The following is a 455,607-nucleotide window of genomic DNA, read 5'->3' on the forward strand; positions in this document are numbered from 1 at the left end:
ACCGATGCCACGGCAGAACAGTGGACGGATGTAGGCCGGCACGAAGCCTGGGAAGTCGAAGGCGTTTTCTACGCCTTCTTCTTGCGCCATCTGGCGGATGTTGTTGCCGTAGTCGAAGGTCGGGATGCCTTGCTTCTGGAAGTCCAGCATGGCCTGGACATGGACAGCCATCGATTGTTTGGCAGCCTTGATCACCATCGCCGGATCAGTGACAGCGCGATCGCGATACTGCTCCCAGCTCCAGCCGGCCGGCAGGTAGCCGTTGAGCGGGTCGTGGGCGCTGGTCTGGTCGGTAACCATGTCCGGGCGCACACCGCGCTTGACCAGCTCCGGCAGGATTTCCGCGGCGTTGCCCAGCAGTGCGATGGAGATCGCCTTGCCTTCTTTGGTGTATTTGGCGATGCGGGCCAGCGCGTCGTCGAGGTCTTTGGCCTGTTCATCGACGTAGCGGCTGCTCAGGCGGAAGTCGATACGGCTCTGCTGGCATTCGATGTTCAGCGAGCACGCGCCGGCCAGGGTCGCGGCCAGAGGCTGGGCACCGCCCATGCCGCCAAGGCCTGCGGTCAGTACCCACTTGCCTTTGAGGTCATCGTTGTAGTGCTGGCGACCGGCTTCGACGAAGGTTTCGTAGGTGCCCTGGACGATGCCCTGGCTGCCGATGTAGATCCAGCTGCCGGCGGTCATCTGGCCGTACATGGCCAGGCCCTTGGCGTCGAGTTCGTTGAAGTGTTCCCAGCTCGCCCAGTGTGGCACCAGGTTGGAGTTGGCGATCAGTACGCGCGGGGCGTTGGCGTGGGTCTTGAACACGCCGACCGGCTTGCCGGATTGCACCAGCAGGGTCTCGTCGTCGTTCAGGTGGGTCAGGCTTTCGACGATCTTGTCGTAGCACTCCCAGTTACGTGCCGCACGACCGATACCACCGTAAACCACCAGTTCTTTAGGGTTCTCGGCGACTTGCGGGTCGAGGTTGTTCATCAGCATGCGCAGCGGCGCCTCGGTCAGCCAGCTCTTGGCGGTCAGCTTGTTACCGCGGGCAGCGCGGATTTCAACATCACGCAGGCGTGTGTTCTTAGTGGTCATGGCGTTCTCCTCATTCAGCGGTCAGTGGCGTGGCATCGGCAAACAAGGATGTACATGTATGCTTATACCAACCTGTATGTACAAGTGAATGCAAGTGAAGGGCCAAAATCCGATCTGGCGTCCGCAGAAGAATTCTATAAAGGTGATAAATCGATTTGAATCAAAGAGTTAACAAAACAGAGAAAACTTGATTAACGCATAGCCTGATCAAGATTCTGTTGCAACTTTGAAAATATTCGCTGCGAAGGTGAGCATCTCGTAACACTTTTGTGCGAAAGGAAACGCTGGAATGTCACTTTTTTGCCACATTTGGCCTTGGCAGTAACAGCACCTGCAGAATGTCTGCAACAACAGCCTTGTCGAGCGGCAAGCGGGGGCCGCTCGACGGGTAAATCAGTTGCCGAACTTGCCTTCCAGGCGATAACGCGAACCGGGATACACCAGCCGCGCACAACCGACCTGGCCTTTGGCGGCCCAAGTGCGGCGGCGAATCAGCAGACACGGCTCATACCGTTTGATTTGCAACAGCTTGCACTCCGCGGATTTGGCATGGATCGACTCGACCACATGTTCGCCTTCGGTCAGCGGGGCCAACTGGATCAGGTAGGCGTAGGGCGTGACCTGGGTAAAGTCCTGCTGCAAATAAGCGGGTGCGACCTCGGCATTGACGAAGCGTTCTTCGATCTGCACTGGCACACCGTTCTCGTGGTGCACCACCACCGAATGGAACAGGCGCTTGACCCCCTCCAGGGGGAAGGGCATGGAAGCGCGGGCCCGCTCCGGCATCTCCTCGAGCACGATCACTTCGCAGCGGTGCTCGTGACCCCGGGCCTCGATTTCTTCGGCGATGTTGTGGATCTCGAAAAGCGCAGCATGCCCCTTGGGCTCCGCCACGAAGGTGCCAACCCCTTGCATGCGCACCAGCGAGCCTTCAATGGTCAGCTCGCGCAAGGCGCGGTTGATGGTCATGCGACTGACCCCCAGCAAATTCAGCAATTCGCTTTCAGACGGCACCTTGGAATTGGGCAGCCAGGCACCGGAGCGAATCTTCTGCATGATGATCTGCTTGACCCGCGCATACAGGGGGGAGGGACTCTCAAGAGAAAAGGACTCGAGAGACGCATTGTCCTCAATAGATTTGGTCACGTTTATTCCTGAATTGAAAAAATTACCCCGACAAGCTTGCCCACCAGTTTACCGAGCTATGCCAGATACGCCTATGCGTAAACAAGGCGCCTGGAAAATCAACTCGATGGCCACCTGCTCACGCTCGACTAAGGGAAACCTTTAGCCGCGTTGGAGATTTCCCCCCTTCGGATGCTGTTCGTCTTGATACCGGCGCGGCGTCCACTCGCTTACCGTGCGTAGACCTTGGGCGTGCCGTCGTAGTGGATTGTTCCATCGGGCTCGCCTGGCGCCATAACAACAAGAAAGCGTTTTGTTCTTCGTTTGACACTGCTCCTATAAATACAGTGCCCAGGCACATACAGATGTGGAGATGTTGGATGTATCAGGTAAAGCAGTCTTGCCGTGGGCTCGGTATTGCCAGCGTGTTGGGGATGATCTGTTCGCCGTCCCATGCAGATCTCATCGATGACAGTCACTTCAAGGTGGACACCCGCAACTTCTACTTGCATCGCAACTACACCAACACCGATGCACCGGTTTCCGAAGTGCACAGTTGGTCCCAGGGTTTCGATGCGCAATTTACTTCCGGGTATACCGACACGGCCTTGGCCATCGGCCTCGATGTGGATGCGCAATACGCCGTGCGCCTGGATTCGTCGGGCAACGACGGTTCATTGCCCTACAGCGTGAGTGAGCAGCAGACGGCCGATGACTACAGTCGCGCCGGTGCAACGTTCAAGATGCGCTACAGCAAGACCGAGTTGAAAGTCGGTGACCTTCGCCCGCAGTTGCCGGTGGCGTTCGATGACACCAGTCGGCAGCTGGATACCATCTACCAAGGGGCGGTGGTCGAGTCCAAGGAAGTGGACGGCTTGACGATGACCGGTGGTCGGTTCTGGTCCGCCGTGACACGGGAATCTTCCAACCACGAGAAACTTTATAAATTCGGCTCCACCGACAATCTCGACAGTGACGGCCTGGATTTTGGCGGAGTTACTTACGACATTACCAAGACTCTGCAAGCCAGTTACTTCTATGGCGTGTTGCACGACATTTATCAGCAGCACTATTTCGGCCTGATGCATATGGCTGATTTGGGCAATGGCTACAAACTCAAGACCGACCTGCGCTACTTCAATAACAATGAAGACGGCAGTGCCTTGAACGGTGAAATCGACAACCGTTCCTACGGTGCCTTGTTCTCCCTGCTCAAGGGCGCGCACATGTTTGGCCTCAGTTACCAGCGCATGCTCGGTGACAGCGTGTTCCCGACCATGAACGGCTATATCCCGCAACCTTACCTGGTGCACTGGTCGTCCCTGGGGTTTGTCCGCCCGGATGAAAAATCCTGGGGCGCACGCTACAGCTACGACTTTGCCGGGATGGGAATGCCTGGGCTGAAGTTCTATACCCGCTACATCAAGGGCACGAACTGGGACCGTGGCGGCAACCTGAGCGACAACCAGGAAAGCGAACGTTTCCTGGGGCTCAGCTACGTGGTGCAGAGCGGGGCGCTGGCAGGCCTCGGGCTGGACCTGCGCAACATCGATGTGAAACAGAAGTACGGCTACGACTACAACGAGTTCCGTGTCGCCACGACCTACACCTGGAAGTTCTGGTAAGCGTGCCTACCCCCATAACAATAAGAGGCCTGACCATGTTCGAACCCATTGTCCTTTGCATCTGCCCCGCAACTATCCAGTCGGTGCGCCGTGCACCGTCACCCGGCGCGCTGCGCCCATGAGCGGATTCGAGAAGGAGCAAACACTAGTGAATATCCAGGTCGATAATACGGTCCTGCAACAACAGAAAAAGAAAACCTATATCTACGAGTGGTACGTGGTCGGCCTGTGTATGATCGCCTACATCTTTTCATTCGTGGATCGGCAGATCCTGGCGCTGATGATCGAGCCTATCAAGGCCGACCTGCAGATCAGCGACACCCAGTTCAGCCTGCTGCACGGGCTGGCCTTTTCGTTGTTCTACGCCTTCATGGGCATGCCCATCGCCTACCTGGCCGATCGCTTCTCCAGGCCGAAGATCATTGCCGTCGGCGTGGTGTTCTGGAGCCTGGCGACGGCCGCCTGCGGCCTGAGCAAAAACTTCCTGCACATGTTCCTCGCGCGCATCGGCGTCGGCGTCGGCGAAGCGGCGCTGTCGCCCTCGGCCTACTCGATGTTCAGCGACATGTTCCCCAAGGAGAAACTCGGACGCGCCGTCGGCATCTACTCGATCGGCTCGTTCGTCGGTGGTGGCCTGGCCTTCCTGGTGGGCGGCTATGTGATCGCCATGCTCAAGGACATGAACACCATCGAGGTGGCTTTTCTCGGTGCGATGAAGGCCTGGCAACTGGCGTTCTTCATTGTCGGCCTGCCGGGCATCGTGGTCGGCCTGCTGATCTGGCTCACCGTGCGCGACCCTGCGCGCAAGGGCCTGCAGGTCGATGCGCAGGGTAGGGCCAAGAAGGTCGGAATGAGCGATGGCCTGCGCTTTCTCGGGCGCCACCGTGCCACCTTCACCTGCCATTACCTGGGCTTTTCGTTCTACGCCATGGTGCTGTTCTGCATGATGAGCTGGAGCCCGGCGCTGTACATCCGCAAGTTCGGCCTGACCCCGATGGAAGCGGGCTACATGCTCGGCACCGTGCTGTTGCTGGCCAACACCGCCGGGGTGCTGTTCGGTGGCTGGCTCACCGATTACCTGGCGAAGAAAGGTCACCAGGATGCCGCGATGCGCACCGGCGTGATCGGCGCCCTGGGCATGGCGGTGCCGGCCGTGCTGTTTCCGCAAGTCGATCAACTGTGGCTGTCGGTGACGCTATTGGTGCCGGCGATGTTCTTCGCTTCGTTCCCGATGCCGGCGTCCACGGCGGCGATGCAGATCCTCGCGCCGAACCAGGTGCGCGCACAGGTCTCGGCGGTGTTCCTGCTAATCAGCAATCTGCTGGGGTTGGGCCTGGGCACCACGCTGGTGGCGTTGTTGACCGATCGCTACTTCGGATCGCCAGCAGCAGTGGGCTCTTCGATGTCGGTGGTGATCGCCGGTGCATCGGCGTTGACCGTGCTTTTGCTGTGGCGCGGTTGCCGGCGTTTCCGCGAAAGTTATGCCCGGGAGTACCCGACCCACGCATGACATGAATATGTCGGTGCAACGACCCCGCTGCGTTTAAACGCAGCGGGGTCGATCCGCTTCAGGTCAGGAGAGCCTCTGATGTTGAATGACGTACACCTGCTGGAACGGCACAGCCTGCTCAGCTCGGCCGACTGCCGCGAGATCCAGGACAAGGTCAGCCACTACCTGTGCCCGCACAGCTTCAACGTGCTGCGTGACGAGCCGATTCATACCCGGCTCAACGGCGTGTTCTTCGGCACTTCGGCGCTGCTCGACTTGCGCTATGGCGCGCCGGTGGAGATCACCATCGGCGACATTGCCGATCAGTACCTGTTTCGCATCACCTTGCAGGGGCATTGCCAGGTGGCCCACGGGCGGCGCAGCGCGGCGATGCAGTCGGGCTGCCTGAGCGTGTCCTCGCCGTACGCGCAAAGCCGCATCGTCACCGATGGCGAGTGCCGCAACCTGATCCTGCGCGTCGACCGTGATGCCCTGCAGATGCAACTGCAACGCCTGCTCGGCCGCAGCCTGCGGCAATCGGTGATCTTCGATGTCAGCGTCGATCATCTGGGCGCCGGCGTCGTCAGCCTCTATCACACCCTGGACTACATCTGTCGGCTGTACGGCAGCGGCGTGGACGGCTCGCGCCTCGCCAGCGGCCTGTCCGACTACCTGATGCAACTGCTGCTCACCCAGTTGCCGCATAACTACTCGACGGATCTGTTGCACGATTCCCGCGCGCCGCTGCCGCACCACGTGAAAAGGGCCCGTGACTACATCGAGGAACACCTCGACCAACCGATCAGCCTGGCGACCCTGAGCGAGCTGTGTGGGGTCTCGGTGCGCACCTTGCAGAACGGCTTCCGGCAGTTTCTCCAGCAAGCGCCGGTAGAGTACATCCGTGACCGTCGCCTGGCGCTGGTCCACGAGTCGCTGCAGCAGGGCAATGCCTGTGAAACTGTCACCGATATCCTGCTGCGCCACGGCATCAACAGCTTCGGGCATTTTTCCAGTGCCTATCGGCAACGTTATGGCTGCCTGCCGTCGGACACCCTGCGACGACAGAAGCATTGAGACTTCTGCGCAATCCGTGAGTCGGCTGCGCATTCTGATAAGCCTGGGGCGGCAGCGCTCGATAGCATCGAGTCTCTTACCAGAGGAGTGACTCGATGAATATTACCGTGCTGGGTGGTGGACACGGCTGTTATGCCGCTGCTGTCGAAATGGCTGAGAAGGGGCATCAGACCCGCCTGTGGCGTCGCGACTCGGCGGCGCTCAAGGAGTTGCTGGCGATCGGCAGCCTGACCATCAAGGACTACCGGGGCACTCGCCAGCTCTCGGTCGGTAAACCCGAGGACAAGCTGGCGCTGACCGACGACCTGGCCGAAGCCCTGGCCGACGCGCAGCTGGTCATCATCCCGCTGCCGTCGACCTCCCACGAAGACCTGGCCAGACAGGTGGCGCCGCACCTGCGCGACGGTCAGGTGGTGTTCCTGCCACCGGGCACCTTCGGCAGTTATGTGTTCGCCAAGGCCATGGCCGATGCGGGCAACCGCAGCAAGGTCGCCTTCGCCGAGACCGGCACGCTGCCGTATCTGGTGCGCAAGCATGGCGCCAGCGACCTGGTGATCAGTTGCTACGCCACCCGTCTGCCGACGGGCGTATTCCCCGGCAACCTGTCCGAACACGCCTTCGCCGTGCTGCGCGAGGCCTACCCGAGCGTCGAACCGATCGAAGACGCCCTGAGCGGTGCGCTGATGAACGCGGGCCCCATCATCCACCCGCCGCTGATCATGATGAATGCCGGTCCCCTGGAGCATTTCGAGGCCTGGGACATCCACAACGAAGGCACCCAACCGTCGATTCGCCGCGTGACCAACCAGCTCGATGCCGAGCGCATGGCCGTGCGCGAAGCACTGACCTACGGCGCACCGCATTTTCCCCTGGCGGATCACTACAACAGCAGCGAAGGCGAGGCGTGGATGTACGGTCGCGGTGCCCATGGCAAGCTGACCGACAGCGGCGACTGGCGCGAAGACATCGACCTGCAAACACATCGCTACATGCTCGAAGACACCCGCCTGGGCCTGTCCTTCCTGGTGTCCGTCGGCCGCTGGGCCGGTGTGCCGACCCCGATTGCCCAAGGCCTGTTGAGCATTGCCTCGGTCGTCGCCGGGCGTGATCTCTACGCCGAGGGCCGCACCCTGGAGAACCTCGGCCTGGCCGGGTTGAGTCGAACACAGATGAGCGAACTGCTGACCGAGGGCTGCAACCGATGAACGCCGCGCTGCCGCAAGTCAGCGTGGTCGGCGCCGGCCGGATGGGCGAGGGCATTGCCCTGGCCTTCATCCATGCGGGCCTGCCGGTCACCCTCATCGACATCAAGGATCGCGCCGAGAATGAGCGCCACGGCTACTTCGAGCGCGTGCGCAACAACGTCCGCAGCGAACTGCAGATGCTGGTTCGCCTTGGCATGCTCCAGCCGGAACAGGCGGACATCGCGCTGTCGCGGTTGACCCTGCAAACCCGATCCCGGGCCGCCGAGGCATTGCGCGGGTGCGACCTGGTGTTCGAAGCCGTGCCGGAAGTCATCGAGGTCAAGCAGCAGACCTTCGCCTGGGTCAGCGAGCATGTCCCGGCGTCGGCCATCATTGCCTCGACCACCTCGACCTTCCTGGTCACCGAGTTGAGCGAAATGGTCAGCGGGCCGCAGCGCTTCGTCAACGCGCACTGGCTCAATCCCGCGCACCTGATGCCGCTGGTGGAAGTCAGTCGCAGCGAGGCGACCTGCCCGCAGGTGGTCGAGCGGCTGCTGCAACTGCTCAAGCGCATCGGCAAGGTGCCCGTGGTGTGCAATCCGGTGGCGGGTTATATCGTGCCGCGCATCCAGGCACTGGCGATGAACGAAGCGGCACGGATGGTGGAAGAGGGCGTGGCCAGCGCCGAAGATATCGACACCGCAGTGCGCGTCGGCTTCGGTTTGCGCTTCTCGGTGCTGGGCCTGCTGGAGTTCATCGACTGGGGCGGCGGCGACATTCTCTACTACGCCTCGCGCTACTTGAGCGGCGCACTGTCACCGCGTTTCGAGTCGCCCCAAGTGATAACCGACAACATGCAAAACGGCCGCAATGGCTTGCGCGATGGCCAGGGTTTCTACGATTACCGTGACCTGGACGTGGACGCCTACAGGCAAGAGCGTCTCGGCGCCTTCGTGCGCAAGCTGGAGTTGTCGGGATTGACGCCTGCGTTCGAGGGCGCCTTGAGGCAGGCCTGAAGGCGGATTGATTTAGCGACGATAGTAGCGGCGATCGTCGTCGTAGCGGTGGCCCATGACACGATCCCGGTGGTGGCGCTCCCAATCACGATGGCGTTCCGCTTCCCGGCGGGCTTGCTCTCGACGCCACTGGTCCCTGCGCCATTGGTCTCTACGCCATTGGTCTCTACGCCATTGGTCCCGGCGCCAATCGTCTCGATGATCGTGCCAGTTCCGGTCGTCATGGGCCAGCAATGGCCCAGGCTGCTTGTCGGCCATACTGGCCAAGGTCGGCCAAGGGTTCTCGGCGGCCTTGGCAGGCGCCTGGATGGCTGTGACTTCAGTGGGGAAAACAGGGGTTGCGGGCTTTATCTGTGTGGCTGATGCCGAGCCCATTGCCGCGAACGCGAACAGGCCGAAGAGCACCATCCGAGGGTCATGGAATTTCATGCGCGAAGGCAACCTCTGATTGACAATTGGTCGTGTGGCCATCCGGCTGCGGCAAGCTGCGGGTTCGCACTTGCCGAGCGGATGTGCCTATCCAAATAGACCGGTAATCAGAGAAAAGTTCTAGGGAACCGTTGTTTAAATAGCTGTGCCCCGACACTCCACCAGCCCCTTGACCTGCCCCGAGTCCGTCTGGTTTTCATCACTCAACCAGCGCTCGAACCCCGCGCCAATCGCCGGCCACTCCGAATCGATGATCGAATACCAGGCGGTGTCGCGGTTCTGTCCCTTGACCACCATGTGCTGGCGGAAGACCCCTTCGAAACTGAAGCCCAGCCGCTCGGCGGCGTATTTGGAGCGGGCGTTGCCGTTGTTGCATTTCCACTCCAGGCGCCGATAGCCGAGGGCGAACGACTCCTTGGCCAGCAGGTAGACCGCCTCGGTGCTTTTCGGTGAGCGTTGCATCGGCGCGCCGAAGGTCACGTGGCCGATTTCGATGCGGCCCTGGGCCGGGACGATCGACATCAGGCTGAGGAGGCCTTGCACCTCGCCGCTGGCGCGGTCGATCACGCTGAAGAAATAGGGATCGCTGCTGGCGGCATGATTGTTCAGCCAGTCGTTGAAGGCGCCGCGCTCCGGGAAGGGCCCGTAAGGCAGGTAGTCCCACAGTTTCGGGTCGGCACCGGGGCCTTGCAGGGCGTTGAACAAGTCGTCGCCGTGGCGCGTCGGGTCGAGTCTTTCCAGGCGGATGAAGCGCCCTTCGATCAGTTGGACGGTCGGGGCCGGGACGCCTTTCCAGTCGGCGAGTGAAATCGACATGCTGTTCTCCTTGAACCTTAAATGGCTTTGCGAAACTGGATCAAACCCGGACGCTCGGCGATGCGCTCGTAGAGCTGGATCGCGGTGGCGTTGGTTTCGTGGGTCAGCCAGTGCACCTTGTTGCAACCGTCGGCCTTGGCCGTGGCGTAGACGAACTCGATCAACTGGCGGCCAACGCCAGTGCCTCGGGTTTCCGGCACCACCAGCAGGTCCTGCAGGTAGCACGAGTTTTCGATGCTCCAGTTTGAACGATGGTAAATGAAATGCACCATGCCCACTGGTTTGCCGTCAGCCCAGGCGAGGGCGGCGTGGGTCGGCTCGTTCGGGTCGAGCATGCGCTGCCAGGTGCTTTGGCTGACGGCGTCCGGCAATTCGGTGTTGTAGAAGCGCAGGTAAGCCTGCCACAACGGCAGCCAGGCGGCGTGGTCCTCGGCGTAGACCTGGCGGATTTCGAGTTGACTCATGCTGATTCCTTAACGCATCAAGTGGGCGAGGGCCTGGTCGTGGGCATCGGGGCTGGCGGCCAGCCCCTCGCGCACGCCGGCGATGTCTGCGGTGCTGCGGTTCTGGCTGAGCTTGCGTTTGCCTTCCAGGCGCTGGATCGGCAAGGCAAACCCGACGATGGCCCTGAGCATGCCATCGATGTAGTCGGCGGGCGCGTCGGCGACTTTCCACGGCTGGGCGCGACCGGCTTCATGGCGATCGGTCAAGGCACTGACCAGCGAGCGCAGGCGGTCGGCATCGGTGAAGACTTCGGCGCTGCCATAGGCATGCACGGCGACGTAATTCCAGGTCGGCACGACTTTGCCGTGTTCGGCCTTGCTCGGGTAGAAATCGGGACTCACATAGGCATCGGCACCGGCGAAAATGACCATTGCTTCGGCACCGTTCTGCAGTTCCTTCCACTGCGGATTGGCCTTGGCGAAATGGCCGTACAGGGTGCCATTGGGCCCCTCGTCGGTGTTCAGCAGCAAGGGCAGGTGACTGGCTTGCAGACCCTGTTCGCCATGGGTGACCAACAGGGCGAGTCGGGTACCGAGGATCTGTTGCTGCAGCTCGGGCAAATCATTGAAGGCGAAACCACTGGGCGTATACATGGAATTATTCCTTGGCGAATGTCTGCATCCTAGGCAGGCTATTGGTCTGTTGTAAGAGCCATTAACGTCGAATTTCATGGGTCCATTGTCATGACGAATGCGCCGCTGTCCTTGTCCTTCAACCCCGCCGGCATCGAGCTCGACCGTCGTCAGGGGCTGAGTCGCCAGCTTTATCAGGCGTTGCGGGCGAGGGTGCTGGACGGACGACTGGCCAGTGGTACGCGCTTGCCCGCCAGTCGGGACCTGGCGGCGGCATTGGCGATCTCGCGTAACAGCGTGGTGCGCGCCTACGATCAGCTTTACGCCGAAGGGTTTATCGAGGGGCGGGTGGGGGACGGGACTTATGTCGCGCAATTGCCCCAGGCGTCGTTGCCGGTCAGGAAGTCCTCGAAAAAAGCGCCGACGCAATGGCTGGATCTACCGGTGGTTGTACCTGACAAGGTCATCCACAACGGCGCCTTGCAGCGTGTCGAAAACAACCATTTGCCCACGCCACCCAGTGGTCCGCCCCGGGCTTTTCGGGTCGGTGTGCCGGCGTTCGATCTGTTTCCGTTCGAGGTGTGGGCCAAACTGAACGCAGCGTTCTGGCGCAAACCGGATCTGCAGCAGCTGTGTTACGGCGCTCCTGAAGGGGACGCGCGGTTGCGCGGGATGATCGCGGCGTATTTGCGCAGTTCCCGAGGCATGCAGTGCAGCGCCGAACAAATCGTCATCACCAGTGGCGCGCAGCAGGGGATCAGCCTCTGTGCGCAGTTGCTGGTGGAGCCGGGGGACGGGGTGGCGATTGAAAACCCGGGTTATCGCGCGGCGGGTCATGCGTTCGCGGTGGCCGGCGCGCGTTTGCACGGCGTGGCGGTGGACAGCGAGGGCATCGATTGCCAGGCATTGGCGGGGTTGGGCGATTGTCGCCTGGCCTATGTGACGCCATCGCATCAGTACCCCACGGGGGTGGTGATGAGCCTGGCCCGGCGCCTGGAGTTGCTGGCCTGGGCCGAGCGGGCCAACGGCTGGATCGTCGAGGACGATTACGATGGCGAATACCGCTACAGCGGCGCACCCCTGGCGCCGCTGGCAGCACTCGATCGGCAGGGACGGGTGCTGTACGTCGGCACGTTCGGCAAGGTCGCCTTTCCGGCGCTGCGCCTGGGTTACCTGGTGTTGCCGCCGGCGCTGGTGGACGCGTTCTCGCAACGTCGAGCGGTGGACGTGCGTCATTCCGAGGTCAGCACCCAGGCAGTGATGGCCGAATTCATGGCCGCCGGGCACTTTCAGCGGCACATCCGGCGCATGCGCCGCGCCGCGTTGAGCCGCCGTAACACCTTGTTGACGGGCTGGCCCCGGGACATTGCCGGTGTCGGCAGCCTGCCGAACGTCGCGGCAGGGCTGCACCTGACTGTCGCGGTCGACTCCCTGGCCCGTGAGCGTGAACTGATCGAGAAAGCGGCCAGGGTCGACGTCGAAATCAACGGGCTGAGCAGCTACTGGTTGCCGGACTCCCAGGAACCGGAGGACCAGAGGGCCGGGCTGGTCCTCGGTTTTGCGGCGGTGCCCGAGGCGGCGATCAGCGCGGCGCTTGGGCGTCTGCAAGCAGCCTGGCGTGAATAGCCTCAGGTTTTGGCCTTAGGTTCCATGTCCCAAAAGAGCTTGCGCAGGTCGGGGTCGACGAGCTTGCGCAGGACGCCATCGATGGGCTCGAAGCTGTTCAATGCTGCTTGCTGTTCGGGAGATAGGCTCTTCAGATAGTCATCCGAGATTTTCAGGTGGGCTGCCGTTGGCTGGTCGGCGGGGCTGACCAAGCTTTCATAATGAAAATGCGCCACCCAGATCGTCTTGCCGTTGGCCTTGTCGAGAATCCGGTACTCCTGAAAGAAGTCGCCCATCCCTGTGGTCTGGATTCGCCCTCGTGGGTCGGCGGCGACGTCGACCTGCTGGTGTTCGTGCATCCATTTGAAAGCCGTTTGAGTCGGTTTGCGCAGCTTGTATAACTTCGCTCGAACGCTGATGCCTTCTTCACGCATTTGACGCGCGGCTGCACGCATCTCGAGGCTCAGGGTCGCGACCGGCAGCGGTTCGCCGTCCCGTTTTTTACTCCGCAGCACGGCCTGATCTACGCTGTCGGCGCCTTGCTCCAGTTTGAGCGCCTGTTGATCGAACAGATCCTGTATGTCAGCGGGTATACGCCTTGGGCGCAACGCGTCCTTGGCGGTGCGCTCGATGAATCTGGACGTATCCAGGTTCAGGTCCATGGCGGCGGCGATGAGCTCCTCGTCGCTGAGTGTCGAAGCCGGTTGTTGGCGGATCATGGGCGCGATGGGCGTGAGGGGAGCCTGCGCGGTAGTGCCGGGTTCGCTCTTGGTCGGGGCCTTCGGCCGGGTTTTTCGGACTTTTGCCGGTTGATGGTAAGACGCCTGGCGACTGCTCGTCGTGGCTTTTTGTAGCGGCTTTGGGGGCTGCGGCAGCAACGCCTGGAGTCGGTTTTGGACCAATTGCGCGAACTCGCCGATCAGTCCACGCAGGTGCAGAAGTCGGGCTGGCTTGAGCAGGTCGGGGTAGGCGTCCGGCAACTCCTGTAGGCGCTGGTCGGCATCGGCGAAAGTTTCAATCAGGCTGTCCAGCGCTTCAATGCGAGACTGCAGAGGGCGCAGGTTGTCGCCAGCCGCTGCCATGTCAGCCACTTGAATGGCGGCCTTGGCGGCACTCACGATGATTTTACCCACGGCATCCCGTGCCTGGGGCATCAGGGGGCTGGCCTTGTCTTCAAGACACAGTTCCTGGGCCATGCCAATCTCGTTGGTTTTCAGATCCAGCACGTTGAACGATGGCGCGAGCTTTTTTATTTCGTTCGCTCTCTCGATGCCGGACCTTCCTGCCGCGCGCAGGCCCTCGATCGTCGAGTGTGAAAGCTCGAGTTTTTCGACCATTTCCTGGCTCAGGTCAGTCGCCACTTGAATGTTGGCCACATAGGTTTTCAGGGGCATCGGTTCTGTCTGGCCGGTGTCGGTCATCATCCTTGTCGCCTGGGCATATTCGGTTCTCTTGATGACGAACCACAACGACAGGTTCTTCTGCAGCGAGGTGCTGATGCGCAGCAATTCATGGACATAGTTTTTGCTACCGCCGAGGGTGCGCCATTCGCGGAGTTTTTCCAGCGCCTGCCGATACGCCGTAATGGTGACTTCCAGTTTTTGCGCATACGCCTTGCTCAGGCTCTCGAAATGCTCCTGGGTTGACTTCTGCATCTCGGTTTGCAATGTGGAAAGCTCATCTTCCAGCACTTTCTGTTGATCGCTGAAGGAGGTCAGGGACTCTTCCAGTTCCTTGAAGCGCATCTCATTGGCGGCGACCAGGGGTTTGCTGAAGGCATTGCCGCCGCCACCACGCAGGCGCAAGCGCAGGTCGATGAACCACTCACCCTTGGCATTATGCGTGAGCAGCGGACCGCTGCGATTTGGCTCGTCAGGGTCAACGATATGAGGAGGGTCCTCGCCGCTTACCATGACCTGGAACCAGCGCTCGCCGACCTGGGCAAAGTTCCTGTCATTGTGTTGATAGAGGTGAGGAGGTTTTTCGTTGACCTTTGTCACGTTCCTGTCGGTGATGTCGATGGCTGCGACCTTGAATGTGTCCAGGTAAGTACCCAGCGCCGCCGGTGTACGACGTGGCACCGAGCCGGCCACCTCAAGCGAGGAGCGGTGCCCGGGTGCAAGTTCTGCGAGCAGTGGGGTCGGGTCGAACTGGACGGTGACAGGCTCGCCCCCAGGCAGTGTTGGTTTCTTTAACGAAGGCCGCGCCAGTCGAGGCTTGCCTGATAGAGTATTGCGACGCATCGCGGCATGATGGCTGAGGACAATGCCGGTGATCAGCAGCAGGTCCGACAGCGAAGTCCATTCAATGAACGTGTCGCCTCGATTACTGGCGTCGATGGCCTGCTGGATTTCGTTGATGGTCTGCCATACCCATACGGCCGTCCCGACAGCGCCGGTGAGAAAGTTCGAGGTGACGGCGAACAATGCCCAGCTGCTTTCCTTGAGCAGGGTCCAGCGGCGTTCGGCATTCGATTGTGACTGGCGGTCAGCGAGGTCGACCAAGGCCTGGGCGTTGCTTTTGAACAGTGCCGACAGGACATTCCCGGTTATTTCGTCATTCGCGAACGTTACTTGCCCGAACCCTTGCGCCTGCTTGAACGGGTTGACCAACTGTTCGGCCACGATCCACGGCGATGGCAGGCCGGTGGGGAGCACATATTGGTCATACTCATAACTGAGGGTGTTGTCCGGCAGCCATGCCAGCACTGAGTCCCTCAGATCGCCGGGTTGATGCAATGCGTACAGCAGGTTTTGCCTGGAAGGAAACTGCAACAGGGGCAGGTCCTGCATCGGGCGATACAGCAGGCAAGGCCCGCTTTCTGCATTTCGAGGGCTGATGAGGAACATGTTCTCAACGCTGTCACTGCTGCTGATCAGGCGATGTTGCGGCGTCAGCTTGAGCGGGTAGATGGCGATGGAATGGGCCTTTTCGGTATCGCTGTCGAGCAACTCGCAGATGAATCGGTAGCCGAGCTCATCAATGCCCGCCTCCTGTTTGACCTTGCCTTCGAGCGCCAGCAGCGGCAACAGCAAGCGCAACTGGTCGCAGTAGAAGTTTTCCTGGCGTCGGGATTCCACGGGCTCGTCGATCAGCTTGCGTTTGATCAGCGCCGGGTACGTCTCGCCGATATTGACTTGTGCAGCCAGGGTGGTGAGGAACGCAGGTGTGAGCCATGGCGGAACCGACTGACCGTGCAGGAACGATACGGTTGCCATGTAGGGCGCCTGGTTTTCCATGGCAAACTCGGCGAGCGTCTCGGTGCGGTGGTCGAGGGGGTTGGGCAGTGTGAAGTTGCCAGAGGTAAAGCTGTTGGTGATGTTGATTCGCAGTTCATTGAGCGGCAGCGTCGCGGCATCGACTGCGCGGGTATCGGCGATGATCGCTTCAGCCATCAGGCGCTGGGCAAAGTCGATGATGGAAGGTATTTCGTTTCTGGCTGCCTTGTGCTCAGGCTGTCGATAGAGCTTGCCCAGTGCGGTGATGTAGCGGCTGTAGTCTTGAATGTCCTTGGGCGATGCGTTGCGCAGCCAGTAGGGAATCGCCGCGTGCAGTTGCATGAGTCGCGCGTGTTCGGTTTCGTCGAGCCCGCTTTCGAGTTCGGTATCATCTTCGACCGGTTTTTCAAGGGAACCTATCAAGGCGATGGCATCAAGCTGTGACGAGATCAGGGCCCAGGCCATATGGTCAAAAACGTTGCCGCCAGGCTCGAAAAGCCGCCATGTCAAGGTGCGCCCTTCGAGCGATTCCTCAAGGCGGGCGGGCAGTGAATTGCCCAATTGTTCCATTGAGCTGAACGACTCATAACCGCGCTCGATCGTGTACATCACCAGCAGCTCGCGTTCGCGGCAGGTGGCCTTGAGCACCAGGGCCCCGCCGATCACGAGGTGGCTGGCAACCGTGTTTTTAACGATGTCGATATCGATCAGGCACGCCTGAATGGCCGATAGGCCGCTGTTCGAATTCTTTCGTGCGGCTTTGTCCGGGGCTTCGAACACTTCGCGCGCCATCGTGCACTCGTCGACGTCCCAGCCTTTTACCGTTTGCACATTCAATGCCTTGCGCAGTGAATCGGACAACTCCTGCCAGCGGGGGATTTTCTGGCCTGTGTGGTTCCAGTAATCGAGCTGGCGCTTCTGCAGTTCGACGAACAACTGTGGCACCGAGTCGTTGAGTACCTGGGCAATGTCTTCGATGCTGACGGCGAGATGAACCGGGTCGTTGGCGTCGGATTCCAGGATCAGGAAATGTTCGCCTTCGAGATAGTTGGCGGTTGTGCCATACAGGCTCTGCAGGACAAGTGTGTGGGTGAGCGAAAGGAATTCGACCGACTCCATCTCGACGTGATCGTCCACCACCCGCCATTGCGGGGTGGCGACGAGGGTTTTGTCAGGGTCGATGTTCAGTGCCGGGTAGCGCGTTGCCAATTTCTCGCGCAGCAGGTCCGAAGCGACTTCACTCGGCAGCGGACTGTGGCTGGTCTGGCTGACCAGATCACTTTTTTCGAGAAGGGGGGTCGAGTCTTTTGGGGCGATCGGTGTCGGGGTACTGGTCATGATGTCGTGCCCCCGGATTTCGCTTTCGGCAAGAACAATGATCGAGCCAGTTGTGGACTGATCTCGCTGCGGTAGATCGCGATCAACTCGTTGTTGCTGACCGTTCGCAAATCAAACGCGCCGCCCAGTGTGCGTTGCGCTTCGGTTTTCAAGTGCGCCGCACTGTAGGCGTCGGCAGCGGCGGAGGGCGTCGGGTAGTGAAAGTGGGCGTACCAAAGCACTTTGGCGGAGCTGGCGTCACGAATTTCATACTCCTCGAGATAGTCCTTGCGGTGCCCTTTGAGCCGCTTGCGCCCCGCAGTCTTGACGATGACGACCAACCCTTGGCTGTGCAGCCATTCGACGCGAGCGACGGTGGGAGGTTGTTGCTTGGTCATGCTGATTCGAGTCTGGAGACCCTTTTGATCAAGGCTGACCGCGCCCTCATTAAGCTGTTTGGCCATGCTCACAGCGGAGCCCGGACCGCCGTCAGTAATGTTCAGCTTGGTCAGGGCCTTTTCGATGGCGGTCGCGGCGTCCTCCATTCGGCGGGCCCTTTGTTGGAAAAGGTCCTCGATTTCCACGGGGATACGCCCCGGCCGTTTGGCGTGGGCCTCGGTCCTGCGGGTAAATTCGTCCAGCTCGTCGAGTAAGGCTTGTCCCGTCTGGGTACTGGTCTTCAGATCAACCGGACCGGTGGCCTCAGGCGCGCGTGAGCTCGACACATGTTCGAGCCAGACACCGGGCGTTTTCTCGTGAAAGGTCACGACCTTGCCGCTCAGTGTCGAGGTCACATCGAGCAGCTCGGTGCCATCAGCGCTGGTGCGCTCGCGCAGCTTGCCGACGACGGTTCCCTTGTATCGGGTCTTGATCACGCGCCTGGGCGCAGGCGCCGGGCGTGAGGGGCCGGGCGTCGGTTCCAGCATCCTGCGCTCATTGAGCAGGCTCGCCAGGTGTCTCTCGCTGCGCTTTTTGAATTCTTCGATTTGCTGGCGCATCCGCTCCAGCGGGGGCTGTAGCAATTGCCCCGAATACTCGTCGGGCAGATCGACGATTCGTTGGTCCAGGGTTGCGTATTGCTCCACCAGATCATTGAAGCCGTCGATGCGTTCCTCCAGGCCAAGCTCATGGTCCTGGGCCGCCAGGTCGATGGACGACTGGATGGTAAGGCCGGCATCTTCGACGAGCCGTTGCATGGCCTGGCTGGCTGGCGCGGTGTCGACCGTGGCGCTGTCATCGAGGCATAACTCCTGCGCCAGGCTGATCTGGAACAGCTTCAGATCCTGCAGGTCGAACTTCGGCAGTTGCGCCTTGCATTGGCGGGCGGCTTCCCCCGCTTCTTTGCCCAAGCGCATCAGATCCTCGATGCGAGCATGGGCGAACTCGATCTTCTCAATGTAGCCCTGGGTCATGTCGCTGGTGAGCTGATGGACCTGGCGGGGAGTCTGGGTGCCTTCGAGGGTCTCATTGTCCAGCAAGGCAAGGGACCTGCGCATGCTTTCTCCGAACGCCAGGTTTTGCCGGGTGAACCATTTCTCCGTCAGTAACAGCTGATAGTCCAGGCAACTGACCGTGACCGGGCGATAATTGACGATGGGCTCAATGGCGTTGAAATTCTTCACTTGGTCGATGTAGGCGCCGTAGGCCGCCAGCTGTGAGTCCAGCAGGTCGAGCAGGGGCTGGCGATTTGCATCGGTGGCGGCCTTTTCCGCGGCCTCGAGTTCATTTTGCAGTTCAGGCTTGCGGGCATCGAACGTGGTCAGTTGTTTCCTCAAATCTTCCCTGTGCTGTTGGTTCTTGCGTTCGATTTCCCTTCGGGCCCTACCGCCGCCGCGCAGCCGCAGGCGTGTGTCGACGAACCATTCGCCCTTTTCCGAGTGAATCAACAGGGGCCCCGTCCTGGCCGGGGTTTGTCTTGAATCGATGATCTGCACATCACCGTTGTCATTGAGCATCACTTCAAACCAGCGCTGATTGATTCGCGCATACCATTTGTCCTCAAGCCCGATCAGGAAGCGATGAGGACCGGACACGGCAGGTGTGTCTTTCAATGCCGCAGGCTTGGCAATCGCCAGGCTGTCCAGCAAGACCCCCAGCGGCACGCTTGGCAACAAGCCTTGGGTGTAGACCGACGTTTCATGGTTGGCAGGCAACTGCTCGGCGGCGACATCGGCCGCTTGATTCAGGGTGATTTTTGCCGGCCGCAGGGGTTTGGAAGCCGGTGTCGAAACCTTCTCGACGGTCTGCGGCGCAGGTTTGTCGCGACTTGCCGCGTGATGGGCAAGCACCATGCCCAGCGACAGGAACAGATCGGTCAGCGCGGCCCATTGTTGATCACTGTCGCCGACTTCGCGGGCTTCATTGGCTTCATGCAGGTCATCCATGATTTGCCAGATCCAGGCGGCCGTCCCGGCGGTGCGACCGAGGAAGGGCAGGGCAATATTGAACAGCATCCATGCGCCCTGTTTAAACGTCGCCCAACGCCGTTCTCCATTGGACACCGATTGCCTGTCCGCCAGGGTGACCAGTGCATTGGCGTTGGCGTTGAACACCGCTTGCAGCGGCGGCTCAGGGAGTGGCGCAGGACTGAAGGTGACAGCCCCCATCATGCCCAATGTCGAGGTGGGGTCGACCAACCACTGCGAGAGCGTCCAGACCGAGGGCAGCTCTCCGGGGAAGACATACTGGGAATAGTTGAAGTACAGGTCTTGCGGCAGCCAGGCCAAAACCGACTGGCGCAGCGCCTTGTCGTGTTTGATCGCGTACAGCAGATTCGCCTCGCTGGAATACTGCGTCAGCGGGTGATCGAGCAGCGGTCGAAACAGCAGGCACGGGCCCTTGTCGGTCAGCTTCGGCCCGATCAGGAACATGTTGGCCACTTCGTCGGCCTTGTTGTCGCTGCGTCCCCCTGGAATGAACGCCAACGGACGAATGACAATTTCCTGCCCGTCGACGTAGCGATCGGCAGCCTTTTCCTGCAAGGCGGCGACCACGTACCGATAGCCCTGTTCGTCGATGCCGCTGGCCCCGCCACGGATCTTCAGTTGCAGCGCCAACAGCGGCAGTTGCAGGTGCAGTTGGCTGGTATAGAGGCGCTGTCGACGCAGGCTTTCCCCGGGATCGACCAGCAACTTGTTCTTGATCAGCTCTGGGTAGGTTTTGCCGATGTTGACGGTGCTGACCAGTTCTTCCAGGTAGGCCGGCGTCAGCCACGCAGGCGCGGCCTCACCGTCGTTGTATTGCACGGTTTTGTCGCCCAGCGGCAGGCCGGCGAGGTTCTGCAATGCAAATTCAGCCAACGACATTTTCAGGGTCTGGGTCTGGCCGGGCACGATGACCGCGCCGAGCACAACCAGGCTGGTAATGCTGACTTCGATGTCCGCCAGTTTCAGTGAGGTCGCGGCTGCCTGATCCTTGATCTTCTGGTCCTTGATCATCTGATCGGTCAACGCCTGCAGGGCAAAATCAGGCAGCGCGGCAATGCCTTCATCAAAGGTCTGGCCGTGGTGCTGTTCACGCAGCAACGCCAGGTCCATCAAGTGTCGGCTGTAGCGGGTCAGATCGGTGGGCGACGCGTTTGCCAGCCAGTCCGGCAACAGGTGTTGGATCTGGCTGTAGCGCGACGTCGAGGGTGGGTGAAGTTGCGAGAAATTGTTCGCCGATGCGGCCACCTGCGGATCAAGGGTGGGGGCCCAGGTGGAGTTACCGAATGCACCGATGGCGTCGATCTCAAGGGCAATCAGCGCCCAGGCCTGATGCTCGAAAAACATCCCTGCGGGCTCGTAGAGGCGCCATTGCAACGTGCGGTCATGTCTGGACGTGACCATGCGCCCGGACAGCATTTCGCCCAATAACGCCAGCGAATCGTAGCGCTTGAAGCCTTCGGCGATCGAATGGGTCACGACAAGGGTGCGATCCTCCAGTGTGCCCACCAGCACCGCCATTTCCAGGACCCACGAGTGTTTGCTCGTGGCGGTATCGAGGCTATCGATATCGATCAGGCAGGCCTTGGTCTGGTAGCGGTCGTGAGCTGCTCGTTCGTGCTTGTCCGGGTACTGGAAAAGGGACAGGGCCATTTCTCGCAGGTCCTCGTCCCAGTCCGTCACCCTGTCGACGTTCCAGAGCTTGTGTAGCGCGTCGCGCAACTGATGCCAGCGCGGCGTCGAGTCCGCGATGGGCCGGTTCCAGTAATCGAGTTGTTGCTCCTGATAGGCAACGAACAATAATTTGGCCAATGTGTTGAGCAGGCATCCGACGGCGTTGATCTTGACCGGTAGATGAGTTAACGGCTCGACTCCCGGTTGCCGTGTCAGGAAATGTTCACCGTCGAGATAGGTCACCGATTTGCCTGACAGGCTCAGTCTTACCAGCACCTCGGTCAGGAATTCAAAGTGGCTGGTACCCGGAACGACTTGAGCGTCGGTCATGATCCAGGCAGGTGTCACCACCAACGTCACATTTGGGTCGATGTGCAGATTGGGGTAGTGGATGTCGAGGGCGGTACGTAGTGATTTTGCAGCGACTTCCCTGATCGAAGGACCTGCCACCAGTTGGGTCAGTACGTCGTCGGGGTTTATGGCGGGCGAGTCGGGCATGGCCGTTTCCTGTGTCCGGTGGGGCGCTGCGGGGGGGCAACGCGGTTTTCGGGCAAGGTAGAGGGCTGGCGGTGGCTCAGGGTGGTAGATATGTATCGCTGACAAAAAAGACCCGCGTCACCGCGGGTCTTCTGTTTCAACTAGGTTCCGGACTTGATCTTGGTCCAGGCCCGGGTGCGTGCGCGTTCGGCATCCCGTGGCAAGGGTTGCAGGGTGTAGAGCGTGCCCATCGCCGCTTCGGTCGGGTACAGGTTGGGGTTGTTGCGGATCGCCGGGTCCACAAGTTCCGTGGCGTCCTTGTTCGGGTTGGGATAACCCACGAAGTCGCTGACCGGCGCGATCACCTGGGGTTGCAGCAGGTAGTTGATGAAGGTGTAGGCGTCCTCCGGGTTCTTCGCGCCTTTGGGGATGGCGAGCATGTCGAACCAGATCGGCGCGCCTTCCTTGGGCAGGCGCATTTCGACGACCACACCGTTCTTGGCTTCCTTGGCGCGGTTGGCGGCCTGGGAGAAGCTGCCGGAGTAACCGACCGCGACGCAGATGTCGCCGTTGGCGATGTCGGCCATGTACTTGGAGGAGTGGAAGTAGGTGACGTACGGACGGATCTTCATCAGCAGCGCTTCAGCCTTGTCGTAGTCCGCAGGCTTTTTGCTGTTGGGGTCAAGGCCCAGGTGTTGCAGGGCCAGGGGCAGGATCTCCGAGGGCGAGTCGAGCAGGGCGACGCCGCACTGCTTGAGCTTGCTGATATTTTCTTCCTTGAAGATCAGGTCCCAGCTGTCCACCGGCGCATCGGCGCCCAGTGCGGCCTTGACCTTCTCGGGATTGAAGCCGATCAGGATGGTGCCGTACATGTAGGGCACGGCGAACTTGTTGCCCGGATCGTTGGCCTCGATCAGCTTCATCAGCTTGGGATCGAGGTGGTTCCAGTTCGGCAACTTGCTGCGATCCAGCGGCTGGAACACGCCGGCTTCGATCTGCTTGGCCAGGAACACGTTGGACGGCACTACCACGTCGTAGCCGGAATTACCGGTCAACAGCTTGGCTTCCAGCGCCTCGTTGGTGTCGAAGATGTCATAGACCAGTTTGATCTGGGGGTTCTGCGCCTTGAAATCCTCCAGGGCCTTGGGGGTGATGTAGTCGAACCAGTTGTAGACGCGCAGCGTTCGTTCTTCGGCGTGAGCGCCAGTACTGAGCAGCGCCGCGCACAGGGCCGGAGCAATGACCTGCTTGAGCTTTTTCATTGTTCAAAACCTTCCAGCACGTTCACCGCGTTGATGCCGATTTCTTCCACCGCGTAACCGCCTTCCATGACAAACAGCGTCGGTTTGCCGAGGGCGGCGATGCGCTTGCCCATGGCCAGATAATCAGGGCTGTCGAGCTTGAATTGCGAGATCGGGTCGTCCTTGAACGTATCCACGCCCAGGGATACGACGACGATGTCGGCGCCATAGCTTTCGATCTCGTTGCAGGCTTGCTCCAGAGCGGCGCTCCAGGCATCCCAGCCGCTGCCGGCGGGCAATGGGTAATTGAAGTTGAAGCCTTCACCGGCGCCTTCGCCGCGCTCGTCTTCATAGCCAAGGAAGAACGGAAACTCGGCTTCCGGATGGCCGTGGATCGAGGTGAACAGCACGTCGCTGCGCTCGTAGAAAATCGACTGGGTGCCGTTGCCGTGGTGGTAGTCGACGTCGAGGATTGCGACTTTTTTGTGGCCCTGGTCGAGGAAGGCCTGGGCGGCGATGGCGGCGTTGTTGAGGTAGCAATAACCGCCCATCAAGTCGCTGGCGGCGTGGTGCCCTGGTGGACGGCACAGGGCAAAGGCACCGCGGGCGCCGCGCTGGATCTCCGCCTGTGCGGTGAGTGCGACTTGCGCCGCGCTGTACGCCGCTTGCCAGGTGCCGGCGGTGATCGGTGCGCCGCCGTCGAAACTGTAGTAGCCGAGCTGACCGTGCAGGCTGGTGGGCTTGATGCTGCGCAAGGTGCGGGCCGGCCAAGTGTAGGGCAGCAGGTCACCGTCGGTGTTGAACTCGGTCCAGCGCGCCCAGGCGCCTTTGAAAAAGTCGAGGTAGTCGCGGTTGTGGATGCGCTCGATCGGGCCGAGGCCGAAATCCCCGGGTGCCTCGACGGGGCCCAGGTTCTGCTTTTGCACCCGTTGCAACACGTGGTCGGCACGCGAAGGCATCTCGAAGCAGGGCTTGAGTTGCCCGTCGATCAGTTCACAGCGGCCGTGGTGCAGGTGGTGATCGTCTGAGTAGATCGTCAGCATTTTGTTGTTCTCCGCAGGCTGTTTCGGTTGCACACAGTCTTGCGGCGTCGAGCGTTTCGGAGAACGGCAGGAAAGGCCAAAAGGGGATTAATATGGCCAAAATGATTGTCCGAAATTCGCCCCTTGTACCTGTAGGAGCTGCCGAAGGCTGCGATCTTTTGATCTTCAAGGCCGAAACTGACTGGGCGCCACCCCACTCCAGCGCACAAACGCATGGCGGAAACTCGCGGTCTCGCTGAAACCCAACGCCTCGGCAATCCGGTAGATCGGCATCTGGTCCTCACACAACATCTGCTTGGCCTGCTCGAATCTCAACTCATCCAGCAATTCCTGATAACTGCACCCCAGATCCTTGAGATGCCGACGCAAGGTGCGCGCTGAACAATTCATCTGCTCGGCCAACCCTTCAAGCCCAGGCGCGGGATTCAACTGCGCGCTGAGCAACTGGCGAATCCGCCCCAACCATGCCTGGCGTCCGGTGAACTCGGTGTTCTGCTTGCGGCAGCGTTCGGCCATGGCCTGGTGGGTGATGACATCCGCCAGCGGCAGGGGTTGATCGAGCCAGCGCTTGTCGAAGGCAAAGGCATTGTTGCGTGCCCCGAAGTGCAGCGGGCAGTCGAAGTGTTCGGCGTAGCTCGCCTCATAGTCGGGCGCGGCATGTTCGAAGCGCGCGGCGAGCAGCGGCAGGACATGCCCGAGCAGGTCGTCACAGATGACTTTCAGCGACACCAGGCAGAACTCGGCGTTGAACACCGCCAGCGCCGGATTCTCCCGGTAATCGGCGGCGACGAACCAGACGCGCTCGTCGTCCTCTTCCAGGCTCAGCTCGAAAAGTGTTCCCAACAGCGCCGGATAACGCATCGCCAGGCGTAACGCGTCACCGAAGGTGGCACTGGTGAGCAGGGCATATCCCAGTATGCCGTAGGACGAAACGTGCATCCGCTGGCCCAGTTCCAGGCCGATATCGTGCTTGAGGGCGACGGCGTTGGCGCAGACCTGCATCTCTTGATTGGTGGTAATGCGCGTGTCCGCCCGGCTCAGGTCCGCGGCGCTGATGCCGCTGCCGGCCAACAAGGCTTCGCTGGACAGGCCTTCGGCCTTGAAGGCGTTGAGCACCAGGGAGACGGCGTTGAGGGTGGTCAGATGGGAGTGGAGCATGCTCGGTTCCGGCGTGGGGGTGCTGGAAACGAGCAACTTGTGTGCCGGTTTGAGTCAGTGAGCCTTAATGGCTACTCAACAACGAAGCTGCACCGGCACCGCCGAACAGTCCGGCACTGACCCGGTTGAACCAGCTCTGGCCCTTGCCGCTACGCAGGTAACGCGCCGCGCCATGGGCACCGAGGCCGTAGGCCAGCTTGCACAGCAGGTCGAGTACGGTCCAGGTGGCGATCATCACCAGCAGTTGCGGCAGGAACGGTTGCTCGGCGCTGAGGAACTGCGGCAGGAATGCGGCGAAGAACAGGATGTCCTTCGGATTGCTGGCGCCCAGCATGAAGGCTCGCCCGAACAATGCGCGAAAGCGTGGAATCGCTGTCGCCTGAGGCACTTCGGCGCCGTGGGACGGTTGGCGCGATTGCTGCCAGCTCTGCCAGGCGAGATAGAACAGGTACAACGCGCCGACGATTTTCAATGCGCTGAACAACTGTTCCGATGCCAGCAGCAGGGCGCCCAGGCCCAGTGCCGAAGCACTCAACAGGCAGATCGAGGCAATCACGCCGCCGAGAAACGCCGGGTAGGAACGCACCAGGCCGTAATTCAGACTGTTGCTGATCATCAGCAAAGACAGTGGCCCCGGGATCAGGATCACCACCAGCGCAGCGCCGCTGAACAGCAGCCAGGTTTCCAGACTCATCACTTTCCTCCATTTGCACAAAAGCCTCACCCGACGGGGTGAGGCTGGTTTCAAGCGCGTACCGCCGAGGCTTACAGGAAGATGAACTTGGCAATGAAGATTGCGCAGAGCACCCACAGGCTGACGGAAATTTCCTTGTACTTGCCAGTGCCGGCCTTCAGCGCCACATAGGTGATGAAGCCCAGCGCGATGCCGTCGGCGACCGAGAAGGTCAGGGGCATCATGATTGCCGTGACGATCGCCGGAATGCTGTCGGTCGCCTCGTCCCATTCGATGTGGGCCATGCCGCCCATCATCAGCATGGCCACATAGATCAGCGCACCGGCGGTTGCGTAGGCGGGGATCATCCCGGCCAGCGGAGCGAAGAACATGGCTGCAATAAATAGCACACCTACGGTCACGGCGGTAAGACCAGTCCGACCACCTGCCGCGACGCCAGCAGCACTTTCCACGTAACTGGTGACCGGTGGAACGCCCACTACCGCACCAAACACACTGGAGGCACTGTCGGCTTTCATGGCGCGCGAGAGGTTTTCGATCTTGCCGTCAGCGTTCACCAGGTTGGCGCGCTGGGCCACCCCCATCAAGGTGCCGGCGGTGTCGAACATGTGCACGAAGAGGAAGGCCAGCACCACGCTGATCATGCTGACGTTGAACACGCCGGCGACGTTCATGGCCATCCAGGTCGGGGCCAGGCTCGGCGGGGCCGACATGATGCCCTCGTAGTGCACCAGGCCCAGGCCCCAACCGGCCAGGGTCACGGTGATGATGCTGATGAGGATCGCGCCGAACACCTTGTGGTAGCTGAGGATGGCGATCATCAGGAAGCACACGGCGGCGAGCAGCGGGCCAGGCTCGCGCAGGGAACCGAGCTTGATCAAGGTCGCCGGGCTATCGACGACGATGCCCGCGGTTTTCAAGCCGATCAGCCCGAGAAACAGGCCAACGCCTGCGCCCATGGCGAAGCGCAAGCTGACCGGGATGCTGTTGAGCAGCCATTCGCGGATCCGCGAGAAGGTCAGGATCATGAACAGCACACCGGAGACGAACACCGCCCCCAACGCGGTTTCCCAGTTGTAGCCCATGGTGCCGACCACGGTGTAGGTGAAGAAAGCGTTCAAGCCCATGCCCGGCGCCAGGCCGACCGGCCAGTTGGCGTACAGGCCCATCAACAGGCAGCCCAGGGCGGCGGCAATGCAGGTGGCGACGAACGCCGCGCCATGGTCGATCCCGGCGTCGGCCATGATGTTGGGGTTGACGAAGATGATGTAGGCCATGGTGATGAAGGTTGTCAGACCGGCAATCAGCTCGGTCTTCACCGTGGTGCCATGCAAGCTGAGTTTAAAGATGCGCTCCAGCCAGCCATTGCGTAGAGGCGGCGAGAGATCCAGCGTCGATGCTTCGGATTTGCGGCTTTCCACAGCGAGGTACTCCTCAAGAGTTTTATTGTTATTTCCAGGGCCGGACCCATGAGGGTGGCAGCGGCCCTTTGAGGCACTTGCGAATTTGTTGACCTATAGGTCAGGAACTCGCACGAAGTGGATTATGCTTTTGTATACAAATAAAGCAAATAATGTTTTTGGTTTTGTCGACGAAAAGTTTGGCAATAGGGATATATCGCCTGTCCCGGCGCCTTCGCGAGCAAGCCCGCTCCACATTCGAACGCATTCCAAATGTGGGAGCGGGCTTGCTCGCGAAGGCCGGATCAGCCAGCATCAAAATCAGCAGGCAGAATGATTCAGTCGGTTTGCCCGTGGCTTTCCCAAGCGCCAGATTCACCGCCAACCACCCATTCACCGCCGACTCCCCAGCCTCGGCAAACACCCGCTCAAGCAATTTCACCTGCTCACGCCGCAGCGCCTGCTCAAACCGCGCACCCTCGGCGGTCAATTCCAGCAGCCGCTTACGCTTGTCCGTCTCGGACGCCACGCTGTCCACCAAATGCATTTCCAGGAGTTGGCGCAACGGCATGTTCAACGCCTGCTTGCTCACGCCCAGCAACGCCAGCAACTCCTTGACGCTCAGGTTCGGGTAACGGGCAATGAAAAACACGATGCGTTGATGCACCCGACTCAAGCCGCGCCGCTCGAGCATTTCATCGGCCTTGGCGGTAAAGGCCTGGTAACCGAAGAAAAACGCTTCCATGGCCTGCTGTTGGGAAATCGGGTTTTTAAGGTCAATCATGTTGACGTATCCGTTCGGGCTGTCGTAATTTCAGTCAACAAGTTTGACTTATTTTCCCCTGGCCTCGCTACCGGTGACCCCCATGGCTTTTTCCGAACGTGTCTCGCGCCTTAAAAGTTCCTTGATCCGTGAAATCCTCGCGGCCGCCCAGCGTCCGCAGGTGATGTCGTTCGCCGGAGGCTTGCCGGCCGAAGCCATGCTGCCGAAAGTCGACTGGGACCAGATGCCGGTGTCCATGGGTCAATACGGCATGAGTGAAGGCGAACCGGCCTTGCGCGAAGCCCTGGCGGCACAGGCGCGCGCGTTGGGAGTGCCATGCGAGGCGAATCAGGTCTTGGTGGTCAGTGGCTCCCAGCAAACCCTCGACCTGGCCGCCAAGCTGTATATCGACAAAGGCACCGAGATTCTGCTCGAGGCACCGACCTACCTGGCGGCGCTGCAGATCTTCCAGCTGTTCGGAGCCCATTGCCTCACCGTGCCGCTGCAAGCCGATGGCCCGGACCTGGCGCAACTGCGCGCGCGCCTGGAAACACATCGCCCGGCGTTCATCTACCTGATCCCGACGTTCCAGAATCCATCGGCGGTGCGTTACAGCGAAGCCAAGCGCGAGGCGGTCGCGGCATTGCTGGATGAGTTTGGCGTGACCCTGATCGAAGACGAGCCTTACCGTGAGTTGACCTTCGATGGCGGCAGCGCCCAACCGATTGCCGGTCGCCTGAAGAAAGCCAGTTGGATCTACACCGGCACCGTGTCGAAAACCTTGCTGCCGGGCCTGCGCGTCGGCTATCTGATCGCCAGTCCAGACCTGTTCCCGCACCTGTTGAAGCTCAAGCAATCGGCGGACTTGCACACCAATCGGGTCGGCCAGTGGCAGGCGCTGCAATGGCTCGGCAGCGAGCCCTATCAGCAGCACCTGAGTGAATTGCGGGGATTTTACCGGGTGCGCCGCGACGCATTCCAGGCGGCGCTGCAAAGGCATTTTGCCGATCTGGCGGATTGGAACGTGCCCCAGGGCGGGCTGTTTTTCTGGCTGACGCTCAAGCAACCGCTGGACACCCGGACGTTGCTCAATGCGGCGCTGGCCAATGACGTGGCGTTCATGCCGGGTGAGCCGTTCTTCCCTGAGCCGGACAATCATCACGGGCATCTGCGGCTCAACTTCAGCCACATTGATCCGGTGCGGCTGGAGGAGGGGATAAAGCGATTGGCGGCGGTGGTTCGGCAGGCGCAGGCGGCCTGAAGAAAAAAACCGGCTCAATGGCCGGTTTTTTGTCTGAGATTTGTGGCGTTCTTACCGGCCTCTTCGCGAGCAAGCCCGCTCCACAGTTGATTGCATTCCAATGTGGGAGCGGGCTTGCTCGCGAAGGCGTCATTTAAAACACCACAACTCCATCAGGCTGCAGCAAACCGCTTGTCCAGATAATCAATGATCACCTTGGACTCATACATCCAGGTCGTCTGCCCATTCTCTACGATTCGCAGGCACGGCACCTTGATCTTGCCACCTTGCTCGAGCAGGGTCTGGCGATCCGTTTCGCTGTTCTTCGCATCACGCAAGGCCACCGGTACGTTCAGGCGACGCAGGGTGCGGCGGGTTTTCACGCAGAACGGGCAGGCATGGAACTGATACAGGGTCAGGTCCTTGGCGGCGGCTTCGACCTGGGCCTGGGCGGCGGCAGGGCGCTGCTTCTTGCCGGGGCGGGTGATGAAGTCGATGAAGATGATCAGTTGGCCAAGGCCGACACGAAGCGCTTTTACGAACACGTTGAAGCCTCACGGTGCTATTGGAGAAAGGCGCGCAGCTTACCTGATTTTTCCCGGACGAAAAAAAACCGGCGATGAATGCCGGTTCTCTTCGTGGGGCGAATTACTTGATCAGGCTGAGAAATTCGCTGCGAGTCGCGGCGTTCTCACGGAACTCGCCCAGCATCACCGAGGTGATCATCGACGAATTCTGCTTTTCCACACCGCGCATCATCATGCACATGTGCTTGGCCTCGATCACCACGGCAACGCCCAGGGCGCCGGTAACCTGCTGGACGGCATCGGCAATCTGGCGGCTGAGGTTTTCCTGGATCTGCAGGCGGCGGGCGTACATATCGACGATCCGCGCGACTTTCGACAAGCCCAGTACCTTGCCACTCGGGATGTAGGCCACGTGGGCCTTGCCGATGAACGGCAGCAGGTGGTGTTCGCACAACGAGTACAACTCGATGTCCTTGACCAGCACCATTTCGCTGTTGTCGGAGCTGAAGAGGGCACCGTTGGTGACTTCTTCCAGCGTCTGTTCATAACCGCGGCAGAGGTACTGCATGGCTTTGGCGGCACGTTTTGGCGTGTCGAGCAGGCCCTCGCGGGAGGGATCCTCGCCCAGTTGGCCAAGGATCGCGGTGTAATTCTGTTCCAGGGACATGAAACTACCTGTGGGATTTTACGCAAAGGGCAAGGGTACGGTGACGGACACGACGCTGCAAGCGTGAAGCATCAGCTTTACTCGTCGCGGCCTTCCATCATGGTTCGTTTGAGCATCACATAAACGGCACCCGCACCGCCATGTTTGGGCTGGCACGAGGTGAAGCCAAGTACCTGCGAATGCTGGCGCAGCCAGGTGTTGACGTGGCTTTTGATCATCGGCCGCTTGCCGTCCAGGCGCACGGCCTTGCCGTGGGTGACGCGCACGCAGCGAATTTCGAACTTGGTCGCTTCAGCCAGGAAGGCCCAGAGGGTTTCCCGGGCCTTTTCCACGTTCATGCCATGCAGATCAAGGCTGCCTTCGAACGGAATCTGCCCGATCTTGAGCTTGCGCATCTGGCTTTCCTGCACGCCGTCGCGGGCCCACATCAGCTCGTCTTCCGGGCCGACGTCGATGACGAACTGGTCGGAGAGCCCGTCAACGGTGGTGGCATCGGTACGCACGGTGGCCGCCTGGCGCAATTTTGCGATCTGCGCGCGGTCAGCCTTGGGTTTGCCGGTTTCGGCGCGATCGTGCTTGATCGGCTTGACGCCTTGGATCGCACTTTTGAACAGGGAAAAATCGTCGTCTTGCATGTCAGCCTCCGCGAAGGGCGGCCAGTTTACCCAACTCGAAGGGAATCGGGCGCGAGAAAACGCGGGGCATTGGGCGGCAACTTGCGCTTAGTCGTGTTTTTTCATCAGGTGCGGGGACATGTTCAGCGCGTTCGACTGCCGTGAACGGCGGCGGCAGCGGCGCCACAGCCACACGCCCAGGTACAGCACGAACAGGCCGATGACCAGGATCACTGCCGCCCCCGCGCGGTTGCTGTTCAACTCGCCCAGGGCGGGCATGTGACCGAACAGGGCGGCGGCACCTGCCATCGCCAGCAACACGCCACAGGTTGCCAGCAAGGCGGCAAAGGCCGCGCCGAATCGAAAACGCCAGTTGCTTTGGCCTTTGGGCCGCAAGCGGCGAGCGTCAAAACCATCGGATAACTTCATTCCGACCTTCCTCAATGGGTATCGGCCCTTCGACCGGAAGTTGACCGGGATGTTCCTGAGGCTAAGACATTTACGGCGAACAAGAGGCTTTTGCGGATGAGCGGCGGCCTGCGCCGCCCATGAACCCTGCTCAGACCAGGTCGTTGGTCAGGGCGAGGGCGGCAAAGTTGTCCGCCATGATCGCCATTTCGGTCTGCTGCACATGTTCGGCGCTCAGCACGCCGCCTTTGTACGGCAGATCGCGGGTGGCGCAGGCGTCTTCCACCAGGGTGCAGCGGAAACCCAGGTTCTTCGCCGCCCGTACGGTGGTGCTGACACTGGAATGGCTCATGAAGCCGCACACCACCAGATCCACCGAGCCCAGTTCTTCCAGGCGTTTTTTCAGGTCCGTGCCATGGAAGGCACTGGGCAGGATCTTCTCGATCTTGATTTCGCCGGCCAGCGGCTCCAGCCCCGGGATGAACTGGCCACGCTCGCCGCGTGGGTCGAACAGCCCACCAACGGTGCCGAGATGGCTGACATGCACGATGGGCCGGCCGGCCGCACGGGCAGCCGTCACCAATTGCTTGATGTTCGCGACAGCCGCATCCATGCCGCTCAGGGCCAGGGGGCCGCTGAGATACTCTTTCTGGGCATCGATGATGATCAGGGTCGCATGACTCAGTTTGGCTGCTGCGTAACCGCGGCCGCTGAGTTGAAACATCGTTTGTGGAACGGACATTCTGGGGCTCCTTCGAGTGGGGCTTTTGCGACATTGTCCTCTGGCTGAGCGCTTCTGTGAATCGCTACCATCGTAGGCACCGTCGTTACTGGCGTGCAGCGTTGTCAAGTATGACGTTTTGTTCAAGGGTGGGTGAGAAAACCAGAAGTTTCCTACATTTGCCCCGGTATTTTTCCTGCGTCGTCGAGACGACGTTTGACTGGTAGAATCGCCCGTCGATTTTTCTGGAGTTTACCGTCGTGATCACTTCCCACCTTCGTACCCTGCGTGACCATATCCGTTGGGCCGTCAGCCGCTTCCATGGGGAGGATCTGTTTTTCGGCCATGGGACCGACAACGCCTGGGACGAAGCCCGTCAACTGGTGTTGGGTGCGCTGCACCTGCCGTGGGAAATCGCCGACAGTTACCTGGACTGCAATCTGGAAGAAGACGAAGTGGCCCACCTGCAGCACCTGCTCAAGCGCCGCATCGAAGAGCGCGTGCCGACTGCTTACCTGCTGGGTGAAGCCTGGTTCTGCGGCCTGTCGTTCATTGTCGATGAGCGCGTGCTGATCCCGCGTTCGCCGATCGGCGAACTGATCGAAAACCGTTTCACGCCATGGCTGGGCACTGAGCCGGCGCGGATTCTCGACCTGTGCACCGGCTCCGGCTGCATCGGTATCGCCTGCGCCTACGAATTCCAGAACGCCGAAGTGGTACTGGCCGACCTGTCGTTCGAAGCGCTCGAAGTGGCAAACCAGAACATCGAGCGCCACGGCGTCGACCAGCGTGTCTATACCGTGCAGGGTGATGGTTTCGATGGTTTGCCGGGGCAGCGTTTCGACCTGATCGTGTCGAACCCGCCGTACGTGGACGCCGAGGATTTCGCCGACATGCCGGACGAATACCAGCACGAACCGGAACTGGGCCTGGCCTGCGGCGATGACGGCCTGAACCTGGTGCGGCGCATGCTGGCCGAGGCCGCGGACCACCTGACCGAGAAGGGCTTGCTGATTGTCGAAGTGGGCAACAGCCAGGTGCATGTCGAGGCGTTGTACCCGCAAGTCGATTTCGCCTGGCTGGAATTCGAGCGCGGCGGGCATGGCGTGTTCATGTTGACGGCCGAGCAGTGCCGCGAGCATCAGGCATTGTTCGCGTCCCGCGTCTGACCTTGTAGGAGCGAGCTTGCTCGCGATGGACGTCAACGATTACGCGCTGCATCAGAAAGTACGCGTTGCCCGGGCATCCTTCGCGAGCAAGCTCGCTCCTACAGAAAAATACCGTTACCGGTGTGTCGCAATCCAGATCAACAACCCCGCCTGAAACACCGCAAACGCTACCAGACACGCAATGGTAAAGCGCAAACCGGCGTCTTCACGCTGGTATTTGCTGACCTTCTCTTCGTGTTTCTTCAGTTTGACTTCCTGCTCGGCCAGGTTCTGCTCGGCTTGCTGGAGCATCTGCGCCGCCTCGAGAATCTCCACCACCTGCAGTTTCTCGGTGTTCCAGTCGCCCAGCAAGTCACCGACCCTGACTTCCTTGACGCTGCCTTTCAAATGCTGGGCATCGGCGTAGACCACGTCGAAACCGTGCACCCGCAAAAAGTGATCGCGGCGCAGGCGCGTGTCTTCGTTCAGCGCGTCCTTGTTGTTGAGGTCGGTGCCGTCGACGGTGTAGCCAGGCCAGCGTTTCTTCGCCCAGTTGATACCGTAGGCGGCCATGAAACGGCCGATGCCGCGGTTCAGCGGTTCGATTTGCAGGCCGCTGTCCGGTCCGAAATGCACGCGTTTTTCGAGGTGATCGACCCACACATCCAGATGATTCTGTTCCTTGCGCACCCGCTGGCCGGGCAGGGTGATGCGCATGCGCAGCAGGCTGCGGACCTTGTCTTGGCGCTCGGCATAACCGAACTCGACAAAACGCAGGGGCCGGCCACCGGTGCTCCGATCGGTCTGCAGCGGCGCCAGACGGAGCATTTTCGGGTGCTCGACGTCGACGTCCGCCCAGGGCAGCTCGACCGCTGGCGGTGCCTCTTTTTCAGCGGTGGTGTCGGGTGAAGTCGGGGTATCGGTCATAACGGCGAGATCCTGTCCAAGCTCTACTTGCCGCCAGCCATAGCGCTGGCGACAAAGGCTTATCGGCCGTTTTTTTCAGGACTGGAGTGCTAAAGGCGCTTAAGAGGTTCGAAGTCCGTCAATAAAAGCCAGGATTCGCGTGCCCAACTCGGCCGCCAACGGCAATTGCGGGTCTTTATAGGAGGCCAATTGCCGTTTCACATCGTTGGGCACGATGCGCATGACGTGGTTCATGCCTTCGATCAGCGCCAGTTCGGCGTCCGGCTTGGCCGCCTTGAGCAGCTTGGCGTCATTGATCCCGACCTGGATGTCGTTGCTGCCCTGGATGATCAGCGCCGGCATTTTCAACCTGGCGAACGCCGCGGCAGGGTCCTGGCGGAACAGTGAAATCAGGTACGGCTGCACACTCGGACGGAATATCACCTGCAGTTGCGGTGGCACGTTGTCGTCAGTCTTCCCGGCCTTGAGGCTGTCGAGCAGTTGGTTACTGCGCAGCACCAGCGGAGGAGGGAGGCGGTTGCCCAGTTGCTCGCGCAGCACCTGGTCGATTGGCCGGGCGCTGCCGGACATGGAAATCACCGCCGCGGCATCGACGCTGGGGGCCGCGAGGCTGGCGATCAAGGCGCCTTCGCTGTGGCCCAGCAGGATCAACTGGCTGAAGCGCGGGTCGGTCTTGAGTTTGCGGCCCCAGGCTTCGGTGTCGGCCACGTAGCCTTCCACCGACAGATTGCGTTCGTCAGGGGCTGCCGCCAGGCTCGCCGCCACACCGCGCTTGTCGTAGCGCACGCTGGCGATGTTGTGTTTGGCCAGTACCCAGGCCAGGCGCTTGAGGCTGTCATTGCGCCCGCCGTCGGGGTTGTTGCCGTCACGATCGGTTGGGCCGGAGCCGGAAATGATCAGCACAACCGGCACCGGCGTTTCGGATTTGGGCAGCAGCAACGAGCCGAACAGCTCTCCGGTGCCGGTATCCAGGGTGATCGGCCGCTGCAGGACAGTGGCCTGGGCAAAGCCGGAAATCAGGGTAAGGCTCAAGGCTAGAACTCGCAGCATCGTCACGCCATCATCGTCAAGGTGCGAGTTGGACTCACACGCACCCATAAGGTTCGAGGATGAACTACTTGGATAGCCTGCGTATACTGGCGCGCATTACGTATTCAGGTTCATTTCACGGAGCGTCCTGCATGTCCGGCAATACCTACGGCAAGCTGTTCACTGTCACCACCGCTGGCGAAAGCCATGGCCCGGCGTTGGTCGCCATTGTCGATGGCTGCCCGCCGGGCCTGGAGATTTCCCTGGAGGATCTGCAGCGCGACCTCGATCGCCGCAAGCCCGGCACCAGCCGTCACACCACCCAGCGCCAGGAAGCCGACGAGGTCGAAATCCTCTCGGGGGTGTTCGAGGGTCGCACCACCGGCTGCTCCATCGGCCTGTTGATCCGCAACACCGACCAGAAGTCCAAGGATTACTCGGCGATCAAGGACTTGTTCCGTCCGGCCCATGCCGACTACACCTACCACCACAAATATGGCGAGCGCGATTATCGCGGGGGCGGGCGCAGCTCGGCCCGGGAAACCGCGATGCGCGTGGCGGCCGGCGCGATTGCCAAGAAGTACCTGGCGACCCAGGGCATCGTCATTCGTGGCTACATGAGCCAGCTCGGCCCGATCGAAATCCCGTTCAAGACCTGGGACTCGGTGGAGCAGAACGCATTCTTCAGCCCTGATCCGGACAAGGTGCCGGAGCTGGAAGCCTATATGGACCAGTTGCGCCGCGACCAGGATTCGGTCGGCGCGAAGATCACCGTGGTCGCCGAAGGCGTGATGCCGGGGTTGGGCGAGCCGATTTTCGACCGACTCGACGCGGAGCTGGCCCATGCGCTGATGAGCATCAACGCGGTCAAGGGCGTGGAAATCGGCGCCGGTTTCGCCAGCGTCGCCCAGCGCGGCACCGAGCATCGCGATGAGATGACGCCGGAAGGTTTCCTCAGCAACAACGCCGGCGGCATTCTCGGCGGCATTTCTTCCGGCCAGCCGATCGTGGCCCACCTGGCGTTGAAGCCGACCTCGAGCATCACCACGCCGGGCCGTTCCATCGACATCCATGGCAACCCGGCGGAAGTCATCACCAAGGGTCGACACGACCCGTGCGTCGGCATCCGCGCCACGCCGATCGCCGAAGCGATGATGGCCATCGTGCTGATGGACCACCTGCTACGCCACCGTGGGCAGAACGCCGATGTGCGGGTGAGCACGCCGGTGCTGGGCCAGATCTAAGACACCGGTGGCGGCCCTCCCGTACTGGCGGCTTTCCAGCTTTTATCTGTTCTATTTCGCCTTGCTCGGTTCGACAGCGCCTTTTTTGGCGCTGTACTTTGATCACCTGGGGTTCTCCGCGGCGCGCATCGGCGAGCTGGTGGCCATCCCCATGCTGATGCGTTGCGTGGCGCCGAACCTCTGGGGCTGGCTCGGCGACTACACCGGGCGGCGGCTGGCCATCGTGCGCTTGGGCGCAGTGTGCACGCTGCTGACGTTTTCGCTGATTTTCGTCAGCCAGACCTATGCCTGGCTGGCGATGGTCATGGCCTTGCACGCGTTCTTCTGGCACGCGGTACTGCCGCAGTTCGAGGTCATTACCCTGGCGCACCTGCAAGGGCAAACCTCTCGCTACAGCCAGATTCGCCTGTGGGGCTCCATCGGTTTCATCATTACGGTGGTGGCGCTCGGGCGCTTGTTCGAATGGCTCAGCCTGGATATTTATCCCGCAGCGCTGGTGCTGATCCTGGCCGGGATCGTGCTCAGCAGCCTGTGGGTTCCTAACGCCCAGCCCGTGCAGGGCGAGCGATTGACTGGCGAAGGTTTCCTCGCGCAATTGCGCAGCCCCGGGGTGTTGGCGTTCTACGCGTGCGTGGCGCTGATGCAGATGAGCCACGGACCCTATTACACCTTTCTCACCCTGCACCTCGAGCGACTGGGTTACAGCCGCGGCGTGATCGGTATGCTCTGGGCCGTCGGCGTGGTGGCGGAAGTGCTGATGTTCATGGCCATGAGCCGGATCCTCGCGCGGTTCTCGGTGCGGCGCGTGCTGCTGGCGAGCTTCCTGCTGGCGGCGTTGCGTTGGCTGCTGCTCGGCTCGTTCGCCGAATTTCTCTGGGTGTTGTTGTTTGCCCAGGTGCTGCACGCGGCGACATTCGGCAGTTTTCACGCCGCGGCCATCCAGTTCGTGCAGCGCAGCTTCGGCCCGCGCCAGCAAGGGCAGGGCCAGGCGTTGTACGCCGCACTGGCCGGCACCGGTGGCGCAATGGGCGCGCTGTATTCCGGTTACAGCTGGAATGCCCTCGGCGCCCCCTTAACCTTTAGTATTGCCAGCCTCGCAGCGCTGGCGGCAGCCGTTATCATTGCCACACGAATGCAAGAGGACACGCGCTCCCTCTTGAACAATCAAGGAGTTGCCAGATGAGTAGCCTGTCCGTTTATCACCTTTCCAGTCCCGACATCCCCAACAAGGTGCTGACCCACTTCGAAGACATTGCTTCGACGCTTGCCGAGCAGGGGGTTCGCTTCGACCGCTGGGAAGCCACGGCGAAGGTCCGCCCCGGTGCCAGCCACGAAGACGTCATCAATGCCTATCAGGCGCCAATTGACAGTCTGATGACCGAGCACGGGTTGCGTGCGATGGATGTGATCAGCCTTGACCGCGATCACCCGCAAACAGACTCGATACGCGCAAGCTTCATCGAAGAACAGCGTCAGGACCAGGACGAAGTCATGCTGGTCGCCGCGGGCAGCGCCTTGTTGTCTGTGCGCATCGACGATTACGTCTACGCCGTGCTGTGCGAGAAAAACGACCTGATAATGCTGCCGGCGGGCACGCGGCAGTGGCTGGACATCGGCGAACAGCCTTTTGTCGTTGCGATTCGTCTGTCCAGCAATCAGCCTTGGGTGGCCAATTTCACCGGCGACGATATTGCGGGTCGATTCCCGCGAATGGACGACTGAGCGGTCTGCGAATACAACTCAGGCCGTGAAGCGCCAGCTTGCACGGCCTGATGGTTTACCGAAGCCTGACGCTTACAGCGAATGATAGGTCGGCAGGGCAAAACGCTGCTGGCTTTGCAGCATGGAGATTTGCGGCAACTCGCTGGCCTGTTCGGCCAGGTCGCGGCGAATGGCGCTGATGACCCACGACAGTTGGTCGCCATTGTGCAGCTGCTGGTAGGAAATCGAGCGTTTGAATTCCCGGCCTTCGCTGCGCAAGGTGAGCAGGATGCCGCCGTCAGGTCGATCCTGGGTGATCACGTCGAAGTTGGAGAACAAGGAAGAGAATTTTTCTTGGATCAGGCTCATGTCTATCAGCTCCGTAAGTGCTTGGATGGCAAAGCATGGGGAGGCTGTTGCAGTGATTGTGCCAGTATTTATCCGTGGAAAATATTCATATAAAACAACGACTTATATTTTTTGAATTTTTTTGTTTTCGTGCAATCTGCATGAATGGCTATAGTGCATCCTGCATTTTGCGGGGTCCTCGGCGATTCGATTGAACCATTTCCCATCCACGCGCTCATCATTTCAAACGTCGGTGTCGCGGATACAAAACATTTCAAAAACCGCGTGTACAGCTGCAGAACCGTTGACGTATTTTCGGGGTCGATCAATGCCGCCCGACAATAAGAAGAGCCAACGGGAACCGCCATGAGCCGCACGCAGCGCGACACCATCACCTGGGGCATGATGCTCCGCAAGCTGCCTTCCATTGCCAAAGCCATTCCTCGCGTGGTCAAGGGCATGAAGGTCGCCAACGTCACGGATCCGACCCAAGCGTGTGGCCTGGGCTGGAGTTTCGAGCAGGCCACCCTGCGTAACCCCGAAGGCCCGGCCTTGCTGTATGGCGAGGTGCAACTGACGTACGCGCAGGTCAACCGTTGGGCCAATTCCATCGCCCATCACCTGATGGCCCAAGGCATCGGCAAGGGCGACGTGGTGGCGGTCTTCATCGAGAACCGCCCGGAACTGCTGGTGACCATTCTGGCGCTGGCCAAGGTCGGCGCCATCAGCGCGTTGCTCAATACCTCGTTAACCCGCGATACCCTTATCCATAGCCTGAACCTGGTGACGCCAGCGGCGATTGTCGTCGGTGCGGAACTGGTCCCGGCCTACCTGGCGGTGCGCGAGCGGGTGTCGATCGAGGTGGCGCGTACCTGGTTCGTCGCCGATCAGGACACCTACAGCCACCCGGGCATAGCGCCCGAAGGATTCGTCAACCTGATGACCGCCAGCGTTGACGCCTGTAGCGACAACCCCGCCAGCAGTCAGCAGGTCTTTTTCGACGACCCCTGTTTCTACATCTATACCTCGGGCACCACCGGGTTGCCCAAGGCCGGGGTTTTCAAGCACGGGCGCTGGATGCGCAGTTGCGCAAGCTTCGGCATGATCGCGCTGGACATGCGTCCCGAGGACATCGTCTACTGCACCTTGCCCCTGTATCACGCCACCGGCTTGTGCGTGTGCTGGGGCTCGGCCATCAGCGGGGCCTCGGGGTTCGCCATCCGCCGCAAGTTCAGCGCCAGAGAATTCTGGAGCGATGTACGCAAGTACCGGGCGACCACCCTGGGCTACGTCGGTGAGTTATGCCGCTACCTGGTCGACCAGCCTCCCAGTGTCGACGACAGCCAGCACGGCGTGACCAAGATGATCGGCAACGGTTTGCGTCCGGGCGCATGGGGCGAGTTCAAGACGCGCTTCGCGGTCGAGCATATCTGCGAACTGTACGCCGCCAGTGACGGCAACATCGGTTTTACCAACATCCTCAATTTCGACAATACCGTGGGCTTTTCCCTGATGTCCTGGGAGCTGGCGGCGTACGACCACGACAGCGGCGCGCCGACCCGTGGCGCCAACGGTTTCATGCGCAAGGTCGGCAAGGGCGAGCAGGGGCTGCTGCTCGCCAGGATCGACGACAAGGCACCGCTGGATGGTTACACCGACCCGCACAAGACCGAAAAAGTCGTGCTGCACGACGTGTTCGTCAAGGGTGACCGCTACTTCAACACCGGCGACCTGTTGCGCAACATCGGGTTCGGTCATGCGCAGTTTGTCGATCGCCTGGGCGACACCTACCGCTGGAAGGGTGAAAACGTGTCGACCACCGAGGTCGAGAACATCCTGCTGCAGCACCCGAACATTTCCGAGGCCGTGGCCTATGGCGTGGAAGTGAACAACACCAACGGCCGGGCCGGGATGGCCGCGATCACCCCTGCGGAATCCCTGGCGACCCTGGACTTCGACGAGTTGCTGGCCTTCGCCCGTCAACACATGCCGGCCTACGCGGTGCCGTTGTTTTTGCGGGTGAAAGTGAAAATGGAAACCACCGGGACGTTCAAATACCAGAAGACCCGGCTCAAGGACGAAGCGTTCGACCCCGGCAGGACCGGCGATGACCCGATCTACGCCTGGTTGCCGGGCACCGACACCTACGTGCAGGTCACCGACCAGGTCCTGGCGGAGATCCAGGGTGGCAAGCATCGCTATTGAACAGGGCTATGGCCGTGTTCCAGAAAAAAGAAGTGACAGTGACGAGCCCGCTCGGGAAACTGTCGGCTTTGCGAAAAACTGAAAGTGGAGCGTTCAATGTCAGACAACAGCCGCCAGATGACCCCCGAAGAAGCTGCCGAGTTTGCCGAACAGGTCTTCAACAAGGCGCGTGAGGGCGATGCGGCCATGATGGCTGCACTGCTGAGCAAGGGCCTGCCGCCGAACCTGCGCAATCACAAGGGCGACACCCTGCTGATGCTGGCCGCTTACCACGGCCACGTCGACACGGTAAAAGTCTTGCTCGAACACAAGGCCGATCCGGAAATCCGCAACGACAACGGCCAGAGCCCGATTGCCGGCGCGGCCTTCAAGGGTGACCTGGCCGTGATCAAGGCCTTGGTCGAGGGGGGCGCACAGGTCGAAGGTTCGTCTTTCGACGGCCGCACGGCGCTGATGATGGCCGCGATGTTCAACCGCGTCGAAGTGGTCGACTACCTGATCGGTAAAGGTGCCGACCCGCGCGCCAAGGACGCCAACGGCATTACCGCGCTGGATGCCGCCAAGACCATGGGTGCCGTCGATACCGTTGCGCAGCTTGAGAAACTGCTGGGCTGATGGCGTTTCGGGCCAGGTTCGATCAGCCGCTTTGCTGAAGGACCTGGCCTGACAGGCTCAATAAACCCAGACTTCGACCCGCCGATTCCTGATCCGCCCCTCATCCTCGCTGTTGGCTGCCACCGGCATTTCGGCGCCGAAACCGCGAACATCACGCAGCACCACGCCACTTTTCACCAGTTCGCGGCGCACTGCCATGGCCCGCAGTTTCGAGAGCAGATCGGCACGTGCCGGGTCGAGCTTGGCATCGCCGAACCCTACCAGCGTTACCCGGCGATCGGTCTTGTCGTGCTGTTTCATGTAGTCGAGCACCCGTGACAGGTCCTGTCGGGCCTTGTTGTCCAGGCTGGCGCTGCCTTCTTCGAAGCGAAAGTTCACCGTCAGGCGCATGGCGTGGCGGCTCAGTGCCTGGTAGCCCTCGGGCATCAACGCATTCGGCGTGACGTTCATGGCCTGGATGGTTTGGGCAATAAAGCCGTTGGCCGCGACGATCGCCTGGCCCTTGGGGCTTTGCGCGAAGGCCACCAGCGCTTGCGCCCAAGGGTTGTTGCCCTTGGGTGGCAGGTACAGGAACAGGCGCCGGGACAAGGGGTAGTCTTCCGTGGCAATCAGGCTGTTGAGCGGCAGCATCGCCATGGACTGACCGTCGGCAATCGCCACGGCCTTGGCCGAGCGCACGTAGGGCAGGCCGATGAAGCCGATGCCATGGGGATCCTGAGTGACGGCGTCGGACAGTTGTTCGCTGGATTCAAACCGTTTTGCGCTGCCGCTCAGGGTTTTGCCATGACCACTGAGAACCAGCTCTTTGAAAGTATCGTAGGTGCCGGACTGATCATCGCGCGCATAGAGATGAATGGCGCCGCCTTGGCCACCGAGTTCTTCCCAGGTTTTCACCTCGCCGCTGAAAATGCGTGCCAGTTGGCCGGTATCGAGAGTGTTCAACGGGTTTTGCGGATGCAGAATGATCGCCAGTCCATCGATGGCGATGACCTGTTCGGCAGCGGCGCTTTTCAGGTCGCCCAGTGGTTGGAGGCTGACCAGCTCGCTGTCCTTGATCGGCCTGGAAGAGGCAGCGAGATCGGCACTGGCGCTTTTCAGCGCGGTGAAGCCGGTGCTGGAGCCGTGGGCCGCCAGCTCCACTTCGACCCGACGGCCTTCCAGGGTTTCACCGACGATACGCGATTCGTTGGCCTTGTCCGCCGCTTCGCTGTGCACCTTGAGCAGACCCTGCTCGCGCATCAAACCTTCGACCAGCGCCGGCCCCAGTGCCGCGCCAATGGTGTTGGAGCCCTGGATGCGCAACACCGGACCCTGCCCGGGGATCGGCAAGGCGCTGGCCGTTGCCGACAGCGGCAGCCAGGCGCACAACATCAACAGGAGCAACCCGCTCAGCGACATGCCGGCACCTTTGAAGACCAATGGAAGTGCCGGGAGAATAAGTCAGAAAGATGTCCGAAAGATGACAACCCTGTATGTCGCCCACGCTTTTGTAGGCGCCAGCTTGCTAGTGAAGATGCCCGAAAGACCAGCGCAAGCCTCAAGGACGCGATCGCCGACAAGCCTGTTGTGCTTTGGTTTCGCTCCTATAGGGCTCCGATTCGGGGCAGGGAGGTTTAATCTTATCCACCCCCTTGGTCGCCGCAACCATGCCAACCGTCGCCGTTGCCATTAGCACCGTTCTTAAGCCGTTGGCGCAAACGAGCTTCACCTTGTCTCCGACAAAACGCTCCTACAGGCAAATGTTCGGGTAGCGCAGTTGCTTGATGGAAAACACACTGCTGTGGAGACAAAGTGCGGCTAGAGGGCGCATTACCTCCATGTCGAAACGTAGCTACTCCATTTGGCGTTGCCAAGCACTGCTCGCGGGAATTACCGAGCGGGAATCTTTTTAAAACAGTGATAAAAATGAGTGTTCGTCGAAATCTTTTAAACAGTGCAAGCTATTGAAATAGCGAAGCAAGTTCGCAAGTTTTCACGCATCTGCAAATTATCAGGGTTTCGTCCCGCTTTCACGTAGGAATAAACCCACATCCGAATGGGACGTTTCATGACGTCTTTCAATTGTAAAGTAGAGCCGCGTGAGCATAATAAATTGACATGCGCCAAAGTATCTTGAATGCGCACTTTCCAAAAAGTGTCCCTGTATTAAAGAACAACGATTAAAGGATGCGAAGCAGTGAAGGTGCAGTGGAATACGGGATCGCACAAAGCATTGTATAAGCGACGATCTCGCACCAGTTTGCAGTGCCGTAATCAAAAATGGTGGGTAATACAGGATTCACGAACCGATTGCTTTATCTACGCGAAGGAGCCATGAAAAAATGAAGTGCAAAAGCGAAGCGCGAGTAGGAAGTGTGCTGGCAGGATGGAATCATTTATCGGTTGTCGGCCCAGTTCATATTAAAAATACCTCTGGGGCGCGCGTTCAGATCGCCACGGGAGAATGGTGCGACGATTATATAATGGGATGGGGATCGTGTCTTTTGGGGGATAGCGCCATCATCAAAGATTCTATAACCCGCTCTTTGTCGCAAGGATTTCTTCAGCAGTACGAAACAGATAAACATAGGCTATTGAGCGAAAAATTTTGCGCTGTTGTACCGTGTGCGGAGAAATTGCGTCTAGCCAACTCTGGCCTTGAAGCCACTATGTATGCCACTCGTATAGCCCGCGCTGTAACCGGAAAACGTATGATTTTGAAGTTTGAGGGACACTTCCATGGGCTCAATGACTCTCTGACTTGGAATGTCGATTCATCTCCACGTTCGGGTCAAGTACTGGCCAGCGGCGAGTTGGAGCGTCTGTCAGGGACCGTAGGAATTCCAGGCGAATACGGCATTCTAACTGTCCCAGTTCCATGGAACGATTTGAAAGCCATACAGAGCGCATTTGAACGATACAAAGAGGATGTAGCTGCCATTATTCTCGAACCTGTGGCCTTGAACATTGGCTGCATAAGACCGGACGAGGGATTCCTACAAGAGTTACGTACACTTACGAGTCAACATGGCGCTTTACTGATTTTTGATGAAGTTTTGACCGGTTTTCGTGCCAGCCTCGGCGGGGCTCAGAAAGACTTTGATGTCGTCCCGGACATCGCGACCTATGGTAAAGCGTTTGGATGCGGCATGCCGATTGCCGGAATTGCCGGTAAAGCCGAGTACATGGACATCATCGCGCCACGAGGACCTGTTCAGGTTTGCGGCACCAATACGGGACGCTATCTTTCGGTGTCCGCTGCTCTTGCCGTTATCGAGCACTTAGCGGACGGTGCTGTATTTCGATATGTCGCGGCGTTGGAGTCTCAGTTAAAAAAAGGTCTTAGGGATGTTTTCGACAAGCACGGAATACCCTGTTATCTCGACAGTTATGGCGGACGGATCGGCGTTCACATTGGCGCAGATGAGCGCCCTCGGACAATGAAAGAAATAGAAAAATACTACCCTGTAGAGTTCGCCAGAAAACTATTTTACATATTGTCCAAGGAATACAGTCTGTACGGTTTTCTGATGCCTCTTAGTTACTGTCCAGAACCCGTGACATTATCGGCCGCCCATACCCCCAAGATGATTGAGGATGCCTGCGAGCGCCTAGACTCGGCATTGAAAAGGTTAGAATTTCATGAGAAGTAAGTATGATAATGGTGTTTGTATTCGCTCCTTCAATGACTCTGATATGCCGGCGTTATTAAACCTGGTTGCTCAGATCGCTTCGATAGAGGATCTGACGGAGTCTGCATATATCCAATTTTCTAGCGAGCTCACGAATACTGATCATGAAGGAATTCGTTTTGTCGCGACTGTGAAAGGAGTAGTTGTTGGAACCATGGGTTGTTCGCTAGGCCCGATTCCATCCAGACAGGTTCTGTGGGCAGACTGGTTGATTGTTGATAGCGACTATCGGCGCCGTGGAATAGCCTCAATGATTTATATGGAGCTTGAAAAATATGCTTTTGAGCGTAGTAAGCGTTATTTGTGCCTGGATATCGGGAATATAGATAAGGAGCGAGCGGCCTATCAGTTTCATCTGGGTAATGGATTTCAGATTGTTGGAAAAATACCCGACTATTGGGGCGACTACGAACACTTGAACATAATGGCGAAATTTCTCCCTCCAAGGAAATGAAACTATCATGGGCGTTTTAAATAATATTAAAGAACTACAGGATGTTGTGGGGAATTACCGTAGCAAAGGTCTCGTCGTTGGGCTTTGCCATGGCTGTTTTGACATAGTCCATCCTGGGCACATTTATCACCTCAAGCGGGCGCGCACGATGGTAGACCGCTTGTTTGTGTCAATTACTGCTGACAGTTTTGTCAATAAAGGCCCGGATCGACCGGTTTTTCCTGATTGCAAACGTGCTGAGTTTATTGCCTCCATCCGCTATTGCGATCATGTGATTATCAGCAATATGCCGACGGCCGAGTGCATGATCAAGACTTTGCGACCTGATATCTACTTCAAGGGGGCGGATTACAGCACTGGTTCTGACGTGAGACTACAGGCAGAGCGAACTCTAGTTGAAAGTGCGGGAGGGCGTATGGTCCTGACGGATAATAGGGTATTCGACTCGACTTCTCGAATTGCTCGATTAGTTATGTCCAAAAATATTCAGCTTGGAGACTGAACAATGTCGACTCTCATATTAATTGACCTAGACGGTACAGTACTCAATACGCCACATTTTGAGGCTTGGCGTAATACCGCCCTCAAAATTGGGGGCACCGAATTAACTCGTAATGAGTACATCGATCACATTGCTGGACGTCCCCGAATGGAAGGGGCTTCACGTCTCTTGGAGCTGAAAAGAGACGTTCAAGGTCAAGGCGCTCTCCACTCATTGAGTGCCAGTGAGCTATCCGCCTACAAGCAGAACGAATTTCAACGCCTGTGCGTGGGCACCGAACTTTTCAGCGATGCGTTACGCCTGCTGCAGCGCATTGACGACGCCAGGCAGCCAGTCATCTTCTATACGGCTTCGCAGAATGCCGCTGACTTGTTCGATATTACTTTGCACCAGTCAGCATTCTCGCTCACACAACCCAAGACAGTTTCTCAGCAATCCGCCAATCAGAAGCGAGTCGAGTTGTTTAAGCAGTTGATCGGTACACGGGCTGCGATGGATGTCCATCTTATCGACGATAGTCCATACGCTGCTGATCTCGCGTGCCGCCTTGGAATCCATGCCTGGCAGATTCGCCGCAACCAAGGTGAACCCAGGGCAAACGACCCTCGTGTCTCGATACTTTCCTCACTCGATGAATTTATGTTGCCGAGATAATAACCCAGGGAGAAGTGGATATGAGTAATGCAACTGTTGTTCTTGTTACGGGTGGAGCGGGCTACATTGGATCAAGGCTAGTTCCCAAACTGCTGGCCGCAGGTTATCGGGTCAGGGTCTTGGACGCACTGTTTTTCGGCAACGGGCTTGAGCTGCTCATAGGCCACCCTCGACTGGAATTCATCAAGGGTGATGTGCGTGACAAGCCCGTTTTAGAGAAGGCCTTGCAGGGCGCCAGTACCGTTATCCATCTTGCCGCAGTGGCCAATGACCCGAGTTTCAATTCAGCTCCTGAACTGGGCCAGTCAATTAATATCGATTGCCTACCCCATATAATGGGCAGCGCAAAGCTCCTGGGTTGCCAGCGTTTTATCTACGCTTCTTCGGCGAGCGTGTATGGGATCAATGCAGAACCTTTTGTGGATGAGAACCAAGCCTGCCTTCCGATCACTGACTACAATCGATTCAAGGCGCTTGGGGAGAAAATACTCTTCGACTTGACTGATTCAACCTTCCAGACTGTGGCCATAAGAGCAGCCACGGTTTGCGGATGGTCGCCCCGACAACGGCTTGACCTCACAGTAAATATCCTGACTGTCAGCGCACTTGCCCGCGGTGAAATCACCGTGTTTGGAGGCAGCCAATACCGGCCAAATGTCCATATCGGCGATCTCACTCGACTCTATACGATGCTCGTCCAGCGAGAATCCCTAAGTTTTATCAGTGGACAAGCCATCAACGTCGGTTACGAAAACCATACGGTCACCGATATCGCAAACCAAGTAAAAGATATCGTCGACAAATACTTCTCGACCAATGTACCGATTATCACCTCCGCCAGTGATGATGCTCGCTCATACCGCTTGGATTCGCGCCGGGTCCAGCAGCAACTAGGCTTCGATTTCGTCTATTCGATCCGGGATGCCGTCCTGGAGTTATGCGAGCAATGGCAGTTGGGAAAGTTCATAGACAGTGGTGATGTGCTCTCGGACACTCGCTACCACAATGTTCTAAATATGCAACACAACGATTGGTCCTTTGAGCCTTGCGGAGAAACCCCGTCGTGCTAACCATTTCTTATGGAAAACAGACAGAGGAGATCGTCGAGATCTGTTCGAGCTCTTCCGCATTTGTAGCCTGCGTGGCAACTCTGGCCAATGCTCATATGGGGGTGCGTCCCTACATACCCAACTCATCGGCGCGAACGAAACGAACACAGTTGTTGGTAGGGGGTATCTATGCTCCCGGCACCGGAGTGTCACGGGAAATAGTCTCACTACCGGCGCCGAGGATTATCCGACTCTATGATGTCGATACAGGTGAGCCTGCACGTCACCAGGGCGCTCCGACTGTTGTATTGTCGCTGGACAAGGCAACCGTCACTAGTACCGAACGGACGCTCGTGGGGGGCGTCGAATACGAATTGACGGTAAGGCAATTCGTCGAGGCGCCCGATGACACCGCTGCTTCGACCTATATAGGATTGTGCCAGGTCGGCGGCTGGGGAAAACCGCATCGGGTGCGGTTGGACTTTGGCATGGACGACTCGGCACTGAATGAATACCTGGGCGCCTCCGCTTGGTTGACTACCCGTCACTATGATATCAAACAAAGTTTCTACGAGGGCGGAGAGTTAAGTGTAATAGTGGAGATGCGTGAACGGCGACTGGGTTATAATCTTCGCTTCGGAAGATCCCATCCGGTCGCTAGCTCCTTTATCTACTGGAATGAACAGGAAGGTGGCTGCGTCGCCTCGATAACTTTTGATTTTTCAACAATTGGTCATCACAAACTTTCCGTGCACTGGCAGTTAGCACTAGATCCGCTTAATCCGATTGCTGAGTGTTTTTCCTCCGAAACTGACCCGGCTGGCATCGAAAGCGCACACCAAAAAAAGTGGAATGCGCTTTGGAATGATCATGATGTCATCATCAATTCAGGAGGTAGTCCTGCGGAGCTAGGTATGAAGTATTCCGTTTTCCAACTCTTGCAACATGGTGTCGGTTTAAAGATTAAAGGCAAAGGTGTGATTTCACCGGCACGAGGATTAACTAGCACTTATCATTCTGGCGCCACGTTCTTTGACACAGAACTGCATAAATGCATTTTCTGGATCTGGAACGACCCCGAGATCGCAAAAGCCTTGATCAATTATCGCTACGATTTCATAGAGGAGGCGCGATTCTTCGCACAGGTCAACGGCTTCGCCGGGGCACGTTATCCTGAAGCATCCAATGACATGGGCGTCGAGAACGGGCCACATTACGTATTGTCCTACCCAGATCCCGAATTTAGACGAGAATGGAGCGGCAAGGAGGTGCTGCACATCTCGGCGGATGTTTGCTATGCACTGAATAAATACTGGAAGGCTACCGGTGACGACACGTATATGGAGTCACGGGGATACCAAATAATTGTTGAAAGTGCCAGGTTTGCGGCGTCAGCTTTCAACTGGTCGGAGGATAAACATGCCTTTATCCTGAAGTCGGTGATGGGGCCGGACGAATATCATTATCATGTGGATAACAGTTTCTTTACCAACTATATGCTCAAATGGTGCATCAGGCTTGCCCTCTCACTGGTAGGTCGTAGCGGTTTTCCGTCGGTGTTGGCGGCGGAAATCGAGTGGTGGCATACCCTGGCGGATAACGTCTACCTGCCCTGGATGATGGTGGAGGGTGTTTCGATCCCTGAGGAGTTCGAGGGGTACGCTTCCCTGCCGGACACTTGCCTCAGGATGGATAAAAAATGTGGCCCTCAGTTTGTTGACGAGACTGAACGGGAAAAGGCCGAAAAGTTGCAAAATTTCGATTCACGCTTGATAAAGCAAGCGGACATCGTTTTGCTCATGTCACTATTTCCCGAGGATTTTTCAACTTTAGTTAAGCGCACTGCGTTTAACTATTATGAACCGCGAACAGTGCATGAGTCTTCGCTGAGCTATGGCCCCCATGCAGTGGTTGCGGCACATTTGGGCCAAACGGAAGCTAGTGCCGACTTCATCCTACGGGCTAGTCGCTATAACCTGGACTTCACCCCCGTGACTGATTACAGCAATGGGCTGCATCTTTCCGCCTATGCCGGCGCTTGGCAAGGACTTGTCGAAGGATTGGCTGGCCTTGAAGTTAGAGAGGGGCGATTGTCCTTCCGACCGCAGTTACCTTCCCATTGGAACTCATACAACTTCACGCTTTATTTTCGTGGGCAACGGTTCAAGGTCTCGATCCATGGTCGAGGCGAACTGGAAGTAAGGAGAGGGGGGGTGAGGCTCGATACGCACTTAAACCAGGACGCAAGCATAGGCCTCAAGGACGATTACTTATGATCTCCATTGCCGATCGCTTATCACCTTATACCGATGCGCTGAACGTCTCTTCTTTTCGCAAGTTACTCATCGGGCAAAGCCTCTCGATGGCCGGTGACGCTATTTGTCTGGCAGCGCTGCCGATAGCGCTTATTCGGAGCGGATTCGGAGCAGATGTATTTGGTTTTGTTATGGCAGCAGTCGGGGTAGGGGCCGTGATCGGGGCCTTGGCCGGAGGTTTGCTGGCGGATCGAAAGTCGCCGAAACAGGTTCTGATTTATACCGATACGGCGCGGGGTATTGCGCAGTTCGCCGCGGTGGCGCTGATTTTCTCCGGTGCGCCCTGGTGGTTCCTGACCTTTGCCTATCTGATATTTGGTATCGGCATTGGGGTGTCCCGTCCTTGTGCCCAAGTGCTGCTCGTCAATTTGCTGCCCAAGCAAGCACTTGTTGCCGGCAATGGTGCGATGAACTTTGTCGATAACCTAGTTGCTGTGCTGTTTCCCGCGACACTGGGTGTGTTCATCATTTTCTGGGATCCGGTCTGGGGCATATTGATCGATGGTCTGACATTCTTTTGCGCCGCCATTTATACGGCGATGTTGCCCGATGTGGAGCCCCGTGAGTTCGAGGAGGGAGTCTCGATCCGAGAAGCGCTCTGCGGCATTACCGTTATTACCGGCAATTCCATGCTTTCGCTGGGTTTCGCAGCCACGCTCGTGGTGAACGTACTGTGCTTCCCCATTTTTCTGGTAGTCGCACCCTATGCGATCAGCGATCGCTTCAGCGAAGAGATGTGGGGATTGTGTCTGGCCGCATCGGGATTCGGCGCGTGCATTGGTTCTATCATCACGGTTCTCGCTTCCGGCCATGAGCGACTGATCGGTCTTTTTGTGATCTGCGGCTTACTGCTGGCTGCCGCGATGGCTCTTCTCGGCATAGGAAGTTCCTCCTGGATGGTGATACTGGGGGCGACCTTCGTAGGCATCGTTGAAGCGGCCTGGTTGACGGGATGGGCCACCGCTATGCAGACACTGTCTCCTGAGAAGGACCTTGGCAAAGTGGTGGCAGTCGATACGTTCTTTACCAGTGGCCTGCACCCCTTCATTTATCTTGGAAGCGGGATCGTCGGCGGGCTGGTTGGTTATTCTCAGACCCTTTCCCTCACGGCGATCCTCAGTGCCGTAAGCACAGTGTTAATTGTTCTGGCGGCATTTAAGTTGATGCCAAGGAGTGCTCAAAATGATCAAGTGCAATAATGTGTTAGAGCAGGCAAACGACCTGTCAGCCCTGATTCTTAAACGATGGCAGGTGCTTCTGGCGACGGGTGACTTTGTACTTGGCGAGGAAGTCGCAAAGTTTGAAGCATGGATGTCCGAGCGCTGTAACGGCGCCAACGCAATTTCCCTCAATTCAGGCACTGACGCCTTGATCCTGGCGCTGCGGGCACTTGGAATTGGACCAGGCGATGAAGTCATCACTTGCGCAAATACGTTCGTCGCGACGGTTGGGGCAATAGTTGCCGCTGGTGCTAAACCCGTTCTAGCAGATGTGGGCGATGACGAACTCATCAACGTCGATACCATCGAGCCTCTCATGAATGCCCGGACGAAAGCAGTCATACCTGTTTACCTGCGTGGGCGTCCATTGAACATCGACGCGATAATCGACTTGTGTCGTTCTCGCGGTGTGGTGGTAATTGAAGACTGCGCCCAGGCTATCGGTACTACTATCGACGGGCACCAAGTGGGCACTCGAGGCGATGCATCAGCCTTCTCCATGCATCCACTAAAGACACTCGGTGGCTTTGGAGATGGTGGGGTGCTGGTGACGACCCATCCGGAGATTGCCGAATATGCCATTAAGGCACGTAATCACGGGTTGGAAACGCGTAATGAATCGGTGCTGTTCGGAGTCAACTCGCGCCTGGATTCACTGCAAGCGTCAGCACTCAACCTCAAAGTCCAATATCTGGACCAATGGTTGAAACGGAGAGTGGAAATCGCTGCATTCTATGATCAGGCCCTTAGCCGGACGGCAACGACCGTAGACCTTGGCCGCGGCAAACCTGGCGGGTCCTACTACCACTATGTGGTGCAGTCAAAGCACCGAGACAGGTTACAGAGCTTCCTTGCTGAAAATGATATACACGCTGCTGTTCACTATCCTACGCCTATTCATTGGCAAGAGGCTTGGTTGAAGAGCCAACCTCCGGTTGTTTTGCCCAATACCGAGCGCCTGTCCCGAGAAATGCTAACTCTTCCTTGCCACCATCATTTGACAGACAGTGATGTTGAAAAGGTTGTAGCCACGATAAAACGCTTTGATCTCATGGAAAAGCAATGACCTTTACGGGCGCGGTCAAGAGTGAAATACATTGCGTCCGCACAGGTACATTGGCCAGAGCGCTGCAGGAAAGGCCAATGTTCGGGAGTCGGAAATTCGTCCGCCCTGGCTTTCGAAGATCTGGCCGCTGGCGTGGGCCAACGCCGGGCTGCACAGCCACATCACCAGCGGCGCGATGTTGCCGGCGAAGGCGCCCGAAAGCCCAGCCCCAATACTCAAGGCCGACTTCGCCGACAAGCCGGAATCCTACAAACTGCGCTTTGTTAACTCAATTCCAACCAGATCGGCGCATGATCCGATGGTTTCTCCATCCCACGCAGTTCGTAGTCGACACCGGCCGCCTTGACCCGCGGCATCAGGCCGTGGGAGGCGAGGATCACATCGATCCGCAGCCCGCGCTTGGGCTCGTCCTCAAAGCCACGGCTGCGATAGTCGAACCAACTGAAGACGTCAGCCACCTCCGGGTTCAGGTGGCGGAAACTGTCCACCAAACCCCAGTTCTTCAATCGGGCCATCCACTCGCGCTCTTCAGGCAGGAAGCTGCATTTGCCGGTTTTCAGCCAGCGTTTCATGTTGTCCGGGCCGATGCCGATGTCGCAGTCTTCCGGGGAAATGTTCACGTCGCCCATCACCACCAGCGGCTGGTCGTTCTTGAACTGGCTTTCCAGCAGCACCTGCAGGTCGTTGTAGAAACGCTGTTTGGCCGGGAACTTGGTCGGGTGGTCGCGGCTTTCACCTTGGGGGAAGTAGCCGTTCATGATGGTCACCGGCACGCCATTGGTGTCGGCGAAGGTGCCCCAGATGAAGCGTCGCTGGGCATCCTCTTCATCGGTGGCAAAGCCTTTATGCAGGGCCAGTGGCTCCTGGCGCGACAGCAGGGCGACGCCGTAATGACCCTTTTGCCCATGGAAATACACGTGGTAGCCCAGGGCCTTGACCTCTTCAAGCGGGAACTGGTCGTCGTGGACCTTGGTTTCCTGCAACCCGATCACGTCCGGCTGATGCTTTTCGATCAGCGCCGCCAGCTGATGGGGACGGGCGCGAAGCCCGTTGATGTTGAAGGAGACGATCTTCATGCTCGGCAGTCCTGGCAAAAGGGCGATGCTAGCTGACATGGGCAATGGGGGCCAGTGCGGGGTGGGACGAACAGGGTTTCATTGCCTACACTGATTTGCGATCAGCAAGGAACTGTCTCGGCCCCAATGAGCTCGTAACAACAAGAGCGCAGCCCCGCGAGCTGCGTCAGGGAGAACGTCCGTCATGCCTGAAACCTCCACCTCCACCGCCATTGCCGATATCCACATGCTCGACAGCGGCTATTCCCGCGAAGCGCGTTCTCTGCTGTATCAGGCCTACCGCCACGAGCCGACGTTCAGCTACCTGTTCGAAGCCGAGCGTCCGGGCTATGAACAACGGGTGCGCGCCACCGTGCGCGAACTGGTCAAGCAACACTTTTTCCAGGAACTGCCGGCCATCGGCCTGCTGGTCAACGATAGGCTGATCGGCATTGCCCTGATCGCGCCGCCACAACGGCGCCTGGGGGTGACGGAAAGTTGGGCCTGGCGCCTGCGCATGGTGCTCAGTACGGGTTTTCGCTGCACCCGGCGCTACCTTGAGTACCACGACGCCGTGGCGGCCTGCGTGCCGAATGACTCGGTGCACGTACTGCCGTTGCTGGGGGTTCACCCGCAATTCCAGGGCAAGCACTTTGGTGAGCAACTGTTGCAGGCGGTGCATAACTGGTGCGCGGTGGATGAAAACTCCCAAGGCGTGATTCTCGACACCGGCAACCCGCGTTATCTCGACTTCTATAAGCGCCAGGGCTACGAAGAAATCGGCGAAGTGGCCGTTGGACCGGTTCGCGAACACGTGTTTTTCCACGCCAATCCGCAGGTATTACATTCAGCAACGGCTTGAGGCCGAACTTTACGTGCACGCCAGGCTCTATCACGCTCCACGCTCGTGATAGCATCCGCGCCTATGAATTTTCCAGGAAGAATTACCAGTGGCGTACTGCTGCTGATCACCAGCTGCGCGGCACTGGCGCAAAGTGAATTGGATGTGCGGATCAAACCGTCCAACGATGCACTGAAGGCCAATATCGAAGGCTATATCGGCAGTCTCGGCGATCGTGACGAAGAGGCTTTGCTGCGCTTCAGTCGTGGCGCCGAGGAACAGGCGCGCAAGGCCGCCCAGGCCTTGGGTTACTACCAGCCGCAAATCGACAGCGAAGTGAAGGGCGGCAAGTCGCCGCGCCTGGTGCTGACCATCGAGCCCGGCGAGCCGGTGCATCTGCGCAACGTCACCATCCGCGTTGACGGCCCGGCGGCCAGCCTCAAATCCTTTCGTGTGCCCAAGAGCCCTGCACTGCAAACCGGTGCGGTACTCAACCACGGTCAGTACGAGGACGCCAAGCGCCTGATCCAGAACCAGGCCTCGCGTTTTGGTTTTTTCAGTGGCCGCTTCAGCCGCCAGAAGTTGGCGGTCGACCCGCGGGCCGGCGTGGCCGATATCGAGCTGGTCTACGACAGTGGTCCGCGCTACTCGCTGGGCAAGGTCAATTTTGAAGGCGACACACCGTTCGACGAAGACCTGCTGCAACGCATGGTGCCTTTCAAGGCCGGTACGCCGTACGACTCCGAACTGATCGCCGAGCTCAATCAGGCGCTGCAATCGAGCGGCTATTTCGAAGGCGTGCGGGTCGACGCCGCGCCGACAGCGTCCAAGGACGATGTGATCCCTGTGGACGTCAAGCTCGAAACCCGCAAGCCACGCACCATGGGCCTGGGCATTGGCTACTCCACCGACGTCGGCCCACGGGTCAAGGCCAACTGGACCCGGCACTGGGTCAACCCCCAGGGCCACAGTTATGGCTGGGAGACCGAAGTTTCGGCACCCCGGCAAAACGTCGGGTTGTTCTACGACATTCCCCTGGACCCGCCGCTGACCGACAAGCTGCGTTTCGCCGGTGGTTATCAGAACGAAGAAATCGCCGACAAGGACAGCCTCAGCAAGTTGCTGACCGTAGGCCCCGAGTGGCACAGCAAGCTGCCCAGCGGCTGGCAGCGGGTGGTGTCGCTCAAGTGGCAGCGCGAGGAATACCGACTCGGCGACGATTCCGGCCTCAGTACCTTGCTGATGCCCGGTGTCAGCTATTCGTACCTGAAAAGCGACAACCGTATCGACCCGCACAATGGTTATCGCCTGCAGTTCGAAACCAAGGTCGCCAAGGAAGGCCTGGGTTCCGATAACAACTTGCTGTACGGCACGGCGCTGGTCAAAGGCCTGACCACGGTGTTCGACAAGCACCGCTTGCTCGGTCGAGTGCAGGTTGGCGGCAGTGCCACCAACGGCTACAAATCGATACCGCCGTCGTTGCGCTTCTTCGCCGGTGGCGACCAGAGTGTGCGCGGCTACGACTACCAGAGCCTGTCCCCGGAAAACAACCAGGGTGACCGCATCGGTGGTCGCTACATGGTCACCGCCAGTGCCGAATACCAGTATTCCGTTGCGGAAAAATGGCGCGTGGCGACTTTCGTCGACCAGGGCAACTCCTTTAATACACTTGAACTGCCGAACCTCAAGACCGGGGTCGGCATCGGCGTGCGCTGGGTCTCTCCGGTAGGGCCGATCCGCCTCGACCTGGCCCATGCGCTCGACGACGGTGGCGGCATTCGCTTGCACTTTTCCATGGGACCAGAGTTGTGAAACGTGGCTTGAAAATAACGTTGCTGACCATTTTGGCGCTGCTGATGCTGGTGGTCCTGACCCTGGCCACAGTGCTGGGCACGGCGACCGGCAGTCGCTGGGCACTCGGGTTTGTGCCGGGTTTGAGCCTCGACAATTTCCAGGGTCGCCTGGGCGGGCAGTGGAGTGCCGATCGCCTGTTGTGGCAGCAAGACAGCAGCCGGGTCGAGCTCAGCAAAGTCATCTTCGCCTGGTCGCCGCTGTGTCTGACGCGCATGACCCTGTGCATCGAACAACTGAAGGCCGATCAGGTCAGCCTGCAATTTCCACCCGGCGAGCCAGAAGAGAGTAGCGGGCCGATCAGTCTTCCAGACTTGAACTTGCCGCTGGCGCTCGAACTGGGGGACATCCAGGTCGGCAGCCTGCTGTTCAACGGCAGCGAACAACTCAAGGGCCTGCAACTGGCGGCGCACTGGACGGTCAACGGCCTGCAGATCGACTCGGTGCAACTGCAGCGCGATGAACTGAGCCTGCACCTGTCCGGCTTGCTGCAACCGACTGGCAATTGGCCGCTGAAGGCAGAAGGCAAACTGACCCTGCCAGCACCTGGCACCGAACCTTGGGCGCTGGCCCTGCAAGTCGACGGTGACCTGCTGAACACCTTGAACCTCAAGGCCGACAGCAGCGGCTATCTCAATGGGCAACTGACCGGCAAGCTGCAACCCTTGGTGGAAAACCTGCCGGCCACAGTGCGCATCACCGCTGACGGGTTCAAACCCAGCGCCGACTTGCCGGACACCCTGCAACTCAATCAGCTCGAACTCACTGGCGCCGGTGACCTGAAAAACGGTTATCAGTTAGTCGGCAAGGCCACGCTGCCAGCCGAACAAGGCCCGGTCGCGCTGGCGTTGCAAGGCAAGGTCGACGCCAACGGCGCGCAGATCGCCGCCCTGGACCTGACCGCCAACGACAAGCAAAGCCTCAAGCTCACCGGACAACTGGACTGGAGCAAGGGCCTGAGCGCTGATGCCAAAATCGCCTGGCTGGATTTCCCCTGGCACCGGCTCTATCCGCTGATCGACGAACCGCAAGTGGCCCTGCGCAGCTTCAACGGAGACGTCTCCTACACCGACGGCAAATACCTGGGGCACTTCGACGCCGCCCTGGATGGCCCGGCCGGGGCGTTCAGCCTGACCAGCCCGTTCGCCGGTGACCTGACAAAAATCTACCTGCAACAGATCCAGCTCGTCGCCGGGCAGGGGAAGGCCGAAGGGCACTTGAACCTGCAATTCGCCGACGGCATCGCCTGGGACACTGCGCTGGATCTTTCCGCGATCGATCCGGCGTACTGGGTCGCGGAACTGCCGGGCACGTTGGCAGGCCCCTTGCGCAGCAAAGGCGAGATGAAAAATGAACGGCTCAGCCTGAGCGCCGACCTGGATCTCAAGGGCAAGCTGCGTGGCCAGCCGGCCGTCCTGCAAGCCAAGGCCGATGGCAGCGGCGAGCAATGGAACCTGAACGCCCTGCAGATTCGCCTCGGCGACAACAGCATCAACGGCAAGGGCAGCCTGCAACAGAAACTTAACGGCCAGATCGATATCAAGCTGGCGCGTCTGGCCCAGCTATGGCCGCAATTGCGCGGCCAGATCAACGGCCGGGTCGATGTCGCCGGAACGCTCAAGGCACCGCAAGGCAAGCTCGGGTTGCAAGGCACGCAACTGGCTTTCCAGGACAATCGCCTGCAAAGCCTGAACCTGGACGCGACCCTCGACAGCGCGCAACGGTCGAAAATCGACCTCAAGGGCAGCGGTATCCAGGCCGGTGACACCTCGTTGGGCACCCTGACCGCCAGCGGTCAGGGCGACATCAAGAACCAGAAACTGAGCCTTGACCTGCAAGGGCCCAAGTTGAAACTGGCCCTTGGTCTGGACGGCGCACTGGACCAAGGCAACTGGCGAGGACGTCTGGCCAGCGGCGACATCCAGGCCGGTGGCCAGGACTGGAAGCTGCAAGGTCCGGCAAAACTCGAGCGGCTGGCGGACGGCAAAATCAATTTTGGCGCCCATTGCTGGGCGTCTGGCCCGGCCAGTCTGTGCGGTGAAGACCAGCGTCTGATGCCGGAGCCGAAGCTGCGTTATCACCTGCGGCAATTCCCCATCGACAGCCTCGCCCAGTGGCTGCCGAAGGATTTCGCCTGGCAGGGCCGGCTCAACGCCGACGTGCAGCTGGACCTGCCAGCCAGCGGCCCGAACGGCGTGATCAGCATCGATGCCAGCGGCGGGACGTTGCGCGTGCGCGAGAAAGAGCAGTGGCTGGATTTCCCGTATCAGACCCTCAAGCTCACCAGCACGCTTGCGCCCAAGCGCATCGATACCAACCTGAATTTCGTTGGCGGCAAGCTTGGGGAATTGATGGTACAGGCGCAGATCAACCCGTTGCCGCAGAACAAACCGCTGACCGGTACCTTCCGCTTGAGTGGCCTGGACCTGTCGGTGGCGCGGCCGTTTGTGCCCATGGTCGAGAAACTGACTGGTCGCCTCAATGGCAGCGGCACGATTTCCGGTGGCCTGCTGGCGCCGCTGGTCAATGGCAATCTGGTGCTCAGTGACGGCGAAGTGTCCGGCGCCGAGTTGCCGATGGAGATTCAAGCGTTGCAACTGCAGGCGGTGATCGCCGGTGAAACCGTGCAGCTCAATGGCGGCTGGAAAAGCGGCAAGGCCGGGCAGGGCAGCCTCAACGGCAATGTCGCCTGGGGCCAGGCACCGGTGGTGGACCTGGCGCTCAAGGGCTCGCAGTTGCCGGTCAGCGTCGAACCCTACGCCAAGGTCGAAGTGGCCCCGGACCTGAAAATCTCGCTCAAGGGCGATGAGCTGGCCATCGCCGGTAAAGTGCGGGTGCCCAAGGGCGACATCACCATTCGCGAGTTGCCGCCATCGACGGTCAAGCTCTCCGATGACACGGTGATCATCGGCCAGCAGACCGAAGAGGGCAAACCACCCCTGGCGATGAAGATGGACATCGATGTGGTGGTTGGCGAAGAGAAGCTGAGCTTTGCCGGGTTTGGCCTGACCGCCAATGTGCAGGGGCATGTGCACATTGGCGACAACATGGACACCCGTGGCGAGCTATGGCTCAACGACGGCCGCTACCGCGCCTACGGTCAGCGACTTACGGTGCGCCGGGCGCGGTTGCTGTTCGCCGGCCCGCTCGACCAGCCGTACCTGGACATCGAGGCCATCCGCCAGACCGACGATGTGATCGCCGGCATCCGCTTGAGCGGCAGCGCCGAGCAACCGACCACGCAGATTTTCTCGGAACCGGCCATGAGCCAGGAACAGGCGCTGTCCTATCTGGTGCTGGGGCGTCCACTGAGTACCAACGGTGAAGACAACAACATGCTCGCCCAGGCTGCACTCGGCCTGGGCCTGATGGGCAGCTCCGGGGTAACCGGTGGCCTGGCGAAGAACCTGGGCATCGACGATTTCCAGCTCGACACCGAGGGCAGTGGCAACGCCACCAGCGTGGTCGCCAGCGGCAACCTTTCCGAGAAGCTCAGCCTGCGTTATGGCGTTGGTGTGTTCGAACCGGCCAACACTATTGCCTTGCGCTACAAACTGAGCAAAAAGGTTTACTTGGAAGCCGCAGGTGGCGTGGCCAGTTCGCTGGACATCTTCTACAAACGGGATTTCTAAACCGCCATGCAACCCCTGTAGGAGCTGGCTTGCCAGCGAAAGCGGTGAATCAGGCAACATGCGGTTGACGGGAAGGACGCCTTCGCTGGCAAGCCAGCTCCTACAGGGATTTATGGTGTAGTCAGAATTGCACCGTTTGCCTGAGCATCTGCGCCGCCGGCGTATCCACCGGGCTGACCATCGCATGTTTACCTGGAAGCCGCCGGTGGCGGGGCCAGTTCGCTGGACATCTTCTACAAACGCGATTTCTAAACCACCACGCAACCCCTGTAATTGGATGGACTCGCCCCAGCCGAGGCGTCAATGCGCCACGGTGGCAGTCTAAACAGCCAACGGCAGCGAGGGCGAGTCCATGAAAAAGCATAGTTCGATTGATCAATCCCTGTCTTCTACCGATTTGTCGGCCTGCACAACCTTGGCGGTCGATCTGGCCAAGCAGGTTTTTCAGGTCGCCGGTGAAGATGTTCTCGGCCAGGTGCGCTTCGAGCAACGGATCAAGTCGCGCGAGGCGTTCTATGAGTTTCTCCAAAAGTTGCCGCCTCATGTTGTGGTTTTGATGGAGACCGGTCCGGGTGCTCAAGCCTGGGCCCGGCAACTGCAAGACCAAGGTAATTCGGCGCGGATTCTTCCAGCCGGTTTGGTGGCCAAACATCGCAGTGGGCCAAAAAATGATCGCAACGATGCGTTGGCGATTCTGCGGGCTGGTCGCGATGAAAAAATCTGCGCAGTACCGGTCAAAAGCGTCGCGGCGCTGGCCATGCAGGCGTTGCATCGCGCCCGTCAGGGCTATGTGCGTCGGCGCACGGCCGTCAGTAATCAGATGCGCGGCCTGCTGCTCGAGCACGGTGTCGCCTTGGCGCAAGGCGATGTTGCGATCAGCCAGAAAATTCCGCGGGTGCTGGAAGATGCTACCCAGCCGGTGCCGGCCCTGCTGCGTGAACTGATCGACGAACTGCTGGCCGAGTGGCGCCATTTGGGCGAGCGCATCAGCGTACTGACGGGACGCCTGGAAGTGGCCGCCAACGCCGACATGACGGCGAAGCGACTGATGACTGTGCGCGGCATCGGCCCAGTCACAGCCACGGCCCTGGTGGCCAAGGAAACCAAGCCTGAGCGATTTCCCAATGCCCGCAAGTTTGCCGCGTACTTTGGCATGGTGCCTGACCAGCACAGCAGCGGGGAAAAGATCCGGCTGGGGGACATGACCAAGCGAGGTGATGCTTATTTACGCAGCCTGATGATCCAAGGAGCCCACGCGGTGCTGCAACAACTACGACCTGATTCCCAGCAACCCGATGACCGCCGCTTGTTGCACTGGATGAGCCGGTTGGGTCGTAAGGAAGCTGCGATCAGGCTAGCCAACCGCAACCTGCGAATCGTCTGGGTGCTTCTACAGAATGACCAGACTTATCGTCGCCACGCCGGAGATGGCCAGCAGGCAACGATGAGCCACTGAGCGACAGAGTTCTGCCACCGAGGTACCAACTGTCCGACCCTTTGCTGAAAAAAATTGACCCCAGGTAAGACCGGCGTGGATTGATGCCTAAGCTCCTACTGGCCTTCGAGGCCTGAATGTAATCGGCATACCACGAGCTTTTCCAATTTTGGCCAGAAGCCGAAGACGGCTTCCACGAATAGGCCTTATACATAGATGCAACGGGGCGACGGTTTTTTAAAAGCGGGTAGACAGTGGGGGCGAGTCCATACATAGGAGCTGGCTTGCCAGCGAAGGCGTCCTTCCCGTCAACAACGATGCTGCCTGATCCACCGCTTTCGCTGGCAAGCCAGCTCCTACAGGGTTGCATGGCGGTTTAGAAATCGCGTTTGTAGAAGATGTCCAGCGAACTGGCCACGCCACCTGCGGCTTCCAGGTAAACATGCGATGGTCAGCCCGGCGGATACGCCGGCGGCGCAGATGCTCAGGCAGACCGAGTTCTGACCACACCACAAATCCCTGTAGGAGCTGGCTTGCCAGCGAAGGCGTCCTTCCCGTCAACAACGATGCTGCCTGATCCACCGCTTTCGCTGGCAAGCCAGCTCCTATGTATGGACTCGCCCCCACTGTCTACCCGCTTTTAAAAAACCGTCGCCCCGTTGCATCTATGTATAAGGCCTATTCGTGGAAGCCGTCTTCGGCTTCTGGCCAAAATTGGAAAAGCTCGTGGTATGCCGATTACATTCAGGCCTCGAAGGCCAGTAGGAGCTTAGGCATCAATCCACGCCGGTCTTACCTGGGGTCAATTTTTTTCAGCAAAGGGTCGGACAGTTGGTACCTCGGTGGCAGAACTCTGTCGCTCAGTGGCTCATCGTTGCCTGCTGGCCATCTCCGGCGTGGCGACGATAAGTCTGGTCATTCTGTAGAAGCACCCAGACGATTCGCAGGTTGCGGTTGGCTAGCCTGATCGCAGCTTCCTTACGACCCAACCGGCTCATCCAGTGCAACAAGCGGCGGTCATCGGGTTGCTGGGAATCAGGTCGTAGTTGTTGCAGCACCGCGTGGGCTCCTTGGATCATCAGGCTGCGTAAATAAGCATCACCTCGCTTGGTCATGTCCCCCAGCCGGATCTTTTCCCCGCTGCTGTGCTGGTCAGGCACCATGCCAAAGTACGCGGCAAACTTGCGGGCATTGGGAAATCGCTCAGGCTTGGTTTCCTTGGCCACCAGGGCCGTGGCTGTGACTGGGCCGATGCCGCGCACAGTCATCAGTCGCTTCGCCGTCATGTCGGCGTTGGCGGCCACTTCCAGGCGTCCCGTCAGTACGCTGATGCGCTCGCCCAAATGGCGCCACTCGGCCAGCAGTTCGTCGATCAGTTCACGCAGCAGGGCCGGCACCGGCTGGGTAGCATCTTCCAGCACCCGCGGAATTTTCTGGCTGATCGCAACATCGCCTTGCGCCAAGGCGACACCGTGCTCGAGCAGCAGGCCGCGCATCTGATTACTGACGGCCGTGCGCCGACGCACATAGCCCTGACGGGCGCGATGCAACGCCTGCATGGCCAGCGCCGCGACGCTTTTGACCGGTACTGCGCAGATTTTTTCATCGCGACCAGCCCGCAGAATCGCCAACGCATCGTTGCGATCATTTTTTGGCCCGCTGCGATGTTTGGCCACCAAACCGGCTGGAAGAATTCGCGCCGAATTACCTTGGTCTTGCAGTTGCCGGGCCCAGGCTTGAGCACCCGGACCGGTCTCCATCAAAACCACAACATGAGGCGGCAACTTTTGGAGAAACTCATAGAACGCCTCGCGCGACTTGATCCGTTGCTCGAAGCGCACCTGGCCGAGAACATCTTCACCGGCGACCTGAAAAACCTGCTTGGCCAGATCGACCGCCAAGGTTGTGCAGGCCGACAAATCGGTAGAAGACAGGGATTGATCAATCGAACTATGCTTTTTCATGGACTCGCCCTCGCTGCCGTTGGCTGTTTAGACTGCCACCGTGGCGCATTGACGCCTCGGCTGGGGCGAGTCCATCCAATTACAGGGATTTGTGGTGTGGTCAGAATTGTACCGTCTGCCTGAGCATCTGCGCCGCCGGCGTATCCACCGGGCTGACCATCGCATGTTTACCTGGAAGCCGCCGGTGGCGTGGCCAGTTCGCTGGACATCTTCTACAAACGCGATTTCTAAACCGCCATGCAACCCTGTAGGAGCTGGCTTGCCAGCGAAAGCGGTGGATCAGGCAGCATCGTTTTTGACGGGAAGGATGCCTTCGCTGGCAAGCCAGCTCCTATGTATGGACTCGCCCCCACTGTCTACCCGCTTTTAAAAAACCGTCGCCCCGTTGCATCTATGTATAAGGCCTATTCGTGGAAGCCGTCTTCGGCTTCTGGCCAAAATTGGAAAAGCTCGTGGTATGCCGATTACATTCAGGCCTCGAAGGCCAGTAGGAGCTTAGGCATCAATCCACGCCGGTCTTACCTGGGGTCAATTTTTTTCAGCAAAGGGTCGGACAGTTGGTACCTCGGTGGCAGAACTCTGTCGCTCAGTGGCTCATCGTTGCCTGCTGGCCATCTCCGGCGTGGCGACGATAAGTCTGGTCATTCTGTAGAAGCACCCAGACGATTCGCAGGTTGCGGTTGGCTAGCCTGATCGCAGCTTCCTTACGACCCAACCGGCTCATCCAGTGCAACAAGCGGCGGTCATCGGGTTGCTGGGAATCAGGTCGTAGTTGTTGCAGCACCGCGTGGGCTCCTTGGATCATCAGGCTGCGTAAATAAGCATCACCTCGCTTGGTCATGTCCCCCAGCCGGATCTTTTCCCCGCTGCTGTGCTGGTCAGGCACCATGCCAAAGTACGCGGCAAACTTGCGGGCATTGGGAAATCGCTCAGGCTTGGTTTCCTTGGCCACCAGGGCCGTGGCGGTGACTGGTCCGATGCCGCGCACAGTCATCAGTCGCTTCGCCGTCATGTCGGCGTTGGCGGCCACTTCCAGGCGTCCCGTCAGTACGCTGATGCGCTCGCCCAAATGGCGCCACTCGGCCAGCAGTTCGTCGATCAGTTCACGCAGCAGGGCCGGCACCGGCTGGGTAGCATCTTCCAGCACCCGCGGAATTTTCTGGCTGATCGCAACATCGCCTTGCGCCAAGGCGACACCGTGCTCGAGCAGCAGGCCGCGCATCTGATTACTGACGGCCGTGCGCCGACGCACATAGCCCTGACGGGCGCGATGCAACGCCTGCATGGCCAGCGCCGCGACGCTTTTGACCGGTACTGCGCAGATTTTTTCATCGCGACCAGCCCGCAGAATCGCCAACGCATCGTTGCGATCATTTTTTGGCCCGCTGCGATGTTTGGCCACCAAACCGGCTGGAAGAATTCGCGCCGAATTACCTTGGTCTTGCAGTTGCCGGGCCCAGGCTTGAGCACCCGGACCGGTCTCCATCAAAACCACAACATGAGGCGGCAACTTTTGGAGAAACTCATAGAACGCCTCGCGCGACTTGATCCGTTGCTCGAAGCGCACCTGGCCGAGAACATCTTCACCGGCGACCTGAAAAACCTGCTTGGCCAGATCGACCGCCAAGGTTGTGCAGGCCGACAAATCGGTAGAAGACAGGGATTGATCAATCGAACTATGCTTTTTCATGGACTCGCCCTCGCTGTCGTTGGCTGTTTAGACTGCCACCGTGGCGCATTGACGCCTCGGCTGGGGCGAGTCCATCCAATTACAGGGATTTGTGGTGTGGTCAGAACTCGGTCTGCCTGAGCATCTGCGCCGCCGGCGTATCCGCCGGGCTGACCATCGCATAGTTATAACCGCTACCCGACCAGTACTCGGCCTGCAAACCGCCATCGCTACGACTGCCCCTCGGCAGCAGGTAGTTCTTCGGCCCCGGCGGGCGCACGTAAAAGCTGATCTTCTGCCCGCCCTGGTTCTCGTAGACCACCATCGCCGCAGGTCCCTGCTCGGTGCTGAGCAAGCGCCCGCTGGCCGGTTTGAATCCCGCGCCCGACAAGTCAGGCAGGCGATTGGCCTGGGTGAAATAACGGTCGAGCCAGCCCTGCATGTCACCTTCGTCGCCGGCCTTGTAGTCGGCCGGCAAGAGGCCTTGCTGGGCAATCAGGCGATAGGCCTGCAGGGCGTCGGTCATCGGTAGCTGGGTGCTGACGAGAGTAACTTCCCGCGCCTGCCAGCCGCCGAACCCGCCGACGCTGACCGCGATCAATAACACTGCGGCGCTGGCCAGGTGGCGACGGGACTGGCGCTTCATGCGTTGGCGAATGACGGCCGGATCAAGGTCGGGGTTGGCCGGCTGCTGCAAGGCGGCACCAAGGGCCGCGCGCAGGTGCTGGGCGTCTTGCTGCCAACCGCGAACCTGCGCGGCCACCAGTGGGTTACTGGCCAGAAAGGTCTCCACCAGGCGCCGGTCTTCCTCGCCGAGCTGATGGTCGACGTATGCGTGCAGGTCGCGCTCGCTGGGGGGCATGCTGATCATTTGAGTCTCCGCAGGGAAGGGCGGTTGATTTCGCCATCGCTGAGTTGGCGCAGGGCCTGGCGAGCCCGGGACAGGCGGGACATCACGGTGCCGGTGGGGACGTCGAGAATCTCGGCGACCTCTTTGTAACTCAGGCCTTCCACCGACACCCACAACAGGAGCGCGCGCTGTTCGGTGGGCAGTCGATCGAAGGCGTCGAGGGTCGATTGGGCGATCACGGTGCGCTCCACGGAAGGCTGCGCATCGTCGCGTCCGGTAAAGAATTCGAGCATTCGGGCATAGCGTCGGGTACGGCGGTGAGCATCGAGAAACTGTCGATACAGAATCGAGAACAACCAGGCGCGCAAGTCGCCTTCGACGCGCCTGCCGCCCCAACTCGACAGCGCCCGCTCAAGGCAGGACTGCACCAGATCGTCGGCGCTGCTGGGGTTGCGCGTCAACGACAGGGCAAACCGCCGCAATCGGGGAATGATTTCTCTCAGTTGTTCGTCGATCTCGTTCATGAAGTTCTGACTAGTCACTACGCTTTGGACTAGGAAGACGCCCGGCACTCGAGGTTATTCCACGACTGAAAAAATAAATACCGCGCGATGGAATAAACCCTCGTGGGGTTCGTCTGCTTGATTCTTCTCACTTGTGGCCGATGGCCCTGGAGTCTTTCATGGTAGATCGATCAACACCGCCAACCCGGCCACCCTTGAGTGGCGCGAGCCTGGTGCTGCGCCTGGCCGGCATTGCCGTGGTCGTCGCCGCAGTGGCTGGGGCGTTTGCCTACGTCAACGGCACCCTTGACCCACAGCGCCTGACCCCGAAAAAGCTGATCAATGTGCTGGAAACCAACAACGGCGTGCATCCGGGGTTCCGGCGCAACCACTCCAAAGGCGTGTGCGTGATCGGCCATTTCGAGAGCAGCTTTGATGCGCGCAGCTTTTCCAGCGCGCAGGTGTTCAATCAGGCACGCACGCCCGTGGTCGGTCGTTTTGCCTTGCCTGCGGGCAACCCTTATGCACCAGACAGCGCGGTGCCTATCCGCAGCATGGCCTTGCGTTTCACCCAGGCCAACGGCCAGCAGTGGCGCACCGGGATGAACAGCATGCCGGTATTTCCGGTGGGCACGCCCGAGGCGTTCTATCAGTTGCAGCAGGCCCAATCACCGGTCCCGGCGACCGGTAAACCAGACCCCGCCGCGGTGCCTGCATTCTTCGCTTCGCACCCGGAATCCGCGCCGTTCCTGGCCTGGATCAAGACCGCCAAACCTTCGGCCAGCTACGTGACCGAAACCTACAACAGCGTCAACGCGTTTTACCTGGTTAACGCCGCAGGACAACGGCAAGCCGTGCGCTGGAGCATGGTGCCGGTGGCCCAGGATGCGCCGGGCGCTACGGCGCCTGCGGGCACCGATTTCCTGGAGAAGGATCTGGTTCAGCGCATCGCCGCAGGGCCGTTGCGTTGGCAGTTGAACATCATCCTGGCCAACCCCGGCGATCCGGTCAACGACGCGAGCAAGGCCTGGCCAGAGGGGCGCAAAGTGTTGAACGCGGGGACATTGGTCCTTGAAAGCACCCAGTCGCAACTCAACGGCGAATGCCGTGACATCAACTACGACCCGCTGGTGTTGCCTGCCGGGATCGAAGGTTCCGACGACCCATTGCTCGCCGCTCGCTCGGCCGGTTATTCCAATTCCTACCTGCGTCGCACCAGTGAAGTCAGCCAGTTGCCCGCCGCCAAACAGGAGGCCCAGCAATGAGCACTCAAACGAAGCATTTCGCCCCCCTGGCGCGCCTGCTGCACTGGCTGATGGCACTCATGGTTATGGCCATGCTGTTTATCGGCGCCGGCATGGTCGCTTCGGTGTCCGAGCGTCATGAATGGCTGATACACCTGCACAAGCCGTTGGGAGTCGCCATCCTGCTGCTGGTGATCGTGCGCCTGGCGGTGCGCTTCTCGACACAACAACCCCCGTTGCCGGCCGACCTGCCGGGTTGGCAAGTGCTGGCGGCCAAGGCATCGCATGTTTTGCTGTACGCCTTGATGCTGGTATTGCCGTTGTTGGGCTGGGCGATGATCTCGGCGTCAGGCGAACCGGTGATGCTCAGCAGCTCATTGCAGTTGCCATCGATTGTGCCAGCCAATGCGCAGGTGTTCGCGTTCCTGCGCAAGGCCCACGGGTATCTGGCGTATCTGCTGTTCCTGACCGTGCTGCTGCATCTGGCGGCGGCGTTGTTTCATGGTTGGGTGCGGCGCGATGAGGTGCTGGACAGCATGTTGCGAGGCAAGGACCGCGGTTAATCGCCGCCTGAAAAAAGATCGCAGCCTTCGGCAGCTCCTACAGAGATACGCCGATCCCTGTAGGAGCTGCCGAAGGCTGCGATCTTTTGATCTTAAAAATAATCAAAACAACCTTTCAACCCTCTCCGCAAACGGACTCCAACAGATCTTCTCACTCCGCACCTGTCAACTTTGACAGTATCGCTCCTCTGATAAAGCACGTTCAATGTTCCCAGACTGCAGTGGCCCCGAATGAGGTCAGTCCCACAACACTGATCGTGTTATTCAGGGAGACGAACCATGTTCGAAATCGCAGGTGTGCGTTTGATGCGGCGTGCTGTATCGGCGCTATGCGTAATTTCGTTGGCGGCATTGCTGGGTGCCTGTACCCATCCCTCGCCACCGAATTCCAATGAACCGAAAAAATGGGTCGTCGAGAATGTGGCCAGCAAGACCACGGCAGAGCTGTATGCCGATGTGATTGCACCGGGGGTGTTTGAGCGTTCGGGGTCGCAGGTTATTGATGGGTATACCGTTGAGAGCGGGAATTTGCGGATGCTGGACAAGTCTATGGGATCGTTGGTGACAGTCAGGTCTGCGGATGGGAGCCTGACTGCGGCTGTGGAGAAATCTGGTAAAAGTGGATGGCTGGTGATCAATAGCAAAGGTGAGGGGCGCTTCCTTTCTAACCCGCCTGTAGATTACTCGTTACTGGATACGATTGTAGACAAGGCAAAAACCGAAGGGGCGAAGTCGTCTGGAAAGGCCGGTCCTTATGTCATTGATATGTTTATTGGATTTACTCGCAAGGCAGTTCAGGCAGGCGGGGGGGATGCAACCGCCAACGCATTGGCTTTGGTGGAAAGTGTGAATCTGGCTCTGCGCAACTCTCTGGTTAATAATGTTTCGATGAGGCTGGTGGGGATTCAAGTCATTGAACAAAACTATCCGGTGACTGGCGCAACATTGTAGCGAACAGAGGCGTTGTTTGCTGAGGGTATCAGGAAATTTGACCCGGATATGATCTATGGTGCTTTTGGCGGTGACCCTGCTGATACTGCCGGAGGGCTGGCCTGGACGAGATACAGGACCTCAATTGGGCATAATAACTATGCAGTTTTCCGTCATGAAGTAGGGCATAACGCGAGTGGAGGCGATTGTTATGTGCCAGGATCATCATATAGGCATGGAATGGATAACGGTAAAACTCAAACCATTCAATGTGGAAACTGCGCCCCGTATTATTCAACTCCCGCGGTGCGTGATTCTTATGGTTTGCCGATTGGCGATGCGGCGACCGCAGACATGGCCAGAGCCTGGCGCGAGAACGCTGAGCGGCTATCTTCCTACTCTAAATCTATATCCCCGGCTATGAACTTCAGAAAAACCGGATCAACATTAACTATAGTTACATTCGGCTGGGATCCATCAAGTGAGGCTGTTCGGTACGATGTGTACGCAACAATACTTTCTGGTTCAGAGATACGAAAAGTAAAGGAGGTCAAGGGTTTGACTTACACAGTGTGGGACTCTTTCGGCAGAACAATCTACTTTGTCAAAGCCGTTGATGCCAACGGGAAAGAATCTGTATTGAGCAACGGAGCTTCTCGGTAAAGTTTTGATGACCTGATCTCCTGAGAGATCAGGTCATGTTTACCGTCAACGCAAGTTATCAACCATCTCGGCAATAGTGGTCAACACATCCTTCCCCAACTGCTTCGACCGTTTCCCCGACCACCCCGTCAACGGATTCGGATGATCATCATGATCCTTGAACGGCATTTCCAGGGTCAGCGACAGGCAGTCGTACTTCTGGCCAACGCTGTTGCACGCCAGGGTCATGTTGGCTTGACCCGGTTCGTCGCGGGTGTAGCCGTGTTTGGTCTGGAAGTCCTTGGTGGTGTGTTTCAGGTGGCTGCGGAAGTGCTCTTCGAGTTTTTCGATGCGCGGCGTGTAGCCTGGATTGCCTTCGCAACCGGCGGTGAACACGTGGGGGATTTCCTCGTCACCGTGGACGTCGAGGAACAGGTCGACGCCGTACTGTTCCATCTGCTGCTGGACGAAAAAGACTTCCGGGCTGATCTCCTGGCTGGCGCTTTGCCAGGCGCGGTTCAGGTCCTGGCCCATGGCATTGGTGCGCAGGTGACCGTGGAAGGCGCCGTCCGGGTTCATGTTGGGCACCAGGTACAGATCGGCGCTGGCCAGCAGTTTGTTCAGCACCGGGTCGTCGTGTCTTTCCAGGCGCTCGATCACGCCCTCCATGAACCACTCGGCCATGTGTTCGCCGGGATGTTGCTGGGCAATGATCCACACCTTGCGCTGGCCTTCGGCACCGGTGCCTTTGCGCAGCAGCTGGATGTCGCGACCTTCGACACTCTTGCCGGTGGCCAGCAGTTCGGTGCCGGCCTTGGTCAGCGCCTGCTCGATCAACCAGTCATGACGACCCCGGCTGTAGGGTTCGAAGTAGGCGAACCAGGCGTGGGTCTGTTCAGCTTCAAGGCTGAAGCGCAGGCAGTCGCCCTCGAAAATGGTCGGCACGCGGAACCAGTTGACGTGGTCGTAGGACGCTACCGCTTGATAACCGGTCCAGGCCTTGTTGTAGGAGGACTGGCTGGCATTGTTCAGGCGAAACCAATGGTCCTGGCCGACATGCAGGCCGCTGGCCTTGAAGTGGAACCACTGGAAATGGTTGCTCTTGGTGTCGGGGCGGATGGCCAGCAGGGGCTTGAGCGGGTCGCTGACATCGATGACCTGGATGTTGCCGCTGTCGAAGTTGGCAGTGATTTCGAGCGAGGATTTGGCCACGGTCAGGGTTCCTGATTAGATTTTTATGGCGGCTACTTTACACGCAAGCTTAGAGGGTTAGCAGCGCGGATAAAACGTTTCACCCGGCCTGCTGCGGTTTGCATTTCTGTCGTGTTACCACACGCACCTTATTGTGGCCGTAAGGTGACAACTTGGGGCATTTCAACTCGCCTGCTGCGACGTACCGGGCTGGAGCCGAGCCTTCCTGTAGACCAATACATCAATCCAATCAGATACCTGCACATGCGGCACGTAACTTGGCATGCAATGTGCTTTTTTGGATATATGGATAATTGGATACAAAAATACAAAAGGTGCACCGATGAAATTCGCCCCTGCCTATACCGAGCGCCAACCCGTCACCGCCGAAGAGGAGGCCTACAACTTTCTCCTGGAGGCGATCTGTAAAGGCCGTTACCGCACCGGTGAGCGCCTGATTGCCGAGGACATCGCCGGGGAAATCGGCATGAGCCGCATGCCGGTGCGCGAGGCCTTCCGGCGCCTGGATGCCGATGGCCTGGTGACGTTACGGCCCAATCGCGGCGCGATCGTACGCGGTCTGAACATCGAGGAGATGCGGGAAGTCTTCGAGATGCGCAGCGCCCTTGAAGGCCTGGCCATCCGGGTCGCCGTGACGAAACTCAGCGAGCGCCATTTCAGCCATCTCGAGCGCCTGCTCGACGAGATGGACGATTACCGGGAGGACGGCGCCGAGTGGGTCAGCCGCCATCGGGCCTTCCATGAATACCTGTGCAGCCTGAGTGAACGGCCGCGCCTGATGCGCCAGATATCGGCACTGTATTCGGTGATCGAACCGCACATGCGCCTGTGGCTGCAACACGCCGACAAACCCCGCAGCGCCCGGGACGAGCACGCCTCGATCATTGCCGCACTGCGTTCGGGCGATCCGGACAAGGCGGCCGCGGTGGTGTGCGAACACATCGAAGGCACCATTCCGCGACTGATTCACTTTCTCGAAGCCCACCAATAGCCCAGAAACCACACCCCTTGTAGGAGCCGGCTTGCCGGCGAAGGCGGCCGAATGAGCGAAGCAAGACTCAAGCGCCAATCGCTGGCAAGCCAGCTCCTACAGGGACACCGTTGCAGCCCACTGGAGTCATGCCCATGCACAAGCCTTGCGCGTTAGTTGCCGTGTTCACCTTGAGTCTGTGTTCGCAGTGGGCGTTCGCCGCCCCCGAGTTACCCGAGCGATTGAGCAAGAGCGAGAAGATCGTCTATTGCTCCGGCATGGATTCCCCTCCGTTGGTGTCGTTCGACGTGAAGCAAAAACCGGTGGGGTTGCAGGTCGACATGGGCGAAGCGATTGCCCAGCGCCTGGGTGACAAAAAGGTCGAGTGGCGCATCTCGCCTTTCGCCGGGCTGATCCCGGCGCTGCTGGCGCAGCAGTGCGACATGATCGTCGATCAGCTGTTCGACAAGCCCGAACGCCGCGAGGTGATCGACATCGTCAACTTCATGTATTCCAGCCAATCCATCGTGGTGCCCAAGGGCAACCCGAAAGGGGTGAATACCCTGGAGGACCTGTCCGGGCTCAAGGTCGCGGTCAGTAACGGTTCGACCATCCGGGTACTGTTGGGCAAGGAAAACGAAAAACTCGAAGCGGCTGGCAAGGCGCCGATGAAACTGGTGGTGTACAACGTCGACGCCGATGCGTTCCAGGCCTTGCGCATCAATCAGGTGGACGCCTTCGGCACCACGGTCGAATCCGCCGGGCATTACCAGCAACTCGCCCCTGACCTTTTCCAGTCGGCGGTGCCGGCGTTCAACCGCATCCTCACCGGCTTCGGTGTGCGCAAGAGCGACCCGCAGCTGACCGTGGCCTTGACCGAAGTCCTGCAAGGCATGCGCGCCGACGGCAGTTACGCCGCGCTCCTCAGTAAATGGCACGTCGACAGCGACAAACTGGACTGAGGGCAAACCGGATGAATTTCAATTGGGATGTGTTCTGGCAGTACCTGTTGCAGCCCAGCGATGTCTACCTGACGGGGCTGTGGCTGACCTGCCTGATCAGCGTGTCGGCGATGTTGCTCGGTTGCGTGCTGGGGCTGATCGCGGCGTTGATGAAGCTGTCGAGTAATCCGCTGTTGCAGTACCCGGTGCGCTTTTATGTCTGGCTGATGCGCGGCACGCCGTTGCTGGTGCAGATCGTGTTTCTGTACACGGCATTGGCGGCAGGGGGGATATTCCGCTTCGAAGACCTGGACCTCGGCTGGTTCATCGTGCCGGGCAACATCCAGGCGGCGATCATCGCCCTGGGCCTGAATGAAGGCGCGTACATGGCGGAGATCATCCGCGCCGGCATCGGTGCGGTGGACAAGGGCCAATACGAAGCCGGGCGATCCCTGGGCATGACCTTTGCCAAGTTGATGCGGCGCATCGTCCTGCCCCAGGCGTTCCGGGTGATCGTGCCGCCGCTGGGCAACGAGTTCAACGTGATGCTGAAAAACACCACGCTGGTCAGCGTCATCGGGGTGCAGGAATTGCTTCTCAGTACACAAATGGTGACCTCGGCGACGTTCCGGGTGTTCGAGTTGTACCTGGTCGTGGCCATCTACTTCCTGGCATTGACCACGTTGTGGGGCTTTTTCCAGCGCTGGCTGGAACAACGTTTCGGCCAGTCTGATCGTCCGGCACCGGCTGCCAGCCGGATGTTCGGCCGCAACACCATGAAACTGTTGAGGGGGCGTTGAGATGGCGCGCATGAGTGAAGAGCTGGTCATCGAGGCGCTGGATATTCACAAGTCTTTCGGTGACCTGGAAATTCTCAAGGGCATTTCACTGCAAGTGAAACGTGGTGAAGTGGTGGTGCTGATCGGCGCTTCCGGTTCCGGCAAAACCACCTTTATCCGCTGCATCAATCTGCTGGAAGAGATTCAATCCGGGCAGATCCGCGTCGGCGGTCGGCCCATGGGCTACCGCACCCGGGCCGATGGCAGCCTGGCCCGGGACTCGGAACGCAACATTGCCCGCCAGCGCCGGGACATCGGCATGGTGTTTCAGCGTTTCAACCTGTTCCCGCACATGACGGCCCTGGAAAACATCATCGAAGCGCCGATCCAGGTGCTCGGTGTGTCGCGCGCGGCAGCGCTGGAACAGGCGAGGGCGCTGCTCAAGCGCGTCGGGTTGGCGGAAAAGGCCGATCACTATCCGTCGATGTTGTCCGGTGGCCAGCAGCAGCGGGTGGCCATTGCCCGGGCGCTGGCCATGAAGCCCCAGGCGATGCTATTCGACGAGCCCACCAGCGCCCTGGACCCGGAGACGGTGGGCGAAGTCTTGCAAGTGATGAAGGAGCTGGCCGAGGAGGGCATGACCATGGTCGTGGTCACCCACGAAATGGGTTTTGCCCGGGAAGTGGCCGACCGGGTGGTGGTGCTCGATCAAGGTGAGTTGATCGAGCAGGGACCACCCGAACAGATCTTCAGCCAGCCCAAGCATGCCCGTACCCGTGCCTTTCTGAGCCGCGTGCTTTGAGTCCATCAAACAAATTTGTGTGAGTCCTGCCATGTTCAATTTTTCTGCCCATGAGTACCCCTACGCCTCACAACGTCAAAGTGTCTTCGCCAAACGCGGCATGGTCGCCGCGTCGCAGCCATTGGCCGCCGAAGCCGGGATTGAAATGATGCGTCGCGGTGGCAATGCCATCGATGCCGCCATCGCCACGGCCGCGGCCCTGACGGTGGTCGAACCCACCGGTTGCGGGATCGGCGGCGACGCCTTCGCGTTGGTCTGGACGCAAAACAAGCTGCACGGTCTGAACGCCAACGGTGCGGCCCCGCAGGGTCTGAGCATCGAGGCGGTGAGGGCGGCCGGTCATGAAAAGATGCCGCTGCATGGCTGGACGCCCGTGACCGTGCCGGGCTGTCCATCCGCCTGGGCAGAGTTGTCCACGCGTTTCGGTCGTCTGCCCTTTGCTGATGTGTTGCAGCCAGCGATCAGCCTGGCGCGGGATGGGTTTCCAGTGTCGCCGGTGGTTGCGCTGCAGTGGCAAACCGCGCTGCAAGACTTCACCCCGGATCGTAACGAGGTGCTGGAAAGCTGGTTCGAAACCTTTCTGATTGACGGCCGCGCACCGCGCGCAGGTGAACTGTTTCGCAATCCGGCCCAGGCACGCACCTTGAGTGAACTGGCGGCCACCGGTTGCGAAAGCTTTTATCGAGGGGCGCTGGCGCAACGCCTGGATGCCCATTCGCGCGCCACGGGCGGCTATCTGCGCGCCAGTGATTTGCAAGACTACCGCGCCCAGTGGGTCGAGCCGATCAAGGTCAACTACCGCGGCGTCGACGTCTGGGAGATTCCACCGAGCGGCCAGGGACTCGTGGCCCTGATGACGCTGAAGATTCTCGAGGGTTTCGATTTCGACCACCGTGACAGCCAACAGACCTGGCACCGTCAGCTCGAAGCCATGAAACTCGCCTACAGCGATGGCCTGCACTACATCACAGACCCGCAGCACATGCGGGTCGCCGTGGACGACCTGCTGAGCGACGCCTACGCCAGCCATCGCCGGGCACAGATCGGTGAACGCGCGGTGGCACCACAACCGGGAGACCCCCATGCCAGTGGCACCGTCTACCTGGCCACCGCCGACGCCGACGGCAACATGGTTTCATTCATCCAGAGCAATTATCACGGTTTCGGTTCCGGCGTGGTGTTGCCGGACAGCGGCATCGCCCTGCAAAACCGCGGTGAGGAGTTCAGTCTTGATCCCGCTCACGCCAATTGCCTGGCACCCGGGAAAAAGACCTTCCACACCATCATTCCCGGGTTTCTCAGCAAGAACGGTGAGGCGCTGGGACCTTTCGGCGTGATGGGCGGCTACATGCAGCCGCAGGGGCATGTGCAGATGGTCATGAACCTGGTGGATTTCGGGCTAAACCCACAAGCGGCCCTGGATGCACCGCGCTGGCAGTGGTTGGGCGAAATGAAGGTGGGCATCGAGCAGGACGCTTCGCGAGACATGGCGGCGGCACTGGCACGGCGCGGGCACGAAGTGCAGGTGGTGTGCGATCGCACGAGTTACGGGCGTGGACAGATCATCCTGCGCGACCCTGAAACCGGTGTGTTGTGTGGCGGGACCGAGCCGCGTGCGGACTCGCATATAGCCGTGTATTGATGGCCTGAAGGGGGGGCGTCCTCCCTGACGCCGTCGCAGCTTAGAGATTATGCGATTGATTCTCAAGTGCTATTTGCCATTACTTTGCCCCAATGCCACAAGGCTTCTCTTGCCAACTGATGTTCTTTTGATATGATCCGCGCCATCGAATTTGCGACACATCAAGACTTCATTAGCCTGAAGCCATAAGCCAGAAAACTGGCAAAAAAAGACCCGGCAAAAAGCCGGGTCAAAAACCGTGATTAGCCTGATGAGGAGATAGTCCAGGAGACCGACCTAAGGTCACCTGGTCCATCGACTGATCTCGCGACCAGCTGATGCAATAATAATCATTCTCGTTTGCAAGTCAAACGATTTTGTCTGCGCGTCAGGAAAACTCTTTCCTGTCCTCCTGTTCGGCACCTACCTGCTAGCCATTCCTGCCGCCCTCCAGGGAGCGGTTCAGCATTGCCTTTGCCATGTCGATCATGTGCACGGTCGAAAGCGCCAGGTCCCGATGCGCACCGTGCAGGTGACTGGCTGACTCGTAGGCAGTGGCGGCGGCGCAACGCAGCAGCCCGGAAGCATGCACCAGGGCTTCCTCGATGCTGATGTTACGGTTTACGTCAAACCAATGCTCCTGCACGCCTGCCTCTGCAACAGCTGGTTTCAAGTAATAATCCAGCGCGCGCTGTGCGGCGGCAGAGCCCTGGGGAGTGTGGAGGGACGTATCGATTTGCACGTCGGGCAAGTCGTTGCTGGGTGGATTCATGATCAAGGCGAGCTCCGTGATAAATTCAGGTCCGTGATCTCATCCTAATACGTTACGTATTTGTGACAATAGTATTAATAATACATTTTGTGTTTTGCCGGGCGAGGGCCGCCACGTATCGTGCCGCACATGGATAAATGGATAGAATTGGTCAAGGCCAAGATGAGTGAACTCAAGATCACTCAGGAAATACTCGCCGACCGCCTCGGGATGTCCCAGGGCGGCATCGGGCATTGGTTGACCAAACGCCGTCAGCCCGGCATCGACGACATGAATCGAGTCCTGCAGGCGCTGGGCCTGGACTTTCTCGAGGTGGCGCTGGTGATTCGCGAGCCTGCGCACGAACACAATGATGAGGTTTGCCTGACGCAAAAGTACAACCCGTACTTTCGCTACCCGGTCAGTGACTGGCGGGACACCGCGCAGGTGCGCGATGGAGAGCAGGCGCCGTACCGTTTCGAACTGTCCGACTACCACGCCCGAGGCGCGGCGTTCTGGTTGACCGTGGTGGGTGATGCGATGACCGCACCCAGTGGCCCCAGCGTGGCCGAGGGCATGTTGATCCTGGTGGACCCGGATGTGGAAGCGGTGCCGGGCAAACTGGTGATCGCGCAATGGCCTGACAGCAGCGAGGCGATTTTCCGCAAGTTGAGCGAAGAGGGCGGGCAGCGTTACCTGGTCCCGCTCAATCCAACATACCCGAAAAGCCTGTTCAGCGAAGAATGCCGAATCATCGGCGTGGTGGTCCAGGCCACCGTGAAGTTCTAGCCCGGCCGGCCCGCGCCATGCGCACGGCCGGCCTGGCTGTCAGTCTTCTTCCAGTTCGACCAGCGCACTGCCTTCGCTGACCATCTCGCCTTCCTGGCAATACAGCGCCTTGACCACACCGGCGTGGGGCGCGCGGATGCTGTGCTCCATCTTCATGGCCTCCAGCACCACCAGTTGCGCCCCGGCTTCGACCGTTTGCCCGGCCTCCACCAGCACGCGCACGATGCTGCCATTCATGGGCGCGGTGAGGCCGCCGTGATGGCTGTGACTGGCTTCAACGGCCGTGATCGGGTCGTAGGTCTCGATGCGGCGCAGCTCGCCTTCCCATTGCAGGTACAGGTAGTCACCCCGGCGGATCGCCCGATGCTGGCGGCGCACGCCATCGTGTTCGGTCAGCAATTGCTCGCCGGTGAGTCGTGCGCTGTGGGACTGCGGGTTGCCCAGGGTCAAGGCGCGGTCCTGGCCCTCGCAACTCAGGTGCAGGGTGATTTGCGCGGGCAGGCCGGCGCGCAGGCCGTTGCCGATCGCCCATGGCGAGCTCGGGTCATCGCCACGGGGCGTGCTGTGCAGGCTCTGGGCAAAGGCCTGGCCGGCGGCTTGCCAGAACTCGTCGCTGAGCGCGGAAGGCTGTGGCAGCAGCTGCTCCTGGTAACGCGGAATGAACCCGGTATCCAGTTCAGCCTGGGCAAACGCCGGGTGGCCGATGATTCGCCGCAGGAAGTTGATGTTGGTCTTGAGCCCACCGATGGCGAATTCATCGAGCATGCTCAGCAGGCGCAAGCGCGCCTGTTCACGGTCTTCGCCCCAGGCAATCAGCTTGCCGAGCATCGGGTCGTAGAATGGCGAGATCTCGTCGCCTTCTTCAACACCGCTGTCCACCCGGCGACCCGCACCCGGCGCGGATTCGCGATACAGCTCCAGGCGACCGGTCGCGGGCAAAAAGTCATTGCCCGGATCTTCGGCATACAGCCGCACTTCAATCGCGTGACCGTTCAGCGGCACCTGATCCTGGGTCATGGGCAAGGCTTCGCCACGGGCTACGCGGATCTGCCAGGCCACCAGATCGAGGCCGGTGATGGCTTCGGTCACTGGGTGTTCGACTTGCAGGCGCGTGTTCATCTCCATGAAGAAGAACTCGCCGCGGGCGTCGAGCAGGAATTCCACGGTGCCGGCTCCGACATAACCGATGGCCTGCGCCGAACGCACGGCCGCCTCACCCATGGCGCGGCGCAGTTCGGGGCTCAGGCCTGGCGCTGGTGCTTCTTCGACGACTTTCTGGTGCCGACGCTGGATCGAGCAGTCGCGCTCGTTGAGGTACAGGCAGTTGCCGTGTTGATCGGCGAACACCTGGATCTCCACGTGACGGGGTTTGAGCAGGTACTTCTCCACCAGCATCCGCGAATCGCCGAACGACGATTGTGCTTCGCGCTGGGCCGAGGCCAGGGCTTCGGCCAGCTGGCTGACGTCCTCGACCACTTTCATGCCCTTGCCGCCGCCGCCGGCCGTGGCCTTGAGCAGCACGGGATAGCCGATGCGTTCGCAGGCGGCGCGGAAGGTCTCGAGGTCCTGGGCTTCACCGTGGTAGCCCGGTACCAACGGCACGCCGGCGGTTTCCATCAAGGCCTTGGCCGCGGATTTGCTGCCCATGGCGTCGATGGCCGAGGCGGGCGGACCGAGGAAGATCAGGCCGGCGGCTTCGATGGCGCGGGCGAACCCGGCGTTCTCGGACAAAAAGCCGTAGCCGGGGTGTATCGCCTGTGCACCGCTGGCCTTGGCGGCGGCGATCAGTTTGTCGATCTGCAGGTAACTGTCGGCGGCCTTGCTGCCACCGAGGTCGACGCGGATATCGGCTTCACGGCTGTGCCGGGCATCGCGGTCGGTGGCACTGTGCACGGCCACGGTGGTCAGGCCCAGGGCCTTGGCGGTGCGCATCACCCGGCAGGCGATTTCGCCGCGGTTGGCCACCAGCAGGGTAGTGAGGACAGGTGCGCTCATCAACGCGGCTCCTTGGTGGTGGTTGCAGCTTGCCAGCTCGGCGGACGTTTTTGCAGAAAGGCGCGCAGGCCTTCCTGGCCTTCGGCACTGACGCGGATGCGGGCGATGGCGTTCTCGGTGTAGCGACGCAGGGACGGGGTCAACGAGCCGTCGCCGACTTCCCGCAGCAAGTCCTTGCTGGCGCGCATGGCGGCCGGGCTGTTGAGCAGCAGGTTGTCGATCCACTGCTGGATTTTCTGTTCCAGCTCGGCGATTGGGTAACTCTCCGACAGCAGGCCGAGTTCCCGTGCCCGTTGCCCGCCGAAACGTTCGGCGGTCAGGGCATAGCGCCGCGTCGCGCGTTCGCCGATGGCTTGCACCACGAACGGGCTGATCACCGCTGGCGCCAGGCCGATGCGCACTTCCGACAGGCAGAACTGTGCGTCATCGGCGCCGATGGCCATGTCGCAGCAACTGATCAGGCCCAGCGCGCCGCCAAAGGCTGCACCTTGCACCACCGCCAGGGTCGGGATTTTCAGCTTGGCCAGGTTGTACATCAGCTCCGCCAGTTCCCGGGCGTCGTCGAGGTTGGTGGCGTAGTCGAGTTCCGCCGATTGCTGCATCCAGGCCAGGTCGGCACCGGCGCTGAAATGTTTGCCACGACCGCGCACGATCAGGAATCGCAGGCTGGCATCGCTGGCCACCTTGTCCAGGGCGAGGATCAGTTCGCGGATCATCTCGGCGTTGAAGGCGTTGTTCTTTTCTTCACGGCTGAGCCACAGCGTGGCGAAACCACGTGGGTCGGTCAGCAGTTCGAGGGTATTGAAGTCGCTCATATTCATCCGTCTCCACAACTCTATCCCTGTAGGAGCGAGCTTGCTCGCGATGGTCGTCAACGATAACGCGTGCTTACCGGGTAAACGCGTTGCCCTTTCGTCCTTCGCGAGCAAGCTCGCTCCTACAAAAAAATCACATCCGGAACACGCCGAAGCGGCTCGGTTCGATTGGCGCGTTCAACGACGCGGACAAGGCCAGTGCCAGCACGTCGCGGGTCTGGGCCGGGTCGATGACGCCGTCATCCCACAGGCGCGCGCTGGAGTAGTAGGGGTGACCCTGCTCTTCATACTGGTCGAGGATCGGTTGCTTGATCTCGGCTTCCTGCTCGGCGCTGAAACCCTGGCCGGCACGTTCGGCCTGCTCGCGCTTGACCTGCACCAGCACGCCGGCCGCCTGTTCGGCACCCATCACACCGATGCGCGCATTCGGCCACATCCACAGGAAGCGCGGATCGTAGGCCCGGCCGCACATGCCGTAGTTCCCGGCACCGAAGCTGCCGCCGATGATCACGGTGAACTTCGGTACCTTGGCGCAGGCCACCGCGGTCACCAGTTTCGCGCCGTGCTTGGCGATGCCGCCGGCTTCGTATTTCTGGCCGACCATGAAGCCGGTGATGTTTTGCAGGAACAGCAGCGGGATACCGCGCTGGCAAGCCAGCTCGATGAAGTGCGCGCCTTTCTGTGCCGCTTCGGCGAACAGGATGCCGTTGTTGGCGAGGATGGCGATCGGATAACCGTGCAGGTAGGCAAAGCCGCACACCAAGGTAGTCCCGAACAGGGCCTTGAATTCGTCGAACACCGAACCGTCCACCAGCCGCGCGATGACTTCACGCACGTCGAACGGTTGCTTGGCATCGGCCGGCACCACGCCATACAACTCGTCGCTGGCATAGAGTGGGGCGATCGGGGTGCGTTGCTGCACTTCACCCTGTTTGCGCCAGTTGAGATTGGCGACGCTGCGCCGGGCCAGGGCCAGGGCGTGTTCATCGCTTTCGGCGTAATGGTCGGCCACACCGGAAATCTTGCAGTGCACGTCGGCCCCGCCAAGGTCCTCGGCACTGACCACTTCGCCCGTCGCGGCTTTCACCAGCGGTGGGCCGGCGAGGAAGATCGTCGCTTGCTCGCGCACCATGATCGCCTCGTCGGCCATGGCCGGCACGTAGGCACCGCCCGCGGTGCAGGAGCCCATGACCACGGCAATCTGCGGGATGCCCTGTGCGCTCATGTTGGCCTGGTTGAAGAAAATCCGGCCGAAGTGCTCGCGGTCTGGAAACACTTCGTCCTGGCGCGGCAGGTTGGCGCCGCCAGAGTCCACCAGGTAGATGCACGGCAGGCGGTTTTGCTGGGCGATCGTCTGGGCGCGCAGGTGCTTTTTCACCGTCAGCGGGTAATACGAACCACCTTTTACCGTGGCATCGTTGGCGACGATCATGCATTCGACGCCTTCCACCCGGCCGATCCCGGCAATCACGCCAGCGGCGGGCACGTCTTCGCCGTACACCTCGTAGGCCGCCAGCTGGCTGATTTCCAGAAACGGCGAGCCCGGGTCGAGCAAGCGGTTGATGCGCTCGCGGGGCAGCAGTTTGCCCCGGGAGGTGTGGCGCTCTTGCGCTTTCGGGCCGCCACCTTGCGCCACTTGGGCCAGCAGGGTGTGCAGGGCGTCGACCTGTTTGAGCATCGCCGCGCTGTTGGCCGCGAACTCCGCCGAACGGGGGTTGAGCTGGGTATGCAGGATAGCCATGGACAGCTCCGTTTAGCGGGTTTCGTTGAACAGTTCACGCCCGATCAGCATGCGACGGATCTCACTGGTGCCGGCGCCGATTTCGTACAGCTTGGCGTCACGCAGCAGACGACCGGCCGGGAATTCGTTGATATAGCCGTTGCCGCCGAGAATCTGGATCGCGTCGAGGGCCATTTGCGTGGCGCGTTCGGCGCTGTAGAGGATCACGCCGGCAGCGTCCTTGCGGGTGGTTTCGCCGCGCTCGCAGGCCTGGGCTACCGCATAGAGATAAGCGCGGCTGGCGTTGAGCTGGGTGTACATGTCGGCGACCTTGCCCTGGATCAGTTGGAACTCGCCGATGCTCTGGCCGAACTGCTTGCGGTCGTGGATGTACGGCACGATCAGGTCCATGCAGGCCTGCATGATCCCGGTCGGGCCGCCGGACAGCACGACACGTTCGTAATCGAGGCCGCTCATCAGCACTTTCACGCCGCCGTTGAGCACGCCGAGGATGTTCTCCTCCGGCACTTCGACGTCATCGAAGAACAGCTCGCAGGTATTCGAGCCGCGCATGCCCAGCTTGTCGAACTTGTTGCTGCGGCTGAAGCCTTTCCAGTCGCGCTCGACGATGAAAGCGGTGATGCCGTGGGGACCTTTTTCCAGGTCGGTCTTGGCGTAGATCACATAGGTGTTGGCGTCCGGACCGTTGGTGATCCAGGTCTTGCTGCCGTTGAGCACGTACTTGTCGCCACGCTTGTCGGCGCGCAGTTTCATCGAGACCACGTCGGAACCGGCGTTCGGTTCGCTCATGGCCAGGGCGCCGATGTGTTCGCCGCTGATCAGCTTCGGCAGGTACTTGGCTTTCTGTTCGTGGTTGCCGTTGCGGTTGATCTGGTTGACGCAGAGGTTGGAGTGGGCGCCATAGGACAGGGCCACCGAGGCCGAGCCACGGCTGATTTCTTCCATCGCGACCACGTGCGCCAGGTAACCCAGGCCGGCACCGCCGTACTCTTCCGGTACGGTAATGCCCAGCAGGCCCATGTCGCCGAATTTGCGCCACAGGTCGGCGGGGAACAGGTTGTCGATGTCGATCTGAGCAGCGCGCGGGGCGATCTCTTTGGCGACGAAGGACTGGACCTGATCGCGCAGCATGTCGATGGTTTCACCGAGGGCAAAATTCAGGGATGGGTAGCTCATGGGGCACCTTTTGGCTTTTTTGTAGGGTGGGGAGGGCGGTGTTTCAGCTCTCACCTTTACGTTAACGTAAACCTGTGACGAAAGGCTGTCAATCGCCCTTTACGTTAACGTCAACTTGAGCGAGAGTAGGGGCATTGAAACCTGTAGGAGCGGGCTTGCCCGCGAAGGCGCCGGATCTGTCGACATCAGTGTAGAACGTGCCGGCCTCTTCGCTGGCAAGCCAGCTCCTGCAGGGGACCATTCGCAGCCCATTAATAAAGACAATAGGGGTCGTCATGGATCAACCAAGCCCGCAACGCAGTTACACCCGTGGTTCCCAGGATAAAGCCTTGCTGGCGATGACCATCGGCCAGGCGTTCGACAATACCGTCGCGCAGTACCCGGACGGGGAGGCGCTGGTGGTGCGCCATCAACAGCTGCGCTACACCTGGCGGCAACTGGCGGATGCGGCAGACCTGCAGGCCAGGGCGCTGCTGGCGCTGGGCCTGCAGGCCGGCGACCGTCTGGGCATCTGGGCCCCAAACTGCGCCCAGTGGTGCATCACGCAGATTGCCACGGCGAAAATCGGCGTGATCCTGGTCAACATCAACCCGGCCTACCGCAGCTCCGAACTCGAATACGTGTTGAAACAGTCCGGCTGCCAGTGGCTGGTCAGTGCCGGGGCGTTCAAGACCTCCGACTATCACGCCATGCTGCAGGGCCTGGTGCCGGAGCTGGCGGAGCAAGCCATCGGCAAATTGCACAGCGAGCGCCTGCCGGATTTGCGCGGGGTCGTCAGCCTGGATGCACAGCCGCCGGCAGGTTTCCTGCCATGGTCGCAACTGACCGATCTGGCGGGCAGCGTATCGGTCGAACAATTGCACGAACGTCAAAACAGTCTGCATTTCGATCAGGCGGTGAACATCCAGTACACCTCCGGCACCACCGGCTTCCCCAAGGGCGCGACCCTCAGCCACTACAACATTCTCAATAATGGCTACATGGTCGGCGAAAGCCTGGGCCTTACGGCCTGCGACCGGTTGGTGATCCCGGTGCCGTTGTACCACTGCTTTGGCATGGTCATGGGCAACCTCGGCTGCATCACCCACGGCAGCACCATGATCTACCCCAACGACGCGTTCGATCCGCTGCTGACCCTCAGCACCGTCGCCGAAGAACAGGCCACCGCGCTGTATGGCGTGCCGACCATGTTCATCGCCATGCTCGATCAACCCCGGCGCGGCGATTTCGACCTGTCGAGCCTGCGCACCGGGATCATGGCCGGTGCCACCTGTCCGATCGAGGTCATGCGCCGGGTCATCAGCGAAATGCACATGAGCGAAGTGCAGATTGCCTACGGCATGACGGAAACTAGCCCGGTGTCGTTGCAGACCGGTCCGTCGGACGATCTGGAATTGCGCGTGACCACGGTCGGCCGTACCCAGCCACAGCTGGAAAGCAAGATCATCGACGAGGCCGGCAACCTGGTGCCCCGTGGCACCATCGGTGAGCTGTGTACCCGCGGCTACAGTGTGATGCTCGGTTACTGGAACAACCCGCAAGGCACGGCTGAGGCGATCGACCAGGCCGGCTGGATGCACACCGGTGACCTGGCGAGCATGAATGAGGAGGGCTACGTGTGCATTGCCGGGCGCAACAAGGACATGATCATCCGCGGCGGCGAGAACATTTATCCGCGCGAACTGGAGGAATTCTTCTTCACCCACCCGGCAGTGGCCGATGTGCAGGTGATTGGCATTCCTTGCTCGCGTTATGGTGAAGAGATCGTCGCCTGGATCAAGTTCCACCCCGGTCACAGTGCCACCGAGCAGGAGCTGCAAGCCTGGTGCAAGGAGCGCATCGCGCACTTCAAGACGCCGCGTCATTTCAAGTTCGTGGAAGAGTTTCCGATGACGGTGACGGGCAAGATCCAGAAATTCCGGATGCGCGAGATCAGCATTGAGGAGTTGCGAAGCAATAAGGCCTGACTCATTCCCTTGTAGGAGCGAGCTTGCTCGCGAAGAACTCAAGAGTGTCGCGTTGATCCAGAATGAGCGCGTTATCGTTGACGACCTTCGCGAGCAAGCTCGCTCCTACACAGGGCCGTGGAAATCTCAAACGCCAGACAGCACAAAGGGGAGCCGAAGCTCCCCTTTAATTTTCGTTGCGCTGCTCTTTTTTTATTATTGAGGGGCGGTCTGTTTTTGTTTTTGGTGACCGTTGACCCTTTACCGCTGTTTTTGTCGATCCCCATCCGGGATCAAGAGCAAACGTATTTTTTTGAGCGCTGATCTACTTTTTCGCTGAGCGATCCAACCAGTTCGGGAGCTACCTGAAGGTAGTTTTATTATTCTCTGCCCGGTTGCGGGTAACTCCGAAAAGCACCCTGAAAAGCACATCCTCTCCAAAAAAATCTGTTAGCTGCGTCTCTGCCGTGTTGTTTTTGTTATGTCAGAGTCGTTACGTCTTGTTTTTATTAGGGGTGTCGCCAATTTTTTTATTCTTGTTATGCGATAGATATAGCAGGAGCCGTGCCAACTTTTAAAAACCCTTTAAAAACAAGCACTTGAGTTTTTGTAGGGTTTTCGGCTTCAGGGAAAACCCTACATTTTGTTTCCGTGTTACTCGCTTGCGCCCACATTCAGGTGGTTGCGGTAACACCTCGACACACCCGCACGCATCAATGTGCGCTACGCGCCTTGGCCACGCGCGAACCGGTAGGTCGTCCCAGTACATCGCAGATTTGCTGGCCGGCCAGGATCAGCGCATCCAGGTCGATCCCGGTTTCAATCCCGAGGCCGTTGAGCAGGTAAACCACGTCCTCGGTGGCGACGTTACCGCTGGCGCCCTTGGCATAAGGGCAACCACCAAGACCGGCAATGGAGCTGTCGAACACCGAGATGCCTTCCAGCAGGCTGGCATAGATGTTGGCCATGGCCTGGCCATAGGTGTCGTGGAAGTGCCCGGCCAGTTTGTCCCGCGGCACCTGGGCCGACACCACCTCGAACATCCTGCGCGTGGCGCCTGCGGTGCCGGTGCCGATGGTGTCGCCCAGTGAAACCTCGTAACAGCCCATGTCGTAGAGCTCGCGGGCCACATGCGCTACCTGTTCCGGTGCGACGTGACCTTCATAGGGGCAGCCCAGCACGCAGGACACGTAACCGCGCACACTGACGCCATGCTGCCTGGCGGCATCCATGATCGGAACGAATCGCTCCAGGCTTTCGCTGATCGAGCAATTGATGTTGCGCTGGGAAAACGCTTCCGACGCGGCGGCGAACACCGCGACCTCCTTGACCCCGCAGGCGAGGGCATCTTCAAAGCCGCGCAGGTTGGGGGCGAGGGCGCCGTAGGTCACGCCGGGTTTGCGCTGGATCTGCGCGAAGACATCGGCAGAGCCCGCCATCTGCGGCACCCACTTGGGCGAAACGAAGCTGCCGACTTCTATATAGCCAAGGCCCGCAGCCGTCAGCGCATCGACCAGTCGCACCTTGTCGGCAACGCTGATGGGTTGGGCTTCATTTTGCAGACCGTCGCGGGGGCCGACTTCGACCAGGCGTACGTGGGTAGGGAGTGACATGGGATTCGACCTATTCTAATTGTTCATAGACCCTTGTAGGAGCGAGCTTGCTCGCGAAGGACGTCAACGATAACGAGGGCAGTCTGAATGCACGCGGTGCCCTGACATCCATCGCGAGTAAGCTCGCTCCTACACAGATTCCTGGCTCTTGAGCGTTTGCTCCAACGCCTGCACGCAGCGCTCTTCAGCGGTATCAAGCTCCAGTTTCATCTGTTCGATGTCCAGCAGCTGCTGTTCCAGCTGTTCCCGGCGCTCGCTGATTTTTGCCAGCATGCTGTGCAGTTGCTTGGTGTTACCGCTGGACGGATCGTAGAGCTCGATCAGCTCGCGGCATTCGGCCAGGGAAAAGCCGATGCGCTTGCCCCGCAGGATCAGCTTGAGGCTGACCTTGTCGCGGGGTGAGTAGATGCGTTCCTGGCCACGCCGCTCGGGGCTGAGCAAGCCTTGTTCCTCATAGAAGCGAATGGCCCGGGTGGTGATGTCGAGCTCGCGGGCGAGGTCGGAAATGCTGTAGGTCTGGCTGCTCATGGGCGCGCTCGCAAAAAGTCATGCGCTAAGCTAATGGCAGGTTGACGTTTACGTCAAGGGGCGTGAGTTTTGGGTGTTCTTGCTGATCTCTTCGCGAGCAAGCCCGCTCCCACCTTTGATTTGCGTCGAACACAAATACCGTGTTCAGCAAAGATTAAGTGTGGGAGCGGGCTTGCTCGCGAAGAACGATAACGCGGTGTAACGCCTCACACCGTGTCCAGCTTTTTCTCCTGCGCCGTCACCTGCTGGCACAACTCGATCATCTGCTCGCGCATCCAGCGGTTCGCCGGGTCCTGGTCAGTGCTTTCGTGCCAGTAAAGGTGGGTTTCCACCGGCGGCACATCGTTGACCGGCAGATAAAAGGCGTGCAGGTCGTTGCGGCGGGCGAAGCGTTCCGGCACGGTCATGACCATATCGGTCTGCTGCAACACCTGCGAGGCCATCAGGTAATGCTGGGAGCGCAGGGCGATCTTGCGCTGGATACCCATTTTGCCCAGGGCCAGGTCAACATAGCCCAGGCCGCTGCGACGGCTGGAAATGTGGACGTGGGTCAGGCTCAGGTAATCATCGAGGGTGAGTTTTTCCTTGCCCGCCAGCGGGTGGCCCTTGCGCATGGCGCACACGTAACGATCTTCCATCAGCTTGACGTGGCGCACCTGCGGGTCGGTGTTGAGTGGGGCGTCGACGGCGAAGTCGAGTCGGCCGGCGGCGAGTTCCTTGGTGGTCTCGCGACGCTTGGACAGGAAGCTTTCGATGATCACGGTCGGCGCCAGGCGGCGCAGGCGCTGGAACAGCGGCGGCAGGATCACAGCTTCAGTGAGGTCGGTCATGCTGATGCGGTAGGTCTTGACCGCCTGCAAGGGATTGAAGATGCGGCTTTCCTGCACCGACACGCGCAGCAACGAAAGCGCGTTGCGCACCGGGCCGATAATGTTCTGCGCCATAGGCGTAGGCACCATGCCCTGGGCGGTGCGTACGAACAGCGGGTCGTTGAACGTCTCGCGCAATCGGGCCAGCGCGTTGGACACCGCAGGTTGGGTAATCCCGACAATCTGCCCGGCGCGGGTCAGGTTGGCCTCGGTGTAGATCGCGTCAAAGACGATGAAAAGGTTGAGGTCGACCTTGCTCAGATTCATTGCGCTGCACTCTTGTTTTAGGTGGGCTCGATCAGTCGATCATATATCGGTGATGAATGTTTATACACGCCGAGAATAGGCTAGGTAAATTTTCATGGCTGTTCTAGCATCGATTGCATGAACGAACAACTCCTCTGAAACCCGTTGAAAAGGTAGAGCTGGCCATGGATTTCGCTTATTCGCCCAAGGTGCAAGAACTGCGTGAGCGCGTGACCGCGTTCATGGACACCTACGTCTATCCCGCCGAAGCGGTCTTCGAGCGCCAGGTCGCCGAGGGCGACCGCTGGCAGCCGACGGCGATCATGGAAGAGCTCAAGCTCAAGGCCAAGGCAGAAGGCCTGTGGAATTTGTTTCTGCCTGAGTCCGAACTCGGCGCCGGCCTGACCAACCTCGAATACGCGCCGCTGGCGGAAATCATGGGCCGTTCGCTGCTGGGGCCCGAGCCGTTCAATTGCTCGGCACCGGACACCGGCAACATGGAAGTGCTGGTGCGCTACGCCAACGAAGAACAGAAACAACGCTGGCTCGAACCCTTGCTGCGCGGCGAGATCCGCTCGGCTTTCGCCATGACCGAACCGGACGTGGCGTCCTCCGACGCCACCAACATGGCCGCCCGTGCCGTGCGTGACGGTGACGAGTGGGTGATCAACGGCAAGAAATGGTGGACCTCCGGTGCTTGCGATCCGCGCTGCAAGATCCTGATCTTCATGGGCCTGAGCAATCCCGACGCACCGCGCCATGCGCAACACTCGATGATCCTGGTTCCAGTGGACACCCCCGGGGTGAAAATCCTGCGTCCGTTGCCCGTGTTCGGCTATGACGACGCCCCCCACGGCCACGCCGAAGTGTTGTTTGAAAATGTCCGGGTGCCGTATGAAAACGTCCTGTTGGGCGAAGGACGCGGCTTCGAAATCGCTCAAGGTCGTCTTGGCCCGGGGCGGATTCACCACTGCATGCGTTCGATCGGCATGGCTGAGCGTGCGCTGGAACTGATGTGCAAGCGCTCGGTGAACCGTACGGCGTTCGGCAAGCCTCTGGCACGCCTGGGCGGCAACATCGACAAGATCGCCGATTCGCGGATGGAGATCGACATGGCCCGCCTGCTGACACTCAAGGCGGCGTACATGATGGACACCGTCGGCAACAAAGTGGCGAAGAGTGAAATCGCGCAGATCAAGGTGGTGGCGCCGAACGTGGCCTTGCGCGTGATCGACCGGGCGATCCAGATTCATGGCGGGGCAGGGGTGTCCAACGATTTCCCGCTGGCCTACATGTATGCCATGCAGCGCACCCTGCGCCTGGCGGACGGTCCGGATGAAGTGCACCGCGCGGCCATCGGCAAGTTCGAGATCGGCAAGTACGTGCCCAAGGAAATGTTGCGCAGCAGTCATTAAGACGGCAGCGCGGGCCCAATCCGGGCCCGCGCTCACTCAACGGGTCAATCCAGGCTGGGCAGCCCGTAGAACGCCCGCGCGCAAGCCGTACTGTGGGCGGCCAGGTCTTCCTGGCTTTCGCCGCGGTGCAAGGCCACCTCACGCAAGACTTCCGTCAGATACGCCGGCTCGTTGCGACCGTTTTTCGGTTTGGGGCGAAGGCTGCGCGGCAACAGATATGGCGCATCGCTCTCCAGCATCAAGCGCCCGCGTGGGATCTCCTTGACCAAGGGATGCAAATGCGTGCCCCGGCGCTCATCGCAAATCCAGCCGGTGATGCCGATGTGCAAATCCAGGTCCAGGTAACTGAACAGCGCTTTCTGTTCGCCGGTGAAGCAGTGCACCACGGCGGCCGGCAGCTGATCGCGATAGTCACGCAGGATTTCCAGCAGACGCTGGCTGGCATCGCGTTCGTGCAGAAACACCGGCATTTGCAGTTCGACCGCCAGCGCCAGGTGTTCTTCGAGGACTTTCTCTTGCTGCGGACGCGGTGAAAAATCGCGATTGAAATCCAGGCCGCATTCACCGACAGCCACGATGTTCGGTTCTCTCAGCAGGCTGCGCAGGCGAGGGGCGCTGTCGGCATTCCAGTCGCTGGCCGCGTGGGGATGAATACCGGCGGTGGCGAACAGCTTTTGACCTGTTTCGTCCAGTTGCCGGCACAGCTCCAGCGCCTGTTCGCTGCCCTCGACATTGGTGCCGGTGAGCACCAATTGGCAGACCCCCGCGGCATAGGCGCGGTCCAGTACGGCCTGGTGCTTGTCGGCGAAACTGGGGTTGGTCAGGTTGACGCCGATATCGATGAGTTGCATGGTGCTACCTCGGACCAGGGCCGCAAAGCATACCAGAGCTCTGGATTTATCAGAAAAGCCAAGAACTACAACGGGTTATGGCGGTCTCTTAATGTCGCGAACAAGTCTGGGTGGTGGCGATGCCATCATTGTGCCAGTCTTTCGCGCATTGCCAGCGTCTTCAGGCGCTTTATTTCTGACGCTTGATTGCATGAAATCATTCATGTGGTTGAACTGAATTCTTTGCGGAGAGTGGATGATTCGTCCCTCGGTTTTGCTACTGCTGTGTTGCTCGCTGTTGCTGCCGATGTCGGCGGTTGCGCGGCTGCCCGGGCCGCTGCAAGCCGTGCCGGCCGCCAAGGTCCGTGACCTCACGGACATCCGCAGCAGTCGTGTGCTGCGCGTGCTGGTCAACCAGAGCCGTAACAGCTCTGGCGAAGTCCAGGGCCAGGCCATCGGTGTCGAATACCATCGCCTGCGCGCTTTTGAGCAATACCTCAATGGCCACGCCCGGGATGGCCAGGAAATCACCCTCAAGATCATTCCCAAAGCCAAGGATCAATTGCTCGGTGCGTTGCAGCGCGGGGAGGGCGACCTGGTAGCCCCCGGCGAGTTGCTCGACCTGCAGCCGGGCTTCGCCGTCAGCAGCAGTGAACCGGTCGCCAGTAACATCCCGCTGGTGCTGGTGGGGATCAAGGGTGAACGTCGCTATACCCGTCTCGAACAACTGTCGGGAAAAACCCTGGCGCTGCCCAACGGCAGCGCCGCCGGTGACGCCATCAGCCAGATCAACCAGAAGCTGGCGCTGCATAAATTGCCGCCGGTCAAGATCGAGTGGGTCGACCCGAGCCTGGCGGTCGAGGACGTGCTGGAAATGGTCCAGGGCGGGATCTTTCATCTGACCATTGTCGAGCAGCCGATTGCCGAACGCTGGGGCAAGATCCTGCCGAAATTGCGTATCGATCGCCAGGTGCTGATCAGCGAGCCAGGCGAAGAGTTCTGGTTCGTGCGCCGCGACGCGTCGATGCTGCGGGCCAGCATCGATCGTTTCCTGGCGGGCTATAAAAAGCCGTCGGACCAGGACGTAGCGTTTCTGCGCATCTATAGGCGTCTTTACCAGGTCCACTATCCGTTGGCCAAGGCTGACCGCCAGCGCCTGGAAAAGCTGCGGCCGGTGCTGCAAAAACATGCAACCGCCCAGGACATGGACTGGCTCAACCTGGCGGCGCTGGCGTTCAAGGAATCCGGCCTGCGACCCGCCGCACGCAGTGGCGGTGCACCGACCGGGCTGATGCAGATCACGCCGTCAGCGGCCCAGCGTGTCGGTGTGAGCAACATTCACGAACTGGATGCCAATGTGCAGGCCGGGGCCAAGTACCTGGCGATGATTCGCCGCAAGTTCTTCGCCAGCCCCAAGCTCAATGAGCGCGAGCGCATGGCCTTTGTGCTGGCGGCCTACAACATCGGCCCGGAGCGGGTGCAAGGCATGCGCGCAGAGGCCCGTCGACGGGGGTTGAACCCCAACCAGTGGTTTTTCCAGGTCGAGCGCATCGCCATGGAGCAGGTGGGAATGGGACCTGTCAGCTATGTTAATAGCGTGAACAAGTATTACCTGGCGTTCGATCGGGAGCGGGAGTCGTTGGAGCCCCAGGGGCAGAAAGTTGTCCTGCGTAAATGATCGAATAAACTGATTGTTATGGCGGATTCTTTGCGCTTTTAACATGAGATTTACTGATTAATATAGCGGCCAACCAACACACACTCTCAAGGGATGTCACAGCATGAGCACACTGATCAACAAGGTATTGTTTACCCGCGCTGGCTACGGCCTGACCGTTTTGCGGATTTTCGTCGGCATCATCTTCGCTGCCCACGGTGCACAGAAACTCTTCGGCGCATTCGGTGGCTATGGCCTGGCGGGCACCGCGCAGTACATGGAAAGCATCGGCCTGGCGCCGGGCTACCTGATGGCGACGCTGGCGGGCGGCACCGAGTTCTTCGGCGGCCTGGCTTTGATCATCGGCTTGCTGGTACGTCCGGCGGCGTTGGGCCTGACCTTCCTTTCACTGGTGGCGATTTTTACCGTGCATATCAGCAATGGCCTGTTCATGGCGAACAACGGCTATGAATTCGCCCTGGCGTTGCTCGGTGGCAGCATCGCGGTGCTGATCGAAGGGGCCGGCAAACTGTCGGCGGACCGCGCCATCGCCGGCTGACAGCTTTTCGAACAGACAAAAAAATGCCCGTATCACGGGCATTTTTTGTTGCATCAGAACCCGAGTCTGTCGCGCAATCCGTAGTACCACGCGCCAAGTGCAGCAAAGGGTGTACGCAGCAGTTGGCCACCCGGGAACGGGTAGTGGGGCAGGTCGGCAAAAGCGTCGAAACGTTCGGCCTGACCACGCAATGCCTCGGCCAGGACCTTGCCCGCCAGGTGCGTGTAGGTGACGCCGTGGCCGCTGCAACCCTGGGAGTAATAGATGTTGTCGCCCAGTCGCCCGACCTGAGGCAGGCGCGACAGGGTCAGCAGGAAATTTCCGGTCCAGGCGTAGTCGATCTTCACATCCTTGAGCTGTGGGAAAGCCTTGAGCATCTTCGGCCGAATGATCGCTTCGATGTTCGCTGGGTCCCGTGCGCCATACACCACGCCGCCGCCGAAAATCAGACGTTTGTCGCCGCTCAGGCGGTAGTAGTCGAGCAGGTAGTTGCAGTCTTCGACGCAATAGTCCTGGGGCAGCAGGCTTTTCGCCAACTCATCGCCCAAGGGCTCCGTGGTGATCACCTGCGTGCCGCAAGGCATCGATTTGGCCGCCAGCTCCGGCACCAGGTTACCCAGGTAGGCGTTGCCCGCCACGATGATGAACTTGGCCCTGACCTTGCCCTGAGGCGTGTGCACGACCGGGTTGGCACCGCGCTCGATGCGCACCGCCGGCGACTGCTCATGAATAGTGCCGCCCAGTGACTCCACGGCCGCCGCTTCGCCCAGCGCCAGGTTGAGCGGATGGATATGCCCGCCACTCATGTCGAGCATGCCACCGATATATTGATCGCAAGCCACCACCTCGCGGATGCGGCGCTGATCCAGCAACTCCAGCTGCGTATGCCCGAAACGCTCCCACAAACGCTTCTGCGCTTCCAGATGACCCATCTGCTTGTCAGTGAGGGCGGCAAATACGCCGCCGTCCTTCAAGTCGCACTGGATGTTGTACCTGGCCACCCGATCACGAATGATCCGCCCGCCCTCGAACGCCATCTGCCCCAGCAACTGAGCCTGACGCGGACCGACACTGCGCTCGATCACATCGATATCGCGGCTGTAGCTGTTGACGATTTGCCCACCATTGCGCCCCGACGCACCGAAACCGACCCTGGCCGCCTCCAGCACCGTCACCCGAAAGCCGTGCTCCAGCAGGAACAGCGCCGAGGACAACCCGGTATAACCGGCGCCGATCACGCACACATCCGTCTCGACCTCACCCTGCAACGACGGACGCGGCGGCACCGCATTGGCCGATGCGGCGTAATAGGACTCTGGGTAAGGGGTGTTCGCCATCCTGCAGCCTCTGTTTAATAAATTTAACGAATGCGTCGATCCTACCCGAGTTGAAAAACCGCCGCCAGCCACCGGAAAATCTTCTTTGCCGCAGCGAAATTAAATATTTTGCATATTCATAGGGTTAGCGCGAAAAAAGGTGTTGACACCCTCCCGGAATTCCGTAGAATGCCGCCTCACAGCAGGCACGTAGCTCAGTTGGTTAGAGCACCACCTTGACATGGTGGGGGTCGTTGGTTCGAGTCCAATCGCGCCTACCAAACAAAATCCGCTCTGCTGGGCGGTCTGGAAGGGCTCACCGAAAGGTGGGCCCTTTTTTGTTGTTTGCGATTTAAAAAGCCTATGCAAAGCCTGTAATCAAGCGCCAATCGACGCGTTGCGCAGCCCCGCCTTATTGAATGTATTTCAAACCCACCACATTCCTGTTCAGCTTGGCTCGCTCGCTCCAGGCAATGGTATGGCTGGCCTTGTTCCATCGAACGTTGCTGATGCCCTGACTTGCCGCTTTTTCAATCGCATCCTTGATGAGTTGGATGTTGAGCGTGGTCCCCGCGCACTCTCCATGATGCAACAGGGCGGCCTTCCAGGCCTCCAGGGCGCACATGCTCGAGCGTTCGACGATGATGACTTCCTTGGATCCACTGGCCACAAAATGGATCTCGTAATGTTCCCTCATTGACTTCGGCATCCTCGCCATTCATTCTCACCTGAGAAATATTATCATTTGAAGGTGGCGTTGACGCGAGCCGAATGAAAATCAGTTCGTCTCGGGTTGAACTGCCAGCAGCCAATTGCATCAAAGCAAGACAGGCAACCGGGCATAGCTGCATCGAGGCGGGGGGGAGTGATGAGGAGGCGGACAATGATCAAGTTCTTTGCGGCTTACCTGTCCATTTGCCTCTTGCTTCAGTGGACGGTGGTCGAGGCGTCACCCTGGATTGCCAGCCATGTGCTGCTGCGCTGGATCCTGTAACGCTACGGGCGCGACAGGGGCCTCAGGCGTAAGATAAGCAGTGTTACCTCATCTGAAGGAGTCGTTTATGATCTCCGACCAAGTGAACAGACAGGCATCCGATCAAAAGGCTGTGTGGGATCAATATTTCTGCGCCGCGTTGATTGCCGAAAGCAATCTGACGGCACCCGTCGTAGGCGGGGCCACGCATGAAGACCGGCAGAATCTGTTGATTGAAAGGGCCAGGGCGCTCGCGGACAAGATGATGGACTGCAGGAAATAACCAGAGCCCAGCCTTCGCGCTGGGCTCTTCACATCTGCGCAGTGGCACCGTAGCTGATTGATTCAGGCAATCAGCTCGACCTTGCCCGTGGCCAGGCGATAAATGCCCCCCACTATTTTCAACTGGCCCCTGCCGAGCGCGTCAGACAGTAAGGGAGTGGCTTGCTTGAGGCGCTCGATCGAGTTCTTGATGTTTTGTACGGTCGCGTTTTCAACCAGGTCACCTGGATGACTGCCTGCCTGCTCGATAGCGGATTTGAGTGCATCCGTCAGTGCAGGGATCTTCCCGGGGAACACCGTGTGATCCTTGACGGCTTTCACGCCGGCCTCGATGGCACCGCAGCGCTCATGGCCCAGTACCAGGATGAGCGGGGCGCCGAGCACGGCCACGCCGTATTCAAGGCTTGCCAGGCCTTCGTCCGTGACGAAGTTGCCGGCCAGGCGTACGGCGAAAAGATCGCCCCGGGCGGTATCGAAAGCGTATTCCGGTGCAATGCGCGAGTCAGAGCAGCTCAGCACCGCCACAAAAGGGTTCTGGCCGGTAACCAGTGCTTCTCGTTCATCCTTGAAGTCGTGGGTTTCCGAGTTTCCGCTGACATAGCGTTGGTTGCCCTCCATCAGCCTTTTCAGTGCCTCATCCGGGCTGATGACGTTTTTCGGCTTTGGTGGCGCGGCGTTTTTCTCCGCTGCTTGAACAATTCGGCTCGGCAGGGCGCCGGCCAATAACAGGGCGCCTGCTCCTAATCCGGCAAGGCGAAGAAAGCGACGGCGCTCATTGGTTTTTGCTGCGGCGTTTGAATCACATGATTCACACATGATGTTGTGCACTCAAGGTCAATTGGGTGGGAATGACTGCCGTTGGGGAGCGTACCTGCGGGGGCTCAACACTGGAATGTTTGAGTCTAGTCGGTGTGTAACATCACGTTTTACGGGGCTTGCAGCGAATGTGCGGGTGAGGCCTTGATACAAAATGCAGGTTGTCCGGCAGGTGCAATCCATTGATTGATGAGCTACTACTGACAGGCTGATTCGACTTGGTCCTTACAGGAGTTTCCCGATGCTGACTCACTGGTTGCTTGCAGCGGTTCATCTTTTGGCGTTTGCGCTTGGATTCTGGGCTGTCCTGACGCGTGGCACGGCTTTTCGGCGCCTGGCGATCGGCACGGGAGAGGCTCGCAGTGTGTTGATGGCAGACAACCTATGGGGCATTTCTGCGGTTGTGCTGCTGGTTACCGGCGGCATGCGGGCCTTTGGCGGTTTCGAAAAAGGCACGGATTACTACCTGCACCAGCCGTTGTTCCACCTCAAGATGACGTTGTTCGTGCTCATCCTGTTACTGGAAATTGCGCCGATGGTGGCGTTGATCAAATGGCGGGTTGCACGGTCGCGTGGCGCTGCTATCGATACCTGGCGTGCGACGCTGTTTGCACGAATCAGTCATATCGAAGCTGTGCTGATGTTGCTGATGATGGTGGCGGCCACCGGCATGGCGCGCGGTATCGCTTTCGGCTGATCAAGGGGGTTCGGTTAAAGCGCAGGCGATGTTGCGCTTGCATCTTAGCCAGCCGTCGTTGCGGGGCGTACGGGCTGGCTACTGACTGCGACAGGATTCAGGTTTGTGGCTTTTCCGGGGCGGTGAGGCCGGCCTGAATGCGCTGATAAATCTCTTCGCGGTGCACTGCGACGTCTTTGGGCGCGTTGATGCCAATCCGGACTTGCTGGCCGCTTACGCCCAGGATGGTGATCGTAATGTCATCACCAATGTTTATGCTTTCACCGACTTTGCGGGTGAGTATCAGCATGGTCTTCTCCTTGATTGCTTTGTGGGGCACCTGATTCGGACAGTGCAGAGGTCGGTGTTATGTATAGATTAGTGCGAAGTCTCACAGTTTGGGTGCCTCTTTCTGACGCGCAGATGCAGCATTAATTCCCAAGGCGTAACTATACAGAGGCCGCCACTATCATTCTCGTTGTTTTGAGTCCATTTTGCGGCACTCGCGAAGTATTCATGAATGCTAAAATCCCCCGCTTTAAGCATTCAGAGGGAAACGCTGTGCGCAAAATGGTCTTGGCAATCGCGGTATTGGCGCTGGCGGGATGCGGTGAGGGCAAGCGCGAAGAAGCGCAAAAACCGCAGCCTGCAGCGGCGGCAACAGCGGCGCAGGTATCGGGGCCACAGTGGGACCTCGAAGTGCGGGGTGAAACACCTCAGGCCGTCAGCGATCTCAGCGGCTGGCTGATCGAACACAGCTTCATGTCCAATGTGATCAGGGAAAATGGCAAGACCCGGATCCTGATGGGGCCGTACAGCTCCAGGGAAGAAGCCGAGGCCAAGCAGGCGCAGGTGAACGCCGCGCTGATCAAGGCGAAAAAGCGGAACATTGAAGTGCTGGTGCTGGAGCGCCCGACGGTTCAGTAAAGGCTGAAGTGGGTGGCTGAAAGACAAAGGCCCGGGGTGTGCAGCCCCGGGCCTTTGTTTTGTTCGGCGAGTATTCAGCCGCAGGCTTTCATGTCCACCGGGCCGACAAACTCGTTACCGCGCCCCATGACGCACGCCACGCTCTGGTTGCGTTGGCGTTCCCAGGCTTGCACCGGGTAGGTCTTGTCCCAGGCCTTGTACAGCTGCTGGTCCTGTTTCGAAAGGCGCAAACCATATTGCTTGCTCATGTAGAAATAGGTCCGGGCGATCATGCCGCGGATGGAAGGGCGGGGCATGACCTTTTTCGCCTTGAAATCGACCTGGGTCAGGCACGAACCGTATTGCCCAGATTGCTCCGGCAGCCAGCCGAAACTGAAGTTGCTGCGGTCACCATTGACCTCGCCGATGCTGGGCACCAGGTTGTGCAGATCGGCCTCGGCCTTCTGGTAGGTCGGATCGTACCGCGTACAGTTCTTACGCCCTCCTTCCTGCCAGCATTGACGCTGATGGCCGATCTGCCAGGCCGGAACGATGTGCTCCCACTCGATGCGCGCGGCGCGCTTGGCGTTTTTGCGCGGCACATACCCGCAGGCTGCGAGGTTCACCTTGTTGCCGGTGTATTTGCAGCCGCAATAGAACTCGGTGGATTGCGGAGCATACAGCTTCCAGGCGACTTTCTTGGCTTCGCTGAAGGTGCGTGGCGCATCGGCCTGGGCACCCGTGGCAAACACCAGGAACAGCAAGGCAAAAAAACGGACACTCATCGACTCAGTCTTCCTTCGGCACTACCCAGAAAATCTGCACGCCACCGTCGTCGCGATAGGCGAGGGTGACGTTGTCGTTCTCGTCGATTTCTTCGAGCAGGCGTTCCCACTCGTCCACGGGCTCGTCTGGAAGGCGGAAGATCAGGGCGGCCCTGGCTTTCTGAGCAGTAGGGCCATTGATGATTTTCTGAACGCGCAGGCCCATGCGTACATAGGTGTCTGGTGAGGCGGAGGTGCTGTCCACAGGATTATCCTTATTAAGCTGTACGTGCATACAGTATTTAACTGTAGGCATTTTCGCAACCGCTTAAAATTCAAGAGAATCCTCTGACAGTGGTTTTTGCCGATTGGTGTAGGGGGATGAGAGTTTTTTGTCAGGCAAGTGCTGCGAGGCGAGTGGCCAAAGAGGTGCCCGACCGGAGTCGGTCGGGCGAGGGCGAATCAATATTCCCAGAACATCCGTTGCAGCTCTTTGCTGTCATTGGTCTTGGTCAGCGCGACCATCGCCAGGATGCGGGCTTTCTGCGGGTTCAGGTCATGCGCCACCACCCAGTCATACTTGTCGTCAGGCTGTTCGGCGTTACGCAGGACGAAACCGCCGGCGTTGACGTGGGAAGAGCGGATGATCTGCACCCCGTCCTTGCGCAGGGCTTGCAGGGTGGGAACGACCCGGGAAGACACCGAACCATTGCCGGTGCCGGCATGGATGATGGCCTTGGCGCCCGACTGGGCCAGGGCCTTGTAGGCGGTGTCGCTGACGTTGCCGTAGGAGTAGGCAATTTCGACGTCAGGCAGGCTTTCAATGGTCTTGATGTCGAATTCCGAGTCCATGGTGTGGCGCTTGGCCGGGAGGCGGAACCAGTAGGATTTTCCTTCGACCACCATCCCGAGCGGGCCCCAGGCGCTTTTGAACGCCTCGGTCTTGATATCATTATCTGTAGCGCACCAATGTTGACAACTGGTCAAATGTTCGACTTTTCAGGGGCTTATCATCAAGACTCAGTCCTAAAACCGTTGTCAACATTGACAAAAAAAATGAACGAGGCGCGGGAGGTGGGCAGCATGCGATTCTAAGAATGCCAATACCTATGCACCGTCGACTTCGCCAGCCCCAACCTCTCCGCCGCCTCAGCCTGACTGAATCCAGCCGCCTTAAGTCCCTTAACAGCCTCGGCAGCCTCAGTGTTCCCCGGTTTCCCTTAGGGCGAATGACCATTTCTGTGCCAACAAACTGTCGACGCAGTAGTTCCTCACCGCCCTCATGCCGAAATGAGTCGAGCCGTGATTTCGCACGCTTGAGCGTGGCCTCGAAAGACTCCCCATTCTGCACAGCCACACAAATGGCTAGCAGCGCCACCAAATCAAATTCCAGAACTGCAGCTAGCTCTGTCAGCTTTTCCGATGGTTATACCCCCCCAAAAATCCAACTACTCGTCTGTGAGTGACTGAGTGAATGGGGCGGCTAATAGTTGGCTGTACTATTACGCGCCGATTTTTTGGGTACGCAGCAGGATTTTTGGGGCTCAAAATGCGTCAGGAAATTATCAACGGAGCTACGGCTAACCTCAAAATATCGGCCTCCATGGTGCGCGGCCACTAAAGGTGAGCATCTCTTGTCATCCCTGCTATGTCTCTGATTTTTTGTGCTAGTACCGCCCCACGGTTGATTTCGGAATATCGAGCTTTCTCATGACCTCAGCTTGGGAATGGCCTTTTGTTTTTAACGCCTGGACTGCCTCCCATTTTTTCCGCTTCATCGATCTGCGGTGGACGCATTTTTTTGGTTGTGTAGGCAAACGCTCGTCCAACAGTGCTAAACCATCCAGTTCGAGCAGCACCGTTTGCAAGATTTCCCTAGGCAATTTTTCCTCGCCTGCGGATTGAACCAGGGTGAGAAGGGACACCGGGTTTAAATTCAGCGCCGAGGCAAGTTCCTGATTCACCTCCAACGTCGGAGAGGTCTTAAGTGCTTCAAGCTGGCTGATATGGGATTGCGTCACCGCGATGGCTATGCCCCCCAAAAATCCAACTACTGACCTGTGAGTGTGTGAGTTAGTGGGTCAGCTAATAGTTGCCTATACTATTTTTTGGAGATTTCACCGAGCGACAAACGGTGTTCGTGGGCCCTCAAATTTCTATGTACGCCGCATGAAGCCAGCGTCCAGGGCCTCTTTTGCCAGCCTTCAGCTCTTGTCTGCCTGATGCCAAAGCCTCCGCAGCGTGCTCTCAGGTATGCCCAATTCCTTTGACGCTTGAGATTGACTGAAGCCTTGCGATTTCAACTCTTGCACAGCCTGCCATTTCTTCCGTGCTTCCAGCACGTCTGTACGAGTTAAGGCTTGCGCTCTCGTAGGGAGCAGAGTGTCGGCTAGTCCTAAATCTTCAGCCTCCGCCAGAGAGGCTAAGAGAGCCTCACGCACCGTCCGCTTCTCATGAGACGCAACAGCGAGTGCGAGTAGGGTGATTGGCTCAACTTTAAGGGCTGCTGCGAGTTGAGCACTCATGTCGACAGTCGCTGAGCTCTTTCCAAGCTCCAGGGTGCTGACGTGCGTTTGCGTAAGTGAACCTGAGAGATCCCCCTGAGATAGACCTTTCTGAGTGCGCAGCAGTTGAACTACTGCTGCATAAGATTCGCGCAGCGACATTTTGCGATCCCGACAAAATGAGACGGTATGTCGCATTTGCCTACCGCCACACAAACAGATATATTGGTGGAAATGGCGGTATCATGCACCAGCTTGCATTTATTGAATATTGACAAAGAGGGGAAGGAGCGTGAACGGCGTCATCAATGAAGGCCTACTAGGTGATCCAGGCGTCGAACTACAGGGCTCTGATCTCTCCCTCAACGAAGCCCTCGCGTTGGCCAGAAAGACCTACAAATGGATGCCCCTCTGCGCCGTTGAAGAATGGGTAATTTTGGATGCAATTGTCACAGAGGTTGAGCGAGCCAAAGTCGCCGCAGCAGGTTGCGTGCCGATGTTTATGTTTGCCCAAAAAGTTGTGGACGATGAGCAGAGGAGGTTCGAGCCAGGCCACTGGGTTCGTTCAAGCATGGGGACTGCGTTCAATGACGGATATCTGTTCGTAACTCGAAATACGATCTACGTCTTGCTTGGGCCAGGTCATCGTAAGTCAGCATCCGTCCAAGCGATCTTTTCCATATTTTGAACGTATCAACTGCGCCGTTGCGGAGAACCAAGAATCCCGAGGCGAGTGATGTGCAGAAACCAATGGTTAACTTTCTTGGTGTTGCTGAGATGGTTGGGGGAGTGGGCGTACTAGGCCGTCTGATGTGGTTGGGGAGTATTAGATGATTAGCATTGACGAAATCAAGGAAGCCATTGCTTTTGCGAATTCTTACGTCACCGTTTAATGAGTGAAAAAGGAGTAAGCAGTGAGTCATAACATTGAGGTCGAGTTTCTCTTCAAGCGGCTTACGGACTTTCAGTTGTTGCGCATTGTTCGTGCACAGAAACATGCCTATGTCGCTTGGATTACGGCTTATTTGAGCGATGTGTTTATCTCGAACCGCGTGGCATATGGCGTGACCTTTGCCCACACTTTGCGTGATACAAACGTACGATACGCTGATGGTCATTTCATTCGTACCGCCGCTATCCGTTCCGTATGCAAAGAAGGTCGGTTCTGGGTTGTGTCCACATCCGATGCTCGGTATGTCATTACTTCTTTTAAAAAAGACGTTGGGCGCGCGAGCTTTCACACTCTATTGCGTTCATCCGTGGAAGGGTTTCGCACTCCTTAGCCTTGCTCACTTAACGATCTTTGAAAACTCCAGGTTTAAGAAAATTTTGAGGTTAGAGACCTGAGAGCGGACAGCTGGAAAAAGCAATTGCTAAACTTTCAAATCAACACTGATCAGTCCAGCAAATTATTCGCTACCGCTGGCGTCGCTTGAAAAGCTAGGCGCTGCGCGAAGGAACGATAATTTTTACCCGTGTGCATGGTGATTCGTTGCATGCTCATATTTACCGGGGCCGGTCTGGCTATGAGATTTTTGGATATTTGCTATGCGCATTGGAGCGTCCTCCGCGCATGACTGGGCTTTTGTTTTGCCATCATGCCAGGGCGTTTGCGGATGATTGCCAATCCATACGCACCCCGTTGCTGATCGGTACAAGCGTGATGGCTATGAAGTTGTGAATGCAGCCGATGGTGGTAAGTATGTCGTAGCCCATTGGCTTTATGAGATGGCGCGTTAGACCGGTTTGATCGAGTTCACTGACGTCGATATCGAATGCCAGGAGGGTTGATAGTTGGAATTCCCAAAGAGCGTGTTAGAGGCACAGGAAATTGATTTCGGTGTCCCGATCACCGGGTACCTTTGCTGTGCCGAAATTCAGTCTCCGTGCATGACTGGAGTTGTTTTTTCAGAAACGCGGGGCCGATTTGTAGACGGCGGGAGAATCCGCACTTCCAGGATCGAAAGGCTGTTCGAGCTCAAGGGGTATTGGGTTTGCGAGACACGTAATGGTAGTAGGTACGTAATCTGCCACTGGTGGTACCAAAACGGTGCCTTGCCCCTGGTCGATATCATCCACTGACTTGATGCAGTCATGCCCTCGATGATGTGGGCGCGATCCGCTAACGAAGCGATTGCTTCAAGAGCTCCGCACATTGTCGCTGAACGCTCCAAGGGCTTCAACGTGTTGGTTGTAGGCATCTAATTCCTCCCTGTTCTCTGCCAGCCATTGATCTTGCCGCTCCGTAAGCAGCGCCTCCGCTCGTTTCCGCTCCATCATCGCAGATAGGATAATGTCTTCCTGTTGGTGCATGGCCATCACCTCTTCTGAATCGCTATCAACAGGATATCGGTAGCCGTGTTGCCGTAAACTACTAACCTCAGCGTTAAATTTTGGGATCTGGTTCGTACTCGTCAAGCACGAAAACATGATGACTACCATGCATTCTTGTCCTACATGACCTGCTGGACATACCTGCCTCTCCAGTACCGCTTGCGCACTTTTCGATGCAGCTTTGAGTGGCAGTTTATCGCCCGTTCGGGTTGTCAGGCTGTTGGCTGTTCCATGGCTTTCCGGATCGCGTCTACAGAGCACGCCCAGTGACTACGATTATCGAAGGGGGTGCGAGCCTCTTTATTGATTCGCAACGCCAGGCACTCGACCAGCTCCTTAAGACGGTTAGTCCATGAGCCAAGCTTTATTCGACAGTGACCTCAGCGTGTCTCTCGCGAGCACTACATCACGGGGAAAGCGGCCATCAATTTTCCAGCCCCTGGAAGCACCACTGGTGGGTGGCATTTTCTGTCGTACTTTGATCGAGAGCCGGGCATTTCCAAAGTCTCGTTGGCTGGTGTGCACTACCCGGACACGACAGAATTTTTCGGTAGTAAAGGGATCATCGATGTCATCGACCAGCTTACACAGCGTGGATGGGTTTCGGAGGGTCACGCTCTGTTCATGGCAGACCACTACAGAGCTGCAGCAGACATGATTGTTAAGTGGGCCCTGAGCGAGTCAAAGCACTGTAATGTCGAGATCGCCGAGTGGTTTCCTGCAGAGATGGACAGACAACGATTGATCGATCTCCTAGCCGTTGGGAGACCTAGACTTTGCGATCTGGGAAAGCAGGCAAAAGTCGACGCCTGGCAGCTATCGCAACTGTAGGCCAGCATCGCCTAGCAGTAAAACTACTAGCTCGTGAGTATTTCGGTCATCTTGTCAGTACTCACAGATGATTGACTACCAATCGGTATGTCTCCAGTGCGCGGTGCCTCTCGCTCCAAATCAATTACGAAGCTAAGCATTCGCGTCTCCACAGAATCCATGAGGCGCCATTCTTGGTTGGTTAGCGAATGGTCGTACAGTCTCTCCGTTAGTCCGCATCTCTAGTTTCCTGCTTGCCACAAAGCAGTAGGGCAGTCATCATTTCGCCACCCTAGTGGCTTTTTGATACAGCTGAACGTTACGGACGACGAATACTCCTGAGCCCACCTTCCCAAACGATAACAAAGGCAATCTATGCTGCTCAGTTAGCGCGCGCATAGAAATGTCATAAGTCGTTGATAAACAACGAGTATGGATATTCTGATGCACTTTCTGAAACGACTCTTTGCTTTTATAGCATCCCTTTTTTCGAGCCAGGAAACGGAGCAGAGCGAGCCGCTCATTCCAAAAATTGATCCTGAAAAGCTCAAGAAAAAGTTTGATCTAAAGAAAATAGCTAGAGAGCATGGCGCGCAAGGCTTCCCGAAAAGCAGTGCTACGCAAATCACAGCTCCTGAACATGATGTCCGGGCGGAGCTGGGCCGTATGCGTGAGCAGACGGTGAAGTACGGGGAGCAGCGTATCAAGCAGATTCAGAATCGTCTGGACTCGATCGACGTTACGCTGGAGATGAATCGCGCTATAGAGTTAGGAAACGAATTCGTACGTACGTCCGATCATCACTTGACGCGTGAAAATGGACGCATGACGGATTTTGCCTCGGATACGAGAGCGAAATTTCAGCTGCTAAGTGAATTCCGTGACAAAAACCGCCTGCCCAATGTTCCTGCCAAATGTCCTAGTGGCGCCAGCAAGTTTCTGAAGATCATGCTCGTCATCGGCTGCTGTGTATTTGAAGGTACGTTTAACGCATATTTTTTTGGCTCGGGCTTGGAAGGGGGATTGCTAAGCGGGTTTTTAACGGCTTTCGCGCTGTCTTTCCTGAACGTTATCACCTGCTTTTTTACCGGTTTAGGTTTCAGAAACAAGAACCATGTCAGCGGCTCGCGCAGGCTTTTGGGATGGATCTCCTTCGTTTTGGCATTGGCCGTTATGCTGGGATTGGGGGTGTTGATTTCCTACTTCCGCTACGTACTCACCGTCTATGAGGATGGCAGCCATAACTCTTTTCCTCTGGTCTGGCAGAGTTTTCTTGCAGGTGTATTCCCCATCCAAGATTTTGAGTCGTTGATCCTGTTCTTTGGAACAATTGTTTGTGGGAGTGTGGGTATGTGGGATGGCTACACATTCACGGATCGCTACCCAGGGTACGCAGGCGTATGGAAGCAATATGCCGAGGCTCACCGCAACTACATCGAACTGGTTGAATACTTGCGAAACAAGCTGGAAGCCGAGAAGTCCGAGGTGCTGCTGAAGGTCGATAGCGGTGTGCAGGCAGCCGAGAAAGCGATCAAGGCATTCAGGTTCAATATGAACCAAAAGTCGATCGTGAAAAAACAGGTAACCGAAACATTGGTCATGGCCGATGAGACGCTTCAAGGTCTAACCCGGTTCTACCAGAACGAGAATGTGATCGCGCGCCCGAAGGATTCACCCCCGCCAGACTACTTTGATCATCCCGTGACATTCGGGTCACTGGACATGCCGGATTTCAGCATTGAGAAGGATGAGATGAGACTGGAAGTTCAGGAAAAGCGATTGTTCGAATTGGTCGCCGAGGTAGAGCCAATCCGGGCGCGAGTCCAGTCGTCTTTCAATCAGCAATTCAATCAGCTTCAGCCGTTGCAAGACTTGGTATAAGGGGATTTTTGATGTCGGTTTACGCCAAGCGCGAAAGCAGTGCTGGGAAGTGGCTCCTTGGTACGTTGATCGGTGTTCTGGTACTCGGGGTGTTGGGAGGGGTCACCTATTACCAACTGAACCGCGACACCCTGGACAAGGAAACCCTTTGTCCCAGCAGCGGCCCTAAGGGCCAATACGTTGTCTTGATCGATAACACCTCTCCTTTCCCGTTCACTCAGAAAGCGGCTTTGTCTCAGCGGCTCAAGACTATGGTGCTCAATGACGTGCCTGAAGGGCACCTGCTTTCGGTATTTTTGCTCGGCGAAGAATTTGAGCAGAACGAAAAGCCAATCTTCGAGCGCTGTAACCCTGGGCAGTGGAGTGATCGCAGCCAATTGACTGCGACGAAGAAGTTCGTGGATAGGGATTTCAACGAAAAGTTTGCCAAACCGCTCGACGCCGTCGTGCGCAAGATCCCGCTCGACGAGCACAGTAAGCTCTCACCCATCTTTCAGATGCTCCAATTGGTAGGGATCAATGGCTTCGACCATGCCGGCGTGAAGGGCGATCGCAAGCTGGTCATTTACTCGGACATGCTGGCCAACATGCCTGATTTCTCCATGTATAAAATCAAGCGACATAATTACGCGGAGTTCGCGAAATCCGCCTATGGACGCAACGCCCAAGCGCCAGGGTTAAACGGCGCTATCGTGACAATTAATCTGCTGGCCAACGAAGAAAAAACTCCTCAAACCAACGACTTGGGTAATTTCTGGGCTCAATATTTCGAGGCCAATGGGGCATCGGTTGAAACTATTGCTGCGATGGAGGGGCTGTAAATGGACTTCAACATGATCGTGCGTCGGGTGCAGACCTATTTCCTAGCGGCGATAGGACTCAAGGTCACCTTGGCCGTAGCGAGCCTCGAACTCAACCAACCCTTCTGGTTGGGCTTTGTGCTTCCATTGGTGGTGATGTGTTGCTATTGGTTTGTGGGTTATCGGGTACGAGAGAAGTGGAACGTGCAGCTTACGCTCGCGAAATTTGCTGACTCGATCTACTACCTGGGATTCTTGTTCACTGTTGTCAGCATCATCATCTGTTTGATTGACATCAACTCTATTGGTGACAATCTCAATGGCATGGCCACTCGATTTGGAGCCGCGATGGTGAGCACGGCCATCGGCATGCTGGCCAGGGTGATACATACGGGTTTCAAAGTAGACACCAATGACCTGGTAAAGAGTGTCGAAGACCGCGCCACTCAGTCGGTCGAAAACCTGACCATCTCTTTTGATGCTGCCAGCCAACAACTGGAGACGTTCAGGAATCAAGTTATGGATGCCTCCAAAGAGGCGGTGCAGAGTGTTCACGAGCAAATTACAGCCATCTCCCAGCACAGCACCAATGCGATGGATACGTTTTTCTCCAACGCCACCCGTCAAAGCAACGACGCATTTGAGCGCATTCTTAAACAAGCCAATGATGCGAGCACAGATTTGCTCTCCACGATCAACGGTCTGTGCGAGAAAAGCGAGCAAACCCTCAATCGAATGGAATCTCACGCGCTTGATTTTGGTAAGAAGGCTCAGGATCGGCTCGATCAGACGCTGTTCCCGGATGACCTGTTTGCGCAGAAGCTCAACCCTGCAATTGAGACGTTGTCCGATACTACCGATACCCTCAACGAAGGGGTCTCGACTCTGGCCCTGGATGTGAAAACAGCCGCCCGAATGGTGGGTACAGCCATTCGCAGCTTGAACACCAAAACCGAAACGATAGGGCAAGCCGTTGCTGCAGTAGGTTCAATCGTTGAAAACCAGGAACGCCTGGCGGAGTCGATGAAATTGCAGGGCTCGGACGTCATGGATCGAGTGGAACGCATCCAGAAGGATTACCTGGATTCGCTGGATGATCAGCGAGAAGATTTCCTTGAGGACATTAAGGCTAATCAACAGGTGTTCGCCAAGATTGTCGAAAAGCTTGAAGAGCTGCGCACAGTGGTCAGAGATGAGAGCGCTGTGGAGCGGATGACGCAAGAAGTAACAGGCGCGTTGACCACCATCAATCGTGCTGGCATCAAAAGCAACGAGGCCTTTGCTGAAAACCTGCGCTCAGCCTTGGTGCCACTGGTAGAGGTGGTTGCTGCCAGTAACGATGCGCATAAGGCCTTGGTCGCCAGTGTTGAATCAAGCCATCGCAGCATTGAGACAGCTAACTCTCACTTGATGAATGAATTGATGAGCAAAATTGATCTCATCAGCACGTCCCAAGAGCGTTCGTTATCAGCCAGCGAAGAGGTGTCTGGGCCATCACTCGATTCGATTGTTGATGCGACGCAGGCTCTGCGCGATGTAGTTGCGGCTGATGTGAGAACTGCCTGATGAGCTCCAAAAACGATCAGGTGTTTCAGCTGTCGCTTACCGAAATTTGGATCATACTATGTTTTATTCTGCTACTGCTCATGGGGTACAAGGTCTGGGAACTCACCCGCAAGAACACGGAGATGGCGGGCAAGATAACCGCTTACCAAAACTTCGATGAGCGTGAGCAGGCTATCAAGCTTGCAAGTAACGAACTCAAGGCTCGGATGACGTCCCTCGGGGTGAAAAATCCTGATGAGATCATTACGAAGCTTGTCGATGCCTCCAAGGCAAAAGAGGAAGCAGGGCGTCTCAAAGTGCTGCTGACTCAGAAAGATGAGCAGCTCACTGCGTTAGCCGCGATCGATAAAGCCTTGCAGGAGGCTGGTGGTAGCAACAAAGGTGAAGAGGCCAAGCGTTTGATCCTTGAAACGATGATGTCTTACGACCAACTCAAAAAGCTGGTTGTTGATCGTGACAAAGAAAAGGATGCTCAGCCGACGGACGTTATCAAGCGCATAGGAGCTCTCCAAGCGACTGAGCAATTGTTGAAGACGGCATTGGGGCAGGAAGGTGTCCCGACACCTGAGCAAATTTCAGAAATGGTGAAGAACGCGGAAGCTTATGCTGAAGCTGAAAAGCAGGGTACCAATCCGGCAACGCTGCAGAAAACCAACAGCGATTTGAAAGGGCAAGTTCAGTTTCTGCAGAACAAACTGAACAAGGGCAAAGGAGGTGATCTTCCGCCTTGTTGGGCTAATGAAGCGGGCAAGGCAGAGATGTTCCTCACGGTGTACCTGAAGGACGATTCACTGAGCTTCGAACCTGCTTGGCCACCTTCGCGCAAGGCAGATGCCGAAGCGCTTCCCAATTTCTCCGCTCTGATGGCAAACACCACCCGGACATATGACGATTTTCTTCAAGCCACTCGCCCCATTTCCGATTTGGCCAACCAGCGTGAGTGTAAGTTCTACGTGCGATTGGCGAGTCAGATCCAAGGAGCAGTTATGTCCGATCGGCGTCGCTTGATGATAGAAACGCAGTTCTACAAGGTTGAAGTCCGACGCTAAAGCGTTGACGCTGATCCTCTCTCTTTCATTCACGACACGACGCGATTGATCATCGCGGCGGAGATGACGGGCAGGTCTACTCGTAACCAAATAAAAAAGCAGCTCTCGGGAGCTGCTTTTTCAATCCTATTCCCCTTTTTTATGCTTATGGGGTTTCAGGTCTGGATGTTCTTTTTGCTTTTCGGGCGTGACTCTCTGTCTCTTGTCCGGAGTGCCGTCTTCATTTGTTCTTTTAGGGCCAGGCTTGATACTCATTGTCGATTTCCTTTATCGCTTGGGTTGTTAAATTTTGCTTTGTAATTGGTTCAGTTCTTTACACGTGTCACACAGGAATGAAGGGAGCGAATGGGGCTATGTGAGTCCTTACGTCAAATCAGGGAATGGTCTAACGCAATTGCTGCATCTCTGCGCCATTTCTCGATGGCTGCATCCACTGAACGCTGGTCAGCCAACTCCGCTAAGTCGATGGGGTTGGAATACACGCGATACCCTGGAACGGACTCACTAGAGCCTACTTCACCATCTACGGGATAGGGTAGCGGGTTCCAGACTTTGTTAAACCAGTTGCCTGGGTTGTCGTTTGGTTCATCACAAATCACAACAGATAGGACGAGGACGCTTTCGGATGATTCGGCGGTCTCTTCTGTGTAGACACCTTGATATTTATCGAAACCGGTATCACTGCGTACCCACGCGCCAAACATCAAATCGCCGGCCCGGTGCGTGCGAAAAATTTTCCTGGTTTTGGTGACGTAGCCAGATCGCAGATACGTCCAGAAATGGAAGAAAACGCAATCCTGCATCAGGCTGGTTTTCCAAACCCCGTAGGTCACCGTGGCGAGTGAAGACATAATCTTGATAGTAAGCTACGGCGTCTAATTTATCGCGAATGTAGGAGAGCAGATCGAATTGACGTTTTTGGTAGTCCGCCAGTAAGCGATAAGCTCTGCGAACATCTAGCAAGGCCGCATTCAGGTCTTGATTCATTTGAGTTTCCATTGATCGAAGGCGCTTGGGTTCGTAGCTATATGCCGGCTTCAGTGCGTTCAGCCATAACATGCGATGGGTGCGTAAACCGTGCCATGAGTAGCAATCGGAGATATCTGAAAGCATCCGTTGCAGCCCAGGATCAAATTGTTGCTTTAGCTCATCCTCCAAAATACAGAACAGTCGCTGCCAGCTACAGCAGACCAGTTTGAATGGGTAGTCGTTGCCAGGAGAGAGGGCGGCTTTGATGTTTTGGTACAGCTCTTCATGTGTGTTGAGGCTTAAATCGGTAAAGCCTCCGAGAGTCAGCAAGATACAGTTTTCAGCAAGCTTGCCCTCAGCCCAACCTGCTTGCAGTTCTGCCGCCAACTGCCCTGCATATTGTTGCCGCGAATAGTCATGGCGCTTCGCTTCTACCAACAGTGTCTGTTGCCCATCGCTTACGACAACATCAGGCTCGACGCGACGACCATCAGGCAGGTACCACGATGGCCAAAACTCGATGTCTTCAATTGCACCGAAGGGTACGCCCAACAACTTGGTTAACGTGGCACCGAATAGGTGATCAGGTAAGTAAGCGAGGCGTTCGAAGACACTCGCTGTGATCACATCCTCCGCACCCTCTGCTTGGCCGAGTATCAACCGGGTACCTTCAAGCCCAGTTCCTCGTTTCTTGCCAGAAATGACGGCACTCAACATAGTTCACTTCCCTGTAGCAGTGTTCGTGGCTTGCAACCTTTAGGATGCCTGTTTTTTATCGACCCTGGACGCCGGACGAGACATCAGCCTGAACGCGGGTCACTGCGACGGACGAATTACGGTCGTGTCGTGCCCACCGTTGCTTCATTCTCAATTGAGGCCCTACGCATCATCTCACTTTGATTTATTCAGGTGGCAGCGCGCGTTTGTGCAAACGCGATCGCGCTTGCAACATCCAATGAAATCGACGCAAATGATTTCATCAGCAATGACTCCGGCAATGCCCAGTCCCACTTTTCGCGCAGCATGTTTTCCACATTCGCGAGAATAGTTTCAAGATCACCCGCATCCAATCTACCGACTTCCTCCAGCGCCGCGTGAGTTCGACTGGGGCTGGCGTCAATCTCAATGGCAAGGCCTGAGTTATCACATGAAACGCCTACGTGATTGAGTAGCAGGCGCAGTGCATCGTTGGCATGATCGCCCAACCAACTAATCAGATAACACTTACCGTCCGACTCGATGATGTGGCGTTCACCGAGGCCCAATGAAGCAAATGTCTTGCGAGCCTCGTCGAGCAATTCTTGGGCGCCGCGATCAATGAACTGGCAGGGGGTTGTATCTGCCAGCACCGCACGCATTTCCTCTCGTACAGTGTGGTGCACCATTGCACCTAACCCATCGAACTGAGGTGGAGCACCGCCCCGCGCGGCTGCCACAATGATCACCTTGGCCTGGAGATCAACGTCACGCACCTGCCATCGTCGTCCCCCAAAGATAATGCGTTGATCCTTGGTAAGCGGACGGCTGACCGGTACTGAGCCCAGAGCTTTGCCATCACACACGAGGCGAAACTCTTCATCACTGGTGAAGGCGCTGTAGAACTCGTAGTGATTTATCAGCCGCTCGCCTACCGTCCCGGGAAGCAACAATCCCGAACTATCTTGAACAATGAGTTCATGCTCGCCCAAAGACCTGAGCAGTTCCACGAAATCGGTTTTTTCGACGTTTGAAAATGCCCCTTCGGCGATCAGGCCTTTCCAGAGATCTGCTGCTGATGCACCTCCACACTGGGCAATGATGGAAAGTGTTTGCTGAACCAGAGTGGAGGCGTGGACGCCTTGGGCTCTCGGAGGTTCGAACCACCCGCGGATCAGCAGGCGAACCATGGCAATGGTCTGTACGAGGCCTTGGCGCAGTTGGTCTGAAAGGCTTGAATGATCCTTGAGTGGCGACTCTTTGCAGTACGCACGCAGTACCGCATTCTCTCCTGGTCGCCTCCCCGAACGTCCTAAGCGTTGACGTAAGCTCGCCACCGAAGGAGGGGGGCCAATTTGCACCACCGTCTTGATGCTGCCAATGTCTATTCCCAGTTCAAGCGTTGTGGTGCAGATTGCCGATGCCGCGTGGGTACCGGCTTTAAGCGCGTGCTCAGCCTGCTCACGCAAATCCTTTGAAAGGCTACCGTGATGAGGCCAGAACTCGTTGGGTACACCATCTTTCTCGCAGCGCCGACGTAGTTGGTCTGCATACCATTCAACCTGCTGGCGGCTGTTCGGGAAGATCAGGTTATTGCTTCCTCGCAGAACCTTGTAGAGGTGATCGGCGATCGCAAAGTCAGGACTTGCCTTATTTTCATCTTCATCTTCATCGCCTTCCTCATCAGAGGACTGGACGGGAATCTTTCTGAGCTCGCTCATCGGCGGCTGGATGTAACCGCGGACTTGTACCTGGAGTGTCTGATTGGAGCTCTTGGACTCAATCACGGTCACCGTGTCGGCGCCGGCCGGACGAAGAAAATCTGCCGCCAATTTCATATCGCCCAAGGTCGCCGATAGCCCAACTCGGGGAAGGCGACGCTCTACCACGAGCTCGACTCGGTGCATTAGGGACTGCAACTGTTTGCCTCTCTCACTACCAATGAATGCATGGAGTTCGTCAACGACGATATAGCGCAGGTTTTGGAAAACTCCGGATAGGCTTGAGCCTCGGTTGACGAACAATGCTTCAAGGGACTCAGGTGTGATCAACAACACACCCTCCGACGACTTCAAAAATCGGTGTTTTTTGCTCGATGAGATGTCCCCGTGCCAGGCGACTACAGGAATTTCCAGTTGCTCACAGAGACGGCTAAGTCTGCCCCATTGATCATTGATCAAGGCCTTGAGAGGGCTGATGTACAGCACAGACCCAGGAGGGTCATTGTGGTCGAGTAAATGAGTGAGGATAGGGAGAAACGCAGCCTCGGTTTTCCCGGCCGCCGTTGCGGCGGCGATAATTACATCCTGGTCGGCATGCACCAGAACGGGCACTGCCCATTCTTGGGCGTCACGCAAGGACGTCCAGCCTTCAGCCCAAATCCATCGCTGAATGCGGGGTTCAAGCTGGTCGAAACCCGATGACTCAGAGTGTGAAGGTGGCAAGTTCATCGTCCGCGTCGACCTTCGTGTCGTCCTCTCCGCCGAGATCTTTGGCTACCTCGACACCTCCCAGCAGTGTCCGCCAGTCAGCTCCCGGATTTTGCTCCAAGATGGCCAGCAAATTGATGAACGCAGTGATCGTGGTGCGTGGAGTGCGGAAGTAGGCTTCACCCAAGCGCTGGTTACAATGCGCCATAAACAATGGGAGTGCTTCGTCAGGCAGTAGATATTTTTCGGCGTCGCCACCCGCGTACACATGGCGAAGCTTCTGCAGCAGTACATAGAAGTCTTCGGGGGTGAGGCTGGTCAGGCGAATAACAGGGCCCGAAAGGTCAATCAACCCCGTTTTCGCGAACGAGTTTTCGGCGAGTCGCGATTGCAGAGCTGGGTAGCTGAAGAGACCTCGGCGAGTGTCCATTAAAAACTCAGGGGTACCACCCAGGACGAATCCAAGACCCTCGGAGGATCCCTGCAACGAATCATTCAGGATGCGCAGGATCTGCTCGTAGTTGGCATTGCGTGCTTGCGTATTGGCCAGCTTGTAAAGATTGACCAGCTCATCGAGGCAGATCATCAGACCACCAAAACCTGCGAGTCTGACGAATCTCGACAGCAGCTTGAGCTGATCGTAGACGGAGGCATCATCAATGATGGTTCGCACACCCAGAGCCGCACGCGCATCAGTCTTGGTGGTGAATTCACCACGCAACCAGCGAATGGCATCAGCTTTGAGTTGTTCGTTGCCTTCTTCGAATCCTCGGCAATACGCGGCGATCACTTCAGCGAAATCGTAGCCGTTGACCATCTCAGTCAACTCAGCCAAGTGTGCTCGGATGACTGTCTCACTGTCTGTGCCTGCCGCCTTGGCTTCGGTTTTGGCCTGCGAGATAAATTTCTCAACAATGCCTTGCATGGCCCCACCGTCGGGCTTCGTGCGTGTCGACATGTTCTTGGCAAGCTCAGAGTACAGCGAGCGTGCTTGGCCACCGGTGGCATGCAACCTGCGATCCGGGTTTAAGTCAGCATGCATGGTGACGAGTTTGCGCTCCATGGCGATGGCTCGAACCAAGTTCAAAAAGAACGTTTTGCCTGCACCGTATTCGCCAATCACCACCCGAAATGCCGAGCCGCTTTCGACCAGGCGATTGACGTCCTTGATCAGCGCATCGAGCTCTCCCACCCGGCCGACCTGAATCAGGTGCTGACCGACGCGAGGAACAACGCCCGCACGCAACGATTGGATGACCGCGTCGCGATCCTTGGCTCTGATAGTGCTCATAGGGCTAATTCTTCCAGAATGTCTGTATTGATCTCGATAGGATCATCACCTTCGGTGACGGGCATGTCGAAGCGTTCAAAAGCCATGTCGTTGATTTGTTCCAGGGCACCATCGAGCATCAGTTCCATATCGCTGGCAGCGGCTTCGAGCTCGGATCGACTCCATTCGGCTCGAGAAATCAATAAGCGCAGGAATGCAGAGTGTTCCAGATCAAGGCCGGCGACATCGGCACTCGTTTCGGACGCCGTTTCCACAGCCTCAACGACCTGTTCCGGCTCCTCGACCTGGTCATCAGTGAATACCTTAGCGAGGAGGGCGGAGACTTCAGCCGTTTCACGCTGCAGCTCAGCAATGCGCTCGTGGTCGAGCACGAAGCCCTGGTTAGCAACCGCGGCTGACTGTGTGCCGGGCTGGGAAGGAGTGGAACTTGTTGTAGATTTGACGGGGGGAATACTCGCCCCAGATGCGGCGCCGTGAAGATCGCTGTACAGCAACTGGCTATCCAGTTGCAGTGCCTTGTAAACACGCTCAAGAAGTTTTACTTCAGCTGGGCTGACAATGCCATCGGCTTGCGCCAAGTGAGCCAGGAAGCTGGCAATCGTGCGCTTGGCTTCGACAGTTAGCGGATCGAGCTTCTTTTTCAGGCTAGCCAGCGTTGGTGGTTGCTGGATTTGAATTTGCAGGTGCGCCTTGAGACGTTTGCGATGGGCAACGCTTAGGTGGCTCCAAGAGTCGATGTGCTGAGCAAGCAGTGTGACCTCTTCATTAGATGTATCGCCGTCGGCTGATGCGACTGAACTGGCCAGATCAAGTGTGACTGAGGCCGCGTTGTAGGCCGCTGACGCTCGCAATGATCCGTCTTCAGGTTGGGTCACGAACAGCGCGATACGATCTTCAGCCTTTGGAGTCCTGCTCCCAGCGAGTACATCGGGCTCCATACCGATATGCAGTGATTCTAATGCACGAGCAAGGGCCAGAACCTTGTCACGGGATAACGCACCAGCGCTCTTGAATCGGCCGGCGAGTTCTCCAAAGCTCATGACAATCAGATCGTCACCGATTTTGCTTTGAAGTTCATCCAACTCCGTACGCGCTGCAGCAGGCCAAAGGGTGACTGGAAGTTGCAGCAGGCCTTCAAGGGCTTCTGCGCTTTCAGGGTTTCGGCCTAGATAACGGCTGTAGGGTTCTAACTCGCTGGTGCATAGCTCCACCAACGACTGCAAACTTTTGCGCGTTCCTGACGTCGCCATGACATCGGGGAGATCACCCACGTTAAGCGAGGGAGCCATTAGTACTGCCGATGCAGCTCGATAGCTGGCTTTAAGCTTGGTTTTGTTTTGGGCAAGCGTTAGACCCGCAGGATGCGTACTGGCGTATTTGAGCTTGAACAGCGCTGCGAAGACATCCTTGCATCGAGTTACCGGTGTGCGCTTGCTGATATTGGGGTCAGCCAACGCCCATGCCAACGCCCAAGTGGCATCAAGTGGACGCTTGTTTGCAGCGTGTTGCCCCAAACCAATGCGCAGAGGAAGTGGCATTTCATAACTGTAAGAGACGGCATCAGGAGGTGGGCCAAGGTAAAAGCTAGGATCGAGCGTTTGATTGCTCAGGTAGTCCAGAAAGCCCTCTGCGTAACCCCTAAACGATCGATTTTCCCCATAGATACTGAGCAGTTGTTCGACTTCTTTGACGATCAGAGGAATCTCCGCACGCACCAGCGGATCGCTTCCTGCATCAATGAGAGCACGGCGCTCAAGGCCATAGAAAAATAGAAAAACGTAACCAGTGTCTGCTAACGGATCACGACGTCCGCCTTCTAGCCACTGCAGATAAGCACGCCGAGCCTCGGGGGAAATGGTATGAAAGCTCGGCCAGTAAGACATCAGCCGCTCTTCGATATCAACGTGTGACTTGGCTATCCGTAGTTTGGGATTGAGCAGTGATGGTTCTTGCTCATTGTATCGACCTAGCGCGCTTCCTACATAAAGCATTCCACCTGGAATTGAAAAGCCAGCCACGGTAACTGACTCGCCCGCAGGTACCCAGCGGGTATCCGAGGTCTGTTTACTTGCGTCGGGAATTTTAAAGGAGGCGGAGGGTGGGGAGCCGGGTTGCACTGTATAAAATTCTGAGGTTTCTTCAGACATTTTGCTCGACGACACTTCACGCAAGGAGTAAGAAACGTTTTTATTCCGTGGTTCCTGGATGTGCGTTGCCGCCGAAGCAGCCTTTTGCACCTGTTCAAGCTGTCGTTTAGTGCGAGTGGCTAACAACCACATAATGCCGCCGATGCAAGCGACGACGCCGATAGCGATCCATGCATTTTTTGGGATCGTAGCAAATGCACCAAAAACCAGTGCAAAAATGATCAGGATGCCTGTGCCGCTGGAGCTTTTTGCTTTCTTCCTTGCCATGAGTTTTCAACCTTGAAAGGTGGGTGATGGCTTAATGGAAGTATCCAATAAATAAACTCCTAGAGCTATGGGGTACGCAGCGCATCTGAGCGAAAAATATGCCCATCTACGGATCTTGCAGCGTTAGTTTTCACAGTCATCCCAGTGTGCAAATGCTTTGGCTATTGGCGTTTGGTTCGCCGGTTAATGTGTTTAGCCTGTGATAGCAAAGCTTGATTCACTCACTCAGTCAAAAGTCCGAGCAACGAAAAAAATCGGATAGAGCAGCGGCTTTGATCATGATTCACTGAGCGGCTCTTGTCTTAATCGCGTGCCCTCAGGTCAACCTTTGCCAGAAAAGTGAGTAAACCGATGACCTGTGCTCTATGTCTCAACCGAGCGCCATAGAGAAAGTCATGGGTGTGTCGGACGTCATTGATGAGAGGTGTTGTAGGGGAACGATGCGTCTTGCGAGTGTCCCAAACGATCCAGATTGGGGCATACGTCGGGAGATGATGAGTAAGAGTTGTACTACTCGGATTGATCAACTTTGGACTGCGTGTTCCCGTTAGCTCGTATCATCAACTCGCCTCGCATCGCTTGCCTACCAAGCATGTCCTTCCTAAGGATTGCTCACTTCCATACACGGGATTTCCCCCCTCAAGGTACCAAGGCCTGTTAATGGGGAAGGAGAATAGTTCTGCGGGTCTTAGGGGCATGCGGTCGAGTACGTCGAACCACTCATGGCGAGCTTTTCCTCGAGTGGAAGCCTGCAGCGGGAGCCGATTGTGCTTGCGCCATCAAAACGCTAAGGTAGGTCTGTTACAACAACCGAGACTCCTTATGGACGATCCATTATCAACTCGAAACGACTTCGTTTTCATATCGGACGAGCCAATGTCGCTTGATGCGATGACGGCTGAGCTTAAGGCTGAGTTCGCAAGACTTGAGCAGGAAGCCCTTGAAGCGGATACAAAGGCAGTTCGACGGGCCAAAGCAGCTCTGGATTTGCTCGACGATCTCGATCCAACCCCTCGGAGCGCGCAAAGGAGGATTTCGTGCGCGATTGAACGCGCAATGCTGGCTCTTGATGTCCTGGGTGAAGCTGAAGGGGTAGCTTCTGCAGATTTCCTCGCTCACCAGGCCCGCTATTGGTCTGCCGTCCTCCACCATTTCTTAAATGCCCTAGCGAAACTTAATTCCCTTCTTGCACGTTTTCAGCGAGCGTTCTTCAGTGTCCCGCTCTTCGCGGATGGCCCTGAGCTCAGCGGGTACAAGCACCGCCTTCGTTGATCCCTCTCGAAAAATTTTCCACTTTCGAACGGGATGACAATCATGACTCATGAACACCAATGTATCTGCGCTACCTGCTTTAAAGAAATGAGACCAGGTCGCAATTCATCGCATGAATCTTCGCTTTACAAGTTCCCTCAAGGGCGCCACGTCTCAACTGGTTCTGCCGATGGGCCTGCGGGCGTTCCTCGCGGCTGGGCTGATTGGCTGCTGGAGTGGGCGAGGATCGCGCTGAAATTCGGCTACCTGATACTTGCCTTTTTCAAGTTGTAGCTCCTGGGTGCGGCCCGCACTAATTTAGCGGGCTCATCACCAAAAAATGGCCATTGTCCGCAATGTGACAGTGGCTCTCCGGTGCAGTACTAGGAAAGAGCAGCGCCGCTCCCCGTCAGCCAGAAGGCAATACACTGCTGGGAATATCAATTTAGCTGTGTGTATCTGACGATCGCCTTTGCTGGTACTCAGGCTGTTTGCCGTTCAAGTGCAAAAACTCGGCATAGGTAAACATGCTGCGTCGCCAGCGGAAGCCGCTCCTACCGCCCCTACCGCAGGTTCGTCCACCGCTGCACCAGAGGTGTCGGCCTCTACCCCGACAGCTGCGATCAGCGAGGTCGACGTCGCCGCTAAACTGGAGGCCTTGGCCAGCCAACATGGGAGCAGCTCAACTGGCGTACATCGATTGTCAATCTGCTCAAGCTGTTGAGCATCGACAGTAGCTTGACTGCTCGTAAGGAGCTCGCTGCATAGTTGCACTACACAGGATCCACCGACGATTCAGCGGCAATGAACATCTGGCTCCATTCAGCGGTCATGAAAAAGCTGGCGGAGAATGGTGGGAAGGTTCCTGCAGATTTGCTGAACTAGGTTCGCCTTGCTTAGCTACAAATCTCCACTGGGTGCGTATAGTTTTCTGCGGGCAGGTATTCCTAAGGCCGACAGCACGCACCTATCAACGCTGTAGGGAGAGGTACCAATCAACGTAGGGTGTATTGGTGACCTGACATCTATTTAAGTCAGGGCTTCCATCATCCCACCAGACTGGCCCGCGTTCGCCGAGTGCTACCTTTGCCTTCTGCACTTTCGCCCTTGCCGCCGACAACAGCTCATGATGGTCAGAAGCTTTCGCTGCCTTTACCTCGCGACGTGCTGCCATTAAATCGTTGACCAAGAGCTGTCGCACATCCTCATTCAGCGATGGATTCGAGCAACGCCACAGCTGCCCTTTGACTACGAAGTAGCGACCGTCGGGTGTCGTCGGGTTCATTTTATCAAATCTCCACGATGCCTTTGTACGGCAGTCACGCGCTTAAATTTGGTAGCAACAGTGTATTGGTGTGGGGCTCGCAAGAACTTTCAGTTTGACGCTTGGTTGAACGCCATGGCCCGAGGCGTTAGCAATCGCTTTTGAATAGAGTGATCGGAGACTGTTCTGTCTTGAGCATACGGTAGGTGCCGACGCGCAATTCTCAGTACTCCCCACAACATGGCGATGGCAATCGCCATCCAAGCGGCGATCATGCTGAAGATGGTCATTACAAGGCTCATGAGTTTCTCCTCTGCTTCTCGTCTCACTGCTCCCTAGTAGGTGACCATTTGCCACCTCGGGGATTCAACTAAGTTGAGGATGCGGAGGCCCAGAATTCAAATCGCTTTTTTTGGTGTATCGTTAGGAGACTAAATACATAGAGATACCACCATGTCCAAGCTCGCAGAATTCCGTCAACTCGAGAAACACCTGGCCGAGCAACTCCAGGCCCTCGAAGCTCTAAAGGGTGATGCTGGCCTGAAGCAAGAAATCGAATTCGAAACCAAGCTCCGTGCCCTACTTGCCAAGTATGGTTACAGCTTGAAAGACATCATTAACCTGCTTGATCCACAGGCCGGTCGTCGTGCCCCCGTCGCTGAGGCCAAGTCCAGCACTCGTAAGGCTCGTCAGGTGAAGGTCTACAAAAATCCAGAGTCCGGCGAAGTCGTTGAGACGAAGGGTGGCAATCACAAAACCCTGAAAGAGTGGAAAGCGAAATACGGTTCCGACACTGTTGAGTCGTGGCTCGCCAAGTAATCTTGGTTTGAGTAGACAAAGGGCCCCTTCAAGGGCCCTTCTTTGTTGGTTGGCATATGCACCAGGTGCCTCGCGACGCCCGAAATCACAGACGCAGCATTGAAATTTTCAAACTCGTATCAATGTTGGAGGTCAACCAATCACCACAATGCATACGCGCCAGAATGCGCGAGGAGAATGGATGGATAACTATCACATCACCAAATCTGAGAAACTCTGGACGTTGGTAAAAGAAGGGGCGCAGCGAGCGTCGAAGACGGCGGCGACCAAAGCGGAAATTATCGCACTTGCCAGCGAGTTTCTGCAGGGTAAAACCGCTTCGCTCAAAATCCACAAAGAAGATGGGACGATCAAGGAAGAGCGGACGTTCCCTCGCGCTGCAGATCCTCGCAAATCCAAGGGATGACGTTGGCCGACCTGGCGTACCGGTTAACCTCGCCGGCTGCGCCAGTTCACTTTGTTGCATGCCTAGCCTGGAAGCCCGCTTTGCTTGGGATCAGAGGATGTTGACGGAGGTGACATCCCATCCGGGATTGCATCGTCCTCCTCAACAGAGTCGAAATTAATCTGACCCTCTTCACCCAGCGAGCTGTATTGTTCGCGCAATTTTCTCAGCTCTCTGGTTCCCATTTTGTCCAAACACAATGATGCGTTTTGTGCTTCCTTGGTCGCTCGAATCAGCTCATCAATCTTCAGATGCAAAATGTCGTTGTCCCGGTTCTGCGTGTTCTGAATCAGAAACACCATCAGGAATGTGATGATGGTGGTTGACGTATTGATGATCAGCTGCCACGTGTCGTTGTAGTGAAAATATGGCCCGGTAAGCGCCCATACGACGATCAAAACAACAGCAGTGAGAAAAGTTTTGGAGCTACCGGCCCAATTTGAAAGGGCTTGGCAGAATTTTGCGAATTTCATGATTGCGAGCTCTGGTCGTGGTTTCAGATAGACCACAACGAACTCTTGAAATTCTTTGTTACATTCTCCCTTTCATCACTTACCGTGCCACAGCACTAGCCGAGCGAATTTGCATCACCTATGGAGGTCTGCAGGCTCCTCCCATTGACCACCATCGGCTACTGGCACGTTTCCCAAGTCATACGGATTCACGCCTTCCAGGCAGCCAATATTGAATCCAAATTCGTTCGGATTTGTGCTTCGGCGGTGATGGGTATAGATGCCGCATATGCCACAAAAGAAATGCTCGGCTACCTGCCTTCCAAACTGATATCTGCGTAACGAAGCCTGGCCCTGGATCACTTTCAAATCAGCAGCTGGCACGGCGGACACGATCGCCCCCTTGCGCTTGCAAAACGAGCAATCACATCGATGAGGCTCGGGTAGTCCTATTGGTAGATGAATTTCCAAGACAACAGCGCCGCAATGACAGCTGGCTCGGTGCAGACTTTGTATGGGTGTGCTGCCTATGGCTTTGAGCATGAACGCCTGCCCTCGGAAAAACTGGTCATCATGTGGCCACCTCTGTCCAGCTCAAGGTTGCTGTCTCACGCCATGTCACTTCACTGATCCCGTATTTCTCAGCTTGAGGCTTGGAGACGACTTTAAGCGGCGGCCTTCCCGGCTTGGGGATGGGGCCCCCCAGCATCACAACTCGCCCAGAGCCATGCGTCAGCGTTGCTCCTAATCGCCGTCCTGATAATGAAGGACTTGGGTTCCCCATGAAGCTTGTATTCAATGATGTAAAGACCGGTATTCATGAGACCCCCTCCATTTGCTCATAGACAAAGGAGTGGAGACGTCAGAAAAAATTCAAAGGAATCTTCTGTCGAGGTTCGCCCGATTTTCGTCGAGACAAACAGTCTGATTCGAAGGCCGAAAATTTAGCTCCTGAAGCTTGAATAGCGTGCGAAATGGCGGTGTGCAATTTTTGGAATGAACACATTTGCTGAGGGTCAACTGCCTAGACATCATCGTGGAAGGTGATGTTCTGGGGCCCATCATTGTTGGCATTTTCGTGGGACGGCAACGGCCAACGAAGAGTAACCCCAGCGCGATGGTACAAATGTCGAGGTCATCATCATGCACTTGGTCGAGGTCTTCTTACCGCTCAACACCAACGCTGACACACCGCAGCCCATCGAGCTTTTTCGTCGTGTACGGGAGCAATTGGCAGATCAGTTTGGCGGCGTGACGGCGTTCACCCGCAATCCGGCTAAAGGAATATCGCTGCTTGAAGACAACGAGAGAGCAGAGGACGATATCATCGTGTACGAGGTGATGGTGGAGGCTGTTGATCGGCATTGGTGGCAAAGCTACAAGCGCGATCTGGAAGAGCGTTTTCAGCAGGAAGAAATCCTGATCCGTGTCACCGCCGTGAGTCTCGTTCGCTAACTCTCAGCATCAGAACCTGGTGTGAGTTATTCACCTTGTATCTTGAGGATCCTCTACGTCATTGAAATCCACAGTAGGCGAAACATTTCCTCGTGAATTTTGCTTCGGCGCGTTCCTTGACTCCTGGGTTTCATAGACAAGACTGAGATGAAATTTCTCATCAGGACGTACGTCAATGATTTCCGCTTTAGAGCTCAGACACATCATTGAGAGCGGTTTGTTACCTCGCTCCTGCACCTGCACTGTGAACACGAAAGGAGCGCTTTTGATCAAGATGGTCGAACCATCCTCGGGCAGTGTGGAACTCTTTGTCCCAGGGGTGCTGGCAGCGGATCTCACGTCCAGTCGGGCGATTTCGAATTTGATCAGCGAACTCAGAATTGAAATTGCGGCTCGCCAAAACGCTGTGTGCGTGAGCGCGGCGGTAAATGGTGGACTCGCAGCCTCAGAGCCTACCAGGTCACGTCGATTCAAATCTTACTGATGGGGTGATCAGGCTGCAGGAGGGACGCCACCGCGATGACTAGGTCGTCGAGTGACCAGGGCTTATGGAGATAGATGGTTGATGCAGGTACGGTTGCGGGGTCTATCAGGTACCCGGATGTCAGAATTGCAGAGATGTACGGCCATCTACCTCTGACCATTTCAATGAATTCGATACCTTGAATTTGTCCTGGAACACCGTGGTCTGCGATTACCAGCCGGCACTGATCATGCGCTTCCAACAGATAGGTTAACGCGTCATCAGCGGTGTCGAAAGGTACTGCTTTTGCGCCTATCTCAGCCACAATATCTACCATCAGCGAACGCAGCGTCGGGTCGTCTTCGATGACGATAATTTCTCCTTGAATTGGTAGTAAGCCTTTCCAATGTACGTTCACGCATCAATTCCTTAGCCAGGCAACAAGGTGCTGACATCTCTAAAGTAAGGCTTTGAGTCTATATCCAAATTCGAGAAGGGCGACCTTGAAAACAATTCGTTTAGTGTCACATTACAAAAGGTTCGACTTTTACGGCAACCATTGTGTTTAACGCTTAGCCTATCCACCGAGCAGTTGACTACTCATACAGATAATCTGGAGCGACGCTACCGCCTGTCCTCGGTGTTGGAATTCGTTTCACTGCCACTAGGGCTCGGTACGCGCTGGTTGGCCGGCGCAAACGATTGAAAGCGCCAAGGGACTAGGTAAGCGGCCACGGCGATAGCGCGCTTTCGACGGAGCGCGCTACCGATGGTTTCTGCCAGTCATTGGTCATCATCAGAGCTAGATTGGAGTGCAGTTTCGCTACCTTGTGTAGAGCCAGCGCTCGAACTGTCAAAATCCTCTTCGCCGGCTGCTTTTTCAGCTGTAAACCAGTGCTCCAGGTCTTGTCCTTGCGGCTTCCCATCTTTTTCCCAAAGCCGATATGCTGCTTCTCGTATTTTTTGCTCGTCCATTTTCCTACCTCCTGCGGTTATGCGGAATTCATGAAAGGTGCGAAATCTATCGCCTCTGAGGTAGCGGTTCAGAATTAAGGATAGTTGTTATGACAAGCTGCCTTAGCACAGTTCTTCCCTAATTAAGGGGCTTGATATGCAAAGTGGCCTATCTCAATGGTTCCAGGGCCGTGTTATGGAACGCCGAGGCCAACCTGAATGAACGGTTCGTCGGCTTCACCTAGCTTCTGCGATAGGAATCGGAATACTGTATATAAAACCAGTATCTATTCAGTGAACTCGATTCATGAATTTCGACCAAGCCAAGGCGCTCAGACTTCAGCGATGGCGTTCAACCCTCGACGATCATGACTTCCGAATGGAAAATCCTGAGGTACACCGCCAAACGCTACGTGAAATGACCGCCGCATTAGCATCCGAAGGGCTCATTGACGAGCTTCAAAGCTTCGACATGAACGAGATGGCAGATGCTGCCTACTGGCACGCTGTAGAGGATTTGATTGATGCTCCGGCTCGATATCGCAGTGCATCCCTTTACGCCGTTGTCAGTCCTGGCAGTTCAGCGATTTTCGGGGCTATCAGGCGGTCGATTTTTTACTATGAGAACAGTCTCGGGGACGCTGACAGATCAACGTATGACGGCAAGATTTATCAAGATGCAGGGGGGGCAAATCTAGTCTTCAGCCAGTCTGGATTCATCGCGAGGATCACAGGACTGACCCTGACATTGTTGGATGGACAAAAATATGAGCTAGTAGAAACAGGGCGGACGATTGATGGCGTCACTTACGAACCTCTGGACGATACCGATGCATACCGAGCGCTTATCGAAATAGCAGTGGTCGCGAAAGAGAGCCGGGATTTGCGTTCGTATGAAAAGCTTCGCCCACTGATCGACCTCGCTAAATTCCATCAGTGCTCTGCGTGCCTTGATCATTTCGCTCTTCGAGAAGATTGCCCCGCTTGCGGTGGCAAAGGATTTGTACTCAGTCGACCGTGAAGGGTCAAAGTTGAAAGGACTCGAAGGTATGGAAATGTAAGGTCATTTCCGCAATACAGCAGCATTCGTGACTTCTCAGCGATAACGATGCGAAGGGTCAGCGAGCACCGCTTTCGTTCAAGGAGCGGTACAAGTCTGAGTTGGGCGAGTTCCCTACCTGCTGTCTGTTGAGGTCGGGGCTGCCATAGCTCCACCACACAGGGCCTCGTTCTCCGAGCGCGACCTTGGCTATTTGGACATAGGCTCTCGCGAGACTCAGCTGGGCAGGATCGCCCAAGGCTTTCGCCGCCTTTACATCGCGTCGTGCCGCCATTAGTTCGTTGAAATGCGCCGCGAATGGCCGCGATGGATGACCCCGAGTTAGTAGTAGACACCATCATTAGCGCCTGCCTCGATCCGAAGGACGAAATGCCGGTGGGTTGGAAAAGCTCATGCATCGAATCTCTCTCACCACATGTTTCCTGACCTGACTGAGAGGCTCTCAGCCAAGATCGCCGATCAGGAAGTCAAGAAAGCCCAACCTCTCGCGGCAACAACCGGTGCACTCCATGCTCCATGGCAGGAACTGAAAAAATTGATGGCTGCATTCGCGCCAGGATGAAGGCCGAAGATAAGTCAGACGATCGCTGATGGAAGGATAGCCAGTGAGTCCTGGTTGGGATGAAGCAGTTGTTGATACGCGTCATTAGCCGAGTACTCGCCTATCTCACAGCTCCTACGGCGTGCATAAGCACCTCTACAAGTGCCGTCGTTCTCACTAAACACTCAGGGTGATCATGCTCTATCGCCTTAATGGGCATGCTTGGGACTACAGCATTTCCTGGGTCTTGCACGAGGCTCAAGCCTCCAGACATCCGCACGGCATTCGCGCCCTCCGCCCCGTCGCCGTCGTTGCCTGAGAGAATCAAACTGATCACCCGGTTACCAAACACTGAGGCGGCAGTCTCGAACAGGCGATCTGCTGCTGGTCTAGAGAATTTTACCTTCGGCCCGTCACTCAAATGTATGACTCCTGGTTCGACCACCTCGAGATGTTTATCTGGCGGGGCGACATACACGTGACCGTGCTGAACGCGGTCACCGTCCTTCCCGTATGCCACCGGCAAGGTTGACCAGGTATTGAATATCGAGGCCAGTAATCTTGGGCTCGATGGGCCGGTATGCATGACGATCAAAATGGCCGCTGGGATATCCTTGGGTAATCCGGTGAGAATTGCGCGCAGGGGCCCAAAGCTACCCTCAGAACCGCCAATGACAATGATGTCTCTGATCGAATCCATGTCCAACGCATGCCTTCTTTGACCGTTCTGCACAAAGTTTTGAGCTGAGCCGCAACCCGGTCGTTCAAAAAATTCAAACTCGTTGAGAGCGTAGACGTCAACCAATGACAACGTTGCATAGTGCTCAATGCCAGAGTAACGATCATGGACAATTACCACATCAACAAAAACGGGCAGCTTTGGACGCTGGTCAAAGAAGGAGCACAGCGCCCCTCCAAATCGGCGAGCACCAAAGCGGAAATTACCGCAATCGCCAGTGAATTTCTTCAGGGCAAAACCGCTTCGCTCAAGATTCATAAAGAGAACGGAACACTGCAGGAAGAAAGAACGTTTCCTCGTTCTGCTGACCCTCGACAATCCAAGGGTTGAAGCTGCGATCTGGCGACCAATCAATTGCATTGTGAATGGTTGATCGCTCCTAACCACGAAATTCATTGGTAGGGCTGCTTGCCTTGATCCGAGCTGACTTGGGTTGATGAATTAGGCACCTGCCCATGCTCACCTTGGAGCGGGTCGAAATTTATCTGATCAGATTCGCTAGCAAGCTGTATTGCTCCCGCAGTTTTCTGAGGTCGCGCGTACCCCTGTTTTCCAGGCACAAGAAGGTTTTTGCCCATTCTTGGTGGCTCCTATCAGCTCGTCAATTTTCAAATGCAAAATATCGTTGTCACGGCTTTGAGTGTTTTGAATCAGGTACATCATCAGGAACGTAATGATGGTGGTAGACGTATTTATGATCAGTTACCACGTATCGTTGTGGTGAAAATCAGGCCCTGTGAACGCCCACACGATGATCAGTACGATGGCGGTACCAAAGGTTTTCGAACTCCCAGCCCAGTGAGAAGCGATTGGCAAAATTGTGAAAATTTCATGATGGAGACCTCTTGGGGGACTTACCCCATAGACCATATGTTGAAATTTTTTTTTACATTTTCTCACTGGCCTGGGTGCCGCTCACGATTGTTTGCGGACAAAGACCTCGAGCGCGTCGCGATTCATTTCGACGCTCCTTCATCCGCAACAAACTAAACTCCGGCAATCTCAGCTTCATCGTCGTTGGGTAACGCCGCTTTGTCATTACCTGGCGTGAGAATGACCTTCCTGCAATCTTCTTCCTTCTTGTCGAATATTTTGTACCCCTCGGCAGCCTGCTCAAGCCCCATTCGATGACTGATGATGATTTCGGGGGACAGGCGACCGCTCTCGATATGTTCGAGAAGTTCTGGAAGATAGCGCTGAACGTGGGTTTGCCCCATTTTAAAGGTAAGGCCCTTGTCGAAGGCGTCGCCAAACAAGAAACCATGGATGAATCCGGAATACACGCCAGGCACGCTTACCACACCTCCGCGCCTTACCGCTGCAATACACTGTCGCAGTGCCTTACCGCTGCTGCCTTCGAGCTTGAGCGTGGCAAGCACGGTTTCAGTAGTACTGCCCTTTGCCTCGAAACCAACGGCATCCACGACGCCGTCGACACCGCGCATCCCTCTGGTCTGGCGGATGATAGTATCTGCAGGATCGTCGTCTTCGTCGAAATTGATCGGTATCACCCCATAAGTTTCTTGGGCGTAGGCCAGGCGGTAGGGGTGGTGATCGACCATGAAGATCTGATCTGCGCCGAGCATCCTTGCGCAGGCCGCACTCAATAGACCGACGGGCCCGGCGCCATAGATAGCAATGCTGGAGCCTTTTTGGATTCCAGTATTGGTCACGGCCTGAAAAGCAGTGGGCAGGATGTCAGAGAGGAACAATACCTTTTCGTCCGAGAGTGTCCCAGGCACTTTGAAAGGCCCGGTGTTGGCTTTAGGCACACGAACATACTCTGCTTGCCCACCGGGTATGCCGCCGTACATATGACTGAAACCAAAAAGCGCGGCGCCCGGGGGAATGGCCTTTTTATTCAGGATCGCCCCACGCCCTGTATTGGTCGTTTCACACGCCGCGAACAAATCCATCTGGCAGAAAAAACAGCTGCCACAAGCGATCACGAAAGGGATTACGACGCGGTCGCCTGGCTGTACGGCAGTTACCGATGATCCCGCGTCTTCAACAATCCCCATGAACTCATGACCGAAGATATCGCCGTGTTCAACGGTAGGGATTTTTCCGCGATAAAGGTGAAGATCGGAGCCACAAATTGCAGTAGCTGTGACTCGTAGGATGACGTCATCGCTTTCCTCAATTCTTGGGTCGGGAACCGTATCGACTTTCACGCTGTGGGCGCCGTGGTAGGTAAGTGCTCTCATGACAAACAACCCCTTCATTGGCTTATTGGTAAATGGGAGAGGGGTGAGAATCGATACAAGTTCAGAGTGATAGAGAATGTTGAGACTGGCGGTCAGGCACTGGCTGAAATAGAGATCTTGCGAGCGTGCTGTAAAACTTCACCCGTTGCCGAGAGTAGCGTCGATTTTGGCAGTAAAAGATTGTGATTCGTGCCAATTCGATGGCTGTGATTGGGCGACGCTAAAACTTAAAAATACCGCTTCGTCAGATCTTGTGAACCTATTCTGTGGCTGACTGCTCCACCAAGAAATAGACGGGTGGGCGTATGAAATGAATGCCTTTAAAAATCTACTGACACCGGCGCAAGAGACGAGACTACGTGCCCTTGATGCTTGGCATCGCGCCTTGGAAAACAAGCAGCTACGTATGGACTGCCCTGATGCTTATCTTGACGAACTGATTCGTCAAAGCGACGAAATGGATCGGTTAAGCATCGTGACTTGGATTGAGTGGCGAGATCTCAGGATGCAAGCTGATCAAGCTTATCTCCGCGCAGTCGCAGGGGAAGATTACCAGGTTGGTAGTAACGGGAAAGCCGAGAGTATTAGTTATGGCCATCGCTGACGACACAGTCACTTATCTCCGTAAGCATTCCTTGGTTTTGACCACGGCGGAATCGTGCACCGCCGGGAAAATCGTGACGCTGTTGTCTGAGGTAGAAGGCAGCGGCGAGTTCATCGAATGTGGCTACGTCGTGTATTCCCCGCAGGCCAAGCAACGTCTCCTGCATGTAAGCGCCTACACCATCGAAACTTTTAATCTGACGAGCGTGGAGGTTGCCAGGGAAATGGCCTTAGGCGCCCTTCAAGACAGCACCGCTAACGTCGCAGTAGCCACGACGGGCATTCTCGGCCCAGAGGATGTTGAAGGCATTCCGGCGGGCACCATCTGCTTCGCTTGGGCGTTTCAATCTAAAGAAGTCAAAAGCGTATTTTGTCACGAGCATCGTTTTTTCGGCACCCGTTGCCAGGTACAAACAGAGGCAACAGAGTATGCATTACGACGGCTACCCCATTTCCATAGTCAGGCATTGCTTGGAGAGTGAGGTGAAAACGATGAAGGATGATGCCGAGCACCCGGATCTACAGAGTCGTGATTACCCAATTCGCGAAGACATGTCCTACCAGATCAAGGTTTGGCGTTTTGAGCGGATCGGTTGGTACTTACTGGTGTTGCTGATGGTGTGCGGCTTGATTGGTCTTTTCTCTCGGGGGCTGCTCAGTACCCGGGATGTAAATAGTGTGGATGGCAACATCAGAGTGGAATACGAGATGCTCCACCGTAACGGCTCAATGAATTCGATGAAAATCAGCGTGAACGGAAAACCTGAAACCCAAATCGAACTGGATTTGTCCGGGGAAATGTTAGAGGGCTTCAGCATCGAGTCGCTGCAGCCTGAACCGTTGCGCAGCAGAAGTTTGTCCCAAGGCATGCGCGTGTGGGTACAGACCGACAATCAGGGTAAAGCCACTCTGTATCTCACGCTGCGTGGCGATGGCTTAGGTTTCTTTCGGAGTCTAATCGCTACGCCTGGCAGCCTTGGCGTAACACTTGATCAGTTCATTTTCCCCTAGGTGACCCTATGGATTCGGTATTGCGTGCGGCAGCGATGTACGTGGCGCTCATGGTGCTATTCAAGATTGCCGGCCGACGCTCATTGGCCGAACTGACGACCTTTGATTTAGTCCTGTTGATGATGATCAGCGAAGCCACCCAGCAAGCGCTGCTTGGTGACGACTTTTCCTTCACCAATGCAATACTCGTCATTGTGACACTGATCGCCATCGACGTCGGACTTTCCCTGCTCAAACAGCGTTCCGGCTGGTTATCAAGGCTGATCGATGGTGAGCCAACGATTATCGTCGAGAATGGCAAGCTCTTGCGCGAGCGTTTTCGCCATGCACGGTTAGTGGAAGCAGATGTCATGGAGGCCGCGCGCTCCAGCCAAGGCATCGAGAAGCTGGAGGAGATCAAGTTCGCGATCATTGAACGCAATGGCAAGATTTCCATCATTGCCCGAGAGGATAATTTCTGACTCTCGCATGCGTACTGAGATTTGCTTGGAACACCCTGATTTGTCTGAGGCCTAAGGATTAACAGTCTCAGGAGGGTTGAATCATGTCCGAAGCTACCAGCTATTTTGCTATTGCCTGCGCCGTTATTATTTTGCTCGTTGACCTGTGGGCCATGATCAGTGTGTTCCGGAGCGACAAATCAGTGGGCGTAAAAGCCGCCTGGGCCATCGGCCTGATTGTCTTTCCTGTGGTCGGTTTGATCGTCTGGGGTGTTGCTGGGCCTCGCGGCATCAAGGAGGGGCCTACGTCACCTGAACACAGTAAAGGCTAATTTCGCTTCTTCAATCATGTTGGAGGTTTTGAAAATCCGAGCTGCGCTTGTCTCCGATGGTTGTGGCTCGACGACTTCAGTCGAGCCCTTCACCGAAGGTTCGAATGATGCAGTTCGGAAAGGAGAACACCTCTACGTTCTTTGCTTCATGACGGTATGATCAACACCAATCAAGACTACAAGATCTCCATGACGCGTATAGCGTTGAAGATTAACCAGCGCTGAATGCAGCAAGCGCCTATTACAATTATTTTGCTTCCTCATTGTTCAGCCGGCGTGAGTTTGCCTGCCGAAGGCTTGAGTTGATCTTGGAGACGTTTCGCCGCCTGCTCCTGCTTCAAAATGGACGGCAACTCGTCTTCAGCAAATTTTTTCAGCTCCGGCCTCTCCGAAGAAATGGCTTCCTTTTTGAACAGGAAAACTTTCTGTTCGAGGGTTTCAGCCTGACTATCAATGTAGATCCGATCGAATGAATTATCACGGGATTCCAGGCGCATCTGCTTGGCTTTGCCTGCCAGAGAAGCTTCTGCCGGTACCTCCATATGCAATTGCTCACCGAGTGCCTTGAGTTTTTTGTACAGCTCCTCATTCTTGTCGATCATCTGATGGGCGAAGCTCTTCACTTCTGGCATCTGGCTTTTCTCCAATGCCACATTCGCGCCTAAGATCTGGAATACGCTCTGTTGCGCGGCCTCTTCCAGGAAAGCGTTGACGGTGATCGCGTTAGCCATCGCGCCGCAAAGGCTTAACCCAAACGCTACAATCCATTTCACTCTTTTCGAATTCATGTCGGACGATCTCTTTGCGTACAGATTCAGGGCTGTTGGTAATGCCCAGGGACATTGTCGCCTTCTTCCATCTTGGTTATTTTTTGAACCTGAACATCACTCAAACGAGCGCCCTTGAGTTCAGCAAAGGTCTGTGTGACTAACGCCTCTGCTTCGCTGGGCGCGAGGGTTTCTCTGTCGTCTTCCAGGGTTCGACTTTGTGGCTGGTTGTCAACAATGAAACTGACGATGAATCTCGGCTTATCGAACATGGTGCGATCCTTTAGTAAATATTCGGAGACCGACCCTCAGCGTTTCGTTAGTCGATCATTGTCAGCGGGGCCAGGAGTTACACGCGCACCGCTCTGTTGATCAGACTTCTCACGACTCACTCGCTGATCATCCGTCAGCCCGTCGCCCTCACTTGCGTTCTTCGAACGCTTTTCGGGTTGACTGGTCGGCTGCTGGATAAGATCAGTTGCCTTTACTTTGGACATGCCTTTTACCTCGATTGTTTTCAGTTTTTTTCCGGTAGGGTGAAGAGAAATCACTTAGCGCTTATAGGGGCTGACGCTGCCATCGACAGGTTGTTCCTTTGATTTGCTAAATGGTTGGAGGCCGTTCCATTCATCGTCTGATTCCAGATCGTGGTGCCTATTCCAAACATATTCGCGTGCAAAAAGACGAGGAGTCGATAGAGAAAGCATTGCCAATCTACGGCCGTCGCCGTCGCTCCTGGGGCGCCATCCGTGCCTCGACCACTTGTCGTCAATCAGAAGAGATTTTTGAAATTTCTAACGGGCTGTTGCTTCACAAGAAGTAGGCGCGTGAACCTGCTTGGGGCGGCGCCTCAATCTTTAAGCCTGAGGAGATTTGTCATGTTTTTGCATAACAAGCGACTTCAATACACCGTGCGCGTCGCCCAACCTAACCCCGGATTGGCCAACCTTTTACTCGAACAATTCGGTGGGGCACAAGGTGAGCTAGCAGCAGCTTCACGTTACTTTACCCAAGCCTTGGCGGAAGACGATCCTGGCCGTAAGGATCTGTTGATGGACATCGCCACCGAGGAGCTCAGTCACCTAGAAATTGTCGGCTCGATCATCGTCATGTTGAACAAAGGGGCAAAAGGCCAAATGGCCGAAGGCGTCGAGGAAGAGGGGGAGCTATATCGCTCCATCAACGGTGCCGGTAACGACTCTCACATCACCAGTCTGTTGTACGGTGCCGGCGCGCCTCTGACCAATTCGGCAGGCGTTCCATGGTCGGCAGCTTATGTCGATACCATTGGCGAGCCCACAGCTGACATGCGCTCCAATATTGCCGCCGAGGCCCGCGCAAAAATCGTTTATGAACGTTTAATGAATGTCACCGACGATCCAGGCGTGAAGGAAGCCTTGGGTTTTTTAATGACGCGAGAGATTGCCCACCAGCTGTCTTTTGAAAAAGCATTGCATGCCATTCAGCCAAACTTCCCACAGGGCAAGCTGCCGGGTATGCCCGAATTCACCAACGTCTACTTCAACATGTCTCAGGGGGAAGGCAGCACGCGCGGCCCTTGGAATCAGGGAGACGCTTGGGAATTCGTGGAAGATCCCACGCCAGCAGTCGATGGCGGTGATGGCATGGCAAGCGTGAAGTTAAGTGCTGAAGACGATGCACTACTGATGGATATGAAAGCCAGAACAATGTCCGATCCGGACAGTAACCCGGTCACCGGTGCCGACCTTGGCGCGGGTGTACAGATCGAACCTGAAGCGTGAGGAAACCACAGCCTACCCCTGTGGGACGCGGTGTTCCTTTACTCAGCTTATTGAGGTGAACGTGATGATCAACTATTTCAAATCCGATCGATTCGATGTGGGCTCGCCAAATCTGTTTCTTGCGACGGCTTTGTCCTTTGAACGTCAGGCCTCGCGTGTCTCCAGAGAGTTACGCACTAACCTCAACAAATCTGCAATCCGCATGGCTCTTAGTTAGGAGGTCGTATGTCCGAACCGTCCGCTCCTCTTCGGTCACCGGGAAGGTCTTGGATTGTCCAGATTTCTCAGTCGGGATGGATGGGCCGGTTCTTTTGGTGTGTGCTGGCAAGCGTCGTAGCTCTGCTGATCATCAGCGGCTACGGCGCCTTCGTGGGTGCCAGAAGGGACTATCTGCATCTGGCTTTCTTGGGCGGCCTGGCAGGGTTTGCCGCCACTGCACTGGGGGCAATTGCCGCGATCATCCTTCGCGACATTGCCTCCCGCACGCAAGACATTATGTTGGGTTTCTCTGCTGGCATGATGCTCGCTGCCAGTTCGTTTTCGCTCATCCTTCCGGGGATCAAAGCGGCTCAGCAGATATCGAACAATCAGTTGCTGGCGGCGAGCATTGTGGTGCTCGGTGTGGCGTTGATGATTGGTCTGGATCGCTTTGTGCCGCATGAACACGTGGAAAGCGGGAAGCGTGGCCCCGAGGCTCGGCGCATTAATCGTATCTGGCTGTTTGTGCTTGCCATCACGTTGCACAACCTGCCGGAAGGCATGGCGATCGGCGTCAGCTTCGCGACTGGGGATATGAAAGTAGGTTTGCCGCTGACCACCGCTATTGCCATTCAGGACATTCCAGAAGGGCTGGCGATTGCCCTGGCGCTGAGGGTGACCGGCATCTCGGCGTTTCGTGCAGCGCTGATAGCAGTCGGCTCTGGATTGATGGAGCCGTTGGGGGCCGTTATCGGTTTGGGGATTTCCAGCAGTTTTGCTTTGGGTTATCCCATCGCCCTCGGCCTGGCAGCAGGCGCGATGATCTTCGTGGTCTCGCACGAAGTCATTCCGGAGACCCACCGTAACGGTCACGAAACGCCGGCGACTCTAGGGCTGATGCTGGGCTTTGGGGTAATGATGTTTCTCGATACGGCGTTTGGATGAATACGCAAGCACCACCGTCGCAAAAAATTTGAACACGTAACGACGGCCATCGGTCATTTCTTCATGCAGGCCACAAGTGTGGATATGCAAATGATGCGTTCCGCTACGGTGACGCGTACACAGTGGAGAGGAGTATTTCAAATGGCTAGAAAAACTGTTGAAGACCTGTTTATCCACGAGCTATCGGATATGTACAGCGCCGAAAAACAAATCACCCGGGCATTGCCTCGGATGGCGAGAGCGGCAACCAATCCGTTGCTGGCTGATGCTTTTACCTCGCATCTGGAGGAGACCCAGGGACAAATCGAGCGCATTGATCAACTGGTGGACTTGACCGGTATCAAACTCAAAAGGATGAAGTGCGTGGCCATGGAAGGCTTGGTCGAAGAATCAAAAGAGTTACTCGAAGAAATCGAGAAGGGTGCCGTGCTGGATGCCGGCCTGATTGCTGCGGCACAGAAGGTCGAGCACTACGAGATTGCCAGCTACGGCACGTTGATCGCAATGGCCAAACACCTCAAACTGGATGATGCCGTGACGCTTTTGGCCGCTACGCTGGCCGAAGAAAAGGGCGCAGACGAAAAGCTGACGAAGATTGCTGAACAAGGCGGCAATCAAGCGGCGACGATGGAATCCAAATAAGGCTATGGCGATCGAACCAGGACGACGTTGTGACTGCAACGTCGTCTGGTTTTTTCCTTTTTTCCTATTTTACTTTTTCGCTTCAAGGTTCGGATCATCTGAACGTACAAGGAAAGCTTGGGTGAGTTCAGGAAGATGCTCAAAGAGCCACGCAGCCATCGCCTGCTCCTGCGGCAAAATTTCTTCGCAAGCGGCTTGCGTCAGCGAGTCTCCCGCAGATTTTGCGGCAGCAATCAGAACGGTGTACGAGGCGATCTCGACGTTTTCAAAAACATAGCCCGCCATTGCGCCTTTGATGACTTCATCGCTCATCAATGAGCCGCCAACGGCTTGGCCAAACGCCATCAATTTGCCGGTCATATCTTTTATGGTGGATGAACTGCCGCCGAGCCTGCTCAGGCATTCGTCGATCAGCTTCTGCTGACCCAGCGTCCCCTGGATGTGAAAGTCAATGCGGGCCTTAAGTTTCGGATAATGCTCCAATCGCTCGGATTGAGCTCTGAGCATTTTTTCGGCTTGTTGCTCCATTGCATGCGCATCCCGCAGCCAGTCGAGCAGATTTTCTTGTGGAGTAGCCATGTTTGCATATCCTCTTAGGCGTGTAAGAGGTTGATGCAACGGAGCATGTTGAGTTCATCACTATGGATAACCGGTAAAATTTTGAGCATCAACAAGGGAGGGGTGGTCGAAACAGCAAATGGCGATAGCCGCGTTTTTACTGTTCTGCTCAGCGTCTCAGCTGCTGCATTCAAACCGCAGGAGAAAGGCAATGATTGACGAAACGGAAATCCGTGAAAGAGCGTATGCCCTATGGGAAAAGGATGCATGTCCCGACGGCGCTGATCACTTTTATTGGTATTTAGCCCGTGATCAACTCGAAACGGCGCTACAGCCATTGCATAGCGAGCGTGATGGTGAAGGGGAGGAGGAAGAGGGCAGTGTGGGTAACGGAGTTTCTGCAACAGTGGGTGAAGGGCCGTAACTTCAGGAGAAGGATTATGCCTGGAGCATACGTTTGTTCCTCCCGGCTCGGCCCATCACCATCGCTCGGCGCGGCGCTTAATCAATCAGTGACGGCAGGAATGGCTCTGTATCGAAGTATGAGGGTCAGCATCGAATGAGATGCCAGCGAACCTCTCCCTTGTCTTTCTGAATTCTGCGTTGAGGCAAAAAAAGCCCGCACATCTGCGCGGGCAATGAGGACATAGGCAGCCTGGCATGGCCAGCACAGGCATAACTTTAAGAACGCTTTTTATCGAAAGAGGTTCGCCCCGTTTTTTACGGACTGGAGGATAACCGACGGACGGCTTTGATCTCCAAGAACAACTGGTGGCGGAGTGATTCTTTCAGCAGGCATGAGCAATGATTGCGTTGGTGCCGCTCCAGACGTCTCTCACCTATAGGTCGCTCACGGTTCATCGGCTGCACCCGCAAATTTAGGAACACAGTCGTCGTCATGGCTCTCTAATGACTACCAATCATGGAGCCATGGTCATGTACGAAAATCGAAAAGGGCAAGCCTTAGCAGGCTGGCACAAACTTCTGGAACGGCCAGAAATCCGAATGACCGCCCAAGAGCAATATGAGGAACTGCTGCGCCTCGCCGAGGAATATTCGAAACAAGGAATCATCGATCGAGACGAAAGAAAACACTTGGTGACCGAAGCCACTCAGCGCTATGCCCAGGCGGTCGTGGGCGTTGGAGAAGGAACTTGATGATTAGCTGGTGACTCCCGGGGGCTTTCCTATTCGTCACCAGTTCGCCGTATGTCGACGGAGACGAACAGGCGCTTCCTATGTGCACGGAGGTATCGGTCATGTACACCGCAGTGAAAATGTTGGCGTATTCCAAATGGCATGAGCTGTTGACCAACCATGAAAACGCTATGGACGCCGAGGAGCGGTATGACGAATTGCTCAACCTGGCTGTCGAATATTGCAGCCGAGGAATCATCAACTCGTCAGAGCGAATCACCTTGATAGAAATGGCGACAACGGCCTATACGCGCTCGATTGCCGAGTCCTGAATTGTTCAAAACGTTGGTTGCTCTAGGATTTAATGAACATGCCTTCATTACTCTGGCAGACCACAATGGCTGCTCGAAATCGGATAAAGGCGTCCCTTATTAATCAGAGTTTTCCGATTTCGCCTGTGGCTTCTGCGATCATCAGTAATGTGTTTTCCATCTCCTTTACGGCGGCCTGAAGCTTTTGGAAGGACAGCTGAATAGCCTCCGAGCTGTCCACGGTTTGGTGCCCCCGCAGGGAATGGTTTTGCTCATCTTTTTCCAAGGATTCAACAGCGTTTCGCAACGACTGAAGCTTGTCGAATAAGCCATCAAAATGAGTACCTAAATGATTGCTCACGAGTGCATCCTCCTTTGAATTGCCCTTGATGAAGAGACTTGCCGGCCAGCTAAAAAATGCTGCGGATTAGGGAAACGGGATTCGATTCACGCAGACTTCAAATCGGCGGAACTAGCGACTGATGATGGGTCTCTCACAAGAAGGATTTGAGGGTGGCCGGTATGAGCGATGCCTTGGATGACTATCACAAAAAGCGTGATTTTGATGCTACGCCCGAGCCCTCAGGCGCGAAGAAGGTGCGAAGGAAAAAATCCAGCGCTGAGCATGCTTTGCAATTTTGCATACAAAAACACGATGCGACGCGCCTGCACTATGACTTTCGTCTCGAATTAGAAGGCACGCTCAAAAGTTGGGCCGTACCCAAGGGCCCAAGCCTCGATCCCCAGGTAAAACGACTGGCTATGGAGGTCGAAGATCATCCGCTCGACTACGCCACCTTCGAAGGCAACATTCCTGAAGGTCATTATGGTGCCGGAGACGTCATCGTTTGGGATCGCGGCGTGTGGAAGCCCATCGGTGATCCGATTGATTCCTTTAAGAAGGGAAGGCTTAAGTTCGAACTGGAAGGTGAAAAGCTCAATGGCGTGTGGAATCTCGTTCGAACGCATCAAGAAGGCAAACAAAAGCCCTGGTTTCTCATTAAGCATAAAGATGCGTCAGCGAGACCAGAGGCTGATTTTGACGTTGTTGTTGCGTTGCCTGACTCCGTCCTCAGTGATCGCACCATCATCCCTAAACGACGTGCCGGCAAGGCTGCTGAAGCCAAACCGGTAAAGGCATTGCCCTCCCAACGCGGTAAGTCATCCTCAGGAAAGCTGAGTGGCGCGAAGGCTGCTGCACTTCCCGACTTGATAAAGCCGCAGTTGGCGACATTGGTCGAGACAGCTCCAATGGGGGAGTGGCGCTACGAGATAAAATTTGACGGTTATCGGATGCTCGCTCGCATTGATAACGGAACAGTAAAGCTATTCACTAGGAATGGTCATGACTGGACGGCCAAGCTCCCCCGGCAAGCGGAAGCACTGGCTAGCCTGGCGCTAGACTCTGCATGGTTGGACGGTGAGGTCATCGCTGCCGATGAGGATGGCGTTCCCAGTTTCCAAATTCTGCAAAATGCCTTCGAATCGGGTAAGAGCGGGGCCATAGTTTTTTATCTTTTCGACATGCCCTACCTCAACGGCATAGATCTCAGAGAGGTAGCGGTCGAGGATCGCAGGGTCGCGCTTGCAAAGGTATTGGAGCGCAGCGAGGACGACATTCTTCGCTTCTCGGAAGACTTTGGCGAAGACGCCAGTGATCTGCTGACGAGCGCCTGCCAAATGAAGATGGAAGGCTTGATAGGTAAGAAGCTCGGAAGTCTGTATGTATCCCGCCGCTCGGATGACTGGATCAAGCTCAAATGCAAGCATCGTCAGGAATTTGTAGTGGTCGGTTACAGCGACCCCAAAGGTGCTCGGAGTCTATTTGGAGCTCTGCTATTAGGACTTCACGATAAAGACAGCGGTGAGCTTCGCTATGCCGGAAAGGTCGGAACCGGCTTCAATGAGAAAACCCTCAAATCTATTTATACCCAACTCACGCCATTGGAAGTCGATAAGCCGGCTGTCGTGAATCCACCGAAAGGTTTCGAAGCCAAGGGTGTTCACTGGCTCAAGCCAGAATTGCTTGCAGAAGTGGCTTTCGCAGAGATAACGAAGGATGGCTCGGTCAGACACTCGGTGTTTCATGGCCTTCGCAATGACAAACCGGCAAAAGAAATCACCGAGGAGAAAGCAAAACCTGTAAGCGAAGTGGATGGCGCGGCTCCTTCGAGGCGCCCCACGAAAAAGAAAAGCCAGGAACTCGCCGGCAAGATTCGGATTACCCATCCCGACCGCATAATAGATGCCACCAGTGGGTCGACGAAAATGCAGCTTGCGCAATACTACGCCGGCATAGCGCAATGGATTCTTCCTACGCTTAAAAACAGGCCCGTGGCTCTTGTCAGGGCACCCGAGGGGATCGCGGGTGAACTATTCTTTCAGAAAAACTCGGAGCGGTTAGCCATACCCGGTATCGAAACAGCGGCAGCCGAACCTGTGATGCTAGTCAACAACGTCGAAGCGTTGGTGGGCGCCGTGCAGATGAATTCGATTGAGTTCCATACCTGGAACGCGACTTCGCGGAATTTGGAGCTGCCTGACCGTTTTGTATTGGATCTCGATCCCGACCCAGCACTGCCCTGGAAAAGCATGGTCGAAGCAACAACACTCACCCTCACAGTCCTTGATGAATTGGGGTTGAAGTCTTTTATCAAAACCAGCGGTGGCAAAGGGATTCACGTTGTAGTCCCACTGACGCCAAAGGACGATTGGCCGTCAGTGAAGGACTTTAGTCATGCGATTGTTAGGTATATGGCGAAGCTCATACCTGATCGGTTCTCTGCCGTCTCTGGGCCAAAAAATCGCATTGGAAGAATTTTTATCGATTACCTACGTAACGGTAGAGGCGCTACTACGATCAATGCGTTTTCGGTACGAACCCGAGAAGGCTTGCCGGTGTCAGTACCTATTTTTAGGGAAGAGCTGAACGAGATCAAAGGAGCCAATAACTGGAATATTCACAATCTCCATGAGCGCCTGGGGCAGCTTGATGCGGATCCGTGGGCCGACTTCTCCAAAACTAAACAGACCATCACGAAGGACATGCGTCGAAAAATTGGAATGAAAATGTAAGTTTGGTCGGGCCTCAATTAGCCTTCGCAATCGTAAATGCTTTCATGACTGATCGATTCAGGGCGATGCTTCCGTCCAGTCCAACGAGGCGGTTTCGCGCCATTTGACCTCAGTAATTCCGTATTTTTCCGCTTGCGGCTTGGAGATGACCTTAAGCGGGGGACGTCCGGGTTTTGGGATTGGAGCGATGCCGGCATCGCAGCTTGCCCAATGCCATGCCTCTACGTTACCCATGGCTTGGGCACGGATGATGAAAGACTTCGGCTGACCATGAAGTTTGTAGTCGATGATGAAAATATCTGTGCGTGCCATGAGGATCTCCTTACGTTCTTACGCAAATGAGTCGCGTCGTCACAAAAAAATCAAAGCGTTGTTCTTTGGGCGGATTCAACCGGTCGTCGCAACACTGGATTGTTGTACAGACTTTAGATACTCATTCAGTGCTTCGGCAGGTGTTTTCCAGCCGAGTGTTTTTCGAGGTCTAGTGTTAAGTACGTGAGCTACCGCCTGTATTTCTTGAGCACTCCAACGAGAGAGGTCAGTGCCTTTCGGGAAGTATTGCCGTAGAAGGCCGTTCGTATTTTCGTTTGTGCCGCGCTGCCATGGACTATGTGGATCAGCAAAGAAAACCTTTACTCCGGACTCGATGGTAAATCGAGCGTGATCCGACAGCTCCTTTCCACGATCCCAGGTCAAAGATCGCCACAGCTCGATGGGAAGATCAGTCACCGTCTTCTTCAATGCATTGGCCATACTAACAGCCCCATAGCCAGCCAGCGCCGGGCCGTTCTTCGTGCGGGGAATTAGCCCATAACCTTTCTCGCGGGGCAGATGGACGAGCATGGTAAATCGAGTTGAGCGCTCGACCAGAGTTCCAATCGCAGAACGGTTCAGACCGATGATCAGGTCGCCCTCCCAATGCCCGGGTACAGCCCGATCTTCTACCTCAGCAGGGCGACTGGAGATCATGACGTCCTCGCTGACGTGTGCCCACACTTTGGCCTGCGCTCTGGCTCTCGGCACGCGCAATGCTCGTCCTGAGCGCAGGCAGCTCACCAGTTCGCGCTTGAGAGCTCCTCGACCCTGAATGTAGAGCGCCTGATATATGGCTTCATGAGAGATGCGCATGGATTCATCATCCGGAAAATCGATCTGGAGCCGGTTGGCAATCTGTTCAGGCGACCAGCCATTGACCCATTTACGGTCACTGCGATGCGGTTTATTTCGACCTTTGAAGGGCGCTTGCCGAGGCCCAGAGATCTCACGACCATCGGCGTCTTGAACCTTGCCCTCAAGGCGGTCGCGTACGTACTGGTGCAGTCGCGGGTTAGTGACCAGCTTTGCTGGTTTCGGTCTCTTGGCCACCAGTTCTGCCTTCCATTGCGCTACTGACGCTCGATATTCAAGCCGACCGCAACGGGTAGCAGCATTTCGTGTCAGCTCCCGTGAAATTGTCGATGGGCTTCGTCCAAGGCGACGGGCGATCTCACGAACGCCAACACTTTGCGCTCGAAGCAGCCCAATCTCTTCTCGCTCTGCAAACGATAAGTAACGTCCTGATATGTGATTCGACATGAATAATGGCATCCCGCCTCGATGACGGAACCAGCGTGTACCTACCGCTGTTGATACGCCAACGGCATGTGCTGCCTTTTCGCTTGTGATGCCTGTTGCAATCTGCACCCAAAATAGCCGCTCGATCTCATTACGAAGTGAGGGTGGAGAACGCATCGCTCCCCGGCCCGTCAATTTTTGCATCCATCCTGCGGGTCGTCCCATAAACACCTCGATCAAGGTGTTGCGACGACCGGTTGAATCCGCCTTGAATCGGAGAGTCAGGTTGAAGGAGTGACGTCACTGCGATGACCAGGTCATCCAGCGACCATGGTTTGAGCAGGTAAATGGCTGCTGCAGGCACCGCCTCTGGGCCGATCAGATAGCCCGACGTGAGAATTGCCTTGATGCCCGGCCACCTGCTGCTGACCATTTCGATGAATTCGATACCTTGAATTTGCCCCAATACACCGTGGTCGACGATGACTAGGCAGCACTGGTCATTTGCTCGAAGCAAATGGGTTATTGCGACGTCCGCTGAGTCGAACGCCGAGACCTTGGCGCCCATCTCTTCAACGATTTCCACCATCAGCGAGCGCAAGGTGGGATCGTCTTCGATCACGAGCACTTCACCCTGAAACGGCAATATGCCTTCCCAGTTTACGTGCATGCATAAGCTCCTTACCCACACATAGGACGATTTTAAGAGTCGAGAGCTGAGTGTATGTCCAATCCGCTAGACTGCAGCTCTAAGTGAGATTTGTATGACATGGATCAAGCGAGTTTGTTTAGAGACAGAGGACGTACACTTGGTAGCTGACCTTGAAAGGATCGACGCTCGTATCGTCTGGACGGCGACGAACCCAGTGGTCACCAGTGCCCGCCGGGACTACAGATGTCGAGGGGGGTTGGCGAATACCTGGTCAATCTTGGCGCTTCACTTGGGTTGCCTGCGCTGAACCCACAAATGAGTGCCAGCGTCTCTCTTTGACAACCGGTGTGTACTGGAGGGATCAAGTTGGAGTACATCGATTACGTGCAACGGCCAGCAATGGTGATACCAGTAGCGTCTGCATGGTTTATCGGTTTGCAACGAGCGTACCGGCGGATGATTCCTTTTTGGGGATTCATCCTCAGCAATGCGCTATGGGCGGTCTGGGGTCTTCACGCTGATGCCTACGCTCTGATCCTTCTTGAGTGCATACTTTTGGGGATGAACGCCCGAGGGTTTAAAAAGAATTTCGATGGCCACCGTCAGTCCGGAGACTGCTCGTTCTCCTTCCCCTTCGAGTTTTTCCTGAGCCCCCGAAGGTTCATCAGGAAAAGACAAACCTGCAAGACGATCAATGCATACGCCCTTGCATCGACTCCCCAAATAACCCACAAAACGTTGCTCAAACTGAAGCATATAAACCCGATCATCCGCCGTCTTGGCCGCTGCGATCCGATTAGCCATGCGGCGAGCACGGTCACAACCATCGCTGGCCATTGAACCCAATCCAGATAAGCCAAAATATCCTCCCAGCACAGTTCCGTGAGCCGAATCGCTATGTGGATGCCCCGTTAGTCAATCGGGCTTCTAATGGTTGGGTACTGCCTTCGATTTCGCGAGAACGTAGCACGGGTGAAGCTGACCGTTTGGATGGGTGGTGACAACTACGGATATTAGTGACCAGCCTTCATGAAGCTTCATGTTTGCGTCACTGGCCGACAGTGCTTCCATGACTTGGGCTGTCTCGGACATATGCATTTTGGTAATTCCCGAATTTTTAGGTTCAACCGTTAGGCGCCGAGCGCGGATAGGGGTTCCTTTATCAATGCCCACTTTTGAAGCGTTCGCGATCGTGCTGGGTCTAAATTCATAATTGAGACCATCGCTTGAGGGTATGAACTGGTGAGCAAAATAATCAGCGCACATGACTTGCAGATTGACCTTCATAGTGCGAGCGAAGCCGGGCTGTTCAAATGGCTGCTCGCCAGTTTCCTAATGGGTACAAGAATTCAGGGTGCGATTGCCGCCAAGGCGTACCAGGTCATCGTCGAGCAGCATCAGCGGGACACACCACAAAAGCTCGCGAACTGCACCCATTGTCAGTTGGTCGCGATGCTCGGCCAGGCTCGATACGTTCGTTACGATGAAACCACCGCGTCGCGTTTGCTCGCATTGGCCAGAAAGCTCAGCGATGAATATGGCGGCAAGGTGAGCAACATCGTGGAAGCTAGCGCTGACCGCCAAGCACTCGAAAAACGCCTGTCTGAATTCGAAGGGATAGGGCCCAAGACTATCGAGATTTTTATGAGGGAAGCAGCTGCGGTGTTGTTTTGAACAGCTCGTCATGAGTCACCTCTCTAACCTTGGCAACCTTTCTTCCTCGCTGCAGGTGGCTCGGAAATAGATAGCGGCGCATTCACATAACTCATTGCTTCTACGTCCAAGGGCTCGACTGAGCGTCCGTCGAGCGTGCGCTTCATCGATTGAACATACGTTCCTGCCCCTCTGACCGACAAGTCCGCGCATTTCACGAGGCCAACGGATGATGGCCATACGTCGTCCTCGGTGAACATACTCGTGGCAAATGGCTCTACCGCAACACAGCCGGTGGAGTCGTTGTCCGAGGATCGGAAAGCACAGGCGCTTGAGACTTGGCATGCACTGTTGAGCAAACCGGAAATTCGAATGACTGCTGAGGAGCAATACGAAGAGCTGCTTCGACTTGCCGAGGAATATTTGAAGCAAGGTTTTATCGATCGTGAGGAGCGTAAGGGTTGGGTGAGTGAGGCGACGCAGCGATACGCACTGGCGGTCGAAGGCGTAGGGGCGGGAACATAATCCGACAGTCTCATAATTCACTAGGTCTACGTGCAGGAGACAATCATGAAAAAGCTCTATGCTTGCCTAACCCTCTGCGGCGTTTTTATGCTGCACGGTTGCTTTGACAGCTCGAAAAACACCACCAAAGACAATACCGATGGCAGCAAGTCCTCTGTGCAAATGCAAGAAGGCAAGGCTGAAGAGAGCAAGTAGCCGGGCTCACACCAGTACATCAGCATAGGGTGTCTGCGAAACCTGCTGGCCGCTCAACTCTGCAAGCTGACAGCCACAAGGCATTTTCTGCATGCATAGGCATCCATGGATGTTATACATCAATTTGTAATTCCAGATCTCCATTTGCCAATCTGCGTGTGTGCACAAGAGTACCGGTCAACGGCTGCTTTGAAAGCTGCGTGACGGTTATCGTATGCGCCTTAAAAAGGTCATCCGGGAAGGGGGCTTGCACCTGAACTTGAAAGGCACCTGGCGTAATCGGGATGATCAAAGCCTCGCATTCCACGCTTTTTGCGATGGGGCCAAGAAATGTGTCCAATAGATAATCCAAGCGTATGCGGCAGCTCATGAACAGACTCCGTTGAGTACAGTGGTCAGAGGATTCACATTCACATATTCGCTAGAGGGTATATGGAGTGTTGAAGGTCAACGCGGGGCGTCAGTGACCCCCGCGAATTCGTTTTTGTGTTCAGACTAATACGGCCGAGTTTTGCAAGCCTCATCAATGATGTCGATGAAGTCATCATGGGCAACCGGCTTGCTCACATGGTAATTGAAGCCCGATTGTCTGGTTTTTTGCTGGTCACTGCTGCTGGCGTAACCCGTGAGCGCAATGGCCGGCGTGTACTTGTGATGGGCGATCTGGCGAATGGCCTGGATCAACGCGTGGCCATCCATGACAGGCATGCCGATGTCGGAAATGATTACGTCGTAGCTGCCTTCTTTCGCGGCTTTGAGGGCCAGTAGCGGGTCGCTGAAGGCTTCCACGTGGGCGTCCTCCATTTCCAGCAGCATTTGCAACACCTCCATCACGTCTCGAGAGTCATCCACCAACAGCACTTTCTGGCCAAGCAGGCGCCCGGATTCAGCCGCGTTCTGGGCGTGATCAGCCGCAGTCTGATGGGGGTGGCACAGCGGCAGGCGGATGGAGAAAGTGCAACCGCAGCCAATGCCTTCGGAACGTACATCCACCGAGCCTCCATGGGCTTCAACCAGTTGCCGCACCAGCGACAGGCCAATGCCTAGGCCATCGCGCTGATGGGTGGCGTGCTGGTTTTCCGCCTGGCTGAACAGATCGAACACCTTGTGCAGGTTCTCTGCTTCAAGGCCAATGCCGCTGTCGATGACATCCAGTTGCGCCATGTCCTCGACACGGTGGGCGATCAGCTCAATGCGGCCATCCCTGGGGGTGAACTTCAGGGCATTGTTCACCAGGTTCCAGATGATCTGTTCCAGGCGCGTGCTATCAGCATCGACTACCAGCGGTGGCTCCGGCGGCTGTGGTACCTGCAGGACGATTTCGCAAGGGTGTTGATCGTTGACCACCACCGTGTGGATGTCCTGCAGAATCCGTCCCAGATCCACCGCCTGTTTTTTCAACTTGAGTTTGCCGGTGCGCACACGGGCAACGTCCAGCAAATCGTCGATGATCCGCGCCTGGCTCGATACCGCGTCGCAAATGGTATTGACCGCCTTCATCGCCGGGCTGACGCTTTTGGTCATCGGCAAGCGGCGCAGCAGTTCGGCGTTAAGTTGAATGAGGTTGAGCGGGTGCTTGAGCTCATGGGACATCACCGCAAAAAACTCGTCCTTAAGATGACTGCTGGTCTGGGTTTCGGCCAGCCGTTGGCTTTGTTCGTCGTGCAGGCGCTTGTGACCGGTGAGGTCGCGGGCGATCTTGACGTACCCCTTGAGGCTCTCGCCTTCAAGGCGGATGATTTCAGCGCTGCAGTAAAAACGACTGCCGTCCTTGCGCAGGTGCCAGCGTTCGTCTTCGCCTCGACCGTGCTCGCGCGCGGCGCGCAGCTCAATTTCCGGGGCGCCTGAGTTGCGTTCCTCGGGTGTGAAGATCAGGTCGTAATAGGCGCCGAGCACTTCCTCCTTGGCGTACCCGAAAATCAACTTGGCCCCGGTGTTCCAGTCGGTGATTACGCCGTGATCATCAAGGATGATAATGGCGAAGTCATGGGTGCTTTCGGCCACCAGGCGCATGCGCTCTTCACTGATGCGCAACTCCTCCTCGGCGGCACGGCGCTTGGAGATATCGATGAAGGTCAGCACCGTGCCGTCGATGTGATCCTCGCTGGAGCGGTAAGGCAATAGACGGGCGATGTACCAGCGCTGGTCGCTGCTGCAGACTTCACGTTCGATCATGTTCAGCGACTCGAAGACTGTCGCCGCATCCTCGGCTATCTCCGGGTAGTCCAGGCGGTGGGTGATGTCCATTAGCGAGCGCCCGGTGTCGACCGGCAACATGCTGAAAATCTCGGTGGCCCGTGGGGTAAACCAGCGGATGCGCATGTTGCGATCGACGAACACGGTGGCAATGTCGGTGGAGGCAATCAGGTTGGTCAGGTAGTCGTTGACCTTGTCGGTTTCTTCGACCTTGGCCTTCAGTTCGGCATTGACGGTCAGCAGCTCTTCATTGATCGATTGCAATTCTTCCTTGCTGGTTTCCAGTTCTTCGGTGGCTGAGCGCAGTTCTTCGTTGATGGCGTGCATTTCTTCATTGGAGGCCTTGAGCTCTTCGCTGGAGACTTCCGACTGTTCTACGGTCTCCTGCAACTGCAGCTTGGTGCGCTGCAGTTCATGCTCCAGGTTGGCCAGCATCTGGTTTTCGGTCTGGCTGGCAATGCCATCAAGCTGCGCTTGAGGATCGACCTCGCATTCCTCGAAGATCACCAGGGTGTATTCGCTGTCAGTTTCGTCATCCTTGTAAGGATGCACCTTCAGGTCGACCAGGTAACTGCGCTGCTCACGCTCGATGCGGATCTTGCGCGAGGTGACCGGCAGCCCGCTCTGCTGTACCTGGTATAGCGTGGTGCGAATGTCCAGACGCAGATCCGGGTGGGCCAGGGTCAACAGGTTGCGTGATAGCTCGCCGGCCACATAGCGCAGGAAGCGCCCGGCGCCTTCACTCATGTGCAGGATATTGGCGCTGGCGTCGACAATGATGCTCGGCGGCGCGGCCTTTTCCAGCGCCCGCAGGTGGATGTCGGCAAACGACACCTTGCGTGCCACGGCCGGTTGCAGGGGGCGGGTGGCGACGGTGGTGCGTGCATAACCACCGCGGGGCAGCGTGGGTGCGCGGCGGGGACTGCTGGACACGCTCTTGGCGCGGAAGATGCGGTTGCGTTTGTCCACCGGCGTAAACAGATCCAGGCAGCCATCGGCGGATTCCGAGGAACCGAGAAATAGGTAACCGCCAGGGCGCAAGGCAAAGTGGAACATCTGCATGATGTCGCGCTGCACCTCGCGGTCGAGGTAGATCAGCAGGTTACGACAGACGATCAAGTCGAGTTGCGAGAAGGGCGGGTCGAGCAACAGGCTGTGCTTGGCGAACAGCACTTTCTCGCGAATTTCCTTGCGCACGCGGTAGTGATGGTTTTCCAGGGTGAAATATTGGCGCATGCGCGGCGGCGGAACGTCGGTAATGATGGCCTCGGGGTAGACGCCACTTCGACCAAAGGCGATCGCGCGATCATCGATGTCGGTGGCAAACACCTGCAGCTTGGCCGGGCTGGACTCCAAGGTCATCTGTTCGGTCAACAGGATGGCCAGGCTGTAGGCTTCCTCGCCGGTGGAGCAGCCCGCCGACCAGACGCGTATTTCCTCCCGATGCGGCAAGGTGTCCTGCAGTGCTTTAACCAGATCGGGAATGACATTGCGTTCCAATGCTTCGAAGGCCTCGCGGTCGCGAAAGAAATTGGTCACGCCGATCAGCATATCCCCCAGCAACGCCTTGGTTTCTTCGGGGTGGGCCTGCAGATAGTCGTAGTAGGCGCCCAGATCCGGCTGTGCGGTCACCTGCAGGCGACGCTCGATGCGGCGCAGTACGGTGGCCCGCTTGTAGTGTTTGAAATCATGACCGGTTCCATTGCGCAGCTGGATCAAGATGTTTTGCAGCTGCTGCTCGGCCATGGCGGCATCACGCTCGGTAGCAGGAGGGGTGGTCTTGATTTCCGGGTCGTTGGCGGTGGGGAGTGTAATGGACTTGGAATTACGCCAGAGCTCCAGCAGCTTTTGCGGCATCTCCACCACAGGCAATACCAGATCGACCATCTGCGTATTGATGGCAGCACGGGGCATGCCGTCGTATTCGGCATCTTCCGGTGTCTGCACCAGGGTGATGCCACCTTGCTCCTTGATCCGAGAAAGCCCCACCGCACCGTCAGAACCAGTGCCGGACAGTATCAGGCAGAAGGCCCGCTCCTTGTGCACATCGGCCAGGTCTCGGAAGAACAGATCAATGGCAACATGTATCCCGGGAGGCCGATCCGATGGCGTCACCGACAGATAACCATCGTTCATCATCAGGTTGTGCGCCGGCGAGATGACATACACGGTGTTCTTTTCGATGGCGACGGTCTCGGTTACCTGCCGCACCGGCATTTTGGTGACTTCCTGAATGATCCGGTCGACTTGGCTGGGATAATCGGGCGACAGGTGAAAAATAATGACAAAGGCCATGCCATTGTCATGCGGCATGTGCTCAAAAAATGCTTTCACCGCTTGGAGGCCGCCAGCAGAAGCCCCGATGCCGACCACAGGAAAGGGCAAGGTGCTAGGTATCAGCTCCTTGCGCTGTGGGACATTGGGGGAGCGCTTTACGGAAGACTTCATGATCAAAGGCCTGAATGGAATGCTGCAGTCAAATCGTTATGCCGTCCAACCATACTACTCATGTTTTCAGGTGAGCGGTCACTGACTAGCTACGCCATTGCTGCCGGCGCGGGCAGAGAAATTCCTAGCCTCAAATCATGTCGCTTTACTCTATGGATTGGCTAAGGCTCATTTACCAGCTCTTCCGCTCTTACTTTCGATGGTTCCCATCTGTGGGTATTTTGGAGCTTCGGTGAGGGGAAATGCTCATTCAGTAAAACGGCATGCTCTAGCGCTTCTCTAAATCGGTTTTTTGCCCTTTTTTTTAGCTGCAGATAAACCAGAAACATTTCACTGTCGAAGTCACTACGTTCCAGGAGGTCGAGTGCTGATCGATTGATGGCGTTCGCCTCCTCGAAAAGCTTTTGGTTTTGTTCCATTGCTACGCGGCGGCAGGCAATAATCTGGTCGGCTGAATAGTTGGACATGACGGTTCTACCTTCAAATCATCCCTGTCATTTAGCTGATCGCCCAAATCCTAAAATGGGCGTCGGTTTCGGTTCTCTACAATTCAGACCGTATGATCGGCAGGGATTATCAAAGAGGTTCTATTTAAAAAATCGATCATTTGGCGATGAAAATGACAAATGAAGGCCACTTTTTAACTGGTCAAAGACGACGTATGAATGACCGAAGGATTGATTGCGTCGCAGGGCTGATGTCGAGTTCATGCAGCATGCTCAGCGGATGCCAGGAACACTCGGCGATCTCGTTTTGAGGCGTCGCCTCTTCGGCGTGGAGGACAAAGGCTTCGAAAACGTGGTGAAGGGTACGATCCGTTTCAAAGTCAAACATGTACAGAAGCTGTTCAGCGTCTAGTCCCGTTTCTTCTTGGAGTTCTCGAGCAGCTGCTCCGACAATCGCCTCGCCAAGCTCTACTTTTCCGCCAGGCAACGCCCATTTTGACGCCGGCTTGCGAACCAGCAAAACCTGCCTATCTCTCTCGCAAATGACAGTGGCCCGGATCTTCATCGTGAGGTCGCCCAGATCATTTTTCTCGCCTACGCCTTTTTTCCTTCCTTATGGACTAATGAGTGGGAGGCTTCATAAAAATTCCGAGAAAATGTCGTGCCCATCGGGGCAATAGCAACGCCATACGTCCACCGCAATGAACGAGCTTTCGCCTGCGTCCTCTATTGAGTAAAGACGACGGAGCTGCGGTCATGTACAGCGAAGCGAAAATGCTGGCCTATGCCAAATGGCACGAAGTGTTGACGGATTCCGACATCTTGATGGATGCGGAGGAGCGATATGATGAGCTCCTGAAACTTGCTGACGAGTATCGATGCCGAGGGATCATTGAAAGATCGGAGCGCAACACATTGATCGAAATTGCAACGGCGGCCTACGCGCGATCGGTAGCAGACCTTGCAACGTAGACATTGAGTCTTAGAAGTCTTAGCGATGTTTGTGGCCTTTCATGGCAAGTTTCTGCCTGGCATGCTGGCAGAAGGTCGATCTGAGTGCCAGGTAGATTTCAAAACAGAACTTTGTTTGTTTCGGGGTCGCAATCTCATGCTTGATCAACTTCATTCACATGCAATTCTGACCGCTTTCTCGGCGCGTTGGATCCCCAGCTTGACGTCAGTCGTTATCCTCTGCTCTTTGAGTTGTTGCACCAGGAAGGGTTGACCGCCTCGCGATTTCACTTCTGCATCTGTTGCATCGACTTGCGCCTTAACCGTAGCGGAGTGCTCCGTGATGACAGCTTCAGCTTCCTCTTTGTTTTTCGCGGTTTCCAGCGCGTTTATCAGTTTGCCCACCTCATTATTTTCCGCTTCGGCGTAGCTTTCAATGGAAAGGCCAGTTGCCATGGCCCGTGCTTGTATTTCAATGGCCTTCAGATGTTCCCGCGCTACCCTGCACTGTTCATCCCGTTGCCGATTTTCACTAACCTCCCAAACGCTGAACACGAATATTCCGACCGCCACGAAAAAGAGGACTGCAGCAATACCAATGAATTTGTCTTTCACGTTCACCTACGCCCAAAGGCCAAGGAAAGAGGAGGGATCATTTGATCCGAGAATGGAAAGGCTAGCCTAGGATGCGGGGGAGGTTACTCAATAAATCGCAGCCCAAGCCCGCAATTGCGGAAGGTTACCCCCAACTTCGAGCCTTGCGACAAAAGGCTTTGGCAACTTACCCACCTTAAAGGGTGCATCAACGCTGATAATTGGATCTAGACCTGCTGTTGATAGATGGCTTGATTATTGCTCAGCTGCTGTAGCTGAACATTCAAGAATGCTAGCAATAGGAGACTAGAGCCTTGTGGAAACATCCTCTGCTTCTCGGCATCACATTCGGAATGGGGATCCTGGCAATCGGATGGGTCTCGAGCATTGTCGTCATTCATTGGATGATGCGGTAGGAAGCTCCCAATGATGAATGCATTAAAAAAGCCATTTTTTGCATCGCTCACTGTTCGCTTCTGGCCGTTTTCTGCCCGTCGCGAGAGGCAGAAGTCGGCCCCGAGCTGACATTTCAGAGTCAGCTCAACGTCCCCGCGATTGGCCGCCATTAGGCCTTACTGGGGAGACCGCATGTATTGATAGCGCACCTCTCCGTTATCTGAATTGACAAACCAGAAGTCACCTTTGTCTGCTTTTACCCTAACGCATTCAGTAGGGTAACCCGGGACGTCAATTTGGTTGCTGTTGCCAGTCTACTGACGTATGGGCGCATCGCCGATGGACTCTGCCGCAACGACTGAGGTCAAGATGGATAACGGAGTGTGATTCTTCGGCGGTAAGCCATTCGCCATATCTTTCGTGCTCGCTCTGGAGACGATCATGAACACAACGCATTTGTTTCCGTTAAAACATGATCGTCATCCTGCCCCTCTAGCAAGCGAAAGCCCTCAGGACACCGCTCGAGCCGACTGGCTTTACAACGCAGCGGAAGAACTTCTACGCGGTAACAGCGTGTCATTCCAGCGTCGCATGAGTCCTCAGCAAGGCGTAACTGCTGAGGATTTCGCCCTGGCAGTGGATGAATACGTGAACAGCCGTCTTGCAGATAGCGAGGTGCATACCTCGGCGCTGGGTTGGCTGATCATCACCGCCGAGCGAGGACATGCCGACAAAACAGCTATAGCCGAACTGCTGGGCAATTGTGATCACCCATTGGGCAGGCTTGGCGAGATTGCCGAGGCGCTGCTTGAACCTCTCGCCGATGACGCTCTGCTAGCCAAGGCTGAGGATGAGCTATGAGCACAAACCTTTGGGATCAGCTAGTTTAAGAATCAGAATCAAGTAGGGACTCAGAGAGGAATAACAATGATCGACGAATCGATAGTCCGAGAAAGAGCTTATGAGTTGTGGGAAAAAGATGGTCGTCCTGAAGGATCTGAAGAGTTCTATTGGCGACTTGCGCAAGAACAGCTAGAGGCAGAAGCCACACGTCAAGCTACGGATGATGCGTGGCCAGCAAAAGGCGAAGCCAGCCGCTTTGATCACTGATGACTACAGTTTCTTCACCAGCCCCATCTGGCGAGCCTGCGACTGATCAGAGACAGTGTACAAGCCCTCGATGGCGCCGTGATTCAGTGTTCCCTACGATCAGGGCTATCCTGCTGGTATTCCATCAGTCCTCATCATTTTCTGCTCGCCGCGCTTCCCGTTGAAGCTGGTTCACGAAGCTTTGGACTTTGCGTTGCATCAGGCCGTTGAGGTTATGGAAGCGCACACCTGCGAAGGTTCTGTCGATACGCGCTTCATAGCGAAGGTGGCGTATCTCAAGCATCGTTAGATTCACATCCAGCGGAGCGCTGGCAGACATACGTTCATAGATACATCCGATTCGAAGCTGGTCTTCAAGATTACCATCGAAGCTTACGCTGCAACCTGTGGCGGAAATTTCGAGTAGTCGCCCACGCAGAGCGCCGTTACGCCGCAGCTTGTCGCCGTCCAGGTAAATATCGATTCGTTGTGCCGATCTGAGCCTCGCTCGGAAGGCGTTGCGGCGCTGAAAATACATTACTTCGTAGGGCATACTCATTTGGTAGCAGTGCAGGCCGCCCGTCGTACATGAGCGTAAATAACTGCTGCACTCCCACGCGATCAACACGCCGCCGTGCGAGCTTTCGATGCGATAAGGCTCCCCGTCTTTCAGGAAAGCTGCAGCATCATGAGAAATTATTTCATCTAGCGCGAGCGTGTGGCGATCGCTGTCAACCTGAACCAAATATGTCCTGAAACTTTTCCCCTGTTGAGGAAAGGTTAAGGTCAGAGGCGCACGTGTGTTCACTAATAACTGTAGCGTCGAAGCGATTTCCAAAGGGGTTCTCAATACCTGGTGGGGCTGTGAAACATCAACGTTTTCAGACATTGGCAATCTCTCGTGCAAAGATACGCAATCAAGGCATTTTGCCACTACTGCCTTGCACGATAGACGTAGAACGGCGACGCATCTGGAGGAGCGATGAACGGTATAAAGTTCGAGCAAGTACCGCGTTGAATGTAAGAAACTGGGAGGCTCATTACGTGGCGCAGTGGCCTATTGCGTGTCCCGAGGCAACTATAAAACTCTCATACCCCAGTCATAAAGAAACGTGTACTGAAGAACCTGGACAGGATTCCTGACCATGTATAGGCCAGTTATCCGATTTAGCAGTGGCCTCCGCGCATCTCTGCGCTATGGTTATTTTTCCGACATATGAGACTAAAGTCGTAGGAGGGCGGGGCATGCGAATTCGCGGGGATGTTTTTTGGCAATGGGCTGATCCGGCGCTTCACCATCGAACACACGACGAAACGTTAGACGACGGAACCTTCATTGATGTCCAAGTGAGGCTGTCGCGCACGGGAAACACGCAGATGTTCATTGGAGTGTATGCAGCGAGCGGAATGGCTTTGCATGAAGAGGCGCTTGATTCCAGGCCAGGTGAATCAATGACTCGTGCTTTAGCATGGGGAGTGGGGTGTGCAAGGCGACTCGCGATTGGTCTCAAACCTACTGAAAGGCATGTTGCCTAGACTTGTCGAAGCCAAATGCGGGAACCACAAGACGCTGAAAGAGTGGAAGGCTGAGCACGGTTCCGCGACTGTCGAGTCTTGGCTGACCAAGTGATTTTGGTTTGAGTACAAAGGGCTCTTCGTGGGCCCTTTTTTGAGCGCCACTGTTTCTTCAACCGATGCATTTCAGGATTACTCGAACAGAGATTTGCATAACCGAAGGTAACGTTCAGCAAATACAAATGCGAATACATATCAAATGCTGGCGATGTGGTATACCATGCGCCGCGATTTGTTGGCACGTATGCCATTCCATTTGGCTATTTTCTCAAGGTTTTCTCGATGCGTCGTACTCTGGTTTCGATCTGTGTGCTTCAGGCGATTTCCGTTTCCTCCTGGGCGGAGCAAGCGGCAACCGATAAACCCAGTTTGGAGTTGCAAGCGACCGACATCGTCGGCACATCCGACTTTGAAACTGCCCTAGGGCCAGTGGGGGGCTATCGCGCAACCCGTTCAGCCAGTGCGACCCGCACCGATACGTCGATCCATGAAACGCCGCAGTCAATCAGCGTGGTGAGCAAGGATGTCGTCGAGGACATCAGTGCCACTCGATTGCAGGATGCGCTCGATTATGCCGGAGGGGTGGGGCGAGCCAACAACTTCGGCGGTCAAGGCCTGACCACCTTCACGGTGCGAGGGTTTACCACAGGCGAGTTTTATCGCAACGGCTTCCCGATCAACCGTGGCTATCCGAACATGCCGGATGCGAACACCATCGAGCGGCTCGAAGTGTTGCGAGGGCCCGCGACCATGCTGTATGGCCGAGGCGATCCTGGAGGCACATTCAATGTCATCTCCAAACAACCTCTGGCCGTGCCTACGGTCACGCTGGGCAGCCAACTCGACGACCAGGGTATGCAACGAGGTACCCTGGATGCATCCGGCCCGCTTGATGAAGAAGGGCGCCTGGCCTATCGCCTGAACGTCGTGGGTGAGGGCGGTGATACCTTCCGCGATCATGTCGAAACCGAACGCTACGGCGTAACGCCGGTACTAGCCTGGCAGGTTAACGACGACACCAAGGTGATTTTCGAAGGCGACTTCATGCGCAACAATCACCCGCTCGATCGCGGCGTGACGCGCTATCCGAATCAGATTGGCACAGCGTCCCGCGATACGTTCTTCGGCGAAAAAGACGTTGGGAAACTGCACAACGACAACAACATGGCGCAGCTGCGTTTCGAACACCTGCTGAGCGATAACTGGACATTGGGCGGCGGTTTCCAATGGCTCGATGGCACCCTTGCAGGCAATGCCGTTGAGGCCAATGGTATCGCAGCGGACGGACGCACCTTGGGCCGCAACTTCAACTACCGCAAGCTGGAGTGGACGGACAAGGACACCCAGCTCAACCTGACCGGACATTTCACCGCAGGCGGTTTTGATCACACCCTGTTGACCGGCGTCGAGTACGAGGATTACGACTACAAGTCGATCATTCAGCGCTCCAGCGGGGCGGTGAGTGCCTACCCGATCGATATCTTCGACCCGGTGTATGGTCAGCCGCGTCCAGCGTTGACCCGCACCCCGACCAACGACAAGGAAAACCTCAAAACCTACGCCGCTTTCGTCCAGGATCAAGTGGCCTTGACCGAGCGTTTGAAGCTCTTGGCCGGAGCACGTTTCGAACGCTTCGAGCATGACTACGAAACCTTTGTGCCAGGCGGTAGAAGCTGGGAGGCCAGCGACAATGCCGTGACGCCGCGTGTAGGGTTGACCTATGACCTGACTGACACAGTGGCGCTCTACGCCAATACGGCTCGCTCGTTCAAACCCAATACCGGTGCCAGTCGCCAGGGCGGAGGCTTTGATCCGGAAAAGGGCAAGTCGTATGAACTCGGCGTCAAGTGGGATGCACTGGACAATCAGTTGAGTGTCGAGGCGGCGATCTACCAGATTGAAAAGCGCAATGTGCTCACCACCGATCCTGTGGACTCGACCTTCAGCGTGGCAGCAGGCGAGGTGCGCAGCCGAGGTTTCGACTTGAACATCGCCGGCAACCTGACCCCGCAATGGCGAGTGATTGGCGGCTACGCTTATGTCGATGCCGAAGTGACCAAGGACAACGTCATCAAGTCCGGCACTCGACTGATGAACATTCCACAGAATAGCTTCAGTCTGCTCAACGTCTACGAGTTCCAGGACGGCGCATTCGAGGGATTGGGGCTTGGCACCGGGCTCAAGTACGTCGATGAACGTGCAGGGCAGACGGCCAATACGTCGTTTTCAATGAGTAGCTACACCGTTGTCGATTTACTGAGCTATTACAAGATCAACGACAAAATCAGGCTCAATCTGGATGTAAAAAACTTGACTGACGAAGATTATGAGGAAGGGGCATTCGGCAACGTTTACGCCTACCCAGGGGCGCCGAGAACGGTGCAGGTCGGGTTTTCATATACGTTGTGAGTTGATTGTATAAACAATCATGTGATCAACGCTCAGAACGTCCTGCAGCAGTTGAGTCTGGCTGACCAAGTGATTTTGGTTTGAGTACAAAAGGGCCTATCGAAGGCCCTATTTCGCTAAGAGCTATGAATCTATCCCACATGCCATGCCTAAAGCCCGCAAAAGCGGGCCTTGGGTTGCAAACCAGACTTACGATTGGCGTGCGGTCAACGCCGAGTAGCTGTTCATCAAGTTGCGATAGTTTGGAATGCGCTGAGACAAGAGATTACCCAGGCCTTCGATGTCGTTGCGCCAGTCGCGCTGTAGCTCACAGGCCACCGAGAACCAATTCATCATTTGCGCACCAGCCTGTGTCATGCGGTTCCAGGCTGCCTGTTGCACAGTAGTGTTGAACGTGCCGGAAGAGTCGGTCACCACAAATACTTCAAAACCTTCTGCCAGTGCCGACAGGGTAGGGAACGCTACGCAGACGTCCGTGACCACACCGGCGATGATCAATTGCTTGCGACCAGTGGCCTTGATTGCCTTGACGAAATCTTCGTTGTCCCATGCATTGATCTGACCTGGTCGAGCGATGTAGGGCGCGTCAGGGAACATCTCTTTCAGCTCGGGCACCAATGGGCCATTTGGGCCTTGTTCGAAACTGGTGGTGAGAATGGTCGGCAGCTCGAAGAATTTGGCAACGTCAGCCAGAGCCAACACATTGTTCTTGAATTCGTTGGGCGAGAAATCCTGAACCAGAGAAATCAGGCCGGTCTGGTGGTCGACCAGCAGAACTACGGCGTCATCTTTGTTCAAGCGGTTGTAGGTGGCGTTGCTCATGATGAAGTCCTTTTGAAGTGAGGGAATGTTGTCGTTCAACATGGGCTCAGATTAAGGATCTGGAGGGTACGGAAAAAGCCTGTGAAATGTGTTTGACTGTCAACTGAGCTGAGACAATTCGAAAGGTCTTTGGCTTTGGAGAGTGTGGGCTCCGGCTACTTCGGGCCGCCGAGGCCCGGCTTGCCTTTATTCGTCAAGTCTCAACCGTGATGATGCCAAGCGGTCAGCAGTTTTTTGCGGACGAAAAAAAGCCCGCGATGGGGAGGGCGGGCTGGGAGTCACAAAAGGAGCTGGATCTACCGTACGCCAATGGATGTGAAAATATTGTGAGGGGTATCTAACTACTTCTCGACGCGCAAATCTGGACTTGAATGGCGATTCTCATTTTGGAGATTGCCCTCTGGCAGATTTTCAATCTGTGGAAGACTAGGCACGACTCCTGGCCAATTTGGCGCGAGCGTGAGCTCCACTGCAGGAGGAGAGAGCTTTGAACGCAGGTATTCAATCTGCTCGACAACAAAGTGAACAGAGTAAGCGGCGACCGAGCCAACGATGGCTAAGCTGAGTAGTTTCCTACTGGACATGGCGCTACCTAATGTGGAAATAGCCTTCGATCATAGAATGCTTCGCTAGAAGCGAGAATCCAAGCAGCTCAGCGATGAACAGGCAAGACGACGGCCGCTCAAGCATTTCGAACTCCTTTTTCTAGCTGTGTATCGCCCGTTTGCTCCACGTTGCATCAGGCACAAGAAAAGCAAAGCCCCGAAGGTTCGCGGCTTCAGGGCTTCTATTTTCGCCTCCATCCCTTAATGAAGGGCGAACTTGGCGGTGAGAATACCAGCGATGTGTCTTTGGCTCACTACTGCGATAGGGGGATTGTTTTGGATGGGTGGGACGCGTTGGAGGGGGCTTAAAGATTAACGTTTCACACGCTTATTATTGGCCGATAGCTGCCTGTCGCGGACGGCTGCAGACGACTCCGTAGCGGGCGATCAAACCTGAGTCCTAATGCCCAGGTCAGCGGGGGCGCGCCAACGCCCCCGCTGCAACGGTAGTCAGGTGTTCAGTTTATGTTAACGATCGCGGGCGGACTCCACGTTCCTTTGCCAGGAGGAAGGACGGAAGGGTTTTGCGTCTTCGGCCAGTACAGACGCATCACCATGTAGATCAGATCGTTCGGTGCGGGTAGCCAGTTGCTTTCCTTGTCCGCGCCGGGAGAATCCTTTTGGACATAGAGCGTCAACGAGCCGTCTGCATTCTTCTTCATGTCGGATAGCATCGGCGAGTTGATAAGGTAGCGATCGATCGGATTCTTGATCAGCAGTTGGCTCTTGCCGTCGTACATGGTCACCGACCAGAAGGCGTTGACCGGCGGCAGCTGTCCTGCGGGAAAGGTGAGGGTGTAGTTGTGTTTGCTGCCGTCAAGCGGCGTCCCATCGGACAGGATCTTGGCCATCGGATACGTGGCTTCTTCAGCGTCGTTGGCGTAGATGCCCGCTTGGGCTATGGCGGCGCGCTTTAGCCAATCACCATTGTAGAACGCGGCATCACCGCCGGAACTCACGATGTTCCAGCCATTCACCTGCGTACCAAGATGATTGACTGCATTCTCGACCTTCGTATGCCCAGTCTGCATGCCCTCAATCACGGCAGCCTTTTGCTCGGCAGAGAGATCCTGGAAGTTGAAGTCCTTACCGGCGCTAATGCCCATGCGGGCCAGCTTCGCGCGGATCGCCACTTCTTCCGGCGTGACCGGGGCAAACTGCAACGCAAAGCTGAGATACTTGAAGAAGTCGGTCTTCACCAGGTCTTTGTCGAACTTTGGAAAGTCGATCGCTGGCGCGGCAGGTGGCGTAGGCTGCTTGAGGTAGACGGAGAGCGGCTGGGCTGCATACCCGGACTGGATTTTTTCGACATTCGGCATGTCCGCCGGATTGTAGAGCTGGGTGCGAAAGACCGCGAAGAGGAGTTGTGTTTGGGAACGAAACACTTTCTTGATGCCCGGCGGGGTCGCGCCCTTCCATTCGGGGCCGACCAGCAGGTAATCGCCGGCTTCGCTGCCGGTGGTACGGCTGCCGATGTAACCGAAGTTGTTGGTGTTGTTATCGATAAGCTGCACCGAGTAGTACCGTGGTTTCTCGACCGCTGGTACCGAGAGCACGATGGGCTCGGAGCGAACATCCATGAACATCATGGAATAAGGTGTGTCACTGTTCGGCGAGACAATAGCCGTGTCCTTGTAGGTAAAGACATTGTGCATGCTGTGGATCTGGTTGAACGGCGCTTTGTACTGGCCGGAGTTCCTGTCCACGGCATAGTCGTACATGGTCGCGTAGTTCATCACGATGGGCAGGCCGTAGATGTAGCCTTCCTCGGCGATGGCTTTCGTTTCGGCGGGAGTGATGTCCGTTGCGTGACTGAGGGTGGATGTCAATGAGACGAGCAATAACATCGCACAACTAACGGCTCTCGGTAGTGGGTTTTTCATGAACCTGCTTCTCCATTCCTTGAATCGGATAGTGAGTCAATCAACTAACCATTAATCAGGCGATGTGAAGGGTCGCGCTGTTCACGACCTGATGACACATCGCGCTTCTTGTCTTCCTGTACGTCTTTGTCTGGCCCGAAGATTGTCACTCCGAACGCGACACTGTTCGAGGAGAATTCGACATGGATGGGGGATGGCAAACCCAGGCTGCCCGGTCAGTATAAGCGGGAACTAAAATAACGCTGCTGAGAGGTCAGCAGCTTTTCGAGACACTGCCAGGCAACGACGCATCATCGCCGTCCTCTTTAATCCGAGGCTCCCCATCGAATTTTTTCCAGGCTATCTATAGTGGAAAGGTATGATGGTGCAGGTCAAATGGGTGCATAGCGAAAGCGATACCCAGGCACTTTCGACTGATTACTTTTGCCGTTTTTTGTATGTCTAAAAGAGATGCAAACGACCCGTTGCTGCCGCTGGAGCTACCTATCAGTACCTATCGCTAACACTGAAAGCCTCAAAGAAAACATTCAAATTAGGGTTTGAAGCGGTAGCTATAGAATAGTTATCGATCGAATCGATTTAGCGCCTGCTCCAATCCTTCCCGACATTCAGCGACCATGCGTGTTATCAATTCGGCACAGGTCGGGATGTCGTCGATCAATCCAATGATCTGACTGGCGCAGATGAGACCAGCGGCAACGTCACCCGACTCCAGGCCTGCAAGGCCACGGCCGCCCGACAATAGGGGTTGTAGGTCGTCATAGGTCGCGCCACCTGTGCGTTGCTCCAGTGCGACGATTTCCTGTGAGACGGGATTCGTAAAAAATCGTGCCGTGCGCTTGAGTGTTCGCTTGATCAAGGTAGTGTCACGCTCCGTTGCTGCCAATAAAGCAGTTTTGATATCGTCGTGGATAGCGGACTCTTGGGTCAGCATGAAGCGTGTTCCCATGTTCACCCCATCGGCGCCCAAGGTAATCGCGGCTGCCATGCTCCGCCCGTTGGCGATGCCGCCAGAGGCGATAAAAGGAACCTTCAGAACCTTACTCAACGTAGGAATCATGATCAGAGCAGGGATATCGTCCTCACCGCAATGCCCGGCTGCTTCGAAGCCATCAATCGAAATCACATCTGCGCCGTAACGCTCCGCCGAAAGGGCATGGCGTAACGAAGTGCACTTATGTATGACCTTGATTCCATGCGTCTTCAACCTGGCAATAACGGGTTGGGGATTATTGCCGGCCGTTTCGACGATACCCACATTGCCCTGGATGATCGCGTTGATCCAGCCGTCATAGTTCACCTCATTGGCGGTCAGTGACAACGTGAGGTTCACACCAAAAGGTTTCGAGGTCAGCTCGCGGGTACGCTCGATTTCACGGCGCAAGTCGTCCGGTGTGGGCTGCGTGCGGGCCGTCACCATACCCAGAGCGCCGGCGTTGGATACAGCGGCGGCCAATTGCGCGCGCCCGACCCACTGCATACCGCCTTCAACGATCGGATGCTCGATACCCAGCAGCTCGGTAATGCGGGTTTTCATGATATTCATCTAAGCGTTCTTTTTATGGGAGGTGGAGGCATTGCTGGCAAGTTATTGGCGACCGGGAAAATCTGGATCACGTTTTTCGAAGAACGCCTTTACCCCTTCCTCCAGCGCTGGAGAATCGAAAAGTATCTGTTGTCGCTCCGCCTCGTACTCCAGCTGCGCGCGCAGATCATTGCTGCTGGCCACCGCGCAAATCTGGCGTGCTTCAATAACGCCGTGCGCTGGTAAACGCGCCAGTTGCTGGGCCATCTGCGTGGCGACAGTCAGCAGCGCAGCGTCATCAACACAAGCCTGGATCAATCCCCATTGCTCAGCTTTCTCGGCCGATAGGCGTTCTCCTGCAAGACACATTGCCAACGTGCGCGCGGGGCCCAAGCGACGTTGGAGGAACCAGCAAGCACCCATGTCAGGAACCAGTGCCAGTTTTTGTATGAACGGCAGATAGAAATAGGCTGAACGTGCGGCAAATACTATATCGCCTGCCAGCGCTAAGCCGACCCCACCGCCTGCAGCTCCTCCATTCAGGGCAATGACGATCGGCACTGGTAGTTCATGCAGTTCAGCGACCAGCGGGTTGATCGAATTTCGCATGACTTTACCGGCGCGGGTGCCTCGCGATTCATCCTGCTCATTGAAAGCACCACTGCCCAGATCAGCGCCGCAACTGAATAATTTTCCATTGGCCGTTAGCAGCAACGCGCGCACAGATTTATCGGCGCGCACCCGTTCGAGTGCGTTTCTGATTTCGCTGACCATATCGGCGGTGAAGGGATTAAGTCGCTCCGGTAGATTCAGGGTAATGCAGGCTACAGAATCTTCCTGGGTGTAAATGATGGTCTGGTAACCCATGTAGGCTTTCCTTATCGACTGAAGAATTGTCCACAATTGAGCGCTACGCTCACTCGGTTACCGAGCGAAAGCTCATGTCCAACGCTATCGCGAATGATTTGGTGGAAGGAGCTACCCGGATCAGGGGGGAGGCATACGCAAGAGCAAATAGTCGTTCGTAATGGACGCTCTTGGCCGTTTTCTGCTTATCGCGAAGGGACGTACGCGACCCAATGAGGACTGTCATGAATTTACAATCGAGAACAATCAGTTTCTTGGCGTGAAGTTGTTCTAGTTGTGCCCATAAGCTCAACTCACGCGCCGTTCAGACCAGCGCTCTCGCACATCTGCCCATCACACATGGTTGAGATAATTTTACAGGAGTGCACCCGAACGCTGCTCCGCCCCCCCCCATTGACGGTGGTTGATTCAGTGAAGCGCCTCGAACCAATATTTGTGTGCGAAACGTACTTGTCACGCCTGAGTGGACAGCAGATTGTCCGCAGAATGGCTGACTCTTGAGTGAGCTGCCGGAAAGGCGCTTTGCATCGACATCCTCCAACATAGAGGGATAGGCATGAATTCGACTATCGGAACCCTGGAAGGAATCATGCAAGGCCGTCGGAGCTGCCGAGCCTTTCGGCCCCAGCAGGTTGAACACGAATTGGTCAGGAGATTGTTCGCCTTGGCGCAGCGCTCTGCCTCATGGTGCAACACACAGCCTTGGCAAGTCATTGTGACGCGAGGCGCAGCAACAGAGCGCTTTCGTGCTGCCTACGCAAATGAGCTGAAGGTTGCCTCGCCGGCTCCGGATTTTCAGTTTCCAGGCATGTATCAAGGTGTATACCAGCAGCGCCGACGTGAATGTGGACGGCAACTTTATGAAGGCCTCGGCATTGTTCCTGGTGATCGAATGGCCAGCCAGCAATAAACAATGCGCAATTTTTCACTCTTCGATGCGCCTCATGTGGCGATTATCACGAGCGACCGGGCGCTAGGCACCTATGGAGCCGTCGATTGCGGTGGCTATGTCGCTAATCTATTGTTGGCCACCGAGGCACTCGGCCTCGGCGCCATTGCCCAGGCTGCTTTGGCTAGCCATTCATCTTTTGTGCGACGTCACTTTGAAATCGATGATAGTCGGCTCGTGGTCTGTGGCGTGTCCTTTGGATATGCCGACGCGGGTTCACTGGCCAATGGCTTCTACACGAGACGAGCATCAACTGACGATACGGTGAGATGGCTCGACAATTGAGTCTGTCCAACCCTCCGATACTCATACCGCGATCGGTAAACTAATTCACGGGTTTTTCTAACGCCCTTCGACGGATTTTGATCACATGACCGAAGCTGTAGTCCTGACCGAGCGTCGCGGAAACATTCTTGTCGTGACCATCAATCGCCCACGGGCACGTAATGCCTGTAACGGTGACGTCGCCATTCAAATGGAAGCCGCGATGAACTTGTTGGAAGACGATCCAACACTATTCCTTGGCATTCTCACCGGTAGTAACGGAGTGTTCTCTGCTGGTTCGGACTTGAAGGCTGGCGCTCGTGGTGAGGGTAAGTCTGCGTCGACCAATGCGCGAGGGCCCTATGGACTTATCCGTCGCCCACCAGCCAAGCCACTAATCGCTGCCGTAGAGGGTTTTGCCCTGGGTGGTGGACTGGAGCTGTGTCTGGCCTGCGATTTGATCGTGGCTGCCCGAGACGCCCGTATGGGGTTGCCGGAAGTTCGTCATGGTGTGGTGGCCATCTATGGCGGCCTATTCAGACTGCCGAAGCGCATTCCCTACCACGTAGCCATGGAACTCGCACTCACCGGCACTCCAAAAGAGGCTTCGTTCTTTTACCAGCATGGCCTGATCAATCGACTGGTTGAACCCGGAATGGCATTGCAAGAGGCACTGGTTTGGGCCGAACAGCTGCTTGAAAATGGCCCGCTCGCTTTAGCGGTTAGCGCACAAATAATCCGACAAAGCAGTGATTGGGCAGACGCAGAAGCCTGGCAACAACAGACGCCATTAACGACGAAGGCTACTGATTCAGCAGATGCCCGCGAGGGCATTTTAGCCTTTGTCGAAAAACGGAGACCGCGCTGGGTGGGGGCGTGATATTACTTCGATTAATCTGGCAATCTTCCAATAATCTGCGGTTAGGCACGACGTAGTTCGGATGCGAACTATAGATATGAGAAAAACTGCGCGTTAGTCAATTGGGAACTGAGCGGCGAATGTAGTGCCATCCTCAACGCTGGAATCAACTGATACCTCACCGCCGTGCGCCTTGGCGATTTCTCGAACAATGAACAATCCAAGACCTACGCTGCGTACTTCGCTGGACTGACTGGTTCCACGAGTCATCGGCTCAAATACTGCCGCTTTGAGGGACGCCGGGATTTCCGGGCCGGCATTATGGACACTGATACTTGCTTTGCCATTTCCTACCCGGGAGGTAATGGTAATAGGTTGGTGCAAATCCCCGTACGCCACGCTGTTGGCAACTAGGTTGCCTATGATCTGTTGCACTCTGTCCACGTCCAGTCTGACGGTGCCACTACCTATGGTTGTATGAACAAGCCTGGCTTGAGGAAAGGCAACTTGCAGTTCCGCCGCGCTTTGGGCGGCGACTCTGTGCAGGTCGTCGATAGAGAAAGAAACGGTAATGCCTCGACCTACTCTAACCAAGGCGAAATCAAGTAGTTCGGCGATCATTCGATGGGCGCGATCCGCCGAACTGCTGATATGGCCGAGCAATTTGGATTCTTTCGTCCTTTGTTCCGTACGGGCGAGGATTTCCGAGGCCATTTTGATAGCAGTCAGTGGATTCTTAAGGTCATGGCTGACGATGGCGACCATTTGCTCAGCGAACAACGCACGACGTTGGGCTTTTTCATGCGCTTCGTTGAGTTTTTTTTGGGTTTCAAGCAAAGCAGCTTCAGCAGCCATCTTCTCGGATAACAGCTCCTCTGCTGCTTTTCGCGCTTTCAACAGCTCACGCTCGTATTGGTCGCGGTCGGTGGTGCAAAACAACGCCAGCTCGTAGAAGGCCCCGGTGGCGTGCTCACGTCTAACACCATTGAGCAGCATCGGAATGACGCGTTTGTTCTGATGGATCAGATCAAGTTTCACCTCGGCAACGGAGCCTTGCATTCGCATCAAAGGCGCCCAGTGAGTTTGGTGAAAAATCCGACCACCCATTGTCAGCAGATCCTGAAAACGTCGGCCTCCAAGGTCTGGCTGGCTGATGCCAACCCAGTTACTAAAAGTGAGATTGGCTTGCAGGATGGTGCCGTCCTCCTGGGTAACCACCAGACCACAGGGTGCCCCGTCGAACAGTGACTGCGCATCCAGCATGGGCGGCGTTTCACTGGCCATTTCGGTTGTCTGTCCAGGGTAAGAGAAAGCTGTCCATAGCTTCGGAACAGGCGCTGGGCGCGCTCATGTGGGGGCAGTGGCCGACATTGGAAATCAGGCAAAGTGTGCTGTTGGGCAGCACGGTATGCAGGTATTCACCTACGGCAATAGGAGCAATGATGTCGTCGGTTGATTGCAAAATGAGGGTAGGTGTCGAAAGACCGGCGACATCCTTCCGGTTGTCCGACAGGAATGTCACTCGGGCAAACTGTTTGGCGATTTCAGGATCGGTTCGGCAAAAACTGTTGGTGAGTGCTTCGCCGAGCGCGGGTTGTCCCGGAGCCCCCATGATGACGGGCGCCATAGTGCTAGACCAGCCCAGGTAGTTGCTGTCGAGGGTGTCGAGTAACGAGTGGATGTCGGCGATGTTGAATCCACCCACGTAGTCCTCTGAATCGATATAACACGGCGAGGGGCCAATCATCACGTGAGCAGCAATGCGGTTGCGGAGTTGGCGATCCGTCAACGCACCGATCATGGCGCTGACGGAATGACCGACCAGGATCACCGAACCGCTGGCAAACTGGTCGATGACCTCAGCCAAATCCTGCGCGTAGCCCTGCAGCGAACTGTACTTCTCTCGGTCGTACGCGCCGAGGTCAGATTGGCCCGCGCCCACCAGGTCATACAGGATGACCTTGAAACGATCGGTGAAGTGATTGACCAGATAACTCCACATGGTCTGATCGCAGCCAAAGCCGTGGGAAAAGATCAGCGTCGCCGTACCATCTCCCAGGACAGTTACATTGTTGCGATGTTGAAGTGACATTACGGATGCTCCAGAGAACCAATAGGAGATTTTGGCCCATCCGGGAGTGTAGATAGCTCGACGCCGCACGTCACTGACAAAGCAGTCTCTGTATTCAACGAGACAGAAGCGGAAGGTAGTAGGCCATAAGCGGGGCGTGGCTGATTCACACCGTAGGGGTGTGTTTGCTTGCTCTCAGTTTGCAAAAGCAGGCTAAAGAGTCCCAGCAGCCTTTACGCTTGGCATGCGGTCAGCGCCGAGTAACTATTACCAAGCTGCGATTGTTCGGAATGCCGTGTCGGCTCAGTAGGTATTCCTCGATGCATGCTCTGCAACCGGCCTCGGATGTGCAGCATTCAATGTCGAGCAAATTGCCTCTGCCTCCGTCCTAGCTTGGAACACACCATGCTTGCTGGCCGAGCCTCCCTCAACAAGATCAACGACCCTGTATCGTTTGCTGCCATCGTCCAGTGTGGTGGTCTCAATCACTCTGAATCTTGCGTGCATGGTTGCTTTCCCTGCATGAGATTGGTGTCCTACAAGTACCGTCAAACGTAGACGATTTCAAGAAATTGAACGTGCTTCAGCTGAGACAATTTATGACAGCGTTCAAAACCGTTTTGCCGGTTTTTGTGTTGAGGTGGTGCGCATAAAGGGGGAGAGCACCAACCAAGATCCGCTGGATGACGGATACGGAAAGATCTCGTCATGGTTTTTCTCGGGAGTCGCTTGACGGTTTTCCGAAAGGCGCAAAAATCAGAAGAACTTAACCAGCCGGACGATGGTGATGATTTCGACTTTGGAGCTTCGACACATCATTGAGTGTGGATTTTCAGCCTCTCTCTTGTACCTGCACTTCCAACCCCTATGGCTCTCTGATGATCAAGGTGTTCGAGGCTAAAAACCGGTCGTGTTGAACTGTTGGTCACAGCGGTGTCGACAGCGGATCTAACCTCTAGTCGATCCATTGCGAATCTCATTGGCGAGCTCCGCAGCGAGATGGCGTCTAGGAAAGCCTCATTCGCCGAGCAAGGACGCAACCATAGAGCCCAAAACGGGGAGTGTTAGAGATGGTCTTTACCTTCACCCTCAAAACGACTGACGTCTGACGTGAGCGACATTGATGCTGAACGAGCCCCATGAAAGACAGGACACCGTTTCCCCCTTACGATAAGGGATAGGCAAACGGTTATGTTTATGACTAACAGCAACGATAAGAGTGGGGAGCTTTTGGGCCAGGAGCGGCGGCGCCGCTGGAGCCCGGAGCAGAAGCTGGCGATGGTTCGCGAGAGCCTTGAGCCAGGACAAAGTGTGTCGGTCGTCGCTCGGCGCAACGGCATCAATGCCAACCAGTTGTTCCTGTGGCGCAAGCTCTATCAGGACGGCAGCCTGTCGGCGGTCAGTGCTGGTGAAGCCGTGGTGCCGGCCTCTGAGCTGAGCGATGCACTCAAGCAGATCCGTGAACTGCAACGGATGCTGGGCAAGAAGACGATGGAAGCAGAAATCCTCAAAGAGGCCGTGGAGATCGCCCGGTCGCGAAAATGGATTGCGCACTCACCCTTGTTGCCGGGGGACGACCAGTGAAGCTGGTCAGCGAATGTCTCGGTGTGGCGCGCTCGCAATTAACGGTTCGAATCAAGCAATCGGTATCGCCCAAGACACGGCGAAGCAGGCCTGTGAACGATGTAGAGCTGGTCGCTGAAATCCAGCAAGAGGTCAGCGAACTGCCCAGCTATGGATACCGTCGCGTCTGGGGACTGCTGCGTCGCGCACGTGAAAAGCGGTCGCTGCCCGCGATCAACGTGAAACGGGTTTACCGGGTCATGCGTGATCACAATCTGCTGCTTGAACGCCGGATCAAACAGCCCGGCGTGCCGCGTCGGCACGAAGGCCGTATTGCGGTGGAAACCAGCGATACGCGTTGGTGCTCGGACGGCTTTGAGTTCCGTTGTGAGGACGGCGCCAAACTGAGCGTGACCTTCGCCCTCGATTGCTGTGATCGCGAAGCCATCGGCTGGGTTGCGAGCCCGACCGGGTACAGCGGCGATGATATTCGCGACCTGATGTTGGAAAGCGTGGAGAAGCGTTTTGGTGATCGACTGCCCGCCACGCCAGTTCAATGGCTAAGCGACAACGGCTCGGCGTACACCGCTGAACAGACACGCCTGTTTGCTCGACAGATCGGCTTGCAGCCATTGACCACACCGGTGCGCAGCCCGCAGAGCAACGGCATGGCCGAGAGCTTCGTGAAGACGATCAAGCGGGATTATGTGGCGCACATGCCCAAGCCAGATCGAGAAACGGCGCTACGTAACCTGGCAATTGCCTTTGAGCATTACAACGAGCAGCATCCGCACAGCGCTTTGAACTATCGCTCACCGAGGGAGTTCAGGCGCTTGGCAGCTGCATCAATTTAACGGGGAGTTGGTGTCCGGTTTTGTAGGGGCAAGTCCAGATGCGCTTGTGGAACGCTTGGCTGAGGAAGGATGCGATGATGCATTGGTCGGAGTCTGACACCAGATCGTCTGGCGTTGGAGTTTGTCCACGAAGCATCCTCAGCACAGGACGCGATTGAGGGCCATAAAAAACTTGCGCCGGGCCATCTCTAACGCATGTTTGATCGAGGCAGCTCTCGCTCCATGACTGACTGCAGGAGGCCTTCCGTGAATGTGTGAAGGAAGCGCGCATTGCGGCTGGCTCATTCTCCTGGGCGTCACCAGCTTGTTCGCAAGCGTCCGGCAAAAGTCACCTATCCGATCCCAACTATAAGGGCGATGGTGTCCACTTAAATATACGTGGACACCATCATCCTTATTGTCAGGTTTGCCATGCGCCAACGATGGGCTATGAGCGTTGCCGTTATGCATTGGGTGGTGCGGTAAAAGGCATACCTTTTTTGGATGGCCTAATGGCTGGTATTGGCGGATCTCTACCTGTGAATGTCACAAAGTACTGGATTTCGTACTTCAAAATCGTCGGAGTGGTGAGATGACTTTTCGCTGACTCCATACCTAGCTTATGCACGGAGATGCTCCAACGAATTATGTGAGCGAATGATGTCTGACGCTGAAAAAAATTCAATAATTTCGACGCAGGGCTCGTCCATTGGCCGCTCGTCACCCCCCACGTCATTTGGTTGAACATACGTTCATGTGTTCCTGACAGATTAAGTCTGAGCAGACGAAATATGTCTTTCGTCTTGCCAACAGGAGAAAGATCATGAAAGCCATCGTTTACAACGGCCCGCGTGACGTAAGCGTGCAAAATGTCACCGATGCCAAAATTGAAAAACCCACAGACGTCCTGGTTCGGATTACCACGACTAACATCTGTGGTTCAGACCTGCATATGTACGAAGGCCGCACCTCAATGGAGACAGGCCGTGTATTTGGGCATGAGAACCTCGGTGAGGTTATCGAGGTGGGAGCCGGCGTTGATCGGGTCAAGGTAGGCGACCGCGTTTGCCTGCCGTTCAACATCGGTTGCGGCTTCTGCGAAAACTGCGAGAAGGGCCTGACGGGTTTTTGCCTGACTGCGAACCCGGGTTCTGCAGGTGCCGCGTATGGTTTTGCCGACATGGGCCCCTATCAAGGTGGGCAAGCTGAACTGCTGCGTGTGCCATATGCAGATTTCAACTGCCTGGTGCTACCCGAGGACGCGCAGGAGCGTGAAGACGACTACGTCATGCTCTCTGACATCTTTCCGACCGGCTGGCACGCCACCGAATTGGCCGGGTTGCTGCCCGGTGAAAGTATTGCAATTTACGGCGCTGGCCCGGTCGGCTTAATGGCAGCTCATTCTGCCATGATCAAGGGCGCGTCGCAGGTCTTCGTGGTTGACAATCATCCCGACCGTTTGAAGCTTGCATCGCAACTTGGCGCCACACCGATCAATTCCCTGGAGAAGGAGGCGGTGGATCAGATTCTTAATCTGACCCATGGCAAGGGCACGGATCGCGGGTGTGAATGCGTGGGTTATCAATGCTGTGACCGGCATGGTCATGAAGCGAACTACCTAACCATGAATAATCTTGTGGCTTCAACCAAGGCAACCGGCGGGATAGGTGTCGTCGGTGTATTTGTACCCGAAGACCCTGGAGCTAAAGATCCGCTCGCGAAGCAGGGCAAGATGGCCTTCGACTTCGGCGCTTTCTGGTTCAAGGGGCAGCAGATTCGAACAGGACAAGCCAACGTCAAAGCCTACAACCGCCGGCTGGCCGAACTCATTCACCATGGTCGGGCCAACCCCGCGCAGATCATCTCCCATCGGCTGAAACTCGCCGAGGGGCCTGACGCCTATAAGCATTTCGATGCGCGTGACAATGGGTGGACAAAAGTTGTACTCAAACCTGCGGCTTGAGCCGGATGAGTGGATGCGCCTGGTCAAAAGATCAGGCCCATTCACCAGCTGCGTGACCAGGAGACAAATGATGCGAACTAACGTGTAAGGCTACTTACTCAGCTCCTGTCCAGCCATCAGCAAAGACTCAAAATCATCACTATTTAACGGTCGACTCAGGAAGTATCCTTGGCCCTCTTCGCAGCAGGCCTCTTTGAGCAAATCTAGGTGTAGCCCGGTTTCAATACCCTCGGCCGTTACGGTCAAAGATAAAGCGCGACCCAAACCTACGATGGCTTGAATGATCGATCTATCCTCCTCGCTTTCCCCCAGACGGTTGACAAAACTGCGGTCTATTTTGAGTCCGTCAAACGGGAACGAGCGCAGATAACTGAGCGAAGAATAACCAGTACCGAAGTCGTCCATTGCAAGACGTACACCTACCCGCTTCAGCGCTCGCATAACCTCTAGAGCACCCAATGCGTCTTCAAGCATGACACTCTCGGTCACTTCCAATTCCAGACGTTGTGCTTCTAGCCCCGTCGTTGTGATTGCTTTCTCTATCCGCTCAACCAAATTACCGCGTTGAAACTCGGTCGGGGAAAGATTGACTGAAACAAATAGTTTTTTTGGCCAGCGGGCCGCATGGCCGCAAGCGGTTGTGAGTACCCAGTTACTCAGCGGAAGGATGAGACCCGTCTCTTCTGCAATAGGAATAAAAGTATCAGGGGATACAAGGCCTCGTTTAGGATGCTGCCAGCGTACAAGCGCTTCAGCTCCGACCATTTTGCCGTCTGCAATGCGATAGCGGGGCTGGAAATGAAGACGCAGCTCACCGTGTTTAATCCCATGGCGAAGATCGGTTTCGAGCTGGCGGCGTTCGATAATCTTGGTGTTCATTTCGTTGGCATAGAATCGCCAGGTATTTCGACCTGCGGATTTCGCTTCGTACAAGGCGATATCCGCATAGCGGAGTAATTCTGCTGCTTGCGTTGAATCGTTAGGTGCCATCGAAATTCCGATGCTGGCACTGACAAAAACCTCTTGATCCTCGATCTTGACTGGTTTTTCAATCGAATCAATCAAACGCCGGCATGCCGTTTCTACTTCCTCAGCTGAGCTCACATCGTTAAGAATTAACACGAACTCATCGCCGCCAATCCGCGCCACGAGATCTCCGCTGCGCACACACTCACCTAGCCGGCGGGACACTTCATTGAGCACCTCATCACCAGCCGCATGCCCGAGAAGGTCGTTTACCGGTTTAAATCGATCAAGGTCTAAAATAAGCATCACGAGGGGATGCTCGGGGGTAGGCGCAGCTTTAAGTTTGCCGTCTAGAAACTCCTGTAACCTCGTCCTGTTTGGGAGCCCTGTCAGCGCATCATGCTGCGAAAGATATTCAATACGCCGACGCGCTTCCACCTCATCTGTTATATCGGTTGCCGTACCACGAAATCCGTGGTCGACGAGTCCTCGTGCCGATAATCGAGACGTTCGCGCAGTGCCTTTTGTATCGACGTAAGAACATTGAACGCTGATGTTGTGACGGCGATTAGGGATGCTTAGCCATTGCGATACGGCGCCGAATTCCATGTGAAGCAGGTCATCAATTTTTGCACCGATCCAGGCCTCTCGAGATAGTCCTGTAACACTTTCAAATCTTTCAGAAAGGTAGGTGAAGCGCCAGTCTTGATTTATTTCCCAGATCCAATCGGAGCTTGCTTCCGCGATATCTCGAAAACGGGCTTCACTCTCAGCGAGGGCGACCTGGCTTGATTGTAAATGCTCATAGCTGCAATCGAGTGCTTTGGCGGCAGCTGTCGTACGTCGAAGAATGGCCCATATCATGAGGCCTACCAGAAGAGCAGCTGTGGCAATCAATGGAAGTATAAAACCTAGCAATCGGGTGCCGGGCTTTGCCGGTTCCCAATGCAATCCACCGGCCGATCCGTTGTCGCCTAGCAGCAGGATGGATTTCTTGTGAATCTCGTCAGGTGTAGCGACGTGCAATCTTTCGATTCCATAATCACTTCCCATTCCCTGCAGCGTGACGTTGTCCAGTGTTTCCACGAAAAGCAGTACCGACGATGGCCCATTTTCAGATTGGACAGTGGGATCCGCTCCCGAGGTTATCGCCGCTGCTGCAACGAGAGTAGGAACGCCGCGAACATTGAGGAAGGTAGTTACCGCTGTTTCACTATCTGCGCCCCGACGAGCTTGGTCGAGCACTGGCCCTAAAGGTTGTCCCAACCAGTCCGCAGCTTCAATGGTAGTCAGCTCACCATTTACGACCGAGTAGACACTCCGGTCTGCTGCGTTTATCACGAATAGACCTGGGAAACCAAAATCGGAATAAAGCGTCGGGCCAAGGTTCTGTCGGGTAAACGCCCAGTCCGCATCCACGGTTTTGTGCAGATGTTTATATGCATCGCCCCAAAAGGCGTAATCCTTGATGGTGGATCGAAGATTTTTTTCAAGCGTCTGAACAGCTTTTTCGGCGTAAAAAGCGCTCCTGGTTTCTTCGGTGCCATCTAGATTTTTCGCCACGAAAACCAGCATGCCCGTAGCGAGGATGAACACTGTGCCCAGTAACCCAGCAAACTTGAATAATGAGGCTCTGGTGAGCGCAACGCTTGAATTCAACGGGGCTTCGCGGGCAGTGATAAAAGCGTCAGGTTTCGACATAACACCCCAAGTGATAAATCTGAGATTTGGTCTCGGTCACTTTTATTGACCGCGGGATAAATTTTTTTTAAGTGACCAGAGCGTAGTAGCTCTTGGATCCATCGTAAGGACAGATCGTTCATGTTGAAGGCATGATATTGCGCTTGCCAATCCGGGTGAAGGATTGAGACCTATCGCGGGTGTGGGCCCTGTGTTTTCCCGAAGTAATATGTCTAGCGTGAACCGTAGGGCCATAGTCAAACGGGGCGTCGAAGCGCTCAGCAAGCCTTTGCCCTCGGCGTTAGTGAGCAGGTATGAGGTAGAAAAAACTTAAACGGGCTACCTGAACACTGCCGTGGTCATTGGTCTTCATAGACCTCAAGACAACGGACGGCCGATCAATGTTCTAATAATGCGGAGGGCGCGCACTCTATAAGAAAGGATCAAAGCCAAAAAAGGCTCAGATTCACAAAAAAAGACCGTATCAGATTGACCTCAGATTGCATTCGGTGTGCGCAATGCACTTCTAGGGCGCGTGAGGGCGAGGTACCAGCTGGAAGCATTAAGGGAAGGGGGATCGCGCAAGAGACGGTGTTGGCGGAGACGGAAAGATCTCGTCATGGTTTTTCACGGGAGACGCTTGACTGTTATCCTCAATGAACAAAAATTAGTAGACCATGACCAACTGGAGGACAGTCATGATTTCCAATTTAGAGCTCCGCCACATTATCGAGTGTGGGTTTCTACCCCTCGCTTGCACCTGCACCGTTAACCCCGATGGCTCCCTCATGATTAAGGTGTTTGACGCTGAAACGGGTCGTGTCGAAATGCTGGTCACGGCGGTCTCAACAGCGGATCTAACGTCGAGCCGATCCATCGCGAATCTGATTGGCGAGCTCCGCGGCGAGATGGCGTCTAGAAAAGCTTCATTCGCCTAGCAAGGGCACATTGAGCGCCTTTCTCCATAGAGACCCAAAACGATCCTTAAGCTTGGGCAGGAAAGGTAAACCTATTGGGCTATCGCTCCTTCGGTCTTTAACCCGGCTCGGATCGCGCCGTGCGACAATCGAAGCCACGTAGGATCTTGCTAAAGCGGAGTGTTAGAGATGGTCTTTACCTTCACCCTTAAATACCAACTCACGTCTGACGAGAGCGATATCGATGCGCTTGTGGAACGCTTGGCGGAAGAGGGCTGCGATGACGCAATGGTCGGAGTCGGACAACCAGGTCGGTTGGCGTTGGAGTTTGTCCGTGAAGCACCCTCTGCAGATGACGCAATTGAGGGCGCGATAGTAGACGTGCGCCGAGCCGTACCTAATGCACGCTTGATCGAGGCAGTTCTCGCTCCCTGACTGACTGCGGGCGCCATACATTGCGCGGGTGGCTCATGTGAGATTCGATGGGCGGTATGTTCGGCTGCGGAGCTAAAGTTACTTTGGCTATCGCTCTTTCGGGCTTTAGCCCGGCTGCACTTTACCTCCTCACGTGTGGTTTCCGTTGCTATGAGCCGGCAAGCAGTTCCTGCCTGTAGATTCTCAATGGCACCTTACAGATCGGGATAATCATCAAGCTTAAGGCTAGGAGCGCCTCCATGCTCCGGCTCGCGCTTAGACGTGTGTATCACCCCAGCTTCGGCGTCTGCACGCATCTGCTCGAGCTCTTTGTGAAATGCCTTGTCCTGAACCGTGGGTTTGCTGGTGTACGGTTTTCGGTCAGGTACAGGCTGGGCCGCATAGGTCGTTACAGCGTCAGGGTCGTGCTGCAGTTTTTCTTGGACTTGCGACTCCAGCATCGCACGGAGCGCGTTTTTGTCGGGACGGTTAAGCAATTTGTTGCTCCTATTCGGAGGCCAGGCACTAACTATTCGATTGTCATTGAGCAGTTGGTGAGGGCAGGGCCGTTTATAACTGTGGTTGCATCGAAGGTTGGCAGTTACCCCGATGGCAGGTTAACAATTCTGGTAAGCCTACCAAGCCTTAGCGGTCACCGCCTGTGATGAAAACGATGTCATAGCTACAACCTTAGATGAAGCTTTCGAGATGACTGAAGTGGCCAAACATTCACTTGCCGTTTTGGTTGCATGCTCAGAGCCCAGCGATCAGTCGCTCAAGCTGTTCTCGCTCCCATGCACTCAATAGCTCAACAGGATCAGCGCCGTCGCGCTGCCAGAGTCCAAGGGTACCGACTCGACCGTCAGGCGACCCGCAGTACTCGCAGTACTCGCAGTAGTCCAGGGTGTCACAGTCATTGAAGAGGGTGAGTCTCCAGCCATCAATCTCCCCGGGCATGAGGCCATGATAGATCTCGCTTAAGGCTGGATGGAGCTTCGCGTCATGATGCATTTAGCATAACAGGCGACCTTTGATGTCAAATTGATATCAGTCCATACTATGGGTTCATTTTTATGGAGCCCGTCCCGTGTCCTCCGATAGAACACAGCAACTTGAGCAAGCCCTTTTAGCAGTTATCGCAGCAGCCACAAAGATGGGTGTGAGCTGTGATGCACTATGTGCAGAAGCCGTTGGCGGCCTGATGGCAGATCGTTTCTGGCAGTGGTCACTCACGGAGCATAAGCACGGTGCTGCTGATGAGATAGAGGACGCACTAACCAAGCTTCTAATGAAGAGAGTAACCAAGTCGAGCCCGGTCTACCTGGCATCTCAGATGCCGTGAACCAGGCTTTATGAATCGCAATGCCAGACTGCAATAGAGTCGCCATAGCGACAACGAAATCATCCAATGTCCATGGCTTGTGAGGATAGATGCTAGAGGCTGGAATAGCCTCAGGATCGCCCTGGTCTGCGATCACTAGACGCCACTTTTCATGAGCCTGGAGCAGACCCCCTCTCGCTGGGAGGGGCTCTACACCGAATCGCAGACCGCACTGACTTCGTGATCGAGAATGTTCTACCGCTCGAAAATCGCTCAAACACCGTAACGCTTGTTGCCACCTGAAGTAATGCAGTACCGACCGCCTCTTGGCCCGATGCAAACGCTTCCTGAAGAACAAGGGCAGGAGGATCCGTATTCTGGAGTCTGCCTCCGGGTCGGTTGTGATGGCGAAGGCGATGGTTTCAGTTGAGAGGCGACGTAGCAATTCGATCCGCTACAAAGGCTTTTGGAAGAAAGCCATTTCGCAGGTTGGCCATCAATGCTTATACGCACCCAATCATCCCTTTTTTCGAAGACCTGAATTTTGTCTCCACGGCTCAGCTTGGAAATGACTTTTCCGCCTGGCTGATCTCGGATATTGAGCTTGTTCACATTTACGTATTGTTCAACGGTCGAGGCCGTTTTCGGTGAGGAAACTGATGTAGTCGAGTTCAGCGGATTCGGTGTACTCGGGAGGCTCGGTTGCACCTGAATGGAAGGCGTATCTTTTTTGCCTATTGCCCATAGGACAGCGAAAAGAATCAGGAGAGGAACAAACCATGGTGAGATTTCTTGCGCATTTCCTTTGCTCTCGCTGAACAAACAGTGTCCAGCCTGTCTTCCTAACCAGCCTGGCTTCATAAACCTATTGCGAGCTTAGCCAAGCTTCCATTTTCTGCAGCCTACCTAGCTCTAAAAGCTTGGGTTTTCGCAAAGAAAGCGTCGCAAGCAGTCGCTGTCTTTCTCCCTGGGAGGAAAACCATTCAGTTATCTCGACATTACAATGTCTGGACTCGCTGAGTGCCCACTTCCCGATCATGTCCGCTGCAGCCCTTTGGGCTCCTTAGAAAAATCCATCATCGCGCGGCATGGGTAACGAGTAGACGCGTTGAAGATAGCCCTCTAGCTCATCATCATTGAACTAATCATCAGGCGCACGTCCCTAATGTCGTGCTGATAGCCACTCGGTTAGGGCTGTTCGAAGCTCCCCACTCACATACGAAGGTCTGATGAACTATGAAGAGCGAACAGGTAGAAGGTGTAGTAGAAAAGCTGGCCGGCAAGGCTCAGAGCGCGGTCGGCAAACTGATTGGTGATTCGACGATTGAGGCAGAAGGCGGTGGACGCCAAGCTGCTGGTCAACTGACCAAAACCTATGGCGATACACTAGACAGCGTATCTACGTTTGTTAAAGAGAAACCAGTCGCCGCAATTGCAATTGGTGCAGCTATGGTGCTGCTCGTAAGCCGGCTTCTGCGTCGCTGAGCAAGGACGACGGGATCGCTAACTGTGCATTCACCCGTTAATTGTAATTGCCCCCCTCGCACTCCATTTAGAGTCGACCACCGCGAGAGTGCGGGGGAGGTGCATAACAAGCAACACGCATCCGCTCATGCGTTCGGGATCAGAGCGCGGCGAGCAACCGCTCGAGCTGTTACGCTCCCAGGCATTCAGTAGTTCGACAGAATCGGCTCCGTCGCGCTGCCAGAGTTCAAATGTCCCGACTCTACCATCAGGCGACCTGCAGTACTCGCAGTAGTCCAGGGTGTCACAGTCATTGAATAGTGTGAGCCGCCATCCATCAATCTCAACGGACATGAGGCCGTGTTAGATCTCACTCCATGATGGAATGGATCTTCGCATCATGATGCGTTTGCCAAGCACGACGTCCGTCAGCACCTGGCAGACCGCGGGCAGTGACAGGAGAGGTTGTGTTCAAATCATTCTGAGGTCGAGTCATCGCCTGCCGATAGCTAAGCTGCGGTATGAAGTGGCGTCAACAGGGAGTTCGATCCTTCGGGCCAATGGGCCCGGCTAGCCTACACACTCGAGGCCTATTCACTCAGGCGTCATGAGCACCGCTAACGTCATGCTTATGAACTCTTCGTTCTTGGTGATCGTTGCCAGCGCTCCGCGTACGTTGCCGGCGGCCTCAGATGCTCCTCGCTGCTCGACCCAGAGTGTTAGCTCCATGATTGCGGCTTCGAGGGCTAGCTGGTTCTGATTGATTTTGAAGAGTAGGGAAGGGAGTAAGTCTGCGTTTGACATCGTGATTCCTCCGTGAAAGAGGAGAGCCTAGCAGGGGATCGCTATTCCCGTTCAAGCTGCCTAGCATCGGAGGTTACTGCTTCCATGATGGACACCAACTCTTCGAGTAGCTCCGCATAGTAGCGGCTGAGATAGCCGGCAATGGCTTCGTTGCGAAGCATGCGTACGAGATACCCTTTAGCGACAACCAACACCAACATTGTCTCGCCCAGCGTGTCTTCAACCTGCTTGTAATCATGTTGGAGGTTCTCCATCTCTCGTTCCATACGGGCAATGTCGACGGCGCTGACGTCGCTTAGCTTTTTCTTAACCTCCACCAGCATCTCTGGTCGCGACGCCGCCAAGACCATCCGAGCGTAATTACGCGTAAAACAGTTGGCTGAGATCATCATCTCAACGGTTTCTATCTGTCGGAGAGGCTTCATCAGTCGAATGGCTCGAAACACATCCTGCGATACCATGCGCACCTTGAGCATTTCCGCAACCTCCGGAGCAATGCCTTTCAGTAATTTTTCTCTCTCATGAACCTTTTCCACATTCATCCCAAGCACCGCAGCAATACGAGAGGCTTCAATGCCCTTCTTCAGAGCGGAAATGATCATTTTATGTTCTTGAATTGGTGTCAGTCGATTGATTTGCCGATTGTAAGTGAAGCCCTCATCATCGGTAGAAATCAGGCATAGCGGCTCAATCGCCCCCAATTCCTTGAGTGCCTCTAAGCGAAAGTGTCCATCCAAAAGCTGAACGAGGATATTCCATCCGCGATGATCGGTTTGGGGTGAACCACCAACGGCTCAACGACTCCGAGCTCCCTTATTGAGCTCAGAATGCTGGCGTACTTTTTACTTCCGGGTATCAACTGTTCGACCTTACGCGAGGGAAGTATTCGATCTAGAGGAATCGCAATGACACGCTGCTCGAATGCCTGCTTGATCTCTGTCATCACTGCGTCTCTCCGATAATCCGGTCAGCCAGGGGTTCTGGCATGTCCGGCATTTCTTCGTTTCGAAGCAGCGTCCTGAAGTAATCATCGGCCAGCAGTTTGCGCATTGTCGTGACAATGATTAGCAGCCGTTGCTCATTAATATCCGACTTCTTGATCATCACTTTTTGGCGACGAACTTCTAGCTGATAGGCATGCAAAAGCTTTTGAGGTGTCGGCTTTTCGGTGTGTGGCGCTTGCTGTCCATAGCGCTTACCGAAGGTTTTCCGTTTATCAATCAGGCGACGAACCCTCATCAACTGCTCGCCTTTGAGAACTCCGCTTTCGTAGGCTTCCATCATGGCTTTTTGGAGATCGACATCCTTAGAGCGAGCAATTTCCATCGCCAATTTTATGGATAACCAACCTTTCTCGACCGCAGCGATTAGGCGCTCTTCTCCCTGGCGCAACAGAATAAGAATTCCGTGTATGTAGCCTGAATCCAAGCAGGTTTTGTCAGCTATCTGCTGGCAGGTATAACCACGATCCGAAAGAATTTGAATTGATGTCAAAAGCTCGCGGTTCGTATGTTTTCGCCGTGCCAGGTTTTCAACCAAACCGATCAGGTATCGATCTGCTTCGCTGGCGCTGACCACGATGCAGGGGATATTTTTTTTTCTCCCCCAACGCTTGAAACGCTTCGAAGCGACCCTGGCCACAAACAATTTCAAAGGGTTCGATGCCGCTGGTCGTCGGTGCAACGGTAATGGGACGCTTAAGACCTAGTGCTGATATGTTCTCAACCAGCCTGGCGAATACTTGTCTGTTGCGCGCTCGTGGATTGAGCACCCGAATATCTTCAAGTGGAATGAGTTGAATTGTCGTCTCTTCCGCAATATGCATCGGAGCCCTACGGTGGGTTTGAATCGCGGTCATGCGACCCTCCTGTAATCACTGCGGCGTGACAGTTCAGAGAGGATGTCCAGCGTTTCAAACCGATAGATTTCAAGGCTGGCCTCATTGCTTTCGGCAAGTCGAAGACGAGGGGTCTCAATGTCGATAGCCGGCAGAATGTAGTAGTCCAGAGCCGCTTCTTCTTGCTCCTTCATCCGCACCGCTACGGTTATGTCAGGGCTCAAGCCGAAATCAAACCGTATGTTCCATCGCTTAGAGCCTGCAGGAGAGATCTGGCATCGGCTGAGTACGAGAGAGATGGTGACCTCCTCGTTGACCAGCATCAGATCCGTGCGAGGGTCGATCGAAACCTTTCCACCGACCTCCGCTATCTTTGACGTGGTTTGCTCAAGAAGCAGCGGGTGCATCTGTCTAAGGCGCTTGTTTGCTTCGATGTATCGGTAATCGCGTGCAGGGGTGTACCCAATGAGGGAGTAACAGCGGAGCAGGCTTCCGAAACGATGCTGGTAGGCGCTGCTGGAGGGGCAACCTTCAGCCTCATCAATCACCAGGCCCGATAGGTATCCGCTGCGTTGGTAGATAGTCTTCAGTACTTGCAACATTTCGTCATCGGGCATCCGGTAGGAACGCGTTTCAATGATCGATTGAGCAGCCTTGAATAAGATCGAATGCACTATAGGGCGGAAGGCGCCATTCGCGCGAATCCACTCTTCAGGTGGGTTCTCAACACGCGTCTGTTTTAGTTTGAAGGAGTTGTGGTTCCAGACGTTATTGCCGACGTATTTTTCGTTGATCAACACCTGGTGCACGGTGCCCCGAGACCACGGTCTTGCGCGGTCGTTGAGTACACCCCGGGCATTAAGCCAATCGGCAATCTCACGTTCACTTCTGCCTTCCTCGACGAACAAGCGATAGATGTGCTGCACTATTTCGACTTCGCCCGGTGGGCCTGGCACCAGAATCACTCGGTCTGTCTGGATGCTTTTGTGTTCGCCTATCTGCAGCTCATTTTTGGGTGAGCCGTGACTATCTACTAACTGCCGTCGGAGCCCAAACCCTGCTGGGCCGCCTTGGCGGTACCCCAACTCGATAAGTCGAGACTGACCCGCAAAGACTTTCACCGACAGTTCGCGGCTGTACTCGCCTGCCATCATCCGCTTCACGCTCTTGACGATGTTGGAGACAGGGGATCCGTCGTTGGTGAATTGCTCTGCACAGTATTGAACGGAGACTCCGGCTTGGCGACAGCGAACCTCATAGCTCGCGCTCACGTCAGGATCCTGGAAGCGTCCCCAGCGGCTGACGTCATAGACCAGGACAGTCGAGTAATCGGCCTGTCCTTTTTCTACATCAAAGAAGAGCTGTTTGAGGGCGTCACGGCCTTCCAAGCGCAGGCCACTTTTACCTGCATCGGTGTAAACCTTGGTGATGTCTAAGGCGTGCGTCGCTGCGTAAAGGCGGATCGTATCGAGCTGATTTTCTGTCGAGTATTGCTGATGCTCGGTAGACATCCGCACGTAAGCCGCCGCCATGGCCATGCTTGAACCATTGTTATAGGTGCTCGCGCCAATGAGAGTTTGCATCGGCAAGTCCTCAACCTGCTCACGGCTACACGGGTAACGCCAAAGCCGTGATCAGCCACAGCGTTTTTTCTGAATGGCTCTTTAGAAGGTAGAAGATCGGGGAGATAAAAGTGTTCACGAAAACGGGTAATTCTTTTCTGGCTCAAAAGCAGTATGCAGCTGAGATCGCTAGAGCTCTTCATACGGAACTTGGTGAAACGCATCAGGCGGCGAAAACACTGATGCGTTGGACGAACGCAAATGAGCGGACAGTCAAAAACTGGATGGCCGGGAGCAATGGCCCACGCGGGGAGCACTTGGTGGCATTGGTCAAGCACTCTGACCTAGCCCTGGCTGCCTTCCTTGAAATGGCGGAGAGACCACTTGCGCTCACTGCCTCAGAGCTACCAACGCTTAGACAGAAGCTTCAGGTGATGATTGAGGGAATTGATTCATACCTTTGTGAAGGGGAAGGGGCAGGTTCTGATTGATGATGTGCATGTCATCGGAAACTGACGCAGACCACTTGCCGTGGTGGCATATGGCCGCTAATAGTTATGAGGTTTGAGGAGAGGGTGTGAAGATGATTTCGAGATTCGTTGTTGTCCCAGCAATCCCGAAAGAAACGGGATCAATGCGCATCGGAATGAGCTTTTGCAAGAATGCGCCCATAGGTTTCGACATCTATGACAACGAAGAGAAACAACGTCTAGCGACAACCTATCAAGCCCGAGAAGTAGCGGAGGAGGAGTGTCAGCGATTGAATCTGGCGAGCCTTTAAACGCACTTCCAAACGAGAATCCACGACTGCGCTCTAGGCATTCATCAATCTCAAAAAGGAGTGTGCATGGCTTTCAGAAAGGAGTGGATCAAATGATCAGGGGCGTACGACTTACACCAGTCTGACGAGGATGCTGGGCATTCAGGAGCGAGCAAACAGCCTCTGCCTCTACCCTGGCCTTGAACACACCGTGCTTGCTAGCAGAGCCTCCCTCGACGAGATCCACAACCCGATACTGCTTGATGCCATTATCCATTCTGGTTGTTTCGATGACCCTGAATCTTGAATGCATGGTGCGTTCCCTGATGAAACTGGTGCTTAAGGAGTACCGGTATGACTCCATGATTTCAACGATTATGCAGGACTGAGCTGAGACAATTTATGACAGGGCGCAATGATTCTCTGCGTGAGGACAGATACTTCGCGGGATGTGGGAGGGGTAGGCTGTGTTCAAACCATTGTGTGTGAATCATCGCATGCCCATAGCTACGCTGTGGTGTGACGCAAATGGAGAGATCGCATCTTCGGGCCAATGGGCCCGGCCTCACCTAATCAGCCGAGCATCTCCTTAGTGATGGACGCGACATTCCTGGCATCGTCTATGCCACGGTGATAGGTACCCCGCCAAACCAGGCCCAACGACTCTACTGTTTGCTTAAGTGATTTAGGTCGATCGTCATATAAGCCGGCATGCCATTTCCTGGCATTGAAATGTGGCAAGCCTTCGAGCAGAGAAGGACATTCAGCCAAGGCTGCATCGCGCTTGAGCTGTCTTGCGTCATAGTCGCCCCAAGATGCCAAAGCCGCGTTTGGATAACTCTCAGCAAATGTTCGTATCTCTTCGCCAACCTCTCGATAGGTTCGGGCACCGTCTACGTCTGCTTGTTGAATGGACGTAAGCTTCGTGCAGAAGTCGGTCAGGGTAGGGTGGATCTGAGGGCGGACGAAACGCTGGAATTCATCGGCGATCTCAAGCGATTCCAGATCGACCACTACCAGGCCAATCTCTATCGTTTCCATCTGTTCGGGCGTGACTATTAGCGGTCTTGTTGACTCCGACTCGTCCACCTCATCGCAGGTTGCCTCAAGGTCGACGCAATACAGATAGCAGTATGGCGCGAGCAAGTTTTGGATGGTTTGAAAGTGAAGCAGCTTTGCTTCGATGCTCATGGTAAGGATGTAATATCTCTTGTCCTGATGAGTCGATTTGGCATTCGACAGTCCATCTGGTGTCGTTGAACACGAGCTGATAACTCGAACAATTTCTAAAAGGTTCCCTCACATCGAGGGCTCGGAATTCAGGCATCAGGTCGTATGACCGAACGTGGCCTCCATGCTTGATCTGCCAAGCAGCAGCTCTGATGAATTGCCCATGACTGAAGACTAGGATGTCCTGAGCATCGTGATCCGCAAGCTTGGCCAACATCGCACCTACGCGCCCGATCAGATGATCGAACGACTCAGCGCCAGGCCCATCAATCATCGCCGCATCTCCGTTCTCCCAGTAGCTTTCCGCATGTGGCTTTCGGTCAGCCTGAGTAGTGCCAGCAAAGCGGTTTGGGCTCAAATACGTAAATTCTTCGACGGGCCAAAATTCGAAAGAAACGTGAGGGAAGCGCGCTGCTGTTGGTAGTGCCGTTGCGATGGCGCGTTCGAAGGGGGAGGAGATGATCAGGTCGGGTGCGGACGTAATGGAGTCGGCAAGCGTCCGAGCTTGAAGCTGGCCTTTTTCAGTCAGCGGTATTGAGTCCGGCGCTGTAGTTGCAAGACCCGCGTTCGCGGCGCTCTCAGCATGTCGGATCAACCTTACGCGTTTCATCACGGCCCCTCGGTTTGATGTGGAGGAACTACTCACTTGTCCTCGGCGGTGCCGCGCTGTTCGTTATTCCAGCCATCAGTCAACTCGTCTATCCGATCCGCAATTTGAGGCGTTTTCGATAGAACAAGACAACGCGTATTGCCGACAAACTCCTCAATCAGATACAGCGAGTCGCCAACATCGAGCTCTAGTTCCTGCAGCGCCTCATCGGGAATTCGAATCGCACCGTCACCATCCCATTCTTCGATGACGATTTTCATAGGTGGCTTTCTCACGTGTGATCTCCGTTGCTTTCAGCCGGCAAGCCGTTCCAGCTTGTAGATTCTCAGCAGCACGTTTTACAGACCCGGGTAATCATCAAGTCTAAGGCTAGGAGCGTCTCCGTCCTCAGACTTGCACTTAGGCGCGTGTACCACTCCAGCTTCAGCGTCGGTACGCATCTGCTCGAGCTCTTTGTGAAATGCCTTGTCCTGAACCGTGGGTTTGCTGGTGTACGGTTTGCGCTCTGGCTCAGGCTTGGCTGCATAAGTCGTTAACGCGTCTGGGTCGTGCTGCAGCTTTTCCTGGACTTGCGATTCCAGCATCGCACGTAGGGCGTCTTTATCGGGACGGGTAAGCAATTTTTTACTCCTTTTGACAATCAGCGATTGGCTCCTTGGATGGTGAAAGATGGGGCGTCCAAGCCATAGCCGTAACCGCATGCGGAGGTTGACTTTATCATTACGAAAAAAACAAAAACAGGACGCATGGCGAGCAAGCGGATGCGGAGAAGCAGGTGCGACATAGTCGAACGTGTTGGAGCGTGGAGCGCAACGTAGGGCCGTGTCGGCACTGGTCATGCCGAATACGATGCATACGTTGTAGCGGGGAAGATGGCTGGCTGCCGCTTCGGCAAAAGGACGCAGAGCCAGCGCGACGGGCTAGGAAATCGTGATAGCACCGTGCGAATCAATTAGCGAAAAAGCAGCGCCAGGACGCCACCCAAAAAAATTATTTTGGCAGTACCCCTTGAATTCAAAAAAAGAAAACGGAGTTCTTATTTGATAGCAAAACAAAAGCAGAGATCTTGGAGCCTTCACCAAATTTTTGCATTCATAGTTTTCAGGTCAGTCGATTCGATTTGGCTTCTGTTGCTTTTGCCTAAAATCCGTTTTTTTTCGTACTGAAAAGTGACGGCCGGAGTGAATGGATTCTTGGCTCGTCGATGGGAAGGACAGATCGTTTGTTCGCGACGTGAGTCGCGGCTAGCTTTTCAAGCCACTCGAAAAGTCAAAACCAGGTTGGGGCCCTAGAGCCTCCGGGATTTGTTTTTCGTGGGTACTACTATCAGTGACGCCGCATGGCCCAGAGAGCAGGCGACGTACAGGAAGAGGCGAATGGCCAATAATGACAGTCAGAGGTAGGTTTCATTGGCGCTTGGATCTGGCGCAAGAAGGTAGGCTTTGGGAAGTAGCCAAGTCACATCTTGGGGCTGCTGCGCTTCAACAAGCGTTAGTAGACCTTCTCCTCAGCTATGGGCCGCCGAAGGTGCGTAGTAACGTCGAGTACCTCAGCCGAGAATGGCTGGGGGACGAAAAGCTTCAGTTGTTGAAGAACGCCTTGGTCGAAACCGACTTGGCGCTCCCCGATTTCGACCAACATCCCGAAAAGGTCGCGCTCTTGTCGTGCTATAGCCAGCACATCGCAACGGGTCTTTTGCTTCTGATGCCTTTGGACAAACTTACTCGAGATCTACGAGGTTTTCGGCTTGAGCACCATTTAGGCATCTGAGACCAAGGAGTGCTCGCCTGGTGCGAGCAGCTGTGCGTACGATCGATGTATGTCTGTTTTGTCACGTCCAGACTGAAGGGCAATGGGAGCGTCTATTCAGAAAAGCAGAATTCGACTTGCTGGGACTTCGTAGTTGAGCGATGACTTGCGGGCTTAGAATGGGGGCGTGGCAAAACCAACTCATCACCCGTCGAAATCGCCAGGCTTTTGAGAACTCCCACGTGGGCTAGATCCGCCAGTTCTTCCTGGGTACGACTCAGCAACGCGTTAACGGACTGCCCTGACTCAGCGCAGAGAGTAATGGCCACGAGAGTGAGAGGATTCACACTGAGTGGGCCACTCAAAGCAGTGATCATCTCTAGGGTGGGGCTCGACTGGGCTCGCTCCAATTTCGAGACATATGTTCGACTGCTGACTTCGGCAAGGTTTCTCTGCGTCAGTCCTTTGCCAGCGCGCATCGCTTTAAGCACAGCAGCAAATGCATTTTTGAGCGACATAAGAGCCAGTCCCTTTGAGCGTCGATGCGTTGGAGAGAGCCATTCTAAAAGAATGGAAGCCTATCACGGTATCGCTGTATTCCACGCTACTGGCCACCTTGCCCCCTCCATTCGTTAAGCAATACACACTTGTCTCTGCCCTGGGCTCAGACCGAAACTGTCATCGACCCTATGCGGAGATCAAGGCCTCTTAATCGGAGCTTTTTTGCTTGAGCTAAAGGGCGAATTGGTAGCCGGTTACTGCAAGGATTTGGGCTCTGGTAAGCTGGCTTCTTTTAGACCGTGATCACCAGTATGACAACGCAATGGAAGCCATCTTGGTTAGGACGACTACTGACACGCTCGAAGCCGTGGCAGCTGACCCTCGAGGGCGACCGGTTAATACTTCGTATCGGCGATCGGATTTATCCTCTCACGGCTGAAAATTTCGCCAGAGGCGGAATTAAACGTGGTCTGGTCTGGACGAATGTGACGGTGTTCGTCGGGCATAAGCTCAGGCTAGAGGGCCTTTCCAACTCTGAACAGCCAACCCTGAGCCAGGCGTTTATCCACCTGGAACAACTCAAGCATCAACGACAGTTCGAAGCGTACTACGCGAAAGTGACCCAGTGGCTTGAGGAGGTCGCTTGTGCGATAAAAACCGTAGATGCTGAGTGTCGTTGGCTCACTCACGACCTGCAGCAGGTGTTATTGGAATCTAGGGCATCGTTGGGTGTTAATGACGCAACGTTAGGTACGCTTTTCGCCCTTCCTGAGGTTCAGTCACTACTGGGAAGTAGATCTTTCCGAGTGAAGTCCCATCTAGACGACTGGGCATCAAATTGGTCAGAGCGGTGGGATGCGCGCAATAAGCTGCATTTGGAGCGCGAGCTCGAAGCATGCGCGACCTTGTTACAGAAGGTCGAAAGCAGGCCGCTCACCGATGAACAAGCCCGTGCAGTCCTTTGTTTCGACAATCGTGTTCAGGTTATTGCATCGGCTGGATCCGGAAAGACTTCGACCATGGTGGCCAAAGCAATCTACGCGGTTCACCGAGAGCTGGTCGCTCCTGCCGCTATCATCATGTTGGCGTTTAACAAGCACGCTGCCACTGAGCTGAAAGCTCGCGTTGCTGAGTCGCTTGTTCGCTTGGGAAAGGAAAACATCGCAATCAACGCGATGACCTTCCACTCTCTGGGCCTGACTATTATTGGAGACGCAACAGGGAAGAAGCCACATGTGCCGGACTGGGCTTGCGAAACGCTCCCTGGGCTCGAAAAGCTGGCGGAATTGATTGATGTACTGAAGGATCAATCAGGGGCCTTCCGTACCAATTGGGATCTCTTTCGCCTAGTCTTTGGCCGCGATCATTCTTCAATACCGATTGCAGATCTGTTTGAGGCTTATGATAACGAAGGGAATGCGCGCCTGGTCAGTCTGAATGGCGACCTTGTGGCAAGCCAAGAAGAACGTGTGATCGCCAACTGGCTGTTCTACAACGGCGTGGAGTATGCCTACGAGAGGCCATACGAGCACGACACGGCTACCGCAGAGCGCAGACAATATTTCCCTGACTTTTACTACCCGAAGATCAATCTATACCACGAGCACTTTGCCTTCGATGCTCACGGTCAGGCACCGGCCCATTTCGAAGGCTACCTAGAAAGTGCCAACTGGAAGCGATCGCTTCACAAATCTAAGGGCACCCAGCTGATGGAGACCACGTCTCACCAGTTGAACTCAAGCCAGATATTCGATCATCTCAAGTTTGAGCTCACTTCGCGTGGGATTGTCCTAGACCCTAACCCTGATCGCCCCCTCCCTAAATCGGGATTGCCGCCGATGGAGCACATGGAGCTCATAAAGGTGCTCCGATCGTTCATCACTCACTTCAAGAGCAATAGCCTCAACGAAAAGACGTTGTATGAGCGCCTCAATGCCCTCCCAGTGAACGCTTTCAAGTACCGCTACCAGATGTTTTTAGAGCTCGCAATTCCAGTCATCAGGGCATGGGATAGGGCATTGCAGATGGAGCGGGGCATCGATTTTGAAGACATGATCAATCTGGCTGCGGAACACCTCGAGCGTGGGCACAAATCTCCTTATCAGCTTGTCATGGCCGATGAATACCAAGATGCCTCGCGCGCCCGCGCTCGTCTGTGCCGAGCATTGGTGGCCGCGCCGCATCGGTTCCTTTTCGCGGTAGGGGACGACTGGCAGTCAATCAATCGCTTCGCCGGCGCTGACGTCTCTGTCATGACAGGCTTTCGTGAGTGGTATGGGCATGGCCAGGTTCTGCATTTAGAAACAACGTTTCGTTGTCCGCAGGCGATTTGCGACGCCTCAAGTCGTTTTGTGTCCAAGAATCCCGCACAACTGAGGAAGAATGTTGTTTCAGTGACACCCGCAATTGGCTCAGCTCTCCAGGCGTACCAGGTGTCAACTCAGGGCGAGGTACGTGACGCAATTGGTCAGTATCTTGAGACGTTATCTACAGGCCTCGTCGATGGCTCTGTGCCGCAAAATCGCAATGGGAAGATCACTGTTTTTGTTTTAGGTCGTTACAAAAACGACCGGCAATACATCCCTGAAGGATGGGGGCATCGGTACGGCGATCGGTTGGAGGTGCGGTTCAAATCAATCCATACATCCAAGGGTGATCAAGCTGACTACGTGATCCTTCCAGGAATGGTGGCTAAGGGTTTCCCAAACCTCAAAGGCGATGATCCAGTGTTTGGTCTGGTCATGCCTGAAGGGGACACCTTCAAGCATGGCGAGGAGCGTCGTCTGTTCTATGTAGCACTGACTCGGGCCCGTCGATCAGTCGCTATGTTCACCGTGTATGGACGGTGTTCGCCATTCCTGGATGAATTGGTGAAGGATGGGGCAGTGACAATCACCAGTATCAAGGGCGAGGCTGTCCAGGAGGATCGATGCCCGGTGTGCAAGGTTGGAGTCATCGTGGAGCGCACTGGAAAATATGGAGACTTCAAGTCCTGTTCAAATTTTCCACGATGCAAATTCAAACCAAGACAAAGTACGTCTTCCCAATCAAAGCGGAGTGCCTTCCAGCGTCGCAGGCTTTGAGGTTGATTGGCCTACAAGTGATGGTCGTCACCCCGTTCGTACTTTCACCATCGTGTTATTGGTGACTGGCCAACCCTCGGCCGCGCCGTGCACCTCGCTGATCGAGCACGGTTATCCAAAGTCGTAGTGAAATACCAAAGCGACGCTGGTAATGTCTTGGCCACGTTCGTCAAACCATTAAGGGATGGAGGCGAAAATAGAAGCCCTGGAGCCGCGAACCTCCGGGGCTTCGTTTTTTAGGGCCGTGCTTAGATCGCCACCATCTATCACACTCAATCAATACCAATCATTTTCTACGATTGAACGGAACCACCACACCGACTGCCGAAATGTCGTTGTTAGTCAGATCAACGGAAACTGGACTACTGGCGCTCTTCAGTTTGGCCAGGTGTACCACTTCAGCGTTGCCACTGAGGTAGCGCATCGGTAAGCCTGTGAGCATTTCGATGTCAGTGTCTGATAAACCGATGTAGGTAGAGACCGCGTTAACTGGCAAGACACCAGAAGAGGCTAGTAGCTCGATTGTACGTCTGAGCAGACGCGTTTGCTCAGGTGCACGCCCATCGTCACCGGGCTCTGCCTTCACGCCCCAGCGAGCTGAGCGACGCTTGAAGAGTAGGCTCTTGGCGTCGTCATCGATCACCCTCAATGCCCATAGCCGCATGACCATCGCTGCCACAGAAACGCCCCAGCGCTGCTTGAGCAGCAAGAGGCTGTCCAAAGTAACCGGACTTCTGACTTCGGCGGCGAACGTCTCGGCAGGGAGCAAGAAGGCTCCTGCGAAACGGTGCGCTTGGTCTTCCATGATTTTGTGCCGTACAGGGTCAGTCGATCTCTCGATACCCTTATGCAAAATCAGGTGGCCCAGTTCATGAGCCAGGTCGAAGCGGCTGCGGAAGCCATTTTGCTTGTCTGCTGAAAGCAGAACGAGCGGACGGCTCAATACCTGACTCCAAGCCGACAATCCTTCAATTGTCGCGACGCCTGTTTCTTCGCGCACCAAGATCACGCCAGCGCCTTCAATCGCCATAGCCAGGTCAGGTATCGCACGTCGACCGAGGCCCCAAAGTTCGCGGCACTCATCAGCAGCTTCTTCAATATCGGCGTTGGTAATTTGGTCAGGATCCGTAAACGTGCGCTTGGGCAGGTTCACTTCCGGAAAGTCCACAAACTCGCCCAACGCCAGTGCAATGTCCTGAGCCCATTCGAGACGTGCTTCCAGCATTGTTCGCGCATTGGCATGCGCCGACGCATTGCTTCGGAATAGGGGAAGTGAGCACTTCTCTGGTATGGGCCGGGTGAACCACTCCGGAGTCACGTTGATGACTTTAGAGAGGTTGGCCAAGGCCTCGGCCTCGGGAGACTGCTGGCCGCTCTTCCACTTGCTCACTGTGGCGGGGGATACCCCAACCATGCTTGCCAGTGCGACTTGAGAAAGTCCGCGAGCCGCAAGCGCCTGTAAAAGCCGCTCCGGCTCAAACCCTGTAATTCCACGACTCATGATTTTGTATCTTGTCCTGTTTCGAGTAGACCTGTTTTGAGCTTTGGCTTCGCCAAGTCGACTTGCTGTGGAGCTTCATCGTAGCGAGTCAGGAACTTGCTCAGCGACTCACGAAAAAGCCAGCCCTTCATCTCTGCGTCCGGCACTGCGATGTGAATTTCCACAGGCACTTCAGGGTGGCTGGTCAATGAACCGCTGAAGCACGCAACGAAAAAGAACGTGCCAGTGGTAATAGGTTCCGGAGCAAAAAGCGACGGCTGGACAAGCTGAGTCATCGCTTGGTTTGCTTCCGCAAGTTGCCGGCGTATGGCGCCGCGACGGATGTTGTTCCACAGCGTCGAGGACATGTTCACTCGACCAAACTTGAAGATGCCGGCCTGGCCCACTACGACGCCATTGCCTTTGAGGGGAATATGAACAGCATCGGCGGCGCGTAACGCCTCCTCAAACGACTCGTTCATATGGAAAGCCCGCATCTGTCCTAGCGCATTCTTCCGATGATTTTTGTCCATGTCTTTTGTAGCCAGATAGGCGCGGAGCGCGCCCACTTCAAGGGCATCCTCGGCACCCATGATTAGGTTCCGTGGAACATTTTGGATCAGCAATTCGGGAATGGAGACTTGGCGGGTTTGGATCATAGAGAGGCGCTCTGGTTTCGTATAGCGGGATTATAGCCTTGAAAAGTTTCGTGTAAATGGTTTTTGAGGAGGTATCGTTCATAAGGCTTGGCCTTCCCCTCTCCACATCCGTAAGAATGGCTCTCACTATCCTTGCGAGCGCTTGGCTGGTTCACCTTCATAGGCCAAAAGCACCCCGCTTGATGGCAATTTGGTATCCTTCAACGATGGTTGCCACTTGGAAAGGATTCAATCTTGAAGCTCCAGTTCGTACGTATCTGTGGTTTTCAGTCGTTTGGTGTCGACCCTGTCACTGTTGATTTATCTGATCTTACTTTTCTGATCGGGCCCAACGGATCTGGCAAGACTGCGACCCTTCAGGCACTTTGCCGACTTTTCTCGTTTGATCCCAATCAGCGACGTTTACGAAAATCGGATTTCTCCGTTCCTCATGATGAGACAGAGGTTCCAGAGAAGCGAACGCTCTGGATTGAGGCTGAGTTTACGTTTCCTGAGCTTGGTGACGACGAGAATGAACACTCGACTATCCCCACTCATTTTGGACATATGCGTCTGGATGACCCGGATGGTACTCCGCGTGTGAGGTACCGCCTGGATGCATCGATTGGTATTGATGATGAGATTGAGCAGAGCCTTGTTTACGTCCTGGATGTAAACGAGGATGACGATCCCGTCGATACTGCACCTGTGCCACGGGACGAACGAACCTTTATCCAGGTTCACTACCTTCCCGCGCGGCGCGATCCTGCTGATCACATTGCATACGGTGCGAATGCTTTATTGGGTCGTTTGTTACGGGCCGTAAATTGGTCAGAGCAGCGCGAGACGATCCAGCAACTCACTGATGGTATCTCTGAGAGTCTGACTTCGAACGAATCGGTGCTAAGTCTCAGTGCTGGTCTGTCGCGAACGTGGAAGGAACTACACAAAGGGCAGTTTTTCACGCAGCCTAGCGTGACGTTCGTGGCCAACGAAATCGAGTCGCTGTTGCGCCATCTTTCAGTGTCTTTCTCACCTGGCCATGGTGAGCAGTTGGTTGATTTCTCAAGACTCAGTGATGGGCAGAAATCTATGCTCTACCTTTCGCTGGTCTTGTCTTCCCAAGCTGTTGGACGTGCCGCGCTGGATGGCAAGGATGACTCCTTTGATCTTGAAAAACTCAGGCCTGCTGTGTTCACGATCATTGCTCTGGAGGAACCGGAAAACAGCCTGTCACCCCACTACCTGGGACGGATTGTATCATCGCTCAAGGCGTTGGTAGGCGATCCCCAGTATGTAGATGCTCAGGCACTCATTGCGACTCATGCGCCTTCGATGCTTCGCCGGGTTGATCCTGCGTCCATCAGGTATCTCCGGTTGAACGAAGCGCGCTGCACAGTCGTGACGAAGATCAAAATGCCGCCTAAGAGAGAGGAGGCATACAAATTTGTGAGAGAGGCCGTGCAGGCCTATCCCGAAGTTTATTTCTCGCGGTTGGTGATCCTCGGCGAGGGTGACAGTGAGGAAATAGTCTTGCCTCGGTTGCTTGCCGCGAAGGGGCTTTTGGTTGATGAGGCCGCTGTAACTGTTGCGCCGTTAGGAGGGCGCCACATCAACCACTTCTGGAGACTGCTCAGTGGCCTGAACATCCCTTACGTCACGCTTTTAGACTTGGATGTGGCGCGTTACGGTGGGGGATGGGGGCGGGTTAAGTACGTGGCTACAGAGATGAAGAAGCACCGTCCAAACGATGTTTATCTCACCGATGATCAGCTCAAGAAACTACCTGTATGGAATAACCCTACTTACAAAATTTTGAAAGTTGAAAAAGACCCTAAGTATAAGTCTTACATAGCCAATCTTGAGCCACTGGGCGTATTTTTCTCATCGCCGATGGATCTGGATTTCTCGATGCTCAAGGCATTTCCGGAGGCATACGATTTGTCCTCCGACGGCTTGGTTGCGCCTAAACTTGCTCAGGTAAAATCTGTGCTTGGCGATAGCCACTTCGATTCCAAGCAGTACTCACTGAAGGAGCGCAAGCACTTCATCGCATACCACAAGCTTTTCAAGCTCGACAGCAAGCCCAAGTCGCATATCGAAGCACTCTCCAAGCTCACGGATGCGCAGTTACTGGCCGCTATGCCGGAGTCGTTGGGTCGGTTGGCGGATTTCGTCATGGCCAAGGTTGAGGGCCTTTCGGAATGATCTCTCCTGATGATTGGAGACCGTCTGAAGGCATCGATTTAGAGCCCAACGCGGAGAAGGCAGTTAGGGAGGTCAAGCGGTGCGTGGCATTGACCGCCGGCCCAGGTGCTGGCAAATCTGAACTGCTTGCACAGCGTGCGGATTTCTTGCTGACCACGGGGGCATGTCGTTACCCGAAGCGGATCCTGGCTATCGCTTTCAAGGTGGATGCGAGCAATAACCTCAAAGAGCGCGTGTGGAGGCGATGCGGGCCCGATTACGCTAGTCGATTCGACAGCTATACATTCCATGGTTTCGCCAAACGGATCATCGAAAGATTTCGCCCCGTTCTCTCCGGCGATGATGCGCTCGACGCCGGCTTTCGCGTTGTAACCAAGGGGAAAGCACACCCTGCTCAGACGGAGTTTGGCCTTCTCATCCCTCTGGCCCTGAAAATCCTAGGCGCCTATCCAATGGCGGCGACTGCTATCAGGCAAACATACAGTGACGTGTTTCTTGATGAGTTCCAGGATTGTACGGACGAGCAGTACGCACTGGTCAGCAAGATCTTTGTAGGTACGAGACGTCGCGTAACGGCGGTCGGGGATGTGAAGCAGAAGATAATGGGGTGGGCCGGCGCGCTCGATGGGGTGTTCGGGAAGTTCGCCGCAGATTTTGCAGCAGATCATCTCAACATTTACCGCAACTTCCGGTCGCTGCCCCAGCTGTTAAGGTTGCAGAACGACGTCATAAAAGTCCTCGATCCCGGATCCGAGATGCCTGAGGAACTGTTAGGCGGGGAAGGTGGTGAAATCCTGCTTCAGGAATTCAGCGACTGCACAGAGGAGGCCATATCTCTTGCGGATCAGATCGATACTTGGATCAATATTGAAGGGGTTGCACCATCCCAAATCGCCGTGTTGGTTAGGAATTACCCCGAGGCCCACACAGCTCGCTTAACCTCTGAGCTGGATGCACTGGGTATCGCACACCGCAATGAGAACCAGTTGCAAGATATTACTACGGAACCCATTGCCTTAGTGGTCGTTGACTTCCTGTTATGCCTCTACGGATCGCGTGAGCCGAAAGCATGGACAAGGTTGTTGCGACGGATCATTCCGGTCGATGACGACGAACATGGCGGTGTCGTTCGAAGTGACTGGAACAGGTTTATCAAGGAGGCACGCAAATCTGCCGCCGAAGATCTCGCCGCCAAGAACTATGCACAGAGGTGGCGCCTGTTGAAGGAGTTCCTTGGCATGGTGGGGGTCACCCTGCTGACTGGGCTTTCCCATGATTACGAGTCACGAGATCGCCTTAAGGAAATCATCCGAGATGTCAAAAAACACATCGATACGTCGTTGGAGCAGGAACCAGACTTGTGTAAGGCCCTTTCGCAGCTGACTGATGATCAGTCCATACGAATCCTGACTGTCCACAAAAGCAAAGGCCTTGAGTTCGACTCGGTTGTGCTTCTAGGTGTGGAGAGGGAGGCTTATTGGGGTAACGATACCCATGAAGTGCGCTGCACTTTCTTCGTCGGGATTTCTCGTGCCAAAAGGCGGCTCGTGGTCACTACAGCCAAAGCCAGAGATAAGCTTGCCGACATCCCAAGTTGGCGTACCAGCCGGAATCCACACGGCGAGTTTCTCGGCTATATCGAGTCCTGGCAAACGGCTGAATCATGATGGGCCGCAAAAGTTTTCGGTATATGGAAGTGGTAGCCCTTACCGTAGCGATAGATGCTGTTTATTAAAGGCTCTGCACCCGCCATCGCACCAGAGTGAGACTATGGCGTGGCGCGGTATCACACGGATGTATACGCTGATAACCATGAATCGAGGCACTGGGCAAAAAACAGCTTCCAGTTGCTGCTAACCCTTAATTAATACGGATGCAGATATGGATTTCTTGCTGATTGGTAGGTCTGATCGAACACCCTCAGAAGGGCGTAATATCGCCTATTTAGGCGTTGATAACTGGAATGATTACTCATACGTGACCATGTTTTATGTCACATTGTGTGATGAAAATGGTGCGCGTCATGACCTCGGTAATGTAAAAATTGGTTTTGTAGGGCAAACAACCTCGCAGAGCACTCATTCAATGCTCCCCCGGCGCTTTGATACCCTTCCTGAGGGTTTCTTTTCGCTTGGTACGGACGTTGATTATTATAAAAAGCTAGCCAAGGATATTAGTCCAGAGACATGTAATAGTTTCTTGAGTGGGCTGAGAGATGTGGTGGCCAATACAAATCGACTTGAACAAGCAGCTCCAGAGGACGTATTTGGTACCTCGCTACTACGAGGAGTGAGCATAAGCACCATCAAGGAACAATTTACTAGGGTGCTCCATGGCGGAGTAGTAAGGACAAATTTCTCATTCTTATATCGCAGACTTCCAGCTGAGCGAGTAGCAGGTGTAGAGTTAAGTTTTGAAGTAGAGTCGGATTCTAAGCCCAGTACAAATATACATTCTATTATCGGAAGGAATGGTGTAGGTAAAACAACCATTCTTAACGGTATGGTTCAGGCAGTTACTGGTGGGCTTCCGGAGGGGGAGGGCTTTTTTGTAACAAACGGATGGGCAGGCATGCAGACACCCATCAGTGCGGAATATTTTAGCAGTTTAATATCAGTTTCTTTTAGTGCGTTTGATCCCTTTGAGCCTCCTCCCGAGCAGTCTGATCCATCGTTGGGAACCTGCTATTACTATATAGGGCTCAAAACACTATCCTCGAGTAATTCCGAACTTAAAAGTTTGCGTCAACTTCAGGCAGAATACATAAGTGCGTTGGGCTTGTGTATGAGTGATCCGAGGAAGAAAAGTCGCTGGCATAAAGCGATAACTGCTCTTGAGTCAGATGAGAATTTCTCAGACATGAGTCTGCCATCTTTATTAGAGCTGAGTAGGGCGGATGCCCAAAGTACGGCTGCGGTATTGATGTCTCGAATGAGCTCTGGTCACGCCGTGGTATTGCTTACAATTACCAAGCTCGTTGCGATGGTCGAAGAGAAAACCTTAGTCTTATTGGATGAACCGGAAAGCCACCTTCATCCACCGCTGCTTTCTGCTTTTTTAAGAGCGCTAAGTGAGCTTCTTTATGACAGAAATGGAGTGGCTATAATTGCAACGCACTCACCCGTAGTGTTGCAGGAAATTCCAACCTTATGTGCATGGAAAATAAATAGATCTAGATTAGTATTAGATGCAAAACGCCCGGAAATTCAAACATTTGGAGAAAATGTTGGTGTATTAACCCGCGAAGTGTTCGGCTTGGAAGTGCGTAAGTCAGGATTTCATAGTCTTCTTGATGCCTCAGTACAAAATGGCGGGACGTTCGACCAGATAATGTCTGAGTTTAGTTATCAATTGGGTTTTGAGGCTCAAGCAATATTGCGTGCGATGGTTGCGTATCGAGATTCACGGAGTGGAAATTGAATCGCATTAATCCCCCCGCAGTGACTGGTCTACAGTCTTTCACCCACTGCGCAAACTCTATAGTACAGCCCCTCATCAGGCAGCGAATGCTCGACTCATCAGGCGAGATTGAGGCGGCAGCAGTTGCATATCAAAACCATGCATTCTTAGGTACGCTCTTTTCCATCCCTCCGCTCTTAGCTGCAAGAGGAGATGATCCTGTCGTGTTTGGAACGTTATTAAAGAGTGAGCTTATCAATCTCTATGATTACAGTATGGTTCAGCGCCATCCTGGTCGAGACTATTACGATCGGATATTAACTGCGGCTAATGAGAAGTGTCCATACTGCGGAGGGATTGGCAGGCCCCAAAGCCTTGACCATTATTTGCCGAAGTCTCACTACCCACAGTATTCCGTGAATCCTCAAAATCTGATTCCGTCGTGTAGAGATTGCAATACCGGAAAGAGTAACGGCTTGGCTCAGGATGCTGCTGGCCAACCCATCCATCCTTATTTAGATTCAGACCGATTCTTTTTAGAGCAATGGGTTTCGGCAGAGGTCGTGTATACAGATCCATGTTACATTCGTTTTTTTACTAGCGTTCCTCAGGCATGGCCGCAAGTAGATGCGAGTCGTGCAATAAATCACTTTTCTGAATTCGACTTAGGTAAGCGTTATGCTATTCAAGCAGGAGAGGAGCTGGGTGTGCTTATCGATCAAAGGCGTGGCTTTTTAGCTGACTTAAGTCCTCAGGAGTTTGCGCAATTTTTAAACTCTGTGGCGAGCGCACGACTGTTTCCAAATCACTGGAAAAAGGTGATGTATCAAGCGCTTTCTACCGACCATCGTTTCTGCTCAATCGTATTCTAATTTGACGCGTTACTTCATCGTGTTCCTCAGCTAACGTTTTTTAGCATTTTGAGGTAGTCGCGCTTGAAGGTGATTCAAAAATTCTAAGAGCTGGATGGATTTTTGCGCGTATTGGCAAGCGATTCGAAATGACGAATGCTTGGCATCCGATTGGTGTGTGGGGCCGTGCGGAACAACTATGCACGCCCCACATCTATATACATCAGTCGCGGATGTACCCGCTGACGTAGTGGTCATAGCAATCGTCGCAAACGAACCCTGACTCAACCTCATGAGTCGCCGGCTCGCCACAGTCGCATGTTGCGTGGGAGATCCGGTGCAAGCTCTGACAGTCAGGGCAGCGCGGACTTTGCTGGTTCAGCTCGTCGTCAACTGACTCGAAGTCAGCCTCGGACGTGGTGCACCCGCAATCGAGGCACTCGAACTCTTCCTGCTCTTCGTCAGAGCCGTCGTTATCCCACATTTGAACGCCGCTCATGACCGACCCCCTCTGAGAAAACCAGGAATACGCATTTCAGGCTGCGGATCAGGATTGAACTCGCCGAAATGCTCCCTCAGGATTGAGTCGAATCCGTTTGCACGGAGGGTCTCAATGATCACAAAGCTAAGCGGCGCCACACCCCCACTCGTCTGCATCACCTGGTGAGAGGTATTGCCCAGCACTTCTCGAAAGATCTTCACGGAGTAGTCATCGCCGCCGTCAATAGACAGAAGCGCACACTGCGCAGCACCGTAGTAGTCGTTCTTGAAATGCAGGAACTCAGCGAGTACGCGCATGGCTTCGGGCTGTTTGTTTTCGTAGGCCATCAGCAGGTACTCAATACACTCAACCTTGTAGCCACCAGCGTTCGAGGCAAGGAAAAGGCCTGCCAGGTACTGGGAGTACACGTGACCTTTCTTTGCGAGCGACTTGTATTCCTTCAGGGTGGTTTCAGGCGTCCACACAGGAAGGTGCAGGAAAATATCCTTATCCTTGTGGTACTCATCGCTCATCGGATGCTGGTCAAGGTTCTCCGCGAACGCGGCCTTGAACCGGGCGATTACCTTGTTACGGGCATCGTTGACCAAATCAGAATAGGAGTGGCCGTACTGCTCTTTGGCGTAGGTGTCGAAGGCCAAACCGATCTTCGTACCCTCCGGTGCAGCCTTCAACGCTGCCTCGCGAAGGTCATTGACCTTGACCTTGATGCCCTTGTAGGGAATCGAAAGTGTGAGCTGAGAGGTATCAATCGCCTTGACGAGATGATCGAATGGGTTGCGCTGACGCATAAGCCCTGTGATCTCGATATCCCGTTCGCTCAGCGGGGCTCGGGCCCAGGCATCCATTTTCTCCTTACGAGTTTTTGGATCATGCCTGTCAGCACCAACCTTAGTGCCAGGCAGGATGAAGTCTTTACTGTCAAAGACCTTCTGGCGAATCGGAGTCCGATCTTTACCCAGAATCGTTAGGGTAAATTCTTGCAGGTTTGCTGATTTCGTGTTCATAAGCACATTCTCCAAAATTTGGGGTTTTGGACAGTGTCAGGCCACTAAACAAAGTCACTTTGCCAAACTGGAAAGGCGCTTCATTTGCTTTACATCAGAGTTGCTTTTTACGACTGTTTGATTCCCAAAGGTGGCCTATGGACATGGGGTCAGCCACGCGAGCAGAGAAAATATCCCCACTCTCCATGGCTGTCAAACGGAGATTGTCCGCTTGTCGCCATATGGTCGGTGGTTCGGCAGAGCATGGCCCTAGGATAGGAATAGCTACGCTTAAGCGAGGCAGGCTTGCTGTAGGCGGAGCTAAGCTCACGTTGCGGCACCTTACGCCACTGGATCCTTCGTTTTATCCCGACTTTCAATACAGATCCAAAGGCTTGATTCAAGATTTCTTCGGCAAAAAGAAGGAGCAAGCCCAGCTCAACGATCTTCTGAACAACGTGTTGAGAAAATATGCGGAGCTGAAGCAGCCATACTTCACGAACTTCATTCATACGACTCGCGAAGCGAACGCTGTTTTGGATCTGATTGGTAGGCTCTAAAGGGGAGTGGTGGTGTGAGGCGATCCGACACCGTTTTGCGGGTTTAGATCAATCCGGAAAAAGTGCTTGACGTAAACTGTGTATGGATATACAGTTATCTCAATTGCACAGACGATGCCAATCCTGGTCGTAGCGTTTGGGGACGCCAGCACGGATCGTGATGCAACCAGAAAAAGTCCCTTAATTGGGGCTTTTTTTTGCCTGAAAATCGGGAAGGAATCTGGCGATCACTGCGCAATGCGCCATGAAGGATGCTGAGCACGACGCCAATGCTATCGCTCCTTCGAGCCACCGGCTCGGCTCAGGACGCCACTTGATTCGCAAATGGTTATCGTACGAAACGCTTGAGTGACCGGCGACTCGCTATTACTTGCTCTCGTATCTCATCTGGATCTATAGACATACCGCCGTCTGGCGTAACGCGAAGAGATTGCAGACTATTGAGAGAGGTGATGAACGCGCGATCTCTGGCTTGCTCGCGGCCTGATCTTTTGTCTCGACAAACGAACCCTATCAATCGACCTAGCCACTTCATGCCACGCTCCTATTCTCGTGTTCCATCCCAGCATTTTCAGCGATGTGCAGGATAATGTCCTTATCATTTCGTCCTGCCGATCGGAAGGTGGTTAGGTATCAGTCGCTCACTCCAATCCCGTAGCCTGCTTTCCGAGTTGATCAGAGAGGAACGTATAGGGCCTGACGCTTGGTGACGCTTCCATCTCCAGGAAATACCCGAATTTATTGGTCAGTAACGCGTTTTTTGCTCAGTAACGTTGCTTACGTTACAAGTCAAAACCTACGTTACAGTACGCCTGAGTAAAGCTCCGAAGCGAGCGGAGCGCGCAGGCCGGCGGCCGGAGGCGTGCGGGACGGAAGCCCGTCGGGCCAAGACGGAGCTTGCGATCGGTGGTTCACGCCAGCCCACTCCTGCAAGGACACGCACCAAACTCGTACGTTTGAGAACCTAGGATTCTAGCCACGAAAAATATTTCACTTTTTCGCTAAAGTTTTTCCTCGCAACATCCGTTGTTATTTTTAACAGCAACGAAATGGTGATTTATGAGCAAGGCTGAAATACAAACAACTGGGTTTTTCATAGAGCGTGAGTTCACGTGTTGGCGCGAGCGTGATTATGAAAAATTCTATCCATGTAAGGTGTCAAAACAGGAGGGTAACTATGTAAGTTTAAGTATGGGCGATATGTCGTACAACTTTGACGACACCCTTGCTGAAGATATAGCGCGTTGTATCTTGGATGCGGATCTCGTCACTGTGGGTAAGCTTTATGGGTATATACCAAAGCCTGCTATGCGAGATAGTGACTTTGATAGCTGGTATAAACAGAATAGTTCTGGAACTTGGAATTATTTTGGTGAAGGGATGTTCGGCTGTCATCGATCAGGAGGTGTAATAACTTTTATAGAACGGGTAACTGATGAGGACGATACAGCTGAAATAATGGGCATTTACACAATTGATGACGTTGGGATAACGCTGGTGTTGGAGTCCTCAAGCTATTCGTTCAGCAAACTTGATGCAGTTTGGCTGTCCAACGCGTTGATGGGGGCCTTAGGAGAGGAGCCGCTCGACTTCGTGAAAATATTGACCATGTGATGACCATGGCAGCATTTTCAGCGATGTGCAGGATAATGTCCCTGCCATTTTGTGCGGCCTCCCGCCAAGGAGGAGGTGTCAACCGCTATCCCTGCTATCTGAGGAAAGGTGGGCGACTTTGCCGGGAGTCTGAATACCGCTTACAAAGCCAACCGTATTCCGAGTATTCCATCCGAGGCCTAGACTCAATGAAACCATCTGATGCCATCAAAGGTAAGACAGGGGAAATCAAAAGAATCGTTGAGTCATATGGATTCGTTTCTCCTGGAATTTTTGGATCGACAGCACGCGGAGAGGATGAAGAAGGAAGTGATCTTGACCTGCTGGCGACCATTCCAGACGACATGGCGGGCCAGGTTTCGCTATTTGACATCGCTAATCTGCAAGACGAACTCGAGCTGATGCTCGGCGTGGTTGTTGATTTTAATGTCGAAAACAACATGCCGGAGGCGTACAGAGGTCGGATCGAACGCGAAGTGATTAAGCTGTAGTGCGGCGGCATGAGTGTTCAATGATGGGCGAACCCTCGTCACCTCGAGACAGCCATAGAATTCAAAGCCCTGCTGCTAGTCGTAAAGCATTGGCCACTCACTGGCTTCGCCGGAGGTGTCAGATGAGCGAACGAGTAGCAGCTAGATATTGGACAACCTGCTCGAGACCCGCCCGGCATGTGATGAGGTCACGGGGACGACTACTCAGATTACGATTCTTGCTGCTTATCCATATCTTTGCATTTTGCTCGTTTCCTACGAGTGCGAGCAAAGACTGATAGAGCTCAACCAAATGTAAGGCCCGGTTCCACGCTTCAGTGTTGGGTTTCAGTTCGTGTCCATGACGTAAACGCAGCACACGGGAAACCTGCTCGCCTAGGACAGCTGATAGATCAGTGTCATCAAGCCCCAACCCTTCTCCGGCTCGGATAAAAGCTTTGCTAAGCACAGCGTTTTCAGCGCTCGATGTGACTGATTTCATGCTCCACCATATGGTATGTGATGAGGCGACCAAGCTCCGCTGGGGCGAAGCCCGGTCGGCTAACGGAAAACTCTATTCCGTCGATTTCTTTATCCATTCAGCAAGGTAAGGATGCGTCGTATGTGAGATGTATTTCATCAACTCCGACAATGATGGCGAGTCGGCCTTCATCATGTTGGCAATTACAGAAAGCCTCAGTGTATGTCCAGATTTCCGCGTGGCATCGCCCAAGGCTTCTCGCTGGTAAAAACTGATGATCTTGTTCATTTCATCCGACCTCATAGGACGTGTGGCATCTGCTGCTGATGGAAAGAGATAGTCATCTTTAGAAAGTCCTGCTTTCTGAATGTATTTGCGAGCCAAGGCTCCAAAGCTGGATGGTAATAAGAGATTGATTTCCTTTCCCAGCGCCTTTGTGGCATGCAAGCGTAGATGGATGTTGTAGCCAGCGCGAAAAATGTTGCGGGGCTTGGTGCCCTTGAGTTCATTTGCGCGCACGCCCTGAAGCAGCGCGGAGAACAAGCATTGATCCCGAAGGTTCCCTCTGCGCTGAACCATCTCCCAGATGGATTTCAGTTCAGCGTCACTGATGAGTTTAAGGGGCGACCTTGTAAATTTACGGTTCAGAACCACGCTTTCTGACTTCCCGACCTCTCTATTTTTGGGCGGATGAGTAGCCTTTCGCCTTACTTTCCTAACATCGTCAGGAGTGTTGAGGGCCACTCCCTCTGTTAGAGCTGGGGTGTTCCCATCCTCCAAGCCTCGAAAAACGCAGAGCGCCTGCAATGGCAATACCGCCACCAGACAGAAAAGATCATCTTCACCAATGTCGATCACTTTGCATGACTGACAAAAAGCAAAAATGGATGTGCTGATTCCGTCCCTGACTTCCGCCTGAGTTGGCACGGGCGCGTGATGATCACAATTTTCTGATGATTGTTGCAGATCATGGAGATCGCGGTAGCCTAGACCACGTGCCAGTATTTCCTGTGCTGAGGACAGCATCAAAGGAGTGGCGCTTGGCCAACTCCGTTGTAGTTTTTTAGCAATACGTTTGAGGCCGCGTTTGTCGCAAAGATCGGCGGTATAGATGGGAATACGCATGACATTCTCCAATACATCAGAGTGTCGGCTGCCCCTGACGATGTCGAAGTGCATGCGAAGAAGAAATGAATCAACCTGAGGCTAACAGCCTTCGCGAGCCGACCGCGCGATCCAGGAAACCGTACATTCAAAGTAGCACGACCATGTGATCTGTCTAGCGATTCAATCAAACAGAGGCATCCATTCGTCCTGTTAGGCGTGAAGGAACGAATTGCAGATGTTGATTTTCGACGGCAACGAGTGGGTTTTTTCGAAGAGCCGCTCGAGAGAATGCCCAGTATTCATTAGTCTGTAACGCAGTTTCTGCCTTGTAACACTACCTGGGTTAAATGGCGCAAAAGTACGTTACAGAGATGATTAGCTTGTCCGATAGGTGGTTATGCCTTACCTCGCCAGGAGACCCTCGCGTTGCCCGTCTCCGAGTTTATTGCAAATTTTTTACGAGCTTATCCTGCCGGGTGGCAAGGTGGGCGTAAATTACTTTTAATAAGTTAGTGCCGATTTATACATCAAAATGATTAGCCTGTTTTTGGCTATTCATTAGTATTTTGGTTTTTTTGCAATATGTCAATATATGGTAATTAAGCTGCATGTATACAAGCTTGTTGTTTTTTTGTCCGGGGTGCTTGCTGGAGGCATGAGCTTGGTCTATTTTTTATGACAGGTGAATATTCCTAAGTTTGAATTTTTGAACTTCCTGAAACAAGGGCGGAGAACGTCATGCCAGAAGAAAACAGCAGGGTTTTTTCTCGAGTCGCTCATTATTTTCGGACAGTCGATTTGTTGTCTGAGTCGAGCCCGGGCTTTATTCCAGAAGGTTTTTGGTCAGGGTGCTGTGTCGATGAACCATATTGGCCCGCGCTTGTTCTTTTACGGGAGGCAGTACGGTCTCATCATATCTGGGCAACATTTGGCATCAGGGAAGGACGGGAAACGATTAACGGTACCCAACCTGCTGTGTGCTTCTCAGGTTTCAACGTAGCTGACCTGATTGCCGTCAGGGACGGATTATCACCAGCGGACGAACATGCTACTCAGTATGCCATCACCTTCCCGATTCGCTCAGCAGACCAAATGGGCGCGGAGCAGGCCGTTCGAGGTGGAGATCTCCGAACTTTTTTGATGAAGGAAAGCGGTTCAAGGTTCGTGACGGAAGCTGAGGTGGTTAGCAAGTTGTTCCGGTACATCAACGTTCAACTAGATTTCTTCAGGGAGCAGCCCTCCGCGCCGGAATGGCGATGGCCCTATACCGGAAAATATCACGACGAAGTCGCCAGAATTGAGGAGGAAGGGTTTGAAGGAAATTCGATCCCTGGGCTGGATTTGGCTCAAGAGAGTTGGTCAGGAGTTGGGGTGGTCGTATCCACTGAAGCGGACGCTCTTCGGCTTCAATACGACATTTTATCCCTGATAGACCAAGGGCTCGTTTCGCAAAGCCATTTCGATCACCTTCTAGTCTGTAATCGGCTACCGGCGAGCTTGAGCGGACTGACAGAGGCGAAGGTCAAGGCTGCTGTCACTGCCGCCTGCTTTGACTTCAAATCTTGCCTGGCCATGTCAGATGAAGCTGCAATCGCCGCCTTGAAAGATTTTTCCGCTCGAGTGTTTGATCTGGAGCGTTCGACGCCGGAATCCGAGGTGCAAGAGGTCGGTGGGTGCTGGGTGTATTTTCTAGATAACACCCACCCCTATGTGAGGGCGCTAGTGAAGTCCGGCCGAGTGGTGGTCAATGAGACGGGCCGATACCTCGGAAAACTGGTGGAGCTGAATTGCGATCGTGACCTGAGAGAGCGGCAAAATATCGTCGAAGTTTTATGCGAGCAGTTGCAGGAGGCGCACAGTGTTGTCTGCAGCTATTACAGCGTGCGCAACTCTTGGCATCCCGATGGCATACCATCCTATTGCGGTCAGTTCTGGGGCGGATTTTATAGTGTCACGGACGAATCAGAGGAAGAGGAGATAGATGACGATGAGGGCTAATGCGTTGGTGCGGTGTACAGATGTCGGATCGGTGTGCTCACTTGCCGACCGGTGCCTCAAATGGCGGAGACAATCGCATGCTGGCTTTGACCGTATATCCTACATATCTCAGACAGAGGAAAGCCTCTGCACTGCTAGCAAGCGGAGCGCGCAGGCGTGAGGATGGAAGCCCTACGGGCCGAGACGACGGCGCTTGCGCCCGAGGCTCGGTTCACGACAGCCGGCCCCTCTAGGGGCACGCATTAACGCCAAGTCGTTTATTGGTCTTCGAACTTCACATCATCACTAAAACCAAAATCATAAGGATCGTCTGGTAATATCCCCCTTTCCATAGGCTCTGCCCCGTAATCAATATTTTCAGACTTCCAATCTTCCCAAAACAAAAACATATCAGCCGTATAACCAGTAATACCTAATGCATTGGCTGCTAAAATCCCAGGCACATATTTTCTGAACAACCTACCCCCATCACTTCGCTGACCAACACTCCTATCCTTGATAAATACTGTTGTCCAAGAGTCATACAGCACACCAGAAGCAATATCCCCCCAAGCCTCCTCAAAGTCTTCAAATAACTCTCCTACCAATCGGGCGTCGTATGCGATGAAAAGCGTTCCCTTTGAAGCATGCAGCAGCTTTACTGGGGAAAGCTGCTGCATCACGATTGCCTGCTCAATCAAATCGATGACTCGAGTATCAGGTGTTCCTTCCCACAGAACAGCAAATTTCTGCATGCATACAACATCAAGGGGCATGTAATTTATGTCCAATGATTGCTGTGTGCTGAACACTGTGTACCCACCCTCATTATCTTCGTTTTCGGGATTTTCGTGTTCTGTATAAAGCATGCGGGAATAAATCATGATACGCTCCCTTTTGGAAAAGCTACGTTAATGACAGTCGATATGCGGTAGGACAATGCCTATAACGAGGCATAACCCTTCGGGCAAATGTATTACGCGTCAGGCTTCCGATTATCCGGATAGATGTAATACGGTGATGCGAGGCACTCGGAATGTTCCATCATGGCGATATTTAGCACGTCATTCGGGCAATTCCCAACTGCCTCGGGCTGACCACTATCCCCTTGCGATAGGTACGCCCAAACATGCTCGTCGATGGATGGTAGGTCAGAGAAATCATCCAGAGACGCCAGATCATATGGCTCAATTCCCAAGCTATAGGATTCCAGAATTTCTTTTGCTACCTGCCAAAAGACGTAGTCGGAGTGTCCAGAGAAGACCTCGTTAACGTTGGCAAAATCTACAGTCAGCCGAACTGGGCTCATACACATGACCTGTATCCACAACGACTCGATTTCTTGGAAGGTGGCGCTTGATACTCCACTGTCCAGAAAGAGATAAAGCGTTTCTTCGTGCGCAGCGATCAGCTTCACTGGCGACATGGCGCCTAGGATGTACGCGCGCTCCAGGGCTGCGCTTGTATATGGATTCAACGGGTCGCCATACATGACTGCAAAGCTCTGCTTGGCTGCCTGTGGCATCACCTCCAGGCTTGGGGTTTTCCACTGCAAGCAACTGAACACCACATGATTGGGCGCGTCATGAGGTTCTACAGGATCGCATTCCGGGTGAAAAATGTCTGAAAAGGGCATGACGGGTTCCTCTCTGCTGATTACTTTGTATAAAAGACGACAGGGATGAGGATGCAAGGTGAGGTGACCGGTGGTACTGGTTATATATACAAAACAGTATGTTATGCGTGTACCCGTTGATTTTTACGAGTTAACGGAGGATGCCCGTACCGGCTGAATTGACAGGCTTTCTTCGTCGGCTTCAGTGCAGAGCACGCAGAGAGGAGCGCTCATCACAGTTGATGAATAAGCCGCTCCAGCATTTCCAGTTCCTGGGTGCTCAGCAAAAAGATCGGGTCGAGACCGCCATGGTCGACACTCTCGAGTGACCAGCGTCGGCCATCAGGACTGATGCACCCATCGCAGTAATCGAACTCGCCGCATTCGTTAAAGATTACGATGTACCGACCTTCTGCATCGACGTGGAAAGGCCCGGCTAAGTTTTCGTCCCAGGATTCTTCGTATACTCTCTTCACGGTGCGGCGCTTCAATGTGTACTGAGCACCACAGACATCTTGAGCTGTGAGCGGAGGTATTGGAGGAAATACTCACGTTCTGAAGGCTGTGCCGGGAGCGGTACCTGGGAATACTACATCGGCACGTCAGCGAGCTTCGATAGTAAAGGAACCACCGAACATCCAAACGAACAATTATAACTGTTGAAGAAGCCGTTCCGGTGCCTCTTGATACCGAATGCTCGTAAAAAAAATCGAGTCAAGACTCACGTGGCCGACGTTGTCCAGACCATCTCGGCAATCAAGACTGCTGCACTCGTCGCAGTACACGAGCAAGCCACAAATAGCTAAAACGTGAGTTCCCAATTTTTGAATGATGTGGGAAGTCCGTCGAAAAATTCGTCCAATGAATCTGTGCACATTCTCTTAATATCACGGCGATTCAGTCTGAAATACGAGCAAATTACATCTGTAAGACTCGCTACGCGAAACTAATGAGTAGATATAACTTTATGATTTAAAGGCAAAGTTTTATAGTAAATTTCGCAATAACTTTCTCGCTTGATAAGCGTGTGGGGTCAAAAAACTCGACTCAACCGAAATCGTTTTTATAGCCATCACGATCCTAATTTTTCCTTCAGAAGACGCAAAAAATCAGCGCCTTGACAGACGGTATAGAAGATTTCGAAATATAAAAATTGGGTGTGTGGAGGGTGTGGTTCTTAGAATGTCATGACAAAACATTATCTCAGCTAGTAGGATTGCGGATTTTATATGGCGCAGATTTTTTCAAAAGACAAATAGGTGTTTGTTAAATCGTGCGATATCTAATTGGTTAAAAATATATGTCAATTTAGAGTATATTTATTTTGGCGATATACAGAGAATCAATGGCTTAGAGGGTAGAGTTATGTCGTGTTGCTATAAAAGCCATTTTAAATTAATTGAAAACCATAGTTTTTTTCATCTGAAAATCAATAAAAGATATGCACTAATTTTACTAAGTTGTTTCGGGAAATTGCAGTTTGTCAATATAATTATAAATGTTTGTCCATACATCGAAAAGGTTCGGGTGCTATGCTGATGGCGTCGAAAGTGGTACTGAAATTTGACTGGAACTTACGTTTCATTGAGGCTAGCCTCTTCATTGAGAAGGCCGAGTCGAGGGCAGCCGAATGAAAAAGAAAATCTTCCAGGCCACCGAAGCGTTATTTGACAATGCAGAGCTAGATCTTATTCGCGCTAATGTGGGAGCGAAAGGAGATGCGATGGGCAAAGCATTGTTCGAGCTGCCTCAATCTGGACTTAGAACACGGGAAATCTTGAGTTGTCGATTGAATAAAGGTAATGCCGCCGAAGGTTTGAAGGCAAAGATCTCGATCTATAAGTTCCCGCGTGGTAACTGTTCTTTTAACTTGGTTGCTCTCGGGTTATCGACTAGGGCGTGGGGAGGCATGCAGGATGCCAAATGTGGAGATTATTTATTCCCTGACCCGAAAAATGCAAATCAGCCATTGTCTGTTCGGATATTTCTGGCAATCACGGTTGATTGGTTTCAATGCACGGAATTAAGTAAAAGTCGGTGTACATTTGCAAATTTGCGTCGGTCAGTTATTGCAAAAAAATCAAATAGGCACTGGTGCTTCTTGCTATTAATTGTTTCGTCGTAGTTCTCTGCATTCACTTGCTGCTAAAACACACGCAAAATTCGCTCATGTTTAAATCCACTCTGCCGTAGAGTGCCACTAGGTGGGTAGTCGAATGTAGAGTTTGGTGGAAACATACTCCACTCCGATTCTCGTATCTGAGCACAAGAAGATGATCAAAAAGGGTGATGTCCAACCTCCTTTATTGGGCCATCGCTTCAGTGCTTTAAGTTGAAAATCGTCCCGCTGATAGGAGGGTATATGTTGGTTAGACGAGTGAATGGTATTAAATGGGCCGGGGGAGATCTAGATAGCTACGCTATTCTAGATTCTGAAGTTGTGAGCGAGAATTCAGTATTTGTAGTTCCCACACTTCATTTAATCGAACTAGCAAAGAGAGGTCAGAGTTTACACACAATTAGAGCATGCGCCGTAGATTTAAAGCTTTTTTTTCAAACGCTCAGAAGATTCGGTGTTGACTGGGCCGATCTTACAGATAATCAAATGTCCGGTTATCTCGAGAATATTCTCCAAACCGAAAATGGGTTAAGAGATAGATCTATTGAGCGTCATATTTCAAATCTTAAGGGTTTGTACGAAACAGCCTTTAGGAACGGGTTACTCTCTGTGGAAAAACAATTCACGTTTAACTATGTGAAGTCTCAAAAACATCGCTTTCAAGGACAAGGCGGTAAGAGTCCGAAATTCAACCTTCGCCAGCAGTATCTCAGTAAAATTTTATTCAACTTGATCCTGGCGAACTTGAGGTCAACAAACAGCTTTATTCGAGAGCGAGACGAGCTCGTTTTGTTGTTCGGTTATCACTGTGGCTTGAGAAGCGGCGAGGTTACCTCTATCAAGAATTTGCAAACGCAAAGCCTGCTTGAAAAAATCGAGGAGGCAGATACTACTGGGCACTTGACAATTACGATACCGATATTAGGTAAGGGGAATAAAGTCAGATATGTGTTGGTGAATCCCTTTATGGTGAATAAAATACGTAAGTTCTTAATCGGGGCGCGCTCTAAGTTGCCCGCTGGGTGTTTACTCTGTTCGATAAAAGGCACTCCACTATCAGAGTCCCATGCGACACGTTTATTTCAAGTTGTGCGTGATATTGCGCAGCCTGAGCTGAGAAAAGAGATTCAACTTTCTCGAGCAACTGAGCCTGATCAATACACCATTTCTTTCAAGTCGATACAATCCACAGTGTTCCACTCTCTCAGGCATACATTTGCTACCAACCTTGTTGACTACTGCTACAAAAATGGACTTGATCCGTATCAGTATATTCCCGAGCAGATGGGGCACGAAAGAGAAGCAACAACAAAAGAGTACGTAATTTTTGAGGCAAACATATTCAGTAGGGATAAATTGAGAAGGAAGTTTAGTTCGCCTATGGAGGCAGAAGATGTTTAGTGACTCCCGTTTAGAGCCTATTCGTGTTCCAGTTCAGGATATTGATGAATTCACAGCGAACTTCCATTATAAGACAGATTCTGGAGCAGATTCGTTCAAGAGCTTGCATGTTATAGACAAGCTTAGGTCTGTCCCAATGTGTATGATAATACTTGAGTATTTCAAGGCGCTTGTCAATTACCCCTCTGTGACAGTGTTTAATAAGTTATTTTTTGCGAATCAATTGCTAGCGTACTTGGGAGAGAGCTACGATAGCAAAGACCAAATACCGAATAATGTTATAAGCCTATTTCTTCACTCTATCAACTCCACGTACACAAAACCAGCCTCTATGAGGCAGGTATGCAGCTCTATTCGTACAATATTGAATTGGGGAACCGAGCAGGATAAATTTACGAAACTTTCAGAGGCTGATCGTCGCTCCTATCTTGCAATACTCAAAGCCGTCCCATCAGTTCCAATACACACTGAATCGGATGCAACCCGCTTAGCGCTCTCGCAACTTATTGAAGGCTACGATGTGGACGATTTAGTTCTTCTTGATTCGTTAAATCACTTCTGTTGGCACTTTTTAAGAATTCTGCAACGTCACCGTGAGGTGATAAAAGCTGACAGCGCCGTTTGGAAAATACTTGAAAATATAAGTGCAACAGATGGTGTGTCAGTCGACGCGGCGGCTTGGAAAAGTATGGGATCTGACCTTTCAATATATCGTACGATCTTTGATGCTGTTGCTAATTGTAAAGATCTTTCACTACAAGAAAGATTGCTTTTTAATTGCCGTCAGTATCGTGAGGATTTAATTCAATCGTATAGACTCAGTAGACCGATGGAGCTCCAAGAGTCACTGTCAAAGTGTACTTGGAAGGATGGCTCACTCAGGCAGTTTTCGGAATCTGCGACAAGTAAGTTGAATGCAGCATTCTTTGATATGGATTTCAGACATCTAATTGCACCCGTACCTGCTGAAGAAGTCTGCCTGAGATGGATAATGGCAGCAGATCGAATTCAACATGCGGGTCAACAAAAAATTGAGCTAAGCGATATATTGATTACGCCTACTCATTGCACGATAGCATATGAGAAAAAAAGGGCCGGCAAAGCTATCAAGTGCTCCACTGCTTATCGAAGAAAATCTTGGCAGTATAAAATATACGAGTACTATACTGCCCTAAGAAATGACACTAATTTTTGGTTTCCCAACGATGCCAATGATTCATTCTGGTTTCATAAATCTCCATTTAATCAACCACAGAACATTGGATCACAAACATACCGTCTCCTATTGCTGTCTATTTTGCCTTTTTCGCACATTCACCAGGAAATTGTAACTGCCGAGCCTAAAGCGAAACCATTCATAAATCTTTTGATAAAGGTTATGAATAAAGGCACTCGACATCCAAAGCTTCCCTTAATTCCAGACGTAAATGAAGCCGATGAAGAAGTAGAAACGGTAAGGGAAGGCGTAGCGCTAAAAATCTCTCCTGGTGCTATTGCACAATCACGAGCAATTGTAGATGACGATGACGTTCCATCAAATACTCCTTATGATCGATACGCGAAAGAATTGGTAAACGCTGATAGTGCCGGCCATAGCGCTAGTACGAGCGAATTTGTTTACAAGGCGCGAAGCGAAACAGTCCATAGGAAAGCGAAGCGTTCATCTTTTTCTAAAGCAGTAAATGAGTTACAAGAGAAGGATGCTCGAAAACTGTTATTGATGCTAGAAGAAACGGAATGTCTATCATTGAGACAAATGAAAGAATTCTTGGGTTGGTCAACCGGGCATTTCAGCGATACGCACATTTCTGAGTTCAATGAGCTAATCAAAGCAGCAGAGGCTAAAGGGTACAACTGCACTCCGTTTGGCGCTTTGTTTGATAGCGACAGCGATAAGAAAATAATAATCAAAAGCCCCATTACGGTGGCGTTAATGCTGTCCTACAAAGAAACCTGCGAAGAGGCCGCTGAAAACGCGGCCAATGATGAGCAAGCACTAGCTTTAGCTCTACAGTCTAGCTACATCTCAGTAATGCTCGAACAATTTGAAAGCAAAGTTATGAAAGACGGTAAAGACCTGCATGTAAGTCATGCATTTCCAAAAGCTATGATATGAGGCTTATTTATGTCTAATCCATTGGAGTCTCAACACAATATTATCAATCAACCAGGTAGTGATTTTTTCTACGTTGTTGATACTAAAAACAACACTCATCGAAAATTAAATTTCACGTGGAATTGTAGCATTGAAAAACGTATCTGGGCACAAAAAACGCTTTTGCTTTCCTCGAACTTCTTAAATTCTAACCGCGCAGGCCCTATGGAGGTACGTGAATGCAATTGGGCATATGTTGATACAGTTCACCTTAAAAAGCTGTGTGAATACTGGGAAGATCATTTTCCTACCAAGTCATTGTGGAGTTGGAGTAGAACAGAAGTCAAAGAGATGGTACGGAGCATTATGGTTAGGGCTATATTACCTAGCGGCGACCCCCTTGTTTACGCTCCTTCTAACCTCAATCAATTTTGCAGTTGGATATCCATTTCTCATGAGGCCTATCTTGATGGCCGAATTAACGATGGGTTTAGCTTTAAAGCTACATCAAACTTTAAAAAGGATGCAATGAGCCCGCTAATGAGGTTTGTAAATGTCGAATATCCTGAATGGATATGCGGAGGATCATATGGGGCAATATCCCCTGCAGTAGCGTCATTGCTTCTAGCGCATTCGATACAAATCATTGAGTCAGAAGAAGTTAAGGAAATGCAATGTTTTTTTCGAGCATGGAGAAAATGCCCTATTGGAGTGCGTGGGATTTTTCGTCAGTGGAACCCCAATAACCATGATATTTTTGAACGAGATGAAAGTCACTTGTCTGTTCGTGCTCAATCACTCAGGCTTAAAAATGAATTGATATGCGAATTTAACAGCGAAAAGTTAAAGTCGCCCTCTAAGCTTCCATGGGATTCTTGTGTTGAGTTATCTGAGTCTTGTCGGATAGCGATTCAAGCCAGTATGGTAGTAATCTTAACATTGACAGGCCATCGAATAGGTGAGTTATTGTCTGTTAATTCTATAGACTGGGTGGCAAAAGGTGATGAAATAGTAGTACGTGAAGAAATTGAAAAAACATTAAACGGCCTAAAAGTTCCTCGGTATTTTCATAGCCTCGCTGCAACAGCAGTCAAAACTATTTGGAGTTTGAGTTTCTTGGATGCTTACGAACATAAGTTACCTCTCCTTCATAAGGCTTGGTCTTCAGGACTTGCAGATACCATAACCCAAAAAAAAGACGTTAATTCCTGGATCGATATTAATGGAAAGCTTTCAAAAAATACATTCAGCCAATGGCTTGATAATTATTTTGACAGTTTTCTTGCAGTTTACCCAGAAATCAAGCTAGAACAACCTGGTATTAGTCCTCATCAATTTCGTCATTCTTGGGCGGAGTTTTCATTGAGAAGATTTGATCACAATGTTACAGCCCAGATACGGGAGTATTTTTTGCATAAGAGCAAAAGAGCAACTCGGCGCTACACAGATAATAAGTTGCACGAATCTGTTCAGTATTCTATTGAACATGACTATCTTGATGAGGTGATACATCGCATTGTTGCAGATCGATTTGGTGATCAATTTAGGGGGCCAGCTTTTCGAAGAATTATCGCCACTTTAAAACATGTAGAGAGCCATGATATTGTCGATTTTGATTCATTTATTCAATCAATGTGTCAAAACATCGAAACCTTTACGGCCTATGAATGGGGCTATTGCGTGCTGTTCGCAAGTAGCAGGCAGGATGCTAAATGTCATGACAGATTCACCGGGCTCCCTATGCCAAAAGTGTACGCTAGTGTTGAGCGCTGCACAGCCTGTCCACACCACATGACAAACGAGTTCCAACGAAACAATCTCATCAGGATTGCTATTAATCATTCACACATTGCCGAGAGTCACCCAATTCTCGCTGTAGGAAAGCTGAGTAAAAATGTGGTTGATCAAATAACTAAGCGCCTTTCGGAGTAGCTATGAAATTTGATATCTCTAATTTTAAAAAGCCAAATTCAGTTGAAGAGCCGGATCAGTCAAAAAATTCGATTGTCTTTGAAAAATTGCGTGCGAGAATTTCGGAAAGATATCAGGAGGTTTCTTCTTCCATTCAATGCAAATCTAATATTACGTTTCACGAAAGGCTCATTTCCGCTAGGCAGATTGCATTGTCGTGTAATATTAGTCCAAGCACGCTTACTCCTCGACGTCAACCTGAGCTCGTTGCCTTAATTGTTGAGCTCAATAATAAATTAGAACTTCTTTGGCAAAGTGAGTCTGCAAAGAAGGGCCATAGTGGTCGCAAAAAATCAAAGCCTCAGTTGCTTGTGGAAAACGCTTTTTTAAAAAGTGAGATTGAGCGTTTAACTAATTTGCAGTTATCGAGTGCATTGTCAACTGCTATAGAGAATCTGCTCACGGAGGAAGCGCGTTTACAAGCTTACACAATACGTCAGCTGAAGGCTGAGATTTCTAGGTTGAATAAAGTTATAGACAACCAAGCGGACATGCACCAGAGGATGCTTTTCAGTGCAAGCAAACCTTGAGTGAAAAATAGCATTGATTTACCTATGAGGGTTCTGATTAATACCCAACTGGCACGTACTTTCTTGGTGATGTGCTACATGCGCATTGTTGAGAAGAGTACTCGGCTTTTTTGGGATATCTTGATACTTTCCAGTTAATCTTGGTTGAGGACAGGCCCAAGGAAAACTGAATTCTTAGAGGCGAACAGTCCAGTTGGCCCTAAATTTGCTATACGTCTGTCTCATCCTAGCATAAAGGCTGCCAAGATAGATGCGTTCATGCAGAAAGGTGAAGCTGACTAATTTGGTAATTTCACCGGACTAAGAGGGCGATTAAGTTGTGTCAACACAACAGCGAAAAAAGGGCGCCTACAGATAAATGTTGATCATCTTGCTGACATCGCGACCCGACTGGATTTCATCGTTCATGGTCACCAGCACGCCTTTGCCACGCGCGTCTTTGCTACTGGCCACGGCGACGGCGTTGTACAGGTTCAACATGCCGTCGGCGGACATTGCGGTGCCTGGGCGCATGGAGCCCACGACAATGATCGGCTTGTCGGTTTTTTCCACCAGGTTGAGGAAGTAGGCGGTTTCTTCCAGGGTGTCGGTGCCGTGGGTGATCACGATGCCATCGACGTCCTTGCTGTCCGCCAGTTCGGCGACGCGACGGCCCAGCTGCAACAGGTTGTCGTTGGTGATGCTTTCGGAGGCGATCTGCATGACCTGTTCGCCGCGGACATTGGCCAGTTGGCCGAGCTGCGGAACCGCGGCGATCAATTGTTCGATGCCGACTTTCGCCGCCTGGTAGGTGGCGCTGTTGGCGGCGCTGGCGCCCGCACCGGCGATGGTGCCGCCGGTGGCCAGGACCACGACGTTGGCCAGCTTCTGTTGGGTTTCGGCTTCTTTCGCCTGAAGGGCGGCGGGCAGGAGCAGCAGGAGGGCCAAGGTGCCCGGGAGAAGGTTTTTCAAAGCAGATGTCATTATTTTTCTCTCTAGTAGTGACGGTGCCGATGCAGGTTCATCTAGATGCGCCCCAAAGGGATCTGGACCTTTTGGGGTGCTGGAGAAAAGCACGACGCGTACCAGTTACAACTGGAATCATAAATAACTCGTAACACACTGATTTGTTTATCGTTTTAAACGGAAGGTTGAACGGCGATCGCCCGGTTCTGTCCGGTTTTCCGATTATCCGTGGGTTTTTCATTCGGCATTCCGAAAGGATTACGGACCCAATTTAAACATCGGCGTTAAAGAAACCCGCCGGCAGGTCGATGCTTCAATGAAGAATCATGCCCAGGGAGTTCACATGTCATTGACGATCGGTTTGCCCCATTCAGCGGTGATCAATATCGGCGGGAAACCCGCGGCTGCCGTCGACACCCTGAGCGACGCGACCTCGGCGCAACAGCCAGGTGTGCCAGTGAAAGAAGAAAAGCCTGTGAGCCTGGGACAGGGCGCGCAGGCGGGTGAAAAAACCGAAGGCGCTGGCAGCCAGCAAAGCGTCGCGGTGCAAATGTTGCTCAAGCGCCTGCAGGAACTGCAGGAGCAACTGCGCGAGCAACAGCAACAATTGGCGGCTACCCAGGCCGCGTCTTTTCAGTCTGAAGAGGCCAAGGCCACGGCCGTGATGTCGCTTCAGGCGCAGGTTGCAGATACGTCGGCGGCGTTGATGCAGGTGGCCGCCAGCCTGGCGAAAGCCTTGACCGATTCTGGCAGTATTGTCAGCACTACGGCTTGACCAACCTGACGCTTGATTGTGCGCGTAGCCGGCGAACGGGGTAGGTTGACAAAGTCTGGCAACGTTCGCATAGTCAAGCTTCGCAAACGTTTGCGACACCTCCAGATGCCGCCTCGACGTTGCTCACAATAATCATAAGATCGGAGTGAATCCATGAAGCTGCCATTCGCAGGACGTCTTCTTGCTGTCGCCATACTGGCTGGCGCCACCGCCACGCTGCCTGTTTCTTCGGTGTTCGCCCAGACGCCTGAAAAGGCTAAAGTCGCGCTGGTGATGAAGTCCCTGGCCAACGAATTCTTCCTGACCATGGAAGACGGCGCCAAGGCCTACCAGAAAGACCACTCCGGCGAGTTCGAGCTCATCTCCAACGGCATCAAGGATGAAACCGACACCGCCAACCAGATTCGCATCGTCGAGCAAATGATCGTGTCCAAGGTCGATGCGCTGGTGATCGCACCGGCTGATTCCAAGGCCATGGTGCCCGTGATCAAGAAAGCTGTCGACGCTGGCATCACCGTGATCAACATCGACAATCAGCTCGACCCGGCCGTGGTCAAGAGCAAGAACATCAGCGTGCCGTTCGTAGGCCCGGACAACCGCAAGGGCGCGCGCCAGGTGGGTGAGTACCTGGCCCAGAAGCTCAAGGCCGGTGATGAAGTCGGCATCATCGAAGGGGTGTCCACCACCACCAATGCCCAGGCCCGCACCGCAGGCTTCAAGGATGCGATGGAGGCTGCGCAGATCAAGGTCGTGTCCGTGCAATCGGGCGACTGGGAAATCAACAAGGGCAACCAGGTTGCCGCCTCCATGCTCAGCGAGTACCCGAACATCAAGGCCCTGCTGGCCGGCAACGACAGCATGGCCGTAGGCGTGGTGTCAGCCGTGCGCGCCGCGGGCAAGGCAGGCCAGGTCCAGGTGGTCGGTTACGACAACATCAATGCGATCAAGCCGATGCTCAAGGATGGCCGCGTCCTGGCCACCGCCGATCAATTTGCTGCCAAACAGGCGGTATTCGGCATCGAGACCGCGTTGAAGATCATCAAGGGCGAGAAGGTCGACAGCGGCACCAACGGCGTGATCGAAACTCCGGTAGAGCTGGTTACCCAGTAATTTTCCGCCGGCACAATGACGCTCGCCCGTTCCGGCGAGCGCATGGAGAGTTTTATGTCCGTTAGCGCCCCGCACGCTGTCCTCTCGGTCAGTGGCATTGGCAAGACTTACGCCCAGCCGGTCCTGGCCGGCATCGACCTCACGCTCATGCGCGGCGAGGTGCTGGCCCTGACCGGCGAGAATGGCGCTGGCAAAAGCACGCTGTCGAAGATCATCGGCGGGCTGGTCACACCGACCACCGGGCAGATGCAGTTTCAGGGTCAGGATTACCGCCCGGGCAGCCGCACCCAGGCCGAAGACCTGGGCATCCGCATGGTGATGCAGGAGCTCAATCTGTTGCCGACCCTGTCGGTGGCGGAAAACCTGTTTCTGCACAAGCTGCCCAGCACCGCTGGCTGGATCAACCGCAAGCAACTGCGCCAGGCGGCGCTCGAGGCCATGGCTCAGGTCGGGCTCGACGCGATCGACCCGGACACGCTGGTGAGTGAGTTGGGCATCGGCCACCAGCAGATGGTCGAGATCGCGCGCAACCTGATCGGCGATTGCCATGTGCTGATCCTCGATGAGCCGACCGCGATGCTGACCGCCCGTGAAGTCGAAATGCTCTTCGAGCAGATCACGCGCCTGCAGGCCCGTGGCGTGTCGATCATCTATATTTCCCACCGCCTCGAAGAACTGGCTCGGGTGGCCCAGCGCATTGCGGTACTGCGGGACGGCAACCTGGTGTGTGTCGAGCCGATGGCCAACTACAACAGTGAGCAACTGGTCACGCTGATGGTCGGGCGCGAGCTGGGCGAACACCTCGACATGGGGCCTCGGGACATCGGCGCGGCGGCGTTGACGGTCAAGGGGCTGACCCGCGCCGACAAGGTGCGTGACGTGTCCTTCGAAGTGCGGGCCGGCGAGATCTTTGGTATTTCCGGATTGATCGGGGCAGGGCGCACCGAGTTGCTGCGGTTGATCTTCGGCGCCGACACCGCGGACAGCGGCACGGTGGCGCTGGGTTCACCGGCGCAGGTGGTGAATATCCGTTCTCCGGTGGACGCGGTCGGGCATGGCATCGCCCTGATCACCGAAGACCGCAAGGGCGAGGGCCTGCTGCTGACACAATCGATCGGCGCAAACATTGCGCTGGGTAACATGCCCGGTATTTCCAGCGGTGGATTGGTCAATCCGGGCGATGAGGCGGCGTTGGCCCAGCGTCAGATCGATGCCATGCGCATCCGCAGTTCCGGGCCGGCGCAGTTGGTGTCCGAGTTGTCCGGGGGCAACCAGCAGAAAGTGGTGATCGGTCGCTGGCTGGAGCGCGATTGCTCGGTGCTGCTGTTCGACGAGCCGACCCGGGGCATCGATGTCGGCGCCAAGTTCGACATCTACGCGCTGCTCGGCGAGCTGACTCGCCAGGGCAAGGCGTTGGTGGTGGTGTCCAGTGACCTGCGCGAATTGATGTTGATCTGCGACCGCATCGGCGTGCTCTCGGCGGGGCGCCTGATCGACACCTTCGAGCGGGACAGCTGGACCCAGGATGATTTGCTTGCCGCCGCGTTCGCCGGCTACCAGAAACGTGATGCGCAGCTCTTCGAAGCAGCGCCAAAGGATCTTCAATGAAAAGCGCATCTTCGGCCGGCCAGCGCAGCGGCAATTTCTATGGGCTGGGCACTTACCTGGGGCTGGCCGGTGCCTTGCTGGCCATGGTCGTGCTGTTCTCGCTCCTGAGCAGCCATTTCCTCTCCTACGGCACCTTCAGCACCCTGGCCAACCAGATTCCGGACTTGATGGTGCTGGCGGTCGGCATGACCTTCGTGCTGATCATCGGTGGCATCGATCTGTCGGTGGGTTCGGTGCTGGCGCTCGCCGCATCGACGGTCAGCGTGGCGATTCTCGGTTGGGGTTGGAGCGTGCTGCCTGCGGCATTGCTCGGCATGGCGGCTGCCGCGCTGGCGGGGACGGTCACCGGTTCGATCACCGTGGCCTGGCGGATTCCGTCGTTCATCGTGTCCCTGGGCGTGCTGGAAATGGCTCGCGGCCTGGCTTACCAGATGACCGGGTCGCGCACGGCCTACATCGGCGATGCCTTTGCCTGGCTGTCCAATCCGATCGCCTTCGGGATCTCGCCGTCGTTCATCATTGCCTTGCTGATCATTTTCATCGCCCAGGCCGTGTTGACCCGTACCGTGTTCGGCCGCTACCTGATCGGCATCGGTACCAACGAGGAAGCGGTGCGCCTGGCGGGGATCAACCCCAAACCCTACAAGATCCTGGTGTTCAGCCTGATGGGGCTGCTGGCCGGGATCGCCGCGCTGTTCCAGATTTCGCGCCTGGAAGCGGCAGACCCCAATGCCGGCTCCGGACTGGAGCTGCAAGTGATCGCTGCCGTGGTGATTGGCGGCACCAGCCTGATGGGCGGGCGCGGCTCGGTCATCAGCACCTTTTTCGGTGTGCTGATCATTTCCGTATTGGCGGCCGGTCTGGCGCAGATCGGCGCCACCGAGCCGACCAAGCGCATCATCACTGGCGCGGTGATCGTGGTGGCGGTGGTGCTGGATACTTATCGCAGTCAACGCGCAAGCCGGCGGACCTGAGTCATGGCAACGATCAAGGATGTAGCAGCACTGGCGGGGATTTCCTACACCACGGTTTCCCACGTGGTGAACAAGACCCGGCCGGTCAGTGAAGAAGTGCGGGTCAAGGTCGAGGCCGCGATCAAGACCCTCGACTACGTACCCAGTGCCGTGGCCCGGTCACTCAAGGCCAAGACCACGGCCACCATCGGCCTGCTGGTGCCCAACAGCCTCAACCCGTACTTCGCCGAGCTGGCGCGGGGCATCGAGGATTATTGTGAGCGCAATGGCTATTGCGTGATCCTGTGCAATTCCGACGACAACCCGGACAAGCAGCGCAGCTACCTGCGGGTACTGCTGGAGAAACGCATCGATGGGCTGATCGTCGCCTCGGCCGGGGGTGACACCGGGCTGGCCCAGGGCCTGGCGAACGTGCGCACGCCGATGGTGATCGTCGACCGCGCGCTCGAAGGCGTCGATGCGGACCTGGTGCGCATCGACCACGAGTACGGCGCCTACCTGGCCACCCGGCACCTGCTGGAGTTGGGCCATCGGGATATCGCCACCATCAGCGGCCCGGCGACCACCAGTGTGGCGCAGATGCGTCTGGCCGGATTTTGCCGGGCCCTTGCAGAGGCAGGCCTCAGCGTTGCGCCCGAGCGCATGCTGGAAAGCGATTTCACCAGCACCGGCGGTTACAGCGCCGCCGCGACGCTGCTGGAACATAATCCGCCCAGCGCGATTTTTGCCGCCAACGACATGATCGGTTTTGGCGTGCTGCGTGCCGCCGCCGAGCGCAATATCCGCGTGCCCACGGACCTGTCGGTGATCGGCTTTGACGACATCCAGATGAGCCGTTATGTCTATCCGGCCTTGACCACCGTGGGGCAGTCGATCCTGCAGTTGGGCGAAATGGCGGCCGGGGTGCTGCTGCGCCGGATCGCCACGCCGACCCTTTCGACCGAGCAACGGATCGTCACCCCCAGCATCGTCATGCGCGAATCGACCGCGCCGTTGGCTGGGGTATTTGAGCAGTACCGATAAACAAAAAGTACCGCTGAATCCAAAGCAGCGCTGAAACCGTCTTGATGAGTAGCAATGTAATGTCAGCAAAAGTAGTGGTAGTCGGCAGCTTGAACATGGACCTGGTGACCCGGGCGCCGCGCTTGCCCCGTGGTGGAGAAACACTGATCGGCCAGTCGTTTGCGACCGTCTGTGGCGGCAAGGGCGCGAACCAGGCTGTGGCGGCCGCGCGCCTCGGCGCGCAGGTGTCGATGGTGGGCTGCGTGGGCAGCGATGCCTATGGCCAGGTGTTGCGCCAGGCGTTGCTGGACGAGGGCATCGATTGTCGGGCTGTCAGCGCCGTGCAGGGTACCAGTGGCGTGGCGTTGATCGTGGTCGACGACAACAGCCAGAACGCCATCGTGATCGTCGCCGGGGCCAACGGCGCACTGACGCCGGCGGTGCTCGGCTGTTTCGATGCGGTGCTGCAGGAGGCGGACGTGATCATCTGCCAGCTGGAAATGCCGGACGCCACGGTCGGTCATGCGCTCAAGCGCGCCCGTGAACTGGGCAAGACCGTGATCCTCAACCCCGCGCCGGCCAGCCGACCGTTGCCGGCGGATTGGTATGCGTCCATCGATTACCTGATCCCCAACGAAAGTGAAGCGGCGGCGCTTAGCGGTTTGCCGGTGGACTCGCTGCAATCGGCGCAGACTGCGGCCACTCGCCTGATCGAGATGGGCGCCGGCAAGGTCATCATCACCCTCGGCGCCCAGGGCTCGTTGTTTGCCGATGGCAAAGGCTTTGAACATTTCCCGGCGCCGAGCGTGAAGGCGCTCGATACCACGGCGGCCGGCGATACCTTTGTGGGTGGCTTTGCCGCAGCGCTGGTGGCCGGCCAGAGCGAAGCCCAGGCGATACGGTTCGGGCAGGTCGCCGCTGCGTTGTCGGTCACCCGGGCTGGCGCGCAACCCTCGATCCCCACCCTGGCCGATGTGCAGGCGTTTAAAACACCATGAAAAAGACTCCTTTGCTCAATGTCGCGCTGTCGCGGCTGATCGCCTCCCTGGGGCATGGCGACACTGTGGTGATCGGCGATGCGGGCCTGCCGGTACCGCCCGGTGTCGAGTTGATCGACCTGGCCCTGACCCAGGGCATTCCGGATTTTGTCAGCACCCTGAAAGTCGTGCTCAGCGAAATGCAGGTCGAAAGCCATGTGCTGGCGCAGGAGATTCTTGACCGGCAGCCGCCGGCACTGGCGGTCCTGGACGCACTGGAAGTCGAGGGTACGCTGGGGCGGCGCGAACTGCTCAGCCATGAACAGTTCAAGGTCCTCAGTCGACAGGCGCGGGCGATCGTGCGGACCGGCGAATGTCAGCCTTACTGCAACATCGTGCTGGTTGCCGGGGTGACGTTTTGATCCCGATCAGCGCAAACCAGGCGCCACAACCGATCGACCTGATCATCGATACCGATCCCGGTGCCGACGATGTGATTGCCTTGCTGTTTGCCCTGGCATCGCCGCAGGAATTGAACGTGCGCGCATTGACCACGGTCGCCGGCAACGTGCGCCTGGACAAAACCTCGCGCAATGCCCGGCTTGCCCTTGAGTGGGCCGGGTGCGAAGCGGTGCCGGTGTATGCCGGGGCGCCGAAGCCGCTGAAACGCACGCCGATCTATGCCGAGCACGTCCACGGCGAAGAAGGTTTGCCGGGCGTCGCGGTCCATGAGCCGAAGAAGGGTCTGGCCGAGGGCAGCGCGATCGACTTCCTGATCGACACGCTGCTGGCCGCCAGGCCTCAGAGCATCACCATCGCCATGCTGGGGCCACAGACCAACCTTGCCCTGGCGCTGATGCGCGAGCCTGGGATCGTTCGGGGCATCAAGGAAGTGGTGATCATGGGCGGTGCGCACTTCAACTGCGGTAACATTACGCCGGTGGCGGAATTCAACCTGTTCGCCGATCCGCACGCTGCCGAGGTGGTGCTCAAGAGTGGCGTGAATCTGGTCTATCTGCCGCTGGACGTGACCCACAAGATCCTCACCAGTGACGCGCGCCTGGAGCGGATTGCGGCGTTGAACAACAAGGCCGGCAAGCTGGTGGGCGACATCCTGAATGAATGCATCGGCGGTGACATGGCGCGCTATGGCATTCCCGGTGGCCCGGTGCATGACGCCACGGTCATCGCCTACCTGCTCAAGCCGGCGCTGTTCAGTGGCCGCTCGGTCAATGTGGTGGTCGACAGCCGCGAAGGTCCGACGTTTGGCCAGACCATCGTCGACTGGTATGACAGTCTCAAGGCGCCGAAGAACGCTTTCTGGGTTGAAAACGGTGATGCCCAGGGTTTCTTCGATCTGTTGACCGAGCGCCTGGCGCGTCTGAAGTAGCGCTCGAACCCTGGGGGCTCACCCTCGCTGCGTTTGCCCGGCACCATGATTGTTTGAGTGTTTTTCGAAAATCTGGTCGATGAAAGACCGCGCCGCTTCGGTGCCCAGGTCCTTGACCAACAGGTCAATGCCGATGATGGCCAGCTCTTCCGGGCTGCCGGGGCTGTAAGAAATATGGCCGTCCGGCCATTTGATCTTGATATCGGCGTCGATGCTCACGGTGGTCATGGTAGGGCTCGAGAGTCAGGGAAAATTGTGAGTGTCGAGTTAATCACTTTATGGCGCTTTTGGCACTGCGACTTAGGCATGAGCGCAGGGCTATGCGACACTTGGTCTTTGACAGTTATTCAAGGACCGCGCTGTGCAGATCGATTTGAACACTCCCGGCGGCTTGACCCTTGAAACAGTGCGTCAGTTGCTGGCTGCAGCCAGCGACGATGAGCACACGCAATTGCGCGTGACCAAGGGCGGCATCGCCTATATTTCATCGGGGGTCGTGGGTGGCACCGATATCGACGGCTTGCTGTTTCGCCTGGAGACCTGGGCCAAGGGGTCAGGTTATGTCGGGCGGGTGGCGGCCAGTGATGAAGTCTGGGTCATGCAGATCTACAATGCGTTGAAGCAGAACTGGCCAAAACCGGCTTTTGACTACATCGACGTCTACTGAGAGCCGTTCATATCCCGTCACGATTGAAAGGTGAAGGGCAGGGCGCTGCTCAGGCAAACTTGTCGTTTGTCCGTGTTTAAGGACGGGATGCCTGGGCTCCCCCGTGAAACCAAACGCCGCATTGGCGGTCGCAAGAATTCAGCTAAATCATTGAAATAAGGAGGCGTCATGCCTTGGAAGCTCGCGTCATTGGGTACTGTGCTGGCTGCTGCCATGCTGGTCGGTTGCAGCACGGCCACCACCGAGCCGACTGACCCAGCCACTACCACGGAGTCAGGTCATAGCCGTTGCGAGGCCAAAGCGGCCGAATTCACCATCGGCAAACAGGCGTCGCCTGAGCTGCTGGAGCAGGCACGCACCCGTGCCGGCGCGCAGAACGCACGGTTCCTGCAGCCTAACGACATGATCACGCTGGAATACCGCTCCGACCGCCTGAACCTCAACACCGATGCCAATCGGGTCGTCACCCGCGTCAACTGCGGCTGATCGATCAGGCTTATGTGTCGCCCATAAAAAACCCCGTCACATGGACGGGGTTTTTTTAGTGCGCCTGGAAATTACTCTGGGCGAACTTGAGCAGCTTGCATACCCTTTTGGCCTTTCTCAGCCACGAAGGAAACAGTCTGGCCTTCTTTCAGGCTTTTGAAACCGTCGCTTTCGATAGCTTTGAAGTGTACGAACAGGTCGTCACCGCCACCTTGAGGAGTGATGAAGCCGAAGCCTTTTTCATCGTTGAACCATTTAACGGTGCCGGTTTGGCGATTAGACATGGTGTATCTCCAAGAAACATATATTTTCAGTAGTACTGTGCTGCTCAGGCCAACTGGGCACACCCGAGTATCATAGTCGAAATGTTCGCTTTGGGAGCCCCCCACAGCGGTTGTTTGCCCTACAGTCGCACATTCTTTGTTCGCTTGTGGGGCTGAAAGCCCCGGTTTATAAGGCTTTCAGCCGAAAGTGAAGGCAATAAAAAAAGCTGTAAAACCTGAATAAATTGTAGGAAAGGGGCTGATTGGGCGGCTTTTTACCGGCAAATCATGGTTCGAAAGCACTGGAAAGGGGTCATTTCGCCTCTTTGCTGGTGGCCTTGCATTTAGCAATTTTGTCCAGGGCTTGTTTCTTCAGATCATCACTTGCGGTGTTGTTCATCAAAGCCTGAATATCGCTGGCCGGGTACGACTTGATAGCGTCGGCGCCACAGGCGCAGTGGGATTTCGCGGCTGGCGTGCCAATCTTCTCCGCGGCCGCAGGAACGCACTGCGCCATGTATTTCTCCCGCTCGCCCTTGGGCCAGTCCGCATGGGCGGCCAGCGGCAGCAGGAGAACGACTGGGGCGATGACTGCGAACAAACGATTCAGACGCATGCTGGGATGCTCCTTGTGGGTCAATGTCTTGTTATCTGAGGGGTAAAGCGCGGTTCAAGTTCAGCACTCTGGCATAAAACAACGGATTTGCCCCGCCAGAAAACCTCTTCACCGCCACGACCGTTCATCTGTGCTAGCATGCCTGGCTCGGGCGTTCGCAGGCGCCGGTCGACCTTCAGTCCCGGCCGCGGCAGATGCCCGAATAACCCTGATTTGAATCCCAGTCACTCTGGTTCGGTTTTCCGGTTGGCCGCAAGGCTCCTGCCGCTGTAAGGCAGGCGTTCGTCATTGAATGGCCTGGATCGGATCTTGTACTGGCTCATCCCAACCCACGTGACCTTTGGTAGGGGTCACCACTAGGAGAGGAGGCGCCATGCCAACTATTACTCTTCCCGACGGCAGTCAACGTTCATTCGATCACCCGGTTTCCGTAGCCGAGGTCGCCGCATCCATCGGTGCCGGCCTGGCCAAGGCCACCGTAGCGGGCAAGGTCGACGGCAAGCTGGTCGACGCCAGCGACACCATCAGCAGCGACGCCACGCTGCAAATCATCACGCCAAAGGATGAAGAGGGGCTGGAGATCATTCGCCACTCTTGCGCCCACCTGGTCGGTCACGCGGTCAAGCAACTGTACCCGACGGCCAAGATGGTCATCGGTCCGGTCATTGACGAAGGCTTCTATTACGACATCGCCTTCGAGCGTCCATTCACCCCGGACGACCTGGCCGCCATCGAACAGCGCATGCAGCAGCTGATCGAAAAAGATTACGACGTGATCAAGAAAGTCACTCCGCGCGCCGAAGTGATCGAAGTGTTCAAGGCCCGCGGCGAAGACTACAAGCTGCGCCTGGTCGAGGACATGCCGAACGAGCAGGCCATGGGCCTGTACTATCACGAAGAATACGTCGACATGTGCCGCGGTCCGCACGTGCCGAACACCCGCTTCCTGAAATCCTTCAAGCTGACCAAGTTGTCCGGCGCCTACTGGCGTGGCGATGCCAAGAACGAGCAATTGCAGCGCGTCTACGGCACCGCATGGGCTGACAAGAAGCAGCTGGCGGCCTACATCCAGCGCATCGAAGAAGCCGAGAAGCGCGACCACCGCAAGATCGGCAAGCGCCTGGGCCTGTTCCACACCCAGGAAGAGTCGCCGGGCATGGTGTTCTGGCACCCGAACGGCTGGACCCTGTACCAGGTACTAGAGCAGTACATGCGCAAGGTGCAGCGCGACAACGGTTACCTGGAGATCAAGACTCCACAGGTCGTTGACCGCAGCCTGTGGGAGAAATCCGGGCACTGGGCCAACTACGCCGACAACATGTTCACCACCCAGTCGGAAAACCGCGACTACGCGATCAAGCCAATGAACTGCCCTTGCCACGTGCAGGTGTTCAACCAGGGCCTGAAAAGCTACCGCGAGTTGCCGATGCGCCTGGCAGAATTCGGTGCCTGCCACCGTAACGAGCCATCGGGTGCGCTGCACGGCATCATGCGCGTACGTGCGTTCACTCAGGACGACGCCCACATCTTCTGCACCGAAGAGCAGATGCAGGCCGAATCCGCGGCATTCATCAAGCTGACCATGGACGTCTACGCCGATTTCGGCTTTAAAGACGTCGAGATGAAGCTGTCCACTCGTCCGGAAAAGCGCGTCGGTTCCGACGAGCTGTGGGATCGCGCTGAAGCTGCATTGGCTGCAGCCCTTGATAGTGCTGGCCTGCCGTACGATCTGCAGCCGGGTGAAGGTGCGTTCTACGGTCCGAAGATCGAGTTCTCGCTAAAAGATTGCCTTGGCCGTGTCTGGCAATGTGGTACCCTGCAGCTCGATTTTAACCTGCCTGTCCGTCTGGGTGCCGAATTCGTCTCCGAAGACAACAGCCGCAAGCATCCGGTGATGTTGCATCGGGCGATCCTGGGCTCCTTCGAACGTTTCGTCGGAATCCTGATCGAGCACTACGAGGGTGCATTCCCTGCGTGGCTGGCTCCGACCCAGGCAGTGATCATGAATATCACTGACAAGCAGGCAGATTTTGCCGCCGAAGTGGAAAAAACTCTCAACGAAAGCGGGTTTCGTGCCAAGTCTGACTTGAGAAATGAAAAAATCGGCTTTAAAATCCGCGAGCATACTTTGCTCAAGGTTCCTTATCTCTTGGTTATCGGAGATCGGGAAGTCGAGATGCAGACTGTCGCTGTGCGTACTCGTGAAGGTGCTGACCTGGGCTCGATGCCCGTCGCCCAGTTCGCTGAGTTCCTCGCGCAAGCGGTTTCCCGGCGTGGTCGCCAAGATTCGGAGTAATTATTATTAAGCGTGAAATGAGACAAGATAAACGAACTGCACCGAAAGCCCCGATCAACGAGAATATCTCGGCACGCGAGGTTCGGTTAATTGGGGCTGAAGGTGAACAGCTCGGGATTGTGTCAATTGAAGACGCGCTTCTTAAGGCTGAAGAGGCCAAACTGGATCTGGTGGAGATTTCCGCCGATGCAGTACCACCTGTTTGCAAACTGATGGACTACGGCAAATCGATCTTCGAGAAGAAGAAGCAGATTGCTGCGGCCAAGAAAAACCAGAAGCAGATCCAGGTTAAAGAAATCAAGTTTCGTCCAGGGACGGAGGAAGGGGATTACCAGGTAAAACTGCGCAACCTGGTACGTTTCCTGAGTGACGGGGACAGGGCCAAGGTATCCTTGCGATTCCGCGGCCGTGAGATGGCCCACCAGGAGCTGGGGATGGAACTCCTCAAGCGAGTTGAAGGTGACTTGCTCGAGTACGGTTCGGTCGAACAGCATCCTAAGATGGAAGGACGCCAGCTGATCATGGTCATCGCCCCGAAAAAGAAGAAGTAATCAACAGGGCACGGCAGGCCTTCTGATTATGTTTATCAACTGAATGCGGAGTATCCGAACATGCCAAAAATGAAGACCAAAAGTGGTGCTGCTAAGCGGTTTCTGAAAACTGCTAACGGTATCAAGCACAAGCACGCTTTCAAGAGCCACATCCTGACCAAAATGTCGACCAAGCGTAAGCGTCAACTGCGCGGTAGCAGCTTGCTGCATCCGTCTGACGTGGCAAAAGTCGAGCGCATGCTGCGCCTTCGTTAATTTTAGTCAAGAATAGAGGAAGTAACTCATGGCTCGTGTAAAGCGTGGCGTCATTGCCCGTAAGCGTCACAAAAAAATTCTGAAACTTGCTAAAGGCTACTACGGCGCACGCTCCCGCGTATTCCGTGTTGCCAAGCAAGCGGTAATCAAGGCAGGCCAATACGCCTACCGTGACCGTCGTCAGAAAAAACGTCAGTTCCGCGCTCTGTGGATCGCTCGTATCAACGCTGGTGCTCGCATCAACGGTCTGTCCTACAGCCGTTTCATCGCCGGCCTGAAAAAAGCGTCCATCGAGATCGACCGTAAGGTTCTGGCTGATCTGGCAGTGAACGAAAAAGCGGCGTTTGCTGCGATTGTCGAGAAAGCTAAAGCCACCTTGGCTTAAGTACCCCCGACAGTCACCCGGCCTCACCTCCGTGGGGCCAGGTGTTAAACGTCATAAATAGGGGAAGAGCCTTCAAGCTCTTCCCCTATTTTGTATCTGGAGTCTGTACATGGAAAACCTGGATGCGCTCGTCTCTCAAGCACTAGAGGCTGTGCAAAGCGCTGAAGATATCAATGCCCTGGAGCAAATCCGGGTTCACTACCTTGGCAAGAAGGGCGAGTTGACTCAGGTGATGAAGACCCTGGGGAATTTGCCGGCAGAAGAGCGTCCGCAAGTCGGGGCCCTGATCAACGTTGCCAAGGAGCGTGTCACAGAGGTTCTCAATGCCCGCAAGGCACTGTTTGAAGAGGCCGACCTGGCCGCCAAACTGTCTGCCGAGTCCATTGACGTGACCCTGCCTGGCCGCGGCCAGACCTCGGGTGGCCTGCATCCGGTTACTCGCACTCTGGAACGTATCGAACAGTTCTTCACCCATATCGGCTACGGCATTGCCGAAGGCCCTGAGGTCGAAGACGACTACCACAACTTCGAAGCACTCAACATCCCAGGCCATCACCCGGCCCGGTCGATGCATGACACCTTCTATTTCAACGCCAACATGTTGCTGCGCACCCATACCTCGCCGGTACAGGTTCGCACCATGGAGTCGAAACAGCCGCCGATCCGCATCGTCTGCCCAGGCCGTGTGTACCGTAGCGACTCGGATATCACCCACTCGCCGATGTTCCACCAGGTCGAAGGCCTGCTGGTCGATCGCGACATCAATTTCGCCGATCTCAAAGGCACCATCGAAGAATTCCTGCGGGTGTTCTTCGAAAAAGAACTGGCCGTGCGTTTCCGTCCTTCCTACTTCCCGTTCACCGAGCCATCGGCCGAAGTCGACATGGAATGCGTGATGTGCAGCGGTAAAGGCTGCCGCGTCTGCAAGCAGACCGGCTGGCTGGAAGTGATGGGCTGCGGCATGGTTCACCCGAACGTGCTGCGCATGTCCGGGATCGACCCGGAAGAGTTTTCGGGCTTCGCCTTCGGCATGGGCGTCGAGCGCCTGGCCATGCTGCGTTACGGCGTGAACGACTTGCGTCTGTTCTTCGACAACGACTTGCGGTTCCTCGCGCAATTTCGCTAGTCGTAACGAATTCTTAGGAGAGCAGGATGAAATTCAGTGAACAATGGCTGCGTGGCTGGGTAAGCCCGCAGGTAAGTCGCGACGAGCTGGTTGCCCGTCTGTCGATGGCCGGTCTTGAGGTCGATAGCGTTACGCAGGCCGCCGGTGAATTCAGTGGCGTCATCGTGGGCGAGGTGCTGAGCACCGAACAGCACCCGGACGCCGACAAGTTGCGTGTGTGCCAGGTCAGCAACGGCTCGGAAACCTTCCAGGTGGTGTGCGGCGCGCCAAACGTGCGCCCGGGCCTGAAGATCCCGTTCGCCACCATCGGTGCCGAACTGCCGGGCGACTTCAAGATCAAGAAAGCCAAGCTGCGGGGCGTCGAGTCCAACGGCATGCTGTGCTCGCAAGCCGAGCTGCAAGTGGGCGAAGGCAACGACGGCCTGATGGAATTGCCGGCCGATGCGCCGGTTGGTCAGGACATTCGTGAATACCTGAAACTGGACGATGCCAGCATCGAGGTCGACCTGACCCCGAACCGTGGCGACTGCCTGTCCCTGGCCGGTCTGGCCCGCGAAGTCGGTGCGCTGTATGCCGCTGAAGTCACCCGTCCGGTGGTACCTGCCGTGCCTGCCGTGCACGACGAAGTGCGTTCGATCGAAGTCCTGGCGCCGGCTGCCTGCCCGCGTTACCTGGGCCGAGTGATTCGCAACGTCGACCTGACCAAGCCAACGCCACTGTGGATGGTTGAACGCCTGCGTCGTGGCGACGTGCGCAGCATCGACGCTGCCGTCGACATCACCAACTATGTGATGCTGGAGCTGGGTCAACCGCTGCACGCCTTCGATCTCGCTGAAATCAATGGCGGCATCCGTGTGCGCATGGCGGAAGAAGGCGAGAAGCTGGTACTGCTCGACGGTCAGGAAGTCAGCCTGCGTAGCGATACGCTGGTGATCGCCGACCACACCCGCGCCCTGGCCATCGCCGGCGTCATGGGTGGCGAGCACAGCGGTGTGAACACCGCGACCACCCGCGACATCTTCCTCGAAAGCGCGTTCTTCGATCAGATCGCCGTCGCTGGCAAGGCCCGGTCCTATGGCCTGCACACCGATGCCTCGCACCGCTACGAGCGTGGCGTGGACTGGCAACTGGCCCGTGAAGCCATGGAGCGCGCCACCGGCCTGCTGCTGGAAATCACCGGTGGCGAAGCCGGCCCGATCATCGAGACCGTCAGCGAACAACACCTGCCGAAGATTGCCCCGGTCACCCTGCGTGCCCAGCGCATCACCCAGATGCTGGGCATGGAAATGGATTCGGCCGAAGTCGAGCGTCTGCTCAACGGCTTGGGCCTCACCGTTTCTGCCGACGGGGCAGGGCAGTGGCGCGTAGAAGTGCCAAGCCATCGCTTCGACATCAGCCTGGAAGTCGACCTGATCGAAGAGCTGGCCCGCCTGTACGGCTACAACCGCCTGCCGGTTCGTTACCCGCAAGCGCGCCTGGCGCCGCAAGCCAAGGCTGAAGCCCGTAGCGACCTGCCTGAACTGCGTCGACTGCTGGTCGCCCGTGGTTACCAGGAAGCGATCACCTACAGCTTCATCGATCCGAAACAGTTCGAACTGTTCAATCCAGGTGTCGAGCCGTTGCTGCTGGCCAACCCGATCTCGAACGACATGGCCGCCATGCGCTCGTCCCTGTGGCCAGGCCTGGTCAAGGCGCTTCAGCACAACCTGAACCGTCAGCAGGATCGCGTTCGCCTGTTCGAAAGCGGCCTGCGTTTCGTCGGCCAGTTGGAAGGCCTGAAGCAAGAGCCGATGCTGGCCGGTGTCGTCTGCGGCAGCCGCCTGCCGGAAGGCTGGGCACAGGGTCGCGATACCGTCGACTTCTTCGACGTCAAGGCTGACGTGGAAGCGGTGCTGGGCTTCGCCGGTGCCCTGGATGCCTTCACTTTCGTGCCGGGCAAACACCCTGCGTTGCACCCGGGTCAAACCGCGCGCATCGAGCGAGAAGGTCGTCTGGTCGGTTTCGTCGGCGCCATCCACCCGGAACTGTCGAAAACCCTGGGTCTGGACCGTCCAGTCTTCGTTTTCGAGCTGGTCCTGGCGGAAGTGGCCTCGGGTAAAATGCCTAAATTCCACGAGTTGTCGCGCTTTCCTGAAGTGCGTCGTGACCTTGCATTGATTGCTCACAAAGATGTTGCGGCCGCGGCAGTACTGGACGTAATCCGTGAAAATGCAGGCGAATGGCTGACAGACCTCAGGCTATTTGACGTGTATCAGGGTAAAGGCATTGATCCTGATAGAAAAAGCCTTGCAGTTGGCTTGACCTGGCAGCATCCATCGCGCACTCTTAATGACGATGAGGTGAATTCCACGACGCAAAATATCCTCACCTCGCTCGAACAAAGGTTGGACGCCACGTTAAGGAAGTGACGTATGGGGGCTTTGACGAAAGCTGAGATGGCGGAACGTCTGTATGAAGAGCTGGGCCTGAACAAGCGGGAAGCCAAGGAATTGGTCGAACTGTTTTTCGAGGAAATCAGGCACGCTCTCGAAGACAACGAGCAGGTCAAATTGTCCGGTTTCGGCAATTTCGACCTTCGGGACAAACGCCAGCGGCCTGGCCGCAACCCGAAAACGGGGGAAGAAATCCCGATCACGGCTCGCCGTGTGGTCACCTTTCGTCCAGGGCAGAAGTTGAAGGCCCGAGTTGAGGCTTATGCTGGAACCAAGTCATAACGACGAGCTTCCCGTCATCCCAGGCAAACGCTACTTCACCATTGGTGAAGTCAGCGAGCTGTGTGCGGTAAAACCACACGTGCTGCGCTACTGGGAGCAGGAGTTTCCTCAACTCAACCCCGTCAAACGCCGCGGAAACCGCCGGTATTATCAGCGCCAGGACGTGCTGATGATCCGGCAGATCCGCGCGCTGCTGTACGATCAGGGTTTCACCATCGGCGGCGCACGCCTGCGCCTGTCGGGCGATGAAGCCAAAGACGACACCACCCAGTACAAACAGATGATCCGGCAGATGATTGCCGAGCTCGAAGATGTCCTGGTTGTCCTCAAGAAATAAATTTCTGCTTTTAAATACTTCCAGTTTTCAAAAGCTTGCGATATATTCTTGAGCGTTCCTCGAGGTGAGGAACAAATACACGCCTAGTCGGGGCGTAGCGCAGTCCGGTAGCGCACTAGCATGGGGTGCTAGGGGTCGAGTGTTCGAATCACTCCGTCCCGACCATATTTCGTAAGGGGATCAAGCACTTAGCGGCTTGATCCCCTTTCTCGTTTCAGGCTTGCGCAAAACCTGCGCAAAACTGGCGCAAAACCCTTGCGATTTTTCATGGATGGAAAGGGCTAATCAATGGTGAATCTTGAGTTCAGCGAGAAGCACGACCAAAAATTTCTGAAGCACTTCAATGGTCAAATGGATGACATCAGCCACGTTTTCTTGCCGATTCGCGTCTTTCTTTCTCCCAGGTTCTTGACCTATCGAAAGCCCTTTATCCCAACGATATTAAAATCGGATCGCTTGCTGATTTATGGTCGGTGGCGGAAAAGGTCAATCGTGTTCGGAATATGATGGCGCACACTCTTGACCCAGACTCGAGCAAGCTGGAAGTACACAAAGATGCAATCAGAAGCACTATCAGATCTCGCTTTAAGGGGTGCGATCATTTGGAGTTTTCGGGCTGCCTAACAGCGGCGTTTTTCAAGGTAGTTGTCGCATCAACCGTCTAACTATGCCGCTTTTTTCTCGAGTTGCTGCTCTCGATCCGGGTTCAACAGCACGGTGCCGATCGGCTCCCAGTTTCGTGTTCGACCCGACCACCGTTCCGGCTTTTGCTCCTTGGCTTGTTCGTACAGCTCATGTCGCCGAGCCAGGACCTGATGGTCAAGTCCTCGATGCCGCTCAGCCGGTGTGACGAAGCGGATACGGCTATGCCGGTGTTCATTGTTGTACCAACGCATGAAATCCCTCACCCACGCTCGTGCGGCGTCCAGACTGCCAAAACCATCCTGCGGCCATTGCGGGCAGTATTTTAGCGTTCTAAACAACGACTCCGAGTAGGGATTATCGTTGCTCACCCGCGGTCGTCCCCGTGAGGGCGTGATGCCCAGTTCGTACATCTTGCTCAACAGCGTCACCGATTTCATCGGCGCGCCGTTGTCCGAGTGCAGCACCAGCGGTTCGTGTAAACACTGTTCGCCGATCACGCTGCGTTGCAGCAGCGCGGCAGCTTTCTCGCCGCTTTCCGCGTCATAGACCTCCCAGCCCACAGCCTTGCGGCTGTAAATATCCTCGATCAAATAGAGGTAGTAATACTTGCCACGTACCGGCGACGGCAGGTACGTGATGTCCCATGACCACACCTGATTGGGCCCTATGGCCGCATGCGTCGTTGGTGCGGCGTGCCGCCTGGGGCGTTGGCTACGGCCTCGGTGTTGCTGTTGACCCGCCGCTCGCAAGACGCGATAAAACGTCGCCTCCGATGCCAGATAGCGGCCTTGGTCAGCCAGGCGCGGCACGATCTGGCTCGGCGGCAGATGAGCGTAATCAGAGCTGTTGCACAGCGTCACAATCGTCTGTCGCTCGAGCTCGCTTAGTGCATTTCGCGGCGTTGGCCGTGTGACAGTCGTTCGGGCATCGGCCTGGATAACGTCTGTTTCATTCCACCGCTGCAAGGTCCGCAGCGATAGACCGACCTCCCGGCAGGCCCTGATTTTTCTGGCTCCCGCCGCGACCGCTTGGCTCAGCCAGTCAACCAGTAACTGCCGTTCTGGCAAAGGCGTCAGTTGTCCTCGTTGTCGGTCCCCCAGTAGTCGTTGAGCTTTTTTCGCAGCACCAACAACGCCGCTGTTTCAGCGAGCGCCTTGTCTTTGCGGCGCAGTTCGCGCTCAAGTTGCTGGATGCGTTTCTTGTCTTTGCGCGACTGCTCCCGGTCTTCTTTTAGCTGGGCCTTTTCCGACTTCTGGCCGGCGATGAAAGCTTGTCGCCAGGCCGTGATTTGCTCGGGGTAAAGGCCTTTGCGGCGACAGTACTCACCCAGGTCGATCTCGGACAAACTGGCGGCTTCAAGCACGACAGCAAACTTGGTTTCGGCTGACCAGTTCTCGGTCAATGGCTTGTTTTCGGACACTGCACTTCCTTCAGAACTGAGCTGCTTGCGCCAGTTGGACAAAGACATTTCGCTGACCCCTTCGCGCCGGGATACCTCGGCCATCGACAGGTTCAGTGGGGGAAGCAGCATCTTGAGTAATGCGGCTCTGCGTTCAGGTGAATAATACGGCACGACCAGTCTCTTTCCGCCCCCGATATGCTTTTTTAGGAAAAACCGGAGAGGCGACAACTAACCTGACACCGGGGGGTGGCGAGAAGGGAGCGTCGAGTGATCATGGTGACTTTGGCCATGAAATTGATTTCCCCTACTTTTCCCCCCACAAAAACGTCGGCTCTTGATGGCCGTTATTGCACGCTCGTAGAGCAGAGCACCGCTGCAACTCAATTAAATACTAGCTTTGAAAAATCCAGAGTAAAATTTTGGAATCTTTCAAGAAGTATGAAAAAGGAGATGGGGGGCTAGGGGTCGAGTGTTCGAATCACTCCGTCCCGACCATTATTCATGAGTAAAATCAGGCACTTAAGCCGATCATCAAGATCGGCTTTTTTGTGTCTGCGCAAAACCCGCGCAAAACTAGCCGGTGATTTCGCTGATATTCAGGTCCCGATTTCCTCGGCCCCCAGATGGCGTCCTCGTGGTCGCGCTGGTAGTTTTTGGTCATGCCCTCGCTCGCATGATCTGCGCGTGGATCGTCGGATTGGTGAGGTATCCAAGCAGTAATTGGCGATGTCTCCAATCAGGCGCCCCAAGTGGGGGGACCGTTCGTCGGCGCTCGCGCACGATCAACAAATTGCCAAGTCGATGAAGTAGCCCAAAAAAAAGACAGGTTCTTATGCGACCACTAATCCTCGATTTGCCGAATGGGCGTGAGCTCGCAAATGAACTTGATCTTGCAATCGGGCAGATGATGGCCATCCCGGTCGAACTAATCGGTGGCACAGAGTGGCTGGCGGCTTCCACCAGGCAGCAGCAAGCCTTCCAAAAATGGCGAGAGTATCCCCCGGTGTCAGGTTAGTTGTCGCCTCTCCGGTTTTTCCTAAAAAAGCATATCGGGGGCGGAAAGAGACTGGTCGTGCCGTATTATTCACCTGAACGCAGAGCCGCATTACTCAAGATGCTGCTTCCCCCACTGAACCTGTCGATGGCCGAGGTATCCCGGCGCGAAGGGGTCAGCGAAATGTCTTTGTCCAACTGGCGCAAGCAGCTCAGTTCTGAAGGAAGTGCAGTGTCCGAAAACAAGCCATTGACCGAGAACTGGTCAGCCGAAACCAAGTTTGCTGTCGTGCTTGAAGCCGCCAGTTTGTCCGAGATCGACCTGGGTGAGTACTGTCGCCGCAAAGGCCTTTACCCCGAGCAAATCACGGCCTGGCGACAAGCTTTCATCGCCGGCCAGAAGTCGGAAAAGGCCCAGCTAAAAGAAGACCGGGAGCAGTCGCGCAAAGACAAGAAACGCATCCAGCAACTTGAGCGCGAACTGCGCCGCAAAGACAAGGCGCTCGCTGAAACAGCGGCGTTGTTGGTGCTGCGAAAAAAGCTCAACGACTACTGGGGGACCGACAACGAGGACAACTGACGCCTTTGCCAGAACGGCAGTTACTGGTTGACTGGCTGAGCCAAGCGGTCGCGGCGGGAGCCAGAAAAATCAGGGCCTGCCGGGAGGTCGGTCTATCGCTGCGGACCTTGCAGCGGTGGAATGAAACAGACGTTATCCAGGCCGATGCCCGAACGACTGTCACACGGCCAACGCCGCGAAATGCACTAAGCGAGCTCGAGCGACAGACGATTGTGACGCTGTGCAACAGCTCTGATTACGCTCATCTGCCGCCGAGCCAGATCGTGCCGCGCCTGGCTGACCAAGGCCGCTATCTGGCATCGGAGGCGACGTTTTATCGCGTCTTGCGAGCGGCGGGTCAACAGCAACACCGAGGCCGTAGCCAACGCCCCAGGCGGCACGCCGCACCAACGACGCATGCGGCCATAGGGCCCAATCAGGTGTGGTCATGGGACATCACGTACCTGCCGTCGCCGGTACGTGGCAAGTATTACTACCTCTATTTGATCGAGGATATTTACAGCCGCAAGGCTGTGGGCTGGGAGGTCTATGACGCGGAAAGCGGCGAGAAAGCTGCCGCGCTGCTGCAACGCAGCGTGATCGGCGAACAGTGTTTACACGAACCGCTGGTGCTGCACTCGGACAACGGCGCGCCGATGAAATCGGTGACGCTGTTGAGCAAGATGTACGAACTGGGCATCACGCCCTCACGGGGACGACCGCGGGTGAGCAACGATAATCCCTACTCGGAGTCGTTGTTTAGAACGCTAAAATACTGCCCGCAATGGCCGCAGGATGGTTTTGGCAGTCTGGACGCCGCACGAGCGTGGGTGAGGGATTTCATGCGTTGGTACAACAATGAACACCGGCATAGCCGTATCCGCTTCGTCACACCGGCTGAGCGGCATCGAGGACTTGACCATCAGGTCCTGGCTCGGCGACATGAGCTGTACGAACAAGCCAAGGAGCAAAAGCCGGAACGGTGGTCGGGTCGAACACGAAACTGGGAGCCGATCGGCACCGTGCTGTTGAACCCGGATCGAGAGCAGCAACTCGAGAAAAAAGCGGCATAGTTAGACGGTTGATGCGACAACTACCTTGAAAAACGCCGGTATCTTCAGCTCATGGCTGATGGGCGAGTAAGTGTCGAGTCGTTAAGGGTCGCCTGATTTATGGCGCGTTGTAGATGGGCGGCGCTGACTGTGAATGAAAAAGCCCGACACTTGGTCGGGCTTCTCAATCACGTAGCCAATTCCCTTTGGCTGACTGCATTGTGCCGGGCAAATATGACGTTGCCGTGACGGGAGTGCGCATATCAGGTGCAGGCCAGATTTTCGACGACGCAAGGTAAACGCAGATTCTCAATGGAGAACTCGGCGACTCTCCCCAATCCTGATCCGGTCAAGCGCCCGGTTCAATGCATCCAAGGCATCAAGAAGGGCTTTCGCCTCAGCTTCCCGGCCATCTCCCCACAGTCGTTCCGCCATCTTGTTCAGGGCCTGGATAGACCTTTCAATGTCTGCAGCGGTTGCTGCGGGTGTGTCTGTCTGCCGCTTCTTTGGCATTGTTAAAAGTGCTCAAGTGCTCGAGCGACAATGCCGACGATCCGGCATTGTCGGCGCTCATCTCAGTGGGAAAAAAAGTGGAAACAGGATATCAAGCGACGGCCGAGTGCGTTTGAATATTGACTGAGGGGCAGGGCACGCCTATACAGGTGCCCTTTACAGTTTAGCCAACGCAGGAAATGTAAATGAGTGACGAGATCGATATTCCTGAGCCCGAGCACGACCATCTGCTCGATCATGAATTCCACGATGAAGAACCCTGGGTTGAAGAAGACGCCCAAGGCATTCTTGACGATGACGACGAGGAGCAGGATGACCTCGACTATCTTGATTCTATTGATCAAGAGGACCAGGGCGACCTCCATCACCCAAAGGCTGATGAAGATCGAGGGCTCTGAGCAGAACCCTCGCTTCAAATCCCTCAACCGCTTAGTTGGCGGTCTTCAGTTGCCCTTGCGCGCTCGATCCGGTGCGGGCGATCACAGTCAGGATCGACAGCGCAGCAATCACCAGCCCCGGTGAGGTCGCCAGCAGCACGCCCGTGGTGCCTGCACCGGCGGCGAGGATCTGCCCGGCGGCCAAGGGGCCTGCCACCGAGCCCAGGCGGCCGATGGCCACGGCGGCGCCGACACCGGTGGCGCGCACTGCGGTTGGGTAGGACGGTGGCGCCAGGGCGTAGAGCACTAGTTGCGCCGCCATGACGAACAACCCGGCGGCAAACCCGGCGATCGCCATCGGTACGATACCCACCGCGAGGCCGACCCCAGCCAGCGCCGTCAGCAACCCGGCATAGACGAACAGCACGACCTTGACGCCGTTGCACCGGTCCAGGAGCAGGCCGCCGAGCAGCGAGCCGAGGGCGCCGCCGATGTTGAACAGCATTTGCACCATGCCCGCCTGGGGTTTGCTGAAGCCCTGTTCCAGCAGCAATGAAGGCAGCCAGTTGAGCAGCATGTACATCACGGTCAGGGTGAAGAAATAGCTCAGCCACAAGGCCAGTGTGTTGCGTGTGCGACCTTCGCCGAACAGCGCCTGTGCGCTGGAGGGGCGCAGGTTGCCAGTAGCTGAATGTTGCTGGCGGAAGGCGGTGGATTCGGGCAGCAGCAGGGCCATCAGCGGTACGACCAGCAAGGGTGCCAGGCCGCCGATGATGAAGGTGGTCTGCCAGTGTTCACTGGAAAACATCGCCACCACCGCCGCGAGTGCACCGCCCAGGGGAACCCCGCAATACATGACGCTAATGGCGGTGCCGCGGTTGCGTTCGCTGACGGCTTCGGCGCACAGGGCGATCAGGTTGGGCAGGGCGGCGCCCAGGCCCAGGCCGGTCATGAAGCGCACCAGCAACAGGCTGGAGTAGCTCTCGACGTAGGCCGTGCAAAGGGAAAACACGCCAAACAGCAGCACGGCACTGACGAGGATTTTCTTGCGGCCGATGCGATCGGCGATCCAGCCGCCAAAAAATGCTCCGGGCAGCAGGCCGATGATCCCGGCGCTGAACACCCAACCCATCATCTTCGGGTCCAGGGCAAAACTCTGGCGCAGCCCGGCGGCAGCGGTGCCGGCGGCCTGCAGATCGAAACCCTCGATTAGCGCAACGATAAAGCACAAAGCGATTGTCAGCGTCGAACGACGCGATGGGCTGTCCATGGGTGAAACCTCATTGTTGTTTTTGTTGTGGAGTCGAGCCGTCCCATCGCACAGGGTACGCGGAAGATGACTGCCGATGAATAAGATAACAAAGATAACTAAAAAATGAACTGCCTCATGAAAATCCGAAAAATCAGCCGATAAGGCTTATAAATCAGATACTAAGATCAATATGAAGCGGCTCACTGGAAAATAGATAATAATATTAATGTTCGATTATCGGTCATTTCCCATTGACAGCTGTCATCCGCTGTTTCCATTCTCTGTTCGCGAAGCCGGCTGCAATGCGCTCCACCGGCAGCACAAACAACAATAAAAAATGGAAATCGAACATGCCAAATCTCCCCACGCACGACGTTGCGACGGCGTCAGCCACCTGTGTGCCCGGTATCAACCGAGGGTTGGTCCTGGCGCTGCTCGGCTTGAGCGTCTTGCCCACCCAGCTTCGCGCCGCTGGTTTTATCGAAGACAGTCACGGCACCTTGACCTTGCGAAATTACTACCTGGACCGCCAATACAAGGACGATGGCGCCAAGACCGCCGCGCAGGAGTGGGCCCAGGGTTTCATCATGAACATGGAGTCTGGGTTTACCGAAGGGCCGCTGGGTTTTGGCCTGGACGTTCGCGGGCTGCTGGGGGTCAAGCTCGACTCCGCGCCGGATCGCAGCGGCACCGAGTTGTTGCCGGTGTCGGCCAGCGACAATCGTGCGGCGGATGAGTACTCGCGCCTGGCCCCGACCGCCAAGCTGCGTTTTGCCCAGACCACGGTGAAGTCCGGGGACGTGTCGATCTTCCTGCCGTTTGCCTTTGCCAGCCCCTCGCGATTGCTGCCACAGACCTTTCGCGGCACCACCCTCAGTTCCAGGGACTTCGATGGCCTGACGCTGAACACCGGGTACATCGATCGCATCGACAAGCGCAATTCCACCAACTATGAGGCGATGACCATCGCTTCGCCCAACCGGCGCTTCAACGCCACTGCCACGACTTCGCACATGGCCTACCTGGGGGGCGATTATCAGGTCAGCAAGACGCTGAGCCTGCGGGCCTACCACGCGGAAGTGGCCGACTTGTACCAACAGGACACCTTTGCCTTGCTGCATGACCTGCCCCTGGGCGGGGGGGTATTGACCAGTGACCTGCGCAGTTTTTTCAGTCGCGAGGATGGCAGCGCCAAGGGCGGTGAAGTGGATAACCGCAACGTCTCGGGGCTGTTCAGCTACCGTTACGGCGGACACAAGTTGGGCATCGGCTATATGCATTCCAGTGGCGACTCGGCGACGCCCTACATCTCCGGGACAGAGTTGATGGGGATGAGTGAGCTGACCATGGCGTCGGACTTTCTCAACGCCAAGGAGCGCACGTGGCAGGCCATCTATGACTACGACTTCGTCGCGTCCGGAGTGCCCGGGCTGAGGGGGCGGTTGCGTTATTTGCGCGGTGACAATATCGAGCTGGCAGCCTTCAACGCTGAGGACCGCAAGGAGCGCGAGTTCCAGATGGAACTGGGTTACGTGGTGCAGAGCGGTCCGCTGAAAAACGTCGCACTGGTGGCGCGCAAGGCGATCTACCGCAACGATTTCCCGAGTGGCGCGGCATTTCGCGATGAAAACCAGACCCGCTTCCTGGTGACCTACACCTTGCCGATCTGGTAACCGCCTGCAAGCTTCTCACCGGCACGCTCCTTGGGGGCGTGCGTCACTCCTGATAAATCTTCTTCAGCAGCCGCAGCAGTTCTTCGCGCTCCTGATCGTCCAGCGCTGCGGTGGCGTCCAGGTCGCTTTGCGCGGCGATCTGGTTCAGTTCCTTGAGCAGGGTCTCGCCGGTCTTGCTGAGGAAGATCCCATAAGAGCGCTTGTCCGGCTTGCAGCGCACGCGCACCGCCAGCGCCCGGCTTTCCAGTTTGTTGAGCAGCGGCACCACCTGGGGCGGCTCGATGGTCAGTGCCCGGGCCAGATCGGCCTGCATCAGGCCGGGGTTCTGATTGATGATCGCCAGGGCGGAGAACTGGGCGGGTCGCAGATCGTGCGCCGAGAGGCGGCCAATCAGGTTCTGGAACAGCTTGAGTTGTGCGCGGCGCATGGCGTAGCCGATCAGGTCGTTCAAGGCCGAATCGAGTGGTGCCTGCATCTCGGCGTTGTTCGACGGTGCCTCGATCGACTCGGCGAGGGGGGAGGGCTTGGCCATTGCGGGTGAGTCCTGGGGATTTTGGGTTAACAAGACTATCTATTTTGCCGGCGTTGACCGGTGATTGCTATGGCCAAAATCGCTGGCGTTCGGACAGCAGGGCGCTGCGCAGCGGGAAACTGGTTAATTTTATTAATAGTTAATTGACATAACTAATTCGCCGGTTTAATTTCCAGTCATCTTCAAACCAAGAACAAGAGAGCATCGTCATGAGCAATTACGAAGGTCGCTGGACAACGGTCAAAGTGGAAATCGAGGAAGGCATCGCGTGGGTCATCCTCAACCGCCCGGAAAAACGCAACGCCATGAGCCCGACCCTGAACCGCGAGATGATCGACGTCCTGGAAACCCTCGAGCAGGATCCGGACGCCGGTGTCCTGGTGCTGACCGGTGCGGGCGAAGCCTGGACGGCGGGGATGGATCTCAAGGAGTACTTCCGCGAAGTGGACGCCGGCCCGGAGATCCTTCAGGAAAAAATCCGTCGCGAAGCCTCGCAATGGCAGTGGAAACTGTTGCGCATGTACGCCAAGCCGACCATTGCCATGGTCAACGGCTGGTGCTTCGGTGGCGGTTTCAGCCCCCTGGTGGCGTGTGACCTGGCGATCTGCGCCGACGAAGCGACGTTTGGCCTGTCGGAAATCAACTGGGGCATCCCGCCGGGCAACCTGGTCAGCAAGGCCATGGCCGACACCGTGGGCCACCGTCAGTCGCTGTACTACATCATGACCGGCAAGACCTTTGGCGGGCAGAAAGCCGCCGAGATGGGCCTGGTCAATGAAAGCGTCCCGTTGGCGCAACTGCGTGAAACCACCGTTGAGCTGGCGCGTAACCTGCTGGAGAAAAACCCGGTGGTGCTGCGTGCGGCCAAGCATGGTTTCAAACGTTGCCGCGAACTGACCTGGGAGCAGAACGAGGACTACCTGTACGCCAAGCTCGATCAGTCGCGCCTGCTCGACACCGAAGGCGGCCGTGAGCAGGGCATGAAACAATTCCTCGACGACAAGAGCATCAAGCCCGGCCTGCAAGCGTACAAACGCTGAGGTTCTGCGGTAGGTAGCCGGGCGCGGTTGCGACCCGGTACTGCGGTTACATCGTTCTTAATGTATTCCCGACAAAGACTATAAAGAGGAATCACCATGCTGGACGTGCCCCTGCTGATTGGCGGCCAGTCGTGCCCCGCCCGCGACGGTCGAACCTTCGAGCGCCGCAACCCGGTGACCGGCGAGTTGGTGTCGCGGGTTGCCGCCGCCACCCTGGAAGATGCCGACGCCGCGGTGGCCGCTGCGCAGAAGGCGTTTCCCGTCTGGGCTGCCCTGGCCCCCAATGAACGCCGCACCCGTTTGCTCAAGGCCGCCGAACAATTGCAGTCGCGCAGCGCCGAGTTCATCGAGGCGGCTGGGGAGACCGGCGCCATGGCCAACTGGTACGGGTTCAACGTGCGGCTGGCGGCCAACATGCTGCGTGAAGCGGCGTCGATGACCACGCAGATCAATGGCGAAGTCATCCCCTCGGATGTGCCTGGCAGTTTCGCCATGGCCCTGCGCCAACCCTGCGGCGTGGTGTTGGGCATCGCGCCCTGGAACGCTCCGGTGATTCTTGCCACCCGCGCTATCGCCATGCCATTGGCCTGCGGCAACACCGTGGTGCTCAAGGCCTCCGAGCTCAGTCCAGCGGTGCACCGCTTGATCGGTCAGGTACTGCAGGACGCCGGCCTGGGTGATGGCGTGGTCAATGTCATCAGCAACGCACCTGAGGATGCCCCGGCCATTGTCGAGCGATTGATCGCCAACCCGGCGGTGCGCCGGGTCAATTTCACCGGCTCGACCCATGTCGGACGAATCGTCGGCGAGCTCTCGGCGCGCCACCTCAAGCCGGCGTTGCTGGAACTGGGCGGCAAGGCGCCGCTGCTGGTGCTCGACGATGCCGACCTGGATGCTGCGGTAGAGGCGGCAGCCTTTGGCGCCTATTTCAATCAAGGGCAGATCTGCATGTCCACCGAGCGCCTGATCGTCGATGCCAAGGTGGCCGATGCCTTTGTCGCCAAGTTGGCGGCCAAGGTCGCCACCCTGCGCGCGGGCGACCCCGCAGATGCGCAATCGGTGCTCGGTTCGCTGGTGGACGCCAGCGCCGGCACGCGCATCAAGGGCCTGATCGACGATGCCCTGGCCAAAGGCGCGCGGCTGGTGGTCGGCGGGCAACTGGATGGCAGCATTTTGCAGCCGACCCTGCTCGACGGTGTCGACGCGAGCATGCGTCTGTACCGCGAGGAGTCCTTCGGACCGGTGGCCGTGTTGCTGCGCGGGGAAGGGGATGAGGCGTTGCTGCAGTTGGCCAACGACTCCGAGTTCGGTTTGTCGGCGGCGATTTTCAGTCGCGATACCGGGCGTGCCCTGGCCCTGGCCCAACGGGTCGAGTCGGGCATCTGCCATATCAACGGCCCGACCGTGCACGACGAGGCGCAAATGCCTTTTGGCGGGGTCAAGTCCAGCGGCTACGGCAGTTTCGGCGGCAAGGCGTCCATCGAGCATTTCACCCAGCTGCGTTGGGTCACCTTGCAGAACGGACCGCGGCACTACCCGATCTGAACAGGCGGGCAAGGCCGAAATAACAATAACAAGGCTGCAGCCAACGGCTGCCACGCTATCGCTGAGTCACCTGTGGGTGACTTGGTTTAGCGTGCCTCGACGGAGTACATGCACTTGAGTTCCGAATTCAGTTTACAAGCCCAAGCCCAGGCCAGCGCACCGCGCTATCGCCCCGTGTCCATCGGTTGCGCGGCGGTCGAGGTGACCGAGCAGCAGGGCGAACTGCACATGCGCTCCCTGGAACCCTTGGCCGAGATGCCCAGGCGCTTGCTCGACCGTCTGGTACATTGGGCCCGGGTGCGTCCCGAGCAGACCTTTATCGCCGCCCGCCAGGACGACGGTGAATGGCGTCGGGTGAGTTACGCGCAAATGCTCGACAGCGTCCGGGCGATCGCCCAAAGCCTGCTGGGCTATGGACTGTCGGCCGACAGGCCCCTGGTGTTGCTCTCGGGCAATGACATCGAGCATTTACAAGTCGCCTTCGGCGCCCTGTATGCGGGCATTCCCTACTGCCCGGTGTCGCCGGCCTATTCGCTGCTGTCCCAGGATTTCTCCAAGCTGCGCCACGTGTGCGACCTGCTGCAACCTGGCCTGGTGTTCGTCAGTGATGCCCCGGCGTACCAGCGCGCCATTGACGCCGTGCTGCCGGCCGATACGCCACTGATTATCGTCCGTGGCCAGGTCGCGGGGCGCCGCCAGGTGAGCTTTGCCAGCCTGCTCGAACAATCGGGCGGCGCCGAGGCCGAAGCCGCTTTCGCCGCCACCGGCCCGGACAGCATCGCCAAGTTTCTGTTCACCTCCGGCTCGACCCGGCTGCCCAAGGCCGTGATCACCACCCAACGCATGCTCTGCGCCAATCAGCAGATGTTGTTGCAGACCTTTCCGGTGTTCGGTGAAGAACCTCCGGTGCTGGTGGACTGGCTGCCGTGGAACCACACGTTCGGCGGCAGCCACAACCTCGGCATCGTGCTCTACAACGGCGGCAGTTTTTACCTGGACGACGGCAAGCCGACCGCCCAGGGATTTGCCCAGACCCTGCGCAACCTCAAGGAAGTGTCGCCCACCGCCTACCTGACCGTGCCCAAGGGCTGGGAAGAACTGGTCTCGGCCCTGGAACAGGACGCGCAATTACGGGAGTGTTTTTTCAAGCGCGTCAGCCTGTTCTTCTTCGCCGCTGCCGGGCTGTCGCAAAGCGTCTGGGATCGGCTTGACCGGGTCGCCGAACAACACTGTGGCGAACGCATCCGGATGATGGCGGGGCTGGGCATGACCGAGGCCGCGCCATCCTGCACCTTTACCACCGGGCCCTTGTCCATGGCCGGTTACATCGGCCTGCCGGCACCGGGTTGCGAGGTCCGCTTGGTGCCCAGGGAGGGCAAGCTGGAAGGGCGCTTCCGTGGGCCGCACATCATGCCCGGTTACTGGCGCTCACCAAATCAGACCGCCGAGGTGTTCGACGAACAAGGCTATTACTGTTCCGGTGACGCGCTCAAGCTGGCTGACCCGGATGACGCGCAACTGGGGCTGATGTTCGATGGGCGCATTGCCGAAGACTTCAAGCTGTCTTCCGGGGTCTTCGTCAGTGTCGGGCCGCTGCGTAATCGTGCGGTACTGGAGGGCTCGCCCTATGTCCAGGACCTGGTGGTGACCGCGCCGGATCGTGAATGCCTTGGCGCGCTGGTGTTCCCACGAATGTACGAATGCCGCCGCCTGGCGGGGCTCGATGCCAGTGCCAGCGATGCCCAGGTGCTGGCCAGCGCGCCGGTGCGGCAGTGGTTCGCCGACTGGTTGCAGCGGCTCAATCGTGACGCCAGCGGCAACGCCAGTCGCCTGGAATGGATCGCGTTGCTCGATGAGGCCCCGTCCATCGATCGCGGTGAAATCACCGACAAAGGCTCGATCAACCAGCGTGCGGTGTTGCAATGCCGTGCGGCCCAGGTCGAGGCGTTGTATCGCGGTGAAGACCCGTCGATCCTGCGTGCAGGGCCACGGTCATGAGTGGCCCGGGGCAATACTCGTCCTTCAGCGATGTGGCGATTCTTGAAGCCGTGCGAACGCCTTGGATTGATGTCGGCGGCGCGTTGGCCCAGGTATCGCCCATTGATCTGGGCATCAAGGTCGGTCGCGAAGCGTTGGCCCGTGCCGGGCTCGATCCGCAGGCAGTTGACACGGTGCTGGCCGGCTCCATGGCCCAGGCCAGCTTCGACGCCTACATGCTGCCACGCCATATCGGTCTGTACAGCGGTGTGCCGCAACAGGTGCCGGCCTTGGCGGTGCAGCGCATTTGCGCGACCGGCTTTGAGCTGTTGCGCCAGGCCGGCGAGCAGCTTCAAGGGGGCGCGCAACTGGCGCTGTGTGTGGGCGCCGAATCCATGTCGCGCAACCCGATTGCCGCCTACACCCATCGGGGCGGGTTTCGCCTCGGAGCGCCGGTGGAGTTCAAGGATTTCCTTTGGGAAGCGCTGTACGACCCGGCGCCGGGCCTGGACATGATCGCCACGGCGGAAAACCTCGCCAGGCGTCACGGCCTGAGCCGCGAGGCGGTGGATGCCTATGCCCTCGACAGTCACCAAAGGGCGCTGCACGCGCAGACCAGCGGCTGGTTCAGCGATGAAATCGTCGCGGTGGGTAATGAGGTGTTTGAACTGGAGGGCTATCAGCCACGGGGGATTACCCTGCCGCGTCGATGTGAAGCGGTGACCCAGGACAGCCATCCCCGGCCCACCGATTTATCCGCGCTGGCCAGGCTGCAGGCGATTCATGCTGATGGCGTGCAAACCGCCGGCAACAGCTGTGCGGTGGTGGACGGCGCAGCGGCCGCACTGGTCGGCCGAGCCTCGATGAGTACGCGTCCGGTACTGGCGCACCTGTTGGCGACTGCGGTGGTCGGTGTGGCGCCGGAGTTCATGGGGATCGGCCCGGTGCCGGCGATCCAGTTGTTGCTGCAACGCAGCGGCCTGGCCCAGGACGATATCGCCCTGTTCGAAATCAACGAGGCGCAAGGCGCTCAGGTGCTTGCAGTGGCTCAGGCGCTGGAGCTGGATAGCCAGCGGCTTAACCGCCGTGGTGGTTCGATCGCGCAGGGGCATCCATTGGCCGCCACCGGCCTGCGTTTGGTAATGACCCTGGCGCGGCAATTGCGCGAGCAGCATCTGCGCTACGGAATCGCCGCTGCCTGTGTCGGCGGCGGGCAGGGCATGGCCGTGCTGATCGAGAACCCGGATTTTCGTGGCTGAACCCTGGCGGTATTTTTTCCTTTAATCGACACGAGGTTTGCCATGTGGCACTACCAGGCACCGTTGCGCGACATGCATTTCATCCTTGAACACTGGCTGCAGGCGCCCCAGGCCTGGAGCCAGATGCCCGCATTCGAGGCCCTGGACTTGCCGTTGGCACTCCAGGTGCTGGGCGAGGCCGGGCGTTTCAGTGCGGATGTACTGGCGCCGCTCAATGGCAGTGGCGATCGCCAGGGTTGCCGCTTCGACAATGGCCGGGTCAGCACGCCGGACGGTTTTGTCCAGGCTTACCGGGCATTCGCCGAAGGTGGCTGGCCGGCATTGGCCTGTGATGAAGCCTTCGGTGGCCAGGGACTGCCGCAACTGCTCGATGCCGCCTTGCAGGAAATGCTCTACGCCAGCAACCACGCCTGGGCCATGTACACGGGAATCGCCCATGGCGCCTACCTGTGCCTCAAGACCCATGCGCCGCAGTGGATCAAGGAGCGTTATCTGCCGCAGATCGTCAGTGGCGAGGCGCTGCCCACCATGTGCCTGACCGAACCCCAGGCCGGCAGCGACGTCGGCCTGCTGCGCTGCCGTGCCGAACCCCAGGGCGACGGCAGTTATCGGTTGAGCGGCAGCAAGCTGTTCATTTCCGGAGGCGAACATGACCTGACTGAAAATATCCTGCACCTGGTGCTGGCGCGCTTGCCTGGGGCGCCCACTGGTAGTCGTGGTATTTCGCTGTTTTTGGTGCCCAAGCGCCTGGATGACGGCCAAACCAATGCGCTGCGCTGCGACGGTATCGAACACAAGATGGGCATCAAGGGCAGTGCCACGTGCTCGCTGGTCTTCGACGGCGCCCAGGGTTGGCTGATCGGCGAGGCGAACCGTGGTTTGGCCGCGATGTTCGTGATGATGAACTCGGCGCGACTGCATGTCGGTCTCCAGGGCTTGGGGCATGCCGAGGCTGCATGGCAGAACGCCTATACGTACGCGCTGGAGCGCAGACAAATGCGTGCGCCCAAGCGTCCTGTCGGCGTTGCCGCCGAAGCGGTCGACCCGATTCATTATCATCCGGCCATGCGCCGGGTTTTGCTGGAATTACAGGCCTGCGCCGAGGGCATGCGCGCCGTTGGATACTGGGCTGCGCATTTGCTCGATCAGGCCGATCATGCCCCGGACCTGGCCACTCGGCAGAGTGCCTTGCAACTGGCGGAGCTTTTGACGCCGGTGATCAAGGCTTTTTTCACTGAGCAGGGTTTTCGCCTGGCCAGCAATGCCTTGCAGGTCTTCGGTGGGTACGGCTACGTCGCCGAGTTCGCCATTGAACAGACCCTGCGCGACAGCCGAATCGCGATGATTTACGAGGGCAGTAACGAAATCCAGGCCAATGACCTGCTGCTGCGCAAAGTGCTGGGCGATGAAGGCCGGGCCCTCGCTCAATTGTTGGCGGTGATGCGCGAAGAAGCCGGGCAGGATTGCGAAACAGCAGGCTGCACCGGTTTTGGCGCTGAGCTGGCGTTGCTGTGCGATAAACTCGAGGGTGTGCACCTGGAGATACGTGATCAGGTCGTCGAGGACGGCGAATATCCCTATCGGGCAGCGGGCGATTTTCTACGACTGTGTGGCGTGGCCCTTCAGGCTTTTGCCTGGACCCGGGCGGCGCGTGTCGCTCGCTTGTTACCCGACAGCAATCCTTTGCGCGCCAGTAAGCTGCAAACCGCGAGCTTTTTCTTTGCCTACCTGCTGCCGGAAGCGGATCAGCGGATCGCTGCCATTCGTGCGGCCAAGGCACCGCTGCCGTTTCTCAAGTGAGTTCAGGAGGCAGGTCGCGGGCATCAGGCACCTGATTCCGGGTCGCTCGCAGGCAAGCCGCGAGCCTCCTTGTCGTTTTCGTCCTGATCGTTCATGTGCGGGGCGGCGTCGGAATCTTCGAGGCGAGCACCTTTTCCATGGTCCGGATGCTCACTCGAGACCGGGTTATTTGCCTCCACGCCTCTCATATCTTCATCGACAGGCGCTTCATCGTTCGGCGGCAATGGAACCTCAGGCGCATCCTTGCTGGGGTCATGGCCGGTTTCGTTGTCCGTGGTTCGCGTCACGTCCTGCTGCGACCTGTTACCCACTGCATTCTCGTCAATGTCCATGCTGGTTCTCCGTTTTGATGCGCGCAATGTCCGCGCTTATACATGAGAGATAGCGGCGCGGCTCGAGTGCCGAGCTTTGGACGAGCGGCAAACCCGAGAGCCCTCAGGAAAGCTCAGTCCCAGTCGAAACCGAGTTCCGAATCGATCGGCGGGATGCACTGCAGGGTCGCCAGATCCAGCAGGGTGAAATAACCGTCCAGCCAGCCCGCTGTGTCGATGTGGTACACGTTGCCGAGAACCGCAGGCTGCCTGAGCGGTGTATGCCCGACCACCAGGGCACGAAGTCCCTCAATGCAGTCGGTATCGCCGTCCTGAATCCGGGTTCGCGACCACAGGCAACTGTGCTGCACAAGTTCCAGCCGCTTGGTGCTTTCAGGTGATTGCAGTTCGGTGCACAGTTGATCCCACGACGGCACCGGGCAATCGGCGTGAACGATCCCGACCAATCCGCCAGGCGTATCCACCTCAATGGCGATCGGCAGCTCGGCGAACTGCAGCGCGAACGCTATCTGCTCGACCAGCGACAGCCCGGCGAACCATTCCCCGCCGTTGCAGATCCAGCTGTCGACGTCGCAGGTGTCGAAGTGCGCCACGTAGTCGTCATGGTTGCCACGCACCGGGTGAAACCATGGTTTCGCCAGCCAGTCGAGCGCGTCGCGGCTCTCGGGTCCACGATCAACCAGATCACCGACACTGAACAGGCGGTCGACGACAGGATCGAAATCGACCGCCTCCAGCGCAGGCTGCAATCGGCTGAAGTGACCGTGAATGTCACCCACCGCAAAGTCCCGGCCGGCGGTGTTTGCGGCGAAGCGCTTGATGCGTGACGACTCGATGGTTTCGATCATGGCGCACTCCGGTACGACAGAAGGCCTCCTTTGAATATTGGCATAGCTTGGCCTTGCCCGTCCTTCACCGTCGGGAACCAAAACAGTCCAAAGTGTCTACATTACAGGGAGTCTTCCCTTTCTGAGAGAACGGATATGATCAGACATCGCTCGTTGATAGCAGCTATCACATGTGTCGCATTGGTCTGCGGCTCGGCCACGGCATGGGCCGATCCAGGTAATGGCAAGGGGCAAGGAAACGCCAAGGGCAATTCGCAACACAGCCAGGAGCATGGCAACCAGGGCAATAGGGGGAATAAATCCGGGGGCGATGATTGGGACCATGGTCCAAGCATCAATCGAGGAAGCATTATTGGCATTGTCGATGGGTATCGGGACTACTGGAGCCCCGGACCTGCCTTGCCACCCGGCATTCAAAAGAACCTCGCCCGGGGTAAACCGCTGCCACCCGGGATTGCGAAAAAGCTCGATGGTCGACTGATCGGCCATCTGCCTCGTTATGAAGGTTACGAATGGCAGCAGGCGGGCACCGACCTGATACTGGTTGCGATTGCTACCGGCCTTATCTACGAGGTTCTCAATGGCGCTTTCGATTGACGATAGACTGATGTATCCGTCCGTCGCCGAACTTGAACTGTCGGGGATTTAACGCGTCTTAAACAACGCGCAATCAACCCTCACGGAAGCAATCATGCTTTTAAAAAACAAGAGTTTCGTTGCTGTAATGTCATTCGCCATGATGCTTGCAGCCGCTCCGTTACTGCCCGCTGACCTGTCCATCATGAACTCCGCCTATGCCAAAGAAGGTGGTGGTGGCGGTGGTGGCGGTGGCGGTGGCGGTGGCCACGGCGGCGGAAATGGCGGCGGTAATGGTGGTGGCCATGGCGGCGGTAACGCTGGCGGTCACAGCGGTTCGGGTCACTCCGGCAGTAACGGCCGCGGTGAGGGGTTGAGCAGTGATCATGCGGGCAAATCGGTTCGCGACCATGGCATCAGCGGCAACCGTTACGGCAGTGATCGCAACGGTGACAAGGGTCACGGCACCACCACTTCGGGCATCGCACAATCCAAAGATACCCGCGGCCTGACTAAAGCCTCTGCAATCTCGGCCACGACGCCGGGAGATCACAACGCCAAGGGATTGAGTAATGCCGGCTCGTCAACTTCGAAAAAGTCCGATTGAGCAGAATCGGGATGAGTTGACCGCTGCAGGGTGAGCTCATCGTTATAGCGATGTGGTTCTGTGAGCAAAAAATCCCGGAGACCTTCTGTCTCCGGGATTTTTCGTTGTAAGGCCGGGGGAAATCCTGCCGTACGTCGTGATCCACCAGATGGTTCCCTGGCTCGACTACGGTTGGATGTAAGACTGCTTTCCAACCCAGGAGCGTTAGGCATGCGCAGAATCCTCTTCCTGATGTTCGCCGCCCTGGTCATGTGCGCCAGCCAGGTCATGGCGGACACCCTCAAGATCAGCGTCATCGGCGCTGGCAACGTCGGCGGTACGCTGGGTACGCTTTGGACAAAGGCCGGGCACTCGGTGATGTTTTCGTCACGCCATCCCGAGGAGCTGGCGGACCTGGTCAAGCGCGCCGGCGCCAACGCCCGGGCGGGCTCCGTGACCGATGCCGCGGCCTGGGGCGAAGTGATCGTGTTGAGCGTTCCCTACGGCGCGATGCCGGTGCTGTCCGAACAGCTCAAGGGCAAGCTTGGCGGCAAGGTGGTGTTCAGCACCAGCAACCCGTTCAGCGGCCGTGATGGAGATGTCGGGAGCAAGGCGCTGGAGACGGGAGCAGCCCTGGCGGACCAGCAATACCTGCCCGGCGTACACTTGGTGCGGGCATTCAACGCCATAGGCTACGCTTCCATGAAGGACGAGTCTGGCAAGGGCAAGGCGATTCCCGTTTTCGCCGACGACGTCCAGGCCAAGGATGTGGGGGCGCGGTTGGTGCGCGACGCCGGATTCCTGCCTGTCATTTTTCCGCTGGCGCGAGCCAATGAAGGTTTACCCCGCGGTCCGCTCAGCGGCCTGTGGAACGAAGCCGAACTCAAGGGCAGGCTGGCTCCCTAGGAGAAAAACAGCATGGCTCCCGCAAACCTGTTGGTCTTGGCCTGGGGTGTGTTCTTCTGCACGGCAGCGTTCGGTCAAGGCGCGGCAGACACTGATCACCCACCGGCGATACTTCCACTGGAATCCGAGACGACGCCAAGCCTCATTGCCTGGCCGCCGCTCGCCGAACCGCTCGCCCGTGGGGTCGTCATCATCCAGTATCGAACAGAGCACGCCAGGATCATGCCGATCTTTGGCAAAGCGGCCGCTGATGTTTCACCACGCCTGGGTCACCTTCATGTGACCGTCGACGACTGGAAAGGTACATGGGCGCACACCAGTGAAGACCCGATCATCCTGGTCGGGCTGACCCCCGGTACGCACAAGGTTCTGCTGGAAGTGGCCGACCCGACGCACAAGATCCTCACCCGTACGACAGTGAGTTTTGTCGTTCCGCAGAAGAACCCCGCGGACGCCCCGCACGTTGACGAGGGTCACGCCGCAAAACCCTGACGATGAGCATCAGACAAAGCCGTTACTTGCGCACGTTCTGGTACAGCATCAACCGTGAGGTTTCATGCATGGCGCGGGTCAATTGTGACAGGCGTTTGAACTCCTCGGGGTTTTGCTCGGCGACGTTGTCCAGCGGCGTCGGCGAGGCCAGGTCATGCAGGCTTGGCGAGCTGCCGTCGTGCTCCATCTGCACCATGTAGTGTTGCGTCACGCCCGCAATCAGCGGGAAGGTGCCTTCACGCAATACCAGTGGCACCACGCGTTCGCCTTCGGGGGCGGGCTGCTGGATATCACGGCCCATGCCGCCGTTGCGAAACTCAAGGCCGGCCATACCCGCCACGGTGGGCAGCAGGTCCACCAGGCCGACCGCTTCCTCGACTTTGCGGGTACCGATCATGCCGGGTGCGTGGATGATCATCGGCACCGCGTTGCTTTCCAGGCCCAGTTGCTCGTAGGCCGGCGCCAGGAACGGGATCTGCGCGATACGGGTGTTGTGGTCGCCAAACATCACGAAAATGGTGTTGTCGTACCAGCCGCCGGCCTTGGCGATTTCCATCAGGCGTCCGAGGTTGAAGTCCAGCAGGCGCACAGCGTTGTATTGCTCGACACTGCGCGAGCCGGCGGCCTGGACTTGCTCCAGGGTAGGGTGCTTGATCTCGAAGCCGTCATTGTCCTTTGGAATCGTGAAGGGCCGATGGTTGCCGGCCGTTTGCACATAGGCGAAGAACGGCTTGTCCTTGGGCAGCGCTTGCAGGATCTGGTCGGTTTCCTTGAACAGGTCCAGGTCCGAGATGCCCCAAACATCCACCACCGGGGATTTCCAGTCGCGCTCGTCGAACAGGCGCACGCCGTCGATACTTTGCCGGATCAAGGCATTCATGTTGGCCCAGCCGGAGTTGCCACCGATGGTGTAGATCTTCTCGTAGCCGGTGAAGGCATTGACGAGCGTGTTCTGCCGGGTGATCAGTGGATTGCGCGTCGCGGTTTCGTGGCGGGTGACGTCAGGCACTCCGGTGATGCTGGCCCAGACGGTTTTCGCGGTGCCCGTGACCGGCACGTAGAAGTGTTTGAAGAACCAGCTCTGGGTGGCCAGGCGATCGATATTGGGCGTCGGATCGATCGGGTTGCCATAGGCTCCGACGGCACTGGTGCCCAGCGACTCAAGCATGATGAACATCACGTTCGGTGGCCGCGAGCCTGGAATCCTGTAGGGCTGTGGCGCCTGGTGGCGGACAAAGTTGAGGGTCTGCGGGTCGGGTTGGTCGACACTCAGGTAGTGGGCCATGACCGCGTAGTGTTCGCGCACCTGGGCTTCGTCATAACGCGACTGGCCGACCTTGACCGTGTCGTAGAGGAAAATCACCGGGTTCAGGCCCAAGGCGGCGACCTGGTTGTTGCCCGAGAAGAACGCATCGCTCCAGCGCAGCGGCACGGGGTTTTCAAGGTTCAGGTTTTCGACACGACCCAAAATACCCAGCAGCACCAGTACCACCATCACCGCACCGCCCCATGTCGCGGAAAGTGGGTGAATGGTTGTGCGCGGGCGGTCCAGCGTGACCCGTTCCAGGCGCACCAGGGCCAGTGTCACGAAGGCGACTGTCGCCAGCCAGCCCAGGGTAATCCAGATGACCGGGTAGGTTTGCCAGACCATGTCACGGGATATCTGCGCATCCTCGATGAAGCGCAAGACCGTGGCGTTGATCCTCACGCCAAGGTAGGCGTAATGGCCAAAATCGATGATGTAGATGAGCAGCACAGCGCTGAGGATGGCGACCAGGTACAGACGGTTGATGATGCGCAGGAGGCGGCTGCCGACAAGGTTCCAGCGCGGGATCCAGGCCAGCAACGCCACCGGCAGCATGACCAGGATGGCCAGGCGCAAGTCGAAGCGAAAGCCGATGCCCAGGCTTGTCAGAACGTCCTCGTTGCCCAGGGCTTTGGCGTCAAAACCGGAATAGCCGAAAAAGAACAGCACCCGCAGCAGTGCAAACAGCACGAACAGGATTGCTGTTGCGCCCAGCCAGTAATGCAGTCGTCTCGATTTCAGCCAGCCCATGCGTCTTTCCTTATTGAGAATATCGTTGAATTTCAAACGCCGCGCAGGGTCATGAGCCGGCGATACGTCCAGCGCGCCGCCAGCACCAGCAGTGCCAGGCAGCAATACAGGCCCAGCAGCGGATCGACCAGGTAATCCCAATAGTTGTGGGAAGGTTTGCTCCCGGCGATGAAGGCCAGGGTCGCACAGGTCAACATCACCACGGCCAGGTAATGGCGCAGGTAAAACAGGCTGAACGTCACCAGCGCGACGAACAACAGCAGGGCGCGCGGGCTGTAACCACGCCGGTACGGGTCCAGGTCACTCAGGCCCAGGGTGGCCGGGTACAGCACCAGGGCCAACGCGGCGAAGAGGATCAATACGCTCGTGTGCCCCTGCTGCGCAGGCGGCAACACATCCAGCCGACGCAAACACCCCCAGGCCATGAACACCAATGAGGTGATCGCAAGGTCGTCGATATGGCTGCGCAAGTAAGCGGCCAGCGACAACCCGCCCAGGGGTATGAAGCTGGCGGCCAGCAGTGCGAGCAGCAGCGCGATGCGCCAGACCCTGCCCAGGCCAAAAGACGGCAGTAACAGGAAGATGATCATCGCGAAGCTGACATGGGCTTGCCACAGGTTAATCATTTCAGGCGCTCGGACAGCCAGGCATCGTTGAAGGAGACGTGTTTGATGAAGGTGTTGTTCCAGGAGTAAACCAGGTGATACATCCCGTCGGGACTGCGGATGAAGTAGGGGTATTCATATTCGAATTCACAGCCCTGGCTTTTACACACACGTTTGTCGAGGTTGGCGAGGAATGCCGCCTCCAGCGCCTGGCGCAGCTTGCCACTGGAACCGCGGAACTCTTTGCCGATGATTTCCTTGTAAACCAGGGGTGAATACGGATCGCCCTCGGGATCCGGTGATTTGTCCAGGTCGTGCAACAGGCGCCAATCGTCCATTTTTGCATCGGTGATATACAGGCTCAGCTTGAAGCGCCCCTCTTGCAGGTCGTTGAGCGCTACCAGCAACCGGTGTTCGGGCGTCGCCACGGCCGCCAGCGAGGAATTGGGGTTCGAAGGCACCAGCGGAAAAGGTTCGCTCCAGCTTTGCCCGGCATCTTCCGTGCGGCTCGCCAGGACTCGGTGGTAGGTGCTGCCGGCATAACGCAACAGGGCAATGCCGCGTTGGCCATCCAGCGGAACGATCGCCGGTTGCAATGAATTGCTGCCGTGGCTGATGCGGAATTTATCGATCACCTCACCGTCCGCGCTCAAGTACAGGTACTCGGCAAATTTGCCGAGGAATTCGTGATAGACCGGCAAGCCGATGGAGCCGTCGACATGAAACACCGGTGCCGAGCGGACCAGGGTGCTGATGTTCAGGAAAGGTGAAGTGATCAATTGCCGCGGCGCCGACCAATGCCCGCCAAAGTCGTCTGAAACCATCACGTTGACCGCGCTACCGGCCCAGCCGCCCATGGAGACGGAAACGTAGAACAGCCACAGGCGATTGTCCGGCGCGAGGGCGATGACCGGATTGCCCAGTTTGCGGATGTATTTGCGCGTGCTCTGCTGGGTCGAATCCCGGGTGGCCATGACCTGCTCCTCCCCCCACTCGCCGGTGCTCAGATTGAAACGGGCGGAGCGCACCTGCACATCGGCGGCGCCTTCGCGGGTGCCGGCGAACCAGACTGCCATCAGGCTACCGTCAGGCAAGGCTGTGACCGACGCGGAATGCACGAAGTCCACCAGCCCGGAGGAGGCGAAACGGCTGGTATAGATGGGTTTGGCCTCTTTATCAGCCACCGACATGAGCGGACTGATTTGGGCAAAGGACGAATGCCTGGGAGCAGGGTGGGTGATCCATGCGACTGCAAAGAGGCAGGCCAAGGCAAGGTAAATACAGAGTGCAGGAATGCCGGGGAGTTTGCTGCGCATGATTGGACCTATGGCATTTTGTGGGCCATTAGAACACTCAAGTGAAGACTTTAGTACAGGATCGCATCCCGTGAGTTTCAATTCTGCGAGCTGTTGTTTGTTCCTGGCAGTACGGACACCGCGATCATCAAGCCCCGCTGGAAATCCAACGGAATCATTGAGTTACTTAATGGTCATAACCAGGGTTCAACGCCGTGCGGCTTATCCGCCGGGTAAAACCCTCAAAGCCCCCGACCTTCAGGATGTTTAAATGAATCGCGCAGTAATGATGACCCTGGCCATTTCCAGTTTGCTCCTGCTGGGCGGCTGCGGACCTCACTGGGAAGACGGAGAAAGGTACGGCCGCTATCACGATCACGATCATCGCCGTGGCTATGACCAGCGCGATGACGACGACCGAGGGTATGACCATCGATATGATCGTCGTGACGATGATCGCGACAACCGTCGTTATCGCGATCGTGATGACCGCGACGACTGATATTGAAAAAGAGGGGTAGTGAGTGATCAGCTTCCCGACTCACTACCTTTCTGATTGTCCCCGTCGTCTTCCGACGCCGCGTCTTTTTTCAACGATTGGGCATCGGCGCCGGAGTTCGAGCCTGACGCTTCCTCGCCCTTTTTATCAGCCTTTTCCTCGTTGGATTCAGCGCCCTGGTTGAGCGCGGGAGCGGAGGGTGGAATGGTTGCATCCTCGGTGGTTTTTTCGGTGGCCAGCACGCAAAGCGGAGAGGCCGACAGCAAGCCCGTGAACATGAGCGCGGCAAGGGTGGTGTTCATCTTTGAGTCTTCCGTGCGAGGGGGGTGTACTGCATTGGAAGAGCGGCGCACAGGAAGGTGCGCAGTGGCGGACGAATGGCTGTACCCGATCTACTGTGGGAGCTGGCCTGCCGGCGATGGCGGCTTACTGGCGATGCGATGGTGAAGCTGATGCCGCCATCGCTGGCAAGCCAGCTCCTACAGGGTTTGCGGGGTATGTTGAATTTGTGGCGTGACACTGATCTGTAGGAGCCGGCTTGCTGGCGATGCGATGGTGAAGCTGATGCCGCCATCGCTGGCAAGCCAGCTCCTACAGGGTTTGCGGGGTATGTTGAATTTGTGGCGCGACACCGATCTGTAGGAGCCGGCTTGCTGGCGATGCGATGGTGAAGCTGATGCCGCCATCGCTGGCAAGCCAGCTCCTACAGGGTTTGCGGGGTATGTTGAATTTGTGGCGCGACACCGATCGGTAGGAGCCGGCTTGCTGGCGATGCGATGGTGAAGCTGATGCCGCCATCGCTGGCAAGCCAGCTCCTACAGGGTTTGCGGGGTATGTTGAATTTGTGGCGCGACACCGATCGGTAGGAGCCGGCTTGCTGGCGATGCGATGGTGAAGCTGATGCCGCCATCGCTGGCAAGCCAGCTCCTACAGGGTTTGCGGGGTATGTTGAATTTGTGGCGCGACACCGATCGGTAGGAGCCGGCTTGCTGGCGATGCGATGGTGAAGCTGATGCCGCCATCGCTGGCAAGCCAGCTCCTACAGGGTTTGCGGGGTATGTTGAATTTGTGGCGCGACACCGATCGGTAGGAGCCGGCTTGCTGGCGATGCGATGGTGAAGCTGATGCCGCCATCGCTGGCAAGCCAGCTCCTACAGGGTTTGCGGGGTATGTTGAATTTGTGGCGCGACACCGATCTGTAGGAGCCGGCTTGCTGGCGATGCGATGGTGAAGCTGATGCCGCCATCGCTGGCAAGCCAGCTCCTACAGGGTTTGCGGGGTATGTTGAATTTGTGGCGCGACACCGATCGGTAGGAGCCGGCTTGCTGGCGATGCGATGGTGAAGCTGATGCCGCCATCGCTGGCAAGCCAGCTCCTACAGGGTTTGCGGGGTATGTTGAATTTGTGGCGCGACACCGATCGGTAGGAGCCGGCTTGCTGGCGATGCGATGGTGAAGCTGATGCCGCCATCGCTGGCAAGCCAGCTCCTACAGGGTTTGCGGGGTATGTTGAATTTGTGGCGCGACACCGATCGGTAGGAGCCGGCTTGCTGGCGATGCGATGGTGAAGCTGATGCCGCCATCGCTGGCAAGCCAGCTCCTACAGGGTTTGCGGGGTATGTTGAATTTGTGGCGCGACACCGATCGGTAGGAGCCGGCTTGCTGGCGATGCGATGGTGGCCGTTAAGCGGCCATCGCTGCGATGCGGCGTCCCGACAAGCCCGTTCACCCTGTCAGATCACAAAAAATCCATGGGTGCCGTCGCGGGCCAATTGGTCGACCAGTCCGAACTCCCAGTCCAGATAGGCTTGCATCGCTTCGCGCGGGTTGTCGGTGCCTTCATAAGGACGGCGATAGCGGTCGATGCGCGGTGATGCCAGGCGGGTCTCGCCTTCTTCCAGGGGCAACTGGGCGGCGATCCAGGCGGCGGTGCCACCCTTGAGCAAAAACACCGCCTTGCCGGTCAACGCCTCGACTTCGGCCACCGCCAGTCGCGCCAACTGGCTGCTGCCGCAGGTCAGCACATAACGCTCGGCTGCGGGCACGTTGGCCAGCGCTTCTTTCAGTTGCCCACGCAATGCCCACCAGGCACCGGGGATATGGCGTTTGACGTAGTTGGCACTGCCGGTGAAATCCAGCAAGGCGGTATCACCGTGGGTCAGCCATTGGGCCAGGGTCTCGGTGCTGATTTCTTCGGCCTGTGGTGGCGTCGGAACGGGTGCCTGCCACGCGCCTTGTGCGCTGAAGTGAGCAGGGTTCAAATCATCCAGCACATGCACTTCCCAGCCCAGTTGCGCGAGCCAGGACGCCGACATGTTGGCGCGCACGCCATCGTCGTCCACCAGTACCAGGCGCGCGCCGCGCACGCTGGCGAAGTGATCGGTCTCCTGCACCAGTTGCCCGCCGGGAGTCGAACGGGCGCCGGGCAGGTGGCCGGCTTCGAATTCCTCCGGGGTGCGCACGTCGAACAGGTAGGTGCTGCGGGTCGACTCCTGTTGCCAGCGTTGCAGGTCCGCCAACGTGGCGCGGCCGACCAGGGCCTGGTCGGCGACACGACGGGCATCGCGCGCCGCTGTTCGCCGGTGTTCTTCGCGGGTCGGGGCAAAGCGGCGCGACTGGCCGTGCTGCAGTTTCTGCCCGGCCAGGGTCCAGCCGATGGTGCCGTTGCGCAGGGCCGAAACCGGGTTGGCGATGCCGGCATTGATCAACGATTGCGTGCCGATGATGCTGCGGGTGCGTCCGGCGCAATTGACAATGATGCGCGTGGCCGGTTCCGGTGCCAGCTCACGGGCGCGCAGCACCAGCTCGGCTCCCGGTACGCTGATGCCGGTGGGGATGCTCATGGTCTGGTATTCATCAAAACGCCGGGCATCGAGCACCACCACGTCGGCCTCGCTGTCGAGCAACGCCTGGACTTCTTCGGCCGCCAGGGACGGCGTATGACGCTGGCTTTCCACCAGTTCGCCAAAGGCTTTGCTGGGCACGTTGACGTCGATGAACAACTCGCCGCCGGCGCGGCGCCAACCTTCCAGGCCGCCTTCGAGCAGGCTGACATCGAGGTAGCCCAGGTCCAGCAAGCGCTGTGCAGCGATGCTCGCCAGGCCCTCGCCGTTGTCGTAGACGGTCACTGGGGTATCGCGCCGGGGAATCCGCGAGAACACCTCCAGTTCGAGCTTCGACAAGGGAATGTTGGCGGCGAACAATGGATGGGATTCGGCGAAGGGCGCTTCTTCGCGCACATCCAGCAGCGCCAGTTCTTCACGGTTCAGCAGGGCTTGGCGAATCTCGGCGAAAGAGCGGGTCGACAGGGTGCTCATAGGGCTTGGTTCTCTTTGGACAAATCCCAGATGTTGGGCAGGTAGGCGTTGGAATAACCGGAAATGAACAGCTTCTCGCTACCGTCGGGCTGATACACCGCGCGACGCACCGCACCGATGTTGGCGCCATACACATGGATGCTGATCGAGACCTGGTCGGCAAAGGCGTTGCTGACTTGATGGATGTCGCCGACCTTCGGCGACACGGCCTCGACCTGGCCTGGCCGCAACTGTACCCGGCCGCCATCGGCGATCAAGGCACCTTCGGCGTTGCGCTTGAAACCTTGTGAGTACTCCGCACCGCGCAGCATGCCGATCAGCCCCCAGACTCGATGGTCATGGATCGGCGTGCTTTGTCCCGGTCCCCAGACAAAACTGACGATGCTGAAACGCTGCCGTGAGTCGGCATGCAGCAGGTATTGCTGATAGCGCTCCGGATCGGGGCGGGCAAACTCCTCGGGCAGCCAGTCGTCATGGCTGATAGCGCTCCGGATCGGGGCGGGCAAACTCCTCGGGCAGCCAGTCGTCATGGCTGACCAATTGGCCGAGCAGCTTGCCGCCACGGTGCAACAGATCACCCTCGCTGGGGTTGCTGTCGATCAATTCCGCCAGGGCGCCTATGAATGCTCTGAGTCTCTCCGGGTGTCGGGCCTGGGTCATGGCGATTCCATCGTTCGTTGTGAAAGTGACCCTTTAATTTAAGCATAATGTTTTAGATCAATATGCGATTGTTTAATGATTAGGTTATAGCTGAATGTAATTTACAGCGCCTCCGTATGGCCCTTTGGCATAGCACCAGAAGCTATTGATCAGTGGCCCGGGGTGCGGCGGGCTATCCTTCCAAAGGCAATGGAACTATGCTTTTCCAACATGTTATTGACTGTTCTCTATGTGCGGGCCAAATGAAAATTGATGATATCGATGCCTTTGTCGAGGTGATTCGTTGCCAGTCCATCAGCCATGCCGCCGAGTCGTTGCAACTGACCCAGCCGGCCATCACGCGGCGCGTGCAGAACTTCGAGCAGGCCCTGGGTGTGGAGTTGTTCGATCGCAATACCAAGCCGCTCAAGCCCACGCTGATTGGCACGCGGGTGTATGAACAGTGCCGCCTGATCCTGCGGGAAATGGATGCGCTGCGCGAACTGGTGGCCACCGACGCGCCACCGACCGGACTGCTGCGCCTGGGGGTGCCGCAGACCATCGGCGACGTGGTGTTACTCGACGCGCTCAAGCACCTGCGCAGCGAATACCCCGACCTGCGGGCCCAGGTGGCTACGGGCTGGGGCAGTCAATTGGTGGGCAGGATCGAGCGCGGTGAACTGGATGCCGCTGCGGCGCTGTTCCCGGCCGGCAAGATTTTCCCGGATAACATAATCGGTGAGTCGATTGGCAAGATGGAACTGGTGGTGGTCTGCGCCAAGGCCCAATTGCCCAAGCGCCCGAGCAAGCTGGCGGACGTTTACCAGAGTGGCTGGATACTCAATCCCGACGGCTGCGGTTTCCGCGCCGGCTTGCAACGCACCCTGGCGGACCAGGGCCTGGCCCTGCGCGTCAACCTGGAAACCTTCGGCACCGAATTGCAGCTGGGCCTGGTCGCCGACGGCCTCGGGTTGGGCCTGGTGCCGCGGCCATTACTGGAACGCAACGTTCACCGCGATCAGTTGGCGGCCATGCCCCTCAAGGATTTCAAGCCGGTGATGGACCTGTGGCTGATCTATCCGCATTTTCTCGGCAACCTGCAGGGGCCGGTCGATGCCTTTGGCAAGCTGGTGGCCGGGTCGCTGCAGAAGATCAAGAGCGCGGCCTGAATGATTTTTGTAAGAGCAGCCGTTCGGCGCTCGAATGCTCGCGAAAAACCTGGGAGCACCGCGGGGTGTCAGGCTGCCCGCGTCATCGTTGACCTCCATCGCGAGCAAGCTCGCTCCTACAGTAGGTCTTATACCGCCGCGAGAGATTGGTTGGCTGTCAGGACGCCATCGCCGGCAGGCCGGCTCTCATGTTCGGACTTGCTGACAGCCACCGTCGAACCGACAATTGATGATGTGATGCGAACCGACAGGCGTTGATCGCCTGGGGAGGTTTCAAATGAATCACTCATCGCAAACCATCCTGCAAAACCGCGCGGCTGCCGGGCGACGCCTGGTGGAGCCGCTGCTCCAGTACGCCCACAGACCCGATGTGATCATCCTGGCCTTGCCCCGGGGCGGGGTGCCGGTGGCCTATGAAGTGGCCACCGCGCTCGGCGTGCGCCTGGACCTGCTGCTGGTGCGCAAGCTCGGTGTTCCGTCCCACCCGGAGTACGCCATGGGCGCTATTGCCAGTGGCGGTATTGAAATTCGCAATGAGCAGGCGTTGCGGGCGCACCCCATTGACAAGGCGGCGTTCGAGGCCGTGGTCGCCCGGGAAACCCGGGAGCTGTTGCGCCGTCAGCAGGTCTACCGTGGCACGCGGGCGCCGGTGCAGCTCAAGGATCAGGTGGTGATCCTGATCGACGACGGGTTGGCGACAGGGGCCTCGATGCTGGCGGCGGTGCAGGCGGTACGGCTGCAGGAACCGACGCGCATCGTGGTGGCGGTGCCGGTGGCACCGGTGGAAACGGCAGAGGCGTTGCGCAGGGAAGTGGATGAGGTGATCTGCCCGATCATGCCTGATTGGTTCATGTCGATCGGGCATTGGTACATGGATTTTTCCCAGACCTCGGATAAAGAGGTCATCGATCTGTTGCAACGGGCGTGGCGGCAAGAGGAAAGTTGATGGTTGCCACCACCGCAACAGCGAAGTCGGAAGTGGAGGCGGTCGGACTGTCGTGAGAGGGCTGTTCAAGCCCGACCCTTGCGGTGGAACAAACGGTGATTCTTTGCTTAAGTCCATCTGTTGGTGGCCTGATCGACAGCACCCGGAGAACCCAATGACTCAGCGATTTGCGCGCTCCGCCATGCTGACTGCCGCTCTCATGTTCGGGATTATTCACGGCGCCCGAGCCGTCGAATACACCGACGTCAACCCCACGGCCAGCACCATCAGCTTCACGTACAACCAGATGGGGTCGCGGGTGTACGGCACGTTCAGCAAGTTCGAGGGCACCCTCGATTTCGATACGACTCATCCCGAAGCTGCCCACGCCACATTGTCCATCGACCTCGATAGCATCGATGCCGGCAGCAGCGACGCCAACGAGGAACTGAAAAAGTCGCCCTGGTTCGATACGGCCACTTTTCCGGTGGCGACGTTTGAGTCGACGGGCGTCAAGGACCTGGGCAATAACCGCTATCAGATCACCGGTCACCTCACGCTCAGGGGGATTACACGTGAGGTGGTCGTGCCGGTGCTCCTCAAGTCGGAAAATGAAATCGGCATATTCGATGGTGAGCTGACGCTTGAACGGGATAATTTCAAGATAGGCGAGGGCGAATGGGCGGATAGCGTCGTCTCCAACGAAATCAATATCCGCTTTCGCATGGTTGCGCCGCAGCGTTGATTTTCTACGACCGGTTGGTGGATGGTCCTGTCGTTGGGTTTAAGCATTATTCCAAAACAGCCTGACGCTTTCTTGAGCCGCAAATGCCGGGTTTGTTGCCCGCATCTATAGTGTTTTGTCGGTGTTGCCCGAATCGTGCAAACCTGTATCTGAAGGTGGCTCAAATGAGTCGTATAGGGAAAGTGTTACTTAACTTTGACAGACAGTTTGATGTAGATGACAAGAAGAAGCTGCGTGACGGTTTGTCAGCGGTTCTACAGATTGGTCAGACGCTTTGGCTTGCCAATGACGAAACGCTGAGCCTGGAATGTCTTACCTTCAAGAGCGAGCCGGCCGGTGGAGAAATCGTTTACGAAGGCCATCGACAATTCTCACTGAACACACTACTCGACCTACCTGCGCCACCGGCATCAGCGCAAAAGTTCGAAGAGGCCGATATCGAAGGGCTGGCCTACGACGAGGCTGGAGAGTACCTGTGGTTGATCGGTTCCCACAGCCTCAAGCGCAAGCAACCGGAAGCCGGAAAAAAACCAGGCCAGAACATCGAACGCCTGGGCAAAGTGAGCAGCGATGGAAACCGTTATTTGTTGGCCCGTATTCCTGTGGTGAAAGAAGACGGCGTACTGAAACTTGTGCGCTCGACCTCGGACTTGCAGAAAACAGCCGCACAACTAAGCGGCGATCAGACGTGGAATGCGCTGACCAAAGCGCTCAAGCATGATGAACATCTGGGTAATTTTTTTGCGATTCCCGGCAAGGACAACGGGTTCGACATCGAGGGCCTGGCCATCGCCGGCAAGCGTCTTTTCATTGGCTTGCGTGGCCCGGTGTTAAGAGGATGGGCAGTCATTCTTGAAATCGAACCACAAGTGTCCGAGGACGATAGCCACATTCTGAAACTGGCGAAAATCGGTGAGGATTGTCATCTGTATCACAAGCATTTTCTCCAGCTGGACGGCCTGGGCATACGCGATCTGTGCGTGGATGGGAACGATCTGTTGGTTCTCGCCGGACCCACCATGGACCTCGACGGCCCGGTGACGGTCAGTCGCTGGGTAAATGGCGTGCGCACTTGCGGGGACAGCGTTGTATTCAGAGAGGGGCTTTCGAAGGTGCTGGATGTTCCCTTTGGTCAACGCGGCGACCATGCGGAAGGAATGACGCTTTTCACTCCCGCCGATGGCCGCGCAGCGCAGTTGCTTGTGGTGTACGACACCCCGATCGGGCGGGGAAAAGACGGCAGCGTCGAGGGGGATCTTTTCGATCTTTAGGCACGTTGTATTTCAGTCCAGAGAATTGGACGCTGGCAAGTTCCGTTGACTTATACGCGCCCGGTCCACCTTGCATGAACCGGGCGCCCATCAATACCCTATCAATGCGCCACGATCGGCACCGTAACGGCCTGCCCGAACGTCGAGCGTACGGTCACGGTCGCGCCTGGTGTTGGCCCGGCGCCAGTGGTGCTGACCGAGATCCTCCAGCGCGCTCCGGTGCCGGTTGGGGTGAGGATCGCATTACCCAGGTTGAGCGGCCCGGCGGTGGTGGTGACGGTGGCCGTCAGCGTGTTGCCCGTACCTTTCGACGTGGTCCCGGCCAGGTCCCAGGTGTAGCGGTTGTTGCTGCGCACGCTGACGGTGGCACTGGTGATCACCAGCTCTTCATTGACCGCAGGTTTTGGCGTCACCGCCACGGACACTGTCGCCGGTTCCGACACTGCATTCTTCGCGTCGCTGGCCTGGTAGGTGAAGGCCGCGGTGAAGGGTGCGGGGATGCTGGCCGGCGGCGTGTAGATCACGCGCACGCCGTCGGTGCTGACCGAGCCCTGGCCGGAGTCCGGTTGGGCCAGGCCCACCACTTTGAGCGGCAGGTTGCCGTCGGGGTCGGTGTCGTTGGCCAGCACGTTGATGGTCACCGGCTGGCCGTTGCTGCTGGCGCTGTCAGGGTTGGCGACGGGTTTCTGGTTCTGGTCGTTATCGTCACCGTTGCCGTCACCATTGCCTGGGGTACGGAAGGTCGGCAGGGCGGCGGAGTTGACATAGGTGACACCGTCCCAGCCGGGCAGCGGGGTCGGCATCAACTGGAACTGCCCCGGATGCTCGATATCCCAGCGCAACAGCATCGAGGTGTCCTCGTGCTGGGTGTTGTGGCAGTGCTCCATGTAGGTCCCGGCGAACTCGCGGAAGTGGATGGCCATTTCCACGTCCACCGAACTGTCGATGCCTTCACCGATGCGATACACGTCCTTGCGCGCCCATTTTTCCCATTCCGGTGGCGCCTTGCCGTCGCGGCTGAGGACGATGCCTTCTTCGAAATGCACGTGCACCGGGTGGTTCCAGCCGTTGCCGCCGTTCTTGATTTTCCACACTTCCAGCGTACCGTCGCCACCGTAGCCGCCATCGGTCGGGCCGGTGGACAGTTGCGCTGCTGCACTGATGCGCCGCGAGTCCATGTCGTAGCCGAAACCGCCGTCGGTCTTGATCGTCCACGGGGCTTCGTCGGTGCCGTCGGAGCGGCCGAAAATGAACTCGCGATGCCGGGCCGCCTTGACTTTGACCATGTCGGCGGCGTTGTCGCGATCGAGGGTCAGCGGGATCATTTTCTTGCCCGCCGCTTTACCGGGTTTGGCCGGTTCATAATCGGCGGGGTTCATACTCACGTCCTGGCCGGTGTAGGGCTGCACGATCATTTGCATGAACTTGCCCACCACCGGGTCGCCCTTGTCCCACTCCGGCCCTTTGCTGCCCTGCTTGATCACCGCCTTGTACTTCTCGGACAGCACGTCGGCCAGGCTCAGGCCGTTCTTTTCCGGACCCTTGCCGGTCTTGTGTTCCATCAGGTTGACGAAGTACAGCTTGTCGCCGGTCTTGATCCCGTTTTTCGCAAAGTTGACGATGATGTCGAAGCGCTCGGCGATGCCCTGGGTCGGCAGGATGGCGTTGTGGTCCTGTTTGTCGCCATCGCCATCCAGGTCCATGCTGCCGTCGAACGGCACGGCGTGTTCCATGAGGTTGCCGTCGTTGCCGATCAGGTGGAACGGCACCCGGCTGTAGGACACCCCGGAACCGGACGGCCCGGGAAACTCACCGCCGTTGCCGGCGATTTCACGCACCAGGGCGATCCTGAAATAGCGCGATACCGAACCGTTGAGGATACGGAAGCGATAGCTGCGTGCGCGCACTTTCAGGCGTGGCTCGTATTGCCAGTTGACCAGGATCTGATCGCCGAGAAAGCCGTCGGTGTTGAACGGGTTGAACCACAACTGGCCGTTGGCGTCCCAGGCCTTGTCGGCGACCACCAGGTTGACGTCGTAGTCGCGGTTGCCCCAGGGCAGGGCCGAGCCGCTGGGCAGGCGCAGGTTGACGCCGTCCTCGATGGCTTCGTTACCGCGATCCAGGGCGCTGTAGTAGTTCATCATCACCGCGTTGCCCTTGTAGACGTTCTGCGCGGTGAAATCGAGCATGTGGTCGTGGAACCAGTGGGTGCTCATGGTTTCGCGCCAGTCGCCACGGATCTTGATCGTGCCGTTTTCGCAGGTCTTGAGGCCGGGGCTGGCGTCGTTGACGAACAGCTTCTCGCCCGGTGCGCAAGGGAACGCCGCGCGCGGGTCCTGGGCGTTGGTGTTGATGGTGTCATAGCCGGCCAGCTGCAGCGGCCAACGATAGTCGTAGTACTGCCCCGGAAAGAAAAACGCATTGGTGTAGCCGTCGCTTTCGGCCGGGGAGTGGCCGTTGTGTTCGTGGGTGCTGATGGTGTGCAGGCCGAAACCCATGTTAGCCGACGGATCGATCGGCAAGGCGTTGTAGTGCCGCATCAATACCGGCTGGCCATACCGCACCATCAGCAGTTTTGGTGGAAAGGTGCCGTCGAAGGTCCACAGTGCATTGTGATTCTGAACTGGCATGCTGGGGTGGAACTTGGTGTCGATGCCTTTGGTAGTGCCCGTTGTGGTCGGAATGTCCGAGGTCTGGTAGTAGAGCCCGCCTGGCCCGAATTCACCGACGGCATAGTTGTGCAATTGCCGGCGGTCACGCATGCCGGTGTTGATCCGCGCGCCCACTTGCACGGTCTTGTACGCGACCTGCGGGTAGAACTCGTTCCAGCGCTGGTGCGACCAGCCTTTTCCCGGAGGCCGCCCCTCGGCCGGCGAACCCACGGGTTGGCGGTTGAGGAAGGTTTCGATCTGCGCCTTCCACGGGTTGCGGTCCAGTACGTTGGAGTACTGCGACGGAAACGGGAACAGGCCAGGCTGGCGCATGAACGCATCCAGCGCCGAACCCGACGGAGCGCTGCGCGCAACAATGTTCGGGTCTTGCGCGGGGGCCGGGCCGACCGTGGGGACGGGGAAGGTCAGGGCGGGGCCGGGATCGTCGGGTCGAGTTTTTCCGTGCCGAATTCCTCGAACAGCAGCAATTGCTGAGTGAACGGCAGGGCCCGTACAGGGGGCTGGGTTTGCCGTTGGTGGGGTAGTTGAACGAGGTCTGCAAACTCGGCGGCAGCACGTTGTCGGCACGGGGTGTGTTGCGATCGCCGTAGGCGCCGTTGGGCAGGGCCAGTGCGCCCTGGTTGGTCTCGGGCAAGGTTTTCAGGGCATCGAGCGCTGCGGCGGCGGCAATCGGATCGGCGGGCGCAGTGTAGTAGGCCGAAGGGTCGGTCGGTGGCGGCTGGCTTTCATCGTCCATGGGGGCCGCGCTCACGGTGGCGAGGCTGGCGGTGATCAACATCACGGAGGCCACACTCGACCTGCGTATGTAGTTCAAGGAACGGAATGCGGGTGGTGCGTTTTTCATTTGGTTTCCCCTTGCACGTGCCAATTTGGCGAAACCCGCCGTCCCCGAGTTGGGGATGACTGCTGCGGTGCAAGGGGCTGGTGCAACAGATGGGCCATGTCAAATTCGGGAATAAAAAATGTGATTAATTAATAAGTTGTTACAGATTGTTTCATTGGCGCATCGGTCGGTGGTGGGTGTAGTTCCTCATATGCGGGGAAAATTCCCTTATTTCATTGGGTTACTTTCACCAATCACGGGTGCTCTTGCCAAAATGTGTCGGCTTGGAAGAAAATGAGAGTCATTATCAAATAAATTTTGTGTCGGGCTTTCTCCATGTCCTCTGTCGATCTCTCGCTGCAACAGGCCGTGCATACGCTTTACGAGGACCATCACGGTTGGTTGTGTGGCTGGCTGCGTAAACGGCTCGGCTGCCATCATCATGCGGCGGATCTGGCCCAGGACACCTTCATTCGCGTGCTGACCCAACGCAAGTCCTTCGAGCTGCGCGAGCCTCGCGCTTACTTGAGCACCATTGCCCGCAGCCTGATGATCGACATGTTCCGCCGCCGCGCGGTGGAGCAGGCCTATCTGGACACCCTGGCCAACCTCCCGGAGCCGGTGGCGTTGTCCCCGGAAACCCGCTCGCTGATCATCGAGACCCTGATGGAAATCGACCGGCTGCTCGATGGCCTGGGCGAGCGGACCCGGGAGATTTTCCTGATGGCCCAGCTCGATGGCCTGAGCTATGTCGAGATCGGCCGGCGCCTGGATATCTCGGTAACCACGGTCAAGAAGCACGCGGTGCGCGCCCTGACGCACTGCCTGTTGCTGATCGAGGACTGAGCCGTGGCCCGTGTGCAACCGCTGGATTACGCCACCCTCGAAGCCGCCGCGCGCTGGTACGTGGACTTGCGTGGCGGGGTACCGGACGAAGCCCTGCGTGAGGCGCATCGCCGTTGGCTGGAGCGTGATCCACGGCATCTGCAGGCGTGGGAACGCCTTGCGCGCCTGCAGGACAAACTCGAACAAGTTACCCCCGGCATCGCGCGCCCGACCTTGGCCAGCGCCCGCGCCAAACGCCGCGATGTGCTCAAGATCCTGTCGATTCTGCTGATGGCGGGCGGGGCGGGGACCCTGGCGTGGAACACCACGCCCTTGCCAACGCTGATGGCCGACCAGCGCACCGGCACCGGTGAACGCCGTCGTCTGCGGCTGGACGATGGCACGCAATTGCAACTGAACACGGCGACCGCGGTGGACATCCGCTACAGCGACAACCTGCGTGAAATCCGCTTGCTCGAAGGTGAGATCTTCATCGAAACGGCGCGGGACGAGCGCGCGCGGCCCTTCCTGGTACACACCGCCGAAGGCAGCATTCGCGCCTTGGGCACCCGTTTTGTCGTGCGCCGCGAAGCGGACCTGACGCAGGTCAGCGTGCAGGAGCATGCGGTCGAGGTGCGCTCGGCCAACGTGCCGGGCACCGCCGTACGGGTTGACGCCGGCCAGCAAGTGAGTTTGCGCCAGGACGCCATCGAGCCCGTGCAACGGGCCACCCCTCAGGCCGACGCCTGGACCCGCGACATGCTGGTGGTCAATGACTGGCGCCTGGGTGAGTTTATCCGGGAGCTGCAGCGTTATCGCCCAGGCCATCTGGGCTGTGATCCGGCGGTCGCTGCGCTGCGCATCTCCGGAGCTTTCCATCTGGCCAGCAGCGACACCATCCTCGAGAACCTGACCTCGACCCTGCCCGTGCGCATTCGTCGATTCAGCCGTTACTGGACGCGGGTGGAGCCGGTTTGAGGATTTCCCGAAAAAAAATCTGCTCAGGGGTTACTGATTTCGATTCTCGTTCGACTTAGGTGTTAGAGGCGCACACAGACGCCGCCATTCACTGCCAACGGGCGAAAGGAAATTGCATGACCCCTCGTGATCCCCAACTCCGCATTTGTTCCGCCAAGCCATCCGTCAGACCCTTGACCCGTGCCGTGCATGCCGCGTTGCTCGGGATGGCGCTGGTCGTTCCGTTGGGCATGACGATGACGGCAGCACCTGCCTGGGCGCAGACCGATGTCGAAACCGAGTTCGACATTCCGGCGGGTCCTTTGGGTTCGGCCTTGACCCAATTCGCCGGCACGGCCGGGGTGACCGTTTCCTTCGAGCCAAGCGCTGCCAACGGCCAGCAAACCTCGGGACTGCGCGGGCGCTACAGCGTTGACGCCGGCCTGCGCCAGTTGCTCGCCGGGAGCAGGCTCGAAGCCGTGCGCCACGACAATGGCAGCTATTCCTTGTTGCCGATCGTTGCCTCAGGCGCGGCCATGCAGTTGGGCGCCACCAGCATTTCCGGAGTTGCCGTGGAATCGGCCTACGGCCCGGTGGACGGCTATGTCGCCACCCGCAGCGCCACCGGCACCAAGACCGATACGCCGATCCTGGAAATTCCGCAGACCATCAACGTGGTCACCGCCGACCAGGTGGAAGCCCAGGGCGCGCGCAACCTGACACAGGCGCTGCGCTACACGCCGGGGGTGAACACCGGTGGTTTTACTGACCGCAACTCGATTGCCGACGAGATCACCAGCCGTGGTTTCGCGCCGACGCCGCTGTACCTCGATGGCGCCTACATCCCGTACGCCGGCAGCCTCGGTGGCGCCCCGCAAATCGATCCCTACACCCTGGAGCGCATCGAAGTGCTCAAGGGGCCGTCGTCGGTCCTTTACGGGCAGAACCAGCCGGGCGGCCTGATCAACATGGTCTCCAAGCGCCCGACCACCGAGCAGCGCAGCCAGGTCAAGCTGGGGGCGGGCAGTTACAGCCGGGTCAACGGTGCCTTCGACACCAGCGGTCCGCTCGATGATCAGAAGCAGTTCACCTATCGCCTGATCGGTGTGGCCGACAAAGGCAACGAAATGGTCGAGCACAACGAAAGTGAGCGCATGCTCCTGGCGCCGAGCTTGACGTGGGCGCCGACTGAAGACACTTTCCTGACCTTGCTGGCGCAGGTCCAGCGCGATGACGGCGTACCCGATTATCAGTCGCTGCCGAGGATCGGCTCGCTCGACCGTGGTCCGAACGGCGAGCGCATCGACCGCGATTTTTTCTCCGGCGACACCAACTTCAATGACTACAAACGTGACCAGTACATCTTCGGCTACGACTTCAGCCACAATTTCAGCGATGACCTGAAGTACCGCTCCACGGCGCGCTACACCGACGTACGCGACCGCTACAAGGGTTTCTACCTGCGCAGCTTCGTCACCGACGCCGCCGGCGTGACCGATTACACCCGGGCCAACCGCGCCAAGGTCGACTGGCACCAGCACAACATCGCCTACACCATCGATAACAATCTGGAATACAAATTCAATACCGGTGCCCTGGAGCACACCACCCTGGCGGGCGTGGACTATCGCCATTTCACCCGCAAGTACGATGGCTACAACGCCAACAACGTGTTGCCGGTCGACCTGTACGGCAAGAACAACTACGACACCAGCGGCGTCGTCCCGCAACTGACCACAAAGTGGGACAACACCCTGCGCCAGACCGGTGTGTACCTTCAAGACCAGATCAAACTGGACAAGTGGATCCTGACCATCGGTGGCCGCCAGGACTGGGCGGAGATCGACAACAAGGACTTGCTGGCGTCGACCCACGAAGCCAAGCGTGACAACAAGTTCACTGGGCGAGTGGGCCTGACCTACGTCACCGACTTCGGCCTGGCCCCCTATGTCAGCTATTCCGAGTCCTTCCTGCCGACCATCGGCACCGCCGCACCTCAACGCGGTGGCAATGCATTCGAGCCGACCGAGGGCGAGCAATACGAAGTGGGCGTGAAGTACCAGCCATTCGAGAAGACGTTGATCACCGCGTCGGTGTATCAGATCAAGCAGAAGAACGTGCTGACCGGGGACGAGGAGTATCCGGAGTACATGGACCAGAGCGGTGAAGTGCGCTCGCGCGGCGTCGAACTGGAAGTCAAATCCAGCCTCGACAACATCGACGTCATGGCCGCCGCCAGCTACATGGACTCGTTCTACACCAAGGACACCTGGGGCAACGAGGACAATCGCAACGAAGCCCAGTCGCCGGTATCGGCCTCGATGTGGGTCGACTATCACTTCACCCAGGCCAGCCTCAACGGCCTGACCTTCGGTGCGGGCGCGCGCTATACCGGGCGCAAACCGGGGGATGCGGCCAACTCGTTCGATGTGCCGTCCTACGTCGTCTATGACGCTACCGTCAGCTACGACATGGGCAAGCTGGACCCGAGCCTGCGTGGGTTGCAGACCCGGGTGAACGTGCAGAATATCTTCGACCGTGAGTACGTATCGGACTGCAACTACGCGTTCGGTTGCTACTACGGGCAGGAGCGGGTGGCTTCGGTCGAGATGACTTACGACTGGTAATCACGCCAGGATCAAAAGATCGCAGCCTTCGGCAGCTCCTACAGTTGGAATGCGTACACCCTGTAGGAGCTGCCGAAGGCTGCGATCTTTTGCATTTCTGCGCTCAAATCATCGCCGGCATTTTATCCAGCATCTTGTCCAGGGTAATCGGGTACTCGCGCACCCGGATCCCGGTGGCGTTGTACACCGCATTGGCGATGGCCGCACTGACGCCGCAGATACCCAGCTCACCAACACCCTTGGCTTTCATCGGCGACGAGATCGGGTCGGTTTCATCGAGGAAAATCACCTCCTGGTGGGGGATGTCGGCATGCACCGGCACCTCGTAGCCGGCCAGGTCGTGATTGACGAAAAAGCCCAGGCGCTTGTCCACCACCAGGTCTTCCATCAGCGCCGCGCCGACCCCCATGGTCATCGCGCCTATCACCTGGCTGCGGGCCGAGGTCGGGTTGAGAATGCGCCCGGCGGCGCACACCGCCAGCATCCGGCGCACGCGGGTTTCCCCGGTGGCACTGTCGACTGCGACTTCGACAAAATGCGCGCCGAAGGTCGATTGCTGGTACTTCTTGTCCAGCTCGCCAAATTCGATGCTGTCCTCGGCGACGATTTCGCCGGCCTGCGCCGCACTGCGCAATGGCATGCTTTTGCCGCCAGCCCGTACCTCGCCACCGACGAATTCAGCCTCTTGGGCGTTCACACCGAGGCGTTGCGCAACGGCCTCACGCAGTTTGACGCAGGCGGCATACACCCCCGCCGTCGAGCAGTTGCCGCCGAACTGGCCACCCGAGCCTGCCGAGACCGGAAAGCTCGAATCGCCCAGGTGCACCACCACCTTGTCGAGGCCGACGCCGAGCATTTCCGCCGCCGTCTGCGCGATGATCGTGTAGCTGCCGGTGCCGATATCGGTCATGTCGGTTTCCACGGTCACGGTGCCCTGGTCATCCAGGTGGACACGGGCGCCGGACTTCACCAGCAGGTTATTGCGAAAGGCCACGGCGACGCCCATGCCGATCAGCCAACGGCCTTCGCGCTTTGTGGCCGGTTGCGCAGGCCGTTGGTTCCAGCCAAAACGATCGGCCCCGGTGCGCAGGCATTCGACCAGATGGCGCTGGGAAAACGGCCGCTCCGGTTTCGTCGGATCGACCTGGGTGTCATTGATGATGCGAAACGCGATGGGGTCGAGTTTCAGCTTTTCCGCCATCTCGTCCATGGCAATTTCCAGCGCCATCATGCCCGGCGTTTCACCCGGCGCGCGCATGGCGTTGCCTTCCGGCAGGTCGAGCGTCGACAGGCGCATGGTGACCCGGCGGTTTTCCCCGGCGTACAACAATTTGCTCGGCTGCGCGGCCAGTTCCACCTTGCCGCCGGGTAGGTCGCCGGACCAGCCTTCGTGGGCCATCGCGGTGATCTTGCCGTCGCTGCCGGCGCCGATGCGGATGCGTTGAATGGTCGCCGGGCGGTGCGTGCAATTGTTGAAGATCTGCGGCCGGGCCAGCGCCACTTTCACCGGCCTGCCGGCCATGCGCGCACCCACGGCGGCAAGAACCGCGTCGGCACGGATGAACAATTTGCCGCCGAAGCCGCCGCCGATGTAGGGCGAAATCAGATGCACGTTTTTCTTGGGTATGCCGAGGGTGGTGGCGAGGTCCGTGACCGACCAATCGATCATCTGGTTCGAGGTCCACAAGGTCAGTCGGTCGCCGTCCCAGGCGGCCATCGACGCCATGGGCTCCATCATCGCGTGGGCCTGGTCGGGCGTGGTGTAGGTGGCGTCGAGTTGCACTGGTGCCGCCGCGAAGGCCGTTTCGAAATCCCCGTGCAGGGTGTCCGCCATCTGGTCCTTGGGTTCCACCGCCGAGCCGCGGGCGCTGGCGAGATCGAACGCGCCTTCGGTGGTTGAGTAGGTGATGTCCACCCGTTCCGCGGCGGCGCGCGCCTGTTCGAAGGTGTCCGCCACCACCAGCGCCACTGCCTGATGGTAGTGCTGGATCTCCGGCCCGCCGAGCAGCTTGGCGGTGTTGTATTTGCCTTTGCCGAGCTTGCCGGCATTGGCGGCGGTGACGATGGCGATCACTCCCGGTGCCGATTGAGCCGCTTCCAGGTTCATTGAAGCAATGCGCCCCTTGGCAATGGCCGAACCGACCACCACGCCATAGGCCTGGTTCGGCGCGACGTCGTGGTGTTCGTAGGCGTAGGGCGCCTGCCCGGTGGTTTTCAGCGGGCCTTCGATGCGGGACGTGGGCTGGCCGATGACCTTGCCTTGGTCGATGGGGTTGGTGGTGGCCGGGGTTTCGAATTTCATGCCTGGGCCCTCGCTTGTGCCATCACCGAGGCGAGCGTGCGCTCGACCAGCGTCAGTTTGAAGGTGTTTTCAGGGGTGGGTGTGGCGCCGTCCAGCAGCTGTTCGCTGAACGCTTTGGCGCCTTTGGCCATGGCTGCTTCAGCGCTTTCCACGCGCCACGGTTTGTGCGCGACGCCGCCGAGGGCTACGCGGCCGGAACCGTCCTGCTGGACCACCGCGGCCACCGAGACCAGGGCGAATGCGTAGGAGGCGCGGTCACGGACTTTCTGATAGAGGTGCGTGCCGCCAAGCGGCGCCGGCAAGGTCACGGCAGTGATCAGCTCGTGGGCCGCCAGGGTGGTTTCGATGTTCGGCGTGTTGCCGGGCAAGCGATGCAGGTCGGCGATGGCGATCACCCGGGTCGTGCCGTCGGGGCGAACCGTCTCGACCTGGGCATCGAGCACACGCATGGCCACGGCCATGTCGCTGGGATGGGTGGCAATGCAGGCGTCGCTGACACCGATGATGCCCAGCTGCCGACTGAAGCCGCCGATGGCCGCGCAGCCACTGCCGGGCTGGCGCTTGTTGCAGGCTTGATGGGTGTCATAGAAGTACGGGCAGCGCGTGCGTTGCAGCAGGTTGCCGGCGGTCGTGGCCATGTTGCGCAACTGGCCGGAGGCGCCGGCGAGGAGGGCGCGGGACAGCACGCCATAATCCTTGCGGATGCGTGCATCGGCGGCGAGGTCGGTGTTGCGCACCAGCGCGCCGATCCGCAAGCCGCCTTGCGGCGTGGCTTCGATGCGGTCCAGCGCCAGGTCATTGACGTCGATCAGTTGCGACGGCGTCTCGATGTCCAGCTTCATCAGGTCCAGCAGGTTGGTGCCGCCGGCGATGAAGCGCGAGCCATCGACCTGGGCGGCGAGCGAGGCGGCTTCGGCCGGCGACTTGGCGCGTAGATAGGTAAAGGGCCTCATGCGCTGGCCTCCGCGACTTCGGTGATCGCCTCGATGATGTTGGAGTACGCACCGCAGCGGCAGATGTTGCCGCTCATGCGTTCCTGGAGTTCGCTGGCGATCAGCCTGGGTGGTTCGGTTAGGCTCGGGCTTACGTGACTGGGAATGCCGTCGCGGATTTCCCCCAGCACCGCGACCGCCGAGCAGATCTGCCCCGGCGTGCAGTAACCGCATTGATAGCCGTCATGCTTGATGAACGCCGCCTGCATCGGATGCAGCTTGTCCGGCGTGCCGAGCCCTTCAATGGTGGTGACCTTCGCGCCTTCGTGCATCACGGCCAGGGTCAGGCAGGAATTGATCCGCCGGCCGTCGACGATCACTGTGCAGGCGCCGCATTGGCCGTGGTCGCAACCCTTCTTGGTGCCAGTGAGCTGCAGGTGTTCGCGCAACAGGTCGAGCAGGGTGGTGCGGGCGTCGAGTTCCATCATCTGCTGTGTCCCGTTGACCCAGATCGACACTTTGCTCTTGACCGGCAGCGCGGCATTGGCGGCCGCTGCCTGTGCAGATATGAACGGTGGCAGGATCACGGCCGCTGCTGTCACCACGCCCACGATCAGCAGTTCTCGTCGGGAAATCGTCATCACGTCGAGCATCGGTGCGCTTCCTATGGTTGATTGGCGATAACAGCCCTCATCCATTGACTGACCCTGGTGCCAAGGGAAATGTTCATGCGGATTTCGGCTATAGACTCATGTGTATGGCTCATGAATCGATCAAGGCAGGCTCCAGCGGGGTATGATAGGCAGCCGCGCCCATTCTCCGGAGTCAGTCCCTGCAATGCCCCAGATCACCCACTACAAAACCCCGTGCCCGGAGTCGGTCAACAGTCAGATCCTGCAGCTGGTGGTCGACAACCTGACCGACATCAGCATGGTCGCCATCGCGCCGAGCAACCTGTTGTACAACATCTACCAGTACGCGATCGGCTACGAGGTGCACCTGTATCTGGAGGCTTTGAACGGGGCGAAAGGGATGGCGGTGGAGTTGATCGTTGCTACCGATCTGGACGACCCGGACAAGGTCGTCGGTTTCCTCCTGTACCTGCCGGTCAAGGACGATCCCGACGCCTGCAGCGTGGCCTACATGGCCGTGGATGCCGGCCATCGGCGCCAAGGCATTGCGCGCCGGATGCTGCGCGAGATGGTCGGACGCTACCCGCATGCGGAGCTTGCGTGCGCGGTGGCCAAGGTGCCGTATTTCGAGTCGATGGGTTTTCAGGTGGTCGGTGCGCGCAGTACGCAAGTGCTGATGAACACCCGCGACCACGGCAGCGACGGCTTGAGGGCGCTGCTTGATGTGGCGCCGATCTACAGCTCGCTGGAGGTGCGGCAGATTCATACCTACCTGCTGCAAAAGCACGGCAAGCGCGCAATGCTCGATGCGGAAAAACAGCGTGACCGGCACCTGGACCAATTGACGCGCAAGGCCAGCGAGTTCGCCCGCGAACGGTTGGAAAAACACGGTTAAATTGTGGGAGCGGGCTTGCTCGCGAAAGCGGGGTGTCAGTCGACATTTATTTACCCGACACCGCCTTCGCGAGCAAGCCCGCTCCCACATTTGTGTCCGCGTGATGCTCAGGGCAGCTTCACATTCATGGTGATCCGCGCCCGGCACCTGGACCAATTGACGCGCAAGGCCAGCGAGTTCGCCCGCGAACGGTTGGGATAAACGCGGATTTATTGTGGGAGCGGGCTTGCTCGCGAAAGCGGGGTGTCAGTCGACATTTATTTACCTGACACACCGCCTTCGCGAGCAAGCCCGCTCCACATTTGTCCGCGTGATGCTCAGGACAACTTCACATTCATGGTGATCCGCGCCCGGCACCTGGACCAATTGACGCGCAAGGCCAGCGAGTTCGCCCGCGAACGGTTGGGATAAACGCGGATTTATTGTGGGAGCGGGCTTGCTCGCGAAAGCGGGGTGTCAGTCGACATTTATTTACCTGACACACCGCCTTCGCGAGCAAGCCCTCCCACATTTGTCCGCGTGATACTCAGGGCAGCTTCACATTCATGGTGATCCGCGCCCGGCACCTGGACCAATTGACGCGCAAGGCCAGCGAGTTCGCCCGCGAACGGTTGGGATAAACGCGGATTTATTTGTGGGAGGGCTTGCTCGCGAAAGCGGGGTGTCAGTCGACATTTATTTACCTGACACACCGCCTTCGCGAGCAAGCCCGCTCCCACATTTGTCCGCGTGATGCTCAGGGCAGCTTCACATTCATGGTGATCCGCGCCGTGAACACCTTCTTGCCTTCCACATCGTGAATGTCCACCAGCACGATCTTGTCGCCTTCGCTGGTCCAGTCCACCGCCTCGCCGTCAGCCACCGCCGTCACATCGCTTTTGGCCTTGGCCAGGTATTCGACCGTCATGCCCTTGGGAATCCAGCGCGCACCCGCCGGGATTGACACGTCGGTCATCATCCCGGCCGCCAGTTCGGCCGCATTGCACATCGCGATCGCGTGCACGGTACCCAGGTGGTTGGTGATTTCCTTGGCGAAAGGCACCTGCACGATCGCCGAACCTTTGCGCAAATCGGCAACAAGCGGGTTGATGGTGCTGAAGTACGGCGCCACCTGGCAGGCCATCTGGCTGAAGGCTTGCGGGCCGGCACTGTTGAACAGGCTGAGGAACTGACTCATGGGGTTGAAGCCTCACTGCGGGGTTGGTTAACAGAATGATGTTCCGTTACAGAATAATGTTCTGTGACGGAACAGTATTCTGTCGGCGGGAAATCTGTCAACCTAGCGCCAGCCTCAACCGTTGATTTTTTTTGGACCGCATCCCGCATGGAAACCGCCGATTTACTCGAACGCTGCTACCCCGGCCGCCGCGCCGAACTCAAGCGCGACATCTTCAGAAAGGCCCTCCAACTGTTCAACGAGCAGGGTATCGAGGCCACTACCATCGAGATGATCCGGGCCGAATGCGATACCAGCGTCGGCGCGATCTACCACCACTTCGGCAATAAAGAAGGCCTGGTGGCGGCGCTGTTTTTCACCGCGCTGGACGATCAAGCCAAGCTGCGAGATAGCTACCTGGCCGACGCCCAAACCACCCAGGCGGGTGTGCACGCGTTGGTGCACAGCTACGTCGACTGGGTCGATAGCCAACCGGAATGGGCGCGTTTCCAGTATCACGCGCGATTTGCCGTCACCAAGGGACCGTTCAAGGACGAACTGGTCGCGCGCAACAAGGCGCGCAACAAGCTGCTGTTCGAGTGGCTGGGGGCTTCGGCGCGGGTCGACGTGTTGCGCGGTTATCCGCCGGAGTTACTGCCGTCATTGATCATCGGCCAGGCCGAGAGCTACTGCCGCGCCTGGTTGTCGGGCCGGGCCAAAGGCAGTCCGAAGGCGTACCGCGATCTGTTGGCGGACTCGGCGTGGCGTTCGATTGCCACCGAGGGTCACTGACGTCCCCCCTGTAGGAGCGAGCTTGCTCGCGAAAAACTCGAGCACGCCGCGGGGCATCAGACTCCCAGCGTTATCGTTAACGACCATCGCGAGCAGGCTCGCTCCCACAGGGATCCTTGTCGGATTTTAGAGCGTGCAAAGCCCGGCCAAATGCCGGGCTTTTTCATGTCGTTTTTTCGCGCAGTTAAAAAAGAGCCTCAAAGCTCTTTGATGGGGAGAAGTGGAGCCATTGAGGCTCAAGATGCGCATGAAGCAGGCGGTGAGCTTGATAGGGGTTCAGTGCACTCACCACCTACGCAACGGCTTGGACAAGCAAGCGGCTGCGCAACTCCATCGTAGGAAGATGGGGGTTGCGCCTCAAGTACCGCTAGTCGAATCCCCCCCACAACTGTCAGCTTCGGCGATTGCGCTCCCCCGGCCAACCGGCCTGATTCAGGGCCTTGAGCAGGGTTTCAGCATCCAGCCCCGGCACCGCGTGGCCGTTACCTTCGGTCGTTTCGGCGGCGAGCAGGGCGTTGATGATGGCTTCTTCAACGGCTTCGGTGGCCGCCAGGAACAATTCGCTGATGTGATCGTTGTTGACCATGCTCAGGTTGTCGCAGGTCGGCGCTTTTTTGCTCTCGTACGCCGCCGGTGGTACGTGCTGATTGCCAGTGGCGAACGCGATGAAGATGTCACCGCTGTGGTCTTCATTGCCGCCGCCGGTGCGGGCCAGGCCGAGGCTGGCGCGCTGGGCCAGGCGCGTGCATTGGTGCGGCAGCAACGGTGCATCGGTGGCCAGGCAGACGACGATCGAGCCCATGCCCGGATGCGGCAGCGACGCCTTGAGAAACGGTGAGTCGACCTGCTCCATGTAGCGCCCGACCGGGTAGCCATCGACGCGCAACTCACTGCGGATACCATGGTTGGCCTGCACGATCGCGCCCACCGTCCAGCCACCCTGGGCACTGCTCAAGCGTCGCGAGGCGGTGCCGATGCCGCCCTTGAACTCATGGCAGATCATGCCGCTGCCGCCGCCGACATTGCCTTCGGCTACCGGTCCGCCCACTGCCGTGCGCAGTGCTTCGGCCACATGCTCGACCTTGACGTGAAAGCCGTTGATGTCATTGAGCAAGCCATCGAAAGTCTCCAGCACCACAGGCATGTTCCAGTAGAGCCGCCCGTCGTCCGGTTGCTGCTCACGGTCGAGCACGATCAAGGCATCGCGCACCACGCCCAGGCTGTGGGTGTTGGTGAAGGCGATCGGGCTGGTCAACAATCCAGCCTCGCGAATCCACTCCAGGCCCGTTGCGTCACCATTGCCGTTGAGCACATGGACGCCGGCGAAGCACGGCTGCTGGCTGGTGGAACCGGCACGGGGTTCGATCACGGTGACGCCGGTGAGGATGTCGCGACCCTTGGCGCTGCGACCTCGGACATTGCTGTGGCCGACGCGCACGCCGGGTACATCGGTGATGGCGTTGAGGGGGCCGGGTTGCAGTTGGCCGAACTGGATGTTGAGGTCGCGGGCACGTGGTTTCATCGGTTTTCTCATCTTCAAATTCATGGAGGAAAAAAGTGGACGCAGACCCTGTGGGAGCGGGCTTGCTCGCGAAGGCGGCGTGTCAGTCGACATCTTCTTTGCCTGATGCACCGCCTTCGCGAGCAAGCCCGCTCCCACAAGGGGAATGCGGTGGGCCTACTGGCCGTTCTTGACCTTGCTCCAGATCCGCGTACGCACGCGCTCTGTCGCAGGCGGCAGCGGTTGCAGGGTGAACAAGGTGGCCAGGGCCTCCGCCGACGGGTAAACCGCAGGATTGGTCCGTGTCGCCTCGGCCACCAGCGCTGTCGCATTGCGGTTGCCATTGGGGTAGTTGAGGTGATTGCTGACCGGGGCGATGACCTCGGCGCGCATCAGGTAGTCGATGAAGGCCAGGCCCTGTTCGGGGTGCGGGGCGTCCTTGAGCAATACCGGCGTGTCGAACCACACCGGCGCGCCTTCCTTGGGCAGGCTGTAGGCGATCTTCACACCATTGCCGGCCTGCTCGGCGGTGGCCTTGGCTTCGAGCATCGCGCCGGACCAACCGACGGCGACGCAAATGTTGCCGTTGGACAGGTCACTGATGAACTTCGACGAATTGAAGTAAGCGATATGCGGGCGCAACTTCAGCAGCAGCGCTTCGGCCTTCCTGTAGTCCTCAGGGTTGGTGCTGTTCGGCGGCAGGCCCAGGTAATGCAGGGCGACTGGCAGCATTTCCGATGGCGAGTCGAGCATCGCCACGCCGCATTCGCCGAGCTTGGCCAGGTTCTCTTCCTTGAACACCAGGTCCCAGGAATCCACCGGCGCCTTGTCGCCCAGCGCAGCGCGCACTTTGTCGACGTTATAGCCGATTCCGTTGGTGCCCCACAGGTACGGCACGGCGTACTGGTTGCCCGGATCGTTGTTGGACAGTTTCGCCAGCAGATCGCTGTCCATGTTCTGGAAATCCGGCATCTGCGCGTGGGGCAAAGGGGCGAGGGCGCCCGCCTTGCTCAGGGTCGGCAAACTGAAGTTGCTGGCCACCACCACGTCGTAGCCGCTGCGGCTGGTCAGCAGTTTGCCTTCGAGGACTTCGGCGCTGTCGAAGGTGTCGTAGACCGGCTGGATACCGGTGTCGCGCTTGAAGTCATGCAGGGTGGTCGGGCCGATGTAGTCATACCAGTTGTACACGTGCACGGTCGGGCTTTCGGCCGCCACCGCAGTCAGCGAGAGCACCAGGCAGGCGCCAAGCCCCAGATTGAAATACGAGCGGTGACCACTCATGATGCGGCACTCCTGGCCTGCTGCAGGCCGGTGATAATCAGGAGTTTGCAGCGTATCGACCGGGGTGGTCGTTACCCATTCCCATCATGGGTTACTCGAAAGGGGTAGTGCGTGGACGCGTTGTTGAAAGAGTTGCCGCTACACCAGGGACTGGCGCGAATGTTTGCCGCCGTGGGCCAGGACGGATTCTGGCGCGCGCTGGTCGACACCCTGCGCCTGCTGGTGCCGCTGGATAACGCGCTGGTGGCAGTCATGCAGGCCGGTCGAGTACCCAGGTTGCTGATCGATTTCGACTCCCGCGACAGTGCCCACGAGCATGAGGAACTGGCCGACTACAGCGCCGGCATGTACCTGCTCGACCCGTTTTACCTGGCCGTCTGCGCCGGCATCGCCAATGGCTTGCACAGCCTCGATTCCGTGGCGCCCGACCAGTTCCAGCAGAGCGAGTACTACCTGAGCTACTTCCGCACGGTGGTGGGTGGCGACGAATTGCAGTTCATGCTCAACCTCGACGGCGCCGTCCTCGGTCTGTCCCTGGGCCGCTCGACCCGCTTCACCCTGGAAGAACAGGGCCGCTTGCTGTGCGTGCGCGACTGGGTGCTGGCGGCGATGCGCCGGCACCTGCAATTGTTACCACCAGAAGGCCCCGCTGCCGAAGCGGTCGCCGGAGACCTGGCGAGCTTGCTCGATCGCTTCGATGCGCGCCTGACGGTGCGCGAAATCGAAACCGCGCGCCTGATTCTCCAGGGCTTCTCCAGCAAGGCCATTGCCCAGCAGATGGGCATTTCCCCGGAGACGGTGAAAGTGCACCGGCGCAATCTCTATCACAAGCTCAATGTGAACGGGCACGGTGAGTTGTTTGCGTTGGTGCTTAATCCGCCAGGGTAAACACCAACGCCTTCAACCCGCACTCGACATCGGCGTCGGGAAACTCTGGCGGGTTGTCCAGGCGTTGCTCGAACCGCAGGCTCGGCGCTTCACGGGTCACACCGTCGATGAGGAAATCCGCACCAAAGGCGGGGTCGTTCATACAGGCCAGCACCGAGCCCTCGGGGCTGAGCAGTTCCGGCAGGCGACGCAGTACCCGCTGGTAGTCCTTGGTCAGCAGGAAGCTGCCTTTCTGGAACGACGGCGGGTCGATGATCACCAGGTCGTATGGGCCCTTGCCGATGACCTTGCCCCAGGACTTGAACAGGTCGTGGCCGAGAAAGGTCACCTTGCCCAGGTCATGCCCGTTGAGCCGGTGATTGTCGCGGCCTCGGCTCAGGGCCGGGCTCGACATGTCCAGGTTGACCACATGGGTCGCGCCGCCCTCGATGGCCGCCACCGAAAAACCGCAGGTGTAGGCGAACAGGTTCAGCACCCGTTTGCCCTGGGCGTTGGCCCGCACCCAGTCGCGGCCGTAGCGCATGTCGAGGAATAGCCCGGTGTTCTGTTTGCGCCCCAGGTCCACTCGATATTTCAGCCCGCCCTCGGTGATGGTCATTTCCTCGATGACGTCCCCGAGTAGCCATTCGGTGGTGCTTTGCAGCAGGTAGCGATGTTGCAGCAGCAGGGTGTGGGCGCCGGATTGCGTCCATGCCGCTGACTGCGTGAGCTCCAGCAACAGCGCTTTCAACGCCTCCAGCTGCGCCGTTTCCGGCTCCTTGAACAGCGACACCAGCACCACGCCCTGCAACCAGTCGACGCTCACTTGCTCCAGCCCCGGCCAGCAGCGGCCACGCCCGTGGAACAGGCGACGGGTTTCGGCGGGGGCGGCCGCCAGGGCGGTCAGCAGGTGTTCGTTGAGGGTGGCGAGGGCTTCAGGGTTCATCGGTCTGGGGTCGGCAATCTTTGGGGGGCGGCATTTAACCATAATTGCAAGCAAAACACCGGGCGGCGAGTTATCACGATTAATTTAACTTTACGTGAGGATTTGGCGAACTTGCGGCTTCCATAATCGGCTCCAACGAACAACAACCGGGAGCCGGACATGTCGCAGCCGACTGCTTCACCCAAGGCCAGCCATCCACGCTGGCTGCGGCTCACCCACTGGCTGAACGCCCTGGCGGTGCTGGTGATGGTTACCAGCGGCTGGCGCATCTACAACGCCTCGCCGCTCTACGACTTCAGCTTTCCCACGTCGATCACCCTCGGCGGCTGGCTCGGCGGCGCCCTGCAATGGCACTTCGCGGCGATGTGGTTCCTGGGCATCAACGGCCTTGTCTATCTGGCCTGCAACCTGTTCAGCGGGCGCCTGCAACGACGCTTCTTCCCGGTCTCGCCCAAAGGCGTACTGCATGACCTGTGGGCCGCGCTGCGCGGCAAGCTGGGGCATGCCGACCCGAGTCACTACAACCAGGTGCAGCGTGTGGCGTACCTGTTCGTGATGGTCGACATCACGCTGCTGGTGCTCTCCGGGCTGGTGTTGTGGAAGTCGGTGCAGTTCCCGCTGTTGCGTGAATTGCTGTGGGGCTACGAAGGCGCGCGGCGGGTGCATTTTTTCGCCATGGCGCTGTTGGTGGCCTTCGTTGCGGTGCATCTGCTGATGGTCGCGCTGGTGCCAAAAACACTGCTGGCCATGCTTGTCGGTCGCAAGGAGCACGTATGAAAAAGCGCATTCAAGACACCGGGCTGGACGAGTCATCCATTCTCATCGACGCCCGGAAAATCCTCGCCCCGCAGATCGAAGACCGCTCACGCCGCTCGTTCCTGCTGCGTGGCCTGACCCTCGGCGGCGTGGCCATGCTCTCCGGTTGCAACCTCACCGACAACGACAGCGTCGAGACCGCGTTGTCGTCCATGTCGCGCTTCAACGACCGGGTGCAAGGCTGGCTGTTCAACCCCAATGCCATGGCCCCGACCTATCCGGCGTCGATGATCACCCGGCCATTTCCCTTCAATGCCTTCTATGGCATCGACGAGGCGCCGACGGTGGACGAGGAGAGTTATCGACTGGAAGTCACCGGCCTGGTCGCGGACAAGCGCAGTTGGCGCCTTGAAGAACTGCGCGCCATGGCACAGACCGAGCAGATCACCCGGCACATCTGCGTCGAAGGCTGGAGCGCGATCGGCCGTTGGGGTGGCGTGCGCTTCAGCGATTTCCTCAAACGGATCGGCGCCGACACTGATGCCAAGTACATCGGCTTCAAGTGCGCCGACGACTACTACACCAGCATCGACATGGCCACCGCACTGCATGCGCAAACCCTGTTGACCCTGACCTACGATGGCGCCGTGCTACCGCGCGAATACGGCTTCCCGATGAAGCTGCGCATGCCCACCAAGCTCGGCTACAAGAACCCCAAACACATCCAGGCGATCTTCGTCAGCAACACCTACAGCGGCGGCTACTGGGAAGACCAGGGCTACAACTGGTTTGGTGGCAGCTGACGAGAATCCGCCATTTCCCCCTCGTCCACACACCCTGCATCAAGGAGTTTCATCATGAAGAAGTTGACCACCGTTGTTCTGTCCATGTGCCTGGCCGTCGGTGCTGCCAGTGTTTTTGCTGCTGACACCATGAGCAATGATTCGATGTCCAAGGACGCCATGTCGAAAGATGCGATGAAGAAGGACACGACGTCCAAGGATGCCATGAGCAAGGACGCCATGAAAAAAGACGCGATGTCCAAGGATGCCATGAGCAAGGACGCCATGAAGAAAAATGCCATGTCCAAGGACGCGATGAAAAAGGACGCCATGTCCCAGTAACTCCAATCCTGTCCTGGGGAGGCACGCGGGTGCCCCCCCATGACGATTGATAGCACAAAGCCTCGCAACCACCGATTTCGTCGACCGCCTGTATCAAAAATGAATTTCCGCGGATACCGTTGCTCATACCTGTAGGTAGCGGATTTAGAGCCCGCGAAAACTTTAGTACGATCAGGGAGCAGCAGTCATGGGTCGAGTATCGACGGCGGGCGAACACCTTCCTGGCGGGTTGATTCTGGTGGTTGAAGACGACCCGCTGATCCTGGAATTCCTCTGTGAAATTCTTCAGGACGAAGGTTATGTAGTGCAGCCGCAATCCAGTGCGGATGCGGCGTCGGTGTACCTGCAGGGGCACGCTTCGGAAGTCGGGTTGTTGCTGACCGACATCACCATGCCGGGCACGCTCAACGGTGCCGATCTGGCCAACCTGTTCGGTGATCGCTGGCCGGACAAACCGATCATGATCATGTCCGGATTTGAAACCCCGGAAAGTTCAGGGGTCAGGCATGAAGTGTCGTTCATCAAGAAACCCTGGGCGCTCGGGCAACTGCTCGATTGCGTAGACGGCGCCCTGAAATCCCGCCGTACCTTATGATCGTGTACATTGCGCAAATCCCGCTGATCCTTGAGATAGGAAGGACCCTTTGCCTGTTCCCGATACCATTTTCAATGTCCCGTACCGTGCCTTCCTGTTCGACATGGATGGCACCATCCTCACCTCGATAGCCGCAGCCGAGCGAGTCTGGGCCAGGTGGGCCGTTCGCCACGGCGTCGATGTAGAGAGCTTCCTGCCTACCATCCACGGTGCCCGCGCCATCGACACCATCAATCGCCTGGGCTTTCCTGGCGTCGATGCCGAGGCCGAAGCGGCGTGGATCACCCGTGCTGAAATCGAGGATGTCGACGGCGTTGAAGAGGTGGCTGGCGCGGCGGGTTTTCTGCGGTCGTTGCCGGCTCATCAATGGGCCATCGTCACCTCGGCACCGAGGGCGCTGGCGTTGCGGCGGATGGCCGCTGCGGGGATTCCCGAACCGGCCGTGATGGTCACTGCCGAAGATGTCAGCGCCGGCAAACCCGACCCGGCGGGTTATCGATTGGCTGCGCAACGGCTGGGTGTCGAGATCAGGGATTGCCTGGTTTTCGAGGATGCGACGGTAGGCATTCTGGCGGCCGAGGCGGCGGGGGCGGATTTGTTGATTGTTACGGCGGCGCATGAGCAGCCGATTGTGACGACGCATGCGACGTTGGGGAGTTATGACACGGTTGTTGCCCGCTTGGATGTGGACAGTTTCATCAGGCTGCAGAAAATCTGAATGTAGGAGCGGGCTTGCTCGCGAAAGCGGTGTATCAGTCGACATTTCTGTTGTATGACACGCCGCCTTCGCGAGCAAGCCCGCTCCCACAGTGGGGTTGTGCATGGCTCAATAAATTTTGGGGATCAATCGCCAGCTGCGGGCGCAATAAGCTTCGTATTCATCGCCAAACTGTGTCCGTAGCAGCGCCTCTTCGGAATGTATCCGCGCAATCAACGGAATCACCGTCAACGCCGCCAGCAACAACCCCACCCCCGAGCGAAACGCCAGCGCCCAACCTACGGCAATCACCAGCATCCCCAGATAACTGGGGTTACGCAGGCTGCGATAGATCCCATCGGTCACCAGGCGATGGCCCGGCTGGATCGCCACCAGTCCACTGAAGCGATTGCCCAGCACGAACACCGGCCACAGCCGCAGGGCGCCGCCGATGATGAACAGCAACGCGCCCAGCCAACGCACGCCCTCACCACCAAAGGCCCAGAAGTCGATCCGGTCGGTGTACGCGGGCAAGAAGCCACTCAACAGTCCGATCACCCCGAACGCCGGCAGCACCCAGCGATTGGCCCGGTCTTCGCGTTCGCCGGAACTCAGGTTGACCTCGGTAAACAGCGAAGCGATGACCATGGCCAGGGTTGCCAGCGCCACCACCACCAAGGCTGCATGGGAGAAAAACGCCTCAAAGCCGCCCAGTCCCCAAATCGCCAGCCAGAGGTAGGCGAGGGTGGAGACGAAGGCGAAAAACGCCAGCTTGGCCGAGATTTTCATGATGTCTCCACAGGTGAACACACCCCGTCATTGTACCTCTGACCGTGCATTGCGCCTTATCACTTGGGGCGGCTGGCCGAACGCTCGAAGGAAGGCTTCGCGCATGCGCCGAGGATCAAGAAAACCGGTTTCCAGGGCGATCTGGTCCAGCGTCAGGCGCCCGCGTTCGAGCAGCTGCCGTGCCGCTTCCAGGCGCAGGTTTTCGATGGCTTTGGCCGGCGACTGACCGGTTTCGGCGCGGAACGCACGGCTGAACTGGCGCGGGCTCAGCCGCGCCTCTTGCGCCAGTTGTTCCACCGATAACGTCTGGGCCAGGTGTTCCCTGGCGTAGGTGAGGACAGTCTGGATACGGTCGGATTTCGGTGCCAGTTCCAGCAGCGCCGAGTGTTGCGACTGGCCGCCGGCACGGCGGTGGTACATCACCAGTTTCTGCGCCACGGCACGCGCGAGTTCGCCGCCGTGATCCTTTTCCACCATGGCCAGCGCCAGGTCGATACCGGCGGTCATGCCGGCGGAGGTCCAGATCGAGCCGTCGATCACGTAGATGCGGTCGGGTTCAACCTTGATCGATGGAAAGCGTTCCTGCAGTTGTCGCGCATAGGCCCAGTGCGTGGTTGCCCGGCGGCCCTCGAGCAGTCCGGCCTGGGCCATGACAAAGGCGCCGGAGCAAATCGACGCGGTGCGGCGCGCGGTCCTGGCGCTGGCTCGCACGTAGTCGAGCACGCCCTCGGGCGCCTGTTCGAGGATGGTGTCGCCGCCCACCACGATCACCGTGTCGAACAGCCGTTCACCGAACGCTTCGGTGCCGACGTTCAGGCCACTGGAAGCGCGCAAGGTGCGCCCGTCTTCGGACAGTACACGCACGTCATACAGGGCTTCGCCGGCGCTGAAGTTGGCGTACTCGAACACCGGCATGGCCGCCAGCGCCATGGACTGGAAACCCTCGAAAACCACGAACGCCACGCTGATCATCGCCAGGTCCTCAAAACGCTGATGGCAGAAAAACGTAGGTTAAACGTCATTTGAGTCGAGCGCGAGACCCTTTATAACTGCGCTCACCGGGCGATTGTCCCGCCTCATTGTGAAGGAAATTGCACATGGCTCTCTCTTCCAAAGGTACCGCGCTGATCACTGGCGCTTCTTCCGGCATTGGCGCGGTGTATGCCGGCCGTCTCGCCCGGCAGGGTTACGACCTGATCCTGGTCGCTCGCAGCCAGGCAAAACTCAACGCCTTGGCCACTCGCCTGAGCGACCAGACGGGCCGCACCGTGGAGGTGGTCGCCGCGGATCTGAAAGACAAGGCTGACTTGTCGCGGGTCGAACAGATCCTGCGCAGCGACGCGAGCATCACCCTGTTGGTCAACAACGCCGGGGTCGGCGCGGTCATGCCGTTGCTCGGCAGCCCGGTGGATGACATGGAAGACATGATCAACCTCAACATCACCGCGCTGACACGCCTGGCTTATGCGGTGGTGCCGGGCTTCGTCGCGCGCGGTGCCGGCACCGTGATCAACATTTCCTCGATCGTCGCCATCGCCCCGGAAATCCTCAACGGCGTGTACGGCGGGACCAAGGCGTTTGTCCTCGGCCTGAGCCAATCGATGCACCGGGAACTGGCCGATAAGGGCATTCGCATCCAGGCCGTGCTACCGGGCGCGACCGCCACCGACTTCTGGAGCGAGGCCGGCAACCCGGTAGAGAACCTGCCACAGGAGATCGTGATGTCCGCTGAAGACATGGTCGATGCGGCGCTGGTGGGGCTGGAGAGGGGGGAAGTGGTGACTATTCCAGGCTTGCATGAGGGTGAGCAGTGGGATCGTTATGAAGCCCAGCGCCAGGTGCTGTCCGGGTTGTTTGGCAACTCTACGTCGGCACCGCGTTATCGTTGATTGAAAGATCGCAGCCTCGCTTCGCGAGACATCTCCTACAGGCGAAGCGAGGCTGCGATCTTTAAATCTCGGTTATTGGCCTTCCTGGACAAGAATGGCGCGAGCCAGTTCTTCGTCGCTGGCGCTGTTGAGGTCGGGATGTTCCTGGCGCACCCGCTGCATGACCTGCTCCAGGTAAACACCGCGAATCGCGCCACCACTGGCCACGAAGCTGGAGGCGTCATCCCGGGCGGGAATCATCAGTTTGTCATCCTTGAACGTCGAATACAGCGAGGCGGAAACCCCCGCCGAGGTGGCGACATCTTTCGCGTCGACATCGGCCAACGCTGAACCGACGGGTAAGCACAGCAAAAGGGAAGAAATGATAATCAGACGGCGCATGACGTAGTCCTCTGAAGGGGTGATGCAAAAAGGAAGTACCTCACCTTTAGGATGCACGACTGTCGCCAGGAGTTCCCTTGTCGATGCTTGAACCGGCGATTCAGCGGGAAAACCGGTTGCGATAATCCCTCGGCGAAACCCCCAGGTTGCGCTGGAAGGTCAGGCGCATGCGCTCCTCGTCACCGAAGCCACACAACCGGGAAATTTGATCGATGTTGCGCCCTGAATCTTCCAGCAGACGCCGGGCGGCTTCCACGCGCAGCACTTCCACGGCCTTGGCCGGGGTGCGGCCGGTCTTGAGTTTGTACACGCGGGCAAAGTTGCGCGGGCTCATCTGCACCTGTTGGGCGAGTGTCTCGACGGTGAGGTTGGCACCGGACAGGTTCTGCGTGATCCACAGGTGCAGGTCATCGAAGGCCGCGCCTTCGCTGGTTTGCGCTTGCAGCAACTGGCTGTACTGCGCCTGGCCACCGGGGCGCTTGAGGAACACCACCATTTCCCGAGCCGTGAGCAGCGCCAGTTCCCGTCCGCAATCTTCTTCGACCAACGCCAGTGCCAGGTCGATGCCGGCGCTGACCCCGGCGGAAGTCCAGACCGAACCCTGCTGGACAAAGATCGCATCGTGGTCGACTTCGATGGACGGATGGCGCTCCTTGAGCATGCCGCACATTGCCCAATGGGTGGCGGCGCGCCGACCTTCGAGCAATCCGGCCTCGGCGAGCAGGAAGGTGCCGCTGCACACCGAAGCGGTGCGCCTGGCTTTGTTCGATGCCTGTTTGAGCCAGTCGACCAGGCTCAGGGAGTTGTTCATCGCCAGGATAATGGCCGGGGCACCGGGAACGATCAGCGTGTCGATCGATTGGTCGTCGAAGGCGCTCAATGGCAGAGTGTCGACGGCCAGGCCCTCGGCAGTCTGGATCAGGCCCCCGGTCAGGCTGGCGGTCTGCAGCTTGTAACCTGGCAGGTTGCTGCTGTTGAGGTAGCGCGAGGCCGCCCAGAACACGGTTTGCGCGCCGGTCAAATCCAGCAGGCCCATTTCGGGGTAGGCGAGGAATACGATCAAGCGCGGTTGGTCAGACGGGGACTGGGAGGTGACGGAAGTGCTGGCGATATCGTTCATGGGCTTGTGCATTGACTCGTTGGAATAATGATAATTCGCAAACGGTATAAGCGTTATCGCAGCTGGTCGGCTGTCCGCAATTCAGGGTTTTATGTCATTAGTCGGTGGAAACTTCAAGTTCACCCACTCGTGAAAATCCGGAACAATTGCATTGTCATTACCTGTCTGTTTTCGCACAAAAAGCCAGCGTACCCTTGACGATTCGCTATTGAATCGAGCACACACAGACATGGTTCCTTCCCTTGGCAGCATCGCTTCACGCTTGCGCCTCAAACAACTGCGCCTGTTGATCGCGCTGGATGACCGCGGCTCCCTGCACAAGGCCGCCGAGCAGATTTCGATTTCCCAGTCCGGCGCCACCAAGGCCCTGCAGGAGGTTGAGTCGCTACTCGGCATGCCGCTGTTCGAACGCCAGCCCAAGGGTCTGGTGGCCAATGAGATGGGGCGATGCATGATTCGTTACGCGCGGCTGATCTACAGCGACGTGGAGCACCTGCGCGAGGAAATGGTCAGCATCATGCGCGGCCAGGGCGGGCGTTTGTCGGTGGGGGTGATCATGGGCGCGGTGCCGTTGCTGACCCGGGCATTGACCGAGTTGCGCCTCAAGCAACCGGAGTTGTCGGTGGAACTGGTGGAAAACACCAGCGCCACCTTGCTTGGGCTGCTGGATCAGGGGCGCCTGGACCTGGCCATCTGTCGAACCAGCGTCGGCCAGCGTTCGGACGCCTATGACTGCATCGAACTGAGCGAAGAGCCCTTGGCCGTGGTTGCCAGCAAGGATCATCCGCTGGCCAGCGCCGAGTCGTTGCAGCTGGCGCAATTGAGCGATTATCGCTGGGTGGTCTACCCCAAGGACATGCCGATGCGCCAGGCCCTGGAGCGGGAGCTTAACGAGGCAGGGCTGCAGATCCCGCGTTATCCGCTGGAAACCTCGTCGACCTTCGGCACCATTCTGCTGGTGCAGCAGGACCCAACGTTGCTGGCGGTGATCCCGGGGGAAGTGGCGGAATTCTGCGAAAAATTCGATTTGCTGGTGAAGCTGCCGGTGTCCTTGCGTGCGCTGATCGAGCCTTACGGGGTGATCAGCCGGGCCGGCGCCAATCTGTCCCCGGCGGCGACGCTGCTGATCAACGAATTGCAACGGGCCCCATGTCCTGAACGGAACCTGTAGGAGCTGGCTTGCCAGCGAAAGCGGATTGTCAGCCAACACTTGTGTCGACTGGCACGCCCTCTTCGCTGGCAAGCCAGCTCCTACAGGTTTTCGTTTTGCCTGTCAGGTCGGGGCAGGGGTTATTTGATGGGCGAAAACTGCGCGGGCATCAGCAGCTTCGATTCCATTTTTTCCAGCATCGGGAAGGCGATCGGCACGAAGCCTTCGAGCCAGTCCGGGTCCTGGTACAGCGCGGCGCGTTTGTTGATTCGCTCGTCCAGGCTCTCGTAGGCCCAGATGTGGATCACCTGGTTGAGCTCGCCGATTTCCGTGTACCACCAGCCCACCAGCGTCGCGTAGCGGGATATCACCGGCAGGCCGTTTTCCTCGAAGTGCTTGAGGTAGGTTTGCATCGTGCCGATCTTCAGGGTGTAGGTGCGCATCTCGTAGAACATGGGGTTTGTCTCTCAGGAGTGAATGCCATGGAAGGCGTTGCCGATGATTCGCTCGACGTCGGCAGCAGTGGTCAGGCGCGGGTTGACCAGCACATTGGCGCTGCGCATCGAGTCGCTGACCATTTGCGCCATGTACTCCAGGTCCACGCCCAGGTCCTTGATGTTGTCGGGAATGCCGATGGCCTTGTTCAGCGCCATCACGTGCTCCACCACCTTGTGCCCGGCACCGGCAGGGCTCAGGCCGCTGACGTCTTCGCCCATGGCGATGGCGATATCGCGGAACAGCTCCGGGCAGGCCGGCAGGTTGTACTCGATGACATAGGGCAACAGCGTGGCGTTGGCGATGCCGTGGGGGATGTTGAACACGCCGCCGAAGGTGTGGGAAATCGCATGCACGTTGCCCAGTTTCGATTGGGCGAACGCGACCCCGGCGAGGAACGAAGCGAGCAGCATCTGCTCCCGGGCGTGCAGGTCTACGCCAGCGAAAAACGCCTTGGGCAGGTGCGTGCAAATCATCTTGATCGCCTGCAGGGCCAAGGCCTGGCTGATCGGGTTGGCCTGATTCGAGACGTAGGATTCGATGGCGTGGGTCAGGGCGTCCATGCCGGTGGCGGCGGTGATCGACGGCGGTAATTTGAGGGTCAGTTCAGCATCGAGAATGGCCAGTTTTGGAAACAAGGCCGGGCTGATGATCACCGTCTTGAACAGGGTCTTGGTGTTGGTGAACACCGTGGACGCCGTGCACTCACTGCCGGTGCCCGAGGTGGTCGGGATGGCAAAGATCGGCAGCGGCGGGTGCAGCAGTTTGTCGTAGCCCTCGTAGTCGAGGATGTTGCCGGGGTTGGTGGCCATGGCCGCGACACCCTTGGCGGTGTCGATGCTGCTGCCGCCGCCGACGCCGATCACCGAGTCGCAATCGTGCTGCTTCAGGAAAGCGACGGCGCGTTCCAGCACATCCGTGGTGGGGTTGGGTTCGACGCCGGCAAACACTTCGTAGCCAATGTCACTCTCAGTCAGCGAGGCAAAAAAACTGTCCATGACCCCCGAGGCCATCAGCCCTTGGTCGGTGACCACCAGCAGCTTGTTGCGAACATGGGGCTTGAGCAAGGCGCCGGCCTGACGCACCAGGCCGTTGCCGCTTTTAAGGGTCGTGGGGAAATGGAACTGGAACGGGTTCATGGGGCTCTCCGGTTTCTTGTTGGTTGCGCAACAGTAATGAGCGCTGCTGGCTGTCGATAATGAAAAGGCCTGATACACCGATCACGCTTTGTCATCCCCCGAGCGACGGTTGCGCGGTGGTAACGTGGGCGCTTTGAACAGTCAGGAGCATGGACATGGATTTGGGTATTTCGGGGCGCTGGGCGATTGTCTGCGCCGCCAGCAAGGGCTTGGGCCTGGCCTGTGCGCGGGCCTTGGCGAAGGAGGGGGTCAACCTGGTGATCAACGCCCGTGGCAACGACACCTTGCAGGTGGCCGCCGATGAGTTGCGCGGCCTGGCGCCGAACATCGAAGTGCGCACCGTGGTCGGGGACATCAGCACACCTGCGGTGCGCGCGCAGGTGCTGGCGGCGTGTCCGCAGGTGGATATCCTGGTCAACAACGCCGGCGGGCCGCCTCCGGGCGACTTTCGCGACTGGCAGCGCGAAGACTGGCTCAAGGCGCTGGACGCCAACATGCTCACGCCCATCGAACTGATCAAGGCCTGTGTCGATGGCATGGCCGAGCGTGGTTTCGGGCGCATCGTCAACATCACCTCCGGCGCAGTGAAGGCGCCGATCGATGTACTCGGGCTGTCCAATGGCGCCCGCAGCGGCCTGACCGGGTTCATCGCCGGGCTGGCGCGTCAGGCGCGACTGGCGGGCAACAACGTCACGGTCAACAACCTGCTACCGGGGCCGTTCGAGACCGAACGCTTGCACAAGACCCTAAATGCCGCCGCCGAGGCCAATGGCAGCAGCGTCGAAAGCATTGCCGAACAGCGGCGCAAAAACGTCCCGGCCCAGCGCTTCGGCCAGCCCGATGAGTTCGGGGCTTATTGCGCGTTCATTTGCAGTGTCCAATCCGGTTTCCTGACCGGGCAAAACCTGTTGCTGGACGGCGGCAGTTATCCCGGTACGTTCTGATCCCCGGGGGATGACCGTGGGTGATCCCCCAATCAGATCCCATCATTATTCAGCACTCGGGGGCGTGATTAGAGTGGGGCCGCTTGCCTGATTCCGTCTGTCAAAACGCCGTACCTGTGGGAGCGGGCTTGCTCGCGAAGAGGGAGTATCAGTCGAAGTTGATGTGTCTGACACACCGCATTCGCGAGCAAGCCCGCTCCCACAGGTTCCGCGTCCTGACTGACAGGCATCGGGCAGCTCGTCTCCACAACAATAAGAGCGCCCCACATGAACAATCCGAGTGCCGAAAGCCTGGCGTTGCCAGCCGCGTCCGCAACCGAACGCGCCACCAACGTGCGTTGGCGGATATTCCTCATCATGCTGTTGCTGACCGCGATCAACTACATCGACCGCGCCTCGCTGTCGGTGGCCTTGCCGCTGATTTCCAGCGAGTTCCAGATCCCGCCGGCCCTCGAAGGCCTGATGCTCAGCGCGTTTTTCTGGTCCTACGCCTTGATGCAGATTCCCGGTGGCATGCTGCTGGACCGCTTCCACACCCGCCGCGTCATCGTCGTCGCGACCGTCGCCTGGGGCGCGTTCCAGGCGCTGGCCGCCGGGGCGCACAACTGGATCACCCTGCTGATCACGCGCATGGGCCTGGGCGTCGCCGAGTCGCCGATCATGCCCGCCGGCGCCAAGCTCAACGGCGCCTGGCTGACCCCCAACGAACGCGGACGCGGCGCGGTGCTGGTCGATGGCGGTGCGCCGCTGGGCAGTGCCTTCGGTGCGATCATCATTGCCGGGCTGATCGGCTGGTTCGACTCCTGGCGCATCGCCTTCGTGATCGCCGGGGTCGGCACCATGCTCGCTGGCGTGCTGGCCTGGAAATACATTCGCAACCACCCCAGCGAGCATCCAGGTGTCAATGCCGCTGAACTCGCGCACATCACCGCAGGCAACGCCACGCTCAGCCAGCCCGGCGCGGTCACCAGCATCCCGTTCAAGGAACTGCTCAAGGACCGGTCGGTGCTGGCGATGTTCGCCGGTTACTGCTGCATCCTCAGTGTGTTCTACGGCCTGCTGACCTGGATGCCGAGCTACCTGCACCAGACCCACGGCCTGAACATTGCCGGCATGGGCGGGGCGACCTTCCTGATTTTCATGTGCGGTTTCGTCGGCGAACTGGTCGGCGGCTACCTGGGGGACAAATGGAAATCCAGCGGCGCCTCGCCCAACCTGGTGATGCGCAGCATGTTCAGCGGTTCGGCGCTGGTCGCGGCGCTGTGCATGCTGGCCACGGCCTATACCGCCCAGGCGAGCCAGGCGATTGGCCTGCTGTGCGTGGCGATGTTTTTCATTCGCTGGTGCGGCATGTACTGGTGCATTCCGTCGATCCTCGGCGGCACCTCGAAAACCGGTGTACTGGCCGGCACCATGAATTTCTGCGGGAACATGGCCGGGGTGATCGTGCCGATCCTGATCGGCCTGATCGTGCAGTTCACCGGCTCGTATTTCCTGGTGCTGATCTTCTTCGTGGTCATGGCCATGCTGCTGGCGATATTCTCCAGCCTGATCGATTACCGGGAGCGAGGGCTGGTTTGACTGTAGGAGCGAGCTCGCTCCTTCAGGGGAGGGGTGACCGATGATCAGCGGCTGCGCCACAGCCCGCGGATGGCGCTATCCTTGGAAGATGTGCTCTTCGCCATCGGAGAAGTCTGATGATCAACGTACGCACTGCCCGCATGCTTGCCGATTACAAGCAATGGGCCAACCAGCGCCTGTTCGAGAACCTGGCGTTACTGCCGCCGGGGGAAGTCGAAAAAGAACGTTCCGGGGTCTTCAAGAACATCATCGGCACGCTCAATCACATCTACGTGGTGGACCGAATCTGGCAGGCTCACCTCGAAGGCCGAGGGCACGGCTTCAAGACCTCCCATGACCTGGTGCACCCTGAACTGGCGGTGCTGCGCCTGGCGCAACAGGACGCAGATCGCTGGTACTGCAACTGGAGCACGAGGCAGACCGATGCTTCGCTGGACAAACCCGTCAGGTTCACTTTCGTTTCTGGCGAAAGCGGCACCATGAGTGCCGGCGCGATGCTGATGCACGTGGTCAACCACGCCAGCTATCACCGGGGCTGGGTGATCCAGATGTACTTCGAGATCCCGGCCATGCCGCCGATGACGGACTTGCCGGTCTACCTGCGCGAGACCGACCCGCACTTCAACTCGCTCAATGCCCCGGCAGTGGCGCCGACATGTGCTCCACTATTCGCGAGCGCAACCAACGTTCTGCCGGATCGTTATCGTTGACGCCGTTCCAGACCATGGACAGTTCGGACAGGTTGATCTCAAACGGCGGGTCGTCGGCGCGCAGCTGGCTGCTGCCATCGATCAGCGCACAGGCGGCGTAATCGGGCACCGAGGCCAGCATGTCGGTGCCTGCCAGCAAGGCGCGCAGGCCCGAGAACTGCGGCACCGCCAACACCACCCGGCGCGAGCGGCCGATGCGCGCCAGGTCATTGTCGATGGCGCCGCTCAAGTCCCCGGAAAACGACACCAGCGCGTGGGGACGCTCGCAGAATTCATCTAGGGTGAGGGGGCCGGGCCGGTCATCGCCGCGCAGCACCTTGACGCTCAAATCCCGCAGCTTCTTGCGCTTGGCGTTGGCCGGTAACTCGGTGGTGTAGCTGATGCCGACGGAAATCTCGCCGCTGCCGAGCATCGACGACATCAACAGGTAATTGACCCGGCGCACCACCACCACGACGTTCTGCGCTTCCTCGCGAATCTGCTTGAGCAGCGGCGGAAACAGGCCGAACTCGGCATCGTCGGACAGGCCGATGCGAAACACATCGCGGCTGATCGACGGGTCGAAATCCTTGGCCCGGCTGACCGCCCCGGAAATGGTGTCCATCGCCGGTTGCAGCTCCTTGAGAATCACCAGGGCCCGCGGGGTCGGCTCCAGCACCCGCCCGTTGCGCACCAGCAACGGATCGTCGAACAGATCCCGCAACCGCGCCAGCGCCGCACTGACGGCGGGCTGGCCGAGGAACAGCTTCTCCCCGGCGCGGGTCAGGTTCTTCTCGAACATCAGGGTTTCGAAAATCACCAACAGGTTCATGTCCACGCGGCGCAGGTCGTTGCGGTTCATGGTGGGGGCTCGCTGGGTTTGGAGTCTTTTCAGTAAAGCACCAAACCCTCAGGAAAGACGCGCAACCTGTGGGAGCGGGCTTGCTCGCGAAGAGGGAGTGTCAGTCGACATTTATGTGTCTGACACACCGCATTCGCGAGCAAGCCCGCTCCCACATTTTGTCATGTGCTGGATTCTGAATCCGTCAGGACCTTCCTGAACGTCTCCACCAACGGCCGCAGATTGATCCGGTGCCACGCCGCCCACAGCGGCCTGGTGAGGGCAATCCACGGCACTTCCCGCAGCACCACGCCCGGCGGTGCGTTGCGGCTCAAGCCTTTCTGAATCATCGCGATGCCCAGTCCCGAGGCCACCAGTGCCATGGCGGTGAAGGGGCCGGTGGCTTCCATGCGGATATCCGGGGTGAAGCCGGCGCGGATGCAGGCGCTGACGAAGTTTTCGCGGCTGCTGACATTCTGGTGGTGCTGTACGCCGATCCATTCCTGGTGGGCGAGATCGTCCGGGGTCAACACGCTCTTCTCTGCCAGCGGATGGTGCTCGGGCAGGGCCAGGAGCATCGGATCGTCCAGCACCTGGAAGCCCAGCAGGTCGGGGTCTTCGTCTGTCGGCGGTTCGCTGACCAGGGCGATATCCAGACTACGCTGACGCAGGCCTTCGAGTTGTTCGGCGGAACTCTGGTTGTACAGCGCGACGTGCACGTTCGGCCGATCGACCCGCAGCACGCGCAAGGCATTGGGCAGGACGCCGGCGTGCATGGCGTTTTCGATGTAGCCGATGCACAGGCCGCCTTCTTCGCCGCGGCCCAGGCGTTTACCCAGGGACTCCAGGCGATTGGCGTGGGTGAGCAGGGCACGGGTTTCGGCGAGGAAGGTCTGGCCGTCGCGGGTCAGGCGAATGCGTTGCTGGCTGCGCTCGAACAGGGTCAGGCCCAGGCGCTCTTCGAGCTGGGCGATCTGCCGGCTCAGGGGCGATTGGGAAATGTGCAGGCGTTCGGCGGCGCGACCGACGTGTTCTTCCTCGGCGACGGCGACGAAGTAGCGCAATTGGCGGATGTCGATCATGTAAGACCTATAGGGACTCAAGTGCTGCACATTATGTCTTGGACGGTCCGAAGACGGCAATCTAGGATTGGCTCATCGGTCATTTGAACTGACCACTGACACCAAGAGGATTCACGTATGAGCTTGAAAGACAAACTCCCCGGCGCCCTGGGTTTCGGCACCGCGCCATTGGGCAACATGTTCCGCGCCATCCCCGAGGAAGAAGCGCAAGCCACTGTCCACGCTGCTTGGGATGCCGGTGTGCGTTATTTCGATACCGCGCCGTTCTACGGTTCCGGTCTTTCGGAAATTCGCCTGGGCGAGGCGTTGTCCCGCTACAACCGCGACGACTATGTGCTCAGCAGCAAGGTCGGCCGGGTGATCCTCGATGAAGTCGAAGACGCCGCGGCACGCGACCTGGGTGAGAAAAGCGGGGTGTTCGAACACGGTCGCCCGAACAAGATCGTCAACGACTACAGCGCCGATGCGACGCTGCGTTCGATCGAAGACAGCCTCAAACGCCTGCAAACCGATCGCCTGGACATCGTCTGGGTGCATGACATCGCCCAGGATTTCTACGGCGATCAGTGGCTGGAGTACTTCAACCAGGCTCGCACCGGCGCTTTCAAGGTGCTGACCCGCTTGCGCGAAGAAGGCGTGATCAAGGGTTGGGGCCTGGGGGTGAACAAGGTCGAGCCGTGCGAATTGACCCTTGATCTGAGCGAAGCGCAGCCGGACGGATTTCTGCTGGCGGGTCGCTACACTCTTCTCGACCATGACCGCGCGTTGCAGCGTTTGATGGACGCGGCGCTGGCGCAGAATGTCGAGATCGTGGTCGGCGGCCCCTACAGCTCGGGCATCCTGGCCGGTGGCGAGCACTTTGAATACCAGAAGGCCAGCCCGGCGATCGTCAGCAAGGTCGAGCAGATCAAGCGCATCGCGGCGGTCCATGGTGTCGACATCAAGGCGGCGGCGTTGCAGTTCTCGTTGGCCAACCCGGCCGTGGCCGCGGTGATTCCAGGCGCCAGTCGCCCAGAGCGGATTGCCGAAGATGTGGCCGCCTTGTCGGCGGTGATTCCCGCCGCTTTCTGGCAAGCGATGCGTGAAGCGAAGCTGGTGTCCGAGCGCGCACCCTTGCCGATCATTGGAGCTTGAGCATGAAAATCGATCTGAGTGGAAAACTGGCGATTGTCAGCGGCAGCACCGCCGGCATTGGCCTGGGCATCAGCAAGGCACTGGCCGAATCCGGTGCGACGGTGGTGGTGATCGGCCGCGAGGCGGCCAAGGTCGAGCAGGCGCTGGCGAGCATTCGCCAGCAGGTGCCCGACGCGCAACTGCGCGGGCTGACGGCCGACCTCGGTACCGCTGAAGGCGCGGAACAACTGTTCGCCGCCGAACCAAAGGCAGACATCCTGGTGAACAACCTGGGGATCTACAACGCAGTGGATTTCTTCGACACGCCCGACAGCGAGTGGACGCGTTTCTATGAGGTCAACGTGATCTCCGGTGTGCGCCTGTCCCGGCATTACGTGCCGGACATGGTCAAGCAGGGCTGGGGGCGGGTGATTTTCCTGTCTTCGGAATCCGGCATCGCGATCCCCGCGGACATGCTCAACTATGGCGTGACCAAAAGCGCCAACCTGGCGGTGTCCCACGGCCTGGCCAAGCGGCTGGCGGGCACCGGGGTGACGGTCAATGCGATCCTGCCGGGCCCGACCTTGACCGATGGCGTGGAGCTGATGCTCAAGGATGCGATTGCCGCGTCCGGTCGCAGTGTCCAGGAAGAAGCCGACGACTTTGTGCGCAAGGCGCGGCCGACGTCGATCATCCAGCGCGTGGCGAATGTCGAGGAAGTGGCGAACCTGGTGGCGTACATTGCTTCTCCGCTATCCTCGGCCACCACGGGCGCGGCGCTTCGAGTCGACGGCGGCGTCGTCGACAGCATGGCCATCTGACCATATTCATTGAGAGAGAGCTTTACATGGCAACTGCATCAGCAACCATCGACATCCCGGCCTCGGCCGATCAGGTCTGGCAATTGATCGGCGGCTTCAACTCGCTGCCGGACTGGCTGCCGTTCATTCCCAAGAGTGAGCTCAGCGAAGGCGGGCGGGTGCGCAGCCTGCAGACGGCGGATGGGGCGGTGGTGATCGAGCGTCTGCAAGCGTTCGACAACGAAGGCAAAACCTACAGTTACTCGATCGAGCAGGCGCCGTTTCCGGCGACGGAGTACCTGGCGACGATCAAGGTCGAAGCTCAGGGCGACGGAGCCCGGGTGACCTGGTCCGGCCGGTTTGAGCCGGTGGGTGTGAGCAATGAGGAAGTGGTGGCGTTGTTTGCCGGGATCTATCAGGGCGGCCTCGAGGCCCTGCGGGCCAACTACCCAACCTGACAACACCACATATCCCCTTGTGGGAGATTCTATGTTTGGGGGGAAGCCCCCAAGACTGGATTTGGCTGATACTCGCTCTGGTTCTTCATCAGGGCGAACGCCACTCGTGCCAGCTTTCGAGCCAGGATGACCAGCACTTGAGTCGTCTTTAATCCTCGCTCCAGATAGCGTTCGTAAAATGGCTTCCAGGTCTTCGAGCGACTGGCAGCCATCGCGGCGTTATGCAGCAGACGCCGTATTTCTGAGTCACCTTTCTTGGTCAGCTTTCGACGTCCGTTCATCTGCCCCGAATCAGAGACTCTCAAATCCATTCCAAGAAACGCGATATAGGCGTCACCACTGGCGAAGTCGCCACGTTGAAATGCCATCGTCAGTGCGGTGGCGGTAAGAAAACCGACCCCCTCTACGGCCTGGCAGCGTTTGACTTGATCCAACAGACCCGCCTCTTTGACGACTTCCAACAGCTTCTTCTGGATGAGTAAATCCAATCGACCCATGGCAGCTATCTGTTGTTTGAATGCCGCTTTCAGCAGCGGCTCGTCGTTCCAGCTTTGAGTCAGGCTGACACGCGCCTGGACCAATGTCGCTCGTCTTCGAAGCAGGCTTTGAAGCTTGGTATAGACCTTCGGCGGCGGGCTCCAAGGACGTAGCTCTTCCTCTTCGTTCTTCAAGTAACGCGCCAGTAAACGCGCGTCGCTGGCATCTGTTTTGGCGCGGCCACCCACTCCTTTGCGGTAGTTACTCAAACGGAAACCGTCGATGACATAGACGACATGTCCCATTGCATGAGCCAGCTCAACCGTATCCAGGTGATAGATATTGGTGGCTTCAATCGCGATGGCGCTGTTTGCAGGTAACGTTTTCAGCCACTTTGTAAGAGACGGTTTATCGTTTGACACGGGCAACAGCAGATCCGTGTCGGCCTGATAGACCACCACTTCGGCCTTGGCGACATCCACTCCGACTACAGAACGCGAGACACTCATTGCCACAAAGAAAGCTCCGGGTTAGGGTTTAAAGGCTTGTCGGGGCTTCACCATTGCGCTGGCTTGCTTCTATCGTCGGTCATGGCCGATGCATTCCTTATCGGCGCTTTGGTGAAGGGGTGGGGCGAAGTCTCCCACGGTCTGTACTGGCTAGAGTCAGATGCTGGCTTTTAGTCCCACCACCCCTACAAGTCTAAACATACAAGCGGGCTTGCTCGCGAAGGCGGTGTGTCAAACAACATCAATGGTGTCTGACACTCCCTCTTCGCGAGCAAGCCCGCTCCCACATTTGATCGTGGTTGTCAGGGAGATTTGGGTCAGGCCGGTGGAATCAAACTCTGCCGACAATCAAGCACCAATCGCGCCCCACCCAGTTCGCTGGTGCCCACCTCCAGCATGAACCCGTGCAAACTGACAATCGCCGCAACGATCGACAATCCCAGGCCAAAACCGCTTTTCTGGTTGCCCGCCTCGGCGCGATAGAAACGCTGGAACACCGCCACCCGTTCTTCCTCCGCAATACCCGGGCCGGAGTCGAGCACTTCGATGCGGGTATGCCCGTTTTCATTGAGCCCACGCAAAATCACCTGGCCACCGGGCGGGGTGAACTTGATCGAGTTGCTCAACAGATTGGCCACCGCCTCGAACAACAAGGCGCGGTCGCCATTGAGCGGTGGCAACCACTGCGGCAACTGCAGTTCAAATTTCAGGCCGTCGTCTTCCGCCAGGGGCAGGTAGAAGTCATGCAGTTCCTGTAGCAACGGCACCGGGTCGAGCTGCACGAAGCCGGAACGGCGCTGGCGATCCTCCAGTTCGGAGATTCGCAGCAAGCCGCGAAAGCGCGCCATCAGCGTATCCGCTTCGCCCAGCACCAGGTCCAGTTGCGCCGCTTGCGCCGAGCCTTCGCCGGCCTGTTGTTGCATGCGATAGAGCTGCGCGCGCAGGCGGGTCAGGGGAGTACGCAGGTCGTGGGCAATGTTGTCGCACACGCCCTTGACCTCGTGCATCAGGCGCTCGATGCGTTCGAGCATGGCGTTGACGATGGCGGCGAGCATGTCCAGTTCGTCGCGGCGATTGGACAGCGGCAAGCGTCGGGTCAGGTCACCGTTGACTATCGCCTCGGCGCTGCCCTGGATCGCGCGAATCCGCCGTAGCGGGCGGCGGCGCAACAAGTGCCAGCCGACGATGCCCGGCAGGATGGTCAGGGTCACCCCCCAGAACAGCGCGTGCAAAATGATCCGCGTCACGGCGAACAGCGAGCCGTTGTCACGCACCAGCACCAGCCAGAGACCATCGCGGGTCTGGGTCGCCACGGCGTCGCAGCTGTCGTTGGGCAGCGTCGGGTCGTCGGAGTCGGCGCAGTCGCTGAGCATGTGGATCTTGCCATCGAGGGGCAAGCCGCGCGGGATATGGGTCAGCGCACCGCTGAGGTAGCGATGCTGGCGGTCGAACAGGCCATAGGCGTCGATGCCGCGGATGTCGAAGGTCATGCTGACGGCGAGGGCGTCCACCAGTTGTTCGCCCTGGAAACGCGAGAACAGGTGCTGGCGTTGCATCAGCGAATGCTTGGCCAGGTTGTCCAGGTAAGCGGACACCTCGTAGTACATGACCCCCATGAGGATCCCGCTCCACACCACGAACAGCGCACTGTACAGCGCCAGCAAGCGACTGCTGGAGGAGCGCCAGCCTTTAGACGGGTTCGGCAATGACATAACCCGAGCCTCGCACGGTTCGAATCAGTGGGACATTGCCAGGTGGGTCGATCTTTTTGCGCAGGCGGCCGATGTGCACGTCGATCAGGTTGGTGCCGGGGTCGAAGTGATAACCCCAGACCTCTTCGAAGATCATCATCCGCGAAAGGATCTGCCCGGTGTTGCGCATGAGGAATTCCAGCAGCTTGTACTCGGTGGGCAACAGTGTCAGCAACTGACCGTCGCGGCTGGCTTCATGGCTGATCAGGTTCAGTTCCAGGTCCGCCACCCGCAACGTGGTGGCTTGCGCGGTCACGGTGTTCTGGCGGCGCAGGAGGACTTCGACCCGGGCGGCCATTTCATCGGTGGCGAAGGGCTTGGTCAGGTAATCGTCGCCCCCGGCACGCAAGCCACGCACGCGCTCGTCGACGTCGGAGAGGGCGCTGATCATCAGGATCGGCGTGGCCACGCCCATGGTGCGCAACGTGGTGACGATCGCCAGCCCGTCGAGCTCGGGCAGCATGCGGTCGAGGGTGATCAGGTCGTAATTGCCGCTGACCGCACGCTCCAGGCCCTCTCGACCGTTGTCGACCCAATCGACGTCGAGGCCGTGGCTGCTCAGTTCGGCGACAATTTCCCGGGCGGTCACGGCGTCGTCTTCGATGGTCAAGATGCGGGTCATAGGGCTGGCCTGATTAGGTGTTCACAACGTTTGTGCGCCATTTTGCCAAGAAATGATCGCAGGCTTACTAAATAAAAGTTCATTTGAAGCACTATCCCCCTGAAGGAGCTGCCGAAGGCTGCGATCTTTTGGCCTGTCAATTCAATGCATAAAACCCGCTGAACAGACCCGTACGTTGCATATTGCATGGCCCGTGGAAGTTCAAACTTTGTAACTATATGACGGACAACGATTTATTAAAAAAACGCGACTGGCACGGTGACTGCAATTGCTCTTTCGAGACTTGTAACACCATCTTTCTGCCTGGAGCGATACAACAATGAATAGATCCTCTGAGGGTTTCTATCCCGCCACGGATGAGTCGAGCACAGTGTCCGGCGTGTCCTGGGGTGCGATATTCGCCGGGGCCGCGGCTGCCGCGGCGTTGTCGCTGATCCTGGTACTGCTCGGTTTCGGCCTGGGGTTCTCGGCGGTTTCGCCGTGGGCCAATGAAGGCATGAGCGCCAAGGGGCTGGGCATTTCGACGATTGTCTGGCTGGCCGTCACGCAAATCATTGCGTCGGGGGCCGGTGGCTACATCGCCGGTCGGCTGCGGGTGAAGTGGGCTTACATGCATGGCGATGAAGTCTACTTTCGCGACACCGCCCACGGCTTTCTCGCCTGGTGCGTGGCGACGCTGGTGGCGGCGACGCTGGTGGCCGGCTCGGTCAGCAGCATCGTCAGTGGCGGGGTGCAAGCCGGGGCGCAGGTCGCCGGTGGCGCCGCCAACGCCGTGACCCAGGCGGCAGGCACCGCGGCAGCCAATACCGACAGCGATCAGTACGGCTACTACATCGACAGCCTGTTTCGCGATGACCGTCCGGCTGCCGTCAGCGATGATGCCGCCCGCGGCACTGTGACGCGCATTTTCGTGCGCTCCCTGAGCGACGGCCAGTTGTCCCCTGAAGACCGCACTTACCTGGCTCAACTGGTGGCGCAGCGGACCAACCTGACGCAAGCGGACGCGGAGCGTCGTGTGGACGAAGTCTATGCCCGTACGCAAAAAGCCGTGGCCGACGCCAAGCTGGCTGCGCAGCAGGCTGCTGACACTGCCGCCAAAGTCGCTGCCTGGACCACCTTGTGGATGTTCGTCGCGCTGTTGGCCGGGGCGTTCTTCGCCAGCCTTGCCGCGACCTTTGGTGGCCGTCGTCGGGATGCCGTGGTGTATGTGGAAACCGACACCTACGTCAGCCCCGCACCGATTCGTTAACCCTGGAGAATCATCATGCGTTCATTATTGTTGTTCTTTCTCGGCGTACCAATCCCGATCATCATCCTGATCGCTCTGTTCATGCACTGATCTCTTGAGGCTTGTGCCTCTGCCGCTCCTGCCTTGCGCAGGAGCGGCGTTTTTATTTTCGACAGTTACATTGATGTTGGCTGTAACTGCCTCTTCGGGAGCAAGCCCGCTCCCACAGTGGACCGCATTCCCCTGTGGGAGCGGGCTTGCTCGCGAAGAGGCCTTATCAGGCGCTATAAATTCATCCATCAATCGGCGTAGCAACAAACGCCTCAAGCCCCTCGGCATAAGCGGTAAACGCAGCAATCAGCGGAAACTGCGCGGCATCAACCTGATCCGGCACCACCAGATTGGTAAAACTCCACGCCACCGCGAGGGTAATGCCATCCTGACCAATCGAGCCGTCACTGGGCAGCGCCTGCTTTTCCAACTCCCGTTCCAGCGCCGAATAAGCCGCCGCGAGTTGCCCCTCGACGCGTTCGACCCAAGGTTGGAACTGGATCTCTGCCGGGCGCAGGTTGCGCTCATAATAAAGCTGCACCGACTTTTCGCTGGCTGCGAGTGCCAGGCCAATCAGGCGCAATGCACGCAGGCGTTGCTCGATACCCTGGGGCATCAGGCTGCGGCCAGGCCCGGCCAGGGCTTCCAGGTAATCGATGATCAGCGTCGAATCCATCAACACCTCGCCATCGTCGAGCACCAAGGTAGGCGCCTTGACCACCGGGTTGATCTGCTTGAACTGCTCGAAGGTCCTGAACACCGACACCGATTGCTGCTCCAGGTCGATGCCCAGGCGCTTGGCCGAAATGGCGACGCGTCGCACGTAAGGTGAGTCCAGCATGCCGATCAGCTTCATATAACCGCTCCTTGAGATAACCATTTGCCGAGCGACAACCTTAGCTGAGCCCGATCGACCCGCACCAGAGGGGGGATGCAGCTCAGCGGTTTGTCTTGCATATCCCTGTGCAGGATTGAATTTCTTGCTATAAACGCACTCCGATATCCGCCTGGATGCCTGTCATAGAGCATTTTCGAGGCTTTGTCGGACAAATTCGCTGTCTTTTCAGTTGCTGAGGCCTCAAGTCGGCCTTAGACTGCCGCCCCTCGTAAATTGAGTGCCGGGTGGCGCTTGGTATAAACGGCGCCTTTGCGATGACCTTCGATGGTCCGCCGCAACGCTCCCTAATTCGCCTTAATGCACGTTTTTTTATAGAGATATCAATGACAAAGGACAAGTTGCTGGCCATGCCGGCGGATGACTACATGAATGCCGAGCAACATGCTTTTTTCTCCGAGCTGTTGCAGAACATGAAAGTCGAAACCCACGAGCGCATCGAGCAGAACCGCATCGCCATCGAAAGCCTGGACACCCCGGCCGACCCGGCTGACGCCGCTTCCGTCGAAGAAGAGCGCACCTGGCTCGTGAACGCGATCGATCGCGATCAGCGCATGCTGCCCCAGTTGGAACAAGCCCTGGAACGTATCAAGGAAGACAGCTTCGGCTGGTGCGATGACAGCGGCGAGCCGATCGGCCTCAAGCGCCTGCTCATCAGCCCGACCACCAAGTACTGCATCGAAGCTCAAGAACGTCACGAGCAGATCGACAAGCACCAGCGTCAGGCCTGATTCCCGTGAAGTAGCCCATTGAAGGTGGGCTGCTTGAAAAGATCGCAGCCTTCGGTAACTCCTACAGGTTTAAGCGAACCCCTGTAGGAGCTGCCGCAGGCTGCGATCTTTGCTTTTTGACGTCTACACAAATCCCCGCTGACTTCTATTGATCTGCTGCAACGTCCCCGACTAAAGGCTCATGGATAATGGCCTTGTGCCGGCGTTTAATGCGAAGACAACAACTAGAATATTTTGCGGGGTGATAAATATGACGAGTGACGGATCTCGGGATGCGGCAGTGCCTGCACCGGTGCTTTTGCCGAAAAACCGCTGGCTGACGCCGACTCTGCAAAGCATCGCCCTGGTGCTGTTGCTGTGTGGCATGACCCTGGGCGGCTGGTCGCTCTACCTGGGCCTGCCTGTGGCGGTGCTGATCATCTGGCTGCCGCGCCTGCGTACTCGCGCATCGCCCGAAGCGGTACCTGCCAATACCTCCAGCGCGCTTTCGGCGCTGACCCGCGAACTTTCCTACACCACCAGTCATAACGCCCTGTCAGCCGCTGGCGTGGCCTTTTCGGTCAAGCAGCTGGCGGACAAGTTGCAATCGCAACTGGGCGCGGCGGCGCAAATCGTCGGCAATGCCGAAGTCATGATCGCCACCGAGCAGGCCACCTCGACCCTCAGTCGCCAGGCGCTCAGTGCCGCGAGCGAAGCACATCAGAGCGGCGTGGCAGGGCGCACCGAATTGATCGAGTCCATCGCCCGCATGCACCAGCTCAGCCAGCGGGCCAGCAACAGCCGTGAACTGATCGAGGCCCTGAGCCTGCGCAGCGATGAGATCCAGCGGGTCACGCTGGTGATCCAGTCCATCGCCAGCCAGACCAACCTGCTGGCCTTGAACGCAGCGATTGAAGCGGCGCGGGCTGGAGAACACGGGCGAGGCTTTGCGGTGGTGGCCGATGAGGTCCGCGGGCTTGCCGCGCGCACTGCCACGGCCACCGGAGAAGTCGGGGAGATGGTGGCCGATATCCAGCAACGCACCGCGCAAGTGGTCGAGCAGATCCGTCAGTTGTCGGGCGACCTCGACACCGGTGTCGAGCAGGTCGAACAGACTGGCCAGCACCTGGAAAATATCGCCCGCCTGGCCGCCAGCGTCGAAAGCCAGGTCGGTGAGATCGCCCGCGGTGCGGAAACCAACCGCGAACAACTCGATAGCCTGTTTCATGCCATCGAGCAGATGCGCAGCGACCTGGCCATCAGCGACCAACAGACCCAGCGCCTGGCCCTGGCAGCGGTGCAGATGGAAGGCCAGGCCGAGACCATCAGCGAGCGCCTCGCCGAAGTCGGCCTGGATGACTACCACCAGCGGATCTACGACCTGGCCCGGGAAGGCGCGAGCCAGATCGCCGCGCGTTTCGAGGCCGACATCGAGGCGGGGCAGATCAGCCTCGAAGACCTGTTCGACCGCCATTACCAGGCGATCCCCGATACCCACCCGACCAAATACCGGACGCGTTTCGATCGCTACACCGATCAGGTCTTGCCAGGGATCCAGGAGCCACTGCTGCCACGCCACGAAGGCCTGGTGTTCGCCATCGCCTGCACCCAGCAGGGCTATGTGCCAACGCATAACAAGGCGTTCAGCCAGCCACTGACCGGCGACGTACAGCGCGATACCCTGCAGAACCGCAGCAAACGCAAATTCGCCGACCGCACGGGGATCCGCTGTGGCAGTCATCAGCAGGCGGTGCTGTTGCAGACCTACACCCGCGACACCGGCGAATTGATGCACGACCTGTCGGTGCCGATCATGCTCAAGGGCCGCCATTGGGGTGGTTTGCGCTTGGGCTACAAACCGGAAAACCCTCGATGATGGACGGCTATTGTTACAATTTTGGTAACGAAGCTATACAAAGTCGATATTGTTTGCGTGCCTGTGAAGTCGTTACCATACCGATATTAGTTAGGTAGCTAACGGAATTGGAGGCGCAGCATGCACAATAAAGTTGATGTCGCGGTCATGATCGGCAGCGGAGTACCCGCCAGTCTGCGGGCTTTGGGCCAAAGCATCTGCTGGGTGGTGCTGCTCAATGGCGAACGCCGTGGCACTGCCTATTCCAGTCGTTATGAAGCCGAAGAGTGCAAGGCTGCCTGGTTGGCGCAATTGCGCGCCGAAACGGCAGGCAGCCGGCACTGTGCCTGAGGTTAGTGAACCTGATGCATGCGCAGGTTCAGGTCGTCGACCACCCGCGCCCAGTCGGCGTCTTCACGCAATTGTTCTTTGAGGAAGCCTGCCTGTTGCGGGGTCCAGAAATCGGCGTCGATGAGTTTTTTGTCGTCGGGCAGGGGGGAATGGTCGGCAATGAAATCGTCAATGGCTCGCTGGCTGGAGTCCAGGCCGAGCTGGTCGAACAGGCCTTTCAGGTCGTGGGTCGGTGATTCCATCTTGATCTCCTTGCGGTCATCGGTCGTGTCGAGTGAAAGATATGAAGCGCGCCTGCGTTACATCTGAGGGAGGCGGGCTTCAGTAAGTTCGAAAACGATGTTCAAACGCAGCAGTGAGCATAGACCGCAAATTCGCCTGTCAGCTTTTCAAGGCGCCCGCATCGACGGCGTCCTTGAGTTCCCTGGCCGATTGCTGGGCGGCGAGGGCGGCGATGTCGGAGGATTTGAACCAGCGATCTTTCTCGACCTGATGATAGGTCACGGTTTTCAGCGGCGGTTTGGCGCGCATCACGATCACGGCCTGGAATTCGCCGTCGATTTCCCTGGCTTCGCCCCTGATGAAAAACTCGCCGATATCAAATTCCGTCACGTTGCAGCCTTCCCATGAAAAATATTGTTGTTTAACGCGCCCGCCACCGGCAGGCGCGTTTGATTGGTCGGGCAGTATGGCAGCAGTTGCAGGCCGGCGGCTGAGTAAAGTCGCCGGCCTGACGAAAGCTTCAAGGGAAAACGGGACGAATGTGTCACATACGTGACTCAAGTGCGCGGGCGAGGGCGCAGGCCTGGTTATGGTCGCCGCGGAAACCTCTTACGTGTCCCGTGGAAGTTTCCTTGATATGGAAGAAAGCGTTGCCCGCCAGGACCACCTGGAATCGTGGCGGCGCAGCATCGGCTTCGCTGGCAAGAAACACCGCGGGGTGCAGGGAAGATGGGGTGTTGGAGTAAGATGCCTGGGGATGGGCAAAGTGTGTCAGTGTGCACATATGAAGTCCTTTTCGTGGTTTGCCGACGTAATGTTCGTCGTTATGGGTAGTCTCGGTGAGCATCGCTGCTCTAGAATCAGCCTTACTGGTGGGTGGACAAGGGTTATCTAAAGCAATTTTCGCCTGGCGATATGTCAGAAAAGTGCTTTTTTATAAGAGTTTTTTCCCTAAAGTTGATAGTCCGTATTTTTCTGGCCGTTCCGAGGGCTTTTTCCTTCAGCCTTTGTCGAACGCCGGGCGAGACGATGTGAACGGCATCCAGTAATCTGCTCAAGCCTCGAGAGGGATCAGCACTCTGCTCATCCCAGGATCTCAACCCGGGTTATCTGGCTTCACCTCGGCATTGCCGCTTTTTTGGCTGCGCGCTTTTTTCGCGTGCGGCGTCATTTTCAGATGTGGGGATGTTTCCTTGGCAGTAAGTAATCTCGATATGCATGCTTTGTTCGTGCTGGGCGATTTGCGCGCAAAGCTGGTTAAACAGTTTCAGTCACGTTTCGTTTACCTTACCGAACAGAGCGCCGAAGGCATTTATGTTGCCGAAATCGATACCGAAGCCGCGCTGGTGGTGGACGATAAACCGGGGCTCAAGCTCAAGGTCGGCGATCATTTCAGCGCGTCGGTGTTGCCCAGCCGCGAAGGCGGCAAGCTGGAAATCAAGTTCCGCGACATCAAGCTGACGGTCTACGGCCTGGGCGACTACGCCTTCGTGACCACCGCCGATGGCCATGCCATCCTGTTCAAGGAAGGCCATAGCGTGGTGACGGTGTTCGCCGCCCACCAGCAGTTGCAGGAAGGCCTGACCAAGACCCTCAAGGCCGTGACCGCCAAGGCCGCGAAATGGCGCAAGGGTGAGCTGGTGACGTTCAAGGCCAGTGAGTAGTGAGCCTGCCCCGCGCCGATTTCCACCAGCAGCACCAGGCCAGCGCGCAAGCCGAGGCCCTGCGCCTGTTCGAGCACAAGGCCGTCTTGCAAGGTGCCTGGCTGAACTGGGTGGCTTCGCAGATCTACGCGTTGCAACCCGCGGCGTACGCCAGCATGGTCAGGAGAGAGCTGGCCCGCCTGCAGGAAATATCCGATAACTGATCCCCGTCCCTCGAAAGCAGGAACCTCTACTACAGTCAGTTGACTGAGTATTCAGAGGCTTCGCGGTCTTCTGCCAGGCCATCCTGCTATTGCTGTGAACAGCACGAGGTGCACAAGCATGAAAGGCATTCGCCGGTTGCTGGCCGCTGTCGTGGCCACGTTCGGATTGTTGGCGTCACCCGTTCCGGTGCTGGCTGCCAGCGCACCGATCCACTTTGCCGACCTCAACTGGGAAAGCGGCAGCCTGATCACCGATATCCTGCGGATCATCGTCGAGAAGGGCTATGGGCTGCCGACCGACACCTTGCCGGGCACCACCATTACCCTGGAAACCGCACTGGCCAACAATGACATCCAGGTCATTGGCGAAGAGTGGGCCGGACGCAGCCCGGTCTGGGTCAAGGCGGAGGCCGAAGGCAAGGTCGCGAGCCTGGGTGACACGGTCAAGGGCGCCACCGAGGGCTGGTGGGTGCCGGAGTACGTGATCAAGGGCGACCCGGCCAAGGGCATCAAGGCGATGGCGCCGGATTTGCGCAGTGTCACGGACTTGCCCAAGTACAAGGACGTGTTCAAGGACCCTGAAGCACCGAGCAAGGGCCGCTTCCTCAACAGCCCCATCGGCTGGACCTCGGAAGTGGTCAACAAGCAGAAGCTCAAGGCCTATGGGCTCGAGGACAGCTATGTGAACTTCCGCAGCGGCTCGGGGGCGGCGCTCGATGCGGAGATCAGCTCGTCGATTCGCCGGGGCAAACCAGTGCTGTTCTATTACTGGTCGCCCACGCCGCTGCTCGGTCGCTTCAAGTTGATCCAGCTGGAGGAACCGCCTTTCGATGCGCAGGCCTGGAAAACCCTGACCGACGCCGACAACCCGAATCCGCAACCGACCCGCTCGCTGCCCTCGAAGCTGTCCATCGGCGTGTCCACGCCGTTCCAGAAGCAGCACCCGGAAATTGCCGAGTTCTTTGCCAAGGTCGATTTCCCCATTGACCCGTTGAACCGGGCTTTGGCCGAGATGAGTGAAAAGCACACGCCACCGCGCCAGGCCGCCGAAGCGTTCATGAAGGCGCATCCGGAGGTCTGGAAGGCGTGGTTGCCGCAAGAGGTGGCGGACAAGGTTTCTGCCGCTCTGTAGGCGCTGGCTGCCTCGTTGGTCGGGTCGCGGGTGTGAGTGCGTGCAGGGCCAAAAAAGCCGACTAGGATGAGTCTGTTCAAATCCCTTTCAAGGATTGCAGACCATGACCTTCGTGTTGGCTCAATGGCTGGCGACGGTAATTGCGGTGATCGCTCTGGTACACCTGTATTGGGCGTTTGGCGGTGAATGGGCCGCCGTGGCGGCGGTGCCGCAGGTGCCGGTGGAGGGGGGGACGCGGTTGCAGCCGGCCTTCCAGCCCCGTGGCTGGATGACGATGCTGGTGGCGGCGGCGTTGCTGATCATTGCCCTGTTGGTGTGCCTGCGGGTTGGCTGGTGGCTGCCGCAGGTTGATCACCGAGGGTTGCAGTGGGTGATCAGCGTCATTGCGCTGTTGCTGTTCGCCCGGGCCATTGGTGATTCGGAGCTGGTGGGGTTTTTCAAGGAGGTCAAGGGTTCGCGGTTTGCGCGGCTGGACACCTGGGTCTACTCGCCGTTGTGTGTCTTGCTTGGGGCGGGGTTGTTGGCGGTGGCGTGGGTCTGAAACCCATTTCTCGCGGCCATGCCCGATCTACTGTGGGAGCCGGCCTGCCGGCGATAGCGTCCTGACAGACGACCTATTGTTTGTTGACCGAGCGATGGAGGTCAACGATGACGCGGGGAGCCTGACACCCCGCGGTGCTCTCGGGTTTTTCGCGAGCAAGCTCGCTCCTACAGGAGGTGCACGCGGTCACCCACTTTCCGTACGCCGACTCGACACCTCCGCCGGCACATCATCCCCAGCCATGCGCTTGCGAAACAACGCCGCCCGGGCCAACAGCAATGTGGTCACCGGTACGGTGATCGCCAGCAGGATCGGAATCAACCAGGCATGCAGGACCGGCCCTGACTTGAGCGCCGAAAAGAAGATGATCGAGGCCAGGGCCACACACCAGGCGCCCAGGGTCGAGGCCAGGGCCGGTGGGTGCATGCGTTGGAAGTAATCCTTCATCCGCACCAGGCCGATGGCGCCCACCAGGGCAAACAGGCTGCCGAGCACCAGCAGGATGGCCACGGGTATTTCGACCCATAGGGACAAATGCGCATTCATTCGATCACCTCGCCACGCAGGAGGAATTTGGCCAGGGCGAACGAGCCGACGAAGCCGAACAGCGCGATCAGCAACGCGGCCTCGAAGTAAGTGTCACTGGCATAACGAATGCCCAGCGTCAGCATCATCAGCATCGCCACGATGTACAGGTAGTCCAGGGCCAGGACCCGGTCCTGGGCCGACGGTCCCTTGAACAGACGGATCAGGGTCAGGATCATTGCCACGCAAAACAGGAACAGGCTCAGCAGGATCGCGTTCGACAGCAAGCTGCTCATTCGAAGATCTCCATCAGGGGGCGCTCGTAGGTCGCCTTGAAGTGCTGGATGAACAGCGCTTCGTCATCCAGGTCGAAGACGTGCAGCAGCAGGATGCTGCGGTCCAGCGCCAGTTCCGACCAGACCGTGCCGGGCACCACCGTGCAGATCATCGACAGCGCGGCCAGGCCGTTGGCGTCGCGCAGGTCCAACGGTACCTTGATGAACGCCGAACGCGGTGGTCGGCGGCCAGCAGTGAGCACGCCAACGGCGACCGCCAGGTTGGATACCACCACATCGCGACCGACCAGCAGGAACAGCCGCAGGATCACCCCGGGCCGGCGGATACGGATCGGCAGCGGGCGCAGCTTGCGCATCATCAATGGCGCGCAAAACCCTAGCAGGGCACCCAGCAGCAAGTTGCCGGGGCTCAGCGACAGGTTCAGCAGCAACCACAACAGCCACAGGGCCAGCGATAGCCACGGCGCAGGCAACAGGCGCTTCATGGTTGCACCTCCAGCAACGCCGCCTTGGCCTCAGGGCTTGGCACCGCACGGGTGCCGAGCACGGCCATCACATACTGCTGCGGGTTGTTCAGGGCATTGGCCGCCGCTTGTGTGTAGCGCAACAGCGGTTCTGCCTTGAAGGTCAGCAGGATGCTCAGGCCCAGCAGGGCGAAAATCGGTAAGCATTCCAGGCGCCGCAGTACAGGCGAGGGGCGTTCTGCCGGGGTCCAGAAACGCTGGATGCCCACACGGGAAAAGGCGATCAGCGACGCCAGGCCCGAGAGAATCAGCAACGCCAGCAAGCCCCAGGCGGCATTCGAGACCGGCGCGTCGCTGCCGTTGCCCAGGCCCATCGGGTTGAGCAGCGCGCTGAGCAGGCTGAGCTTGCCGATGAACCCGGAAAGCGGCGGCATGCCGATGATCAACAGGGCGCAGGCGATGAAGCTCAGGCCGAGAAACGCCATGGTCCAGGGAATCACCTGGCCGACCACGGCTTTCTGGTCGTCGTCGAGGTTGATGCCCTTGACCGGATGCAACGACTCCAGCGGCCGTGGCAGCATTTCGTTTTCATCCTCCAGGGGGATTTCGTTGGCCGAGCGCGAACGTTCGATCAACTCCGCCAGCAGGAACAGCGCGCTCAGCGCCAGGGTCGAGCTGACCACATAGAACAGGGCCGCACCGATCAGGTTGGGCTGGGCGAAGCCGATGGCCGACAGCAGGATCCCCGCCGACACCAGGATGCTCAGGCTGGCCATGCGTTCCAGGCGTTGCGCCGCGAGGATCGCCAGTGCCGCGCAGACGATGGTGGCCATGCCGCCGTAGATCAGCCAGTCGCCACCGAAGTAGGCCGAGGCGCCGGCCTGGCCGGAAAACAGCAGGGTCCACAGGCGCAGCAAGGTGTAGATGCCGACCTTGGTCATGATCGCGAACATCGCCGCCACCGGCGCGCTGGCCGAAGAGTACGCCGGCACCAGCCAGAAATTCAGCGGCCACATCCCGGCCTTGGCCAGGAACGCCACCGCCAGGATGCCCGCGCCCGCGTGCAGCAGGCCGCGATCGGCCTCGGGCACCAGCGGGATCTTCAGCGCCAGGTCGGCCATGTTCAGGGTGCCGGTGACGCCATAGATCAACGCCGCGCCGATCAGGAACAGGGTCGAGGCCAGCAGGTTGATCGAGATGTAGTGCAACCCCGACGATACCCGCGCCCGCCCCGAGCCATGCAGCATCAGGCCGTAGGACGCGGCCAGCAGCACTTCGAAAAACACGAACAGGTTGAACAGGTCCGCCGTGAGGAAGGCGCCGTACAGGCCCATCAACTGGATCTGGAACAGCGCATGGAAGCTCGAACCGGCACTGTCCCAGCGCGCCATGGCGAACAGCAGGGCGCAGACGCCGATGATGCCGGTCAGCACCAGCATCAGCGCCGACAGGCGATCGACCACCAGCACCAGGCCGAACGGCACTTGCCAGTTGCCGGGCAGGTACACGCCGATGGAGCCGGCGATGCCGGTGCTTTGCGTCCATTGCAGCAGCACGACGGAAATACCGAGCCCGAGCAGGCTGGAGAACAAATTGATTTTCGCCTTGAGCGGGCGGTGTTTCTCGCCGAGCATCAGCATGATCGCGGCGGTCAGCAGCGGCAGGAGGATGGGCGCGACGATCAGGTGCGACAACGGATTCATTCCTTAGGCTCCCGGCCATCCACATGGTCGGTGCCGGTCAGGCCCCGGGAGGCCAGCAAGACCACCAGGAACAGCGCGGTCATGGCAAAACTGATGACGATCGCGGTCAGTACCAGCGCTTGCGGCAGCGGGTCGGTGTAGTGCAGCAGGTCCTGCGGCACGCCGTCCTTGATGATCGGCTCCTTGCCGATGAACAGGCTGCCCATGCTGAAGATGAACAGGTTGACGCCATACGACAGCAGGCACAGGCCCATGACCACCTGGAACGTCCGTGGACGCAGGATCAGCCAGACGCCGGACGCGGCCAGGACGCCGATGGCGATGGCGATGACTTCTTCCATCAGACAGCCTCCTTCATGACGGCGGGTTTTGGCTGGGCCGCGGTCTTGTGGCCCCGTACCGATTGGTGGGCGAGGGCGGTGAGGATCAACAGCGTCGAACCGACCACCACGGCGTACACGCCAACGTCGAAGAACAGGGCGCTGGCGATGTGGATGTCACCCAGCAACGGCAGCTCGAAGTGCCAGGTGTGGGTGGTCAGGAACGGATAGCCGACGACCATCGCGCCGAGGCCGGTGACGGTGGCGAACAGCAGCCCGACGCTCATCCAGCGCAGCGGTCGCAGGCTCATTTGCGCTTCGACCCACTGGGTGCCGGCGACCATGTATTGCAGGATGAACGCCACGGACATCACCAGGCCCGCGACAAAACCGCCGCCTGGCTGGTTGTGGCCGCGCATGAACAGGTAGAACGAGATCACCAGTGCAACCGGCAGCAACAGGCGCACCAGCACCGCCGGGACCATCATGAAACCGAGCGCGGTGTCGCTGGCGTGGCGCGGGTTGACCAGGTCGGTGACCACGTCGGGCGCGAGCAAGCGCTGTTGGGCTGGCAGCTGCATGCTTTCTTTCGGCGGGCGGAAACGTCGCAGCAGGGCGAACACGGTCAGGGCCACCGCCACCAGCACGGTGATTTCACCCAGGGTGTCGAAGCCGCGGAAGTCCACGAGCATCACGTTGACCACGTTGCTGCCGCCGCCCTCGGGCAGGGCGCGGCTCAGGTAGAAGGAGGAGATGTCGTTTGGCGTCTGCCGGGTCAACATCGCATAGGCCAGCAACGCCATGCCGCCGCCGACTACGGCCGACAGCAGCAGGTCGCGGATACGGCGGATGCGCGCCTTGCGCAGGCTGCTCGGCAGTGGCGAGACCTCTTCGATCCGCCGTGGCAGCCAGCGCAGGCCCAGCAGGATCAGCACCGTGGTCACCACTTCAACCACCAGTTGCGTCAATGCCAGGTCCGGGGCCGAGAACCAGACGAAGGTCACGCAGGTCATCAGGCCGCAGACGCTGACCATGGTCAGGGCGGCCAGGCGGTGATACTTGGCCTGGTACGCGGCACCGAGGGCACAGGCAATCGCCAGCAACCAGAGGATGACGAACACGATCGACCCCGGGATCTTCGGCCGATCGCCCCAGTGCAGGCTGCTGTGCAGCATCGGAATCAACCCGGCCAGCACGGCGGCGAGCACCATCAGGAACAATTGGGTTTGCAGGCGCCGGGTACTGATCCGCCGCTCCAGACGCCGGGCCAGGCGCATCTTGATCACCAGCAGGCGTTCGAACAGGCGCTTGCCGTTGAACCGGCCAATCAGCGGTGGGTAACGGAAACGTCCGCGCTTGAGCTGATTGCGCAGCAGCAGGTACAAGAGAATGCCGCCGGACATGGCGACCAGGCTCATGATCATCGGCGCGTTCAGGCCGTGCCAGATCGCCAGGCTGTACTCCGGCAGGGTGCCGCCCACCACCGGCTGCGCAGCGGCAGCGAGCAACGGGCCGACCACTTGCGCCGGGAAGATCCCCACCACCAGGCAGGTGAACACCAGCAGCTCGACCGGCGCACGCATCCAGCGCGGCGGCTCGTGGGGCGTGTGGGGCAGGTCGGTGGCGGTCGGGCCGAAGAACACGTCCACGGTAAAGCGCAGGGAGTAGGCGACGCTGAAGGTCCCGGCGATGGTCGCAACGATCGGCAGGGTGGCTTCGATCCAGGCCGTGGCGTTGATGAACACGGTCTCGGCGAAGAACATCTCCTTGGACAGGAAGCCGTTGAGCAGCGGTACCCCGGCCATCGAGGCGCTGGCGACCATGGCCAGGGTCGCGGTGAACGGAATCAGCTTGAACAGGCCACTGAGCCTGCGGATATCACGGGTGCCGCTTTCGTGGTCGATGATCCCGGCGGCCATGAACAGCGAGGCCTTGAAGGTGGCATGGTTGAGGATGTGGAACACCGCGGCCACGGCGGCCAGCGGGCTGTTGAGGCCCAGCAGCAGGGTGATCAGGCCCAGGTGGCTGATGGTCGAGTAGGCCAGCAGGCCCTTGAGGTCATTCTGGAACATCGCGCAATAGGCGCCGAGCAACAGGGTGCAGGCGCCGGCGCCGCTGACGATGTAGAACCATTCTTCGCTGCCGGACAGCGACGGCCACAGCCGGGCCAGCAGGAACACCCCGGCCTTGACCATGGTCGCCGAGTGCAGATAGGCCGATACCGGTGTCGGCGCGGCCATGGCGTGGGGCAGCCAGAAGTGGAAGGGGAATTGCGCACTTTTGCTCAGTGCGCCGATCAGGATCAGGGGTAGCAGGATGGGGTAGAGGGCATGTGCGCGAATCATGTCGCCGGCGGCCAGGACCTTGTCCAGGTCATAGCTGCCGACCACATGGCCAAGCAGCATGACCCCCGCCAGCAGGCACAGGCCACCCGCGCCGGTGACCATCAGCGCCATGTACGCGCCGCGGCGGGCGTCGGCGCGGTGGTGCCAGTAGCCGATCAACAGGAACGAGAAAAGGCTGGTCAGTTCCCAGAAAAACACGATCTGGATCAGGTTGCCGGAGATCACCAGCCCGAGCATGGCGCCCATGAACGCCAGGAAAAACGCGAAGAACCGCGGCACCGGATCATCCGGCGACATGTAGTAGCGGGCGTACAGCGACACCAGCGTGCCGATGCCCAGCACCAGCATCGAGAACAGCCAGGCGAAGCCGTCCATGCGCAGGACGAAGTTCAGACCCAGGCTCGGCAGCCAGAAGAATTCTTCGCGGATTACCCCGCCATGGGCGATTTGCGGGTACAGGAGGGCGACCTGGACAGTGCCGATCAAGGCAACCAGGCCCGCCAGAAGTGATTCGGTATTACGCGCGTTGTGTGGCAGCACCGCTGCCAGACAGCTGCCTAAAAAAGGCAGAAGCAGTAGAACTATCAGGGACATAGGCTTCTAATCTGCGGAAGTTTATGAAGCATCATACGTGCCAGCTCCCGGATCGCCAAACGCCAAGCTGTCGCAGAATCCTACAAGGTAGACGGAAAAGTCTTGCTTATCATTGTTTCGAAGGGTGGTAATCAGCAGGTCTGGCCCCTTCGCGAGCAAGCCCGCTCCCACAGGTGAAACGCGTTCCAAATGTGGGAGCGGGCTTGCTCGCGAAAGCTGTTTATCAAACGCCGCAACTATTGCGGTTCAACCCTGGGTTTCCCGCTCCAACTCTTCCTCAATAACAACGGCCTTACCCTTGGTCTTCAACTCACTGACAATCACCGCCGCCACGATCAACCCCGCACCGAGCAACGCAATCGCGGGCAGCCGCTCCCCGGCGATCCGCCCGACAATTCCGGCCCACACCGGCTCGCCGGCATAGATCAAGGTTGCCCGTGTCGGCGAAACACTCTTCTGCGCCCAGTTCATCGCCACCTGGATCGCCGCACTCGCCGCGCCCAATCCCAGCGCACTGCACAACAGCAGCCAGGAGAAGTCCGGAATGTGTTCCTGGGTCGGCACCACCATCAGGAACGACAGCAGCGACGTCACCGCCAATTGCACCACCGTCACCCGTTTCACATCGACCTGGCCGGCAAAGTTGCTGATCAAGATGATCTCCGCCGCAATGGCAATGGCGCTGATCAACGTCGCAATTTCACCGGGGCTGAAGTTCAGCGCCGCGCCGGAAGGCCCCGACAGCAACATCAAGCCGGTAAAGGCCAGCATGATCCCGATGCTGGGCATCAGCCCCGGACGACGCCCCAGCACCAGCCATTGCAGCAGCGGCACAAAGGGTACGTACAACGCGGTGATGAATGCCGACTGGCTGCTGGGGATGCTCTGCAACCCCACCGTCTGCAAGCCGTAACCGAGCATGATCGCCACGCCGATAAAGGCCCCGGCCTTGAGTTCGAACAGGGTCAATTGGCGCAGGCTGCGCCAGGAGAACAGGGCGACGATGATCGCGGCGGCGGCAAAGCGCAGGCCGACAAAAAACATCGGGCCGCTGACGGTCATCGCATGCTGGACCAGCAAAAAGGTGCCACCCCAGACCATGGTGATCAGCACCAGCACGCATTCGGCCTTGCTGAGCCGCAGGAAACGGGAGGAAGCCTGGGAGGAGTTCGCCGACGTCATGATCTTGCACACTATATGAGGGGGACGCACAATGCGTCGCAAGTTGGGCAGTATACTGCGCAACACCACTAAGTGAGCAATATAGTGCACAAAGATTCCTCGCCCCGGGCTTCGGTCCTGCAGCACGTCAGCCAGAACATTCGTCGGTTGCGCCATGCCGCCGACATGAGCCAGACCGCGTTGGCGGAAAAATCCGGGGTCAGCCGGCGGATGCTGGTGGCCATCGAGGCCGGCGAAAAGAACGTCAGCCTGACCACCCTTGACCGGGTGGCCGAAGCACTGGATGTGGCCTTCAGCGACCTGATCCAGGCCCCCGATGTGCGCGACCACAGCCGCATCAACGAGCTGGCCTGGGCCGGTACGATCCCCGGCAGCAAAGCGGTGCTGCTGGCCAAGGCCAACGCCAGCCGTGAAGTCGAACTCTGGGAATGGCGCCTCGAACCGGGCGAGCTTTACCCCTCGGAGCCGGACGCCGATGGCTGGAGCGAACAGTTCTACGTCTTCGAAGGCTGCCTGACGGTGATGGTCGGCGAGGTGCCGCACAAGATCGCCGCTGGCGAGTTCTTCATGTTCGCCAGTAACCAGCCCCACTCCTATCGCAACGATGGGCCGGTGGCGGTGCGGTTTGTGCGTAACGTGGTGATCTGACTGTTGGCCAGTCGCCGGGACTGTGGGGGGCCGAGCCATCGCCAGCAAGCCGGCTCCTACAGGTTCTGAGTCGTTCACAAATTCTGTGGTCGCCTCAAACCCCCTGTGGGAGCGGGCTTGCTCGCGAAAGCGGTGTGACAGACGAAAACGATGTTGGATGTGCCGGCCTCTTCGCGAGCAAGCCCGCTCCCACATTGGACCGAGGCTCCTGGCGCCGACGCCTGTGGGTTGAACATCCATGACCTCGACCGACGCATCCTACTTTGGTACTGCCCGATGAGCCTTCCATGGGTTTGGCGCCTATTATCGTCGAGGATAAACACTGATCAGCGAGAACGGCATGAGTGAAACCCGAAACGGACAGGCAACTGACGCCATCCGTCACGCAGACATCCTGATCATCGGCGGCGGCCTCAGCGGCGCGATGCTGGCGGCGCAGTTGTTGCGCCTGCCGGGCAAGCGCCAGGTGCTGGTGATCGAACCGCGCGCCGAGCTGGGGCGCGGCGAGGCCTACAGCGCCGTGGAGCTGGGGCATACGCTCAACGGCAACGCGGCGCGCATGAGCGTCGACCCGGACAACGCCGATGACCTGACCCAGTGGCTGACCGACTACATTGCGGCCGGTGGCTGGCCGGAGTCGGATGAGCAGCATGTACCCATCAGTGAACTGTTCCCACCTCGGGGGATTTTCGGCCTGTATGTGCAGCAACGCCTGGCCGAGGCGCAAGCGGTGGGGGCATTGAGCGGCTCAACGGTCGAGCATGTGCGCGCCGAGGTGGTTGATCTGCAAACCGATCCGCAGTCAGTGCACTTGACCTTGAGCGACGGCCAGCGACTGCAAGGCTCTTTTGCGGTGCTCGCGACGGGCATGTTCCCGGCTGCGCGCACGCCGCAGACTGAGTCCAGTGGCTTGAACGCGGCGGCACTCGACCCGTGGGATGTGGCGGCGATGCAGCAGCTCGATCCGCAGTCGACGGTGCTGATCATCGGCTCGGGCCTGACCATGGTCGATGCCGTGGTGTCGCTGGAACAGGCCGGTCATCGCGGGCCGATCGAAGTGTTTTCCCGTCACGGCCTGCTGCCCCATGTGCGGCGCCAGCCACCGGCCTGGGTCGATTTCCTCGCCGAGGACCCGAGCATTCGCACGCCGCGACAGCTGGTACGTGAATTGCGCCGACATTGCCGCGACGCCATCGACCAGGGCATCGATTGGCAGGCCCCACTGGACACGGTGCGGGCGCACATCGGGCGCTTGTGGAACCAGGCCAACGACGTGCAACGCCGTCAGTTCGTCAGGCATGTCCGGCCGTGGTGGGAAAGCCATCACCATCGCTCGCCGCCGCTGAGCGCCGAGCTGGTGGAGCGCTTGCACGGGGAAGGGCGGTTGCGGATTCAGGCGGCGTCGTTCAAAGGGCTGGAACCTTCTTTGGGTAAAGGAGTGAGTATTCGTATCCGCCGTCGGGGTGAAGCGCAAACGGTGGTGGTCAGTGGCGCGGCGTTGATCAACTCCAGCGGCATCGAATACGACTGGCGTCGGGTGGCTCGACCGCTGCCCCGGCAACTGCTGGCGCGCGGGCTGATCCAGCCGGGACACCTGGCACTCGGCATCGCCGCAAAGGTCGACGGCGCGGTGCTGGATGCCGATGGCCAGGCTGCCAGCCGCTTGTTTGCCATGGGGCCACCATTGCGCGGGATGTGGTGGGAGAGCACCGCCGTGACGGACGTGGCCAGTCAGGCCAAGGCGTTGGCCGCGCGTCTGGCATCGCCGTAAAGGTTGCGCAAATGAAGAAACCCCGCATTTGGCGGGGTTTCCTGTTTCAGGCAGCCCAAGGCCGTTGATCAATAACGCTGATATTTGGAGCCGAACTCAGGACGGTTTTCCGCGACGTAGAGTTTGTCTTTGTGGTCAGCGCTGACGGTGTTCATATTCTGTGAGGCCGGTTGGCTGACTTTCACCGCTGCAACGATGGGCGAGGTGGCGTGTGGGGCGGCGATGGCGCCAGTGCTGCCAAGAACCGCAAGGGCGAAGCCGATACCGATGATGCTTTTCATGATGATGCTCCAGAGCGTGGGAAGAAGATGTGGCCACTGTAGGGCTGGAGCATCGCGATGAAAAAACACCCTTGCGCATAGTCGTTATCGAGAACGTTGATCTTCGTAAAAACTGTGGGAGCGAGCTTGCTCGCGATGGGGACCGGTCAGTCGATAATGATGTTGACTGACACGCCGTCATCGCGAGCAAGCTCGCTCCCACAATGGATATCTGTTGTTTTGGAAACCGCGATCAGTAGCGCTGATATTTCGGTGTATCGCTGATGTGTGCCTGAACGGTCCGAAATGGGCTTGTGCGTATCCAGACCGGGTTTCTATACAAACGGATACAAACCTGCGCAAAGATCCCCATCAACTGTGCGCATCGAGCATTTCCACCGGGTAGGAGAATACGTAGCCTTCGCTGCGCACGGTCTTGATGTAGGTCGGTTCCCGGGAGTCGTCCTTGAGCCGTTGGCGCAGGCGGCTGACCAGCAAGTCGATCGAGCGGTCGAACAGGTCGGCGTCGCGGCCCTGGGTCAGGTTGAGCAACTGGTCGCGACTGAGCACCCGTTGCGGATGATCGAGGAATACCCGCAGCAGCCGGTATTCGGCGCCACTGAGGGCCACCAGGGTGTCGTCTTCGTCCAGCAGGTGACGGGAGGTGGTGTCCAGGCGCCAGCGACCGAAGCCGAGCATCCGCCCGCTTTCGCTGATCAGCAGGTTGGGCGGCAGCATGCGGGTGCGGCGCAGCACGGCATTGATCCGTGCCAGTAGTTCACGGGCGGCGAAGGGCTTGGTCAGGTAGTCGTCGGCGCCCATTTCCAGACCGAGGATGCGGTCGGTTTCGTCATTGCGTGCGGTGAGCATCAGGATCGGCGTGGCCTTGTGCTTGCCTGCGCGCAGTTCGCGGCACAGGACCAGGCCGTCGTCGCCGGGGAGCATGATGTCGAGCACGATCAGGTCGACCTGGTTGCTTTCGAGGAAGCTGCGCATGTGCCGGCCGTCGGGAACCACGGTGGTGCGCAGGCCGTTTTTCTTCAGGTAGTTGCCGACCAGTTCGCGAATTTCACGGTCGTCGTCGACGATCAGGATGTGGTTGACGTGGTCCATCGGTCGATCCTCTTGTATCTGCCTCAAAGCCAACCATACATTCTGTAGGAGCTGGCTTGCCAGCGAAGGCGGCATCAGCTTCACCATCGCAATCGCCAGTAAGCCGGCTCCTACAGATTTGCGTATCTGCGCAAACAACAAGCCGAAGCATTTGGCTTCGGCTCGCGTTTAACTATTTACATCAACTTGATCACGCAACCACTCGATAACACGGCACATAAGCCGCCCCACCCGGCAGTTTCATCCGGTGCTGTGCGACGAAGGCCTTGAGCAGTTGGTCCAGCGGCTGCATGACGGCCGCGTCACCACGGATCTGGTACGGGCCGTGTTTTTCGATCAGGCGGATGCCCTTGTCCTTGACGTTGCCGGCGACGATGCCGGAGAACGCGCGGCGCAGGTTAGCGGCCAGTTCGTGGGCCGGCAGGTCGCGGCTCAGCTTGAGGTTGGCCATGTTTTCGTGGGTCGGGTCGAAGGGGCGCTGGAAACCTTCGTCGATCTTCAGCAGCCAGTTGAAATGGAACGCGTCGTTGCGTTCGCGACGGAACTGTTTGACCGCCTTGAGGCCCTGGGTCATCTGCCGGGCGACTTCCGCCGGATTGTCGATGATGATCTGGTAGTGCTTCTTGGCGGCCTCGCCCAGGGTGGCGCCGACGAACGCGTCGAGCTGTTCGAGGTAGGGCGCGGCATGTTTCGGCCCGGTAAGGATGACCGGGAAGGGCAGGCCCTGGTTGTCCGGATGCATCAGGATGCCGAGCAGGTACAGGAACTCTTCGGCGGTACCGGCACCGCCGGGGAAGATGATGATGCCGTGGCCGACGCGGACGAAGGCTTCCAGGCGCTTCTCGATGTCCGGCAGGATCACCAGTTCGTTGACGATCGGGTTCGGTGCTTCGGCAGCGATGATCCCGGGTTCAGTCAGGCCCAGGTAACGCCCGCCGTGGATGCGCTGCTTGGCATGGGCGATGGTGGCGCCTTTCATCGGGCCTTTCATCACGCCGGGGCCGCAACCGGTGCACACGTCCAGGCTGCGCAGGCCCAGTTCGTGGCCGACTTTCTTGGTGTATTTGTATTCTTCGGTGTTGATCGAGTGACCGCCCCAGCACACCACGATCTTTGGCTCGACGCCGGGGCGCAGGGTGCGGGCGTTGCGCAGCAGGTGGAAGACGTAGTCGCTGATGCCCTGGGAGGTGCTCAGGTCGATGCGTTGGCTGTCGAGTTCGTTTTCGGTGTAGACGATGTCGCGCAGGGCGCTGAACAGCATTTCACGGGTGCTGGCAATCATTTCACCGTCGACGAAGGCGTCGGCCGGGGCGTTCAGCAGTTCCAGGCGTACGCCGCGGTCTTGCTGGTGGATGCGGATTTCGAAGTCCTTGTAGGCTTCGAGGATGGTCTTGGCGTTATCGACGTGGGCGCCGGTGTTGAGGATGGCCAGAGCGCACTGGCGGAAGATGTCGTAGGTGCTGCCGGATCCGGCTTCGCTCAGTTGCTGGACTTCCCGTTGAGAGAGTGTTTCCAGGCTGCCTTTCGGGCTGACCGAAGCATTGATTACTTGTCGTTGGGTCATTCAATGATCCTTAAAACGATGTCATTCACGCGCAAACAACGAATGGCATCCGAATAGAGAGTATCCATGAAAGAAGATGGCACGAACTGCGCGGTCTCGCCACGTCCTCCTTTTGATGATGTATAGATGAAAAGGAGCCCCAGCATAGCTAAATCCGTCGCAGAGGCGATAATGACCCGCGGTCTTTTTGTCCTGCGAGCCTTTTTACCATTGAAGCCAAGGAATCCCGACGTCATGTTCGAAATCCAGCCGATGAACGCCGACGACTATCGGCAACGGACGCGGCGCAGCACGGTGATGATCGCGCTGATCTTCCTGGCGCTGGCCATGGCCCTGTCCACCGCGGCAGTGACTTTGTTCGGCGAGCCCGGCGGGGACAACCTGCGCTTCAACATCGGCGGAGTGTTTGCCGCGGTATTGATCATGGCCGGGTTGATGCGCAAGCTGTTCTGGCACCAGGAATGGATGGCGCCGGCGGTCTACAGCTGGCAGCTCAAGCGCAGCCTGATGAGCATCACCAACGTCATGCACCACCTCAAGGCCGCCGTGGAGGCGGGGGATCCGGACGCCATGAAGCTGTTGCGCTTCTATCACCTGGGATTGAGCCAGATGCATCAACTGGACGGTAACTCCAGCGATGATGCGCAGTTACACCGGGAAATGCAGCAGCACGAGGCGCGGATGCAAGCGCTGGGAATCGACACCCTCCAGACGCGACTGGACCCGGCCTGGCTGGACTCACTGAAGCGGGCAGCGCAATAGACCCATGGAGCAGCAGGCAAGGCCTTTCAATTCGATTCAAGGAGCGAACGTCATGAGGCATCCGTCCATTCACGATCGGACAGAACAAAACCGGCAGGGGTTCGCCAGGCTCAAGACCCGTTCTGCCGTGACCCTCTTGATCGCCGTCTGCCTGTCGATGGTAGTGATCGTGAGCTGGGAAACCTGGAGCTCGCGCCAGTACCATCTGCATGACAAGGAAGTGGCGATGTCCAACCTTGCGCAGACCCTGGCCTCCCAGGCGCAGGCGTCGATCAAGCAAGCCGACACGCTGCTGTTCACCCTGGTCGATCGCCTGGAGAACGACGGCATCGAACAGGGCCGGCTCGATCGCCTGCAACGCTTGCTGCGCGCCCAGCGCAGTGAGTTGCGTCAGCTCCATGGGCTGTTCGTCTATGACGAAACCGGCAAATGGATCGCCAACTCCAATGGTGCCGAGGTGGGGGGCGCGAACAACTCCGACCGTGAGTACTTCATCTATCATCGCGACCATCCCGACCGCGGCCCGCACATCGGCCCATCGATCAAGAGCCGCTCCAGCGGCGAATGGATCATGACGGTGTCACGGCGGATCAATTATCCGGACGGCCGTTTTGCCGGCGTGGCCCTGGCCACGATCTACCTCAGCCATTTCCTGCAGCTTTACGACGGCATCGACATGGGCAAGAACGGCGTGATCAACCTGATCGCCGACGATGCCAGCATCGTCGTGCGCCGGCCGTTCCACGAGGCGGAGATCGGCACCAGCCTGGCCAGGAGCCCCTTGTTCACCCGGCTGTTGCCACAGGGCAGTTCGGGGACGGCAACGATGCGATCGATCGTGGATGGCGTCGAGCGAGTCGTGGGCTTTCGCCGGGTCGAGGGGTATCCGCTGATCGTCTTTACCGCGCTGAACAAGGATGAAGTCTTGGCCAGCTGGCGCCAGGAGTCCTTGCTCAGTGCGGGCATCGTCGCGTTGCTGCTCGGGGGACTGGGGGTGCTCGGCTATCGCCTGATCCGGTTGATGAAGAAGCAGGACCGCATCCAGGGCGAGTTGCTTGGCACCCAGGAGCGGCTGCTGGAGCTCAATCGCAACCTTGAGTTGCTGGCGCTGGAGGACGCGCTCACGGGCCTGGCCAATCGACGCCAGTTCGACCTGTTCATCCAGGCGGAAATGAGCCGCGCCCGCCACAACGTGTCGGGACTGGCGCTGCTGATGATCGATGTCGATCACTTCAAGCCTTTCAACGATCGTTATGGCCACCTGGCCGGCGATGAGTGCCTGCGCAAGATCGCCGGGATCATTACCGAGCACATCAAGCGCCCTGGCGATCTGGCTGCGCGTTTTGGTGGCGAGGAGTTTGCCGTGGTGCTGCCGGGGACTGACTACGTCGGCGCTTTCCTGCTGGCGGAGAAAATCCGCCATGCGGTGCAGGCCGCCAGCTTGCCGCACAGTGAAAGTCCGGATGGCAAGGTCACGGTCAGCGTGGGGGTCTGCGGGTACGATCCGGCGTCGCAAGCCCAGACCGGCGAGCTGATCGGGGCGGCCGACAAGGCGCTGTACGTGGCCAAGGCCAGCGGGCGCAACATGAGCGTGATTGCCAACTGAGGCTCAGGCAAAGCGGTCGCTGCCCTGTACCAGCCGGGTGCACAGGTAGGATTGCTTGAGCTTTTCCAGCCACCAGCCCAAAGCACGCCCGTCGTGATCACCGCGCCAGCCGGCATACAGGATGTTCGGCTCGCGCGGGTCCGCCATCTGCTTTTCAACCAGCGAGCCATTGCTCAGTAACGAGCCAACCCGGTGCCTGGGTAGCTACGTCCTGCATCAGGCGCGCCGCCTCGTTGACCAGCAATTCACCCGCCGGGGTGAGTTGCAGGCGGTAGCGCCGGCGATCGAACAGCAGGGCATCGAAGCGTTCTTCCAGTTGCCGCGCGGCATAGGACACCGTCGAGGGCGCCTTGCCGAGGTAGGCGGCGGCCCGCGACAGGCTGCCGGTCTCGCGGATCGCTTGCAGCAGCGTCAGGTCTTCAGTCGACAGCATGGACCGGGTCCTCGTGTTTGCCGTAGGCGTTACAGTCGGCGTTTCCTGTGCCGGATCAATCGAAGATAGACCAGTACGTTAACCAGCAGTACCGCACCGCCCAGTCCGAGCTGGATGGCCGGCGTCAGCCCTGCCGGGTAAATGATCGGCCACACGTAGTGTTCGATGAAGCCAGCGCCGTAGCCCGTTTCCCCTGCGGCCTGGCGCATGCTGTTTTCCCAGCGTGTCAGCGGGCAGGGCAGGTGGAACAGCTCCACCGCCACGCCCCAGGTGGCGGCGGGCAGGTGCCACAGCATCAGGCGCGGCCATTTGAGGACCAGCAGCCCGCCGCCCACCACGAACACAATGAACGCCAGGTGCAACAGCACCAGGCCGTCGGCGGCGATTCGGTAGAGCATGTCGACCTCCTGGCGCGGCAGTTCAATCGCGCCATGATACTGCCTGGCGCTCTATCGATTGTCGCTGGCCAGCGCGCCGAGCACCTCCTTCAAACGCGTGACCATGGCCTCGCTGCTGCGTTGCATCGGCGCGCGCAGCTCATCGCCGATCAAGCCTTGCAGGGCCAGCGCGGTTTTCACCGGCGCGGGATTGGGTTCGATGAACAGGCTCTGGATCAGCGGCAGCAGCTGGAAGAACGTGGCACGGGCGGCCGCCAGCTGGTGGTCGCGAACTTGTCGGTACAAGGTCACGAAACGATCGGGATGGACATGCGCCGATGCGGCAATCACGCCGGTGGCGCCCAGGCACAGGGCATTGAAGACCTGGTTGTCTTCACCGCACAGCACGTCGACCTTGCCGCAGGCCAGCAATGCCAGGGTGTTGTTCAGGTTGCCGCCACAGTCCTTGATCGCGACGATGCGCTCATGGGCGACGATGTTCAGCAAGGTCCCCTGGTCGAAGGTCACGCCAGTGCGGTAGGGGATGTCGTACAGGATCAGCGGCACGCTGGAGGCATCGGCGACCGTCTGGAAAAATGCTTCGAGCCCGGCCTGGGACGGCCGGATGTAATACGGCGGCGGCACCAGCAGGCCGGCCACCGGGCGCTTGAGAATCTCCTGCTGAAAGTGCAGCAGCTCGATCAGGTTGTTGCCGGCCAAGCCCATCACGACCTGCTCGGCCGGCACCTGCTCCAGCACCGCATCGAGCACCGCCAGCTGCTCGTGCTTGCCCATGGCCGCCGGCTCGCCGGTGGTGCCACAGACAATCAGGCCGTCGACGCCGCTTTCCAGCAGATGGCTGACCAGCCGGCGCAAGCCGATGAAATCGATGGCGCCATGGTGGAACGGCGTAACGAGGGGAACCCAGATACCTTGGAACGATGACATGCACTTTCTCCTGATGGTTGACCGATTTCGTCACCGTCAGAAGGGCAGGAGGAGGTAAGCAAGGGGCGGGTGGTCCGTCGCGCTCAATGTCCTGTCAGCTCATCTGACGGGACAGCGCGCCCCGGTCACATGAGCGACTGTTTCTTCGATTTGAGGGTGCGCGCAACACGAGCCTGGGCCTTGGCAGTCAAGCCAACGACACAAGCGTCGAGATTGAAGGTTGCGGACATCTTTGTTTACACCCTGAATGAGGCGCCCAGTTTTAAAAGCCGGCGGGTGGTTTGTCAATCAGGAAAATGCGGCATCGTCATGTTTAACGACGCCGCCGCGCGATGTACGGCAAAAGTGCGCAAGATTGTTCAAGCCATCGGCCGTGACTGCTGGCAAAGTCTGCGGTCTTTCCCTGGTTGCAGAGCGTTATGTCCAACTCACTCATGCCGCGCAGCGCGTTTTTACGTGGCGCCGTGGCGATCATGCCGTTATCCCTGGCGACGGCCCCCTGGGGCTTACTGGCCGGGTCCATGGCCATTGAAGCCAACCTCACACCCCTGCAAGGCCAGGGCTTGTCGAGCATCGTGTTCGCCGGCGCCGCGCAATTGGTGGCGATCGGCATGCTCAAGGGCGGGGCCGGGATCTTTTCGATCCTGCTGACCACTTTGCTGCTGACCTCCCAGCATCTGCTCTACGGCATGAGCCTGCGTTCGGTGATCTCGCCGTTGCCGGGGCGCTGGCGCGCGGGCCTGGGCTTCTTGCTCACCGATGAACTGTTCGCCCTGGTCAGCCAGCACGACAGGCAACAGTTCAATCGCTGGTACGCCCTGGGTGTGGGCCTGACGTTCTACATCGCCTGGAACCTCTTCACCCTGGCGGGCATCGTGCTGGGCAGCAGCATTCCGGGCCTGGAACACCTGGGGCTGGACTTCTCCATCGCGGCCACCTTCATCGCCCTGATCACCCCGGTGGTGCGCAACGTGCCGACCGTGGTCTGCGTCGCGGTCTCGCTGTTCTGCTCGGTGCTGTTCAGCTACTGGCAATGGGGCTCGGCCCTGGTGCTGTCGGGGCTGGCCGGCATGACCGCCGGGTTTATCTGCAACAAATTCCATGGAGCACGCACATGATGGTCTGGGCAGTTATTTTCGGCATGGGCGTGCTGGTGTTTCTCAACCGCTATGTGTTCCTCGAACCGCGTCTGCCGGTGCGCCTGAGCAGCAATGCCCGGCAGTTCCTCGGCTTCGCCGTGCCGGGCATGCTGACCGCGATCTGCGGGCCGATCGTGTTCATGCCGGACAAGCAACTGAACCTGCAATGGGACAACCCCTACCTGATCAGTTCGCTGGTGGCCGTCGGCCTGGTGCTGTACACCCGCAACACCCTGCTCAGCATGTTGTTGAGCATGGGCTTTTTCTTTTTGCTGCGTTGGTGGCTGTAAGTCGGGCGCGGGAAATTGTTCTACGCTTGAAGTTGATGACCGATCCCTTTTCAGGAAGAGAGGTGAGCACATGGCAACAGAGCAAAAACAACCGCGTCCGGATGTAGACGAGGATGAACCGACGGAAGAAGAAATCGAACAGCAGAAGCGTTCGACTCCGGACTGGAAACATCCCGATGATGGCAAGGATTTGTCGGAACCTGACCGCAAGTTCTAAGAAACCTGCGAACACTGCAACTGTGTAGGAGAGAGCTTGCTCGCGAAAAACTCGAGATCGCCGCGGGGCATCTGGTACCCCGCGTCATCGTTGACGACCATCGCGAGCAAGCCCGCTCCTACAGGGTTGCGTTTATTCCAGCAGCGGCGGGAAATCAGGGTGCGTGGCCCGATAACCCAGCTTCCTGTCAATCCAGGCGTTCAGTTCGTTGACCATCACCGGGGGCTTGCCCGGATAGCTTTCGAGTATTGAACTCAGGACTTCTTTGATATTGGGAATGGAAAGCAAGTTACGGGTCTGTATGTATTGCCCGATGAAACAGTCGAGTTGGTAGTGCTCTGTCTTTGTAAGATAAATGCACGCCAGACTCGCGACTTGATCAATTGTAAAATCGTCGCGCAATTGAGTTCTCTGCAAGGCTTGATGTATGGGATTTCCTTAGTTGTTGACTCTTTGGTCAATTGGTATGCCACTCGGCAATACGGCGCGAATCCTAGCGGCAGCGCCGACAAATGTATGTAAGACCATGACGTTGTCTGACAAGCGGTGGAAGCATCAAAGTGCCATGATTTTACAGGTGTTATTCCTTCAAAGCGTCAATCAATCCGGGCCCCTGATTCCTGACATTGCCCACCGCCTTGTCGACCCGGTACCACTCAAAAGCGCCACTGTCTTCGCCCTGTAGCAGCGCCATCTGCTCGGCACGTTCCCTGGGCGTCGCCGGGTCCAGCCATTCCCGCGCCAGTTCGGCGTTGAACACCACCGGTCGACGATCATGCACGTCCAGCATGCCGCCCGCGCTGTCGGCGGTGATGATGACAAAGCCGTCGTCGTCCCTCGGGGCTGCACCGCCCATCGGGAATTGCCCGATCGCCGCACAGAAGATCGGCCCCTGGTCGCGTCGGCGAATCAGCCAGGGTTGCCGGGTGCCGTCCCCGGCATCGACCCATTCGAACCAGTTGTCCACCGGGCAGATGGCGCGATGGGGCCAGATCGCTCGAAAGAACGGGCCGTGGGCGACTTTCTCCACCCGCGCATTGATCGGCGCCGCCCGATCCTTCGCCCAGTGCGGTCGCCAGCCCCAGCGCTGCGAGTCGGCGTGCAGGCCGTCGTTCTCCAGGTGCAACAGCGCGAGCTGGGCGGTAGGCGCGGCGTTGTAGCGCCCCAGCGGCTGATCGCCGACCTGGTTGAGCAAGGCATCGGGAATGCTCAGCACCGCCACGAAATCGTGGATGCCCCGGTATTGCGACAATCGTCCACACATCGATCGAACCCTCTTGCTGGATTGTTGAGCATAGATGTTTGAACAATCTGCGTTCAGCCGAGCGCTGTAGGAGCCGGCTTGCTGGCGATGCGATGGTGGCCGTAACGCCGCCATCGCTGGCTGGCCCTGGCGAACTGTGCCAACGCCCGGGCGAGCACCGGAACCAAACACTCTGTACCTTATCCAACCTCGGCCCGCCGCTCTGTGCGGGCAGTTCTGGCTCAAGGCAAAACATGAAACAGCTGCTCAAGGTTCTATCGGTGTGCGCCCTGGCAGTCGGTCTGCTGGGCTGTATTGCCGCCCCCATTGAAATGACGTCGCAAACCGAACAGGCGTTGCGCGCGCAACCACCGATCCGCTTTCTGCTGACGTTCGACGACGGGCCCAGCGCCTCGAGTTTCTGGAACCCGACCGAGACCGTGCTCGACAGCCTGGCGATCAATCCCGTGCAACCCGGGATCAAGGCGGTATTTTTCGTCCAGACCCGCGCCCCACGGGCCGGCGCCAGTGACATCGGGCGGGCGGTCATGCACCGCGAACGTGATGCCGGGCACATCCTGGCATTCCACACGGCCACGCCTTCGCACACCAATCATCGCTCCCTCGACGATCAGGAACTGGAGCAGGCGCTCAACGAGGGGTGTGCCGACATCGCCGCGATCACCGGCGCGCCGCCGACCCTGTTGCGCCCGCCATTCTGGAGCTACGACAAACGCACGTTCGCCGCCTACCAGCAGCATGGCCTGCATGTGCTGCTGACCGACCTGAGCGCCAACGACGGCAAGATCTGGGGCTTCAACGCCAGCCCCCGGCGGCGCGCCCATATGCTGCGTTCGATGTCCGAGGTGCGCGAGCGCATTGCCCGCGGCGAGCTACCGGTGGTGGATGGGGTGATTCCGGTGGTGGTGACTTTCCACGACCTCAATCGCTACACCGCCCGGCATGCCCGCGAGTACCTGCAGATCCTGCTCGACAGTGCACGGGCGACAGGGGTGAGCGTCGCCCCGATGGCGTTTTACGACGACACCGCCGCGCTGCAACGGGCCGCCATGGCGCGCACGCTGCGCGACAGTTCACAGCCGGCGCAATTACCGGGGATCTGGAACTGGATCTGGAAAGACAACAGTCATTGATGAAGTGGATAACACTAATGGACTGGCGCACATTTGGCCAAACGCATCTATTCTGATTGGATCCGTTCTGATCAACCCGCCACGGAGGCAACGGCCATGGTCGCCATTTCAGCCCTTTGCAACATTCTGGAGTCCGGTTTTAAGCCCCTGGCCTGTCAATGCACGGAGAGCGGTGGGCTGCTGCGGATCGAGGTCTTTGATCCCGCCAGCGGGCAAGTCAAGCTGATGCTTGCTGGCGTATCGACCGAGCAGTTGACCAGCATGCGGGCCATCTCCGACTTCATCGGTGAACTGCGCACCGAGATGAGCGCCGGGCGCCGGGCATTCGCCGGTTAAACACGGCGCGTGATCGTATGTGGCAATAGTTCGTCGATCACCCGCAAACAATGGTTCAACCCCGGTGACACGTCACCCACCCGCCGACTGAGAATGATCGGCGAGGTGGCGTTGTCTTCCAGCAGCGGGGTGAAACCGATGTCGTCGCGGTGCAGCAACTGCACCGAGGCCGGCACCAGGGTGATGCCTATCCCGGCCCCCACCAGCCCGATCGCCGTCTGCAGCTCGTTGGTCCATTGCGCCACATGGATGCTCACCCCATAGGATTCGAACAGCGCGATCACGTGGTCGGCGTAGCTGGGGCGCGGGTTGCCGGGGTACAGCACGAAGGGCTCCTTGGCCAGGTCGCGCAGGCTGACAGGGCCCGCCAGCAACGGGTGACCGGCGGGCAGGGCGGCCACCAGGCGGTCTTCGGTGAGCACGGTCTGGACGATGGCCGGGTCGTCGATGCGGATGCGGCCGAAACCGACGTCGATGCGCCCGGCCTTGAGCGCCTGGACCTGCTGCAGCGTGGTCATCTCCGACAGCCCGAGTTCCAGCTCCAGCGGCTCGCCGCTGCGCAAGCGGCGAATCAATTGCGGCAGCACGCCGTACAGCGTCGATGGCGCAAAGCCGATACCCAGCCAGGTCTTTTCCCCCAGGCCAATGCGTCGCGTGTTGTCGCAGACCTTGTGCAACTGGTCGAGCAGGGCGGTGGAGTGCTCATGGAAAAACCGCCCTGCGTCGGTCAGCTTCAGCGGCCGGCCGCGCTCGAGCAGCATCACCCCCAGTTCATCTTCCAGTTGCTGGATTTGTCGACTCAAGGGCGGCTGGGCGATGTGCAGCCGTTCGGCGGCGCGGGTGAAATTGAGGGTTTGAGCCAACACCTGAAAGTAACGCAGGTGACGCAGTTCCATGGAGCCTCCGGATCTTCAGCGGTTGCATACCTTGAAGGTATCAAGCCAGACCAATTCTATATTGGCCGCCCGGAAAAAGCCGTATGAGAATCGGGCTCAGAACTTCAAGAACCTGACGGGTATCGAAATGCTTGCTACAGCCATTGAATCGATCGAGACGATCATCGTCGATCTGCCGACCATCCGCCCGCACAAGCTGGCGATGCACACCATGCAGAACCAGACCCTGGTGGTGATTCGCGTGCGCTGTGCCGATGGCATCGAAGGCATCGGTGAATCCACCACCATCGGTGGCCTGGCCTATGGCAACGAAAGCCCCGACAGCATCAAGACCAACATCGACAAACACTTCGCGCCTTTGCTGATCGGCCAGGACAGCAGCAATGTGAATGCCGCGATGTTGCGCCTCGAGCGCAGCATCCGTGGCAACACCTTCGCCAAATCCGGTATCGAAACCGCACTGCTCGACGCCCTGGGCAAACGCCTGGGCCTGCCGGTCAGCCAGTTGCTGGGCGGCCGCGTGCGTGACTCGCTGCCCGTGGCCTGGACCCTGGCCAGCGGCGACACCGAGAAGGACATCGCCGAAGCGGAAAAAATGCTCGACCTGCGCCGCCACCGCATCTTCAAGCTGAAGATCGGTGCCGGCGAGGTCAATCGCGACCTTGCCCATGTGATCGCGATCAAGAAAGCCCTCGGCGATCGCGCGAGCGTTCGGGTCGACGTCAACCAGGCCTGGGACGAAGCGGTGGCCTTGCGTGCCTGCCGAATCCTGGGCACCAATGGCATCGACCTGATCGAACAGCCGATCTCGCGCAACAACCGCGCGGGCATGGCACGCCTGAATGCCATGAGCCCGGCGCCGATCATGGCCGACGAATCCATCGAGTGCGTGGAAGATGCCTTCAACCTGGCACGCGAAGGCGCGGCCTCGGTGTTTGCCCTGAAGATCGCCAAGAACGGCGGCCCACGCGCCGTGTTGCGCACCGCCTCGATCGCCGAAGCGGCCGGGATCGCCCTGTACGGCGGCACCATGCTCGAAGGCGGAATCGGCACCATGGCCTCGGCCCATGCCTTTGTCACCCTGAACAAACTGGCGTGGGACACCGAGCTGTTCGGCCCGCTGCTGCTGACCGAGGACATCCTCAGCGAGCCGCTGGTCTATCGCGATTTCGAACTGCATGTCCCCAACACGCCAGGCCTGGGCCTGAGCCTGGATGAGGAGCGCCTGGCGTTCTTCCGTCGCGACAAGACTATTCATCAAGCCTGAGGAGAGCATTATGCTGTTCCACGTAAAAATGACCGTGAACCTGCCGGTCGACATGAATCCCGAAGCGGCGGCCAGGCTCAAGGCCGACGAAAAGGCCCTGGCCCAGCGCCTGCAGGAGCAGGGCAAGTGGCGTCATCTGTGGCGCATCGCCGGGCACTATGCCAACTACAGCGTGTTCGATGTAGACAGCGTCCAGGAGCTGCATGACCTGCTGATGCAACTGCCGCTGTTTCCGTACATGGCCATCGAGATCGACGCGATGTGCCGGCATCCTTCTTCCATCCGTGACGACGACCGCTGAGCCCAGCCTGTCCAGCGCTACGCTAATAATTACAAGATGAGGAACCCCTGATGAACGTAAAGATTTCCCACACTGCCGAAGTCCAGAAATTTCTCGAAGAGGCCAGCGGCCTGCACAACGATGCCGGCAGCCCACGCACCAAGGCCTTGATCTACCGCATCCTGCGTGACTCGGTGAACATCATCGAAGACCTGGCCGTGACCCCGGAAGAGTTCTGGAAAGCGGTCAACTACCTGAACGTGCTGGGTGCGCGCCAGGAAGCCGGGCTGGTGGTGGCCGGTCTTGGCCTTGAGCACTATCTTGACCTGTTGATGGACGCCGAAGACGAGCAGGCCGGCAAGTCCGGCGGCACCCCGCGCACCATCGAAGGCCCGCTGTACGTGGCCGGTGCACCGCTGTCCCAAGGCGAAGCCCGCCTGGATGACGGCGTCGACCCGGGTGTGACCCTGTTCATGCAAGGCCGCGTGTTCAACACCGCTGGCGAGCCCCTGGCCGGTGCCGTGGTCGACGTGTGGCACGCCAACACCGGTGGTACCTACTCGTACTTCGACCCTACGCAATCGGAATTCAACCTGCGTCGCCGCATCGTCACCGACGCCGAAGGCCGCTACCGTTTCCGCAGCATCGTGCCGTCGGGTTATGGCTGCCCACCGGACGGTCCGACCCAGCAACTGCTCGATCAACTGGGCCGTCATGGCCAGCGCCCGGCGCACGTGCACTTCTTCATTTCCGCGCCGGACCATCGCCACCTGACCACCCAGATCAACCTGGATGGTGAGAAATACCTGCATGACGATTTCGCCTACGCCACCCGTGACGAGCTGATCGCCAAGATCACTTTCAGCGACGATCAACAGCGCGCGGCGGCCCATGGTGTGAGCGGTCGTTTTGCCGAAATCGAGTTCGATTTCACCCTGCAGTCGACCGCCCAGCCTGAAGAGCAGCAGCGCCACGAGCGGGTTCGCGCACTGGAAGACTGATAGCAACCCCCCTTGTGGGAGCGGGCTTGCTCGCGAAGGCGGTTTAACATTCAACACTTATGTTGACTGTCACTCCGCCTTCGCGAGCAAGCCCGCTCCCACAAGGGGTTTCTGGTTAACGGTCTGGATTATCCCGAGCGAATGACCCAGTGTTCTAGAATGTCCCGACGCAAACCATAATAACAACGAGAGTGACCCGATGATGCAAACTCAACTGTTGAGTCAGCGCAGCAGAGTATTCGACCAGGCCGACCCCTACGCGGTGTCCGGCTACGTCAATCAGCACGTCGGTAACCACTGCATCCTCATGCCCCGTGCCGGCCGCCCTTTGGCCAGCCTCGATCATCGTAAATTCGCCAGTCTCGACCTGTGCCGCATCAGCTACGGCGCCAGTGTGCGGGTGACCTCCGGCGCGCTGGAGAGCATTTACCACCTGCAAGTGCTGCTGCGCGGCAACTGCCTGTGGCGCGGTCACGGCCAGGAGCACTACTTCGCCCCCGGCGAACTGTTGCTGATCAACCCCGACGATCCGGTGGACCTGACATATTCCGCCGATTGCGAAAAATTCATCCTCAAAGTCCCCACCCGTTTGTTTGAGTCCGTCTGCGATGAGCAGCGCTGGCGCTATCCGGGGCAGGGCGTGCGGTTCCTGGAAAACCGTTATCAGCTCAATGAACTGGAAGGCTTCGTCAACCTGCTGGCGATGATCTGCCAGGAGGCCGAATCCAGCGAGCAGATCCCCAGGGTGCAGGAGCATTACACGCAAATCATCGTCAGCAAGATGCTCAGTCTGATGAAGACCAACGTCTGTCGCCTTGAACTGGGCTCGCAGACGGCTACCTTCGAGGCGATTGCCGACTACATCGCCAATAACCTCAAGCAGGACATCGACAGCGAAGAGCTGGCGCGCCAGGCGCACATGAGCTTGCGCTCGTTGTATGGCCTGTTCGAACGCAACGCCGGCCTGACGCCGAAAAACTACCTGCGCCAGAAACGCCTGGAACGCATCAACGCCTGCCTGAGCGACCCGACCTGCAACGTGCGCAACGTCACCGAAGTGGCGATGGACTACGGCTTCCTGCACCTGGGCCGGTTCTCCGACAGCTACCGCAAGCAGTTCGGCGAGTTGCCGTCCGACACCCTCAAGCGCCGCCACTGAGTCAACCTGATCCTAGGAGGAGCTGGCTTGCCAGCGAAGGCGGCGTATCAGGCGACATTGAAGTTGCCTGACCCACCGCTTTCGCTGGCAAGCCAGCTCCTACAAGGGGGCGGTGTCCATCCCAAGCCCCTGCACAAAACGGATAAAGGTCTGCACCCCGCGGATAGTCCGCCCCATCGCCCCGTCCTAGCATGACCCCTGCCTGGACAATAACAATGGAGGCGGCGGCCATGACCCTGCGACCCGAATATTTGCAATCCCTGCTTGAAGACGATCCAGAGCAGGGCCTCTATCGCTGCAAACGCGAGATGTTCACCGACCCCCGGTTGTTCGATCTGGAGATGGAACACATCTTCGAAGGCAACTGGCTTTACCTGGCGCACGAAAGCCAGATCCCCAACATCAACGATTTCTACACCACCACCATGGGGCGCCAGTCGATCTTCATCGCGCGCAACAAGGACGGTGTGCTCAACGCCTTCATCAACGCCTGCAGTCATCGCGGCGCGACCCTGTGCCGGCACAAGTCCGGCAACAAAAGCTCGTACACCTGCCCGTTCCACGGCTGGACGTTCAACAACTCCGGCAAGCTGCTCAAGGTCAAGGACCCGGCCAACGCCGGCTACCCGTCGAGCTTCAACTGCGAAGGCTCCCACGACCTGACCAAAGTCGCGCGCTTTGAATCCTATCGCGGCTTCCTGTTCGGCAGCCTCAAGGCCGATGTGTTGCCGTTGGTCGAGCACCTGGGCGAGTCGGCGAAGATCATCGACATGATCGTCGACCAGTCCACCGACGGCCTGGAAGTGCTGCGCGGTTCTTCCAGCTACATCTACGAAGGCAACTGGAAACTCACCGCCGAAAACGGTGCCGACGGTTACCACGTCAGCTCCGTGCACTGGAACTATGCTGCCACCCAGAACCAGCGCAAACAGCGTGAAGCCGGTGACACCAACCCGACCATGAGCGCCGGCAGCTGGGCCAAGCAGGGCGGTGGTTTCTATTCCTTCGACAAGGGCCACATGCTGCTCTGGACCCGCTGGGCCAACCCCGAGGACCGTCCGCTGTACGAGCGTCGCGATGAGCTGGCGCAAGACTTCGGCAAGGCCCGCGCCGACTGGATGATCGAGAACTCGCGCAACCTGTGCCTGTACCCCAACGTCTACCTGATGGACCAGTTCAGCTCGCAGATCCGTATCGCCCGGCCGATCTCGGTCAACCGCACCGAAATCACCATCTACTGCATCGCCCCCAAGGGCGAAAGCGATCACGCGCGTTCGAGCCGGATTCGTCAGTACGAAGACTTCTTCAACGTCAGCGGCATGGCCACGCCGGACGACCTGGAAGAGTTCCGCTCCTGCCAGACCAGCTACCAGGGCAGCGTCACCACCTGGAACGACATGTCCCGTGGCGCCGAACACTGGATCGAAGGCGCTGATGACGCGGCCAAGGAAATCGACCTGCACCCGCTGCTCAGCGGCGTGCGCACCGAAGACGAAGGCCTGTTCGTGCTGCAACACAAGTATTGGCAGCAGACCATGCTCAAGGCCCTGGCGGCCGAGCAGTCGAAACTGATCGCCGTGGAGGATGTGTTATGACGATTTCCTATGAAGCGGTGCGCGATTTCCTCTACCGCGAAGCGCGTTACCTCGATGACCGCCAGTGGGACGAGTGGCTGGAACTGTATGCCCCCGGCGCGACCTACTGGATGCCGTCCTGGGACGACAACGACGAACTGACCGAAGACCCGCAGCGGGAAATCTCGCTGATCTGGTACGGCAACCGCACCGGCCTCGAAGACCGCATCTTCCGCATCAAGACCGAGCGTTCCAGTGCCACCGTGCCGGACACCCGCACGTCCCACAACATCAGCAACATCGAGCTGCTGGAACAAGCCGACGGCCTGTGCAAGGTGCGCTTCAACTGGCACACCCTGAGCTTTCGCTACAAGACCGTCGACAGCTATTTCGGCAGCAGTTTCTACACCCTTGACGTACGCGGTGAAAACCCGCTGATCAAGGCCAAGAAAGTGATCCTGAAGAACGACTACGTTCGCCAGGTCATCGATGTTTACCACTTGTGAGGCTGCCGTCATGACCCATTCCATTGCGTTCAACTTCGAAGACGGCGTCACCCGGTTCATCGACGCCAATGCCGGCGAAACCGTGGCCGATGCCGCGTACCGCCAGGGCATCAATATTCCGCTGGACTGCCGTGACGGCGCCTGCGGCACCTGCAAGTGTTTTGCCGAAGCGGGCAGCTACGACCTGGGCGATGAGTACATCGAAGACGCCTTAAGCCCCGAAGAAGCCGGGCAAGGTTATGTCCTGACCTGCCAGATGCGCGCCAAGAGCGATTGCGTGGTGCGGGTGCCGGTGTCCTCGGAGGTCTGCCGCACCAGCCAGGCCAGCTATGACGCTACCATCAGCGCCGTGCGCCAGTTGTCCGACAGCACCATTGCCCTGTCGATCAAGGGCGAGTCCTTGAGCAAGCTGGCGTTCCTGCCAGGCCAGTATGTGAACCTGGGCATTCCCGGCAGCGAGCAGACCCGCGCCTATTCGTTCAGCTCGTTGCAGCGCGACGGTGAAGTCAGCTTCCTGATTCGCAACGTGCCCGGCGGCCTGATGAGCAGCTTCCTCACCGGCATGGCCAAGGCCGGCGACAGCATGAGCCTGGCCGGGCCCCTGGGCAGTTTCTATCTGCGCGATATCCGCCGGCCGTTGTTGCTGCTGGCGGGCGGTACCGGGCTGGCGCCGTTCACCGCGATGCTGGAGAAGATCGCCGAGCAGGGCAGTGAACACCCGCTGCACCTGATCTACGGCGTGACCCACGACTTCGACCTGGTGGAACTCGACCGCCTGGAAGCCTTCGCCGCCCGCATCCCCAACTTCACCTACAGCGCCTGCGTGGCCAGCCCCGATAGCCAGCACCCGCGCAAGGGCTACGTGACCCAGCACATCGAACCCAGGCACCTCAATGATGGCGACGTAGATCTGTACCTGTGCGGCCCGCCGCCGATGGTCGAAGCGGTCAGCCAGTTCATCCGTGAACAGGGCATTGCGCCGGCCAATTTCTACTACGAGAAATTCGCCGCCAGCGCGGCCTGAACCCACTCCATACGACGACGCCTCCCTGTAGGAGCTGCCGCAGGCTGCGATCTTTTGATTATGTTTTTTACAATCAAGATCAAACGATCGCAGCCTGCGGCAGCTCCTACAGGGGGCGGCGTGTGAGGTACACATGAACAGATTCCACGACAAAGTCGCGCTGATCACCGGGGCGGCCCAGGGCATCGGGCGGTGCGTTGCCGAGCGCATGGCCGCTGAAGGCGCGAAGCTGATCCTGGTCGATCGCTCCGACCTGGTGTTCGAAGTGCAGCAACAACTGGCCCCGCACAGCCAGGTCCTGGCCCTGACCGCCGACCTTGAGCAATACGAGGAATGCAACCGGGTCATGCAAACCGCCATCGAGCGTTTCGCTCGTCTCGATGTGCTGGTCAACAACGTCGGCGGGACCATCTGGGCCAAGCCGTTCGAGCACTACGAAGCGGCGCAGATCGAGGCCGAGGTGCGCCGTTCGCTGTTCCCGACCCTGTGGTGCTGCCATGCCGCCTTGCCGTACATGTTGGAGCAGGGCAGTGGCGCGATCGTCAACGTGTCGTCGATCGCCACCCGCAGCGTCAACCGTGTGCCCTACGGCGCTGCAAAGGGCGGGGTGAATGCGCTGACCGCGTGCCTGGCGTTCGAAACCGCCGGTCGCGGCGTTCGGGTCAACGCCACAGCACCCGGCGGCACCGAGGCACCGCCGCGGCGAGTGCCGCGCAATGCGGCCGAGCAGACTGAGCAAGAGAAGGTCTGGTACCAGCAGATCGTCGATCAGACCCTCGACAGCAGTTTGATGAAGCGTTACGGCACGCTGGATGAGCAGGCCGGCGCCATTCTGTTCCTCGCCAGCGACGAGGCGTCCTACATCACCGGCATGATCATGCCGGTGGGCGGTGGCGATCAGGGCTGAGGCGGGTGAACTACAGGCGACGCCGAAATGCGCTGATGATCCGCAGCGTGGCGTCGCTGGGGTTCAGGTTCTGCACCGAATCCAGCGGGTACCAGAGGCAATCGAAAATCTCGTTTAGCGGTCGCGCCTGCTCCGCATCGAGCAACGATGCTTCGTAGACATGGTGTCGGGTGCCCCCTGTTTCGAGTTCCATCAGGTACAGCATATCCTCGGCGCCCAGCCCTGTTTCTTCCTGCAACTCGCGCAATGCAGCATCCTGCACGGTCTCACCGCGCTCGACCTTGCCGCCGGGCAACATCCAGCGACTTCTGGCCTTGCGCACCATGAGGATATGGCGGTCGTGCTCGCAAATGACGGTTGCACGTACTTTCATCTGTTCATTCAATCCAGGCTGTCACATAAGTGTAACAAAAATGCAATATTCGGGCCGTAATCCATTGCAAGCTTTCCTGGACATTTTGAACAACAAAGGTGTCTAAAAGTGCAATCTCGCTGCCACTGGCCTGACTCGACGTCTGGTCGGCCTCTTCACGGCAGGGGGGTGTAAGGTAGGCAAGTCAACCCTGTGATCACTGCCAAGATGGAGGTGACTATGAGCGTTCCGATGTTGAACAAGATGCACATGAACGGCTATGACGTTCTGAGTGTGAACAACGGCCCATGGCGGGTCTGCACCCAGGGCGACCGGCTGGGCTCGTTTGCCAGTCGGGAAGAGGCGCTGGCCTTTGCGGCTGCGCTGCCGGGTTATAAAGCCCGCTCAACCAAGCCTCGCAATCAGCAAGCGACATGAAGGCAGGCTCAGGGCCCAGGTCCTATGGAAACCGGGTCTTGATTGCGCAACCAATGTGGGAGCGAACAGCTCCCACAATTGGTCCCTGTAGAACTCGACAAAAATAATCTGCAAGAAAACCCGGCGCCGTTGCACAGAAGGGGATTGGTCCCCGATCCGAGCAACGCCATGCCCCATTACTTCGACAACGCCCACCGTGCAGAAATCGACAGCTTGTGCCAACGCCTGACCGCTCGCACCGAGTGGCCGACCTGGCTGCTGCTGATCGGCGTGTACGCCGGCTGGTTCGGCATCATGCTGGGCAGTCACTGGTTGGGCCTGTGGTGCAGCACGTTGTTGTTGATCCCGTTGCTGGTGCTCTGGTTGTCGCTGCAGCACGAACTGCTGCACGGTCATCCCACCCGCTGGGTATGGCTGAACAAGATCCTCGGCTACGCGCCGTTCGCCGTGTGGTATCCCTACACCCTGTATCGCGACAGCCATCTGTTGCATCACCGCGATGAAGACCTGACCCTGCCGGGCCGTGATCCGGAAAGCCGCTACCTGAGCGCCGGGCAGTGGCAGGGCAGTTCGGTGTTCGAACAAGGCCTGCACTGGCTGAACAAAACCGTGCTGGGGCGTTTCCTCCTGGGCGCTCCGCTGGCTTTGCTGGCGCTGGCAAGGGAAGAACTGCAGCGTTTGAAGGCGGGTGAGCGACAGGCCTGGTTGATGTGGATGAGCCACGGCACGTTGACCCTGTTGATGTTGCTGTTCATCGCCCGCTACAGCGTGCTGCCGGTGTGGCATTACCTGTTGCTGGTCAGCGTGCCGGCGCTGTCGATTGCCATGATTCGCTCCTACTACGAACACCGGCCCCATGCCGCGCCCGAGCACAGGACGGTCCTCAATGAAGCCGCCTGGCCGTGGCGCTGGCTGTTCCTGAACCTCAACCTGCACCTGGTGCACCACGATTTGCCGGGGCTGCCCTGGTACGACTTGCCCCGCGCTTATCAGGCGCGCCGCGAGCAATGGCTGGCGCGCAGCGGCGGGTTCCTGGTGCAGGGTTATGGCCAGTTATGGCGCCGGCACGGGGTGAAGGCCATCGACAGCCCGCGGCACCCTTTTCACTGATTGCGAATGAATTCCCGGAATATTTCGATGACACAACACCTGGCTGAATTACTGATGTACGTCGCCCCCGAACCGGTCCGCCAAGCCAACGAACGCTGGCTGGCACTCATCCTCCAGCAACTGGGCGCCACGCGCCGCGATGCCGAGGGCCTTGCGCTGATGGACCTGTGGCTGTCGCCGCACTTGCTGCTGACGCAAACCTGCGGCTACCCGCTGATGACCGTGTTGCGTGGGCGAGTGCGGGTCATCGGTCGTCCTCGTTACGAACTGCCGGACGCCAGCGGCGGCAATCACTGCAGCCTGTTGCTCAGTCGCGCCGATGATCCACGGCGCAGCTTGCCCGCATTTCGCGGCAGCCGTGGCGTGATCAACGGCGAAGATTCCAACAGCGGCATGAACCTGCTGCGTCACCGCCTGGCTGCGCTGCAGCGAGAGGGGCAGTTTTTTGCCCGTGTCGGAATCAGCGGCAGCCACCGGGAAAGCCTGCGCTGGTTGCGTGAAGACAAAGCGGACCTGGCGGCCATCGACAGCGTGACCTTTGCCTATCTGGCGCGACACGCCGAAGACGAAGTGGCTGGCTTGCGAATAGTCGGTCGCAGTGCGTTCAGCCCGACCTTGCCGTTCATCACGGCCGCGAGCGCCACCGATGAACAGGTCGCGGAGCTGCAGCAGGTGATGAACATGACGCTGCAGCAATTGCCCGAAGTCAGGGAAATCCTGAGACTGCAGGAGGTTTTGCCGGCCAGCGAAAGCGACTATCAAATCGTTCTCGACTATCAGCGAGAGGCCGAGGATTTGGGGTATGGACGATTAAGGTAGGCAGGATCTTCACCTGTAGGAGTTGTCTCGCGAAGCGAGGCTGCGATCTTTTGACCTTAAAAGGAATATAAAAATTCTTTTTTAGTATTATTAATGAATAAGGCTCCTTGCTAGGATCGCGCCACCGGATCACCGGACATTCTGCGACCCCTAACCTTGGAGCCTCTATGTCCGGCACCGACCTTTCCCATCGCAACGACGTGGGCGCATTGTTCCGCGCCCATCACCCTTGGCTGTGCGCTCGGTTGCGCCGGCACCTGGGCGCCAGTTCCAGCGTCGAAGACATCGCGGCCGAGACCTTCCTGCAGTTGCTCGAATCGCCAGCACTGAACCCGATCCGCGAGCCCCGCGCCTTGCTCACCACCATTGCCCAGCGCTTGCTCTATCAGCTCTGGCGCCGTCGCGACCTGGAACGCCAGCACCTCGAACAGTTGCAACAGGTTGATCAACAGCAAGCGATCTCGCCTGAAGAACAGGCGCAACTGACTCAAACATTACATGGCCTCGACCGCACCCTTGAACGCTTGCCGGGCAAGGTTCGGGCGACCTTCCTGTTGTCGCGAGTCGACGGCCTGTCCTACCCGCAGATTGCCGCCCGATTGGGCATTTCCCAACGCTCGGTCAGCGATTACATGACGCGCTCCCAAGCCCTGTGTGCCCGGCACAGCGCCAACCAACCCTTGAATTCCCTGAACTGGAGGTCTGCATGAAATCGCTCAAAACCTTGCTCGGCAGTTCGCTGCTGGCCCTGAGCCTGGTGGCAACCCAGGTTCCGGCTACAGAAAAAGCCGCGCCGATCCACTTCGGCGACATCACCTGGGAAAGCGGCAGCCTGATCACCGAGATCCTGCGCTTGATCGTCGAGAAAGGTTACGGCTACCCGACCGATACCTTGCCGGGCAGCACCGTCAGCCTCGAAGCGGCACTGGCCAAAAACGATATCCAGGTGATCGGCGAAGAGTGGGCCGGGCGCAGTCCGGCGTGGGTCAAAGCCGCTGCGCAGGGCAAAGTGTTCGGTCTGGGCGACACGGTCAAAGGCGCCACCGAAGGCTGGTGGGTGCCGGAATACGTGATCAAGGGCGACCCTGAACGTGGCATCAAGCCCCTGGCCCCGGAACTGAAATCCGTCGCCGACCTGGCTCGCTACAAGGACGTGTTCCGCGACCCGGAAGACCCGGGCCGCGGACGCTTCCTCAACAGCCCGACCGGCTGGACCTCGGAGATCGTCAACAGCCAGAAGCTCAAGGCCTATGGCCTGACCGACAGCTTCGTCAACTTCCGCACCGGATCGGGTGCGGCACTGGATGCCGAGGTGGCGTCATCGATCCGTCGCGGCAAACCGGTGCTGTTCTACTACTGGTCGCCGACGCCGTTGCTGGGGCGTTTCAAACTGGTGAAACTCGACGAGCCGGCGTTCGACGCCGAAGCCTGGAAGACCCTGGCCGACGCCAACAACCCGCATCCAAAGGGCACCCGGTCAATGCCGGCGAGCCTGGCGATCGGCGTGTCCGCGCCTTTCAAGGCGCAGTACCCGGACCTGGTGGCGTTCTTCGAAAAGGTCGACCTGCCGATCGACCTGCTCAACCATACCCTCGGCCAAATGAGCGAAAAGCGCCTGCAACCGCGTCAGGTGGCAGAAGCCTTCCTGCGGGATCAGCCGCAGGTGTGGAAGGGCTGGGTGCCGGAGGAGGTGGCTGAGCGTGTCACCGCGAAATTGTAAGCGGATTTTCCGGTGTGAGCGTACGGGCGCCGATTGTCGCACCTGTTATTTCTGACAGTAGACAGAAAGTTTAACTAAATGGACTCTGTTTTACACTCGCGCTACATCTCCTCAGCGTTTAAAAGTCGACCATGCTATCCATATACAGAGCTGGAAAACTGCCCAGAACTCAAATTGATCATCTTGCGAGACATAATCATGAACACCGTGCTCTGCCGCTATCAATACGACCCGTTGGACCAGTTGATCAACACGTCACCTGCGACTCAAGACACCACCATGCGCTTCTACAACAGATCTCGCCTGACCACTGAAATACAAGGGCAGATCAAGCGCAGCTACTTCCAGTACGACCACTTGCCCCTCGCGCAACGTCAGCTTCAAGGCCAATCATCCGACACCATTTTGCTCGCCACAGATTCTCAGCGTTCGGTGCTGCACGCCGTCACCAGCGGGCAGCGCACCCCTATGGCGTACTCGCCATACGGCCACCGCCCAGCGGTAAACGGACACCCCGGTTTGCTCGGCTTCAACGGCGAACAGCCGGATCCGGAGACGGGGCACTATCCATTGGGTAATGGCTACCGGGCATTTAATCCCGGGTTGATGCGCTTCAATAGTCCTGACAGTTTGAGTCCGTTTGATGAGGGCGGGTTGAATGCGTATGCCTATGCTTTGGGCAACCCGGCTAACAGGATTGATCCAACAGGTCACTTTTCATTTAGTACTGCGGCACGCCTTTTATTCGGGGGGAGCGGTATAGTGGGAGGTGGATTAGGGCTAGCAGGTATTTTTACTGAAAATGAGGACCTTACGTCCTGGACTTGCCCCTACAAAACCGGACACCAACTCCCCGTTAAATTGATGCAGCTGCCAAGCGCCTGAACTCCCTCGGTGAGCGATAGTTCAAAGCGCTGTGCGGATGCTGCTCGTTGTAATGCTCAAAGGCAATTGCCAGGTTACGTAGCGCCGTTTCTCGATCTGGCTTGGGCATGTGCGCCACATAATCCCGCTTGATCGTCTTCACGAAGCTCTCGGCCATGCCGTTGCTCTGCGGGCTGCGCACCGGTGTGGTCAATGGCTGCAAGCCGATCTGTCGAGCAAACAGGCGTGTCTGTTCAGCGGTGTACGCCGAGCCGTTGTCGCTTAGCCATTGAACTGGCGTGGCGGGCAGTCGATCACCAAAACGCTTCTCCACGCTTTCCAACATCAGGTCGCGAATATCATCGCCGCTGTACCCGGTCGGGCTCGCAACCCAGCCGATGGCTTCGCGATCACAGCAATCGAGGGCGAAGGTCACGCTCAGTTTGGCGCCGTCCTCACAACGGAACTCAAAGCCGTCCGAGCACCAACGCGTATCGCTGGTTTCCACCGCAATACGGCCTTCGTGCCGACGCGGCACGCCGGGCTGTTTGATCCGGCGTTCAAGCAGCAGATTGTGATCACGCATGACCCGGTAAACCCGTTTCACGTTGATCGCGGGCAGCGACCGCTTTTCACGTGCGCGACGCAGCAGTCCCCAGACGCGACGGTATCCATAGCTGGGCAGTTCGCTGACCTCTTGCTGGATTTCAGCGACCAGCTCTACATCGTTCACAGGCCTGCTTCGCCGTGTCTTGGGCGATACCGATTGCTTGATTCGAACCGTTAATTGCGAGCGCGCCACACCGAGACATTCGCTGACCAGCTTCACTGGTCGTCCCCCGGCAACAAGGGTGAGTGCGCAATCCATTTTCGCGACCGGGCGATCTCCACGGCCTCTTTGAGGATTTCTGCTTCCATCGTCTTCTTGCCCAGCATCCGTTGCAGTTCACGGATCTGCTTGAGTGCATCGCTCAGCTCAGAGGCCGGCACCACGGCTTCACCAGCACTGACCGCCGACAGGCTGCCGTCCTGATAGAGCTTGCGCCACAGGAACAACTGGTTGGCATTGATGCCGTTGCGCCGAGCGACGACCGACACACTTTGTCCTGGCTCAAGGCTCTCGCGAACCATCGCCAGCTTCTGCTCCGGGCTCCAGCGGCGCCGCCGCTCCTGGCCCAAAAGCTCCCCACTCTTATCGTTGCTGTTAGTCATAAACATAACCGTTTGCCTATCCCTTATCGTAAGGGGGAAACGGTGTCCTGTCTTTCATGGGGCTCGTTCACGTCCTACGGCTTGGGACTGGCGGTTGGGGGCTTGGTCGGGATAGGTGGTACTTCTATACGTTCTTCTATGCGTACTTCGAGACTTACAAATATTCAGCCGTTGTTTCCCGAACACCGTGGTGTTGCTATTGCAGAACAAAGGCTTTTTTCAAACGGTGGAGGCAAGCGTCTGATAATTGATGGTCATGGTTTAGAGGGTGGGATAGATAAATATACCCCATTAGAAGTGGCGGACGCGGTATTGAAAAAATATCCTAAATTTGATAAAAAATTTAAAGATGTGAAATTAATAAGTTGTTATGGTGCGGATGGCGGTAATTCTTCGGCTGGCGCTCAATTAGCTTTCAGGCTTGATAAGCCAGTAAAGGCATATAAAGGGGTTATAATAAGTAGCGATATTCTTAAGCCGCCATCTTTTCCGAAATCTCGTGGATTTTCCAAGTCACATTTACCCGCAAGAGGGTTGGTAGAATATAAGGGGGTGTCGTATCCACATTCTCCTGCAATCTTAGGGTCAAAAATTCGCGCTTCGTAGAGTTATTGATATTTTTACATTGCGGTTGAACAATTTTTGCCGGTCAAAAAAATCCCTCCCAGTAGCGGCTCGCGTTTAAAAACACACGGGGTCTTATTTATTCCGTTTTTTCGGTTCATATTATTTACGACCAGCTGACATTGCGGCCTCTGATTAAGCGCCCTGCGACTTCCTCCCCAAGAAGTTTATGCATGTAGCACTATCGTATCGACTACCGTTACCCAGGCTTGTGTCGACTGATGATCTTGGCCTTCACTTCCTCGGCGTAACCCGACAGCCGTTGTTCATCACCCTGGAACAAATCGCACAGGCGCTTCACGGCTTCGGCGTCGACATCGTTGCCTGACAGGCGCAATTGTTCGGCTATGCGCAACAACTCAACCGCCGACCAGCGCAGGTCCGATGCCAGCCCTTGCAGATCACGCCGAAGCGTTTGTTCATGTTCGTTAAGCCACATGACTGATCTCCCGTAACTTCGTGCTACGAAATTTTAGACCCATTCCCGCGGCGGGGCGTAGTGTTCTTCTGATGCCAAAGGGCTACCTTTGGTCGGGAATTTTGCGCCCATCGCAAGATTCGCTGTCGTTTGCTGTCGTATTGAAGTGCCGACATTTTACCAGGGCAGGGTCCATTCAAAATGACGACAACCGATGACTTCCGGGCGCATGCCCAGGAACTGAAGGCCGATCTGGATGCGGCCACCAGCGAAATGATGAAGCTGATTTCCGAGCACCAGTTCAGCGGGGCGGAATGGGAGCGGGTCAGTTTATGGCAACACGAAGCCTTCGAACGATGGACGACTTATCTTAACGAGCGAACCTACCCGGACACCGGCGATCAAAGCGTCGGTCACTGAGGCTCGATGCAACAAAATGGCTGTCAGCGCGGCAACAGGCTACATTTTATTTTTTCAGGTTTAAGGATGCTTCATGAGTCGAGTGTTGATGGGGGGAGTGGTAATGGCGTTGCTGGCGGGGTGTTCGTTGCCCGCGTCCCTGGTGCCAGGGGAGCCGAACTACAATAAGCCGAGCGACAAATTACCCAAGGAAGTAGCAGCGTGTGTATTGCCAGCATGGCAAAAAGAGATCGCCAAGACGACCCAGACATCGATTTCCAACGGCTACCGGATCACCGCGCCGAGCATCATAACCGCCGATGAAGTGCTGGATATCGTCAAGTACAAGGACGGCAGTCGGGTTTCGCTTTACCAGGGGCCGCCGTGGGCAAAGTCAGGGGTCATGCGCCAGGCGGTGCGGGACTGCCTGTAGGGTTCAGCCGTCGATCTCGGTGACCTGGATAAGCTGATCGACATCGCCCTGGGCACTGGCGGTGCCTTTCTTTTCCCGCCGATCATTCATCCAGCTCTCGACCTGCGCATTGAACTGCGCCGGTGCTTTTCGCCCGACCTTCCTGGCGATGTCCAGGATGGTCTGCTGGGCGAGGGCTTCTTCCATGCGCTTCTGCGCAGTCAACATGGCGCCGTGCACCGAGCAATGGCCGTCCACTGCCCATTCGGGCACCTCGCCTGCAAATAACGCACAGCGACCGCGGATTTCCCGACATTCGAAAATGGCCTTGGCCCCGTCGATGGCATTGACGATGTCCAGCAGGCTGATCTCATCGGCGGGCCGCGCCAGCTTGAAGCCGCCACGCACGCCTTCGGTGGCGACTACCAGTTTTGCCTTGGCCAGTTTGGTGAAGATTTTTGCCAGATAGTCCAGCGGCACGCCTTGCAACTCTGCAAGGTCCCGCACGCTCGCCTCGCGGGTCTCACCACCATTGCCCACCAGGAAAATCAGGCAGTGAATGCCGTACTCGACACCCGCGCTGTAAAGAGACATATCGATCTCCGACTAATGTAGTCGCAAATATTAGCAGCTGACCCTTGGCCGGGCAACGATCGCGATTTTTCTCCAGGCGCTGCAAACGCCTTCCAGGCTGCGGATTCAGCGCGGTTTTGCCGCTGTATCGATGGGATCGATTCGAACCATTGAGAAAAACATCTTGCTCGATTTAACTGCGATCAATAATGTCGTAGTTATCAGGTCGGGAGCGAAAGCGGCATCCAAGCGAATGCGAGTGCCAACCCCCTGAGCCCATTTCATTGCCTGTTTTTCCCCTGGAGTTAAAAATGAAACAACGCATCCTGGTAATTGGCGCAGGTTTTGGTGGCATGTGGACCGCTTTGAGCGCTACTCGCCTGTTCGATATCCACGGCCACAATGACGTTGAGGTGACGGTGCTGGCGCCTCAAGCCGAACTGCGTGTGCGTCCACGCTTCTACGAGCCGAACGCCCACCAACTGGCCGCGCCGATCGGCGAACTGTTCGATGAGATCGGCGTGCGCTTCATCAAAGGGGCCGCCGAGACCATCGACGTCGAGCAAAAACGTGTCGGTTACGTGGATGCCCAGGGCGAAAAACAAGTCTGCATCTACGACAAACTCGTTCTGGCCACCGGCAGCCGGCTCGCCCTGCCGGACACCCCGGGTGTGGCCGAACATGCATTCGACGTCGACCAGATCGAACAGGCCATGCGCCTGGAAGCCCACCTCAAGTCCCTGGTCAACCAGCCGCAGAGCCAGGCCCGCAACACGGTGGTGGTGGCCGGCGGTGGATTCACCGGCATCGAGACGGCCACTGAGATGCCGACCCGTTTGCGCGCCATCTTGGGCGAGCATGCTGACTTCAACGTGATCATCGTCGATCGTGGCAGCAAGGTGGGCGGCTCCATGGGCGCGCAAATCGCCGAGAAGATTGCCGAAGCCAGTGAGGAAACCGGGGTGAAATGGCACCTCAACGCCTCAGTGGTCGCCGTCGATGAAAACGGCGTGACCCTGTCCGACGGCCAGCGCATCGACGCCAGGACCGTGATCTGGACCACCGGCGTGCGTGCCAGCTCGCTGACCGAGCAGATCCCCGCCGAACGCGACCACCTGGGCCGACTGCACGTCGACGCTCACCTGCAAGTCATCGGCCAGCCCGACATCTTCGCCACCGGCGACGTGGCTTACGCGGCCAGCGATGACATCGGCAACCATGCACTGATGACCTGCCAGCACGCCATCGTGCTGGGCCGTCATGCCGGCAACAACGTTGCCGCACAGATCCTCGGCGTGGACCCGACACCGTACAGCCAGCCGAAATACGTGACCTGCCTGGACCTGGGGGCCTGGGGAGCGGTGTACACCGAAGGTTGGGACCGCCAGGTCAAGCTGACCCGGCAGGAAGGCAAGTCGCTGAAGACCCAGATCAACACCGTGTGGATCTACCCACCGGCGGCCAACCGTGAAAGCGCCTGGGCGGCAGCGGATCCGTTGATTCCGATTGCGTGAATGGGGTGAGGTTGTGTGATTGAAAAAATCCCGTCCGGAATATCCGGGCGGGATTTCTAATTGCAAATGGACATTTCTCCGTAGGAGCCGGCTTGCTGGCGATGCGATAGTGGCCATGATGCTGCCTTCGCTGGCAAGCCAGCTCCTACAGGTTTTCGGGTGCCTGCGGATTGTGGGGCAGTACACAAATCTGTAGGAGCCGGCTTGCTGGCGATGCGAGGGTGGCCGTTATGCTGACTTCGCTGGCCCAGCACCTACGGGGAAAGACAAAGAGCCCTTCGAAATCATTCTTTGTCGCTACCGTAGTTCATGATCGACAACAACCGGATCGGCACCTGCACCAGCTCCTCCGGCCCATGGGGAATTTCCCCTTCGAAGGTCAGGCTGTCCCCGGCCTCCATGCGATACAGCTGATTGCCATGGCGATAAATCAACTCACCTTCCAGCAAATGCAAAAACTCCGTCCCCGGGTGGGAGAAGGTCGGAAACTCTTCACTGGCGTCATCCATGCTCACCATGTAGGCCTCGAAACTCTTCTTCGGGCCACGGGTGTGATTGAGCAGATGGTAGGTATGACCTTTCTCGGTCCCGCGGCGAACCACCTCCATCCCCTGATCAGCCTTGACTAATAGTGCGCTGCCATCCTGCTGGTCGTACTCGCTGAACAGTTTCGACAGCGGCAGGCCCAGCACGTCACACAGACGGCTGAGGGTGTCGAGGCTGGTGGAGACCTGGGCGTTTTCAATCTTGCTCAACATGCCCTGGCTGATATCGGCAATCTTGGCCACATCGGCCAGCTTCAGGTCTTGGGCCTGGCGCTGGCGCTTGATCTGCAAACCCAGGTATTGCTCAAGCTTGAGGCGCGGGGCGGTTTCGGTCGGCATAGTCATCGGATCCTGCACACTTTCCGTTCAGTAATATTAGTTTCGCACTGGGAAAGTGCAAATCGCGGCGTCCGGGCGCGCATATACCGATCAATATTCCCATGGGGAAAAGATTTTTCCCATATAAACAGCACAGATAACGCTTTTCACGAGTCACTCGCGAAGCTGGCAAGGGCCTTGCATTCCTATTGGGAAACAAACTTTCTTTTCAGGAATAAAGAGAAAGTCAGGGCCAACCCACAACTGATTTGCCTTTCGCGAGGAGTGACGAGCAATGTTGCCAGCAGAGACACAGCGCATTATCGACAAGCACGGGATCAAATACGTGCTTGCGCAGTTTGTCGATATCCATGGCGCGGCCAAGACCAAATCGGTGCCGATTTGTGGGCTCAAGACGGTGGCCGAAGAGGGCGCCGGTTTTGCCGGGTTCGCGATCAGTGGCATGGGCATGGAGCCCCACGGTCCGGACTTCATGGCCCGCGGCGACCTGTCCACGCTGACACCGGTGCCCTGGCAGCCGGGGTATGGCCGGGTGGTGTGCGTCGGTCACGTCGATGGCAAACCCCATCCCTATGACAGCCGTTACGTGTTGCAGCAGCAGATCCGCCGTCTGGAGGACAAGGGATGGACCCTCAATACCGGCCTGGAGCCGGAGTTCAACCTGATGCGTCGCGACGAGCAGGGCAAGCTGCAACTGGTCGACCTCAGCGACAACCTGGACAAGCCTTGCTACGACTACAAAGGCCTGTCGCGCTCCCGGGTGTTCCTCGAGCGCCTGACCGAAGCCTTGCAGGCGGTGGATTTCGAGGTCTATCAAATCGATCACGAAGACGCCAACGGCCAGTTCGAGATCAACTACACCTACAGCGACGCCATGACCTCGGCGGATCGCTTCACCTTCTTTCGCATGGCCGCCGGCGAGATCGCCAATGACTTGGGCATGATCTGTTCGTTCATGCCCAAGCCCGACCCGAAACGCGCCGGCAACGGCATGCACTTTCACCTGTCGATCAGCAGCGCCGAGAACAAGAACCTGTTCCATGACGCCAGCGACCCGAGCGGCATGGGCCTGTCGAAAATGGCCTATCACTTCGCCGCCGGTTTGCTCGCCCATGGCCCGGCGCTTTGCGCGTTCGCGGCGCCGACGGTGAACTCCTACAAACGCCTGGTGGTGGGCAATTCGTTGTCCGGCGCGACCTGGGCACCGGCGTTCATCGCCTTTGGTGCCAACAACCGCTCGGCAATGGTCCGGGTGCCTTATGGCCGCCTGGAATTCCGCCTGCCGGACGCCGGTTGCAATCCCTATCTGGTCAGCGCCGCGATCATCGCCGCGGGCCTGGACGGCATCGACCGCCAGCTGGAAATCGATCACGTCTGCAACGAAAACCTCTACAGCCTGAGCCTGGAGCAGATCGCCGCCCGCGGCATCAAGACCCTGCCGCAGTCGCTCAAGGAAGCCTGCGATGCGCTGGAGGCCGATCCGTTGTTCGCCGAAGTGCTGGGCCCGCAGATCGTCGGCGAGTTCATCAAGCTCAAGCGCATGGAGTGGGTGGAGTACAGCCGCCATGTGAGTGACTGGGAAATCGCGCGCTATACGGAGTTTTTCTGAGGTTGCTGGGCGGCAGCTACGAGTTGCAAGCGTCGAGCCGCAAGTAACAGCGGGTTGGCGGCGTGTCACGAATATTTCTATCTATGCGGATTGCTTGCAGCTCAAAGCTTGCAGCTCCCGAACGAAGTGAGGACTGTTCTAATGTGCGGAATCGTAGGTCTTTACCTGAAAAACCCGCAGCTGGAATCCCGGCTGGGCCAGCTTTTCGAACCGATGTTGCAGGCCATGACCGACCGTGGCCCGGACAGTGCCGGCTTCGCCATCTATGGCGATGAAGTGGCCGATGGCTGGGTCAAGCTGACCCTGCAGGCCACCAGCGAAAGCTTCGACTGGAGCGCCCTGATGGGTGAACTGGAAGGCCGTCTTGGTTGCTCGCTGGACTGGTTTCAGAACGCCAGCGCCGCCGTCTTGAAGATCAACGCCGAGGAGGCGCCAGTACGCCTGGCCCTCGCCGAACTGGCGCCGGGCGTGCGCATCATGAGCGCCGGGCAAAGCATCGAGATCCTCAAGGGCATGGGCTTGCCCCAGGAGATTTCCCAGCGCTTTGGCCTGGCCGGCATGCAGGGCAGCCACATCATCGGCCACACCCGCATGGCCACTGAAAGCGCGGTGACCATGGAAGGCAGCCACCCGTTTTCCACCGGCGCCGACCTGTGCCTGGTGCACAACGGCTCGCTGTCCAACCACTTCCGCCTGCGCCAGGAACTCAAGCGTGAGGGCATCAAGTTCGAAACCGACAACGACACCGAAGTGGCCGCCGGTTACCTGACCTGGCGCCTGCAGCAAGGCGACTCGTTGAAAGAGGCGCTGGACCATGCGCTGGAGGACCTCGACGGCTTCTTCACCTTCGCCATCGGCACCCGCAACGGCTTTGCGGTGATCCGCGACCCGATCGCCTGCAAGCCGGCGATCCTCGCCGAGACCGACGACTACGTGGCCATGGCCTCGGAGTATCAGGCGCTGTCGAGCCTGCCGGGCATTGAAAACGCCAGGATCTGGGAACCGGCACCGGCCACCTTGTACATCTGGGAACGCGAGTCAGCTTAAGGAGCGCACACATGAAAACCATCGATCTTTCCATCGCCAGCGTGCGCGACCTCAACCAGGCGCTGCATGACCAGGTGCACAACGTAGAAGACCGCGAATGGGTGGTGACCCACTCCAACGGCAAGCACAACCTCGCCGTTGGCGTGAACCAGGCCGTGTCCATCGATATCCAGGGGCACGCCGGTTACTACTGCGCGGGCATGAACCAGAAAGCCAGCATCACCGTGCACGGCAACGCCGGCGTCGGTGTTGCGGAAAACATGATGTCCGGCTGCGTGCGCATCAAGGGCAGTGCATCCCAGGCCGCTGGCGCCACCGCCCATGGCGGTTTGCTGGTGATCGAAGGCGATGCCGGGGCCCGTTGCGGGATTTCCATGAAAGGCATCGACATCGTGGTCGGCGGCAGCATTGGTCACATGAGTTGCTTCATGGGCCAGGCCGGGCGCCTGGTGGTGTGCGGCGATGCCGGCGATGCGCTGGGCGATTCGCTGTACGAAACCCACATCTACGTGAAGGGCAGCGTCGCGTCCCTGGGCTCCGACTGCATCGAGAAAGAGATGCGTGCCGAGCACCTGGAAGAACTGCAGGTGCTGCTCAACCGCGCCGGTTTCGATCACAAGGCCGCTGACTTCAAGCGCTATGGCTCGGCCCGTCAATTGTACAACTTCAAAGTCGATAACGCGTCCGCGTACTGATCACGCGAGGAGAACAGATATGAGCGAGAAAAATACTCCAGTGCTGCGCGAGTCCGCGACTTTCGACCGCCTGACCATCCAGGAAATCCAGCGCGCCGCCGAGACTGGCATCTATGACATCCGCGGCGGTGGCACCAAGCGTAAGGTCCCGCACTTCGATGATCTGTTGCTGCTGGGCGCCAGCGTGTCGCGCTATCCGCTGGAAGGCTATCGGGAAAAGTGCGGCACCGATGTGATCCTCGGCAACCGTTTCGCCAAGAAGCCAATCCACCTGAAGATCCCGGTAAGCATCGCCGGCATGAGTTTCGGTGCGTTGTCGGCCAATGCCAAGGAAGCCCTGGGCCGAGGCGCGACCATCGCCGGGACCAGCACCACCACCGGTGACGGCGGCATGACCCCGGAGGAGCGCGGGCAGTCGCAGCACCTGGTCTATCAGTACCTGCCGTCGCGCTACGGCATGAACCCGGACGACCTGCGCAAGGCCGATGCCATCGAAATCGTCCTGGGGCAGGGCGCCAAACCCGGTGGCGGCGGCATGTTGCTGGGCATGAAAGTCACCGAGCGGGTGGCCGGCATGCGCACCTTGCCGATCGGTGTCGACCAGCGCAGCGCCTGCCGTCACCCGGACTGGACAGGTCCCGATGACCTGGCGATAAAGATCGCCGAGCTGCGCGAAATCACCGATTGGGAAAAACCGATCTACGTGAAGATCGGCGCGAGCCGGCCGTACTACGACGTCAAGCTGGCGGTGAAGGCCGGGGCCGACGTGATTGTGCTCGATGGCATGCAAGGGGGCACGGCGGCGACCCAGGAAGTGTTTATCGAACACGTGGGCATCCCGATTTTGCCGGCCATCCCGCAAGCGGTACAGGCTTTGCAAGAGATGGGCATGCACCGCAAGGTCCAGCTGATCGTTTCGGGGGGGATTCGCAACGGAGCCGACGTGGCCAAGGCCATGGCGCTGGGCGCGGACGCGGTGGCGATTGGCACGGCGGCACTGATTGCGCTGGGCGACAACCACCCGCGCCTGGATGAAGAACTGCACAAGATTGGGTCAGCCGCCGGTTTTTATGACGACTGGCAGAACGGCCGCGACCCGGCCGGGATCACCACCCAGGACCCGGAATTGTCCAAGCGCCTGGACCCGGTGGAAGGCGGTCGCCGACTGGCCAACTATTTGCGGGTGTTGGTGTTGGAGGCACAGACCATGGCCCGGGCATGCGGCAAGTCGCACCTGCATAACCTGGATCCGGAGGACCTGGTGGCGTTGACGGTGGAGTCGGCGGCCATGGCACGAGTGCCGCTGGCGGGGACCAGCTGGATTCCGGGTTCGGGGTACTGATACCTGCTTCTGTAGGAGCCGGCTTGCCGGCGAAGGCGTCCGAAAGATCGCCTTCGCCTGTAGGAGCCCGGCTTGCCGGCGAAGGCGTCCGAAAGATCGCCTTCGCCGGCAAACCGGGCTCCTACAAGGACGTATACGCATCAGATATTCGAAGAGGCCATCAAGGCCCGTTGTTTTGCTACTTGCTCGCTGCCCGACACTTCCGATTTCCATTGCAGGAGCTTTGAACATGGTCAATCGTCTTCTCGGCAAATCCCTTCTGGGCCTGGTGGCGGCCGGTGCGCTGGTGCCCCTGGCGCAGGCCGCCGATGCACCAACATTGAACACCGGCAGCACCGCCTGGATGGTCACCGCCACGGTCTTGGTGCTGTTCATGTGCCTGCCCGGTCTCGCCCTGTTTTATGGCGGCCTGGTGCGGGCGAAAAACATGTTGTCGTTGTTCACCCAGTGTTTCGGCATCGCCGGCCTGGTGGGGGTCCTGTGGGTGATCTACGGCTACAGCATGGTGGTCGACTCCACGGGCATGGTCGAGGGCGAGGTCAGCTTCAACAGTTTTGTCGGTGGCCTGAGCCGGGCCTTTCTCGCCGGCATGACCCCGGAAAGCCTGGTCGGCGAGATCCCGGAAGGGGTGTTCGTGACCTTCCAGATGACCTTCGCCATCATCACCCCGGCGCTGATCGCCGGTGCCTTCGCCGAGCGCATGAAGTTCTCGGCGGCGCTGCTGTTCATGGCGCTTTGGTTCACCCTGGTGTACGCCCCGGTGGCGCACATGGTCTGGGGTGGGGCGGGGGCTCTGATGCATAACTGGGGTGTCCTCGATTTCGCCGGTGGCACCGCGGTGCACATCAATGCCGGTGTCGCCGCGCTGGCCGCCTGCCTGATCCTGGGCAAGCGCAAGGGCTATGAAAATACGCCAATGCCGGCGCACAACCTGAGCCTGACCATGGCCGGTGCCGCCATGCTCTGGGTCGGCTGGTTCGGTTTCAACATTGGTTCCGGTGGCGGCCTCAGCGGCACGTCCGGCGTGGTCATGCTCAACACCCAATTGGGCGCGTGCGCCGGGATCCTGGGCTGGATGTTCACCGAGTGGTTCAAGGTCGGCAAACCAAGTGCGCTGGGCCTGGCCAGCGGCGCCCTGGCCGGTCTGGTGGGGATTACGCCGGCGTGCGCCTATGTGGGCGTGGGCGGTGCCTTGGCCATCGGTCTGTTGTGCGGGGTGTTCTGCTACCTGAGCGTCACCGTGCTCAAGCGTCGCTTCGGTTATGACGACAGCCTGGATGTATTCGGGCTTCACGGCATCGGCGGGATGATCGGCGCGGTTTTGACCGGCGTGTTCTGCGTACCGTCCCTGGGCGGGCTGGTAGAAGGCGTGACCATGGGCGGTCAGGTGCTGGCGCAAGTGAAGGGTGTGTTGATGACCACGGTCTATTGCTTCGCCATCAGCTGGATCATTCTCAAGGTGATCAACGCGGTGATCGGCTTGCGCGCCGATGACTCGGTGGAGGAGATGGGCCTGGATCTGGCCGAGCACAACGAGCGCGCCTATAACCACTGATCGACGAGAACCCTGTAACCCTGTAGGAGCGAGCTTGAACTGGTCAAGTAATCCCGGACACCGATTACGGTGTTTATGCCGCTTTTTGCTCCATAGCTATTGGCGACAGGTAGTTGTTGTAGCTGTGGAGCCTGGTGCGGTTGTAATACATGAAGAAGCGCACCATGTCGGTTTTTGCTTCTTCGACCATGCTGTAGCCGCTGCGGGGAACCCATTCTGATTTCAGTGTGCCGAAAAAACGCTCTGTTGGAGCGTTGTCCCAGCACTGTCCGCGATGACTCATGCTCTGCAAAATGCCGTGGCGGGCCAGTTCTTCTTGAAACTTACGACTGGTGTACTGACAGCCCTGATCCGAGTGGAACATCAGTCCCGGCGGGCAGGTTCGTACCTCTGTCGCCATGCGTAGCGCCTTGCTCACCAAGTTGGCGTCATTGACTAGAGAGAATGCCCAGCCAATGACTCGACGAGCAAACAGGTCAATTACGATGGCCAGGTGAACCCAGCGCTTACCCACCATCAAGCTGGTAACGTCGCCACACCAGACCTGATCAACAGCAGCCGGTTTGAAGTTGCGTTTGAGTCGATTAGGCGCAACAAATGCTTCAACCCCCTTGGACCTGAATGGATGCGGCTGGCGTTGTTTACTGACAATGTTGGCCTCCCTCATCAGTGTTCTGACAAGACTCCTTCCGACCGCTATGTTTTGCGACTTCAGGCCCTTGCTAATCATCCTGGAACCCATGGCTTCACGGCTTTCGCTGTGCAGTTCAACCACTTTCAGCTTGAGCTCCTCGCGTCTGACCTGCGGCTTGGCGAGCCGCTGAAGCCACTCATAAAAGCTGCTGCGCTTCACACCAAAAACGCGACACACGATAGCCGTCGGGAATGACTCTCTTAGCTCCGCAATCATCGAAAACGATCGGGATCCGACATCAAGAGAGCGGTAGCCTTTTTTAAGATCTCGGCCTCCATCTCCATACGCTTGATCTTGGCTTTTAGCTCCTGAATCTGGCGCTGATCTTCGGTAATCGCCTTGGTGCCTTTGACGGCCTGGCCCTCGCGTTCCTTGCGAACCTGATCGACCCAGCGCCGTAAAGCGGTGGGCCCGATATCCAGCGATGCACAAACATCTGGAACCGAACAGTTATCATCAAGCACCATGCTGGCAGCCTGAAGCTTGAACTCGCGGGTGTAGACCTTTCTTTCGTTCATGGAACCTCCAAGTTGGCGAAATCATATCGCCCTTAAGAGGTGTCCGGAATAATTAGGCCAGTTCAGCTTGCTCGCGATGGTCTCAAAGGCGCCGCGTGTAACCTGAAAACACGCGTCATCGTTAACGACCATCGCGAGCAAGCTCGCTCCTACATGTACACGTACATCAGACGAAGGCTGGTTCCGCCTGACGAATTCCCACCGCACGCTGCAACTGGCTGGCGATCAGGGTGTTCTTCAGCAGATAGGCAATGGTCATCGGCCCGACCCCACCGGGCACCGGTGTGATAGCGCTGGCGACCGTGCGCGCACTGGCGTAGTCGACATCGCCGACCAGTCGATTGCCCGACTCGCTGCTGATGCGATTGATCCCCACATCGATCACCACCGCCCCGGGCTTGAGCCAGCTCGCATCGATCAGCCCTGGACGACCCACCGCCGCCACCACGATGTCCGCCAGCCTGCACAAGGCCGGCGCATCGACGCTGCGCGAGTGCACCACACTGACCGAGCAGTCGGCCTGCAACAACAGCGTCGCCATGGGCTTGCCGACAATGTTCGAACGACCGATGACCACGGCGTGCTTGCCACTCAAGTCGCCGCAGGTTTCGTGCAGCAGGCGCATGCAGCCGCTTGGAGTGCAGGGTGTCAGCACTTCGATGCCCTGGACCAGGCCACCGACGTTTTCCCGATGAAACCCGTCCACGTCCTTGATCGGATCGATGGCATGGATCACCGCCGCTTCATCGATGTGGGCCGGCAACGGCAATTGCACCAGGATGCCGTTCACGGTGATGTCGGCGTTCAGTTGCGCGATCAGGTCCAGCACCTCGGCCTGACTGGCGTTTTCCGCCAGGCGGTACTCCAGTGAACGGATGCCGACCTCCCTGGCCCGCAGCAGCTTGTTGCGCACATACACTTCACTGGCCGGGTCTGCACCCACCAGCAGCACGGCCAGGGCCGGGAAGATCTGTTGTCGGGACAGGACCTCAACTTCTTCTCGAACCTCGTCGAGAACCAGGGCCGAGATGGCTTTGCCGTCGATATCGCGGGCAGGTGCGGGGGTGGCGTTGAGCAAAATAGTCACCGTTGTCTGATTGAGTGGGAGATGAAGCGATCACCGAGGCGCCGTTGCGCCCCGATGATGGATCAGAGACCTGCGGGCAAGGACGCTCAGGCTACCAGTTGATGGCAGCCATACACCACCAGCACGCCCGCGATCACTGCGCACCGCGTCCGACGTTGGGCTCTCCAGGGATGGATCAGGACAGTTCAGCGATGCGTTCGCCGCGCTTGCCGAGCTTCATCAGCCAGTAATAACTCACGGCCGGCACCAGCAAGCCGACCAGCCAGGCCAGGTCGACGCCATCGAGCGCCGTGGCCACTGGACCAACATAGAGCGTGGTATTCATGAACGGGATCTCCAGGGCAATCGCCAGGACAAAACTGCCGCAGGCGATCCAGTTGACCCGCCCGTAAATCCCGTTGAGGTCGAAGATGTCGTCGATCCGGTATTCACCTTTGCGCAGGCAATAGAAGTCCACCAGGTTGATCGCCGTCCAGGGGATCAGGAAGTAGCTCATGAAGAAAATGAAGTTGAGGAAGAAGGTGATGAAATCGTCCTGACTGATGGTGCACAGGCCGGTCGCCACCACGCTGATCACCAGCATGAACAGGCCACGCACCCGCGGCGTCACTTTCAATCGAGCGAAGGGTTCGATCACGGTGATGGTCGACATGAACGCACCGTACAGGTTGAACACGTTGATCGACACCTGGCCATAGACGATGAACGCGAACAGCAGGATCGCGCCGCTGCCGAACAGCCCGGCGACATGGCCGCCGACGTTGCTGGAAAAATCGCCGATGCCGACGCTCAGGATCGCCCCGAGAATCATCATCCAGGCACCGCCGCTGACCGTGCCGGCGTAGCTGTACCAGAACACCTGGGCGCTCGAGGTATTGCTCGGCAGATAACGCGAATAGTCGGCGACATAAGGCGCATAGGACAGCTGCCAGGTCACGGCGATGCTCACCGCCACCAGGAACTTCGACAGCGAGAACCCCGTCGGCAGCCATTGCTCGGCCGGGATCGACAGGTGCAGGGCGAACAGCGTGGCGGCGGCGAAGACCAGCAGCGAGAGGATCGACAGCAGCTTCTGCAAGCGGTGAATCAGCCGGTAGCCAAACAGCGCTACCACGAAGCACAGGGCGCCGATCAGGTAGATGTTGCCGCTGGCCGGCAGCGGGCTGACCGACTCCAGCGCCTGGGCCGCCAGCAGGGTATTGCTGACGAAGAACCCGAGGTAGATCAGCATTACGAACAGCAGCGGCAACACCGCCCCGAGCACGCCGAATTGCGCGCGGCTCTGGATCATCTGCGGAATGCCCAATTTTGGCCCCTGGGCGGAATGGGAGGCCATGAAAATCGCCCCCAGCAACGAGCCGACGACTATTGCCAGGGCGCTCCAGAACAGGTTGAGCCCCATCACCACCGGCAGCACGCCGGAGGCGATGGTGGTGATGTTCATGTTGGCGCCGAACCAGATGAAGAACAGCGACCCCGGCCGGCCATGGCGTTCGCCTTCGGGGATGAAATCGATGCTTCTTTTTTCAACTTGCATGGCGATTACTCCTGAGTCCGGGCGAGGTGGGCGTGCAAACGGGCGATGGTGCCTGGCAGCTCATGGGGCTGGTGGGCGAACAGGTCCGGGTGCTCGGGATTGAGGCTCAGGTAGTCGCGGTTTTCCAGGGCGCGTTGGCATTCGCTGCGGGTGAGGATTTCCAGGGAGTAGACCCAGTTGGCCATGATCAACAGGGCCGAGTAGTGGCCGGCGAGGGTGGTCGTGGTGCAGGCGTCGCTGACCAGGCGAATGTGGTAACCCAGGGCGAAGGCGTCGAACACCGTGGTCAGCACGCAGACATCGGTGAGCACGCCGCAGATGGTCAGCGTGTGAACGTCCAGCGCCTTGAGCCGGGCATCCAGGTCGGTACGGTGGAAGGCGCTGTAGCGGCCTTTATCGATCACCGTTTCAGCGGGCTGCGGGGCCAGGCTCTCGATGATCTCCACCTGGCGGGTGCCGGCGCGATAACCGCTGGGGCCGCCGTCGGGCGCGCGGGGTTCGCCGGGCGGCAGGTCGCTGCCATCGGCTGGATTGACATGACGGGTATAGAGGATCGGGACCCGCTGCTGGCGGGCGGTCTCGAGAAGGAAGGCCGTGTTGGCCACCACCGAGTCGAAGTGTTCGAGGACGAAGCCGTCCTCCTGTTGCATGTCGATGATCAACAGTGCGTTTTTATTGTTCATGGAGCAAACCTGATCATGGCCGGACGCGGTAGCGTCCCGAAGCACAATGCAGCGCAAGCGTGAGGCAATCGCCTGACGTTCGGCTACGTGAATTCCTGTTCGGGTGGGCTCAGTGAACTATTTGCCAGAAGCCGTTCTGCTTGGCGGTAACGCTGGCGCGCAGGCGCTTGAAATGCAGGTGCGAAGACGTCCAGCCACCGCGCAGGTAAGCCCGCGCGGCGCTGGAGGGAAGGGCGAGTGATTGGAGACGACCATTGGACATGGGAATCGACCCTTGTAGGAGCGAGCTTGCTCGCGAAGAGGGCAGCTCATTCAACATCGATGGCGACGGACCTGACGCTTTCGCGAGCAAGCCCGCTCCCACAGGTCAACGCGGTCATTCAGATGGCGCGCGTTATCGTTGGCGTCCATCGCGAGCAAGCTTGCTCCTACCGGAACGCCGGAACCACGTGCTTGATAAACAGCTCCAGGGACTTTTTCTTCTCGGCGTGCGGCAGGCTGTTGTCGCACCAGAAGCTGAACTCGTCGACGCCCAGTTCCTGATAGTACTTGATGCGCGGGATGATTTCTTCCGGGGTGCCGATCATGGCGGTCTTGTGCAGGCTCTCCAGTTCGAACTCCGGACGGCCGGCGAATTTCTCTTCCGGGCTGGGCTCCAGGAAGCCGTTGACCGGGGTTACCTTGTTGCCGAACCAGGCGTCGAAGGTGCGGTAGAACCTGGCGATGGCCTTGGCTCCGACTTTCCAGCCTTCGGGATTGTCGGCCGAGTGCACGTGGGTATGACGCAGCACCATCAATTGCGGGCGCGGCACGTCCGGGTTGTTGTCCAGGGCGGCCTGGAACTTGTTCTTCAGGTCGAGGACTTCTTCATCGCCTTTCATCAGCGGCGTGACCATCACGTTGCAGCCGTTGGCGACGGCGAAGTTGTGCGAGTCCGGGTCACGCGCGGCGATCCACATCGGCGGGTTCGGCTTCTGGATCGGCTTGGGCACGCTGGTGGACGTCGGGAATTTCCAGATGTCGCCGTCATGGGCGTAGTCGCCTTGCCACAGGGCACGTACTACCGGAACCATTTCCCGCAATGCCTGGCCGCCAGAGGAGGCGGGCATGCCGCCGGCCATGCGGTCGAATTCAACCTGGTAAGCGCCACGGGCCAGGCCCACTTCCATGCGCCCGTTGCTGATGACGTCCAGCAGCGCGCATTCACCGGCGACCCGGATCGGGTGCCAGAACGGCGCGATGATGGTGCCGGCGCCCAGGTGAATGGTGGTGGTCTTGCCGGCCAGGTAGGCCAGCAGCGGCATCGGGCTTGGCGAGATGGTGTATTCCATGGCGTGGTGTTCACCGATCCATACGGTGCTGAAACCACCGGCCTCGGCCATCAGCGTCAGTTCGGTCAAGTCTTCGAACAACTGGCGGTGGCTGACGCTTTCGTCCCAACGTTCCATGTGTACGAACAGGGAAAATTTCATGACGCTACCTCGAATCTCTTGTGGTCGACCCGTCGACTGCGGGGCTGTTGATTATTGGTATACCATAATACGATATTGATGCAACAATTTTAAGATCAGAAGATCGCAGCCTGCGGCAGCTCCTGCACAGGCGGTGATCTTTTGCCTGTAAGTGTCAGGCCAGAACGGGCAAGGCACCCATCTTGCCGTGGCAATACACCAGCGGTCCGGCGTTCTGCCGGGGCACGATCAGGTTCTTCACCGCGCCGACCATGATCGCGTGATCGCCCCCTTCATATTCGCGCCACAACTCGCATTCGATGACCGCCGTGGCGTTGGCCAGGATCGGGTTGCCCAGCTCGCTCAACGTCCACTCGATGCCCTGCGCCTTGTCCTTGCCCTTGCGTGCGAAGGCATAGGCTTCGCTCTGCTGGCCGCCGGACAGCACGTGAATGGCAAAGCGCTTGTTCCTGATCAGGACCGGGTAGGAGTCGGAGCTGTAGTTGGGGCAGAACAACACCAGGGCCGGGTCCATCGACAGCGAGCTGAAGGCGCTGGCGGTCAGGCCGACGATCTGGCCGTCGTCATCGAGTGTGGTGATCACGCAGACGCCGGACGGGAACGAGCCCATGACTTGTTTGTAGATGGCGGCATCGATCATTGGACTGTCCTCGGGAGTGGAACGTGGTTTTTATGAGTTTGTAGGTCTGATGGTATACCGTAATACATCGTTTGCAAGGTCTTTTTCGGTGAACCGATAAACGTAGGGTCGTCGTCGGAACCTCAATGTTTACGGGGCTTCAAGCGGGTCATGAACGCTAACTGGCGGGCAGGATGGCGGATCAGATGGGCATTTCAAGACCGGATCAGTCTTGTGAAAATGTTGGAATACCATAATATGGTGCGCATCTGAGGGGCGACCACAGAGTCCCCCCGGTTTGGCTTCATACAAAGATAAGAACAGACAAACTCGAGTTCATGCATATGTCCCAGATGTCCCGGCAAGACCCGTTGATCGAGAATCACACGGTCGATTACGTTCCACTCGCAGAGCGCCACGGGAAGGCCCGCGATCTTTTCACCCTATGGTTCAGCACCAACATCGCGCCGCTGCCCATCGTCACGGGTGCCATGGTGGTCCAGGTGTTCCACCTCGACCTGTTCTGGGGGTTGCTGGCGATTGCCCTCGGGCATATGGTCGGCGGGCTGGTGATTGCCCTGGCATCGGCCCAGGGGCCGCGCATGGGTATTCCGCAAATGGTCCAGAGTCGGGGGCAGTTTGGGCGCTATGGTGCGTTGCTGATCGTGTTCTTCGCCGCACTCATCTACGTCGGCTTCTTCATCTCCAACATCGTGCTGGCGGGCAAGTCGATTGTCGGTATCGCACCGTCGGTGCCAGTGCCGGCGAGCATCCTGATCGGCGCCCTGAGCGCCACGGCGATCGGCGTGATCGGTTACCGCTTCATCCATTCCCTCAACCGCATCGGCACCTGGGTCATGGGCAGCGCCTTGCTCGCCGGCTTCCTCTACATCTTCGCCCATGACCTGCCGGCGGACTTTTTCACCCGCGGCGGTTTCAACCTGTCCGGCTGGTTGGCCACGGTGTCCCTGGGGATCATCTGGCAGATCAGCTTTTCGCCCTACGTGTCGGACTACTCGCGCTACCTGCCGGCCGACATCGGCATCGCCAAGCCGTTCTGGGCCACCTACCTGGGGGCAACCCTGGGCACGATCCTGTCCTTCACCTTCGGCGCGGTGGCTGTACTGGCGACCCCGGAAGGCACCGAAGCAATGGCTGCGGTGAAGCAATCCACCGGCTGGCTGGGGCCGATCCTGATGGTGCTGTTCCTGCTCAACATCATCAGCCACAACGCCTTGAATCTGTATGGCGCAGTGCTGTCGATCATCACCTCGATCCAGACCTTCGCCAGTCAGTGGACGCCGAGCATCAAGGTGCGTGTGGTGTTGTCGACCGTGGTGCTGGTGGGCTGCTGTGTGGTGGCGCTGGGCGCTTCGGCGGACTTCATCTCGCAGTTCATCGGGCTGATCCTGGCGTTGCTGCTGGTGCTGGTGCCCTGGGCTTCGATCAACTTGATCGACTTCTATGTGATCAAGCGCGGGTCCTATGACATAACCTCGATCTTCCGTGCGGATGGCGGGATTTATGGGCGCTACAATCTGCATGCGATCGTCGCGTATTTCATCGGGATTGTTGTGCAGCTACCGTTTGCCAATACTTCGTTGTATGTCGGGCCTTATGCCAATCTGGTGGAGGGTGCGGACTTGTCGTGGCTGGTGGGATTGGTGGTGACTTGTCCGCTCTACTATTGCCTGGCTACCCGTGGGCGGGCTGAGCGGAGTCGGGCTTCTAAGTTGGGTTATACCGATTGATGGTTTTTGTTTGTCTGGAATGCCCGGCTTTTGGCCGGGCATTTTTGTTTTGCTCGTAAACATATCCGGATTGCTACCTGATCGCGGCTATACACGATCTACTGTAGAGCCGGCTTGCCGGCGATGGCGGCCTGACAACCGACCCATCTCTCGCGGCCGTCCCCAATCTACTGTAGGAGCTGGCTTGCCAGCGAAGGCGGCCTCACAACCGACCCATCTCTCGCGGCCCTACCCGATCTACTGTGGGAGCCGGCAGGCCAGCTCCCACAAGGTTTTGCAGTACTGCAGCAATGGATATGTACGCCAAAAAAAAGGGCCCCCGCAACCCGACGTTGCGGCGACCCGAGGGCGATACTCAATTAACGGCCCAGAGGAACCTCAAGGCATCAATGCGCCCCTGCAGCCTTGTTCAAATCACTCTCCGCCCACTCGGTATAAACACAAGCATCCGCAGTCGCCCAACGCACCCGCACCGGATCACCCGCCTGCATCGGCATGCCCGCCGCAGAAAGCGCCTTGACGGTCATCGACGTACCGCCCGAAGTCACCACGCTGCACGTCTGGCTTTCACCCAGGAACAACACCTCCACCACCTTGGCCGTCACTTCATTCCAGCCCGCGGCCAGCGGTTCCTGGGCGGCTTGCTCGATGCTCAGGGCCAAGGCCTTTTCCGGCCGCACCATCAGCAACACATCCTGATCGGTTTGCAGCCCGGCCGTCAGGCGGATCGACAGCGGCTGCCCTTCGAACGAAGCCACCGCGTTGCCCTGGGCCTTGAGCTTGAGGAAGTTCGAGTTGCCGAGGAACGAGGCGACAAAGGCGTTCGGCGGGTTCTGGTACAGGTCATAACCGCTGCCCAGGCCGACGATCTTGCCGTGGCTGAAGATCGCGATGCGCTGGGACAGGCGCATGGCTTCTTCCTGGTCGTGGGTCACGTAGACGATGGTGATGCCCAGGCGCCGATGCAGCTGGCGCAGTTCGTCCTGCAAGTCTTCACGCAGTTTCTTGTCCAGTGCGCCCAGCGGTTCATCCATCAGCAGGATGCGTGGTTCGTAGACCAGCGCCCGGGCGATGGCGACACGTTGCTGCTGGCCGCCGGAGAGTTGCGAAGGGCGGCGATGGGCGAATTGCTCGAGCTGCACCAGCTTGAGCATGGCATCGACCCGACGTTCACGCTCGGCGGTGGCCAGTTTGCGGATCGCCAGCGGGAAGGCGATGTTGTCGCGCACAGAAAGATGCGGGAACAGCGAGTAGCGCTGGAACACCATGCCGATGTCACGCTTGTGCGGCGGCACGTTCACCAGCGACTGGCCATTGACCAGGATCTCGCCGCTGCTCGGGGTTTCAAAACCGGCGAGCATCGACAGGGTGGTGCTTTTTCCGGAGCCGCTGGAGCCAAGGAAGGTGAGGAATTCACCGTCCTTGATGTCCAGCGAGATGTCGTCCACGGCGGCAAAGTCGCCGTAGTATTTGTTCAGGTTGCGCAGGCTCACCAGGGGCTTGTCATTTTGCTGCGCGGAATCTTTGATCACTGCACTCATGTCGTACTCCTGCGCTTAGGCGCTGATTTCGTTGCGCCGGCGCAGTGCGGCGGCGATCACCATGACCAGTACCGAGAGGCCGATCAGCAGCGTCGAGGCGACGGCGATCACGGGCGTCAGGTCCTGGCGCAGGGTGGTCCACATTTTCACGGGAAGGGTTTGCAGGGTCGGGCTGGCCATCATCACGCTCAGCACCACTTCATCCCACGAGACGAGGAAGGCGAAGAGGGCGCCGGCTACCATGCCCGGACGGATCGCCGGAAAGGTCACCTTGAACACCGCCTGCAGGCGCGAGGCACCGCAGATCACCGCGGCATCTTCGATCGACTGGTCGAACAGCTTCAGCGAGTTGATGATCGAAATGATGGTGAACGGCAACGCGACGATCACGTGGCTGACCACGAACGCGAACATGGTCCCGGTGTAGCCCAGTTTCAGGAACAGCGCGTACACCGCCACGGCAATGATCACCAGCGGCACGATCATCGGCAGGGTGAACAGGCCGTAGAGCATTTCCCGGCCGGGAAAGCGCCCGCGCACCAGGGCGAAGGCGGTCGGCAGGCCCAGGGCCACGGCGAAGAACGTGGTCAATACCGCGACCTTGAGGCTGGCCATGGCCGCGTTCATCCAGTCGGCGTTGGAGAAAAACTGGCCGTACCATTTCAGCGTCCAGCCCGGTGGCGGGAACACCAGCCATTGCGACGAGCCGAACGACAGCAGGACGATGAACACGATCGGCAACAACAGGAACAGACCGATCAGCCCGGTGGTGGCATACAGGCCAAAGCGCATCCGGCGGCTCATGGCATTGGGGGTCAGGAGCATGACGGCTTACCTCGCGTTGCTGGCGCCAACCGGGGATTCCGGCTGAAGCTTCAGGTAGAAGTAGAACAGCACCAGCGTGATCACGATCAGCAACGCGGCACCGGCGCTCGCCAGGCCCCAATTGAGGAACGACTGCACCTGCTGGATGATGAACTCGGGCAGCATCATGTTCTGCGCACCACCCAGCAACGCTGGCGTCACGTAGTAACCGAGGGACATCACGAACACCATCAAGCCACCGGAGAACAGCCCCGGCCGGCACAGCGGCAGGAACACCCGGAAGAAGTTGGTCCAGGGACTCGCGCCGCAGATCGAGCCGGCCTGCAGGATCATCGGGTCGATGGCCTGCATGGTCGCCTGCAGCGGCAGCACGATGAACGGGATCATGATGTAGCTCATGCCGATCACCACGCCGGTGAGGTTATGCACCATCTCCAGCGGCTGATCGATGATGCCCATGGCCATCAGCGCCTTGTTGATCACCCCGGAGGCTTGCAGCAACACCAGCCAGGAATAGGTGCGGGCGAGGAGGCTGGTCCACATCGACAACAGCACGATGTTGAGGATCCAGCGACCCCAGCCACGGGGCACCAGGGTGATCGCCCAGGCCAGCGGGAAACCCAGCAGCAGGCTGAACAGCGTCACCAGGCCGGCCACCGAGAAGGTGTTGAGCAAGACCCGGGCATAGGCCGAGTTGGCGAACAGCTGCTCGTAGTTGCCCAACCCAGGCACAGGCTCCAGCACGCCGCGCAGCAGCAGGCCGATCAGGGGTGCCAGGAAGAACAGGCCGAGGAACAGCAGGGCGGGGATCAGGTTGCTCGATCCGCGCCAGCGTTGCGCCAGGGTCGGGGTTTGCGTCATCGCAGCGGCCTTGCCGGCAGCGCCAAGGGCGCTCCCGACGGGCGAGGATGGACGGGACGCAGTTGCCGTCATTTTCATTTGACCAGCCATTCGTTCCACCGTGTCGCGATAGCAGGACCGTTCTTGGCCCAGTAGGCGAAATCAAGAGTGATTTGATCCTTGGCGTAGGCCGTCGGCAGGTTCGGGGCCAGCTCCGAGTCCAGGCGCGCCACGCTGTCGACGTTGACCGGGGCGTAGGCGGTCAGGTTGGAGAAGTCGGCCTGGCCCTTGGCACTGCTGGCATTGGCCAGGAACTTCATCGCCGCGTCCTTGTTCTTCGAACCTTTTGGAATGACCAGGATGTCGGCCATGACCAGGTTCTGTTTCCAGCTCACGCCGACCGGTGCACCGTCTTCCTGCAGGGCGTGAATGCGACCGTTCCAGAACTGGCCCATGCTCGCTTCACCGGAGGCCAGCAGCTGTTGCGACTGAGCGCCGCCACCCCACCAGACGATGTCTTTCTTGATGGTGTCGAGTTTCTTGAAGGCGCGGTCCAGGTCCAGCGGGTAGAGCTTGTCGGCGGCGACGCCATCGGCCAGCAGCGCCAGTTCTAGCACGCCAGGGCTTGGCCATTTGTAGAGGGCGCGTTTGCCGGGGAAGGTCTTGGTATCGAACAGCGAGGACCAGTCCTGGGGTTTGTTGGCACCCAGCTTGCCTTCGTTGTAGCCGAGGACGAAAGAGAAGAAGAACGAGCCGACGCCGTGATCGGAAACGAAGCGCGGGTCGATCTTGGCGCGATCGATGACTTTGAAATCGAGGGGTTCGAGCAGGCCTTCGGCGGCGGCGCGCAAGGCGAAGTCGGCTTCGACGTCGACCACGTCCCACTGCACGTTGCCGCTTTCGACCATGGCCTTGAGCTTGCCGTAGTCGGTAGGGCCATCCTGGACCACGGTGATACCGGTGGACTTGCTGAACGGATCGGCCCAGGCCTGCTTCTGTGCATCCTGAGTGCTACCGCCCCAGCTGACGAAGTTGACGCTTTCGGCCGCCATAACCACATGACTGGCCGTGGCCAGCAAGCCGGCGAACAGTACTGCGGTTGCACGTTTGTTCAACACCATTTTCACGCCCTCATTTGTTGTGTTTTTGAGCGGGCTTGGTAGTGCCCGCCTATCGGGAGCAGTAGGTCCATCTGGCCTTGAAAGGCGACCGGGCCAAGGGCTGTTGTGGGTGCTTTCCCTGTCGGGTGCGCTTGGCTGAATCGCCCGGTCTATGGAATATCATATTATGGTATTCCATACTTTGTGCAAGCACTTTGCCTTACCGGCTATCAGCCAAAATCGAGATTTTTGCAGCTGGACCTGTCAGTCGGTCAACGCGATCCATTGTGGGAGCGGGCTTGCTCGCGAAAGCGGCATGTCAGGCAATACAGATGCTGACAGGCATACCGCATTCGCGAGCAAGCCCGCTCCCACAGGGGCATGCATCCGGTCAGAAAGTGAACGGGATGCTCTCGACGACTTCCAGGTCATACCCGGTCAGCCCTGCATATTTCAACGGCGGCCCAAGATGCCGCAGCTTGCCGACGCCAAGGTTCTGCAGGATCTGTGCCCCGGTACCGACTTCCGAATAGATCCGTGACTGCGAACGGCTGAATTGCCGCGGCGCCTGGGTCAGTTGCGGCACCCGCTCCAGCAACGCTTGCGAGGATTCGTGGTTGGCCAGCACCACCACCACGCCGCGACCTTCCTGCGCCACGCGCTGCAATGCGGCCCATAACGTCCAGTTGGAAGGCCCGCTGTACTCGGCGCCCACCAGATCGCGCAACGGGTCGATTACGTGCACGCGCACCAGCGTCGCTTCATCGCGGCGCAGATCACCCATGACCATTGCCATGTGGACACCGCCTTCGATGCGATCCTCAAAGGTGATCAGACGAAAGGTGCCGTGCACCGTCGGCAGCTCGCGCTCGCCGATGCGCACCACCGTGTGCTCGGTACTTAAACGATAGTGGATCAGGTCGGCGATGGTGCCGATCTTGATCCCGTGCTTGTGCGCGAACACTTCCAGGTCCGGGCGGCGAGCCATGGTGCCGTCATCGTTCATCACTTCGACGATCACCGAGGCGGGGGTGAAGCCGGCCAGGCGAGCCAGGTCGCAACCGGCCTCGGTGTGGCCGGCGCGGGTCAGTACGCCGCCTTCCCGGGCGCGCAGCGGGAAGATGTGCCCGGGCTGGACGATATCGGCGGCGCTCGCACCCTGGGCGACGGCGGCGGCCACGGTGCGCGCGCGGTCGGCGGCGGAGATGCCGGTGGTGACGCCCACCGCCGCTTCGATCGACACGGTGAACGCGGTGCTGAACACGCTGCCATTGCTCGGCACCATCTGCTCAAGGCCCAGGCGCTGGCAATGCTCGTCGGTCAGGGTCAGGCAGATCAGGCCGCGCGCTTCACGGGCCATGAAGCTGATGGCTTCGGCGCTGCAACGGTCGGCGGCCAGCAACAGGTCGCCTTCGTTTTCCCGGTCCTCGTCGTCCACCAGGAGCACCATCTTGCCTTGGCGGTAGTCTTCGATGATTTCTTCGATGCTGTTGAAGGCCATGTAAGGATTCTCGGTGTTTGATGGAGATATACTGTGGTATACCATAATACAAAACAACCACAGAGGTCACTATGAAGGCGTACTGGATTGCTCACGTGGATATCACCGACCCCGATCAATACAGCCAATACACCCAGCGGGCCCCGAAGGCTTTTGCCGAATACGGTGGTCGGATATTGGCGCGCGGCGGACGCAGCGAAGCGATGGAAGGTCGGCCGACGCCGCATCGCAGCGTGGTGATCGAGTTTGATTCGTACGAACAGGCGTTGGCCTGTTATCGATCCGAGCTGTATCAGGAGGCGAAAGGGCACCGCGAAGGCGTGGCGCGGGCCGAGGTGATCATCGTCGAAGGTGTGTCACCAACCTGAAGATCGCCACATAACCCTGTAGGAGCCGGCTTGCCGGCGAAGGCGTCCTTGAGTATTGCATAGGTCTCGCGGGCGCCTTCGCTGGCAAGCCAGCTCCTACAAGGGATGGCGGAATATTGGAGGGTTTCGCTAGCGGATGAAATGGATCTTGCCGGTGTCGTCGTTACCGATATAGATCCCGTAGACCCCGGCCTGGCGCTCCTCGATATAACGCTCGAGGATCTGCCGGATCGCCGGGTAATAGATGCTGTCCCAGGGAATGTCCTCAGGCGCGAAGAATTTGTAGTCGAGGGTTTCCGGCCCGTACTGACCGGTAATCTCCAGCGCGATGGCGCGGAAGATGATGTACACCTCGCTGATCTTCGGCACGCTGAAGATCGAGTAGGGCGAGAGGATCTCCGCGCGCACGCCGCTCTCTTCCCAGACTTCGCGCAGCGCCGCCTGCTCGGTGGTTTCGCCACCTTCCATGAAGCCCGCCGGCAAGGTCCAGGTGCCGGGGCGCGGGGGGATGGCGCGCTGGCACAGCAGGTACTTGCCGTCCTGCTCGATGATGCAGCCGGCGATGATTTTCGGATTGACGTAGTGGATGTAGCCGCAGCCGCGGCACATCAGGCGCTCGTGCGTATCGCCCGGGGGCAGTTGTGACTTGAGGTCATTGCTGCCGCACTTTGGACAATAGCTCGGGCTGAACATGATCAACGACCTATGCGAGGTTCTTTGAGTGCGATGGGCTGGGTGATCTCGGGGATCGCCCCGGTCTCTTCCTGCTTGCGCTTGAGGTAATCGAGGGCGACGGTGGCGGCGGCGCGCACGTGGTCGACGCACGCCTGGTGAGCGGCCAGGGGATCACCGCTCTTGATCGCCTCGACCATGCGTTCCATTTCCTGGTTGCTGGCGCCGCGACGGTTCTGCTGGGACACCGAAGTCGCCCGCAGATAGCTGATGCGCGCCTGCAACTGACGCAACTGGGTCGCGGCGACGTGGTTGCCGGAGCCTTCGAGCAGCACGTCGTAGAAACCCTGGACGGAGTCGATGACCTGCTGCAGCTCGCCTTCCTTCAAGGCCTGGCGGTTTTCTTCCAGGGCCTTTTCCAGGGCCTTGATGTCCTTGGCCTTGGCCCGCAGGGTGAACAGCTGGACGATCAGGCCCTCGAGTACGCAACGTAGCTCATAGATATCGACGGCATCGGCCAGGGTGATGATCGCCACCCGCGGGCCCTTGGCATCGGCAAACTCCACCAGGCCTTCGGATTCCAGGTGACGCAAGGCTTCGCGCACCGAGGTGCGGCTCACGCCCAGGCGATCGCACAGATCGCGTTCGACCAGTCGATCTCCCGGCAGGAGCTGGAAGTTCATGATGGCACTTCGCAGTTTATCCAGCACGATTTCGCGCAGGGTAACGGGGTTGCGATTGACCTTGAAGCTGTCGTCGAGTGGCAGGCGTTTCATGGGGTCCGCTCTAGAATGTGGCTGTCCATGCAAAACGGGCACCGTCCGTGCTCGTTCAGATCAAAACAGCCGAGGGTTAACTTGAGGCCTCGGCATCGGCTTCGGCGAATGCTTCCCGGGCGAGCCGGAAACTGTCGACGGCAGCGGGAACACCGCAATATATGCCGACCTGAAGCAGAATTTCGCGTATTTGCTCACGACTCAGGCCGTTACGCAAGGCGCCGCGCACATGCAGCTTGAGTTCGTGCGGGCGGTTGAGGGCCGAGATCATGGCCAGGTTGATCATGCTGCGCTCCTTGAGCGACAGACCCTCACGGCCCCAGACGTGGCCCCAGCAGTACTCGGTGACCATCTCCTGCAGGGGGCGGGTGAAGTCGTCGGCGTTCTCGATGGAGCGATTCACATAGGCTTCGCCGAGCACCTGGGTGCGGATCTTCAGGCCTTTTTCGTATTTTTCGTTGCTCATTCGATGATCTCCTTAGACCCCTGTAGAGCCCGGCTTGCCGGCGAAGGCGTATTTGAGGGCGCCTTCGCCGGCAAACTCAGTCCTACAGGTATTGATCAGCCCACCCATCAAGGTGTATTTGAGTTCAAGGTAATCCTCGATGCCATATTTGGAGCCTTCGCGCCCCAGCCCCGAGGATTTGATCCCGCCAAACGGCGCGACTTCGGTGGAGATCAACCCTTCGTTGATTCCGACCATGCCGTATTCCAGCGCTTCGCTCATGCGCCAGGCGCGGCCCAGGTCGCGGGTGTAGCAGTAGGCAGCCAGGCCGAATTCGGTGTCGTTGGCCATCTGCACGGCCTCGGATTCGCTGGCGAAACGGAACACCGCGGCGAGCGGACCGAAAGTTTCTTCCCGGGCGACTTTCATCTGCGTGGTGATGCCGGCCAGGACCGTGGGCTGGAAAAAGCCATGGCCCAACGCGTGGCGTTCGCCGCCGCAGAGCAAGCGGGCACCTTGGGCCAGCGCGTCCTGCACATGGTCTTCTACCTTGGCCACGGCGCGCTCGTTGATCAGCGGACCCTGGGTGACGCCGTCGGCGAAACCGCTGCCAACCTTGAGTTGCGAGACCCGTTCGGCCAACCGCGCGACGAAAGCGTCGTGAATACCGTCCTGCACCAGGAAGCGATTGACGCAGACGCAGGTCTGGCCGGCATTGCGGAATTTGGCGATCAGCGCGCCTTCCACGGCACGTTCCAGATCGGCGTCGTCGAAGACGATAAAAGGCGCGTTGCCGCCCAGTTCCAGTGACACCTTTTTCAGCGTCGGCGCGCACTGCGCCATCAGCAACTTGCCAATGGCCGTGGAGCCGGTGAACGACAGTTTGCGCACCAGCGGGCTAGCGGTCAGTTCGGCGCCGATGGCGATGGCATCGCCGGTGATCACGTTGAAAATACCGGCGGGAATGCCGGCCTGCTCGGCCAGCGCGGCCATGGCCAGAGCCGAGAACGGCGTCTCCGGCGCCGGCTTGACGATGCACGGGCAACCGGCCGCCAGCGCCGGGCCGGCCTTGCGGGTGATCATCGCCGCGGGGAAGTTCCAGGGGGTGATCGCCGCGACGACACCGATCGGCTCCTTGCTCACGACAATGCGCGCATCGCCCTTGTGGCTGGGAATGGTGTCGCCGTAGATGCGCTTGGCTTCTTCGGCGAACCACTCGATGAAGCTGGCGGCGTAGAGGATTTCACCCTTGGCTTCGGCCAACGGCTTGCCTTGTTCGAGGGTGAGGATTTCGGCCAGGGCATCGGCGTTTTCCAGCATCAGCGCGTGCCAGCGCTTGAGCGTATTGCTGCGTTCCTTGGCGGTGAGTGCGCGCCAGGCCGGCCAGGCCTTGTTGGCGGTGTCGATGGCCTGGCGTGCGTCTTCGGCGCCGAGGTTTGGCACCTGGCCGATCAACTCGCCGGTGGCCGGGTTGAAGATGTCCTGTTGCGCACCGTCGGGCGCACCCAGCCATTGGCCGTTGATGTAGGCCTGCTGGCGGAACAGTAACGAGGCTGCTGGGCTCATGCCGGCTCCTGACAAAATTTAAAAAATCTGCACGGACCCCTGTGGGAGCGGGCTTGCTCGCGAAAGCTGTGGGTCAGTCAATATTGATGTCAACTGATACTCCGCCTTCGCGAGCAAGCCCGCTCCCACAGGGTTTTTTGTGTGGAACCGATCAGGCCAGGGTGGGCAGGGGGCCCAGCTTGCCTTTGTGGTAGATCATCGGCGTCACCGGTTGCTCGGGCAGGATCAGGTTCTTCACCGCACCGACGATGATGGCGTGGTCGCCGCCATCGTATTCGCGCCACAGTTCGCACTCGATGATCGCCGTGGCCTTGCGCAGCAACGGGTTGCCCAGTTCGCTCAAGTGCCACTCGATGCCGTTGGCCTTGTCCTTGCCTTTGCCGGCAAACGCATAGGCTTCGGCGGTCTGGTCGGCGGACAGCAGGTGAATCGCGAACTGCTTGCTGTCGCGCAGGATCGGGTAGGTGTCAGAGGCGTAGTTGGGGCAGAACAGCACCAGTGCCGGATCGATCGACAGCGCACTGAAGGCGCTGGCGGTGATGCCGACGATGCCGCCCGCCGGGTCCAGGGTGGTGACCACCGTGACCCCGGAAGGGAACGAGCTCATGACGTCTTTGTAAATGCCGGGTTCGATCATTTCTCAGGACTCCTAGCGCATCACGAATGGATCAGGCATCGGTGCCTGGGACAGATTGATCCACACCGTTTTCAGCTCGGTGTAGGCCAGCACGGAATCGATGCCGCTTTCGCGTCCATAGCCACTGTTCTTGAAGCCGCCGATCGGCGCCATGGCCGACACCGCGCGGTAGGTATTGACCCAGATGATCCCCGAACGCACGTCCCGGGCCAGGCGATGGGCGCGGCCCAGGTCGCGGGTCCAGATGCCGGCGGCGAGGCCGAACTGCGAGTCGTTGGCGATCGCCAGGGCTTCGGCTTCGTCCTTGAAACGGATGACCGAAGCCACCGGGCCGAACACTTCTTCCTGCATGATCTTCATTGAATTGCGGTCGCATTCGAACAGGGTCGGCTCATAGAACCAGCCTTCGCCCAGATTCTGCGGGCGCTTGCCACCCAGGCGCAGTGTTGCCCCTTCGGCAATGGCATCGGCCACCAGTCCTTCCACCACGGCCAGCTGCTGCGCGGTGGCCATCGGGCCCATTTCGCTGCTGTCTTCCTGCGGGTTGCCGATGCGGATGCGTTGGGCGCGTTCCACCAGGCGAGCGACGAATTCGTCGTAGATTTCGTCCTGCACCAGCAGGCGCGAACCCGACACACAGCTTTGCCCGGAGGCGGCGTAGATCCCGGCGATGGCGCCGTTGATCGCGCTGTCGAGGTCGGCGTCGGCGAAGATGATGTTCGGCGACTTGCCGCCCAGTTCCAGGGACAATTTCGCGAAGTTCTCGGCGCTGCTGCGCACCACATGCCGGGCCGTGGCCGCGCCACCGGTGAAGGCGATCTTGCGCACCAGCGGATGGCGGGTGAGGGCGGCACCGGTGCTCGGGCCGTAACCGGTGACGACGTTGACCACGCCCGGCGGGATGCCGGCTTCCAGCGCCAAACGCGCCAGTTCGAGAATGGTCGCCGAGGCGTGCTCGGACGGCTTGATCACGATGGTATTGCCCGCCGCCAGGGCCGGCGCCAACTTGATCGCGGTCAGGTACAGCGGGCTGTTCCACGGAATGATCGCGGCGACCACGCCCATGGCTTCGTGCACGGTGTAGGCAAACAGGTCGGGCTTGTCCAGCGGCAGGGTGCCGCCTTCGAGCTTGTCGGCCAGCCCTGCGGTGTAGTGGAAGAACTCCGGCAGGTAGCCGACCTGGCCGCGGGTCTCGCGGATCAGCTTGCCGTTGTCGCGGCTTTCCAGCTGCGCCAGTTGTTCCTTGTTTTCGGCGATCAGGTCGCCCAGTCGGCGCAGCAACTTGCCCCGGGCGGTGGCGGTCAGGCCACGCCAGGCCGGGCTGTCGAAGGCGGTCTGCGCAGCCTGTACGGCGCGCTCGACGTCGGCTTCGTCGGCATCGGGCAGTTCGGCCCAGGGCTCGGCCAGGGCCGGATTGAGGCTTTCGAAAGTCTTGCCGGAGAGGGCATCGACCCATTCACCGCCGATGCACATCTGGAAGCGTGTGAGTGTCATGCAACGATCCCCTTGATCTGGTTTTGTCGGGAGTGCGCAGTGTCGAGAAACTCCAGCAACAGCTGGTTGACCAGGCGCGGCGATTCTACGGGCATCATATGCCGCTGCTCGGCGAGCACGGCAACCTTCGCGCCGGGAATGCGCTGGGCCAGTTGCTCGGCCATTTCCGGGGTCGACCCGGGGTCGAGTTCGCCGGTGGCGATCAACGCCGGTACCTGGATGTTGCCCAGGTCCTCGGCGCGGTACATGTCCTGGGTGGCAAACAATTCGTAGGTGGTCAGGTAACCCTGGGGGTCATTGCCCGCCAGCGTCTGGCGAATTGCGGCGATCTGCGCCGGATTGGCCGCCTGGTATTCACGGCTGAACCAGCGTGACAGCGCGGCTTCGGCGTTGGCGTCCGGACCGTGCTCGGCGGCCTGGCTGGTGCGGGCGATCACGCCGGCACGTTGTTCAGCGGTGCGGTTGAACACACTGTTGAGCACCACCAGGCTTTGCAGGCGTTGCGGGTAATGCAGGGCGAAAGCCCGCGCCACCAGCCCACCCATTGAGAAACCGATCACCGCCGCCTTGGGCAATTGCAGATGATCGAGCAGCTCCAGCAACTGATCGGCATAACCGAGCAGCGGCGTGCCGCTTTCAGGGCGCGGGCTGGCGCCATGGCCAAGCATGTCGTAGGCGATGACGCGGTATTGCGTGGCCAGGCCAACGATCTGGCCGCCCCACATTTCTTTGTTCAGGCCCACGCCGTGGATCAAGACCACGGGCTGGCCTTGGCCGGTCGCCAGGTAACTGGTGCCAGCCGGGGTGCGTTCAGCGGTGAGCCGAATCATGGAGCGCTCCTGCATACCTTTTTGTTGTAGTGACCGACCGTCTTACTGGGCTTTTTCGGCAGCCAGTTCTTCCAGGTCGATGTAGCGGTTGCCGATGCGTGGGTGCAGGCGGCCGCCATCGGCGCAACCCAGGACCACGACGATTTCGTCGGCACGTGGCGCGTCTTCGATCTTCATTTCCAGGGTGATGTAGTGCGAACGCAGGCCTTCATCGTCCTTGTGCATCATCGGGATCTGGATCGAAGTGCCCGGGCCGCCGCGCTTGTTGGTAAAGCTCAGGTAGCTCTTGGCTTTCACCGCTTCGCGGTAATGGTTGCCGAAGCGCAGGGTGTGGATCACCGCGGACGCGTGTTCGATTTCACCGTCGGCACCGACCACGGCAGCCTTGCCATAGGCTTCGATCTTCTCGGCACCGCCGATGATGCCCACCAGGCGCTCGACCATCATTGCGCCAAGGTCGGAGCAGTTGGCGCGGATCTGCGGCTTGAGGTCTTCAACGAAACCGTTGCCCAGCCAGGGGTTCTTCATCACCACGGCCAGCCCGACCATGGTCACAGGCTTGTCGGTGGCTTTGCCGCCTTCGATGAAGGTTTCTTCGACATAGCTGACGATCTTGCGGATTTCGAAACTCATGAGCTGCTCCGTATCAGGGTGGAAGGTGTCTGTGCGTATGATGGTATACCATAATACCGGATGCGCAATAGCCTGATGGGAGTTTCTGGTCGGAAGGCGATGAAAAGAGGGGAGGGTGTAGCGAAGGCGGCATCACGGCCACCATCGCATCGCCGGCAAGCCGGCTCCTACGGATGTGCATGACGCCACCAATTCAACTTACCTGCGCAAAACCTGTAGGAGCTGGCTTGCCAGCGAAGGCGGCGTCACGGCCACCATCGCATCGCCGGCAAGCCGGCTCCTACGGATTTGCGTGACGCCACCTATTCAACTTACCTGCGCAAAACCTGTAGGAGCTGGCTTGCCAGCGAAGGCGGCGTCACGGCCACCATCGCATCGCCAGCAAGCCGGCTCCTACGGATTTGCGTGACGCCACCAATTCAACTTACCTGCGCAAAACCTGTAGGAGCTGGCTTGCCAGCGAAGGCGGCGTCACGGCCACCATGGCATCGCTGGCAAGCCAGCTCCTACAGTGATTGAGTACAGCCGCGAGAAATGGGGCGGCTGTCAGGCCTCAAAGATGATCGGCATCGATCACTGCCTTGGCGAACGCCTGCGGATCTTCCTGTGGCAAGTTGTGGCCGATGCCGCCGCTGATCAGGCGGAACTGGTATTTACCGGTAAAGCGCTTGGCGTAATCCTCGGGGGCCGGGTGCGGGGCGCCGTTGGCGTCGCCTTCCAGGGTGATGGTCGGCACGCTGATGGAAGGTGCCGTGGCCAGTTTCTGCTCCAGCGCTTCGTATTGGCTTTCGCCCTGCACCAGGCCCAGGCGCCAGCGGTAGTTGAACACGGTGATATCGACATGGTCGGGGTTGTCCAGCGCCTTGGCGCTGCGGTCGAAGGTGGCGTCGTCGAAGGCCCATTTTGGCGAGGCCAGTTGCCAGATCAGCTTGGCGAAGTCATGGGTGTTTTTCTCGTAGCCGGCGCGGCCGCGGTCGGTGGCGAAGTAGAACTGGTACCACCACTGCAGTTCGGCCTTGGGCGGCAGCGGGTTCTTGCCGGCGGCCTGGTTACCGATCAGATAGCCGCTGACCGACACCAGGGCCTTGACCCGTTCCGGCCACAGCGCCGAAACGATGTCGGCGGAACGCGCGCCCCAATCATAACCACCGAGCACGGCTTGCTTGATCTTCAGGGCGTCCATGAAATCGATGACGTCGCTGGCCAGCGCGGCCGGTTGGCCATTGCGCAAGGTCTTGTCGGAGAGGAAGTGCGTATCGCCGTAGCCGCGCGCATAGGGCATCAGCACGCGATAACCCTTGGCCGCCAACAAGGGCGCGACTTCGTCATAGCTGTGGATGTCGTACGGCCAGCCGTGCAGCAGAATCACCACCGGGCCATCGGCCGGGCCCGTTTCGGCGTACGCCACGCTGAGCAGGCCGGCGTTGACATGCTTGAGCGGACCGAACGGCGAGGGCGCCGCCTGCGTGGTGCCGGCAGGGGGGGCGGCAGGGGATGTCTGCGCGTGAGCTACACCCAGAACGCCCAACAGACTCAGGGCTAGGATCGACGAGCCAACCAGGCGGCGGCGAGGGTTACCGGTTCTGTCGTTGTGCTGTGCCTTCTTCATGTGATGTCTCCTGTTCAAGCCGCTGGCCAGGGGATCGGGCCGATCCCCTTTTAACCCTGCCTGCATTTGAACGCGGTGACGTATCTGGCCTGTGTCGAAGAGCGGGGCCGGTGTCAGCCCCTGTATCCCGCTGCTGTCCAGATACACAGTGATACACAGCGTCAGGATCAAGCCTGTGCTGCACTCACCTTGCCCGTGACGGTGGCGTTTCTGCGCACCGATTGATACAGCAGGCTGGACACCAGGAAGCCCACGATCGCCAACCCGCTCATCAGGCTGAACACATAGTTATAGCCTTGCTGGCCGGGGAAGTGGTCGAGGATGGCGCCGTAGATCACGTAGGCGAACATGCCCGGGGCATAGCCGATCAGGCAGCCGATGCCGAAGGCCGAGCCGGTGATGTGCTGGGGAATGCCCACTTCGCCCATGGGCGCCCAGAACACGCCGCGCATGGAAAACACGATCAGCGCGAAGGACAGGGTGGCGGCCATGCCGGCATAGATGAAGCTCGGGCTTTTCGGAATCAACAGGATCACGGCCATCAGCGGCAGCAGCGCCAGGAACGCCCACTTCAGGTAGCGGCTGGTGCTCTTGAACTGTTTGTCGGCGATGAAACCGCCGGCAGGGCCGCCGAGGATCTTCAGGAAGTACTGGTTGATGATGCCGTAGGCGCCGACCAGGGCCACGGGCAGGCCGTACATTTCCTTGAGGTAGGGAATGAAATAGGTCAGGCCGCAGTAGACGATGTAGACCATGAACACATTGAGGCTGACCAGCCAGATGCCCGGCACCTTGATGGCTTCGTACAGGTTGGCCAGGCCGTTGCCGGGCTTGGCGGTAGACTGGGTGGCGCCGCTCTTGAGCAGGAACCAGGTCAGGGTGCCGGCCAGGATGTCGATCACCGAGTAGAACAGGATCGCCGACTTCAGGCCAGCTTCGCCCGAGCCCATGGCGATGAACACACCCAACGCGCAGAAGGCCACCAGGGTATCGACGACACCACGGCCGCCTTCGAGCAGGCCGAACAGCCGACCCTGTTCCTGGTCGTCACCGAGGTTGCGGATGGCCTTGAGCAACGACGGCCAGAAGAGGCAGTCGGCGCACACCGCCAGCAGGCTGAACACGATCAGCAGGTTGCTGAAGGGTGGAAAGGTCGCCAGGTACAGCCCCAGGCCGCCGGTGCCGATCAGACCGAGGGGTATCAGCTTGCGGGTATCGTAGCGATCGGCGAGCAGGCCGCCGACCACGAACAGCGCGGTGGCGATGATCGCGTTGGCGCTGAGCAACATGCCGATTTCAGTGTGGCTCAGGCCCATGAATTCCTGCATGGGCACATAGAAGGCGTCCTTGAGGTTGGCCAGTTTGTAGATGGTGCCGCCACCGAGGATGAGGATCAGGAATCGTAGCCATTTGGCCTTGTTTTGCGTTGTCATTATTGTTCTCCGGGCGTAATCGGTTCGTAGCGTCGGTTTCAGGCGTTGCAGGTATCGGCGAGGGTGAGTTCGGCCAGGGTGCGCAACTCGGCCAGCACACCGCGGACATAGGCGACCTGGTTGTTCGCCCAGCGGTGTTCGTCGGCCAGCATTCGTTCCAGCGAGAAGCCTTCGGGCAGCGGCGTATCACTCATTTCCCGGTAGGCAATGAACGGGTCGGCCGCCTCAAGGGTCTGGCGGAACGCCGGGGCCACGTAGTGGTTTTCCTGCTCGAGGATGAAGGCGATGACCTGCGGGCTGGTGTCGCCCAGCATTAGCAGCTCGAACAGCAGGCGGGCACTGGGCAGGTCGTCTTCGGCGCTGCCCTGCAGGACGCCGTAATGGCCGAAGCCGTTTTGCTCGGGGACCACACGCACGCCCTTGAGGTGCGCCTGGCGGATGTGCGGCGCCAGGTTGCCCAGCGCCTGCAGGGGCTGTTCGCAGGCATTGATCATGTTGCCGAAGTCGAACAGGGCATGCAGGCGAGGGTGGTTGAGGCGGGTCAGCAGTTGCGCGATCTCGGCGCTCTTGAGCTCTTCATGCTGCTCGAAGTCGAAGTACAGGTCGTGCTTGTCGGCCTGCTGCGCGAGGTAGTGCAGGTCGGTTTCGATCACGTCCATCACTTGCGACAGCGTGCCCTCGTAGCGCGAGTAGACGCGGATGTTGCGCACGCCCAGGGCGAGAGCGATGGCGATCACCTGGTCGACGTCCTTTTTCCGCGTGCTGCTGATTTCCAGGTGCACATCCAGGCCCAGGGCCCTGGCCTTGTCGGCAAACACCTGCAATTGCGCGGGCGTCATCTGGCTCAGGCTGTTCTGCTCGCCGTCGAGCAAGTGCAGGCTCAGGCCTTGCAGTTCGTGGCGATAGGCGAAGTCGAGCAGGTCGGCGGGGGTGACACGGCCGTGGGTGAGGTTGGTCAGCAGCGGGTAGGCGTGGGCGAACAGGCGCAGTTGCGCCAGGCGGTCGAGCAACCGGCGGGCCAGTGCGTCGGTCAGCACGGGAGCGGTGCCGTCCCCGACCACGTTGTGGCTCAGCAAGGCGTTGAATCGTTCCTGGATCTTATTGTTCATTCGAGTCGTTCCTGGTTCAGACACGGGGTCTTGCGACGCAGCCTTTATCGCGCCAGTCAGGAACTCTCGATAGATCCATTATCAGTTAATTGATAAGACCACTTGCGGGCTTCAAGTGGCCTGCGTCAGGCATCCCATCGCGTCCAGCGCCCGGGCCAGCGCCGCGACGCGTTCCCGGGCCTGGTGTTCAGGGGTGCCGGCAAAACCGATCAGCAGGGCCGGCGGCAGCACGTGCCCGATGCAGTAGTCGGAGAGGGCGTAGGTGTGGATGTTGTGCCGGGCCAGTTGCTTGGCAATGGCGTCGTCGTCGAGCGCCGGGGGGAGCCAGGCGATCAGGTGCATGCCGGCGTCCACCGGGGTGATCCTGAAGAATCCGCCGAGCTGTTGTTGCAACTGCTCGACCAGGGCCTGCTGGCGAGCCTGGTACAGTGTGCGCAGGCGACGGATGTGCCCCAGGAAGTGGCCTTCGACCATGAAGTCCGCCGTGGTCGCCTGCAGCAGGGTGGGCGGACTGCGATCCATCACCGCGCGCAAGGTGCAGAAGGGTTCGACCAAGGCCTGGGGCAAGATCACGTAGCCCAGGCGCAGCGACGGGAACAGCACCTTGCTGAAGGTCCCGACGTAGATCACCCGGGCCATCTGGTCCATGGCATAGAGCGCGGGCAGCAGGCGGCCGCTGTAGCGCAGTTCGCTGTCGCAATCGTCCTCGATGATCCAGCTCTGCTGGCGTGCCGCCCAATCGATCAGGGCCTGGCGTCGCGCATAACTGAGGGTCACGCCCAGGGGATGTTGGCGCGACGGGGTGGTGAACACCAGGCGCGCATCGGGGCAGCGAGCCAGTCCTTGCTGCACATCGATCCCCTGTTCATCGATAGGCAGCGGCACCACCTGCGCGCCCTGGGCCTGCAAGGCGATGCGCGCGGCGATGTGCCCCGGGTCTTCCATCCACACGCTGTCCTGCGGATTGAGCAGCAGCATGCCCAGCAGGTTGAAGGCTTGCTGTGCACCGGAAACGATCACCACTTGCCCGGCGTCGCAGTCGATGCCCCGGGCGTCGAAGACGTACTCGGCGATGGCCGTGCGCAAGGCCTGCAAGCCTTGCAGCTCGCCATAACCGAGCATGGCCTTGCTCGGCTTGAGCAGGTGGCGGTTCATCAGGCGCCGCCAGATCGCTTGCGGGAAGGCGTCGTAGGTGCTGTGGCTGGGCAGGAATGAGGTCGGGGTCGAAGGATCCCAGTCGGCATAGGACACCCCGCGAAAATGATCGCTGCGCAGCGACAGCATCGACTGGCTCAGGTCGGACAGGCGAGGCGGCTGGCGCGCCTGCCCGTCGTCGACCATCGTGCGCTGTTCCCACTCGGTGCCGACGTAGGTGCCGGCCCCGGTGCGCGAGGCCAGGAAGCCTTCGGCGATCAACTGATCGAAGGCATTGAGGATGGTGATCCGCGACAGCGCCAGCTCCTTGCTCAGGGTGCGCGTCGACGGCAGGCGCACGCCGCCCTGGATGCGGCCGCCGAGGATCTGCTTGCGAATCTGCAAGTAAAGCTGGCGGTACAAGGGGATGGCGCTGGCACGGTCCAGCTCGATGGCCGACAGCAACAAACCTGCGGGGGATTTCATGACGCGCTCGTCTGGACAGAGTGTGGGATTGACCCGCGCCGGCTGGCGCCGAGGTGTGCAGGGTAGCGAGCGGCAGCGGATAAGTCATCCACCGCCGGGAACGCCACGGCGGGCACTGTCATGAAATGAAAAGCCATTGTCGTCTGATGAGAAGCGGCTGTTTGGGCGTCATCCTACAGTCCAATCAGCGCAAATCGACGCAGCAGCCAATATTGCAGACTGGAGAACAAGAAAAATGGCCAAAGCCGTACGCTTCTACGAAACCGGTGGTCCCGACGTCCTTCGTTATGAGGATGTCGAAGTCGGCGACCCCGGTCCTGGTCAGGTACGTCTGCGTCATGTAGCGGTCGGCCTGAACTATGCCGACACCTACTTTCGCAACGGCACCTACCCGATCCCGATGCCCAACGGCATGGGCGTCGAGGCGTCCGGTGTGGTCCAGGCCATCGGCGAAGGCGTGACCAACGTCCAGGTGGGGGACCGCGTCACCTATACCGGTTTCCTCAACACCCTCGGCGCCTACAGCACCGAACGACTGATCGCGGCCGCGCCGCTGATCAAGCTGCCGGAAACCATCAGCTTCGAAACCGCCGCGGCCATGACCATGCGCGGCCTGACGTCGTCGTACCTGATGCGCCGCATCTACGACTTCAAGGAAGGCGACAGCATCCTGTTGCACGCCGCCGCCGGTGGCGTTGGCCTGATCGTTTCGCAGTGGGCCAAGTTGCTCGGCCTGAACGTGATCGGCACGGTGTCGACCGAGCAAAAGGCTGAAATCGCCCGTGCCCACGGTTGCGACCATACTATCAATTACAGCCATGAAGACGTCGCCGCTCGCGTTCGCGAATTGACCGACGGCGTGGGCGTCAACGTGGTGTTCGACAGCGTTGGCAAGAACACCTTCATGGGTTCGCTGGATTCGTTGAAACCCCGTGGCCTGATGGTCTGCGTGGGTACTGCATCCGGGCCTATCCCGGCGTTCGACCCGGTGATGCTGGCGATGAAAGGTTCGCTGTTCCTGACCCGTCCGGCCCTGGCCAACTACATCAGCGACCCGGCGGAAAAAGCCGCCCTGGCCGGTGAGCTGTTCGACCACGTCGGCAGCGGCCGCATCAAGATCGAGATCAACCAGCACTACGCGTTGCAGGACGCGGTGCAGGCGCATCGCGATCTTGAGTCGCGCAAGACTACCGGCTCGTCGATTTTCGTCATTTAAGGAGCTGCCAGCCATGAAAGTCGAACAATTGACCTGCAGCATCGGTGCCGAACTGATCGGCGTGAACCTCGCCGACGCGGTGCATGACGACGGTCTGTTTGCCGAGATTCGTGCCCAGTTGCTCAAGCACCGAGTGGTGTTCCTGCGCGACCAGGACATCAGCCGCGCCGACCACGTGGCCTTCGCCCGCCGCTTCGGCGAGCTGGAAGACCACCCGGTGGCCGGCAGCGATCCGGAGCATCCGGGGCTGGTGCGCATCTACAAGAATCCTGACCAGCCGATGGACCGCTACGAAAACGCCTGGCACACCGATGCGACCTGGCGCGAAGTTCCGCCGATGGGTGCCGTGCTGCGTTGTGTTGAATGCCCGCCAGTGGGCGGCGACACCATGTGGACCAACATGGTCCAGGCCTATGCGAACTTGCCGGAAGACGTAAAGCTCAAGATCGCCGACCTGCGTGCCCGCCACAGCATCGAAGCGAGCTTCGGCGCGGCCATGCCGATCGAAAAGCGCCTGGGACTCAAGGCGATGTACCCGGACGCCGAGCACCCGGTGGTGCGCACCCATCCGGAAACCGGCGAGAAGGTGCTGTTCGTCAATGCCTTCACCACCCATTTCAGCAACTACCACACCCCTGAGCGGGTGCGCTTCGGCCAGGACGCCAACCCTGGCGCCGGCGAGTTGCTGCGCTACCTGATCAGCCAGGCGTACATCCCTGAGTATCAGGTGCGCTGGCGCTGGAAGCCCAACAGCATCGCCATCTGGGACAACCGCAGTACCCAGCATTACGCCGTCATGGACTACCCGCCGTGCCATCGCAAGATGGAGCGCGCCGGGATCATCGGCGACAAGACTTTCTGATCCAACCCTTCTGCATACGCACTCGTAGACACGTCTGCCCGGCCACGACCCGGGCGGACGGGACAATCATAAGAACTGGAGTAAACCATGCAATTCTTCGACGATTCCCTGCACCCCGAAAACATGGAAAAGGTGGTCATCACCGTGGCCCCGTACGGCCCGGAATGGATGCCTGAAGACTTCCCGGAAGACATCCCGCTGACCATGGACGAGCAAGTCCAGAAAGCGGTTGAATGCTATGAAGCCGGTGCCACGGTTTTGCACCTGCACGTGCGTGAACTGGACGGCAAGGGCTCCAAGCGCCTGTCCAAGTTCAACGAGCTGATCGCCGGTGTGCGCGAAGCCGTGCCGGACATGATCATCCAGGTCGGCGGCTCGATTTCCTTCGCCCCGGAAAGCGATGGTGAAGCGGCCAAGTGGCTGTCCGACGACACTCGCCACATGCTGGCGGAGCTGACGCCGAAACCGGACCAGGTCACGGTGGCCATCAACACCACCCAGATGAACATCATGGAGCTGCTGTATCCGGAATACCTGGAAGGCACCTCCCTGGCCAACCCGATGGTCCAGGCCGCCTACAGCGAAATGACCGTACCGGCCGGTCCAGCCTGGGTTGCCGAGCACCTCAAGCGCCTGATGGACAACGGCATCCAGCCGCACTTCCAGCTGACCGGCATCCATGCCTACGAAACCCTGGAGCGCCTGGTGCGCAAGGGCATCTACAAGGGCCCGCTGAACCTGACCTGGATCGGCATCGGCGGTGGTTTCGACGGTCCGAACCCGTTCAACTTCTTCAACTTCATCCACCGTATGCCGGATGGTTGCACCCTGACCTCCGAGTCGCTGCTCAAGAACGTGCTGCCGTTCAACACTATGGCGATGTCCATGGGTCTGCACCCACGCGTGGGCAACGAAGACACTATCATTGATCACAAGGGCGAGCGTTTCGGCTCGGTTGCGCAGATCAAGCAAACCGTACGCATTGCCCACGAACTGGGCCGCGAAATCGCCACCGGCAAAGAAGCCCGTGAGATCTATCGCATCGGTGTGCAGTACGACAGCATCGAAGACACCCTGCTGGCCAACGGAATGTCCCCCAACCGCAAGGCTGGGCAAAAAGGTGTGCCGCAACGCGGCTGACCCGTGGCGCGCACGAGGGGCCGTGACCGCTCGTGCGCACTGCAAAACGCTTGATAACAAAAATAAATAAAAGCTTTGAGGAGGCTGCATGGCCTTTCACCCAATCGCCGACGATGACGACGCTGGTTGCGTCAACGTTGCGCGTAAATATGCCTGGATTGTCTTTGCACTGACGTTCGGCCTGTTGATTTCCGATTACATGTCACGCCAGGTGCTCAATGCGGTGTTCCCGCTGCTCAAGAGCGAGTGGTCCCTGAGCGACGGTCAGCTGGGCCTGCTCAGTGGCATTGTCGCCCTGATGGTCGGCCTGCTGACGTTTCCGCTGTCGCTGATGGCCGACCGCTTCGGCCGCGTCAAGAGCCTGGCGCTGATGGCGATGCTGTGGAGCGTGGCGACCCTGGGCTGCGCTTTGGCCCAGGATTACCAGCAGATGTTCATCGCCCGGTTCATGGTGGGCGTCGGCGAGGCGGCCTACGGCAGCGTCGGCATCGCCGTGGTGATTTCGGTGTTTCCGAAACACATGCGGGCCACCCTGGCCAGTGCATTCATGGCGGGCGGGATGTTCGGTTCGGTGTTGGGCATGGCCTTGGGCGGTGCGATCGCGGCCAAGCTCGGCTGGCGCTGGTCGTTCGCCGGCATGGCGCTGTTCGGCCTGCTGCTGGCGGTGCTGTACCCGATCATCGTCAAGGAAGCGAAGATTGCGCCCAAGCGCGCAGCCCAATTGGCGAACAAGGTGGCCGCGGTCAAGCGTCCATTGAGCACGTTGTGGTCCAGCCGTTCGGTGGTGGCGACCTACATCGGCAGTGGCTTGCAGTTGTTCGTCGGCGGCACGGTGATGGTGTGGATTCCCAGCTACCTCAATCGCTACTACGAAATGCCCACGGACAAGGCGGGCGGCATGGCCGCGATCATCGTCCTGTGCAGCGGCGCCGGGATGATCCTGTGCGGCATGCTCAGCGATCGGCTGTGCCGTAATTCGCCGGAACGCAAGGTCAGCCTGGCCATCGGGTTTTGCCTGGGCAGCTGCCTGTTGCTGTCGGCGGCGTTCGCGCTACAGGCAGGGCCCCTGCAACTGGCGCTGATCTGCCTGGGCATGCTGATTGCCACCGGTACCACCGGCCCGGCGGGCGCGATGGTCGCCAACCTGACCCATTACTCGGTCCACGGCACGGCCTTCGCCACGCTGACATTGGCCAACAACATGCTGGGCCTGGCGCCTGGGCCGTTCATCACTGGACGGGTGTCGGACCTGATCGGCCTGCATGCCGCGTTCCAATTGGTGCCACTGGTCAGCCTCGCGGCAGCGGCGGTGTTCTTTTACGCCAAGTGTCATTACCACAAAGATATTGCCCGCCTTCAGGGTCAGAGCGTGCCTGACCCCGTCAACCAGGCCGGGTTAGAGGTGAAGTTGTGAGTCGTCGTCTACAAATTGATGTGTTTTTCGATTTTATCTGCCCTTGGTGCCTGATCGGCAAACGCCAGCTGGAGCATGCGCAGGTGCAGTTTCGCAATCGCCATCCGGATGTGCAGATCAACACCCGGTGGCATGGCGTGCAGTTGCTGCCGCATTTGCCGGTAGAAGGTGAGCCCTTCGCCGATTTCTACCGCAAGCGCCTGGGCAATGCCGATGCCGTGACCATGCGCCAGGCCCAGGTACAGCAGGCTGCCGCAGCAGTGGGACTGAGCATCGACCTCAGCCGGATCGAGACGATGCCCAACACCGCCGACGCCCATCGCCTGTTCGAGCGAGCCAGCGCACTGGGTAATGTTGCCCAGCGTGAAATGCTGCTCGAACGGCTGTTCGCCGCTTATTTCCGCAAGCGCGAAAACCTCGGTTGCCGCGAGACCTTGCTCGCCATCGCCCGCTCCTGCGGCATCGATGCGGATGCGCTGCTCGATTGCCTGAAGGGCGACGGCACGCCATTCGAGGGATCTCCCGGTGCGACCAGTGGCGTGCCGAGCTTTCAGTTCAACGGCCGCATGACGGTGATCGGTGCCCAACCTGCCCAGGCGCTGCTCGGGGCCATGAACGAAGCACTCAAGGAAAATGAACGCGAGCGGCAGCCGGCATGACCCGGCGCATTCCCGTACCTGCCGGTAAACACCCGCAGGCCGGCGGCCGGGCGCTGTTCGAGTTCGACGACAAGAGCCTGGCGTTGTTCAACGTCGACGGGCAGCTGTTCGCCATTGACGACAGTTGCCCGCACCAAGGCGCCTCGCTGTGTGGCGGGCGTCTTGAGGGCCGGGTCATTCAATGTTGCGCCCATGGTTTGCGCTTCGATTTGCACAGCGGCTACCTGCTCAATTCCAGGCAGGTGAAAGTCAACAACTACCCGGTCGAGATCATCGACGGCCAGGCGTTCATCGTCATCGTTCCCGAGGAGGCCGCGCCATGAGCGCCATCGCCCTTACCCGTATCCATAGTCGCACGCGCGAATTGGCCCCGGGATTTATCGTCAGTCTGATCGTGGCGGCCGCCGCCTCGTTTTTGTCCGAGCACTACGGTGCCCCGGTCATGCTGTTCGCGTTGCTGCTGGGCATGGCCCTGAATTTCCTCGCCGGTGACGGCGCCTGCAAGGCCGGCATCGAGTTCACCGCGCGTACCGTGTTGCGCATCGGCGTGGCGCTGCTGGGCATGCGCATCACCCTCGAACAGATGGCGGCGCTGGGCTGGAAGCCGGTGGCCCTGGTGGTGATCCTGGTGGTGGTGACCATCGGCGTGTCGGTGATCGCGGCCAAGGCGCTGGGCTTCCAGCGTTTGTTCGGCATGCTCACCGGTGGCGCCACCGCGATCTGCGGCGCCTCGGCCGCGTTGGCCCTGGCGGCAGCGCTGCCTAACCACCCGCAGAAAGAACGCGCGACCCTGTTCACGGTGATCGGTGTCTCGGCGCTGTCGACCATGGCGATGATCGTCTACCCGATGATCGCCAACTGGCTGCAACTGTCGCCGCAGGTGGCGGGTGTGTTCCTCGGGGCGACCATCCACGACGTGGCCCAGGTGGTCGGCGCCGGCTACAGCATGTCCACCGAGACCGGTGACACCGCCACGGTAGTCAAGCTGATGCGCGTCGCCATGCTGCTGCCGGTGATCGTCACCGCGGCGATGATCACCCGCATGCAGGGCGCCGATCCAACTGGCAAGCGACCACCGTTGCTGCCATGGTTCGCGGTCGGCTTCCTGATCCTGGCGTGCATCAACAGCACCGGCTGGATTGCCCCGGTGGTGCAGGGTTCGGTCAATGAACTGTCGCGCTGGTGCCTGGTGGTGTCCATCAGTGCCCTGGGCATGAAGACCCAGCTCAAGGAGCTGGCGGCGGTGGGCATAAAGCCGATCCTGCTGATGGTGGGGGAGACGGTGTTCCTCGTCGTGCTGGTGCTGTTGTTGCTGCGCTGGGGTCTCTGAGGGCAGGTCTTCCACAGGTTTTATCGCAGGGCTTCACTGGGCTGGCTCCTCGTCACAGTGAAGCGCTCGACCGGTGTTACCCACACCGGTCTTTATACGGCGACTGTACCAGCAGTCGCCGTTTTTTTTTGCCGGGTCAACCAGGGTGCATTCGCACCGCGCACACCCTGTAGGAGCCCGGCTTGCCGGCGAAGGCGGCCTCACAGCCAACCCATCTCTCACGGCTGTACCCAATCCACTGTAGGAGCTGGCTTGCCAGCGAAGACGGCCTCACAGCCGACCCATCTCCCACGGCCGTACCCGATCTACTGTAGGAGCCCGGCTTGCCGGCGATGACGGCCTCACAGCCGACCTATCATTTGTTGATGGAGTACATATCCATTCCTGCGGTAACGGCCACTTATGGTTTCGCCCTTACGGCGAGTCACTTGGAAAAACGGAACGCCGCCCGGCCCCAAGTAACCAAGGGCTCTTGCCCCTGACGTTCGGTGCCTCGCCTAGGCTCGGCATGCCCTCGCTCCGGTCCTGCTCCGTGGGCCCGCCGCGATGGGCCATCCATGGCCCAGAGTGTGTAAAAACTGATTCAAGCATGGTCGGCGCGTAGCGCCGACGGTGGTTGGCTGGCTAATTACACCTAAAGTGCTCTCCGTAGCTCCATTACGCTTCAATGCCACTCGTAGGGCTTCTCTGCTCGTCCATCGAGCAAAACAGGAGCCCTTTCAGGCCGTCAACGCTTTCATCAGGTTCTGCGCACCGAGGATTTTCATCACTCGCTTCAAGTTGTAAGCGAGCACATTCAAACTCATTTCGGTGCTCACTCCGGCAAGCCGTCGGGTCAAAAAGTGTGTCGCACCCATCCATTGTTTGAGCGTCCCGAAGGGATGCTCGACGGTCTGCTTGCGGATGCTCATCATCTGCGGCGTATTGGCCAGGCGAACCTGCATTTCCTCCAGCACAGTTTCATGTTCCCAGCGACGTATCTTTCGCTCTCTGGCCGGAGTGCATTGCGCCTTGATCGAACAGGACCGGCAGTTAGAGCTCCAGTAACTGTTCAACGTCCTGCCATTATCGACGTAAGAGTTGCGCCAGATCAGCGCTTCATGGGCTGGGCAGACGTACACATCGTTATCCGCGTCGTAAACAAATTCATTATTGCCGAAGCGACCTTCGTATTTGGCGCGCGAGCTCAGCGTCTTCGGTACATAAGCACTAATCCCTGCCTCGTGGCAGGCAAGGATCTCCCCGCTTTTGTAATACCCTCGGTCAGCCACCACCGACAACGATTGGAGTTTCATCGCCTCACGGGCCTGCAGCGCCATTGAACTGAGCTGATCACGGTCGTGACCCTCATTGGTCACCTCGTGCGCGACGATCAGATGGTGCTTGGTATCGACCGCCGCTTGGACGTTGTAACCCACGATGCCTTTGCCGCTCGTCATCATGGAGCGCGCGTCCGGGTCGGTCAGTGAGACCTGTTTGTCCGGCGACGCCTCAAGCTGTATTTCAATCGCTTGAAGCGCCTTCATCTGCTCCTTCAGTTTGGCGATTTTCTCCTCCAGCCCCCCTTTGGGCCCTGAAGGCTTGGTCTCTTCTCGATCAGCCGCATCCAGCGCCTTCAGATAATGGGCAATGCTCGATTCGATTTCTTCCATCCGACGCTTCAGCTTGGCGCTGGTGAAATTGCGGTCGCGGTGGTTCACCGCCTTGAATTTACTGCCGTCGATCGCAACGAGGTTTTCCGAGAAAAGCCCCAGTTGCTGACACAGCACGACAAACTGCCGACAGACGCCTCGAATGGCCTTGCCGTTGTCTTTGCGAAAGTTGGCGATGGTCTTGAAGTCCGGCATCAGCCGACCGGTAAGCCACATCAGTTCGACGTTGCGCTGCGCCTCGCGCTCAAGGCGCCGGCTCGACTGGATGCGATTGAGATAGCCGTAGATGTAGATCTTCAGCATGACTGCGGGGTGGTAAGCCGGTCGGCCCGTTTCAGCAGGGACGGCGCTTTGAAAACCCAAGGCGATCAGGTCGAGTTCATCCACGAAGACATCGACAACACGCACAGGATTGGTGTCGCTGACGTAATCGTCCAGGCTCTCGGGGAGCAAGGTACTTTGACCTCGGTGTTCACCTTGAATAAAGCGTTTCATGGGCAACCCTTGCGATGAAATCCTGGGGAATCATAGCAAGGGTTGGCTTGGATGTTTTGACACACTCTGGGCCCAGCGCGGCTAAACCGGCATCCATGCCGGTTTACCCACTGCGCAGAACCTCCACTCGGCCTCTCGATGGGGCAAGAAAATCAAAAGCCAATTCAAAAGCAAAAGCGAGGCGGCCTACGAGCCGACCTGATCCCAAGTGAACGCATCCCCCCTGTAGGAGCTGGTTTGTCGGGTCGCCGCATCGCAGCGATGGTCGTCAACGATGACGCGCGCTGTCTGAATGAATGCGTTGTCCAGACGTTTTTCGCGAGCAAGCTCGCTCCTACAGTTATCAGCTTGGCTCTTGCTCTGGCTTTTGATCTTGATCTTGATCTACCTGCCCCATTTCCAGAGGCCGAACGCAGGCGTTGCGCAGTGGGCATCCCGGCATGGATGCCGGGATAGCTGCCCTCGGCCATGGATGGCCGATGGCAGCGGGCCCACGGAGCAATGCCGGAGTGAGGGCACCCCGAGCTTTAGCGAGGGGCCGAATGGTGGGGCAAGACCTTTTGGTTCCTTTTGGGGCGTTTGCCAAAAGGGACTCGCCGTAAGGGCGAAACCATAAGCGGCCGTTACCGCAGGAATGGATATGTACTCCGACAACAAATAATAGGTCGGCTGTCAGGCCGCCATCGCCGGCAGGCCGGCTCCCACAGTAGATCGGGTACGGCCGTGGGAGATGGGTCAGCTTTGAGGCCGCCATCGCCGGCAAGCCGGCTCCTACAGTAGATCGGGTAGGGCCGCGAGTGATGGGTTGGCTGTCAGGCCGCCATCTCCGGCAAGCCGGCTCCTACAGTGGATCGGGTAGGGCCGCGAGTGATGGGTTGGCTGTCAGGCCGCCTTCGCCGGCAAGCCGGCTCCTACAGTGGATCGGGTAGGGCCAAGAGTGATGGGTTGGCTGTCAGGCCGCCATCGCCGGCAAGCCGGCTCCTGCAGTAGATCGGGTAGGGCCGCGAGAGATGGGGTGGCTGTGAGGCCGCCTTCGCCGGCAAGCCGGCTCCTACAGTAGATCGGGTGCGGCCGGGGGAGATGGGGTGGCTTTGAGGCCGTCATCGCCGGCAGGCCGGCTCCCACAGTTGATTGGGTGCAGGCGTGAGTGATGGGTCGACGGTCACGCCGTTTTTTTTGCGCCGCGGTATCAGGAGATTTTCGGTGGGACAGCATCCGCCGGAGCTTTTGTCGAACCCTGCTTCTGCGCCCGCCACGCCGCCGGCGGCATACCGAACTGGCTGATGAACCAGCGGGTAAACGAACTCGCCATCGCATACCCGAGCATGTCGGCGATCCTTCCCAGCGAGTAGTTCGGATTCTCCAGATAACGCAGCACCAAATCCCGGCGCACATCATTGATCAGGTCGTTGAAAGCACAGCCATCGTCCTTGAGACGACGTTGCAGGGTGCGCACGTTCATGCCCTGGCTCTGGGCGATCTGCTCGATGGTGGCACGGCCCATGGGTAGCAGCAGGTAGATGGCCTTGCGCACTTCGAACAGCATCGACGTGCTTTCGGTGCTTTGCAACGAGTCGAGGTAGCTCTGGGCATAGCGGGCCATGGCCGGGTCGGCATTGGGGTTGGTCATGTCCAGGTTGGCGCCTGCGCAAACGATGCCGTTGAACTCGCTGCCGAACTCCAGGGTGCAGCCGAACAGGCGCCGGTGCAGCTGCACGTTGTCGGGGGCCTGGTGGGTGAAATTGACGCTGTAGGGATGCCAGTGAGCGCCGAGCAGGGCGGCGCACAGGCGGAACATCACGCCGATGGCAAGCTCAGTGGCCTGGCGGCTGGCCATCGGCGATTCGGTGACCACCTCTTCGCGAATGATCACCATCTTGCCGGCTTCTTCGATGAAGATCGCCAGCGAATCGTTCATCAAGTGCCGGTAATGCACCACCACCTGCAAGGCATCGCGCAGCGTGCGCTGATGGCTGAGCAGCAGGGCGACCACGCCGAAATCCGAGAGCTGGCGTGACTCGGCCATGCTCAAGCCGAACGTCTGGCAACCGCTGGCGGCGGCCGAATCCTCCAGCAGGCGTACGGCGGCATCGATGGGAATACGGTGCCCGGGGGCTTGCAGCTGGGCCTTGGTCAAGCCGACGCCGGCCAGTACATCGTGCGGGTTGAAACCCAGGTATTGAGTGACCTCAAGGTAGTTGGTCAAGACGGCGGCGCGAACAAGCTTGGGCATTCGAAGGTCTTTCCTTAGCCAATTGCGATCAATTGAACCTGGCGACTATATCCAGCACATCAGCACTTGAACAGTTGTGCGATTGACGACAGTGCACGCCCGATTCTGCCCGGCCGACAACCGTTATCGAAGGGCGGTCGACGCTCCCCATTGATTACAGTGACCCGCAGCGTTCCCGTGGGGTTATTCGACCAGCGGTCAGGAGCATCCGGTGGCGAAAAAACCTGTCATCAAATGAAAAGTGCCTGACGTCCAATGAAAAGCGCCAGGGGGGGGCGATCTTTAATGTCAGTCCTACAAAAAGCCCCTGGCCACAGAGCCAGTCGAGTCATCGAGAAAGCGTAGGTGTTGAATTGAACAAACTGCAAACCGCCGCAACCGTTCTGATCGTACCGGGCCTGCGCGAGCACGTTGCCGAACATTGGCAAACGCTGCTTGAAGCCAGGCTGGAAAAGGTACGCAGTGTGCCGCCACTGGAAACCGACAAGCTCGATTGCAATGCCCGCGTCCGGGCGATCCAGCACCAGCTGGAACAGATCGACGGGCCGGTCATCCTGGTCGCCCACAGCGCCGGTGTGCTGATGGTCGCCCACTGGGCCGCGCAATTCAGTCGTCCGATCAAGGGCGCCCTGCTGGCCGCGCCACCGGATCTCGAGGCCGCCTGGCCCGCCAACTACCCATCCCCTGAAACCCTGCGCAGCAGCGGTTGGGATCCTCTGCCAACCGGGCCGTTGCCATTCCGTAGCCTGGTGGCCGCCAGCACCAACGATCACCTGGCCAGCCTGGACGCCGCCACTAGACTTGCCCAAGGCTGGGGCGCCGAATTGCTCAATCTGGGCGATGTCGGCCACCTCAATCCGGCGGCGGGTTTCGGTCACTGGCCTGAGGCTGAAGCACTCATCCTCGAGCTGGACCGCTAGTACAGGAGCCGGTCGGGCCGCATCCCGACCAGCACTCGCCCTCATCCCTGAACACGCAGGCCCCACCGGGTCGCGCGAGGGCTGCTGCGCTTAAAACAAATACAAAAAGGCGGAGACAACGCAATGCACAACAATAAGAATCACGGCTTCACCACCGCACGCTACACCTTGTTGGCCTCGGCCATCCTGGCCGCCATGATGCCGGCCGCCCATGGGGGAGAAATCGAAACCGGTAACCCGGACTGGAACGTTCGCCTGGACAACACCATCAAGTACAACTACGGCGTACGCACCGAAAGCGCTGACAAGCGCATGTTGGGCACTCCGAACAACAACGACGGCGACTACAACTTCCGCAAGTCCGGCACCAACATCACCAACCGCGTCGACCTGCTGACCGAGATGGACGTGGTCTATCAGAACCATATGGGCTTCCGTGTCAGCGCCGCCACCTGGTACGACAAGGCCTACGATAACACCGGTTCGAACTCCAACCCGTTCGTCAACGGCAACGGTTCGACCTCGGGCCTGATCGCCAACGACCCGCGCCTGGCCGGGGTCACCAACGACAACGTCGGCAATGGCAGCCCGCACCTGAGCAACTACGCCCAGCGCTACTACAGCGGCCCGTCCGGCGAAATCCTCGACGCCTTCGTGTTCTACAGCACCGAAGTGGGCGAAGAGTCGATGCTCAGCGTCAAGGCTGGTCAGCACAACGTGTTCTGGGGCGAGACCATTCTCAATCCGGTGCATTCGATCAGCTACGGCCAGTCCGGCCTCGACCTGGCCAAGCTCGCCGCGTCGCCGGGCACTGAAGCCAAGGAACTGTTCGTCCCGCGCAACCAGCTGTCGATGACCTTCACCGTCAATCCGGAATTGACCGTGGGCGCCCAGTACTTCCTCGATTGGGACGCCGCGCGCCTGCCGGAAGCCGGCACCTACTACGGCGGTTCCGACCTGGTCGGTTTTGGTGCGCAGTCGTTCCTGTTGGGCAACACCAACGCCGTGGTCCCGGGCAGCCCGCTGGGCTGTGGCCTGGCGCCGTGCAACGGCTTGACCAACGTGCGTCGCGGGCATGACCTGACGCCGGACAAGCGTGGCGATTGGGGCATCATGGCCAAGTGGTCGCCGGCCTGGCTGGATGGCACCCTCGGTGTCTACTACCGCGAAACCTCGGAAATCCTGCCGCAAGCCTGGCTGGATGCCCGCGGCCTGAGCTCGGCCAACGCCAACGGTACCCGTCCGGCCGGCCAGGTACCCGCGGTGATCAACACCCTCAACTCGCTGAGCACCGCCACCTATCAAATGGCCTATGCCGACAACGTCAAGATCGTCGGCCTGAGCCTGTCCAAGGACGTGGGCGGTGTGAGCGTGGGCTCGGACCTCAACGTTCGGCACAACATGCCGCTGGCCAGTATTCCGGCGGTCGTCAGCACCAACAGTCCGCTGGGCCTGGGCCAGGGCCTTGGCCTGTTGCCGGCGCGCACGCCCGGCACCGGCATCGTCTATGACACCCCGGAAAAGGGCGACAGCATGGCCGCCACCGGCGACACCCTGCACTGGACGCTCAACGGCCTGATGACCATGCCGAAAACCCCCGTGTTCGATTCGGCGACCCTGCTCGCCGAGTTGTACTACAGCAACTTGCTCAAGCTCGATAGCAAGAACGAGGCGCTCTACAAAGGCAAGGATACCTATCGCGGCATCGACCAGCCGACCCGGGACAACTGGGGTATCGCGGTGAACTTCACACCGACCTGGTACCAGGTATTTCCCGGTGTCGACCTCAACGCGCCGATGTCCATCAACCTCGGTCTCGATGGCGTGTCACCGGTCTCCGGTGGCGGTGCCAAGGATACCGGTAACTACGCAGTCGGCCTCGGGGCCGTTGTGTACAACAAATACTTTGTCGACCTGAAGTACGTGGATTCTTTCGGCAAGGCCGACAAGTGCAATGTCAGTGGTGTGAGTACCGGCCCCAACGGAGGTGATGGCGCTGCGCCGAACGCCTTCAGCGGTAACGAAAACTACGCCTGCTACGCCGGTGGCTACTCAGCCTTTTCCGGTGGTGGTGCAACGACTGAGGACCGTGGCGCCGTTTACCTGACGATGAAAACCACTTTTTGATTCACCACTGATTTGCTCAACGCAAGCAGGAGAATAACAACATGAAATTCGTCAAAACCGTGTTGGCCGCTTCGCTGGCCATGGTCCTTGCCGCCCAGGTACAGGCCGCTGTTTCAACCCAGGACGCTGCCAAGCTGGGCACCAGCCTGACCCTGGTGGGCGCCGAGAAGGCCGGGAACGCTGATGGTTCCATTCCGGCCTACAACGGTGGCCTGACCACCCCGCCAGCCAGCTTCAAATCCGGCGACAGCATGCGCCCGGACCCGTTCGCCAGTGAAAAACCCTTGCTGGTGATCGACGGCAAGAACGTCGATCAGTACAAGGGCATGCTCACCGCCACCACCGTGGAACTGGCCAAGCGCTTCCCGACGTTCCGTGTCGATGTGTTCCCGACCCACCGCACCGTGTCGCTGCCCAAGGCGATCCTCGATAACGGCGTGAAGAACGCCAGCGGAGCCAAGTCCCTCGAAGGCGGCTTGGCCATCGACAACGTGCTGCCGGGCGTGCCGTTCCCGATCCCGCAGTCGGGCAACGAAGCGATGTGGAACTTCCTGTTGCGTTACCAGGGCGTGAGCATCAACTCCAAGTACGACTCCTGGAACGTTGACTCCGCCGGCGTACCAAGCCTGGCCACCACCGGGCAGGCGTTCATTTCCTACCCGATCTACGAAAACCTCGCGCAGCCGATCAGTAGCGCCGACGTTTACTACCAGATGAAGCTGTCGTACACCGGCCCCGCGCGTCGCGCCGGCGAAGCGGTGATGCTCAAGGACGCCGCCAACCCGCTGACCCAACCACGCCGTGCCTGGCAATACCTGCCTGGCCAGCGTCGGGTGAAACTGGCACCGAACCTGGCGTACGACACGCCTAACCCGGGCACTGCCGGTGCGGGCACTTACGATGACGTATTCGTGTTCAACGGTGCGCTGGATCGCTACGACTGGAAGCTGGTCGGCAAGCAGGAAATGATCGTGCCCTACAACACCTACAAGCTGACCTACGTCCAGGATCCGAAGTCGATCACCACACCGAATCACCTGGCACCGGACTTCGTGCGTTGGGAAAAACACCGCGTGTGGGTCGTCGAAGGTACCCTCAAGTCGGGCGCCCGGCACATCTATGCCAAGCGTCGCTTCTACCTCGACGAAGACAGCTGGACCGCTCTGGCCTCGGATCAATATGACGCCCGTGGTCAGCTCTATCGCGGTTCCTTCGCCTTCCTCAGCCAGAGCTATGACAAGCAGATCCCGGACTCCACGCCGTTCATGATCTACGACCTGGTCGGTGGTTCCTACAACATCAACGGTGTAGTCGGCCCTTACGGCGGCATCAAGTACATCGATCCGCTCTCCAAGGCCCAGTGGTCTTCGGAATCCCTGGCCGGCAGCGGCATTCGCTAAACCAACCGCAAGCAGACGCTCGCACGATCCACTGTGGGAGCGAGCCTGCTCGCGATGGACCTGAGGGCGACGCGGGCATCCAGACAGCACGCGTAATCGTTAACGTCCATCGCGAGCAGGCACGCTCCCACATGAGCTGCACGGCGCGAGGTGTGGCGCGGTTTTCCGAAGAGGACGCGGTATGTGTTCGTATAAAAATAATATGTTGAAGCTGGCGTTTGGCATTGCGCTCTGCCTGTCGCAGGGCGTCAGCCACGCGGCCGATTACGTCGACGTGCTGGACCTGCCTGCCAAGGTCAGCGCCTTGGCCATCAAGAGTCCGCTGTCCGGCATGGCCCGCGCCGGTGAGCGCGTGATCGCCGTTGGCCAACGCGGCCATATCCTGTTTTCCGATGATTCCGGTCAGCACTGGCAACAGGCCGCCGTGCCGGTCAGTGCCGACCTCACCGCCGTGAGTTTCCCGACCGACAGCCAGGGCTGGGCGGTGGGCAATGACGGCGTGGTATTGCACAGCAGCGACGCTGGCGTGACCTGGAACAAACAACTCGACGGCCGCCAGATCGGCGATCTGCTGGTCAAGCATTACACGGCGTTGGCCAGTGCCGAACCGGGCAATGAACAATGGCCGCTGCTGGTCGCCGAAGGCCAGCGCCTGGTGGAGCAGGGCGCCGACAAACCGCTGCTCGATGTGTGGTTCGCCAATGACAAAACCGGCTATGTGGTCGGCGTGTTCAACCTGATTTTGCGCACTGACGATGGTGGCCAAAGCTGGACGCCGTTCCAGGATCGCACCGACAACCCGCAAGGCTTCCACCTCAATGCCATCGCCTCCACCGGTGATGCGCTGTACATCGCCGGTGAGCAAGGCCTGTTGCTCAAGTGGGATGAAAACAGCCAACGCTTCGCCGCCGTGCCAACGCCTTACCAGGGCAGCTTCTTCGGCGTGGTCGGCAAGCCTGGCGAAGTGCTGGTCTACGGCCTGCGTGGCAACGTGCTGCGCAGCACCGACGGCGGGCAGAACTGGACCGCGCTGGACAGTGGCCTGCACGTCAGCATCACTGCCGGCCTCATCGATGCCCGTGGCAATTACCGCCTGTTCACCCAGGGCGGACAGATGCTGGTCAGCCAGGGCACTGGCACGCAATTGCACCTGGTGCAGCAACCGGCACGTACCCCGGTCGCCGGTGCCACCCAGTCCGCCACTGGCGCGCTGGTGGTAGCGGGTAGCCGTGGTGCACAGGCACTGTCCGTCGATTAAGACCTCGAAAATTCAGAGCGAGAACCCAGACATGGGCAATATCAAACAAGACGCCATGCCGGTGATCCGCGAGCTGCGTGATTTCGACCGCCGCTCCGGCAACCTGCTCGAACGGCTGGTGTTCAACTATCGGCCGCTGTTCATGCTGCTCATGGCCCTGGCCACCGTGGTCCTGGGCTTCATGGCCGTGACCCGCCTGGAGCTGCGTCCCAGCTTCGAGAAGATGATTCCGCAGAGCCAGCCGTACATCCAGAATTTCCTCGAGAACCGCGCTTCGCTGCGCGGCCTGGGCAACTCGGTGCGGGTGGTGGTGGAGAACACCCAGGGCGATATCTTCGACCCTGAGTATCTGGACGTGCTCAAGCAGGTCAATGACCAGCTGTTCCTCACCGAAGGCGTCGACCGTGCGTGGATGAAGTCGCTGTGGAGCCCGGCGGTGCGCTGGACCGAGGTCACCGAGGAAGGTTTCCAGGGTGGCCCGGTGATGCCGGATACCTATTCGGGCCAGCCTGAACAGATCGAACAGTTGCGCCAGAACATCTCCCGCGCCGGCATCGTCGGCAGTCTGGTGGCCAGCGATTTCAAGTCGACCATGCTGATCGTGCCGCTGCTGGACAAAGCCGCCGCCGGTGGCCAGCGCATCGACTACCACGCCTTTTCGCAGATGCTCGAGGAGCAGTTGCGCGACAAGATCGAGTACGCCGGCGACAGCGCCGCGCGCAAGTCCGGTGTCGAGGGCAAGGGCCACTACAAAGTGCGGGTGATTGGTTTCGCCAAGCTCATGGGCGACCTGATCGACGGCCTGATCCAGGTGATGATGTTTTTCGGCCTGGCCGTTGTCACTTCGCTGGTCATCATCTATGCCTACACCCGTTGCGTGCGCAGCACCTTGCTGGTGGTCGGCTGCTCGTTGATTGCGGTGGTCTGGCAACTGGGTATCGTCGCCTGGCTGGGCTACGCCATCGACCCGTATTCGGTGCTGGTACCGTTTTTGATCTTCGCCATCGGCGTGTCCCACGCGGCGCAGAAGATGAACGGGATCATGCAGGACATCGCCCGTGGCACCCATAAGCTGATCGCCGCGCGCTACACCTTCCGCCGTCTGTTCATCGCTGGCGTCACCGCGCTGCTGGCGGACGCGGTGGGCTTCGCCGTGTTGATGCTGATCGACATTCCGGTGATCCAGGACCTGGCGATCACCGCCAGTATCGGTGTCGCGGTACTGATCTTCACTTCGCTGTTGCTGATGCCGGTGGCGCTGTCCTACATCGGCGTCGGGCGCAAGGCCGCCGAGCGTGCGCTGAAGATCGACACCCGTGCCGAGCACCACAAAGGCTTCGGCAAACTCTGGGACTTGCTCGATCGCTTCACCACCCGCAAGTGGGCCACTGGCGCCGTGTTGGTCGCGGTGCTGATGGGCATCGGCGGTTTCATGGTCAGCCTGCAGTTGAAGATCGGCGACCTTGAAAGCGGGGCGCCCGAGTTGCGCGCCGACTCGCGCTACAACCGCGACAACGCCTACATCACCAGCCACTACGCGCTGTCCAGCGACCTGTTCGCGGTAATGATCAAGACCGCGCCGGAAGGCTGCCTGAACTACAAGACCCTGGTCCTCGCCGACCGCCTGGCCTGGGAGCTGCAGCAGTATCCGGGCGTGCAGGCCACCGCTTCGCTGGTCAACGCTGTACGCCAGATCACCGCCGGCACCTATGAGGGTAACCCCAAGCTCAACAACATCCAGCGCAACCAGGACGTGCTGAACTACGCCGCGCAGCAGGCCTCGGTCAACTCGCCGGAGCTGTTCAACAACAACTGCTCGCTGATGCCGGTGATTGCCTTCCTCAAGGATCACAAGGCCGAGACCCTCGATGCGGTGGTGGCGATTGCCGACAAGTTCGCCAAGGAAAACAGCACCGAGGATCGCCAGTTCCTGCTGGCCGCCGGCAGTGCCGGTATCGAGGCCGCGACCAACATCGTGGTGCGCGAGGCCAACCGCACCATGCTGCTGTACGTCTACCTGGCGGTGACACTGTTCTGCCTGATCACCTTCCGCAGCTGGCGCGCCACGCTGGTGGCGCTGTTGCCGCTGGTGTTGACCTCGATTCTTTGCGAAGCGCTGATGGTAGCCATGGGTATCGGCGTGAAGGTCGCAACTTTGCCGGTGATCGCCCTGGGCGTGGGGATCGGCGTCGACTACGCCTTGTACCTGCTCAGCGTGCAATTGCACTTCCAGCGCCAGGGCCTGCCGCTGTCCCAGGCCTACCGCAACGCCGTGTCGTTCACCGGTCGGGTGGTCGGACTGGTCGGTATCACCCTGGCGGCCGGCGTGGTGTGCTGGGTCTGGTCGCCGATCAAGTTCCAGGCCGACATGGGCATCCTGCTGACCTTCATGTTCCTGTGGAACATGCTCGGCGCGCTGATCCTGATCCCGGCCCTGTCGTACTTCCTGCTGCGTGAACGGGCACCCCAGCCCGGTTCTGTCGCGGCAACCGAGAACACTGAATCCACTGAACGTCCTGGCATGCCGCATGCCGTGACTACTTCCGAGTAAGCCAAGATGTCTGATTACAAAGCTCCCCTGCGCGACATGCGCTTCGTACTCAACGAGGTTTTCCAGGTGTCCCGGCTCTGGGCCAGGTTGCCTGGCCTGGCCGAGGTGATCGATGAAGAAACCGCCGCCGCGATCCTCGAAGAAGCCGGCAAGATCAGTGGCGAAGTCATCGCCCCCCTGAACCGCGCCACCGATGAGCAGGGCTGTACCTGGAGCAAGGGTTCGGTCACCGCGCCAGACGGTTTCGCCCAGGCTTATCAAGCCTTCGCCGAAGGCGGTTGGGTGGGTGTCGGCGGTGATCCGCAATACGGCGGCATGGGCATGCCCAAGGCGATTTCGGCCCAGGTCGAAGAGATGGTCAACGCGGCCAGCCTGTCGTTCGGCCTGTACCCGATGCTGACGGCCGGTGCCTGCCTGTCGATCAAGGCTCATGCCAGCGAAGAGCTCAAGGAGCGTTACCTGCCCAACATGTACGCTGGCACCTGGACAGGTTCCATGTGCCTGACCGAAGCCCATGCCGGCACCGACCTGGGCATGATCCGCACCAAGGCCGAGCCCCAGGCCGATGGCAGCTACAAGGTCAGCGGCAGCAAGATCTTCATCACCGGCGGTGACCACGACCTGACCGAGAACATCATCCACCTGGTGCTGGCGCGACTGCCGGATGCACCGGCGGGGCCGAAAGGCATCTCGCTGTTCCTGGTGCCGAAAGTGCTGGTCAATGCCGACGGTTCCCTGGGCGAGCCTAATTCGCTGTCCTGCGGTTCCATCGAACACAAGATGGGCATCAAGGCCTCCGCCACTTGCGTGATGAACTTCGATGGCGCCACCGGCTACATCATCGATGCACCGAACAAGGGCCTGGCGGCGATGTTCACCATGATGAACTACGAGCGCCTGGGCGTGGGCATCCAGGGCCTGGCCCAGGGCGAACGTTCCTACCAGAACGCCCTGGCGTACGCCCGTGACCGTCTGCAGAGCCGTGCACCAACCGGCGCACAGAACAAGGACAAGGCCGCCGACCCGATCATCGTCCACCCCGACGTGCGCCGCATGCTGTTGACCATGAAGGCCCTGAACGAAGGCGGTCGCGCGTTCTCCAGCTACGTCGCCCTGCAACTGGACATCGCCAAGTTCAGCGAAGACCCGACCGAGCGTTCCCGCGCCCAGGACCTGGTGGCCTTGCTGACCCCGGTGGCCAAGGCGTTCCTCACCGACATGGGCCTGGAAACCACCCTGCACGGGCAAATGGTGTTTGGCGGCCACGGCTTCATCCGCGAGTGGGGCCAGGAGCAACTGGTGCGCGACGTGCGCATCACGCAGATCTACGAAGGCACCAACGGCATCCAGTCCCTGGACCTGGCCGGGCGCAAGATCGTCGGCAGCGGCGGGGCGCTTTACCGCCTGTTCGCTTCGGAGATCCGCGACTTTACTGCCAGCGCCAGCACTGACCTGGGCGAGTTCACCCAACCGCTGAACGCTGCCGTGGACACCCTCGACGAACTGACCGCGTGGCTGCTGGACCGTGCCCAAGGCAACCCGAATGAAATCGGCGCCGCCTCGGTCGAGTACCTGCAGGTGTTCGGCTACACCGCCTACGCCTACATGTGGGCGCGCATGGCCAAGGCCGTCATGAGCGGCGATGCCGAGGACGATTTCTACATCAGCAAACTGGCCACCGCGCGTTTCTACTTCGCAAGGTTGCTGCCGCGTATCCACTCGTTGAGCGCATCGGCCAAGGCCGGCAGCGCCTGCCTCTACGAGCTTCAAGCCGATCAGTTCTGATCGAAAGGACAAGGAATCTTTATCATGATGGCGACAAAAATAATTCCACCCGCCGACGGCGCCTACGCCTACCCCTTGCTGATCAAGCAATTGCTGCTGTCCGGGGTGCGCTACGAACCGGGCCGGGAAATCGTCTACGCCGACAAGCTGCGCTACAGCTACCAGACCCTCAACAAGCGCATCCGCCGCCTGGCTAATGCGCTGACCGCGGCCGGGGTCAAGGCCGGGGACACCGTGGCCCTGCTCGACTGGGACAGCCACCGTTATCTGGAATGCTTCTTCGCCGTGCCGATGATTGGCGCGGTGCTGCACACGGTGAACATTCGCCTGTCGCCGGAGCAGGTGCTGTTCACCATGAACCACGCCGAAGACGATGTGGTGCTGGTGCATGACGATTTCCTGCCGCTGGTGGAACAGATCCAGGATCGGTTGACCACGGTCAAGGGCTTTGTCCAGCTCACCGAAGACCAGGCGAGCGACACGTCGTTGCCGGTGCTGGGCGAGTACGAGCAGTTGCTGTCGCAGTGCCCGGACCAGTACGACTTTCCCGATTTCGACGAGAACTCGGTAGCGACGCTGTTCTACACCACCGGCACCACCGGCGACCCCAAGGGCGTGTATTTCACACATCGCCAACTGGTCCTGCACACCCTGAATGCCGTGGGCTCGTTGGGCGTCTACCAGGGCGCGCCACTGCTGCGTTCCGACGACGTGTACATGCCGATCACGCCGATGTTCCACGTGCATGCCTGGGGTGTGCCTTACGTCGCGACCCTGATGGGCATCAAGCAGGTGTACCCCGGCCGCTACGAACCCAACAGCCTGGTGCGGCTGTATCAGGAGGAGAAGGTGACTTTCTCCCACTGTGTGCCGACCATCCTGCAGATGATCCTCAACTGCGAGCAAGGCAAGTCCGCCCGTTTCGACGGCTGGAAAATGCTCCTGGGCGGCAGCGCGCTGCCCTTGGGGATTGCCAGCGAAGCCAGTGCCAAGGGCATCGTGGTACACGCCGGCTACGGCATGTCCGAGACCTGCCCGCTGCTGTGCCTGACTTACCTGCGCGACGAAGACCTCCAGCAGCCCATGCAGGCGCAACTGCCGACGCGCATCAAGACCGGCACGCCGGTGCCGATGGTCGACCTGAAGATCATCGATGCCAGCGGCAATGACGTTGCCCATGACGGCGAGTCCCTGGGCGAGATCGTGGTGCGTGCACCGTGGTTGACCCAAGGCTATCTGAAGGAGCCGCAAAAGGGCGCCGAGCTGTGGCAGGACGGCTGGCTGCATACCGGCGACATGGCATCCATCGATCCGTTGGGCGGCGTGGAAATCAAGGACCGGATCAAGGACGTGATCAAGACGGGCGGCGAGTGGATCAGCTCGCTGGAACTGGAAAGCCTGATCAGCGAACACGAGGCGGTGCTGTCGGTCGCGGTGGTCGGCATTGCCGATGAGCAGTGGGGCGAACGGCCCATGGCGCTGGTGGTCTGTGAACCGGGCCAATACCTGGATCGCAAGATCCTCGAGGCGCACCTGCAAGGGTTTGTTGAGCTCGGCCGCATCAACAAGTGGGCGATCCCCAAGCAGTTCAAGTTCGTCGCCGAGATCCCCAAGACCAGCGTCGGCAAGATCAACAAGAAGCTGATCCGCGAACAAGAGTTGGCCTAGGGTTTTGCGCTCAACGCAAAAAACATTGTAGGAGCTGGCTTGCCAGCGAAGAGGCCCTCAAGGACGCCTTCGCCGGCAAGCCGAGCTCCTACAGGTCCGAGGCGGCCACGGATTCACGTGCTACGCAAAACATTGTAGGAGCTGGCTTGCCAGCGAAGAGGCCCGAAAGATCGATGCAATACTCAAGGACGCCTTCGCCGGCAAGCCGGGCTCCTACAGGTCCGAGGTGGCCACGGTTTCACGTGCTACGCAAAACATTGTAGGAGCTGGCTTGCCAGCGAAGAGGCCCGAAAGATCGATGCAATACTCGAGGGCGCCTTCGCCGGCAAGCCGGGCTCCTACAGGTCCGAGGTGGCCACGGACTCACGCGCTACGCAACCCATTGTAGGAGCTGGCTTGCCAGCGAAGAGGCCCGAAAGATCGATGCAATACTCAAGGACGCCTTCGCCGGCAAGCCGGGCTCCTACAGGTCCGAGGTGGCCACGGATTCACGTGCTACGCAACCCATTGTAGGAGCTGGCTTGCCAGCGAAGAGGCCCGAAAGATCGATGCAATACTCGAGGGCGCCTTCGCCGGCAAGCCTGAACTGGTCAAGTAATCCCGGACACCGATTACGGTGTTTATGCCGCTTTTTGCTCCATAGCTATTGGCGACAGGTAGTTGTTGTAGCTGTGGAGCCTGGTGCGGTTGTAATACATGAAGAAGCGCACCATGTCGGTTTTTGCTTCTTCGACCATGCTGTAGCCGCTGCGGGGAACCCATTCTGATTTCAGTGTGCCGAAAAAACGCTCTGTTGGAGCGTTGTCCCAGCACTGTCCGCGATGACTCATGCTCTGCAAAATGCCGTGGCGGGCCAGTTCTTCTTGAAACTTACGACTGGTGTACTGACAGCCCTGATCCGAGTGGAACATCAGTCCCGGCGGGCAGGTTCGTACCTCTGTCGCCATGCGTAGCGCCTTGCTCACCAAGTTGGCGTCATTGACTAGAGAGAATGCCCAGCCAATGACTCGACGAGCAAACAGGTCAATTACGATGGCCAGGTGAACCCAGCGCTTACCCACCATCAAGCTGGTAACGTCGCCACACCAGACCTGATCAACAGCAGCCGGTTTGAAGTTGCGTTTGAGTCGATTAGGCGCAACAAATGCTTCAACCCCCTTGGACCTGAATGGATGCGGCTGGCGTTGTTTACTGACAATGTTGGCCTCCCTCATCAGTGTTCTGACAAGACTCCTTCCGACCGCTATGTTTTGCGACTTCAGGCCCTTGCTAATCATCCTGGAACCCATGGCTTCACGGCTTTCGCTGTGCAGTTCAACCACTTTCAGCTTGAGCTCCTCGCGTCTGACCTGCGGCTTGGCGAGCCGCTGAAGCCACTCATAAAAGCTGCTGCGCTTCACACCAAAAACGCGACACACGATAGCCGTCGGGAATGACTCTCTTAGCTCCGCAATCATCGAAAACGATCGGGATCCGACATCAAGAGAGCGGTAGCCTTTTTTAAGATCTCGGCCTCCATCTCCATACGCTTGATCTTGGCTTTTAGCTCCTGAATCTGGCGCTGATCTTCGGTAATCGCCTTGGTGCCTTTGACGGCCTGGCCCTCGCGTTCCTTGCGAACCTGATCGACCCAGCGCCGTAAAGCGGTGGGCCCGATATCCAGCGATGCACAAACATCTGGAACCGAACAGTTATCATCAAGCACCATGCTGGCAGCCTGAAGCTTGAACTCGCGGGTGTAGACCTTTCTTTCGTTCATGGAACCTCCAAGTTGGCGAAATCATATCGCCCTTAAGAGGTGTCCGGAATAATTAGGCCAGTTCAGCCGGGCTCCTACAGGTCCGCGGTGGCCACGGATTCACGTGCTACGCAACCCATTGTAGGAGCTGGCTTGCCAGCGAAGAGGCCCGAAAGATCGATGCAATACTCGAGGGCGCCTTCGCCGGCAAGCCGGGCTCCTACAGGTCCGAGGCGGCCACGGACTCACGCGCTACGCAACCCATTGTAGGAGCTGGCTTGCCAGCGAAGAGGCCCGAAAGATCGATGCAATACTCGAGGGCGCCTTCGCCGGCAAGCCTGAACTGGCCTAATTATTCCGGACACCTCTTAAGGGCGATATGATTTCGCCAACTTGGAGGTTCCATGAACGAAAGAAAGGTCTACACCCGCGAGTTCAAGCTTCAGGCTGCCAGCATGGTGCTTGATGATAACTGTTCGGTTCCAGATGTTTGTGCATCGCTGGATATCGGGCCCACCGCTTTACGGCGCTGGGTCGATCAGGTTCGCAAGGAACGCGAGGGCCAGGCCGTCAAAGGCACCAAGGCGATTACCGAAGATCAGCGCCAGATTCAGGAGCTAAAAGCCAAGATCAAGCGTATGGAGATGGAGGCCGAGATCTTAAAAAAGGCTACCGCTCTCTTGATGTCGGATCCCGATCGTTTTCGATGATTGCGGAGCTAAGAGAGTCATTCCCGACGGCTATCGTGTGTCGCGTTTTTGGTGTGAAGCGCAGCAGCTTTTATGAGTGGCTTCAGCGGCTCGCCAAGCCGCAGGTCAGACGCGAGGAGCTCAAGCTGAAAGTGGTTGAACTGCACAGCGAAAGCCGTGAAGCCATGGGTTCCAGGATGATTAGCAAGGGCCTGAAGTCGCAAAACATAGCGGTCGGAAGGAGTCTTGTCAGAACACTGATGAGGGAGGCCAACATTGTCAGTAAACAACGCCAGCCGCATCCATTCAGGTCCAAGGGGGTTGAAGCATTTGTTGCGCCTAATCGACTCAAACGCAACTTCAAACCGGCTGCTGTTGATCAGGTCTGGTGTGGCGACGTTACCAGCTTGATGGTGGGTAAGCGCTGGGTTCACCTGGCCATCGTAATTGACCTGTTTGCTCGTCGAGTCATTGGCTGGGCATTCTCTCTAGTCAATGACGCCAACTTGGTGAGCAAGGCGCTACGCATGGCGACAGAGGTACGAACCTGCCCGCCGGGACTGATGTTCCACTCGGATCAGGGCTGTCAGTACACCAGTCGTAAGTTTCAAGAAGAACTGGCCCGCCACGGCATTTTGCAGAGCATGAGTCATCGCGGACAGTGCTGGGACAACGCTCCAACAGAGCGTTTTTTCGGCACACTGAAATCAGAATGGGTTCCCCGCAGCGGCTACAGCATGGTCGAAGAAGCAAAAACCGACATGGTGCGCTTCTTCATGTATTACAACCGCACCAGGCTCCACAGCTACAACAACTACCTGTCGCCAATAGCTATGGAGCAAAAAGCGGCATAAACACCGTAATCGGTGTCCGGGATTACTTGACCAGTTCAGCCGGGCTCCTACAGGTCCGAGGTGGCCACGGACTCACGCGCTACGCAACCCATTGTAGGAGCTGGCTTGCCAGCGAAGAGGTCCTCAAGGACACCATAGCCAGCAAGCCAGCGCCCACAAATCATTTACGCTTGGGCAACGTCCAGTCCGGTCGTATGAAGTGGCAGGTGTAGCCGTTGGGATAGTGCTCGAGGTAGTCCTGATGCTCAGGTTCCGCCTCCCAGAACGGCCCGGCGGGTTCGATCTCCGTGACCACCTTGCCCGGCCACAGGCCAGAGGCATCAGCGTCGGCCACTGTATCCTCGGCCACGCGCTGTTGCGCTTCATCCAGATAATAGATCGCCGAGCGATAGCTCATGCCGATATCGTTGCCCTGACGATTGAGGGTGCTCGGATCATGGATCTGAAAGAAAAACTCAAGGATCTGCCGATAACTGATCTGCTCCGGGTCGAAGACGATTTCGATCGCTTCGGCATGGGAGCCATGGTTGCGATAGGTTGCATTGGGCACATCACCACCGGTGTAGCCCACCCGCGTGGAGATCACGCCAGGGTAGCGCCGCAGCAGATCCTGCATGCCCCAGAAGCAGCCGCCAGCGAGGATGGCGGTTTCGGTGTTCATCGTCATCAGTACGCACCTCCCATCAAAGAGCGACCTCCGTTAGGGAGGCCGTCAGTCCCTCAATGCATCTTGCTGTGGTCCATGTTGCCGTGATCCATCGTACCCAGTGCCCGGGCCTCGGCGTCTACCTTGATCGTCTCTTTCTCGCCCTTGGCGTTTTCCACGGTCAAGGTCAACGGCACTTTGCTACCTTCCTTGATCTGGCCCGTCAGTTCCATGAGCATGATGTGGTAGCCATGGGGATCGAAGCTCACCGGCTTGCCGGCCGGCAACGCCACGGACTCGACCTGCTGCATGCTCATCACATCGTCTTTCATGCTCGACTGGTGAATCTGCACCAACTTCGCTACCGGCGACTGCACGCTGAGCAGCTTGCTGTCAGTGTCGGCCTGCAAGGTCATGAAGGCGCCGCTCGAAGGCTGGCCGGCCACCGTCGCCCGAACCCAGGCGTCGTTGACCTGGGTTTGCGCGGACACCTGCCACGCCATGCCGATCAGGGTCAGGCCCAGGGCCAGTTGTTTGAAACGGGGTGCGCAAAACAAAGTCATCAGCAGACCTCCATGACGGTGAGCAGGTCTTCTGCGCACTCTTGAGCGGTAAGGGACGCGGACAGGCCGAGGCGCAAATTGCCCCGGGAGTCGAACACGAAGCTGGTCGCGGTATGGGACAGGGTGTAGGTATCGCCACTGGGGACTTTCTCGAAGAATACGCCGAACTCCTTGGCGGTGGCGGCGGTTTCTTCCAGGGTGCCGGACAGCGCTTCGAAACTCGGGTCGAAGGCCTTCACGTACTTGTCGAGCAACTCAGGTGTATCGCGTTCGGGGTCCAGGGTGATGAAGATCACTTGCAGGCGCTCGCCATCGCGGCCCATCAGTTTCTTTGCCTGGGCGGCGCGGGCCAGCGTGGTCGGGCAGACGGCCGGGCACTGGGTGAAACCGAAGAAGATCATCGGCATCAGGCCCTGGTAGCTGCCGAGCATGCGGGTTTCGCCTTCGGCATCCTTGAGCTTGAAGGACCGCCCCATGATCTTGTCGCTCAGGTCCTTGCCGTACTTGAACGACAGCTTGCTGCTGTCATCACAGCCGGCGAGCAGGCCGAGGCTCAGCAGGCTCATGCCTTGCAGGACCGTGCGGCGGGAATACAACGTACTCATGGAAAAAAGCATCCTGTGTAGCGACTGGAAATCTACAGTGGCTGATCTCTGAGACGAGAAAAAGCGCGTGGATGTTAACAAACTGTTGCCCGTTGGCGCTCAATCGATGGCCAGCCGGTCATGCGCCAAAAGGTCGCGGTCGGTGTAATACATGAAAATACAAACGCGGCGGATGCCGACACATTGCAGATACAAACTTGCGATTAGATGGCGCTTTCCAACGAGTTGAAGCGAACATCGTCATGATCCGTAAACTGCAGCAAGCCGCCCGTTTCCTTAGCCAGAGTGCGCGTTTGATGGTGGGCGTACCTGATTACGACAACTACGTTGCGCAGCGGGCGATCACCCATCCGGGGGAGCCGGTGATGAGCCATGAGGCGTTTTTTCGTGAGCGTCAGGAGGCGCGTTTCGGTCGTGGGAAATGTAATACGCGGTGTTGCTGACGCTGCAAACTCCCGCTTATGGACCCGATCCACTGCAGGGCTGGCTCGCCCGAGATGGCCTCATAACGGCCACCATCGCATCGCCAGCAAGCCGGCTCCTACGGGTATGTGTCACGCCAAAAATTCAACTTACCTGCGCAAACCTGTAGGAGCTGGCTTGAACTGGTCAAGTAATCCCGGACACCGATTACGGTGTTTATGCCGCTTTTTGCTCCATAGCTATTGGCGACAGGTAGTTGTTGTAGCTGTGGAGCCTGGTGCGGTTGTAATACATGAAGAAGCGCACCATGTCGGTTTTTGCTTCTTCGACCATGCTGTAGCCGCTGCGGGGAACCCATTCTGATTTCAGTGTGCCGAAAAAACGCTCTGTTGGAGCGTTGTCCCAGCACTGTCCGCGATGACTCATGCTCTGCAAAATGCCGTGGCGGGCCAGTTCTTCTTGAAACTTACGACTGGTGTACTGACAGCCCTGATCCGAGTGGAACATCAGTCCCGGCGGGCAGGTTCGTACCTCTGTCGCCATGCGTAGCGCCTTGCTCACCAAGTTGGCGTCATTGACTAGAGAGAATGCCCAGCCAATGACTCGACGAGCAAACAGGTCAATTACGATGGCCAGGTGAACCCAGCGCTTACCCACCATCAAGCTGGTAACGTCGCCACACCAGACCTGATCAACAGCAGCCGGTTTGAAGTTGCGTTTGAGTCGATTAGGCGCAACAAATGCTTCAACCCCCTTGGACCTGAATGGATGCGGCTGGCGTTGTTTACTGACAATGTTGGCCTCCCTCATCAGTGTTCTGACAAGACTCCTTCCGACCGCTATGTTTTGCGACTTCAGGCCCTTGCTAATCATCCTGGAACCCATGGCTTCACGGCTTTCGCTGTGCAGTTCAACCACTTTCAGCTTGAGCTCCTCGCGTCTGACCTGCGGCTTGGCGAGCCGCTGAAGCCACTCATAAAAGCTGCTGCGCTTCACACCAAAAACGCGACACACGATAGCCGTCGGGAATGACTCTCTTAGCTCCGCAATCATCGAAAACGATCGGGATCCGACATCAAGAGAGCGGTAGCCTTTTTTAAGATCTCGGCCTCCATCTCCATACGCTTGATCTTGGCTTTTAGCTCCTGAATCTGGCGCTGATCTTCGGTAATCGCCTTGGTGCCTTTGACGGCCTGGCCCTCGCGTTCCTTGCGAACCTGATCGACCCAGCGCCGTAAAGCGGTGGGCCCGATATCCAGCGATGCACAAACATCTGGAACCGAACAGTTATCATCAAGCACCATGCTGGCAGCCTGAAGCTTGAACTCGCGGGTGTAGACCTTTCTTTCGTTCATGGAACCTCCAAGTTGGCGAAATCATATCGCCCTTAAGAGGTGTCCGGAATAATTAGGCCAGTTCAGCTTGCCAGCGATGGCGGCATAACGGCCACCATCGCATCGCCAGCAAGCCGGCTCCTACGGATATGTGTCACGCCACAAATTCAATTTACCTGCGCGAAACCTGTAGGAGCTGGCTTGCCAGCGATGGCGGCCTGACAGCCAACCCGTCTCTCGCGGCCGTGCCCAATCTACTGTGGGAGCCGGCCTGCCGGCGATGGCGGCCGAAAGACCAGCGCATTATTGAAGGGCGGAACACCCATCAAGGCGGATCAATCTGATCCAGCACCCGATTCGCCGTGATCTCCGCCAGCATCACACGGTTTGAAATCCCGGCAGCGCAATCGGCCGCTGCATGCACTTTTAAAGCGCCATGCCTGACAACGTGCACCAGTGCGAAGCGGTTTGCCGAGTTTTCCCACGGCAAGCTGCGACAGCCGTCCGACCCGCTCAATCCGCCAGAAACACGCCTGACTCGCGGTCATCACGCCAGCTTTCACGACCGTGGAAGTATCAATCAGCAATCTGGCACAAACACTGCATCATCCCCCTCAAGCCCCTCTGAAAAAGGAGGGCAGCCCTCTCGGTCAACGACGATCGACTGGCCGCACAGGTCGTGGGCAACATCGGTGGATCAGGCATGGCCGTCTGGTTTCAACACCGCAAAAGAACAGGCAAAGACGCCTGGAACCGCAAGGTTTCAGGCGTTTTTTTTTGCTTTTTTTCACCGTGATGGGCTTTGGGCAGGGTCGTATATGAATTCCAATGTAGCCAGTTTGAACAAGCTGCAAACGCTGATCGTGATCGGCAATGGCATGGTCGGACATCATTGTGTCGAGCAGTTGATCGAGCGCGGCGCGCTTGATCGCTATCGACTGCACGTCTTCAGTGAAGAGCCGATGCGTGCCTACGACCGCGTGCATCTGTCCGAATACTTCTCCGGTCGCGATGCCGAGTCGCTGGCACTCAGTGACGCGGCGTTGTACCAGACGCCTGGCGTCACCCTGCACCTGGGGGTGCCGGTGTTGGAAATCGATCGTGCCCGGCGCCAGGTGATCACCGCGCAAGGCTGTGTGGCCTACGACAAGCTGGTCCTGGCCACCGGGTCCTACCCGTTCGTGCCGCCGATCGAAGGCGCCGAAGGCGATTCGCGGCTGGTCTATCGCACCCTGGAAGACCTCGATGCCATCCGTGCCGCGGCGGCCAATGCCCGGCGCGGTGTGGTGGTCGGCGGTGGCCTGCTCGGCCTGGAAGCCGCCAACGCCCTGAAAAGCCTGGGACTCGAAGCGCACGTGGTGGAATTCGCGCCACGGCTGATGCCGGTGCAACTGGATGACCTCGGTGGGCTGGCGCTCAAGGCGCAGATCGAGCGGCTGGGCGTCGGTGTGCACCTGTCCCGCGCCACGCAATCGATCAGCGCCGGCGAGCAGTACCGCTATCGGATGAATTTTGCCAACGACGAATTCCTCGAGACCGACCTGATCGTGTTCTCCGCCGGGATTCGTGCCCAGGACGCGCTGGCCCGGCAATGCGCGCTGGGCATCGGCCCGCGCGGTGGCGTAGTGATCGACGACACCTGCCTGAGCTGCGACCCGCACATCTACGCCATCGGCGAATGCGCATCGTGGAATGGCAGCCTGTTCGGCTTGGTCGCCCCCGGCTACCAGATGGCCCGCAGTGTCGCCGCGCGCCTGTGTGACGACGCCGCCGAGCCGTTCCAGGGCGCCGACATGTCGACCAAGCTCAAGCTGCTGGGCGTCGACGTCGGCTCCATCGGCGATGCCCACGCCAACACGCCGGGCGCCCGCAGCTATCAGTTCATCGACGAAACCAGTGCCAGCTACCGGCGCCTGGTGGTCGACGCCAGCGGCAAACAGGTGCTCGGTGCAGTGCTGATCGGCGACAACAGCTACTACGACACGCTGCTGCAATACATGCAGAACGCGATCGCATTGCCTTCCGAGCCCGCCGCGCTGATCCTGCCTTCGTCCGAAGGCGCACCGACCCTCGGCCCTGGCGCCTTGCCGGAAACCGCCACGGTCTGCTCCTGCCACAACGTGACCAAGGGCGCCATCTGCTCGGCCATCGACGGCGGTTGTACCGACCTCGGCCTGCTCAAGTCACAAACCAAGGCCTGCACCGGTTGCGGCGGTTGCGCAGGCTTGCTCAAGCAAGTCTTCGAGCATGAGCTGATCGCCCGTGGGGTCAGCGTCGACAAGAGCCTGTGCGAACACTTCGCCTACACCCGCCAGGAGCTGTATGCGCTGGTGAGGGTGGAAGGGGTGATCAGTTTCGAAGAACTGCTGGCCAAGCATGGCCGTGGCCACACCGGTTGCGACGTGTGCAAGCCGGCGGTGGGCTCGATCCTGGCGTCGTGCTGGAACCAGCCGATCATGGACCCGTCGCTGGTGCCGCTGCAGGACACCAACGACACCTTCATGGCCAACATGCAGAAGAACGGCACCTATTCAGTGGTGCCGCGCATTCCCGGTGGCGAGATCACCGCCGACAAGCTGATTACCATCGGCGTTGTAGCGAAGAAATACGACCTCTACACCAAGATCACCGGTGGCCAGCGTATCGACCTGTTCGGCGCCCAGTTGCATCAGTTGCCGGACATCTGGAGCGAACTGATCGAAGCAGGCTTCGAAACCGGCCACGCCTACGGCAAGTCGACCCGTACGGTGAAGTCCTGCGTCGGCAGCACCTGGTGCCGCTACGGCGTGCAGGACAGCGTGCAAATGGCCCTGACCATCGAAGACCGCTACAAGGGCCTGCGCTCGCCGCACAAGCTCAAGTTCGCCGTGTCGGGCTGCACCCGTGAATGCGCCGAAGCGCAAAGCAAGGACGTCGGCGTGATCGCCACCGAGAAGGGCTGGAACCTCTACATCGCCGGCAACGGCGGCATGCGCCCGCGCCATGCCGAGCTGTTCGCCACCGACCTCGACGACGCGACCCTGATCCGCTACATCGACCGCTTCCTGATGTTCTACATCCGCACCGCCGACAAGTTGCAGCGCACCTCGGTCTGGCGCGAAAGCCTGGAAGGCGGCCTGGACTACCTCAAGGACGTGATCATCCACGACAGCCTTGGTCTGGGCGCCGAGCTCGAGTCGCAGATGCAGCTTGTGGTCAATCGCTACGAATGCGAGTGGGCCAACGCCCTCAAGGACCCGGAAAAGCTCAAGCGCTTCCGTACTTTCGTCAACGACAAACGCGCGGACCCGGACATCCACTTCGTCCAGGAACGCGGCCAGCGCCGGCCGATCATGGCGGCCGAACTCAACCTGATCCCTGTTACCGAGGAGAGCGTCTGATGAACCAGTCCAATAGCCAACGCGTTGAAACCACTGCGTCTGCCACCTGGCAATCGGTGTGCAGCCAGCAGGACCTGGTCAATGACTCCGGCGTGGTGGTGTGGCTGGACGGTGCCCAGGTGGCGCTGTTCTACCTGCCGGGCATGGAGGGTAAAAACCTCTATGCCATCGACAACCACGACCCGCAATCCGGGGCCAATGTCATCGGCCGCGGCCTGGTGGGCAGCATCAAGGGCGACCTGGTCGTTGCGTCGCCTATCTACAAGCAGCATTTTCGTCTTGAGGACGGCAGTTGCCTGGAGTACCCGCAACAGCGCTTGCGGGTCTGGCCGGTGCGGCTGAACGACGGGGTGGTGGAAGTCGCAGTGGCCTGAGTGCCTTTTTCAGCAGGAGACGGACATGAAGACAGCCGCACAGTTGCTCAAGCTCAAGGTCGTGGAAAACCAGCAGGTGCACAGCATCGCCCCGGACGCCATGGTGCTGGAGGCCGTGCAGAAAATGGCCGAAAAGAACGTCGGCGCGTTGCCGGTGATCGACAAGGGCCGGGTCGTCGGGGTGATCAGCGAGCGCGACTATGCGCGCAAGGTGGTCCTGCTGGGACGTTCGTCAGTCGGCACGCCGGTCAGGGCCATCATGAGTTCCCCGGTGGTCACGGCCGACAGCCAACAGAGCATCGAGCATTGCATGGCGGTCATGACGGACAGCCATTTGCGGCACCTGCCGGTGGTGGAGAATGGCGAGCTGATCGGGTTGCTGTCGATTGGTGATCTGGTCAAGGAGGCCATTGTCGAGCAGGCCGACCTGATCCGGCAGTTTGAACATTACATTCGCGGGCACTGAAACCAGCGGGTGAGTCAGCGCAACACAAAAGGGGGCGAAGGGCGGGTAGACGCCGATTCGCCCCCTTTTTTTCGGATCAGCCAACCATCAGAACTTGAATGCCTGGCGTCCTACCAGCAGCCATTTTCCGTCTTGTTTCTGACAGATCTGGAAGTTCTCGATTTCCGTCGGGACCACCTCGGTGCCTTTGAGGGCCTGGGCCGAGAAGTGATGGCGAACCAGCGCGACATCGCCGGAGACGGTGATGGTCTGGTTCTGCATCTCCAGGGTCTTGAAGGCGCTTTTGCCGGTTTCGATATCGGCGATGAAGGCTTTCTTGTCCTGGATCTTGCCGCTGGAATGGCCGTAGGTGAGGTTCTCGGCGGTCAACGCCTTCAGTTCAGCAATGTCCTTGTGCAGCATCGCCTGGGTCAAGTGGTCGACGGCTTGCGCCACGTCCTTGTCCCCGGCAGCCGGTGTGGCGGCCACGTAGCCGCTGAACAGGAACAGAAAACCGATCAGCATTTTTGCTTTTTTCATGTTGTTTCCTTGTTGTTGTGGGGGAGCGCATCGACGAGCACCAGATTACTCATCGGTCATCGTACAACCTAGCATGGGGCGGAGGAAAAAAGCGAACTTGCACCCTGGTTTTGTCTCAAAGTTAAAAGGTGTTGCGACTTCAATGGTGCAAGGGTTCGAGGACTTCAAAACATGCAGCCCAAGGAACATCCGCGATACGAATTGACGCTGCTCATCCTGTTTCTGCTGATCGTCATCGCCTTGGGTTATGCCCCACGCAGCCGGGTGGATTGGGCGCTGGAAAACCTGCTGGCGCTGCTGCTGGTGGGGACCTTGGTGGTGTTTTATCGCCGCTTTCGCCTGTCTGCGGCCTCACTCACCCTGGTGTTCGTGTTCTTGTGCATCCACGAACTGGGAGCTCATTACACCTATTCCCTGGTGCCGTACGACCGTTGGTGTTCGGAACTGACCGGGGTCAGCTTCAACAAGAGCCTTGGCCTGCACCGTAATCACTACGACCGCCTGGTGCATTTGAGTTACGGGCTGTTGATGGCCTGGCCGGTCCGCGAAGTGCTGCTGCGGCTTACCCCGTTGCGCGGGCGCTGGCTGTTTTTCGTGGCCCTGAACATCATGCTGTCGACCTCGGCCGTCTACGAACTGGTGGAATGGATCGGTGGCGCTTACCTTGGCGACGACACGGCAAAAGCCTTCGTCGGCGCGCAAAACGACCCCTGGGATTCGCAAAAGGACATGGCGCTGGCCGTCGCCGGTGCATTCGTCAGCCTGCTATTGGTTTCCCTGCTCAATACGGCAGACAAAGCCGCTTTACCTACCGCATGTCGCAAAAACCGCAATCAGTGGCAATAGCCTTCAATTCGCGCAGAGACCCGTCGATAACCTCTTGAGATGCCATTCGCGGTGGCCGTTGGCCAACCGATACACGTGCCAGAAGAGGAACCACAGCGTGTCCATAAAACTGCGTTTACTGTTGCTGATAGGGACCGGGTTGCTCACCGCGTTGGTCATGGGCCTGGTCGGTTACGTGGGGACGGCCCGGATGGCGGAGGCGGTGCAGGACAACGAAGTGGGCATGACCGTGCTGCGCAACCACATGGAAGCCGACATGATGCACGACGCGCTGCGCGCCGACGTGTTGTCGGCGATGCTGGTCGGGCTGGGCAAGAGCACCAGCAGCCAGGCCGAGGTGCGCACGTCCATCGAAGAGCATGCGGCGCACTTTCGGCAAGTGCTCGGCGACAACCTCAAGCTGCCGGTCAACGACACCCTGAAAACCGCGCTGAACAGGATCAAGCCCAGCCTTGACACCTACATCAGTACGGCCGAGCGCATTGTCGGCATGGCCCTGGAAAATCCCGAGGCCGCGCAAAAGGAACTCGGCACCTTCAACAGCGCGTTCAGCCAACTGGAAGAGCAGATGGCCGCCCTCAGCGAGCTGATTGAAAGCAACAGCCAACAGGCCAGTGCAGGCACCCGCCAGGCACTCGGCAGCGCCAACCTGACCCTCGGCGCCGTGCTCATCGCCAGCCTGTTGTTGTTGCTGGCCCAGGGCCGCTGGGTGATCCTGAGCATCATGGGGCCGTTGCGCACGGCCAGCCGCATTGCCGAGAGCATCGCCCACGGCAACTTGAGCGAACCCATTGTCGAGCCGACCCGCACCGACGAAGCCAGCCTGTTGATTCGCAGCCTGGCGACCATGCAGCGAGATTTGCGCGGCATGATCGAAGTGGTGCGCAGCAACGCCCATGGCGTCAGCGGCATGAGCGCACGCCTGAGCAATGGTTGTCACGAAGTGGCCGGCAGCAGCCAGCAGCAAAGCGCTGCCGCCAGCACCATGGCCGCCGCCGCCAGCGAAATGACCGCGAGCATCGAGGAAATCACCCGGCATGCCGGGCGAGCGCTGGACATGGCCAACCAGGCCGAGGCGCTGGCCAAGGATGGCGGACGGGTGATCCATCAGGTGGTCAACGACATGGACGGCATCGCCCGTTCGGCGCAGCAGTCGGCGCAGGTGATCCGCACGCTGGACAAGGAATCCGAAGGGATTTTCAGCATCATCCAGGTGATCAAGGGCATCGCCGACCAGACCAACCTGCTGGCGCTCAACGCCGCCATCGAGGCAGCACGCGCCGGGGAGCAGGGCCGTGGTTTTGCCGTGGTGGCCGACGAGGTGCGCAGCCTGGCAGGCCGCACCAGCGCCTCGACCCAGGAAATCGCCGCGATGGTCTCGCGCATCCAGCAAAGCACCCGCGAGGCGGTGATCAGCATGGAGGAGGGCGTCGCCCAGGTCGACAAAGGCATGGCCGTGACCGCCGACGTCGAGCGCGCCATCCGCGAAATCCTCGAGGCCACGCTCAACACCACGCAACTGGTCAACGACATCAGCCGCACCATCGGCGAGCAGAGCCTGGCCAGCAATGAAATCGCCCATCAGGTGGAGATGATTGCCGGGATGTCTGAGGGCAACAGCAAGGTGATCGGGCAGACGGCTTCGACCACGGATGAGTTGTCGAGCCTGGCGGGGCAGTTGTCGCAGTCGGTGGATCGGTTTCGGCTCTGAGACATCCTCGCTGTCTTCAAAGGCCTCTTCTCGAGCAAGCCCGCTCCCACAATGGAATGCATTCCAAATGTGGGAGCGGGCTTGCTCGCGAAGGGGCCGGACAGACAACAAAACCTACGGGCTAAAGATACTTGTCAGTCACCGCCCCTCCGAAGCACTGCACACCGTCTTCGCATACTTGGCCAACACCCCACGCTTGTACTTGGACTCAGGCCTCACCCAACGGCTCTTGCGCTCAGCCAGTTCTGCGTCGGACACATCAACGGTAATCTGCCGGGTTTCAGCATCAATGGTGATCCGGTCGCCATCTTCGACCAACGCTATCGGCCCGCCCTCAAACGCCTCGGGCGTGATATGCCCCACCACGAAACCATGGGAGCCGCCGGAAAAGCGCCCATCGGTGATCAGCGCCACTTCCTTGCCCAGGCCCTTGCCCATCACCGCCGAGGTCGGCGAGAGCATTTCGCGCATGCCCGGCCCGCCCTTGGGCCCTTCGTAGCGAATCACGATCACATCGCCCGCCTGCACTTCGCCGTTGAGGATGCCGGCCAGTGCGCCTTCCTCGCCGTGGTACACCCTGGCCGTGCCTTCGAAGCGCAGGCCCTCCTTGCCGGTGATCTTGGCCACGGCGCCGGTGGGCGAGAGGTTGCCGCGCAGGATCACCAGGTGCGAGTCCTTCTTGATCGGTTGATCGAAGGGCAGGATCACGTCCTGGCCGACGGGGTAGTCGGGCACATTTTCGAGGTTTTCGGCCAGGGTCTTGCCGGTCACGGTCAGCACATCGCCATGCAGCATGCCGGCCGCCAGCATGCGCTTCATCAAGGGCTGGATGCCGCCGATGGCCACCAGCTCGCTCATCATGTATTTGCCGCTGGGGCGCAGGTCCGCGACCACCGGAGAGATCTTGCCCAGCTCGACGAAGTCGTCGAGGGTCAACTCGACGTCCACGGCATTGGCCATGGCCAGCAGGTGCAGCACGGCGTTGGTCGAGCCGGCGAGGGCGATCACCACGCGGATCGCGTTTTCGAAGGCCTTGCGGGTCATGATGTCCCGGGGCTTGAGGTCGAGCTTGAGCAGTTCCATGACTTGCTGGCCGGCGCGGTAACTGTCCGACGCCTTGTCGCTGCCCACCGCGTCCTGGGAACTGGAACCGGGCAGGCTCATGCCCAGCGCTTCGATGGCCGAGGCCATGGTGTTGGCGGTGTACATGCCGCCACAGGAACCGGGGCCGGGGATCGCCACTTCCTCGATCTGCTTGACCTGGATCTCGCTGATGTCGCCGCGGGCGTGCTGGCCCACGGCTTCGAACACGGAAATGATGTCGGTGTGGCCGGCGCCGGGGCGAATGGTGCCGCCATAGACGAAAATCGACGGGCGATTGAGCCGCGCCATGCCGATCAGGCAGCCCGGCATGTTCTTGTCGCAACCGCCCACGGTCACCAGCCCGTCAAAGCCTTCGCAACCGACCACCACTTCGATGGAATCGGCAATTACCTCACGGGACACCAGCGAATATTTCATGCCTTCGGTGCCGTTGGCGATGCCGTCGGAAATGGTGATGGTGTTGAAGATCACGCCTTTGGCACCGGCGGCGTTAGCGCCTTTTTCCGCTTCGATCGCGAGTTTGTCGATGTGCATGTTGCAGGGCGTGACCATGGCCCAGGTGGAGGCGATGCCGATTTGCGGTTTCTTGAAGTCTTCGTCGGTAAAGCCCACGGCACGCAGCATGGCGCGGGCGGGCGCGGCCTCGACACCGTCGATGACCTGGGAGGAATATTTGCGCAGATCGTCTTTATCGCTCATGGCTCTTTCCCCACATGTTCAACTGGTGACCACTGAGTATAGACACCCATCCACGGCAACCAACCCGCGCGGGCTGGCCTTGTCGTGATATTCTTGGCAACAACTTGGTTTGATCCATTCAGTTTTCCTGTCCTTGAGACGGGCGAGCAGAATCACTGTCGCTCAAGTAGCTGAAGCCAAAAAAGATAAGAAGTCAGTTCAGTAGGGACATATAACTGGGGTCGATGCATTCAATCGGCCTTGCGTGCCCACCCTCCAGACATCATGTGCGAGAACCCGCGGCAGACTTGCCTGAGTGCCGTGAACAAGCGGCTCGCGATTGCAGATGGAGGGGCGGATGGCGTTTTATCATAGGTGCTACAGATGTTTAAGAAAGTGAACACGGCCCTGCTGGGGCTGGCCTTGTCGTTGGGGATGACGACAGCCCAGGCCGAAGAAGCCAGGAAAGTCGACGTGCTGCTGATTGGCGGCGGCATCATGAGTGCGACCCTGGGTGTGTGGCTCAACGAGCTGGAACCCGGCACCTCGATGGAAATGATCGAGCGCCTCGACGGCGTCGCCCTGGAAAGCTCCAACGGCTGGAACAACGCCGGTACCGGTCACTCGGCCCTGGCCGAGCTGAACTACACCCCGGAAGACGACAAGGGCAACGTGTCGATCCCGAAGGCCGTTGAAATCAACGAGGCGTTCCAGATCTCCCGTCAGTTCTGGGCCTGGCAGGTTCAGCAAGGCGTGCTGAAGAACCCGCGTTCGTTCATCAACTCCACACCGCACATGAGCTTCGTGTGGGGCGATGACAACATCAAGTTCCTGAAAAAGCGCTACGAAGCCCTGCAGGCGAGCCCGCTGTTCGCCGGCATGCAGTACTCCGAAGACCCGGCCGTGATCAAGAAGTGGGTCCCGCTGATGATGGAAGGGCGTGACCCGAACCAGAAAGTCGCGGCCACCTGGAGCCCGATCGGCACCGACGTGAACTTCGGCGAGATCACCCGCCAGTTCGTTGCGCACCTGCAAACCACGCCGAAATTCGACTTGAAGCTGTCCAGCGAAGTGCAGGACATCACCAGGAACGCCGACGGCAGCTGGCGCGTCAGCTACAAAAACCTGAAGGACGGCAGCAAGTCCGAAACCGACGCCAAGTTCGTGTTCATCGGCGCCGGCGGCGGTGCCCTGCACCTGCTGCAGAAGTCGGGCATTCCTGAAGCCAAGGAATACGCAGGCTTCCCGGTAGGCGGCTCGTTCCTGGTGACCGAGAACCCGGCCATCGCCGAGCAACACCTGGCCAAGGCCTACGGTAAAGCGTCGGTTGGCGCACCACCGATGTCGGTTCCGCACCTGGACACCCGCGTGCTGGACGGCAAGCGCGTGATCCTGTTTGGCCCATTCGCGACCTTCAGCACCAAGTTCCTGAAAGAAGGTTCGTACCTGGACCTGCTGACCACCACCACCACGCACAACGTGTGGCCGATGACCAAGGTTGGCATCAAGGAATACCCGCTGGTGGAGTACCTTGCCGGTCAGCTGATGCTGTCGGATGAAGACCGCCTCGACGCCCTGAAGGAGTACTTCCCGAACGCCAAGGCCGAAGACTGGCGCCTGTGGCAAGCCGGCCAGCGCGTGCAGATCATCAAGCGCGACGAAGCCGCCGGTGGCGTGCTGAAACTGGGCACCGAGATCGTTGCTTCGCAAGACGGCAGCATCGCCGGCCTGCTGGGCGCATCCCCAGGCGCTTCGACTGCCGCACCGATCATGCTGACCGTGCTGCAGAAAGTCTTCAAGGACAAGGTCGCGACCCCGGCCTGGCAGGAAAAACTGCACCAGATCGTGCCGAGCTATGGCACCCAGCTCAACGCCAACCCGCAAAAGGTTGCCGAGGAATGGGCCTACACCGCCAAGGTGCTGGAACTGACTCCGCCACCGGCGATTGGCCAGGCCGTTGCTCCAGCTGTCGAGGCTGAGAAGGCCAAGGCACCGAAAGAGAATGCTGCGGCAGACATGGCGCTGTAACTGAGCGCCTGATCAGCAAGCCCACTGCGCCAGGGATGGCCGGTGGGCTTTTTTGTGCCTAATGTCCCCGGTTCTCCCGGTTCCCCTGTAGGAGCGAGCTTGCTCGCGAAGGTCGTCAACGATAACGCTTTAAACCTGACACACCGCAGCGTGCTCAGGTTTTTCGCGAGCAAGCTCGCTCCTACAGTTCATCAGTTCATCAGTTCATCAGTTCCATCTGATCCGTATTTTCCAGCGCTTTCTGCCCCTGTTATGCATTCAGCCCAACCCCCACAATAACGGCAAGTTTCGCCGCCTTGGCCGCGGTGCACCGTATTTTCGAAATGTTGGAGGCTTTATGGGCAAGATGGCGTTTTTCCTCGGTGGTTTCCTGGTGTTGACCATTCTGATCGGCATCCTGGCGACGATTTCGCCGGTGTGAGCTCCGTGGCGGCTACTTCACCGGGTCTTTATGCTTGATGTCCCCACAGAAAATATCGACGTTGCCATCCGTCGCTGCGGTTCGCACGACGACGTGATAGTCACCGGACAGCAAGACCGGCAAGGCCACGGGCACGCTTCTTGAGAACGTCCAGCCGCGAATCGGTTGGCGCTCGGTGTTGACCCTGTCATTCATGGCGTAGGCGACGGGGCCGGGTTGCTCGCAGCTGCCTTTATTGATGAAGCTGTAGAGGCGCAGGGGCAGGGCGGCGCCGCTTGGCGCACCGCTGATGAAGAAACTGAGTCCGGTTTGCTGGTCCCAGGCGGACAACGCGACATTGCCGATCTGGCCGGTGTTCTGCCGGGTGGCGACCAGGGTGACCGACACGCTCTGGTTTGGTGAACTTGTGCAGCCGAACAGGCTGGCGCAGACCATCAGCGCCGCCAGGGAATGTCTGAGTTTCATTGCAAAACTCCTTTTTCATGTGAACGAACCGGACTTCCAGCAGCGAACCCGCGAGGCGCTGCAGGATTATCGCCTGTCGCTGCCCCATGACCAGGCCATCGGCACGTTTGCCGTGGCCTATGCCAAGCAGAATGCCAAGGACTATGCCGCGCTACTGGCCGCGTACAGGTCCGGGCGGATCACCGCGCTCATGGAAGAAGATTGACCCGCGACCGTTGCACCTAGCGCCCGTGGGCGTTGTCTGCCAGTTGCGCGGTATCGACCCGGACGAAAATGGAATCGCCCACCGCGGTCAGCACGTCCCCGGCGAAGACTTCACAGATGACTCGCGTCTTGCGCCCGACTTCACCTTCCACCCGCGCCCGCAGGGTGAGCGGGATGCCCATGGGCGTCGGCTTGATGAACTTGATGCCGAGGTTGCCGGTGACGCAATTGATCCGCGGTAGGCTCGCGACTTCACGGTTTTCCGCGCGGTAGTGATAGGCCATGACCGCCCAGTTGGAATGGCAATCGACCAACATGGCGATCAGCCCGCCATAGACCAGGTCCGGCCAGCCGCAGTATTTGGCATCGGGCACGTGCTCGGCAATGACATGCACGCCGTCTTCATGCCAATAGCTCTTGATGTGCAGCCCGTGGGGATTGCTGCTGCCGCAGCCGTAGCACACGCCATCGGGCGCGGCGGAGTCTTGCAGGGAGGTATCGAGTTGGGACATGTCGTGTTATCCGAAAAATGAGCCAGACCTGATGGACGTTAACGCTCAATCATAATCGGTGAGGCCTGCGGGGGAAATGTTTTGAGGCACAACGCGCCTCTGTAGGAGCCGGCTTGCTGGCGATCGATGGTGGCCGTTATGCCGCCATCGCTGGCAAGCCAGCTCCTACAGGGATTTGCGGGGTATGTTGGATTTTTGGTGTGACACAGATCTGTAGGAGCCGGCTTGCTGGCGATGCGATGGTGGCCACTATGCCGCCATCGCTGGCAAGCCAGCTCCTACAGGGATTTGCGGGGTATGTGGAATTTGTGGTGTGACACAGATCTGTAGGAGCCGGCTTGCTGGCGATCGATGGTGGCCGTTATGCCGCCATCGCTGGCAAGCCAGCTCCTACAGGGATTTGCGGGGTATGTTGAATTTGTGGTGTGACACAGATCTGTAGGAGCCGGCTTGCTGGCGATCGATGGTGGCCGTTATGCCGCCATCGCTGGCAAGCCAGCTCCTACAGTGGATCGGGTGCAGCCGTGAGAGATGGGTCGGATGTCAGGCCGCCATCGCTGCGATCGGTGATCCGAGAAGGCAACTCCTAAATCCGTGCCAACGCCTGCGCCAGGTCTGCGCGCAGGTCTTCGACATCCTCCACCCCCACCGACAATCGCACCAGCGCATCGCCGATGCCCAGTTGCGCGCGGGTTTCCACGGGGATGGTGGCGTGGGTCATGATCGCCGGGTGCTCGATCAGGCTTTCCACACCGCCCAGGCTTTCGGCCAGGGCGAAAATCTGCACGTTTTCCAGGAAGCGCCGGGAGCCGGCCAGGTCGGTGTTCAGGTCGACGGAGATCATGCCGCCGAAGCCGCGCATCTGTTGCCGGGCCAGTTCGTGCTGCGGGTGCGAGGGCAGGCCCGGGTAGTAGACGTGGGCGACTTGCGGCTGGCGTTCCAGCCATTGCGCCAGTTCCAATGCGTTGCTGCAGTGGCGTTCCATACGCAACGCCAGGGTCTTGACCCCGCGCAGGGTGAGGAAGGCGTCGAACGGCCCGGCGATGGCGCCCACCGCGTTCTGCAGGAAACCCAGGCGCTCGGCCAGCTCGGCGTCCTGCCCGACCACGGCGATGCCGCCGATCACGTCGGAGTGGCCGTTGAGGTACTTGGTGGTGGAGTGCAGCACGATGTCGAAGCCCAGTTCCAGCGGACGCTGGATCCACGGACTGGCAAAGGTGTTGTCGGCCACGCAGATGATGCCCCGGTCGCGGCAGGTGCGGGCGATGGCGGCTAGGTCAGTGAGGCGCAACAGCGGATTGCTTGGGGTCTCGACCATGACCATGCGCGTGTCGTCCTGCAGGGATGCTTCGAACGCCGCCAGGTCGGTCAGGTCGACAAAGCTGAAGCGGTGCCCGGCGCTGCGCTGGCGCACCTTGTCGAACAGGCGGAAGGTGCCGCCGTACAGGTCGTTGCCGGAGACGACGTGCGAGCCGGCGTCGAGCAGCTCCAGTACGGTGGAAATGGTCGCCAGGCCCGAGGCGAAGGCAAAGCCCCGGGTGCCGCCTTCGAGGTCGGCCACGCAGCGTTCCAGCGCCCAGCGCGTCGGATTGTGCGAGCGCCCGTAGTCGAGGCCCTTGTGCACCCCGGGGCTCTGTTGCAGGTAGGTGGAGTTGGCGTAGATCGGCGGCATCAGCGCGCCGGTCGAAGGGTCCGGCGTTTGCCCGGCATGGATCACGCGGGTGGCGAAGCCCCGTGGCGGGGCATGTTCATCGTGCTGACTCATGGCAGGGATCTCCGCAAATGATTGAGCATGTCGGTTCGGGTAATCAGGCCGTGGAAACCCGAGGCATCCTGGATGATCGCCACCAGCCCACGACCCAGTTCTGCCTCCAGTTCCGCCAGTGAGGCGCCGGGGGACAGGGTTTGCAATTTGTCGGTCATGGCGCTGGAGACGGTCTTGCGAAAGTGCTTAACGTCTTCATGCACGCCCAGCAGGATGTCGGACTCGTCGATCACCCCGACCAGTTGTTTGCCGTTCACCAGCACCGGCAGTTGCGACACATCCGCCAGGCGCATGCGCTGGAACGCGGTGAGCAGGGTGTCGTCGGGGCCAACGCTGATCACCCGGCCGTCCTCGAAGCGCCGCGCGACCAGGTCGCGCAGGTCGCCGTAGGACTTGCGTTGCAGCAGGCCCTGATCGTTCATCCACTGGTCGTTGTACACCTTCGACAAGTAGCGCGTACCGGTGTCGCAGACAAAGCTGACCACCCGTTTCGGTTGGGTCTGCTCGCGGCAGTAGCGCAATGCCGCCGCCAGCAGGGTGCCGGTCGACGAACCGCCGAGAATGCCCTCGGCCTTCAGCAACTGGCGGGCATGATCGAAGCTTTCCTCGTCGCTGATCGAATAGGCGTGGCGCACGCTGGACAGGTCGCAAATCGACGGAATGAAGTCTTCGCCGATACCTTCCACCGCCCAGGAACCGGGGGTGGGGAGGGTGCCACTGCGGCTGTATTCGGCCATCACCGAACCGATCGGGTCGGCCAGGACCATTTCCAGATCCGGCTGCACGCGCTTGAAGAAGCGGGTCAGGCCGGTGAGGGTGCCCGCCGAACCGACACCGACGACGATCGCGTCCAGATCATGCTGGGTCTGCGCCCAGATCTCCGGCGCGGTGCTGCATTCGTGGGCCAGGGGGTTGGCCGGGTTGTTGAACTGGTCGGCGAAGAACGCATCGGGAATTTCCGCTGCCAACCGCGCGGCGACGTCCTGGTAGTACTCCGCATGGCCCTTGCCGACGTCGGAACGGGTGATGTGCACCTCGGCGCCCATGGCCTTGAGGTGCAAGACCTTCTCGGTGGACATCTTGTCCGGTACCACCAGCACCACCCGGTATCCCTTGGCGCGGCCGACCAGGGCGAGGCCGAGGCCGGTGTTGCCGGCGGTGGCTTCGACGATGGTGCCACCGGGTCGCAGGCGGCCATCGCGTTCGGCGGCATCGATCATCGCCAGGCCGATGCGGTCCTTGATCGAACCGCCGGGGTTCTGTGATTCGAGCTTGAGAAACAGCGTGCAGGGTCCGGTATCGAAACGGCTGACGCGTACCAGTGGCGTGTTACCGATCAGTTCGAGTACGGCAGGGCGGGAGTCGTTGGGCATGTCTTCACCTCGTTGCGCTAGCACCATGGATGGACAAAAAGACGGCGGCGAATCATCGCGCCAGTCGTGAAATTGTTGTGTCTGGACCATAGGCCGGGAACGCCACACTCGCAACCGTCCGGGAGAAAGTACCCCCGACATTGGGGAAGTTTTTTCAACGGGCACGCCCGCTAGCGAAACCGATGGGGTATGGCCTCGGCAAATGGATAAAAGGCAAACCAGGGCCTGGCTTCGTCGATGACGCGCTGGAAGGATGGCCGCTGCGTCAGCCTGTCGAAATACCCGCTCAAGTGCGGGTGGCCGTCGGGGAAAGGCACCAGCGTGCTGGCATAGAACAGGGCCGGCGCGGCGGCACAGTCGGCCAGGCTGAAGTCCGGGCTGGCCACCCAGGTTCGCGAGGCCAGCTGGCGCTCGAGCATGCCGTACGCCGTGGCGAGCATGGCCCGTTCCCCGGTCAGGTCGCCGTTCGTCCCATGCAGGCGGTCGGCGACTATCCGTTGCAGCGGCCCCTGCACGTACTGGTCTAAAAACCGATCCCACAGGCGCACTTGCAGCGCGGTATCGCAATCGCCGGGCAGCAGGCAGTGCTGGGCGGAATAAGCCCGGTCCAGGTATTCGATGATCACACTCGACTCCGCCAACCCGTTCGGATGCGCGTCATCGCGGATGACCGGGAATTTGCACAGGGACCATAACGCCGAGAGTTCCGCCCGGTCTTCCTCGCTGGAAAGATCGATGATTCGCCTCTCAAAGTCGATCCCATGCTCGTAAAGCGCGACCAGTACCTTGTGGCAGAACGACGAAAGCGGGTGGTAATAGAGTGTCAGGGGCATTCTTCAACTCCTCGTTCCAGCGACGGGATGCCAGGTGGCGAGGCGTCCCACGGATGATTGCAGTGGCTCGGAGATTAAGTCGCAGGTGCGGTCTTCGCTACCTTGAACCATGAACTAGACTCATGCCGTTGGTCGGGCAAGTCAAAGGTCAATTACTCAAGCAAGAGTGGGGGCTGGGTCATGGCAAAGGACAAGAAGGGCGCGCCCAAGGGGCGTTCCGCGCAAGACGAGAAGTTGAAGAACAAGGATTACCTTGAGCAGTTGCGCCTGTTGCACGTCGAAATGGTCAAGTTGCAGGAATGGGTGAAAGCCGAGGGCATCAAGATCTGCGTCGTGTTCGAGGGGCGCGACGGCGCCGGCAAGGGGGGCACGATCAAGGCCCTTACCGAGCGCGTGAGTCCGCGGGTGTTCCGGGTGGTGGCATTGCCTGCACCCACCGATCGAGAGAAGAGCCAGATGTACGTGCAGCGCTACTTGCCGCACTTACCCGCAGCGGGCGAAGTGGTGATCTTCGATCGCAGTTGGTACAACCGCGCGGGCGTCGAGCGGGTGATGGGCTTCTGCACCCAGGAGCAGGTGGACCTCTTCCTCAAATCGGTGTCCCACGTGGAGCGCGCGATTGTCGATTCGGGGGTCATCCTGCTCAAGTACTGGCTGGAAGTCAGCCCCGAGGAACAGACCCGTCGACTCGAAGCGCGCATCAAGGATGGTCGCAAGATCTGGAAGCTGACCCCCATGGACCTCAAGTCCTACAGCCGCTGGTTCGACTACTCGCGAGCGCGTGACGCCATGTTCGAGGCGAGCGATAGCGAGCATGCCCCCTGGCTCGTGGCCAACTCCAACGACAAGCGGCGGGCACGCCTGAACATCATCAGCGATCTGCTCAGCCGCATCCCCTATAAAGAAGTGGCGCGGGACAAGGTGGTATTGCCCAAGCGGCAGAAGCCGGGCGGTTATCGCGAACCGGATTATCCGCTGAAGCGGATCCCCGAGAAGTACTGATGGGTACGCACCCGGGGGCCATTGTCCCATGAGCCAGCCAGACGCTTCCCCGCCCGCGGCGGAACCGGGCCGTATCGTGCGCCGTGACACCAGCGAAGACCAGGCTGGCTGGGGCCGCTGGTTCCCCGGACTGCGCACGCTGCGCGGATACCACGTGGCGTGGTTGCGCCACGACCTGATGGCCGGGCTGGTACTGACCACGATGCTGGTGCCGGTGGGCATTGCCTATGCGGTCGCATCGGGGGTACCGGGCATCTATGGCCTGTACGCCACCATCGTTCCGCTGATCGCCTATGCGCTGTTCGGCCCCAGCCGGATCCTGGTGCTGGGGCCGGATTCCTCGCTGGCGGCCGTCATTCTCGCGGTGGTCCTGCCCCTGTCGGGCGGTGATCCCCAGCGCGCAGTCGCCCTGGCGGGAATGATGGCCATCGTCTCGGGGGCCGTGTGCATCCTCGCCGGCATCGCGCGCCTGGGTTTCATCACCGAGTTGCTGTCCAAGCCGATTCGCTACGGCTACATGAACGGGATTGCGCTGACGGTGCTGATCAGCCAGTTACCGAAGTTCTTCGGTTTTTCCATTGATGCCGAGGGGCCGCTGCGAAACCTGTGGGCCATCGCGAGCGCGCTGATCGAGGGCAAAACCAACTGGACCGCGTTCATGGTCGGTGCCGGCACCCTGGTGGTGATCCTGCTGCTCAAGGGCCACAAGCGCATACCCGGCATCCTGATCGCGGTGGCCGGTGCGACGATCGCCGTGGATGTGCTGGACCTGGCGGCGCGGGCGGGGGTCAAGGTCCTCGGCCCGCTACCCCAGGGCCTGCCGTCGTTCGCCATTCCCTGGATCACCAGCGCCGATATCGTGCCGGTCCTGATCGGCGGTGGTGCCGTGGCCCTGGTGTCCTTCGCCGACACCAGCGTGCTCTCGCGGGTGTACGCGGCGCGCACCCGCACCTATGTCGACCCGAACCAGGAAATGGTCGGGTTGGGTATCGCCAACCTGGCCGCCGGACTGTTCCAGGGGTTTGCGATCAGCAGCAGTTCCTCCCGTACGCCCGTGGCCGAAGCCGCTGGCGCCAAGACCCAGTTGACCGGCGTCGTCGGCGCGGTGGCGGTTGCCTTGCTGCTGGTGGTGGCACCGAACCTGTTGCAGGACCTGCCAAACAGTGCCCTGGCTGCCGTGGTGATCGCCTCCGCCATCGGCCTGATCGAGATCACCGACCTGCGGCGCATTTATCGCATGCAGCGCTGGGAGTTCTGGCTGTCGATCGTCTGCACGGTGGGCGTGGCCGTGCTGGGGGCGATCGAGGGCATCGGCCTGGCCATCCTGATTGCGGTGATCGAATTCCTCTGGGATGGCTGGCGCCCATACTCTGCGGTACTGGGGCGCGCGCGAGGGGTCAGGGGCTTCCACGACATCAAGCGCTACCCGGACGCGCGGCTGATTCCCGGCCTGGTCATCTTTCGCTGGGATGCCTCGCTGTTTTTCGCCAACGCCGAACTGTTCCACGAGCGGGTACTGGACGCCGTGGCCGCATCGCCAACCCCCGTGCGCTGGCTGGTGCTGGCGGCGGAACCGGTCACCAGCGTCGACGTGACCAGCGCCGACATGTTGGCCGAGCTGGATGACACCTTGAAAGCGGCGGGCATCGAGTTGCGCCTGGCCGAGATGAAGGACCCGGTCAAGGACAAGCTCAAGCGCTTCGGGTTGTTCGAGCGGTTTGGCGAGGCGGCGTTTTATCCGACCTTGAACGCTGCCGTTAGCGCCTACCTCGCGAGCCATGCGGTGGAGTGGCCGTACCCCGAGGAGGAGGCGCTGCCCGGACACCGATAATGGCCATTTCGATCTCCTTTTGGCCAACCCCGCGCTATGAACAGGCCGGGCGGTGGGCAAGAATCGGAACCGGAGTCTGGTGCGCACCAGCCTCTCCATCGATAAATACGAACCTGATCTTCCTTGCCCTTGGCGGTTTTGCCGGGCACTGCCGCGTACAGCACATAAAAACCATCGAGCTGACTTGGGGAATTGATCCATGGACACAATCAAACGCCTATTGGGTGTCACCGTTTGCGGGCTGACACTGCTGGCCAGTGCCGTACAAGCCGAGCAGCGCGAATTGCGGGTGTACAACTGGGCGGACTACATCCTGCCGTCCGTGCCCAAGGACTTCGCCGACAAGACCGGCATCAAGGTCACCTGGGACACCTTCGACACCAACGAATCCCTGGAAGCCAAGCTGCTGACCGGCAACTCCGGCTATGACCTGGTGGTGCCGTCGAACCAGTTCATCGAAACCCAGATCAAGGCCGGTGTGTTCCAGAAACTGGACAAGTCCAAGCTGCCCAACTGGAAGCACCAGGACCCGGCCCTCCCCACTTTTCACTTTTGTCGCCCAAAACAGTCATTGATTCCAAAGGTTTTTGTCAAAATGACTTCAAAGGAAATTGTCAAAATAAGTTAAAAATTGGGAGGGCTTGCCAAAATGCCCCAGCTTTGAGCGGCTGCGGCAACAGTGCAATTGTAGCGTGCCCGTTCGAATATTATTTCAATAAAGGTTTTGGAGTTATTGGCAATTGATACTGTCGATCTGTGCAAGTCGTGCGATCGAGCTGGTATAGTTAAAGTGGAATATGATCGGTGGTATATTCGTGTAATTCAGATTTCTTGATCATGACGTAGTCGCAATAGCCTTTCAGCGGGTAGTAAGCTTTAATTTTTTTTGTTTTTAATAAGTGTCTTGTGCATTTTCTTTCGTCTAGATATCTATCGCCCTGGGTATACGTGCAGTATTTATTGAGGATCCGCTCAATTTTTTTTACGTCGCTCTGAATGAGGTAGATGATGTACCTGATTTTAATCGGAGTGGTAAATCCAGAATGTAGAAAAAGTCGACCAAATGTTTTTGGGCTAATGTCATATTTTTTGCTTAGGTCGGAGGCCTTGACTAAGCAAGCTTTTTGGTTTTGATTTGATCTTTTTTTTCTAAGTGATATATTAAAGTATTTTTTGATGTCGCTGATCGCATAATAGCGTTGGCAGGAGGTGTCAACTGGAGGGCCACTGACGGGCATGATAGAGAGTTGGTTTAATATTCTAAAAACACAGGTAATAGAGACGTTTAACCAGCGGGCAACGGTCGTGGTATTGGCGAAACGCTTGTTGAAAGTGTCGACATCGCTTCGATTTATAAGCCCGTAGCATTGATGGGCACTGTCCGCAAAATTAAGGAGGCCTGTTTTGATCAGGCAGAAAACTACGCTTTCGGTTACCTTCAATTTCCTGCATGTTTCGGCTACGGTATAGGCAATTTTTCGTTCACGAATTATCCGGCGCGTCGCCGTTGCACAGGCTAAGACTTTGTCGCGTGGATAAAAAGCAGCGGAATATTTATTTGGTTCTGGGGTCGTTATAGATTCAATTCCCATGCTGCGCAGTGTCGTGGACGCTTTCGTACGACCACAGCCTAAAATTTTTCCGGCTTCGGTAACACCTACATATTGCTTGTTGAACTCGTCGAGCACCGTTCTCTTTATATGAGAGCCGCCTCCCAGGCCTTGTCTTCGCACATTTTTGAGTATCCCCTGGTTAACAAGGAACCTTATTGTTTGAAATTTGAATCCAAGGTATCGCGCTGCCAAAGCAGTGGGTAGCCAAACCTCTCCTTCCTTAGGGACGTATCGTCTGAGTGAGTGCCGAGTGCATTTGGGGCTTACTCTGCCTGGTTGAACATTTCTCTTGCACCATTCAATTATTGATTCACTCGATTGAATATTCAGGAGTTGAGCGTTAAGGTAGGGATTTGAAAAACCCAATGAAGGTGGTTGTACTTGGGAAATAGCCATGCGAATATCTTTTTCGGAGATCTGATTTTGGGCTGATAGTAACTGTATTGAAATAATATTCTCTGAAAATTTTTCTACGTCATGGGAGTCAAAGTAAATCTTGTGCATGTCCCACTTTTTAGTAAGAAAATTCTCATCGATCAGGCTTTTTACTACTCCTTTGTGAAGTATAAATTTTTTTTGAAAGTCTTTTTTGAACAGGCCGTCAATTGTTTTTTTTGTTTTCTTGAAGCCGTTTTTTAGCTTGATTGATAACATTTTTGCAGCAATTGTTTGCGCTTCCTTCCAGCTATATCGGGTGTGCCTGAGGCGAGTGTCTACGATCTGTATAGCGTCTACGGCGGTTGACCATTGGTTTTCTTTTATTTTAAGCCAAACGATAATTTGAGCTCTAGTTAAGTAAAAATCACCCACTGACTGTAAGTTTTGGGCTATGTGTTCGGGTGTTTGGGCAGTTTTGGATTTGAGGAATTCGTATACGCATGCGCGTACTTTTACATCATTGAATCTGGCGAGTTTCGCCGCGAGAATGCGTTTGGGTATCTCCGGATAGTAAAATTCCAAAACACGCAGGTGAGTCATGAGGCCCAACATGTTATCTTTCATTATGCAAAACGCTATCGATTGCAGACACCTGTCTGTGGGGCATTTAGTGTCTCTTCCTAATGGGTATTCTAGTTTTCTAAGGACACTCATTAGGTGCTGGAACTCCTCGGTGGCCCCCGCTCTAAATATACTTAGCAAGTTTCGTTCATTCTCTGCCTCATCCCAACTGCAGGTTGGTGATATCAAAAGATAATCGCACCCGCACTTTTCCACCAACGGCACGCTCCAATGAAGACCGCGACGACAGTTTGGGCATTGCGTCAGATATTCGCGATTGTGATAGGGGCAGTAGCAGGCAAGCTTGAAGTCTTTGATGAAATGCTCGTGGCCCTCTCGCCAGCATTCGGAACAATACGCGACTGTTCTCCTGCGGATCATGTCGGCTTCTACCGTGATTCCCGCAATGCTTAGCGGTGGACTTTGTTCTAGAATGCCAATTCGCTTATAGAAGCCGCTGAGAAAATCCGCTCCTGCCACGCCGGCTTGTCTCGCAATATGTTGAATGACTGGGTGAGATTGGGATAATGGGATACTGTGATACCACGCGTCACCAAAGAGATGCTGGTAATCCGAGTTACAAACACAACCATGCTTGATGGCCATGCGTTTTAGCATACTTGTTGGGCTTTCTTCGGGTAAAGGCTGAGGAATGAATAAAATATTACTCATCGCGACTCTCCTGATAGTCCAGGATTAATTTAAGCGAGTCATCATAAGTCAACGCATAGGGGTTGCCGTCTGCTAGGTTTTTTGGCAGGTCAACACACTGGCAGGCCGCATAGAAATCGCTCGCTTTCAGTTCGTGCGGAGCGGCTCGGCGCAAGCAAGTTTTCAAAGCGTCGTTAATAATTAAACGCATCTTTTTCAAATTGCCGCAGGTACCCACATAGAGTGGCGCGGCGATGGTGGGGTCGTTTAGATGAACCCCCTTGGCGAGCGCTGCAATGTCGTACATTACGGTATCTAATTGTTTCAGTGTCGCCAGAAGGGCGGAGTTGGCGCCTGTGTCATAAGCGAAATGTGATAGTTCCGCAAAATACGGGTATCGACTTTCAAACGCCTCATTTTCACGTCTTATATCTCGGCAGAGTTCGGTGCCAGAAAGGATTACTGGAATTCCAACGCCATTGAGAAGTGAGACAATCCATTGCAGAGAGTCGAGACGAACCTTCTCGGACACCGTGGTAATACAGAGGCGCTGTATTTCATCGAGAAATATTATCTTTACCTGGCACGTTTTCAAGCAAGTAATGAGCTGATGCGTCAGTTTTTCGATGTTGCCATTGGGCGTGACGTCAATGAGATCACGGAGCATATTGGTGATTAAGCCTTTGACGGTCGTCGGCGAGGGCACTTCGCAATAAAAAACGGGTAGATTGGTATAGGTCCCATCGTCACGGCGAATCATCGCGTTGCCGTTATGCAGCTTTTGAAAATAACGACAAAGCGTGGATTTTCCGGTACCGCTTGGCCCGCAAAGCAGGGCACATACTGGCTCACCCAACGCTTCAGTGTTTTCGATCGCGTTCTGGATTTGTGAGCACGCGTGTCGATAGAGGGGATGGAAAACAATTTTGCTTTTGAATGCTTGAATGATTTTTTGGACCTCGGCTTCCATGGCAATGCACCTCGGTATGGTCAGTAGGACTTACGGGCTGCAGGGTGGAGCGGAGCAGTGCGCTGGATCCACCCAGGCGGTGGCGGTGCCCGTTATTCGATGGCTGGATACAGCGCTTTCATCGCGGCAAACGGAGCGTTTCTGCCTGGGCAGTCAGATGGGGGACGGAGCGCGGTGGCGATCGAGGCTGACCCCAAGCTTTAGCGCAATGGTGTGCGACCGGCGCGGGTGAAGCAGTGCGCAGTAGGCTGTACATGGCGTCAAACCTCCACCGACGAATAATCGTCCGGGGTATCGCCGTGATGGCGATAATCAACTGGCGTATTAGGTTTGGTTCTCGTTACCCGTGCGGGGCGTTTGGGTTGTTTTGGGAGCAAGCCCTTTTCCGCAGCACGTTGACGCTGGCGCCGTTGGGCCGGGGTTTTGACCTTGGCCAGTTCACGCAACAGGGTAATTCGAGCGCGTTGTGCCTTGCGCGGATTGAAGGTTTCGCGTTCCGCCTTCAGACGTTTAAGAATCAATTGATGCAGGTGCAGGGTCAGTCCTTCCTGGTAGTCGGGATCGACTGCCTGCAGCTCAAGTACCTCGTCGGGATAGCTGGGATGGCAGGCCCAAGCCCGCCCGAGATCACTGGGGTCGTAATAGACAAGCAGCTTGTCCACTTTCGGTTGGCGGTTCGCCAGGTACGGCACAGCTGGTCCGGTCCAGAACAGCGATTTGTACCGCAGCCGACCTTGTTGGGCGGAGGCTTCGAACGCACTTAAGAAATGCTGACGCAGTTCCGAGGGTGAATAGCGCCGCGGCGCGAACATGGGCGAGTAAGCCGCCTCCCAGGCCAGTCGGGGAGAGGTGTTCAGACTGCTGTGCACCCGTTCGCAGTACACCTCGTTCACCCAGCGACGGAAGGTATCTCTGATTTCTTCGATGGTCAGGCGCGCGTTTTTTTCAGCGTCGTAATCGCCACGGCTGGCTATGTTGGAAAAGGTCGTGCCGGGCATTGCATGGGCAATCTCCTTCGACCAGACGCCAAAAAAGGCTTCCACGTGAGGTTTTTGATTGCCGGTGGCCGGTTCGCAGTAACAAACCTCACCGCCCAGCAGCGTGATAATCCGACGAAGGTTATCCGCCACGAACTCGGGGCCACTGTCGAAGACGTAACGTAGTGCGACACCCCCGTACATATTGTCGCTGGATAACGACAGCTTGAGCGCCCGCAGGGTGGTGTCCAGGGAGGGCGGGTTAAAGCCGATGCTCCAGGCGTAGGGCATCCGCGTAAGGACTTCTAGGAAAACGGTCAGGTACGGGCGACCGATCACCTCGCCTCGATCATTCACGACCATTACGTGCATCTGTTGAGTGTCGGCCTCCACCAGTTCGAACAGGCGCCCCGCGCTTGGCCGTTTACGGGTCCAGCCTTGCTTTTTCTGGGTGTACTTACTGCCGTGCTGGGCACAAGCCGTTTCATACGCGTCCAGTTCTCGCAGGATCCGATTGAGGGTCGATGTCGAAGGTATCTTCAGCCGGTCGTGTTTGGGTCTGCCCTCGTTAAACGCTTCCAGTTCCAGGACAATGGCATCGATCACTTCGGTTTTACAGGCGGGTTCTGATTTCAGATAGAGATCTTTAACCTGCTGCTTGATGATCTGCTGAATTTCCCACGGCTGGTGGTCCAGGCGATGTTTCATTTTTTGTTTGCGGCCCGGGATGAGCGACAGATAGCTGTAACCCGATTTGCAAAAGGTTCGGACCCAACTGCGTGCCGTGCTCAGGCTGGGCGGGCAGATATCGTTGATCTGCTTTGCCAAGCGCTGGATCACTGACTGGGCGCGTCGCGTTGGCATTCGGCCATGCAGTTCGTCCATCAGTCCCCGGGTGTAGTAACAATGGCGGTCGAATACAACAGCGTAAGGCTTGGGCAGACCGGCGATGATTTTTTGCGGATCCTGCTCAATCGGCGCTTCCTGATCTTTAACGAGGGCGCCACGCTTCATTGCGCGAAGCAGAATGTCCCAAGTCTGGCGCAGCACGATCCGGCGGCCCTCGATCGCGCGCAGTTGTACGCATTCACCCTGCCGGTCGACCACCTGCATCCGTTGGCCGCGATAGCGGTAGTGTTCACCGATTTTGAATTCAAAGATGTCCATCACGGCCTCCGTAAATCATAGTTTGCAAGGTGAGTTGTTCTTTGAGGTTGGTCCACAGTTGGTCAAGGAAGATGGCGTGACAGATATCGGCAGACGTCGCACCGCCGGCGAACAGAGCGCCGAAAGTCGCACGCTGTTCAGGCATCGCCATCACTTGGGCGCGTACCTGTTCTGCCGCTCGTTGGGAGCTGCCAAAACCCTGGTGGTAGAGGGCCCGCAGGTTGTAGCTAACCTGTGGATGGGGAAGGTCAGCGGCCTCCAGCCAATGAAACAACAGCCCCTTATCTCGAAGCATCGCTTCCACGGCTTGCTTTTGGTCGCGGACCAGCGCCTCCGGCTGATCGTCGGACGGTAGGAATTTGAGATAAATCGGTGGCCCGCTACTCAGCGTGACGAGAAAGTCGGCCTTGTAGCGCCGTGCGCCGCCGCACACGGTGGGCGGTCGGCAGTGGTAGCTGAGAACATCCGGGCGGTATTCCAGATGGACACAGTAATTAGCCTGCTGCAGGTTGCCGCAAGCTACGGCCCCTCCATTTTTTCGCGAAGGAAAAAACGTGACTCGACTGCCCGGGCGTCCTTTGGTCAAAGGTGCACGGGTGAGGTTTTCCTCGGGACGGTTGCGTGAAGCCAACATGATGGTTCTCCTCAAGGGGGAGATGAATGAGCAATGACGGCGGCAGACTAAAGGCCATCCGCAGTACCCGACCGCCACTGACGGTTGCTCGGTGACGGTGACGGTGCCGCGCGAAGCGGGGCAGACCCGCTTCGCGCTGGTCAAGGCGCTCGGCTCGCTTCGCCGCCAATAGGTTGCCGTGGGGCAGTCAGCGTGACGGGCAGAGATCGCTAGCGGCGCTTATCGGCGCCAGTACGCGAGGGGGGGGGGTGCCACTCACGTCGGGAGACTCGGGCGAGCTGTGCGATGCCCCGTGTTAATGCCGGTGCGTTCGTCGCCGAGCCAGTTCAAACAGTGAGATGCCCATCGTGGCTTCAAGCAGTTTCATTTGCTGCTCATCGTTACCGGCGATGAACGTCGTATGAACCAGCGGGGGGATTCTTGACAGCATGCGGTATGCCGAGCGCCCGTACGGACGAAACACCCACCACACGACGATGCCTAGTTGCCCATCGCCGTCGGAACAGTGGGGCTGGTCTTGGATGGGGTAACGGCTTCGGGCAGTCTGTGGGATAGCAGCGCTATAGGGCGTGCCGAGCCGCGCATGCCATTGCGTGATGGTGGGCATTGGCGCGTACTGGGAGCGGAAACGGTATGGCAGTCGATGGGGATACATATGCATGTCCTCCAGCTGACGCGGCGGAATTGCCGCGTCGGAGGTCTATTTTATTTCGCTAGGTACCGTGAATCAGTCGACTAAAACAGCGTCGACATGTGCATAGACGCAAGCTATTTCCATGCGATATCAACAGCTTACGTAACTAAAACTTGTGCGTTGCCCCCACGCCATAAGCCAGCAGTGGTGTCGCCGGAAATGAGTCGATTCCACTCATAGACGAAAGCTATGCGTGGTAAAAATCAACGAGTTAGCGAACAAAAGTTTTCGCATCACTTTTTGTGATGTCTGGAATTGCCCACCTCACATGGCCTTATGAGAATGTCGGGCTGACTGGCGAGTCCTACATACCGCTCTATAGTTGTGTACCGGGGTAATTGGTGGGGGTGTGAGGTGACAAAGTGTCGACACTTAGCCTTAAATCAATCTGCCGCTGCCGGAACCGGTTTGTCGGCGCTGAACTCTACCGACTGACGGGGGCTCGTTCGCCCAGCGAATTTGCGTTGCGCTGTGATCAGTTGGATCGCCCTCATCTGTACGCGGCACCGAGTGCTGCTGGGGCGGAGTCACTGCATCGAGGTAACCCCAAGTGGCTGCGGTTGCTGGACCACGGGATCAAGCTGCATGCAGATAGCCTGAACCGTCTGGCCGCGGTGTATCCCGAGATGGAGGGTGTCCGCAACCACCCCTTGTGGGACGTGCTCAGTTGGGACAGCGACGATAGTGAGGCCCCCTTTACCTACCTGAAGCACCTCAGGCCGAACTGCCGTGCACTGGAACGCTCCAGTTACTTGTGCCGTACCAATGCGCGGATGAAAGGGGCGCTGGGTGTCCCCGATTGGACGAAATTGGCGATGCCCCTGGCCTTGTTGGACAGTTCCGCGTTGGGCCATCACCCTCAACAACGTTGGTTACACGCCCATTTCAGCCATTATTTGACGATCGCCTCGCTGTCGCCGACGTACCAGCGCTGTTTTCCTGATCTGTGGGCATTGGTTGATCAATGGCTGCAAGCCAGGGGGCTGGGCGCCGACGCCTCGTCGTTGAAGTGGCCCATCGATGCCGGCGCGTTCGAGTATCAGCAGGCTCTGAGTCAACTGACGCGCAAGGAACTGATGGATCGCGGCTGGCTGCCGGAAGCGGATCTGCCTACGCGGTGCGCTTTGGCCATGCTCTGGTCGCTGCACCTGGGCGGCACCCCACTGAATGAACAGTTGGCACGCAGCTACAGTCGGGGTGGACGGCGCTGTCCGGCGCCGCTTCGCCACTTGATGCGCGACCTGGATCCGCGGCTCAACGTGGCCGTGTAACTCGCAAACATCAGCGGCTCGGCACTGCTTCTGCGCGCACGGAAGGTGTTGTCGGCTGGGGTGACGGAGCGCCGCCAGGCTCAGGCGCTGGGGGCGGCCGCGACTCCAGCAGCCGCTGCAGGTGGGTGATTTGCCGCTGCTCGTTGCGAATGTAATGAGCATCTCCACGCTGCTTGAGGAGGGCGGCGCGCAATCGGCTGCGCAGGTCGGCTTGCTCGGCCTGCCACTGCGCCTGCGCCTCTTGGTGGGTGTGAGCCCGTTCCTGCCAGGCGGCCTGGGCCTGGCGAAATTCCTGGGCGTCGCTCGACGCTTGTCGCGCCGTCAGCCGGGCCTCGGTGAGCAGCCGCTCATTGTCACGATTGAGCTGGGCGATTTCTTCCTGCTTCTGGAGCAGGGTCGCTTGCAGGGTCCGTTGTTCCCTGAGCAGTTGTTGCGTTTGCTGGTCGTAGCGATCGAGGTCCTGTTCGCGTTGTGCACGTTGCTGTTCGCGATAGTGGTCCAGTGATGCCTTCAGATGTTCGCAGCGCTCGTTGAGCGATTGGACCAGCAGATCCCGCTTGCTGAGCTCCTGCTGCAACTCACTCATCTCCAGCTGCTGAGAATTGTAAATCCCCTGTAATTCATTCGAACGCATCTGCAGTTGCTGTTCACGAGCGCGGTACTCGACTAACTGGCTATCCAGCTGGCGCACTTGTTCTTGCAACGCGTCGATCAGTTCGCGTTGTTGCGCCTGGGCTTGCGCATGTCGCCGCCACGCGTCGTCGACCCGCGTCTGGTCTTCGCTCACGGCCTGCCGGGCTTGCTCCTGAACACGCTCGGCTACACTTGCCACGAGGTGCGCCAGTTCGTCGTTGAGGGCCACCGGCACGGTCGACGTCTCGGGGGCGCTGAGCTCGCGCAGGTAGCGCAGGATGGTGCTCTTGGAGCCGGTATTGCCGAGCTCCACGCGCACCGCGTCGATACTGGGGCGAATGCCGCGGGCGATGAGCGCTTCGCGGGCAATTCGCACCAGCGCCTTGTTGATGCCTCCACGAGCCATGTGCGGTCTCCTACTATTTCGTAGCGTGTTACGAAGTATGGAAGTACACCCGTACAAATGTCCTCTGATGAATGAAGGCAAATGACGAACTGACGTGCGTGAATGCTGAATTCTCAAACGTGAGAGGGATTTTGGGGAATTTTCAGCTTATCAGTGGTATGCGAGGAGGGTGTTTGGCGTGACGGCCCCAGTGGATCGGTACTTGAAGGCGGCGCGACGGGCGAGTACGCAACGTCGCTACCTCAGTGCGCTTGAGCATTTTGAAGGGACCTGGCAGGGGTTATTGCCCGCTTCCAGCGAAAGTGTCGCGCGTTATCTGGCGACCTATGCTGAGCAGCTATCCAGTTCTACCCTGCATACTCACTTGGCCGCCTTGGCGCAGTGGCATAAGCGCCATGGATTTGTGGATCCGACCAAAGAGCCGCGGGTGCGTGATGTGCTGCGCGGGATTCGCGCGGAGCATCCCCAGCCGGTAAAACGGGCAGAGGCGCTGCAACTGCAGGCGCTGGAGGACTGCGTCGCCGGATTACATGGGCAGGCCACCTCCACTGTTGCCGCAGAGCGACTGCGCGCTTGTCGGGACCAGGCGCTCATCTTGCTCGGTTTCTGGCGGGCGTTTCGCAGCGACGATCTGTGCCAGCTACGCGTCGAGCACATTAAAGTCGAAACGGGCGCAAGCTTGGAAATCTTCCTCGTCAGTGACAAAACCGATCGTGATCATCAAGGACGGACAGTCATGGTGCCCGCGCTGAAGCGTCTGTGTCCGGTGGCGGCGTACGAGGCCTGGTTGGCGGCCAGCGGTCTGCAGCAAGGACCAGTGTTCCGGGCCATTGACCGTTGGGGGCATGTCAGTGCAGAGGGACTGAATGCGAACAGTATGTCGCGGCTTTTACGTATGGCTTTTGCCCGCAATGGCCTGGAGGGGGAAGGTTACAGTGGGCATTCGCTGCGCCGCGGTTTTGCTACCTGGGCCAATCGTAACGAGTGGGGGGCTAAGGCCTTGATGGATTATGTCGGTTGGCGAGACGTTCATTCAGCGATGCGCTATATCGACACGACCGCACCTTTTGGCAAATGGCGACGCTAAGTGCTGATGGATTATGTCGGTTGGCTGGGGGCGCAGCCGGCATGGCGGTCCATCGACAGCAACGTCCCGTTCGGAAAGTGACATCGGTAAGCAGTGCCCTGCCTAATATCCGTCCACCCGAGATGAACGTTTTCGCTCTCGTTGGCTGAGGCGAGGCGAAGTATATTAGCGTCGAGAGTCTTGCATCGGATTTAGACACTTGGAGCGTTTCACGGCATGTCGAATCCCCCACGCAATCACCATTTCATCCCTCAGCATTTCCTGAAAGCTTGGCAGCATGCGAGTGGAAAAGTTTTCCGTTATCGTCGCTTACTTCACAGCGGGGTAATGGAGATCAAGCCGGTCTCCATCAAACACACGGCTTCTATCGAAGATCTGTATCGTATCGACTTTCCCGATGGCGGCTTTGAGGTCGAAACCAGCCACATCACTCCGCTGATTGATGAGACCGGTCACAAGATCATCGAAAAGGCACGGGGAAGTCTCGTCCAGGATTGGGGGTTGTCTGATCGCCGACAGCTGGCGAATACCTTGACGTTACTGGAGGCTCGACACCCTGCGGTGCTCAAAGTCATGGATGTTCGTTCGGAACTGGACCTCTTGCGCCAGAGAATGAAAGCCGAACGGCGCTTCTCGCAGGAGTCGATTGATGAGGTCATCCACTATTTTCAGGCAAGCGACTCACTCGGCGTGGTTTCGTTGGTCTTGCTCACCCAAAACGAGATCCTACCCTTGCTTGAGCAACCGTTTTCGGACGGCTTGGTCCAGGCGAACCTGCGCGAGTATAGCCATGAGCGCTTGAGCTTGCTCTGCTCGGATTATCCGACCTCCCGCTGGGGCGATTACTTGAAGGAGTTGTTGTTCATCATTGCCATCAGTCCGCACAAGGCCTTGGTCTTTTCCAACAGCTCCAATATCGCAGTGTTTGATCTATTGAAGCCGCCTGCGCGGGCTCGGCTGATTAACCTTTATACCTTGGGTAAAGCGCAGACCGCGTACTACTGTGATGATGCGCAAGGTGACTTTGTCAGCGCTCATCTCGGCTGGGCACTGACCCGCCCGACTCTTGCCGAGCAGCGTCAGTACGTCGTGGATTTTTTGAAGGCAGAAGATGCCTGGCATCGTTAGTGATATTCAGGGTGCATCTGTTCCGAGATGCACCCCAACTCGTTAAGGGGGATGGCTTACTGGGTTAGTCCGCCGAGGGCCGCGTCGCCGCTCTTGGGTGCAGGCGCTCGAGCAGCGGTGTGATTAGCTGCTTTGGAGAGGGAATCGGTTCGCCGATCTGCCTTGGCTCGGCGCCATTCTCCTGTGTACGAACGGTGAATATGACACTTTTATCCGCTTGAGCCATGGCAAACACGGCAAATCCATTTTCCAACGGGGGGATGACCTCGCCGGGCCTGACCCCGGGTAAAGCGGCGCTGGGTAGAAATCATTTTTTAAGGCAATGATCCGGACCAGGGTATAAAGCCGTGGTTGAACAACCTGATCGCGGTTTTGCGCGCCCTCGGCGAGTTGGAGAGCGCTTGAGTTCGCTGCTGGAAGACGTCAGGCCCAGTCCTATACAAATCATACGTATGGAAGGCGAGAAGCGTCAGCGCGCATCTGGTCGCCGAAGTGCGCAGGGTGAGTCCAAGGAGGCTGGCTCGAGCGCAGGCAAACACAGTGATTGGTGATTGCCGAGTTCACATCGCCTGAGAAACAGCGCGCCCTTCACATTGCCAAGGGCGCTCATCAATTCCTATTTCCGATCCTCAACTGCTTGGCAAAGGAGGCGGCGGCCGTTGACGGTCACATTTATAAGCCGTTTTTCGCCGATTTTATGTCCAGAAGATTGATGGTCTTGATCTTGTCTGGGTGGATCACGATCGTCAGTTTGGCAGGGTACTTAAATCGCATTTCACTGATCCGGAATGTCCATAACATGATCTTAAGCAAGTCTTCATCACTGATGTTTTTGTGCTCTTTGATTCGCGTAATGCCTGACCCGAAAATGGGAGTGGAGACGCTTTGTTGAGCGTACACTTTATTAATTTTATCCCAGAAGTTGATCAGAAACTCCAGGTACTCGGGCATGGTCAGCATTGCCCGATTTTGATCATCAAACTTTGAAAAGGCTGTGAGTATGAAATCATCGTAGACACAGAGTGTGCCAATTCTATATTTTTGCAGTTTTCCAACTCGTCTGGCAGTGTTTAAATCACCCAGTTCGTCATGGTCAAAAGAGTACGATTCTAGGTGGTGATCGAGTTTGGCAAGCGTGCCCGGCAGGTGTAAGTTAATAAACACCCCATTTAAGGAGTGAGCCGATATGATGCGATCATCGACGATGGTGTCAAAGTACTCGTTGAATGCAATGACTTTTAGTCCTGGCTCCAAAAATAAGTCGCCGGCCTTCACCGTGACTTTGCTGCCTTCAATGTCTAAATCCACGCTTTTGAGCTGATTCGCTCTGTGCCACAACCAGACGTAAACTACAATTAATAGGCCGATAAAAATAGCGCCCGCCAATGCCTTCATCTGTGAAGGGATTTCCACGAAAATCAATGCGAGGGACAATACGGTGCTGGTGGTGGAAATCCGTTCCTTAAAGTTTTTCATCAACTGACTGTCAAAAAAACGAACCTTGCGCAAGCTATTCTCCTTGTTGTATGGGTGTGTCATTTGTTATGCGGAATAGCGGTAGACATCCGGTTGGGTCTTGGAAGCAAGCGAAAAGTCTGAGTTGGTCAGTGCGCTTGCTATGGTTTCTTGGTTGAGCGGTATGTGTAAAGTCGGCACCTTGGACATCAGTCTTCTAAAAGTCGGAAGCCTGTTCCACAATTTTTTAACATCCTCAGATAAGACGCCATTCAGCAGTAAAGACCCTTTTGTTTTAAATTCTGGGTAAACAACAATGACGGGGAGGCCTTGGTTTTCGATCCCGTATTCAATTTCCTCATTCAGAGCAACTGAACTAAAAGTAGCGCTGCTTAAAAACAATACAATATTTTTTGAGGACTGCAGGCGTTCGCGCAATCTTGGTTTTAACGTTCTTTCCCAATCACTGCCGTCCCTTACGCTGTAGGTTTTCGCGTGGGAATCGATGAAAGGAAAGGATGGATCTTTGGCCTTCCAAGCCCTCAGCATGTTGTAGTAAACGAAGTCTTTGGTGGCATGGGCAGCCAGTGAACTTTCGTGGAAGGGCTCAGCCACATAGAACGCGCAATAGTTACCATTTCGGTATGCCATCGTTGCTCCTTGAGGTATTGGCTCGTGCAGGGATCGCGCTTAGTCGGGATATCGGCACATTGCCATTATGAGGGTTGGAAAGGCAAATCGGCTCTGGCGGTGGGGCTATTTAGCGTGGTTCCTTTCATTAATATAGTCATACGTTTGTTACCCTGCGGAGAAGGCCGCCCATGTTGCCAACCAGCACCCCCCAGAACACGATTTCTGGGCATAGCCGACCTGGAAGCTCTTCAGCACCTCGTCAAGGTGTTGGTGAAAGAGGGCAGTTATCGCAGGAGCCACAGCAGCTCCGATCCTGCATGCTTTGCCAATAGCGATCCTCTTCGCTCTGCCAATCACGTAGCGCAAAAGCCAGTTCAACGGCTTGTTTGGCGTGCGGTCCGCACCGACGTAATGTCTTCGGACGCCTAAGCCCAGCGGTCCCGCAAAAGCAGCGCTGCTTCAGATTGATTACTCGCCTGTAAGACTCCCACACGCTATAGACGTGAACGCCGCGAACCCTGATCTCCAGGATGGCCCGACCTTTCGATCGTCGACGTTGCAGTGCA

428 protein-coding genes, 2 tRNA genes and 22 pseudogenes (2 of these 452 cut by a window edge) are annotated in these 455,607 nt (G+C 58.2%); 234 read left to right on the top strand and 218 right to left on the bottom strand.

The annotated features are described in order from the left end of the window. Together hutU and hutC are read right to left on the bottom strand one after the other, a co-directional pair. Nucleotides 1-1,080, bottom strand: partial view of a urocanate hydratase gene (hutU, locus tag DKB71_RS10925; RefSeq protein ID WP_408600360.1) — the 5' portion only. The gene continues 600 nt to the left of window position 1, outside the view; 1,080 of the gene's 1,680 nt are visible here — the first part of the coding sequence; it begins with the start codon at nt 1,078-1,080; the stop codon falls past the left edge of the window. A gap of 393 nt (nt 1,081-1,473) precedes the next feature. Continuing rightward, nucleotides 1,474-2,226, bottom strand: coding sequence for a histidine utilization repressor (hutC, locus tag DKB71_RS10930; RefSeq protein WP_408600361.1), 753 nt, complete (start codon nt 2,224-2,226; stop codon nt 1,474-1,476). A gap of 359 nt (nt 2,227-2,585) precedes the next feature. Here hutC and DKB71_RS10935 point away from each other — a divergent pair, with 359 nt between their 5' ends. The 5 genes from DKB71_RS10935 (at nt 2,586) to DKB71_RS10955 (ending at nt 8,593) form a co-directional block, all read left to right on the top strand. Next, nucleotides 2,586-3,830, top strand: a complete 1,245-nt coding sequence (locus DKB71_RS10935; RefSeq protein ID WP_408600362.1) for an OprD family outer membrane porin — start codon at nt 2,586-2,588, stop codon at nt 3,828-3,830. 148 nt (nt 3,831-3,978) lie between these two features. Beyond that, entirely contained in the window at nt 3,979-5,340 is a 1,362-nt protein-coding gene (locus DKB71_RS10940; RefSeq protein WP_408600364.1) for a spinster family MFS transporter, read from the top strand. Between the two features lie 78 nt (nt 5,341-5,418). Beyond that, nucleotides 5,419-6,393, top strand: coding sequence for an AraC family transcriptional regulator (locus tag DKB71_RS10945; RefSeq protein WP_408600365.1), 975 nt, complete (start codon nt 5,419-5,421; stop codon nt 6,391-6,393). Nucleotides 6,394-6,488: 95 nt separating this feature from the next. Next, the gene (locus tag DKB71_RS10950; protein ID WP_408600366.1) at nt 6,489-7,598 is read left to right on the top strand and encodes an NAD/NADP octopine/nopaline dehydrogenase family protein; all 1,110 of its coding nucleotides are present in this window, start codon (nt 6,489-6,491) and stop codon (nt 7,596-7,598) included. Beyond that, nucleotides 7,595-8,593 (top strand): 3-hydroxybutyryl-CoA dehydrogenase, encoded by a 999-nt coding sequence (locus tag DKB71_RS10955; protein WP_408600367.1) that lies wholly within the window; start codon nt 7,595-7,597, stop codon nt 8,591-8,593. Before DKB71_RS10950 ends, DKB71_RS10955 begins: the two co-directional genes overlap by 4 nt. A gap of 12 nt (nt 8,594-8,605) precedes the next feature. Here the strand turns inward: DKB71_RS10955 and DKB71_RS10960 are convergent, their stop codons facing one another. The 4 genes from DKB71_RS10960 to DKB71_RS10975 form a co-directional block, all read right to left on the bottom strand. Next, complete coding sequence (locus DKB71_RS10960; protein WP_274077653.1) at nt 8,606-9,022, bottom strand: hypothetical protein; 417 nt, start codon at nt 9,020-9,022, stop codon at nt 8,606-8,608. A gap of 135 nt (nt 9,023-9,157) precedes the next feature. Further along, complete coding sequence (locus DKB71_RS10965) at nt 9,158-9,838, bottom strand: GNAT family N-acetyltransferase (RefSeq protein ID WP_408600369.1); 681 nt, start codon at nt 9,836-9,838, stop codon at nt 9,158-9,160. 17 nt (nt 9,839-9,855) lie between these two features. Next, entirely contained in the window at nt 9,856-10,302 is a 447-nt protein-coding gene (locus DKB71_RS10970; protein ID WP_323627990.1) for a GNAT family N-acetyltransferase, read from the bottom strand. A 9-nt stretch (nt 10,303-10,311) separates the two neighbouring features. Further along, nucleotides 10,312-10,935, bottom strand: coding sequence for an FMN-binding negative transcriptional regulator (locus DKB71_RS10975; protein ID WP_408600370.1), 624 nt, complete (start codon nt 10,933-10,935; stop codon nt 10,312-10,314). Between the two features lie 90 nt (nt 10,936-11,025). Here DKB71_RS10975 and DKB71_RS10980 point away from each other — a divergent pair, with 90 nt between their 5' ends. Further along, nucleotides 11,026-12,540 carry a PLP-dependent aminotransferase family protein gene (locus DKB71_RS10980; protein WP_408600371.1) on the top strand — a complete coding sequence of 505 codons (1,515 nt, stop codon included), beginning with the start codon at nt 11,026-11,028 and terminating at the stop codon, nt 12,538-12,540. 2 nt (nt 12,541-12,542) lie between these two features. Here the strand turns inward: DKB71_RS10980 and DKB71_RS10985 are convergent, their stop codons facing one another. From DKB71_RS10985 to DKB71_RS11020, 8 genes and pseudogenes are all read right to left on the bottom strand, one after another. Then, nucleotides 12,543-17,075, bottom strand: coding sequence for a dermonecrotic toxin domain-containing protein (locus DKB71_RS10985; protein WP_408600372.1), 4,533 nt, complete (start codon nt 17,073-17,075; stop codon nt 12,543-12,545). Then, a complete protein-coding gene (locus DKB71_RS10990; protein ID WP_408600373.1) occupies nt 17,072-21,649 on the bottom strand; it encodes a hypothetical protein in 4,578 nt (1,525 codons plus the stop codon). The genes DKB71_RS10985 and DKB71_RS10990 overlap by 4 nt, the downstream gene beginning before the upstream one ends. Nucleotides 21,650-21,789: 140 nt before the next feature. Then, on the bottom strand, nt 21,790-22,890 hold the full coding sequence (locus tag DKB71_RS10995; RefSeq protein ID WP_408600374.1) for a polyamine ABC transporter substrate-binding protein: 1,101 nt from the start codon (nt 22,888-22,890) through the stop codon (nt 21,790-21,792). Beyond that, nucleotides 22,887-23,912, bottom strand: coding sequence for a histone deacetylase family protein (locus DKB71_RS11000; RefSeq protein WP_408600375.1), 1,026 nt, complete (start codon nt 23,910-23,912; stop codon nt 22,887-22,889). The genes DKB71_RS10995 and DKB71_RS11000 overlap by 4 nt, the downstream gene beginning before the upstream one ends. Before the next feature lie 165 nt (nt 23,913-24,077). Continuing rightward, nucleotides 24,078-25,070, bottom strand: a complete 993-nt coding sequence (locus DKB71_RS11005) for an AraC family transcriptional regulator (RefSeq protein ID WP_323628000.1) — start codon at nt 25,068-25,070, stop codon at nt 24,078-24,080. Nucleotides 25,071-25,134: 64 nt separating this feature from the next. After that, nucleotides 25,135-25,764 carry a LysE family translocator gene (locus DKB71_RS11010; protein ID WP_323607538.1) on the bottom strand — a complete coding sequence of 210 codons (630 nt, stop codon included), beginning with the start codon at nt 25,762-25,764 and terminating at the stop codon, nt 25,135-25,137. A gap of 71 nt (nt 25,765-25,835) precedes the next feature. Further along, nucleotides 25,836-27,185: an NCS2 family permease gene (locus DKB71_RS11015; protein WP_095196825.1), complete on the bottom strand. Its 1,350-nt coding sequence runs from the start codon at nt 27,183-27,185 to the stop codon at nt 25,836-25,838. Nucleotides 27,186-27,519: 334 nt separating this feature from the next. After that, nucleotides 27,520-27,948 (bottom strand): annotated as a pseudogene (locus DKB71_RS11020) (MarR family winged helix-turn-helix transcriptional regulator); the annotation flags it as partial. A gap of 82 nt (nt 27,949-28,030) precedes the next feature. On the opposite strand from DKB71_RS11020, the gene DKB71_RS11025 reads away from it, so the two are divergent. Continuing rightward, entirely contained in the window at nt 28,031-29,188 is a 1,158-nt protein-coding gene (locus DKB71_RS11025; RefSeq protein ID WP_323628003.1) for a PLP-dependent aminotransferase family protein, read from the top strand. Between the two features lie 152 nt (nt 29,189-29,340). On the opposite strand, the gene DKB71_RS11030 is transcribed toward DKB71_RS11025, so the two are convergent. The 5 genes from DKB71_RS11030 to DKB71_RS11050 form a co-directional block, all read right to left on the bottom strand. Beyond that, the gene (locus tag DKB71_RS11030) at nt 29,341-29,712 is read right to left on the bottom strand and encodes a glutathione S-transferase N-terminal domain-containing protein (protein WP_274077667.1); all 372 of its coding nucleotides are present in this window, start codon (nt 29,710-29,712) and stop codon (nt 29,341-29,343) included. A gap of 103 nt (nt 29,713-29,815) precedes the next feature. Continuing rightward, entirely contained in the window at nt 29,816-30,361 is a 546-nt protein-coding gene (gene folE / locus DKB71_RS11035) for a GTP cyclohydrolase I FolE (RefSeq protein WP_046815589.1), read from the bottom strand. Between the two features lie 77 nt (nt 30,362-30,438). Continuing rightward, on the bottom strand, nt 30,439-30,996 hold the full coding sequence (locus tag DKB71_RS11040; RefSeq protein ID WP_007898817.1) for a Smr/MutS family protein: 558 nt from the start codon (nt 30,994-30,996) through the stop codon (nt 30,439-30,441). 87 nt (nt 30,997-31,083) lie between these two features. Beyond that, a complete protein-coding gene (locus DKB71_RS11045; protein WP_274077668.1) occupies nt 31,084-31,404 on the bottom strand; it encodes a hypothetical protein in 321 nt (106 codons plus the stop codon). Nucleotides 31,405-31,534: 130 nt separating this feature from the next. Beyond that, nucleotides 31,535-32,125 (bottom strand): cysteine hydrolase family protein, encoded by a 591-nt coding sequence (locus tag DKB71_RS11050; protein ID WP_274077669.1) that lies wholly within the window; start codon nt 32,123-32,125, stop codon nt 31,535-31,537. 239 nt (nt 32,126-32,364) lie between these two features. On the opposite strand from DKB71_RS11050, the gene prmB reads away from it, so the two are divergent. Continuing rightward, complete coding sequence (gene prmB, locus DKB71_RS11055) at nt 32,365-33,273, top strand: 50S ribosomal protein L3 N(5)-glutamine methyltransferase (RefSeq protein ID WP_408600376.1); 909 nt, start codon at nt 32,365-32,367, stop codon at nt 33,271-33,273. 114 nt (nt 33,274-33,387) lie between these two features. On the opposite strand, the gene DKB71_RS11060 is transcribed toward prmB, so the two are convergent. Together DKB71_RS11060 and DKB71_RS11065 are read right to left on the bottom strand one after the other, a co-directional pair. Beyond that, nucleotides 33,388-34,179 (bottom strand): hypothetical protein, encoded by a 792-nt coding sequence (locus DKB71_RS11060; RefSeq protein WP_274077671.1) that lies wholly within the window; start codon nt 34,177-34,179, stop codon nt 33,388-33,390. A gap of 99 nt (nt 34,180-34,278) precedes the next feature. Then, nucleotides 34,279-35,277, bottom strand: a complete 999-nt coding sequence (locus DKB71_RS11065; RefSeq protein ID WP_408600377.1) for an alpha/beta hydrolase — start codon at nt 35,275-35,277, stop codon at nt 34,279-34,281. 83 nt (nt 35,278-35,360) lie between these two features. Here DKB71_RS11065 and aroC point away from each other — a divergent pair, with 83 nt between their 5' ends. Genes aroC through DKB71_RS11080 form a run of 3 tightly spaced genes read left to right on the top strand, consistent with a single transcriptional unit; the run spans nt 35,361 to nt 38,174 of the window. Beyond that, nucleotides 35,361-36,452, top strand: coding sequence for a chorismate synthase (aroC, locus tag DKB71_RS11070; protein WP_274077673.1), 1,092 nt, complete (start codon nt 35,361-35,363; stop codon nt 36,450-36,452). A gap of 7 nt (nt 36,453-36,459) precedes the next feature. After that, a complete protein-coding gene (locus tag DKB71_RS11075; RefSeq protein ID WP_274077674.1) occupies nt 36,460-37,635 on the top strand; it encodes an MFS transporter in 1,176 nt (391 codons plus the stop codon). Then, nucleotides 37,632-38,174 carry an acireductone dioxygenase gene (locus DKB71_RS11080; protein WP_408600378.1) on the top strand — a complete coding sequence of 181 codons (543 nt, stop codon included), beginning with the start codon at nt 37,632-37,634 and terminating at the stop codon, nt 38,172-38,174. Before DKB71_RS11075 ends, DKB71_RS11080 begins: the two co-directional genes overlap by 4 nt. A 72-nt stretch (nt 38,175-38,246) precedes the next feature. Here the strand turns inward: DKB71_RS11080 and DKB71_RS11085 are convergent, their stop codons facing one another. Then, nucleotides 38,247-38,522, bottom strand: a complete 276-nt coding sequence (locus tag DKB71_RS11085) for a DUF3509 domain-containing protein (protein ID WP_274077676.1) — start codon at nt 38,520-38,522, stop codon at nt 38,247-38,249. 345 nt (nt 38,523-38,867) lie between these two features. Here DKB71_RS11085 and DKB71_RS11090 point away from each other — a divergent pair, with 345 nt between their 5' ends. Further along, entirely contained in the window at nt 38,868-40,706 is a 1,839-nt protein-coding gene (locus DKB71_RS11090; protein ID WP_408600379.1) for a long-chain-acyl-CoA synthetase, read from the top strand. A 96-nt stretch (nt 40,707-40,802) separates the two neighbouring features. Continuing rightward, on the top strand, nt 40,803-41,321 hold the full coding sequence (locus tag DKB71_RS11095; RefSeq protein WP_274077678.1) for an ankyrin repeat domain-containing protein: 519 nt from the start codon (nt 40,803-40,805) through the stop codon (nt 41,319-41,321). Between the two features lie 57 nt (nt 41,322-41,378). Here DKB71_RS11095 and DKB71_RS11100 read toward each other — a convergent pair whose 3' ends face one another. Next, nucleotides 41,379-42,719, bottom strand: coding sequence for a substrate-binding domain-containing protein (locus DKB71_RS11100; protein WP_408600380.1), 1,341 nt, complete (start codon nt 42,717-42,719; stop codon nt 41,379-41,381). 139 nt (nt 42,720-42,858) lie between these two features. Next, nucleotides 42,859-43,146 (bottom strand): annotated as a pseudogene (locus DKB71_RS11105) (hypothetical protein); the annotation flags it as partial. 496 nt (nt 43,147-43,642) lie between these two features. Here DKB71_RS11105 and DKB71_RS11110 point away from each other — a divergent pair. From DKB71_RS11110 to DKB71_RS11145, 8 genes are read left to right on the top strand one after another with little or no spacing between them, the layout of a single operon-like run. Then, nucleotides 43,643-44,953 carry an aspartate aminotransferase family protein gene (locus tag DKB71_RS11110; RefSeq protein WP_408600381.1) on the top strand — a complete coding sequence of 437 codons (1,311 nt, stop codon included), beginning with the start codon at nt 43,643-43,645 and terminating at the stop codon, nt 44,951-44,953. Further along, a complete protein-coding gene (locus DKB71_RS11115) occupies nt 44,943-45,446 on the top strand; it encodes a GNAT family N-acetyltransferase (RefSeq protein ID WP_408600382.1) in 504 nt (167 codons plus the stop codon). The genes DKB71_RS11110 and DKB71_RS11115 overlap by 11 nt, the downstream gene beginning before the upstream one ends. Before the next feature lie 7 nt (nt 45,447-45,453). After that, the gene (locus DKB71_RS11120; RefSeq protein ID WP_408600383.1) at nt 45,454-45,948 is read left to right on the top strand and encodes an adenylyltransferase/cytidyltransferase family protein; all 495 of its coding nucleotides are present in this window, start codon (nt 45,454-45,456) and stop codon (nt 45,946-45,948) included. A gap of 3 nt (nt 45,949-45,951) precedes the next feature. Then, a complete protein-coding gene (locus DKB71_RS11125) occupies nt 45,952-46,602 on the top strand; it encodes a hypothetical protein (RefSeq protein WP_408600384.1) in 651 nt (216 codons plus the stop codon). Nucleotides 46,603-46,622: 20 nt separating this feature from the next. Continuing rightward, on the top strand, nt 46,623-47,672 hold the full coding sequence (locus DKB71_RS11130; RefSeq protein WP_408600385.1) for an NAD-dependent epimerase/dehydratase family protein: 1,050 nt from the start codon (nt 46,623-46,625) through the stop codon (nt 47,670-47,672). Continuing rightward, nucleotides 47,666-49,927: a glycosyl hydrolase family 65 protein gene (locus DKB71_RS11135; protein ID WP_408600386.1), complete on the top strand. Its 2,262-nt coding sequence runs from the start codon at nt 47,666-47,668 to the stop codon at nt 49,925-49,927. The genes DKB71_RS11130 and DKB71_RS11135 overlap by 7 nt, the downstream gene beginning before the upstream one ends. Next, entirely contained in the window at nt 49,924-51,165 is a 1,242-nt protein-coding gene (locus DKB71_RS11140; protein WP_408600387.1) for an MFS transporter, read from the top strand. Before DKB71_RS11135 ends, DKB71_RS11140 begins: the two co-directional genes overlap by 4 nt. Beyond that, nucleotides 51,149-52,252 (top strand): DegT/DnrJ/EryC1/StrS family aminotransferase, encoded by a 1,104-nt coding sequence (locus DKB71_RS11145; protein ID WP_408600388.1) that lies wholly within the window; start codon nt 51,149-51,151, stop codon nt 52,250-52,252. Before DKB71_RS11140 ends, DKB71_RS11145 begins: the two co-directional genes overlap by 17 nt. A 15-nt stretch (nt 52,253-52,267) precedes the next feature. Here the strand turns inward: DKB71_RS11145 and DKB71_RS11150 are convergent, their stop codons facing one another. Both DKB71_RS11150 and xthA read right to left on the bottom strand, forming a co-directional pair. Continuing rightward, nucleotides 52,268-52,489, bottom strand: coding sequence for a hypothetical protein (locus tag DKB71_RS11150; protein ID WP_408600389.1), 222 nt, complete (start codon nt 52,487-52,489; stop codon nt 52,268-52,270). 26 nt (nt 52,490-52,515) lie between these two features. Then, the gene (gene xthA / locus DKB71_RS11155; protein ID WP_408600390.1) at nt 52,516-53,328 is read right to left on the bottom strand and encodes an exodeoxyribonuclease III; all 813 of its coding nucleotides are present in this window, start codon (nt 53,326-53,328) and stop codon (nt 52,516-52,518) included. Nucleotides 53,329-53,512: 184 nt separating this feature from the next. Here xthA and DKB71_RS11160 point away from each other — a divergent pair, with 184 nt between their 5' ends. From DKB71_RS11160 to DKB71_RS11180, 5 genes are all read left to right on the top strand, one after another. Further along, nucleotides 53,513-54,169 (top strand): GNAT family N-acetyltransferase, encoded by a 657-nt coding sequence (locus DKB71_RS11160; protein WP_408600391.1) that lies wholly within the window; start codon nt 53,513-53,515, stop codon nt 54,167-54,169. Nucleotides 54,170-54,232: 63 nt separating this feature from the next. After that, nucleotides 54,233-55,960: an autotransporter assembly complex protein TamA gene (locus tag DKB71_RS11165; RefSeq protein WP_408600392.1), complete on the top strand. Its 1,728-nt coding sequence runs from the start codon at nt 54,233-54,235 to the stop codon at nt 55,958-55,960. Next, the gene (locus DKB71_RS11170) at nt 55,957-59,631 is read left to right on the top strand and encodes a translocation/assembly module TamB domain-containing protein (RefSeq protein WP_408600393.1); all 3,675 of its coding nucleotides are present in this window, start codon (nt 55,957-55,959) and stop codon (nt 59,629-59,631) included. Before DKB71_RS11165 ends, DKB71_RS11170 begins: the two co-directional genes overlap by 4 nt. 397 nt (nt 59,632-60,028) lie before the next feature. Next, nucleotides 60,029-61,087, top strand: coding sequence for an IS110 family transposase (locus DKB71_RS11175; RefSeq protein WP_274078160.1), 1,059 nt, complete (start codon nt 60,029-60,031; stop codon nt 61,085-61,087). A 402-nt stretch (nt 61,088-61,489) separates the two neighbouring features. Continuing rightward, a complete protein-coding gene (locus DKB71_RS11180; protein ID WP_408601086.1) occupies nt 61,490-61,570 on the top strand; it encodes a hypothetical protein in 81 nt (26 codons plus the stop codon). A 356-nt stretch (nt 61,571-61,926) separates the two neighbouring features. Here DKB71_RS11180 and DKB71_RS11185 read toward each other — a convergent pair whose 3' ends face one another. The 4 genes from DKB71_RS11185 to DKB71_RS11200 form a co-directional block, all read right to left on the bottom strand. Beyond that, entirely contained in the window at nt 61,927-62,985 is a 1,059-nt protein-coding gene (locus DKB71_RS11185) for an IS110 family transposase (RefSeq protein WP_274078160.1), read from the bottom strand. 631 nt (nt 62,986-63,616) lie between these two features. Then, on the bottom strand, nt 63,617-64,675 hold the full coding sequence (locus DKB71_RS11190; protein ID WP_274078160.1) for an IS110 family transposase: 1,059 nt from the start codon (nt 64,673-64,675) through the stop codon (nt 63,617-63,619). Nucleotides 64,676-64,820: 145 nt separating this feature from the next. Next, nucleotides 64,821-65,570: an anti-sigma factor family protein gene (locus tag DKB71_RS11195; protein ID WP_408600394.1), complete on the bottom strand. Its 750-nt coding sequence runs from the start codon at nt 65,568-65,570 to the stop codon at nt 64,821-64,823. Further along, nucleotides 65,567-66,073 carry an RNA polymerase sigma factor gene (locus tag DKB71_RS11200; RefSeq protein ID WP_274076571.1) on the bottom strand — a complete coding sequence of 169 codons (507 nt, stop codon included), beginning with the start codon at nt 66,071-66,073 and terminating at the stop codon, nt 65,567-65,569. Before DKB71_RS11200 ends, DKB71_RS11195 begins: the two co-directional genes overlap by 4 nt. Nucleotides 66,074-66,231: 158 nt before the next feature. Here DKB71_RS11200 and DKB71_RS11205 point away from each other — a divergent pair, with 158 nt between their 5' ends. The 4 genes from DKB71_RS11205 to DKB71_RS11220 all read left to right on the top strand — a co-directional run bounded on the left by DKB71_RS11205 (nt 66,232) and on the right by DKB71_RS11220 (nt 69,452). Then, the gene (locus DKB71_RS11205; protein WP_408600395.1) at nt 66,232-67,317 is read left to right on the top strand and encodes a catalase family peroxidase; all 1,086 of its coding nucleotides are present in this window, start codon (nt 66,232-66,234) and stop codon (nt 67,315-67,317) included. Further along, the gene (locus DKB71_RS11210; RefSeq protein WP_408600396.1) at nt 67,314-67,859 is read left to right on the top strand and encodes a cytochrome b; all 546 of its coding nucleotides are present in this window, start codon (nt 67,314-67,316) and stop codon (nt 67,857-67,859) included. The genes DKB71_RS11205 and DKB71_RS11210 overlap by 4 nt, the downstream gene beginning before the upstream one ends. A gap of 279 nt (nt 67,860-68,138) precedes the next feature. Then, complete coding sequence (locus tag DKB71_RS11215) at nt 68,139-68,810, top strand: hypothetical protein (RefSeq protein ID WP_408600397.1); 672 nt, start codon at nt 68,139-68,141, stop codon at nt 68,808-68,810. Between the two features lie 12 nt (nt 68,811-68,822). Then, nucleotides 68,823-69,452, top strand: a complete 630-nt coding sequence (locus DKB71_RS11220; RefSeq protein WP_408600398.1) for a hypothetical protein — start codon at nt 68,823-68,825, stop codon at nt 69,450-69,452. A gap of 45 nt (nt 69,453-69,497) precedes the next feature. Here the strand turns inward: DKB71_RS11220 and DKB71_RS11225 are convergent, their stop codons facing one another. Then, entirely contained in the window at nt 69,498-70,649 is a 1,152-nt protein-coding gene (locus DKB71_RS11225) for a M14-type cytosolic carboxypeptidase (protein WP_408601087.1), read from the bottom strand. Nucleotides 70,650-70,965: 316 nt separating this feature from the next. Here DKB71_RS11225 and DKB71_RS11230 point away from each other — a divergent pair, with 316 nt between their 5' ends. From DKB71_RS11230 to DKB71_RS11250, 5 genes are all read left to right on the top strand, one after another. Continuing rightward, nucleotides 70,966-71,634 (top strand): GntR family transcriptional regulator, encoded by a 669-nt coding sequence (locus DKB71_RS11230; protein WP_408600399.1) that lies wholly within the window; start codon nt 70,966-70,968, stop codon nt 71,632-71,634. A 134-nt stretch (nt 71,635-71,768) separates the two neighbouring features. Next, entirely contained in the window at nt 71,769-72,575 is an 807-nt protein-coding gene (locus tag DKB71_RS11235) for an ABC transporter substrate-binding protein (protein ID WP_408600400.1), read from the top strand. 11 nt (nt 72,576-72,586) lie between these two features. Next, nucleotides 72,587-73,354, top strand: a complete 768-nt coding sequence (locus tag DKB71_RS11240; protein WP_274076566.1) for an amino acid ABC transporter permease — start codon at nt 72,587-72,589, stop codon at nt 73,352-73,354. 1 nt (nt 73,355) lies between these two features. Continuing rightward, nucleotides 73,356-74,135, top strand: coding sequence for an amino acid ABC transporter ATP-binding protein (locus tag DKB71_RS11245; RefSeq protein WP_408600401.1), 780 nt, complete (start codon nt 73,356-73,358; stop codon nt 74,133-74,135). A 31-nt stretch (nt 74,136-74,166) separates the two neighbouring features. Continuing rightward, a complete protein-coding gene (locus tag DKB71_RS11250; protein WP_408600402.1) occupies nt 74,167-75,777 on the top strand; it encodes a gamma-glutamyltransferase family protein in 1,611 nt (536 codons plus the stop codon). 409 nt (nt 75,778-76,186) lie between these two features. Here DKB71_RS11250 and DKB71_RS11255 read toward each other — a convergent pair whose 3' ends face one another. After that, a complete protein-coding gene (locus DKB71_RS11255) occupies nt 76,187-76,528 on the bottom strand; it encodes a DUF6124 family protein (protein WP_408600403.1) in 342 nt (113 codons plus the stop codon). A gap of 129 nt (nt 76,529-76,657) precedes the next feature. Here DKB71_RS11255 and DKB71_RS11260 point away from each other — a divergent pair, with 129 nt between their 5' ends. Further along, complete coding sequence (locus DKB71_RS11260) at nt 76,658-77,296, top strand: LexA family protein (protein WP_408600404.1); 639 nt, start codon at nt 76,658-76,660, stop codon at nt 77,294-77,296. Nucleotides 77,297-77,335: 39 nt separating this feature from the next. On the opposite strand, the gene DKB71_RS11265 is transcribed toward DKB71_RS11260, so the two are convergent. The 4 genes from DKB71_RS11265 to DKB71_RS11280 form a co-directional block, all read right to left on the bottom strand. Beyond that, the gene (locus DKB71_RS11265) at nt 77,336-79,291 is read right to left on the bottom strand and encodes an acetyl/propionyl/methylcrotonyl-CoA carboxylase subunit alpha (protein WP_408600405.1); all 1,956 of its coding nucleotides are present in this window, start codon (nt 79,289-79,291) and stop codon (nt 77,336-77,338) included. After that, nucleotides 79,291-80,106 carry a gamma-carboxygeranoyl-CoA hydratase gene (locus tag DKB71_RS11270; RefSeq protein WP_408600406.1) on the bottom strand — a complete coding sequence of 272 codons (816 nt, stop codon included), beginning with the start codon at nt 80,104-80,106 and terminating at the stop codon, nt 79,291-79,293. Before DKB71_RS11270 ends, DKB71_RS11265 begins: the two co-directional genes overlap by 1 nt. Nucleotides 80,107-80,239: 133 nt before the next feature. Further along, entirely contained in the window at nt 80,240-81,847 is a 1,608-nt protein-coding gene (locus tag DKB71_RS11275; protein WP_408600407.1) for a carboxyl transferase domain-containing protein, read from the bottom strand. Between the two features lie 12 nt (nt 81,848-81,859). After that, nucleotides 81,860-83,023, bottom strand: a complete 1,164-nt coding sequence (locus DKB71_RS11280) for an isovaleryl-CoA dehydrogenase (protein WP_056724068.1) — start codon at nt 83,021-83,023, stop codon at nt 81,860-81,862. 275 nt (nt 83,024-83,298) lie between these two features. Here DKB71_RS11280 and DKB71_RS11285 point away from each other — a divergent pair, with 275 nt between their 5' ends. Beyond that, nucleotides 83,299-84,990 (top strand): AMP-binding protein, encoded by a 1,692-nt coding sequence (locus DKB71_RS11285; protein ID WP_408600408.1) that lies wholly within the window; start codon nt 83,299-83,301, stop codon nt 84,988-84,990. Between the two features lie 692 nt (nt 84,991-85,682). On the opposite strand, the gene DKB71_RS11290 is transcribed toward DKB71_RS11285, so the two are convergent. From DKB71_RS11290 to DKB71_RS11300, 3 genes are all read right to left on the bottom strand, one after another. Continuing rightward, nucleotides 85,683-86,582: a hydroxymethylglutaryl-CoA lyase gene (locus DKB71_RS11290; protein ID WP_408600409.1), complete on the bottom strand. Its 900-nt coding sequence runs from the start codon at nt 86,580-86,582 to the stop codon at nt 85,683-85,685. A 129-nt stretch (nt 86,583-86,711) separates the two neighbouring features. Continuing rightward, the gene (locus DKB71_RS11295) at nt 86,712-87,110 is read right to left on the bottom strand and encodes a MerR family DNA-binding transcriptional regulator (RefSeq protein ID WP_274076555.1); all 399 of its coding nucleotides are present in this window, start codon (nt 87,108-87,110) and stop codon (nt 86,712-86,714) included. A gap of 206 nt (nt 87,111-87,316) precedes the next feature. After that, nucleotides 87,317-88,246 carry a LysR family transcriptional regulator gene (locus DKB71_RS11300; protein ID WP_274076554.1) on the bottom strand — a complete coding sequence of 310 codons (930 nt, stop codon included), beginning with the start codon at nt 88,244-88,246 and terminating at the stop codon, nt 87,317-87,319. Nucleotides 88,247-88,410: 164 nt separating this feature from the next. Here DKB71_RS11300 and DKB71_RS11305 point away from each other — a divergent pair, with 164 nt between their 5' ends. Next, nucleotides 88,411-89,640 (top strand): acyl-CoA dehydrogenase, encoded by a 1,230-nt coding sequence (locus tag DKB71_RS11305; RefSeq protein WP_008057192.1) that lies wholly within the window; start codon nt 88,411-88,413, stop codon nt 89,638-89,640. A 44-nt stretch (nt 89,641-89,684) separates the two neighbouring features. Here DKB71_RS11305 and DKB71_RS11310 read toward each other — a convergent pair whose 3' ends face one another. Next, the gene (locus tag DKB71_RS11310) at nt 89,685-90,491 is read right to left on the bottom strand and encodes a TatD family hydrolase (RefSeq protein ID WP_408600410.1); all 807 of its coding nucleotides are present in this window, start codon (nt 90,489-90,491) and stop codon (nt 89,685-89,687) included. A gap of 235 nt (nt 90,492-90,726) precedes the next feature. On the opposite strand from DKB71_RS11310, the gene DKB71_RS11315 reads away from it, so the two are divergent. Together DKB71_RS11315 and DKB71_RS11320 are read left to right on the top strand one after the other, a co-directional pair. Continuing rightward, on the top strand, nt 90,727-92,148 hold the full coding sequence (locus DKB71_RS11315) for a transglycosylase SLT domain-containing protein (protein WP_408600411.1): 1,422 nt from the start codon (nt 90,727-90,729) through the stop codon (nt 92,146-92,148). A 103-nt stretch (nt 92,149-92,251) separates the two neighbouring features. Continuing rightward, nucleotides 92,252-92,686 carry a DoxX family protein gene (locus tag DKB71_RS11320; protein ID WP_274076551.1) on the top strand — a complete coding sequence of 145 codons (435 nt, stop codon included), beginning with the start codon at nt 92,252-92,254 and terminating at the stop codon, nt 92,684-92,686. A gap of 53 nt (nt 92,687-92,739) precedes the next feature. Here the strand turns inward: DKB71_RS11320 and DKB71_RS11325 are convergent, their stop codons facing one another. Continuing rightward, on the bottom strand, nt 92,740-94,023 hold the full coding sequence (locus DKB71_RS11325) for an NAD(P)/FAD-dependent oxidoreductase (protein ID WP_406591076.1): 1,284 nt from the start codon (nt 94,021-94,023) through the stop codon (nt 92,740-92,742). Nucleotides 94,024-94,206: 183 nt separating this feature from the next. Here DKB71_RS11325 and DKB71_RS11330 point away from each other — a divergent pair. Further along, nucleotides 94,207-94,283 (top strand) — tRNA-Val (locus DKB71_RS11330). A gap of 131 nt (nt 94,284-94,414) precedes the next feature. Here DKB71_RS11330 and DKB71_RS11335 read toward each other — a convergent pair. After that, nucleotides 94,415-94,699, bottom strand: a complete 285-nt coding sequence (locus DKB71_RS11335; protein ID WP_408600412.1) for a hypothetical protein — start codon at nt 94,697-94,699, stop codon at nt 94,415-94,417. 364 nt (nt 94,700-95,063) lie between these two features. On the opposite strand from DKB71_RS11335, the gene DKB71_RS11340 reads away from it, so the two are divergent. Then, nucleotides 95,064-95,258 (top strand): hypothetical protein, encoded by a 195-nt coding sequence (locus DKB71_RS11340; protein ID WP_408600413.1) that lies wholly within the window; start codon nt 95,064-95,066, stop codon nt 95,256-95,258. 62 nt (nt 95,259-95,320) lie between these two features. Here the strand turns inward: DKB71_RS11340 and DKB71_RS11345 are convergent, their stop codons facing one another. After that, nucleotides 95,321-96,073 (bottom strand): carbonic anhydrase, encoded by a 753-nt coding sequence (locus DKB71_RS11345; protein WP_408600414.1) that lies wholly within the window; start codon nt 96,071-96,073, stop codon nt 95,321-95,323. Between the two features lie 241 nt (nt 96,074-96,314). Between DKB71_RS11345 and DKB71_RS11350 the strand changes: the two genes are divergently transcribed. Next, nucleotides 96,315-96,770 (top strand): DUF2214 family protein, encoded by a 456-nt coding sequence (locus DKB71_RS11350; RefSeq protein ID WP_274076547.1) that lies wholly within the window; start codon nt 96,315-96,317, stop codon nt 96,768-96,770. 97 nt (nt 96,771-96,867) lie between these two features. On the opposite strand, the gene csrA is transcribed toward DKB71_RS11350, so the two are convergent. Beyond that, nucleotides 96,868-97,059: a carbon storage regulator CsrA gene (gene csrA, locus DKB71_RS11355; RefSeq protein ID WP_008057174.1), complete on the bottom strand. Its 192-nt coding sequence runs from the start codon at nt 97,057-97,059 to the stop codon at nt 96,868-96,870. A gap of 251 nt (nt 97,060-97,310) precedes the next feature. Here csrA and DKB71_RS11360 point away from each other — a divergent pair, with 251 nt between their 5' ends. After that, nucleotides 97,311-97,676 (top strand): SPOR domain-containing protein, encoded by a 366-nt coding sequence (locus tag DKB71_RS11360; RefSeq protein ID WP_274076573.1) that lies wholly within the window; start codon nt 97,311-97,313, stop codon nt 97,674-97,676. Between the two features lie 74 nt (nt 97,677-97,750). Here DKB71_RS11360 and DKB71_RS11365 read toward each other — a convergent pair whose 3' ends face one another. The 6 genes and pseudogenes from DKB71_RS11365 to DKB71_RS11390 all read right to left on the bottom strand — a co-directional run bounded on the left by DKB71_RS11365 (nt 97,751) and on the right by DKB71_RS11390 (nt 101,085). Further along, nucleotides 97,751-98,440: an endonuclease I family protein gene (locus tag DKB71_RS11365; RefSeq protein WP_274076546.1), complete on the bottom strand. Its 690-nt coding sequence runs from the start codon at nt 98,438-98,440 to the stop codon at nt 97,751-97,753. Between the two features lie 4 nt (nt 98,441-98,444). Next, nucleotides 98,445-98,735 (bottom strand): DUF1654 domain-containing protein, encoded by a 291-nt coding sequence (locus DKB71_RS11370; RefSeq protein ID WP_274076545.1) that lies wholly within the window; start codon nt 98,733-98,735, stop codon nt 98,445-98,447. Nucleotides 98,736-98,881: 146 nt separating this feature from the next. Continuing rightward, nucleotides 98,882-99,370, bottom strand: a pseudogene (locus tag DKB71_RS11375) (L-asparaginase); the annotation flags it as partial. A 140-nt stretch (nt 99,371-99,510) separates the two neighbouring features. Next, nucleotides 99,511-99,555 carry a hypothetical protein gene (locus DKB71_RS11380; protein WP_408601088.1) on the bottom strand — a complete coding sequence of 15 codons (45 nt, stop codon included), beginning with the start codon at nt 99,553-99,555 and terminating at the stop codon, nt 99,511-99,513. A 531-nt stretch (nt 99,556-100,086) separates the two neighbouring features. Then, nucleotides 100,087-100,461, bottom strand: coding sequence for a DNA-binding protein (locus tag DKB71_RS11385; protein ID WP_408600415.1), 375 nt, complete (start codon nt 100,459-100,461; stop codon nt 100,087-100,089). A 162-nt stretch (nt 100,462-100,623) separates the two neighbouring features. Further along, on the bottom strand, nt 100,624-101,085 hold the full coding sequence (locus tag DKB71_RS11390) for a helix-turn-helix domain-containing protein (RefSeq protein ID WP_408600416.1): 462 nt from the start codon (nt 101,083-101,085) through the stop codon (nt 100,624-100,626). A gap of 130 nt (nt 101,086-101,215) precedes the next feature. On the opposite strand from DKB71_RS11390, the gene DKB71_RS11395 reads away from it, so the two are divergent. After that, the gene (locus DKB71_RS11395; protein WP_408600417.1) at nt 101,216-101,611 is read left to right on the top strand and encodes a DUF6957 family protein; all 396 of its coding nucleotides are present in this window, start codon (nt 101,216-101,218) and stop codon (nt 101,609-101,611) included. 226 nt (nt 101,612-101,837) lie between these two features. Continuing rightward, nucleotides 101,838-102,206 (top strand): hypothetical protein, encoded by a 369-nt coding sequence (locus tag DKB71_RS11400; protein WP_339555538.1) that lies wholly within the window; start codon nt 101,838-101,840, stop codon nt 102,204-102,206. A gap of 856 nt (nt 102,207-103,062) precedes the next feature. On the opposite strand, the gene DKB71_RS11405 is transcribed toward DKB71_RS11400, so the two are convergent. After that, a complete protein-coding gene (locus tag DKB71_RS11405; protein WP_408600418.1) occupies nt 103,063-103,365 on the bottom strand; it encodes a type II toxin-antitoxin system CcdA family antitoxin in 303 nt (100 codons plus the stop codon). 244 nt (nt 103,366-103,609) lie between these two features. Between DKB71_RS11405 and DKB71_RS11410 the strand changes: the two are divergent. From DKB71_RS11410 to DKB71_RS11430, 5 genes and pseudogenes are all read left to right on the top strand, one after another. Next, nucleotides 103,610-104,088: pseudogene (locus tag DKB71_RS11410) on the top strand (hypothetical protein). A 423-nt stretch (nt 104,089-104,511) separates the two neighbouring features. Beyond that, a complete protein-coding gene (locus DKB71_RS11415) occupies nt 104,512-105,948 on the top strand; it encodes a hypothetical protein (protein ID WP_408600419.1) in 1,437 nt (478 codons plus the stop codon). An 11-nt stretch (nt 105,949-105,959) separates the two neighbouring features. Then, nucleotides 105,960-106,769, top strand: a complete 810-nt coding sequence (locus DKB71_RS11420; protein ID WP_408600420.1) for a hypothetical protein — start codon at nt 105,960-105,962, stop codon at nt 106,767-106,769. After that, entirely contained in the window at nt 106,770-108,314 is a 1,545-nt protein-coding gene (locus tag DKB71_RS11425) for a hypothetical protein (RefSeq protein ID WP_408600421.1), read from the top strand. Further along, nucleotides 108,314-109,363, top strand: coding sequence for a hypothetical protein (locus DKB71_RS11430; RefSeq protein ID WP_408600423.1), 1,050 nt, complete (start codon nt 108,314-108,316; stop codon nt 109,361-109,363). Before DKB71_RS11425 ends, DKB71_RS11430 begins: the two co-directional genes overlap by 1 nt. A 126-nt stretch (nt 109,364-109,489) precedes the next feature. On the opposite strand, the gene DKB71_RS11435 is transcribed toward DKB71_RS11430, so the two are convergent. The 6 genes from DKB71_RS11435 to DKB71_RS11460 all read right to left on the bottom strand — a co-directional run bounded on the left by DKB71_RS11435 (nt 109,490) and on the right by DKB71_RS11460 (nt 117,162). Beyond that, a complete protein-coding gene (locus tag DKB71_RS11435; RefSeq protein WP_023094431.1) occupies nt 109,490-109,618 on the bottom strand; it encodes a hypothetical protein in 129 nt (42 codons plus the stop codon). A 113-nt stretch (nt 109,619-109,731) separates the two neighbouring features. Then, nucleotides 109,732-110,067: a hypothetical protein gene (locus tag DKB71_RS11440; protein ID WP_408600424.1), complete on the bottom strand. Its 336-nt coding sequence runs from the start codon at nt 110,065-110,067 to the stop codon at nt 109,732-109,734. Then, nucleotides 110,042-111,049, bottom strand: coding sequence for a hypothetical protein (locus DKB71_RS11445; RefSeq protein ID WP_408600425.1), 1,008 nt, complete (start codon nt 111,047-111,049; stop codon nt 110,042-110,044). Before DKB71_RS11445 ends, DKB71_RS11440 begins: the two co-directional genes overlap by 26 nt. Nucleotides 111,050-111,237: 188 nt before the next feature. After that, nucleotides 111,238-113,478: a DEAD/DEAH box helicase gene (locus tag DKB71_RS11450; protein ID WP_408600426.1), complete on the bottom strand. Its 2,241-nt coding sequence runs from the start codon at nt 113,476-113,478 to the stop codon at nt 111,238-111,240. After that, nucleotides 113,453-114,748: an ATP-binding protein gene (locus DKB71_RS11455; protein WP_408600427.1), complete on the bottom strand. Its 1,296-nt coding sequence runs from the start codon at nt 114,746-114,748 to the stop codon at nt 113,453-113,455. The genes DKB71_RS11450 and DKB71_RS11455 overlap by 26 nt, the downstream gene beginning before the upstream one ends. After that, on the bottom strand, nt 114,745-117,162 hold the full coding sequence (locus DKB71_RS11460; RefSeq protein ID WP_408600428.1) for a TerB N-terminal domain-containing protein: 2,418 nt from the start codon (nt 117,160-117,162) through the stop codon (nt 114,745-114,747). Before DKB71_RS11460 ends, DKB71_RS11455 begins: the two co-directional genes overlap by 4 nt. A gap of 395 nt (nt 117,163-117,557) precedes the next feature. Here DKB71_RS11460 and DKB71_RS11465 point away from each other — a divergent pair, with 395 nt between their 5' ends. The 3 genes and pseudogenes from DKB71_RS11465 (at nt 117,558) to DKB71_RS11475 (ending at nt 119,298) form a co-directional block, all read left to right on the top strand. Continuing rightward, entirely contained in the window at nt 117,558-117,713 is a 156-nt protein-coding gene (locus DKB71_RS11465; RefSeq protein ID WP_408600429.1) for a DUF4113 domain-containing protein, read from the top strand. Nucleotides 117,714-117,984: 271 nt separating this feature from the next. Further along, complete coding sequence (locus DKB71_RS11470; RefSeq protein WP_408600430.1) at nt 117,985-118,434, top strand: hypothetical protein; 450 nt, start codon at nt 117,985-117,987, stop codon at nt 118,432-118,434. A gap of 454 nt (nt 118,435-118,888) precedes the next feature. Then, nucleotides 118,889-119,298: pseudogene (locus DKB71_RS11475) on the top strand (DUF3597 domain-containing protein). Between the two features lie 85 nt (nt 119,299-119,383). On the opposite strand, the gene DKB71_RS11480 reads toward DKB71_RS11475, so the two are convergent. Continuing rightward, nucleotides 119,384-119,698, bottom strand: a complete 315-nt coding sequence (locus DKB71_RS11480) for a hypothetical protein (protein ID WP_408600431.1) — start codon at nt 119,696-119,698, stop codon at nt 119,384-119,386. Nucleotides 119,699-119,787: 89 nt separating this feature from the next. Continuing rightward, nucleotides 119,788-119,979, bottom strand: coding sequence for a hypothetical protein (locus DKB71_RS11485; protein WP_408600432.1), 192 nt, complete (start codon nt 119,977-119,979; stop codon nt 119,788-119,790). Nucleotides 119,980-120,130: 151 nt separating this feature from the next. On the opposite strand from DKB71_RS11485, the gene DKB71_RS11490 reads away from it, so the two are divergent. Next, nucleotides 120,131-120,496: a histone-like nucleoid-structuring protein, MvaT/MvaU family gene (locus DKB71_RS11490; protein WP_408600433.1), complete on the top strand. Its 366-nt coding sequence runs from the start codon at nt 120,131-120,133 to the stop codon at nt 120,494-120,496. A gap of 181 nt (nt 120,497-120,677) precedes the next feature. After that, nucleotides 120,678-120,902: a DUF2188 domain-containing protein gene (locus tag DKB71_RS11495; protein WP_408600435.1), complete on the top strand. Its 225-nt coding sequence runs from the start codon at nt 120,678-120,680 to the stop codon at nt 120,900-120,902. 62 nt (nt 120,903-120,964) lie between these two features. Here DKB71_RS11495 and DKB71_RS11500 read toward each other — a convergent pair whose 3' ends face one another. The 3 genes and pseudogenes from DKB71_RS11500 to DKB71_RS11510 all read right to left on the bottom strand — a co-directional run bounded on the left by DKB71_RS11500 (nt 120,965) and on the right by DKB71_RS11510 (nt 122,214). After that, nucleotides 120,965-121,414, bottom strand: coding sequence for a low affinity iron permease family protein (locus tag DKB71_RS11500; protein ID WP_408600436.1), 450 nt, complete (start codon nt 121,412-121,414; stop codon nt 120,965-120,967). Between the two features lie 114 nt (nt 121,415-121,528). Next, entirely contained in the window at nt 121,529-121,936 is a 408-nt protein-coding gene (locus DKB71_RS11505; protein WP_408600437.1) for a GFA family protein, read from the bottom strand. 28 nt (nt 121,937-121,964) lie between these two features. Then, nucleotides 121,965-122,214: pseudogene (locus DKB71_RS11510) on the bottom strand (DUF6555 family protein). A gap of 322 nt (nt 122,215-122,536) precedes the next feature. Between DKB71_RS11510 and DKB71_RS11515 the strand changes: the two are divergent. Further along, nucleotides 122,537-122,848, top strand: a complete 312-nt coding sequence (locus tag DKB71_RS11515; RefSeq protein WP_408600438.1) for a hypothetical protein — start codon at nt 122,537-122,539, stop codon at nt 122,846-122,848. Between the two features lie 175 nt (nt 122,849-123,023). Next, a complete protein-coding gene (locus DKB71_RS11520; protein WP_408600440.1) occupies nt 123,024-123,332 on the top strand; it encodes a DUF1652 domain-containing protein in 309 nt (102 codons plus the stop codon). On the opposite strand, the gene DKB71_RS11525 is transcribed toward DKB71_RS11520, so the two are convergent. Together DKB71_RS11525 and DKB71_RS11530 are read right to left on the bottom strand one after the other, a co-directional pair. Beyond that, complete coding sequence (locus DKB71_RS11525) at nt 123,319-123,729, bottom strand: response regulator (RefSeq protein WP_408600442.1); 411 nt, start codon at nt 123,727-123,729, stop codon at nt 123,319-123,321. The two genes, DKB71_RS11520 and DKB71_RS11525, sit on opposite strands and share 14 nt — an antisense overlap. Before the next feature lie 365 nt (nt 123,730-124,094). Beyond that, nucleotides 124,095-124,286: a DUF2934 domain-containing protein gene (locus DKB71_RS11530; RefSeq protein ID WP_408600443.1), complete on the bottom strand. Its 192-nt coding sequence runs from the start codon at nt 124,284-124,286 to the stop codon at nt 124,095-124,097. Nucleotides 124,287-124,572: 286 nt separating this feature from the next. Here DKB71_RS11530 and DKB71_RS11535 point away from each other — a divergent pair, with 286 nt between their 5' ends. Beyond that, nucleotides 124,573-125,286: a hypothetical protein gene (locus DKB71_RS11535; RefSeq protein ID WP_408600444.1), complete on the top strand. Its 714-nt coding sequence runs from the start codon at nt 124,573-124,575 to the stop codon at nt 125,284-125,286. Nucleotides 125,287-125,987: 701 nt separating this feature from the next. Here the strand turns inward: DKB71_RS11535 and DKB71_RS11540 are convergent. Continuing rightward, complete coding sequence (locus DKB71_RS11540) at nt 125,988-126,566, bottom strand: chemotaxis protein CheB (protein ID WP_408601089.1); 579 nt, start codon at nt 126,564-126,566, stop codon at nt 125,988-125,990. Between the two features lie 144 nt (nt 126,567-126,710). Here DKB71_RS11540 and DKB71_RS11545 point away from each other — a divergent pair, with 144 nt between their 5' ends. Next, entirely contained in the window at nt 126,711-126,935 is a 225-nt protein-coding gene (locus DKB71_RS11545; RefSeq protein ID WP_408600445.1) for a DUF2188 domain-containing protein, read from the top strand. A 151-nt stretch (nt 126,936-127,086) separates the two neighbouring features. Here the strand turns inward: DKB71_RS11545 and DKB71_RS11550 are convergent. Together DKB71_RS11550 and DKB71_RS11555 are read right to left on the bottom strand one after the other, a co-directional pair. After that, nucleotides 127,087-127,438 (bottom strand): annotated as a pseudogene (locus tag DKB71_RS11550) (low affinity iron permease family protein). A gap of 153 nt (nt 127,439-127,591) precedes the next feature. After that, nucleotides 127,592-128,812: a zinc-dependent alcohol dehydrogenase gene (locus tag DKB71_RS11555; RefSeq protein WP_408600447.1), complete on the bottom strand. Its 1,221-nt coding sequence runs from the start codon at nt 128,810-128,812 to the stop codon at nt 127,592-127,594. 310 nt (nt 128,813-129,122) lie between these two features. Here DKB71_RS11555 and DKB71_RS11560 point away from each other — a divergent pair, with 310 nt between their 5' ends. The 5 genes from DKB71_RS11560 (at nt 129,123) to DKB71_RS11580 (ending at nt 131,198) form a co-directional block, all read left to right on the top strand. Then, the gene (locus DKB71_RS11560; protein ID WP_408600448.1) at nt 129,123-129,416 is read left to right on the top strand and encodes a hypothetical protein; all 294 of its coding nucleotides are present in this window, start codon (nt 129,123-129,125) and stop codon (nt 129,414-129,416) included. After that, a complete protein-coding gene (locus DKB71_RS11565) occupies nt 129,403-129,897 on the top strand; it encodes a CinA family protein (protein ID WP_408600449.1) in 495 nt (164 codons plus the stop codon). Before DKB71_RS11560 ends, DKB71_RS11565 begins: the two co-directional genes overlap by 14 nt. A 10-nt stretch (nt 129,898-129,907) precedes the next feature. Continuing rightward, nucleotides 129,908-130,426, top strand: a complete 519-nt coding sequence (locus DKB71_RS11570) for a hypothetical protein (protein ID WP_408600450.1) — start codon at nt 129,908-129,910, stop codon at nt 130,424-130,426. An 8-nt stretch (nt 130,427-130,434) separates the two neighbouring features. After that, the gene (locus tag DKB71_RS11575) at nt 130,435-130,887 is read left to right on the top strand and encodes a DUF421 domain-containing protein (RefSeq protein WP_408600451.1); all 453 of its coding nucleotides are present in this window, start codon (nt 130,435-130,437) and stop codon (nt 130,885-130,887) included. 83 nt (nt 130,888-130,970) lie between these two features. Then, nucleotides 130,971-131,198 carry a PLD nuclease N-terminal domain-containing protein gene (locus DKB71_RS11580; protein ID WP_150786907.1) on the top strand — a complete coding sequence of 76 codons (228 nt, stop codon included), beginning with the start codon at nt 130,971-130,973 and terminating at the stop codon, nt 131,196-131,198. A 260-nt stretch (nt 131,199-131,458) separates the two neighbouring features. On the opposite strand, the gene DKB71_RS11585 is transcribed toward DKB71_RS11580, so the two are convergent. Together DKB71_RS11585 and DKB71_RS11590 are read right to left on the bottom strand one after the other, a co-directional pair. Further along, nucleotides 131,459-131,986, bottom strand: a complete 528-nt coding sequence (locus DKB71_RS11585) for a DUF4142 domain-containing protein (protein ID WP_408600452.1) — start codon at nt 131,984-131,986, stop codon at nt 131,459-131,461. Between the two features lie 26 nt (nt 131,987-132,012). After that, the gene (locus DKB71_RS11590; RefSeq protein ID WP_408600453.1) at nt 132,013-132,237 is read right to left on the bottom strand and encodes a hypothetical protein; all 225 of its coding nucleotides are present in this window, start codon (nt 132,235-132,237) and stop codon (nt 132,013-132,015) included. A gap of 606 nt (nt 132,238-132,843) precedes the next feature. Here DKB71_RS11590 and DKB71_RS11595 point away from each other — a divergent pair. From DKB71_RS11595 to DKB71_RS11605, 3 genes are all read left to right on the top strand, one after another. After that, a complete protein-coding gene (locus tag DKB71_RS11595; protein ID WP_408600454.1) occupies nt 132,844-133,728 on the top strand; it encodes a manganese catalase family protein in 885 nt (294 codons plus the stop codon). Between the two features lie 225 nt (nt 133,729-133,953). Beyond that, the gene (locus DKB71_RS11600; protein ID WP_408600455.1) at nt 133,954-134,871 is read left to right on the top strand and encodes a ZIP family metal transporter; all 918 of its coding nucleotides are present in this window, start codon (nt 133,954-133,956) and stop codon (nt 134,869-134,871) included. Nucleotides 134,872-135,012: 141 nt separating this feature from the next. Next, nucleotides 135,013-135,513: a ferritin-like domain-containing protein gene (locus DKB71_RS11605; RefSeq protein ID WP_408600456.1), complete on the top strand. Its 501-nt coding sequence runs from the start codon at nt 135,013-135,015 to the stop codon at nt 135,511-135,513. Nucleotides 135,514-135,582: 69 nt separating this feature from the next. On the opposite strand, the gene DKB71_RS11610 is transcribed toward DKB71_RS11605, so the two are convergent. Beyond that, the gene (locus tag DKB71_RS11610) at nt 135,583-136,092 is read right to left on the bottom strand and encodes a ferritin-like domain-containing protein (RefSeq protein WP_408600457.1); all 510 of its coding nucleotides are present in this window, start codon (nt 136,090-136,092) and stop codon (nt 135,583-135,585) included. A 190-nt stretch (nt 136,093-136,282) separates the two neighbouring features. Between DKB71_RS11610 and DKB71_RS11615 the strand changes: the two genes are divergently transcribed. The 3 genes from DKB71_RS11615 to DKB71_RS11625 all read left to right on the top strand — a co-directional run bounded on the left by DKB71_RS11615 (nt 136,283) and on the right by DKB71_RS11625 (nt 137,540). Then, on the top strand, nt 136,283-136,495 hold the full coding sequence (locus DKB71_RS11615) for a DUF2934 domain-containing protein (RefSeq protein WP_408600458.1): 213 nt from the start codon (nt 136,283-136,285) through the stop codon (nt 136,493-136,495). Nucleotides 136,496-137,007: 512 nt separating this feature from the next. Continuing rightward, on the top strand, nt 137,008-137,229 hold the full coding sequence (locus DKB71_RS11620; RefSeq protein WP_408600459.1) for a hypothetical protein: 222 nt from the start codon (nt 137,008-137,010) through the stop codon (nt 137,227-137,229). 101 nt (nt 137,230-137,330) lie between these two features. Beyond that, nucleotides 137,331-137,540 (top strand): hypothetical protein, encoded by a 210-nt coding sequence (locus tag DKB71_RS11625; protein ID WP_408600460.1) that lies wholly within the window; start codon nt 137,331-137,333, stop codon nt 137,538-137,540. Between the two features lie 103 nt (nt 137,541-137,643). Here DKB71_RS11625 and DKB71_RS11630 read toward each other — a convergent pair whose 3' ends face one another. Continuing rightward, nucleotides 137,644-137,880, bottom strand: coding sequence for a hypothetical protein (locus tag DKB71_RS11630; RefSeq protein ID WP_408600461.1), 237 nt, complete (start codon nt 137,878-137,880; stop codon nt 137,644-137,646). A gap of 161 nt (nt 137,881-138,041) precedes the next feature. Between DKB71_RS11630 and ligD the strand changes: the two genes are divergently transcribed. Beyond that, complete coding sequence (gene ligD, locus DKB71_RS11635; RefSeq protein WP_408600462.1) at nt 138,042-140,594, top strand: DNA ligase D; 2,553 nt, start codon at nt 138,042-138,044, stop codon at nt 140,592-140,594. Between the two features lie 57 nt (nt 140,595-140,651). Here ligD and DKB71_RS11640 read toward each other — a convergent pair whose 3' ends face one another. From DKB71_RS11640 to DKB71_RS11655, 4 genes are all read right to left on the bottom strand, one after another. Next, entirely contained in the window at nt 140,652-140,906 is a 255-nt protein-coding gene (locus tag DKB71_RS11640; RefSeq protein WP_408600463.1) for a DUF6555 family protein, read from the bottom strand. Between the two features lie 75 nt (nt 140,907-140,981). Beyond that, complete coding sequence (locus DKB71_RS11645) at nt 140,982-142,352, bottom strand: IS30 family transposase (protein ID WP_408600464.1); 1,371 nt, start codon at nt 142,350-142,352, stop codon at nt 140,982-140,984. Beyond that, entirely contained in the window at nt 142,300-142,818 is a 519-nt protein-coding gene (locus tag DKB71_RS11650) for a response regulator (protein ID WP_408600465.1), read from the bottom strand. The genes DKB71_RS11645 and DKB71_RS11650 overlap by 53 nt, the downstream gene beginning before the upstream one ends. Nucleotides 142,819-143,402: 584 nt before the next feature. Then, nucleotides 143,403-143,627, bottom strand: coding sequence for a hypothetical protein (locus DKB71_RS11655; protein WP_408601090.1), 225 nt, complete (start codon nt 143,625-143,627; stop codon nt 143,403-143,405). A 415-nt stretch (nt 143,628-144,042) separates the two neighbouring features. Between DKB71_RS11655 and DKB71_RS11660 the strand changes: the two genes are divergently transcribed. The 3 genes from DKB71_RS11660 to DKB71_RS11670 all read left to right on the top strand — a co-directional run bounded on the left by DKB71_RS11660 (nt 144,043) and on the right by DKB71_RS11670 (nt 145,173). Next, nucleotides 144,043-144,474 (top strand): DNA methylase, encoded by a 432-nt coding sequence (locus DKB71_RS11660; protein WP_408600466.1) that lies wholly within the window; start codon nt 144,043-144,045, stop codon nt 144,472-144,474. A gap of 351 nt (nt 144,475-144,825) precedes the next feature. Continuing rightward, nucleotides 144,826-144,978, top strand: a complete 153-nt coding sequence (locus DKB71_RS11665) for a hypothetical protein (RefSeq protein WP_408600467.1) — start codon at nt 144,826-144,828, stop codon at nt 144,976-144,978. Between the two features lie 45 nt (nt 144,979-145,023). Next, nucleotides 145,024-145,173, top strand: a complete 150-nt coding sequence (locus DKB71_RS11670; RefSeq protein ID WP_191635209.1) for a hypothetical protein — start codon at nt 145,024-145,026, stop codon at nt 145,171-145,173. A gap of 112 nt (nt 145,174-145,285) precedes the next feature. Here DKB71_RS11670 and DKB71_RS11675 read toward each other — a convergent pair whose 3' ends face one another. The 4 genes from DKB71_RS11675 to DKB71_RS11690 form a co-directional block, all read right to left on the bottom strand. Beyond that, complete coding sequence (locus DKB71_RS11675; RefSeq protein ID WP_408600468.1) at nt 145,286-145,543, bottom strand: hypothetical protein; 258 nt, start codon at nt 145,541-145,543, stop codon at nt 145,286-145,288. A 125-nt stretch (nt 145,544-145,668) separates the two neighbouring features. Continuing rightward, nucleotides 145,669-149,817: a CheR family methyltransferase gene (locus tag DKB71_RS11680; RefSeq protein ID WP_408600469.1), complete on the bottom strand. Its 4,149-nt coding sequence runs from the start codon at nt 149,815-149,817 to the stop codon at nt 145,669-145,671. A 161-nt stretch (nt 149,818-149,978) separates the two neighbouring features. Beyond that, nucleotides 149,979-150,284 (bottom strand): hypothetical protein, encoded by a 306-nt coding sequence (locus DKB71_RS11685; protein WP_408600470.1) that lies wholly within the window; start codon nt 150,282-150,284, stop codon nt 149,979-149,981. 181 nt (nt 150,285-150,465) lie between these two features. After that, the gene (locus tag DKB71_RS11690; RefSeq protein WP_408600471.1) at nt 150,466-150,828 is read right to left on the bottom strand and encodes an NUDIX hydrolase; all 363 of its coding nucleotides are present in this window, start codon (nt 150,826-150,828) and stop codon (nt 150,466-150,468) included. 191 nt (nt 150,829-151,019) lie between these two features. Here DKB71_RS11690 and DKB71_RS11695 point away from each other — a divergent pair, with 191 nt between their 5' ends. Then, nucleotides 151,020-151,235 (top strand): hypothetical protein, encoded by a 216-nt coding sequence (locus DKB71_RS11695; protein ID WP_408600472.1) that lies wholly within the window; start codon nt 151,020-151,022, stop codon nt 151,233-151,235. A 150-nt stretch (nt 151,236-151,385) separates the two neighbouring features. Here the strand turns inward: DKB71_RS11695 and DKB71_RS11700 are convergent, their stop codons facing one another. Beyond that, complete coding sequence (locus DKB71_RS11700) at nt 151,386-151,829, bottom strand: hypothetical protein (protein WP_408600473.1); 444 nt, start codon at nt 151,827-151,829, stop codon at nt 151,386-151,388. A gap of 816 nt (nt 151,830-152,645) precedes the next feature. Here DKB71_RS11700 and DKB71_RS11705 point away from each other — a divergent pair. Together DKB71_RS11705 and DKB71_RS11710 are read left to right on the top strand one after the other, a co-directional pair. Next, a complete protein-coding gene (locus DKB71_RS11705) occupies nt 152,646-153,065 on the top strand; it encodes a hypothetical protein (RefSeq protein ID WP_408600474.1) in 420 nt (139 codons plus the stop codon). Nucleotides 153,066-153,131: 66 nt separating this feature from the next. After that, nucleotides 153,132-153,314, top strand: a complete 183-nt coding sequence (locus DKB71_RS11710; protein WP_408600475.1) for a DUF2934 domain-containing protein — start codon at nt 153,132-153,134, stop codon at nt 153,312-153,314. A 124-nt stretch (nt 153,315-153,438) separates the two neighbouring features. Here the strand turns inward: DKB71_RS11710 and DKB71_RS11715 are convergent, their stop codons facing one another. Further along, on the bottom strand, nt 153,439-154,182 hold the full coding sequence (locus DKB71_RS11715) for a flagellar brake protein (protein WP_408600476.1): 744 nt from the start codon (nt 154,180-154,182) through the stop codon (nt 153,439-153,441). Between the two features lie 356 nt (nt 154,183-154,538). Here DKB71_RS11715 and DKB71_RS11720 point away from each other — a divergent pair, with 356 nt between their 5' ends. The 3 genes and pseudogenes from DKB71_RS11720 (at nt 154,539) to DKB71_RS11730 (ending at nt 157,277) form a co-directional block, all read left to right on the top strand. Then, nucleotides 154,539-154,829, top strand: a complete 291-nt coding sequence (locus tag DKB71_RS11720; RefSeq protein WP_408600477.1) for a hypothetical protein — start codon at nt 154,539-154,541, stop codon at nt 154,827-154,829. Nucleotide 154,830: 1 nt separating this feature from the next. After that, nucleotides 154,831-154,923, top strand: a pseudogene (locus tag DKB71_RS11725) (transcriptional regulator); the annotation flags it as partial. A 227-nt stretch (nt 154,924-155,150) separates the two neighbouring features. Further along, nucleotides 155,151-157,277, top strand: a complete 2,127-nt coding sequence (locus DKB71_RS11730) for a TonB-dependent siderophore receptor (protein WP_408600478.1) — start codon at nt 155,151-155,153, stop codon at nt 157,275-157,277. A gap of 189 nt (nt 157,278-157,466) precedes the next feature. Here DKB71_RS11730 and ycaC read toward each other — a convergent pair whose 3' ends face one another. The 4 genes from ycaC to DKB71_RS11750 all read right to left on the bottom strand — a co-directional run bounded on the left by ycaC (nt 157,467) and on the right by DKB71_RS11750 (nt 162,979). After that, nucleotides 157,467-158,099: an isochorismate family cysteine hydrolase YcaC gene (gene ycaC / locus DKB71_RS11735; RefSeq protein ID WP_408600479.1), complete on the bottom strand. Its 633-nt coding sequence runs from the start codon at nt 158,097-158,099 to the stop codon at nt 157,467-157,469. A 1,063-nt stretch (nt 158,100-159,162) separates the two neighbouring features. Continuing rightward, the gene (locus tag DKB71_RS11740; RefSeq protein WP_408600480.1) at nt 159,163-160,587 is read right to left on the bottom strand and encodes a DUF1254 domain-containing protein; all 1,425 of its coding nucleotides are present in this window, start codon (nt 160,585-160,587) and stop codon (nt 159,163-159,165) included. A gap of 562 nt (nt 160,588-161,149) precedes the next feature. After that, nucleotides 161,150-162,133, bottom strand: a complete 984-nt coding sequence (locus DKB71_RS11745; protein ID WP_408600481.1) for an NAD(P)H-dependent flavin oxidoreductase — start codon at nt 162,131-162,133, stop codon at nt 161,150-161,152. Nucleotides 162,134-162,175: 42 nt separating this feature from the next. Then, complete coding sequence (locus DKB71_RS11750) at nt 162,176-162,979, bottom strand: enoyl-CoA hydratase-related protein (protein WP_408600482.1); 804 nt, start codon at nt 162,977-162,979, stop codon at nt 162,176-162,178. Nucleotides 162,980-163,568: 589 nt separating this feature from the next. On the opposite strand from DKB71_RS11750, the pseudogene DKB71_RS11755 reads away from it, so the two are divergent. Then, a pseudogene (locus tag DKB71_RS11755) lies at nt 163,569-164,213 on the top strand (nitroreductase). Between the two features lie 85 nt (nt 164,214-164,298). After that, entirely contained in the window at nt 164,299-165,072 is a 774-nt protein-coding gene (locus tag DKB71_RS11760) for a crotonase/enoyl-CoA hydratase family protein (protein ID WP_408600483.1), read from the top strand. 93 nt (nt 165,073-165,165) lie between these two features. On the opposite strand, the gene DKB71_RS11765 is transcribed toward DKB71_RS11760, so the two are convergent. After that, nucleotides 165,166-166,335, bottom strand: a complete 1,170-nt coding sequence (locus DKB71_RS11765; RefSeq protein ID WP_408600484.1) for an ATP-binding protein — start codon at nt 166,333-166,335, stop codon at nt 165,166-165,168. Continuing rightward, nucleotides 166,325-167,143, bottom strand: coding sequence for an alpha/beta fold hydrolase (locus DKB71_RS11770; RefSeq protein WP_408600486.1), 819 nt, complete (start codon nt 167,141-167,143; stop codon nt 166,325-166,327). The genes DKB71_RS11765 and DKB71_RS11770 overlap by 11 nt, the downstream gene beginning before the upstream one ends. Before the next feature lie 766 nt (nt 167,144-167,909). On the opposite strand from DKB71_RS11770, the pseudogene DKB71_RS11775 reads away from it, so the two are divergent. The 3 genes and pseudogenes from DKB71_RS11775 (at nt 167,910) to DKB71_RS11785 (ending at nt 171,481) form a co-directional block, all read left to right on the top strand. Further along, nucleotides 167,910-168,190 (top strand): annotated as a pseudogene (locus DKB71_RS11775) (DUF1652 domain-containing protein). Nucleotides 168,191-168,319: 129 nt separating this feature from the next. Further along, a protein-coding gene (locus DKB71_RS11780; RefSeq protein WP_408596099.1) for an IS3 family transposase occupies nt 168,320-169,539 on the top strand; the annotation gives its coding sequence in 2 pieces (ribosomal slippage) (nt 168,320-168,665 and nt 168,665-169,539; 1,221 coding nt in all). A gap of 802 nt (nt 169,540-170,341) precedes the next feature. Continuing rightward, on the top strand, nt 170,342-171,481 hold the full coding sequence (locus DKB71_RS11785) for a glutathione-independent formaldehyde dehydrogenase (RefSeq protein WP_408600487.1): 1,140 nt from the start codon (nt 170,342-170,344) through the stop codon (nt 171,479-171,481). Between the two features lie 90 nt (nt 171,482-171,571). On the opposite strand, the gene DKB71_RS11790 is transcribed toward DKB71_RS11785, so the two are convergent. Next, the gene (locus DKB71_RS11790; protein ID WP_408600488.1) at nt 171,572-174,148 is read right to left on the bottom strand and encodes an EAL domain-containing protein; all 2,577 of its coding nucleotides are present in this window, start codon (nt 174,146-174,148) and stop codon (nt 171,572-171,574) included. A gap of 677 nt (nt 174,149-174,825) precedes the next feature. Here DKB71_RS11790 and DKB71_RS11795 point away from each other — a divergent pair. Together DKB71_RS11795 and DKB71_RS11800 are read left to right on the top strand one after the other, a co-directional pair. Continuing rightward, nucleotides 174,826-175,065 (top strand): DUF1652 domain-containing protein, encoded by a 240-nt coding sequence (locus tag DKB71_RS11795; RefSeq protein ID WP_408600489.1) that lies wholly within the window; start codon nt 174,826-174,828, stop codon nt 175,063-175,065. Between the two features lie 168 nt (nt 175,066-175,233). After that, nucleotides 175,234-175,461 (top strand): annotated as a pseudogene (locus tag DKB71_RS11800) (hypothetical protein); the annotation flags it as partial. Nucleotides 175,462-175,673: 212 nt separating this feature from the next. Here DKB71_RS11800 and DKB71_RS11805 read toward each other — a convergent pair. Both DKB71_RS11805 and DKB71_RS11810 read right to left on the bottom strand, forming a co-directional pair. After that, nucleotides 175,674-175,955 carry a hypothetical protein gene (locus DKB71_RS11805; protein ID WP_408600490.1) on the bottom strand — a complete coding sequence of 94 codons (282 nt, stop codon included), beginning with the start codon at nt 175,953-175,955 and terminating at the stop codon, nt 175,674-175,676. A 1,097-nt stretch (nt 175,956-177,052) separates the two neighbouring features. Next, entirely contained in the window at nt 177,053-177,640 is a 588-nt protein-coding gene (locus DKB71_RS11810) for an SH3 domain-containing protein (RefSeq protein WP_408600491.1), read from the bottom strand. A 375-nt stretch (nt 177,641-178,015) separates the two neighbouring features. Here DKB71_RS11810 and DKB71_RS11815 point away from each other — a divergent pair, with 375 nt between their 5' ends. After that, nucleotides 178,016-178,264 carry a CsbD family protein gene (locus DKB71_RS11815; RefSeq protein ID WP_408600493.1) on the top strand — a complete coding sequence of 83 codons (249 nt, stop codon included), beginning with the start codon at nt 178,016-178,018 and terminating at the stop codon, nt 178,262-178,264. 573 nt (nt 178,265-178,837) lie between these two features. On the opposite strand, the gene DKB71_RS11820 is transcribed toward DKB71_RS11815, so the two are convergent. The 4 genes and pseudogenes from DKB71_RS11820 to DKB71_RS11835 form a co-directional block, all read right to left on the bottom strand. Further along, nucleotides 178,838-179,047 (bottom strand): hypothetical protein, encoded by a 210-nt coding sequence (locus DKB71_RS11820; RefSeq protein WP_408600494.1) that lies wholly within the window; start codon nt 179,045-179,047, stop codon nt 178,838-178,840. 41 nt (nt 179,048-179,088) lie between these two features. After that, a pseudogene (locus tag DKB71_RS11825) lies at nt 179,089-179,990 on the bottom strand (plasmid partitioning protein RepB C-terminal domain-containing protein). Next, a pseudogene (locus DKB71_RS11830) lies at nt 179,990-180,872 on the bottom strand (ParB/RepB/Spo0J family partition protein). The pseudogenes DKB71_RS11825 and DKB71_RS11830 overlap by 1 nt, the downstream one beginning before the upstream one ends. A 29-nt stretch (nt 180,873-180,901) precedes the next feature. Beyond that, nucleotides 180,902-182,467 carry a recombinase family protein gene (locus DKB71_RS11835; protein WP_408600495.1) on the bottom strand — a complete coding sequence of 522 codons (1,566 nt, stop codon included), beginning with the start codon at nt 182,465-182,467 and terminating at the stop codon, nt 180,902-180,904. Nucleotides 182,468-182,577: 110 nt separating this feature from the next. Between DKB71_RS11835 and DKB71_RS11840 the strand changes: the two genes are divergently transcribed. Then, nucleotides 182,578-182,937 (top strand): hypothetical protein, encoded by a 360-nt coding sequence (locus DKB71_RS11840; protein ID WP_408600497.1) that lies wholly within the window; start codon nt 182,578-182,580, stop codon nt 182,935-182,937. A gap of 842 nt (nt 182,938-183,779) precedes the next feature. Here the strand turns inward: DKB71_RS11840 and DKB71_RS11845 are convergent. The 4 genes from DKB71_RS11845 to DKB71_RS11860 form a co-directional block, all read right to left on the bottom strand. Beyond that, complete coding sequence (locus DKB71_RS11845; protein ID WP_408600498.1) at nt 183,780-184,397, bottom strand: exonuclease domain-containing protein; 618 nt, start codon at nt 184,395-184,397, stop codon at nt 183,780-183,782. Further along, nucleotides 184,312-185,046, bottom strand: a complete 735-nt coding sequence (locus DKB71_RS11850) for a histidine phosphatase family protein (protein WP_408600499.1) — start codon at nt 185,044-185,046, stop codon at nt 184,312-184,314. Before DKB71_RS11850 ends, DKB71_RS11845 begins: the two co-directional genes overlap by 86 nt. Nucleotides 185,047-185,078: 32 nt before the next feature. Beyond that, on the bottom strand, nt 185,079-185,306 hold the full coding sequence (locus DKB71_RS11855) for an AbrB/MazE/SpoVT family DNA-binding domain-containing protein (RefSeq protein ID WP_408600500.1): 228 nt from the start codon (nt 185,304-185,306) through the stop codon (nt 185,079-185,081). Nucleotides 185,307-185,384: 78 nt separating this feature from the next. After that, nucleotides 185,385-185,666, bottom strand: coding sequence for a hypothetical protein (locus DKB71_RS11860; RefSeq protein WP_408600501.1), 282 nt, complete (start codon nt 185,664-185,666; stop codon nt 185,385-185,387). Between the two features lie 796 nt (nt 185,667-186,462). Between DKB71_RS11860 and DKB71_RS11865 the strand changes: the two genes are divergently transcribed. Next, a complete protein-coding gene (locus DKB71_RS11865) occupies nt 186,463-186,816 on the top strand; it encodes a hypothetical protein (RefSeq protein WP_408600502.1) in 354 nt (117 codons plus the stop codon). Nucleotides 186,817-186,908: 92 nt separating this feature from the next. On the opposite strand, the gene DKB71_RS11870 is transcribed toward DKB71_RS11865, so the two are convergent. Further along, complete coding sequence (locus DKB71_RS11870; RefSeq protein ID WP_408600503.1) at nt 186,909-187,313, bottom strand: helix-turn-helix domain-containing protein; 405 nt, start codon at nt 187,311-187,313, stop codon at nt 186,909-186,911. Between the two features lie 294 nt (nt 187,314-187,607). Here DKB71_RS11870 and DKB71_RS11875 point away from each other — a divergent pair, with 294 nt between their 5' ends. Continuing rightward, on the top strand, nt 187,608-190,379 hold the full coding sequence (locus tag DKB71_RS11875; RefSeq protein ID WP_408600505.1) for a UvrD-helicase domain-containing protein: 2,772 nt from the start codon (nt 187,608-187,610) through the stop codon (nt 190,377-190,379). A gap of 286 nt (nt 190,380-190,665) precedes the next feature. Here DKB71_RS11875 and DKB71_RS11880 read toward each other — a convergent pair whose 3' ends face one another. After that, nucleotides 190,666-191,880, bottom strand: a complete 1,215-nt coding sequence (locus DKB71_RS11880; RefSeq protein ID WP_408600506.1) for an XRE family transcriptional regulator — start codon at nt 191,878-191,880, stop codon at nt 190,666-190,668. Beyond that, nucleotides 191,877-192,518 carry a hypothetical protein gene (locus tag DKB71_RS11885; protein ID WP_408600507.1) on the bottom strand — a complete coding sequence of 214 codons (642 nt, stop codon included), beginning with the start codon at nt 192,516-192,518 and terminating at the stop codon, nt 191,877-191,879. Before DKB71_RS11885 ends, DKB71_RS11880 begins: the two co-directional genes overlap by 4 nt. Before the next feature lie 234 nt (nt 192,519-192,752). Here DKB71_RS11885 and DKB71_RS11890 point away from each other — a divergent pair, with 234 nt between their 5' ends. The 4 genes from DKB71_RS11890 to DKB71_RS11905 all read left to right on the top strand — a co-directional run bounded on the left by DKB71_RS11890 (nt 192,753) and on the right by DKB71_RS11905 (nt 198,976). Then, nucleotides 192,753-194,705: an ATP-dependent nuclease gene (locus tag DKB71_RS11890; RefSeq protein ID WP_408600508.1), complete on the top strand. Its 1,953-nt coding sequence runs from the start codon at nt 192,753-192,755 to the stop codon at nt 194,703-194,705. Further along, a complete protein-coding gene (locus tag DKB71_RS11895) occupies nt 194,702-196,372 on the top strand; it encodes a UvrD-helicase domain-containing protein (protein WP_408600509.1) in 1,671 nt (556 codons plus the stop codon). Before DKB71_RS11890 ends, DKB71_RS11895 begins: the two co-directional genes overlap by 4 nt. A 214-nt stretch (nt 196,373-196,586) precedes the next feature. After that, nucleotides 196,587-198,125, top strand: a complete 1,539-nt coding sequence (locus DKB71_RS11900; protein WP_408600510.1) for an AAA family ATPase — start codon at nt 196,587-196,589, stop codon at nt 198,123-198,125. Between the two features lie 86 nt (nt 198,126-198,211). Then, a complete protein-coding gene (locus DKB71_RS11905; RefSeq protein ID WP_408600511.1) occupies nt 198,212-198,976 on the top strand; it encodes an HNH endonuclease in 765 nt (254 codons plus the stop codon). 202 nt (nt 198,977-199,178) lie between these two features. Here DKB71_RS11905 and DKB71_RS11910 read toward each other — a convergent pair whose 3' ends face one another. Together DKB71_RS11910 and DKB71_RS11915 are read right to left on the bottom strand one after the other, a co-directional pair. Continuing rightward, nucleotides 199,179-199,454 (bottom strand): hypothetical protein, encoded by a 276-nt coding sequence (locus DKB71_RS11910; RefSeq protein ID WP_408600512.1) that lies wholly within the window; start codon nt 199,452-199,454, stop codon nt 199,179-199,181. Then, the gene (locus DKB71_RS11915) at nt 199,451-200,461 is read right to left on the bottom strand and encodes a hypothetical protein (protein ID WP_408600513.1); all 1,011 of its coding nucleotides are present in this window, start codon (nt 200,459-200,461) and stop codon (nt 199,451-199,453) included. The genes DKB71_RS11910 and DKB71_RS11915 overlap by 4 nt, the downstream gene beginning before the upstream one ends. Before the next feature lie 299 nt (nt 200,462-200,760). Here DKB71_RS11915 and DKB71_RS11920 point away from each other — a divergent pair. From DKB71_RS11920 to DKB71_RS11930, 3 genes and pseudogenes are all read left to right on the top strand, one after another. Continuing rightward, nucleotides 200,761-200,967: pseudogene (locus DKB71_RS11920) on the top strand (restriction endonuclease); the annotation flags it as partial. 1,092 nt (nt 200,968-202,059) lie between these two features. Next, the gene (locus DKB71_RS11925; RefSeq protein ID WP_408600515.1) at nt 202,060-202,614 is read left to right on the top strand and encodes a hypothetical protein; all 555 of its coding nucleotides are present in this window, start codon (nt 202,060-202,062) and stop codon (nt 202,612-202,614) included. A 188-nt stretch (nt 202,615-202,802) separates the two neighbouring features. Then, nucleotides 202,803-203,105 (top strand): nucleotidyltransferase family protein, encoded by a 303-nt coding sequence (locus DKB71_RS11930; RefSeq protein ID WP_408600516.1) that lies wholly within the window; start codon nt 202,803-202,805, stop codon nt 203,103-203,105. Nucleotides 203,106-203,223: 118 nt separating this feature from the next. On the opposite strand, the gene DKB71_RS11935 is transcribed toward DKB71_RS11930, so the two are convergent. Both DKB71_RS11935 and DKB71_RS11940 read right to left on the bottom strand, forming a co-directional pair. Then, nucleotides 203,224-203,586: an MbcA/ParS/Xre antitoxin family protein gene (locus DKB71_RS11935; RefSeq protein WP_408600517.1), complete on the bottom strand. Its 363-nt coding sequence runs from the start codon at nt 203,584-203,586 to the stop codon at nt 203,224-203,226. Between the two features lie 72 nt (nt 203,587-203,658). Then, complete coding sequence (locus DKB71_RS11940) at nt 203,659-204,690, bottom strand: tyrosine-type recombinase/integrase (protein WP_408600519.1); 1,032 nt, start codon at nt 204,688-204,690, stop codon at nt 203,659-203,661. A 720-nt stretch (nt 204,691-205,410) separates the two neighbouring features. Here DKB71_RS11940 and DKB71_RS11945 point away from each other — a divergent pair. Further along, nucleotides 205,411-206,670 (top strand): DUF4427 domain-containing protein, encoded by a 1,260-nt coding sequence (locus tag DKB71_RS11945; protein WP_408600520.1) that lies wholly within the window; start codon nt 205,411-205,413, stop codon nt 206,668-206,670. A gap of 257 nt (nt 206,671-206,927) precedes the next feature. Here DKB71_RS11945 and DKB71_RS11950 read toward each other — a convergent pair whose 3' ends face one another. From DKB71_RS11950 to DKB71_RS11960, 3 genes are all read right to left on the bottom strand, one after another. Beyond that, complete coding sequence (locus tag DKB71_RS11950) at nt 206,928-207,533, bottom strand: hypothetical protein (RefSeq protein WP_408600522.1); 606 nt, start codon at nt 207,531-207,533, stop codon at nt 206,928-206,930. A gap of 92 nt (nt 207,534-207,625) precedes the next feature. After that, nucleotides 207,626-208,285, bottom strand: a complete 660-nt coding sequence (locus tag DKB71_RS11955) for a hypothetical protein (RefSeq protein WP_408600523.1) — start codon at nt 208,283-208,285, stop codon at nt 207,626-207,628. A 212-nt stretch (nt 208,286-208,497) separates the two neighbouring features. Next, nucleotides 208,498-208,740: a hypothetical protein gene (locus DKB71_RS11960; RefSeq protein WP_408600524.1), complete on the bottom strand. Its 243-nt coding sequence runs from the start codon at nt 208,738-208,740 to the stop codon at nt 208,498-208,500. Between the two features lie 1,154 nt (nt 208,741-209,894). Here DKB71_RS11960 and DKB71_RS11965 point away from each other — a divergent pair. The 5 genes from DKB71_RS11965 (at nt 209,895) to DKB71_RS11985 (ending at nt 216,380) form a co-directional block, all read left to right on the top strand. Beyond that, nucleotides 209,895-210,389 (top strand): hypothetical protein, encoded by a 495-nt coding sequence (locus tag DKB71_RS11965; RefSeq protein WP_408600525.1) that lies wholly within the window; start codon nt 209,895-209,897, stop codon nt 210,387-210,389. 237 nt (nt 210,390-210,626) lie between these two features. After that, the gene (locus DKB71_RS11970) at nt 210,627-211,784 is read left to right on the top strand and encodes a tyrosine-type recombinase/integrase (RefSeq protein ID WP_408600526.1); all 1,158 of its coding nucleotides are present in this window, start codon (nt 210,627-210,629) and stop codon (nt 211,782-211,784) included. Beyond that, on the top strand, nt 211,777-213,900 hold the full coding sequence (locus DKB71_RS11975; protein WP_408600527.1) for a hypothetical protein: 2,124 nt from the start codon (nt 211,777-211,779) through the stop codon (nt 213,898-213,900). The genes DKB71_RS11970 and DKB71_RS11975 overlap by 8 nt, the downstream gene beginning before the upstream one ends. 9 nt (nt 213,901-213,909) lie before the next feature. Beyond that, complete coding sequence (locus DKB71_RS11980; protein ID WP_408600528.1) at nt 213,910-215,811, top strand: hypothetical protein; 1,902 nt, start codon at nt 213,910-213,912, stop codon at nt 215,809-215,811. A 2-nt stretch (nt 215,812-215,813) separates the two neighbouring features. After that, nucleotides 215,814-216,380: a hypothetical protein gene (locus tag DKB71_RS11985; RefSeq protein ID WP_408600529.1), complete on the top strand. Its 567-nt coding sequence runs from the start codon at nt 215,814-215,816 to the stop codon at nt 216,378-216,380. Nucleotides 216,381-216,737: 357 nt separating this feature from the next. On the opposite strand, the pseudogene DKB71_RS11990 reads toward DKB71_RS11985, so the two are convergent. After that, a pseudogene (locus DKB71_RS11990) lies at nt 216,738-217,343 on the bottom strand (asparaginase domain-containing protein); the annotation flags it as partial. 325 nt (nt 217,344-217,668) lie between these two features. On the opposite strand from DKB71_RS11990, the gene DKB71_RS11995 reads away from it, so the two are divergent. From DKB71_RS11995 to DKB71_RS12030, 8 genes are all read left to right on the top strand, one after another. Next, nucleotides 217,669-218,100, top strand: a complete 432-nt coding sequence (locus DKB71_RS11995; RefSeq protein ID WP_408600530.1) for a hypothetical protein — start codon at nt 217,669-217,671, stop codon at nt 218,098-218,100. 153 nt (nt 218,101-218,253) lie between these two features. Continuing rightward, nucleotides 218,254-219,210, top strand: coding sequence for a sugar ABC transporter substrate-binding protein (locus DKB71_RS12000; RefSeq protein WP_408600531.1), 957 nt, complete (start codon nt 218,254-218,256; stop codon nt 219,208-219,210). A 54-nt stretch (nt 219,211-219,264) separates the two neighbouring features. Further along, complete coding sequence (locus tag DKB71_RS12005; protein ID WP_323626318.1) at nt 219,265-220,818, top strand: sugar ABC transporter ATP-binding protein; 1,554 nt, start codon at nt 219,265-219,267, stop codon at nt 220,816-220,818. Then, nucleotides 220,815-221,792, top strand: coding sequence for an ABC transporter permease (locus DKB71_RS12010; protein ID WP_408600532.1), 978 nt, complete (start codon nt 220,815-220,817; stop codon nt 221,790-221,792). Before DKB71_RS12005 ends, DKB71_RS12010 begins: the two co-directional genes overlap by 4 nt. Nucleotides 221,793-221,795: 3 nt before the next feature. Next, nucleotides 221,796-222,815, top strand: a complete 1,020-nt coding sequence (locus DKB71_RS12015; protein WP_408600533.1) for a LacI family DNA-binding transcriptional regulator — start codon at nt 221,796-221,798, stop codon at nt 222,813-222,815. A gap of 59 nt (nt 222,816-222,874) precedes the next feature. After that, on the top strand, nt 222,875-223,792 hold the full coding sequence (rbsK, locus tag DKB71_RS12020; protein WP_408600534.1) for a ribokinase: 918 nt from the start codon (nt 222,875-222,877) through the stop codon (nt 223,790-223,792). Beyond that, entirely contained in the window at nt 223,789-224,193 is a 405-nt protein-coding gene (rbsD, locus tag DKB71_RS12025; RefSeq protein ID WP_408600535.1) for a D-ribose pyranase, read from the top strand. Before rbsK ends, rbsD begins: the two co-directional genes overlap by 4 nt. Beyond that, complete coding sequence (locus DKB71_RS12030) at nt 224,145-225,161, top strand: nucleoside hydrolase (RefSeq protein ID WP_408600536.1); 1,017 nt, start codon at nt 224,145-224,147, stop codon at nt 225,159-225,161. The genes rbsD and DKB71_RS12030 overlap by 49 nt, the downstream gene beginning before the upstream one ends. 18 nt (nt 225,162-225,179) lie before the next feature. Here DKB71_RS12030 and DKB71_RS12035 read toward each other — a convergent pair whose 3' ends face one another. Continuing rightward, nucleotides 225,180-225,389 carry a hypothetical protein gene (locus DKB71_RS12035; protein WP_274076535.1) on the bottom strand — a complete coding sequence of 70 codons (210 nt, stop codon included), beginning with the start codon at nt 225,387-225,389 and terminating at the stop codon, nt 225,180-225,182. Nucleotides 225,390-225,522: 133 nt separating this feature from the next. Here DKB71_RS12035 and DKB71_RS12040 point away from each other — a divergent pair, with 133 nt between their 5' ends. Continuing rightward, on the top strand, nt 225,523-225,828 hold the full coding sequence (locus DKB71_RS12040; protein WP_274076534.1) for a hypothetical protein: 306 nt from the start codon (nt 225,523-225,525) through the stop codon (nt 225,826-225,828). A 168-nt stretch (nt 225,829-225,996) separates the two neighbouring features. Further along, nucleotides 225,997-226,314 carry an I78 family peptidase inhibitor gene (locus DKB71_RS12045; protein ID WP_274076533.1) on the top strand — a complete coding sequence of 106 codons (318 nt, stop codon included), beginning with the start codon at nt 225,997-225,999 and terminating at the stop codon, nt 226,312-226,314. Nucleotides 226,315-226,385: 71 nt separating this feature from the next. Here DKB71_RS12045 and DKB71_RS12050 read toward each other — a convergent pair whose 3' ends face one another. Continuing rightward, on the bottom strand, nt 226,386-226,598 hold the full coding sequence (locus DKB71_RS12050; protein ID WP_003179963.1) for a cold-shock protein: 213 nt from the start codon (nt 226,596-226,598) through the stop codon (nt 226,386-226,388). A gap of 292 nt (nt 226,599-226,890) precedes the next feature. Continuing rightward, nucleotides 226,891-227,193: a hypothetical protein gene (locus tag DKB71_RS12055; RefSeq protein ID WP_408600537.1), complete on the bottom strand. Its 303-nt coding sequence runs from the start codon at nt 227,191-227,193 to the stop codon at nt 226,891-226,893. Nucleotides 227,194-227,566: 373 nt separating this feature from the next. Here DKB71_RS12055 and thrS point away from each other — a divergent pair, with 373 nt between their 5' ends. The 9 genes from thrS to DKB71_RS12100 all read left to right on the top strand — a co-directional run bounded on the left by thrS (nt 227,567) and on the right by DKB71_RS12100 (nt 235,022). Continuing rightward, the gene (gene thrS / locus DKB71_RS12060) at nt 227,567-229,489 is read left to right on the top strand and encodes a threonine--tRNA ligase (RefSeq protein WP_046815517.1); all 1,923 of its coding nucleotides are present in this window, start codon (nt 227,567-227,569) and stop codon (nt 229,487-229,489) included. Further along, nucleotides 229,489-230,040 (top strand): translation initiation factor IF-3, encoded by a 552-nt coding sequence (infC, locus tag DKB71_RS12065; RefSeq protein WP_172435703.1) that lies wholly within the window; start codon nt 229,489-229,491, stop codon nt 230,038-230,040. The genes thrS and infC overlap by 1 nt, the downstream gene beginning before the upstream one ends. 60 nt (nt 230,041-230,100) lie before the next feature. Continuing rightward, nucleotides 230,101-230,295 (top strand): 50S ribosomal protein L35, encoded by a 195-nt coding sequence (rpmI, locus tag DKB71_RS12070; RefSeq protein ID WP_002553160.1) that lies wholly within the window; start codon nt 230,101-230,103, stop codon nt 230,293-230,295. 28 nt (nt 230,296-230,323) lie between these two features. Further along, nucleotides 230,324-230,680: a 50S ribosomal protein L20 gene (gene rplT, locus DKB71_RS12075; protein ID WP_007905879.1), complete on the top strand. Its 357-nt coding sequence runs from the start codon at nt 230,324-230,326 to the stop codon at nt 230,678-230,680. Between the two features lie 109 nt (nt 230,681-230,789). Continuing rightward, nucleotides 230,790-231,806 (top strand): phenylalanine--tRNA ligase subunit alpha, encoded by a 1,017-nt coding sequence (gene pheS, locus DKB71_RS12080; RefSeq protein WP_007905876.1) that lies wholly within the window; start codon nt 230,790-230,792, stop codon nt 231,804-231,806. Between the two features lie 26 nt (nt 231,807-231,832). Next, nucleotides 231,833-234,214: a phenylalanine--tRNA ligase subunit beta gene (gene pheT, locus DKB71_RS12085; RefSeq protein ID WP_274076531.1), complete on the top strand. Its 2,382-nt coding sequence runs from the start codon at nt 231,833-231,835 to the stop codon at nt 234,212-234,214. A 3-nt stretch (nt 234,215-234,217) separates the two neighbouring features. Continuing rightward, nucleotides 234,218-234,520, top strand: coding sequence for an integration host factor subunit alpha (ihfA, locus tag DKB71_RS12090; protein ID WP_002553164.1), 303 nt, complete (start codon nt 234,218-234,220; stop codon nt 234,518-234,520). Continuing rightward, a complete protein-coding gene (locus DKB71_RS12095; RefSeq protein WP_003179985.1) occupies nt 234,501-234,857 on the top strand; it encodes a MerR family transcriptional regulator in 357 nt (118 codons plus the stop codon). Before ihfA ends, DKB71_RS12095 begins: the two co-directional genes overlap by 20 nt. Nucleotides 234,858-234,945: 88 nt before the next feature. Next, nucleotides 234,946-235,022: transfer RNA gene (locus DKB71_RS12100), tRNA-Pro, on the top strand. Nucleotides 235,023-235,522: 500 nt separating this feature from the next. Here DKB71_RS12100 and DKB71_RS12105 read toward each other — a convergent pair. Then, nucleotides 235,523-237,075, bottom strand: a protein-coding gene (locus tag DKB71_RS12105; protein WP_408597150.1) for an IS3 family transposase whose coding sequence is annotated in 2 segments (ribosomal slippage) — nt 235,523-236,613 and nt 236,613-237,075 — 1,554 coding nt in all. Because the reading frame shifts where the segments join, the coding sequence is not laid out codon by codon here. Nucleotides 237,076-237,976: 901 nt separating this feature from the next. Between DKB71_RS12105 and DKB71_RS12110 the strand changes: the two genes are divergently transcribed. Continuing rightward, nucleotides 237,977-239,529 (top strand): IS3 family transposase gene (locus tag DKB71_RS12110; protein ID WP_408597150.1). Its coding sequence is split into 2 segments (ribosomal slippage): nt 237,977-238,439 and nt 238,439-239,529, totalling 1,554 coding nucleotides; the frame shifts between segments, so codons are not numbered across the junction. 288 nt (nt 239,530-239,817) lie between these two features. Here the strand turns inward: DKB71_RS12110 and DKB71_RS12115 are convergent. Then, nucleotides 239,818-240,021, bottom strand: coding sequence for a hypothetical protein (locus DKB71_RS12115; protein ID WP_274077396.1), 204 nt, complete (start codon nt 240,019-240,021; stop codon nt 239,818-239,820). 185 nt (nt 240,022-240,206) lie between these two features. Here DKB71_RS12115 and DKB71_RS12120 point away from each other — a divergent pair, with 185 nt between their 5' ends. Continuing rightward, the gene (locus DKB71_RS12120) at nt 240,207-240,419 is read left to right on the top strand and encodes a hypothetical protein (RefSeq protein WP_408600538.1); all 213 of its coding nucleotides are present in this window, start codon (nt 240,207-240,209) and stop codon (nt 240,417-240,419) included. A 31-nt stretch (nt 240,420-240,450) separates the two neighbouring features. Here DKB71_RS12120 and mhpT read toward each other — a convergent pair whose 3' ends face one another. Next, on the bottom strand, nt 240,451-241,668 hold the full coding sequence (mhpT, locus tag DKB71_RS12125; RefSeq protein WP_406591927.1) for a 3-(3-hydroxy-phenyl)propionate transporter MhpT: 1,218 nt from the start codon (nt 241,666-241,668) through the stop codon (nt 240,451-240,453). 332 nt (nt 241,669-242,000) lie between these two features. Between mhpT and DKB71_RS12130 the strand changes: the two genes are divergently transcribed. Then, on the top strand, nt 242,001-243,323 hold the full coding sequence (locus DKB71_RS12130; protein WP_408600539.1) for an OprD family porin: 1,323 nt from the start codon (nt 242,001-242,003) through the stop codon (nt 243,321-243,323). Nucleotides 243,324-243,366: 43 nt separating this feature from the next. On the opposite strand, the gene DKB71_RS12135 is transcribed toward DKB71_RS12130, so the two are convergent. Next, nucleotides 243,367-243,855 (bottom strand): MarR family transcriptional regulator, encoded by a 489-nt coding sequence (locus DKB71_RS12135; RefSeq protein ID WP_323626235.1) that lies wholly within the window; start codon nt 243,853-243,855, stop codon nt 243,367-243,369. Between the two features lie 209 nt (nt 243,856-244,064). On the opposite strand from DKB71_RS12135, the gene DKB71_RS12140 reads away from it, so the two are divergent. The 5 genes from DKB71_RS12140 (at nt 244,065) to DKB71_RS12160 (ending at nt 251,476) form a co-directional block, all read left to right on the top strand. Continuing rightward, nucleotides 244,065-244,895: a p-hydroxycinnamoyl CoA hydratase/lyase gene (locus DKB71_RS12140; RefSeq protein WP_274077380.1), complete on the top strand. Its 831-nt coding sequence runs from the start codon at nt 244,065-244,067 to the stop codon at nt 244,893-244,895. A gap of 96 nt (nt 244,896-244,991) precedes the next feature. Next, the gene (locus DKB71_RS12145; RefSeq protein WP_408600540.1) at nt 244,992-246,440 is read left to right on the top strand and encodes an aldehyde dehydrogenase; all 1,449 of its coding nucleotides are present in this window, start codon (nt 244,992-244,994) and stop codon (nt 246,438-246,440) included. A gap of 114 nt (nt 246,441-246,554) precedes the next feature. Next, a complete protein-coding gene (locus tag DKB71_RS12150) occupies nt 246,555-248,438 on the top strand; it encodes a feruloyl-CoA synthase (protein WP_408600541.1) in 1,884 nt (627 codons plus the stop codon). Then, nucleotides 248,435-249,676, top strand: a complete 1,242-nt coding sequence (locus DKB71_RS12155) for a thiolase family protein (protein WP_408600542.1) — start codon at nt 248,435-248,437, stop codon at nt 249,674-249,676. Before DKB71_RS12150 ends, DKB71_RS12155 begins: the two co-directional genes overlap by 4 nt. A gap of 42 nt (nt 249,677-249,718) precedes the next feature. Beyond that, entirely contained in the window at nt 249,719-251,476 is a 1,758-nt protein-coding gene (locus DKB71_RS12160; RefSeq protein ID WP_408600543.1) for an acyl-CoA dehydrogenase, read from the top strand. A gap of 23 nt (nt 251,477-251,499) precedes the next feature. On the opposite strand, the gene DKB71_RS12165 is transcribed toward DKB71_RS12160, so the two are convergent. Together DKB71_RS12165 and DKB71_RS12170 are read right to left on the bottom strand one after the other, a co-directional pair. Beyond that, a complete protein-coding gene (locus tag DKB71_RS12165) occupies nt 251,500-251,808 on the bottom strand; it encodes a hypothetical protein (RefSeq protein ID WP_408600544.1) in 309 nt (102 codons plus the stop codon). Between the two features lie 113 nt (nt 251,809-251,921). Further along, the gene (locus DKB71_RS12170; RefSeq protein WP_408600546.1) at nt 251,922-252,656 is read right to left on the bottom strand and encodes a metallophosphoesterase; all 735 of its coding nucleotides are present in this window, start codon (nt 252,654-252,656) and stop codon (nt 251,922-251,924) included. 135 nt (nt 252,657-252,791) lie between these two features. Here DKB71_RS12170 and DKB71_RS12175 point away from each other — a divergent pair, with 135 nt between their 5' ends. The 4 genes from DKB71_RS12175 to DKB71_RS12190 all read left to right on the top strand — a co-directional run bounded on the left by DKB71_RS12175 (nt 252,792) and on the right by DKB71_RS12190 (nt 255,216). Next, the gene (locus DKB71_RS12175) at nt 252,792-253,253 is read left to right on the top strand and encodes an anti-virulence regulator CigR family protein (protein WP_408600547.1); all 462 of its coding nucleotides are present in this window, start codon (nt 252,792-252,794) and stop codon (nt 253,251-253,253) included. Between the two features lie 94 nt (nt 253,254-253,347). After that, nucleotides 253,348-253,839, top strand: coding sequence for a hypothetical protein (locus DKB71_RS12180; protein WP_408600548.1), 492 nt, complete (start codon nt 253,348-253,350; stop codon nt 253,837-253,839). Nucleotides 253,840-254,049: 210 nt separating this feature from the next. Continuing rightward, nucleotides 254,050-254,724: an NADPH-dependent F420 reductase gene (locus DKB71_RS12185; RefSeq protein WP_408600549.1), complete on the top strand. Its 675-nt coding sequence runs from the start codon at nt 254,050-254,052 to the stop codon at nt 254,722-254,724. Between the two features lie 12 nt (nt 254,725-254,736). Continuing rightward, complete coding sequence (locus tag DKB71_RS12190; RefSeq protein WP_408600550.1) at nt 254,737-255,216, top strand: DUF6130 family protein; 480 nt, start codon at nt 254,737-254,739, stop codon at nt 255,214-255,216. A gap of 22 nt (nt 255,217-255,238) precedes the next feature. Here DKB71_RS12190 and DKB71_RS12195 read toward each other — a convergent pair whose 3' ends face one another. From DKB71_RS12195 to DKB71_RS12205, 3 genes are read right to left on the bottom strand one after another with little or no spacing between them, the layout of a single operon-like run. After that, entirely contained in the window at nt 255,239-257,272 is a 2,034-nt protein-coding gene (locus tag DKB71_RS12195) for an LTA synthase family protein (protein ID WP_408600551.1), read from the bottom strand. A 32-nt stretch (nt 257,273-257,304) separates the two neighbouring features. Further along, the gene (locus tag DKB71_RS12200) at nt 257,305-257,898 is read right to left on the bottom strand and encodes a hypothetical protein (protein ID WP_406592977.1); all 594 of its coding nucleotides are present in this window, start codon (nt 257,896-257,898) and stop codon (nt 257,305-257,307) included. Continuing rightward, the gene (locus DKB71_RS12205) at nt 257,895-259,193 is read right to left on the bottom strand and encodes an exo-alpha-sialidase (RefSeq protein ID WP_274077393.1); all 1,299 of its coding nucleotides are present in this window, start codon (nt 259,191-259,193) and stop codon (nt 257,895-257,897) included. The genes DKB71_RS12200 and DKB71_RS12205 overlap by 4 nt, the downstream gene beginning before the upstream one ends. 250 nt (nt 259,194-259,443) lie before the next feature. On the opposite strand from DKB71_RS12205, the gene DKB71_RS12210 reads away from it, so the two are divergent. Continuing rightward, on the top strand, nt 259,444-259,674 hold the full coding sequence (locus tag DKB71_RS12210) for a hypothetical protein (RefSeq protein WP_274077394.1): 231 nt from the start codon (nt 259,444-259,446) through the stop codon (nt 259,672-259,674). Between the two features lie 26 nt (nt 259,675-259,700). Here the strand turns inward: DKB71_RS12210 and DKB71_RS12215 are convergent, their stop codons facing one another. From DKB71_RS12215 to DKB71_RS12225, 3 genes and pseudogenes are all read right to left on the bottom strand, one after another. Then, nucleotides 259,701-259,973 carry a hypothetical protein gene (locus tag DKB71_RS12215; RefSeq protein ID WP_408600552.1) on the bottom strand — a complete coding sequence of 91 codons (273 nt, stop codon included), beginning with the start codon at nt 259,971-259,973 and terminating at the stop codon, nt 259,701-259,703. A 1,430-nt stretch (nt 259,974-261,403) separates the two neighbouring features. Then, nucleotides 261,404-262,987 (bottom strand): rhodanese-related sulfurtransferase, encoded by a 1,584-nt coding sequence (locus tag DKB71_RS12220; RefSeq protein ID WP_408600553.1) that lies wholly within the window; start codon nt 262,985-262,987, stop codon nt 261,404-261,406. Further along, nucleotides 262,984-263,647: pseudogene (locus tag DKB71_RS12225) on the bottom strand (cysteine dioxygenase). Before DKB71_RS12225 ends, DKB71_RS12220 begins: the two are co-directional and overlap by 4 nt. Nucleotides 263,648-263,889: 242 nt before the next feature. Here DKB71_RS12225 and DKB71_RS12230 point away from each other — a divergent pair. From DKB71_RS12230 to DKB71_RS12245, 4 genes are all read left to right on the top strand, one after another. Then, the gene (locus tag DKB71_RS12230) at nt 263,890-264,795 is read left to right on the top strand and encodes a LysR family transcriptional regulator (RefSeq protein ID WP_408600554.1); all 906 of its coding nucleotides are present in this window, start codon (nt 263,890-263,892) and stop codon (nt 264,793-264,795) included. A 277-nt stretch (nt 264,796-265,072) separates the two neighbouring features. Continuing rightward, nucleotides 265,073-265,741, top strand: coding sequence for a phosphoribosyltransferase (locus DKB71_RS12235; protein WP_408600555.1), 669 nt, complete (start codon nt 265,073-265,075; stop codon nt 265,739-265,741). A gap of 154 nt (nt 265,742-265,895) precedes the next feature. Next, a complete protein-coding gene (locus DKB71_RS12240; RefSeq protein WP_406592871.1) occupies nt 265,896-266,465 on the top strand; it encodes a YceI family protein in 570 nt (189 codons plus the stop codon). A gap of 164 nt (nt 266,466-266,629) precedes the next feature. Then, nucleotides 266,630-267,736 (top strand): DUF3616 domain-containing protein, encoded by a 1,107-nt coding sequence (locus tag DKB71_RS12245; protein WP_408600556.1) that lies wholly within the window; start codon nt 266,630-266,632, stop codon nt 267,734-267,736. A gap of 101 nt (nt 267,737-267,837) precedes the next feature. Here the strand turns inward: DKB71_RS12245 and DKB71_RS12250 are convergent. After that, nucleotides 267,838-271,252: pseudogene (locus DKB71_RS12250) on the bottom strand (Ig-like domain-containing protein). Nucleotides 271,253-271,567: 315 nt separating this feature from the next. Here DKB71_RS12250 and DKB71_RS12255 point away from each other — a divergent pair. The 3 genes from DKB71_RS12255 to DKB71_RS12265 all read left to right on the top strand — a co-directional run bounded on the left by DKB71_RS12255 (nt 271,568) and on the right by DKB71_RS12265 (nt 275,640). Continuing rightward, entirely contained in the window at nt 271,568-272,077 is a 510-nt protein-coding gene (locus DKB71_RS12255; protein WP_408600557.1) for a sigma-70 family RNA polymerase sigma factor, read from the top strand. A gap of 3 nt (nt 272,078-272,080) precedes the next feature. Beyond that, nucleotides 272,081-273,034 carry a FecR domain-containing protein gene (locus tag DKB71_RS12260; RefSeq protein WP_408600558.1) on the top strand — a complete coding sequence of 318 codons (954 nt, stop codon included), beginning with the start codon at nt 272,081-272,083 and terminating at the stop codon, nt 273,032-273,034. A gap of 116 nt (nt 273,035-273,150) precedes the next feature. Continuing rightward, a complete protein-coding gene (locus DKB71_RS12265; protein ID WP_408600559.1) occupies nt 273,151-275,640 on the top strand; it encodes a TonB-dependent siderophore receptor in 2,490 nt (829 codons plus the stop codon). Nucleotides 275,641-275,743: 103 nt separating this feature from the next. Here DKB71_RS12265 and paoC read toward each other — a convergent pair whose 3' ends face one another. Genes paoC through paoA form a run of 3 tightly spaced genes read right to left on the bottom strand, consistent with a single transcriptional unit; the run spans nt 275,744 to nt 279,515 of the window. After that, nucleotides 275,744-277,942, bottom strand: a complete 2,199-nt coding sequence (gene paoC, locus DKB71_RS12270) for an aldehyde oxidoreductase molybdenum-binding subunit PaoC (protein WP_408600560.1) — start codon at nt 277,940-277,942, stop codon at nt 275,744-275,746. Further along, nucleotides 277,939-278,895 carry an FAD binding domain-containing protein gene (locus DKB71_RS12275; RefSeq protein ID WP_408600561.1) on the bottom strand — a complete coding sequence of 319 codons (957 nt, stop codon included), beginning with the start codon at nt 278,893-278,895 and terminating at the stop codon, nt 277,939-277,941. The genes paoC and DKB71_RS12275 overlap by 4 nt, the downstream gene beginning before the upstream one ends. Beyond that, complete coding sequence (paoA, locus tag DKB71_RS12280; protein ID WP_408601091.1) at nt 278,892-279,515, bottom strand: aldehyde dehydrogenase iron-sulfur subunit PaoA; 624 nt, start codon at nt 279,513-279,515, stop codon at nt 278,892-278,894. The genes DKB71_RS12275 and paoA overlap by 4 nt, the downstream gene beginning before the upstream one ends. 196 nt (nt 279,516-279,711) lie before the next feature. Here paoA and DKB71_RS12285 point away from each other — a divergent pair, with 196 nt between their 5' ends. Further along, entirely contained in the window at nt 279,712-280,401 is a 690-nt protein-coding gene (locus DKB71_RS12285) for a GNAT family N-acetyltransferase (protein WP_408600562.1), read from the top strand. Between the two features lie 736 nt (nt 280,402-281,137). On the opposite strand, the gene DKB71_RS12290 is transcribed toward DKB71_RS12285, so the two are convergent. Continuing rightward, a complete protein-coding gene (locus tag DKB71_RS12290) occupies nt 281,138-281,578 on the bottom strand; it encodes a hotdog fold domain-containing protein (RefSeq protein ID WP_323628922.1) in 441 nt (146 codons plus the stop codon). 147 nt (nt 281,579-281,725) lie between these two features. Between DKB71_RS12290 and DKB71_RS12295 the strand changes: the two genes are divergently transcribed. Then, nucleotides 281,726-282,349, top strand: a complete 624-nt coding sequence (locus DKB71_RS12295; RefSeq protein WP_408600563.1) for a TetR/AcrR family transcriptional regulator — start codon at nt 281,726-281,728, stop codon at nt 282,347-282,349. A gap of 391 nt (nt 282,350-282,740) precedes the next feature. Here the strand turns inward: DKB71_RS12295 and DKB71_RS12300 are convergent, their stop codons facing one another. Both DKB71_RS12300 and DKB71_RS12305 read right to left on the bottom strand, forming a co-directional pair. Continuing rightward, nucleotides 282,741-283,871: a P1 family peptidase gene (locus DKB71_RS12300; protein ID WP_408600564.1), complete on the bottom strand. Its 1,131-nt coding sequence runs from the start codon at nt 283,869-283,871 to the stop codon at nt 282,741-282,743. Between the two features lie 156 nt (nt 283,872-284,027). After that, nucleotides 284,028-285,131, bottom strand: coding sequence for a polyamine ABC transporter substrate-binding protein (locus DKB71_RS12305; RefSeq protein WP_408600565.1), 1,104 nt, complete (start codon nt 285,129-285,131; stop codon nt 284,028-284,030). 111 nt (nt 285,132-285,242) lie between these two features. Between DKB71_RS12305 and DKB71_RS12310 the strand changes: the two genes are divergently transcribed. Continuing rightward, a complete protein-coding gene (locus DKB71_RS12310; RefSeq protein WP_408600566.1) occupies nt 285,243-286,019 on the top strand; it encodes a LuxR C-terminal-related transcriptional regulator in 777 nt (258 codons plus the stop codon). Here DKB71_RS12310 and DKB71_RS12315 read toward each other — a convergent pair. Continuing rightward, entirely contained in the window at nt 286,003-286,944 is a 942-nt protein-coding gene (locus DKB71_RS12315) for a class I SAM-dependent methyltransferase (RefSeq protein WP_408600567.1), read from the bottom strand. The two genes, DKB71_RS12310 and DKB71_RS12315, sit on opposite strands and share 17 nt — an antisense overlap. 159 nt (nt 286,945-287,103) lie before the next feature. Between DKB71_RS12315 and DKB71_RS12320 the strand changes: the two genes are divergently transcribed. The 5 genes from DKB71_RS12320 to DKB71_RS12340 all read left to right on the top strand — a co-directional run bounded on the left by DKB71_RS12320 (nt 287,104) and on the right by DKB71_RS12340 (nt 290,137). After that, entirely contained in the window at nt 287,104-287,721 is a 618-nt protein-coding gene (locus DKB71_RS12320) for a cytochrome b/b6 domain-containing protein (protein ID WP_408600568.1), read from the top strand. Beyond that, nucleotides 287,718-288,503 (top strand): molybdopterin-dependent oxidoreductase, encoded by a 786-nt coding sequence (locus DKB71_RS12325; RefSeq protein ID WP_408600569.1) that lies wholly within the window; start codon nt 287,718-287,720, stop codon nt 288,501-288,503. The genes DKB71_RS12320 and DKB71_RS12325 overlap by 4 nt, the downstream gene beginning before the upstream one ends. A 54-nt stretch (nt 288,504-288,557) precedes the next feature. Further along, on the top strand, nt 288,558-288,824 hold the full coding sequence (locus DKB71_RS12330) for a pentapeptide MXKDX repeat protein (RefSeq protein WP_408600570.1): 267 nt from the start codon (nt 288,558-288,560) through the stop codon (nt 288,822-288,824). A 187-nt stretch (nt 288,825-289,011) separates the two neighbouring features. Continuing rightward, nucleotides 289,012-289,419, top strand: coding sequence for a response regulator (locus DKB71_RS12335; RefSeq protein ID WP_274077909.1), 408 nt, complete (start codon nt 289,012-289,014; stop codon nt 289,417-289,419). A gap of 103 nt (nt 289,420-289,522) precedes the next feature. Beyond that, on the top strand, nt 289,523-290,137 hold the full coding sequence (locus DKB71_RS12340) for an HAD-IA family hydrolase (RefSeq protein ID WP_408601092.1): 615 nt from the start codon (nt 289,523-289,525) through the stop codon (nt 290,135-290,137). Between the two features lie 108 nt (nt 290,138-290,245). Here DKB71_RS12340 and DKB71_RS12345 read toward each other — a convergent pair whose 3' ends face one another. Together DKB71_RS12345 and DKB71_RS12350 are read right to left on the bottom strand one after the other, a co-directional pair. Beyond that, nucleotides 290,246-290,905 (bottom strand): methyltransferase family protein, encoded by a 660-nt coding sequence (locus tag DKB71_RS12345; protein ID WP_408600571.1) that lies wholly within the window; start codon nt 290,903-290,905, stop codon nt 290,246-290,248. 27 nt (nt 290,906-290,932) lie between these two features. Continuing rightward, on the bottom strand, nt 290,933-291,877 hold the full coding sequence (locus DKB71_RS12350) for a GlxA family transcriptional regulator (protein WP_408600572.1): 945 nt from the start codon (nt 291,875-291,877) through the stop codon (nt 290,933-290,935). A 125-nt stretch (nt 291,878-292,002) separates the two neighbouring features. Between DKB71_RS12350 and DKB71_RS12355 the strand changes: the two genes are divergently transcribed. Further along, entirely contained in the window at nt 292,003-292,794 is a 792-nt protein-coding gene (locus tag DKB71_RS12355) for an SDR family NAD(P)-dependent oxidoreductase (protein WP_408600573.1), read from the top strand. A 72-nt stretch (nt 292,795-292,866) separates the two neighbouring features. On the opposite strand, the gene DKB71_RS12360 is transcribed toward DKB71_RS12355, so the two are convergent. Beyond that, complete coding sequence (locus DKB71_RS12360; RefSeq protein WP_323628935.1) at nt 292,867-293,175, bottom strand: DUF2388 domain-containing protein; 309 nt, start codon at nt 293,173-293,175, stop codon at nt 292,867-292,869. Between the two features lie 100 nt (nt 293,176-293,275). Further along, entirely contained in the window at nt 293,276-294,295 is a 1,020-nt protein-coding gene (locus DKB71_RS12365; RefSeq protein ID WP_323628936.1) for a DJ-1/PfpI family protein, read from the bottom strand. Between the two features lie 229 nt (nt 294,296-294,524). On the opposite strand from DKB71_RS12365, the gene DKB71_RS12370 reads away from it, so the two are divergent. Next, entirely contained in the window at nt 294,525-295,466 is a 942-nt protein-coding gene (locus tag DKB71_RS12370; protein WP_408600574.1) for a LysR family transcriptional regulator, read from the top strand. 119 nt (nt 295,467-295,585) lie between these two features. Here DKB71_RS12370 and DKB71_RS12375 read toward each other — a convergent pair whose 3' ends face one another. Together DKB71_RS12375 and DKB71_RS12380 are read right to left on the bottom strand one after the other, a co-directional pair. Then, nucleotides 295,586-295,900, bottom strand: a complete 315-nt coding sequence (locus tag DKB71_RS12375; protein ID WP_274077463.1) for an NIPSNAP family protein — start codon at nt 295,898-295,900, stop codon at nt 295,586-295,588. Nucleotides 295,901-295,912: 12 nt separating this feature from the next. Next, nucleotides 295,913-297,079 (bottom strand): iron-containing alcohol dehydrogenase, encoded by a 1,167-nt coding sequence (locus tag DKB71_RS12380; protein WP_408600575.1) that lies wholly within the window; start codon nt 297,077-297,079, stop codon nt 295,913-295,915. Between the two features lie 155 nt (nt 297,080-297,234). Between DKB71_RS12380 and DKB71_RS12385 the strand changes: the two genes are divergently transcribed. The 3 genes from DKB71_RS12385 to DKB71_RS12395 all read left to right on the top strand — a co-directional run bounded on the left by DKB71_RS12385 (nt 297,235) and on the right by DKB71_RS12395 (nt 300,314). Beyond that, a complete protein-coding gene (locus DKB71_RS12385; protein WP_408600576.1) occupies nt 297,235-298,023 on the top strand; it encodes an SDR family oxidoreductase in 789 nt (262 codons plus the stop codon). A gap of 267 nt (nt 298,024-298,290) precedes the next feature. Further along, on the top strand, nt 298,291-299,604 hold the full coding sequence (locus DKB71_RS12390; protein ID WP_323628940.1) for an MFS transporter: 1,314 nt from the start codon (nt 298,291-298,293) through the stop codon (nt 299,602-299,604). A 116-nt stretch (nt 299,605-299,720) separates the two neighbouring features. Further along, nucleotides 299,721-300,314 (top strand): DinB family protein, encoded by a 594-nt coding sequence (locus tag DKB71_RS12395; protein WP_408600577.1) that lies wholly within the window; start codon nt 299,721-299,723, stop codon nt 300,312-300,314. Here the strand turns inward: DKB71_RS12395 and DKB71_RS12400 are convergent. Together DKB71_RS12400 and DKB71_RS12405 are read right to left on the bottom strand one after the other, a co-directional pair. Next, complete coding sequence (locus DKB71_RS12400; RefSeq protein WP_274077458.1) at nt 300,235-301,155, bottom strand: LysR substrate-binding domain-containing protein; 921 nt, start codon at nt 301,153-301,155, stop codon at nt 300,235-300,237. The two genes, DKB71_RS12395 and DKB71_RS12400, sit on opposite strands and share 80 nt — an antisense overlap. Nucleotides 301,156-301,316: 161 nt before the next feature. Beyond that, nucleotides 301,317-302,216, bottom strand: a complete 900-nt coding sequence (locus tag DKB71_RS12405; protein ID WP_408600578.1) for a LysR substrate-binding domain-containing protein — start codon at nt 302,214-302,216, stop codon at nt 301,317-301,319. Nucleotides 302,217-302,333: 117 nt separating this feature from the next. On the opposite strand from DKB71_RS12405, the gene DKB71_RS12410 reads away from it, so the two are divergent. From DKB71_RS12410 to DKB71_RS12420, 3 genes are read left to right on the top strand one after another with little or no spacing between them, the layout of a single operon-like run. After that, the gene (locus tag DKB71_RS12410) at nt 302,334-303,350 is read left to right on the top strand and encodes an aldo/keto reductase (protein WP_408600579.1); all 1,017 of its coding nucleotides are present in this window, start codon (nt 302,334-302,336) and stop codon (nt 303,348-303,350) included. 2 nt (nt 303,351-303,352) lie between these two features. Next, the gene (locus tag DKB71_RS12415; RefSeq protein ID WP_274077455.1) at nt 303,353-304,150 is read left to right on the top strand and encodes an SDR family NAD(P)-dependent oxidoreductase; all 798 of its coding nucleotides are present in this window, start codon (nt 303,353-303,355) and stop codon (nt 304,148-304,150) included. Nucleotides 304,151-304,176: 26 nt separating this feature from the next. Continuing rightward, nucleotides 304,177-304,587, top strand: coding sequence for an SRPBCC family protein (locus DKB71_RS12420; protein ID WP_406592484.1), 411 nt, complete (start codon nt 304,177-304,179; stop codon nt 304,585-304,587). 29 nt (nt 304,588-304,616) lie between these two features. Here DKB71_RS12420 and DKB71_RS12425 read toward each other — a convergent pair whose 3' ends face one another. From DKB71_RS12425 to DKB71_RS12435, 3 genes are all read right to left on the bottom strand, one after another. Then, the gene (locus DKB71_RS12425; RefSeq protein ID WP_408597243.1) at nt 304,617-305,579 is read right to left on the bottom strand and encodes an IS110 family transposase; all 963 of its coding nucleotides are present in this window, start codon (nt 305,577-305,579) and stop codon (nt 304,617-304,619) included. Between the two features lie 311 nt (nt 305,580-305,890). Beyond that, nucleotides 305,891-307,285 (bottom strand): sensor histidine kinase, encoded by a 1,395-nt coding sequence (locus DKB71_RS12430; RefSeq protein ID WP_408600580.1) that lies wholly within the window; start codon nt 307,283-307,285, stop codon nt 305,891-305,893. Further along, nucleotides 307,263-307,946, bottom strand: coding sequence for a response regulator transcription factor (locus DKB71_RS12435; protein WP_020796732.1), 684 nt, complete (start codon nt 307,944-307,946; stop codon nt 307,263-307,265). The genes DKB71_RS12430 and DKB71_RS12435 overlap by 23 nt, the downstream gene beginning before the upstream one ends. A gap of 319 nt (nt 307,947-308,265) precedes the next feature. Here DKB71_RS12435 and DKB71_RS12440 point away from each other — a divergent pair, with 319 nt between their 5' ends. After that, nucleotides 308,266-309,195, top strand: coding sequence for a hypothetical protein (locus DKB71_RS12440; RefSeq protein WP_408600581.1), 930 nt, complete (start codon nt 308,266-308,268; stop codon nt 309,193-309,195). A 271-nt stretch (nt 309,196-309,466) separates the two neighbouring features. On the opposite strand, the gene DKB71_RS12445 is transcribed toward DKB71_RS12440, so the two are convergent. After that, nucleotides 309,467-310,081 carry a glutathione S-transferase gene (locus tag DKB71_RS12445; protein WP_408600582.1) on the bottom strand — a complete coding sequence of 205 codons (615 nt, stop codon included), beginning with the start codon at nt 310,079-310,081 and terminating at the stop codon, nt 309,467-309,469. A 365-nt stretch (nt 310,082-310,446) separates the two neighbouring features. On the opposite strand from DKB71_RS12445, the gene DKB71_RS12450 reads away from it, so the two are divergent. The 3 genes from DKB71_RS12450 to DKB71_RS12460 all read left to right on the top strand — a co-directional run bounded on the left by DKB71_RS12450 (nt 310,447) and on the right by DKB71_RS12460 (nt 313,036). Continuing rightward, nucleotides 310,447-310,851 carry a TraR/DksA C4-type zinc finger protein gene (locus DKB71_RS12450; RefSeq protein ID WP_007935965.1) on the top strand — a complete coding sequence of 135 codons (405 nt, stop codon included), beginning with the start codon at nt 310,447-310,449 and terminating at the stop codon, nt 310,849-310,851. A 631-nt stretch (nt 310,852-311,482) separates the two neighbouring features. Continuing rightward, a complete protein-coding gene (locus tag DKB71_RS12455) occupies nt 311,483-312,706 on the top strand; it encodes a methyl-accepting chemotaxis protein (RefSeq protein ID WP_408601093.1) in 1,224 nt (407 codons plus the stop codon). Nucleotides 312,707-312,826: 120 nt separating this feature from the next. Beyond that, on the top strand, nt 312,827-313,036 hold the full coding sequence (locus DKB71_RS12460) for a hypothetical protein (protein ID WP_274077449.1): 210 nt from the start codon (nt 312,827-312,829) through the stop codon (nt 313,034-313,036). Nucleotides 313,037-313,038: 2 nt separating this feature from the next. On the opposite strand, the gene DKB71_RS12465 is transcribed toward DKB71_RS12460, so the two are convergent. The 3 genes from DKB71_RS12465 to DKB71_RS12475 form a co-directional block, all read right to left on the bottom strand. Then, nucleotides 313,039-313,278, bottom strand: a complete 240-nt coding sequence (locus DKB71_RS12465; protein WP_274077448.1) for a DUF2789 domain-containing protein — start codon at nt 313,276-313,278, stop codon at nt 313,039-313,041. Between the two features lie 139 nt (nt 313,279-313,417). After that, entirely contained in the window at nt 313,418-313,648 is a 231-nt protein-coding gene (locus DKB71_RS12470) for a hypothetical protein (protein WP_274077447.1), read from the bottom strand. Between the two features lie 154 nt (nt 313,649-313,802). Then, nucleotides 313,803-314,042, bottom strand: coding sequence for a hypothetical protein (locus tag DKB71_RS12475; protein ID WP_274077466.1), 240 nt, complete (start codon nt 314,040-314,042; stop codon nt 313,803-313,805). Between the two features lie 55 nt (nt 314,043-314,097). Between DKB71_RS12475 and DKB71_RS12480 the strand changes: the two genes are divergently transcribed. The 5 genes from DKB71_RS12480 (at nt 314,098) to DKB71_RS12500 (ending at nt 316,798) form a co-directional block, all read left to right on the top strand. Then, nucleotides 314,098-314,307: a hypothetical protein gene (locus DKB71_RS12480; protein ID WP_408600583.1), complete on the top strand. Its 210-nt coding sequence runs from the start codon at nt 314,098-314,100 to the stop codon at nt 314,305-314,307. Between the two features lie 165 nt (nt 314,308-314,472). Continuing rightward, the gene (locus tag DKB71_RS12485) at nt 314,473-314,922 is read left to right on the top strand and encodes a hypothetical protein (RefSeq protein ID WP_274077465.1); all 450 of its coding nucleotides are present in this window, start codon (nt 314,473-314,475) and stop codon (nt 314,920-314,922) included. Continuing rightward, nucleotides 314,922-315,125, top strand: a complete 204-nt coding sequence (locus DKB71_RS12490; protein WP_274077446.1) for a hypothetical protein — start codon at nt 314,922-314,924, stop codon at nt 315,123-315,125. Before DKB71_RS12485 ends, DKB71_RS12490 begins: the two co-directional genes overlap by 1 nt. Before the next feature lie 118 nt (nt 315,126-315,243). Further along, nucleotides 315,244-316,257, top strand: coding sequence for an ABC transporter substrate-binding protein (locus tag DKB71_RS12495; RefSeq protein WP_323628275.1), 1,014 nt, complete (start codon nt 315,244-315,246; stop codon nt 316,255-316,257). Between the two features lie 103 nt (nt 316,258-316,360). Beyond that, nucleotides 316,361-316,798, top strand: a complete 438-nt coding sequence (locus DKB71_RS12500; RefSeq protein ID WP_323608032.1) for a DUF3995 domain-containing protein — start codon at nt 316,361-316,363, stop codon at nt 316,796-316,798. Nucleotides 316,799-316,984: 186 nt separating this feature from the next. Here the strand turns inward: DKB71_RS12500 and DKB71_RS12505 are convergent, their stop codons facing one another. The 7 genes from DKB71_RS12505 to DKB71_RS12535 all read right to left on the bottom strand — a co-directional run bounded on the left by DKB71_RS12505 (nt 316,985) and on the right by DKB71_RS12535 (nt 324,317). Further along, on the bottom strand, nt 316,985-317,344 hold the full coding sequence (locus tag DKB71_RS12505; RefSeq protein ID WP_274077443.1) for a Na+/H+ antiporter subunit G: 360 nt from the start codon (nt 317,342-317,344) through the stop codon (nt 316,985-316,987). Further along, nucleotides 317,341-317,619, bottom strand: coding sequence for a K+/H+ antiporter subunit F (locus tag DKB71_RS12510; RefSeq protein WP_008063386.1), 279 nt, complete (start codon nt 317,617-317,619; stop codon nt 317,341-317,343). The genes DKB71_RS12505 and DKB71_RS12510 overlap by 4 nt, the downstream gene beginning before the upstream one ends. Next, nucleotides 317,616-318,104 (bottom strand): Na+/H+ antiporter subunit E, encoded by a 489-nt coding sequence (locus DKB71_RS12515; RefSeq protein WP_323608033.1) that lies wholly within the window; start codon nt 318,102-318,104, stop codon nt 317,616-317,618. Before DKB71_RS12515 ends, DKB71_RS12510 begins: the two co-directional genes overlap by 4 nt. Then, entirely contained in the window at nt 318,101-319,786 is a 1,686-nt protein-coding gene (locus DKB71_RS12520; protein WP_323628277.1) for a monovalent cation/H+ antiporter subunit D, read from the bottom strand. The genes DKB71_RS12515 and DKB71_RS12520 overlap by 4 nt, the downstream gene beginning before the upstream one ends. Then, the gene (locus tag DKB71_RS12525) at nt 319,783-320,127 is read right to left on the bottom strand and encodes a Na+/H+ antiporter subunit C (protein WP_007986256.1); all 345 of its coding nucleotides are present in this window, start codon (nt 320,125-320,127) and stop codon (nt 319,783-319,785) included. Before DKB71_RS12525 ends, DKB71_RS12520 begins: the two co-directional genes overlap by 4 nt. Then, the gene (locus DKB71_RS12530; protein WP_323608039.1) at nt 320,127-323,045 is read right to left on the bottom strand and encodes a monovalent cation/H+ antiporter subunit A; all 2,919 of its coding nucleotides are present in this window, start codon (nt 323,043-323,045) and stop codon (nt 320,127-320,129) included. The genes DKB71_RS12525 and DKB71_RS12530 overlap by 1 nt, the downstream gene beginning before the upstream one ends. A gap of 246 nt (nt 323,046-323,291) precedes the next feature. Continuing rightward, nucleotides 323,292-324,317: a DMT family transporter gene (locus tag DKB71_RS12535; RefSeq protein WP_323628279.1), complete on the bottom strand. Its 1,026-nt coding sequence runs from the start codon at nt 324,315-324,317 to the stop codon at nt 323,292-323,294. Between DKB71_RS12535 and DKB71_RS12540 the strand changes: the two genes are divergently transcribed. Together DKB71_RS12540 and DKB71_RS12545 are read left to right on the top strand one after the other, a co-directional pair. Further along, nucleotides 324,312-324,875, top strand: a complete 564-nt coding sequence (locus tag DKB71_RS12540; protein ID WP_408600584.1) for a helix-turn-helix domain-containing protein — start codon at nt 324,312-324,314, stop codon at nt 324,873-324,875. The genes DKB71_RS12535 and DKB71_RS12540 overlap by 6 nt on opposite strands. 340 nt (nt 324,876-325,215) lie before the next feature. Then, nucleotides 325,216-326,646, top strand: a complete 1,431-nt coding sequence (locus DKB71_RS12545) for an FAD/NAD(P)-binding protein (RefSeq protein WP_408600585.1) — start codon at nt 325,216-325,218, stop codon at nt 326,644-326,646. Between the two features lie 68 nt (nt 326,647-326,714). Here the strand turns inward: DKB71_RS12545 and DKB71_RS12550 are convergent, their stop codons facing one another. The 4 genes from DKB71_RS12550 to DKB71_RS12565 all read right to left on the bottom strand — a co-directional run bounded on the left by DKB71_RS12550 (nt 326,715) and on the right by DKB71_RS12565 (nt 329,819). Beyond that, on the bottom strand, nt 326,715-326,927 hold the full coding sequence (locus tag DKB71_RS12550; protein ID WP_274077436.1) for a hypothetical protein: 213 nt from the start codon (nt 326,925-326,927) through the stop codon (nt 326,715-326,717). A gap of 351 nt (nt 326,928-327,278) precedes the next feature. Next, nucleotides 327,279-328,019 carry a response regulator gene (locus DKB71_RS12555; protein WP_408600586.1) on the bottom strand — a complete coding sequence of 247 codons (741 nt, stop codon included), beginning with the start codon at nt 328,017-328,019 and terminating at the stop codon, nt 327,279-327,281. Between the two features lie 190 nt (nt 328,020-328,209). Continuing rightward, nucleotides 328,210-329,583, bottom strand: a complete 1,374-nt coding sequence (gene ppnN, locus DKB71_RS12560) for a nucleotide 5'-monophosphate nucleosidase PpnN (RefSeq protein ID WP_323608044.1) — start codon at nt 329,581-329,583, stop codon at nt 328,210-328,212. Beyond that, nucleotides 329,580-329,819 carry a hypothetical protein gene (locus tag DKB71_RS12565; protein WP_274077433.1) on the bottom strand — a complete coding sequence of 80 codons (240 nt, stop codon included), beginning with the start codon at nt 329,817-329,819 and terminating at the stop codon, nt 329,580-329,582. The genes ppnN and DKB71_RS12565 overlap by 4 nt, the downstream gene beginning before the upstream one ends. On the opposite strand from DKB71_RS12565, the gene DKB71_RS12570 reads away from it, so the two are divergent. Next, the gene (locus DKB71_RS12570) at nt 329,818-330,345 is read left to right on the top strand and encodes a DUF3087 family protein (protein WP_323628283.1); all 528 of its coding nucleotides are present in this window, start codon (nt 329,818-329,820) and stop codon (nt 330,343-330,345) included. The two genes, DKB71_RS12565 and DKB71_RS12570, sit on opposite strands and share 2 nt — an antisense overlap. A gap of 52 nt (nt 330,346-330,397) precedes the next feature. Continuing rightward, nucleotides 330,398-331,951: a sensor domain-containing diguanylate cyclase gene (locus tag DKB71_RS12575; protein WP_408600587.1), complete on the top strand. Its 1,554-nt coding sequence runs from the start codon at nt 330,398-330,400 to the stop codon at nt 331,949-331,951. A 3-nt stretch (nt 331,952-331,954) separates the two neighbouring features. Here the strand turns inward: DKB71_RS12575 and DKB71_RS12580 are convergent. The 3 genes and pseudogenes from DKB71_RS12580 to dapA form a co-directional block, all read right to left on the bottom strand. Next, nucleotides 331,955-332,384 (bottom strand): annotated as a pseudogene (locus DKB71_RS12580) (LysR family transcriptional regulator). 29 nt (nt 332,385-332,413) lie between these two features. Then, nucleotides 332,414-332,782 (bottom strand): DUF2784 domain-containing protein, encoded by a 369-nt coding sequence (locus DKB71_RS12585; protein ID WP_323628286.1) that lies wholly within the window; start codon nt 332,780-332,782, stop codon nt 332,414-332,416. 51 nt (nt 332,783-332,833) lie between these two features. After that, a complete protein-coding gene (dapA, locus tag DKB71_RS12590; RefSeq protein WP_408600588.1) occupies nt 332,834-333,709 on the bottom strand; it encodes a 4-hydroxy-tetrahydrodipicolinate synthase in 876 nt (291 codons plus the stop codon). Between the two features lie 419 nt (nt 333,710-334,128). Here dapA and DKB71_RS12595 point away from each other — a divergent pair, with 419 nt between their 5' ends. The 3 genes from DKB71_RS12595 (at nt 334,129) to DKB71_RS12605 (ending at nt 335,355) form a co-directional block, all read left to right on the top strand. After that, entirely contained in the window at nt 334,129-334,827 is a 699-nt protein-coding gene (locus DKB71_RS12595) for an AzlC family ABC transporter permease (RefSeq protein WP_274077422.1), read from the top strand. Further along, complete coding sequence (locus DKB71_RS12600) at nt 334,827-335,138, top strand: AzlD domain-containing protein (RefSeq protein WP_175649005.1); 312 nt, start codon at nt 334,827-334,829, stop codon at nt 335,136-335,138. Before DKB71_RS12595 ends, DKB71_RS12600 begins: the two co-directional genes overlap by 1 nt. Nucleotides 335,139-335,208: 70 nt before the next feature. Continuing rightward, nucleotides 335,209-335,355, top strand: a complete 147-nt coding sequence (locus DKB71_RS12605; RefSeq protein WP_323608052.1) for a hypothetical protein — start codon at nt 335,209-335,211, stop codon at nt 335,353-335,355. Between the two features lie 132 nt (nt 335,356-335,487). Here the strand turns inward: DKB71_RS12605 and DKB71_RS12610 are convergent, their stop codons facing one another. Next, nucleotides 335,488-335,757, bottom strand: a complete 270-nt coding sequence (locus DKB71_RS12610; RefSeq protein ID WP_274077420.1) for a hypothetical protein — start codon at nt 335,755-335,757, stop codon at nt 335,488-335,490. 178 nt (nt 335,758-335,935) lie between these two features. After that, complete coding sequence (locus DKB71_RS12615) at nt 335,936-336,619, bottom strand: SOS response-associated peptidase (RefSeq protein ID WP_408600589.1); 684 nt, start codon at nt 336,617-336,619, stop codon at nt 335,936-335,938. 233 nt (nt 336,620-336,852) lie between these two features. Between DKB71_RS12615 and DKB71_RS12620 the strand changes: the two genes are divergently transcribed. Then, a complete protein-coding gene (locus DKB71_RS12620; protein WP_408600590.1) occupies nt 336,853-337,752 on the top strand; it encodes a polysaccharide deacetylase family protein in 900 nt (299 codons plus the stop codon). 96 nt (nt 337,753-337,848) lie between these two features. Beyond that, nucleotides 337,849-338,088, top strand: coding sequence for a DUF1652 domain-containing protein (locus DKB71_RS12625; protein ID WP_323628289.1), 240 nt, complete (start codon nt 337,849-337,851; stop codon nt 338,086-338,088). Here DKB71_RS12625 and DKB71_RS12630 read toward each other — a convergent pair. Beyond that, complete coding sequence (locus DKB71_RS12630; protein WP_408600591.1) at nt 338,085-338,984, bottom strand: LysR family transcriptional regulator; 900 nt, start codon at nt 338,982-338,984, stop codon at nt 338,085-338,087. The two genes, DKB71_RS12625 and DKB71_RS12630, sit on opposite strands and share 4 nt — an antisense overlap. A gap of 127 nt (nt 338,985-339,111) precedes the next feature. Between DKB71_RS12630 and DKB71_RS12635 the strand changes: the two genes are divergently transcribed. The 8 genes from DKB71_RS12635 to DKB71_RS12670 all read left to right on the top strand — a co-directional run bounded on the left by DKB71_RS12635 (nt 339,112) and on the right by DKB71_RS12670 (nt 346,702). Then, nucleotides 339,112-340,251: a muconate cycloisomerase family protein gene (locus DKB71_RS12635; RefSeq protein ID WP_408600592.1), complete on the top strand. Its 1,140-nt coding sequence runs from the start codon at nt 339,112-339,114 to the stop codon at nt 340,249-340,251. Between the two features lie 10 nt (nt 340,252-340,261). Then, nucleotides 340,262-340,552 carry a muconolactone Delta-isomerase gene (catC, locus tag DKB71_RS12640; protein ID WP_007978984.1) on the top strand — a complete coding sequence of 97 codons (291 nt, stop codon included), beginning with the start codon at nt 340,262-340,264 and terminating at the stop codon, nt 340,550-340,552. 50 nt (nt 340,553-340,602) lie between these two features. Further along, entirely contained in the window at nt 340,603-341,532 is a 930-nt protein-coding gene (gene catA, locus DKB71_RS12645) for a catechol 1,2-dioxygenase (RefSeq protein WP_406592443.1), read from the top strand. 199 nt (nt 341,533-341,731) lie between these two features. After that, nucleotides 341,732-342,691, top strand: a complete 960-nt coding sequence (locus DKB71_RS12650; protein WP_274077412.1) for an AraC family transcriptional regulator — start codon at nt 341,732-341,734, stop codon at nt 342,689-342,691. Nucleotides 342,692-342,921: 230 nt separating this feature from the next. Then, nucleotides 342,922-344,286 (top strand): benzoate 1,2-dioxygenase large subunit, encoded by a 1,365-nt coding sequence (benA, locus tag DKB71_RS12655; RefSeq protein WP_323608056.1) that lies wholly within the window; start codon nt 342,922-342,924, stop codon nt 344,284-344,286. After that, a complete protein-coding gene (gene benB, locus DKB71_RS12660) occupies nt 344,283-344,771 on the top strand; it encodes a benzoate 1,2-dioxygenase small subunit (RefSeq protein ID WP_408600593.1) in 489 nt (162 codons plus the stop codon). The genes benA and benB overlap by 4 nt, the downstream gene beginning before the upstream one ends. 10 nt (nt 344,772-344,781) lie before the next feature. After that, nucleotides 344,782-345,795: a benzoate 1,2-dioxygenase electron transfer component BenC gene (gene benC, locus DKB71_RS12665; RefSeq protein ID WP_408600594.1), complete on the top strand. Its 1,014-nt coding sequence runs from the start codon at nt 344,782-344,784 to the stop codon at nt 345,793-345,795. A gap of 133 nt (nt 345,796-345,928) precedes the next feature. Beyond that, a complete protein-coding gene (locus DKB71_RS12670; protein ID WP_408600595.1) occupies nt 345,929-346,702 on the top strand; it encodes a 1,6-dihydroxycyclohexa-2,4-diene-1-carboxylate dehydrogenase in 774 nt (257 codons plus the stop codon). Nucleotides 346,703-346,712: 10 nt separating this feature from the next. Here the strand turns inward: DKB71_RS12670 and DKB71_RS12675 are convergent, their stop codons facing one another. Further along, nucleotides 346,713-347,075, bottom strand: coding sequence for an NUDIX hydrolase (locus DKB71_RS12675; RefSeq protein ID WP_408600596.1), 363 nt, complete (start codon nt 347,073-347,075; stop codon nt 346,713-346,715). 219 nt (nt 347,076-347,294) lie between these two features. Here DKB71_RS12675 and DKB71_RS12680 point away from each other — a divergent pair, with 219 nt between their 5' ends. The 6 genes from DKB71_RS12680 to DKB71_RS12705 all read left to right on the top strand — a co-directional run bounded on the left by DKB71_RS12680 (nt 347,295) and on the right by DKB71_RS12705 (nt 352,026). Next, the gene (locus tag DKB71_RS12680; protein ID WP_274077406.1) at nt 347,295-347,492 is read left to right on the top strand and encodes a DUF2188 domain-containing protein; all 198 of its coding nucleotides are present in this window, start codon (nt 347,295-347,297) and stop codon (nt 347,490-347,492) included. A 168-nt stretch (nt 347,493-347,660) separates the two neighbouring features. Continuing rightward, nucleotides 347,661-348,602, top strand: coding sequence for a fatty acid desaturase (locus tag DKB71_RS12685; protein ID WP_408600597.1), 942 nt, complete (start codon nt 347,661-347,663; stop codon nt 348,600-348,602). A gap of 27 nt (nt 348,603-348,629) precedes the next feature. Beyond that, on the top strand, nt 348,630-349,421 hold the full coding sequence (locus DKB71_RS12690) for a phosphate/phosphite/phosphonate ABC transporter substrate-binding protein (protein ID WP_408600598.1): 792 nt from the start codon (nt 348,630-348,632) through the stop codon (nt 349,419-349,421). Nucleotides 349,422-349,588: 167 nt separating this feature from the next. Then, nucleotides 349,589-350,131, top strand: a complete 543-nt coding sequence (locus tag DKB71_RS12695; protein WP_408600599.1) for a sigma-70 family RNA polymerase sigma factor — start codon at nt 349,589-349,591, stop codon at nt 350,129-350,131. Continuing rightward, nucleotides 350,128-351,141, top strand: coding sequence for an ABC transporter substrate-binding protein (locus DKB71_RS12700; RefSeq protein ID WP_408600600.1), 1,014 nt, complete (start codon nt 350,128-350,130; stop codon nt 351,139-351,141). The genes DKB71_RS12695 and DKB71_RS12700 overlap by 4 nt, the downstream gene beginning before the upstream one ends. Nucleotides 351,142-351,339: 198 nt before the next feature. After that, the gene (locus DKB71_RS12705) at nt 351,340-352,026 is read left to right on the top strand and encodes an RHS repeat-associated core domain-containing protein (protein ID WP_408600601.1); all 687 of its coding nucleotides are present in this window, start codon (nt 351,340-351,342) and stop codon (nt 352,024-352,026) included. On the opposite strand, the gene DKB71_RS12710 is transcribed toward DKB71_RS12705, so the two are convergent. Next, a protein-coding gene (locus DKB71_RS12710; RefSeq protein ID WP_408596099.1) for an IS3 family transposase occupies nt 351,998-353,217 on the bottom strand; the annotation gives its coding sequence in 2 pieces (ribosomal slippage) (nt 351,998-352,872 and nt 352,872-353,217; 1,221 coding nt in all). The genes DKB71_RS12705 and DKB71_RS12710 overlap by 29 nt on opposite strands. Nucleotides 353,218-353,355: 138 nt before the next feature. On the opposite strand from DKB71_RS12710, the gene DKB71_RS12715 reads away from it, so the two are divergent. Beyond that, nucleotides 353,356-353,823, top strand: coding sequence for a hypothetical protein (locus tag DKB71_RS12715; protein ID WP_408600602.1), 468 nt, complete (start codon nt 353,356-353,358; stop codon nt 353,821-353,823). 217 nt (nt 353,824-354,040) lie between these two features. On the opposite strand, the gene DKB71_RS12720 is transcribed toward DKB71_RS12715, so the two are convergent. Further along, nucleotides 354,041-354,280 carry a hypothetical protein gene (locus tag DKB71_RS12720; RefSeq protein WP_408600603.1) on the bottom strand — a complete coding sequence of 80 codons (240 nt, stop codon included), beginning with the start codon at nt 354,278-354,280 and terminating at the stop codon, nt 354,041-354,043. 180 nt (nt 354,281-354,460) lie between these two features. Between DKB71_RS12720 and DKB71_RS12725 the strand changes: the two genes are divergently transcribed. Continuing rightward, entirely contained in the window at nt 354,461-354,679 is a 219-nt protein-coding gene (locus DKB71_RS12725; protein WP_274077400.1) for a hypothetical protein, read from the top strand. A gap of 73 nt (nt 354,680-354,752) precedes the next feature. Then, nucleotides 354,753-355,091, top strand: a complete 339-nt coding sequence (locus DKB71_RS12730; protein WP_274077399.1) for a hypothetical protein — start codon at nt 354,753-354,755, stop codon at nt 355,089-355,091. A gap of 3 nt (nt 355,092-355,094) precedes the next feature. On the opposite strand, the gene DKB71_RS12735 is transcribed toward DKB71_RS12730, so the two are convergent. Next, a complete protein-coding gene (locus DKB71_RS12735) occupies nt 355,095-355,664 on the bottom strand; it encodes an RrF2 family transcriptional regulator (protein ID WP_408600604.1) in 570 nt (189 codons plus the stop codon). 290 nt (nt 355,665-355,954) lie between these two features. Between DKB71_RS12735 and DKB71_RS12740 the strand changes: the two genes are divergently transcribed. Continuing rightward, on the top strand, nt 355,955-357,157 hold the full coding sequence (locus DKB71_RS12740; RefSeq protein WP_408600605.1) for an NAD(P)/FAD-dependent oxidoreductase: 1,203 nt from the start codon (nt 355,955-355,957) through the stop codon (nt 357,155-357,157). Between the two features lie 284 nt (nt 357,158-357,441). On the opposite strand, the gene DKB71_RS12745 is transcribed toward DKB71_RS12740, so the two are convergent. After that, nucleotides 357,442-358,041 (bottom strand): helix-turn-helix domain-containing protein, encoded by a 600-nt coding sequence (locus DKB71_RS12745; protein WP_008061438.1) that lies wholly within the window; start codon nt 358,039-358,041, stop codon nt 357,442-357,444. 274 nt (nt 358,042-358,315) lie between these two features. Here DKB71_RS12745 and glnT point away from each other — a divergent pair, with 274 nt between their 5' ends. The 5 genes from glnT (at nt 358,316) to DKB71_RS12770 (ending at nt 364,289) form a co-directional block, all read left to right on the top strand. Next, on the top strand, nt 358,316-359,650 hold the full coding sequence (gene glnT / locus DKB71_RS12750; protein ID WP_274077848.1) for a type III glutamate--ammonia ligase: 1,335 nt from the start codon (nt 358,316-358,318) through the stop codon (nt 359,648-359,650). Nucleotides 359,651-359,791: 141 nt separating this feature from the next. Then, a complete protein-coding gene (locus tag DKB71_RS12755; protein ID WP_323608062.1) occupies nt 359,792-360,697 on the top strand; it encodes a glutamine amidotransferase family protein in 906 nt (301 codons plus the stop codon). 11 nt (nt 360,698-360,708) lie between these two features. Then, entirely contained in the window at nt 360,709-361,392 is a 684-nt protein-coding gene (locus tag DKB71_RS12760) for a protein glxC (RefSeq protein WP_408600607.1), read from the top strand. Nucleotides 361,393-361,411: 19 nt separating this feature from the next. Then, nucleotides 361,412-362,734, top strand: coding sequence for an FMN-binding glutamate synthase family protein (locus tag DKB71_RS12765; protein WP_408600608.1), 1,323 nt, complete (start codon nt 361,412-361,414; stop codon nt 362,732-362,734). 229 nt (nt 362,735-362,963) lie between these two features. After that, on the top strand, nt 362,964-364,289 hold the full coding sequence (locus tag DKB71_RS12770) for an ammonium transporter (RefSeq protein ID WP_274077850.1): 1,326 nt from the start codon (nt 362,964-362,966) through the stop codon (nt 364,287-364,289). A 73-nt stretch (nt 364,290-364,362) separates the two neighbouring features. Here DKB71_RS12770 and DKB71_RS12775 read toward each other — a convergent pair whose 3' ends face one another. From DKB71_RS12775 to DKB71_RS12810, 8 genes are all read right to left on the bottom strand, one after another. Beyond that, nucleotides 364,363-365,199 carry an IS3 family transposase gene (locus DKB71_RS12775; protein ID WP_408600077.1) on the bottom strand — a complete coding sequence of 279 codons (837 nt, stop codon included), beginning with the start codon at nt 365,197-365,199 and terminating at the stop codon, nt 364,363-364,365. Then, entirely contained in the window at nt 365,196-365,501 is a 306-nt protein-coding gene (locus tag DKB71_RS12780) for a transposase (protein WP_323609148.1), read from the bottom strand. The genes DKB71_RS12775 and DKB71_RS12780 overlap by 4 nt, the downstream gene beginning before the upstream one ends. 166 nt (nt 365,502-365,667) lie before the next feature. Continuing rightward, the gene (locus DKB71_RS12785; protein ID WP_408600609.1) at nt 365,668-366,588 is read right to left on the bottom strand and encodes a bifunctional 5,10-methylenetetrahydrofolate dehydrogenase/5,10-methenyltetrahydrofolate cyclohydrolase; all 921 of its coding nucleotides are present in this window, start codon (nt 366,586-366,588) and stop codon (nt 365,668-365,670) included. Nucleotides 366,589-366,763: 175 nt separating this feature from the next. After that, nucleotides 366,764-368,125: a purine-cytosine permease family protein gene (locus DKB71_RS12790; RefSeq protein WP_408600610.1), complete on the bottom strand. Its 1,362-nt coding sequence runs from the start codon at nt 368,123-368,125 to the stop codon at nt 366,764-366,766. A 5-nt stretch (nt 368,126-368,130) separates the two neighbouring features. Continuing rightward, entirely contained in the window at nt 368,131-368,808 is a 678-nt protein-coding gene (locus DKB71_RS12795; protein WP_274077863.1) for an isochorismatase family cysteine hydrolase, read from the bottom strand. A gap of 109 nt (nt 368,809-368,917) precedes the next feature. Further along, nucleotides 368,918-369,070: a hypothetical protein gene (locus DKB71_RS12800; RefSeq protein ID WP_162837834.1), complete on the bottom strand. Its 153-nt coding sequence runs from the start codon at nt 369,068-369,070 to the stop codon at nt 368,918-368,920. A gap of 166 nt (nt 369,071-369,236) precedes the next feature. Next, nucleotides 369,237-370,280, bottom strand: coding sequence for an LLM class flavin-dependent oxidoreductase (locus DKB71_RS12805; protein WP_274077865.1), 1,044 nt, complete (start codon nt 370,278-370,280; stop codon nt 369,237-369,239). A 154-nt stretch (nt 370,281-370,434) separates the two neighbouring features. Next, nucleotides 370,435-370,920: a flavin reductase family protein gene (locus DKB71_RS12810; protein WP_274077866.1), complete on the bottom strand. Its 486-nt coding sequence runs from the start codon at nt 370,918-370,920 to the stop codon at nt 370,435-370,437. Between the two features lie 323 nt (nt 370,921-371,243). Here DKB71_RS12810 and DKB71_RS12815 point away from each other — a divergent pair, with 323 nt between their 5' ends. Next, entirely contained in the window at nt 371,244-372,650 is a 1,407-nt protein-coding gene (locus DKB71_RS12815; protein ID WP_323629164.1) for a cytosine permease, read from the top strand. Nucleotides 372,651-373,036: 386 nt separating this feature from the next. Here DKB71_RS12815 and DKB71_RS12820 read toward each other — a convergent pair whose 3' ends face one another. From DKB71_RS12820 to ribBA, 5 genes are all read right to left on the bottom strand, one after another. Further along, nucleotides 373,037-374,191 carry an ABC transporter ATP-binding protein gene (locus tag DKB71_RS12820; RefSeq protein WP_274077868.1) on the bottom strand — a complete coding sequence of 385 codons (1,155 nt, stop codon included), beginning with the start codon at nt 374,189-374,191 and terminating at the stop codon, nt 373,037-373,039. 15 nt (nt 374,192-374,206) lie between these two features. Further along, nucleotides 374,207-375,016, bottom strand: coding sequence for an ABC transporter permease (locus DKB71_RS12825; protein ID WP_007976227.1), 810 nt, complete (start codon nt 375,014-375,016; stop codon nt 374,207-374,209). A 6-nt stretch (nt 375,017-375,022) separates the two neighbouring features. After that, complete coding sequence (locus tag DKB71_RS12830) at nt 375,023-375,955, bottom strand: ABC transporter permease (RefSeq protein ID WP_323607483.1); 933 nt, start codon at nt 375,953-375,955, stop codon at nt 375,023-375,025. Then, nucleotides 375,952-376,977 (bottom strand): ABC transporter substrate-binding protein, encoded by a 1,026-nt coding sequence (locus DKB71_RS12835; protein ID WP_274077870.1) that lies wholly within the window; start codon nt 376,975-376,977, stop codon nt 375,952-375,954. The genes DKB71_RS12830 and DKB71_RS12835 overlap by 4 nt, the downstream gene beginning before the upstream one ends. A 370-nt stretch (nt 376,978-377,347) precedes the next feature. Further along, a complete protein-coding gene (ribBA, locus tag DKB71_RS12840; protein ID WP_408600611.1) occupies nt 377,348-378,457 on the bottom strand; it encodes a bifunctional 3,4-dihydroxy-2-butanone-4-phosphate synthase/GTP cyclohydrolase II in 1,110 nt (369 codons plus the stop codon). Between the two features lie 71 nt (nt 378,458-378,528). Between ribBA and DKB71_RS12845 the strand changes: the two genes are divergently transcribed. After that, nucleotides 378,529-378,825, top strand: coding sequence for a DUF1330 domain-containing protein (locus DKB71_RS12845; RefSeq protein ID WP_408600612.1), 297 nt, complete (start codon nt 378,529-378,531; stop codon nt 378,823-378,825). A 129-nt stretch (nt 378,826-378,954) separates the two neighbouring features. Here DKB71_RS12845 and DKB71_RS12850 read toward each other — a convergent pair whose 3' ends face one another. From DKB71_RS12850 to DKB71_RS12905, 12 genes and pseudogenes are all read right to left on the bottom strand, one after another. Then, a complete protein-coding gene (locus DKB71_RS12850; RefSeq protein ID WP_046817511.1) occupies nt 378,955-379,518 on the bottom strand; it encodes an NUDIX hydrolase in 564 nt (187 codons plus the stop codon). A gap of 2 nt (nt 379,519-379,520) precedes the next feature. Then, nucleotides 379,521-380,273 (bottom strand): GntR family transcriptional regulator, encoded by a 753-nt coding sequence (locus tag DKB71_RS12855; protein ID WP_046817510.1) that lies wholly within the window; start codon nt 380,271-380,273, stop codon nt 379,521-379,523. A gap of 76 nt (nt 380,274-380,349) precedes the next feature. Further along, nucleotides 380,350-380,739 carry a carboxymuconolactone decarboxylase family protein gene (locus DKB71_RS12860; protein WP_008059553.1) on the bottom strand — a complete coding sequence of 130 codons (390 nt, stop codon included), beginning with the start codon at nt 380,737-380,739 and terminating at the stop codon, nt 380,350-380,352. A gap of 96 nt (nt 380,740-380,835) precedes the next feature. Next, a pseudogene (locus DKB71_RS12865) lies at nt 380,836-382,284 on the bottom strand (NAD-dependent succinate-semialdehyde dehydrogenase); the annotation flags it as partial. 151 nt (nt 382,285-382,435) lie between these two features. Continuing rightward, nucleotides 382,436-382,921, bottom strand: a complete 486-nt coding sequence (locus DKB71_RS12870) for a flavin reductase family protein (RefSeq protein WP_046817508.1) — start codon at nt 382,919-382,921, stop codon at nt 382,436-382,438. A 12-nt stretch (nt 382,922-382,933) separates the two neighbouring features. Beyond that, entirely contained in the window at nt 382,934-384,415 is a 1,482-nt protein-coding gene (locus tag DKB71_RS12875; RefSeq protein WP_408600613.1) for an aldehyde dehydrogenase, read from the bottom strand. Then, complete coding sequence (locus DKB71_RS12880) at nt 384,412-385,245, bottom strand: alpha/beta fold hydrolase (RefSeq protein WP_274077877.1); 834 nt, start codon at nt 385,243-385,245, stop codon at nt 384,412-384,414. The genes DKB71_RS12875 and DKB71_RS12880 overlap by 4 nt, the downstream gene beginning before the upstream one ends. Before the next feature lie 42 nt (nt 385,246-385,287). Further along, the gene (locus tag DKB71_RS12885; protein WP_323607489.1) at nt 385,288-385,878 is read right to left on the bottom strand and encodes an amino acid synthesis family protein; all 591 of its coding nucleotides are present in this window, start codon (nt 385,876-385,878) and stop codon (nt 385,288-385,290) included. Nucleotides 385,879-386,431: 553 nt separating this feature from the next. Continuing rightward, complete coding sequence (locus DKB71_RS12890; RefSeq protein WP_274077783.1) at nt 386,432-387,487, bottom strand: alpha/beta fold hydrolase; 1,056 nt, start codon at nt 387,485-387,487, stop codon at nt 386,432-386,434. Nucleotides 387,488-387,654: 167 nt separating this feature from the next. Beyond that, nucleotides 387,655-388,920, bottom strand: a complete 1,266-nt coding sequence (locus tag DKB71_RS12895) for an MFS transporter (RefSeq protein ID WP_408600614.1) — start codon at nt 388,918-388,920, stop codon at nt 387,655-387,657. 38 nt (nt 388,921-388,958) lie between these two features. Continuing rightward, nucleotides 388,959-390,029 (bottom strand): sugar phosphate isomerase/epimerase family protein, encoded by a 1,071-nt coding sequence (locus DKB71_RS12900; RefSeq protein ID WP_408600615.1) that lies wholly within the window; start codon nt 390,027-390,029, stop codon nt 388,959-388,961. A 111-nt stretch (nt 390,030-390,140) separates the two neighbouring features. Next, complete coding sequence (locus DKB71_RS12905) at nt 390,141-391,649, bottom strand: PLP-dependent aminotransferase family protein (RefSeq protein WP_408600616.1); 1,509 nt, start codon at nt 391,647-391,649, stop codon at nt 390,141-390,143. 235 nt (nt 391,650-391,884) lie between these two features. Between DKB71_RS12905 and DKB71_RS12910 the strand changes: the two genes are divergently transcribed. The 7 genes from DKB71_RS12910 (at nt 391,885) to DKB71_RS12940 (ending at nt 398,270) form a co-directional block, all read left to right on the top strand. Continuing rightward, nucleotides 391,885-392,865 carry a quinone oxidoreductase gene (locus DKB71_RS12910; protein ID WP_274077787.1) on the top strand — a complete coding sequence of 327 codons (981 nt, stop codon included), beginning with the start codon at nt 391,885-391,887 and terminating at the stop codon, nt 392,863-392,865. Between the two features lie 13 nt (nt 392,866-392,878). Continuing rightward, nucleotides 392,879-393,727: a TauD/TfdA family dioxygenase gene (locus DKB71_RS12915; protein ID WP_274077788.1), complete on the top strand. Its 849-nt coding sequence runs from the start codon at nt 392,879-392,881 to the stop codon at nt 393,725-393,727. A gap of 87 nt (nt 393,728-393,814) precedes the next feature. Then, nucleotides 393,815-394,867, top strand: a complete 1,053-nt coding sequence (locus tag DKB71_RS12920) for a 3-keto-5-aminohexanoate cleavage protein (RefSeq protein ID WP_408600617.1) — start codon at nt 393,815-393,817, stop codon at nt 394,865-394,867. A gap of 88 nt (nt 394,868-394,955) precedes the next feature. Next, nucleotides 394,956-396,281: an MFS transporter gene (locus DKB71_RS12925; protein ID WP_408600618.1), complete on the top strand. Its 1,326-nt coding sequence runs from the start codon at nt 394,956-394,958 to the stop codon at nt 396,279-396,281. Then, nucleotides 396,278-396,940: a DsbA family protein gene (locus DKB71_RS12930; protein ID WP_408600619.1), complete on the top strand. Its 663-nt coding sequence runs from the start codon at nt 396,278-396,280 to the stop codon at nt 396,938-396,940. Before DKB71_RS12925 ends, DKB71_RS12930 begins: the two co-directional genes overlap by 4 nt. Then, complete coding sequence (locus DKB71_RS12935; RefSeq protein WP_274077792.1) at nt 396,937-397,263, top strand: Rieske 2Fe-2S domain-containing protein; 327 nt, start codon at nt 396,937-396,939, stop codon at nt 397,261-397,263. The genes DKB71_RS12930 and DKB71_RS12935 overlap by 4 nt, the downstream gene beginning before the upstream one ends. Then, the gene (locus DKB71_RS12940; RefSeq protein WP_408600620.1) at nt 397,260-398,270 is read left to right on the top strand and encodes a YeiH family protein; all 1,011 of its coding nucleotides are present in this window, start codon (nt 397,260-397,262) and stop codon (nt 398,268-398,270) included. The genes DKB71_RS12935 and DKB71_RS12940 overlap by 4 nt, the downstream gene beginning before the upstream one ends. A gap of 719 nt (nt 398,271-398,989) precedes the next feature. On the opposite strand, the gene DKB71_RS12945 is transcribed toward DKB71_RS12940, so the two are convergent. Then, nucleotides 398,990-400,417 (bottom strand): IS1182 family transposase, encoded by a 1,428-nt coding sequence (locus DKB71_RS12945; RefSeq protein ID WP_408596762.1) that lies wholly within the window; start codon nt 400,415-400,417, stop codon nt 398,990-398,992. Nucleotides 400,418-401,606: 1,189 nt separating this feature from the next. Continuing rightward, a complete protein-coding gene (locus DKB71_RS12950; RefSeq protein WP_408600622.1) occupies nt 401,607-402,650 on the bottom strand; it encodes an AraC family transcriptional regulator in 1,044 nt (347 codons plus the stop codon). A 353-nt stretch (nt 402,651-403,003) separates the two neighbouring features. Between DKB71_RS12950 and DKB71_RS12955 the strand changes: the two genes are divergently transcribed. From DKB71_RS12955 to DKB71_RS12985, 7 genes are all read left to right on the top strand, one after another. Continuing rightward, a complete protein-coding gene (locus tag DKB71_RS12955; RefSeq protein WP_274077795.1) occupies nt 403,004-403,570 on the top strand; it encodes an alpha/beta hydrolase in 567 nt (188 codons plus the stop codon). Between the two features lie 123 nt (nt 403,571-403,693). Continuing rightward, on the top strand, nt 403,694-405,697 hold the full coding sequence (locus DKB71_RS12960) for a DUF1302 domain-containing protein (protein ID WP_408600623.1): 2,004 nt from the start codon (nt 403,694-403,696) through the stop codon (nt 405,695-405,697). Between the two features lie 41 nt (nt 405,698-405,738). Next, nucleotides 405,739-407,097 carry a DUF1329 domain-containing protein gene (locus tag DKB71_RS12965; RefSeq protein WP_408600624.1) on the top strand — a complete coding sequence of 453 codons (1,359 nt, stop codon included), beginning with the start codon at nt 405,739-405,741 and terminating at the stop codon, nt 407,095-407,097. A gap of 181 nt (nt 407,098-407,278) precedes the next feature. Then, on the top strand, nt 407,279-408,355 hold the full coding sequence (locus tag DKB71_RS12970; RefSeq protein ID WP_408600625.1) for a WD40/YVTN/BNR-like repeat-containing protein: 1,077 nt from the start codon (nt 407,279-407,281) through the stop codon (nt 408,353-408,355). 31 nt (nt 408,356-408,386) lie between these two features. Next, nucleotides 408,387-410,906, top strand: coding sequence for an efflux RND transporter permease subunit (locus DKB71_RS12975; protein ID WP_408600626.1), 2,520 nt, complete (start codon nt 408,387-408,389; stop codon nt 410,904-410,906). A 6-nt stretch (nt 410,907-410,912) separates the two neighbouring features. Further along, nucleotides 410,913-412,691, top strand: coding sequence for an acyl-CoA dehydrogenase C-terminal domain-containing protein (locus tag DKB71_RS12980; RefSeq protein ID WP_408600627.1), 1,779 nt, complete (start codon nt 410,913-410,915; stop codon nt 412,689-412,691). 24 nt (nt 412,692-412,715) lie between these two features. After that, nucleotides 412,716-414,359 carry a fatty acid--CoA ligase gene (locus tag DKB71_RS12985; protein WP_274077801.1) on the top strand — a complete coding sequence of 548 codons (1,644 nt, stop codon included), beginning with the start codon at nt 412,716-412,718 and terminating at the stop codon, nt 414,357-414,359. A 620-nt stretch (nt 414,360-414,979) separates the two neighbouring features. Here the strand turns inward: DKB71_RS12985 and DKB71_RS12990 are convergent. Next, complete coding sequence (locus DKB71_RS12990; RefSeq protein ID WP_408600077.1) at nt 414,980-415,816, bottom strand: IS3 family transposase; 837 nt, start codon at nt 415,814-415,816, stop codon at nt 414,980-414,982. Beyond that, nucleotides 415,813-416,118: a transposase gene (locus tag DKB71_RS12995; RefSeq protein WP_323609148.1), complete on the bottom strand. Its 306-nt coding sequence runs from the start codon at nt 416,116-416,118 to the stop codon at nt 415,813-415,815. Before DKB71_RS12995 ends, DKB71_RS12990 begins: the two co-directional genes overlap by 4 nt. Before the next feature lie 383 nt (nt 416,119-416,501). Between DKB71_RS12995 and DKB71_RS13000 the strand changes: the two genes are divergently transcribed. After that, nucleotides 416,502-416,807, top strand: a complete 306-nt coding sequence (locus tag DKB71_RS13000; RefSeq protein ID WP_323609148.1) for a transposase — start codon at nt 416,502-416,504, stop codon at nt 416,805-416,807. Further along, complete coding sequence (locus DKB71_RS13005; protein ID WP_408600077.1) at nt 416,804-417,640, top strand: IS3 family transposase; 837 nt, start codon at nt 416,804-416,806, stop codon at nt 417,638-417,640. Before DKB71_RS13000 ends, DKB71_RS13005 begins: the two co-directional genes overlap by 4 nt. 160 nt (nt 417,641-417,800) lie before the next feature. Here the strand turns inward: DKB71_RS13005 and msrA are convergent, their stop codons facing one another. Genes msrA through DKB71_RS13020 form a run of 3 tightly spaced genes read right to left on the bottom strand, consistent with a single transcriptional unit; the run spans nt 417,801 to nt 419,454 of the window. Then, on the bottom strand, nt 417,801-418,307 hold the full coding sequence (gene msrA, locus DKB71_RS13010) for a peptide-methionine (S)-S-oxide reductase MsrA (RefSeq protein ID WP_408600628.1): 507 nt from the start codon (nt 418,305-418,307) through the stop codon (nt 417,801-417,803). Between the two features lie 53 nt (nt 418,308-418,360). Further along, entirely contained in the window at nt 418,361-418,849 is a 489-nt protein-coding gene (locus DKB71_RS13015; RefSeq protein WP_408600629.1) for a copper chaperone PCu(A)C, read from the bottom strand. After that, on the bottom strand, nt 418,849-419,454 hold the full coding sequence (locus DKB71_RS13020) for an SCO family protein (protein ID WP_323628481.1): 606 nt from the start codon (nt 419,452-419,454) through the stop codon (nt 418,849-418,851). Before DKB71_RS13020 ends, DKB71_RS13015 begins: the two co-directional genes overlap by 1 nt. Nucleotides 419,455-419,696: 242 nt before the next feature. On the opposite strand from DKB71_RS13020, the gene DKB71_RS13025 reads away from it, so the two are divergent. Next, nucleotides 419,697-419,897 carry a YbdD/YjiX family protein gene (locus DKB71_RS13025; protein WP_408600630.1) on the top strand — a complete coding sequence of 67 codons (201 nt, stop codon included), beginning with the start codon at nt 419,697-419,699 and terminating at the stop codon, nt 419,895-419,897. A 196-nt stretch (nt 419,898-420,093) separates the two neighbouring features. On the opposite strand, the gene DKB71_RS13030 is transcribed toward DKB71_RS13025, so the two are convergent. Together DKB71_RS13030 and DKB71_RS13035 are read right to left on the bottom strand one after the other, a co-directional pair. Further along, nucleotides 420,094-420,930, bottom strand: coding sequence for an IS3 family transposase (locus DKB71_RS13030; protein ID WP_408600077.1), 837 nt, complete (start codon nt 420,928-420,930; stop codon nt 420,094-420,096). Continuing rightward, a complete protein-coding gene (locus DKB71_RS13035) occupies nt 420,927-421,232 on the bottom strand; it encodes a transposase (protein ID WP_323609148.1) in 306 nt (101 codons plus the stop codon). The genes DKB71_RS13030 and DKB71_RS13035 overlap by 4 nt, the downstream gene beginning before the upstream one ends. A 797-nt stretch (nt 421,233-422,029) precedes the next feature. Here DKB71_RS13035 and nirB point away from each other — a divergent pair. The 3 genes from nirB to DKB71_RS13050 are packed head-to-tail and all read left to right on the top strand — an operon-like array spanning nt 422,030 to nt 425,431. Beyond that, a complete protein-coding gene (gene nirB / locus DKB71_RS13040; RefSeq protein WP_408600631.1) occupies nt 422,030-424,591 on the top strand; it encodes a nitrite reductase large subunit NirB in 2,562 nt (853 codons plus the stop codon). Next, complete coding sequence (gene nirD, locus DKB71_RS13045; protein ID WP_274077806.1) at nt 424,591-424,965, top strand: nitrite reductase small subunit NirD; 375 nt, start codon at nt 424,591-424,593, stop codon at nt 424,963-424,965. Before nirB ends, nirD begins: the two co-directional genes overlap by 1 nt. 25 nt (nt 424,966-424,990) lie before the next feature. After that, nucleotides 424,991-425,431, top strand: a complete 441-nt coding sequence (locus tag DKB71_RS13050) for a CBS domain-containing protein (protein WP_408600633.1) — start codon at nt 424,991-424,993, stop codon at nt 425,429-425,431. 87 nt (nt 425,432-425,518) lie between these two features. Here DKB71_RS13050 and DKB71_RS13055 read toward each other — a convergent pair whose 3' ends face one another. After that, nucleotides 425,519-425,950, bottom strand: coding sequence for a nuclear transport factor 2 family protein (locus tag DKB71_RS13055; protein ID WP_408600634.1), 432 nt, complete (start codon nt 425,948-425,950; stop codon nt 425,519-425,521). A gap of 171 nt (nt 425,951-426,121) precedes the next feature. Between DKB71_RS13055 and DKB71_RS13060 the strand changes: the two genes are divergently transcribed. From DKB71_RS13060 to DKB71_RS13070, 3 genes and pseudogenes are all read left to right on the top strand, one after another. After that, complete coding sequence (locus DKB71_RS13060; RefSeq protein ID WP_274077809.1) at nt 426,122-426,796, top strand: DUF2238 domain-containing protein; 675 nt, start codon at nt 426,122-426,124, stop codon at nt 426,794-426,796. 97 nt (nt 426,797-426,893) lie between these two features. Beyond that, nucleotides 426,894-427,649: pseudogene (locus tag DKB71_RS13065) on the top strand (MCP four helix bundle domain-containing protein); the annotation flags it as partial. 132 nt (nt 427,650-427,781) lie between these two features. After that, complete coding sequence (locus DKB71_RS13070) at nt 427,782-428,507, top strand: methyl-accepting chemotaxis protein (protein WP_406592618.1); 726 nt, start codon at nt 427,782-427,784, stop codon at nt 428,505-428,507. Nucleotides 428,508-428,628: 121 nt separating this feature from the next. On the opposite strand, the pseudogene ilvD reads toward DKB71_RS13070, so the two are convergent. Beyond that, nucleotides 428,629-430,310: pseudogene (gene ilvD, locus DKB71_RS13075) on the bottom strand (dihydroxy-acid dehydratase). Between the two features lie 363 nt (nt 430,311-430,673). Between ilvD and mqo the strand changes: the two are divergent. Further along, on the top strand, nt 430,674-432,317 hold the full coding sequence (mqo, locus tag DKB71_RS13080) for a malate dehydrogenase (quinone) (protein WP_274077812.1): 1,644 nt from the start codon (nt 430,674-430,676) through the stop codon (nt 432,315-432,317). A gap of 433 nt (nt 432,318-432,750) precedes the next feature. Here mqo and DKB71_RS13085 read toward each other — a convergent pair whose 3' ends face one another. After that, complete coding sequence (locus tag DKB71_RS13085; RefSeq protein ID WP_408600635.1) at nt 432,751-433,203, bottom strand: hypothetical protein; 453 nt, start codon at nt 433,201-433,203, stop codon at nt 432,751-432,753. Between the two features lie 19 nt (nt 433,204-433,222). On the opposite strand from DKB71_RS13085, the gene DKB71_RS13090 reads away from it, so the two are divergent. Beyond that, the gene (locus tag DKB71_RS13090; protein WP_323608887.1) at nt 433,223-433,408 is read left to right on the top strand and encodes a hypothetical protein; all 186 of its coding nucleotides are present in this window, start codon (nt 433,223-433,225) and stop codon (nt 433,406-433,408) included. 16 nt (nt 433,409-433,424) lie between these two features. Here DKB71_RS13090 and DKB71_RS13095 read toward each other — a convergent pair whose 3' ends face one another. From DKB71_RS13095 to DKB71_RS13110, 4 genes are all read right to left on the bottom strand, one after another. Further along, complete coding sequence (locus tag DKB71_RS13095) at nt 433,425-433,919, bottom strand: PaaI family thioesterase (RefSeq protein ID WP_408600636.1); 495 nt, start codon at nt 433,917-433,919, stop codon at nt 433,425-433,427. Between the two features lie 586 nt (nt 433,920-434,505). Further along, nucleotides 434,506-435,684, bottom strand: coding sequence for a PLP-dependent aspartate aminotransferase family protein (locus tag DKB71_RS13100; protein ID WP_274078049.1), 1,179 nt, complete (start codon nt 435,682-435,684; stop codon nt 434,506-434,508). After that, nucleotides 435,681-437,057 carry a pyridoxal-phosphate dependent enzyme gene (locus tag DKB71_RS13105; protein WP_408600637.1) on the bottom strand — a complete coding sequence of 459 codons (1,377 nt, stop codon included), beginning with the start codon at nt 437,055-437,057 and terminating at the stop codon, nt 435,681-435,683. Before DKB71_RS13105 ends, DKB71_RS13100 begins: the two co-directional genes overlap by 4 nt. 170 nt (nt 437,058-437,227) lie before the next feature. Next, nucleotides 437,228-437,890: a glutathione S-transferase family protein gene (locus tag DKB71_RS13110; RefSeq protein ID WP_408600638.1), complete on the bottom strand. Its 663-nt coding sequence runs from the start codon at nt 437,888-437,890 to the stop codon at nt 437,228-437,230. 180 nt (nt 437,891-438,070) lie between these two features. Between DKB71_RS13110 and ppk2 the strand changes: the two genes are divergently transcribed. The 3 genes and pseudogenes from ppk2 to DKB71_RS13125 all read left to right on the top strand — a co-directional run. Continuing rightward, the gene (gene ppk2 / locus DKB71_RS13115; protein WP_408600639.1) at nt 438,071-438,892 is read left to right on the top strand and encodes a polyphosphate kinase 2; all 822 of its coding nucleotides are present in this window, start codon (nt 438,071-438,073) and stop codon (nt 438,890-438,892) included. Nucleotides 438,893-438,920: 28 nt separating this feature from the next. Beyond that, complete coding sequence (locus DKB71_RS13120; RefSeq protein WP_408600640.1) at nt 438,921-440,723, top strand: SulP family inorganic anion transporter; 1,803 nt, start codon at nt 438,921-438,923, stop codon at nt 440,721-440,723. A gap of 199 nt (nt 440,724-440,922) precedes the next feature. Then, nucleotides 440,923-441,261: pseudogene (locus DKB71_RS13125) on the top strand (spermidine/putrescine ABC transporter substrate-binding protein PotF); the annotation flags it as partial. A 247-nt stretch (nt 441,262-441,508) separates the two neighbouring features. Here DKB71_RS13125 and DKB71_RS13130 read toward each other — a convergent pair. The 4 genes from DKB71_RS13130 to DKB71_RS13145 form a co-directional block, all read right to left on the bottom strand. Then, a complete protein-coding gene (locus tag DKB71_RS13130) occupies nt 441,509-444,007 on the bottom strand; it encodes a TniQ family protein (RefSeq protein WP_408600641.1) in 2,499 nt (832 codons plus the stop codon). Next, entirely contained in the window at nt 444,000-444,956 is a 957-nt protein-coding gene (locus tag DKB71_RS13135) for a TniB family NTP-binding protein (protein WP_408600642.1), read from the bottom strand. The genes DKB71_RS13130 and DKB71_RS13135 overlap by 8 nt, the downstream gene beginning before the upstream one ends. A 260-nt stretch (nt 444,957-445,216) precedes the next feature. Beyond that, on the bottom strand, nt 445,217-447,100 hold the full coding sequence (locus tag DKB71_RS13140) for a transposase family protein (RefSeq protein ID WP_408600643.1): 1,884 nt from the start codon (nt 447,098-447,100) through the stop codon (nt 445,217-445,219). Then, nucleotides 447,087-447,734 carry a hypothetical protein gene (locus DKB71_RS13145; RefSeq protein ID WP_408600644.1) on the bottom strand — a complete coding sequence of 216 codons (648 nt, stop codon included), beginning with the start codon at nt 447,732-447,734 and terminating at the stop codon, nt 447,087-447,089. The genes DKB71_RS13140 and DKB71_RS13145 overlap by 14 nt, the downstream gene beginning before the upstream one ends. A gap of 1,173 nt (nt 447,735-448,907) precedes the next feature. On the opposite strand from DKB71_RS13145, the gene DKB71_RS13150 reads away from it, so the two are divergent. Beyond that, entirely contained in the window at nt 448,908-449,699 is a 792-nt protein-coding gene (locus DKB71_RS13150) for a hypothetical protein (protein WP_408600645.1), read from the top strand. Nucleotides 449,700-449,709: 10 nt separating this feature from the next. Here DKB71_RS13150 and DKB71_RS13155 read toward each other — a convergent pair whose 3' ends face one another. Next, the gene (locus DKB71_RS13155) at nt 449,710-450,738 is read right to left on the bottom strand and encodes a DNA-binding protein (protein WP_408600646.1); all 1,029 of its coding nucleotides are present in this window, start codon (nt 450,736-450,738) and stop codon (nt 449,710-449,712) included. Between the two features lie 178 nt (nt 450,739-450,916). Between DKB71_RS13155 and DKB71_RS13160 the strand changes: the two genes are divergently transcribed. Both DKB71_RS13160 and DKB71_RS13165 read left to right on the top strand, forming a co-directional pair. After that, on the top strand, nt 450,917-451,825 hold the full coding sequence (locus DKB71_RS13160) for a site-specific integrase (RefSeq protein ID WP_408600647.1): 909 nt from the start codon (nt 450,917-450,919) through the stop codon (nt 451,823-451,825). Nucleotides 451,826-452,041: 216 nt separating this feature from the next. Then, nucleotides 452,042-452,953: a DUF4238 domain-containing protein gene (locus DKB71_RS13165; RefSeq protein WP_168758481.1), complete on the top strand. Its 912-nt coding sequence runs from the start codon at nt 452,042-452,044 to the stop codon at nt 452,951-452,953. 672 nt (nt 452,954-453,625) lie between these two features. Here the strand turns inward: DKB71_RS13165 and DKB71_RS13170 are convergent. The 3 genes from DKB71_RS13170 to DKB71_RS13180 form a co-directional block, all read right to left on the bottom strand. Continuing rightward, complete coding sequence (locus DKB71_RS13170; RefSeq protein WP_408600649.1) at nt 453,626-454,462, bottom strand: macro domain-containing protein; 837 nt, start codon at nt 454,460-454,462, stop codon at nt 453,626-453,628. A gap of 33 nt (nt 454,463-454,495) precedes the next feature. Next, nucleotides 454,496-455,059 carry a TIR domain-containing protein gene (locus DKB71_RS13175; RefSeq protein ID WP_408600651.1) on the bottom strand — a complete coding sequence of 188 codons (564 nt, stop codon included), beginning with the start codon at nt 455,057-455,059 and terminating at the stop codon, nt 454,496-454,498. A 241-nt stretch (nt 455,060-455,300) separates the two neighbouring features. Beyond that, nucleotides 455,301-455,607, bottom strand: the 3' end of a protein-coding gene (locus DKB71_RS13180; RefSeq protein WP_408600652.1) for an E2 domain-associated cysteine-rich protein. It continues 473 nt past the right edge of the window; 307 of the gene's 780 nt are visible here — the last part of the coding sequence; its start codon lies off the right edge, out of view; the stop codon is at nt 455,301-455,303.

The sequence above is a fragment of the Pseudomonas sp. PLMAX genome (genome assembly GCF_046042685.1).
Lineage (GTDB): Bacteria > Pseudomonadota > Gammaproteobacteria > Pseudomonadales > Pseudomonadaceae > Aquipseudomonas > Aquipseudomonas putida_AE.

Bases quoted from the DNA above. Each gene is read 5' to 3' on its own strand.
- DKB71_RS11560 (WP_408600448.1), top strand. From the start codon at position 129,123: ATGAATGCCTTTAAAAATCTACTGACACCGGCGCAAGAGACGAGACTA.
- DKB71_RS13030 (WP_408600077.1), bottom strand. From the start codon at position 420,930: ATGATTGCGGAGCTAAGAGAGTCATTCCCGACGGCTATCGTGTGTCGC.
- DKB71_RS12350 (WP_408600572.1), bottom strand. From the start codon at position 291,877: ATGATCAGCGTGGCGTTCGTGGTTTTCGAGGGTTTCCAGTCCATGGCG.
- DKB71_RS11650 (WP_408600465.1), bottom strand. From the start codon at position 142,818: ATGCACGTAAACTGGGAAGGCATATTGCCGTTTCAGGGTGAAGTGCTC.
- DKB71_RS11290 (WP_408600409.1), bottom strand. From the start codon at position 86,582: ATGTCACTCCCTACCCACGTACGCCTGGTCGAAGTCGGCCCCCGCGAC.
- DKB71_RS11320 (WP_274076551.1), top strand. From the start codon at position 92,252: ATGAGCACACTGATCAACAAGGTATTGTTTACCCGCGCTGGCTACGGC.
- DKB71_RS11675 (WP_408600468.1), bottom strand. From the start codon at position 145,543: ATGAGCTGCCGCATACGCTTGGATTATCTATTGGACACATTTCTTGGC.
- DKB71_RS11285 (WP_408600408.1), top strand. From the start codon at position 83,299: ATGGATCAACCAAGCCCGCAACGCAGTTACACCCGTGGTTCCCAGGAT.
- DKB71_RS12515 (WP_323608033.1), bottom strand. From the start codon at position 318,104: ATGAAGCGCCTGTTGCCTGCGCCGTGGCTATCGCTGGCCCTGTGGCTG.
- DKB71_RS11740 (WP_408600480.1), bottom strand. From the start codon at position 160,587: ATGAAAAACCCACTACCGAGAGCCGTTAGTTGTGCGATGTTATTGCTC.
- DKB71_RS11750 (WP_408600482.1), bottom strand. From the start codon at position 162,979: ATGGGTTACCAGACCATCATTTACACCCAGGAAGATTCTGTAGCCTGC.
- DKB71_RS11145 (WP_408600388.1), top strand. From the start codon at position 51,149: ATGATCAAGTGCAATAATGTGTTAGAGCAGGCAAACGACCTGTCAGCC.
- DKB71_RS11235 (WP_408600400.1), top strand. From the start codon at position 71,769: ATGCACAAGCCTTGCGCGTTAGTTGCCGTGTTCACCTTGAGTCTGTGT.
- DKB71_RS11420 (WP_408600420.1), top strand. From the start codon at position 105,960: ATGTCGGTTTACGCCAAGCGCGAAAGCAGTGCTGGGAAGTGGCTCCTT.
- DKB71_RS13035 (WP_323609148.1), bottom strand. From the start codon at position 421,232: ATGAACGAAAGAAAGGTCTACACCCGCGAGTTCAAGCTTCAGGCTGCC.
- DKB71_RS11465 (WP_408600429.1), top strand. From the start codon at position 117,558: ATGGGTGTGTCGGACGTCATTGATGAGAGGTGTTGTAGGGGAACGATG.
- DKB71_RS11415 (WP_408600419.1), top strand. From the start codon at position 104,512: ATGCACTTTCTGAAACGACTCTTTGCTTTTATAGCATCCCTTTTTTCG.
- DKB71_RS11610 (WP_408600457.1), bottom strand. From the start codon at position 136,092: ATGGCTACTCCACAAGAAAATCTGCTCGACTGGCTGCGGGATGCGCAT.
- DKB71_RS12380 (WP_408600575.1), bottom strand. From the start codon at position 297,079: ATGAACCCGTTCCAGTTCCATTTCCCCACGACCCTTAAAAGCGGCAAC.
- DKB71_RS12605 (WP_323608052.1), top strand. From the start codon at position 335,209: ATGGCAACAGAGCAAAAACAACCGCGTCCGGATGTAGACGAGGATGAA.
- DKB71_RS12615 (WP_408600589.1), bottom strand. From the start codon at position 336,619: ATGTGTGGACGATTGTCGCAATACCGGGGCATCCACGATTTCGTGGCG.
- DKB71_RS11010 (WP_323607538.1), bottom strand. From the start codon at position 25,764: ATGAGTCTGGAAACCTGGCTGCTGTTCAGCGGCGCTGCGCTGGTGGTG.
- DKB71_RS12375 (WP_274077463.1), bottom strand. From the start codon at position 295,900: ATGTTCTACGAGATGCGCACCTACACCCTGAAGATCGGCACGATGCAA.
- DKB71_RS12670 (WP_408600595.1), top strand. From the start codon at position 345,929: ATGAACAGATTCCACGACAAAGTCGCGCTGATCACCGGGGCGGCCCAG.
- DKB71_RS12500 (WP_323608032.1), top strand. From the start codon at position 316,361: ATGACCTTCGTGTTGGCTCAATGGCTGGCGACGGTAATTGCGGTGATC.
- DKB71_RS11930 (WP_408600516.1), top strand. From the start codon at position 202,803: ATGAAACCATCTGATGCCATCAAAGGTAAGACAGGGGAAATCAAAAGA.
- DKB71_RS12980 (WP_408600627.1), top strand. From the start codon at position 410,913: ATGTCTGATTACAAAGCTCCCCTGCGCGACATGCGCTTCGTACTCAAC.
- DKB71_RS12810 (WP_274077866.1), bottom strand. From the start codon at position 370,920: ATGATCGATGCCGCCATCTACAAACAAGTCATGGGCTCGTTCCCGTCC.
- DKB71_RS12825 (WP_007976227.1), bottom strand. From the start codon at position 375,016: ATGCTCCTGACCCCCAATGCCATGAGCCGCCGGATGCGCTTTGGCCTG.
- DKB71_RS11570 (WP_408600450.1), top strand. From the start codon at position 129,908: ATGAAGGATGATGCCGAGCACCCGGATCTACAGAGTCGTGATTACCCA.
- DKB71_RS11495 (WP_408600435.1), top strand. From the start codon at position 120,678: ATGGATAACTATCACATCACCAAATCTGAGAAACTCTGGACGTTGGTA.
- DKB71_RS10955 (WP_408600367.1), top strand. From the start codon at position 7,595: ATGAACGCCGCGCTGCCGCAAGTCAGCGTGGTCGGCGCCGGCCGGATG.
- DKB71_RS11350 (WP_274076547.1), top strand. From the start codon at position 96,315: ATGCTGACTCACTGGTTGCTTGCAGCGGTTCATCTTTTGGCGTTTGCG.
- DKB71_RS12630 (WP_408600591.1), bottom strand. From the start codon at position 338,984: ATGGAACTGCGTCACCTGCGTTACTTTCAGGTGTTGGCTCAAACCCTC.
- DKB71_RS11000 (WP_408600375.1), bottom strand. From the start codon at position 23,912: ATGCTGACGATCTACTCAGACGATCACCACCTGCACCACGGCCGCTGT.
- DKB71_RS12910 (WP_274077787.1), top strand. From the start codon at position 391,885: ATGGCCAAAGCCGTACGCTTCTACGAAACCGGTGGTCCCGACGTCCTT.
- DKB71_RS12135 (WP_323626235.1), bottom strand. From the start codon at position 243,855: ATGGCCAAGCCCTCCCCCCTCGCCGAGTCGATCGAGGCACCGTCGAAC.
- DKB71_RS11710 (WP_408600475.1), top strand. From the start codon at position 153,132: ATGATCGACGAATCGATAGTCCGAGAAAGAGCTTATGAGTTGTGGGAA.
- DKB71_RS11815 (WP_408600493.1), top strand. From the start codon at position 178,016: ATGAAGAGCGAACAGGTAGAAGGTGTAGTAGAAAAGCTGGCCGGCAAG.
- DKB71_RS11210 (WP_408600396.1), top strand. From the start codon at position 67,314: ATGAGCACTCAAACGAAGCATTTCGCCCCCCTGGCGCGCCTGCTGCAC.
- DKB71_RS12965 (WP_408600624.1), top strand. From the start codon at position 405,739: ATGAAATTCGTCAAAACCGTGTTGGCCGCTTCGCTGGCCATGGTCCTT.
- DKB71_RS11425 (WP_408600421.1), top strand. From the start codon at position 106,770: ATGGACTTCAACATGATCGTGCGTCGGGTGCAGACCTATTTCCTAGCG.
- DKB71_RS11625 (WP_408600460.1), top strand. From the start codon at position 137,331: ATGTACACCGCAGTGAAAATGTTGGCGTATTCCAAATGGCATGAGCTG.
- DKB71_RS12945 (WP_408596762.1), bottom strand. From the start codon at position 400,417: ATGAAACGCTTTATTCAAGGTGAACACCGAGGTCAAAGTACCTTGCTC.
- DKB71_RS12585 (WP_323628286.1), bottom strand. From the start codon at position 332,782: ATGCTCTACCGAATCGCCGCCGACGGCCTGGTGCTGTTGCACCTGGCG.
- DKB71_RS11505 (WP_408600437.1), bottom strand. From the start codon at position 121,936: ATGCTCAAAGCCATAGGCAGCACACCCATACAAAGTCTGCACCGAGCC.
- DKB71_RS11470 (WP_408600430.1), top strand. From the start codon at position 117,985: ATGGACGATCCATTATCAACTCGAAACGACTTCGTTTTCATATCGGAC.
- DKB71_RS11165 (WP_408600392.1), top strand. From the start codon at position 54,233: ATGAATTTTCCAGGAAGAATTACCAGTGGCGTACTGCTGCTGATCACC.
- DKB71_RS11245 (WP_408600401.1), top strand. From the start codon at position 73,356: ATGGCGCGCATGAGTGAAGAGCTGGTCATCGAGGCGCTGGATATTCAC.
- DKB71_RS13055 (WP_408600634.1), bottom strand. From the start codon at position 425,950: ATGAAAAAAGCAAAAATGCTGATCGGTTTTCTGTTCCTGTTCAGCGGC.
- DKB71_RS12335 (WP_274077909.1), top strand. From the start codon at position 289,012: ATGGGTCGAGTATCGACGGCGGGCGAACACCTTCCTGGCGGGTTGATT.
- DKB71_RS11090 (WP_408600379.1), top strand. From the start codon at position 38,868: ATGAGCCGCACGCAGCGCGACACCATCACCTGGGGCATGATGCTCCGC.
- DKB71_RS11365 (WP_274076546.1), bottom strand. From the start codon at position 98,440: ATGAGTGTCCGTTTTTTTGCCTTGCTGTTCCTGGTGTTTGCCACGGGT.
- DKB71_RS12145 (WP_408600540.1), top strand. From the start codon at position 244,992: ATGCTGGACGTGCCCCTGCTGATTGGCGGCCAGTCGTGCCCCGCCCGC.
- nirD (WP_274077806.1), top strand. From the start codon at position 424,591: ATGAACCAGTCCAATAGCCAACGCGTTGAAACCACTGCGTCTGCCACC.
- DKB71_RS12190 (WP_408600550.1), top strand. From the start codon at position 254,737: ATGGCTCCCGCAAACCTGTTGGTCTTGGCCTGGGGTGTGTTCTTCTGC.
- DKB71_RS11120 (WP_408600383.1), top strand. From the start codon at position 45,454: ATGGGCGTTTTAAATAATATTAAAGAACTACAGGATGTTGTGGGGAAT.
- DKB71_RS12215 (WP_408600552.1), bottom strand. From the start codon at position 259,973: ATGAACACCACCCTTGCCGCGCTCATGTTCACGGGCTTGCTGTCGGCC.
- DKB71_RS12285 (WP_408600562.1), top strand. From the start codon at position 279,712: ATGCCCCAGATCACCCACTACAAAACCCCGTGCCCGGAGTCGGTCAAC.
- DKB71_RS11760 (WP_408600483.1), top strand. From the start codon at position 164,299: ATGACCGAAGCTGTAGTCCTGACCGAGCGTCGCGGAAACATTCTTGTC.
- DKB71_RS12170 (WP_408600546.1), bottom strand. From the start codon at position 252,656: ATGATCGAAACCATCGAGTCGTCACGCATCAAGCGCTTCGCCGCAAAC.
- DKB71_RS12790 (WP_408600610.1), bottom strand. From the start codon at position 368,125: ATGCAAGTTGAAAAAAGAAGCATCGATTTCATCCCCGAAGGCGAACGC.
- pheT (WP_274076531.1), top strand. From the start codon at position 231,833: ATGAAATTCAGTGAACAATGGCTGCGTGGCTGGGTAAGCCCGCAGGTA.
- DKB71_RS11900 (WP_408600510.1), top strand. From the start codon at position 196,587: ATGGATTTCTTGCTGATTGGTAGGTCTGATCGAACACCCTCAGAAGGG.
- DKB71_RS12015 (WP_408600533.1), top strand. From the start codon at position 221,796: ATGGCAACGATCAAGGATGTAGCAGCACTGGCGGGGATTTCCTACACC.
- DKB71_RS11295 (WP_274076555.1), bottom strand. From the start codon at position 87,110: ATGAGCAGCCAGACCTACAGCATTTCCGACCTCGCCCGCGAGCTCGAC.
- DKB71_RS11745 (WP_408600481.1), bottom strand. From the start codon at position 162,133: ATGAATATCATGAAAACCCGCATTACCGAGCTGCTGGGTATCGAGCAT.
- DKB71_RS11645 (WP_408600464.1), bottom strand. From the start codon at position 142,352: ATGCAAAAATTGACGGGCCGGGGAGCGATGCGTTCTCCACCCTCACTT.
- DKB71_RS12460 (WP_274077449.1), top strand. From the start codon at position 312,827: ATGCACAATAAAGTTGATGTCGCGGTCATGATCGGCAGCGGAGTACCC.
- DKB71_RS12245 (WP_408600556.1), top strand. From the start codon at position 266,630: ATGAGTCGTATAGGGAAAGTGTTACTTAACTTTGACAGACAGTTTGAT.
- DKB71_RS13085 (WP_408600635.1), bottom strand. From the start codon at position 433,203: ATGAAACTCAGACATTCCCTGGCGGCGCTGATGGTCTGCGCCAGCCTG.
- rbsK (WP_408600534.1), top strand. From the start codon at position 222,875: ATGTCAGCAAAAGTAGTGGTAGTCGGCAGCTTGAACATGGACCTGGTG.
- DKB71_RS13175 (WP_408600651.1), bottom strand. From the start codon at position 455,059: ATGGCATACCGAAATGGTAACTATTGCGCGTTCTATGTGGCTGAGCCC.
- DKB71_RS11440 (WP_408600424.1), bottom strand. From the start codon at position 110,067: ATGTTTGGCGCGTGGGTACGCAGTGATACCGGTTTCGATAAATATCAA.
- DKB71_RS12205 (WP_274077393.1), bottom strand. From the start codon at position 259,193: ATGCGCAGCAAACTCCCCGGCATTCCTGCACTCTGTATTTACCTTGCC.
- folE (WP_046815589.1), bottom strand. From the start codon at position 30,361: ATGTCCCTGGAACAGAATTACACCGCGATCCTTGGCCAACTGGGCGAG.
- DKB71_RS12340 (WP_408601092.1), top strand. From the start codon at position 289,523: ATGGATGGCACCATCCTCACCTCGATAGCCGCAGCCGAGCGAGTCTGG.
- DKB71_RS13000 (WP_323609148.1), top strand. From the start codon at position 416,502: ATGAACGAAAGAAAGGTCTACACCCGCGAGTTCAAGCTTCAGGCTGCC.
- DKB71_RS11605 (WP_408600456.1), top strand. From the start codon at position 135,013: ATGGCTAGAAAAACTGTTGAAGACCTGTTTATCCACGAGCTATCGGAT.
- DKB71_RS11325 (WP_406591076.1), bottom strand. From the start codon at position 94,023: ATGGCGAACACCCCTTACCCAGAGTCCTATTACGCCGCATCGGCCAAT.
- DKB71_RS11595 (WP_408600454.1), top strand. From the start codon at position 132,844: ATGTTTTTGCATAACAAGCGACTTCAATACACCGTGCGCGTCGCCCAA.
- DKB71_RS12355 (WP_408600573.1), top strand. From the start codon at position 292,003: ATGGCTCTCTCTTCCAAAGGTACCGCGCTGATCACTGGCGCTTCTTCC.
- benC (WP_408600594.1), top strand. From the start codon at position 344,782: ATGACCCATTCCATTGCGTTCAACTTCGAAGACGGCGTCACCCGGTTC.
- rbsD (WP_408600535.1), top strand. From the start codon at position 223,789: ATGAAAAAGACTCCTTTGCTCAATGTCGCGCTGTCGCGGCTGATCGCC.
- DKB71_RS12635 (WP_408600592.1), top strand. From the start codon at position 339,112: ATGCTTGCTACAGCCATTGAATCGATCGAGACGATCATCGTCGATCTG.
- DKB71_RS11790 (WP_408600488.1), bottom strand. From the start codon at position 174,148: ATGTCGAAACCTGACGCTTTTATCACTGCCCGCGAAGCCCCGTTGAAT.
- xthA (WP_408600390.1), bottom strand. From the start codon at position 53,328: ATGAAGATCGTCTCCTTCAACATCAACGGGCTTCGCGCCCGTCCCCAT.
- DKB71_RS13005 (WP_408600077.1), top strand. From the start codon at position 416,804: ATGATTGCGGAGCTAAGAGAGTCATTCCCGACGGCTATCGTGTGTCGC.
- DKB71_RS11045 (WP_274077668.1), bottom strand. From the start codon at position 31,404: ATGAAGTTATCCGATGGTTTTGACGCTCGCCGCTTGCGGCCCAAAGGC.
- DKB71_RS12155 (WP_408600542.1), top strand. From the start codon at position 248,435: ATGAGTGGCCCGGGGCAATACTCGTCCTTCAGCGATGTGGCGATTCTT.
- DKB71_RS12570 (WP_323628283.1), top strand. From the start codon at position 329,818: ATGTTCGAAATCCAGCCGATGAACGCCGACGACTATCGGCAACGGACG.
- DKB71_RS11275 (WP_408600407.1), bottom strand. From the start codon at position 81,847: ATGGCTATCCTGCATACCCAGCTCAACCCCCGTTCGGCGGAGTTCGCG.
- DKB71_RS11600 (WP_408600455.1), top strand. From the start codon at position 133,954: ATGTCCGAACCGTCCGCTCCTCTTCGGTCACCGGGAAGGTCTTGGATT.
- ihfA (WP_002553164.1), top strand. From the start codon at position 234,218: ATGGGGGCTTTGACGAAAGCTGAGATGGCGGAACGTCTGTATGAAGAG.
- DKB71_RS11535 (WP_408600444.1), top strand. From the start codon at position 124,573: ATGAATTTCGACCAAGCCAAGGCGCTCAGACTTCAGCGATGGCGTTCA.
- DKB71_RS11835 (WP_408600495.1), bottom strand. From the start codon at position 182,467: ATGCAAACTCTCATTGGCGCGAGCACCTATAACAATGGTTCAAGCATG.
- DKB71_RS12175 (WP_408600547.1), top strand. From the start codon at position 252,792: ATGATCAGACATCGCTCGTTGATAGCAGCTATCACATGTGTCGCATTG.
- DKB71_RS11970 (WP_408600526.1), top strand. From the start codon at position 210,627: ATGTTGGTTAGACGAGTGAATGGTATTAAATGGGCCGGGGGAGATCTA.
- DKB71_RS12675 (WP_408600596.1), bottom strand. From the start codon at position 347,075: ATGAAAGTACGTGCAACCGTCATTTGCGAGCACGACCGCCATATCCTC.
- DKB71_RS13050 (WP_408600633.1), top strand. From the start codon at position 424,991: ATGAAGACAGCCGCACAGTTGCTCAAGCTCAAGGTCGTGGAAAACCAG.
- DKB71_RS12390 (WP_323628940.1), top strand. From the start codon at position 298,291: ATGAACAATCCGAGTGCCGAAAGCCTGGCGTTGCCAGCCGCGTCCGCA.
- nirB (WP_408600631.1), top strand. From the start codon at position 422,030: ATGAATTCCAATGTAGCCAGTTTGAACAAGCTGCAAACGCTGATCGTG.
- DKB71_RS11065 (WP_408600377.1), bottom strand. From the start codon at position 35,277: ATGGGTGCGTGTGAGTCCAACTCGCACCTTGACGATGATGGCGTGACG.
- DKB71_RS10975 (WP_408600370.1), bottom strand. From the start codon at position 10,935: ATGTATACGCCCAGTGGTTTCGCCTTCAATGATTTGCCCGAGCTGCAG.
- DKB71_RS12940 (WP_408600620.1), top strand. From the start codon at position 397,260: ATGAGCGCCATCGCCCTTACCCGTATCCATAGTCGCACGCGCGAATTG.
- DKB71_RS12495 (WP_323628275.1), top strand. From the start codon at position 315,244: ATGAAAGGCATTCGCCGGTTGCTGGCCGCTGTCGTGGCCACGTTCGGA.
- DKB71_RS11795 (WP_408600489.1), top strand. From the start codon at position 174,826: ATGATTTCCAATTTAGAGCTCCGCCACATTATCGAGTGTGGGTTTCTA.
- DKB71_RS12990 (WP_408600077.1), bottom strand. From the start codon at position 415,816: ATGATTGCGGAGCTAAGAGAGTCATTCCCGACGGCTATCGTGTGTCGC.
- catC (WP_007978984.1), top strand. From the start codon at position 340,262: ATGCTGTTCCACGTAAAAATGACCGTGAACCTGCCGGTCGACATGAAT.
- DKB71_RS11540 (WP_408601089.1), bottom strand. From the start codon at position 126,566: ATGGATTCGATCAGAGACATCATTGTCATTGGCGGTTCTGAGGGTAGC.
- DKB71_RS11685 (WP_408600470.1), bottom strand. From the start codon at position 150,284: ATGTCCAACTATTCAGCCGACCAGATTATTGCCTGCCGCCGCGTAGCA.
- DKB71_RS13130 (WP_408600641.1), bottom strand. From the start codon at position 444,007: ATGAGTAATATTTTATTCATTCCTCAGCCTTTACCCGAAGAAAGCCCA.
- DKB71_RS10960 (WP_274077653.1), bottom strand. From the start codon at position 9,022: ATGAAATTCCATGACCCTCGGATGGTGCTCTTCGGCCTGTTCGCGTTC.
- catA (WP_406592443.1), top strand. From the start codon at position 340,603: ATGAACGTAAAGATTTCCCACACTGCCGAAGTCCAGAAATTTCTCGAA.
- DKB71_RS11240 (WP_274076566.1), top strand. From the start codon at position 72,587: ATGAATTTCAATTGGGATGTGTTCTGGCAGTACCTGTTGCAGCCCAGC.
- DKB71_RS11335 (WP_408600412.1), bottom strand. From the start codon at position 94,699: ATGAGGGAACATTACGAGATCCATTTTGTGGCCAGTGGATCCAAGGAA.
- mqo (WP_274077812.1), top strand. From the start codon at position 430,674: ATGTTTAAGAAAGTGAACACGGCCCTGCTGGGGCTGGCCTTGTCGTTG.
- DKB71_RS12440 (WP_408600581.1), top strand. From the start codon at position 308,266: ATGAATAGATCCTCTGAGGGTTTCTATCCCGCCACGGATGAGTCGAGC.
- DKB71_RS11515 (WP_408600438.1), top strand. From the start codon at position 122,537: ATGCACTTGGTCGAGGTCTTCTTACCGCTCAACACCAACGCTGACACA.
- DKB71_RS12235 (WP_408600555.1), top strand. From the start codon at position 265,073: ATGAATCACTCATCGCAAACCATCCTGCAAAACCGCGCGGCTGCCGGG.
- DKB71_RS12130 (WP_408600539.1), top strand. From the start codon at position 242,001: ATGCCAAATCTCCCCACGCACGACGTTGCGACGGCGTCAGCCACCTGT.
- DKB71_RS11590 (WP_408600453.1), bottom strand. From the start codon at position 132,237: ATGTTCGATAAGCCGAGATTCATCGTCAGTTTCATTGTTGACAACCAG.
- DKB71_RS12300 (WP_408600564.1), bottom strand. From the start codon at position 283,871: ATGAAACCACGTGCCCGCGACCTCAACATCCAGTTCGGCCAACTGCAA.
- DKB71_RS11115 (WP_408600382.1), top strand. From the start codon at position 44,943: ATGAGAAGTAAGTATGATAATGGTGTTTGTATTCGCTCCTTCAATGAC.
- DKB71_RS12900 (WP_408600615.1), bottom strand. From the start codon at position 390,029: ATGAACAATAAGATCCAGGAACGATTCAACGCCTTGCTGAGCCACAAC.
- DKB71_RS11820 (WP_408600494.1), bottom strand. From the start codon at position 179,047: ATGTCAAACGCAGACTTACTCCCTTCCCTACTCTTCAAAATCAATCAG.
- DKB71_RS12895 (WP_408600614.1), bottom strand. From the start codon at position 388,920: ATGACAACGCAAAACAAGGCCAAATGGCTACGATTCCTGATCCTCATC.
- DKB71_RS12650 (WP_274077412.1), top strand. From the start codon at position 341,732: ATGATGCAAACTCAACTGTTGAGTCAGCGCAGCAGAGTATTCGACCAG.
- DKB71_RS12255 (WP_408600557.1), top strand. From the start codon at position 271,568: ATGTCCTCTGTCGATCTCTCGCTGCAACAGGCCGTGCATACGCTTTAC.
- DKB71_RS12230 (WP_408600554.1), top strand. From the start codon at position 263,890: ATGAAAATTGATGATATCGATGCCTTTGTCGAGGTGATTCGTTGCCAG.
- DKB71_RS12695 (WP_408600599.1), top strand. From the start codon at position 349,589: ATGTCCGGCACCGACCTTTCCCATCGCAACGACGTGGGCGCATTGTTC.
- DKB71_RS11025 (WP_323628003.1), top strand. From the start codon at position 28,031: ATGGCTTTTTCCGAACGTGTCTCGCGCCTTAAAAGTTCCTTGATCCGT.
- DKB71_RS11230 (WP_408600399.1), top strand. From the start codon at position 70,966: ATGAAATTCGCCCCTGCCTATACCGAGCGCCAACCCGTCACCGCCGAA.
- DKB71_RS12870 (WP_046817508.1), bottom strand. From the start codon at position 382,921: ATGATCGAACCCGGCATTTACAAAGACGTCATGAGCTCGTTCCCTTCC.
- DKB71_RS12365 (WP_323628936.1), bottom strand. From the start codon at position 294,295: ATGAACGATATCGCCAGCACTTCCGTCACCTCCCAGTCCCCGTCTGAC.
- DKB71_RS11215 (WP_408600397.1), top strand. From the start codon at position 68,139: ATGTTCGAAATCGCAGGTGTGCGTTTGATGCGGCGTGCTGTATCGGCG.
- DKB71_RS11785 (WP_408600487.1), top strand. From the start codon at position 170,342: ATGAAAGCCATCGTTTACAACGGCCCGCGTGACGTAAGCGTGCAAAAT.
- DKB71_RS11585 (WP_408600452.1), bottom strand. From the start codon at position 131,986: ATGAATTCGAAAAGAGTGAAATGGATTGTAGCGTTTGGGTTAAGCCTT.
- DKB71_RS13140 (WP_408600643.1), bottom strand. From the start codon at position 447,100: ATGGACATCTTTGAATTCAAAATCGGTGAACACTACCGCTATCGCGGC.
- DKB71_RS12860 (WP_008059553.1), bottom strand. From the start codon at position 380,739: ATGAGCAACGAAAAATACGAAAAAGGCCTGAAGATCCGCACCCAGGTG.
- DKB71_RS11850 (WP_408600499.1), bottom strand. From the start codon at position 185,046: ATGAAACGCGTAAGGTTGATCCGACATGCTGAGAGCGCCGCGAACGCG.
- DKB71_RS11910 (WP_408600512.1), bottom strand. From the start codon at position 199,454: ATGAGCGGCGTTCAAATGTGGGATAACGACGGCTCTGACGAAGAGCAG.
- DKB71_RS12800 (WP_162837834.1), bottom strand. From the start codon at position 369,070: ATGTCCAATGGTCGTCTCCAATCACTCGCCCTTCCCTCCAGCGCCGCG.
- DKB71_RS11095 (WP_274077678.1), top strand. From the start codon at position 40,803: ATGTCAGACAACAGCCGCCAGATGACCCCCGAAGAAGCTGCCGAGTTT.
- DKB71_RS12830 (WP_323607483.1), bottom strand. From the start codon at position 375,955: ATGAAAATGACGGCAACTGCGTCCCGTCCATCCTCGCCCGTCGGGAGC.
- DKB71_RS11940 (WP_408600519.1), bottom strand. From the start codon at position 204,690: ATGCGTATTCCCATCTATACCGCCGATCTTTGCGACAAACGCGGCCTC.
- DKB71_RS12875 (WP_408600613.1), bottom strand. From the start codon at position 384,415: ATGACACTCACACGCTTCCAGATGTGCATCGGCGGTGAATGGGTCGAT.
- DKB71_RS12985 (WP_274077801.1), top strand. From the start codon at position 412,716: ATGATGGCGACAAAAATAATTCCACCCGCCGACGGCGCCTACGCCTAC.
- DKB71_RS11310 (WP_408600410.1), bottom strand. From the start codon at position 90,491: ATGCAACTCATCGATATCGGCGTCAACCTGACCAACCCCAGTTTCGCC.
- dapA (WP_408600588.1), bottom strand. From the start codon at position 333,709: ATGTCATCGTTCCAAGGTATCTGGGTTCCCCTCGTTACGCCGTTCCAC.
- pheS (WP_007905876.1), top strand. From the start codon at position 230,790: ATGGAAAACCTGGATGCGCTCGTCTCTCAAGCACTAGAGGCTGTGCAA.
- DKB71_RS12295 (WP_408600563.1), top strand. From the start codon at position 281,726: ATGGAAACCGCCGATTTACTCGAACGCTGCTACCCCGGCCGCCGCGCC.
- csrA (WP_008057174.1), bottom strand. From the start codon at position 97,059: ATGCTGATACTCACCCGCAAAGTCGGTGAAAGCATAAACATTGGTGAT.
- DKB71_RS11280 (WP_056724068.1), bottom strand. From the start codon at position 83,023: ATGAGCTACCCATCCCTGAATTTTGCCCTCGGTGAAACCATCGACATG.
- DKB71_RS11640 (WP_408600463.1), bottom strand. From the start codon at position 140,906: ATGGCACGCACAGATATTTTCATCATCGACTACAAACTTCATGGTCAG.
- DKB71_RS12715 (WP_408600602.1), top strand. From the start codon at position 353,356: ATGCGTACTTCGAGACTTACAAATATTCAGCCGTTGTTTCCCGAACAC.
- msrA (WP_408600628.1), bottom strand. From the start codon at position 418,307: ATGACGATGAACACCGAAACCGCCATCCTCGCTGGCGGCTGCTTCTGG.
- DKB71_RS11445 (WP_408600425.1), bottom strand. From the start codon at position 111,049: ATGTTGAGTGCCGTCATTTCTGGCAAGAAACGAGGAACTGGGCTTGAA.
- DKB71_RS11615 (WP_408600458.1), top strand. From the start codon at position 136,283: ATGATTGACGAAACGGAAATCCGTGAAAGAGCGTATGCCCTATGGGAA.
- DKB71_RS12520 (WP_323628277.1), bottom strand. From the start codon at position 319,786: ATGAATCCGTTGTCGCACCTGATCGTCGCGCCCATCCTCCTGCCGCTG.
- DKB71_RS11575 (WP_408600451.1), top strand. From the start codon at position 130,435: ATGGATTCGGTATTGCGTGCGGCAGCGATGTACGTGGCGCTCATGGTG.
- DKB71_RS13165 (WP_168758481.1), top strand. From the start codon at position 452,042: ATGTCGAATCCCCCACGCAATCACCATTTCATCCCTCAGCATTTCCTG.
- DKB71_RS12320 (WP_408600568.1), top strand. From the start codon at position 287,104: ATGTCGCAGCCGACTGCTTCACCCAAGGCCAGCCATCCACGCTGGCTG.
- DKB71_RS11040 (WP_007898817.1), bottom strand. From the start codon at position 30,996: ATGCAAGACGACGATTTTTCCCTGTTCAAAAGTGCGATCCAAGGCGTC.
- DKB71_RS12950 (WP_408600622.1), bottom strand. From the start codon at position 402,650: ATGCCCAAGCTTGTTCGCGCCGCCGTCTTGACCAACTACCTTGAGGTC.
- DKB71_RS11125 (WP_408600384.1), top strand. From the start codon at position 45,952: ATGTCGACTCTCATATTAATTGACCTAGACGGTACAGTACTCAATACG.
- DKB71_RS12005 (WP_323626318.1), top strand. From the start codon at position 219,265: ATGTCCGTTAGCGCCCCGCACGCTGTCCTCTCGGTCAGTGGCATTGGC.
- DKB71_RS13110 (WP_408600638.1), bottom strand. From the start codon at position 437,890: ATGCCCCTGACACTCTATTACCACCCGCTTTCGTCGTTCTGCCACAAG.
- DKB71_RS12465 (WP_274077448.1), bottom strand. From the start codon at position 313,278: ATGGAATCACCGACCCACGACCTGAAAGGCCTGTTCGACCAGCTCGGC.
- DKB71_RS11460 (WP_408600428.1), bottom strand. From the start codon at position 117,162: ATGGCAAGGAAGAAAGCAAAAAGCTCCAGCGGCACAGGCATCCTGATC.
- DKB71_RS11110 (WP_408600381.1), top strand. From the start codon at position 43,643: ATGAAGTGCAAAAGCGAAGCGCGAGTAGGAAGTGTGCTGGCAGGATGG.
- DKB71_RS13070 (WP_406592618.1), top strand. From the start codon at position 427,782: ATGGCCGCCGCCGCCAGCGAAATGACCGCGAGCATCGAGGAAATCACC.
- DKB71_RS12420 (WP_406592484.1), top strand. From the start codon at position 304,177: ATGGCAACTGCATCAGCAACCATCGACATCCCGGCCTCGGCCGATCAG.
- DKB71_RS12475 (WP_274077466.1), bottom strand. From the start codon at position 314,042: ATGTGCACACTGACACACTTTGCCCATCCCCAGGCATCTTACTCCAAC.
- DKB71_RS11370 (WP_274076545.1), bottom strand. From the start codon at position 98,735: ATGCCTACAGTTAAATACTGTATGCACGTACAGCTTAATAAGGATAAT.
- DKB71_RS12760 (WP_408600607.1), top strand. From the start codon at position 360,709: ATGAAAACCATCGATCTTTCCATCGCCAGCGTGCGCGACCTCAACCAG.
- DKB71_RS11195 (WP_408600394.1), bottom strand. From the start codon at position 65,570: ATGATCAGCATGCCCCCCAGCGAGCGCGACCTGCACGCATACGTCGAC.
- DKB71_RS13100 (WP_274078049.1), bottom strand. From the start codon at position 435,684: ATGAGTCAGCACGATGAACATGCCCCGCCACGGGGCTTCGCCACCCGC.
- DKB71_RS12920 (WP_408600617.1), top strand. From the start codon at position 393,815: ATGCAATTCTTCGACGATTCCCTGCACCCCGAAAACATGGAAAAGGTG.
- DKB71_RS10995 (WP_408600374.1), bottom strand. From the start codon at position 22,890: ATGAAAAAGCTCAAGCAGGTCATTGCTCCGGCCCTGTGCGCGGCGCTG.
- benA (WP_323608056.1), top strand. From the start codon at position 342,922: ATGACCCTGCGACCCGAATATTTGCAATCCCTGCTTGAAGACGATCCA.
- DKB71_RS12405 (WP_408600578.1), bottom strand. From the start codon at position 302,216: ATGATCGACATCCGCCAATTGCGCTACTTCGTCGCCGTCGCCGAGGAA.
- DKB71_RS12185 (WP_408600549.1), top strand. From the start codon at position 254,050: ATGCGCAGAATCCTCTTCCTGATGTTCGCCGCCCTGGTCATGTGCGCC.
- DKB71_RS13095 (WP_408600636.1), bottom strand. From the start codon at position 433,919: ATGTCCCAACTCGATACCTCCCTGCAAGACTCCGCCGCGCCCGATGGC.
- DKB71_RS11715 (WP_408600476.1), bottom strand. From the start codon at position 154,182: ATGTCTGAAAACGTTGATGTTTCACAGCCCCACCAGGTATTGAGAACC.
- DKB71_RS11050 (WP_274077669.1), bottom strand. From the start codon at position 32,125: ATGTCCGTTCCACAAACGATGTTTCAACTCAGCGGCCGCGGTTACGCA.
- DKB71_RS11200 (WP_274076571.1), bottom strand. From the start codon at position 66,073: ATGAACGAGATCGACGAACAACTGAGAGAAATCATTCCCCGATTGCGG.
- DKB71_RS12345 (WP_408600571.1), bottom strand. From the start codon at position 290,905: ATGAAAATCTCGGCCAAGCTGGCGTTTTTCGCCTTCGTCTCCACCCTC.
- DKB71_RS12705 (WP_408600601.1), top strand. From the start codon at position 351,340: ATGAACACCGTGCTCTGCCGCTATCAATACGACCCGTTGGACCAGTTG.
- DKB71_RS12315 (WP_408600567.1), bottom strand. From the start codon at position 286,944: ATGAACCCTGAAGCCCTCGCCACCCTCAACGAACACCTGCTGACCGCC.
- DKB71_RS11925 (WP_408600515.1), top strand. From the start codon at position 202,060: ATGAGCAAGGCTGAAATACAAACAACTGGGTTTTTCATAGAGCGTGAG.
- DKB71_RS11880 (WP_408600506.1), bottom strand. From the start codon at position 191,880: ATGAGTCGTGGAATTACAGGGTTTGAGCCGGAGCGGCTTTTACAGGCG.
- DKB71_RS10970 (WP_323627990.1), bottom strand. From the start codon at position 10,302: ATGAGTCAACTCGAAATCCGCCAGGTCTACGCCGAGGACCACGCCGCC.
- DKB71_RS11670 (WP_191635209.1), top strand. From the start codon at position 145,024: ATGAAAAAGCTCTATGCTTGCCTAACCCTCTGCGGCGTTTTTATGCTG.
- DKB71_RS11690 (WP_408600471.1), bottom strand. From the start codon at position 150,828: ATGAAGATCCGGGCCACTGTCATTTGCGAGAGAGATAGGCAGGTTTTG.
- rplT (WP_007905879.1), top strand. From the start codon at position 230,324: ATGGCTCGTGTAAAGCGTGGCGTCATTGCCCGTAAGCGTCACAAAAAA.
- DKB71_RS12820 (WP_274077868.1), bottom strand. From the start codon at position 374,191: ATGAGTGCAGTGATCAAAGATTCCGCGCAGCAAAATGACAAGCCCCTG.
- DKB71_RS11655 (WP_408601090.1), bottom strand. From the start codon at position 143,627: ATGGTTGTGACCGTGCTCGCCGCATGGCTAATCGGATCGCAGCGGCCA.
- DKB71_RS11980 (WP_408600528.1), top strand. From the start codon at position 213,910: ATGTCTAATCCATTGGAGTCTCAACACAATATTATCAATCAACCAGGT.
- DKB71_RS12595 (WP_274077422.1), top strand. From the start codon at position 334,129: ATGTCCAACTCACTCATGCCGCGCAGCGCGTTTTTACGTGGCGCCGTG.
- DKB71_RS11060 (WP_274077671.1), bottom strand. From the start codon at position 34,179: ATGACCGATACCCCGACTTCACCCGACACCACCGCTGAAAAAGAGGCA.
- DKB71_RS12050 (WP_003179963.1), bottom strand. From the start codon at position 226,598: ATGTCTAATCGCCAAACCGGCACCGTTAAATGGTTCAACGATGAAAAA.
- DKB71_RS12210 (WP_274077394.1), top strand. From the start codon at position 259,444: ATGAATCGCGCAGTAATGATGACCCTGGCCATTTCCAGTTTGCTCCTG.
- DKB71_RS12000 (WP_408600531.1), top strand. From the start codon at position 218,254: ATGAAGCTGCCATTCGCAGGACGTCTTCTTGCTGTCGCCATACTGGCT.
- paoA (WP_408601091.1), bottom strand. From the start codon at position 279,515: ATGACGATTTCCCGACGAGAACTGCTGATCGTGGGCGTGGTGACAGCA.
- DKB71_RS11085 (WP_274077676.1), bottom strand. From the start codon at position 38,522: ATGAGCCTGATCCAAGAAAAATTCTCTTCCTTGTTCTCCAACTTCGAC.
- DKB71_RS12290 (WP_323628922.1), bottom strand. From the start codon at position 281,578: ATGAGTCAGTTCCTCAGCCTGTTCAACAGTGCCGGCCCGCAAGCCTTC.
- DKB71_RS11945 (WP_408600520.1), top strand. From the start codon at position 205,411: ATGCCAGAAGAAAACAGCAGGGTTTTTTCTCGAGTCGCTCATTATTTT.
- DKB71_RS12200 (WP_406592977.1), bottom strand. From the start codon at position 257,898: ATGATTAACCTGTGGCAAGCCCATGTCAGCTTCGCGATGATCATCTTC.
- DKB71_RS12045 (WP_274076533.1), top strand. From the start codon at position 225,997: ATGCCTTGGAAGCTCGCGTCATTGGGTACTGTGCTGGCTGCTGCCATG.
- DKB71_RS12095 (WP_003179985.1), top strand. From the start codon at position 234,501: ATGCTGGAACCAAGTCATAACGACGAGCTTCCCGTCATCCCAGGCAAA.
- DKB71_RS12370 (WP_408600574.1), top strand. From the start codon at position 294,525: ATGGTTCCTTCCCTTGGCAGCATCGCTTCACGCTTGCGCCTCAAACAA.
- DKB71_RS13060 (WP_274077809.1), top strand. From the start codon at position 426,122: ATGCAGCCCAAGGAACATCCGCGATACGAATTGACGCTGCTCATCCTG.
- DKB71_RS12845 (WP_408600612.1), top strand. From the start codon at position 378,529: ATGAAGGCGTACTGGATTGCTCACGTGGATATCACCGACCCCGATCAA.
- DKB71_RS11315 (WP_408600411.1), top strand. From the start codon at position 90,727: ATGATTCGTCCCTCGGTTTTGCTACTGCTGTGTTGCTCGCTGTTGCTG.
- DKB71_RS12975 (WP_408600626.1), top strand. From the start codon at position 408,387: ATGGGCAATATCAAACAAGACGCCATGCCGGTGATCCGCGAGCTGCGT.
- DKB71_RS11255 (WP_408600403.1), bottom strand. From the start codon at position 76,528: ATGAATCCACCCAGCAACGACTTGCCCGACGTGCAAATCGATACGTCC.
- DKB71_RS11810 (WP_408600491.1), bottom strand. From the start codon at position 177,640: ATGAAGCCAGGCTGGTTAGGAAGACAGGCTGGACACTGTTTGTTCAGC.
- ppk2 (WP_408600639.1), top strand. From the start codon at position 438,071: ATGGCAAAGGACAAGAAGGGCGCGCCCAAGGGGCGTTCCGCGCAAGAC.
- DKB71_RS11270 (WP_408600406.1), bottom strand. From the start codon at position 80,106: ATGAGCGACTTCAATACCCTCGAACTGCTGACCGACCCACGTGGTTTC.
- paoC (WP_408600560.1), bottom strand. From the start codon at position 277,942: ATGAAATTCGAAACCCCGGCCACCACCAACCCCATCGACCAAGGCAAG.
- DKB71_RS12035 (WP_274076535.1), bottom strand. From the start codon at position 225,389: ATGACCACCGTGAGCATCGACGCCGATATCAAGATCAAATGGCCGGAC.
- DKB71_RS11300 (WP_274076554.1), bottom strand. From the start codon at position 88,246: ATGAATCTGAGCAAGGTCGACCTCAACCTTTTCATCGTCTTTGACGCG.
- DKB71_RS12770 (WP_274077850.1), top strand. From the start codon at position 362,964: ATGGTCAATCGTCTTCTCGGCAAATCCCTTCTGGGCCTGGTGGCGGCC.
- DKB71_RS11580 (WP_150786907.1), top strand. From the start codon at position 130,971: ATGTCCGAAGCTACCAGCTATTTTGCTATTGCCTGCGCCGTTATTATT.
- DKB71_RS10985 (WP_408600372.1), bottom strand. From the start codon at position 17,075: ATGACCAGTACCCCGACACCGATCGCCCCAAAAGACTCGACCCCCCTT.
- DKB71_RS11520 (WP_408600440.1), top strand. From the start codon at position 123,024: ATGATTTCCGCTTTAGAGCTCAGACACATCATTGAGAGCGGTTTGTTA.
- DKB71_RS12565 (WP_274077433.1), bottom strand. From the start codon at position 329,819: ATGACGTCGGGATTCCTTGGCTTCAATGGTAAAAAGGCTCGCAGGACA.
- DKB71_RS11530 (WP_408600443.1), bottom strand. From the start codon at position 124,286: ATGGACGAGCAAAAAATACGAGAAGCAGCATATCGGCTTTGGGAAAAA.
- DKB71_RS11695 (WP_408600472.1), top strand. From the start codon at position 151,020: ATGTACAGCGAAGCGAAAATGCTGGCCTATGCCAAATGGCACGAAGTG.
- DKB71_RS12510 (WP_008063386.1), bottom strand. From the start codon at position 317,619: ATGAGCAGCTTGCTGTCGAACGCGATCCTGCTGAGCCTGTTCCTGTTT.
- DKB71_RS11160 (WP_408600391.1), top strand. From the start codon at position 53,513: ATGCCTGAAACCTCCACCTCCACCGCCATTGCCGATATCCACATGCTC.
- ribBA (WP_408600611.1), bottom strand. From the start codon at position 378,457: ATGGCCTTCAACAGCATCGAAGAAATCATCGAAGACTACCGCCAAGGC.
- DKB71_RS12430 (WP_408600580.1), bottom strand. From the start codon at position 307,285: ATGTCATTGCCGAACCCGTCTAAAGGCTGGCGCTCCTCCAGCAGTCGC.
- DKB71_RS11340 (WP_408600413.1), top strand. From the start codon at position 95,064: ATGATCTCCGACCAAGTGAACAGACAGGCATCCGATCAAAAGGCTGTG.
- DKB71_RS12805 (WP_274077865.1), bottom strand. From the start codon at position 370,280: ATGAAATTTTCCCTGTTCGTACACATGGAACGTTGGGACGAAAGCGTC.
- DKB71_RS13020 (WP_323628481.1), bottom strand. From the start codon at position 419,454: ATGAGTACGTTGTATTCCCGCCGCACGGTCCTGCAAGGCATGAGCCTG.
- DKB71_RS12275 (WP_408600561.1), bottom strand. From the start codon at position 278,895: ATGAGGCCCTTTACCTATCTACGCGCCAAGTCGCCGGCCGAAGCCGCC.
- DKB71_RS11965 (WP_408600525.1), top strand. From the start codon at position 209,895: ATGAAAAAGAAAATCTTCCAGGCCACCGAAGCGTTATTTGACAATGCA.
- DKB71_RS11730 (WP_408600478.1), top strand. From the start codon at position 155,151: ATGCGTCGTACTCTGGTTTCGATCTGTGTGCTTCAGGCGATTTCCGTT.
- DKB71_RS12625 (WP_323628289.1), top strand. From the start codon at position 337,849: ATGGTCGCCATTTCAGCCCTTTGCAACATTCTGGAGTCCGGTTTTAAG.
- DKB71_RS11935 (WP_408600517.1), bottom strand. From the start codon at position 203,586: ATGAAATCAGTCACATCGAGCGCTGAAAACGCTGTGCTTAGCAAAGCT.
- DKB71_RS12960 (WP_408600623.1), top strand. From the start codon at position 403,694: ATGCACAACAATAAGAATCACGGCTTCACCACCGCACGCTACACCTTG.
- DKB71_RS11480 (WP_408600431.1), bottom strand. From the start codon at position 119,698: ATGAACCCGACGACACCCGACGGTCGCTACTTCGTAGTCAAAGGGCAG.
- DKB71_RS11875 (WP_408600505.1), top strand. From the start codon at position 187,608: ATGACAACGCAATGGAAGCCATCTTGGTTAGGACGACTACTGACACGC.
- DKB71_RS11250 (WP_408600402.1), top strand. From the start codon at position 74,167: ATGTTCAATTTTTCTGCCCATGAGTACCCCTACGCCTCACAACGTCAA.
- DKB71_RS11620 (WP_408600459.1), top strand. From the start codon at position 137,008: ATGTACGAAAATCGAAAAGGGCAAGCCTTAGCAGGCTGGCACAAACTT.
- DKB71_RS12740 (WP_408600605.1), top strand. From the start codon at position 355,955: ATGAAACAACGCATCCTGGTAATTGGCGCAGGTTTTGGTGGCATGTGG.
- DKB71_RS13105 (WP_408600637.1), bottom strand. From the start codon at position 437,057: ATGCCCAACGACTCCCGCCCTGCCGTACTCGAACTGATCGGTAACACG.
- DKB71_RS12435 (WP_020796732.1), bottom strand. From the start codon at position 307,946: ATGACCCGCATCTTGACCATCGAAGACGACGCCGTGACCGCCCGGGAA.
- DKB71_RS11100 (WP_408600380.1), bottom strand. From the start codon at position 42,719: ATGTCGCTGAGCGGGTTGCTCCTGTTGATGTTGTGCGCCTGGCTGCCG.
- DKB71_RS12120 (WP_408600538.1), top strand. From the start codon at position 240,207: ATGAGTGACGAGATCGATATTCCTGAGCCCGAGCACGACCATCTGCTC.
- DKB71_RS12725 (WP_274077400.1), top strand. From the start codon at position 354,461: ATGACGACAACCGATGACTTCCGGGCGCATGCCCAGGAACTGAAGGCC.
- DKB71_RS12730 (WP_274077399.1), top strand. From the start codon at position 354,753: ATGAGTCGAGTGTTGATGGGGGGAGTGGTAATGGCGTTGCTGGCGGGG.
- DKB71_RS12620 (WP_408600590.1), top strand. From the start codon at position 336,853: ATGAAACAGCTGCTCAAGGTTCTATCGGTGTGCGCCCTGGCAGTCGGT.
- DKB71_RS11765 (WP_408600484.1), bottom strand. From the start codon at position 166,335: ATGGCCAGTGAAACGCCGCCCATGCTGGATGCGCAGTCACTGTTCGAC.
- DKB71_RS12165 (WP_408600544.1), bottom strand. From the start codon at position 251,808: ATGGACATTGACGAGAATGCAGTGGGTAACAGGTCGCAGCAGGACGTG.
- DKB71_RS11140 (WP_408600387.1), top strand. From the start codon at position 49,924: ATGATCTCCATTGCCGATCGCTTATCACCTTATACCGATGCGCTGAAC.
- DKB71_RS12415 (WP_274077455.1), top strand. From the start codon at position 303,353: ATGAAAATCGATCTGAGTGGAAAACTGGCGATTGTCAGCGGCAGCACC.
- DKB71_RS12885 (WP_323607489.1), bottom strand. From the start codon at position 385,878: ATGAGTTTCGAAATCCGCAAGATCGTCAGCTATGTCGAAGAAACCTTC.
- DKB71_RS11845 (WP_408600498.1), bottom strand. From the start codon at position 184,397: ATGAGCATCGAAGCAAAGCTGCTTCACTTTCAAACCATCCAAAACTTG.
- DKB71_RS12685 (WP_408600597.1), top strand. From the start codon at position 347,661: ATGCCCCATTACTTCGACAACGCCCACCGTGCAGAAATCGACAGCTTG.
- DKB71_RS12795 (WP_274077863.1), bottom strand. From the start codon at position 368,808: ATGAACAATAAAAACGCACTGTTGATCATCGACATGCAACAGGAGGAC.
- DKB71_RS12385 (WP_408600576.1), top strand. From the start codon at position 297,235: ATGGATTTGGGTATTTCGGGGCGCTGGGCGATTGTCTGCGCCGCCAGC.
- glnT (WP_274077848.1), top strand. From the start codon at position 358,316: ATGTTGCCAGCAGAGACACAGCGCATTATCGACAAGCACGGGATCAAA.
- mhpT (WP_406591927.1), bottom strand. From the start codon at position 241,668: ATGGACAGCCCATCGCGTCGTTCGACGCTGACAATCGCTTTGTGCTTT.
- DKB71_RS12485 (WP_274077465.1), top strand. From the start codon at position 314,473: ATGCATGCTTTGTTCGTGCTGGGCGATTTGCGCGCAAAGCTGGTTAAA.
- DKB71_RS11490 (WP_408600433.1), top strand. From the start codon at position 120,131: ATGTCCAAGCTCGCAGAATTCCGTCAACTCGAGAAACACCTGGCCGAG.
- DKB71_RS12325 (WP_408600569.1), top strand. From the start codon at position 287,718: ATGAAAAAGCGCATTCAAGACACCGGGCTGGACGAGTCATCCATTCTC.
- DKB71_RS12140 (WP_274077380.1), top strand. From the start codon at position 244,065: ATGAGCAATTACGAAGGTCGCTGGACAACGGTCAAAGTGGAAATCGAG.
- DKB71_RS11305 (WP_008057192.1), top strand. From the start codon at position 88,411: ATGGATTTCGCTTATTCGCCCAAGGTGCAAGAACTGCGTGAGCGCGTG.
- DKB71_RS12360 (WP_323628935.1), bottom strand. From the start codon at position 293,175: ATGCGCCGTCTGATTATCATTTCTTCCCTTTTGCTGTGCTTACCCGTC.
- DKB71_RS12180 (WP_408600548.1), top strand. From the start codon at position 253,348: ATGCTTTTAAAAAACAAGAGTTTCGTTGCTGTAATGTCATTCGCCATG.
- DKB71_RS12905 (WP_408600616.1), bottom strand. From the start codon at position 391,649: ATGAAATCCCCCGCAGGTTTGTTGCTGTCGGCCATCGAGCTGGACCGT.
- DKB71_RS12410 (WP_408600579.1), top strand. From the start codon at position 302,334: ATGAGCTTGAAAGACAAACTCCCCGGCGCCCTGGGTTTCGGCACCGCG.
- DKB71_RS12455 (WP_408601093.1), top strand. From the start codon at position 311,483: ATGATCGCCACCGAGCAGGCCACCTCGACCCTCAGTCGCCAGGCGCTC.
- DKB71_RS12555 (WP_408600586.1), bottom strand. From the start codon at position 328,019: ATGGACCACGTCAACCACATCCTGATCGTCGACGACGACCGTGAAATT.
- DKB71_RS11955 (WP_408600523.1), bottom strand. From the start codon at position 208,285: ATGCCCTTTTCAGACATTTTTCACCCGGAATGCGATCCTGTAGAACCT.
- DKB71_RS12010 (WP_408600532.1), top strand. From the start codon at position 220,815: ATGAAAAGCGCATCTTCGGCCGGCCAGCGCAGCGGCAATTTCTATGGG.
- ppnN (WP_323608044.1), bottom strand. From the start codon at position 329,583: ATGACCCAACGACAAGTAATCAATGCTTCGGTCAGCCCGAAAGGCAGC.
- DKB71_RS13155 (WP_408600646.1), bottom strand. From the start codon at position 450,738: ATGGCTCGTGGAGGCATCAACAAGGCGCTGGTGCGAATTGCCCGCGAA.
- DKB71_RS11555 (WP_408600447.1), bottom strand. From the start codon at position 128,812: ATGAGAGCACTTACCTACCACGGCGCCCACAGCGTGAAAGTCGATACG.
- DKB71_RS12575 (WP_408600587.1), top strand. From the start codon at position 330,398: ATGAGGCATCCGTCCATTCACGATCGGACAGAACAAAACCGGCAGGGG.
- DKB71_RS12030 (WP_408600536.1), top strand. From the start codon at position 224,145: ATGTCAGCCTTACTGCAACATCGTGCTGGTTGCCGGGGTGACGTTTTG.
- DKB71_RS12925 (WP_408600618.1), top strand. From the start codon at position 394,956: ATGGCCTTTCACCCAATCGCCGACGATGACGACGCTGGTTGCGTCAAC.
- DKB71_RS13135 (WP_408600642.1), bottom strand. From the start codon at position 444,956: ATGGAAGCCGAGGTCCAAAAAATCATTCAAGCATTCAAAAGCAAAATT.
- DKB71_RS11665 (WP_408600467.1), top strand. From the start codon at position 144,826: ATGACTGCTGAGGAGCAATACGAAGAGCTGCTTCGACTTGCCGAGGAA.
- DKB71_RS11345 (WP_408600414.1), bottom strand. From the start codon at position 96,073: ATGTGTGAATCATGTGATTCAAACGCCGCAGCAAAAACCAATGAGCGC.
- benB (WP_408600593.1), top strand. From the start codon at position 344,283: ATGACGATTTCCTATGAAGCGGTGCGCGATTTCCTCTACCGCGAAGCG.
- DKB71_RS12400 (WP_274077458.1), bottom strand. From the start codon at position 301,155: ATGAACCGCAACGACCTGCGCCGCGTGGACATGAACCTGTTGGTGATT.
- DKB71_RS12880 (WP_274077877.1), bottom strand. From the start codon at position 385,245: ATGATTCGGCTCACCGCTGAACGCACCCCGGCTGGCACCAGTTACCTG.
- DKB71_RS11430 (WP_408600423.1), top strand. From the start codon at position 108,314: ATGAGCTCCAAAAACGATCAGGTGTTTCAGCTGTCGCTTACCGAAATT.
- DKB71_RS12445 (WP_408600582.1), bottom strand. From the start codon at position 310,081: ATGAAGCTGATCGGCATGCTGGACTCACCTTACGTGCGACGCGTCGCC.
- DKB71_RS12450 (WP_007935965.1), top strand. From the start codon at position 310,447: ATGACAAAGGACAAGTTGCTGGCCATGCCGGCGGATGACTACATGAAT.
- DKB71_RS11985 (WP_408600529.1), top strand. From the start codon at position 215,814: ATGAAATTTGATATCTCTAATTTTAAAAAGCCAAATTCAGTTGAAGAG.
- DKB71_RS12815 (WP_323629164.1), top strand. From the start codon at position 371,244: ATGTCCCAGATGTCCCGGCAAGACCCGTTGATCGAGAATCACACGGTC.
- DKB71_RS11995 (WP_408600530.1), top strand. From the start codon at position 217,669: ATGTCATTGACGATCGGTTTGCCCCATTCAGCGGTGATCAATATCGGC.
- DKB71_RS11770 (WP_408600486.1), bottom strand. From the start codon at position 167,143: ATGTCACTTCAACATCGCAACAATGTAACTGTCCTGGGAGATGGTACG.
- DKB71_RS11705 (WP_408600474.1), top strand. From the start codon at position 152,646: ATGAACACAACGCATTTGTTTCCGTTAAAACATGATCGTCATCCTGCC.
- DKB71_RS12600 (WP_175649005.1), top strand. From the start codon at position 334,827: ATGGTCTGGGCAGTTATTTTCGGCATGGGCGTGCTGGTGTTTCTCAAC.
- DKB71_RS11260 (WP_408600404.1), top strand. From the start codon at position 76,658: ATGGATAAATGGATAGAATTGGTCAAGGCCAAGATGAGTGAACTCAAG.
- DKB71_RS11895 (WP_408600509.1), top strand. From the start codon at position 194,702: ATGATCTCTCCTGATGATTGGAGACCGTCTGAAGGCATCGATTTAGAG.
- DKB71_RS13015 (WP_408600629.1), bottom strand. From the start codon at position 418,849: ATGACTTTGTTTTGCGCACCCCGTTTCAAACAACTGGCCCTGGGCCTG.
- DKB71_RS12505 (WP_274077443.1), bottom strand. From the start codon at position 317,344: ATGAATGCGCATTTGTCCCTATGGGTCGAAATACCCGTGGCCATCCTG.
- DKB71_RS11915 (WP_408600513.1), bottom strand. From the start codon at position 200,461: ATGAACACGAAATCAGCAAACCTGCAAGAATTTACCCTAACGATTCTG.
- DKB71_RS12935 (WP_274077792.1), top strand. From the start codon at position 396,937: ATGACCCGGCGCATTCCCGTACCTGCCGGTAAACACCCGCAGGCCGGC.
- DKB71_RS12530 (WP_323608039.1), bottom strand. From the start codon at position 323,045: ATGTCCCTGATAGTTCTACTGCTTCTGCCTTTTTTAGGCAGCTGTCTG.
- DKB71_RS12835 (WP_274077870.1), bottom strand. From the start codon at position 376,977: ATGGTGTTGAACAAACGTGCAACCGCAGTACTGTTCGCCGGCTTGCTG.
- DKB71_RS12545 (WP_408600585.1), top strand. From the start codon at position 325,216: ATGAGTGAAACCCGAAACGGACAGGCAACTGACGCCATCCGTCACGCA.
- DKB71_RS10990 (WP_408600373.1), bottom strand. From the start codon at position 21,649: ATGCCCGACTCGCCCGCCATAAACCCCGACGACGTACTGACCCAACTG.
- DKB71_RS11130 (WP_408600385.1), top strand. From the start codon at position 46,623: ATGAGTAATGCAACTGTTGTTCTTGTTACGGGTGGAGCGGGCTACATT.
- DKB71_RS12115 (WP_274077396.1), bottom strand. From the start codon at position 240,021: ATGCCAAAGAAGCGGCAGACAGACACACCCGCAGCAACCGCTGCAGAC.
- DKB71_RS12995 (WP_323609148.1), bottom strand. From the start codon at position 416,118: ATGAACGAAAGAAAGGTCTACACCCGCGAGTTCAAGCTTCAGGCTGCC.
- DKB71_RS11680 (WP_408600469.1), bottom strand. From the start codon at position 149,817: ATGAAGTCTTCCGTAAAGCGCTCCCCCAATGTCCCACAGCGCAAGGAG.
- DKB71_RS12890 (WP_274077783.1), bottom strand. From the start codon at position 387,487: ATGAAGAAGGCACAGCACAACGACAGAACCGGTAACCCTCGCCGCCGC.
- DKB71_RS10950 (WP_408600366.1), top strand. From the start codon at position 6,489: ATGAATATTACCGTGCTGGGTGGTGGACACGGCTGTTATGCCGCTGCT.
- DKB71_RS10945 (WP_408600365.1), top strand. From the start codon at position 5,419: ATGTTGAATGACGTACACCTGCTGGAACGGCACAGCCTGCTCAGCTCG.
- DKB71_RS10935 (WP_408600362.1), top strand. From the start codon at position 2,586: ATGTATCAGGTAAAGCAGTCTTGCCGTGGGCTCGGTATTGCCAGCGTG.
- DKB71_RS11545 (WP_408600445.1), top strand. From the start codon at position 126,711: ATGGACAATTACCACATCAACAAAAACGGGCAGCTTTGGACGCTGGTC.
- DKB71_RS11855 (WP_408600500.1), bottom strand. From the start codon at position 185,306: ATGAAAATCGTCATCGAAGAATGGGATGGTGACGGTGCGATTCGAATT.
- DKB71_RS12305 (WP_408600565.1), bottom strand. From the start codon at position 285,131: ATGAGTGGTCACCGCTCGTATTTCAATCTGGGGCTTGGCGCCTGCCTG.
- DKB71_RS11565 (WP_408600449.1), top strand. From the start codon at position 129,403: ATGGCCATCGCTGACGACACAGTCACTTATCTCCGTAAGCATTCCTTG.
- DKB71_RS11080 (WP_408600378.1), top strand. From the start codon at position 37,632: ATGAGTAGCCTGTCCGTTTATCACCTTTCCAGTCCCGACATCCCCAAC.
- rpmI (WP_002553160.1), top strand. From the start codon at position 230,101: ATGCCAAAAATGAAGACCAAAAGTGGTGCTGCTAAGCGGTTTCTGAAA.
- DKB71_RS12700 (WP_408600600.1), top strand. From the start codon at position 350,128: ATGAAATCGCTCAAAACCTTGCTCGGCAGTTCGCTGCTGGCCCTGAGC.
- DKB71_RS12745 (WP_008061438.1), bottom strand. From the start codon at position 358,041: ATGCCGACCGAAACCGCCCCGCGCCTCAAGCTTGAGCAATACCTGGGT.
- DKB71_RS11485 (WP_408600432.1), bottom strand. From the start codon at position 119,979: ATGAGCCTTGTAATGACCATCTTCAGCATGATCGCCGCTTGGATGGCG.
- DKB71_RS12240 (WP_406592871.1), top strand. From the start codon at position 265,896: ATGACTCAGCGATTTGCGCGCTCCGCCATGCTGACTGCCGCTCTCATG.
- ycaC (WP_408600479.1), bottom strand. From the start codon at position 158,099: ATGAGCAACGCCACCTACAACCGCTTGAACAAAGATGACGCCGTAGTT.
- DKB71_RS11265 (WP_408600405.1), bottom strand. From the start codon at position 79,291: ATGAGCGCACCTGTCCTCACTACCCTGCTGGTGGCCAACCGCGGCGAA.
- DKB71_RS12395 (WP_408600577.1), top strand. From the start codon at position 299,721: ATGATCAACGTACGCACTGCCCGCATGCTTGCCGATTACAAGCAATGG.
- DKB71_RS12765 (WP_408600608.1), top strand. From the start codon at position 361,412: ATGAGCGAGAAAAATACTCCAGTGCTGCGCGAGTCCGCGACTTTCGAC.
- DKB71_RS12680 (WP_274077406.1), top strand. From the start codon at position 347,295: ATGAGCGTTCCGATGTTGAACAAGATGCACATGAACGGCTATGACGTT.
- DKB71_RS13120 (WP_408600640.1), top strand. From the start codon at position 438,921: ATGAGCCAGCCAGACGCTTCCCCGCCCGCGGCGGAACCGGGCCGTATC.
- DKB71_RS11870 (WP_408600503.1), bottom strand. From the start codon at position 187,313: ATGTCGCTCAAAAATGCATTTGCTGCTGTGCTTAAAGCGATGCGCGCT.
- aroC (WP_274077673.1), top strand. From the start codon at position 35,361: ATGTCCGGCAATACCTACGGCAAGCTGTTCACTGTCACCACCGCTGGC.
- DKB71_RS11500 (WP_408600436.1), bottom strand. From the start codon at position 121,414: ATGAAATTCGCAAAATTCTGCCAAGCCCTTTCAAATTGGGCCGGTAGC.
- DKB71_RS12720 (WP_408600603.1), bottom strand. From the start codon at position 354,280: ATGTGGCTTAACGAACATGAACAAACGCTTCGGCGTGATCTGCAAGGG.
- DKB71_RS12330 (WP_408600570.1), top strand. From the start codon at position 288,558: ATGAAGAAGTTGACCACCGTTGTTCTGTCCATGTGCCTGGCCGTCGGT.
- DKB71_RS12755 (WP_323608062.1), top strand. From the start codon at position 359,792: ATGTGCGGAATCGTAGGTCTTTACCTGAAAAACCCGCAGCTGGAATCC.
- DKB71_RS13025 (WP_408600630.1), top strand. From the start codon at position 419,697: ATGATCCGTAAACTGCAGCAAGCCGCCCGTTTCCTTAGCCAGAGTGCG.
- DKB71_RS12265 (WP_408600559.1), top strand. From the start codon at position 273,151: ATGACCCCTCGTGATCCCCAACTCCGCATTTGTTCCGCCAAGCCATCC.
- DKB71_RS10980 (WP_408600371.1), top strand. From the start codon at position 11,026: ATGACGAATGCGCCGCTGTCCTTGTCCTTCAACCCCGCCGGCATCGAG.
- DKB71_RS11950 (WP_408600522.1), bottom strand. From the start codon at position 207,533: ATGATTTATTCCCGCATGCTTTATACAGAACACGAAAATCCCGAAAAC.
- DKB71_RS12775 (WP_408600077.1), bottom strand. From the start codon at position 365,199: ATGATTGCGGAGCTAAGAGAGTCATTCCCGACGGCTATCGTGTGTCGC.
- DKB71_RS11005 (WP_323628000.1), bottom strand. From the start codon at position 25,070: ATGCTCCACTCCCATCTGACCACCCTCAACGCCGTCTCCCTGGTGCTC.
- DKB71_RS12690 (WP_408600598.1), top strand. From the start codon at position 348,630: ATGACACAACACCTGGCTGAATTACTGATGTACGTCGCCCCCGAACCG.
- DKB71_RS11720 (WP_408600477.1), top strand. From the start codon at position 154,539: ATGCGAATTCGCGGGGATGTTTTTTGGCAATGGGCTGATCCGGCGCTT.
- DKB71_RS12195 (WP_408600551.1), bottom strand. From the start codon at position 257,272: ATGGGCTGGCTGAAATCGAGACGACTGCATTACTGGCTGGGCGCAACA.
- ligD (WP_408600462.1), top strand. From the start codon at position 138,042: ATGAGCGATGCCTTGGATGACTATCACAAAAAGCGTGATTTTGATGCT.
- DKB71_RS12160 (WP_408600543.1), top strand. From the start codon at position 249,719: ATGTGGCACTACCAGGCACCGTTGCGCGACATGCATTTCATCCTTGAA.
- DKB71_RS13145 (WP_408600644.1), bottom strand. From the start codon at position 447,734: ATGTTGGCTTCACGCAACCGTCCCGAGGAAAACCTCACCCGTGCACCT.
- DKB71_RS11975 (WP_408600527.1), top strand. From the start codon at position 211,777: ATGTTTAGTGACTCCCGTTTAGAGCCTATTCGTGTTCCAGTTCAGGAT.
- DKB71_RS12855 (WP_046817510.1), bottom strand. From the start codon at position 380,273: ATGAAACGCCTGCCACTCGACGACAGCTTCAAGGTCAATCGCAACCCC.
- DKB71_RS11405 (WP_408600418.1), bottom strand. From the start codon at position 103,365: ATGGTAGTCATCATGTTTTCGTGCTTGACGAGTACGAACCAGATCCCA.
- DKB71_RS11435 (WP_023094431.1), bottom strand. From the start codon at position 109,618: ATGAGTATCAAGCCTGGCCCTAAAAGAACAAATGAAGACGGCACTCCG.
- DKB71_RS12550 (WP_274077436.1), bottom strand. From the start codon at position 326,927: ATGAAAAGCATCATCGGTATCGGCTTCGCCCTTGCGGTTCTTGGCAGC.
- DKB71_RS11390 (WP_408600416.1), bottom strand. From the start codon at position 101,085: ATGTCGCTGCGCGAATCTTATGCAGCAGTAGTTCAACTGCTGCGCACT.
- thrS (WP_046815517.1), top strand. From the start codon at position 227,567: ATGCCAACTATTACTCTTCCCGACGGCAGTCAACGTTCATTCGATCAC.
- DKB71_RS12055 (WP_408600537.1), bottom strand. From the start codon at position 227,193: ATGCGTCTGAATCGTTTGTTCGCAGTCATCGCCCCAGTCGTTCTCCTG.
- DKB71_RS12970 (WP_408600625.1), top strand. From the start codon at position 407,279: ATGTGTTCGTATAAAAATAATATGTTGAAGCTGGCGTTTGGCATTGCG.
- DKB71_RS11905 (WP_408600511.1), top strand. From the start codon at position 198,212: ATGCTCGACTCATCAGGCGAGATTGAGGCGGCAGCAGTTGCATATCAA.
- DKB71_RS11455 (WP_408600427.1), bottom strand. From the start codon at position 114,748: ATGAGCACTATCAGAGCCAAGGATCGCGACGCGGTCATCCAATCGTTG.
- DKB71_RS11885 (WP_408600507.1), bottom strand. From the start codon at position 192,518: ATGATCCAAACCCGCCAAGTCTCCATTCCCGAATTGCTGATCCAAAAT.
- DKB71_RS11450 (WP_408600426.1), bottom strand. From the start codon at position 113,478: ATGAACTTGCCACCTTCACACTCTGAGTCATCGGGTTTCGACCAGCTT.
- DKB71_RS11205 (WP_408600395.1), top strand. From the start codon at position 66,232: ATGGTAGATCGATCAACACCGCCAACCCGGCCACCCTTGAGTGGCGCG.
- DKB71_RS12780 (WP_323609148.1), bottom strand. From the start codon at position 365,501: ATGAACGAAAGAAAGGTCTACACCCGCGAGTTCAAGCTTCAGGCTGCC.
- DKB71_RS12220 (WP_408600553.1), bottom strand. From the start codon at position 262,987: ATGAGCACCCTGTCGACCCGCTCTTTCGCCGAGATTCGCCAAGCCCTG.
- DKB71_RS10965 (WP_408600369.1), bottom strand. From the start codon at position 9,838: ATGTCGATTTCACTCGCCGACTGGAAAGGCGTCCCGGCCCCGACCGTC.
- DKB71_RS12915 (WP_274077788.1), top strand. From the start codon at position 392,879: ATGAAAGTCGAACAATTGACCTGCAGCATCGGTGCCGAACTGATCGGC.
- DKB71_RS12850 (WP_046817511.1), bottom strand. From the start codon at position 379,518: ATGTTCAGCCCGAGCTATTGTCCAAAGTGCGGCAGCAATGACCTCAAG.
- DKB71_RS12735 (WP_408600604.1), bottom strand. From the start codon at position 355,664: ATGTCTCTTTACAGCGCGGGTGTCGAGTACGGCATTCACTGCCTGATT.
- DKB71_RS12525 (WP_007986256.1), bottom strand. From the start codon at position 320,127: ATGGAAGAAGTCATCGCCATCGCCATCGGCGTCCTGGCCGCGTCCGGC.